Annotated in this window: 422 protein-coding genes, 9 tRNA genes, 6 rRNA genes, 1 other RNA gene, 6 pseudogenes and 1 riboswitch (2 of these 445 only partly in view); of the genes and pseudogenes, 178 read left to right on the top strand and 266 right to left on the bottom strand. The window is 59.0% G+C overall.

Translation table 11 applies throughout. The annotated features are described in order from the left end of the window. The 4 genes from AC4LE2_RS04610 to gpgF all read left to right on the top strand — a co-directional run. Positions 1-578, top strand: the 3' portion of a protein-coding gene (locus AC4LE2_RS04610; protein ID WP_491824400.1) for an inorganic phosphate transporter. The gene continues 895 nt to the left of window position 1, outside the view; 578 of the gene's 1,473 nt are visible here — the last part of the coding sequence; the start codon falls outside the window, past its left edge; the stop codon is at positions 576-578. A 132-nt stretch (positions 579-710) separates the two neighbouring features. Next, positions 711-1,826 carry an N-acetylglucosaminyl phosphatidylglycerol synthase gene (gpgS, locus tag AC4LE2_RS04605; RefSeq protein WP_491824399.1) on the top strand — a complete coding sequence of 372 codons (1,116 nt, stop codon included), beginning with the start codon at positions 711-713 and terminating at the stop codon, positions 1,824-1,826. Beyond that, positions 1,819-2,595 (top strand): N-acetylglucosaminyl phosphatidylglycerol deacetylase, encoded by a 777-nt coding sequence (gene gpgD / locus AC4LE2_RS04600; protein WP_491824397.1) that lies wholly within the window; start codon positions 1,819-1,821, stop codon positions 2,593-2,595. The genes gpgS and gpgD overlap by 8 nt, the downstream gene beginning before the upstream one ends. Next, positions 2,592-3,587, top strand: coding sequence for a glucosaminyl phosphatidylglycerol flippase (gpgF, locus tag AC4LE2_RS04595; protein WP_491824396.1), 996 nt, complete (start codon positions 2,592-2,594; stop codon positions 3,585-3,587). Before gpgD ends, gpgF begins: the two co-directional genes overlap by 4 nt. Here gpgF and AC4LE2_RS04590 read toward each other — a convergent pair. Both AC4LE2_RS04590 and purU read right to left on the bottom strand, forming a co-directional pair. Beyond that, positions 3,574-3,750, bottom strand: a complete 177-nt coding sequence (locus tag AC4LE2_RS04590) for a hypothetical protein (protein WP_491824395.1) — start codon at positions 3,748-3,750, stop codon at positions 3,574-3,576. The genes gpgF and AC4LE2_RS04590 overlap by 14 nt on opposite strands. A gap of 16 nt (positions 3,751-3,766) precedes the next feature. Next, the gene (purU, locus tag AC4LE2_RS04585) at positions 3,767-4,618 is read right to left on the bottom strand and encodes a formyltetrahydrofolate deformylase (protein ID WP_491824394.1); all 852 of its coding nucleotides are present in this window, start codon (positions 4,616-4,618) and stop codon (positions 3,767-3,769) included. Between the two features lie 269 nt (positions 4,619-4,887). Here purU and mvaT point away from each other — a divergent pair, with 269 nt between their 5' ends. Further along, the gene (mvaT, locus tag AC4LE2_RS04580) at positions 4,888-5,268 is read left to right on the top strand and encodes a histone-like nucleoid-structuring protein MvaT (protein ID WP_491824393.1); all 381 of its coding nucleotides are present in this window, start codon (positions 4,888-4,890) and stop codon (positions 5,266-5,268) included. A gap of 42 nt (positions 5,269-5,310) precedes the next feature. Here mvaT and sbcB read toward each other — a convergent pair whose 3' ends face one another. After that, complete coding sequence (gene sbcB / locus AC4LE2_RS04575; protein ID WP_491824391.1) at positions 5,311-6,741, bottom strand: exodeoxyribonuclease I; 1,431 nt, start codon at positions 6,739-6,741, stop codon at positions 5,311-5,313. A 294-nt stretch (positions 6,742-7,035) separates the two neighbouring features. On the opposite strand from sbcB, the gene AC4LE2_RS04570 reads away from it, so the two are divergent. The 4 genes from AC4LE2_RS04570 to AC4LE2_RS04555 all read left to right on the top strand — a co-directional run bounded on the left by AC4LE2_RS04570 (position 7,036) and on the right by AC4LE2_RS04555 (position 10,937). Further along, positions 7,036-7,551, top strand: coding sequence for a DUF4129 domain-containing protein (locus AC4LE2_RS04570; RefSeq protein ID WP_491824389.1), 516 nt, complete (start codon positions 7,036-7,038; stop codon positions 7,549-7,551). After that, positions 7,548-8,627: a DUF4350 domain-containing protein gene (locus tag AC4LE2_RS04565; RefSeq protein ID WP_491824387.1), complete on the top strand. Its 1,080-nt coding sequence runs from the start codon at positions 7,548-7,550 to the stop codon at positions 8,625-8,627. The genes AC4LE2_RS04570 and AC4LE2_RS04565 overlap by 4 nt, the downstream gene beginning before the upstream one ends. A gap of 110 nt (positions 8,628-8,737) precedes the next feature. Further along, a complete protein-coding gene (locus tag AC4LE2_RS04560; RefSeq protein WP_491824385.1) occupies positions 8,738-9,673 on the top strand; it encodes an AAA family ATPase in 936 nt (311 codons plus the stop codon). 10 nt (positions 9,674-9,683) lie between these two features. Then, complete coding sequence (locus AC4LE2_RS04555) at positions 9,684-10,937, top strand: DUF58 domain-containing protein (protein WP_491824384.1); 1,254 nt, start codon at positions 9,684-9,686, stop codon at positions 10,935-10,937. On the opposite strand, the gene AC4LE2_RS04550 is transcribed toward AC4LE2_RS04555, so the two are convergent. After that, positions 10,914-11,273 (bottom strand): PilZ domain-containing protein, encoded by a 360-nt coding sequence (locus tag AC4LE2_RS04550; RefSeq protein ID WP_491824382.1) that lies wholly within the window; start codon positions 11,271-11,273, stop codon positions 10,914-10,916. The genes AC4LE2_RS04555 and AC4LE2_RS04550 overlap by 24 nt on opposite strands. A 174-nt stretch (positions 11,274-11,447) precedes the next feature. Next, a complete protein-coding gene (locus tag AC4LE2_RS04545) occupies positions 11,448-11,822 on the bottom strand; it encodes a tetratricopeptide repeat protein (RefSeq protein WP_491824380.1) in 375 nt (124 codons plus the stop codon). Between the two features lie 153 nt (positions 11,823-11,975). On the opposite strand from AC4LE2_RS04545, the gene pyk reads away from it, so the two are divergent. The 7 genes from pyk (at position 11,976) to AC4LE2_RS04510 (ending at position 19,013) form a co-directional block, all read left to right on the top strand. After that, positions 11,976-13,427: a pyruvate kinase gene (gene pyk, locus AC4LE2_RS04540; RefSeq protein ID WP_491824379.1), complete on the top strand. Its 1,452-nt coding sequence runs from the start codon at positions 11,976-11,978 to the stop codon at positions 13,425-13,427. 99 nt (positions 13,428-13,526) lie between these two features. Further along, entirely contained in the window at positions 13,527-14,366 is an 840-nt protein-coding gene (locus AC4LE2_RS04535; protein ID WP_491824377.1) for an STAS domain-containing protein, read from the top strand. A 10-nt stretch (positions 14,367-14,376) separates the two neighbouring features. Further along, positions 14,377-14,799: an STAS domain-containing protein gene (locus AC4LE2_RS04530; protein ID WP_491824375.1), complete on the top strand. Its 423-nt coding sequence runs from the start codon at positions 14,377-14,379 to the stop codon at positions 14,797-14,799. Beyond that, positions 14,759-15,157, top strand: a complete 399-nt coding sequence (locus AC4LE2_RS04525; protein ID WP_491824373.1) for an ATP-binding protein — start codon at positions 14,759-14,761, stop codon at positions 15,155-15,157. The genes AC4LE2_RS04530 and AC4LE2_RS04525 overlap by 41 nt, the downstream gene beginning before the upstream one ends. Then, positions 15,148-16,140, top strand: a complete 993-nt coding sequence (locus AC4LE2_RS04520; RefSeq protein ID WP_491824371.1) for a SpoIIE family protein phosphatase — start codon at positions 15,148-15,150, stop codon at positions 16,138-16,140. Before AC4LE2_RS04525 ends, AC4LE2_RS04520 begins: the two co-directional genes overlap by 10 nt. Beyond that, the gene (locus AC4LE2_RS04515; protein ID WP_491824369.1) at positions 16,133-17,899 is read left to right on the top strand and encodes an ATP-binding protein; all 1,767 of its coding nucleotides are present in this window, start codon (positions 16,133-16,135) and stop codon (positions 17,897-17,899) included. The genes AC4LE2_RS04520 and AC4LE2_RS04515 overlap by 8 nt, the downstream gene beginning before the upstream one ends. Beyond that, positions 17,889-19,013 carry a hybrid sensor histidine kinase/response regulator gene (locus AC4LE2_RS04510; RefSeq protein WP_491824367.1) on the top strand — a complete coding sequence of 375 codons (1,125 nt, stop codon included), beginning with the start codon at positions 17,889-17,891 and terminating at the stop codon, positions 19,011-19,013. The genes AC4LE2_RS04515 and AC4LE2_RS04510 overlap by 11 nt, the downstream gene beginning before the upstream one ends. Before the next feature lie 54 nt (positions 19,014-19,067). Here AC4LE2_RS04510 and hemB read toward each other — a convergent pair whose 3' ends face one another. From hemB to AC4LE2_RS04465, 9 genes are all read right to left on the bottom strand, one after another. Then, a complete protein-coding gene (gene hemB / locus AC4LE2_RS04505) occupies positions 19,068-20,042 on the bottom strand; it encodes a porphobilinogen synthase (RefSeq protein WP_491824365.1) in 975 nt (324 codons plus the stop codon). Between the two features lie 17 nt (positions 20,043-20,059). Continuing rightward, a complete protein-coding gene (cfa, locus tag AC4LE2_RS04500) occupies positions 20,060-21,223 on the bottom strand; it encodes a cyclopropane fatty acyl phospholipid synthase (RefSeq protein ID WP_491824364.1) in 1,164 nt (387 codons plus the stop codon). A 242-nt stretch (positions 21,224-21,465) separates the two neighbouring features. Next, positions 21,466-22,686, bottom strand: a complete 1,221-nt coding sequence (gene alaC / locus AC4LE2_RS04495; protein WP_491824362.1) for an alanine transaminase — start codon at positions 22,684-22,686, stop codon at positions 21,466-21,468. A 161-nt stretch (positions 22,687-22,847) separates the two neighbouring features. Next, positions 22,848-23,738 (bottom strand): heme o synthase, encoded by an 891-nt coding sequence (gene cyoE / locus AC4LE2_RS04490; RefSeq protein ID WP_491824360.1) that lies wholly within the window; start codon positions 23,736-23,738, stop codon positions 22,848-22,850. Between the two features lie 10 nt (positions 23,739-23,748). Further along, positions 23,749-24,078, bottom strand: a complete 330-nt coding sequence (gene cyoD / locus AC4LE2_RS04485; RefSeq protein WP_491824359.1) for a cytochrome o ubiquinol oxidase subunit IV — start codon at positions 24,076-24,078, stop codon at positions 23,749-23,751. Continuing rightward, positions 24,078-24,701, bottom strand: a complete 624-nt coding sequence (locus tag AC4LE2_RS04480) for a cytochrome o ubiquinol oxidase subunit III (protein WP_491824357.1) — start codon at positions 24,699-24,701, stop codon at positions 24,078-24,080. Before AC4LE2_RS04480 ends, cyoD begins: the two co-directional genes overlap by 1 nt. Before the next feature lie 2 nt (positions 24,702-24,703). Continuing rightward, positions 24,704-26,728 (bottom strand): cytochrome o ubiquinol oxidase subunit I, encoded by a 2,025-nt coding sequence (cyoB, locus tag AC4LE2_RS04475; protein ID WP_491824356.1) that lies wholly within the window; start codon positions 26,726-26,728, stop codon positions 24,704-24,706. 3 nt (positions 26,729-26,731) lie between these two features. Then, entirely contained in the window at positions 26,732-27,667 is a 936-nt protein-coding gene (gene cyoA / locus AC4LE2_RS04470) for a ubiquinol oxidase subunit II (protein ID WP_491824354.1), read from the bottom strand. 536 nt (positions 27,668-28,203) lie between these two features. Then, positions 28,204-28,710: a disulfide bond formation protein B gene (locus tag AC4LE2_RS04465; RefSeq protein WP_491824353.1), complete on the bottom strand. Its 507-nt coding sequence runs from the start codon at positions 28,708-28,710 to the stop codon at positions 28,204-28,206. A 270-nt stretch (positions 28,711-28,980) separates the two neighbouring features. On the opposite strand from AC4LE2_RS04465, the gene AC4LE2_RS04460 reads away from it, so the two are divergent. Then, the gene (locus tag AC4LE2_RS04460) at positions 28,981-29,889 is read left to right on the top strand and encodes a chemotaxis protein CheV (RefSeq protein WP_491824352.1); all 909 of its coding nucleotides are present in this window, start codon (positions 28,981-28,983) and stop codon (positions 29,887-29,889) included. Positions 29,890-30,233: 344 nt separating this feature from the next. Here the strand turns inward: AC4LE2_RS04460 and AC4LE2_RS04455 are convergent, their stop codons facing one another. After that, positions 30,234-30,689: a ferritin-like domain-containing protein gene (locus AC4LE2_RS04455; protein WP_491824351.1), complete on the bottom strand. Its 456-nt coding sequence runs from the start codon at positions 30,687-30,689 to the stop codon at positions 30,234-30,236. Positions 30,690-30,877: 188 nt separating this feature from the next. On the opposite strand from AC4LE2_RS04455, the gene AC4LE2_RS04450 reads away from it, so the two are divergent. Then, the gene (locus tag AC4LE2_RS04450) at positions 30,878-31,111 is read left to right on the top strand and encodes a DUF3820 family protein (protein WP_491828046.1); all 234 of its coding nucleotides are present in this window, start codon (positions 30,878-30,880) and stop codon (positions 31,109-31,111) included. A 50-nt stretch (positions 31,112-31,161) separates the two neighbouring features. Here AC4LE2_RS04450 and AC4LE2_RS04445 read toward each other — a convergent pair whose 3' ends face one another. Next, the gene (locus AC4LE2_RS04445; protein WP_491824350.1) at positions 31,162-31,821 is read right to left on the bottom strand and encodes a bifunctional 4-hydroxy-2-oxoglutarate aldolase/2-dehydro-3-deoxy-phosphogluconate aldolase; all 660 of its coding nucleotides are present in this window, start codon (positions 31,819-31,821) and stop codon (positions 31,162-31,164) included. Positions 31,822-31,898: 77 nt separating this feature from the next. Continuing rightward, a complete protein-coding gene (gene zwf, locus AC4LE2_RS04440; protein WP_491824349.1) occupies positions 31,899-33,365 on the bottom strand; it encodes a glucose-6-phosphate dehydrogenase in 1,467 nt (488 codons plus the stop codon). Positions 33,366-33,619: 254 nt separating this feature from the next. Between zwf and AC4LE2_RS04435 the strand changes: the two genes are divergently transcribed. Further along, the gene (locus AC4LE2_RS04435) at positions 33,620-34,474 is read left to right on the top strand and encodes a MurR/RpiR family transcriptional regulator (protein WP_491828045.1); all 855 of its coding nucleotides are present in this window, start codon (positions 33,620-33,622) and stop codon (positions 34,472-34,474) included. Between the two features lie 55 nt (positions 34,475-34,529). Here the strand turns inward: AC4LE2_RS04435 and AC4LE2_RS04430 are convergent, their stop codons facing one another. The 10 genes from AC4LE2_RS04430 to edd form a co-directional block, all read right to left on the bottom strand. Further along, positions 34,530-35,819, bottom strand: coding sequence for a carbohydrate porin (locus AC4LE2_RS04430; RefSeq protein WP_491828044.1), 1,290 nt, complete (start codon positions 35,817-35,819; stop codon positions 34,530-34,532). A gap of 134 nt (positions 35,820-35,953) precedes the next feature. After that, entirely contained in the window at positions 35,954-37,114 is a 1,161-nt protein-coding gene (locus AC4LE2_RS04425) for an ABC transporter ATP-binding protein (protein WP_491824348.1), read from the bottom strand. A gap of 3 nt (positions 37,115-37,117) precedes the next feature. After that, positions 37,118-37,861: a carbohydrate ABC transporter permease gene (locus AC4LE2_RS04420; protein ID WP_491828043.1), complete on the bottom strand. Its 744-nt coding sequence runs from the start codon at positions 37,859-37,861 to the stop codon at positions 37,118-37,120. A gap of 94 nt (positions 37,862-37,955) precedes the next feature. Continuing rightward, positions 37,956-38,864, bottom strand: a complete 909-nt coding sequence (locus AC4LE2_RS04415) for a carbohydrate ABC transporter permease (protein WP_491824347.1) — start codon at positions 38,862-38,864, stop codon at positions 37,956-37,958. A gap of 75 nt (positions 38,865-38,939) precedes the next feature. Continuing rightward, entirely contained in the window at positions 38,940-40,226 is a 1,287-nt protein-coding gene (locus AC4LE2_RS04410; protein WP_491824346.1) for an ABC transporter substrate-binding protein, read from the bottom strand. A 114-nt stretch (positions 40,227-40,340) separates the two neighbouring features. Further along, complete coding sequence (locus tag AC4LE2_RS04405; RefSeq protein ID WP_491824344.1) at positions 40,341-41,588, bottom strand: D-mannose isomerase; 1,248 nt, start codon at positions 41,586-41,588, stop codon at positions 40,341-40,343. 102 nt (positions 41,589-41,690) lie between these two features. Further along, positions 41,691-43,091 carry an ATP-binding protein gene (locus AC4LE2_RS04400; RefSeq protein ID WP_491828042.1) on the bottom strand — a complete coding sequence of 467 codons (1,401 nt, stop codon included), beginning with the start codon at positions 43,089-43,091 and terminating at the stop codon, positions 41,691-41,693. A gap of 34 nt (positions 43,092-43,125) precedes the next feature. Beyond that, entirely contained in the window at positions 43,126-43,845 is a 720-nt protein-coding gene (locus AC4LE2_RS04395; RefSeq protein WP_491824342.1) for a response regulator, read from the bottom strand. Positions 43,846-43,898: 53 nt separating this feature from the next. Next, positions 43,899-44,855 (bottom strand): glucokinase, encoded by a 957-nt coding sequence (locus AC4LE2_RS04390; protein ID WP_491824340.1) that lies wholly within the window; start codon positions 44,853-44,855, stop codon positions 43,899-43,901. Beyond that, entirely contained in the window at positions 44,852-46,678 is a 1,827-nt protein-coding gene (edd, locus tag AC4LE2_RS04385; protein ID WP_491824338.1) for a phosphogluconate dehydratase, read from the bottom strand. The genes AC4LE2_RS04390 and edd overlap by 4 nt, the downstream gene beginning before the upstream one ends. 338 nt (positions 46,679-47,016) lie before the next feature. On the opposite strand from edd, the gene gap reads away from it, so the two are divergent. From gap to AC4LE2_RS04325, 12 genes and pseudogenes are all read left to right on the top strand, one after another. After that, positions 47,017-48,018 (top strand): type I glyceraldehyde-3-phosphate dehydrogenase, encoded by a 1,002-nt coding sequence (gap, locus tag AC4LE2_RS04380; RefSeq protein WP_491824336.1) that lies wholly within the window; start codon positions 47,017-47,019, stop codon positions 48,016-48,018. Positions 48,019-48,182: 164 nt separating this feature from the next. Further along, positions 48,183-48,689, top strand: coding sequence for an RNA polymerase sigma factor (locus tag AC4LE2_RS04375; RefSeq protein WP_491828041.1), 507 nt, complete (start codon positions 48,183-48,185; stop codon positions 48,687-48,689). Positions 48,690-48,887: 198 nt separating this feature from the next. Beyond that, a pseudogene (locus tag AC4LE2_RS04370) lies at positions 48,888-51,134 on the top strand (TonB-dependent hemoglobin/transferrin/lactoferrin family receptor). A 47-nt stretch (positions 51,135-51,181) separates the two neighbouring features. After that, positions 51,182-51,772, top strand: a complete 591-nt coding sequence (locus tag AC4LE2_RS04365) for a biliverdin-producing heme oxygenase (protein ID WP_491828040.1) — start codon at positions 51,182-51,184, stop codon at positions 51,770-51,772. 61 nt (positions 51,773-51,833) lie between these two features. Continuing rightward, complete coding sequence (locus AC4LE2_RS04360; protein WP_491824334.1) at positions 51,834-52,241, top strand: YbaN family protein; 408 nt, start codon at positions 51,834-51,836, stop codon at positions 52,239-52,241. A gap of 136 nt (positions 52,242-52,377) precedes the next feature. Then, the gene (locus AC4LE2_RS04355; protein ID WP_491824332.1) at positions 52,378-52,737 is read left to right on the top strand and encodes a DUF5064 family protein; all 360 of its coding nucleotides are present in this window, start codon (positions 52,378-52,380) and stop codon (positions 52,735-52,737) included. Between the two features lie 81 nt (positions 52,738-52,818). After that, positions 52,819-54,336, top strand: coding sequence for a transcriptional regulator GcsR (gene gcsR / locus AC4LE2_RS04350; RefSeq protein ID WP_491824330.1), 1,518 nt, complete (start codon positions 52,819-52,821; stop codon positions 54,334-54,336). 242 nt (positions 54,337-54,578) lie between these two features. Further along, complete coding sequence (gene gcvH, locus AC4LE2_RS04345; protein WP_491824328.1) at positions 54,579-54,956, top strand: glycine cleavage system protein GcvH; 378 nt, start codon at positions 54,579-54,581, stop codon at positions 54,954-54,956. Positions 54,957-54,966: 10 nt separating this feature from the next. Next, complete coding sequence (gcvP, locus tag AC4LE2_RS04340; RefSeq protein WP_491824326.1) at positions 54,967-57,825, top strand: aminomethyl-transferring glycine dehydrogenase; 2,859 nt, start codon at positions 54,967-54,969, stop codon at positions 57,823-57,825. Between the two features lie 61 nt (positions 57,826-57,886). Continuing rightward, a complete protein-coding gene (locus tag AC4LE2_RS04335) occupies positions 57,887-59,263 on the top strand; it encodes an L-serine ammonia-lyase (protein WP_491824324.1) in 1,377 nt (458 codons plus the stop codon). Positions 59,264-59,294: 31 nt separating this feature from the next. Next, entirely contained in the window at positions 59,295-60,416 is a 1,122-nt protein-coding gene (gene gcvT, locus AC4LE2_RS04330; RefSeq protein WP_491824322.1) for a glycine cleavage system aminomethyltransferase GcvT, read from the top strand. 371 nt (positions 60,417-60,787) lie between these two features. Continuing rightward, positions 60,788-61,000 (top strand): cold-shock protein, encoded by a 213-nt coding sequence (locus tag AC4LE2_RS04325; protein ID WP_003227496.1) that lies wholly within the window; start codon positions 60,788-60,790, stop codon positions 60,998-61,000. 90 nt (positions 61,001-61,090) lie between these two features. Here the strand turns inward: AC4LE2_RS04325 and lptG are convergent, their stop codons facing one another. Continuing rightward, positions 61,091-62,152, bottom strand: coding sequence for an LPS export ABC transporter permease LptG (gene lptG, locus AC4LE2_RS04320; RefSeq protein ID WP_491824319.1), 1,062 nt, complete (start codon positions 62,150-62,152; stop codon positions 61,091-61,093). Next, a complete protein-coding gene (gene lptF / locus AC4LE2_RS04315; protein ID WP_491828039.1) occupies positions 62,149-63,267 on the bottom strand; it encodes an LPS export ABC transporter permease LptF in 1,119 nt (372 codons plus the stop codon). The genes lptG and lptF overlap by 4 nt, the downstream gene beginning before the upstream one ends. Positions 63,268-63,494: 227 nt before the next feature. Between lptF and AC4LE2_RS04310 the strand changes: the two genes are divergently transcribed. The 6 genes from AC4LE2_RS04310 (at position 63,495) to rlmF (ending at position 70,168) form a co-directional block, all read left to right on the top strand. After that, positions 63,495-64,979 (top strand): leucyl aminopeptidase, encoded by a 1,485-nt coding sequence (locus AC4LE2_RS04310; protein ID WP_491824317.1) that lies wholly within the window; start codon positions 63,495-63,497, stop codon positions 64,977-64,979. Positions 64,980-65,026: 47 nt separating this feature from the next. Continuing rightward, the gene (locus AC4LE2_RS04305; protein WP_491824315.1) at positions 65,027-65,455 is read left to right on the top strand and encodes a DNA polymerase III subunit chi; all 429 of its coding nucleotides are present in this window, start codon (positions 65,027-65,029) and stop codon (positions 65,453-65,455) included. A gap of 10 nt (positions 65,456-65,465) precedes the next feature. Further along, positions 65,466-65,864 (top strand): DNA polymerase III subunit chi, encoded by a 399-nt coding sequence (locus tag AC4LE2_RS04300; RefSeq protein ID WP_491824313.1) that lies wholly within the window; start codon positions 65,466-65,468, stop codon positions 65,862-65,864. A gap of 69 nt (positions 65,865-65,933) precedes the next feature. Then, positions 65,934-66,221, top strand: a complete 288-nt coding sequence (locus AC4LE2_RS04295; RefSeq protein ID WP_491824312.1) for a hypothetical protein — start codon at positions 65,934-65,936, stop codon at positions 66,219-66,221. Positions 66,222-66,343: 122 nt separating this feature from the next. Then, positions 66,344-69,190 carry a valine--tRNA ligase gene (locus AC4LE2_RS04290; RefSeq protein ID WP_491824310.1) on the top strand — a complete coding sequence of 949 codons (2,847 nt, stop codon included), beginning with the start codon at positions 66,344-66,346 and terminating at the stop codon, positions 69,188-69,190. Between the two features lie 54 nt (positions 69,191-69,244). Continuing rightward, positions 69,245-70,168, top strand: coding sequence for a 23S rRNA (adenine(1618)-N(6))-methyltransferase RlmF (gene rlmF / locus AC4LE2_RS04285; protein ID WP_491824308.1), 924 nt, complete (start codon positions 69,245-69,247; stop codon positions 70,166-70,168). 45 nt (positions 70,169-70,213) lie between these two features. Here the strand turns inward: rlmF and AC4LE2_RS04280 are convergent, their stop codons facing one another. Continuing rightward, positions 70,214-70,495, bottom strand: a complete 282-nt coding sequence (locus tag AC4LE2_RS04280; protein WP_491824306.1) for an HU family DNA-binding protein — start codon at positions 70,493-70,495, stop codon at positions 70,214-70,216. A 432-nt stretch (positions 70,496-70,927) separates the two neighbouring features. Here AC4LE2_RS04280 and yejK point away from each other — a divergent pair, with 432 nt between their 5' ends. After that, positions 70,928-71,935, top strand: coding sequence for a nucleoid-associated protein YejK (gene yejK, locus AC4LE2_RS04275; RefSeq protein ID WP_491824304.1), 1,008 nt, complete (start codon positions 70,928-70,930; stop codon positions 71,933-71,935). Between the two features lie 62 nt (positions 71,936-71,997). Here yejK and AC4LE2_RS04270 read toward each other — a convergent pair whose 3' ends face one another. The 7 genes from AC4LE2_RS04270 to AC4LE2_RS04240 all read right to left on the bottom strand — a co-directional run bounded on the left by AC4LE2_RS04270 (position 71,998) and on the right by AC4LE2_RS04240 (position 78,960). After that, positions 71,998-72,930 (bottom strand): glutathione S-transferase family protein, encoded by a 933-nt coding sequence (locus AC4LE2_RS04270; protein ID WP_491824302.1) that lies wholly within the window; start codon positions 72,928-72,930, stop codon positions 71,998-72,000. A 58-nt stretch (positions 72,931-72,988) separates the two neighbouring features. Beyond that, positions 72,989-73,297, bottom strand: a complete 309-nt coding sequence (locus tag AC4LE2_RS04265) for a GIY-YIG nuclease family protein (RefSeq protein WP_491824301.1) — start codon at positions 73,295-73,297, stop codon at positions 72,989-72,991. Further along, positions 73,290-74,513: a CynX/NimT family MFS transporter gene (locus tag AC4LE2_RS04260; RefSeq protein WP_491824299.1), complete on the bottom strand. Its 1,224-nt coding sequence runs from the start codon at positions 74,511-74,513 to the stop codon at positions 73,290-73,292. The genes AC4LE2_RS04265 and AC4LE2_RS04260 overlap by 8 nt, the downstream gene beginning before the upstream one ends. Positions 74,514-74,695: 182 nt before the next feature. Continuing rightward, positions 74,696-75,460 (bottom strand): amino acid ABC transporter ATP-binding protein, encoded by a 765-nt coding sequence (locus AC4LE2_RS04255; protein WP_491824297.1) that lies wholly within the window; start codon positions 75,458-75,460, stop codon positions 74,696-74,698. 15 nt (positions 75,461-75,475) lie between these two features. Then, positions 75,476-76,573 carry an amino acid ABC transporter permease gene (locus AC4LE2_RS04250; RefSeq protein ID WP_491824295.1) on the bottom strand — a complete coding sequence of 366 codons (1,098 nt, stop codon included), beginning with the start codon at positions 76,571-76,573 and terminating at the stop codon, positions 75,476-75,478. Between the two features lie 10 nt (positions 76,574-76,583). Further along, positions 76,584-77,774 (bottom strand): amino acid ABC transporter permease, encoded by a 1,191-nt coding sequence (locus tag AC4LE2_RS04245; protein ID WP_491824293.1) that lies wholly within the window; start codon positions 77,772-77,774, stop codon positions 76,584-76,586. A 160-nt stretch (positions 77,775-77,934) separates the two neighbouring features. Next, positions 77,935-78,960 carry an amino acid ABC transporter substrate-binding protein gene (locus AC4LE2_RS04240; protein WP_491824291.1) on the bottom strand — a complete coding sequence of 342 codons (1,026 nt, stop codon included), beginning with the start codon at positions 78,958-78,960 and terminating at the stop codon, positions 77,935-77,937. A gap of 390 nt (positions 78,961-79,350) precedes the next feature. Between AC4LE2_RS04240 and AC4LE2_RS04235 the strand changes: the two genes are divergently transcribed. Both AC4LE2_RS04235 and rhlB read left to right on the top strand, forming a co-directional pair. Then, complete coding sequence (locus AC4LE2_RS04235; RefSeq protein ID WP_491824290.1) at positions 79,351-80,007, top strand: alpha/beta hydrolase; 657 nt, start codon at positions 79,351-79,353, stop codon at positions 80,005-80,007. A gap of 81 nt (positions 80,008-80,088) precedes the next feature. Beyond that, complete coding sequence (gene rhlB, locus AC4LE2_RS04230) at positions 80,089-81,507, top strand: ATP-dependent RNA helicase RhlB (RefSeq protein WP_491824288.1); 1,419 nt, start codon at positions 80,089-80,091, stop codon at positions 81,505-81,507. Between the two features lie 84 nt (positions 81,508-81,591). Here the strand turns inward: rhlB and moaE are convergent, their stop codons facing one another. The 16 genes from moaE to yaaA all read right to left on the bottom strand — a co-directional run bounded on the left by moaE (position 81,592) and on the right by yaaA (position 101,025). Continuing rightward, complete coding sequence (gene moaE, locus AC4LE2_RS04225) at positions 81,592-82,038, bottom strand: molybdopterin synthase catalytic subunit MoaE (RefSeq protein WP_491824286.1); 447 nt, start codon at positions 82,036-82,038, stop codon at positions 81,592-81,594. A 1-nt stretch (position 82,039) separates the two neighbouring features. Next, complete coding sequence (gene moaD / locus AC4LE2_RS04220; protein WP_491824284.1) at positions 82,040-82,282, bottom strand: molybdopterin converting factor subunit 1; 243 nt, start codon at positions 82,280-82,282, stop codon at positions 82,040-82,042. After that, positions 82,279-82,752: a cyclic pyranopterin monophosphate synthase MoaC gene (moaC, locus tag AC4LE2_RS04215; RefSeq protein WP_491824282.1), complete on the bottom strand. Its 474-nt coding sequence runs from the start codon at positions 82,750-82,752 to the stop codon at positions 82,279-82,281. The genes moaD and moaC overlap by 4 nt, the downstream gene beginning before the upstream one ends. Before the next feature lie 162 nt (positions 82,753-82,914). Then, positions 82,915-84,366, bottom strand: coding sequence for a mannose-1-phosphate guanylyltransferase/mannose-6-phosphate isomerase (locus AC4LE2_RS04210; protein ID WP_491824280.1), 1,452 nt, complete (start codon positions 84,364-84,366; stop codon positions 82,915-82,917). A gap of 108 nt (positions 84,367-84,474) precedes the next feature. Then, positions 84,475-85,143 (bottom strand): alginate O-acetyltransferase AlgF, encoded by a 669-nt coding sequence (locus tag AC4LE2_RS04205; protein ID WP_491824278.1) that lies wholly within the window; start codon positions 85,141-85,143, stop codon positions 84,475-84,477. A gap of 48 nt (positions 85,144-85,191) precedes the next feature. Beyond that, positions 85,192-86,340: an alginate O-acetyltransferase gene (locus tag AC4LE2_RS04200; protein WP_491824277.1), complete on the bottom strand. Its 1,149-nt coding sequence runs from the start codon at positions 86,338-86,340 to the stop codon at positions 85,192-85,194. Positions 86,341-86,351: 11 nt separating this feature from the next. After that, positions 86,352-87,920, bottom strand: coding sequence for an MBOAT family O-acyltransferase (locus AC4LE2_RS04195; RefSeq protein WP_491824275.1), 1,569 nt, complete (start codon positions 87,918-87,920; stop codon positions 86,352-86,354). Positions 87,921-88,096: 176 nt separating this feature from the next. Further along, positions 88,097-89,251 carry a mannuronate-specific alginate lyase gene (locus AC4LE2_RS04190; RefSeq protein ID WP_491828038.1) on the bottom strand — a complete coding sequence of 385 codons (1,155 nt, stop codon included), beginning with the start codon at positions 89,249-89,251 and terminating at the stop codon, positions 88,097-88,099. A gap of 13 nt (positions 89,252-89,264) precedes the next feature. After that, a complete protein-coding gene (locus AC4LE2_RS04185) occupies positions 89,265-90,707 on the bottom strand; it encodes an alginate O-acetyltransferase (protein WP_491824273.1) in 1,443 nt (480 codons plus the stop codon). Positions 90,708-90,718: 11 nt separating this feature from the next. Next, positions 90,719-92,335 carry a mannuronan 5-epimerase AlgG gene (gene algG, locus AC4LE2_RS04180; RefSeq protein WP_491824271.1) on the bottom strand — a complete coding sequence of 539 codons (1,617 nt, stop codon included), beginning with the start codon at positions 92,333-92,335 and terminating at the stop codon, positions 90,719-90,721. A gap of 27 nt (positions 92,336-92,362) precedes the next feature. Then, positions 92,363-93,856, bottom strand: a complete 1,494-nt coding sequence (locus AC4LE2_RS04175; protein WP_491824269.1) for an alginate export family protein — start codon at positions 93,854-93,856, stop codon at positions 92,363-92,365. After that, positions 93,853-95,292, bottom strand: a complete 1,440-nt coding sequence (locus tag AC4LE2_RS04170) for an alginate biosynthesis protein AlgK (protein WP_491824267.1) — start codon at positions 95,290-95,292, stop codon at positions 93,853-93,855. Before AC4LE2_RS04170 ends, AC4LE2_RS04175 begins: the two co-directional genes overlap by 4 nt. Before the next feature lie 21 nt (positions 95,293-95,313). After that, positions 95,314-96,477 carry a PilZ domain-containing protein gene (locus AC4LE2_RS04165; protein ID WP_491824265.1) on the bottom strand — a complete coding sequence of 388 codons (1,164 nt, stop codon included), beginning with the start codon at positions 96,475-96,477 and terminating at the stop codon, positions 95,314-95,316. Between the two features lie 34 nt (positions 96,478-96,511). Next, a complete protein-coding gene (locus tag AC4LE2_RS04160; RefSeq protein ID WP_491824263.1) occupies positions 96,512-97,993 on the bottom strand; it encodes a glycosyltransferase family 2 protein in 1,482 nt (493 codons plus the stop codon). Positions 97,994-98,096: 103 nt separating this feature from the next. Further along, on the bottom strand, positions 98,097-99,416 hold the full coding sequence (locus AC4LE2_RS04155) for a nucleotide sugar dehydrogenase (RefSeq protein WP_491824261.1): 1,320 nt from the start codon (positions 99,414-99,416) through the stop codon (positions 98,097-98,099). An 832-nt stretch (positions 99,417-100,248) separates the two neighbouring features. Next, positions 100,249-101,025, bottom strand: a complete 777-nt coding sequence (gene yaaA, locus AC4LE2_RS04150; RefSeq protein ID WP_491824259.1) for a peroxide stress protein YaaA — start codon at positions 101,023-101,025, stop codon at positions 100,249-100,251. A 139-nt stretch (positions 101,026-101,164) separates the two neighbouring features. Between yaaA and AC4LE2_RS04145 the strand changes: the two genes are divergently transcribed. Together AC4LE2_RS04145 and AC4LE2_RS04140 are read left to right on the top strand one after the other, a co-directional pair. Next, complete coding sequence (locus tag AC4LE2_RS04145) at positions 101,165-102,295, top strand: polysaccharide deacetylase family protein (RefSeq protein WP_491824257.1); 1,131 nt, start codon at positions 101,165-101,167, stop codon at positions 102,293-102,295. 301 nt (positions 102,296-102,596) lie between these two features. Then, positions 102,597-103,991 carry a PhoH family protein gene (locus AC4LE2_RS04140; RefSeq protein ID WP_491824255.1) on the top strand — a complete coding sequence of 465 codons (1,395 nt, stop codon included), beginning with the start codon at positions 102,597-102,599 and terminating at the stop codon, positions 103,989-103,991. A 56-nt stretch (positions 103,992-104,047) separates the two neighbouring features. On the opposite strand, the gene AC4LE2_RS04135 is transcribed toward AC4LE2_RS04140, so the two are convergent. From AC4LE2_RS04135 to AC4LE2_RS04120, 4 genes are read right to left on the bottom strand one after another with little or no spacing between them, the layout of a single operon-like run. Next, entirely contained in the window at positions 104,048-104,896 is an 849-nt protein-coding gene (locus AC4LE2_RS04135) for an efflux RND transporter periplasmic adaptor subunit (RefSeq protein WP_491824253.1), read from the bottom strand. 9 nt (positions 104,897-104,905) lie between these two features. Beyond that, entirely contained in the window at positions 104,906-105,106 is a 201-nt protein-coding gene (locus tag AC4LE2_RS04130; protein ID WP_491824252.1) for a DUF1656 domain-containing protein, read from the bottom strand. Continuing rightward, positions 105,096-107,261, bottom strand: coding sequence for an FUSC family protein (locus AC4LE2_RS04125; RefSeq protein WP_491824250.1), 2,166 nt, complete (start codon positions 107,259-107,261; stop codon positions 105,096-105,098). Before AC4LE2_RS04125 ends, AC4LE2_RS04130 begins: the two co-directional genes overlap by 11 nt. After that, complete coding sequence (locus AC4LE2_RS04120) at positions 107,258-108,790, bottom strand: efflux transporter outer membrane subunit (RefSeq protein WP_491824248.1); 1,533 nt, start codon at positions 108,788-108,790, stop codon at positions 107,258-107,260. The genes AC4LE2_RS04125 and AC4LE2_RS04120 overlap by 4 nt, the downstream gene beginning before the upstream one ends. Positions 108,791-109,054: 264 nt before the next feature. Between AC4LE2_RS04120 and AC4LE2_RS04115 the strand changes: the two genes are divergently transcribed. Next, entirely contained in the window at positions 109,055-110,008 is a 954-nt protein-coding gene (locus AC4LE2_RS04115) for a LysR family transcriptional regulator (protein ID WP_491824246.1), read from the top strand. Positions 110,009-110,107: 99 nt separating this feature from the next. After that, the gene (locus tag AC4LE2_RS04110; protein ID WP_491824244.1) at positions 110,108-111,082 is read left to right on the top strand and encodes a 2-hydroxyacid dehydrogenase; all 975 of its coding nucleotides are present in this window, start codon (positions 110,108-110,110) and stop codon (positions 111,080-111,082) included. A 33-nt stretch (positions 111,083-111,115) separates the two neighbouring features. Here the strand turns inward: AC4LE2_RS04110 and AC4LE2_RS04105 are convergent, their stop codons facing one another. Genes AC4LE2_RS04105 through AC4LE2_RS04095 form a run of 3 tightly spaced genes read right to left on the bottom strand, consistent with a single transcriptional unit; the run spans position 111,116 to position 113,300 of the window. After that, positions 111,116-111,448 carry a DUF3325 domain-containing protein gene (locus AC4LE2_RS04105; RefSeq protein ID WP_491824242.1) on the bottom strand — a complete coding sequence of 111 codons (333 nt, stop codon included), beginning with the start codon at positions 111,446-111,448 and terminating at the stop codon, positions 111,116-111,118. Next, entirely contained in the window at positions 111,445-113,001 is a 1,557-nt protein-coding gene (locus AC4LE2_RS04100) for a PepSY-associated TM helix domain-containing protein (protein ID WP_491824240.1), read from the bottom strand. The genes AC4LE2_RS04105 and AC4LE2_RS04100 overlap by 4 nt, the downstream gene beginning before the upstream one ends. Then, a complete protein-coding gene (locus AC4LE2_RS04095; protein ID WP_491824238.1) occupies positions 112,998-113,300 on the bottom strand; it encodes a DUF3649 domain-containing protein in 303 nt (100 codons plus the stop codon). Before AC4LE2_RS04095 ends, AC4LE2_RS04100 begins: the two co-directional genes overlap by 4 nt. Before the next feature lie 382 nt (positions 113,301-113,682). Here AC4LE2_RS04095 and AC4LE2_RS04090 point away from each other — a divergent pair, with 382 nt between their 5' ends. Then, complete coding sequence (locus tag AC4LE2_RS04090) at positions 113,683-114,006, top strand: DUF3509 domain-containing protein (protein ID WP_491824236.1); 324 nt, start codon at positions 113,683-113,685, stop codon at positions 114,004-114,006. Positions 114,007-114,009: 3 nt separating this feature from the next. Here the strand turns inward: AC4LE2_RS04090 and AC4LE2_RS04085 are convergent, their stop codons facing one another. Next, positions 114,010-114,507, bottom strand: a complete 498-nt coding sequence (locus tag AC4LE2_RS04085; protein WP_491824234.1) for a phosphate-starvation-inducible protein PsiE — start codon at positions 114,505-114,507, stop codon at positions 114,010-114,012. Between the two features lie 262 nt (positions 114,508-114,769). Here AC4LE2_RS04085 and AC4LE2_RS04080 point away from each other — a divergent pair, with 262 nt between their 5' ends. Further along, complete coding sequence (locus AC4LE2_RS04080) at positions 114,770-115,036, top strand: YebG family protein (protein WP_491824232.1); 267 nt, start codon at positions 114,770-114,772, stop codon at positions 115,034-115,036. A 325-nt stretch (positions 115,037-115,361) separates the two neighbouring features. Then, positions 115,362-115,637, top strand: a pseudogene (locus AC4LE2_RS04075) (SRPBCC family protein); the annotation flags it as partial. A gap of 236 nt (positions 115,638-115,873) precedes the next feature. Here the strand turns inward: AC4LE2_RS04075 and AC4LE2_RS04070 are convergent. The 10 genes from AC4LE2_RS04070 to AC4LE2_RS04025 form a co-directional block, all read right to left on the bottom strand. Next, the gene (locus AC4LE2_RS04070; protein ID WP_491824230.1) at positions 115,874-116,884 is read right to left on the bottom strand and encodes a GlxA family transcriptional regulator; all 1,011 of its coding nucleotides are present in this window, start codon (positions 116,882-116,884) and stop codon (positions 115,874-115,876) included. 11 nt (positions 116,885-116,895) lie between these two features. Beyond that, complete coding sequence (locus tag AC4LE2_RS04065) at positions 116,896-117,894, bottom strand: 4-hydroxyproline epimerase (protein ID WP_491824228.1); 999 nt, start codon at positions 117,892-117,894, stop codon at positions 116,896-116,898. Between the two features lie 7 nt (positions 117,895-117,901). Then, on the bottom strand, positions 117,902-118,756 hold the full coding sequence (locus AC4LE2_RS04060; RefSeq protein ID WP_491824227.1) for an ABC transporter permease: 855 nt from the start codon (positions 118,754-118,756) through the stop codon (positions 117,902-117,904). Next, positions 118,753-119,601, bottom strand: a complete 849-nt coding sequence (locus AC4LE2_RS04055; protein WP_491824225.1) for an ABC transporter permease — start codon at positions 119,599-119,601, stop codon at positions 118,753-118,755. Before AC4LE2_RS04055 ends, AC4LE2_RS04060 begins: the two co-directional genes overlap by 4 nt. A 2-nt stretch (positions 119,602-119,603) precedes the next feature. Continuing rightward, complete coding sequence (locus AC4LE2_RS04050) at positions 119,604-120,716, bottom strand: quaternary amine ABC transporter ATP-binding protein (RefSeq protein ID WP_491824223.1); 1,113 nt, start codon at positions 120,714-120,716, stop codon at positions 119,604-119,606. A 72-nt stretch (positions 120,717-120,788) separates the two neighbouring features. Then, positions 120,789-121,640: a glycine betaine ABC transporter substrate-binding protein gene (locus AC4LE2_RS04045; RefSeq protein WP_491824222.1), complete on the bottom strand. Its 852-nt coding sequence runs from the start codon at positions 121,638-121,640 to the stop codon at positions 120,789-120,791. Between the two features lie 74 nt (positions 121,641-121,714). Further along, positions 121,715-123,055 carry an NAD(P)/FAD-dependent oxidoreductase gene (locus tag AC4LE2_RS04040; RefSeq protein ID WP_491824221.1) on the bottom strand — a complete coding sequence of 447 codons (1,341 nt, stop codon included), beginning with the start codon at positions 123,053-123,055 and terminating at the stop codon, positions 121,715-121,717. Continuing rightward, positions 123,052-124,569 carry an aldehyde dehydrogenase gene (locus tag AC4LE2_RS04035; protein ID WP_491824220.1) on the bottom strand — a complete coding sequence of 506 codons (1,518 nt, stop codon included), beginning with the start codon at positions 124,567-124,569 and terminating at the stop codon, positions 123,052-123,054. The genes AC4LE2_RS04040 and AC4LE2_RS04035 overlap by 4 nt, the downstream gene beginning before the upstream one ends. After that, positions 124,562-125,473 (bottom strand): dihydrodipicolinate synthase family protein, encoded by a 912-nt coding sequence (locus AC4LE2_RS04030; protein ID WP_491824219.1) that lies wholly within the window; start codon positions 125,471-125,473, stop codon positions 124,562-124,564. The genes AC4LE2_RS04035 and AC4LE2_RS04030 overlap by 8 nt, the downstream gene beginning before the upstream one ends. Positions 125,474-125,513: 40 nt before the next feature. Then, complete coding sequence (locus AC4LE2_RS04025) at positions 125,514-126,185, bottom strand: GntR family transcriptional regulator (protein WP_491824218.1); 672 nt, start codon at positions 126,183-126,185, stop codon at positions 125,514-125,516. 469 nt (positions 126,186-126,654) lie between these two features. On the opposite strand from AC4LE2_RS04025, the gene AC4LE2_RS04020 reads away from it, so the two are divergent. The 6 genes and pseudogenes from AC4LE2_RS04020 to AC4LE2_RS03995 all read left to right on the top strand — a co-directional run bounded on the left by AC4LE2_RS04020 (position 126,655) and on the right by AC4LE2_RS03995 (position 133,646). Beyond that, positions 126,655-127,974, top strand: a complete 1,320-nt coding sequence (locus AC4LE2_RS04020; RefSeq protein ID WP_491824217.1) for an NAD(P)/FAD-dependent oxidoreductase — start codon at positions 126,655-126,657, stop codon at positions 127,972-127,974. A gap of 100 nt (positions 127,975-128,074) precedes the next feature. Then, positions 128,075-129,442 (top strand): annotated as a pseudogene (locus tag AC4LE2_RS04015) (MFS transporter); the annotation flags it as partial. A gap of 73 nt (positions 129,443-129,515) precedes the next feature. After that, the gene (locus tag AC4LE2_RS04010; RefSeq protein WP_491824216.1) at positions 129,516-130,427 is read left to right on the top strand and encodes a dihydrodipicolinate synthase family protein; all 912 of its coding nucleotides are present in this window, start codon (positions 129,516-129,518) and stop codon (positions 130,425-130,427) included. After that, entirely contained in the window at positions 130,420-131,907 is a 1,488-nt protein-coding gene (locus tag AC4LE2_RS04005; RefSeq protein ID WP_491824215.1) for an aldehyde dehydrogenase, read from the top strand. The genes AC4LE2_RS04010 and AC4LE2_RS04005 overlap by 8 nt, the downstream gene beginning before the upstream one ends. Positions 131,908-132,009: 102 nt before the next feature. Further along, a complete protein-coding gene (locus AC4LE2_RS04000) occupies positions 132,010-132,354 on the top strand; it encodes a cupin domain-containing protein (protein ID WP_491824214.1) in 345 nt (114 codons plus the stop codon). Between the two features lie 371 nt (positions 132,355-132,725). After that, on the top strand, positions 132,726-133,646 hold the full coding sequence (locus tag AC4LE2_RS03995) for a DMT family transporter (protein WP_491824213.1): 921 nt from the start codon (positions 132,726-132,728) through the stop codon (positions 133,644-133,646). A gap of 11 nt (positions 133,647-133,657) precedes the next feature. On the opposite strand, the gene AC4LE2_RS03990 is transcribed toward AC4LE2_RS03995, so the two are convergent. Further along, positions 133,658-134,677 (bottom strand): Glu/Leu/Phe/Val dehydrogenase family protein, encoded by a 1,020-nt coding sequence (locus AC4LE2_RS03990; protein ID WP_491824212.1) that lies wholly within the window; start codon positions 134,675-134,677, stop codon positions 133,658-133,660. A 162-nt stretch (positions 134,678-134,839) separates the two neighbouring features. On the opposite strand from AC4LE2_RS03990, the gene AC4LE2_RS03985 reads away from it, so the two are divergent. Beyond that, positions 134,840-135,646 carry a transglutaminase family protein gene (locus AC4LE2_RS03985; RefSeq protein WP_491824211.1) on the top strand — a complete coding sequence of 269 codons (807 nt, stop codon included), beginning with the start codon at positions 134,840-134,842 and terminating at the stop codon, positions 135,644-135,646. Here AC4LE2_RS03985 and fahA read toward each other — a convergent pair. Then, positions 135,643-136,932, bottom strand: a complete 1,290-nt coding sequence (gene fahA, locus AC4LE2_RS03980; RefSeq protein WP_491824210.1) for a fumarylacetoacetase — start codon at positions 136,930-136,932, stop codon at positions 135,643-135,645. The two genes, AC4LE2_RS03985 and fahA, sit on opposite strands and share 4 nt — an antisense overlap. Then, positions 136,932-138,212 (bottom strand): homogentisate 1,2-dioxygenase, encoded by a 1,281-nt coding sequence (hmgA, locus tag AC4LE2_RS03975; protein ID WP_491824209.1) that lies wholly within the window; start codon positions 138,210-138,212, stop codon positions 136,932-136,934. The genes fahA and hmgA overlap by 1 nt, the downstream gene beginning before the upstream one ends. A gap of 121 nt (positions 138,213-138,333) precedes the next feature. Here hmgA and AC4LE2_RS03970 point away from each other — a divergent pair, with 121 nt between their 5' ends. Continuing rightward, a complete protein-coding gene (locus tag AC4LE2_RS03970) occupies positions 138,334-139,128 on the top strand; it encodes an IclR family transcriptional regulator (RefSeq protein WP_491824208.1) in 795 nt (264 codons plus the stop codon). 206 nt (positions 139,129-139,334) lie between these two features. Here AC4LE2_RS03970 and AC4LE2_RS03965 read toward each other — a convergent pair whose 3' ends face one another. Next, on the bottom strand, positions 139,335-139,802 hold the full coding sequence (locus AC4LE2_RS03965) for a flavodoxin (protein ID WP_491824207.1): 468 nt from the start codon (positions 139,800-139,802) through the stop codon (positions 139,335-139,337). Between the two features lie 153 nt (positions 139,803-139,955). On the opposite strand from AC4LE2_RS03965, the gene AC4LE2_RS03960 reads away from it, so the two are divergent. Both AC4LE2_RS03960 and AC4LE2_RS03955 read left to right on the top strand, forming a co-directional pair. Next, entirely contained in the window at positions 139,956-140,411 is a 456-nt protein-coding gene (locus AC4LE2_RS03960) for a PAS domain-containing protein (protein ID WP_491824206.1), read from the top strand. A gap of 62 nt (positions 140,412-140,473) precedes the next feature. After that, positions 140,474-141,082, top strand: coding sequence for a hypothetical protein (locus AC4LE2_RS03955; protein ID WP_491824205.1), 609 nt, complete (start codon positions 140,474-140,476; stop codon positions 141,080-141,082). A gap of 11 nt (positions 141,083-141,093) precedes the next feature. Here the strand turns inward: AC4LE2_RS03955 and AC4LE2_RS03950 are convergent, their stop codons facing one another. Then, positions 141,094-142,044: a MerR family transcriptional regulator gene (locus AC4LE2_RS03950; protein ID WP_491824204.1), complete on the bottom strand. Its 951-nt coding sequence runs from the start codon at positions 142,042-142,044 to the stop codon at positions 141,094-141,096. Between the two features lie 246 nt (positions 142,045-142,290). On the opposite strand from AC4LE2_RS03950, the gene AC4LE2_RS03945 reads away from it, so the two are divergent. The 3 genes from AC4LE2_RS03945 to AC4LE2_RS03935 all read left to right on the top strand — a co-directional run bounded on the left by AC4LE2_RS03945 (position 142,291) and on the right by AC4LE2_RS03935 (position 143,611). Beyond that, positions 142,291-142,872 (top strand): antibiotic biosynthesis monooxygenase, encoded by a 582-nt coding sequence (locus AC4LE2_RS03945; RefSeq protein ID WP_491824203.1) that lies wholly within the window; start codon positions 142,291-142,293, stop codon positions 142,870-142,872. Between the two features lie 99 nt (positions 142,873-142,971). After that, a complete protein-coding gene (locus AC4LE2_RS03940) occupies positions 142,972-143,268 on the top strand; it encodes a DUF1244 domain-containing protein (RefSeq protein ID WP_491824202.1) in 297 nt (98 codons plus the stop codon). After that, positions 143,261-143,611: a HopJ type III effector protein gene (locus AC4LE2_RS03935; protein ID WP_491824201.1), complete on the top strand. Its 351-nt coding sequence runs from the start codon at positions 143,261-143,263 to the stop codon at positions 143,609-143,611. The genes AC4LE2_RS03940 and AC4LE2_RS03935 overlap by 8 nt, the downstream gene beginning before the upstream one ends. Before the next feature lie 22 nt (positions 143,612-143,633). On the opposite strand, the gene trxB is transcribed toward AC4LE2_RS03935, so the two are convergent. Further along, on the bottom strand, positions 143,634-144,599 hold the full coding sequence (trxB, locus tag AC4LE2_RS03930; protein WP_491824200.1) for a thioredoxin-disulfide reductase: 966 nt from the start codon (positions 144,597-144,599) through the stop codon (positions 143,634-143,636). A gap of 290 nt (positions 144,600-144,889) precedes the next feature. Between trxB and cysZ the strand changes: the two genes are divergently transcribed. Next, positions 144,890-145,645: a sulfate transporter CysZ gene (gene cysZ / locus AC4LE2_RS03925; protein ID WP_491824199.1), complete on the top strand. Its 756-nt coding sequence runs from the start codon at positions 144,890-144,892 to the stop codon at positions 145,643-145,645. Positions 145,646-145,706: 61 nt separating this feature from the next. On the opposite strand, the gene AC4LE2_RS03920 is transcribed toward cysZ, so the two are convergent. Further along, positions 145,707-146,192 carry an FKBP-type peptidyl-prolyl cis-trans isomerase gene (locus AC4LE2_RS03920; protein WP_491824198.1) on the bottom strand — a complete coding sequence of 162 codons (486 nt, stop codon included), beginning with the start codon at positions 146,190-146,192 and terminating at the stop codon, positions 145,707-145,709. On the opposite strand from AC4LE2_RS03920, the pseudogene AC4LE2_RS03915 reads away from it, so the two are divergent. Together AC4LE2_RS03915 and pta are read left to right on the top strand one after the other, a co-directional pair. Further along, a pseudogene (locus AC4LE2_RS03915) lies at positions 146,191-146,486 on the top strand (DUF3565 domain-containing protein). The gene AC4LE2_RS03920 and the pseudogene AC4LE2_RS03915 sit on opposite strands and share 2 nt — an antisense overlap. 54 nt (positions 146,487-146,540) lie before the next feature. Beyond that, complete coding sequence (gene pta, locus AC4LE2_RS03910) at positions 146,541-148,637, top strand: phosphate acetyltransferase (RefSeq protein WP_491824197.1); 2,097 nt, start codon at positions 146,541-146,543, stop codon at positions 148,635-148,637. Positions 148,638-148,667: 30 nt separating this feature from the next. Here pta and AC4LE2_RS03905 read toward each other — a convergent pair whose 3' ends face one another. After that, complete coding sequence (locus AC4LE2_RS03905; RefSeq protein WP_491824196.1) at positions 148,668-149,381, bottom strand: YiaD family glycine zipper/OmpA-like lipoprotein; 714 nt, start codon at positions 149,379-149,381, stop codon at positions 148,668-148,670. Between the two features lie 283 nt (positions 149,382-149,664). On the opposite strand from AC4LE2_RS03905, the gene AC4LE2_RS03900 reads away from it, so the two are divergent. Next, the gene (locus AC4LE2_RS03900) at positions 149,665-150,321 is read left to right on the top strand and encodes a polysaccharide lyase family 7 protein (protein ID WP_491824195.1); all 657 of its coding nucleotides are present in this window, start codon (positions 149,665-149,667) and stop codon (positions 150,319-150,321) included. A gap of 14 nt (positions 150,322-150,335) precedes the next feature. Here AC4LE2_RS03900 and AC4LE2_RS03895 read toward each other — a convergent pair whose 3' ends face one another. The 8 genes from AC4LE2_RS03895 to AC4LE2_RS03860 all read right to left on the bottom strand — a co-directional run bounded on the left by AC4LE2_RS03895 (position 150,336) and on the right by AC4LE2_RS03860 (position 159,227). Next, entirely contained in the window at positions 150,336-151,205 is an 870-nt protein-coding gene (locus AC4LE2_RS03895) for a polysaccharide lyase family 7 protein (protein WP_491824194.1), read from the bottom strand. A gap of 126 nt (positions 151,206-151,331) precedes the next feature. Further along, complete coding sequence (gene pstB / locus AC4LE2_RS03890; RefSeq protein WP_491824193.1) at positions 151,332-152,105, bottom strand: phosphate ABC transporter ATP-binding protein PstB; 774 nt, start codon at positions 152,103-152,105, stop codon at positions 151,332-151,334. After that, positions 152,105-152,923, bottom strand: a complete 819-nt coding sequence (pstA, locus tag AC4LE2_RS03885) for a phosphate ABC transporter permease PstA (RefSeq protein ID WP_491828037.1) — start codon at positions 152,921-152,923, stop codon at positions 152,105-152,107. The genes pstB and pstA overlap by 1 nt, the downstream gene beginning before the upstream one ends. 53 nt (positions 152,924-152,976) lie before the next feature. Then, positions 152,977-153,972 (bottom strand): phosphate ABC transporter permease subunit PstC, encoded by a 996-nt coding sequence (gene pstC / locus AC4LE2_RS03880; protein WP_491824192.1) that lies wholly within the window; start codon positions 153,970-153,972, stop codon positions 152,977-152,979. A 70-nt stretch (positions 153,973-154,042) separates the two neighbouring features. Next, entirely contained in the window at positions 154,043-155,056 is a 1,014-nt protein-coding gene (pstS, locus tag AC4LE2_RS03875) for a phosphate ABC transporter substrate-binding protein PstS (RefSeq protein WP_491824191.1), read from the bottom strand. A 164-nt stretch (positions 155,057-155,220) separates the two neighbouring features. Continuing rightward, positions 155,221-156,576 (bottom strand): DUF1329 domain-containing protein, encoded by a 1,356-nt coding sequence (locus tag AC4LE2_RS03870; protein ID WP_491828036.1) that lies wholly within the window; start codon positions 156,574-156,576, stop codon positions 155,221-155,223. Positions 156,577-156,597: 21 nt separating this feature from the next. After that, on the bottom strand, positions 156,598-158,523 hold the full coding sequence (locus AC4LE2_RS03865; protein ID WP_491824190.1) for a DUF1302 domain-containing protein: 1,926 nt from the start codon (positions 158,521-158,523) through the stop codon (positions 156,598-156,600). Positions 158,524-158,597: 74 nt separating this feature from the next. Then, complete coding sequence (locus AC4LE2_RS03860; protein ID WP_491824189.1) at positions 158,598-159,227, bottom strand: LysE family transporter; 630 nt, start codon at positions 159,225-159,227, stop codon at positions 158,598-158,600. Positions 159,228-159,399: 172 nt separating this feature from the next. Between AC4LE2_RS03860 and AC4LE2_RS03855 the strand changes: the two genes are divergently transcribed. From AC4LE2_RS03855 to AC4LE2_RS03845, 3 genes are all read left to right on the top strand, one after another. Then, positions 159,400-160,398: a methyltransferase gene (locus AC4LE2_RS03855; protein WP_491828035.1), complete on the top strand. Its 999-nt coding sequence runs from the start codon at positions 159,400-159,402 to the stop codon at positions 160,396-160,398. 39 nt (positions 160,399-160,437) lie between these two features. After that, positions 160,438-160,631, top strand: a riboswitch (yybP-ykoY riboswitch). Between the two features lie 10 nt (positions 160,632-160,641). Beyond that, positions 160,642-161,229, top strand: coding sequence for a TMEM165/GDT1 family protein (locus AC4LE2_RS03850; protein WP_491824188.1), 588 nt, complete (start codon positions 160,642-160,644; stop codon positions 161,227-161,229). Between the two features lie 146 nt (positions 161,230-161,375). Further along, positions 161,376-162,101, top strand: a complete 726-nt coding sequence (locus AC4LE2_RS03845; RefSeq protein ID WP_491824187.1) for a tellurite resistance TerB family protein — start codon at positions 161,376-161,378, stop codon at positions 162,099-162,101. Positions 162,102-162,120: 19 nt separating this feature from the next. On the opposite strand, the gene AC4LE2_RS03840 is transcribed toward AC4LE2_RS03845, so the two are convergent. From AC4LE2_RS03840 to AC4LE2_RS03825, 4 genes are all read right to left on the bottom strand, one after another. Beyond that, positions 162,121-162,942 carry a M48 family metallopeptidase gene (locus tag AC4LE2_RS03840; RefSeq protein WP_491824186.1) on the bottom strand — a complete coding sequence of 274 codons (822 nt, stop codon included), beginning with the start codon at positions 162,940-162,942 and terminating at the stop codon, positions 162,121-162,123. A gap of 108 nt (positions 162,943-163,050) precedes the next feature. After that, positions 163,051-163,671: an SOS response-associated peptidase gene (locus AC4LE2_RS03835; RefSeq protein ID WP_491824185.1), complete on the bottom strand. Its 621-nt coding sequence runs from the start codon at positions 163,669-163,671 to the stop codon at positions 163,051-163,053. Between the two features lie 15 nt (positions 163,672-163,686). Continuing rightward, positions 163,687-163,947: a putative signal transducing protein gene (locus AC4LE2_RS03830; RefSeq protein ID WP_491824184.1), complete on the bottom strand. Its 261-nt coding sequence runs from the start codon at positions 163,945-163,947 to the stop codon at positions 163,687-163,689. After that, positions 163,947-164,129: a CPXCG motif-containing cysteine-rich protein gene (locus tag AC4LE2_RS03825; protein ID WP_491824183.1), complete on the bottom strand. Its 183-nt coding sequence runs from the start codon at positions 164,127-164,129 to the stop codon at positions 163,947-163,949. The genes AC4LE2_RS03830 and AC4LE2_RS03825 overlap by 1 nt, the downstream gene beginning before the upstream one ends. Before the next feature lie 74 nt (positions 164,130-164,203). On the opposite strand from AC4LE2_RS03825, the gene AC4LE2_RS03820 reads away from it, so the two are divergent. Together AC4LE2_RS03820 and AC4LE2_RS03815 are read left to right on the top strand one after the other, a co-directional pair. Then, positions 164,204-165,373, top strand: coding sequence for a 1-acyl-sn-glycerol-3-phosphate acyltransferase (locus AC4LE2_RS03820; protein ID WP_491824182.1), 1,170 nt, complete (start codon positions 164,204-164,206; stop codon positions 165,371-165,373). A gap of 81 nt (positions 165,374-165,454) precedes the next feature. Next, complete coding sequence (locus tag AC4LE2_RS03815; RefSeq protein WP_491824181.1) at positions 165,455-165,661, top strand: hypothetical protein; 207 nt, start codon at positions 165,455-165,457, stop codon at positions 165,659-165,661. 41 nt (positions 165,662-165,702) lie between these two features. Here the strand turns inward: AC4LE2_RS03815 and AC4LE2_RS03810 are convergent, their stop codons facing one another. Beyond that, positions 165,703-166,290 (bottom strand): YajG family lipoprotein, encoded by a 588-nt coding sequence (locus tag AC4LE2_RS03810; protein ID WP_491824180.1) that lies wholly within the window; start codon positions 166,288-166,290, stop codon positions 165,703-165,705. A 756-nt stretch (positions 166,291-167,046) separates the two neighbouring features. On the opposite strand from AC4LE2_RS03810, the gene mqo reads away from it, so the two are divergent. Next, positions 167,047-168,558, top strand: coding sequence for a malate dehydrogenase (quinone) (gene mqo / locus AC4LE2_RS03805; protein WP_491824179.1), 1,512 nt, complete (start codon positions 167,047-167,049; stop codon positions 168,556-168,558). Positions 168,559-168,615: 57 nt separating this feature from the next. Here the strand turns inward: mqo and AC4LE2_RS03800 are convergent, their stop codons facing one another. The 3 genes from AC4LE2_RS03800 to AC4LE2_RS03790 all read right to left on the bottom strand — a co-directional run bounded on the left by AC4LE2_RS03800 (position 168,616) and on the right by AC4LE2_RS03790 (position 170,076). After that, the gene (locus AC4LE2_RS03800) at positions 168,616-168,906 is read right to left on the bottom strand and encodes a PA4642 family protein (RefSeq protein ID WP_491824178.1); all 291 of its coding nucleotides are present in this window, start codon (positions 168,904-168,906) and stop codon (positions 168,616-168,618) included. 62 nt (positions 168,907-168,968) lie between these two features. Next, a complete protein-coding gene (locus tag AC4LE2_RS03795; protein ID WP_491824177.1) occupies positions 168,969-169,442 on the bottom strand; it encodes a hypothetical protein in 474 nt (157 codons plus the stop codon). 76 nt (positions 169,443-169,518) lie between these two features. Continuing rightward, the gene (locus tag AC4LE2_RS03790; protein ID WP_491824176.1) at positions 169,519-170,076 is read right to left on the bottom strand and encodes a hypoxanthine-guanine phosphoribosyltransferase; all 558 of its coding nucleotides are present in this window, start codon (positions 170,074-170,076) and stop codon (positions 169,519-169,521) included. 153 nt (positions 170,077-170,229) lie between these two features. Here AC4LE2_RS03790 and upp point away from each other — a divergent pair, with 153 nt between their 5' ends. Both upp and AC4LE2_RS03780 read left to right on the top strand, forming a co-directional pair. Then, a complete protein-coding gene (upp, locus tag AC4LE2_RS03785; protein WP_491824175.1) occupies positions 170,230-170,868 on the top strand; it encodes a uracil phosphoribosyltransferase in 639 nt (212 codons plus the stop codon). Positions 170,869-170,870: 2 nt separating this feature from the next. After that, positions 170,871-172,118: a uracil-xanthine permease family protein gene (locus AC4LE2_RS03780; RefSeq protein WP_491824174.1), complete on the top strand. Its 1,248-nt coding sequence runs from the start codon at positions 170,871-170,873 to the stop codon at positions 172,116-172,118. A gap of 83 nt (positions 172,119-172,201) precedes the next feature. On the opposite strand, the gene hemH is transcribed toward AC4LE2_RS03780, so the two are convergent. Next, on the bottom strand, positions 172,202-173,224 hold the full coding sequence (hemH, locus tag AC4LE2_RS03775) for a ferrochelatase (protein WP_491824173.1): 1,023 nt from the start codon (positions 173,222-173,224) through the stop codon (positions 172,202-172,204). A gap of 13 nt (positions 173,225-173,237) precedes the next feature. Then, positions 173,238-174,140, bottom strand: coding sequence for a TIGR01777 family oxidoreductase (locus tag AC4LE2_RS03770; protein ID WP_491824172.1), 903 nt, complete (start codon positions 174,138-174,140; stop codon positions 173,238-173,240). A gap of 199 nt (positions 174,141-174,339) precedes the next feature. Between AC4LE2_RS03770 and AC4LE2_RS03765 the strand changes: the two genes are divergently transcribed. From AC4LE2_RS03765 to phrB, 4 genes are all read left to right on the top strand, one after another. Further along, positions 174,340-175,326 (top strand): NAD(P)/FAD-dependent oxidoreductase, encoded by a 987-nt coding sequence (locus tag AC4LE2_RS03765; RefSeq protein WP_491824171.1) that lies wholly within the window; start codon positions 174,340-174,342, stop codon positions 175,324-175,326. A gap of 111 nt (positions 175,327-175,437) precedes the next feature. Next, positions 175,438-176,424 carry a YbgA family protein gene (locus AC4LE2_RS03760; protein WP_491824170.1) on the top strand — a complete coding sequence of 329 codons (987 nt, stop codon included), beginning with the start codon at positions 175,438-175,440 and terminating at the stop codon, positions 176,422-176,424. 3 nt (positions 176,425-176,427) lie between these two features. Then, positions 176,428-177,375 carry a MerR family transcriptional regulator gene (locus AC4LE2_RS03755; protein ID WP_491824169.1) on the top strand — a complete coding sequence of 316 codons (948 nt, stop codon included), beginning with the start codon at positions 176,428-176,430 and terminating at the stop codon, positions 177,373-177,375. A 7-nt stretch (positions 177,376-177,382) separates the two neighbouring features. Continuing rightward, the gene (phrB, locus tag AC4LE2_RS03750) at positions 177,383-178,828 is read left to right on the top strand and encodes a deoxyribodipyrimidine photo-lyase (RefSeq protein ID WP_491824168.1); all 1,446 of its coding nucleotides are present in this window, start codon (positions 177,383-177,385) and stop codon (positions 178,826-178,828) included. Here the strand turns inward: phrB and AC4LE2_RS03745 are convergent. The 6 genes from AC4LE2_RS03745 to hemA all read right to left on the bottom strand — a co-directional run bounded on the left by AC4LE2_RS03745 (position 178,825) and on the right by hemA (position 184,183). Then, a complete protein-coding gene (locus AC4LE2_RS03745; RefSeq protein WP_491824167.1) occupies positions 178,825-179,343 on the bottom strand; it encodes an acyloxyacyl hydrolase in 519 nt (172 codons plus the stop codon). The two genes, phrB and AC4LE2_RS03745, sit on opposite strands and share 4 nt — an antisense overlap. 110 nt (positions 179,344-179,453) lie before the next feature. Further along, positions 179,454-180,254 (bottom strand): glutamate racemase, encoded by an 801-nt coding sequence (gene murI, locus AC4LE2_RS03740; RefSeq protein WP_491824166.1) that lies wholly within the window; start codon positions 180,252-180,254, stop codon positions 179,454-179,456. Next, entirely contained in the window at positions 180,247-181,002 is a 756-nt protein-coding gene (locus AC4LE2_RS03735; RefSeq protein WP_491824165.1) for a molybdopterin-synthase adenylyltransferase MoeB, read from the bottom strand. The genes murI and AC4LE2_RS03735 overlap by 8 nt, the downstream gene beginning before the upstream one ends. Beyond that, entirely contained in the window at positions 180,996-181,826 is an 831-nt protein-coding gene (gene prmC / locus AC4LE2_RS03730; protein WP_491824164.1) for a peptide chain release factor N(5)-glutamine methyltransferase, read from the bottom strand. The genes AC4LE2_RS03735 and prmC overlap by 7 nt, the downstream gene beginning before the upstream one ends. Then, positions 181,827-182,909, bottom strand: coding sequence for a peptide chain release factor 1 (gene prfA / locus AC4LE2_RS03725; RefSeq protein ID WP_491824163.1), 1,083 nt, complete (start codon positions 182,907-182,909; stop codon positions 181,827-181,829). After that, the gene (hemA, locus tag AC4LE2_RS03720; RefSeq protein ID WP_491824162.1) at positions 182,906-184,183 is read right to left on the bottom strand and encodes a glutamyl-tRNA reductase; all 1,278 of its coding nucleotides are present in this window, start codon (positions 184,181-184,183) and stop codon (positions 182,906-182,908) included. Before hemA ends, prfA begins: the two co-directional genes overlap by 4 nt. A gap of 177 nt (positions 184,184-184,360) precedes the next feature. Between hemA and AC4LE2_RS03715 the strand changes: the two genes are divergently transcribed. The 9 genes from AC4LE2_RS03715 to AC4LE2_RS03675 all read left to right on the top strand — a co-directional run bounded on the left by AC4LE2_RS03715 (position 184,361) and on the right by AC4LE2_RS03675 (position 193,254). Beyond that, a complete protein-coding gene (locus tag AC4LE2_RS03715; RefSeq protein ID WP_491824161.1) occupies positions 184,361-186,085 on the top strand; it encodes a tetratricopeptide repeat protein in 1,725 nt (574 codons plus the stop codon). 3 nt (positions 186,086-186,088) lie between these two features. Further along, positions 186,089-186,706 (top strand): lipoprotein insertase outer membrane protein LolB, encoded by a 618-nt coding sequence (gene lolB, locus AC4LE2_RS03710; protein ID WP_491824160.1) that lies wholly within the window; start codon positions 186,089-186,091, stop codon positions 186,704-186,706. A 1-nt stretch (position 186,707) separates the two neighbouring features. Continuing rightward, positions 186,708-187,559: a 4-(cytidine 5'-diphospho)-2-C-methyl-D-erythritol kinase gene (ispE, locus tag AC4LE2_RS03705; protein ID WP_491824159.1), complete on the top strand. Its 852-nt coding sequence runs from the start codon at positions 186,708-186,710 to the stop codon at positions 187,557-187,559. A gap of 35 nt (positions 187,560-187,594) precedes the next feature. Beyond that, positions 187,595-187,669 (top strand) — tRNA-Gln (locus AC4LE2_RS03700). A 45-nt stretch (positions 187,670-187,714) separates the two neighbouring features. Continuing rightward, on the top strand, positions 187,715-188,656 hold the full coding sequence (locus AC4LE2_RS03695) for a ribose-phosphate pyrophosphokinase (RefSeq protein WP_491824158.1): 942 nt from the start codon (positions 187,715-187,717) through the stop codon (positions 188,654-188,656). 133 nt (positions 188,657-188,789) lie between these two features. Further along, positions 188,790-189,401, top strand: a complete 612-nt coding sequence (locus AC4LE2_RS03690) for a 50S ribosomal protein L25/general stress protein Ctc (protein ID WP_491824157.1) — start codon at positions 188,790-188,792, stop codon at positions 189,399-189,401. Between the two features lie 61 nt (positions 189,402-189,462). After that, positions 189,463-190,047 (top strand): aminoacyl-tRNA hydrolase, encoded by a 585-nt coding sequence (gene pth, locus AC4LE2_RS03685; RefSeq protein WP_491824156.1) that lies wholly within the window; start codon positions 189,463-189,465, stop codon positions 190,045-190,047. A gap of 21 nt (positions 190,048-190,068) precedes the next feature. Beyond that, complete coding sequence (gene ychF / locus AC4LE2_RS03680) at positions 190,069-191,169, top strand: redox-regulated ATPase YchF (protein ID WP_491824155.1); 1,101 nt, start codon at positions 190,069-190,071, stop codon at positions 191,167-191,169. 471 nt (positions 191,170-191,640) lie between these two features. Continuing rightward, entirely contained in the window at positions 191,641-193,254 is a 1,614-nt protein-coding gene (locus tag AC4LE2_RS03675) for a methyl-accepting chemotaxis protein (protein WP_491824154.1), read from the top strand. A 44-nt stretch (positions 193,255-193,298) separates the two neighbouring features. On the opposite strand, the gene AC4LE2_RS03670 is transcribed toward AC4LE2_RS03675, so the two are convergent. The 5 genes from AC4LE2_RS03670 to AC4LE2_RS03650 form a co-directional block, all read right to left on the bottom strand. Then, positions 193,299-194,246, bottom strand: a complete 948-nt coding sequence (locus tag AC4LE2_RS03670; RefSeq protein WP_491824153.1) for a DNA/RNA non-specific endonuclease — start codon at positions 194,244-194,246, stop codon at positions 193,299-193,301. 88 nt (positions 194,247-194,334) lie between these two features. Next, positions 194,335-195,417 (bottom strand): DUF1615 domain-containing protein, encoded by a 1,083-nt coding sequence (locus AC4LE2_RS03665; protein ID WP_491824152.1) that lies wholly within the window; start codon positions 195,415-195,417, stop codon positions 194,335-194,337. An 82-nt stretch (positions 195,418-195,499) separates the two neighbouring features. Continuing rightward, positions 195,500-196,864 carry a short-chain fatty acid transporter gene (locus AC4LE2_RS03660; protein WP_491824151.1) on the bottom strand — a complete coding sequence of 455 codons (1,365 nt, stop codon included), beginning with the start codon at positions 196,862-196,864 and terminating at the stop codon, positions 195,500-195,502. Positions 196,865-196,983: 119 nt separating this feature from the next. Beyond that, positions 196,984-198,198 (bottom strand): CaiB/BaiF CoA transferase family protein, encoded by a 1,215-nt coding sequence (locus AC4LE2_RS03655; protein ID WP_491824150.1) that lies wholly within the window; start codon positions 198,196-198,198, stop codon positions 196,984-196,986. Between the two features lie 137 nt (positions 198,199-198,335). Beyond that, entirely contained in the window at positions 198,336-199,214 is an 879-nt protein-coding gene (locus AC4LE2_RS03650; protein ID WP_491824149.1) for a LysR family transcriptional regulator, read from the bottom strand. 125 nt (positions 199,215-199,339) lie between these two features. Here AC4LE2_RS03650 and AC4LE2_RS03645 point away from each other — a divergent pair, with 125 nt between their 5' ends. From AC4LE2_RS03645 to AC4LE2_RS03630, 4 genes are all read left to right on the top strand, one after another. Continuing rightward, positions 199,340-200,197, top strand: coding sequence for an HpcH/HpaI aldolase/citrate lyase family protein (locus AC4LE2_RS03645; RefSeq protein WP_491824148.1), 858 nt, complete (start codon positions 199,340-199,342; stop codon positions 200,195-200,197). Positions 200,198-200,261: 64 nt separating this feature from the next. After that, complete coding sequence (locus AC4LE2_RS03640) at positions 200,262-201,599, top strand: 2-hydroxycarboxylate transporter family protein (RefSeq protein WP_491824147.1); 1,338 nt, start codon at positions 200,262-200,264, stop codon at positions 201,597-201,599. A 12-nt stretch (positions 201,600-201,611) separates the two neighbouring features. Next, positions 201,612-202,472: an amidohydrolase family protein gene (locus AC4LE2_RS03635; protein ID WP_491824146.1), complete on the top strand. Its 861-nt coding sequence runs from the start codon at positions 201,612-201,614 to the stop codon at positions 202,470-202,472. Between the two features lie 48 nt (positions 202,473-202,520). Further along, positions 202,521-203,996, top strand: coding sequence for an MmgE/PrpD family protein (locus AC4LE2_RS03630; RefSeq protein WP_491824145.1), 1,476 nt, complete (start codon positions 202,521-202,523; stop codon positions 203,994-203,996). Positions 203,997-204,038: 42 nt separating this feature from the next. Here AC4LE2_RS03630 and AC4LE2_RS03625 read toward each other — a convergent pair whose 3' ends face one another. The 4 genes from AC4LE2_RS03625 to ydiJ all read right to left on the bottom strand — a co-directional run bounded on the left by AC4LE2_RS03625 (position 204,039) and on the right by ydiJ (position 209,941). Continuing rightward, positions 204,039-205,145 carry a Gfo/Idh/MocA family protein gene (locus tag AC4LE2_RS03625; protein ID WP_491824144.1) on the bottom strand — a complete coding sequence of 369 codons (1,107 nt, stop codon included), beginning with the start codon at positions 205,143-205,145 and terminating at the stop codon, positions 204,039-204,041. 89 nt (positions 205,146-205,234) lie between these two features. Continuing rightward, positions 205,235-206,254, bottom strand: a complete 1,020-nt coding sequence (uvsE, locus tag AC4LE2_RS03620) for a UV DNA damage repair endonuclease UvsE (RefSeq protein WP_491824143.1) — start codon at positions 206,252-206,254, stop codon at positions 205,235-205,237. Continuing rightward, positions 206,251-206,841 (bottom strand): cupin domain-containing protein, encoded by a 591-nt coding sequence (locus AC4LE2_RS03615; RefSeq protein WP_491824142.1) that lies wholly within the window; start codon positions 206,839-206,841, stop codon positions 206,251-206,253. Before AC4LE2_RS03615 ends, uvsE begins: the two co-directional genes overlap by 4 nt. A 58-nt stretch (positions 206,842-206,899) precedes the next feature. Continuing rightward, a complete protein-coding gene (ydiJ, locus tag AC4LE2_RS03610) occupies positions 206,900-209,941 on the bottom strand; it encodes a D-2-hydroxyglutarate dehydrogenase YdiJ (RefSeq protein ID WP_491828034.1) in 3,042 nt (1,013 codons plus the stop codon). Between the two features lie 154 nt (positions 209,942-210,095). Here ydiJ and AC4LE2_RS03605 point away from each other — a divergent pair, with 154 nt between their 5' ends. After that, on the top strand, positions 210,096-210,968 hold the full coding sequence (locus tag AC4LE2_RS03605) for a LysR substrate-binding domain-containing protein (RefSeq protein WP_491824141.1): 873 nt from the start codon (positions 210,096-210,098) through the stop codon (positions 210,966-210,968). A gap of 1,302 nt (positions 210,969-212,270) precedes the next feature. Here AC4LE2_RS03605 and AC4LE2_RS03600 read toward each other — a convergent pair. From AC4LE2_RS03600 to AC4LE2_RS03560, 9 genes are all read right to left on the bottom strand, one after another. Next, a complete protein-coding gene (locus tag AC4LE2_RS03600; protein ID WP_491824140.1) occupies positions 212,271-214,328 on the bottom strand; it encodes a methyl-accepting chemotaxis protein in 2,058 nt (685 codons plus the stop codon). A 110-nt stretch (positions 214,329-214,438) separates the two neighbouring features. Continuing rightward, a complete protein-coding gene (locus AC4LE2_RS03595; protein ID WP_491824139.1) occupies positions 214,439-215,533 on the bottom strand; it encodes a protein-glutamate methylesterase/protein-glutamine glutaminase in 1,095 nt (364 codons plus the stop codon). After that, positions 215,530-216,330 (bottom strand): CheR family methyltransferase, encoded by an 801-nt coding sequence (locus AC4LE2_RS03590; protein ID WP_491824138.1) that lies wholly within the window; start codon positions 216,328-216,330, stop codon positions 215,530-215,532. Before AC4LE2_RS03590 ends, AC4LE2_RS03595 begins: the two co-directional genes overlap by 4 nt. A gap of 3 nt (positions 216,331-216,333) precedes the next feature. Continuing rightward, positions 216,334-216,849 carry a chemotaxis protein CheW gene (locus AC4LE2_RS03585; RefSeq protein WP_491824137.1) on the bottom strand — a complete coding sequence of 172 codons (516 nt, stop codon included), beginning with the start codon at positions 216,847-216,849 and terminating at the stop codon, positions 216,334-216,336. A gap of 8 nt (positions 216,850-216,857) precedes the next feature. Continuing rightward, the gene (locus AC4LE2_RS03580) at positions 216,858-218,489 is read right to left on the bottom strand and encodes a methyl-accepting chemotaxis protein (RefSeq protein WP_491824136.1); all 1,632 of its coding nucleotides are present in this window, start codon (positions 218,487-218,489) and stop codon (positions 216,858-216,860) included. A 27-nt stretch (positions 218,490-218,516) separates the two neighbouring features. Next, entirely contained in the window at positions 218,517-220,637 is a 2,121-nt protein-coding gene (locus AC4LE2_RS03575) for a chemotaxis protein CheA (RefSeq protein WP_491824135.1), read from the bottom strand. Between the two features lie 21 nt (positions 220,638-220,658). Then, complete coding sequence (locus AC4LE2_RS03570; RefSeq protein WP_491824134.1) at positions 220,659-220,964, bottom strand: STAS domain-containing protein; 306 nt, start codon at positions 220,962-220,964, stop codon at positions 220,659-220,661. Then, a complete protein-coding gene (locus tag AC4LE2_RS03565) occupies positions 220,961-221,329 on the bottom strand; it encodes a response regulator (RefSeq protein WP_491824133.1) in 369 nt (122 codons plus the stop codon). Before AC4LE2_RS03565 ends, AC4LE2_RS03570 begins: the two co-directional genes overlap by 4 nt. 9 nt (positions 221,330-221,338) lie before the next feature. After that, positions 221,339-222,001: a methyl-accepting chemotaxis protein gene (locus AC4LE2_RS03560; protein WP_491828033.1), complete on the bottom strand. Its 663-nt coding sequence runs from the start codon at positions 221,999-222,001 to the stop codon at positions 221,339-221,341. Between the two features lie 969 nt (positions 222,002-222,970). Between AC4LE2_RS03560 and AC4LE2_RS03555 the strand changes: the two genes are divergently transcribed. Next, positions 222,971-223,047, top strand: a tRNA-Met gene (locus tag AC4LE2_RS03555). An 87-nt stretch (positions 223,048-223,134) separates the two neighbouring features. On the opposite strand, the gene AC4LE2_RS03550 is transcribed toward AC4LE2_RS03555, so the two are convergent. The 3 genes from AC4LE2_RS03550 to can form a co-directional block, all read right to left on the bottom strand. Continuing rightward, positions 223,135-223,827: a TerC family protein gene (locus tag AC4LE2_RS03550; RefSeq protein ID WP_491824132.1), complete on the bottom strand. Its 693-nt coding sequence runs from the start codon at positions 223,825-223,827 to the stop codon at positions 223,135-223,137. Positions 223,828-223,948: 121 nt separating this feature from the next. Further along, positions 223,949-224,470, bottom strand: a complete 522-nt coding sequence (gene sodC / locus AC4LE2_RS03545; RefSeq protein ID WP_491824131.1) for a superoxide dismutase [Cu-Zn] SodC — start codon at positions 224,468-224,470, stop codon at positions 223,949-223,951. A 78-nt stretch (positions 224,471-224,548) separates the two neighbouring features. Further along, positions 224,549-225,187, bottom strand: a complete 639-nt coding sequence (gene can / locus AC4LE2_RS03540; RefSeq protein WP_491824130.1) for a carbonate dehydratase — start codon at positions 225,185-225,187, stop codon at positions 224,549-224,551. A 136-nt stretch (positions 225,188-225,323) separates the two neighbouring features. Here can and AC4LE2_RS03535 point away from each other — a divergent pair, with 136 nt between their 5' ends. After that, entirely contained in the window at positions 225,324-225,749 is a 426-nt protein-coding gene (locus AC4LE2_RS03535) for a serine kinase/phosphatase (protein WP_491824129.1), read from the top strand. Here the strand turns inward: AC4LE2_RS03535 and rimI are convergent. Continuing rightward, positions 225,746-226,195 carry a ribosomal protein S18-alanine N-acetyltransferase gene (rimI, locus tag AC4LE2_RS03530; protein ID WP_491824128.1) on the bottom strand — a complete coding sequence of 150 codons (450 nt, stop codon included), beginning with the start codon at positions 226,193-226,195 and terminating at the stop codon, positions 225,746-225,748. The two genes, AC4LE2_RS03535 and rimI, sit on opposite strands and share 4 nt — an antisense overlap. Next, positions 226,192-226,992: an energy transducer TonB gene (locus AC4LE2_RS03525; RefSeq protein WP_491824127.1), complete on the bottom strand. Its 801-nt coding sequence runs from the start codon at positions 226,990-226,992 to the stop codon at positions 226,192-226,194. Before AC4LE2_RS03525 ends, rimI begins: the two co-directional genes overlap by 4 nt. Before the next feature lie 162 nt (positions 226,993-227,154). Between AC4LE2_RS03525 and mksB the strand changes: the two genes are divergently transcribed. The 3 genes from mksB to AC4LE2_RS03510 are packed head-to-tail and all read left to right on the top strand — an operon-like array spanning position 227,155 to position 231,927. Beyond that, positions 227,155-228,444: an Mks condensin complex protein MksB gene (gene mksB / locus AC4LE2_RS03520; RefSeq protein ID WP_491824126.1), complete on the top strand. Its 1,290-nt coding sequence runs from the start codon at positions 227,155-227,157 to the stop codon at positions 228,442-228,444. Then, on the top strand, positions 228,434-229,123 hold the full coding sequence (mksE, locus tag AC4LE2_RS03515) for an Mks condensin complex protein MksE (RefSeq protein WP_491824125.1): 690 nt from the start codon (positions 228,434-228,436) through the stop codon (positions 229,121-229,123). The genes mksB and mksE overlap by 11 nt, the downstream gene beginning before the upstream one ends. After that, entirely contained in the window at positions 229,120-231,927 is a 2,808-nt protein-coding gene (locus tag AC4LE2_RS03510; RefSeq protein ID WP_491824124.1) for an Mks condensin complex protein MksF, read from the top strand. Before mksE ends, AC4LE2_RS03510 begins: the two co-directional genes overlap by 4 nt. A gap of 118 nt (positions 231,928-232,045) precedes the next feature. On the opposite strand, the gene rrf (AC4LE2_RS03505) is transcribed toward AC4LE2_RS03510, so the two are convergent. The 11 genes from rrf (AC4LE2_RS03505) to AC4LE2_RS03455 all read right to left on the bottom strand — a co-directional run bounded on the left by rrf (AC4LE2_RS03505) (position 232,046) and on the right by AC4LE2_RS03455 (position 243,736). Beyond that, a 5S ribosomal RNA gene (gene rrf / locus AC4LE2_RS03505) occupies positions 232,046-232,161 on the bottom strand. A gap of 115 nt (positions 232,162-232,276) precedes the next feature. Beyond that, positions 232,277-235,164: ribosomal RNA gene (locus tag AC4LE2_RS03500) — 23S ribosomal RNA — on the bottom strand. Positions 235,165-235,387: 223 nt separating this feature from the next. Beyond that, positions 235,388-235,463: transfer RNA gene (locus AC4LE2_RS03495), tRNA-Ala, on the bottom strand. Positions 235,464-235,580: 117 nt separating this feature from the next. Beyond that, positions 235,581-235,657, bottom strand: a tRNA-Ile gene (locus AC4LE2_RS03490). Between the two features lie 84 nt (positions 235,658-235,741). After that, positions 235,742-237,280 (bottom strand): 16S ribosomal RNA (locus AC4LE2_RS03485). The 16S, 23S and 5S rRNA genes sit together here with 2 tRNA genes alongside, the layout of an rRNA operon. 487 nt (positions 237,281-237,767) lie before the next feature. Continuing rightward, positions 237,768-238,388 (bottom strand): protein-methionine-sulfoxide reductase heme-binding subunit MsrQ, encoded by a 621-nt coding sequence (gene msrQ / locus AC4LE2_RS03480; protein ID WP_491824123.1) that lies wholly within the window; start codon positions 238,386-238,388, stop codon positions 237,768-237,770. Beyond that, positions 238,388-239,401, bottom strand: coding sequence for a protein-methionine-sulfoxide reductase catalytic subunit MsrP (msrP, locus tag AC4LE2_RS03475; RefSeq protein ID WP_491824122.1), 1,014 nt, complete (start codon positions 239,399-239,401; stop codon positions 238,388-238,390). Before msrP ends, msrQ begins: the two co-directional genes overlap by 1 nt. 59 nt (positions 239,402-239,460) lie before the next feature. Then, entirely contained in the window at positions 239,461-240,309 is an 849-nt protein-coding gene (gene pssA, locus AC4LE2_RS03470) for a CDP-diacylglycerol--serine O-phosphatidyltransferase (protein ID WP_491824121.1), read from the bottom strand. Positions 240,310-240,453: 144 nt separating this feature from the next. Then, complete coding sequence (ilvC, locus tag AC4LE2_RS03465) at positions 240,454-241,470, bottom strand: ketol-acid reductoisomerase (protein WP_491824120.1); 1,017 nt, start codon at positions 241,468-241,470, stop codon at positions 240,454-240,456. Positions 241,471-241,517: 47 nt separating this feature from the next. Next, positions 241,518-242,009: an acetolactate synthase small subunit gene (gene ilvN / locus AC4LE2_RS03460; protein ID WP_491824119.1), complete on the bottom strand. Its 492-nt coding sequence runs from the start codon at positions 242,007-242,009 to the stop codon at positions 241,518-241,520. 2 nt (positions 242,010-242,011) lie between these two features. After that, the gene (locus AC4LE2_RS03455; RefSeq protein WP_491824118.1) at positions 242,012-243,736 is read right to left on the bottom strand and encodes an acetolactate synthase 3 large subunit; all 1,725 of its coding nucleotides are present in this window, start codon (positions 243,734-243,736) and stop codon (positions 242,012-242,014) included. A 351-nt stretch (positions 243,737-244,087) separates the two neighbouring features. Between AC4LE2_RS03455 and AC4LE2_RS03450 the strand changes: the two genes are divergently transcribed. Next, complete coding sequence (locus AC4LE2_RS03450) at positions 244,088-244,528, top strand: DUF4124 domain-containing protein (RefSeq protein ID WP_491824117.1); 441 nt, start codon at positions 244,088-244,090, stop codon at positions 244,526-244,528. Positions 244,529-244,552: 24 nt separating this feature from the next. Here AC4LE2_RS03450 and AC4LE2_RS03445 read toward each other — a convergent pair whose 3' ends face one another. From AC4LE2_RS03445 to mrcB, 3 genes are read right to left on the bottom strand one after another with little or no spacing between them, the layout of a single operon-like run. Next, positions 244,553-244,888: a YqcC family protein gene (locus AC4LE2_RS03445; RefSeq protein WP_491824116.1), complete on the bottom strand. Its 336-nt coding sequence runs from the start codon at positions 244,886-244,888 to the stop codon at positions 244,553-244,555. A 5-nt stretch (positions 244,889-244,893) separates the two neighbouring features. Further along, the gene (locus AC4LE2_RS03440; protein WP_491824115.1) at positions 244,894-245,631 is read right to left on the bottom strand and encodes a tetratricopeptide repeat protein; all 738 of its coding nucleotides are present in this window, start codon (positions 245,629-245,631) and stop codon (positions 244,894-244,896) included. A gap of 14 nt (positions 245,632-245,645) precedes the next feature. Then, positions 245,646-247,967 (bottom strand): penicillin-binding protein 1B, encoded by a 2,322-nt coding sequence (gene mrcB, locus AC4LE2_RS03435; protein ID WP_491824114.1) that lies wholly within the window; start codon positions 247,965-247,967, stop codon positions 245,646-245,648. Between the two features lie 117 nt (positions 247,968-248,084). Here mrcB and AC4LE2_RS03430 point away from each other — a divergent pair, with 117 nt between their 5' ends. The 4 genes from AC4LE2_RS03430 (at position 248,085) to AC4LE2_RS03415 (ending at position 251,213) form a co-directional block, all read left to right on the top strand. Next, positions 248,085-249,635: a bifunctional aminoglycoside phosphotransferase/ATP-binding protein gene (locus tag AC4LE2_RS03430; RefSeq protein WP_491824113.1), complete on the top strand. Its 1,551-nt coding sequence runs from the start codon at positions 248,085-248,087 to the stop codon at positions 249,633-249,635. Positions 249,636-249,721: 86 nt separating this feature from the next. Then, positions 249,722-250,066 carry a pentapeptide repeat-containing protein gene (locus AC4LE2_RS03425; RefSeq protein WP_491824112.1) on the top strand — a complete coding sequence of 115 codons (345 nt, stop codon included), beginning with the start codon at positions 249,722-249,724 and terminating at the stop codon, positions 250,064-250,066. A 58-nt stretch (positions 250,067-250,124) separates the two neighbouring features. Then, positions 250,125-250,400 carry a TfoX/Sxy family protein gene (locus AC4LE2_RS03420; protein ID WP_491824111.1) on the top strand — a complete coding sequence of 92 codons (276 nt, stop codon included), beginning with the start codon at positions 250,125-250,127 and terminating at the stop codon, positions 250,398-250,400. Between the two features lie 30 nt (positions 250,401-250,430). Beyond that, positions 250,431-251,213 carry a Crp/Fnr family transcriptional regulator gene (locus tag AC4LE2_RS03415; protein WP_491824110.1) on the top strand — a complete coding sequence of 261 codons (783 nt, stop codon included), beginning with the start codon at positions 250,431-250,433 and terminating at the stop codon, positions 251,211-251,213. Positions 251,214-251,412: 199 nt separating this feature from the next. On the opposite strand, the gene sfsA is transcribed toward AC4LE2_RS03415, so the two are convergent. Together sfsA and AC4LE2_RS03405 are read right to left on the bottom strand one after the other, a co-directional pair. Further along, positions 251,413-252,123 (bottom strand): DNA/RNA nuclease SfsA, encoded by a 711-nt coding sequence (gene sfsA / locus AC4LE2_RS03410; RefSeq protein ID WP_491824109.1) that lies wholly within the window; start codon positions 252,121-252,123, stop codon positions 251,413-251,415. Further along, positions 252,123-253,295 carry a pyridoxal phosphate-dependent aminotransferase gene (locus AC4LE2_RS03405; protein WP_491824108.1) on the bottom strand — a complete coding sequence of 391 codons (1,173 nt, stop codon included), beginning with the start codon at positions 253,293-253,295 and terminating at the stop codon, positions 252,123-252,125. Before AC4LE2_RS03405 ends, sfsA begins: the two co-directional genes overlap by 1 nt. Positions 253,296-253,551: 256 nt before the next feature. Here AC4LE2_RS03405 and dksA point away from each other — a divergent pair, with 256 nt between their 5' ends. From dksA to AC4LE2_RS03345, 12 genes are all read left to right on the top strand, one after another. After that, positions 253,552-253,998, top strand: a complete 447-nt coding sequence (gene dksA, locus AC4LE2_RS03400; protein WP_491824107.1) for an RNA polymerase-binding protein DksA — start codon at positions 253,552-253,554, stop codon at positions 253,996-253,998. A gap of 71 nt (positions 253,999-254,069) precedes the next feature. After that, positions 254,070-254,954 carry a tRNA glutamyl-Q(34) synthetase GluQRS gene (gluQRS, locus tag AC4LE2_RS03395; protein ID WP_491824106.1) on the top strand — a complete coding sequence of 295 codons (885 nt, stop codon included), beginning with the start codon at positions 254,070-254,072 and terminating at the stop codon, positions 254,952-254,954. Positions 254,955-255,044: 90 nt separating this feature from the next. Continuing rightward, positions 255,045-255,221 (top strand): hypothetical protein, encoded by a 177-nt coding sequence (locus AC4LE2_RS03390; RefSeq protein ID WP_097085740.1) that lies wholly within the window; start codon positions 255,045-255,047, stop codon positions 255,219-255,221. Continuing rightward, positions 255,211-258,159, top strand: coding sequence for a sensor histidine kinase (locus AC4LE2_RS03385; protein ID WP_491824105.1), 2,949 nt, complete (start codon positions 255,211-255,213; stop codon positions 258,157-258,159). Before AC4LE2_RS03390 ends, AC4LE2_RS03385 begins: the two co-directional genes overlap by 11 nt. 23 nt (positions 258,160-258,182) lie before the next feature. Beyond that, a complete protein-coding gene (locus AC4LE2_RS03380) occupies positions 258,183-259,598 on the top strand; it encodes a sigma-54-dependent transcriptional regulator (RefSeq protein ID WP_491824104.1) in 1,416 nt (471 codons plus the stop codon). Positions 259,599-260,225: 627 nt separating this feature from the next. Then, positions 260,226-261,611 carry a polynucleotide adenylyltransferase PcnB gene (locus tag AC4LE2_RS03375; protein ID WP_491824103.1) on the top strand — a complete coding sequence of 462 codons (1,386 nt, stop codon included), beginning with the start codon at positions 260,226-260,228 and terminating at the stop codon, positions 261,609-261,611. Beyond that, entirely contained in the window at positions 261,608-262,117 is a 510-nt protein-coding gene (gene folK / locus AC4LE2_RS03370) for a 2-amino-4-hydroxy-6-hydroxymethyldihydropteridine diphosphokinase (RefSeq protein ID WP_491824102.1), read from the top strand. Before AC4LE2_RS03375 ends, folK (AC4LE2_RS03370) begins: the two co-directional genes overlap by 4 nt. Before the next feature lie 198 nt (positions 262,118-262,315). Continuing rightward, positions 262,316-263,116, top strand: a complete 801-nt coding sequence (gene panB, locus AC4LE2_RS03365; RefSeq protein ID WP_491824101.1) for a 3-methyl-2-oxobutanoate hydroxymethyltransferase — start codon at positions 262,316-262,318, stop codon at positions 263,114-263,116. Continuing rightward, a complete protein-coding gene (panC, locus tag AC4LE2_RS03360; RefSeq protein ID WP_491824100.1) occupies positions 263,113-263,973 on the top strand; it encodes a pantoate--beta-alanine ligase in 861 nt (286 codons plus the stop codon). Before panB ends, panC begins: the two co-directional genes overlap by 4 nt. Before the next feature lie 79 nt (positions 263,974-264,052). Next, the gene (pgi, locus tag AC4LE2_RS03355; RefSeq protein ID WP_491824099.1) at positions 264,053-265,717 is read left to right on the top strand and encodes a glucose-6-phosphate isomerase; all 1,665 of its coding nucleotides are present in this window, start codon (positions 264,053-264,055) and stop codon (positions 265,715-265,717) included. 163 nt (positions 265,718-265,880) lie between these two features. After that, positions 265,881-267,062, top strand: a complete 1,182-nt coding sequence (locus tag AC4LE2_RS03350) for an acetyl-CoA C-acetyltransferase (RefSeq protein ID WP_491824098.1) — start codon at positions 265,881-265,883, stop codon at positions 267,060-267,062. A gap of 74 nt (positions 267,063-267,136) precedes the next feature. Then, the gene (locus tag AC4LE2_RS03345; protein WP_491824097.1) at positions 267,137-270,031 is read left to right on the top strand and encodes a DUF748 domain-containing protein; all 2,895 of its coding nucleotides are present in this window, start codon (positions 267,137-267,139) and stop codon (positions 270,029-270,031) included. Positions 270,032-270,140: 109 nt separating this feature from the next. Here the strand turns inward: AC4LE2_RS03345 and AC4LE2_RS03340 are convergent, their stop codons facing one another. The 16 genes from AC4LE2_RS03340 to rlmE form a co-directional block, all read right to left on the bottom strand. Further along, complete coding sequence (locus tag AC4LE2_RS03340) at positions 270,141-270,497, bottom strand: BON domain-containing protein (RefSeq protein WP_491824096.1); 357 nt, start codon at positions 270,495-270,497, stop codon at positions 270,141-270,143. Positions 270,498-270,755: 258 nt separating this feature from the next. Further along, positions 270,756-272,864 carry a polyribonucleotide nucleotidyltransferase gene (pnp, locus tag AC4LE2_RS03335; protein WP_491824095.1) on the bottom strand — a complete coding sequence of 703 codons (2,109 nt, stop codon included), beginning with the start codon at positions 272,862-272,864 and terminating at the stop codon, positions 270,756-270,758. Positions 272,865-273,177: 313 nt separating this feature from the next. Continuing rightward, positions 273,178-273,447, bottom strand: coding sequence for a 30S ribosomal protein S15 (rpsO, locus tag AC4LE2_RS03330; RefSeq protein WP_491824094.1), 270 nt, complete (start codon positions 273,445-273,447; stop codon positions 273,178-273,180). 110 nt (positions 273,448-273,557) lie between these two features. After that, positions 273,558-274,475, bottom strand: a complete 918-nt coding sequence (gene truB / locus AC4LE2_RS03325; protein ID WP_491824093.1) for a tRNA pseudouridine(55) synthase TruB — start codon at positions 274,473-274,475, stop codon at positions 273,558-273,560. A 3-nt stretch (positions 274,476-274,478) separates the two neighbouring features. Further along, entirely contained in the window at positions 274,479-274,886 is a 408-nt protein-coding gene (gene rbfA, locus AC4LE2_RS03320; RefSeq protein WP_491824092.1) for a 30S ribosome-binding factor RbfA, read from the bottom strand. 134 nt (positions 274,887-275,020) lie between these two features. After that, on the bottom strand, positions 275,021-277,552 hold the full coding sequence (gene infB / locus AC4LE2_RS03315) for a translation initiation factor IF-2 (protein WP_491824091.1): 2,532 nt from the start codon (positions 277,550-277,552) through the stop codon (positions 275,021-275,023). Between the two features lie 26 nt (positions 277,553-277,578). After that, on the bottom strand, positions 277,579-279,060 hold the full coding sequence (nusA, locus tag AC4LE2_RS03310; protein WP_491824090.1) for a transcription termination factor NusA: 1,482 nt from the start codon (positions 279,058-279,060) through the stop codon (positions 277,579-277,581). Positions 279,061-279,119: 59 nt separating this feature from the next. Further along, the gene (rimP, locus tag AC4LE2_RS03305) at positions 279,120-279,578 is read right to left on the bottom strand and encodes a ribosome maturation factor RimP (protein ID WP_491824089.1); all 459 of its coding nucleotides are present in this window, start codon (positions 279,576-279,578) and stop codon (positions 279,120-279,122) included. A 129-nt stretch (positions 279,579-279,707) separates the two neighbouring features. Beyond that, a tRNA-Met gene (locus AC4LE2_RS03300) sits at positions 279,708-279,784 on the bottom strand. A gap of 96 nt (positions 279,785-279,880) precedes the next feature. Further along, a tRNA-Leu gene (locus AC4LE2_RS03295) sits at positions 279,881-279,966 on the bottom strand. 16 nt (positions 279,967-279,982) lie between these two features. Beyond that, complete coding sequence (secG, locus tag AC4LE2_RS03290) at positions 279,983-280,366, bottom strand: preprotein translocase subunit SecG (RefSeq protein WP_491824088.1); 384 nt, start codon at positions 280,364-280,366, stop codon at positions 279,983-279,985. 4 nt (positions 280,367-280,370) lie between these two features. Beyond that, entirely contained in the window at positions 280,371-281,126 is a 756-nt protein-coding gene (gene tpiA, locus AC4LE2_RS03285; protein ID WP_491824087.1) for a triose-phosphate isomerase, read from the bottom strand. A 76-nt stretch (positions 281,127-281,202) separates the two neighbouring features. Then, positions 281,203-282,540 (bottom strand): phosphoglucosamine mutase, encoded by a 1,338-nt coding sequence (gene glmM / locus AC4LE2_RS03280; RefSeq protein ID WP_491824086.1) that lies wholly within the window; start codon positions 282,538-282,540, stop codon positions 281,203-281,205. Positions 282,541-282,557: 17 nt separating this feature from the next. Then, on the bottom strand, positions 282,558-283,409 hold the full coding sequence (folP, locus tag AC4LE2_RS03275; protein ID WP_491824085.1) for a dihydropteroate synthase: 852 nt from the start codon (positions 283,407-283,409) through the stop codon (positions 282,558-282,560). Positions 283,410-283,417: 8 nt separating this feature from the next. Further along, entirely contained in the window at positions 283,418-285,325 is a 1,908-nt protein-coding gene (ftsH, locus tag AC4LE2_RS03270) for an ATP-dependent zinc metalloprotease FtsH (protein ID WP_491824084.1), read from the bottom strand. A 220-nt stretch (positions 285,326-285,545) separates the two neighbouring features. After that, on the bottom strand, positions 285,546-286,166 hold the full coding sequence (gene rlmE / locus AC4LE2_RS03265; protein ID WP_491824083.1) for a 23S rRNA (uridine(2552)-2'-O)-methyltransferase RlmE: 621 nt from the start codon (positions 286,164-286,166) through the stop codon (positions 285,546-285,548). 104 nt (positions 286,167-286,270) lie between these two features. On the opposite strand from rlmE, the gene AC4LE2_RS03260 reads away from it, so the two are divergent. Further along, entirely contained in the window at positions 286,271-286,579 is a 309-nt protein-coding gene (locus AC4LE2_RS03260; RefSeq protein ID WP_491824082.1) for a YhbY family RNA-binding protein, read from the top strand. 72 nt (positions 286,580-286,651) lie between these two features. Here AC4LE2_RS03260 and greA read toward each other — a convergent pair whose 3' ends face one another. From greA to grpE, 8 genes are all read right to left on the bottom strand, one after another. Beyond that, positions 286,652-287,128, bottom strand: coding sequence for a transcription elongation factor GreA (greA, locus tag AC4LE2_RS03255; RefSeq protein WP_491824081.1), 477 nt, complete (start codon positions 287,126-287,128; stop codon positions 286,652-286,654). Further along, the gene (gene carB / locus AC4LE2_RS03250) at positions 287,125-290,346 is read right to left on the bottom strand and encodes a carbamoyl-phosphate synthase large subunit (protein WP_491824080.1); all 3,222 of its coding nucleotides are present in this window, start codon (positions 290,344-290,346) and stop codon (positions 287,125-287,127) included. The genes greA and carB overlap by 4 nt, the downstream gene beginning before the upstream one ends. Before the next feature lie 118 nt (positions 290,347-290,464). Further along, positions 290,465-291,601: a glutamine-hydrolyzing carbamoyl-phosphate synthase small subunit gene (carA, locus tag AC4LE2_RS03245; RefSeq protein ID WP_491824079.1), complete on the bottom strand. Its 1,137-nt coding sequence runs from the start codon at positions 291,599-291,601 to the stop codon at positions 290,465-290,467. A 263-nt stretch (positions 291,602-291,864) separates the two neighbouring features. Beyond that, positions 291,865-292,638, bottom strand: a complete 774-nt coding sequence (locus AC4LE2_RS03240; protein ID WP_491824078.1) for an RHS repeat-associated core domain-containing protein — start codon at positions 292,636-292,638, stop codon at positions 291,865-291,867. A gap of 201 nt (positions 292,639-292,839) precedes the next feature. Next, positions 292,840-293,643 carry a 4-hydroxy-tetrahydrodipicolinate reductase gene (gene dapB / locus AC4LE2_RS03235; RefSeq protein ID WP_491824077.1) on the bottom strand — a complete coding sequence of 268 codons (804 nt, stop codon included), beginning with the start codon at positions 293,641-293,643 and terminating at the stop codon, positions 292,840-292,842. A 25-nt stretch (positions 293,644-293,668) separates the two neighbouring features. Beyond that, entirely contained in the window at positions 293,669-294,790 is a 1,122-nt protein-coding gene (gene dnaJ / locus AC4LE2_RS03230) for a molecular chaperone DnaJ (RefSeq protein ID WP_491824076.1), read from the bottom strand. A gap of 316 nt (positions 294,791-295,106) precedes the next feature. Beyond that, complete coding sequence (dnaK, locus tag AC4LE2_RS03225; RefSeq protein WP_491824075.1) at positions 295,107-297,023, bottom strand: molecular chaperone DnaK; 1,917 nt, start codon at positions 297,021-297,023, stop codon at positions 295,107-295,109. Positions 297,024-297,128: 105 nt separating this feature from the next. Beyond that, on the bottom strand, positions 297,129-297,695 hold the full coding sequence (gene grpE / locus AC4LE2_RS03220) for a nucleotide exchange factor GrpE (RefSeq protein WP_491824074.1): 567 nt from the start codon (positions 297,693-297,695) through the stop codon (positions 297,129-297,131). A gap of 213 nt (positions 297,696-297,908) precedes the next feature. Here grpE and recN point away from each other — a divergent pair, with 213 nt between their 5' ends. Further along, a complete protein-coding gene (recN, locus tag AC4LE2_RS03215; RefSeq protein ID WP_491824073.1) occupies positions 297,909-299,582 on the top strand; it encodes a DNA repair protein RecN in 1,674 nt (557 codons plus the stop codon). Positions 299,583-299,643: 61 nt separating this feature from the next. On the opposite strand, the gene fur is transcribed toward recN, so the two are convergent. Further along, a complete protein-coding gene (gene fur, locus AC4LE2_RS03210; protein WP_491824072.1) occupies positions 299,644-300,057 on the bottom strand; it encodes a ferric iron uptake transcriptional regulator in 414 nt (137 codons plus the stop codon). A 97-nt stretch (positions 300,058-300,154) separates the two neighbouring features. On the opposite strand from fur, the gene AC4LE2_RS03205 reads away from it, so the two are divergent. Next, positions 300,155-300,679, top strand: a complete 525-nt coding sequence (locus AC4LE2_RS03205) for an outer membrane protein assembly factor BamE (protein WP_491824071.1) — start codon at positions 300,155-300,157, stop codon at positions 300,677-300,679. 66 nt (positions 300,680-300,745) lie between these two features. Here the strand turns inward: AC4LE2_RS03205 and AC4LE2_RS03200 are convergent, their stop codons facing one another. Together AC4LE2_RS03200 and AC4LE2_RS03195 are read right to left on the bottom strand one after the other, a co-directional pair. Continuing rightward, complete coding sequence (locus AC4LE2_RS03200; protein WP_491824070.1) at positions 300,746-301,180, bottom strand: type II toxin-antitoxin system RatA family toxin; 435 nt, start codon at positions 301,178-301,180, stop codon at positions 300,746-300,748. 7 nt (positions 301,181-301,187) lie between these two features. Next, positions 301,188-302,591, bottom strand: a complete 1,404-nt coding sequence (locus AC4LE2_RS03195) for a sodium-dependent transporter (RefSeq protein ID WP_491824069.1) — start codon at positions 302,589-302,591, stop codon at positions 301,188-301,190. Between the two features lie 133 nt (positions 302,592-302,724). On the opposite strand from AC4LE2_RS03195, the gene smpB reads away from it, so the two are divergent. The 4 genes from smpB to AC4LE2_RS03175 all read left to right on the top strand — a co-directional run bounded on the left by smpB (position 302,725) and on the right by AC4LE2_RS03175 (position 305,581). After that, positions 302,725-303,210: an SsrA-binding protein SmpB gene (gene smpB, locus AC4LE2_RS03190; RefSeq protein ID WP_491824068.1), complete on the top strand. Its 486-nt coding sequence runs from the start codon at positions 302,725-302,727 to the stop codon at positions 303,208-303,210. Between the two features lie 187 nt (positions 303,211-303,397). Then, on the top strand, positions 303,398-303,688 hold the full coding sequence (locus tag AC4LE2_RS03185; RefSeq protein ID WP_491824067.1) for a PA2433 domain-containing protein: 291 nt from the start codon (positions 303,398-303,400) through the stop codon (positions 303,686-303,688). A gap of 82 nt (positions 303,689-303,770) precedes the next feature. Continuing rightward, positions 303,771-304,170: a transfer-messenger RNA gene (ssrA, locus tag AC4LE2_RS03180) on the top strand. Between the two features lie 388 nt (positions 304,171-304,558). Next, positions 304,559-305,581 (top strand): hypothetical protein, encoded by a 1,023-nt coding sequence (locus AC4LE2_RS03175; protein WP_491824066.1) that lies wholly within the window; start codon positions 304,559-304,561, stop codon positions 305,579-305,581. A 691-nt stretch (positions 305,582-306,272) separates the two neighbouring features. On the opposite strand, the gene AC4LE2_RS03170 is transcribed toward AC4LE2_RS03175, so the two are convergent. The 27 genes from AC4LE2_RS03170 to AC4LE2_RS03040 form a co-directional block, all read right to left on the bottom strand. Further along, positions 306,273-307,517: an SGNH/GDSL hydrolase family protein gene (locus AC4LE2_RS03170; protein WP_491824065.1), complete on the bottom strand. Its 1,245-nt coding sequence runs from the start codon at positions 307,515-307,517 to the stop codon at positions 306,273-306,275. Beyond that, positions 307,514-307,732: a hypothetical protein gene (locus AC4LE2_RS03165; protein ID WP_491824064.1), complete on the bottom strand. Its 219-nt coding sequence runs from the start codon at positions 307,730-307,732 to the stop codon at positions 307,514-307,516. Before AC4LE2_RS03165 ends, AC4LE2_RS03170 begins: the two co-directional genes overlap by 4 nt. Positions 307,733-307,744: 12 nt before the next feature. Then, positions 307,745-308,335: a hypothetical protein gene (locus AC4LE2_RS03160; RefSeq protein ID WP_491824063.1), complete on the bottom strand. Its 591-nt coding sequence runs from the start codon at positions 308,333-308,335 to the stop codon at positions 307,745-307,747. Beyond that, a complete protein-coding gene (locus AC4LE2_RS03155) occupies positions 308,332-308,799 on the bottom strand; it encodes a hypothetical protein (RefSeq protein ID WP_491824062.1) in 468 nt (155 codons plus the stop codon). Before AC4LE2_RS03155 ends, AC4LE2_RS03160 begins: the two co-directional genes overlap by 4 nt. Before the next feature lie 71 nt (positions 308,800-308,870). Then, positions 308,871-309,968 carry a tail fiber domain-containing protein gene (locus tag AC4LE2_RS03150; protein WP_491824061.1) on the bottom strand — a complete coding sequence of 366 codons (1,098 nt, stop codon included), beginning with the start codon at positions 309,966-309,968 and terminating at the stop codon, positions 308,871-308,873. Positions 309,969-309,986: 18 nt separating this feature from the next. After that, on the bottom strand, positions 309,987-310,667 hold the full coding sequence (locus AC4LE2_RS03145) for a hypothetical protein (RefSeq protein WP_491824060.1): 681 nt from the start codon (positions 310,665-310,667) through the stop codon (positions 309,987-309,989). Beyond that, complete coding sequence (locus AC4LE2_RS03140) at positions 310,667-310,978, bottom strand: hypothetical protein (protein ID WP_491828032.1); 312 nt, start codon at positions 310,976-310,978, stop codon at positions 310,667-310,669. Before AC4LE2_RS03140 ends, AC4LE2_RS03145 begins: the two co-directional genes overlap by 1 nt. An 8-nt stretch (positions 310,979-310,986) precedes the next feature. Next, complete coding sequence (locus AC4LE2_RS03135) at positions 310,987-313,914, bottom strand: phage tail tip fiber protein (RefSeq protein ID WP_491824059.1); 2,928 nt, start codon at positions 313,912-313,914, stop codon at positions 310,987-310,989. Next, positions 313,914-314,312 (bottom strand): DUF6950 family protein, encoded by a 399-nt coding sequence (locus AC4LE2_RS03130; RefSeq protein ID WP_491824058.1) that lies wholly within the window; start codon positions 314,310-314,312, stop codon positions 313,914-313,916. Before AC4LE2_RS03130 ends, AC4LE2_RS03135 begins: the two co-directional genes overlap by 1 nt. A 7-nt stretch (positions 314,313-314,319) precedes the next feature. Beyond that, complete coding sequence (locus tag AC4LE2_RS03125) at positions 314,320-314,919, bottom strand: hypothetical protein (RefSeq protein WP_491824057.1); 600 nt, start codon at positions 314,917-314,919, stop codon at positions 314,320-314,322. Then, on the bottom strand, positions 314,919-315,503 hold the full coding sequence (locus AC4LE2_RS03120) for a hypothetical protein (RefSeq protein WP_491824056.1): 585 nt from the start codon (positions 315,501-315,503) through the stop codon (positions 314,919-314,921). Before AC4LE2_RS03120 ends, AC4LE2_RS03125 begins: the two co-directional genes overlap by 1 nt. Before the next feature lie 18 nt (positions 315,504-315,521). Then, complete coding sequence (locus AC4LE2_RS03115) at positions 315,522-318,722, bottom strand: phage tail tape measure protein (RefSeq protein WP_491824055.1); 3,201 nt, start codon at positions 318,720-318,722, stop codon at positions 315,522-315,524. Between the two features lie 31 nt (positions 318,723-318,753). Beyond that, positions 318,754-318,951 carry a hypothetical protein gene (locus AC4LE2_RS03110; RefSeq protein ID WP_491824054.1) on the bottom strand — a complete coding sequence of 66 codons (198 nt, stop codon included), beginning with the start codon at positions 318,949-318,951 and terminating at the stop codon, positions 318,754-318,756. A 41-nt stretch (positions 318,952-318,992) separates the two neighbouring features. Continuing rightward, entirely contained in the window at positions 318,993-319,322 is a 330-nt protein-coding gene (locus AC4LE2_RS03105) for a hypothetical protein (RefSeq protein WP_491824053.1), read from the bottom strand. Positions 319,323-319,362: 40 nt separating this feature from the next. Then, positions 319,363-319,857 carry a hypothetical protein gene (locus AC4LE2_RS03100; RefSeq protein ID WP_491824052.1) on the bottom strand — a complete coding sequence of 165 codons (495 nt, stop codon included), beginning with the start codon at positions 319,855-319,857 and terminating at the stop codon, positions 319,363-319,365. A 53-nt stretch (positions 319,858-319,910) separates the two neighbouring features. Beyond that, positions 319,911-320,297 (bottom strand): DUF3168 domain-containing protein, encoded by a 387-nt coding sequence (locus AC4LE2_RS03095; RefSeq protein WP_491824051.1) that lies wholly within the window; start codon positions 320,295-320,297, stop codon positions 319,911-319,913. Further along, positions 320,290-320,790, bottom strand: coding sequence for an HK97-gp10 family putative phage morphogenesis protein (locus AC4LE2_RS03090; protein WP_491824050.1), 501 nt, complete (start codon positions 320,788-320,790; stop codon positions 320,290-320,292). Before AC4LE2_RS03090 ends, AC4LE2_RS03095 begins: the two co-directional genes overlap by 8 nt. 3 nt (positions 320,791-320,793) lie before the next feature. Continuing rightward, on the bottom strand, positions 320,794-320,970 hold the full coding sequence (locus tag AC4LE2_RS03085; RefSeq protein WP_491824049.1) for a hypothetical protein: 177 nt from the start codon (positions 320,968-320,970) through the stop codon (positions 320,794-320,796). Positions 320,971-320,979: 9 nt separating this feature from the next. Then, on the bottom strand, positions 320,980-321,300 hold the full coding sequence (locus AC4LE2_RS03080; RefSeq protein ID WP_491824048.1) for a phage head closure protein: 321 nt from the start codon (positions 321,298-321,300) through the stop codon (positions 320,980-320,982). Next, positions 321,300-321,599 carry a head-tail connector protein gene (locus tag AC4LE2_RS03075; protein ID WP_491824047.1) on the bottom strand — a complete coding sequence of 100 codons (300 nt, stop codon included), beginning with the start codon at positions 321,597-321,599 and terminating at the stop codon, positions 321,300-321,302. The genes AC4LE2_RS03080 and AC4LE2_RS03075 overlap by 1 nt, the downstream gene beginning before the upstream one ends. After that, positions 321,599-321,889 (bottom strand): hypothetical protein, encoded by a 291-nt coding sequence (locus tag AC4LE2_RS03070; protein WP_491824046.1) that lies wholly within the window; start codon positions 321,887-321,889, stop codon positions 321,599-321,601. Before AC4LE2_RS03070 ends, AC4LE2_RS03075 begins: the two co-directional genes overlap by 1 nt. A gap of 54 nt (positions 321,890-321,943) precedes the next feature. Beyond that, entirely contained in the window at positions 321,944-323,161 is a 1,218-nt protein-coding gene (locus tag AC4LE2_RS03065; protein ID WP_491824045.1) for a phage major capsid protein, read from the bottom strand. Further along, complete coding sequence (locus AC4LE2_RS03060) at positions 323,158-323,802, bottom strand: HK97 family phage prohead protease (protein ID WP_491824044.1); 645 nt, start codon at positions 323,800-323,802, stop codon at positions 323,158-323,160. Before AC4LE2_RS03060 ends, AC4LE2_RS03065 begins: the two co-directional genes overlap by 4 nt. Then, on the bottom strand, positions 323,786-325,003 hold the full coding sequence (locus AC4LE2_RS03055; RefSeq protein WP_491824043.1) for a phage portal protein: 1,218 nt from the start codon (positions 325,001-325,003) through the stop codon (positions 323,786-323,788). The genes AC4LE2_RS03060 and AC4LE2_RS03055 overlap by 17 nt, the downstream gene beginning before the upstream one ends. Positions 325,004-325,005: 2 nt before the next feature. Continuing rightward, positions 325,006-326,691, bottom strand: coding sequence for a terminase large subunit (locus tag AC4LE2_RS03050; protein ID WP_491824042.1), 1,686 nt, complete (start codon positions 326,689-326,691; stop codon positions 325,006-325,008). Continuing rightward, a complete protein-coding gene (locus AC4LE2_RS03045; RefSeq protein ID WP_491824041.1) occupies positions 326,691-327,206 on the bottom strand; it encodes a terminase small subunit in 516 nt (171 codons plus the stop codon). The genes AC4LE2_RS03050 and AC4LE2_RS03045 overlap by 1 nt, the downstream gene beginning before the upstream one ends. Before the next feature lie 803 nt (positions 327,207-328,009). Next, the gene (locus tag AC4LE2_RS03040) at positions 328,010-328,348 is read right to left on the bottom strand and encodes an HNH endonuclease (protein WP_491824040.1); all 339 of its coding nucleotides are present in this window, start codon (positions 328,346-328,348) and stop codon (positions 328,010-328,012) included. A gap of 100 nt (positions 328,349-328,448) precedes the next feature. Between AC4LE2_RS03040 and AC4LE2_RS03035 the strand changes: the two genes are divergently transcribed. Together AC4LE2_RS03035 and AC4LE2_RS03030 are read left to right on the top strand one after the other, a co-directional pair. Beyond that, positions 328,449-328,673 (top strand): DUF6434 domain-containing protein, encoded by a 225-nt coding sequence (locus AC4LE2_RS03035; RefSeq protein ID WP_491824039.1) that lies wholly within the window; start codon positions 328,449-328,451, stop codon positions 328,671-328,673. A gap of 126 nt (positions 328,674-328,799) precedes the next feature. Further along, positions 328,800-329,231, top strand: a complete 432-nt coding sequence (locus AC4LE2_RS03030; RefSeq protein ID WP_491824038.1) for a hypothetical protein — start codon at positions 328,800-328,802, stop codon at positions 329,229-329,231. A 31-nt stretch (positions 329,232-329,262) separates the two neighbouring features. On the opposite strand, the gene AC4LE2_RS03025 is transcribed toward AC4LE2_RS03030, so the two are convergent. From AC4LE2_RS03025 to AC4LE2_RS02955, 15 genes are all read right to left on the bottom strand, one after another. Continuing rightward, positions 329,263-329,601, bottom strand: coding sequence for a hypothetical protein (locus tag AC4LE2_RS03025; protein ID WP_491824037.1), 339 nt, complete (start codon positions 329,599-329,601; stop codon positions 329,263-329,265). Further along, positions 329,601-329,972, bottom strand: a complete 372-nt coding sequence (locus AC4LE2_RS03020) for a chemotaxis protein (protein WP_491824036.1) — start codon at positions 329,970-329,972, stop codon at positions 329,601-329,603. Before AC4LE2_RS03020 ends, AC4LE2_RS03025 begins: the two co-directional genes overlap by 1 nt. Before the next feature lie 593 nt (positions 329,973-330,565). Next, on the bottom strand, positions 330,566-331,018 hold the full coding sequence (locus tag AC4LE2_RS03015; RefSeq protein ID WP_491824035.1) for a hypothetical protein: 453 nt from the start codon (positions 331,016-331,018) through the stop codon (positions 330,566-330,568). A gap of 118 nt (positions 331,019-331,136) precedes the next feature. Continuing rightward, positions 331,137-331,496, bottom strand: a complete 360-nt coding sequence (locus tag AC4LE2_RS03010; RefSeq protein ID WP_491824034.1) for a hypothetical protein — start codon at positions 331,494-331,496, stop codon at positions 331,137-331,139. Positions 331,497-331,690: 194 nt separating this feature from the next. Next, a complete protein-coding gene (locus AC4LE2_RS03005; protein WP_491824033.1) occupies positions 331,691-331,999 on the bottom strand; it encodes a hypothetical protein in 309 nt (102 codons plus the stop codon). Positions 332,000-332,267: 268 nt separating this feature from the next. After that, positions 332,268-332,657, bottom strand: a complete 390-nt coding sequence (locus AC4LE2_RS03000) for an antiterminator Q family protein (RefSeq protein WP_491824032.1) — start codon at positions 332,655-332,657, stop codon at positions 332,268-332,270. Beyond that, on the bottom strand, positions 332,654-332,941 hold the full coding sequence (locus tag AC4LE2_RS02995) for a hypothetical protein (RefSeq protein ID WP_491824031.1): 288 nt from the start codon (positions 332,939-332,941) through the stop codon (positions 332,654-332,656). Before AC4LE2_RS02995 ends, AC4LE2_RS03000 begins: the two co-directional genes overlap by 4 nt. Continuing rightward, positions 332,938-334,311, bottom strand: coding sequence for a replicative DNA helicase (locus AC4LE2_RS02990; RefSeq protein WP_491824030.1), 1,374 nt, complete (start codon positions 334,309-334,311; stop codon positions 332,938-332,940). The genes AC4LE2_RS02995 and AC4LE2_RS02990 overlap by 4 nt, the downstream gene beginning before the upstream one ends. Beyond that, on the bottom strand, positions 334,308-335,096 hold the full coding sequence (locus tag AC4LE2_RS02985) for an ATP-binding protein (protein WP_491824029.1): 789 nt from the start codon (positions 335,094-335,096) through the stop codon (positions 334,308-334,310). The genes AC4LE2_RS02990 and AC4LE2_RS02985 overlap by 4 nt, the downstream gene beginning before the upstream one ends. Then, on the bottom strand, positions 335,093-335,869 hold the full coding sequence (locus tag AC4LE2_RS02980; RefSeq protein WP_491824028.1) for a helix-turn-helix domain-containing protein: 777 nt from the start codon (positions 335,867-335,869) through the stop codon (positions 335,093-335,095). The genes AC4LE2_RS02985 and AC4LE2_RS02980 overlap by 4 nt, the downstream gene beginning before the upstream one ends. After that, positions 335,866-336,435, bottom strand: coding sequence for a hypothetical protein (locus tag AC4LE2_RS02975; protein WP_491824027.1), 570 nt, complete (start codon positions 336,433-336,435; stop codon positions 335,866-335,868). The genes AC4LE2_RS02980 and AC4LE2_RS02975 overlap by 4 nt, the downstream gene beginning before the upstream one ends. Further along, positions 336,432-337,196: a BRO-N domain-containing protein gene (locus tag AC4LE2_RS02970; RefSeq protein ID WP_491824026.1), complete on the bottom strand. Its 765-nt coding sequence runs from the start codon at positions 337,194-337,196 to the stop codon at positions 336,432-336,434. Before AC4LE2_RS02970 ends, AC4LE2_RS02975 begins: the two co-directional genes overlap by 4 nt. Further along, complete coding sequence (locus AC4LE2_RS02965; protein WP_491824025.1) at positions 337,193-337,543, bottom strand: hypothetical protein; 351 nt, start codon at positions 337,541-337,543, stop codon at positions 337,193-337,195. The genes AC4LE2_RS02970 and AC4LE2_RS02965 overlap by 4 nt, the downstream gene beginning before the upstream one ends. Continuing rightward, a complete protein-coding gene (locus AC4LE2_RS02960) occupies positions 337,540-337,971 on the bottom strand; it encodes a hypothetical protein (RefSeq protein WP_491824024.1) in 432 nt (143 codons plus the stop codon). The genes AC4LE2_RS02965 and AC4LE2_RS02960 overlap by 4 nt, the downstream gene beginning before the upstream one ends. A gap of 129 nt (positions 337,972-338,100) precedes the next feature. Next, positions 338,101-338,385, bottom strand: a complete 285-nt coding sequence (locus tag AC4LE2_RS02955) for a Cro/CI family transcriptional regulator (RefSeq protein WP_491824023.1) — start codon at positions 338,383-338,385, stop codon at positions 338,101-338,103. A 108-nt stretch (positions 338,386-338,493) separates the two neighbouring features. Between AC4LE2_RS02955 and AC4LE2_RS02950 the strand changes: the two genes are divergently transcribed. The 6 genes from AC4LE2_RS02950 (at position 338,494) to AC4LE2_RS02925 (ending at position 342,084) form a co-directional block, all read left to right on the top strand. Continuing rightward, the gene (locus AC4LE2_RS02950) at positions 338,494-339,258 is read left to right on the top strand and encodes a S24 family peptidase (protein ID WP_491824022.1); all 765 of its coding nucleotides are present in this window, start codon (positions 338,494-338,496) and stop codon (positions 339,256-339,258) included. Between the two features lie 81 nt (positions 339,259-339,339). Continuing rightward, positions 339,340-339,642 (top strand): LuxR C-terminal-related transcriptional regulator, encoded by a 303-nt coding sequence (locus tag AC4LE2_RS02945; protein ID WP_491824021.1) that lies wholly within the window; start codon positions 339,340-339,342, stop codon positions 339,640-339,642. Between the two features lie 112 nt (positions 339,643-339,754). After that, the gene (locus AC4LE2_RS02940) at positions 339,755-340,108 is read left to right on the top strand and encodes a carbon storage regulator (RefSeq protein ID WP_491824020.1); all 354 of its coding nucleotides are present in this window, start codon (positions 339,755-339,757) and stop codon (positions 340,106-340,108) included. After that, positions 340,105-340,275, top strand: a complete 171-nt coding sequence (locus tag AC4LE2_RS02935; protein ID WP_491824019.1) for a hypothetical protein — start codon at positions 340,105-340,107, stop codon at positions 340,273-340,275. Before AC4LE2_RS02940 ends, AC4LE2_RS02935 begins: the two co-directional genes overlap by 4 nt. 170 nt (positions 340,276-340,445) lie before the next feature. Next, positions 340,446-341,642 carry an Arm DNA-binding domain-containing protein gene (locus AC4LE2_RS02930; RefSeq protein ID WP_491824018.1) on the top strand — a complete coding sequence of 399 codons (1,197 nt, stop codon included), beginning with the start codon at positions 340,446-340,448 and terminating at the stop codon, positions 341,640-341,642. Continuing rightward, the gene (locus AC4LE2_RS02925; RefSeq protein WP_491824017.1) at positions 341,596-342,084 is read left to right on the top strand and encodes an HNH endonuclease; all 489 of its coding nucleotides are present in this window, start codon (positions 341,596-341,598) and stop codon (positions 342,082-342,084) included. Before AC4LE2_RS02930 ends, AC4LE2_RS02925 begins: the two co-directional genes overlap by 47 nt. 92 nt (positions 342,085-342,176) lie before the next feature. Here the strand turns inward: AC4LE2_RS02925 and AC4LE2_RS02920 are convergent, their stop codons facing one another. Beyond that, the gene (locus tag AC4LE2_RS02920; RefSeq protein WP_491824016.1) at positions 342,177-342,713 is read right to left on the bottom strand and encodes a hypothetical protein; all 537 of its coding nucleotides are present in this window, start codon (positions 342,711-342,713) and stop codon (positions 342,177-342,179) included. Between the two features lie 331 nt (positions 342,714-343,044). Continuing rightward, on the bottom strand, positions 343,045-343,704 hold the full coding sequence (locus AC4LE2_RS02915; protein ID WP_491824015.1) for a hypothetical protein: 660 nt from the start codon (positions 343,702-343,704) through the stop codon (positions 343,045-343,047). A gap of 540 nt (positions 343,705-344,244) precedes the next feature. On the opposite strand from AC4LE2_RS02915, the gene AC4LE2_RS02910 reads away from it, so the two are divergent. Then, positions 344,245-344,454: a DUF6124 family protein gene (locus AC4LE2_RS02910; RefSeq protein ID WP_491824014.1), complete on the top strand. Its 210-nt coding sequence runs from the start codon at positions 344,245-344,247 to the stop codon at positions 344,452-344,454. 109 nt (positions 344,455-344,563) lie between these two features. Here AC4LE2_RS02910 and AC4LE2_RS02905 read toward each other — a convergent pair whose 3' ends face one another. Continuing rightward, positions 344,564-345,823 (bottom strand): IS256 family transposase, encoded by a 1,260-nt coding sequence (locus AC4LE2_RS02905; RefSeq protein WP_491823948.1) that lies wholly within the window; start codon positions 345,821-345,823, stop codon positions 344,564-344,566. 154 nt (positions 345,824-345,977) lie between these two features. Here AC4LE2_RS02905 and AC4LE2_RS02900 point away from each other — a divergent pair, with 154 nt between their 5' ends. Next, positions 345,978-346,214, top strand: a complete 237-nt coding sequence (locus AC4LE2_RS02900) for a hypothetical protein (protein ID WP_491824013.1) — start codon at positions 345,978-345,980, stop codon at positions 346,212-346,214. Positions 346,215-346,230: 16 nt separating this feature from the next. On the opposite strand, the gene AC4LE2_RS02895 is transcribed toward AC4LE2_RS02900, so the two are convergent. The 5 genes from AC4LE2_RS02895 to AC4LE2_RS02875 all read right to left on the bottom strand — a co-directional run bounded on the left by AC4LE2_RS02895 (position 346,231) and on the right by AC4LE2_RS02875 (position 350,995). Further along, complete coding sequence (locus AC4LE2_RS02895) at positions 346,231-348,111, bottom strand: PAS domain-containing sensor histidine kinase (protein WP_491824012.1); 1,881 nt, start codon at positions 348,109-348,111, stop codon at positions 346,231-346,233. Positions 348,112-348,302: 191 nt separating this feature from the next. Beyond that, positions 348,303-348,500, bottom strand: coding sequence for a hypothetical protein (locus AC4LE2_RS02890; RefSeq protein ID WP_491824011.1), 198 nt, complete (start codon positions 348,498-348,500; stop codon positions 348,303-348,305). Between the two features lie 12 nt (positions 348,501-348,512). After that, positions 348,513-348,956, bottom strand: coding sequence for a DUF3597 domain-containing protein (locus AC4LE2_RS02885; protein WP_491824010.1), 444 nt, complete (start codon positions 348,954-348,956; stop codon positions 348,513-348,515). A gap of 91 nt (positions 348,957-349,047) precedes the next feature. After that, a complete protein-coding gene (locus AC4LE2_RS02880; protein ID WP_491824009.1) occupies positions 349,048-350,001 on the bottom strand; it encodes a sensor domain-containing diguanylate cyclase in 954 nt (317 codons plus the stop codon). Between the two features lies 1 nt (position 350,002). After that, positions 350,003-350,995: a response regulator gene (locus tag AC4LE2_RS02875; RefSeq protein WP_491824008.1), complete on the bottom strand. Its 993-nt coding sequence runs from the start codon at positions 350,993-350,995 to the stop codon at positions 350,003-350,005. Positions 350,996-351,282: 287 nt separating this feature from the next. Here AC4LE2_RS02875 and AC4LE2_RS02870 point away from each other — a divergent pair, with 287 nt between their 5' ends. Further along, complete coding sequence (locus AC4LE2_RS02870; RefSeq protein ID WP_491824007.1) at positions 351,283-352,866, top strand: aldehyde dehydrogenase (NADP(+)); 1,584 nt, start codon at positions 351,283-351,285, stop codon at positions 352,864-352,866. A 73-nt stretch (positions 352,867-352,939) separates the two neighbouring features. Here AC4LE2_RS02870 and ggt read toward each other — a convergent pair whose 3' ends face one another. The 3 genes from ggt to mdaB all read right to left on the bottom strand — a co-directional run bounded on the left by ggt (position 352,940) and on the right by mdaB (position 356,180). Further along, positions 352,940-354,607 carry a gamma-glutamyltransferase gene (gene ggt, locus AC4LE2_RS02865; RefSeq protein ID WP_491824006.1) on the bottom strand — a complete coding sequence of 556 codons (1,668 nt, stop codon included), beginning with the start codon at positions 354,605-354,607 and terminating at the stop codon, positions 352,940-352,942. 71 nt (positions 354,608-354,678) lie between these two features. Then, entirely contained in the window at positions 354,679-355,575 is an 897-nt protein-coding gene (locus tag AC4LE2_RS02860; protein WP_491824005.1) for a LysR substrate-binding domain-containing protein, read from the bottom strand. A gap of 20 nt (positions 355,576-355,595) precedes the next feature. Continuing rightward, on the bottom strand, positions 355,596-356,180 hold the full coding sequence (gene mdaB / locus AC4LE2_RS02855; RefSeq protein ID WP_491824004.1) for an NADPH:quinone oxidoreductase MdaB: 585 nt from the start codon (positions 356,178-356,180) through the stop codon (positions 355,596-355,598). Positions 356,181-356,335: 155 nt separating this feature from the next. On the opposite strand from mdaB, the gene AC4LE2_RS02850 reads away from it, so the two are divergent. Next, the gene (locus tag AC4LE2_RS02850) at positions 356,336-356,653 is read left to right on the top strand and encodes a putative quinol monooxygenase (protein WP_491824003.1); all 318 of its coding nucleotides are present in this window, start codon (positions 356,336-356,338) and stop codon (positions 356,651-356,653) included. Positions 356,654-356,658: 5 nt separating this feature from the next. On the opposite strand, the gene mmsB is transcribed toward AC4LE2_RS02850, so the two are convergent. Continuing rightward, the gene (gene mmsB, locus AC4LE2_RS02845; RefSeq protein ID WP_491824002.1) at positions 356,659-357,558 is read right to left on the bottom strand and encodes a 3-hydroxyisobutyrate dehydrogenase; all 900 of its coding nucleotides are present in this window, start codon (positions 357,556-357,558) and stop codon (positions 356,659-356,661) included. A 9-nt stretch (positions 357,559-357,567) separates the two neighbouring features. Then, positions 357,568-359,094: a CoA-acylating methylmalonate-semialdehyde dehydrogenase gene (locus tag AC4LE2_RS02840; RefSeq protein WP_491824001.1), complete on the bottom strand. Its 1,527-nt coding sequence runs from the start codon at positions 359,092-359,094 to the stop codon at positions 357,568-357,570. 124 nt (positions 359,095-359,218) lie between these two features. On the opposite strand from AC4LE2_RS02840, the gene AC4LE2_RS02835 reads away from it, so the two are divergent. Continuing rightward, positions 359,219-360,178: a LysR family transcriptional regulator gene (locus AC4LE2_RS02835; protein ID WP_491824000.1), complete on the top strand. Its 960-nt coding sequence runs from the start codon at positions 359,219-359,221 to the stop codon at positions 360,176-360,178. Here AC4LE2_RS02835 and AC4LE2_RS02830 read toward each other — a convergent pair. From AC4LE2_RS02830 to tyrS, 13 genes and pseudogenes are all read right to left on the bottom strand, one after another. Next, a pseudogene (locus AC4LE2_RS02830) lies at positions 360,158-360,810 on the bottom strand (IS5 family transposase); the annotation flags it as partial. The gene AC4LE2_RS02835 and the pseudogene AC4LE2_RS02830 overlap by 21 nt on opposite strands. A 32-nt stretch (positions 360,811-360,842) precedes the next feature. Further along, entirely contained in the window at positions 360,843-361,133 is a 291-nt protein-coding gene (locus tag AC4LE2_RS02825; protein WP_491823999.1) for a hypothetical protein, read from the bottom strand. 3 nt (positions 361,134-361,136) lie between these two features. Continuing rightward, entirely contained in the window at positions 361,137-362,048 is a 912-nt protein-coding gene (locus AC4LE2_RS02820) for a lipid II-degrading bacteriocin (protein WP_491823998.1), read from the bottom strand. 586 nt (positions 362,049-362,634) lie between these two features. After that, a pseudogene (locus tag AC4LE2_RS02815) lies at positions 362,635-363,140 on the bottom strand (GNAT family N-acetyltransferase). Positions 363,141-363,210: 70 nt separating this feature from the next. Next, complete coding sequence (gene recD / locus AC4LE2_RS02810; protein WP_491823997.1) at positions 363,211-365,268, bottom strand: exodeoxyribonuclease V subunit alpha; 2,058 nt, start codon at positions 365,266-365,268, stop codon at positions 363,211-363,213. Beyond that, complete coding sequence (gene recB, locus AC4LE2_RS02805) at positions 365,265-368,960, bottom strand: exodeoxyribonuclease V subunit beta (protein WP_491823996.1); 3,696 nt, start codon at positions 368,958-368,960, stop codon at positions 365,265-365,267. Before recB ends, recD begins: the two co-directional genes overlap by 4 nt. Beyond that, complete coding sequence (gene recC / locus AC4LE2_RS02800) at positions 368,957-372,418, bottom strand: exodeoxyribonuclease V subunit gamma (protein ID WP_491823995.1); 3,462 nt, start codon at positions 372,416-372,418, stop codon at positions 368,957-368,959. The genes recB and recC overlap by 4 nt, the downstream gene beginning before the upstream one ends. 157 nt (positions 372,419-372,575) lie before the next feature. Further along, a 5S ribosomal RNA gene (gene rrf / locus AC4LE2_RS02795) occupies positions 372,576-372,691 on the bottom strand. 115 nt (positions 372,692-372,806) lie between these two features. Next, positions 372,807-375,694, bottom strand: a 23S ribosomal RNA gene (locus tag AC4LE2_RS02790). 223 nt (positions 375,695-375,917) lie between these two features. Continuing rightward, positions 375,918-375,993: transfer RNA gene (locus AC4LE2_RS02785), tRNA-Ala, on the bottom strand. Between the two features lie 117 nt (positions 375,994-376,110). Next, a tRNA-Ile gene (locus AC4LE2_RS02780) sits at positions 376,111-376,187 on the bottom strand. Between the two features lie 165 nt (positions 376,188-376,352). Then, positions 376,353-377,891 (bottom strand): 16S ribosomal RNA (locus AC4LE2_RS02775). Positions 377,892-378,397: 506 nt separating this feature from the next. Beyond that, positions 378,398-379,597, bottom strand: a complete 1,200-nt coding sequence (gene tyrS, locus AC4LE2_RS02770; RefSeq protein WP_491823994.1) for a tyrosine--tRNA ligase — start codon at positions 379,595-379,597, stop codon at positions 378,398-378,400. A 218-nt stretch (positions 379,598-379,815) separates the two neighbouring features. Between tyrS and AC4LE2_RS02765 the strand changes: the two genes are divergently transcribed. Then, complete coding sequence (locus tag AC4LE2_RS02765) at positions 379,816-381,228, top strand: peptidoglycan DD-metalloendopeptidase family protein (RefSeq protein WP_491823993.1); 1,413 nt, start codon at positions 379,816-379,818, stop codon at positions 381,226-381,228. After that, positions 381,228-382,319, top strand: a complete 1,092-nt coding sequence (locus AC4LE2_RS02760; RefSeq protein ID WP_491823992.1) for an anhydro-N-acetylmuramic acid kinase — start codon at positions 381,228-381,230, stop codon at positions 382,317-382,319. The genes AC4LE2_RS02765 and AC4LE2_RS02760 overlap by 1 nt, the downstream gene beginning before the upstream one ends. A 49-nt stretch (positions 382,320-382,368) precedes the next feature. Here AC4LE2_RS02760 and erpA read toward each other — a convergent pair whose 3' ends face one another. Both erpA and argC read right to left on the bottom strand, forming a co-directional pair. Beyond that, entirely contained in the window at positions 382,369-382,719 is a 351-nt protein-coding gene (erpA, locus tag AC4LE2_RS02755) for an iron-sulfur cluster insertion protein ErpA (RefSeq protein ID WP_491823991.1), read from the bottom strand. A gap of 105 nt (positions 382,720-382,824) precedes the next feature. Further along, positions 382,825-383,859, bottom strand: coding sequence for an N-acetyl-gamma-glutamyl-phosphate reductase (gene argC, locus AC4LE2_RS02750; RefSeq protein ID WP_491828031.1), 1,035 nt, complete (start codon positions 383,857-383,859; stop codon positions 382,825-382,827). A 132-nt stretch (positions 383,860-383,991) separates the two neighbouring features. On the opposite strand from argC, the gene hemJ reads away from it, so the two are divergent. From hemJ to coq7, 5 genes are all read left to right on the top strand, one after another. Then, on the top strand, positions 383,992-384,417 hold the full coding sequence (gene hemJ, locus AC4LE2_RS02745; protein WP_491823990.1) for a protoporphyrinogen oxidase HemJ: 426 nt from the start codon (positions 383,992-383,994) through the stop codon (positions 384,415-384,417). A gap of 87 nt (positions 384,418-384,504) precedes the next feature. Beyond that, positions 384,505-384,981, top strand: a complete 477-nt coding sequence (locus AC4LE2_RS02740) for a DUF805 domain-containing protein (protein WP_491823989.1) — start codon at positions 384,505-384,507, stop codon at positions 384,979-384,981. A gap of 60 nt (positions 384,982-385,041) precedes the next feature. Continuing rightward, positions 385,042-385,815: an SDR family NAD(P)-dependent oxidoreductase gene (locus AC4LE2_RS02735; RefSeq protein WP_491823988.1), complete on the top strand. Its 774-nt coding sequence runs from the start codon at positions 385,042-385,044 to the stop codon at positions 385,813-385,815. Positions 385,816-385,883: 68 nt separating this feature from the next. Then, the gene (locus AC4LE2_RS02730) at positions 385,884-386,222 is read left to right on the top strand and encodes a histidine triad nucleotide-binding protein (RefSeq protein WP_491823987.1); all 339 of its coding nucleotides are present in this window, start codon (positions 385,884-385,886) and stop codon (positions 386,220-386,222) included. Between the two features lie 42 nt (positions 386,223-386,264). Beyond that, the gene (coq7, locus tag AC4LE2_RS02725; protein ID WP_491823986.1) at positions 386,265-386,912 is read left to right on the top strand and encodes a 2-polyprenyl-3-methyl-6-methoxy-1,4-benzoquinone monooxygenase; all 648 of its coding nucleotides are present in this window, start codon (positions 386,265-386,267) and stop codon (positions 386,910-386,912) included. Positions 386,913-386,959: 47 nt separating this feature from the next. Here coq7 and speD read toward each other — a convergent pair whose 3' ends face one another. Together speD and AC4LE2_RS02715 are read right to left on the bottom strand one after the other, a co-directional pair. Then, positions 386,960-387,751: an adenosylmethionine decarboxylase gene (speD, locus tag AC4LE2_RS02720; protein WP_491823985.1), complete on the bottom strand. Its 792-nt coding sequence runs from the start codon at positions 387,749-387,751 to the stop codon at positions 386,960-386,962. A gap of 208 nt (positions 387,752-387,959) precedes the next feature. After that, complete coding sequence (locus tag AC4LE2_RS02715; RefSeq protein ID WP_491828030.1) at positions 387,960-388,403, bottom strand: OsmC family protein; 444 nt, start codon at positions 388,401-388,403, stop codon at positions 387,960-387,962. A gap of 190 nt (positions 388,404-388,593) precedes the next feature. On the opposite strand from AC4LE2_RS02715, the gene crp reads away from it, so the two are divergent. Then, positions 388,594-389,232 carry a cAMP-activated global transcriptional regulator CRP gene (crp, locus tag AC4LE2_RS02710; RefSeq protein ID WP_491823984.1) on the top strand — a complete coding sequence of 213 codons (639 nt, stop codon included), beginning with the start codon at positions 388,594-388,596 and terminating at the stop codon, positions 389,230-389,232. On the opposite strand, the gene AC4LE2_RS02705 is transcribed toward crp, so the two are convergent. The 7 genes from AC4LE2_RS02705 to rpe all read right to left on the bottom strand — a co-directional run bounded on the left by AC4LE2_RS02705 (position 389,217) and on the right by rpe (position 395,538). After that, positions 389,217-389,933 carry a lipoate--protein ligase family protein gene (locus AC4LE2_RS02705; protein ID WP_491823983.1) on the bottom strand — a complete coding sequence of 239 codons (717 nt, stop codon included), beginning with the start codon at positions 389,931-389,933 and terminating at the stop codon, positions 389,217-389,219. The genes crp and AC4LE2_RS02705 overlap by 16 nt on opposite strands. A gap of 41 nt (positions 389,934-389,974) precedes the next feature. Next, positions 389,975-390,781, bottom strand: coding sequence for an indole-3-glycerol phosphate synthase TrpC (gene trpC / locus AC4LE2_RS02700; protein ID WP_491823982.1), 807 nt, complete (start codon positions 390,779-390,781; stop codon positions 389,975-389,977). Continuing rightward, complete coding sequence (trpD, locus tag AC4LE2_RS02695; RefSeq protein WP_491823981.1) at positions 390,778-391,827, bottom strand: anthranilate phosphoribosyltransferase; 1,050 nt, start codon at positions 391,825-391,827, stop codon at positions 390,778-390,780. Before trpD ends, trpC begins: the two co-directional genes overlap by 4 nt. Positions 391,828-391,836: 9 nt before the next feature. Beyond that, a complete protein-coding gene (locus AC4LE2_RS02690) occupies positions 391,837-392,436 on the bottom strand; it encodes an aminodeoxychorismate/anthranilate synthase component II (RefSeq protein ID WP_491823980.1) in 600 nt (199 codons plus the stop codon). A gap of 63 nt (positions 392,437-392,499) precedes the next feature. Then, positions 392,500-393,981 (bottom strand): anthranilate synthase component I, encoded by a 1,482-nt coding sequence (gene trpE / locus AC4LE2_RS02685; protein WP_491823979.1) that lies wholly within the window; start codon positions 393,979-393,981, stop codon positions 392,500-392,502. Between the two features lie 67 nt (positions 393,982-394,048). Then, positions 394,049-394,867, bottom strand: a complete 819-nt coding sequence (locus AC4LE2_RS02680; protein WP_491823978.1) for a phosphoglycolate phosphatase — start codon at positions 394,865-394,867, stop codon at positions 394,049-394,051. Then, a complete protein-coding gene (gene rpe, locus AC4LE2_RS02675; RefSeq protein WP_491823977.1) occupies positions 394,864-395,538 on the bottom strand; it encodes a ribulose-phosphate 3-epimerase in 675 nt (224 codons plus the stop codon). Before rpe ends, AC4LE2_RS02680 begins: the two co-directional genes overlap by 4 nt. A 138-nt stretch (positions 395,539-395,676) precedes the next feature. On the opposite strand from rpe, the gene AC4LE2_RS02670 reads away from it, so the two are divergent. Beyond that, complete coding sequence (locus AC4LE2_RS02670; protein ID WP_491823976.1) at positions 395,677-396,639, top strand: alpha/beta hydrolase family protein; 963 nt, start codon at positions 395,677-395,679, stop codon at positions 396,637-396,639. Between the two features lie 16 nt (positions 396,640-396,655). Here AC4LE2_RS02670 and AC4LE2_RS02665 read toward each other — a convergent pair whose 3' ends face one another. Genes AC4LE2_RS02665 through AC4LE2_RS02655 form a run of 3 tightly spaced genes read right to left on the bottom strand, consistent with a single transcriptional unit; the run spans position 396,656 to position 399,134 of the window. Then, positions 396,656-397,420, bottom strand: coding sequence for a TerB family tellurite resistance protein (locus AC4LE2_RS02665; protein ID WP_491823975.1), 765 nt, complete (start codon positions 397,418-397,420; stop codon positions 396,656-396,658). Then, positions 397,420-398,103, bottom strand: coding sequence for an N-acetylmuramate alpha-1-phosphate uridylyltransferase MurU (gene murU, locus AC4LE2_RS02660; RefSeq protein ID WP_491823974.1), 684 nt, complete (start codon positions 398,101-398,103; stop codon positions 397,420-397,422). Before murU ends, AC4LE2_RS02665 begins: the two co-directional genes overlap by 1 nt. Then, positions 398,100-399,134: an aminoglycoside phosphotransferase family protein gene (locus AC4LE2_RS02655; RefSeq protein ID WP_491823973.1), complete on the bottom strand. Its 1,035-nt coding sequence runs from the start codon at positions 399,132-399,134 to the stop codon at positions 398,100-398,102. The genes murU and AC4LE2_RS02655 overlap by 4 nt, the downstream gene beginning before the upstream one ends. Before the next feature lie 128 nt (positions 399,135-399,262). Between AC4LE2_RS02655 and AC4LE2_RS02650 the strand changes: the two genes are divergently transcribed. The 11 genes from AC4LE2_RS02650 to AC4LE2_RS02600 all read left to right on the top strand — a co-directional run bounded on the left by AC4LE2_RS02650 (position 399,263) and on the right by AC4LE2_RS02600 (position 413,041). Further along, positions 399,263-402,022 (top strand): LPS-assembly protein LptD, encoded by a 2,760-nt coding sequence (locus tag AC4LE2_RS02650; RefSeq protein WP_491823972.1) that lies wholly within the window; start codon positions 399,263-399,265, stop codon positions 402,020-402,022. Next, a complete protein-coding gene (locus AC4LE2_RS02645) occupies positions 402,003-403,295 on the top strand; it encodes a peptidylprolyl isomerase (RefSeq protein ID WP_491823971.1) in 1,293 nt (430 codons plus the stop codon). Before AC4LE2_RS02650 ends, AC4LE2_RS02645 begins: the two co-directional genes overlap by 20 nt. Next, positions 403,292-404,278, top strand: coding sequence for a 4-hydroxythreonine-4-phosphate dehydrogenase PdxA (pdxA, locus tag AC4LE2_RS02640; RefSeq protein WP_491823970.1), 987 nt, complete (start codon positions 403,292-403,294; stop codon positions 404,276-404,278). The genes AC4LE2_RS02645 and pdxA overlap by 4 nt, the downstream gene beginning before the upstream one ends. Beyond that, a complete protein-coding gene (rsmA, locus tag AC4LE2_RS02635) occupies positions 404,278-405,084 on the top strand; it encodes a 16S rRNA (adenine(1518)-N(6)/adenine(1519)-N(6))-dimethyltransferase RsmA (protein WP_491823969.1) in 807 nt (268 codons plus the stop codon). The genes pdxA and rsmA overlap by 1 nt, the downstream gene beginning before the upstream one ends. Positions 405,085-405,159: 75 nt before the next feature. After that, on the top strand, positions 405,160-405,540 hold the full coding sequence (gene apaG, locus AC4LE2_RS02630) for a Co2+/Mg2+ efflux protein ApaG (RefSeq protein WP_491823968.1): 381 nt from the start codon (positions 405,160-405,162) through the stop codon (positions 405,538-405,540). After that, positions 405,540-406,361 carry a symmetrical bis(5'-nucleosyl)-tetraphosphatase gene (locus AC4LE2_RS02625; RefSeq protein ID WP_491823967.1) on the top strand — a complete coding sequence of 274 codons (822 nt, stop codon included), beginning with the start codon at positions 405,540-405,542 and terminating at the stop codon, positions 406,359-406,361. Before apaG ends, AC4LE2_RS02625 begins: the two co-directional genes overlap by 1 nt. Positions 406,362-406,377: 16 nt before the next feature. Beyond that, positions 406,378-406,707, top strand: a complete 330-nt coding sequence (glpE, locus tag AC4LE2_RS02620; RefSeq protein ID WP_491823966.1) for a thiosulfate sulfurtransferase GlpE — start codon at positions 406,378-406,380, stop codon at positions 406,705-406,707. Between the two features lie 281 nt (positions 406,708-406,988). Beyond that, positions 406,989-408,911, top strand: a complete 1,923-nt coding sequence (locus AC4LE2_RS02615) for a PrkA family serine protein kinase (RefSeq protein ID WP_491823965.1) — start codon at positions 406,989-406,991, stop codon at positions 408,909-408,911. Positions 408,912-409,025: 114 nt separating this feature from the next. After that, complete coding sequence (locus tag AC4LE2_RS02610; protein ID WP_491823964.1) at positions 409,026-410,297, top strand: YeaH/YhbH family protein; 1,272 nt, start codon at positions 409,026-409,028, stop codon at positions 410,295-410,297. Continuing rightward, complete coding sequence (locus AC4LE2_RS02605; RefSeq protein WP_491823963.1) at positions 410,294-411,856, top strand: SpoVR family protein; 1,563 nt, start codon at positions 410,294-410,296, stop codon at positions 411,854-411,856. The genes AC4LE2_RS02610 and AC4LE2_RS02605 overlap by 4 nt, the downstream gene beginning before the upstream one ends. Before the next feature lie 63 nt (positions 411,857-411,919). Then, complete coding sequence (locus tag AC4LE2_RS02600) at positions 411,920-413,041, top strand: tRNA nucleotidyltransferase/poly(A) polymerase-related protein (protein ID WP_491823962.1); 1,122 nt, start codon at positions 411,920-411,922, stop codon at positions 413,039-413,041. Here the strand turns inward: AC4LE2_RS02600 and folK (AC4LE2_RS02595) are convergent. Together folK (AC4LE2_RS02595) and folB are read right to left on the bottom strand one after the other, a co-directional pair. Further along, a complete protein-coding gene (gene folK, locus AC4LE2_RS02595; RefSeq protein WP_491823961.1) occupies positions 413,010-413,501 on the bottom strand; it encodes a 2-amino-4-hydroxy-6-hydroxymethyldihydropteridine diphosphokinase in 492 nt (163 codons plus the stop codon). The two genes, AC4LE2_RS02600 and folK (AC4LE2_RS02595), sit on opposite strands and share 32 nt — an antisense overlap. Then, positions 413,492-413,845, bottom strand: a complete 354-nt coding sequence (gene folB / locus AC4LE2_RS02590) for a dihydroneopterin aldolase (protein WP_491823960.1) — start codon at positions 413,843-413,845, stop codon at positions 413,492-413,494. The genes folK (AC4LE2_RS02595) and folB overlap by 10 nt, the downstream gene beginning before the upstream one ends. A 72-nt stretch (positions 413,846-413,917) precedes the next feature. Between folB and plsY the strand changes: the two genes are divergently transcribed. Further along, entirely contained in the window at positions 413,918-414,487 is a 570-nt protein-coding gene (gene plsY, locus AC4LE2_RS02585) for a glycerol-3-phosphate 1-O-acyltransferase PlsY (RefSeq protein ID WP_491823959.1), read from the top strand. A gap of 7 nt (positions 414,488-414,494) precedes the next feature. On the opposite strand, the gene tsaD is transcribed toward plsY, so the two are convergent. Continuing rightward, positions 414,495-415,520, bottom strand: a complete 1,026-nt coding sequence (gene tsaD, locus AC4LE2_RS02580) for a tRNA (adenosine(37)-N6)-threonylcarbamoyltransferase complex transferase subunit TsaD (RefSeq protein ID WP_491823958.1) — start codon at positions 415,518-415,520, stop codon at positions 414,495-414,497. A 199-nt stretch (positions 415,521-415,719) separates the two neighbouring features. On the opposite strand from tsaD, the gene rpsU reads away from it, so the two are divergent. The 6 genes from rpsU to AC4LE2_RS02550 all read left to right on the top strand — a co-directional run bounded on the left by rpsU (position 415,720) and on the right by AC4LE2_RS02550 (position 421,128). After that, entirely contained in the window at positions 415,720-415,935 is a 216-nt protein-coding gene (gene rpsU / locus AC4LE2_RS02575) for a 30S ribosomal protein S21 (protein ID WP_002551877.1), read from the top strand. Between the two features lie 164 nt (positions 415,936-416,099). After that, positions 416,100-418,058 (top strand): DNA primase, encoded by a 1,959-nt coding sequence (dnaG, locus tag AC4LE2_RS02570; RefSeq protein ID WP_491823957.1) that lies wholly within the window; start codon positions 416,100-416,102, stop codon positions 418,056-418,058. 67 nt (positions 418,059-418,125) lie between these two features. Next, a complete protein-coding gene (gene rpoD, locus AC4LE2_RS02565; RefSeq protein WP_491823956.1) occupies positions 418,126-419,973 on the top strand; it encodes an RNA polymerase sigma factor RpoD in 1,848 nt (615 codons plus the stop codon). Between the two features lie 157 nt (positions 419,974-420,130). Next, positions 420,131-420,207: transfer RNA gene (locus AC4LE2_RS02560), tRNA-Ile, on the top strand. Positions 420,208-420,472: 265 nt separating this feature from the next. Next, positions 420,473-420,817 (top strand): toxin, encoded by a 345-nt coding sequence (locus tag AC4LE2_RS02555; RefSeq protein WP_491823955.1) that lies wholly within the window; start codon positions 420,473-420,475, stop codon positions 420,815-420,817. Continuing rightward, positions 420,814-421,128, top strand: a complete 315-nt coding sequence (locus AC4LE2_RS02550) for a helix-turn-helix domain-containing protein (protein WP_491823954.1) — start codon at positions 420,814-420,816, stop codon at positions 421,126-421,128. Before AC4LE2_RS02555 ends, AC4LE2_RS02550 begins: the two co-directional genes overlap by 4 nt. Positions 421,129-421,245: 117 nt before the next feature. Here the strand turns inward: AC4LE2_RS02550 and AC4LE2_RS02545 are convergent. After that, a protein-coding gene (locus AC4LE2_RS02545; protein ID WP_491823953.1) for an IS3 family transposase occupies positions 421,246-422,402 on the bottom strand; the annotation gives its coding sequence in 2 pieces (ribosomal slippage) (positions 421,246-422,135 and positions 422,135-422,402; 1,158 coding nt in all). A gap of 164 nt (positions 422,403-422,566) precedes the next feature. On the opposite strand from AC4LE2_RS02545, the gene AC4LE2_RS02540 reads away from it, so the two are divergent. The 4 genes from AC4LE2_RS02540 to AC4LE2_RS02525 all read left to right on the top strand — a co-directional run bounded on the left by AC4LE2_RS02540 (position 422,567) and on the right by AC4LE2_RS02525 (position 428,874). Then, positions 422,567-423,786 (top strand): IS3 family transposase gene (locus AC4LE2_RS02540; RefSeq protein WP_491823952.1). Its coding sequence is split into 2 segments (ribosomal slippage): positions 422,567-422,912 and positions 422,912-423,786, totalling 1,221 coding nucleotides; the frame shifts between segments, so codons are not numbered across the junction. 390 nt (positions 423,787-424,176) lie between these two features. Next, positions 424,177-426,570 (top strand): sigma-70 family RNA polymerase sigma factor, encoded by a 2,394-nt coding sequence (locus AC4LE2_RS02535; protein ID WP_491823951.1) that lies wholly within the window; start codon positions 424,177-424,179, stop codon positions 426,568-426,570. Positions 426,571-426,646: 76 nt separating this feature from the next. Next, positions 426,647-428,101, top strand: a complete 1,455-nt coding sequence (locus tag AC4LE2_RS02530; RefSeq protein WP_491823950.1) for an ATP-binding protein — start codon at positions 426,647-426,649, stop codon at positions 428,099-428,101. After that, positions 428,098-428,874 (top strand): hypothetical protein, encoded by a 777-nt coding sequence (locus AC4LE2_RS02525; protein ID WP_491823949.1) that lies wholly within the window; start codon positions 428,098-428,100, stop codon positions 428,872-428,874. Before AC4LE2_RS02530 ends, AC4LE2_RS02525 begins: the two co-directional genes overlap by 4 nt. On the opposite strand, the gene AC4LE2_RS02520 is transcribed toward AC4LE2_RS02525, so the two are convergent. Beyond that, complete coding sequence (locus AC4LE2_RS02520; RefSeq protein WP_491823948.1) at positions 428,858-430,117, bottom strand: IS256 family transposase; 1,260 nt, start codon at positions 430,115-430,117, stop codon at positions 428,858-428,860. The genes AC4LE2_RS02525 and AC4LE2_RS02520 overlap by 17 nt on opposite strands. 2 nt (positions 430,118-430,119) lie before the next feature. On the opposite strand from AC4LE2_RS02520, the gene AC4LE2_RS02515 reads away from it, so the two are divergent. From AC4LE2_RS02515 to AC4LE2_RS02500, 4 genes are read left to right on the top strand one after another with little or no spacing between them, the layout of a single operon-like run. Next, entirely contained in the window at positions 430,120-432,384 is a 2,265-nt protein-coding gene (locus tag AC4LE2_RS02515) for a Z1 domain-containing protein (protein ID WP_491823947.1), read from the top strand. Then, positions 432,368-433,381 (top strand): PD-(D/E)XK motif protein, encoded by a 1,014-nt coding sequence (locus AC4LE2_RS02510; RefSeq protein ID WP_491823946.1) that lies wholly within the window; start codon positions 432,368-432,370, stop codon positions 433,379-433,381. Before AC4LE2_RS02515 ends, AC4LE2_RS02510 begins: the two co-directional genes overlap by 17 nt. After that, positions 433,378-435,162: an AIPR family protein gene (locus tag AC4LE2_RS02505; protein ID WP_491823945.1), complete on the top strand. Its 1,785-nt coding sequence runs from the start codon at positions 433,378-433,380 to the stop codon at positions 435,160-435,162. Before AC4LE2_RS02510 ends, AC4LE2_RS02505 begins: the two co-directional genes overlap by 4 nt. Next, positions 435,159-435,620: a very short patch repair endonuclease gene (locus AC4LE2_RS02500; RefSeq protein WP_491823944.1), complete on the top strand. Its 462-nt coding sequence runs from the start codon at positions 435,159-435,161 to the stop codon at positions 435,618-435,620. The genes AC4LE2_RS02505 and AC4LE2_RS02500 overlap by 4 nt, the downstream gene beginning before the upstream one ends. Here the strand turns inward: AC4LE2_RS02500 and AC4LE2_RS02495 are convergent. Then, complete coding sequence (locus AC4LE2_RS02495; protein WP_491823943.1) at positions 435,568-437,154, bottom strand: DNA cytosine methyltransferase; 1,587 nt, start codon at positions 437,152-437,154, stop codon at positions 435,568-435,570. The two genes, AC4LE2_RS02500 and AC4LE2_RS02495, sit on opposite strands and share 53 nt — an antisense overlap. A 389-nt stretch (positions 437,155-437,543) precedes the next feature. Here AC4LE2_RS02495 and AC4LE2_RS02490 point away from each other — a divergent pair, with 389 nt between their 5' ends. Continuing rightward, positions 437,544-438,392: a flagellin domain-containing protein gene (locus AC4LE2_RS02490; RefSeq protein WP_491823942.1), complete on the top strand. Its 849-nt coding sequence runs from the start codon at positions 437,544-437,546 to the stop codon at positions 438,390-438,392. Positions 438,393-438,674: 282 nt separating this feature from the next. Further along, a complete protein-coding gene (locus tag AC4LE2_RS02485; protein WP_491823941.1) occupies positions 438,675-439,490 on the top strand; it encodes a formate/nitrite transporter family protein in 816 nt (271 codons plus the stop codon). Between the two features lie 54 nt (positions 439,491-439,544). Here AC4LE2_RS02485 and AC4LE2_RS02480 read toward each other — a convergent pair whose 3' ends face one another. Both AC4LE2_RS02480 and AC4LE2_RS02475 read right to left on the bottom strand, forming a co-directional pair. Further along, positions 439,545-439,877, bottom strand: a complete 333-nt coding sequence (locus AC4LE2_RS02480; RefSeq protein ID WP_491823940.1) for a hypothetical protein — start codon at positions 439,875-439,877, stop codon at positions 439,545-439,547. Positions 439,878-440,004: 127 nt separating this feature from the next. Further along, positions 440,005-440,937: a LysR family transcriptional regulator gene (locus AC4LE2_RS02475; RefSeq protein ID WP_491823939.1), complete on the bottom strand. Its 933-nt coding sequence runs from the start codon at positions 440,935-440,937 to the stop codon at positions 440,005-440,007. A gap of 131 nt (positions 440,938-441,068) precedes the next feature. Here AC4LE2_RS02475 and AC4LE2_RS02470 point away from each other — a divergent pair, with 131 nt between their 5' ends. The 4 genes from AC4LE2_RS02470 (at position 441,069) to AC4LE2_RS02455 (ending at position 444,169) form a co-directional block, all read left to right on the top strand. After that, the gene (locus AC4LE2_RS02470; RefSeq protein WP_491823938.1) at positions 441,069-441,497 is read left to right on the top strand and encodes a DMT family transporter; all 429 of its coding nucleotides are present in this window, start codon (positions 441,069-441,071) and stop codon (positions 441,495-441,497) included. Positions 441,498-441,509: 12 nt separating this feature from the next. Then, the gene (locus tag AC4LE2_RS02465) at positions 441,510-442,004 is read left to right on the top strand and encodes a DMT family transporter (RefSeq protein ID WP_491823937.1); all 495 of its coding nucleotides are present in this window, start codon (positions 441,510-441,512) and stop codon (positions 442,002-442,004) included. An 85-nt stretch (positions 442,005-442,089) separates the two neighbouring features. Beyond that, the gene (locus tag AC4LE2_RS02460; protein WP_491823936.1) at positions 442,090-443,112 is read left to right on the top strand and encodes an EthD domain-containing protein; all 1,023 of its coding nucleotides are present in this window, start codon (positions 442,090-442,092) and stop codon (positions 443,110-443,112) included. Between the two features lie 181 nt (positions 443,113-443,293). Beyond that, on the top strand, positions 443,294-444,169 hold the full coding sequence (locus AC4LE2_RS02455) for a J domain-containing protein (protein ID WP_491823935.1): 876 nt from the start codon (positions 443,294-443,296) through the stop codon (positions 444,167-444,169). 65 nt (positions 444,170-444,234) lie between these two features. Here AC4LE2_RS02455 and AC4LE2_RS02450 read toward each other — a convergent pair whose 3' ends face one another. From AC4LE2_RS02450 to AC4LE2_RS02420, 7 genes are all read right to left on the bottom strand, one after another. Continuing rightward, on the bottom strand, positions 444,235-444,582 hold the full coding sequence (locus AC4LE2_RS02450; RefSeq protein WP_491823934.1) for a hypothetical protein: 348 nt from the start codon (positions 444,580-444,582) through the stop codon (positions 444,235-444,237). 346 nt (positions 444,583-444,928) lie between these two features. Further along, the gene (locus tag AC4LE2_RS02445; RefSeq protein WP_491823933.1) at positions 444,929-446,071 is read right to left on the bottom strand and encodes a Fic family protein; all 1,143 of its coding nucleotides are present in this window, start codon (positions 446,069-446,071) and stop codon (positions 444,929-444,931) included. A 127-nt stretch (positions 446,072-446,198) separates the two neighbouring features. Continuing rightward, complete coding sequence (locus AC4LE2_RS02440) at positions 446,199-447,596, bottom strand: hypothetical protein (protein WP_491823932.1); 1,398 nt, start codon at positions 447,594-447,596, stop codon at positions 446,199-446,201. Positions 447,597-447,692: 96 nt separating this feature from the next. Then, positions 447,693-449,933: a type III effector HopM1 gene (locus AC4LE2_RS02435; protein ID WP_491823931.1), complete on the bottom strand. Its 2,241-nt coding sequence runs from the start codon at positions 449,931-449,933 to the stop codon at positions 447,693-447,695. Continuing rightward, a complete protein-coding gene (locus AC4LE2_RS02430) occupies positions 449,930-450,376 on the bottom strand; it encodes a CesT family type III secretion system chaperone (RefSeq protein WP_491823930.1) in 447 nt (148 codons plus the stop codon). Before AC4LE2_RS02430 ends, AC4LE2_RS02435 begins: the two co-directional genes overlap by 4 nt. Positions 450,377-450,502: 126 nt before the next feature. Further along, positions 450,503-452,464, bottom strand: a complete 1,962-nt coding sequence (locus AC4LE2_RS02425) for a putative bifunctional diguanylate cyclase/phosphodiesterase (protein ID WP_491823929.1) — start codon at positions 452,462-452,464, stop codon at positions 450,503-450,505. A 209-nt stretch (positions 452,465-452,673) separates the two neighbouring features. Further along, positions 452,674-453,768, bottom strand: a complete 1,095-nt coding sequence (locus tag AC4LE2_RS02420; RefSeq protein ID WP_491823928.1) for an alpha/beta hydrolase — start codon at positions 453,766-453,768, stop codon at positions 452,674-452,676. A 218-nt stretch (positions 453,769-453,986) separates the two neighbouring features. Between AC4LE2_RS02420 and AC4LE2_RS02415 the strand changes: the two genes are divergently transcribed. From AC4LE2_RS02415 to AC4LE2_RS02395, 5 genes are all read left to right on the top strand, one after another. Beyond that, positions 453,987-454,448: an Lrp/AsnC family transcriptional regulator gene (locus AC4LE2_RS02415; protein ID WP_491823927.1), complete on the top strand. Its 462-nt coding sequence runs from the start codon at positions 453,987-453,989 to the stop codon at positions 454,446-454,448. A 166-nt stretch (positions 454,449-454,614) separates the two neighbouring features. Next, positions 454,615-456,297, top strand: coding sequence for a flavin monoamine oxidase family protein (locus AC4LE2_RS02410; protein WP_491823926.1), 1,683 nt, complete (start codon positions 454,615-454,617; stop codon positions 456,295-456,297). Positions 456,298-456,300: 3 nt separating this feature from the next. After that, positions 456,301-457,092: a carbon-nitrogen hydrolase family protein gene (locus AC4LE2_RS02405; RefSeq protein WP_491823925.1), complete on the top strand. Its 792-nt coding sequence runs from the start codon at positions 456,301-456,303 to the stop codon at positions 457,090-457,092. A 624-nt stretch (positions 457,093-457,716) separates the two neighbouring features. Beyond that, positions 457,717-458,484, top strand: coding sequence for a hypothetical protein (locus tag AC4LE2_RS02400; protein WP_491823924.1), 768 nt, complete (start codon positions 457,717-457,719; stop codon positions 458,482-458,484). Between the two features lie 46 nt (positions 458,485-458,530). After that, positions 458,531-459,193, top strand: the 5' portion of a protein-coding gene (locus AC4LE2_RS02395; protein ID WP_491823923.1) for a DegT/DnrJ/EryC1/StrS family aminotransferase. 453 nt of this gene lie beyond the right edge of the window; the window shows 663 of its 1,116 coding nt (coding positions 1-663); the start codon lies at positions 458,531-458,533; its stop codon lies off the right edge, out of view.

The following is a 459,193-nucleotide window of genomic DNA, read 5'->3' as shown; positions in this document are numbered from 1 at the left end:
CCTTGCAGACTGAACCTACCCTGGCAGCCCTGCAGGAAAACCTGCGCGGTGTATCGGACTACCACAGCGTCTCGCCTGATAAACGCATCGAGACCCGGCGCTTCCTGCTGTGCCTGGACGATACCGCGCGCAAGGTAGGCAAGCTTCCAGGCCTGGATGCACGGAAAAAAGCCGACCTGGACAAACTGCGCAAAGACCTTACCAGCACGACTGAATACGCACCGTTCTGGGTCATCTTCGCAGTGGCCCTGGCCTTGGGCGTAGGTACCATGGTGGGCTGGCGTCGGGTTGTGCTCACCATCGGTGAGAAGATCGGCAAACAGGGCATGACCTACGCTCAAGGTATGTCGGCTCAAATCACCGCTGCATTGGCGATTGGCTTGGCCAACGTCTTCAGCCTGCCCGTCTCCACCACCCACGTACTCTCCTCCGGCGTGGCTGGCACCATGGTCGCCAACCGCAGCGGGCTTCAAGGCAGTACCGTCAAGAACATCATGCTGGCCTGGGTGCTGACGCTCCCGGTGGCCATGGGCCTAGCGGCCGGTCTGTTCTGGCTGGCGTCCCTCATGGTCGCCTGACGCTACACTGCTTTACATCAGGGCACGCACAGGCGTGCCCTTTTCTTTACCTGATAACCGAAGCCGCAAGATCGAACATATAAAGTTCATAAGGGTCCATGGTAGGGACCACGGCCCGGAAGGAAGCTGATCGTGCACATTGCTGACATCACCATGTTCTACGCCCCAGCCAGCGGTGGGGTCAGGACGTACCTTGATGCCAAACATCGTCGCCTGACCGGCAGGGCCGGTATTCGCCACAGCCTGTTGATTCCCGGCCCCCACCTCAGCGAAGACAATGGCGTTTATAAAGTCCCCGCGCCTGCGCTCCCCTTTGGGAACGGTTACCGCTTTCCGGTGAGGCTCGCCCCTTGGTGCAAGGTGCTCAAAGGCCTGCAACCCGATGTCATCGAGGTAGGTGACCCTTACCTGACCGCCTGGGCGGCCCTGGATGCGCGTCGCCAACTGGATGTACCTGTCATAGGGTTTTATCACTCCGACTTGCCCTTGCTGGTCAGCAATCGCATGGGCAACTGGTTTACGCCTAATGTAGAAGCTTATGTCAGCAAGCTGTATGGAAACTTCGATCGCGTGCTTGCCCCGAGTCGAGTGATGGCCGATAAACTTCGCCGCCTGGGTATACGAGACGTGCACGTGCAGCGCTTAGGCGTGGATGTCGATGTTTTCAACCCTACGCGGCGTGACCCGTTGTTACGCAAGCAACTGGGTATAAACGAAGACGCGCACTTGTTGATTTTCGCCGGGCGTGGCTCTAAAGAAAAAAACATCCCAGTGCTGCTCGATTGCATGCGGCACCTGGGCTCGGATTATCACTTGGTGCTGGTGGGCTCTAACATGCCTGCGAACGTGCCGCCCAACGTCACCGTAATCAACAACTTCTGCCCTATCCCCGAAGTGGCGCGGCTGATGGCCAGCGCCGACGCACTGTTGCACGCAGGCAATCAGGAAACCTTTGGGCTGGTGATACTGGAAGCCATGGCCAGCGGCATCCCCGTAGTGGCGGTGGACGCCGGTGCGTTCAAAGAACTGATCACCGACGAAGGCGGCCTGCGCTGCCCTGCAGGCGACCCCGGCGCCATGGCCGAGTGCGTGCGCCAGCTGTTCGGCGCCGACCCAGCGGCCTGGGGCCAACGTGCCCGCGCCTATGTAGAGCGAGAGTATGCATGGGGTGCGGTAGTCAATGGCCTGCTAGGTCACTATCGCGCGGTACAAAACAGTTATGGCGTTCCGGTGGCTGCCCATGGTTGATGCACAGCAAGCCCGGCCCAGCGTTCTCTTGGTGCTGCACGACGTAGCGCCAGAAACCTGGAAGGATTACCAGCCGTTCGTCGAGGCCGTCGATGCGCTCGGCAATGTGCCTATGACGCTGCTGGTAGTGCCAGACTTCCATCATCGTAACCCACTGGGCGCGCACCCTGGCTTCAGGCAGCTTCTGGACCAGCGCTTGGCGCGCGGTGATGAGTTGGCGCTGCATGGCTTTTACCACGCCGATGACGCACCAGCGCCTCGTACGCCCAAGCAGTGGTTCATGCGCAGGGTGTACACCTGGGAAGGCGAATTCTATACCTTGGCCGAGCAACAGGCCCTTGAACGTATCAGCCGAGGCGCCGAACTGTTCCAAGGGTTCGACTGGCCCCTGGAAGGCTTTGTGGCGCCGGCCTGGCTGATGAGCGAAGGCACGCGTCAGGCGCTGCAACGTTTGCCCTTCTCGTACACCAGCGACCCTCAGCACTTCTATCGGCTGCCATCGTTCGAGAAGATCAAGGCCCCTGGCCTGGTGTGGAGTGCCGGAAGCGCCTGGCGCCGCGGCTTGTCTCAAGCCATTAGCGAATGGCAACTCAGGCGGTGGCAAGAGGCGCCAACGGTCAGGCTGGGCTTGCACCCCGTTGACATGCGTCATTCCCACTCACGGGAATACTGGCTGTCCACCCTGCGGCGTTTACTTGAGCAAGGACGCGTGGCGCAAACCAAGCAGCAATGGTTGGCCGCCTACCCACGCCTGGCCCAGGCGGCATGAAACGCCTCGCCTGGTTGGCGGTGGCCATTGCCATCGCCATTGCATTGCCGTGGGCACTGGGCGGCGGCGAATTGTTGGGCAGGCTGCGTGGTTTTCCACTGCCTTTGCTTATCCTGATGTTTGCAATGATCGGCCTGTGCTGGACACTCAACGCTCTGCGCTTGAGGCTATTGCTGCAAGCCCAAGGCAAAACACTGAGCCTGTCACGTACGGTGGGTATGGTCATGGCAACGGAGTTCGCCATCTGTGCTACGCCAGGCGGCAGTGGGGGGCCGTTGGCATTGGTAGCGCTGCTTAACCGTCAAGGTATAAGCGCCGCCCGCAGCAGCGCGGTCTTTGCAACCGATCAACTCAGTGACCTGCTGTTTTTCGGCCTCGCCGTAGGCGGCGTATTGCTTTACGCGCTGTTTCACAACCTTAATAGCCGGCTGGAATGGCTATTGGGCAGCAGTGCTTTGCTGATGTCACTGGCACTGTGCACGTGCTGGGCGGTAGGCCGTCATCAACGGCGTTTCGTAGCGCTGTCGGGTTACCTGCTTGCCCGCTGCCGTATGTCACGCCTCCATCGTTGGCGCTGGGCCCGACGCTGGCTGCACTTCGTGCATGCCTTCAAGGATACGCTGGGCATGCCAAAGCCGTTGCTTGTATTGGCCTTTGCGCTAACGTGCGCGCATTGGGGCCTGCGCTTCAGTATTCTTTGGCTGGCACTGAGAGGGCTGGGCGCAGAGTTGGACTGGGCGTGGAGTTTTCTGGTGCAAATGTTATCGCTGAGCGCGGGGCAATTCAGCTTACTGCCCGGTGGAGCGGGTGCTGCGGAGCTGACCAGTGCGGCGCTGCTCGCGCCGATGGTTGGCAAATCCACTGCGGCCGCAGGCATCCTGATATGGCGGGTCGTGACCTATTACTTCTACCTGTTGGCCGGGGCACCCGTGTTCGTGCTGATGGTCGGCAAGCCTTTGCTACGCCGGTTAATGGCATTCAAGCAGGCTTAGGCGCGCCTGGCTGAGATGGATACACCGCTTCCCATAGCTCACGAGCGCCTGGAAACTCCGTACCGGCCTGCTCATCCAGGGCATCAGGGTCGTAACGCAAGGTGCAGCCCTCCCCCACCGTAGCCGGTGGGAAAGCGGTGGCGCGGTCTAGCGGATGCGTCATGCCGTGCCCCTCAGGGTTAATCGAAGACGACGGTCTTGTTGCCATGGACTAGTACACGGTCTTCCAGGTGGTAGCGCAGGCCACGGGCCAGGACCATTTTCTCTACATCGCGGCCTAGCCGAACCAAATCCTCAGTGCTATCGCTATGGCTGATACGCACCACGTCCTGCTCGATGATCGGCCCGGCATCCAACTCTTCGGTCACATAGTGGCATGTGGCGCCGATGAGCTTGACGCCCCTGGCGGCCGCTTGATGATAAGGCTTGGCCCCTACGAAAGACGGCAAGAAGCTGTGATGGATGTTGATCACTCGCTGAGCATAAGTGCTGCACAACTGAGGCGGCAGGATCTGCATGTAGCGGGCCAATACCACCACATCAGCGGCGTGCTCGCTGACCAGTCGAGACACTTCGGCAAACGCCGGTTGTTTATTCTGTGCGTCGACAGGAACGTGGTAGTACGGAATGCCATGCCATTCCACCATGCTGCGCAAGTCCTCGTGGTTGGAGATAACGCAGGCGATGTCACAGTCCAGCTCCTGGCTATGCCACCGGTGCAGCAAATCGGCCAGGCAATGGGATTCGCGGCTTGCCATCAGCGCTACACGTTTCTTGCAGGCGGAATCGTTGATATGCCAAACCATCGAAAAAGCGGCGGCGATGGGTGCAAAGGCGGCGCGCAATTCCTCCAGGCCAAACGGCAGGCTGTCGGCGCGGATCTCATGGCGCATGAAGAACCAACCGCTCTGTTCATCCGAGTGATGACTTGCTTCAGTGATCCAGCCATTGTGCGAGGCAAGGAAATGGCTGACCTTGGCGACAATGCCAACCCCATCAGGGCAGGCTATCACCAACCGGAAAGTGCGCATCGGTAAAGCTCCAGTACATCGAAAAAGAGCGCCATTCTAACCAGTGCAGCACAAATCTGCAGTAGCCATAATGCCGCTGAGCGCGCTACCTGGTACGGCAATCTCGCACGATCCCTGGCCCCACGGCCCCGATTCACATAAATATAAAGACATACAATGCGGCGTTGAGTATTTATAAGATAAATGAGCCTAATGCAGCTTAATCTTTACTCTATTAACCCAGATGTTTATTATTGGCCCAGATCATCAACCCCTTCATAGGTAGTGTCATGTCACTCATCAACGAATACCGCACCACAGAAGAAACCATCAAGGAACTGCAAGCTCGCCTGCAAAGCCTGTCTCAAGACAAAAACCTGCAAACCGAGCTGGAATTCGAAGGTAAATTGCGTGACCTGATGGGCGAATATCAAAAGTCGCTGCGCGACATCATCGCACTTTTGGATCCGGAAGCACGCAACACTAAACCTACTCGTGGTGCCCCAGTTAAAACTACTGGCACAAAGCGCGCCCGTAAGGTTAAACAGTACAAGAACCCCCACAACGGTGAAATCGTCGAAACCAAAGGCGGCAACCACAAAACCTTGAAAGAGTGGAAAGCCAAGTGGGGCGGCGACGAAGTGGAAAGCTGGGCAACCCTGCTGGGCTAAATACCCCGCTTTGCGACGAACGCCAGCCTTGCTGGCGTTTTTTTATATCTGGAATTTAAGCCGGAGCGCGTTTACATGCTGCTGCCACTGCCCCAACAGTGAACGCTGGGCCTCAGTGGCGCCCTTGAGCGCGTGCGCCAGGGCTGTCTCGAAGCTTGCCAGTGTATGAGGCGCACCATAGGCTGGATCGGTCAGACGCCCCTTACAAAAGGCTTGCCATTGAGCACGCTCGATTGGGTCCAGAGTCGCCGGATAGTTGCGGGCTCGATAACGAAACAACAACTCAGGCAGCCGTGGGTCATCAAACATCCAGGTATGACTCGCCAGGGCTTGAGGGGCGGTTTCCCTAACTTGCTGACACAGCCGCCGGTCCCGGTCGCCGATAAAACCTGCATACAGCTGCTGCTCAGGGTCATCACTGACCGCAAACTCGTCGCTGCTGTAAATGTGCTCAAGTTTTTGTGCCCAGACATTCTGGGCATCGTGCAGCCCTTTAATTCGACGCTCAAAAACAGAAAAATCCAATTGCAAACGTTCGCGATCTTCTTTGGTGAGTGCCGACAAAGGTGCGATAGCGGGGCAGCGGTTCACATGGATCAACTTTAACGGAACGGGTAACTGCCCTTCTTCCAATTGATCGCGCCGAGTGTATAGCCGCCTCGCCAGTACTTCCTGATCCTCCTCCCACAAGAGTCGTGGGTCGTGATCTAGGTCACACACCACCAGTGCATTACGATTGCGGGGATGCCAACGCAAGGGCAAAACGATACCCAGGTAATTTCGCGCTGCCCCAAACCGCCCGGAGATATGCACCATGGGCCGCATTAATTGAATACGCTCGATGACTTTATGCTTGCTGCGCATCTCGAACATCCAGTTGTACAGGCGGGGCTGCCGCTCGCGTATCAACCGGGCCAGCGCAATGGTGGCGCGCACGTCAGACAACGCATCATGCGCCTGGCCGTGTTCCAAGCCATTGGCCTGAGTCAGCAGCTCTAGCTTCAGCGACACCTGGCCGTTTACTCTCGGCCATTCAATACCCTGCGGGCGCAGGGCATAAGCAGCCCTTACCAGGTCGATCAGGTCCCAACGGCTGTTCCCGCCCTGCCATTCTCTGGCATAAGGGTCGTGGAAGTTGCGGTACAGGCTGTATCGAGTGACCTCGTCGTCGAAGCGTAGGTTGTTATAGCCCGCCCCGCAGGTTCCCGGTTGCCCTAGCTCAGCCTGTACCCGATTCATGAACGCCACTTCGCTCAGCCCACGTTCGCGCAACCGAAGGGGATCAATGCCGGTAACCAGGCAGGCCGCCGGATGCGGCAGGATGTCGTCAGCCAGTTGGCAATACAGATTGACCGGCGTGTCGATTTCATTGAGGGCGAGGTCCGTGCGGATACCGGCTACCTGTACCGGTCGGTCGCGGCTAGGGACGATGCCGGTGGTTTCAAAGTCATACCAGAACACGCTATGGGTCACGAAAGGTCCTTACTGAACGCCATTGCACAGTTTAAGGCGCGCCTGCCACTTACGCGAGACGCAGGTTCGCATGTTCGCAGGTTCGCAGGTTCGCAGGTTCGCAGGTGAGTTGCTTGAATGGCCGCGCATGGCTAGCATCACCCCTCCTCCTCCTCACGTGAATGGGCTATGTTGTTTCAAACGATGCCTGCCTGTTTACACCCTCCTCGCGGTGGCGTTGTGCGCCCTGCCAGCCTACTGTTAGCCGCTCTGGCAGTCGAATGCACGCCCGCCTCGGCGCATGCAGAGCAAACCATGCTAACCGCCGAAGCAGCGCGCGTAGCAATCGGCCAGGTAGTCGCCACCCCCACGGCGCCTGATGCCTGGCTACTAGGCGCAGAGGCGCTCGCAATCACAGCCTTAATAGCCGCCGCCTGGGCAATAGCTGCACAGCTCGCCAAGCGACGCCGTACCAGGCAATCGCCGGTCACCTACCGGGCACTGCCTCGCAACTCGGCCAAGCACCCTGCACTTGAAGAAGCGCAGGCACTGTGGCCACACGCACCCGTCGCAGCCTTGGGCAGGCTGTACCAAGGCCTGCTTGAGCGCCTCGCCAGCGATTACAGCGTGGTTGTTGCGCCTAGCGATACCGAGCCCGACGTCCTCCAACGGGTAGCGGCATTACGCCTTGGCGGCTTGGAACAGGTTGCGCGTTCGCTGCTGGGGCATTGGCAACAGGCTCGATATGCGGGCGCCACTCCGAGTGAGGAACAATGGGCTGAACTGTGCCGGGGATGGCAGGGCGTGTTCCCGAATGAGGTGGCCCCATGAAGCGCCGGGTAGCACGCTGGGCCCTGTGCGTCGCACTCTTCATACCCGGCGCGCTCTGGATAGCCTTTACCGAGGTGGGCACGGCTGAGTACCCCTATGCAACGGCTGAGCGCTTTTTGAGGCATCAAGGCCTGGACGTCACGCGCACCCAAGACCTGCGAGCCCTTAGTCGCCACCCTGCGCCCAGCTTAAGCCTGATGCTGCTGGGCGAGCGCCAACGCATGAGCCCTGAACAGGCGCAGGCGTTGCTCGCCTGGGTCTACGCGGGCGGGCGATTATTAGTCACCGTTCAGGGCTTTTGGACGCCTGGCAGTAGCCAGGACCCCTTGCTCGATCCGCTAGGCATCCACGCACTCAATGCTTACGTCAGCGCCGGCGCTGCGCCTATCGCTGCCCGCAGTACCCTGACCGAGCTGTACCTGGAGGTTCAGGATGCGCCTTTGCTGTTGGGCTTTGGCCCTGGTCGGCACCTGGAGGATTCCGATGACCTGGCGCAGTCTTGGGCCAACAGCCCGCAAGGCACCCACATGGTACAAGTGAACATGGGCAATGGCACCTTGACGGTGGTGAGCGACACCAACCTATGGCGCAATGGAGCCATAGGCCAGTTCGATAACGCCTGGTTGTTGTGGTACCTCAACCAGGGCCGGCAGGTGGTCATGCAGTACCGAGCCCCCGATCACGCCCCTCTGCCTGCTTCAGACCATCGTTTACCCATAGGGCTGTACGGCGCGATTGTGCTGCTATTGATGACCTGGCTCATGGCAACACGATGGCCAGCTGTCAACCCTGCCAGAAGGCCAGAGCTGCGGCGGGGTGGCAGCCATTTGCGTGCATCGCACCGCGCCAGCCTACTTAAAGGGCTGCGCGAGGACATCCAGCGCGCCGCGAACCGTCGCCATCCCGGCTTCAGCCAGCGGCCGGTCGCTGAACAATGGAACCTGCTGGCCAGGCATGCCGGTATCCCTACGGTCACGGTGGCGAAGGCACTGCTGCCGCCTGCAGAGCCTCGAATCAATGCCAGCGCCTTCAGGCGGCAGGTGGCGCAGCTGCAGGCGATCAGGAATGCCTTGTGAGCGCCTGTGTTCCCGTGTTCCCGTGTTCCCGTGTTCCCGTGTTCACGACAAAATCAGGTATCTTTGCCTGATCATACTTCCAACGTAGCCGCCATAGAGCATCGTCACGCATGAACGGCCCTGTACTCCCTGCAACCACCGACGACGCCCTGTCCCACTGGGCCACCGAGCTTAATACCGTATTGATCGGCCAAGGGGCGGTGACCGAGGCGCTGTTGATCGCTTTAATCAGTGGCGGGCATGTGTTGCTTGAGGGCCCACCGGGCGTGGGTAAAGGATTGATCACCCGCGCCCTGGCGGCGTCATTCGGTGCAACCTTCACGCCTCTACCCTGCCCGGTCACTGCTGTGGGTAACCGGCTTGGTCATACCGGTGCGCGCTTGCCGACGGGCGAGGTGGTATGGGTCAGCGGCCTGGAGCATGTCTCACCGGGCGGGCAAGCGGCACTGCAGTTCGCGCTGCAGGCGACCGACGAGCACGCGCTAGCGCAGGCTGGCGCCGCACGTGCGCCGTGCCTCTTTATCGCCAGCCGCAACCTGCTCGACCCCATGGGCGCAGTTACGCTTGGGCAGGCACTGCTTGATAGGTTCATGCTTGCAGTCACCGTGCCCTTTCCAGGCCAGGACGATGAAGCCCGCCTGGTCCGGGAGGTAGGCCTTTCTAGCGCCAGAGACATGTTGGACGTGGTGTCCCCCCATACGTTGTTTACGGCGGCGCAGGTGACAGCATTGCAGGCAAAACGCAGTAAGGTCACTGTGGATGAGCAACTCGTGAACTACGCCGTCCGCCTGGTTCGCGCCACTCGCTTTACCCCGCACCTGGGTCAGGGTGCCGGGCCGCGCGCGGCCATCGCCCTGGTGCGCTATGCCCAGGCCAGGGCATTGTTGCAGGGCCGCGCCTACGCCAGCCCTCAAGACATCAAACAGGGCGCCCCCGCGGTGTTGCGTCATCGGGTGAAGGCTGCGGCTGCGCAACGGCTTCAAGGCGTTACCCTGGAAGACACCTTGGCAGAGGTCATCAACCAGGTGACCGCGCCTCGCCCATGAGTCATCGCGGATGATGCGCCCTCGTTTACGCGTGGTCGGGCTGTTTACCCTTGTATTGCTGTTGTCGCTGATCGATGCAGCTTGGTCCGGCCTGGATGGGTCCGGCCTGGATGGGTCCGGCCTAGCGGTGGGCCTCTGCGAGGCTGCGCTAGTGCTCGGCGTGCTGGCCAGCGCCCTTGACCTTTACCTGGCGTGGCGCCTACCCCTTCCCAACGTGCGCCGAAAGGTACCCGAACGGCTCTCGATTGGTCGTGTATACGAGGTAGAGGTCACTGTAGAAAACCCACGGGGCTATCGAATCAGGCTGCGCTACGACGAAGGCGGTGACCGTTCCAGCGCACCCACGGTAGCAGTGGACGCTTTGCCACGAACCCTTGACCTGCCTGCGCATCAGGCCGCGTGCTTTACCTATCGCATGCGCCCCTTGCAACGTGGCGTGTGGGCGCTTGCAGGCTGCAAGCTTCAGGTGAGCGGGCCGCTAGGGCTATGGGAAGTCACCCGCCAGGTGCCCTTGCCTGGGCGAGCGTCTGTAGGCCCAGACCTGGACGCGATCGACCGCATGGCGCGTGAGGCCGCCAGCCTTCGTCGAGCGCACCTGGGGGCCAGGGCGTGCACGATGGAGAACCTGCCCAAGGCTAGCTCGCTGCTGCTGTGGCTGGATACCGGCCCGGCCATGCTAGCCGGGGGTACGGGCAACCGCGCATTCGACCATGCCGCCGATGCGGCCCTGGCCGTGGGTTTCATGGCGGTCGCTGAACAGACCCCGGTGGGCCTGCACTTGAATGCCGGTAGCGGCCCCAGACATTTGATTGCCAGCGCCAATGAACAGCAGCTTGCTGAACTGCACCGTTTGCTAGAGGCCTGCCCTCCAAGCCAACAACCTATGGACACTGCCGCAGAAGTAGCCTGGCTCCTGGCGAACCCTCAGGGGCCGATGTTGATTGTGCTGATCACCCGGCTACCCGCGGACAGCGCAGCGATTGCCGCCTCGCTCAGCGTCTTGGCCCAGATACATCGCTTGATCGTTGTAGACGTTATCGACACAGCCCTGACCCACCTTCCGACCCTCGCCGTGCGCACCGCCGCCCAGGCCCGGGCGTACTGCCGGGCCGTCCACTCGCTTGAGCTGCATGAACAGGCGGCAGTACCGTTGGCGCAACAAGGGATCGAGGTGATAAAGGCGCCAGGTAATGCCGTGGCACAGCGCCTACTGGCGCGTCTTGCCACAGACCATGAGGGCCTACGCCGAGGCGCTGAACGGTAGGAAACTGAAGTAACGGCGTAGCGCGCCTACCAGCTGTTCATACTCCACAGGGACATCCAGCAGCATGAAGCCGGAATCGAAGAACCCTGGCGTTGTGTCTTCCTGGCACCACAAGCAGCTGCCTGTCAGGTCAATAAGCTGAAGCTCACCGTCATGCCCAGGCACCTTGAGCTGTAATTCGAAATCAGGGCCCACCAGCAATGGCACATTGCTAATCAACATTAACCCGGCTTCGGACACGTTGCCCAAGTAACCGATGGGCCGGTCGGTAAATCGGTTGTACACCTTGAGGTAGTACGGCAATTGATGCCGCTCTATGCGACGCTCGATATACATGGCCTGCTCACTGTTTTGTAACGATGAAAATGATGACTGCCGTACGGTTGCGGTATTTATAAGCGGTACGCGGTACCCGGTACGCGGTACGCGGTACCCGACACCAAAATGCTTAGTTGCCTAAGCTTAACGCAAGGCTGGCGCTCTGCCGACCGCTGCTGTACCGCTGGTCACTCAGTTAGGTACCGGTTGAGTCATGGCACTGCCTCTGAGTGGGTACTGGCCCAACTTGGCCAGCGTTTGCAAACGGGCCTGGGCACGGAATGCATATTCAGTGCCAGGGTACTGGTACATGATGAATTGATAGGTCTGAGCCGCATCGGGGAACAGGTTCTGACGCTCCAGGCACTGGCCCCGCAACATCGCGCTTTCGGGCCTGATATAAGGCCGGGCCCGGCTCTTGCGGTCTACCTGTGACAATTCCAACATGACCTTCTTGCAGTCACCGTCGTCATACGCACGGTAGGCACTGTTAAGGTGCTGGTCCATGGACCAGCGGGTACAACCGGCCACCGAGGCCAGCATTGTCAATATGATGAGGGTTCGCATGGAGATCTCCTGTACGCCTTAAGTGTATCGGCCTGCCCACGAAAATCTTCAGCCCTGCGTGAACATGTCTTCGCTCAGGTAGTGCAAACCGTCGATGACTACACCACGATTGAGGAGTAGCCTTCCTTGGCGTGTCAATTAAGGAGCCAGTGCATGACCGTACGCCGTACTAAAATCGTCGCCACCCTTGGCCCAGCCAGTAATTCACCTGAAGTACTGGAACAACTGATCCTCTCTGGGCTCGATGTAGCTCGCCTTAACTTCTCCCACGGCACGCCTGACGAACACAAGGCACGTGCGCGCCTGATACGCGAGATTGCCGCACGTCATGGCCGTCACGTAGCGCTGCTAGGTGACTTGCAAGGCCCGAAGATCCGTATCGCCAAATTTACCAACAAGCGTATCGAGCTCAAGGTAGGCGACCTCTTCACGTTCTCTACCAGCCACCCACTGACCGACGGTAACCAGCAGGTCGTAGGCATTGACTACCCCGACTTGGTCAAGGATTGCGGTGTGGGCGACGAGCTGTTGCTGGACGACGGCCGTGTGGTAATGCGCGTGGAGCGTGCTGATGCCGACGCCCTGCATTGCGTGGTATTGATCGGCGGCCCCTTGTCGGACCACAAGGGCATCAACCGTCGTGGGGGCGGGCTTACTGCACCTGCGTTGACCGAAAAAGACAAAGCCGACATCAAGCTGGCCGCTGAAATGGAGCTGGACTACCTGGCCGTGTCGTTCCCTCGGGACGCCAAGGACATGGAGTACGCACGGGAGCTGCGCGATGCCGCAGGCGGTACTGCCTGGCTGGTGGCCAAGATCGAGCGTGCCGAAGCGGTGGCTGACGACGAAAGCCTCGACGGCCTGATCCGTGCCAGCGACGCAGTGATGGTGGCACGTGGGGACCTTGGCGTGGAAATCGGCGATGCGGAACTCGTCGCTATCCAGAAGAAGATCATCCAGCATGCCCGGCGCAACAATAAGGCGGTGATCGTGGCGACCCAGATGATGGAGTCCATGATCCAGAACCCCATGCCGACCCGCGCTGAAGTGTCAGACGTGGCGAACGCCGTGCTCGACTACACCGATGCGGTAATGCTCTCGGCGGAAAGCGCCGCAGGTGCCTACCCCATCGAGGCGGTGCAGGCCATGGCGCGCATTTGCCTGGGGGCTGAAAAGCACCCTACCAGCAAAAAATCGAGCCACCGGCTGTACACCCAGTTCACCCGTTGCGACGAGAGCATTGCGCTGGCGGCCATGTACACCGCTAACCACTTCCCGGGCGTCAAGGCGATCATTGCCCTGACCGAGAGTGGTTACACACCGCTGATCATGTCCCGTATCCGCTCTTCCGTGCCGATCTACGCCTTCTCGTCGCACCGGGAAACCCAGGCGCGCGCGGCTCTGATTCGAGGCGTGTACACCGTGCCCTTCGACCCTTCCGACTATGAAGTAGGCAAGGTGAGCCAGGCAGCGGTAGATGAGTTGATCAAGCGCGGCCTGGTTGAAACCGGTGACTGGGTCATCCTCACCAAGGGTGACAGCTACCACACCATCGGCGGAACCAACGGGATGAAAATCCTCCACGTGGGCGACCAACTGGTATAACGCCCAAGGGCGGGGGGTTTGCATGCCCTCGCCCTTCAGTTTGTGAAGCCTTCTTGCTACTGTGGTGTGTTTTAAGACTACTCCTATAGGAAGGCTTCCATGACCGCCGTTGCGCTTGCCGACATTTTTAAACAGCACGAAAGCGCCATTCTTCACCAATGGGTCGACGTCCAGCGCACAGCGGGCGTAAGGCTGGATCTGACCAATGACGCTGCCATGGTCGAGAATTCCCAGGACTTGTTGAAGGCGTTTCTTCGAGCACTGGCAGAGAGCGGCGATGACGTGGCTCACTCCGGCTGGAACCCCGTCAAGTCTTTTCTTGAACGCTTGAGTCAGGCCCAGAGCCGCCAAGGCTTTACTCCTAGCGAAACCGCTACCTTCATCCTGTCGCTCAAAGGGCCCTTGTTTAACCTGCTGCAACAGCAGGGTGCCTTTGCCAGCCAGCAATTGCTAAGGGTCAGTCAGTTGGTGGACAAACTAGGCCTGTACAGCATGGAACGCTTCGTCTCCAGCCGTGAGCAGGTGATCCGGGAGCAACAGGAGAGCATGTTGGAGTTGTCCACGCCGGTGGTCCAATTATGGAAAGGCGTGTTGGCAGTCCCTTTGATTGGCTCACTCGACAGCAACCGCACCCAGGTGGTGATGGAAGCACTGTTGCAGAAGATCGTCGAGACCGAATCGGACATCGCGATCATCGACATCACCGGGGTACCCACGGTAGACACCATGGTCGCACAGCACCTGCTCAAGACCATTACTGCCGCCAAGTTGATGGGGGCTCGCTGCATCATCAGCGGTATTCGCCCGCAAATTGCAGCCACTATCGTTCACCTGGGCGTGGAGCTTGGGGACGTGGTGACCAAGGCCTCGCTGGCAGATGCCTTCCAACTCGCACTCAAAGAGCTGAACGTTCGTCTCGTTAGCGCCAATCCACGCTGAGGTACGCTTGATGGTGGACAGAATTCCGATTCTCAAGATGGGTCGCTACCTGTTGCTAAGCATTCAGGTGGACATGCATGACCAATTGGCCATGGACCTTCAGGAAGACCTTACCGAGCAGATTGTGCGGCATAGTGCCAAAGGGGTGTTGATCGACATTTCCTCACTTGAAATCGTCGATTCCTTCATTGGCCGCATGATGTCCCATATTGCCAATGTGTCTCGAATACTCGATGCCAAGGTCATTGTGGTTGGCATGCAACCGGCTGTGGCCATAACCCTGGTTGAACTCGGGTTGTCGTTGTCAGGGATCGCCACCGCGCTGAATGTCGAGAAAGGCATGCGCTGGCTGGAACAAAACGTGAACGATGATTTGGTCGCAGAGGTCGAGAGTGACGAACATAGAGACACTCCCGCTGAAACAGGAAACTGACATCGTCATCATCCGCCAACGGGTGCGCAAGGCTGCGGAAGAAGCACGTCTTGGGTTGGTGTCTCAGACCAAGATCGTCACCGCCGCGAGTGAAATTGCCCGTAATGCGCTGATTTACGGTGGTGGTGGCGAATGCCAATTGGAGCGCACCCTGCGCGAAGGGCGGGCGGCCGTTCGCCTGGTAGTGGCCGACCAGGGTCAAGGCATCGCTGACCTGGACCAGGCCATGGTCGATGGCTATACCTCCGGCAGCGGCCTGGGCCTAGGGTTGAGCGGCGCGCGGCGCTTGGTCGACCACTTCAGTATTCAGAGCACACCCGGCTCAGGGACGACGGTGGAATTGTGGAAATGGAAGTAGACAGCCAGGCCTGCAGCCTGGTGCTGCCTGTGAACGACCTTGCGCATGTCGATGCGGCGCGGCGTGCCGTCGTGCGCCAGGCCAGCCGATTGACGAGTAATGAACAGCAGTTGGGCAAGCTCACTATCGTGGTGCAGGAGTTAGGCCGCAACCTGGTGCTACATGCCGGTGAAGGCTACTTGATCTATCGCCAGAGCGAGCGACATCTGAGCCTGCTGGCGGTGGATGACGGCCCTGGCATGGCCAACCTCAGCCAATGCCTGGCAGATCATTATTCTTCCATTGGCACCATGGGTGTAGGGCTGGGCTCGGTGCGGCGCATGGCCGATACGTTCGATGTGTATTCACAACCTGACCACGGCACCGTGGTGTTCGCCCAGTTCAACCTGCCCGCCCCTGAACCTCAACCGGAGCCTGACTTGCACTACGGCGCGGTATGCGTGCCTTATCCGGGCGAAGTGGTATCGGGCGATGCCTGGGCGGTCAAAGGGCATCGCGTACTGATCTGCGATGGCCTTGGTCATGGTCATGCTGCCGGCGAAGCCAGCCGACGTGCACGTGAAGTGTTTCTGGAACACGACACGCAGGTGCCGCTGGAACAAGTGATGGAGCGGCTTCACCGCGCATTGCTTGCCACCCGCGGAGGGGCAGTGGGCATTGCCGAAGTCAGTCCCCACACCCGCCAGGTGATGTATTGCGGCATGGGCAACATTGCAGGGCTGTTGCTGGGTGAAAAGAATAGGAGCATGGTGTCCAGCAATGGCACCGTAGGTTACAAAATGGGCCGAACCCAGACCTTTTCTTACCCTTGGGAGCCCGGAACCGTGCTTGTCATGACCAGCGATGGAATCAAGACGCGTCTTGAGACTGATCAGTATGCGGGGCTGCGGATACGCCACCCGGAAATCATCGCTGCGTTGCTGCATCGGGATTTTCGCCGCACCAACGATGACGTGACTGTGGTGGTAGCACGAATTGACTGACCTCCAGCGCCTCACCAGCCTGCGCATTCAGGCTGAAACCGACGTTGTCGCGTGCCGCCAGTGCGCCAAGCACATTGCCGGCTGGCTAAAGCTGCCTTCGCTGGACCAGATTCGGCTGGCCACGGCGGTGTCCGAGCTTGCCCGTAACGTTTACCAGTACGCAGGCAGCGGTGTGTTTCATTTCTATCTGGCGCGCACGGCCGAGGGTAAGGTCAGTGCCATTATGTTCGACGCAATCGACCAGGGCCCTGGCATCCCCCATCTGGACCACATACTCGACGGCAGCTATGTCTCTCCTACTGGCATGGGTGTAGGCCTAGGGGGCGCGCAGCGGCTTTTGGACCATTGGGCTATCGACACTGGCGCACAGGGAACACGCATTCAGGCCGGCAAGCGGGTGTACCCCGAACGCCCCTTCCCGGAGGCCGGTCAATTGGCCGCCTTGCAGCGTGCTTTATCCAGTGCAGGGCTGGCCGACCCGTTCATAGCGCTGCAAGAGCAAGGCTCGGAGCTACTGCTAACCACCTCTGAACTCACCAATAAGCAGCGTGAGCTGGAAGCCACCAACCTTGAATTGGAAACCACCAACAAGGGCGTGGTGGCGCTGTACTCGGAACTGGAAAAGACCGCTCAGGAACTCGCCTTCGCCAGTGAATCCAAGAGCCGCTTCTTTTCCAACATGACTCACGAGTTCCGCACCCCTATCAATATCATCGAAAACATTTCGAAGCTGCTGCTCAATGGGTCCGATGGGGAACTCAACCCTGAACAGCTCAAGCAGATGGGCTTTATCAGCTCCGCTGCGGCAGAGTTGGCCGAAATGGTCAATGAGCTACTGGACCTGGCCGAAGCCGAGTCCGGCCGCATGGAGGTCGTGGCGTCAGCATTTTCGCTGGACACCTTCGTCGAGCAACTCCGGCAATTCATGGCCGCGCTGGCATTGCGTTACCCGCGCCTGACGTGGGATGTCATTGCACTCGAACACCCGGTGATGCTGGAAACCGACCGTAACCGCCTGTTCCAGATCATGCGCAACCTCATCAGCAATGCCTTCAAGTACACCCCGGAAGGCTCAGTGACGGTGCGAGTGTTCCAGCCCAACGATAAGAACATCGAGCTTGTGGTAGAAGACACCGGGGTTGGTATTTCACAAGACAACTTAGGCCGCATTTTCGAAGAGTTCGCCAGGGTACGTATGCCAGGGTTGACTCAGGTACAAGGCAACGGCCTGGGGTTGCCCCTGGCCCAGCGCCTGGCGGTACTGCTGCGCGGAGACATCCGTGTGACCAGCGTGCCTGAACAGGGCAGCCGGTTCACGGTAGACATCGCCCGGCAGTTACACAAGGGCGAGGAAGAAGACTTGCATAGCCTCACCCTTGACGGCCTAACGGTACTTATCATCGACGACAACGAAGGTGACCGTTACCTACTGCGCCACTTACTGGAGCCCTACACGCCTGTGATCATCGAAGCCTCCACGGCTGCCGATAGCATCGATAAACTGCACGCCGTGCGTCCCGATGTCATTTTCCTCGACCTGGAACTGCCGGATATCTATGGAGGGGATTTGCTCGAAAGCATGGATTGGGCCATGCATGCCCGCGTACTGATCAATACCGCCAAGCCACTCGTAGAGGCAGAACACCTGGCCTTGGCTGGCCAGTCTGCGGGCGTCTTGCTCAAAGGCCAGCCTGGCTATTCAGAGTCGGTGCTGCGGCACTTGCTGAGACTTAGCGCGGGGTTTCGTCATGCGCACTAGACGGATTCTGATCATCGACGACATGCACGCCAATCGGTATGTGCTGCGTAAGATCCTGGCTAGTGAACCCCGCTACGAGGTGCTTGAGGCAGGCAACGGGGCCGATGGCCTGGCGCTTCTGGACACCAGCGTGGACCTGGTCATCCTGGACATCAACCTGCCCGACATGAGCGGGTTCGAACTGATCAGGGAAGCTGAGCGCAAGCTGGGCAGCGACCACGTACCTGCCATCATCAATATTTCTGCCACCTTCATCAGTGGTGCAGATAAGGCCATGGGGCTGAACAAGGGCGCCCGTGCGTATCTGACCCACCCGATCGACGCCGAAGAAATGCTGGCGACGATTGCCAGCCTGGTGAAATCAGACAACCGTCTGGAGCGTGTAGAGCGCCACCGTCAAGTGGCCGTTGCCCGAAGTGAGAGCCTGCAAGCCGAGAAAATCATGCTTGAGCGTTTCATGCGCTCGTTCAGTCACGACCTGCGCTCGCCCCTTGCCGCAGCGACCATGGTCACCGGCTTGATGAAGAAAAACCCTGCACGGCGCACCGAAGAGTTGCTTCAGATACTTGAAGATAACCTTAAGCGCATCGACCGGATGATCGGCAATGTATTGGACATCTCTCACGTTGCCATGGGGGGCGGTATAAAACTTGCGCCCGAATCCATGCCCGTAGGCCCGCTATTCGAAAACGCATTGGAAAACCTGCGCCTGCATGTACCTCAGGCGATCGAGGCTCAACTCGCCATTACCGACCTGGTGGTTCACTGGGACCGCAACGCGTTTCTACGCATCCTTGATAATTTGGTAATCAATGCCAGTAAACATGGCGATGCCGATCACCCTATCAAGGTGAACCAGTGGCAGGAGAGCGGTCAGGTTCATTTCAGCGTGGCCAATAAAGGCAGCTTCCCTGAAGAGGTGCTTACCAACTTGGCTACCCCTTACTTCATCTCCACGCGAAGCGAGACCAAGGGGTGGGGGCTAGGGCTGCCTATCGTCAAGGCCCTGTGCGAAAGCTGTGGCGCTCACGTGGCGTTCGATAACCGCGAAGGCCACGCCTATGTGCATGTGCACATGCACATAACACTTCAAGCCACCACCAGCCGAGATTGACCCGCATAACCTTCTACCAGCGCTATCGTAGCGCTGGTAGCCTGCCCTTCTTAGTCAAAGACCATCGCGGGCGATATCCATGGCGAAGTAGGTCAGGATCATGTCTGCGCCAGCGCGTTTGATGGCGCCCAGGCTTTCACGCATCACACGGGCCTCGTCGATGGCTCCTGCGGCGCCACCGAACTTGATCATCGCGTATTCGCCACTTACTTGATAAGCCGCCAATGGCAGCCGGGAAGCCTCGCGAATATCCCGAATGATGTCCAGGTAGGCACCGGCTGGTTTGACCATCAGGGCGTCTGCGCCTTCCTGCTCATCCAGCAGTGATTCGCGCACCGCCTCGCGGCGGTTCATAGGGTTCATCTGGTACGCCTTGCGGTCCCCCTTGAGCGCAGTGCCACCGGCCTCCCGGAACGGCCCGTATAGCGAGGAGGCAAACTTGGTGGAGTAGGCCATGATCGAGGTGTCGGTGAAGCCTGCAGCATCTAACGCACTGCGGATGGCTTGTACCTGACCGTCCATGGCAGCGGAAGGCGCGATGAAGTCTGCTCCGGCACGGGCCGCCACGACCGCCTGCTTGCCCAGGTTGATCAGCGTAGCGTCGTTATCGACATTGTGGCCGTGAACGACCCCGCAGTGTCCATGGGAGGTGTACTCACAAAAGCAGGTGTCAGACATTACGATCATTTCCGGCACGGTGTCCTTGCAGATTCGAGCCATGCGCGCGACGAGGCCCTCTTCGTTCCAGGTATCACTGCCCGTGTCATCCAGATGGTGCGAGACACCGAAGGTCATCACTGAGCGAATGCCGGCCCGTGCGTAACGCTCGATTTCGCTCGCCAGGCGCGACTCGGGGATACGGTTGACCCCTGGCATACTGGTGATGGGCACGAAGTCATCGATGCCTTCCTCCACAAAAATCGGTAGCACCAAATCCTTGAGTTGAAACTCCGTCTCCTGGAATACCGAACGCAGGGCGTCCGAGCGTCGTAAACGACGCGGGCGGCTAACGGGGAACACATTGCTCATGTCTTTACCTTTTAAGATCAACTAATACGCTGGTAACCACCAAGTACGCCCTTTTTGGACAATACCCACTGCCAGAGCTGAATGTCACGTGCCCTGAACGCACCCGCGCAGGACAGCAAATAGTACCGCCACATACGGAAGAATCGCTCCCCCATGCGCTCGGCGAATTGCGGCCAGGCCGCTTCAAAGTTTCGGCACCAGGCGACGAGGGTTTTGTCGTAGTCGGCGCCAAAGTTATGCATGTCTTCAGCAATGAACAAACCGTCGATCGCATCTCCCACCTGCCCGATGGAGGGCAAATCTCCATTGGGGAAAATGTATTTATCGACCCAGCGATCGGTGGTGCTGTTGCGGCGATTCTTGCCAATGGTATGTAGCAGAAACAACCCATCGTCCTTCAAGCACCGGTGAGCAGCTTCCATGTACACCCGGTGGTTCTTGCGACCTACGTGCTCAAACATGCCTACGCTGACAATATGGTCGAACTGCTCGTCCACCTCGCGGTAATCCTGCAGCCGGAACTCCAACGGGAGGTGCGGGTAACGGGCTTTTGCCCACTCGCACTGCTCGCGGGAAATCGTCACGCCTACACACTGCACGCCGTAATGCTCAGTGGCATAGGACATGAAGCTGCCCCACCCGCATCCGATGTCCAACACCCGCTGACCAGGTTTCAAATCCAACTTGCGGCATATCAGGTCGAGTTTAGCGTTCTGCGCCTCTTCCAGCGTTGTGGCTTCTTTCCAGTACCCGCAGGTATAGGTCATGCGAGGGTCAAGCATGGCCTCGTAAAAATCATTGCCCAAGTCGTAGTGCTGTTCCCCCACCTGCCAGGCACGGTCTTTATTCTGTAGGTTCAATAGCTTGGCCTTGACGGCATGCAGTAATAACCCCGCGGGACTGACCATGTCCGCCACACCTGCTCGCAGGAGCCGCGCAAAAAATTCGTCCAGGTGCTCTGCTTCCCAGTCCCCGTCCATATAGGCTTCGCCAAGGCCAAGGTTGCCTTCAGCCAACGCCCGTTCCGGTACACCGGGTTTATTCAGCGTCAAGTCCCAAGGCTGTACGCCATGCATGCCAATACCTGCTCGGGTTAACAATTGCTGGGCAAACTGTAAAGAGCTGGACGCATGATCATGAGACACAGAGGAAGCGGGTGAACCTGAAAGCTTGGTTTGCATAGCTATCACCTGTCCGAACGTTTTATCTAATGGATAGATTCCTGATGGGAAGTACATGGCAGTGTAGTGACTATCATTTGATAGCAAGACAATAGGGTGGTTCGGCTGCAAGGCGGCTCGGCGTGCAGAACAGGACAGGGGGTTATTTACTAAGCAAGGTGGAGGGTAAGCCGCTGCTTGTTTTGCAAACAGCGGCTTTAGCAGAAAAGTGCCTTACCCAGCAGGCAATAATGGCCCGCGTCTTATACCTTGGGCGGCTTGGGAAGCAGGCCGTCATTACGGAACATTTGGCGTATGCCACGTACCGCCTGGCGGATTCGGTCTTGGTTTTCAATCAAGGCAAACCGTACGTGGTCGTCACCGTAATCTCCAAAGCCTATACCTGGCGAGACGCACACCTTTGCTTCGGCCAGCAGTTTTTTGGCGAACTCCAGTGAGCCCATGGCGGCATACGGCTCAGGTATCTTGGCCCATACATACATCGATGCCTTAGGGTTTTCTACCATCCAACCGGTTTCGTGCAAGCCTTTGACCAAGGTGTTGCGGCGCTGACGATACTGGTCGGCGATGTCCTTCACGCAGGTCTGATCGCCTTCCAAGGCTGCGATAGCGGCCACTTGAAGCGGGGTGAAGGTCCCATAGTCGTGATAGCTCTTGATGCGCGCCAGCGCCGCTACCAGTTCCGGGTTGCCGACCATGAAGCCTATGCGCCAGCCGGCCATGTTGTAGCTCTTAGACAGCGTGAAAAACTCGACGGCAATGTCCTTTGCACCAGACACCTGCATGATGGAAGGGGCTTTCCAGCCGTCATACACAATGTCGGCGTACGCCAGGTCGTGTACAACCAACACGTCATACCGCTTGGCCAGCTCTACCACACGCTCGAAAAAGTCCAGCTCCACACACTGCGCCGTGGGGTTGGACGGGAACCCCAGAATCATCATCTTTGGCTTGGGAATGGACTCGCGAATGGCCCGTTCCAGCTCATTGAAGAAGTCCACACCCGGTACCAGCGGTACAGAGCGTACCTGGGCCCCGGCAATGACCGCACCGTAAATGTGGATGGGATAACTGGGATTGGGTACCAATACCGTGTCGCCCTGATCAAGCGTGGCCAGCATCAGGTGAGCCAGGCCTTCCTTGGAGCCAATGGTCACAATGGCTTCATGCTCTGGGTCGATGTCGACGCTGTAACGGTCCGCGTACCACCGGGAAATAGCCCGGCGCAAACGAGGAATACCCCTGGAGGTGGAATAACCATGGGTATCGTCGCGCTGAGCAACACTGATCAGTTTCTCGACGATATGAGGCGGGGTTGCGCCATCAGGGTTGCCCATGCTCAGATCGATGATGTCCTCACCGCGGCGACGCGCAGCCATCTTCAAGTCGGCAGTAATGTTGAATACATAGGGGGGAAGGCGGTCAATGCGCGCAAACCGGCGCGGCGAACGGAGTTCGGCCATGGTGTCCTCAGCGTACGTAAGCGCCCGGAACCGTCCGAGCGACGTGAGCCAGATCGCTGGCTCGCAGCGACAATAAGGGCAGTAACCTTGCAAAGTCCAGAAAATATTCAGGCAAAAAAAACCGGGCCTGTGTGAGGGCCCGGTTTTCGTTACCACCTTGTTTAAGGCAAGGCAGACGTTAGCAATACACCTGCTGATACTTTGAAGTCCACCGACATCATCACGCTCAACGCAGTGATCGTGAAGATCGAGAACACAAAGAGCTTGCGTGCCCATACGCGGTCGTCAGTAGCCTTGTAGCCCGTCCACGCCATGTACAACCAATACATGCCCATGGCTGCTGCAACCGCCATGTAGCTCAGCCCTGCATAACCGCACAGTGTGAGCATCAGGGTAGCTACGACAAAAGCCAGGATGTAGTAGAGGATATGGCGTTTGGCCACGAGAATCCCCCGCTCCACCGGCAGTACCGGAATGGAAGCAGCGCGATAGTCATTGAAGCGGAAAATCGCGATGGCATAGGAATGTGGCATTTGCCACAGGCTGAACATGACCAGCAGGGTCAACGCGGCGATGTCGAACTGACTTGTCACCGCCACGTACCCAATCACGGGCGGCATGGCCCCCGATAGGCTGCCTACCAACGTGCCATGAACCGACCGGCGCTTCAACCAAAGGCTATAAAGCCCTACGTAAATGGCGAAGCCGATAAAGCCACACAGCGCCGCCAGCGGGTTGGCCTGGGTATACAGCAAGCCCAGCCCAAGCACGCCCAGTACCGTGGCGTAGATCAAGGCGACCTTGATCGAAACCAAGCCTTGAACGATGGCCCGGTTCCGGGTGCGCTCCATCTTCACGTCAATGTCGCGGTCGATGCAATTGTTGAATGCACACCCGGACGCCACTACCAGTGAGGTACCGATCACCGTGGCAAGGAACACGCCGAGATCGACATGCCCTTGCGCGGCAAGAAAGAAGCCGCCTGCCACAGAAAGCACGTTACCGAAAATGATCCCCGGTTTGGTGATTTGGATAAAGTGCTTAACGGACATGCAAGCTACCTCACTTAGCTAGCATGAAGTGATGAACGCTGAACATGATCCACAACGACAGGCCCACCAGGAACGCGATGATCACTGCCGAGAAAATAAAGGCGATCACGTTCCAACGCTGCTCTGACGACCGATCCAGGTGCAGGAAGTAAATCAGGTGGACGATCACCTGAATCACTGCGAATGCCAGGACGATGGCCAGGATGGTGTCCTTGCCCATAGAGGGGAACATCACCAGGCCGAACGGAATCACTGTCAGGATGACCGACAGGATGAAGCCGGTCATGTATGACTTGGTACTGCCGTGGCTTGCACCACCAGCGGAATGGTTATCAGCCATTACAAGGTCCCCATCAGGTAGACAACGGTGAACACACAGATCCAGACGACGTCCAGGAAGTGCCAGAACAGGCTCAGGCAGCTCATCCGGGTCTGGTTGGTGGTGGTCAGGCCGCTCTTGCTGATCTGAGCCATCATCACTGCCATCCACAGCAGGCCACTGGACACGTGTAGCCCGTGGGTACCTACCAAGGTGAAGAACGCTGACAGGAACCCGCTGCGCTGAGGCCCGTAGCCTTCTTCAATCAGCTTGTGGAACTCATTGAGTTCCATGCCGATGAAGCCGAGGCCAAACAGGAAGGTAATGAACAACCACATCATTACCTTGCTCTTGTCACCCTTGTGCATCGCAAGCATGGCGAAGCCGAAGGTAATGGAGCTGAACAGCAGCAGGAAGGTTTCGACCAGGACGTAATCCAGCTCGAAAATCTCGTGCCCCGAAGGCCCCCCTGCGAAGTTGCCGGACAACACCCCGTACGCGGCGAAAATCGACGCGAACAGGATGCAGTCTGTCATCAGGTAGATCCAGAAGCCGAAGACAGTCATGCCCCCGGCATCGTGGTGATCGTCGTGCCCATGCTCATGGCTATGGGCGACTTCACCGTGCAAAACGGTATTAGTCATGGTTAAACCTTCTCCAACGTGGAGTTCACACGAGTACCGCTGTTAATACCTGCATTGGCATTGGCCAGGGCGCGCTGACGCTCGCCTTCGATACGGGCAACTTCGGCTGCGGGAACGTAGTAGTCGATATCGTCGTCGTAGCTGCGAATGATCAAGGTAACGATCATGCCCACGAACCCTACTGCGGCCGCCCACCAGATGTGCCAGATCATGGCAAAGCCAAAGATCAGGCTGAACGCTGCGATGACGAAGCCCATGCCGGTGTTGCGAGGCATATGGATCTGCTTGTAGTCAGCGGCATTTGCAGTCGCTTCACCGCGCTCTTTCATGCCCCAGTATGCGTCCAAGTCAGACACCACTGGCAGTTCGGCAAAGTTGTAGAACGGTGGTGGCGACGAGGTGGACCACTCCAGTGTACGGCCATCCCATGGGTCGCCGGTTACGTCCACATTCTTGTGACGGTCACGGATCGACACATAGAGTTGCAGCAACTGGAAGCCAATACCGGCGGCTACGAACAGTACACCTACCATGGCTACGTAGAACCAAGGCGTCCATTCCGGGTTATCGGTATGGTTCAGGCGACGGGTCATGCCCATGAAGCCCAGGATGTAGAGCGGCATGAAGGCGAAGTAGAAGCCGACCAGCCAGCACCAGAACGAGTATTTACCCAAACGCTCGTTCAACTTGAAGCCGAAGGCTTTCGGGAACCAGAAGGTGAACCCTGCCAGGTAGCCGAAGACTGCACCGCCAATGATCACGTTGTGGAAGTGAGCGATCAGGAACAGGCTGTTGTGCAACACGAAGTCTGCACCCGGTACGGCCAGCAGCACGCCGGTCATACCACCGATACTGAAGGTCACGATAAAGCCCACGGTCCATAGCATCGGCGTCTTGAACTCGATCCGGCCACGGTACATGGTGAACAGCCAGGTGAAGATCTTCACACCCGTCGGCACGGCGATAATCATCGTCATGATGCCGAAGAAGGCGTTGACGTTGGCACCGGCGCCCATGGTGAAGAAGTGGTGCAGCCATACGATGAACGACAGTACGGTAATCGCGATCGTGGCCCATACCAGTGATACGTAGCCGAACAACCGCTTCTTGGAGAAGGTAGAGGTGACTTCCGAGAACACGCCGAATGCCGGCAGGATCAGGATGTATACCTCAGGGTGGCCCCACGCCCAGAACAGGTTGACGTACATCATCGGGTTGCCACCAAGCTCGTTGGTGAAGAAATGCATACCCAGATAACGGTCAAGCGACAGCAGCAGCAGTGTTGCGGTAAGGATCGGGAACGATGCAGCGATCAGGATTGCAGTGCAGAGGCAGTTCCAGGTGAACACCGGCATTTTCATCAGGGTCATGCCAGGGGCACGCATCTTCAGAATGGTAACGATGAAGTTCACACCGGTAAGCAATGTCCCCAGGCCGGAGATCTGCAAGGCCCAGATATAGTAGTCGACCCCCACGCCCGGACTGTATTGCAGCCCTGACAGCGGTGGATAAGCTACCCAACCGGTTTTTGCGAATTCGCCAACACCCAGAGAGATGTTTACCAACAACGCGCCTACCACGAAGAACCAGAAACTCACCGAGTTCAGGAACGGGAAGGCAACGTCACGGGCGCCAATCTGCAGCGGCACGACGATGTTCATCAGGCCGATCATGAATGGCATGGCCATGAAGATGATCATGATCGTACCGTGAGCGGTAAAGATCTGGTCATAGTGTTCAGGCGGAAGGTAGCCGGTGGAGCCTCCAACAGCCATGGCCTGCTGCGTACGCATCATGATGGCGTCGGCGAAGCCACGGATCAGCATGATGATGGCAACCGCGATGTACATCACGCCGATTTTTTTGTGGTCGACAGAGGTGAACCACTCTTTCCAGAGATAGCCCCACTTCTTGTAGTAGGTGATCGCCGCGAACACACCAGCCCCAAGCACGGCAACGACGGCAAGTGTCACCATCACTATCGGCTCGTGGAAGGGTACCGCTTCCAGAGTTAATTTACCGAACATCTTTTACTCCTCTGCCCCAGCAGCTGAATTCTCACTTACTTCCTTACCTTCCTTGCCAAGCACACCCTTCTCATGCATTCCAGGTTTGCCGCTGTTCATGCCTTCATACTTATCGATGATGGTGTGGAACAGATTAGGCGTAGCCGAGGAATACAGTGCGACAGGGTTCTTCTCACTTGGCTTGACCAGTGCTGCATATTCGGCCGAATCAAGCTTTTTCGGTGAATTGCGGACTTCGTTAACCCAGCTGTTGAAGCCTTCCTGACTCGTGGCTTGCGCCTGGAAGGTCATGCCGGTAAAGCCTGCGCCGCTGTAGTTGGAAGAGATACCCTGGTAGTCGCCATCTTGGTTGGCGATCAAATGAAGCTTGGTCTGCATACCCGCCATGGCGTAGATCTGGCCGCCCAGCGCTGGAATGAAGAAGGAGTTCATCACGGCGTCCGAAGTGATCTCGAATGCTATCGGCGTATGCGAGGGGAAGACGATCTTGTTGACCGTTGCGATCCCTTGGTCCGGGTAGATGAACAGCCATTTCCAGTCGAGGGCCACAACCTGAATGCGCACGGGCTTAACGTCGGAGTCCAGCGGGCGGTAAGGGTCCAGGTGGTGGGTAGAGACGTACGTCACATAGCCCAGAACGGCGATGATGATGAGTGGAACACCCCACACCACGGCTTCGATCTTGGTGGAGTGAGCCCATTCAGGCGCGTAGGTGGCGTTGCGATTCGACGCGCGATATCTCCAGGCGAACCACAAGGCCATGACGATCACTGGAATAACGACAGTGAGCATCAAGCCAAAGGCCAGGAGAATCAGGTTTCTCTCATCGATGCCTACCTGCCCCTTTGGATTGAGCAGGGTCCAGTCGCACCCACTGAGAAAAAGCATGCCGAAAAAGGGCAATATGCCTAACAGTCTGGGGTAACGCTTTTTACTCATCTCACGACCTCTAAAGCTTGCTTCAATGCAATGTGTGTTGTGATCGCCAACACTTTGTGCCGCCAAGCGTTAGCATTTTTTCCAAGTTCGACCACGGCTACCTGACGACCAGACACTGGTGTAGGCAACCTGTGTTCGCGGAGCGCTTAAATTGCTTTGACTTGTCGATTATAGGCAAGTCGCCCGATCATGCTGCATTCCGTTGAAGCGGATACCGTGTGGATAGACAACCGGACACTGCAAGCGCCTCGCGCTGATTGGAAAAAAAGGCTTATGCCTTGATTTCCAAGGGCCTGGAGAGGTGGGCAAACGGAAATTGCCGCGATTGTAGTGAGCTAGCCCCACGATGAATATGACTTATATAGCAACAGTACATTGCAAATTATGCAACAATCCAGACCTATTACAACCCCTTGCGACATGATGTCGCACCGCAGCCGAAACGGCTGAAAGCTGTGCAATGTATGGCTTTCAGGCGTTTGCACAACTTAAGGCAGAAGTGGCTAGGCCGCTTTCAGGGCAATGCCCGGCACGATTCATGACTGGCGCCGGTTACGCCAGATACCCAAAGGCACAAGAACCAGCGTAAGCGCGAAGGCGACTAGCGCCCACTGCGCCAGTGACAGGCCGAGGATGGGCGGATAGGCGGTAGTGCAAAAGCCCTGAACCTCAAAGACGGATGGAAGAATCTTTGCAAAGGGCAATCCATCCACAATGGGCTGTAGGGTATCCACGCCGCAATTAGACAAAGGATGCGCCAATACCCAGGCATGCTTACCCGCCGCCGCCAGTCCGCCCATGGCGCTGACCACCACCAATACTTCACAAACGGTAAGGCCGCGCCGCCCAGCCATCGCGGCCCCTGCGAACGCAAATACCGCGATGGACAGGAACGCGTAGCGCTGAAGAATACACAACGGGCACGGTGCTTCGCCGAGCACTACTTGCAAATACAAGGCACCGCCCAGCAGTGCGATGCAAATAAAACCAAGCAGCACGAGAAAGCGCCGTTCGCGGGTTAGTGGGTGTTGAGTTTGGGTCATGGAGAGTCCTGGCCGGTTCGCTGCGCGGCATAAGGGTAGCACCGTTCATCAGCCGCTATGTAAGGCTGTAGAGATTAAAGAGAGGTTAACCGAAATGGATAAAGCTCGCTTTGGCTGATCGCCCATTGCTTGAGCTGGAGCGCCTACAAAGATGCTGCCTGCGAGAGACAGGCCTGGCTGGAAGCGTAAAGGGTTCAAGGCCTGCCCTCCCCTGCCGATAACAGTGTGTACGTCTCGGCGGTTGCGCCGTCATTGCTTTAGAAGGTAGCCATGTCCGACCCACGCGCTGAATCACTTTCGCTTCTATTATTTACCTTGCGCAGCGGCAAGTTGATGGCAATCAATCTTCTCAAGGTAAGCGAGATCATTCCCTGCCCAACCTTGACTCGATTGCCAGATTCGCATCCACACGTGCGGGGCGTCACCACCTTGCGGGGCGCCTCGCTTTCAGTGATAGACCTGAGCCGCGCCATAGGCGAACGCCCTCTGGACGACCCCTCCAGCGGATGCCTCATCGTTACGGATGTCAGCCGCTCACGGCAGGGGCTGCACGTGCAGGCGGTAAGCAAAATCATCCACTGCCTTTCTACAGATATCCGCCCGCCACCTCATGGTTCCGGAGCACGTTCGTTTATTACCGGCGTCACTCAGGTGGAAGGGACGCTGGTGCAAGTACTGGATATCGAAAAAGTCATCCATGGCATTACCCCGGCCAGGCCTCAGACCAGCAACGACGACCTTACGCCAGAACAGCTGCGCCTGTTGAGCGGTGCCAAGATCCTGGTCGTGGACGACAGCCAGGTTGCATTGCAGCAGTCGGTGCTGGCATTACGCAGCCTGGGCCTTGAGTGCCGGACGGCACGTAGTGCCAAGGAGGCGATGGCCTGTCTGCTCGAACTTCAGGGTACGCCAGGGGAAATCAATATCGTGGTATCGGACATTGAGATGCCAGAGATGGACGGTTATGCGCTAACCCGCACCTTGCGGGACGCGGGGGACTTCAACCACTTGTATGTTTTGCTTCATACGTCCCTGGACAGCGCGATGAATGGCAGCCGGGCAGCCGATGCCGGTGCGGATGCAGTGCTGACGAAGTTCTCGTCACCTGAGCTGACCGAGTGTTTGATACGTGCAGCGGATATCGTGGCCAAGGGCAAGCGCGCGCATCCGCGCAGTTGAGCCTCAAAGCCGTACGAACAATGTGCACAATTGCGCTAGCCAGCCCTCGGCGCCCTGAGCACCTTGCGGGGACAACACCTGGGCCGCACCAGCAAAACCAAGGACAAGCAGCCCGGCGGTGAAAGGGTAGGCAGTGGGCATACAGACGCTCTTACTGAGTATTTGCGTCTTAGTGTGTCTTTGCCTATCGTGCCTTTCTATAAGCCGTATCTGGAGATTCTGTAGGAAACGGCACCTGAGGCGGACGGATTAATCTGCTGCCAGGTTATTAACCTATTCACCTACCTGCTCTAAACGCCCACTCAAAACGCCAGCCTGTAGCTGGCGCGAGTGGGATGCTTGTCTTAGCTGGCGCGGGCGATATTACGCAGCGCCTTGATCTGGTCATGAGTACGCTGCACACCATGGAACTGGCGCTCAACGATCGCATACACGTGAGCCGGCAGTGGTTCGGCCAAAGCCTCTTTATAGGCCTTGATGGCCACGTCTTCGCCGCGCTCAGCTTCGTTAAGCACTGCTTCTTCGCTCTTGCCGGTAACCAACGACTTGAGATCTACCCAACGACGGTGCAGGTCGCCGCTCAGGCTGGTGGAATCTTCAGGACTGCCGCCCAGGTTAGTGACTTCAGTCTGCAGCTCGCCTGCAGCAGTACCGCACTCTTGCGCATGCTTGAGAAATAGCGCTTTAAGCTCCGGATTCTTGACGTCCTCTGCACAGGCTTTGAACCCTTCCTGGCCGTCTTTGCACGTTTCGATCAGGTGGTTCAGCACCTTTACAACATCTTCACCGGACTTCGTCATGTTCACTTCTCCATTAGGTAGACTATGGAAAACGTTTTGCAGATGACGTGCCAACCCTTAAACATTTTAAAAGCCATTAAATATCAATGGTTTAAGATGAATTAAATTTAAGCGAACCGTTCCGAATGCAACGCAGTGCCTTCGGCACGTTGCAAAATGCACGTATTCACCTTGAAAGGACACCACAGATGGATTTCCAGAAGATGGAATCGCTGCTAACAATGCGTATGCCCTACGGAAAATACAAAGGCCGTTTGCTGGCTGACTTGCCAGGCCCTTATTTGGGATGGTTCGCACGGCAAGGATTCCCCCATGGGGAGCTTGGGGCACTGTTAGCCCTGATGTATGAAATTGATCACAACGGGCTAAGTGACCTACTACAGCCTTTGAGGCTGAAACACGCGGCGCCCGCCCTGCAGTAAAAGGTGCGCTAACGCGCACCTTTTCAAGTGTGACCGTCACCTCAGCTGGCTTAGAACAGGGCTACGGCCTCACGGCTGCTCTGCTCGACCTGCGCCCATTGACCCGCGCTAACCCACGCTTTGTCGAGCATCCAAGTGCCACCCACACACATGACATTGGGGAGGTCCATGTAAGTCTTGGCGTTCCCTACGTTCACACCACCTGTAGGGCAGAAACGCACATCGCCGAAGGGCCCGGCGAAGGCCTTGATCGCCGCTACGCCGCCACAGATTTCGGCTGGAAACAGCTTGAAGCGCCGATAACCCAAGGCATACCCCATCATGATTTCCGACGCTGTAGCAATGCCTGGCAGCAAAGGAACAGGGCTATCTACCCCGGCCTCGAGCATGGCTTGCGTGGCGCCCGGCGTCACCACAAACTGCGCACCCGCCTGTTCGACGGCGGACAGCATGTCCCGGTCCAAGACAGTGCCTGCGCCCACGATCAACTCTGGGCGATGCTCACGCAGCATCTTGATCGCCTTGAGCCCGTACTGGGACCGCAGGGTGATTTCCAGGCAGGTCAGCCCGCCAGCTGCCAGTGCATCTGCCATGGGTAGAATTTCGCGTTCGGCATTAATGACGATCACCGGCAAGATTCGCGCCTTCAGCGCTATCTCATCGATGCGTTTAACCTTGTCCGCCATGCGGGCGTGTTGTTCAGGCGTCATAACGGCTGATCCTTGGCTCATAGGCACCGGTGCGGGCCCGGTGGGTTATTGAAAGTAAATGACGCAACTACAGGGCGTTAAATGTCGCCGTACCACGATCTGCCGTCTCGGGTAATCAACGCAATGGAACTCATGGGCCCCCAGGAGCCGGCAGCATAAGGCTTGGGCGCATCGCCTGACTTCTTCCAGCCGGCGATCAACTGGTCACACCAACGCCAGGCGTATTCAATTTCATCCTTGCGTACGAACAGATTCTGGTTGCCCTGCATGACTTCCAGCAACAACCGCTCATAGGCATCGGGAATCCGGGTACTGCGATAGGTATCGGAGAAATTCAGCTGCAAAGGACCGCTGCGCAAGTGCATGCCCTTGTCGAGCCCCTGCTCTTTGGTCATCACCCGCAACGAAATACTTTCATCAGGCTGCAACCGGATAATCAGCTTGTTGCTGATTTGCAGTCGCTGCTCGGGGGCAAAGATATAGTGCGGCGGTTCTTTGAAGTGAATCACGATTTGCGAGAGCTTCTCTGGCATACGCTTGCCGGTACGCAAGTAGAACGGTACACCCGCCCAACGCCAGTTACGGATGTCTGCGCGCAGGGCCACAAAGCTTTCTGTATCGCTCTGGGTATTAGAGTTCTCTTCTTCAAGGTACCCCGGCACGGCACGGCCTTCGCTATAGCCCGCGATGTACTGGCCTCGCACGACATGCGTGCTCAAGCCTTCGCCGGTGATAGGCGACAGCGCTTTAAGCACTTTCACTTTTTCGTCGCGGATGGCATCAGCAGACAGGTCCGCTGGCGGGTCCATGGCGATCAGGCATAACAACTGCAAAAGGTGGTTCTGAACCATGTCACGCAGTTGGCCGGCCTTGTCGAAGTAGCCCCAACGCCCTTCAATACCTACTTTTTCGGCAACCGTGATTTCTACATGGGAAATGTAGTTCTGGTTCCATTGCGTCTCGAACAAGCTGTTGGCGAATCGCAGAGCAATGAGGTTTTGTACCGTTTCCTTACCCAGGTAATGGTCGATACGGTACACGCGGTTCTCAGGGAAATAATGCGCAACGGCATCGTTTACCCGGCGCGAAGACTCAAGGTCATGGCCAATGGGCTTCTCGAGTACTACCCGGGTGCACTCGGCCAGCCCCACTTTGGCTAGGTTCTCACAAATGGCACCGTATACCGCGGCGGGCGTGGCGAAGTAGGCAATCACTTGGGCGGCCGGGCCAATGTGCTCGGCCAATACGGCGTAGTCTTCTGCCAGCAGAAAATCCACATGCAGGTAATGAAGGCGCTCCTTGAAACGCGCCAGGTGGTCGGCATCCAGTTCGGCCGCTGGCACGAATTCATGCAGGTGCTCGTCAATTTCCGCCAAGTGCGCTGGTGGGCCTCCCGGCTCCCGGGCCAAGGCGAACAGGCGGGTGGCCGGGTGCAATAGCCCTGCGCGCTCCAATTGATACAGCGCAGGAAACAGCTTGCGCAGCGCCAGGTCACCCAGGGCGCCGAAAAGAGCGAAAGTGCAAGGTTCGGAAATTGACAGCATGATATGGGTTCTTTTATCAAGTTGGACGAGTATTACGGGTTTATGGCCCTACGATCAAGTCGCAATGTAGTAATAAAACAACAAATACGACCTTTACTGCCACGCCGCTGGTGATCCCGTTGGCCCATCAGTACGATAGACCACCCTCACGGCAGCTGTGCCGGAATCGACCCGCGGCACCCACGGTGAGGCACCCTCGGTGTGGCACCCACGGTGCGAGCCCCCTTCACGTAGCAGGAGAATACATGGATCGCGTGCGCAACCTTCTGGAACAAATCCAGGGTCGCCTTGAAGAGCTTAACAAGGCAGAGCGGAAGGTGGCCGAGGTGATTCTTAGCAACCCTCAACAAGCCACGCGGTTTAGTATCGCTGCCTTGGCCCAGGCCGCCAAGGTCAGTGAACCCACAGTGAATCGCTTTTGCCGCTCCTTCGCTGTAAGTGGGTACCCGGAGCTCAAGCTTCAATTGGCGCAGAGCCTGGCCAGCGGCGCAGCCTACGTCTGTCGCGCAGTGGCGCCGGACGATGACCCTGCCGCGTATACCCAAAAGATCTTTTCTAGCGCCATTGCCTCGCTGGACAGCGTTTGTAAACAGCTGGACCCGCAGTTGGTCAGCCGCGCCGTAGATATGATGATCCAGGCACGTCAGATCCACTTCTTTGGCTTAGGGGCTTCAGCCCCTGTGGCCCTGGACGCCCAACACAAGTTTTTCCGCTTCAACCTGGCGGTCTCGGCCCATGCGGATGTGCTGATGCAGCGGATGCTGGCTTCAGTGGCGCACACCGGGGAGCTGTTCGTGATTATTTCCTACACGGGGCGAACACGGGAATTGGTCGATGTGGCGAGGATTGCGCGCGAGAACGGCGCGTCTGTGCTGGGGTTGACGGCAGCCGGCTCTCCTCTCGCGCTGGCAAGCAGCTTGAGCCTCAACATACCGCTGCCGGAAGACACCGACATCTATATGCCCATGACCTCGCGGATCATTCAGCTCACTGTGCTGGACGTATTGGCAACCGGCATGACACTGCGCCGCGGCTCGGATTTCCAGCCGCATTTACGCAAGATCAAAGAGAGCCTCAACGCCAGCCGCTACCCCTTGGAAGAGGGCTGAGGCCGGCGCGGCCACCACAGGACGTGATGGCGCGGCAGAGTAAGGCTGTCTACCTTTAGAACTTCGACTGCACTTTCAGGCCAGCCACCAACGCGTTATCAACATCGTCCACGCCGCCTGGGCGCTTGATGTACTGCAGGTTGGGGCGCACGGTGAGCCAGTTGGTCACGTGGAAGCCGTAGTAGATTTCAGCGTCGTATTCGCTGCTGCGAATCGGCGTAAAGCGCGGGTTGTCGTAGTCCTCGACGCCGTTCAAGGCATTCGCCAGGCGAGCGTTATCGGAAACGTCGTCGTTCACATGAATGCGCGCGATACCCACGCCAATGTCGTCTTTCGGGCGACCATCGAACAGGCCCTTATAGACGAAACCAACCTGCTGGTATTGGTCCACTACGGTAGTGGCCTTGTCGTGCACGGTGGCGTTGGCAAAGATGCTCAAACCACGGCTCGCATCACCGTTGTGGCTGGTCAGTTGCTGCTGCGCCACGATCCACCAACCGTGCTTGCTGCCGTGGCTGCGGTAGTCCCCGCCGCTGGCTGCTTGCAACTGGCCGTCTTCGCCTTCGGACACATCGTTAGCCTTGCCAGTGCTGTAGTAGTAACCCAGGCGGTATTCGCCTGGCAGGCCGTTGACCGACGGCGACCACACCACTTCCACAGGCAGGATTGCGCCTTTGGTACCGCTACCGCTGAGCTTCCAGGCGTTGCCGGTTTCCAAGTAGGACGGGTTTTGTTCATACGCGCCGATCTGGGCATAGAACTCAGGGGTGATGTTGTACTTCACGCGCAGGGCCCACTGGGAGACAGGCCAGTTGTACCAAACATCACCAATCCAGTTACCCACCTGCGAGCCACAGAACGCCAGGTTCTGGAAATCGCAAGGGAAGCTGTTGAAGTCTTCGCCTTCACCGAAGCGGCCGAATTTGACGTCCAGCTTGTCGTCCATGAAGGTTTGCTTAACCCACATTTGAGTCAGGCGCCAGGTTTGACCACGGCCCCAGACTTCCTGGGAGGAGCTGAGCGTGCCAGCGCGTGGGTCGCCGACGCGGTCGTTGCTGATGTTACGTCCACTACGCTCGGTAATGGCCAGCTTGAACTCTGCGCCGTGCCAGCCGAAGAGTTTCTCCAGGTCAAGCTGCACGCCCAAGGCGAACTGGTCGGAGTAGCGGGCTGTACGGTCGTCGTTGTAGCCGCCGTTGAGGTTGGTTGCAGCTTCGCCGACATACTCAAGGGTGAAGTCATAACCTTTGTCGTACAACTCATGACGCAAGCCACCCCAGTCACCGGTGCCGTACTGAGAGGCATCATAAGGTTTGGCAGCGTAGGCGGTGGTTGCCAGCCCCATTGCGCCCAGCACCGACAGGTGCTTGACCAGCTTAAACGTGCTCACTTTAGAGGTTCTGTGCTTGTTCATTCCCTGGCTTCCCTCGTTTTCTTGTTATTAAACTTATAGTTGCACGGGCGTTACTGCCCGATTGTTCAGCGGCCACTTAACTGGGCCACGTTATTACTGCTCGATGGTGTTACCTGTGCGGCAGCCAGGCCCAGACGAGCACCGGTCGCGGCGTCGAACAACAACACTTTGTTCGGGTCAAAGCGTATATCCAGTGTGTCGCCTACATTGGGCGCCTCATCTGGGGCAACGCGGCAGCACACTTTAGTGTCGTTAAGCGTGACGAACACGAGTGTATCCGGTCCGGTGGGCTCGGTAACCTGCACCTGTGCCGGTAACCCTGGAAAAACACTGCCCGCCTGATTGACGACAATAAGCTGTTCCGGGCGCACGCCCAGAATCACGTCGCGGTCTTCGAGGCCTGGGGTTTGTACACCCAATGGCACTTCGCACTGCCCCTGCTCACTCTTGAGTACAGCCACTAACTCCGCACCACGGCGCTGCAGGCGCAGCGGGATGAAGTTCATCGGGGGCGAACCGATAAAGCTGGCAACGAATAGGTTCGCCGGATCGTTGTAAATGTCACGCGGCGTACCGAACTGCTGGATGATACCGTCCTTCATCACCGCGACTTTGTCGCCCAGCGTCATCGCTTCGATCTGGTCATGAGTCACATAGACGGTCGTGGTACGCAGCCGCTGGTGCATCAGCTTGATTTCGGTGCGCATCTCTACCCGCAGCTTCGCGTCCAGGTTCGACAGAGGTTCGTCAAAGAGGTAAATCTTTGGCCTGCGGGCCAGGGCACGCCCCATCGCCACACGCTGCTGCTGGCCGCCTGACAATTGGCCAGGCTTGCGGGTCAGCAGGTGTTCGATTTGCAGCAACTTGGCCACGCGCGCGACTTCTACGTCGATCTCAGAGGCCGGCATCTTACGGATCTTCAGGCCAAACGCAATGTTCTCGCGCACGGTCATGGTGGGATATAGCGCATAGGACTGAAACACCATGGCGATGTCGCGGTCCTTCGGGCTCATGCCGCTGATGTCGGTACCGTCCACGAGTATCGCGCCGCCCGTGATGTTTTCCAGGCCTGCGATGCAGTTCATCAGGGTAGATTTGCCGCAACCGGAAGGACCTACCAGAATCAGGAACTCGCCTGAATCGATGGACAGCTGGATGTCTTTGAGCGTGTCCGGCAGGCCACTGCCGTAGCTCTTGATTACATTACGCAGTTCAAGCGTTGCCATGTCTTACCCCTTGACCGCGCCGGCTGTGAGCCCGCGCAGGAAATACTTGCCCGCCAGTACATACACCAGCAATGTTGGTAACCCGGCGATCATTGCCGCGGCCATGTCCACGTTGTATTCCTTCACGCCGGTGCTGGTGTTGACCAGGTTGTTCAGCGCGACCGTAATCGGTTGGGCATCGCCACTGGCGAACACCACGCCGAACAGGAAGTCGTTCCAGATCTGGGTGAATTGCCAGATCAGGCACACCATGATGGTGGGGATGGACATGGGCAGCAGGATGCGCCCGAAAATCGTGAAGAAGCCTGCGCCGTCCAGGCGTGCCGCCTGCACCAGTGCGTTGGGCACACTGACGTAGAAGTTACGGAAGAACAGCGTGGTGAAGGCCAGGCCGTAGACCACATGCACCAACACCAAGCCAGCGGTCGTGTTGGCCAGGCCGATCTTGCCGAGGGTGAAGGAGGCAGGTAGCAGCACGGTCTGGAACGGCAAGAAGCAGCCGAACAGCAACAGGCCGAAGAACAGTTGTGAGCCACGGAACCGCCACATCGACAACACATAGCCGTTGAGCGCGCCCACGAAGGTGGAGATCAATACCGCAGGCACGGTGATTTTCACAGAGTTCCAGAAGAACCCGCCCACGGCACCCCAGGCCTTGCCCCACCCGGCCAGGGTAAAGCTGGCCGGCAGGCTGAGCAGATTGCCAGCGAACACGTCTTCCGGGGACTTGAAGCTGGTCAGCAGCATGACCACCAACGGCACCAGGTACACCGCGGCGGCGGCGATCAACACCGCATAAATGGCAATGCGGTCCCAGGTCAGTCCTTGCTTGAGGCGAGTGTCAGTCATGGCGCTTGCCCCGCAGTTCCGAGTACAGATAAGGCACAAGAATCGCCAGGATGGCGCCCAGCATCAGCATGGCGCTGGCCGAGCCGATTGCCATTTGCCCACGGCTGAAGGTGAACGAATACATGAAAACTGCAGGAAGGTCCGACGCGTAGCCTGGGCCACCAGCGGTCATTGCCATCACCAGGTCGAAGCTCTTGATCGCGATGTGCGCCAGGATCATGAAGGCGCTGAAGAACACCGGGCGCAGGCTGGGCAATACGATTTTCAGGTAAATGGTTGGAAGGCTGGCGCCGTCCACCTGAGCCGCGCGCACGATAGAGGTGTCTACCCCGCGCAGGCCTGCCAGGAATAACGCCATGACGAAACCGGAGGCCTGCCATACGGCCGCGATCACAATGCAGTAGATGACCCGATCCTGGTCTACCAGCCAGTCCAGGCGAAAGCCTTCCCAGCCCCAGTCGCGCAGCATTTTGTCCAAACCCAGGCCGGGGTTGAGCAACCACTTCCAGGCCGTGCCGGTGACGATCATCGACAGGGCCATGGGGTACAGGTATACCGTGCGCAAAAAACCTTCGCGGCGAATACGCTGGTCCAGCAATACTGCCAGGAACACTCCAATGAACAGACTGATGGCGATGAACATACCGCCGAAGATCATCAGGTTCTTGCTCGCGACCCACCAGCGGTCGTTGTCCATCAGCCGCGCATATTGCTGCAGGCCAACGAACTTATAGTTGGGCAAGAACGTGGAATTGGTGAACGAGAGTACAAACGTCCAGATGATGTAACCATAGAAGCCCACCAGCACGATCAGCATACTCGGCGCCAGCACCAGCTTGGGCAGCCAGCGCTGTAGGGCATCCAGGGGCGAGGCTTTGCTCAAGACCGCTACAGAGCTCATAAACAAGGGTCCGCTAAAAGCATTCGAGTTGAAACCAGTGCCCCTGGTTGCCAGGGGCGCGGCGGGGTTGACGTATTACTTGGCTGACTTGATGGCGCTAGCCAGTTGCTTGGCGGTAGCGGCAGGGTCGGCACCTGGGTTGTTGATGTAGTTGGTCACTACGTCAAAGATCGCACCCTGGACGGCCAGCGAGGTGGCCATGTTGTGCGCCATGCTTGGCTGCAGGCCGCCGCTCTTGTCGTCTGCCAGGAAGTCCTTGGCCGCCTGCTGAGCGCAGGCGTCGAAGCCGAGTTTTTCCATGTCGTTCTGCATGTCGGTACGGACCGGAATCGACCCTTTGTTGATGCTGAAGACCTTCTGGAAATCAGTACCCAGGGCAACCTTGGCAAGGTCCTGCTGAGCAGCCTGGGCACCCTTATCCTTGATTTTGAACACGGCTAAGGAGTCGATGTTGTAGGTAAAGGCTTTTTCGGTGCCAGGGAATGCCACGCACTGGTAATCCTTGCCTGCTACTTTCTTGGCAGCGGTCCATTCACTCTTGGCCCAGTCGCCCATGGCCTGCATACCGGCCTTGCCATTGATGACATCAGCGGCGGCAATGTTCCAGTCACGACCGGCACGGTTAGCGTCCATGTAGGTGGCAACTTTCTTCAGCTCGGTGAACGACTTGACCATTTCTGGGCCGGTCAGCGCGCTTTCGTCGAGGTCTACCAGGGCTTTTTTGAAGCCTTCGGGCCCCATGACCGACAGCACTACGTCTTCGAACACCGTGCTGTCCTGCCACGGCTGACCACCGTGGGCCAGGGCGATGAAGCCTGCGGCCTTGAGCTTGTCACCCGCGGCGTAGAACTCTTCCAGGGTGGTAGGCGCCTTGGCGATCCCGGCCTTTTTGAACACCTCAGGGTTGATCCACAGCCAGTTCACCCGGTGAATGTTCACTGGCACGGCCACATAATCACCCTCGTACTTGACGGTGTCCGAGACTTTCTTGGAGAGCAGCGAATCCCACTTCTCTTCCTTGGCTACGTTTTTGAGGGCATCGGTGTCGAGCAGGCCGGTGCTGGCCCATTCCTGAATATCCGGGCCTTTGATCTGGGCAACGCCGGGTGGGTTGCCGGCAACGGCACGGCTTTTGAGTACGGTCATGGCAGTGGAACCGCCGCCGCCTGCTACAGCGCCGTCTTTCCAGGTGAAACCGTCTTTCTCGACCTGCGCCCGGAGTACGTCAACAGCCGCTTTTTCACCACCGGATGTCCACCAATGAACCACTTCGACCGTACCCTTGCTATCAGCAGCATGGGCAACGAAGGGTGCAAGCGTGGCGAGGGAAATGACAGCAGCTAGGCGATTGATCGCGTTCATTGAAATACCTTCTTGTTGTTATGCATTGCAAGTCTTGTGCTTGCGCTGCGGGGAGTGTAGGCAAGGTCATTAGCGCCCCAGGTAACGAATGGATGCGCGAATGTCACTGCTTAGTTACATACATCGGTGTTGAGCCAGGCTGGTCGCCAGGCTGGGGGCCAGCGGTAACCGGGGAAGCAGCACCGACTGCAAGGCATGATAGAGATCAGGCTTGCCTCCCCAGACCTGGGCGCACGGTGCATTAGTGCAGTCCAGCTCATGGTGCCAACTGCCCTGCTGTTCATCAATCAGGTGCTCGGCCGTAAATGCCCAGAACAGCCGATACCAGTGCTCATAGCCCTCCTCACCCGTGCGCCGCAGCAGTGCTGCCGCCGCGGCAATGGCCTCGGCATGGACCCAGTGCATGCGCTGGCGAACCACAGGGCGATCTTGCCAATCGAGGGTATAGACGATCCCTTCCTGGCCATCCGCCTTCCAGGCGCTGCGGCAGGCGACTCTGAACAGGCCGCAGGCGTCTTCCAGCAGCCAGGCGGGCGGGGTGATGTCAGCCTGCGTTAACGCCGCCTCCAGGTGCAGCAGCAAACGGGCCCACTCAAACGCATGGCCTGGTGTACTGCCGTAAGGGCGGAAGGGGTCGGCCGGAGTAGCCTGGTTATAGTCCAGCAGGGGCTGCCACTGCGCCGTGAAATGCTCCAATACCCGATGCCCCTGGGGGGCCGCATGGCCATGAATGATCCGCTCACAGATGCGCAAGGCACGGTGCAGCCAGACCGGGTTAGCGGTCACGTCGGCGACGGCCAGGAACGCCTCTACACTGTGCATGTTGCTATTGGCACCACGGTAAGCCTCTTCGTTGCCCCAAGCCTGGTCGAAGTGCTCGCGCATTGCACCTTCCTGTTCACACCAGAAGCGCTGCTCGATGACCTCAAGGGCCTCGGCGAGCAGCGCTTGAGCACGCGGCCGGCCGGCCACCGCAGCGGAACTGGCAGCCAGCGCCACGAACGCATGCAGGTAGGCCGCCTTGCCGGTATCACCGTCCACGGCGTTGGCCGTGGCGTACCAGCCGCCATGGCTATGATCTTTGAGGCAGCCCGACAGCGCGCTTACGCCGTGATCGACCAGCCGCGCAAAGCCGGGCAGCCCCTGTAGATCTGCCAGCGCAAAGCTATGCACCATGCGCGTGGTGATCAACAATTGAGCAGGCGCAGCGGTGAGTTGCCCGCGCTCATCCAGGTAGCCGAAACCCTCCGGCAAACGTGCAGCCTTGGCGAAGGCCAACAAACGCTGGCCCTCGTTCGCTAGCCAATGGTGGTGGCCGGCTGCATTGAGCCAGCTGCTGAAGTGCAGGGTTAACCTCTCCATACATTCCTCATTGTTCTTGTTCAGTACACAAGTCTACTCACGCCGGGCCGCCCTACGGGTCACGAAGCGTGCGTGAATGTCACCGCCCGGTGACCTGTCAACTCATGCCCTTGGTAGCGCCAACGTGACGCGTAACCCGCCTTGCGGAAGGTTTTCCAGGCTGAGTTCGCCGCCATGGCTGTGAGCGATGTTGCGCGCGATGCCCAAGCCCAACCCATACCCTTGCTGGTTGGTGGACAACCGAAAATCCGGCTCAAATACTTTCTCTAGCCGCTGCGGCGGGATACCAGGACCTTCGTCATCCACATGCAGTACGAAACAGCGCGCGTCATCGACGACCGACACGTGGGCGCGCTGACCATACTTGAGGGCATTGTCGATCAGGTTACCCATGCACCGCTTAAGGGCTAGCGGTTTACCTGCGTAGGGCCGCCGGGCCTCGCCAGTCAGGGTCACGCGCCCTGAGCCGTCCAGGGCGGTGTAAGGCTCAACCAGGCAGTCGAGCACCTGATTGAGGTCCACGGGTTCGATATTTTCGTGGATATCGGTGTCTTTGACGCATTGCAGCGCGCCTTTGACCAGTAACTCGAGCTCGTCGAGGTCACGGCTGAATTTGGCCTGCAGCGCCTCGTCTTCCAACAGCTCGACCCGTAGCCGCAACCGCGTGATGGGCGTACGAAGGTCGTGCGAGATGGCGCTGAACAGCTGGCTGCGCTCGGTCAGGTAACGGCTGATACGTGCACGCATGGCATTGAAGGCTCGGCTCACTTCCACCACCTCGCTACCGCCGCCTTCTACCAGCGGTTCGTCTACTTCAGCCCCCAGCGATAGCTCACGCGCAGCCCGTGCCAGGCGCTTGAGCGGGCGGCTTTGCCAATGCACCAGCAGGCCGATGAACAGCAGCAAGAACGCGCTGGTCAGCGCAATAAACCACACCTGCTGGGTAGGCAGCCCCTCCTCTTGCAGCAGGGTATAGGGCTCGGGCAGCAACGAGGCGATGTACAGCCACTCGCCCTCCCCCAGGCGAATCTGGGTCACCATCACCGGCGGGTTCACGGGTTCCAGCGTCAACGCATAGTGGGCCCACGAGCGGGGTAACTCGTCCAGGCTCAGGCCACTGTTGAAAATACGCAGGTCTTGTGGATGCACGAACTGCACCGACAACTCGACGTTGGCGGGCAACTGCTGGTGGAGTACATCAGTCACCGCCTCGATGACGGCGCTGCGGCGCAGGGTTGGCCCCAGCACGCGCATTTCCAGTGGCTTATCGTTGAGAGAAACCACGAACCGCGTGCCGCCCATGCTGCGCAACTGGTCCAGTACCAACGGGCGATAAGCCAGCGGCAGTGAGCGAAAGTAACTGGCGCTGGCCGACATGGAATGGGCCAGGCTGCGGGCACTGGTCACCAGCCCTTCCAGTTGCGTTTCCCGTAGCTGGGACAACCAGATCACACTCGACAGCGCCTGGCCCAGCAGCACAGCCAGCAACGTGAGCAGCAACATGCGCCTGAGCAGCGAGCGAGGCAGTGGCAAACGCCTAAGCAGTGACAACGTTGGCTGCCAGCAGGTAACCGCTACCGCGCACCGTACGAATCAAGCGGGGCGGTTTTTCGGTGTCGCGCAGCCGCTGCCGCAGCCGGCTTACGGCCATGTCTACGATACGGTCCAGCGGCATGGGTTCACGCCCCCGGGTCGCATTGCCGATCGTGTCGCGGTCGAGGATTTGCTGAGGGTGGTCGAGGAACAGCTTGAGCAGGGCGAAATCGGCACCGGAAAGGATCACTTCCTCGCCGTCCACATGAAACAGGCGGTGACTGACCACATCGAGCCGCCACTCATCGAAGGCCAGCAGTTCCCCCGCTCGCTCACTCCCAAACTGCGCCCGACGTAGCAGGGCCTTGATGCGTGCTTGCAGCTCGCGCGGGTTGAAGGGCTTGCCCAGGTAATCGTCGGCGCCCAGCTCCAGCCCCACGATCCGGTCGGCCTCATCGGAGCTGGCCGTCAGCATGATGATCGGCACCTGAGCCTGACGCGGGTGCTGCCGCGCCCAACGGCACAGGCTGAAGCCGTCTTCGTCAGGCAGCATGATGTCGAGAATCACTAAATCGAAGCTGGCGCCATTGAAGGCCTCGCGAAAACTGTGCCCATCGCTGACCGCATTGACCTGAAAGCCGGCCCGGCCCAGGTAGGCGGTCAGCAGTTCGCGAATGTCCTGGTCGTCGTCGACCAGGAGGATGGTTTTACCGGCAGTGCTCAAGGGTGTAATTCCTGTGGGCCCGGGTCGTCGCCCGTTCGCCGCCGATTAGACGCCTAGACCGGCCCCTCCCGCAAGGCCACACCTGCCCCGATAAGCCCCGAGAACTCGGCAGTCACGACCCAAACCGGCACATTTGAGAAATAACCGCTCATGCAGCCTTTGTCTGCGAAGCTTTCATTGAAGCCACTGGCCAGGAACAACTCGATGAACCGGGGGATCACTCCGCCCACGATATACACGCCCCCCAGCGCTCCTACGGTCAGTACATTGTTGCCCGCGACGCGGCCCAGAAAGCGGCAAAACTGGTCGATGGCTTGACGTGCCACCGCATCCCCTGCGAGCGCCAGCTCAGTGACCTGAGCAGGCTTGGTTGCAGTCACGGGGCGCCCGTCCAGTGCGCAAATCGCTTGATACAGGCGCAACAGCCCGCCGCCACTAAGAATGGTTTCAGCGCTTACATGACCAATTTCATTCTGAATATGCTGGCGAAGGCGTGCTTCACGCTCGCTGCCCACAGGCAGGTCCACATGCCCGCCCTCACCCGGTAGTGCCATGAAGTGCCCGCTGCCCAGGTTTAGCAAAGTGCCTACCCCAAGGCCGGTGCCGGGGCCGATCACCACGGCAGGCCGGGCTAGGTCGGCCTGGCCTTCGCGCACGGCCTGGTATTCTCCGGGCTGCAGCCGGGTCATGCCCAGCGCCATGGCCGTAAAGTCATTGATAAGCAACAGCCGATCTACCTTCAAGGTTGCGCAGAAGGCCTTTTGGCTGATGCGCCAATGGCTGTTGGTGAAACGGAACTCGTCACCATTCACCGGGCCCGCTACCGCCAGGCAGACCGATGTCACTGCGCCCACCTCCAACCCCTGCCCTTGCAGGTAGTGTGCGATGGCTTGCTCCGGGCTGGTGTAGTCAGCGGTGGAAAAAACCTGTACCTCACGCATCTCGTCGTTTTCCCATAGGGCAAAACGTGCGTTGGTGCCGCCGATATCACCTACCAGTGCCAATGTCATTTAAGGGCTCCCAAAGCCGAAGTGAAGGCGCTAGCGCCCTGTTCGGCCGAGCTGAACGCCATTCGCATGAAACTGAACAATTCGCGACCACAGCCTTGGCTGCTGTCGACGCTCGGTAAGACCGCGTCACGCGCTGCCAATTCGGCGGCGTCTACCATGATCTGCAATGTGCCTGTGGTGCCGTCCACGCGGATGACGTCGCCGTCGCGCACTCGCGCCAAGGGCCCGCCATCAATTCCTTCGGGGCAGACATGAATCGCGGCCGGGATCTTGCCCGAAGCACCCGACATTCGTCCATCGGTAACCAACGCGACCTTAAAGCCTCGGTCTTGGAGCACGCCCAGGAAAGGGGTCATCTTGTGCAGTTCGGGCATGCCGTTGGCGCGCGGCCCCTGGAAACGAACCACGGCCACAAGGTCATACTCCAGCTCACCGGCCTTGAATGCATCCGCCAACTGCTGTTGGTCCTCGAACACCCGGGCCGGTGCTTCTACCACACGAAACTCCGGAGCCACTGCAGACACCTTCATCACCCCACGGCCCAGGTTGCCTTCCATGACGCGCAACCCGCCCTCAGTGGAAAACGGCCGGCTTGCCGGGCGCAAAATAGTCTCTTCAAGGCTGGCCTGCGGGCCATCGCGCCATACCAGCTTGCCGTTATCCAGGAACGGCTCACGGGTGTAGGCCGTCAGGCCTTTGCCCAGCACTGTGTTGACGTCTTCATGCAGCAGCCCCGCGCCCAACAGCTCCCGAATCAGGAAGGCCATACCGCCGGCCGCCTGGAAGTGGTTGATGTCCGCCTTGCCGTTGGGGTAGACGTGCGACAGGGTAGGCACCACTTCGGAAAGATCGGCCATGTCTTGCCAGGTCAACTGGATGCCCGCCGCCATGGCGATGGCCGGCAGGTGCAGGGTGTGGTTGGTAGAGCCGCCCGTGGCGTGAAGTGCCACGCAAGCGTTGACCAACGCGCGCTCATCGACGATCTCGCCCAGCGGCATGAAATTGCCACTCGCCTTGGTGATACGCACCGCCTGTTGCGCGGCCTCGACCGTCAAGGCTTCGCGCAGGGCCGTATTGGGGTTGATAAAGGAGGCGCCCGGCAAGTGCAGCCCCATCACTTCCATCACCAACTGGTTGGTGTTGGCAGTGCCATAGAAGGTGCAAGTGCCAGGGCCGTGGTAGGACTTCATCTCAGATTCGAGCAGCTCCTCCCGGCTGGCCTTGCCTTCCGCGTAGCGCTGGCGCACGTCTGCTTTTTCTTTGTTGGAAATGCCTGAAGGCATGGGGCCGCCTGGCACGAAAATAGTGGGCAGGTGGCCAAAGCGCAATGCACCGATCATCAGCCCAGGTACGATTTTGTCGCAGATGCCTAAGCATAATGTGGCGTCGAACATGTTGTGGGACAACGCCACGGCCGTGGCCATGGCAATGGTTTCGCGGCTGGCAATGGACAATTCCATGCCCGGCTCGCCTTGGGTTACACCGTCGCACATCGCAGGCACACCGCCCGCGAACTGCCCTACTGACCCCATTTCGCGCAAGGCAGCCTTGATCACGGCGGGGTACTGCTCGTAAGGCTGGTGCGCAGACAGCATGTCGTTGTAGGCCGAGACGATGGCTACGTTGGCGGCATTGAGCAAGCGCAGCTGGTGCTTGTCCTCCGCGCCACAACCTGCCACCCCATGGGCGAAATTCGCGCACTGGAGCTTGCCACGCTGGGGCCCCTCGGTGGCGGCCCCACGGATCATGGCCAGATAACGCTCACGCGTGGGGCGGCTGCGTTCGATCAGCCGTTGGGTAACCTCGAGGACGCGGGGATGCATGTATGACTCCAGGCTTAGGTGGGGACCGTTCGAAGGCTGCATGGCGGTCGACCTGGCAAATCTTTCAACTTAACTGCCAGAGGTCGATCAAAAGACAGAGCCGTACCGGTCACGCGTTGTAGATAAAACAAAATTCTGCCATTAAAAAGGCTTGTATTCTATTTTCATGCGAATAATCTTGTAATTCCAACAACAAAACAGAGTTTGACGACACGGCTTACTGGCTAGCAGGCCTTTCAAAAACCTAGGCTAGGCTGTTTCTGACAACACCGCTGCCCTGCGACAGGTTTTTCGATCACCTGCCAGGGATGCTCACAATCTGACAGTAGGTACTGCCAATGACTATTCGCATCGCGATCAACGGGTTTGGCCGCATCGGCCGCAACGTACTGCGTGCACTCTATACCCAAGGCTACCGCCAAGACCTACAGGTAGTTGCCATCAACGACTTGGGGGACAGCGAGATCAACGCCCACCTCCTCAAGTACGACACTGTTCACGGTGCTTTCGACGCGACGGTGGAACATGACGAAAACGGCCTGAGCGTCAACGGTGACAAAATCTCCGTATCGGCCATCCGCAACCCGGCCGAGTTGCCGTGGAAGGCCCAAGGCGTAGACGTGGTCTTCGAGTGCACCGGGCTGTTCACCAGCCGCGAAAAAGCCGCAGCCCACCTTACGGCCGGTGCTAGCAAAGTGATTATTTCCGCCCCTGCCAAAGGCGCAGACGCCACCGTAGTGTACGGGGTTAACCATGACACCCTGACCGCGGCGCATCAGGTGATCTCCAATGCCTCCTGTACCACCAACTGCCTGGCACCAGTGGCGCAAATCCTGGATCGCGAGTTGGGCATCGAGCAGGGCTTGATGACGACCATTCATGCCTACACCAATGACCAGAACCTCATCGACGTGTATCACAGCGACCCCTTCCGTGCACGCTCGGCGACTCACTCGATGATCCCGAGCAAAACCGGCGCAGCAGAAGCCGTGGGCCTGGTGCTTCCGCAACTGGCCGGCAAGCTGACCGGCATGGCCGTACGGGTACCGGTCATCAACGTCTCCCTGGTAGACCTCACCCTGAACGTAGGCCGGAATACCACTGCCGAGGAAATCAACCACCTGTTCAAGGCGGAGGCCCAAGAGTCCAAGGTGCTGGGTTACAACACGCTGCCGCTGGTGTCATGCGACTTCAACCACAACCCGCTGTCGTCGATCTTCGACGCCAACCACACCAAGGTGAACGGCCGCATGGTCAAGGTCATGGCTTGGTATGACAACGAGTGGGGCTTCTCTAACCGCATGCTCGACAACTGCCTGGCGCTGATGAACGCCAAATGACCTGAAGCGGCCATGGCTGCACACCCCCGGCTGCCTCGCCCTGAGGTAGCCGACACCTCTATCAACATGCTGAAATAAAAACAGAGTCAACCTCAAGCGTCGCGGCTTGACCAGGATGAAGAATGAGAAGGATTATCATCTTCTGCCTTAGTCAGGTCACCGTTGTGCGCCAGTCTCAATTCAACACGGTCTTTATTGACCAACGCCTAAGCCTTCTACGCACCCTCCAAGGCATCGTCCGTAATCACGGGGTGGCCGAAGAGCTGCTGCATGAAACCTGGCTGCGGGTATCCAGCGCCCTGGCCTCGCGCCCGGTGGAATACCTCGAACCCTTCATTTTCCAGACCGCACGCAACCTGGCCCTTGACTATCTTCGGGCACAGCGGCGGCACGCCCGCGCCTTGGACGAAGACATACCGGTCGAGCAGTTGCACAACTTGCCTGAAGCACGCAGCGGCGCCGAAGAGATTGCCCACGCTGACCGGGCCCTGCGACGTGTAAGCGAGAAAGTAGCGTGCCTTACCCCGCGCCAACGGGACATTTTCATGCGTGGCCGGGTTAACGCACAGCCCAGCGTGGCCATCGCCCAAGCGCTTGGTGTGTCTACCAGCACCGTGCAAAAGCAGCTCAAGCTCATCATGCAGTTGTGTACAGAGGCGTTGGATGAATGACCCGGTCGTGCCCGCTGGCACGCTGGGCAACAGACCATTGCTACCAGCGTTGCTATAAAAATTTACGCGATTGGTGTACTCGTTCGTCTCGTCTTCCTGCCAATGAAACTTATTCGCATCAAGACGGAGATTTCAATGCACTACTCAGTATTTCCTGGCGCCCTGTTCGCCGCCGCTATCACCGTGGCGGTGCCAGCAATGGCCGAGCCCAGCGCGGATCCTAGCGACGGCGGTAGCGCTGAGGCTCCAGCACGCGCCATGGCGGTAGAGCTGACCCCGGTCACTGTCAGCGCAACCCGTCGCCCTCAAGCCGTTACGGAAGTGCCTGGCAGTGTCAGTGTAGTTGGCCGCCAGGGGCTGGATCGAGGCAACGTCAACACGATCCAGGACCTGGTACGCTACGAACCCGGCATCAGCGTGGGCGGTACCGGGCAGCGATCAGGCATCACCGGCTTCAATATTCGCGGTATCGATGGGGACCGCGTGCTCACCCAGATCGACGGCGTGGCCATTCCAGACAGTTATTTCTTCGGCCCCTACGCCCAGACCCAACGCAATTACGTCGACCCCGAGATCCTCAAAAGCGTGGAGATCCTGCGCGGCCCGAACTCCTCGCTGTATGGCAGCAGCGCTATCGGAGGCGCTGTAAGCTACTTCACCCTCGACCCCGAAGACATCATCAAGCCAGGCGAACAGGCCGGCGCTCGCTTGAAAGCCGGCTATAGCTCCAGGGACAACAGCTGGCTGAAATCCGGGACCTTCGCCGGGCGTCATGGCAAATTCGATGCGTTGCTGCACCTAAGCCAACACGACGGCCACCAAACCAAAGCCTTTGGCGAGAACCACGGCACCGGCCTCGCCCGTACCGCCGCCAACCCTGAAAACGTGCGCCGCACCAACGTATTGGCCAAGGCAGGCTGGGACTACAGCGAAGAGGGCCGCCTGGCGCTCACCTACGAGCGCTACAAAGGCATTACCGAAGGCGATATCAAAAGCGTTTACGGCGGCCCCTTCGCCAATGGCAGGCCGCTGGGGTTTTATCGTTGGCGCAACACGGACGACACCCTGATACGCGAACGCTTCGGCATCGCCCAAACCACTACGTTCGATAGCGTGTGGGCGGACCAAGTTGCGTGGAGCCTGAATTATCAACAGGCAAACACCGATCAAGCCACCGCCGAGCTGTATGCGCCATACACCCGCGAGGTGCTGCGATACCGGAATACGCGCTACCAGGATCGCCAGTGGGCTTTCGAGAGCCAGCTTTAAAAAGCCTTCACCCTCGGTACCCTCGACCACGACCTCACCTATGGCTTGAGCCTGAAGCGGCAGAAGGTTACCGGGCTACGCTCCGGCCACGGCATCTGTGTGGCAGCGGGCGCGAAATGCAGCCCGGGGGCACCTAGCAGCTCGGACTACCTGGCCCCGGAAAGCGATTTCCCAGACCCGACCGTAGACACGTTCAGCCTGTTCGCCCAAGACGAGATCCGCCTGGGCGACTGGTCAATCCTGCCTGGGGCGCGTTACGACTATACCCGCCTACAACCGCACCTGACCGATGCATTTCTGCGAACGCTGGACAACCCTGCCCAGTACAGCGACCAACACAAAGCCTGGGCGCGGCTGTCTCCCAAGTTGGGCATCACCTATGCCCTGACCGAACATACGCGTTGGTATGGCCAGTACGGCGAAGGTTTCCGCACGCCCACCGCCAAGGCCTTGTACGGGCGTTTCGAAGGCGCCGACCGCTCATATACCGTCGAACCCAACCCCAATCTGGAGCCGGAAAAAAGCCAAAGCTTCGAAACAGGCCTGCGAGGTTATTTCGACATCGGCCATTTCGAGCTGGCGGTGTTCTATAACACGTATCGAGATTTCATCGACGAAAAAGCCCTGAAACCGGGCTATAGCGACCTTACCTTCCAAAGCAACAACATCAAGCACGCCACGATTCGCGGCGCCGAAGCCAAAGGGCGCTTGAACCTGGCCTCCTTCGGCGCGCCCGGTGGCCTGTATACCCAAGGCTCGCTCGCCTATGCCTATGGGCGCAACGACGATAACGGCAAGCCCCTCAACAGCATCAACCCTCTCACCGCCATAGTGGGCCTGGGCTATGAGCAACCTCGTTACGGCACACTCCTGACCTGGACAGTAGCCAAGCGCAAGACTCGGGTAGATCAAAGCACATTCAATACCCCCGATGGCGGCGGCCTGTTCGCTACGCCTGGTTTCGGTGTGCTGGACCTCTCCGGTTATTACAACCTGACCGGCGACCTGACCGTCAGCGCCGGGCTGTACAACCTCACCGATAAAAAATACTGGCTATGGGACGACGTGCGCGGCTACGACAGCGTTGGCGAAGCCTCGGTCACCGCCCCCGCCAACCTGGGCCGCCTGACTCAGCCAGGGCGCAACCTCTCTCTCAACCTGGTGTGGAACATCTGATTCCTTGGTCACTTCCTGGAGCCTCTTCGATGACTAGCACAACTGCCATCACCGCTGAACCTGCCGTAAACCCGCTTCGCTCTCAGCGCCTGAACAGCGCTACCCATGGGCCGCATGCGGCACTGGACCGCCTGGTCAAGGCCTACGCTCCTTTCGACGACCTAGCAGGGTTCGGCCGCTTCGTCTGCGCCCAGTACAGTTTTCAGGCTGAGCTGCTACCGCTGTACAACGACCCCCGCCTGATGGCCTTTTTCCGCGATTTACCGGCGCGTTGCCGAGCCAGGCAGGCCCTGGCCGACTTGACGGACCTAGGCCTTGAGGTCCCTGGCCCACTGCCTGGGGCGCCCTTCGCCTTGGACATTGGTGAGGCGATAGGCTGGCTTTTTGTTTCGGAAGGGTCGAAACTCGGCGCCGCATTCCTTATAAAACGAGCCCAAGCGCTAGGGCTTGGCCCTGACCATGGTGCGCGACACTTGGCCGAGCCTGATGGGGGCCGTGCGGCAGGCTGGAAGGCGTTTACACAGGTCCTGGACAACCTGGTGCTAACCGATCAGGAAGATGCATTGGCCGAGGCAGGTGCCTTGGCGGCCTTTGAACGCTTCACGCTATTGCTTCAAGCGGCCTTCGCGCATGCCTAGGCTTGGACTCACCACTGGGCCCCGTCATGGGCGGGGCCGGACAGACAAGCCTTCGGTATCAATGGCCCACCAGCTTCCCTCTCAGCGTTCCCGTCTGGCCCGTATCCTCTACGGTCTGCTCGCCTATGTATGCCTTGGCATCGGCATCGTCGCGATTTTCATTCCTGGCTTGCCCACCACCGAGTTCATCCTGATCGCCGCCTGGGCGGCTACCCGCAGCTCCCCTCGCCTCGCGGCCTGGCTCGAAGGCCATAAAGTGTTTGGGCCCATCATCAGTAACTGGCGCAACGGCAAAGTCATCACCCGCAAATCCAAGCTCGCAGCCACCTTGAGCATGCTGGTCTGTGCCGCCCTGATGTGGCTGATGCTGCGGCATTATTGGCCGATCTATGCCGCGATCGGCGGCATGGTGCTGGTCAACCTGTGGATCTGGTCTCGTCCAGAAGCTCTAAAAGTTTCCGAGCCTTAGTAACCCTTTCTCGGGAGAAGCTGAATCAGAAGCAACTGACGGTGCCATGCACGCCGTAAACGGTTTTTCGTGCGGGCAGCTATGCTGGGTAGCAATGCCCCGTTGCCCTCGGGGCACCCTATCAAGGAGCTCCGTCATGTTCGAACCTGGCCACCTGCATCTGGAACACACGCCCGTGCAAACGCCAGAGGTTGCTTACCGCCTGGACATCACCTACGCGCCCCAACAGGCCAGTGAAGGCACGGTCATGCACTTTCAGGTCACAGGCGACATTGCTGGCGCGCCCCTGGACCAACACTTCGACCTCCCCAGCGACCTGGCGTACAACTTCGCCAGCGACCTTGAGCACTTGGCCCGGCAACATGGCCTGCCCACCACGCAGGCACTGGCGCTACGCGCTCATCATGAATACGACGCAATGTTCAGCGACATCCAGCGCACGCTAGGACGACACAGCGGCGACGCCATTGCGACAGCGCATTTGCCGCACCTATGACAGGCCAACCGGCAACGGTTCCTTCCCAGCCAGCGGCGAGGCATAATTCCTGCCTTCAGCCGTCCAGGCCTGCCTCTGTTCATGCGTATACACGTCAGCTTTCAAGACCGCGTCGGCATCACCCAAGAGGTGCTAGCCCTGTTGGGCGCCCGCCACCTGAACCTTGATGCAGTCGAAATGGTGCCGCCCAACGTCTACATCGACGCCCCGACGCTAAGCCCAGCGGTGCTCGACGAACTACGCGGTGCGCTGTTCAGCGTAAACGGCGTACAAGCCGTGACGGTGGTGGACATCCTGCCGGGGCAGCGCCGGCATTTGCAGCTGGACGCCTTGCTGGCAGCCATGGGCGATCCGGTGTTGGCAGTAGACTCCTCAGGCAAGGTGTTGCTCGCCAACCCGGCCATGCTGTCGTTGTATGGCAGTGAGCCAGCGGGCCTGCCGGTGGATCAACTGTTCGACGACCCGGCCCTGTTGGCAGCGCTACAGGACAATGGCTTTCGCATGCCCTTGCGAGAAGTGTCCATCGAAGGTGAAACCCTGCTGCTTGAAGCAACGCCCATTGCCAATGCGGGCGCCTTGCTAACGCTGTATCCGCCCAATCGGATCGGTGAGCGCCTGGCAGCACTGCACCATGACCACGCCGAGGGCTTCGAGGCGCTACTAGGAGAATCAGCAGCCATCCGTCAGCTAAAGGCACGGGCGCAGCGCATCGCGACCCTCGACGCGCCGCTGCTGATCCAAGGCGAAACAGGCACCGGCAAGGAATTGGTCGCCCGCGCCTGTCATGGGGCCAGCGCCCGGCACAGCGCGCCCTTTCTCGCATTGAACTGCGCCGCCTTGCCCGAAAACCTGGCTGAAAGCGAATTGTTTGGCTACGCCCCTGGGGCGTTTACCGGCGCGCAGCGGGGAGGCAAGCCTGGCCTGATGGAGTTGGCGCATCAAGGCACGGTGTTTCTGGACGAGATCGGCGAGATGTCCCTGTACCTGCAAGCCAAGCTGCTGCGGTTTCTCAATGATGGCAGTTTCAGGCGGGTCGGGGGTGAGCGGGAGGTCAAGGTGAACGTACGCATCCTCAGCGCTACCCACCGGGACTTGGGCAAGATGGTCAATGAGGGCACGTTTCGTGAGGACCTCTACTACCGCCTCAACGTACTCAACCTGAATGTGCCGCCGTTGCGTGACCGTGGTCAGGACATTCTCCTGCTAGCCCGCTGGTTCATGCGCCAGGCGTGCGCCCAGATCGGCCGGCCGGTGTGTCGCTTGGCCCCCGGCACTTACCCTGCCCTGCTGGGTAACCGTTGGCCCGGCAATGTGCGGCAGTTACAGAACGTTATCTTCCGCGCGGCGGCGATTTCCGAGAGCACCCTGGTAGACATCGGTGACCTGGACATCGCCGGCACGTCAGTCGCCCAACAACGCGACCGCGAGATCCTCAGCCTGGAGCAGGCCATGGAAGACTACGAACGCACCTTGCTTGAAAAACTCTATGTGGACTACCCGTCCACCCGCCAACTCGCGACCCGTCTTCACACCTCCCATACCGCCATCGCCAATCGATTGCGCAAATACGGTATCCCAGGCGCCCACCGCCCTGACTGAGCGGAACGTTCCCGTTACGCCGTATCGACTTCTTTACAGCTGTGTACCCAGTGTTTATGGCTTTTCAAAAAATGCCTGTACGCATTTCGCTACAGTCGTCCGCGTTACTGTTCGCGCAGTGACTCAAATCCCCTGTAATTGCGGGCATTGGCGGTGTTGGCAATTAAATTGCAATGCAGTCAGTCACTTGCCTGCCTCGCGGGCGCACCTGTCTTTGTGCCAATAGGCGTTTAGGAGTGTTGATGAGCGGTTTGCGTTTTACCCAGGACCACGAATGGCTGCGCGCGGAAGCAGATGGTACTTACACCGTTGGCATCACGGCCTTCGCTCAAGAAGCCCTGGGTGATGTGGTGTTCGTGCAGTTGCCAGAGCTTGGCGGGTATGCCGAACATGACGAAGTGGCCGTGGTTGAATCCGTGAAAGCCGCCAGCAACGTGTACATGCCATTGGCAGGAGAGGTGATCGACGTCAATCCATCGCTGGACGACGCACCTGAGAAGGTCAACGAGGCGCCACTGGGCGATGGGTGGTTTTTCCGCTTCAAACCGACCGACGCCACGCAACTAGACCGCCTGTTGGACCAGACCGCCTACGCTGAATTGATCGCTCGCCAGGGTTGAGGACATACACATGCCGTTTGACGTTGAACTGACTACCGACAACGAATTCATTGGCCGCCACATCGGCCCACGCGCGGCCGACGAACAGGCCCTGCTTGGCACCCTCGGCTTCGACAGCCTGGATGCACTCACCGCTGCGGTTATCCCGGAAAGCATCAAGGGCACCAGTGTGCTCGGTGACAGCGCCGGCCAGAGCGAGGCCGATGCCTTGGCCGCACTCAAAGCCATTGCCGGGCAAAACCAGCTGCTTAAGAGCCTGATCGGTCAGGGTTATTACAATACCCACACGCCAGCCCCTATCCTGCGCAACCTGCTGGAAAATCCGGCCTGGTACACCGCATATACGCCCTACCAGCCAGAAATTTCCCAAGGCCGTCTCGAAGCCCTGCTTAATTTCCAGACCCTGGTCAGCGACCTGACCGGCTTGCCCATCGCCAACGCCTCGTTGCTGGACGAAGCCACCGCCGCCGCCGAGGCCATGACCTTCTGCAAACGCTTGTCCAAGAACCGTGCAGCGCATGCGTTCTTTGCCTCGGTGCATTGCCACCCGCAAACCCTGGACGTGTTGCGCACCCGTGCCGAGCCACTGGGCATCGAGGTGGTGGTGGCTGATGAACACACCCTTGAAGACACCAGCCGCTTCTTTGGCGCGCTGCTACAGTACCCTGCCAGCAACGGCGATCTGCTCGATTACGCTGCCGTGGTGGAGCGTTTTCACGCCAGCCAGGCCCTGGTGGCGGTCGCCGCTGACCTGCTGGCCCTCACCCTGCTAACGCCGCCTGGTGAGTTTGGCGCAGACGTCGCCATTGGCAGCGCGCAACGCTTTGGGGTCCCGCTGGGCTTCGGCGGCCCGCACGCGGCGTACTTCTCCACACTCGATACCTACAAGCGGGACATGCCTGGCCGTCTGGTGGGGGTCTCCATCGACCGCCATGGCAAGCCTGCCTACCGCTTGGCGATGCAAACCCGCGAGCAGCACATCCGCCGGGAAAAGGCCACCAGCAACATTTGCACGGCCCAGGTACTGTTGGCCAATATCGCCAGTATGTTTGCCGTATACCACGGCCCACAAGGGCTGCAACGCATCGCCAAACGTACCCATGCCCTTACGGCCATCCTTGCCGCTGGCCTGCGCGAGCTAGGCGTTGAGGTGGAGCAAACCTGCTTCTTCGACACCTTGACCCTGCGTACCGGTAGCAACACCGAACGCCTGCACACCGCAGCGCGCGCTGCCGGGTTCAACCTGCGCCAGGTCGATGAGCAACGCGTAGGGCTGTCCCTGGATGAAACCAGCCGCCAGGCTGACGTCGAAGCCCTCTGGGGCTTGTTCGGCAACGGCCAGCAACCTGACTTCGCTCAGTTGGCCACCCAAACCGACAGCGCGTTGCCCAAGGGCCAACTGCGCCAGAGCGCAATCCTCAGCCACCCGGTGTTCAACCGCTACCACTCTGAAACCGAGTTGATGCGCTACCTGCGTCGCCTGGCAGACAAAGACCTGGCATTGGACCGCACCATGATCCCGCTAGGCTCGTGCACCATGAAGCTCAACGCCGCCAGCGAAATGATCCCGGTGACCTGGGCAGAGTTCGGCAACCTGCACCCGTTTGCACCCACCGAGCAAAGCCAGGGTTACCAGACGCTCACCCAAGAGCTGGAAGCCATGCTGTGTGCCGCTACCGGCTATGACGCCGTGTCGCTGCAGCCAAACGCCGGTTCCCAAGGTGAGTACGCAGGCCTGTTGGCGATCCGTGCCTATCACCAGAGCCGTGGCGACAGCCAGCGTGACCTTTGCCTGATCCCCTCCTCCGCCCACGGCACCAACCCCGCCACGGCGCACATGGCCGGTATGCGGGTGATCGTCACTGCCTGCGACGCCCGCGGCAACGTGGACATCGACGACCTGCGCGCCAAGGCCCAGCAACACCGGGACCACCTGGCAGCCTTGATGATTACCTACCCGTCCACCCATGGCGTGTTCGAGGAAGGCATTGGTGAAATCTGCCAGATCATTCATGACAACGGCGGCCAGGTGTACATCGACGGCGCCAACATGAACGCCATGGTGGGCCTATGCGCACCGGGCAAGTTTGGCGGTGATGTGTCCCACCTGAACCTGCACAAAACCTTCTGCATCCCCCACGGTGGTGGCGGCCCAGGCGTAGGCCCCATTGGCGTGAAGGCGCACCTGGCGCCCTTCATGCCCGGCCATGCCCAGCTTGAACGCAAGGGTGGCGCCGTGTGTGCGGCACCCTTCGGCAGCGCAAGCATTCTGCCGATCACCTGGATGTACATCCGCATGATGGGTGGCGAAGGGCTCAAGCGTGCCTCACAAATGGCCATCCTCAATGCCAACTACATCGCTCGGCGGCTCGAGGAACATTACCCCGTGCTCTACACCGGTAGTAACGGCCTGGTCGCTCACGAGTGCATCCTGGACCTGCGCCCTATCAAGGACAGCAGCGGGATCAGCGTGGACGACGTAGCCAAGCGGCTGATCGACTTTGGCTTCCATGCCCCGACCATGTCCTTCCCGGTGGCAGGCACCTTGATGATCGAGCCCACCGAGAGCGAAGCCAAGGAAGAGCTGGACCGCTTCTGCGACGCGATGATCTGCATCCGTGAAGAAATTCGCGCGGTCGAGAGCGGCGCCTTGCACGCTGAGGACAACCCGCTTAAAAACGCGCCACACACGGCCGAAGAGCTGATGGGCGACTGGTCTCACAGCTACTCCCGCGAGCAGGCCGCCTACCCGCTCGCGAGCCTGCGCCCAAGCAAGTACTGGCCGCCGGTGGGCCGGGTAGACAACGTGTACGGCGACCGTAACCTGGTGTGCGCCTGCCCGCCCATCGAGTCGTACCAGGAAGCGTGATTCCACGGGGCGGCAGGCGCCGCCCCTTTCTGGTCTTCACCGGTTTGTCTTTGGAGGGCTCATGTCCCTGAGTGTGTTCGACCTGTTCAAGGTCGGTATTGGCCCGTCCAGCTCTCATACCGTGGGCCCGATGCGTGCGGCCGTGCGCTTCGTGGAAGGATTGCGCCGCGACGGCCTGCTCGCCAGCGTGACCCACGTCAAAGTGGAGCTGTACGGCTCGCTGGGTGCCACAGGCAAGGGCCATGGCAGCGATAAGGCGGTGTTGATGGGGCTCGAAGGCGAACAGCCGGACACCATTGACACGACCACTATCGATGCCCGGCTCGCGGCCATTCGTGCTAGTGGCCGGTTGCGGTTACTGGGCGAACACGCTATTGAGTTCGTCGAAAAACAGCATTTGGCGATGATTCGCAAGCCCTTGGCCTATCACCCCAACGGCATGATTTTCCGCGCATTCGACAGCGCCGGCCTTCAGTTGCGCAGCCGCGAATACTATTCCGTCGGGGGTGGTTTTGTAGTGGATGAAAGCGCTGCAGGGGCAGACCGCATCGTCGCTGACGTCACACCGCTGGCCTTCCCGTTCACCACTGCCAAGCAATTGCTGGCCCATTGTGCAGAGCAGCAGCTGTCCATCAGCGACGTGATGCTCGCTAACGAAGCGGCCTGGCGACCCGAGGCCGAGACCCGCGCCGGGCTACTGCATATCTGGCAAGTGATGCAGCAGTGCGTGGCCGCAGGCTGCGAGAATGAAGGCATCCTTCCAGGCGGCTTGAAAGTAAAGCGCCGCGCCGCCGGGCTGTACCGTCAATTACGCAGCAATCCCGAAGCAGCCCTGCGCGATAGCCTGTCAGTGCTGGACTGGGTGAACCTCTATGCACTGGCGGTAAACGAAGAAAACGCCAACGGCGGCCGCGTTGTCACTGCACCTACCAATGGCGCAGCTGGAATTGTGCCAGCCGTGCTGCATTACTACCGGCGATTTGTCCCCGGCGCCAGCGAGGATGGGGTGATCCGTTTCCTGCTAACCGCCGCCGCCATCGGCATCCTCTATAAAGAGAACGCGTCAATCTCCGGCGCGGAAGTGGGCTGCCAGGGTGAGGTAGGCGTGGCCTGCTCAATGGCCGCAGGCGCCCTGTGCGAGGTGCTGGGCGGCAATGTGCATCAGGTTGAAAACGCTGCCGAAATTGGCATGGAACACAACCTTGGCCTCACCTGCGACCCCATTGGCGGCCTGGTGCAGGTGCCGTGCATCGAGCGCAACGCCATGGGATCGGTCAAGGCCATTAATGCGGTGCGCATGGCACTGCGCGGTGACGGGCAACACTTTGTATCGCTCGACAAAGTGATACGCACCATGCGCCAGACCGGTGCCGACATGAAAAGCAAATACAAAGAAACCGCTCGCGGCGGCCTGGCGGTAAACATTATCGAATGCTGACAGCCACGGCTGCGGCGCAAGGAGTCAAGCAATGCCCGATGTCTTGTTAACAACACCGCTGCATGCCCTTCATCTGGAACAGGGTGCACGCATGGTGCCCTTCGCGGGCTACGACATGCCCGTGCAATACCCCTTGGGCGTGCTCAAGGAGCACCTCCATACCCGCGAGCAGGCGGGCTTGTTCGATGTGTCCCACATGGGCCAGATTCGCCTGCGCGGCCCCCAGGTGGCGGCTGCCCTGGAAGCCTTGGTGCCGGTAGACATCATTGACCTGCCCATCGGCACTCAGCGCTATGCCGTGTTCACCAATGAGCAGGGCGGTATCCTCGATGACCTGATGGTTGCAAAACTGGCCGACGACGAACTGTTTCTTGTCGTCAACGCTGCTTGCAAAGACGCTGACCTGGCCCATTTGCGAGCACACCTGGGCACTGGCGTCGAGATAGAGCCTTTGTTCGAAGCGCGGGCTTTACTCGCGCTGCAAGGCCCTAAGGCCGTCGACGTATTGGCCCGCCTGCAGCCAGAGGTTGCGGCCATGACGTTCATGCAGTTCGCTGCCGTGGAACTGGACGGCGCGGCCTGCTACGTGAGCCGGTCGGGCTATACCGGCGAAGACGGTTTTGAAATCTCTGTGCCGGCCGAGCAGGCCGAGCGCCTCGCCAAACGCTTGCTGGAAGCGCCTGAAGTGGCACTCATTGGCTTGGGTGCGCGCGATTCCTTGCGGCTGGAAGCCGGGCTATGCCTCTACGGCCATGACATGGACGCCAGCCTTACGCCTATCGAAGCCAGCCTGGGCTGGGCAATTTCCAAGGCGCGCCGAGCTGATGGCCTACGCGCGGGTGGTTTTCCAGGCGCCGAACGTCTTTATGCACAGCAACGAGAGGGTGTAACACGCAAGCGCGTGGGCCTATTGCCACAAGGCCGGATGCCTGTTCGTGAGGGCGCTGAGGTGGTCGATGCCAACGGCAGGGTAGTTGGCCAAGTCTGCAGCGGTGGTTTTGGCCCAACGTTAAACGCACCTGTTGCCATGGCCTTGATAGAAACGCACCTCAGTGGGTTGGATACAGAGTTGCATGCACTAGTCCGGGGCAAACCTGTCGCCGTGAAAGTTGCCCGTACGCCCTTTGTACCGCAGCGTTATTACAGAGGCTGAGGTTGTACAAGTGGTCGCCTGTCCAAGCGCTGTAACCAAAGGGTCATGGCGCTATGTTTGCATATTCGTTTCAGCTGTTTGCGATCCGGAATAACGAAGCCGTTGTTGTGTAGCAAAGTTGGAATAAGGGCATCGAAAAAGCAGGAAAAACGCGTGATTGCGGGCTCTTTCAGGGCTTGTTTTTCCAGCTGAAGTTAGCGTAGAGTCAGCCCCACTGTGTTTGCATGGGTCGCTATGGTTCGTGACCTGGGCAGTAGCGCGAGGCTTTGCTACAACCCGTTCGACGGCTCTTACTTTCCTGCAACCAGCAACAGCGTTCATTCAATGTCGAAGAACAGCTGACACTAATTTTGAGTTCCAAGGAATAAGATATGAGCACCCGTCAGAGCGGCACCGTCAAGTGGTTTAACGATGAAAAAGGCTTTGGTTTCATCACTCCTGAAAGTGGCCCGGACCTGTTCGTACACTTCCGTGCCATCCAAGGCAATGGCTTCAAAAGCCTGAAAGAAGGCCAGAAAGTTACCTTCGTTGCCGTGCAGGGCCAAAAAGGCATGCAGGCTGACGAAGTTCAAGCCGAAGCCTGACCCCTTCATAGAAAAGCCCCGGCTGGAAACAGCCGGGGCTTTTTTACGCCTGCGTGGCGCCACTGCCCATAGACCGCGACGCCCCTCGCACTACCCTGCCCTGCGCAGCAACCAGGCACCTGCGACCGCACACACGGTAGCGGGCAAGGCGACTGCCAGCAGCGGCGGGAACCCGAACACCAGGCTTGAAGGCCCTAGCAGGTCTTGAGCAATGCGGAACACGAAACCTACCAGCACGCCCGTAAACACACGCTGGCCGAGGGTAACGGAACGCAAGGGCCCGAAGATGAAGGAAATCGCCATGAGTACCAAGGCAGCCGTAACCAAGGGCTGCAACACTTTGGTCCAGAAGGCGAGCCAGTACTTGCCGCTATTCAGGCCCTGGGCACTGAGGTAATGGATGTAACTCCACAGGCCGGTGACGGACAGCGACTCAGGGGCCATGACCACGGTGCTTAGCAATTGAGGCGTGAGGGCCACATTCCACTGCTCGGTCTCTGCGGGCACCACTTCAGTGTGGTCACCCTTGAACAGCGTGGTTGTCACTTCACTCAACACCCAGTGGCCATTTTCATACACCGCCTTGCGAGCAAAGCTCGATTGCAGCAAATGCCGTTGATCATCGAACTCATAGCGGGTAACGCCATACAACAACCCCTGCGGCTGCACGGTGTTGATATGGATGTATTCGTTGCCCTGCCGGTGCCATAAGCCATGCTTGCCGCTTTGCGCATCGCCGCCGCCTTGCGCCAGTGAGCGCGCAGCCTGGGCCTGGTCTTCGGCACGAGGCGCCACGTACTCGCCAATCAGCACACCTGCGAGCATCAATACCAGCATGGGTTTCATGACGGCCCAAACGATACGCGGCACCGACACCCCAGCCGCGCGCATGATGGTCAATTCACTGCTGCTGGCCAGGCTGCCCAGCCCGATCAGGCACCCGATGAGTGCCGACATGGGCAAAAGCTCGTACAGGCGGCGGGGTGCGGTAAGGAGCACGTACCAGCCCGCGTCGCCCAGGGCGTAGGTGTCGCTGAGGTCACCCAACTCGTCGATCAGCGCAAACAGCGAAGCCAACCCCAGGATGATGCCCAGCACCGCCAGGATGGCCACGAACACGCTGCGGCCAATGTAGCCATCGAGTTTTCTCATTGGCCTACCCCCACCGGGCTACGCTGGCGTGAACGCGACAACCGCCATGGCCCCCACCCCATCAGGCCCACGCCAATGGCCAGGAACAGCAGGTGTACCCACCACAAGCCAAAGCCAATGGGCACGCGGCCTTTTTCAATGGCGCCGCGCAAGGAAATCAGGATGGTGAGGTAGGCCATGTACAACAGAATCGCGGGCAACAGTTTAAGGAAGCGGCCCTGGCGTGGGTTGACCCGTGCCAGGGGAACCGCCATGAGCGCGACCACGAACACCAGCAAGGGCAGTGACAAGCGCCATTGCAGCTCGGCGCGGTCGCGCAACTCGGAGGACCCCAGTAGCGTGCGGGTAGGAATGGCTTCGCGCTCGCTGATTTCTTCGCTCACTTCAGGGCGCGGCAGCATGACGCCATAGGTGTCATAGCGAATGGCGCGGTAATCAGGCTGCCCTGGGTTGCCGTCATAGCGGTAGCCGTTTTCCAAAATCAGGTAACGGTTACCGTTGGGGTCGACTTCCTGGCGGCCCTTATCGGCCACCAGCACGGAAATGCCCCGGTCTTTCTTGCCGTCGCCAGACTCACGCTTTTCGGAGATGAATACCCCCCCGAGGTTAGCCCGGTCTTCTGACAGCTCCTCGGTATAGGTCACGCGAGACCCGTCTCGCAACATTTGGAAGCGGCCGGGCACGAGCGTGTCGAACTCCGTGAGTGCGTCCTGCTGGTTGAGGATCTGTGCCACACGCGCCACGCCCTGCGGGGCCAGGCCCAGGCTGAGCCAGGCCACCAGCACCGCCACCACAGCAGCTGGGGCCATGGTGATCGCCAGCAAACGCTGCTGGCTCATGCCCGTGGCGGACAGCACGGTCATTTCGCTTTCAAGGTAAAGCCGCCCATAAGCCAACAAAATGCCCAGGAACAGCCCCAGCGGCAATATCAGCTGCAAAAAGCCGGGCAGGCGATAGCCCATGATCTGAAACAGCACCCCCGGATCAAGGGCGCCGCTGGCGGCTTGCGCAAGGTACTTGATGAAGCGCCCGCTCATGATGATAACCAGCAACACAGCGCTTACGGCACTGAGGGTCACCAAGACTTCGCGGGATAAATAGCGGAAAACGATCAAACGAGACACTCCGGGGTTACCAGGCTCAGCGGCCATGTGCCTGCGTGGCGTACGCAGGCCCAACGGAAAAAGTGCGCGCATTATCCTGTGAATAGGGGTTGCTGTCACTTGGCTACGCGTCTCGGGGTTGTCAGCGGCAGAGGCTCAGGCTCACACTGAGCGCTTATGCCTGCGCAAACCGGTGCGATACGCCCCGCGGACGTCGAACAACTGATTGAGGACGCTAAATGGAACTGCTTGTAAAAAGCCTGAACGCCGAAACGCTAAAAACCGCCACCCTGGTAGTACCAATCAGCGAAGGCCGTGCACTGGGTGCTGTTGCCCGCAAGCTGGACGAGCAATGCAGCGGTGCGATCAGCGCAGTGCTCAAGCGCGGCGACCTGGAAGGCAAGGCTGGCCAAACCCTGTTGCTGCACAGCCTGCCTGGCGTAAAAGCCGAGCGCGTCCTGCTGCTAGGCGTCGGCAAGGGCGCCCTTAACGACCGGCAATGGCGCAAGGCAATTGCCGCAGCGGCCGGGATCCTGAAAAACCTGGGTGGCGCCGACGCAGCACTGGCTCTGGATGAAGTGACGGTCGCCGAGCGTGGTGCCTACGCCAAGGCCCGCCTGTTGGCCGAGACCCTACTCGATGCCTTCTATGTGTTCGAGCGCTATAAAAGCAAGAAAGCTGACCCTCGTGCCCTCACGAAAATCACACTGGTCACCGCCAAAGTTGACGTCGAGGACGTAGAGCGCGCCCTTCAGCACGCACGCGCCATCGGCCTGGGCATGACCCTTACGCGCGACCTGGGCAACATGCCACCCAACATCTGCCACCCGACATTCTTGGGCGAGCTGGCTAAAGGCATGGCCAAGGATCATAAAAACCTCAAGGTCGAGGTGCATGACGAGAAAAAACTCCAGCAGTTGGGCATGGGGTCTTTCCTTGCAGTCAGCCAAGGCAGCGCCCAGCCGCCACGGCTAATCGTCGCGCAGTACCAGGGGGGCGGCAAAAGCGAACAACCTTACGTGCTGGTGGGCAAAGGCATCACCTTCGATACCGGCGGCATCAGCATCAAGCCCAGCGCCAACATGGATGAAATGAAGTTCGACATGTGCGGCGCCGCGAGCGTATTCGGTACCCTGCGTGCGGTACTGGAGCTGCAACTGCCCATCAACCTAGTGTGCATCATGGCCTGCGCCGAGAACATGCCCAGCGGCACGGCCACTCGCCCAGGCGATATCGTGGAAACCATGAGCGGGCAAACGGTGGAAATCCTCAATACGGACGCCGAGGGGCGCTTGGTGTTGTGCGATGCGCTCACCTTCGCCGAGCGCTTCAAGCCCAAGGCAGTGGTGGACATCGCTACCCTTACCGGCGCCTGCGTGGTAGCCCTGGGTGGCCATACCTCTGGCCTGCTGGGTAATAACGACGGCCTGATCCAGGACCTGCTCTCGGCTGGCCGTAACGCCGATGACCGCGCCTGGCAGCTGCCGCTGTTCGAAGAATATCAGGAACAGTTGGACAGCCCCTTCGCCGACATCGCCAACATCGGCGGCCCCAAGGCCGGCACGATCACCGCAGCCTGCTTCCTGTCGCGCTTCGCCAAGAGCTACGACTGGGCGCACCTGGACATCGCCGGCACAGCGTGGGTCAGCGGTAAAGACAAAGGCGCCACTGGCCGCCCTGTCCCGCTGCTCACCCAGTACCTGCTCGACCGCGCCACCGTTTGAGTAGACGCCCCTGGCCGGCGCCCTCGCCGGCCAGGGGCCTTGCCGCCATGACTCAAGTCGACTTCTACATTCTGCCCAGCCCGCTGCCGTCGGCGCGGCTGGATTTCGCCTGCAAACTGGCCGAAAAGGCCTGGCGCCTTGGCCATCAGGTTCACATTCACTGTATGGACGCAGAGCAACGCGCAGCCCTGGATGCCCGCCTATGGGCCTTTAAAGGCGAAAGCTTCGTGCCCCATAGCGAGGCCGAACAGTTGGGCGAAGCGCCTGTGACCCTTGGCCTGCATGAACCCGTTGGCGAACAGGATGACCTGCTCATCAACCTCACGCTGGCCGTGCCAAGCTTCGTAGGGCGCTTTGCCCGCGTGGCAGAAATCGTCATTGCCGACCCGCCCGTGCGCAACCAAGCCCGGGAGAATTTCCGCTTCTATCGCGAACAGGGCTATCCTCTACAGGACCACCGCCTGACGCGTATCTGAGTTCCTCCCCATGGATAAACCCACGCCATTGCCTAACTCCCACAAGCTGCTCGACGACCTGGAGTCCATCCGCCGCTTGCTAGGGGATGAGTCGCTCGAACCACCGGTGCTCACTGAAACTGTGGAAAACCAGGCGCCGGAAGCCATACCCTTGCTGTCCGAGCCCGTCGAGCCGCCCACCCTGACCCAGGCTGAGGCTACACCTCTGGTACCGGTTGCGCCGGTACAGGCCTCACCCGCGCAGAACCGCCAGGACACCCTGCTGCACCTGGACGCCGAGCTACGCGAAGCGGCCAAACGCATCATGCAGGACGTGATCGACGACTTCGCGCCCCACATCGAAACCGAGATCAAGCGGCGGCTGGAGGCACGGATGCAACGCCTGCTGGACCTCCCAGGTGGCGCTTGAGCCTGCAGCATCACCACGCGCCACTACCTTTCATACAACGCCTAGACACCCCAACGTGCTGAGGATGTGATGAAGCCTACCTGCCTTGCCCTGCTACTCAGTGTGCTAAGCCTGCCAACGCTGGCACAGGCTCCGTTTACCCCACACCCACTCGCTGCCGAGCCCTATGCCGTGGTGGCAGTGGACAAGCAGCTCGAAACGCAGCGCCGCCGCTCCGCTGAGTACGCCCGCCAGGCCAACCGGGCAGCGGAATACCGGCAACAGCAGTGGCGCGCTGCCCAGCGCCGCGAACACCTGCGCCTGGACGGGCTGCGCAAGCGCCAGCAGGCCGAGCAGGCAGAAGACCAACGCCGCTAACGTTCCAGCCAACCGGCTGCTGGGCACGGGCCCGGCAGGCCGACGCCGCCTACACCCTGGCCGCCCTTCCCGTTATACTGTCCGGCTTATTCGAATACTTGCCTTACAGGGCCCTGCCGCGCATGGACAAGACCTACCAGCCGCACGCCATTGAAACTACTTGGTACCAGACCTGGGAAGCCCAGAATTACTTTGCGCCCCAGGGGTCTGGTAACCCCTACACCATCATGATCCCGCCGCCAAACGTCACCGGCAGCCTGCACATGGGCCATGGTTTCAACAATGCGATCATGGACGCCCTGATCCGCTTCCGCCGCATGCAGGACCGCAACACCTTGTGGCAGCCTGGCACCGACCATGCCGGCATCGCGACCCAAATGCTGGTCGAGCGCCAGCTCGAAGCCAAGGGGCAAAGCCGTCACGACCTGGGCCGGGAGAAATTCCTGGAAAAAATCTGGGAATGGAAAGACCAGTCCGGCGGCAACATCAGCCGGCAGATCCGTCGCCTGGGCTCTTCGGTAGACTGGACCCGCGAGCGCTTCACCATGGACGATGGCCTGTCCGAGGCTGTGAAAGAAGCCTTCGTGCGCTTACATGAAGATGGTCTGATCTACCGTGGCAAGCGCCTGGTGAACTGGGATACCAAGCTGCACACGGCCATCTCCGACCTCGAAGTGGAAAACCACGACGAGAAAGGCTTCCTGTGGAACCTCAAGTACCCGCTGGCCGACGGCGCGAAAACCGCCGAGGGCCATGACTACCTGATCGTTGCGACTACCCGCCCGGAAACCATGCTGGGCGACGCCGCGGTGGCCGTTAACCCCAAGGACGAACGCTATCAGGCCCTGATTGGCCAGTTCGTAGAGCTGCCGCTGGTGGGCCGACGCATCCCGATCATCGGTGACGATTACTGCGACCCGGAATTTGGCACCGGGTGCGTCAAGATCACCCCGGCTCACGATTTCAACGACTATGAAGTGGGCAAGCGGCACGCGCTGCCCCTGCTGAACATTTTCGACAAGAATGCCAACGTGCTGGCCAGCGCCCAGGTATTCAACCTCGACGGCAGCCTCAATACCCAACTCGATGCCAGCCTGCCTGCGAGCTACGCCGGGCTGGATCGCTTCGAGGCACGCAAGCGGATCGTTGCAGATTTCGACGCAGCCGGTCTGCTGGTAAGTGTGGACGACCACGCACTCAAGGTGCCCAAGGGCGACCGCTCCGGTACGGTGATAGAGCCGTGGCTCACTGACCAATGGTATGTCTCTACCAAGGCCTTGGCCGAGCCTGCGATTGCTGCGGTGGAAAACGGCGACATCCAGTTCGTGCCCAAACAGTACGAGAACATGTATTTCTCCTGGATGCGCGACATCCAGGATTGGTGCATCAGCCGTCAGCTCTGGTGGGGCCACAGGATTCCCGCCTGGTATGACGACAGCGGCAAGGTATACGTGGGCCGCAGCGAAACCGAAGTGCGCAGCAAGCATGGGCTGGGCGCCGAGGTGAAGCTGGAGCAGGACAACGACGTACTGGACACCTGGTTCAGCTCTGGCCTATGGACGTTCTCGACCCTGGGCTGGCCTGAGCAAACCGAGTTCCTCAAGACCTTCCACCCTACCGACGTGCTGGTCACAGGCTTCGACATCATTTTCTTCTGGGTTGCCCGGATGATCATGCTCACCCTGCACTTGGTGAAAAACCCCGACGGTACGTCTCAAGTCCCCTTCAAGACGGTGTACGTGCATGGGCTGGTACGCGACGGCCAGGGCCAAAAAATGTCCAAGTCCAAGGGCAACGTGCTCGACCCACTGGACATCGTGGACGGCATTACCCTGGACGCCTTGCTGGAAAAACGCACCACCGGCCTGATGCAGCCCAAGCTTGCGGATAAAATCGCCAAGCAGACCCGCGCTGAATTTCCGGACGGTATCGACAGCTACGGTACCGATGCCTTGCGCTTCACGTTCTGCTCCTTGGCGTCCACAGGGCGTGACATCAAGTTCGACATGGGCCGGGTAGAGGGCTACCGCAACTTCTGCAACAAGATCTGGAACGCGGCGCGCTATGTCCTGGATAAAGGCGAAGACTGCGGCCAGAACGGCGAACCGGTCGAGCTGTCCCTGGCAGACCGGTGGATCATTTCCCAGCTTCAGCGCACCGAGGCAGAAGTCACCCGCCAGTTGGACCAGTTCCGCTTCGACCTGGCGGCGCAGGCCCTCTATGAGTTCATCTGGAACCAGTACTGCGACTGGTACCTGGAGCTGTCCAAGCCTGTGCTATGGGACGAAAACGCGCCCGTGGAGCGCCAGCGTGGCACTCGCCGCACGTTGGTGCGGGTACTGGAAGTGGCGCTGCGTCTGGCCCATCCCTTCATGCCGTTCATCACCGAAGAAATCTGGCAGCGCCTGGCGCCGTTGGCCGGCGTCGAAGGCAAGACCATCATGCTGCAACCCTGGCCGGTGGCCGTGGACGCACGGATCGATGAGCACGCCGAGCGGGACATCGAGTGGGTGAAAGCGCTGATGCTTGGCGTACGCAGCATTCGCGGTGAAATGAACATAGGCCCGGGCAAGCCGCTGCAACTGTTCCTTAACCATGCCAGCGGCGAAGATCGCCGCCGCCTGGCCGAGAACGAGCACCTGTTGCGCAAGCTGGCCAAGATCGAGTCGTTCACGCTGCTGGGGCCCGAGGACCAGGCGCCCATGAGCGCGACCGCGCTGGTAGGTGAGCTCGAAGTGCTAGTCCCTATGGCCGGGCTGATCGACAAAGACGCCGAGCTGGCTCGCCTGGATAAAGAAATCCAGCGCCTGCAAGGCGAAGTTCAGCGGGTGGGCGGCAAATTGTCCAACGCAGCCTTCGTTGACAAGGCGCCACCTGCCGTCATCGACAAAGAGCGCGCACGAATGGCCGAAGCCGAGCAGGCCCTGGCCAAGCTGGCCGAGCAACATACGCGGATCAGCGCGCTGTAACGCCTCCCTCGCGGCGGGTCATCCCTGACCCGCCGTTTTCTTCAGGGCACCCTCATGAAAGCCACGCTCCACCCGCGCAACCGTCACCAGGGGCGCTACGACTTCCCCATGCTCATACAAGGCACGCCAGAATTGGCAGGCTTCGTCATCACCAACCCTTACGGCAAGCCCAGCATTGACTTCGCTGACCCTGCGGCCGTGCGGGTCTTCAACCGCGCCCTGCTCAAAGCGCTCTATGGCGTGAAGTTCTGGGACATCCCAGCAGGCTACCTTTGCCCACCCGTCCCTGGGCGCGCGGATTACATACACGGGGTGGCCGACCTGCTCGCCAGTGATGCCCAAGGTACGTTGCCCAGGGGCCCAGGTATAAAAGCCTTGGACATCGGCACGGGTGCCAACTGCATTTACCCCTTGCTAGGCCACTTGGACTACCGCTGGCGTTTCGTAGCGTCCGATATCGACCCGGTGGCGCTGGCATCGGCCAAGGTCATCCTCTCCGCCAATGGGTTGGCAAACGCCGTGGAGCTTCGTCATCAACCGCAGCCGCGCTGTATTCTCGACGGCGTGATCCAGCAAACGGACCGCTTCGATGTCACCCTCTGCAATCCACCTTTCCATGCATCGGCTGACGCTGCGGTCGCTGGCAGTCAACGCAAATGGCGAGCACTGGGCAAAGCAGACCCTTCACGCAAGCTGCCTGTACTCAATTTTGGCGGGCAGAACAACGAGTTGTGGTGTGAGGGCGGGGAATTGCGCTTCGTTAGCCAGCTGATCGCAGAGAGCGGCGCCTACGCCCAGCAGGTGAAGTGGTTCACCACGCTGGTCTCGAAAGCGTCTAACCTGCCTGCCCTACTGACCGGGCTTCGTCGCGCAGGCGCCCTGGACACCCGCGAGGTTGCCATGGGGCAGGGGCAGAAGCAGAGCCGCTTCCTGGCCTGGACGTTCCAAGCGCCTGAGCAGCGCGAACGGCGCCCATAAAAAAACCGTGCCCAAAAAGGGCACGGCCTTTAAACAAGCAATAACTTACTTGTTGACTGCGTCGGTCAGCACCTTGGCTGGAACGAACTTCACCACTTTTTTGGCAGCGATTTCGATTGCTGCGCCAGTGGATGGGTTACGGCCAGTGCGCGCTGGGCGCTCGGAGACCTTCAGCTTGCCAATGCCCGGCAGAGTGATTTCGCCGCCGTTTTCCAACTGATCGGCAACGATCTGACCGAGCTGCTCGAGTGCGTTTTTGGCGGTAGCCTTAGGCGCGTCCACAGCTTCAGCGATGTCAGCGATCAGTTGGTCTTTGGTAAGTGCCATTGTGGTGTTCCTTCCCTTTCAAATTCGTTTGGGTTGCCAGAGCAACGTCAGCCGTCGGACCGGCCCCAGCGGGGCCCGGCGTCTGGGTACAGCCACGCCAATCGGCAAATGTAGATGCCCAAATCCTTGTTTGGTTCGAGCTAACCGCTGCCGGTAAAGCGGGCCAACGCCAGGGCCATCGGACAGGCCGTTGGCACACTAGCGCAAGAGCCGGCAAAACTAGCACAGAGCCAGATAAATATCCGCCACAAAGGCAGTAAATATTAAGGTTTATTGATTTTTTGATTAAAAAACAGGCAAATACCTGCTCAAGCGAGGCACCTTGCCGCAGCCCTTGCCCCGCTGCAATAGCGCCAACGGGCTCGCCCTATCACGCCCTCCTCAAGTACTTACGGTACACTTGGCGTTTTTCCGCTATCGCCCGAGGCGCTTATGCCGATCCGTCACTGTATCGTTCACCTGATCGACAAAAAGCCCGATGGCACTCCGGCCGTACTGCACGCCCGTGATCACGAACTTGAGCATTCCCAAGCGCTCGATGACATGCTGGCCGACCTCAATGAAAGCTATAACGCCAAGCAAGGCAAGGCGTGGGGGCTGTTCCACGAGGAGTCCGGGGCCTACCCTTTCAGTGGTTGGCTCAAAGCGTACCTTGAGGAGGAGCGCGACTTTACAGCCTTCACTCGCGAGGCGGTCGAGCACCTGCAGAAGCTGATGGAGGAGTCCAACCTCTCGGTGGGCGGGCATGTGCTGTTCGCCCATTACAACCAGGGCATGACCGATTATCTGGCCATTGCCCTGCTTCACCACAGCGAAGGCGTAGCTGTTACCAAAGATCTGGATGTCACCCCTTCCCGGCACCTGGACCTGGGGCAGCTTCACTTGGCGGCCCGTATCAATGTGTCGGAATGGCAGAACAATCGTCAGTCCAAGCAATACATCTCTTTCATCAAAGGCAAAAATGGCAAAAAAGTGTCGGATTACTTCCGTGACTTTATCGGCTGCCAGGAGGGCGTGGACGGCCCTGGCGAGACCCGTACGCTGCTCAAGGCCTTCAGTGACTACGTAGAAAGCGAAGACCTCCCCGAAGACGCTACCCGCGAGAAAACCAAAGCGCTGGTCGATTACGCCACCTCTCAAACCCGGATGGGCGAGCCTGTAGAACTGGAAGAGCTTTCTGGCTTGATCGATGAAGACCGCCCGCGTGCGTTCTATGAACACATCCGCAATAAAGATTACGGCCTGTCACCGGAAATCCCAGCGGACAAGCGCACCCTTAATCAATTTCGCCGGTTCACAGGCCGAGCCGAAGGCCTGTCCATCAGTTTCGAGGCACACCTGCTCGGCTCGAAAATCGAATACGACGAGGCGGCCGGCACGCTGATCATCAAAGGGTTGCCTACGCAGCTCACCGACCAGCTCAAGCGTAGGAAAGATTGAGCAAGGTCGGGCCCGACCAGCGTGGCCCGACCAGCGTGGCCCGACCGCCACACAGGGTTGCGTTAAGCGCCTTTGATGCCGAAGCCCATGCGTGGGAAATGCACATGTACCACGCCCGCGCGCTCATCTTCGCGGCGGATAACGATTTCTTCCTGGTCACAGAACATCAGCTCGCCTGTCACCGCTTCCACACCGTAGTCGGTCGCTGCAACGCTAACAGCGTCACTGGCCTTGAAGCCGCTAGGGTCTACGAAGTCGATTTCGGGGAACGCTGCAGGCTGAGCGGCCTTGGACGCTGCCAGGGCGTCGGCGCCGGTCATGTCCGATGAGGTGCCATGACCGAACGCCATCACCCGCTCAAGCCAGGCCACTACGCTGGGGTAGCCCTCTACCAGGCCTGAGGTGACCGGGGTGGCCCTCAGGAACCACAAGGTGTGAGCCAGGGCAAAGTCGGCATAACTGGGCTCGCCAAACAGAAACGCACCCGCCGATTGCAGTTGCTGCTCTACACGGCCAATGATCGCTGGCCATTGATGACGGGCGATCTCGATCGGCAACCGGCTGGCCGTGCCCCCACTGAACAGTTTGGCACGGTCTGCCAGGAAGCCCTCGCGCTGTTCAGGGGTCAGCCGCGCGAAACGCGCAGCGGCGGATTCTGGCTGGAACACAAAACTCACGGCGTGCGGGAACACCACAGAGCCGGCCCATGCGCCGAAGGTCGCAACCACCGCTTGTTTGTCGGCCGGAAACAGGGCCGGCGTGGGCTGTACCTTATCCAGCTGCCGAGCAATCAGCGCGGTGTCGCAGTACACGTCTGCGCCAATTTGCAGCACGGGGGTTTTGCGATAACCACCGGTCAACGCCGTCAGGTCAGGCTTGGGCATTACCGCGGGAATGAGCACCGAATGCCAGGCCAGGCCTTTGAACCCCAGCATCAGGCGGACTTTTTCGGCATACGGAGACGTTGGATAGTGGTGCAGGATCAAAGCGGTCATTGCGGCATCCCAGGCAGGTTCAAGAAGCGACAGCTTAGCCTGACCCAGGGCTTCAAGCCTACCTGCCTGGCAGGGCACCTTCCAGGCTCGCGTGCTCAGGGCCCTGCCATTGCACCGCCATTGCCTCCTTCACCCGCTTGGGCAAGCGTTTGATGCTGCGCTCCAGGCGCAACGCATCACCTTTTTCACCACAGCGCTGGACATACACCAACGCTACGGCCGGGCTGGAACGGAAGAACCGTGCGCCCTTGCCGCGCTGGTGAGCGGCGAAACGCCGCTGGGGGTCGTTGCTGATGCCACAATACAACGCACCGTTCTGGGCCCGCACAAGGTACACGGACCAAGGCGCAGGGCTGGCGTCATCCATCGGTGCGCTCGCTGCGTGCGTTTACCAGGCGGGCACGGCCTGCCCCCATACCGGCCAAGGCCGCTGCCACTCCAATGCCGCCGAACACCCACCCCATCACAGCCCAGCCTCCGCTGGCGTCATGTACCACCCCTACCGCCAGAGGGCCCATGGATGCCAAGGTGTACCCTACCCCTTGCGCCATGCCTGAAAGGCTTGCAGCAATCTGAGCATTGGCCGAACGCAGCACGATGAGCGTAAGCGCGACGGCAAACAGCCCGCCCTGCCCCAGCCCTAGCACAAACGCCCAGCCCCATAGCCCACCGAGCGGCGCATAGAGGCAGCCGAACAGCCCCGCCAAGGTAAGCGCCAGCACACAGAGGATCGCCACCCGCTGATCGCGTTGCCGCGTGGCCAACCAGGGCGCGCTGAGCGAGCTGACCAGTTGCATGATGATCGAGCCCGATGTCACCAGCCCGGCTTGAGCGGGGGATAAGCCGCGATCGATCAAAATGGAGGGAAGCCAGCCGAACACGATATAGGCCAGCGAGGACTGCAACCCCATGAACAGCGTAACTTGCCACGCCAAAGGGTCACGCAGCAGGCCCTGCACTTTATACCTGGGCTTGCCCAAGTGATTGGGGTGGCGAGCTTGAGGCCACCAAGCGATAGCCGCGATCACCGCAGGGATCAACCAAACGCCAAGCCCGAGCCGCCAACTGCCGTCGAACGCCTGGCTCAGGGGAACGCTACCGCCTGATGCTAACGCAGCACCCAGGCACAGGGCCATGGTATAGACCCCTGTCAGGGTGCCGGCATGGGCCGGGAAATCCCGCTTGACGATACCTGGCAGTAGCACTCCGATGATGCCAATGCTTGCCCCCGCTACAACGCTACCGGCAAACAACCCTACAGTGCCTAACTGAGTACGCAGCAGGATCCCGCTCGCCAGTACCAGCAGTACCCCGCCAATGGTGCGTTCAGCACCAAAGCGGCGTGCCAGTAGCGGCGCCAGTGGGGCAAATAACCCAAGGCACAGTACGGGCAACGTGGTCAGCACGCCTGCTGTGGCGGTACTCATGCCCAGGTCTGCGGACACTTGCCGAAGCAAAGGCGACAAGCTCGACAAGGCAGGCCGCAGATTCAAGGCCACTAGCACCAGCGCCCCTATCAACAGCGCAGGTGCCCAGGCACCACGTGCGGAAGCGATGTTCGGCGAGGAGGTATCGGCAGGCATAGAAGGGCTCGGCAGGCAGTGAAGGGTTGCGCAAATGCGCAAACCCGGCACTTTACGCCTGCGAGGTGAAAAGGATCAATGGTCAGGCTTCGTGGCTAGTCCTGTTCGCCAGCTGTCGCTAGCTCCTACCTCGTGCATGTGAAGGACCCAGCGCCTGCTGGCGAGTGCCGTTGCCAGAGCTTTTAGTGAATGATCTGGCTAAGGAACAACCGCGTACGGTCGCTTTGTGGGCGGTCGAAGAAGTCGTCAGGCGCGGCTTGCTCGACGATTTCGCCTTTGTCCATGAAGATCACGCGGTTGGCCACGGTACGGGCAAAGCCCATTTCATGGGTCACGCACAGCATGGTCATGCCGTCTTCGGCCAGCCCGATCATGGTGTCGAGTACTTCTTTGACCATCTCAGGGTCTAGTGCGGAGGTGGGCTCATCGAACAGCATGATCTTGGGTTTCATGCACAAGGCCCGGGCAATGGCTACTCGCTGCTGCTGCCCGCCCGAAAGCTGGCCGGGGAACTTGTTCGCCTGCTCTGGAATGCGCACACGCTCCAAGTAATGCATGGCAATTTCTTCAGCCTGGCGCTTGGGCATCTTGCGCACCCACATGGGCGCCAACGTGCAGTTTTGAAGGATCGTCAGGTGAGGGAACAAGTTGAAGTGCTGGAACACCATGCCCACTTCACGGCGAATGGCCTCGATCTGCTTGAGGTCATTGGTCAGCTCAACGCCGTCCACCACAATGCTGCCCTGTTGATGCTCTTCCAGCCGATTGATGCAACGGATGGTAGTGGACTTGCCCGAGCCGGACGGGCCGCACAACACGATACGCTCCCCCTGCTGAACGTTGAGGTTGATGTCTTTCAGTACGTGGAACTGGCCGTACCACTTGTTTACGCCGGTCATGCGGATGATGCCTTCGGCGCTGGCGACGTGCTTGATAGGGTTGTTCATGTTCTCTCCTGACGCTTAACGCTTATGACCGGTATCCAGCTTGCGCTCCAGGTGTATGGAGTAGCGGGACATGCCGAAACAGAAAATCCAGAACACCAGGGCCGCGAACACATAGCCCTCGGTAGCCATGCCGAGCCACTTAGGGTCGGCAGCCGCTTGCTTGACGCTGTTGAGCAGGTCGAACAGCCCAATGATGATGACCAGGCTGGTGTCCTTGAACAGTGCGATGAAGGTGTTCACCAGACCTGGAATCACCAGCTTCAACGCTTGAGGCAAGACCACTAGCCCCATGCTCCGCCAGTACCCCAGCCCCATCGCCGACGCAGCTTCGTACTGCCCCTTCGGAATGGCTTGCATGCCGCCGCGCACCACTTCCGCCACATAGGCGGACTGGAACAGGATGACCCCGATCAGGGCCCGTAGCAGCTTGTCGAAGTTCATGCCTTCAGGCAGGAATAGCGGCAACATAACCGAACTCATGAACAGCACGGTAATGAGCGGTACGCCCCGCCAGAACTCGATAAAGGTCACGCACACCACTTTGATGGCGGGCATTTTCGAACGACGCCCCAGCGCCAGCACGATACCTAGCGGCAACGCCCCGGCAATACCGACGGTGGCGATCACCAGGGTGAGCATCAGGCCACCCCACCGGGTGGTAGGTACGTTGGTCAGGCCCAACACGCCGCCGTGCAGCAGGCACCAGGCGATGATGGGGTACAGGATCAGGAAGCCGATACCGTACTTGACCTTGTTCGGCACCTTGCTGATGAACAACGGCGCAGCGCCGATGACCGCCAGGCACACGGTGAGGTCTACGCGCCAGCGCAGCTCAACAGGGTAATAGCCATACATGAACTGGCCGATACGCTGCTCGATGAAGACCCAGCAGGCACCGGCCTTGGTGCAGTCTTCCCGCACCGTACCCACCCAGTTGGCATCGAAAATGGCCCAGTTCAGGGCCGGCGGGACGATCACCCATATAAGGTAGAGCGCAAGTAGGGTAAGGAGCGTGTTGAACCACCCTGAGAACAGGTTGGCGCGCATCCAGGCGACCGCGCCCACGGCCTTGGCCGGTGGCGGCTGGTCGGGTTTGAAAACATAAGCAGTCATGGGCTGGCCCCTAGCGTTCGATCAGCGCGATGCGCTTGTTATAAGCGTTCATGAGCAACGAGATACTGATACTGATGGCCAGGTAGACGCTCATGGTGATGGCGATCACCTCGATGGCCTGGCCCGTCTGGTTCAGTACGGTACCGGCGAACAACGAAACCATCTCCGGGTAGCCGATACCGGCGGCCAGCGATGAGTTCTTGGCAAGGTTCAGGTACTGGCTGGTCAAGGGCGGAATGATCACCCGCAGCGCTTGCGGGATGATGACCTTGCGTAGCGTAGGGCCGTTACGCAAGCCCAGCGACCGCGCGGCTTCGGTCTGGCCGTGGCTGACCGAGTTGATGCCTGACCGCACGATTTCAGCGATAAAGGCGGCTGTGTACACCGTGAGGGCAAGGGTAAGGGCGAGTAACTCGGGGATCATCACCCAGCCGCCAACGAAGTTGAAGCCCCGCAAGGCGGGCACTTCCCAGTGGAACGGCGAACCGAACAGCAACACGCTCAAGCCGGGGATGACCACCAGGATCGCAAGCCCCGCCCACCCTTTATGGAAAGGTTGGCCAGTGGCTTCGAATCGACGGTTGGCCCAGCGCACCATGGCATAGACGGCGATCAACGCCACGACCACGCTTGCAACGAACGCCCAGAACCCTTCTGCCAGGTTGGCACCGGGCATGTTCAAGCCACGGTTGCTGATGAAGAAGTGGTCACCAATATTGATGCTCCCTCTTGGCCCCGGCAGGGTAAGAAACACTGCGAAGTACCAGAAGAGGATTTGCAGCAACGGCGGGATGTTACGGAAGATCTCTATATAGACGGTGGCCAGCTTGTTGACCATCCAGTTGTTGGACAGTCGCGCCACGCCAATCAGGAAACCCAACAAGGTGGCCAGCACGATCCCGATGAAAGTCACCAGCAGGGTGTTGAGTAGCCCGATCAGGAAAACGCGGGCATAGGAGTCTGATTCCACGTACGGGATCAGGTGCTGGGCGATACCGAACCCTGCGCTGCGGTCGAGGAAGTCGAAACCTGAGGTGATACCGCGGTGCTGCAGGTTGGTCTGGGTGTTGTCGAACAGGTACCAACCCAAGGAGACCACCGCTACTACGGTGATGACTTGGAATACCCACGCACGCACTCGTGGATCAGTCAGGGAAAACCGGCCGGTTTTCGCGCTGGGTGCGCCGATGTGTTTTTGCATGAAATGCCCCGAGAGAAAACGGACGATACAGCGGGTTTAAGCGCCAAGGGCTGACTGGAAACGCCAAGGCAGGCGCCGGCGCGAATCGATCGCGAACTGCGCCTGCCTTGGTATCCATTGCGCCACTATTGCGCTGGCGAGTTAGGCCAGCGCTCCAGGGTTAGCGCACAGGTGGTGCGTACATGATGCCGCCGTGGGTCCACAGAGCGTTCATCCCACGGTCGATTTCCAGCGAACCCTTGCCCAGGTTCTTCTCGAAGATTTCCCCGTAGTTACCGACTTGCTTGACGATTTGCACAACCCAGTCCTTGTTCAAGCCCAGGTCCTTGCCGTATTCACCGTCAGCACCCAGCAAGCGAGCAACGTCTGGGTTCTTGGTGCTTTTGGCTTGCTCTTCAACGTTCTTGGACGTTACGCCAGCTTCTTCAGCGTTGAGCATGGCGAACAGGCTCCACTTCACCACGTTCAGCCATTCGTCGTCGCCCTTGCGGACCACTGGGCCCAGCGGCTCTTTGGAAATGGTTTCAGGCAATACGACGTAGTCAGCCTTGGACGCCAGCTTGGAGCGCTGTGCGTACAACTGCGATTTGTCGGAGGTGAGCACGTCGCAACGGCCGCTTTCCAGCGACTTGGCCGATTCATCGGAGGTGTCGAAGGTGATAGGGGTGTACTTCAGGCCGTTGGACCGGAAGTAGTCGGACACGTTGAGCTCGGTGGTGGTACCCGCCTGAATGCAGATGGTGGCGCCGTCGAGCTCTTTAGCGCTTTTCACGCCCAGCTTGTTGTTCACCAGGAAGCCTACGCCATCATAGTAGGTGACACCGGCGAAGATCATGCCCATGCCTGCGTCGCGGGAGCTGGTCCAGGTGGTGTTGCGCGACAGCACGTCGATTTCGCCGGACTGCAGCGCGGTGAAGCGCTCTTTGGCGTTCAACTGGCTGAACTTGACCTTGCTGGCGTCGCCAAATACAGCAGCGGCGACGGCGCGGCAGACGTCTGCGTCGATGCCAATGATCTTGCCGGTGGAGTCTGGGACAGAGAAGCCAGGAAGGCCGTCACTCACGCCGCACTGGACGAAACCCTTTTTCTTTACGCCATCCAGGGTAGCCCCTGCCTGAGCGAAACCTGCGGCACCGAACAGCGCCGCAGTAGTCAGTACTGCCAGGGTGGATTTCAACATCTTCATTCAAACCTCCAATGGGCTCTTGTTGTGTCCAAGCGTGTGTTACCCCGCACCTTTGTGAGGCGACCTCAATCCGGGTTGGCTTCGTTTTGGGTCGAACGGGGTAACCTGCAAGTGAATGCAGCCTATGCGCCACCGCCTGCGATACAGGTCACCCGCGACGTCTAGGGTCGCTAGGGCGGCCTTCCCCCTTCGCAGGTGTTACCGATAGTGAGGTGCGGCTCCATTCGCCAATAGTTTTAGCAAACGGCGTACCATACTGCCACCCTTAAGTGATTCACACGTCGTCAAGGCCCAAACGTTCAGCCAGGCGACGTTTTGTTCACGAATATACAAGTGCCGCCCTGATCAGGCGCACCGATTCGATCCCATTAGCACCAAGATGGAGCAAACATGACCGAAACACTGATTCTTGAGCCTACCCAACCAGCCGATGCCTGTGTCATCTGGTTGCACGGCCTGGGGGCCGACCGTTTCGATTTCCAACCTGTGGCGCAACTGCTCCAGGCCGTATTGCCGAGCACGCGTTTCGTGCTGCCTCAGGCACCGACACGCGCGGTGACCATCAATGGGGGTTATCACATGGCGAGCTGGTACGACATTCATGCCATGACGCCTGCGCGCGCCATCGATCGCGGGCAACTGGACGCCTCGGCTGAACAGGTACTCGCGCTGGTCGATGCTGAAAATGCCAACGGCATCGCGGACAACCGGGTAGTACTGGCAGGCTTCTCCCAAGGAGGCGCGGTGGTACTGCATGCGGCCTATGTCCATGCGTCTCGCCCCTTGGCAGGCGTTATCGCGTTGTCTACCTACGCGCCCAGCTTTGGTGAGCAGCTTGCAGTGACGACCGTTCAGCAGGCCGTGCCAGTATTGAACCTGCATGGCACCCAGGATGGCATCGTGCTTCCCGACATGGGGCGCGCCGCCCACGACAGGCTCAAGGAAGCAGGCGTGGCGGCCCAATGGCGGGACTATCCCATGGAACACGCTGTGAACGAGACAGAGATACGGGACATCGCCACCTGGCTGAAGGGCCGCCTCGGCTGAGCGCGGCCGAGCGCGGCACTACGCCGCGCTCGATTCTTGCATTACACTGCCAGCGAACAATTACTTACAGCCAACGACGAGATGACCGTGCTCAAAGCACTCAAGAAAATGTTCGGCAAAAGCGAGGCTGAGCCGCTCGCCGCCGCACCGGCTTACACCCCTGATACGCAAATTCACCGCCCTGCTCCGGCGTCCACGAGCGCCGCCGCGTCCATTGCTCTGGATACCGCAACGCACGAACGGCCTCGCCGCCCCGTGAAGCCCGTACCCCGGCCGGTGCCGGTCAAATGGTCGCTCGATGATTTTCAGGTGCCCCCCGAAGAAGGGAAAACCCGTTTTCACGATTTCGTATTACGCCCCGAAGTGATGCACGCCATTCACGACCTGGGTTTCCCTTACTGCACGCCGATTCAGGCGCAGGTATTGGGCTATACCCTCAAAGGCCGCGATGCCATTGGCCGCGCTCAGACCGGCACCGGCAAAACCGCTGCCTTTCTGGTTTCTACCATTAGCCAGCTACTGCAAACGCCACCTCCGGCCGAGCGCTATATGGGCGAACCCAGGGCCTTGATCATCGCCCCCACACGCGAACTGGTGGTTCAGATCGCCAAGGACGCTGCTGGGCTGACCAAGTACACGGGCCTGAATGTGATGACCTTCGTCGGCGGCATGGATTTCGATAAACAACGCAAGCAGCTCGAAGCCCGCCATTGCGACATCCTGGTTGCCACACCCGGGCGCCTGCTGGATTTCAATCAGCGCGGTGAAGTGCACCTGGACATGGTCGAGGTCATGGTGCTGGACGAAGCCGACCGCATGCTGGATATGGGCTTCATCCCCCAGGTGCGGCAGATCATTCGCCAGACGCCGCCTAAAACTGAACGCCAAACCATGCTGTTCTCCGCGACCTTTACCGAGGACGTGATGAACCTGGCGCGGCAGTGGACCGTCGAGCCGGCCATTGTTGAGATCGAGCCAGAACAGGTCGCCAGCGATACCGTAGAGCAGCATGTGTATGCGGTGGCGGGAAGCGATAAATACAAGCTGCTGTACAACCTGGTCAACAGCGAAGGTTGGAGCCGCGTCATGGTCTTTGCCAACCGCAAGGATGAAGTACGACGGATCGAAGAGCGCCTGGTACGCGACGGTGTGAATGCTGCGCAGCTGTCCGGGGATGTTCCCCAACACAAGCGCATCAAAACCCTGGAAGCGTTCCGCGAAGGCAAGGTTCAGGTGCTGGTGGCAACCGATGTCGCAGGCCGTGGGATTCACATCGACGGCATCAGCCATGTCATCAACTTCACCCTCCCGGAAGACCCGGAAGACTACGTTCACCGCATCGGCCGTACCGGGCGGGCTGGAAGCAGTGGCGTGTCCATAAGCTTTGCAGGCGAAGACGACTCGTACCAGCTGCCAGGCATCGAAACCTTGCTGGGCCGTAAGATCAGCTGCGAGATGCCGCCGGAGACGTTGCTTGCCGCGGTGCCGCGCAAAGCTTGACCTCCTGACTGCACTCACCAACTGCCGTTGGCTCCTACCGTCGATTACCACGTAGGAGCTAGCGAAAAGGGCTAAACCCAGGCCTCACCAACGCCCCGCCGCGTCTTGATCGCTTGCCCGGCCTTCGACCCAGCGGGGGCCGTCGGTTGTAGCTTCTTTTTTCCAGAACGGCGCACGGGTCTTGAGGTAATCCATGATGAACTCGCACGCGCTGAAGGCGGCTTGCCGGTGGGCGCTCGCGCAGGCCACGAATACGATAGGCTCGCCAGGGGGCAGCTCGCCAATCCGGTGAATCACCCTCACCCCCACCAGCGGCCAACGCCCCTTTGCCTCCAGCACAATGGCTGCCAAGGCTTTTTCCGTCATGCCAGGATAATGCTCCAGGAACAGCCCGGCCACGTCGTGGCCGTCGTTGAAGTCCCGTACATACCCCACAAAACTCACTACGGCACCGATACCCAACTGCTGCTGGTGCATGGCGTTGAGCTCAAGCCCTGGATCGAAGGGCGAGGCCTGCACGCTGATAACCATCTCAGCCTCCTGTCACAGTAGGAAAGAACGCCACTTCATCCCCATCGAGCAATGGCTCATCGAGGCTACAGAGCGCTTCATTGCGTGCGCACATCAGGTTACCCGCAGCCAGCGCAGCGTGGTTACCGTCAGTGGTGAGGTGATCTCGCAGCGCGCGTACCGTAGTGAACTCACCCTCTACCTGCTCGCGCTCGCGACCGAGCGTTTCGCGCAACCGTGCGAAGTACAGCACTGTAAACTTCATGCGGGCACCGCCTTGAAATCGCCACTCTTGCCACCGCGCTTTTCAAGCAACCGCACCGCTTCGATAACCATGCCTTTGTCCACGGCCTTGCACATGTCGTAGAGCGTGAGTGCAGCTACGCTAGCGGCCGTCAAGGCTTCCATTTCTACGCCTGTCTGCCCTGCCAGCTTGCATCGAGCCCGGATGACCACTGTATCGGTGCCCTCCCCTGCCAGCTCTACTTTTACGCTGGTAAGCATCAGGGGGTGGCACAGCGGAATCAGGTCGCTGGTTTTCTTCGCCGCCTGAATACCGGCAATCCTCGCTACGGCGAACACATCACCTTTAGGGTGGGCGCCTTCGGCGATCATCTGCAACGTAGCAGGTAACATGCGTACCCGCGCTTCGGCCACGGCTTCGCGTTCGGTGACCGCCTTAGTGGTCACGTCCACCATGTTGGCCCGGCCTTGAGAATCTAGATGAGTGAGCATGGCTCGCTCCTGCAAAAAACGATGGTCAGTGTAACGCAAAAGGCCCCGTGGCAAGCCGGCAAGGGCTTGGCACAGGGCCTCTTTGAAATCATCCCGTAGCAGCAGGGCTTGCCCGCGACACTGACAACAGTCGCGCCAAGGCCAGCTATCAAGGATAAGCCATCACTGGGTGATGGATTTCACCGACACGCCTGGGGTGGCGACATTGGAGCGACCGTAGATGTCTTCGAAACGCTCGATGTCATCTTCACCCAAGTAGCTGCCCGATTGCACTTCGATCAGCTCGAGTGCGATCTTGCCCGGGTTGCGCAGACGGTGAACCGACGCAATCGGGATATAGGTGGACTGGTTCTCGGTCAGCAGGAACACGTTCTCGTCGCAGGTGACTTCGGCAGTACCGGATACAACGATCCAGTGCTCTGCACGGTGATGGTGCATCTGCAGCGACAGGCAAGCACCTGGCTTGACGGTGATGTGCTTGACCTGGAAGCGGCCGCCCTGATCCACAGAATCGTACGAACCCCATGGGCGGTACACTTCACAGTGGTTCTGAGTTTCGCTACGGCCCATGTCGTTCAGGGTCGCAACCATGTTCTTCACGCCTTGGACCTTGTCCTTGTGGGCGATCATCATGGCGTCGCGGGTTTCAACCACAACGATGTTGTCCAGGCCGATTACCGAGACCAGCTTGCCATTGCCGTGAATCATGCAATTGCGGCTGTCCTGGATAACCACGTCGCCTTTGGTGACGTTGCCGTTCTCGTCCTTGGCCTGAACCTCCCACAGGGAGTTCCAGCAGCCAACGTCGCTCCAGCCGGCGGTCAGCGGCACTACGCAAGCGCGCTGGGTCTTTTCCATCACAGCGTAGTCGATGGAGTTATCTGGGCAGCAGGCGAAGCTGGCTTCGTCGATGTCAACGTTGCCGCCTTCGTGTTGGCTGCGCTCAAGGGTCAGCAGGCAGTTGTCGTAGATGTCCGGATCGTGCTTTTTAAGCTCTTCCAGGAAGCGGCTGGCACGGAACAGGAACATGCCGCTGTTCCAGAAGTAACCGCCTGCGTCTACGAATTCCTGGGCGCGCTTGTCATCAGGCTTCTCGACGAAGTGAGACACACGGCTCACGCCTTCAGGCAGCAAGGCATCGTTGGTGGACTTGATGTAGCCATAGCCGGTTTCCGGGCGAGTAGCCGGCACACCGAACAGGACCATTTCGCCACGCTCTGCGGCAACGGTGGCCAAGGCCAAGGCGCGCTGCAGGGCTTTCTGGTCTTCGATCACGTGGTCAGCCGGCAGTACCAGCATCAGGTCATCGTGGCCGTCGTTTACCAGTTTCATGGCGGTCAAGGCCACGGCGGGTGCGGTGTTGCGGCCGAAGGGTTCCATCAGGATGCCCTGGGTTTCGAGCTTCAGCGCGCTAAGTTGTTCGTTGACAATGAAGCGATGGTCCTTGTTGCAGACCACGATCGGCTTATCCATGCCTTCGAACACCAGACGCTCCAGGGTTTGTTGGAAAAGCGTGTGCTTTCCCGTCAGCGCCAGGAATTGCTTCGGGAACTGCTTGCGCGACAACGGCCAGAGACGGGAGCCGCTACCACCTGACAAGATCACCGGAATCATAGTGTTTCTCCAAGAATTACGTAATGAGATGACTGTGTTATTTCTACCGCTTCGTCTACTTGTTGTTCCATGCCGGCCGCCCTGAGAGCGGCCGCGCAACCACCGCTATCAGCGGTTGGAAACTGGACGCTTGACCCATACTGGGGTCAAGCTGCTGCCTTGGCCGGTCACGTACAGCACGGTAGCTTCACCGCGCTCAAGGGTAACGGCTGGAGCATCTGCAACCTTGGTGGCACCGTCGAACAGCGCGAACGACACCTTGACCGGATTGATTTCACGGTCGCCGCTGGCGTTAGGCGCAACGGCTGGAATTACTTCTTTACCATCGGCAGTTTTCAGCGAGAGCGGTTTGTCGCTCAGGTTCTGTACACGTACCAGGGACTTCTGCTTGTTGTTGAAGGCTTTCTCTTCAACCAGCTTGGACGTACCGGATGCCATCTTCACGATGGTGTAGTAGTGATCGCCAGCGAGGTTCACCGGCAAGCTTTCGCTACCCAATTTTGCGGTGTATTGGCCGCCTGGCATGAACTCGAAATCATTGCTGCCTTTCGGGCTGATTTCTGCAGGCTTGCCATTGCCTACGGTCGACGTAAGCTCGGCATTGCTTGCGTTAAACACACGAACGAACGCAGAACCTTTAGGGGCAGTAGGGCCGTACAGAGCACCATCACCGGCCGCGAATGCCTGGGTGGACAGCAAGCCGAAACCTACAGCCACTGCGCATGCCTTGGCGATGCGGGAAGTGCGAAGGGCAGTCTTGAAAGTCTTAGCGGTCATGTGCGTTCCTCTCGGCTATATAAAAACATAAGCCGTTATCAATTAATTTCAGTTGTTCTGACCAACGGCCAGGCTCTGATTACTTTCTTGAGACTTCTTCAGTTCAGCGATCCATGCAGGATCAAAGCCGCTGAGATCATTCTTCATCGGCAAGTAGCGCTCAGGGAATTCCCAAACTATTACTTGCGGCGGGTTATTCTTGAAGCCGTCGCTCTGCAAGTAGTTGAGCATGGGCAGAATAGGGCCGTGCCCTTCTTCGGCGTAGTTAACCACATCACTGTGTAGCGACTCCTTCAGGGCCCCCAGGAAGTTCCAGTGCGGGTTGGCACTGTAGCTGGTGCCTACCAGCCCAACCGGGATATCGCTGTCGCCAAACAGGCTGTCTTCATTCTCCACTGCGCCTTCGACAGCGTGAGTTGTCTTTTGTTGCAAACTATCTGGCTCAGGAAGCAAATTTGTGAAGAGCGGGTCCAGAGGCAGGAATGTAGTCAAGTCACCCTTATAAGGTTTGGGTTGTGCCGCTTCGGTTACATATGTGACGGGCTGCACATTAATCAAAGAGTGTGCCGAGAAAACGGCGCCAAGGTTGCGCGCGACAACTTCTGCACCCAGTGGTGTCCAGTGCGTATCGGTCCGCAAGAACACTTGGCCTTGAGCCTTCGCCTGCTGCATTGCAGCCATAAAGTCAGGGGCCAGGATACCCGCTTGCTTGGCCTGGGCATGGAATTGCTCATACAGGTCTTTATGCAAGGTAGCAGGCTGCTTGTCTGCGAAATGCTCAGGGTAGAGACGTGCCTTGGCCGGAATGATTGCCATCACCAGCTTGACGTTGCTCTGTTGCAGTCGGTCGCGTACACCGCGAATCAAGTCGAAGTTTTCTTTTTCGACCTGATCAACGTTAGCGACGGGCTTGAACTCCTCGTCAGTGAACAGCCACTGGTCCTTGCCCAGCACCACACCTGGGCGCCCCTCGTGGAAGACGGTGTAATCCACCGCCGCCCAGAGGTTAGTGCCCAGGCGCTTGATGGGAAACTCTTCGTCGTAATGAGTTTCCACGGCTTTGGTAAGCCTGCCGTTGAAGAAGGTCATCTGCGCCGTTCGTTCGAAGCTACCGAACGACACCAGTGACCAGAGCCCCATCAGCACCAGAATGCCGAAGAACAGGGCGATATAGAGGATACGTAATGAACGTGTCATGGTCGGCTCGCTCAGAACTGGAAGTAAAGGAAAGGCGAGAAGCTCTGCGCCGACAGCTTCAGGATCGAAGCCACGAACAACAGCAGAATCGCCGCACGCATGAAGTAACGTGGCCAGTCAGCTACCCAGTAGGCAGGCTGTACCTGGTGGCCTGCCGCATGAGCCTGAACGATGGCCGGCTCGTCCCCGGGGACCGCCTTGATCTGCCCAGGTTGCGCGGTGGCTGGGCCGTTGGCTTCGATCGCTCGCTGACGCTGCGCTTCGGCTTTTTGAGCGCGGGCGTTGATAGGTGCCTGATAGAAATCACGCAGCCCGAATATCGCCATCGTGACGTAGGCCACTGCCAGGGTCGCGATCTGCAGGCCCGTCAGGTTGGCACGGTTGAGTTCAGACAAGCTCCACTCGCCGAAGCTGAACATCGCGTGGTACATGCGCATGGCCACATGAACGTTTTCAGCGCGGAAGATCACCCAGCCCAACACCACCAGCAAGAAGGTAAAGATCCACTTGATAGGGTTGAAGCGCCGAGGTGCGGCATCGATGCCCAGCGCACGCTCGATGGCCAGCCACAGGCCATGCCACATGCCCCAGATGATGTAGGTGAAGTTCGCCCCGTGCCACAAGCCGCCCAGCAGCATGGTCAGGAACAGGTTGCGATAAGTGGCGAAGGTGCCGCCCCGGTTGCCGCCCAGGGTGATGTACAGGTAGTCGCGCAGCCAGGTCGACAGGCTGATGTGCCAGCGACGCCAGAACTCAGTGATGGACTGGCTAATGTACGGCTGCTTGAAGTTCTCCATGAAACGGAAGCCCATCATCAGGCCAAGGCCGATGGCCATGTCGCTGTAGCCGGAGAAGTCGAAGTACAACTGAGCGGTATAGGCCAGTGCCCCAAGCCAAGCATCGCCGGTGGTGGGGTCCGACAAGGCAAAGGAGTGGTCGGCGACCACCGCAATGGTGTCGGCGATGAACACCTTCTTGATAAACCCTTGCATGAATCGGGTCGCACCCTCGGAGAATTTATCCAAGGTATGTGTGCGATGGTTGAACTGGTCGACCAGGTCCTTGAAACGCAATACCGGGCCTGCGATCAAGTGCGGGAAGATCGCAACGAACGCTGCGAAGTCGATCAGGTTACGGGTAGCGGGCGTATCGCCACGGTACACGTCGATGATGTAGCTGATCGACTCGAAGGTGTAGAACGAGATACCAATCGGCAAAATGATATGGGTGAGGATGAACGGCTCAAGGCCGAACGAGGTGATGATCTGGTTCAGGCTATCGACGCCGAAGTTGGCGTATTTGAAGTAGCCCAGCACCACCAGATCCACCGCTACCCCGAGCAACAGCCAGCGCTGCGCAGCCTTGGTGCGAACACCGTTCGCGCCTATGCGTAGCCCAATGAAGTAGTTCCACAACGTAACCGCAGCGAACAGCGCGAGGAAGTCGACGCGCCACCAGGCGTAAAATATGTAGCTCGCTACCAACAGCAGCAAGTTGCGATAGCGAGTTCCGCTCAGGTAGTACAGGCCAAAAAAGATCGGCATGAACAGGAACAGGAACACGTTGGATGAAAAAACCATCCCGATCTCTCCTTGTTTTTGCACAATGGGGGCCTCTATAGCCCCCCCATACCCCCCAGCCGCGGCCAGGGGGGAAGTACGAAAGGGCCATACGCCTTAACTGACCCCCTCGCTCGTTAACTACCGAAGCAGCGGCTGACAACGCAGCCGCTGCCGCAGCAGCACATGTTTCAGACTTACTCGTCGTCTTTGTCGCCCTTGTCGCCTTTACTGCCCTTCTCGTGTTGCGGGTCGAAGGTACGGGTCAGATCGCCACCAAGACGGAAGGTCTTGAACGGCTCCATGTCATGCTTGCGCGACAAGGTGTCCGGGCTGCAGTCATAGAGGGTGCAGTAGGGTTCGAGCCAGGCATACTTGCTGTCGATCTTCAGATCGGTCATGTCCTGTTCTTCGCCATTCTTCTGCTCGAACTCTTCAGGTTCCTTGCTGCCTTCCAGTACGCGATCACCCAAGCGCTTGAGCGCGCCGTTGTTTTCCGGGCGAAGGTCCACACCGTTGGCCTGGGCGAAGCTAGCAATCATTGCCAGCGGCGGCAGGGCATAGTTGTGGTACGCCAAGGCGCGCTTCTTGCGCTTGAGCTCGTTGGGCAGGAAGCCCTGGTCATCGACCTGGTTGGCCGCGACCTTGAATTCCTTGATTGCCCAGTCGAACAGGTCACGCCGGTCGGTCACGATGGAAGTGGCCATCACCGACCAGGCAGCCCAGTACGAATGGTTGTTGATCTTCTCCAGCGGCAAGTTGCTCCAGTCGCTGACCACTTGATCGGCCATGCGCGCAAACCAGGCTTCGATCTTCTGGGTCTGAGCTTCATGACCTTGCAGCGGGTGCGATTGGGAGAACTTCAAGCGCAGGTAGGACGAGGACATGCTGCCCAGGGCCCACTTGCGCATCGATTTACCGGTGTGGTTGAAGTCCTTGGACATCAGTGCATTGGCGTCTGCCCAAGTCGCCAGCCAGTTCAGCGCGCAATCCAGCTCAGCGGGCTTGCCGTCGCGCATGAACTGCATAACCTGCTTGCTGATGCCGCGCTCCATGGTGGTGATGTCTTTGGTAGAGTCGCGGAATGCTTTCTCTGACACCTCATTGAGCGTGGCACGTGCCTTGTCCGAGCCCTCGTACTTGCTGCGGAATTGCAGCGAGCCGGTGTACGGCGTTGGCGCAGCTGGGCAATCGTAACTCCCGCCTTTCCCTGGCTTCTCGATGCCGTCGTAGTATCCGTGTGGTGGAACCAGGCCCGCAGCGTGAGCTGCGGAGCCAAACATGGCGATGCCCAGCAACGCCGGTGCCAGCAGGCGGCGGACGGCGCGGGGATTCAAGCGAGAAGTCAACATATGCATTCAGCCCTCAGAGCCCGGCTTGCGCGTTACGCGTAGCAACACCGGGGAACACGTTGCGTTTGCAGATCTTTGCTTCAACTTTTTGCGGCGCAGCCTTGGGGTCTTCCGGGCCATGCACTTCTACCGCCAGCAAATTACGCTTTGGCCAGTCGGTGTCATCACGTAGCTCGAAGGCAAAACGCCCATCGGTGTCGGCGGTGGTAGGCTTTTCGATCTTTATGTCTTCGTGACGGCCATCCATGTACCACAGGGTCGCCTTGAAATCCTTGACCGAAGGGTCAGCGAACTTGATATCAACTTGATGGTTCCAGTTTTCCAGTTCCTTGATGCCATTGCGCCCGTTGACCAGCAATTCGGTCGCCTGGTTAGGCTTGACGACGCCACTGCCGGATAACTCCACGGCCTTGCCTTCGCAACCATTGCCCATCAGCGCCATCATCTGGCGATAGGTGGTTTCCTGGTCCAGCGGGTAGAGTGGCGAGAATTCCCACACCAGAATCTTCGGTGGTTTCTTCTGGAATTCTTCGCTGCCCAGGTACTGCAGCATCGAACCTTCGAAACCGCCGCCCGGGAAGGCCACGTTCAGCACGTCTGCCCCAGTGTACTGCTGGAGGAAGCCGGAGAAGTTGTAGTTCTTGCCGCTGTGGCTGGTACCCACCAGAGTGACTTCCGGCGTAGCGGTGTCGCCAAACAGGTCGCCATCGGCCGCTTCGCCCTTTGGCTCGGTACTGAAGGTGTCCATGTACTGGATCGCATAGCTGGTGCCACACAACTGGCCGGCCATGTTCTGCAGGGTACCGGTCTTGCCCATGCGCCCCGAGACTTTGGTCTCGAATTCTTTCTTGGCGATGGCGGCATAACCCGGCACACGCTTGATGGTGTCGGCTACGATCTTGGCGGTACGGTCGGCACCGTACGGGGTCCAGTGCTGGTCACCACGGAAGTAGAAATCATGGGCCTGCTGCTCGTTGGTGAGCGGCGACAAGTCAGGCACGTGATAACCCATGGCCTGGAAACGGCCGAGCATGTCTTTGTAGTTTTTCAGCGCAGTGGTGTAGTCGAAACGCTCACGGTCTGCCGGCAGCATGTGGGCACGGTCAACCAGGCCACGGGTGGGCTGATAGACGATGACCACTTCCACGCCACGTGCCTTGAAGGCATCGTGCAACTCCTTCATCCGGCGGTAGCCTTCAGGAGAGGTCTTGAACTCGGTACGCAGGTCTTCCACGGTCCGGAACAGCCAGTCACCCTCCCCTTCGATCAGGGTGGTGAAGTTACGCTGGTAACGGGTCACGTAATTCTTTGCATCGGCGGCGGCCGGGCACAACTGGCAGCAGGGCTGCGCGGTGAAGCTAGGCGGCTGCGCGTCAGCGGCCTGCGCGCTACCCGACGCATACAGGGCAGCGGCAAGGCCTGACAGGCTCAGCAGCTTGATGAAATGTGAATGCATGGAAATGGTCCTTAATCCTGCGCCATGTCGGTCTGTTTCTCGACCGGGTCGATCAACACTGCTTTTTTCTGGCGAATCAGCAGGTCCAGAATTTCTGTCTGGTGAGCACCCAGGATCCCGGTCAGGCTGATGCCACCTTGCTTGGTGGGCGCCAGCATGGCCACGCGATACAGCTCGATGCTCAACGGCGAGTCGATTGCCAAGGGGTTGGTACCGTTACCGGACAGCTCACCGCCCACCACGATCATCGATACTTCGGCGTCGAAGGGGTCCAGCTTGACGTCGCGGTCGGTATCGCTCAGGTCCTTGATGTGCCCGTAGACACCCGTCAAACCGTTACCCAACGCCATGTTTTCGTATAGGCGAATGTTGGTGCTGTTACGTACCCGGATGCCGTGACGCTTGTTGGCGACCAGCTTGTTACCCCATAGCAGGTTGTCCCCGCTTTCATACAGGGTGATACCGTCGGTGTGGTTCTGGTAGATCTCGTTGTAAGCCACCAGGTTGCCCACGCTGTTACGGTCAAGCACCACGCCAGACAAGTGGTTGTCATAACTACGGTTGTTGATGATGAAGCTGTCATTCACTTCACGCGAGACGATGATGCCGTGCTTCTTCTTGGTCCCGTACACCGTGTTGTCCGCGATGATCAGGCCGTGCGAACGGTCGTGCGGGTCGATGCCGTAGATGATGTTGTCATGGTAGGTGTTGCTCTTGACCACAAAGCTTTCGGTTTCATAGCAGTAATAGCCGTACCACATGTCCGAGAAGGTGGAGCCAATGATCCAGCCGGTAGGCTCGCTACGGCCCATCTGCGTCTTCATGCTCGGGGTGTACTGGGAAATACTCACGCCGTAAGACTTGGACTCGTTATAACCGAAGCTTTTCATCTCGGTATTCACAAGGTAAGTCTCGGTGCCACCCCAGCTCACCAGGAACGGGCGGAATTCGTTTTTCTCTTTGAACCAGGCCTGGTCATTCTTCGCTTCGTTCCAGCCCGTCACCTTGGTATCGAAGGTAAACAGCTTGCCGTCGTTGACGATGAACGAACCGCCATCCTGAGACAGGCGCAATTCTTTCACGCGGCCGTCGATTTCAAGGATGCCCTTGTGAGCGACCACGATCGGCAACCGGGCCAGCCATACCCCAGGCGAAGTCTCGCGCAGGTATTGCTTGGGCACGGTTTTGCTCAGATCGGCGAAATTCACGTAACCCTCGTCGACGAAAATCGCCTCCGGGATACCACGCTGCTTACCGACCCACGCCATCATCTTGTTGTCACCGCCAATGAAGGCTTTGAGTGGCAACTCTTGCATCATGCGCCGAATGCTCACCTTGCCCTGCTTGCTGCGGTCCACCTTGGCATGCGCGGCCGCAGCGGTGTAGCCGCTGAGGTCGGGCAGCTTGGGGGGCGCCAGGTTCAATGGCTCGATGGGGGCACTGGCTACGCTGTAGGTTTGCGCAGGCTGCAATTCCTTGGTGGTACTGGGCTTGACCACAGCCTGTGTTGCAGGCGTGGTTGCCGCCAGGGCAGTGCCGCCGGCGACCAGCAGGGCCCCGGCCAGTAATGCGACTGGCCAGGCGCGCTTGCGCACCTGCGGCCGCTCCTTGCTATATGAATGCTTCATCTCATTGCACTCCCTTGGCGGAACCCATCAGAAACGCCAGATGACGTCGACGATGGCCCGGTGCATATAGGTGTCCACGCCACCGGCATAGGCGTCGCCGGGCTTGAACACGCCGGCGCGCAGGCGAACCAGCGCGGACGGCTCATCGAACGATTGGCTAACGCTTGCGGGCAGCAGCCCCTGCTTGAAGTACTTGGTCACGACCAGGTCCATTTCCTGACCCAAGTCTTTCTCGCCGTCATTGAGCGGCAAGGTCGACAAGGACAGATCACCAGTGGTGGCGTCGGCGGATTCGTAAGCGGCATTGATATTGCTGCCACCGATCCGCGAGTCACCGTCTACCCGCCAGAAGCGGTGGTAGATCAGGCTGGCGTCGTAGTCTTCCTGGATTTCCCAAGAGGCGAACAGCGAGGCGGTTTGCACGTTGGCCAGCTCAGCCTGGAAGGCTTCGCCGAAACGGCTGATACGCGAACGGGTACCGGTCCAGTTCGAGCGGTTGCTCTGCAGGCCGTTCTGTTCGTAGTCCTTGCTCGCCCGCGAATAGGCCGCGCCTACTTGCCACTGAGGGTCCAGACGCAGGCGTACGCCCAGGTCAGTCGCCCAGCCACTGACATGGTCGCTTTCGGTTTCGCCTGCGGTGACGATACCGTTGTTGTCGGTACGGCTGAAGGTGTCGCGGTTACCGGTCAGCCAGGTCAGGCTACCCCAGTAGTTGAGCTGGTTGGTATTGCGATGGTTGTACGCATCGCTGGTCGCTTCCAGGCCCAACCAGGTCATTTCACCATTGCTGGTCTTGTCCAGGTCGTCGATTTCTTCACCGGCGTTGGCCAGGTCGCCATCGTCATGCACGTGGTGCACGCGCAGGCCCGCCCACTGACTTGGCGCCCACTGATACGCGACGTCGCCCCACACGTGAGTACGGTCTTTATCGTTAGGCGACAAGCGAGAAAAGTCGGTGCGGTAATCGCTGAAGCGCTGGCCCACGCCTACGTCTGCCTTGAGCAGTGTAGTGTCCAGGTTCCAGGTCAGGGACTCGATGTAGTTGTCGTGCCACTGGCCATCGTCCTGACGCAGGCGCTGGCGACCGAACTTGAGCAGCTCACCCGGATAAGGCGTCAGCAGGCGGCTGTAGCCTACCCAGAACTCACGCATTGCCAGGTAGCTGTCGTCTGCTTCGCGGTCTTTGCTGTAGTAACGGCTGTTGCTGGAACCGCTGACGTTATCGTCCGGTTGCAACAGGGGGTCAGTCTGGATGGTGTCGGACGCTGTCACCGCCTGAGCCATGACATAGGCGCTCCAGCTGCCCCATTCGCCATAAGCCCAAGGGCGAATGTCGAGACCTATACCATTGACGTCGCCACCGGAGCGGGTGCCCAGGTCGCGGTCATCTTCGGACTGGCCGGTAACTTTCACTTCCAGGCCGAAGTTATCCGTGGCGGTCAAGGCCGCCAAGGTAGGGCAGGACCACAAGGTAGCAAAGCCCAGGCCCACACCGGCCAACATCCATTTGTTCAAAATCATAGCGATTGATCCTCACCGACTGCTGTTTCCGGCAACGCGTGCTGCGCCACTGCGGAGTTACTTTGACCCGGCAGAGTACCGCGCGCCGCGGATTCTTGCTGGAGCAGTTGCTGGGCCTGGGCCCGCAGTTGCGGTGGTAGTTGTGCTTCGATGGTGGTGGCCAGGTCCAGGATTTCCTGGCGCGGCTGAGGCTGAGCCATGGTCTGAGCCTTGGCCAACTCAATGAACACATAGGCGTTCACAGGGTTGGGCAGGGTGCCGCGGCCACCCGAGTACAGCTGGGCCAACGCGAAGTCGGCGCTGTTCTGGCCACGACGGGCGGCCATCAGCAGGTTATCTACGGCCTTTTGCGGCTCGACCTTGCCCAAGTAACCACGACGGTAGATCTGGCCGAGGTAATAGTAGGCACTGACCTGGTCTGGAATGGCGCCCTTCAGGTGCTGCTCAGCCTTGGCGGCATCAGGCAGTACGACCTTGCCTTCGTAGTAGATCTTGCCCAGCAGCAGCTCGGCGCGGGTTGGATCGGCGTCGTGCCCTTTGCTGATGTAATCGAGCAACTGGTCGGTATCGCCCAGGTCTGGGTAGTCATACTGCAACTGCGCCAGGCTGATGTACGCCCCAGGGTAGGTAGCAGTCGCGCTTTCAAGCAGGTCGTGAGCGGTCTTCGGATCCGGCGTCCCCAATTCAGGGTTGGCAATGATCCGTGCTACCGCGTCTACGCGCGCGGGCTGTACGCGGCCAGCGGCGAAGTTGTCTTGCAGGCGCTTGACCAGCGCTACTTGGTCGTCAGCGCGGTTTTGCTTCTGGTAGACGGTCGCCAGCTCTATGTAGCACAGCTCGGAGGTATCGAGCGCGGCCTTACAGATACGCTCTACTTCGGCCAGGTTCTGATCGTAGGTATTCTGCACGCGGTACAGAATGATCTGCGCAAGGCCCGCTTCCGGGTAACCGGCCGCTTTCCATTCGTTGATCTTCTGCTGCGCGTTCACAGAGGGGAAGCTCTGCGGGAACTGGATGTACAGCAGGGCCAGGGACATCAAGGTGCCCCCCTCGCCACTGTTGAAGGAGTCCTTCAACAGGCGCTCAGCTTCCTGGCGCTCGGCCTCGGTGCTGTTAGGCTTGGCGGCCAGCAGCTTGCCCAGGCGCGCGGCGGCGCGCGGCGAGCTGGCGGCGGCGGCGCGATACGTCGCTTCGGCCTTGGCCAACTGCGCGGGGTCGCCGCTTTGTACCCAGATGTCGGCCAAGCCAACCTGGGCATCGGCATAGCCCAAGTCTGCCAATTGCTGATAGTTCTGCTGCGCTAGCGCAACGTTGCCATTTTTCATGGCTTCGTTGGCCAGGCGCTGGTCTGGCAGGCCAGCGCAGCCCGCCAGGCCCAGGGCCACGGCAAGGCCCAATACCAAGGGCCGGTGCAAGTGTCGTAGAGTGTCAGCCACGCTCATTCTCCTGGCGCTCACTTAGAAGCCGTGGGCCATGGCTTTGTCGATCAGCCAGTCCAGGGAAGGACCATGGGTGCTAGACACATCGACAGGGCGACCCGCGAACTTGATGTCCAAAGGCTGATCCGGCTTGATGGTCACGCGCATGTCGGTGGACAGGTCGTCGCTCTTGAGGTTGGTCGCGCCTACTACCATGCCCGAACGCATTTGGTCGTCACCGGCTACGCGGAAATCAACCTTGGTGCCTGGACGAACGTCGTCGATCTGGCGGTAGGTGTAACGTGCTTCTACGTTGGCGCTGGTATTGCGTGGCACCAGGTTGAAGATCACGTCGCCCTTGCTAGCGTATTGGCCGTTGGCAACCAGTTGCTGTGCAACGATGCAGTCGCAGGGCGAGGTCAGGGTGCCGGTCATTTGCTTGCCGAACAGTTCAGTGACCTTCTGTGGGGTCAGGTCCTGTTCTTCAAGGTGGCCCTTGAGCACGTCGAGCATGCTGGTGCTGAAGCTAGCCAGGGGCGAACCCTTGGGGGCCAGGCCGTTCGCGCCAACCAGGCTGGACACGGTACCGTCACGTGGCATGGTGATGTTCATGCCCGGTGCGCTGACCAGGCCGGATTCGGCATGAGTCACGAAGTACAGGTTGTAGACCGACTTGAAGATATAGCCGAATGCAACCAGACCGATCAGGAAGATACCCAGGCTGAAGGCGACTGCACGCACACGACCGAAGAAGCTCATGTCGTTGCCCGCGGCCTTACGCTTGCGAGCCTTGGTGAAGTTGTCACGCTGAAGCGTGCCCAGGACGTCGCCCATGGTGACCAACTCGCCAGACAGGTGAGAGGTGATCAGGTGACGCAAGGTAGAGATGTCTGCCTGCTCCAGGTTCTGGAACTGGGCGCCAACGCGGCCGTTCCCTTCCACGGAGCGCGCCTGGAATTCCACATCCATGCCCAGGCCCAGGTTGTCGATGACGAACATCAACCGGCCACGGTACAGCTCGCCTTCTACCAACGGCTTCTGAGGCATGAACGAGAAGCCGCCAGCGGACAGTTCTTCTACACGGGCTTCTTGGGTTTCACGGTTCGGGCCGATGAAACGGATTTTCGCTGGCAAGCGAACCCGTGCGTGCTGGCGCTGGGCTTCGGACTCATGGACCACATTGGGGTTGACGGCTGTATTCATGGCAATTGTTCCTACTTAATCCATTGAGGGCTGGTCAGACGATCGCAAACAGGAAAGCGACGAAGATACTGCCTGCCGAGAACGTCATGGTCCGAGAAGACCAGGTGTTGAACCACTGTTGAAAACTGGCCAGATCGCGCTTGGTGGACGTCGGCTGGCGAGTCCAGGACTGCCGGTCGAGACGGAAGAAGACGTAGATCTTCATCAGTGCGCCAACGATCTGGTTGTAATAAAGGATGGCCGGATACGCTGGCCCCACCGGGTGCCCGCTGAACCTCAGCAGGATGGTGAGAATCAGGCGAGTGATGCCGATCCACAGCAAATATGCGAACAGGAAGGTAACGCTATATTTGAGCGTTGCGATCAAGGCCGCGGTCAAACCCAGCAGTGACGTCCACATAGACACACGCTGGTCAAACAGCACGACAGATGTAAACAGGCCCAACCGGCCGATACCCAGGCCCAAGGCACGAGAGTTCTGACGCAGGTTGTTGCCGTACCAGCGGTACATCAGTTTGCGGCTGGCCTTCACAAAACTCTTCTCTGGCGGGTGCTCAACCGTGTTGATGGCGGCATCCGGTACATAGAAGGTGTCGTAGCCCAGGCGCATCAGGCTGAACCAGCTCGATTTGTCATCGCCGGTAAGGAAGCGGAACGTACCCAGACGCCAGTGCTTGAGCGAATCGCTTTCCACGTCGGCGATGAACATCGGGTCGGTCACTACCGAGGCGCGGAACACCGACATACGCCCGGTCATGGTCAACACTCGCTTGGACAAGGCCATGGAACACATGTTGATGTGACGCTGGGCGAAGCGCAGTTTGTGCCACTCGCTCATGATGTAACCGCCGCGCACTTCGCAGAATTCGTTGGTGGTCAAGCCACCCACGTTCGGCCACAAGGCGAACCAAGGCACGGTTTTAAGCACTACGCCTTCGTTAAGTACGGTATCGCCATCGACCACCGCGACCACTGCGTGCTCGTCGGGCATGTGCCGAGAGATCGCGCGGAAGCCATAGGCCAGGCCGTCACGCTTACCGGTACCGGCGATACGCACGAAGTCCAGCTTCACTCGCTCAGGCGGGTTCATCTTGGCCCAGAGCGACTTCATCAGCATTTCGTCGCTCATTTCCACGAGTGAGGCAACGATGGTAGTGGGATAGCCACAATCGATCGCTTCGCGAATCACCGACTGGTAGACGGCAGCCGTGGTGCTGGCGTCGATACGGAAGCTTGTGACCATCAGGAACACATGTGACGGGGCTGCGTCCGGGCCCAGCTTACGCACTTTGCGTCGCAGGAGCGGATAGACCACGTACAGGAACAGCATGCCGCGCACGAAGTGCGTAGCACCCATCGAATAGCGCCAGATACCCACGGCGCCAATCAGAAATATGAAATCCTTGGAGTCAGAATTGAACAGCGATGGGGGGAGCGCAAGCGCCAGGCCCATCAACAGACCCAAGTAAAACAGCCATCCAGCAGCCTGAAGCAGGCTGTGCTTTAGCCTCGACATATCCGCATCCGTCTCTTCATCGACCGCCCGAATCGGCGCTCGAAAGTATTAAGGCAGGCGTAAAGAACCGCGGGGGCCGCAAGGCCCGCCGCAGTCACGGCTGTTACCAGCAGATACCTTCGTAGTTCGTGTTCGAATCGGTGGCTTCTTTCTTCAAGAAACCAACCAGGTCGAAGACTTGCTTGCCAGCTGGCGGGTTCTGCAGCAGCTCGCCAAAGGCCTTGTCACCATTACCCAGGATCAGTACGTCAGCGTCGTTTACCACGGCGTCGAAGTCCGACTTCAGCAGGGACGAAACGTGAGGGATCTTGGATTCGATGTATTCCTTGTTGGCACCCAGGATACGGGCGTGCTCAACGTTCTTGTCGAAGATGCTCAGCTCGAAACCTTTGCCGATCAGACGCTCAGCCAGCTCAACCAGCGGGCTTTCACGCAAGTCGTCTGTACCGGATTTGAAGCTCAAGCCCAGCAGTGCAATCTTGCGCTTGCCGTAGCCATTGATGACTTCGAACGCGTTCTGCACTTGCTGCTCGTTGCTGACCATCAGCGAGTTGAGCAGTGGAGTTTTCACGTCCATGGCGCTGGCACGGTAGGTCAGAGCGCGAACGTCCTTGGGCAGGCAAGAGCCACCGAAGGCGAAACCTGGGCGCATGTAGTAGGCCGACAGGTTCAACACCTTGTCCTTGCAAACCACTTCCATCACTTCACGGCCGTCTACGCCGGCTGCCTTGGCGATGTTGCCGATTTCGTTGGCAAAGGTCACCTTGGCGGCGTGCCATACGTTACAGGTGTACTTGATCATCTCGGCCACTTCGACCGGCTTGCGGATGATCTCGGCGTCCAGCTCGCTGTACAGCTCTTCGAGTACGTCACCAGACGCTTTATCGAACTCGCCGATAACGGTCATAGGCGGGTGATCGTAGTCTTTGATAGCCGTACTTTCGCGCAGGAATTCAGGGTTTACCGCTACGCCGAAGTCAACACCGGCTTTTTTGCCAGAGTATTTTTCGAGGGTAGGGATTACCACGTTTTTCACGGTGCCTGGCAGCACAGTGCTGCGAACGACCACGGTGTGGCGCTCGGTTTTTTCTTTCAGCACTTCACCGATGCTTTTGCACACTGCTTCGATGTAGTTCAGTTCCAGGTCGCCATTCTTCTTGCTTGGCGTAGGTACGCACAGCATCGAGACGTTGGTTTCACGGACGGCTTTAGCGAAGTCGGTAGTACCGCTCAGCTTGCCTTTGCTCACTGCGCTGGCCAGCAGTTCTTCGAGGCCAGGCTCGACGATGGGGGACTTGCCGTTGTTGATCAGATCGATCTTGACTTGGGATACGTCAACCCCAACAACATCGTGACCACGAGCTGTCAAGCAACCCGCACATACCGCGCCAACATAGCCCAAACCAAAGATGCTGATACGCATCGCATTCACCTCATGTGTTTATCACGCCAGCTCACTCAGGAGCTAGACTGGGGGTTAATTATCCAGCAGTATTCGGGCACTCGGATGCGTGACAGCTAATGTGTCGTTCCGACTGTCGCACAACCTAATGCAGGCATAATCAGTCAAAGTGCTCTGGAATGCGCACTCAACTAGAGCATATTGCGCCCTAAATAAATCAGGCTCGCCCTGGAATGTAGCCAGCCTTTATTACAAAACGGCTCACTTACTTTCGCTACTTGCTTTCGCGGCGTTTGTTATGCCTTGCGAATCAAGCATCAAGCCGTATGCATGAGCTTGCCTGGCAAACTCGAAACTGGCCTTGCGTCGAGGATATTCATCGTACGTCTCTCCTGAGATTAACCTTCGGGCTGGCTGTACAAACCCTTCGATTCAAACGCCTGTTTACCGCTTTCAGACGCCTCCTTTTGCTGCCGTGTACGTCATCTCTCACAAGATCCTGAATCAGTACGCGTCGTATGAGCTACAGATACCCTGGGAAGTTCCTGAAGGAGGGTACCACTCGTACCATTTCTGTTCAGACTTTTCCTACGAACGGTAGTAGCACATAGCTACTTTTCAGCATAAAAAATCTTATTAATCAATAAGATAATTACCGTAACCCACAGAAAGCCAGCATTTAAATAAATTTTGGCTTTTTAGAGGGCCCGGTAACAGGTCGGAGGGGTAGTTGAAGGGAAGACCGTATAAATGACCATTTGTTGGCGCCATTAGTTCGTCAAACTGCACCTTGCACGAGGTTTTAACCGCTGTTTTTGCACCCGCTGTTACCCTTAGTTACCTGTGATAAATGTCACACTTCAGTTTTTCTCAGAAAAACCAGGTTCGCCTCCGTGGAACGGTCCGCTGCGTACCGATAGCCCGCCTCCTCGAACCCCTTCAGGCCCTCCGGCTGGTCGATGCGCTGGGTGATCACATAGCGCGCCATCAAACCCCTGGCTTTCTTGGCATGAAAGCTGATGATTTTATATTCACCGCTTTTGAAATCGCGGAACTCGCAGTCAATCACTGAAGCCTTTAACAGGCGTTTTTTCACGGCGCCGAAGTATTCCTTGGAGGCCAGATTGACCAGCACCTGATCGCCCTGCTCTTCCAGCGCTATATTTAACCATTCGCTGATTCGCTCGCCCCAAAAGGCATAGAGGTCCTTGCCACGGTTGGTCACTAACCCAGTGCCCATTTCCAAACGATAGGGCTGCATTAAGTCCAGAGGCCTTAACAGGCCGTACAGCCCTGAGAGCATGCGTAGGTGCTGCTGCGCATAGTCGAAGTCTGCTTCAGAAAACCTTTCGGCCTGTAGCCCTGTGTACACATCACCTTTGAAGGCGAGGATGGCCGGGCGGGCATTGTGGGGGGTAAACCTGGTAGCCCAGCTTCCGAAACGTGCGGCATTAAGCCCTGCCAGTTTGTCCGAAATCCCCATAAGTTCGCTCAGCTGCGCTGGAGACAGCTCACGTAGCACCTCGACCAGCGCCTTGGAGTGCTCGATAAAGGCGGGCTGGGTGAAACGCTCGGTGGCCAACGGGGTGTCGTAATCCAAAGTCTTGGCCGGCGAGATCACTAACAACATAAAGTGGCTCCTATAAAAAACGTGGAGCTTGCGGCCTTCTGTTTAGGCCTTCAACACCCTTGGCCCTATCCGACCGATAAATGCGACAGGTGCGGACCCGCTGCTATCATGCGCCGATGACTGCCATGGAGAACGTGCGTTGCGATTATCCCCTTTGATGCTCACTGCGGCGCTGGTGTTTGGGCTACCTATTGCTCAGGCGGCCAAGGCGGAGGTGGCGACCCTGGACCGCAGCCTGTGGCCGGAAGACATAAATACCCCTGCCCTGTTCGATGTGGCCTCGCGCGCGCAGATTCTAAGTTTTGCACGGGAGTTGGTGGCCAGCGAAACCTTGGACGAACCTACCCTCGCCGCCCGCCTGGGGTTACGGCAAATCAACATGGCCGCTATCAACGCCTTGCGGGAGGGCTGGTGGCAACGCCTTTGGGCCGGTTTTGACCATGCTCAGCAGAGCTGTGCCCAGGATGCGTCGTTTTGCTATGCGGTGGACGACTTGGACGACCTCAAGGCCCAGGCCGGCCAGTTCAGCATTGACGACGATTCTTTTTATGCAGGCTGGGCCGAGCCGGGCCGAGTGTTCAGCCGTGCTTACTTGGACGAGCAATTGCATAAGGCGGCCTTGTTGCCCGATATAAGCAGTGAAGTGGCAACCTTTGCCAAGGTTGAGCACAACGGTGATTCGCTCACTGACCGGATGTTCCTGCTCACCTTCGACGCGGGGCCCAGCCCTGCCCAGGGCAACACCGACTGGTTGGCAGCGTACCTGCGCGAGCAACACGTGAATGCCACGTTCTTCGTGTTGGGCAATAGCGTGGAGCAGCGCTTGCAGAACCAGACCGCCGAGCACCTTGACAACCTATACCGTGACCAGTGCGTCGGCGTGCAGGGTTGGCAGTACCGCTCGCATAGTCAGTGGCTGGAATGGCAGCACTCGGTGTTGCAAAGCGTGGCGCTGGTGCAAAGCCAGCTACCCGATACCTATGTACCTCAGTTTCGCCCACCCTATGGGCAGCGCAGGCAGGACAGCGGTGCGTTCTTCGAAGCGCAGCAGTTAGACGTTGTGCTATGGGACATCGACGCCCAAGACAACAATGCTCAAATCAGTGCCGAGGACAGTACCGACCGTGTGCTGACCCTGATGCTGCTGTGGCGCCACGGGATCATCCAGCTGCATGACAGCCAGCCCAAGGCGCGCACCTTGGTACCTGCATTACTGGCAGCTACATCACAGAGCGGGATTGCCTGGGAGGACTGTCGCGACTTCCCCTGAACCTTGCCAGGCAGTGCCGCGCAGCCAATGGGTGACTTCCGACTCTAGCGGTAGGCAACCACGCCGCCAAGGGCTATTCGTCACACCGGAAAATAAAGTCTAAACGCCACTCAAAGTGCTTTGTTTAAACACAGGTTTTGCGGTACTAAGAAGCAGACCGCCGACCCCTGCCGACACAGGTGGCGTCCACCTTGGCCTCCGCTTGATGTCGCCAGCGCTCTTCTTGGAGCAACGGCGGCCGTTCGAGGCGCAGCACCGCTCAGGTATTGCGTCCACTGGCTCCCACGAAAGGTGACCGAGTATGGATGAACAAGGACGCACACGCTCCTCCCCCCAGCCTATCCTCTATGTGCTGGACACCAACGTCCTGATCCACGACCCCAATGCCTTGCTCAATTTTCAGGAACACCACGTCGCTATTCCCATGACCGTGCTCGAAGAGCTGGACAAGCTCAAGGCAGGGAAGCAGTCGGTCGCCGCCGAGTGCCGACAGGCCATTCGCCTGATCGATAACGTGCTTGGCGACGCCACCCCTCAGGCCGTAGAACAAGGCGTGCCGATTCAACGCGGTAAAGGCGACCCCAAAGGCTACCTGTCTATCCTCATGACCAAACGCGGGGCGCTGGAGAGCCCCCTCCCCGACCACCTTAACGACAATGTCATCATCAACCAGTTGATCGACCTGCATACCCGTCGGCCCGAGCTGAATGTCGTGCTGGTCACCAAAGACATCAACATGCGCCTCAAGGCTCGCGGCTGTGGGATCGCCGCGGAGGACTACAGCACCGACCAATTGGTTGACGACGTTTCCCTGCTGTCGCGTGGCTATCACTCTGTCACCGGGTCGTTCTGGGACCGCGTGCTCAAAGTGGACACCCGTCAAGACCATGGGCGTACCTGGCACCGGGTGCAATTGAGCGAAATGCTCCCGGCCGCCCACGTGAATGAGTTCATCATCGATGAACAAGGCTTTGTCGGCTGGATCAAAGCCGTCCGGCACGACGAGCTGATGATCCTGGACATGCATCAGGAGCCTCTGATGCATCAAGAGGCGTGGGGGCTCAAGCCGCGGGACATCCACCAGGCACTGGCGCTGTTCGCCCTGCTCGACCCTGACATCCACCTGGTGAACCTCTCTGGCGCTGCAGGCTCGGGCAAGACCATCCTGGCGCTGGCGGCTGCGATCGAGCAAACCATGGTGAGCAAGCGCTACCGGCGCATCATCGCCACCCGAAGCGTACAAGGCCTGGACCAGGAAATCGGCTTCCTGCCGGGCACCGAGGCGGAAAAAATGGAGCCCTGGCTTGGCGCGATCACGGACAACCTCGAAGCCCTGCACATGGACGATGAAAACACCCACGGCAGCGTGGACTACATCCTCAGCAAGGTGCCGTTGCAGTTCAAGTCACTGAACTACATCCGTGGGCGCAGCTTCCAGCAAAGCCTGATCCTGATCGATGAGTGCCAGAACCTGACCCCTCATCAAATGAAGACGATTATCACGCGGGCGGGCACAGGCTCGAAGGTGGTGTGCCTGGGCAACCTGGCGCAGATCGATACACCCTACCTGTCAGCTACCAGCTCAGGCCTGACGTACCTTACCGAACGCTTCAAGGACTTCTCCCACGGCGTTCATATCACCCTGCAAGGCGTGCCCCGCTCAATCCTGGCGGAGTACGCCGAGTCCCATCTGTAACGGCCACCGGCCGGGCGAGGCTCGCTGACGGCGAGCCCTGCCCGCGCCCTCTGCTATTAATGAATCACCACCGTACAGGTGGTGCCTGCCGCCAGGGCAAAGCCTGCCGGTACCTGGTCGAGTGAAATACGTACAGGTACGCGCTGCGCCAACCGTACCCAATTGAAGGTTGGGTTCACGTCCGCCAACAGCTCATGGCTCTGCGGGTTGTCACGGTCATAGATCCCTCGGGCAATGCTCTCCACATGCCCCTGGAGCGTTTCACCGCTCATCATCTGCAGCTCGGCAGCATCGCCTATGTGTACAAAAGGCAACTTGGTTTCCTCGAAAAACCCATACACCCAGAACGAATGCTCATCCACCACTGCCATCTTGGCCTCGCCTGCCTTGGCGTAATCACCCGGATGAACGTTCAAGTTGGTCACATAGCCATCGACCTGGGCCACTATCCGCGTACGCGCTACGTTCAATTCGGCTGCCGCCAGACGGGCCTGGGCCTGTTGATACGCCGCGCGGGCAATGGCCGCCACGCTGCCGGCGTCCTCCTGGTTCTCCTTGGAGATCACAAGGGCGTCCAGGTCGGCCCGCCGCCGGGCATTGAGCGTGCGCATCTCCCACGTTGCCTTGCGCGCAGCGACCTCGGCCCGCGCTTGAGCGGCGGCGATTTCATAATGTGCAGGGTCTATTTGAATCAGCAGGTCACCTTTGCGCACCCGCTGGTTGTCATTGACCGGTACGGCCACCACGTAACCGGGCACGTCGGCCGCGACATTGATGATATCGGCGCGCACGCGGCCATCGCGGGTCCAGGGGCTGTCCATGTAATGCACCCACAGCCGATGCCCTAGCCACACGGCCAGGCAAAACACGATCAGGGTCCCTGCGATGCTGAACAGCTTTTTCATGACAATTTCTCAGCGGTAAACCGTCAGCGCCAGCGCGCTGAACAGGCAAAAAAACAGGCTCAAGCGCAGCAGCGCCGGGTGCCAAAACCTGCGATAGAGGTCGAACCGGGCGCACAGCCGGTCCAAGCCCCAGGCCAGCCCTATCGCCACGAGCAACAGCAGCGTCAGCACCGGCATGTACACACCCAGTAGGGCCACTTCACGAGGCATGCGACGCTCCAATGGGTGATATTGACAAGGGCAAGGGCGAATGAGGGTCGAGCAGGCTGCTTCGAATGAAATGCAGGTAACTCTGCACACGGCGCAGTACCGAGGTGTCGAAATGGCGGGCAAAGGGTTCGTCAGCCTGTTGAACACGGGCGAGTGCCGTTTCTACGGCCGTGAGGGCACGTACTCGGTTGGCGACGTCTGGCTGCAGGAATAAACGAACCAGCGCACGCCCCATGACGCGAATGGCCTGCCGCCAGGGCTGGCCCTGGGCATAGGCAGGGTGAACGAACAACGCGTCCTGCTCCTGGCGGATCTCGATGACCGCGTGCCCCACTTCAAGCACTAGCAGCATCCAGCGCAGCAGTTCGCGCTGTACCTTGGGTTGCGACGCGGCCAGGCCATAGCCGTGATGGACGATATCCCGAGCCCGGCTTTCGAAACTGCCCAGCCGCCGGGCAGGGCCAGTGACCGCGAATACCATGAGTTGGCGCAACTGGGCTTCAAGCCGTCGCCACATCCAGGTCGCATTAGGCGGCAGGATAACCGCGCCGGCCGCCGCACAGACCACCATGCCCAGGACCATGGCGATGTAATCGTTGATAAACCCATAGGGGTTGTACTGCGTGAGGTTGTCGGGCACTGACCCAATGGAAAAGAAAATCAGCAAGCCCAGGCCGTACCCCGCCCAAGCGGGGCGAGACACCAGGAACGCGCCAAAGGCAAACACCGGCGCCAATACCACGCACAGCAGCACGAAACCGTCGATTTGCGGGTAGACGAAAAAGTACTCCACGACGCCTGCGCAGGCGCCGAGCAAGGTACCGCAGGCCATCTGAAAGGCCATTCGGCGCGGGTTGGGCGTGGCCGCTGACAAACCAACCGTGGCAGCTGCCACCAGCGTCATAGTCGCTCCGCTGGGCCAAGCGGTGGCTAGCCAGAAGCTGCCCAAACCCAACAACACCAACGCCCCACGCACTCCGGCGGCCAGCGAAGCCAACCAATGGGTATGCGCTGCGTAGCGATGGCCCGGTGGGCTATGCGCCGGTAGCGGCGATACAAGGGCTGCGTGGGTAAGCGCGTAATCGTGCAGCGCCTGGACGAAGCGGAACAACAGCTCAAAGGCCGTATGCAAATCCATCAGGTCATTGTCATCAGGGCGCGTATCCAGAAACGCTGCCCTTACAGGACGCACCTGATCGGCAAACGCCGTCTGGTAAGCATCCAACTCAGCCGCCAGCCGGCCAGCGGCTTCCAGGGTCAGGGCGTGGCCGGCAAAAGGCGCCAGGCAGGCACTGAAGGCCTTTAAGGCAGGGGCCAATAGGGACGGTATGGGCGACGCCTGGCCCAGACGCTGCAGTAGGCGATGCAGCGCATTGAAGCGCGTGGTGAGCGTCATGAATTCACTGTTTAGGCGGCTGAGCCGGCCGCTACGCCGCCGCATGTGTGGGTCTTCGAAAGCCGTAACACTACGCAGCCCTTCGAGCCCTACCGCCTCTGCCAAAAAGCGCGCATTGGCCTGTTCGAAGGCCGCATCGCTAACCGCACCGCCAAGGTTATCCAGCACGAAGGCCGTGAAGGTACCAAATCGCTGGTACAGGGCGTTGCGCATGGCTGCGCTGGCCGATTGTGGCAACACCGCCGCGCTGACCCCGGTGGCTACCAACAGCCCCAGCCCTATCTCCAGTACCCGCCACAGGGCCGCAAACATTGCCTGGTCGGGGTGCGCCAGCACGGGTAAACCCACCATCGCAGCGGTATACCCCGCTAGCACACAGCCGTAACCGCGGAAATTGCGCTGGCGCATGGCACCGGCCGAACACAGCCCTACCCACAGGGCCAGGCTGGCCAGGAACAGTTCGGTGTTCTGGGGGAACAGCGCTATCAGCGCAACGGTGACTATAGAACCCACCAAGGTGCCGAGCAGGCGGTACAGGCTTTTGGCAAACACCTGACCGCTTTGCGGCTGCATCACGATGAAAACGGTTGCCAGTGCCGTGTGTGGCTGTGGTAACTCAAACCGCATGGCCAGCCACAGGGTGAGGAACGCGGCCAGCAGCACCTTGACGATAAAGACCCATGTCACGCCATCGCTACGGGCCCAGGCCAGGGCCTCTTGGCGCAGGCCAAGGCACGGCGCGGCGGTTATTACCCTCATGGCTGCACCGAAGCGTGCGGGCGATCCCACATGCCTGGCAGGCGAGGCGGTGCAGGTGCGACCAGCTGCGCCTGCTCAGGGCTGTCACCGCCGGCGTTCAGCCCGCCCCCCAGTGCGGTAATGAGGTCTGCTTGCGCCGATAGCCGCGCCGCCCATACCTCTTGCGCTACGGTGCGCTGCCTGAGCAGTGCGGTCTGCGCCTGCAGTACTTCCAGGTACCCGGTCAGCCCGCACTGCCAACCGACCTTGGCCAAAGACCAGGCCCGTTGCGCACTGGCAACCGATTGCTCGGCGAAGGCCGCCTGATGTTCCAGCGACTGCCTGCGAATCAGTTGGTCGGACACCTCCTTGAGCGCATTGGCGATTACCTCGCGGTACTGGGCCACAGCCAGGTCGTAGCCTGCGGCCGCCTCACCCAGCGCGCTACGTAATTGCCCGCCATCAAACAGGGGCAGGCTCAACGCAGGCCCCGCACGGTAGCCCAGCGTCGATCCGGTCAAAAAGCTCAGCATTCCCCCGCTGGTTGCCATGTAGCCCAGGCTGGCGGTCAGGTCCACGTTAGGGTAGAAACCGGCGTGCGCCACCTCCAGGCCCCGCGCCTGTGCAGCCACTTGCCAGCGGCTGGCGACGACATCAGGGCGTTGCCCCAGTAACTGCGTTGGTAGCGGGGCGGGCAGGCCAACTTGGGCCTGTAGCTGCAACGCAGGGCGCCGTATGCCAGCGCCAGCGCCAGGCCCTTTACCCGCCAGTGCCGCTAATTGATTACGTGCCTGGGCGATCCGTTCCTCCAGCGCGTCCACCTGGCGCTGGGTCTCGGGCAGCAAGGTCTGGGCCTGGCTTACCTCTACCTGGGTCCCGAGACCCGCGGCGAAACGGCGGTTAGCCAAGTCAAGCACCTGCCGTTGTTGCTCAAGGGTGGCCTCAAGGACGGCCTGTTGGGCGTAGCTCAACGCCATGCCGATGTATACCCGCACGACGTCTCGGGTCAGGGCCAGCCGAGCCTGACGCGCTTGGGCAGCCGCCTGATGGGCGACATCCAGTGAGCGTTCGCTGGCACTTCGCTCACGGTGCCAGAGGTCCAGATCGTAGCTCAGGCCCAGGCCTGCGGAGTTGTCCCAGGTGGTGCGGTCAGCGAGGTCGCCAGGCCCGTAGAACCCGTCGGCTGGCCAGTTGCGCCGATGCAGGCTGGCATTGGCCGTCAACTGAGGTTGCTCGCGAGCCGTGGCAAGCCCTGCAGCTGCACGCGCCTCCCTCAGGCGGGCCTGGGCCATTGCCAGGCTAGGGCTACCCGCCAGCGCCTGCGCAACCCACTGGTTCAGTTGCACGTCACCGTATCCCTGCCACCACTGGTTGTCGGGCCACTGAGCCTCCTGCGCGGCGGCGTCAATCGCCGCGTCCGTGGCCCATTCATTCGCCTGAGGCATGTGCTGCTCGGGCGTAATGCCCCCGGTGCTGATGCAGCCGCTCAAGGCCAATAGACACGCACAGGCACTAAGCGCCCTGAACACTGTAGAAAAGCGAGACGGCACCGCGGTAAGTTCCGAAATAGACAAACGAGGAGGAAGGTTGGGGCTGGCATTCTAGAGGGGCTACGGCGAGGCGATAAGCGAGGCCGGGCGTGATTCTTTATTACCCCGTTAGAAACAATAAGGCCTTGACGCACGTCGATCGGCACACTGTTTCAGGCGACATAGCCTAGGATTGCAGGTGAAATCTTCAGCGCCCATGCGCGCGATGGGTTACCACTATGTAACTTCATGCGACAATCAGGCCGTTCATTTAGAGAGCGCCCCATGGACACCCTGCAAAACATGCGCGCGTTTACGTGCGTAGCCGAAGCCGGCAGTTTCACCGCAGCGGCGGTGCAACTGGATACCACCACTGCGAATATTTCCCGCGCCATTTCTAACCTTGAGGCGCATCTGCAAACCCGCCTGCTCAACCGCACCACCCGGCGCATCGCCTTGACCGAAGCCGGCAAGCGTTACCTGGTGCGCTGCGAGCAAATTCTCGCCTTCGTGGAAGAGGCGGAAGCCGAGGCCAGTGATGCCCACGCCCGGCCGGCGGGGCAACTCAAGGTGCATACCATGACCGGGATCGGCCAACACTTCGTTATTGACGCCATCGCTGGTTACCGCAAGGCCCACCCCGACGTAACCTTCGACCTTACCCTGGCCAACCGGGTACCGGACCTGCTGGACGAAGGCTACGACGTGTCAATCGTGCTGGCCAGCGAGCTACCCGACTCAGGGTTTGTGTCACAACGCCTGGGGATCACCTACAGCATTGTCTGCGCTTCCCCTGAATACGTACGTGCCCATGGCGTGGCGCGCACGCCCAGCGAACTGCGCAGCCATGCCTGCCTGCGCCTGGTGAGCCCTGTGGTGCAACTGGAGCGCTGGCTGTTTGACGGCCCCGATGGCCAGGAAATGCTCAACATCACCAATGCGCCGTTTCAGGTGAATTCGGCAGACGCCATGAAAACCGCTATCTCCAGTGGCATGGGCGTTGGGGTGCTGCCCATCTACGCCGCCATCGACGGCTTGCGTAACGGCACCTTGGTGCGAATGCTGCCCGATTACCGGTTACAGGAACTGAACCTGTATGCGATCTACCCGTCCCGCCAGTACCTGGATGCGAAGATCAAAACCTGGGTGGAGTACCTGCGCGGTACCCTGCCGGACCTGCTTGCCGCTCAAGACACCGCCCTGCGCAGCCACGAGCAGGCGTTTTCGGGCCAACCATAGGCACCCGGCGAGCAGTGTGCTCACCGATCAGGGTGTGATGCTTGTCACCTGTGGCTCACAACTTGTAGCGTGTGCGAACCCCTTGCCTGGAACCCTCCAATGAAAAAGACCGTACTAGCCTTCAGCCGCATCACTCAACAGATGGTCGAGCGCCTGGCGCAGGACTTTGAAGTCATCGTCCCCGACCCTAAGCACGGCGACATCAACGCGCAGTTCAGCGAGGCGCTGCCACGGGCGCACGGCCTGATTGGCGCGGGGCGCCCGCTGGGCGAGACGCAACTCAAAGAGGCTGCCCAACTGGAAGTGGTGTCCTCGGTGTCGGTGGGCTATGACAACTACGACGTGGGCTATTTGACCCAGCGGGGTATTGCCCTGACCAATACCCCGGATGTGCTTACTGAAAGTACTGCCGACCTGGGATTCTCCCTGATCATGGCCAGTGCTCGCCGCACCGCCGAGCTGGACGCCTGGACCAAGGCCGGGCAATGGAAGGCCAGCATAGGGCCCGAGTTGTTTGGCAGTGACGTACACGGCAAGACCTTAGGTATCGTAGGCCTGGGCAACATCGGCGCAGCCATCGCGCGGCGCGGCCGCCTGGGCTTTAACATGCCTATCCTTTATAGCGGCAACAGCCGCAAGCCAGCCTTGGAAGCCGAGTTGGGCGCAACCTTCCTTAGCCTCGACGAATTGCTGGCCAAGGCCGATTTCGTCTGCCTGGTCGTACCGCTGAGTGACAAGACACGCCACCTCATTGGCGAGCGGGAACTGGGGCTGATGAAAAAATCAGCGTTCTTGATCAACTTGTCCCGAGGCCCGGTGGTCGATGAACCGGCCCTGATCGAAGCCCTGCAAAACGGCACTATCCGAGGGGCAGGGCTGGACGTGTATGAGCGCGAGCCCTTGACAGAATCCCCCCTGTTCTCCCTTAAAAACGCCGTCACCCTGCCCCATATCGGCTCGGCCACAGGGGAAACCCGCCAGGCCATGGCGGAGCGAGCCATGGCGAACCTGACCGCAGCACTCAAGGGTGAACGGCCTACCGACCTGGTGAACCCGGAAGTGTTCAAGGGCTGATATCTACTCCCTTCAAGGGCAGCGCGCGCTGGGCTAGAGCAGCCGATACACCCAGAGCGCCAATGCCCCCGGCACGGCCAGGGTTGCCAGGCGTAACGCCAAGGTAGGCCAATAAGGCAGCAGCCACACCAGTAGACTGGCACTTGCCATGGCAGTGCCAATGGCGCGCAGGATGCCTATCGCCCAGCCCGCAGTGGCCATGGACCATGCAGCGGTCATGAGCAACAGCGCCACGCCTGCCAGACGAAGGGCCCACCGCCGTGGCTTGCTAAGCTTTACCCCTAGCAAGGCTTGGTGGTGGCGGTCCATGGCCAGGCACAGTGCCGTAAACGCTGGGTAGCACAGCAAGGCACCCATCAGCATCATGGCGTTACCCTGGCTGCACGGGCGGGCAACCTGAGCGCGGTGCCTTTAATCGCCAGCTTGCGGGCCAGCCAGCCCAGGATGAGCGCGCACGCCAGCAAGCTAAGGTCTACGCTGGCAATCACCCAGTCGCCGGCCGCTAGCGCCGTGGGCAGCCCTCGGTGTGTAGTCAGCATGCCCAGAAGGGGCAGTGACAGGTACAGCACTGCGGTCAGGGAAAGCTGTTCTACCCAACCCTGCCGGTGGGGGCGCAGTGCGGCGTGCAACACACTTGCCAGCCAGGTGATGAAAAAGGCTTTCACCTCCCAACCGCTGCGTTCGGTCAGGTGCAGGGGTAATACACGATTGGCGCACAGGTAGGCCCCTACGGCTGCAACGAGCCCGACCATGCTGGCAAGGTTCAAGGTGGCCACCAGGCGCAGGCCAAACGGCCGGCGCGGGGCATTGGCATGCTTGAGCTGACGCTTGCTCAGCCACATCACCAGCCCCGTACCGATCATAGCGGTGCCTGACAACCCGAATATAAAGTAGAGCCAGCGCTCCACCGGGCCTGCAAACTGGCCCATGTGCAGCCCATAAAAGCTGCCGCTTACCAGCAAGGCACCAGCGCTTGGCGTTTCGCTACTCAACAGCTCGCCGCTGACGCCATCGAAGGCCAGCATGTTGCTGGGCAGGTAAGCAATGCGGTCACCGCCGTGCCGGTAAAACACTACACGTGCGTCGGTGTCGCCTGGGTTTTGCACCTCGACACGGCTAAAGCGCGCACCCGGCCATAGGGCTTGGGCCTGGTCATACAGCTGTGCAACGCGCGCCTGTTGCGGTGCAGCAGTGTGCTGGGGTGGCGCGGGAAAGGCGTTGGGGAACACGTCTTGATAGTAGCCATTCACGCCCCCTTTATAGACGGTGGCGAAGGTAGCAGGCAGTAGCATAGCCATGAAAATGACCAGCCCGCTGTAGGTAATGACCAGATGATAGGGCAACACCAATACGCCTACGACGTTATGGCCATCCAGCCAGGAACGCTGGCCCTTGCCAGGGCGAAAGGTGAAGAACTCCTTGAAGAACTTTTTATGGGTAATGATTCCGCTGATAAGCGTAATCAGCATCACCAGGGCACCGAGGCTGGCCACCCAGCGGCCCCAGGGGTAGCCCAACTGCAACTCGTAATGGAAGCGGTAGAAGAAATCCCCGCCTCGGCTATCGCGGGTGTCTACCAACCGGCCTGTAAGCGGGTCCAGCGGTTTACTGACAAAGCCTCTACGCGCCCCTTCCATGCCTCGCCACATCACCTCAAGGATGGGCTGGCGCTGGTCTGGCAGCTTGATGTACCAGGCCGGCGCATGGGGGGCCTCCCGACTTAGGTAAGTCTGCGCGTGATCCAGCGAGGCCCGTGCATCCAGTGCACGCACCGGCACCTCGGGATGGGCCCAGCGGGACAGCTCTTCTTTGAAGTAGCTCAGCGTACCGGTAAGGAAAATAGCGAACAGCAACCAGCCAAAGGTGAGGCCCAGCCAGGTGTGCAGCCAGGCCATGGCTTGACGAAAACCCTCTCTCATACCTGAGCTACCTGGTAGAGGGCCGCATCCGCGATTGCCAACAGCAGTGTACTGACCCCTAAACCCAGCCAGGCGCGCCACGCGCTTCTACAGGCAAATACCCACAACACCGCGACCGTATACACCACAAACCCCAGCATCATGCCAGTGACGGCGGCCTGTGCTGGAGCAGCGGGTATGAGCCCTGCAATTAAGGCGCTGCAGGCGCTGGCCAGTGCATACCCTCCGACGCTGGCAGCCAGGCACCGCGATAGGACGTTCAACCGGTAACGCAGGGGCACGGCGGCGGGCTTTTTCATGGCGGTCGGTGCGCAGAGTAAAGAACGTGATTCTAATGATAAACATTCTCATACGCAAAGGCTGATAGAGGGAACGTACGCACTGCGGTGGTGCGACGCGCCACAGGGTCGCAGGGCGTTGGCCGAGCAACAAGGGCTTGGTGGCACACCTCACTGCCCCGTTTGCACGGGCAGACTGCTCTGGACCGGGCATTTGACGGCCTTCGCCGCGCACGAAACCTTTGTGCGCATACGCCAGCGGCACGCACCTTGCTACAGCCAGGAAGGGCCACGTGGCCCTCTAGCAAGGGAAATCCAGGCGCTAAACCGGCGGTCTGGATCGCAAGAACTAACATTGGCCACCTCAGTCAATACGTGCAGTTTCGACCAAGGCAGGTAACGTATGGATAACCCTTTTCAAACCATCAGCAAGGCTTTTCAGCCGACGTACCGGGTAAACCTGAGCATTCAGGGCTTGGACGGTACGATTATGCTCACCCTGTCCAATGACCAGGGAATGGTTGCCAAGCGCATGATCAGCTTGGCCCAGCGCAACGATCCTGTACGCTTGCAGCGTCTGATCGACAGCATCAAGTTCGGCATTGCCATCGAACACGGCGACAGCGCCATGGAAATGCTGGCTGCAATGACCGAAAGCCACAAAACGCCTCGCGTCGCTAACGCTGCTACGGGATGGCAGGCAGACGTACGCGCGGCGGGTCGTTGATACTCAGGTCTCGCCTTTTTCCAGCTCTACCTCGTCGGCCTTTCCGGCCTGCCGACGTCGCGGCCCTTCGACCTTGATCGAAGGGAACCGCGACGACGCATAACGCACCACCAGGATCGCAAACGCCAACAGCAGGATCGCACCTGAAAGGTACACCACGCCAAGGCCCGCAGGCGCATGGTGTGAAACGTCCGAGATCAGCAGGCGCGTGAGGGCGGTGATTGCCACATAAATCAAGAAGCGCACTGGCATGTGGTTGGTTTTGAAGTAGATCCCTACCATGGCACCCAGCTCCAGGTAGATGAACAGCAGCAGGATATCGTCCACGCTGATGGCGCCTTTTTCCAGCATCTGAAGGAACGCTATCACCGCCGCCCAGGCAGTGACCGCGCCGATGGCGAACAGCGCCAGGTAATGGAACCCGTCCACCAGCAGGTTACCCAGCGACTCGGCTAAATCATGCACCCGCCCGCGTACCCTGTCGGCCCAATTGGTCTTCACTGTCTTCATCCTTCTCGACGTAGGCACGCGTGCCCTGAGCACCTGTTACACCAGAAGCCCGACGTAGATTCAAGCACGTCCCCTTGCCTGCGCGCTAATGACACTGTATAAATAACCAGCTATCCATCAGGTGGGCTGGCCGGCGGTAGCTGCGCATATGAGGGCGGCCAGGCGCGTAAACCCCCTGAGGGATTGACACTTCATTTCTCACAGCATTGCCGCCTGTTGCGGCGGTGCGTCGTAAATCAAAGAGAGGCCAGCCATGGCAGTAGAAGTCCTGTACCGGAGCACACGTGACTTGGAGGTAGTATTTTTGGATCGTAAATTAGCTGACGCGCACGACCAAATGCTTGAGCTCGCTGAGGTTTTGACTGCAGTGCTGATCAAAAACGTACCCGACCTCAGTGAAAAACAGGCGGAAGACGCAAGTATATTCATGGCGAAGAATAGGGCAGTGTTTGCAGCGGCTTTCAAAAATGGTGTCAATACGCTGGACCAACTCCTTAAGCAGGGTGACAGCAATCAGTGACGCTGTATCAAATAGCTGGCCCAGATCTCTTTGCGCTGATCTGATACCCGTATTCTGGCGTTGCGTCTGAGCTAAAAAAGGCGCGCGGAATGAGCCTTTCACTACAGTGCGAACATCGCTAAACCAGCAGTAGGGATCAGGCATGGTCCTCGGTTTGTTACCTAGTTTTCGAGGAAATCTTAAATAAATGTAAATTGACCCTTACCACTCTCTGACCTAGATTAAGCTCAGCAAAAAGGCTCACTGATGTAGTGCGAATTATTGTTAGCTGCCTTATGTCCTGCCAGGCAGGACACGGAAGCCGGAGGGGCGATGACAACCAGTAATGAGTTTCCGTGTATTGCCGGTTAGCCCGACCGAGACGTTGGTTACCACTAAATGGCTGGTTCACAAGGATGCGGTAGAAGGCAGCGACTACAACCTGGATACCTTGGAAAAAGTGTGGCTAGCAACCAATAATCAAGATCGCGAACTGGTGGAAATTACCCAAGCGGGTTTGATGTCACCCAGTTACGAACCCGGCCCCTATTCCACTATTGCCGAAAGTAACGTGTGCCAGTTCGATGACTGGTACTGCGAACAGGTGCTGGCACGCACCTGATCTCAGGATGCCAGGCTAGTTATCCAGTCCTTTAAATAGGCAACGGCTGGAAGGTGCGCAATCTCTTCGCGTATGGCCAGGTAGTGATAGGTCTAAGGCTGGATGATATCGAAGCCTGGAATGCACACCAGCGCACCTTACAAGATCATATCCGACCTTGATTATCGTGCCGGCAATTAGGACGAGAACTTACGCATTGCCCGACTATATTGCCTAGACAGCATCAGCTTTTTCCTTCACCCCAAGCGCTTCTCTTTAGAAGGTGAATGGCCAAAGTACGCGGTGTAAGATTTGCTAAAATGGCTAGGAGACACGAACCCGCATGCAACTGCCACTTGCACCACGGAGAGGTTGGAATGCTGTAGCAGACGCCGCCCTTCGGTTACTCGAAGTTCCAGATAATAACGTAAAGGGGTAGTGTTGAGCTGCTGCTGGAATAGGCGTTCTATTTGCCGACGTGAGCGGTTGACGTAATTGCATATTTGCGTAAGGTCTAGCGGTTCTTCCAAATTGGCCTCCATCAGCTTCACGACTTCCCGCAAGGGTGCGGCAAGCCCAAGTTGTAACTTGGGGTTCACGCGTTTGTAGCGAGAGGCTTCGAAAGCCAATATGTCGATAATACCCTCCACTAGCGCTGCACCATGGCTTTGGCCAATCCACTCCAGCACCATGCTGAATGCCCCCTGGGGACTGGCAGCAGTGTAGCGATTCCGGTCCACCACGTAACTTTCGCTGGTTACCTGACTGTGCTGGGCAATTTCTGCTAACGCCGGCCTGTGCTCCGGGTGTATGGCGCAGCGATAACCATCTAGCAACCCTGCCTGCCCCAGAAACCAGGCCCCATTCCACAACCCCCCAAGCGCAACGCCTTTCTGAGCAGCGCGCTTGATCACGGCGCATAACTCTGGCTGCCCGCACAGTGGTGTACGCAAACCACCGCACACCACCAGGAGTTGCACGTTTTCAAGCGGGTAATCATTCAGCGCGGTATCAGGACGAATCACTAGCCCAAGGTCGCTCACAACGTCCTGGCCATCGAGCGTGAAAGTGCAAGTAGTGAATAATTTGGCCTCCAGGAGGTTGGCCGTGACAAGAGTATCCAACGCTTGAGTGAAGGCGGGCAGCGAAAAATGCTCAAGCAGGACAAAACCAACCCGTGATTGCGGGCTGGCGTTAGCCTTCGCGTTTTGTAAATAGCGGAGATTCTTGCCTTGCATCCCTCCACTGAACAGACGTCTGTCGATCATTGAACATTCGATTAGGTGATCTGAAAACCATGGGCGAGGGGGTCCTCATCGTCCACAATGAGCGTGTTATAGCCGGTGACCCGCGCCCAACCGGTCACGCTGGGCAAAATGCCCGTATGCGCGCCGATTTGCGTTTCGGTTTCCACACGTCCCACGAATCGCGTGCCTATCAGACTCTGATGACAAAAATCCTGGCCTACCGGCAAGCGCCCGCGACCATGCAATTGGGCCATGCGGGCGCTTGTGCCAGTGCCGCCAGGTGAGCGATCGATGGCCTGTTCGCCGTAAAACACGGCGCAGCGGCCATCGACTCCATCGATATCAGGTTGATCGCACCAGATGACGTGATGCACACCTCGGATGCGATCATCCAGCGGGTGGACCGGTTCGATTACCTCCGCGACTGCACGGCGCAACTGCTGGCTTAGCTGGATCAACGTAGCTGCACGGGCACTTTGCAACCCTGCCCAGTTCGCCTGGGGCTCTACCACCGCATAGAAATTGCCACCGTATGCCACGTCGACCGTGAGTGTGCCTAACCCTGCCAAGTGCACTTCAATGTCCGTGGCATGAAGGTAACTCGCCACATTTAGCATTTGCACGCTGCTCACCCTGCCATTTTCCATGGTGTAGCGCACATCCACTCGCCCTGCTGGCGTTTCAAGCGCTACTTGGCCCGGCACCCGAGGCCGCACCAGGCCTTCCTGCAAGGCTGTAGTAACCAGGCCGATAGTGCCCGCGCCACACATGGGGAGACAGCCACTCACCTCGATGAATAGCACCGCAACGTCGCAGTCTTCGCGGTAGGGCGGATAGAGTATGGCGCCAGACATCACGTCGTGGCCGCGCGGCTCGAACATCAAGGCCTGACGTATCCAGTCATAGCGCTCAACGAACAGGGCACGGCGTTCGGCGATTGGTGCATGAGGTAAATTGGGCGCACCGCCAACGACCAGGCGCACGGGGTTGCCACAGGTGTGGGCGTCGATACAGAAAAACGTGTTTTTCATAGAGCGTTCACCTTGTGCGACGGTTGCGTTTGCTACGGTCCAGCGCTCCACGGGACAGGCGGTCTAACAGTAGCGCTACCGCCACGATGCCCAATCCGGCGCGCAGGCCCAGGCCCATTTCCATTCGGGTCAAGCCTCGGGTGACCTCAGCGCCAAGGCCGCCAGCGCCGACCAGTCCAGCCAGCACCACCATTGCCAGCGAGAGTAAAATGCACTGATTGAGGCCTACCAGCAGCGTTGGCGTAGCCAGGGGTATTTCAATCTTGAGCAGGATTGCCCTGGGAGATGCGCCCATAGCGTTACCGAGTTCAAGCATTTCTTTGGGCAACTGGTTGAACGCCAAAGTGGTCAGCCGCAGCATCGGTGGAATGCCGTAGATCACTGTAGCGATGATCGCTGGCACCCGACCAAGGCTGAAGATCATCACCGCCGGGATCAGGTATACCCATGGCGGCACGGTTTGCATTACGTTCAACACAGGGTCGATGGCAGCGGCAAACCGTTTGACGCGAGAAGCCAGGATGCCTAGCGGGAACGCAATGGCCACAGAAATCAGTACAGAAACCGATACCAGCGCGATGGTCTGCATGGAAGCCGTCCACAACCCTGCGATCAGGCAAAAGCCCAACATCGTCGCGGCAAGCAACGCTACCCCCAAACGAATGGTGAACGCCGCCACCACAAAAACGATGCCAATCACCGCCAGCGGTGGCAACGCGAGCAAAGCCGACTCGACAGTGCCCAGCACTGCGGAGATGATCGTACTGACAACACTGAAAAAGCCGTGGAAATTAGTGTTCAACCAATCCACCACGGGGGCGATATAGCGTCCAGGGGAAAACTGCAGATCGGTAAGGCTCATGAGCGGCTCTCCCGTGGCTTGGGTGTCGCGCTCTGGGCCAGACGGTCCAGCACCATGGTCAGGATCACGATCGCGATCGCTGCATTGATGGAAGTAGCGATGTCCAGGGTACGGATGGCGTTATAGATAGCCTGGCCCAACCCACCTGAGCCGACGATGCCGGCAATCACCACCATGCCGAAGGCCATCATCAGGCTCTGGTTGACACCGGTCATGATGCTAGGCAGGGCAAACGGCAAGCGGATTTTGGCGAACATCTGCCAACGGGTCACGCCGCTGGCCTCCCCCAGTTCCACAAAGGCATTCGGCGTCATTCGAATGCCCAATGAGGTAAGCCGAAACGCCGGTGGGAACGCCACGATGAAGGTAGCGATCAAGGCCGTGCCCGGCCCATAGCCAAGCAATGCGATCGCAGGCAACAAGTAAATGTAGGGTGGCATGGTCTGGATAAGGTCAAGTGCCGGCTCTACCACACGATCCAAGGTGGGCATCAGCCCGGCCAGGATGCCCAGCGGTACTGCGATCACTAAAGCCATTACCGTCGCAGCGACTACCAGTGCCAGCGTGCTCATGGTGTCCGCCCACAGCCCCATCACGGCGCAGAACAGCAAGGCAACCAGCGCTCCTGCCGCAAACCGCAGCCCACCCAGGCGCCAGCCGAGCAAGGCGATCAACGCCGCTATCACGTAATAGGGTGGAAACGTAAGCAGCCAATACAGCCCTTCATAGGCGCCCACTAGCACAGCATTGATCGCGTCGAAGATTGATGAGCCGTGATCGGAGAGCCATTCCAGCGCGCTGTCCACCGTTGCGTCGAAGCTGTCAGGAAATTGTTCGATGCCCATGGTCATGCCCTCTTCAGGCGTTCGCCGGGATTGGCCAAGGCTTCGTTGGGGATGCCCTGCACGCCCCGTAACAGGTCGCGTACTGTAATCACACCCACAACACCGCCACCTTGAACCACTGCCACGGCGTCGCGGTCACCCTTGATCGCCACACCAATGACCTCGTCCAGATCGGCTTCCAGTGGCACCTGCGCCAGGCAGCTGAGATCTGCGGTAGGGTGCGCCGCGATGTATACCTGCAAGGGCGCCATGATCGAATGGGCTTTTACCAAGTGCAGACGCGAGATGCCCGCTACGAATTCGGCCACGTAATCATCTGCCGGATTGAGCACGATCTCCTCGGCCGTACCCACCTGGATGATCACCCCGTCTTTCATGATAGCGATGCGGTCCCCGATGCGAATGGCTTCTTCCAGATCGTGGGTAATGAACACCGCCGACTTGCCCAGCTCCTTGGTGAGTTGGCGAAACTCGTCCTGCAATTGTCGACGAATCAACGGGTCAAGGGCGCTAAAGGGTTCATCCATGAGAATTACTTCAGGGTCTGCGGTGATCGCGCGGGCCAAGCCCACGCGCTGTTGCATCCCACCAGATAGTTCATTAGGGTAACGCGAGATCCAGTCAGTGAGGCCTACCTTGGCCAGCGCTTGCTCGGCAACCTTCAGCCGTTGAGCCTTGGGCACCCCCTGCACCTCCAAGCCGAATGCGGTGTTTTCCAGTACGGTACGGTGGGGCAACAAGGCCACGCTCTGGAATACCATGCCGATGTGTTTCGCGCGGATGTCGCGCAACTCGGCTGCACTCAGGGAGGACAACTCACGCCCTTTTACCAGCACCTTGCCGGCACTGGGCGTGATCAATCTGTTCAATAGCCGTATAAGGGTTGACTTGCCGCTGCCGGATAGTCCCATGATGCAGAAAATCTCACCACGCCGCACATCAAGGTTAACGTCAGACACGCCCACGACACAGCCGAAGTCTTGAAGTATTTGTTTCTTCGAGAACCCTTTTTCGGTGACTGCTTTCATCGCGTCGGCAGCGTTCTCCCCAAACACTTTCCACACCGACTGGCAACTTACCAGTACTTCATTTGCGTCTATCGTCTGCGTACTCATATCGTTCCCTTACAACCAGTTTGTTCTGGCTTTAGTGCATTCATGTGCGGCAGTGGAGCAAGCGGCAGCTGCTTAGTCTTTCTTGATATTTTCCCAGCGCTTGAGCAGCTCAGCGTGGCTATCCGTCCATACCTTCACCGCTTCATCCATTGTCTTGCCGTCTTTCACATCACCGTTGATCGCTTTGATATCGGCAATAGGCACGTAGACGCTGGCAATCACTTCACGTGCGCGAGCGTTCTCTGCAGAGAAGCCCTTGTGGCCAATCCAGTAATAACCCTGTGGAGGCGGGAAGATGCCTTTTGGGTCGGCAAGGTATTTCACGTCAAACTTCTGAGTCATCCAGGACGGATCCCAAAGAGTGACGGCGATCCAGTCTTTACGGTCCACAGCGGATTTAAGCGCCGCGGTCATGGCCGCGCTGCTGCCTTCGAGCAGGTTGAGCTTGAGATCGTAGGCCTTGACTGCATTGGTCGCATCGCTCATCAGCCCCGAACCGGGCTCAATACCAACGATTTTCCCGCCGAACTTATCGGCATTAGCATTGAGTTCCTCAATGGAGTTGATCGGCACGTACTTCGGTACGGCAATGCCTTGATAGAGGCCATGAGAAACGGGTGAGATTTTCTCAAGGCGATTCTTGTTTTTGTTCCAATAATCCTGAGCTACATAATCAATTTGCGAAGCGAGGATCTGCACATCACCTTTACCTAGCGCGGCATAAGCAATGCCCCATTCGGAAAATTGGGTAACTTTTACCGTGTACCCTTGATCCTCCAGTACTTTCTTGGTGATGCCCGTGATGGGCGTAAGGTCTTCCCAGGACAGCGTGCCCATAGTGATGGTTTTTTCTTCGGCATGTACCGGCAATACGGCCAATGCCGCCAACGCCAAGGCGCAGAACGCTTTTTTCAATGTCTTCATGGTAGTTCCCCGATTAGGATGATTATTGGAACGGCAGAACAAGCGTTTGAAACGTTTTATTGTTTTTCGATTTATCAGCCCTCTTTACCAGCCCTCATTTCTTGCCAGCGAATCAGTGAGTTCACGCCTAACCAGGCGAACGGCTCAGGCGGCATACGGCTAGGGCCGGGCGTCTTTTGATACTTGCGCAACGCGTCGGTGGTAAAGCCTGAGGCCAGTTCTGCGACCATCATGCCGGCCAAGGTGCTTTTCACTGTGCCTAATCCATTTTCACAACACGCCGAGTACAGCCCCTCCTCCACCTCTCCGAACGCGGGCGTGCTGTTACGGCTGAGGCATAAGCGCCCGGCCCAACTGAACTCAAACGGCACTCCATGTAACTCGGGAAAGCGTGCGTCGAGGGATCGGCGTTGGTCCTCGGCAACCACCGCTACCCGCCGAGGGCTCACCTGGATCGTGGGATCGTAGGTGAAGCGCGTACGTATAACGATCCGCGACATTCCCGCCTCTGTGTACTTACGCACTGTGGCGCCCATCGGGTCGGCCGGCAGTAGCGCCCAGCGCGGCTGGCCCGTTGCAGGGCGCATGAACTGCCGGTCTGTGAAGGGGGCAGTCATGGACGCGTAGGTGAACACATGCATTAGCCGGTCCTTGAAGTGACCGAAGTCCTCGATGTGGCCGTTCACCGCCAGAATAACCTTGGGCGCGCGCACCGAGCCGCCGTGGCTTTTCGCGTGCCACACCTGCCCCACCCTACTCAAGTCGATCACCGGGCTGTGTTCGTAGATCGTCACATCCTTCGCCACCCCTTCCGCCAGCGCGCGAATGTAACGAGCGGGCTGAATAAGCACTGCGCCTGGGGTATACAAGCCATCGGTGTAATAAGAGGTGCCGGTGATTTCACGCATGTGCGAAGCGTCGTAGCGCTCGAACCGCTCGCCAATCCGCTGCAACGATGCCGCGTAGTTCGTATTCAGGCGAGCGCCGCGTTCAGTGGCGGCCGCGTTGATCTTGCCCGACGGATCGAACACCTCGGTAGGCATGCCATATGCCAATGCTGCGGCGCTGGCGTAGGCAATGGCAGACCGATTCTGGACAATCTCAAGGGCAGTCGCTTCGTGACCGCCCACCGAGTATTCGCCCGAGGACAAGCTATGCGGCACATCAATCATGAAACCCGAATTACGCCCCGCCGGCCCCTTGGCCACTTCCCGGGCCTCCATTATCACGATGCGGCTGCCGGGACATAGCTCGAACAGACGCCGGGCGGCGGTAAGACCGGCAAACCCGGCGCCGATGATCAACCAATCCGCATTCACGTCCTCGTTTAACACCCGCACGGGCGTGGAGCGGGCACAGGTCGCCTCCCAACCAGAGGTACCCGTGTCCACAGGCAGGCGCTTGACGATGGTCATCTCACGCTCTCGTCTATTGAACGGTCGGACACGTCGATCCACACGGTCTTGAGTTCGGTGTACTGGTCATGCGCAAAAATTGATTTGTCGCGGCCACCGAAGCCGGACTGTTTATACCCACCGAACGGCGTGCTGGCGTCTCCCTCACCGAAGCAGTTCACAGTGACGATGCCCGCTCGAATCTCGCGCGACAGGGTGATCGCGGTGCGCAGGTTGCCGGTGTACACGGAAGCCGCCAGGCCATACACCGTGTCGTTGGCCAGGGCGATCGCTTCGCGCACAGAGGTGAAGGTGGTAACGGACAGTACCGGCCCGAAGATCTCTTCTTGAAACAACGCGCTGTCGCGGCCCACGCCATCAATCACCGTGGGTTGCACGAAGATGCCGCCTTCCGTATCACCGCCATGCACGACCTGAAGCCCTTCCTGGCGGGCTTTTTCCAGGTAGCCGTTCACCTTATCGAAGTGGTCGCCGCTGATCAGCGAGCCTACGCGGTTCACCGGGTCTAGTGGGTCGCCCATTTTCCATTCGCGGATATAAGCAGCCATGCGTTCAAGCAATTTATCCTTCACGTCGGCGTGCACGATTAGTCGAGAAGTGGCCGAGCAGTTCTCTCCCATGTTCCAAAAGGCGCCGTTCACTATCTGCTCGGCAACCAGGTCCAGATCCTCGGCGTCGTTCATTACCACGGCAGGATTCTTGCCGCCGCATTCGAGTACGATGCGTTTAAGGTTGGAGTCAGCGGCATAACGCAAAAAGCGGCGGCCGGTCGCGGTAGAACCGGTAAACGAGACCATGTCCACATCGGGGTGTAAACCGATGGACTCCCCTACCGCTTGGCCGGTGCCTGTGACCACGTTGAGCACACCGGCCGGTACACCAGCTTCCAGGGCCAGTTCGGCTACTCGCAAGGTGGTCAGGGACGTTTGCTCGGCAGGTTTTACGATGACCGAACAGCCGGCAGCCAGCGCCGGGCCGATTTTCCAGGCCAGCATCAGCAGTGGAAAGTTCCAGGGCAGCACCAGGCCTACGACGCCAATGGCCTCACGCACCACCATGGTCAGCGCATTGCTGCCTACAGGCGCGGTGTTGTCATAGAGCTTGTCGATCAGTTCAGCGTGCCAACGCAGCGTATTGATGGTATCCGGCACGTCCACGTTCTGGCACTCACTCACCGGCTTGCCACTGTCCAGGCTTTCCAGCACGGCCAATTCGTGACGGTGTTCTTCCAGCAATCGCGCCAGTTTGAGCAACACGGCCTTGCGCTCACCGGGATGGCGCAGTCGCCAGCGGCCATCTTCGAATGCCGCGCGCGCCTTGACCACCGCGTAATCCACGTCTTCGGCCGCACAGGCCGCGAGGGTGGTCAAGGGTTTGCCGGTCGCCGGGTTGAAGGTGTCTAGCGTAGCGCCAGAGGCGGCGGGGCGGAATGTGCCGTTAATGAAGGCACCGCTGGGGAAGCTAATGCCTTTAGCGATGGCGGCGTATTCGGCGGCAGTCAGCAGGTCACTCATGATTCCTCTCCGAGACGATGTGGGCAACGGTGCGCTTTACGGTGGTGATGACGGCGTTCAGAGCGCGCTGCTCGTCTTCGTTCAGGCCGCGCAGCGGGGCCCTGACCGGGCCGGCCTTGAGGCCTGCCAACTCGCAGCCGTACTTGATCGATTGAACGAACTTGCCTCCGTCAAGGACATTCATCAGCGGCATCATCGCAGCCATGATCTTGCGGCCCTTGTCGAAGTCTTTTTCCACCACACAGGCTTCGTACATTGCTATGTGTTCGCTTGGGAGAAAGTTGGAGCCGGCACACACCCAACTGCGCGCGCCCCAAGCGAAGAACTCCAGTGCCTGATCATCCCAGCCGCAGGACAGCGCAATATGCGGGTACTCGCGGGCCATCAAATGCACGCGGCTCATATCGCCTGAGCTTTCTTTAATCGCTACCACGTTTCGCGACTTGCCTACCCGGGAGAGGTACGCCTCACCCATGGATACGCACATCCGGCCTGGGTAGTTGTAGAGCATGATGGGAAGGTTGGCCGCGCGATCTACGGTAAGCGCGTGAATAGCGTTTTCGTTGTCGGTAGGCAGCGCATACGGAGGCGTGGTTACCAAAATGGCATCCGCCTTGATATCTCGGGCCGCCTGGGCATACGTCACCGCATCCTCGGTGCGGATAGCTCCGGTGCCGATGATCAATGGCATGCGGGTACCGATCACCTCCTTCGCATAGGCCGCCAGGCTCAGACGCTCTTCTGCCGTATGGGCATAGTATTCGCCCGTGGAGCCTCCAATGATGATTCCATGCACCTTCGCCTCGATGAGCGATTCCAGCACGTCAGCAAACGCATACTTGTCAATACTGCCGTCGGCATTCAATGGCGTGATGGCCGGCGTATATATCCCTTCGAATTTCAAGATGCGCTCTCCTTGTAACGAAAAGTGCGGGACCCGACTTCTACGAATCTGCTTTCAGCCCTTGCGGTGCAATGAACATCTGCATGTTCGCTCTCGACAGTTCCCAATGTTCGAATACCAAGTCCACAACTCGGCTTTCATCGTGACGCCCAATAGCTTCGATAAAATCGTCGTGGTGTTCTACAGACAGGTCCAAGCGTTGTTGCATGTCCTCGTCTCGAGGTCGGAAAAAGGTATGGCCGATGCGTGCGTGATCGATCAGCAATCGGCTAAGGCTTGCTTCCAGGTAAGGGTTGCCAGCCATCTCTCCCATGATTTCGTGGAATCGGTTGTTTTCGACCACCATGGCCAAAGGATCATGGGCCAGGGTGGCCTGGCGGAAGCGATGTTGGCTGTCCTTGAGCTCAACCAACTGCACGGCTTTATAGTTCTGCACTGCCAGCCGCCCAATAGCCGCATAAATCATCGGCGCTGCCAGAAAGAAGTTGCGCAAAGTGGAGTGGTTCATGGGGATAACCCTCGCACCGCGGTTCTCGCGGATGTCCAGATAACCCTCGCCTTCCAGCCGACGGAATACTTCCCTTACCGGTGTTCTCGACAGCCCATAGCTCTCGCTTAAGGTGGCTTCATCCAGCACGTGATCCGGGCCCAACTCCATTGTGAGGATCCGGCGCTTGAGGTCTTCGTACAGCCCAGCCTTGCCGTTTTTCACAGGACGTCTCCGGTATACGGATCACTGCTGCCAATGACCTGATTGAACTCAGATTCACACGTGTGACACGTAGGGTCAACCTTATGTATTTGAGTTGTACACATTATAAATACACGCTGCATTTGAAAAATTTCCTTTTGCAACAATGGATTAATTGAACCGACCGCTTATGAGAAGCGTCGGTTTTAGATATGAAACTGTCGGCAACGAGTAAGCGCTACGGCTAGAATCCAGATTCCCATCTCCGTATCGATGGCGGTTATTCGGCTCCTCACACTATCAACCTGTATCTGGCAGGTTCATCTGCGACTAGCAATCGCCTGTTAGCGACGTTTTGCCCGGTTTGGCCGCTTTGGCGACAGTCGTGCTCTGGACACGATTTAGAATCGGCCTCTATATTCTGTGTACAGATTGTATACATACGTCACTAGGCCCTTTTAAACGGGTCAATAACAATCAGGCGTCTTTCATGGTCCAGATCACTTCGCTGCCCGCGGACGACACTACCTGCGGCTGGTATCACCTCAGTAAGGCACGTATCCCACGCCCTGCACATGCTGGCCATAGCTCAGTACCCTGGGTAGTGATCGGCGCCGGCTTCACCGGCCTGGCGGCAGCACGACAACTTGCACTCGGCTATCCCAATGAAGAGATTGTCCTCCTCGACGCGCAGGAAGTAGGTTTCGGCACCTCTGGCCGCAATGCTGGCTTCGCGATAGATCTGCCTCACGATATCGGTGCTGATGATTACATCGGTGATGTAGACACTGCCCGCACGGTGCTCAAACTCAACCTCGCAGGGCAGCGTTATCTTAAAGCGCTAGTGGACACTTATGGCATCGATGCACAGATGACCTTCTGCGGGAAGTTCCAGGCGGCCGTCGAAGGCCGCGGGCTTATGGTGCTGGAGGCTTACCGGCGAGGGCTGGACAAGCTCGGTGAGGCCTATGAAGTCTTTGACGCCCACGCACTGCGCGAGCAGATCGGCACCAGTTTCTACCGTCAGGCACTGTTCACCCCAGGCACGGCGCTGATCCAGCCTTCGGCGTTGGTGAAGGGTTTGGCTGACGCTTTGCCCTCCAATGTAACCTTGTACGAACATACACCGATCAGCGAGATCGAGTACGGGCCTAAAATCACCCTCAAGCACGATCACGGTACCATCGTCACTGATCGGCTGGTGCTGGCCAATAACACGTTTGGAATGAGCTTCGGATTTTTGAAAGGCCGAATGCTACCTATCTTTACTTATGCCAGCCTCACCCGCCCCCTCACTGCGGATGAACAGGCACGCTTGGGCGGCCGGCCGTACTGGGGCCTAATTCCCGCCGACCCATTCGGCACCACTGTGCGGCGCACCCCCGACCAGCGCCTGCTGATCCGCAACAGCTTTAGCTACAACCCAGACGGCCGTAGCAACGGCCGCTACAACACCCTTTTCATGGAACGTCACAAGGCGTCGTTCAAAAGGCGCTTTCCGATGCTGCCTGGCGTCGACTTCGAGTACACCTGGGGCGGCGCATTGGGGATGTCGCGCAATCACTCGAGTTATTTCGGGCAGCTTGCCCCGAACGTGTATGGCGCCCTGTGCTGCAACGGGCTGGGTGTTACCCGTGGTACCGCAACAGGCATGTTGTTAGGCGACTGGCTAACTGGTCAACGAAACGAGTTGATCGATTTTCTTCTCAATGCCCCCAGCCCAACGGCCAATCCTCCACAGCCTTTCCTTTCCATGGGCGTCAACGCGAACCTGCGCTGGGGCCAATACCGGGCAGGTATGGAGAGCTGAGCCAGCCTTTCCATAATAAAAACTATTGCGGTTCATCTGAGCAAATCGGGCTGCTTTTTTCCCTGCTGTAACTGATCGGCGCAGCACCGGCACCCTAACAGGGCCGAAAGCTATGTACGACTCAACCAGGAGAACGCGAGTGACACATAATAATTATTCGATCGAAGACGTGCCCCTCAATGGGTTTCATCAGCTTCTCACCATTCGCTCAGGCGGCGGTTCTTTCGTAGATGGCTACGTACTAAGCATCGTCGGTGTAGCGATGGTACACATGTCCGCCGCATTGCAATTGACCGCTTTTTGGCAGGGGCTGATTGCAGCATCTGCGCTGCTCGGGATCTTCTTTGGAGGTTTTTTAGGCGGCTGGCTTACCGACCGCTTCGGTCGCAAGCGAATTTTCTTCGTAGGCCCTGTCCTCTTCATTCTTTGCTCTCTGGCGCAATACAACGCTGCTTCAGGAGAAGCCATTTTCGCTTTTCGCTTCCTATTGGGTGTAGCCATTGGTATCGAATACCCAGTAGCGACTGCCTTGCTGGTGGAGTTCTTACCGAGGAAGTTCCGTGGCCCTCGCCTGGCGACTTTGACCATTTTGTGGTTCGCCGGCGCTGCGTTTGCCTACCTTACCGGTGAGCTGCTACTGCGCGTAGGGGGTGCCGACGCCTGGCGCCTGGTATTGGCTAGCGCCGCTGTCATTGGCGCGGTGCTCTTGGCCCTGCGTATCGGTACGCCGGAATCCCCGCGCTGGCTGCTTAGCAAGGGCCGCCGGGAAGAAGCCGACGCGGTGATCCGTACCATCTACGGCCCTACGTTCAGCTGCGTCAACCTGCCTGAGGAACCCAGGGCTCGCAAGAGGTCGGTATGGGACCTGCTGCATTCCGGGTACGGCAAGCGAATGCTGTTCGTGACCATGTTCTGGATGTGCTCAGTGATCCCCGTGTTCGCGGTTTATGCTTTCGCCCCAAGGGTATTGATGGCGCTAAACCTGGAAGGCGACTGGGCTTCGGTGGGTTCGGTGGTGATCACTTTGCTGTTCGTGGTCGGTTGTGTGATAGCCAGCCGCCTGATCAACAGCTTGGGCCGGCGCAATATGTTGATTCACAGCTTCCTGTGGTCGGGCCTGGCGTTATTTGCCCTAGGCGCTTTCCACGCCGGCCCCAGTGTGTTGATTCTCACGTTATTCGGCGCTTACGCACTTTTTATCGGCGGCGCTCAGGTATTGCAACTGGTATATCCGAACGAAATTTTCCCCACCGAAATCCGTGCGCTCGCGGTGGGTGTTGGTACGTCCCTGTCCCGAGTAGGCGCTGCGGTGGGCACCTGGCTGGTGCCGGCAGCGCTGGAACATCTGGGCATTGAGCAGACCATGTATGCAGCAGCGGCTGTCACTTTGGTCGGCCTGGGGTTCGCATGGGCGCTGGCACCGGAAACCCGGGCGCTTAACCTGCAACAAGCCGCTTCCCTCAACTGAGTTCCACCGGCTGCCGGGCGCCACGCACGCCCGCGCGGCCACCCTTTTTCTTCGTTTTAACTGGAGACATACCTTGAACTTCGACGGCATTTTTACTCCCGCCATCACGCCGCTAACAGCCCAGGGCAGCATCGACTCTGCAGCCTTTGCCGACGTGCTCGAATACCTGATCGAGGCCAAGGTACATGGCATCATCATTGGCGGCTCCACCGGCGAATATTATGCCCATACCGCCGAAGAGCGCTTTGAACTGGCCACCCTGGCCAAGGAAGTGATCAATGGCCGTGCACCTCTGGTAATCGGCACCGGCGCCACCCGCACTGAAGATTCCGTGGCTTACGCACAAGCGGCCAAAACCATTGGCGCCGACGCGATCCTGGTAGGCTCGCCACCTTATGCATTGCCGACCCAGCAAGAAATTGCCAACCACGTCCTGGCAGTAGACCGCGCTGCGGGCCTGCCGATCATGCTCTACAACTACCCGGCGCGAATGGGCGTGGACATGGGCGAGTCTTTCTTTACCGCTGTAGCAGGTAGCAAGAACATCGTGGCGATCAAGGAAAGCTCGGGCGATATTACCCGCGTACATCATTTTGCCGAGCGCTACCCTCACATCGCTCTCTCGTGCGGCTGGGATGACCAAGCCTTGGAATTCTTCGCCTGGGGCGCACGCAGCTGGGTGTGTGCCGGCTCCAATTTCATTCCTGCCGAGCATATCGCTCTGTACGAGGCATGCGTGCTGCAACACGACTTCCGTAAAGGTCGCCAGATCATGGCCGCGATGATGCCGCTGATGACCTTCCTCGAAGGCGGCAAGTTTGTGCAATCAATCAAGCACGGCTGCAGCCTCAATGGCCTGAGCACAGGGGGTGTACGCGCCCCGCTGCAAGGGCTCGATAAGGCCGAAGCTCAGCAGTTGGCAACTATCGTGACCACGCTCAAGCAAACTGTCGCCAGCATCGTAAAGGGGAACGCCCGTGGCTGATGTACTCACTCGTGCCGAATACGCCGCCATCGCGGCGCAGCTGAAGTTTCCCGTCAAGGCCTACATTGGCGGGCAGTTTTTATCGGCCTGCTCGGGAAACACCTTTGACACTTTCAACCCTGCCACCGGCGAGCTGCTGGCAAAGATCAGTGCCTGCGATAGCGAAGATGTAGACCTTGCCGTGGCCAGTGCGCGCGCAGCGTTCGAGGACGGCCGCTGGCATTCGCTCGCGCCGGCCGAGCGCAAGCATATTCTGCTGCGCTTTGCTCAATTGCTGGAAGACAATGCCCATGAGCTGGCGGTAATGGAGAGCCTGGACAGCGGCAAGCCCGTTGGCGAATGCCAAGCAACGGACGTACCTGAAACCATTCACACCCTGCGCTGGCACGCCGAACTGATCGACAAGATCTACGACAGCACAGCGCCAGTGGGTGCTGGCGCCATGACTCTGGTCGTGCGCGAGCCTGTGGGCGTGGTAGGCCTGGTACTGCCTTGGAACTTCCCGCTGCTGATGCTGGCCTGGAAGATCGGGCCATCGCTGGCGGCTGGGTGTTCCATCGTGGTCAAACCAGCGAAAGAAACCACCCTTACGGCGCTACGTGTCGCCGAGTTGGCACATCAGGCCGGAATTCCGGCCGGCGTGTTCAACGTGGTTCCCGGCAGCGGCCGCGACGTCGGGGAGCCACTGGGCCGTCATCAGGACGTGGCGATGGTGAGTTTTACCGGCTCTACCGAGACCGGTCGGCTATTCCTGCAATACGCAGCTGAATCCAATCTCAAACACGTGGTATTGGAATGCGGTGGCAAGAATCCGGCCGTGGTGATGAACGACGTCGAAGACCTGGAGCAGGTCGCACGCCATGTGGTCAATGGTGCGTTCTGGAATATGGGAGAGAACTGCTCCGCCTCCTCGCGGTTGATCGTGCAGGCCGATATCAAAGACCAGTTGCTGGAGCTGATAGGCGCACAATTACGTAACTGGAGCCTGGGCGACCCACTGGATCCTGCCAATCGCCTTGGGTCGATGGTCAGCAAGACACACTTCGAAAAGGTTCGCAGTTATATCCAACAGGCCGCAGGGGATCAGTTAAGCATTGTGTTCGGTGGCAACACCTCTGGCACTTTTGTCGAGCCCACTGTGGTAGATAACGTGAAGGCACACCATCAGTTGTTCCGCGAAGAAGTTTTTGGCCCGGTGCTCAGCGTAACCACCTTCACTGCCCTGGACGAAGCCATCGCGTTGGCCAATGACACCGTCTATGGCCTGGCGGCCTCAGCCTATACCGGGAACCTGCGCAACGCCCTACGCCTGTCGCGGGAGATCCGCGCCGGGATCGTCACCGTGAACTGCTTCGGTGAAGGCGATGCTTCCACGCCGTTCGGTGGCTATAAACAGTCCGGTTTTGGCGGACGGGACAAATCCATCTGGGCTCATGACCAATACACTGAGATGAAGACTATCTGGATCGATGCGTCCTGAGGCTTAACGTTCACGAGTGGGCAGACGCTTTGAAGTCGCTCTCAGGCAAGCCAAAGGGCTTGCCTGGCGCTAGGCTCGTGGCCTACACACAAGGAGTAATCAATGTCTGACTTCATTACCGTGCTGCGCGAAACCTGCCCCGTCCCCGTGCTCGATGCGACCAAATGGAAGCGTATTGCGGGCGATCCCCACACCATTAACTTGAATGCTTATACCTCGGCAGATGGGAGCAAGATCATGGGCACCTGGATCTGCACGCCAGGGACCTTCGAGGTAAATTATGACAAATGGGAATTTTGCCACTTTCTCGACGGGTACTGCATTATCACCCCAGAGGGTGAGCAGCCAATCCATCTCAAGGCAGGCGATGTCTTCGTAGTCGAGCCAGGCATGAAAGGTACGTGGGAAGTGGTCGAGACCGTACGAAAGTATTTTGTATTCAGCTGACGCCTGACGTTGTCCCAAACACGTTCACAACGGCCGCTTCGAGGTAGTTGCCACGACGCTTTGGGACAACACTTGGTCGGTCCTGGCCGAGATGCCGGCCCGGCCTTTCGCTAAATTACTCAAGCGCTGAATAAAGTATCCAAGACGCATCCGTTAGCCAATTCGCTGCATCCCCACGCTAAGCCAAAGGCGCGAGGGTATCAATATAACCGCGGTACGGCGTATAAGCAGCGCAGCTTCGTGAGAGGCGTGATAACAAGGGCTGCGGCGACGTAGGCACTGCTTTGGCAGGCCAGACAACCTCCCTCTACCATACGAACCGGCCAACCGGTCATAGGGATGGGTCGCACGCAAAAACTTGGAAAACTGCCATGGTCATCTCTAATGTTTCAGGGGCGCGCGCACCTGCCCGTCGCCACCGCACTGCTCTGTTCAATGCTCATCTTGCCGCCGTACTGTTCGGTATGACGGGAGTTCTGGGCGCTCTCATTTCTGCAGACGCTACGGTCATCACTGCCGGGCGGGCAGTCTTCGCGCTCTGCACCCTGCTGGTCATCGCCGCCTTCCAGGAAAGGTCTCTGGTTCAAGAATTGACGCTACGCAGAGCCTGCACCATGGCAATGTGCGGCACCATGCTGCTTGCCCACTGGGTCACCTTCTTCGTGGCCATCGAGGTAGGCGGGGTGGCAGTGGCTACCTTGGGTTTCGCTAGCTTTCCGGCCTTCATTGCCTTACTGGACCTCGTGGTCTTCCGTGAGCGCCTGGGCATGGCGGATGTTATTCAACTAGGTTTGGTTAGCCTCGGGCTGATACTGGTAGTTCCCGCCTTTGATATAGCTGACCGTGGCACGTTGGGATTGCTATGGGGACTAGGTTCGGGCTTCTCCTTCGCCCTGCTCTCTGTGGCGAACCGCCGATTTACCCAAGGCATGCCGGCTATGCAAATAGCCTTTTGGCAAAACATCGTGGTCGCCGTACTTATGCTTCCATTTACGGTAGGAACGTTCCGCGGTATTAACCTTGAACCCAGTGATTGGATACATCTTGGTTTGCTCGGTATCGTCTGTACTGGGCTTTCTCAGTACCTCTTTGTTAAAAGCCTCGAACAGCTACCGGCACGCAACGTCGGAATGATCATCGCGCTGGAGCCGGTGTATGCCATTGCCTGTGCCTGGTGGTTATTCCACGACGCCCCCACACTTCGCATGCTACTCGGTGCCGCACTCGTCATTTTAGCGAGCGTGATGACGGCGTACATGCCGTTTTCCAAAGGAAGGAACGCAGCTCACTAGATAATGCAGTCTCAGCCGTACACCAGCTTTTCTGCCATGGCATGAGCCACCATGGCTGGAGAGCGATGAGTAGCCTGGGCCTGGGCGAAAATGTCTGTCAGGCGCGTACCGATCTGGCTGAGGTGAGTGCTGATCACACCCGCGCTCGCCCCTTGGTAGTTGAGCGCCACTTGAATCAGGCCACCGGCGTTGATGACGTAGTCAGGAGCATACAAGATGCCCCGGGCTTCCAAATGCTCTGCTGCCTCAAGCCCGGTAAGGGGCGCATTGGCTGACCCTGCCACGGCCGCGCATCGCAATTGCGCTACGCTTTTGGGGCTCAGCACGCCGCCATAGGCGCAGGGTGCATAGATATCGCAGGGTGTACCCGGCAAGGCATCGCCTGCGACCGGGCGAGCATTGAGCTGCTCGACGGCCAATTGCACTTTGCCGGGGTCGGTGTCGCACACCAGCAACTCTGCACCTGCCCCGTGCAAGTGTTCAGCCAACGCATAGCCCACATGACCAAGGCCTTGGATAGCCACGCGCAACCCTTCCAGGTTTTCACTGCCCAAACGCGCCATGGCCGTGCTGCGGATACCCGCGAACACCCCCAAGGCGGTGTAGGCCGACGGGTCACCCGCTTGCGTAGTGCTAGTGACATAGGCGGTGGCCTGGGCGATACAGTCCATGTCCGCAGGGCCGGTGCCGCTGTCCACAGAGGTGATATAGCGGCCCTGCAAGGTTTCCACGAAGCGGCCAAAGGCTTCGAACAGCAGTGCCCTGTCGTCGACATGGGGCCCGCGTAAGATCACGGCATCCCCACCATTGAACGGCAAACCAGCCAGCGCTGCTTTGTAACTCATCGTTTCAGCCAATTCGATCGCATCCGTGAGTGCGCTTTCATCATCGGGGTACGCGAGAAACCGACAGCCACCCAGTGCGGGCGCTGCCTTGCCTCCATGGATCGCAATGATTGCCCGCAAGCCCGTCTTCGGGTCGACGGTCATATGTACCGTTTCTACGCGGGTGCGTTGCATCAGGGCGAGCATAAGAGGCGTCCGGGCAAGGGGTGTGGTCCCTCAGTATAGGCAGCGCCTGCTCCCTTGCCTGCCCATCGCCAGCACTGGACTAAACCGCACCACGGGGCTAAAACAGCTGAAGGGCAGTGCCTGTACCACTGACCCGGCTGTAGCGTAAGCGGAGCGTTACCCATGAACCCACGGCAAGCTTGCCTCGACTGCCTGAAGCGAACCCCTAGCGCGCTGTTCGAGGCAGCGCTATGGGCAGCAGCGGAACACGACCCCGCCCTCGACCCCCTTCAGGTTATGCGTGAGCTGAATGCCTTGCAGGTCAGTATCAGTGCGCAGCTGCCCATGGTGCCTCTCAGGGAGTTGGCACAGCCACTCCTGCGTGCGTTGAGCACGGCCGGCTTTGCACAAGAGGAATACCGACCACTGCGGCCAGATGCCGCGTTGTTGCACAAGGTATTGGTGCGAAAGCGCGGCCAGCCCTTGTCGCTTGGCCTGCTGGCCCTGGAACTGGCGGCCAGGCTGGACATCCCGCTGGTCGGTATCAATTTTCCTGGGCACTTCCTACTTCAGGTGCCTGGCGCTGACCATGTACTTGACCCTTGTGGCGGCCGTCGGCTCTACCCTCAGGATTGCCGCGAGCTACTGGCCCGCCAGTATGGCAGCGGGGTAGCATTGCGCGCAGAGCATCTGGTCCAAGCCACCCCTACCCAAATGCTGCAACGCTTGTCGCGCAATCTTCGCCAGTTACATGCCAGCCACGACCAGTACCTGTCGGCGCTCAAAGACGCCGAGCGGGTAGTCGAACTAGGCCTTGGTGTTGCGGCCGATTACCTGGCGCGTGCGGCCCTGTACCGGCAACTGGACTGCCCTCAGGCAGAACGCTTCGATTTGGAACATGCACTGCTACTGACCGAGGACCCGGTACAGCGCTTGCGTCTGACTGATCGGCTACAACACTTGCCAGGCGCGGCCAGACAACTGCATTAGGCGGCGCTGACACGACCCCGACAGTCACCGAAACCCAGGCTGCCCCAACCCGGCTTGAGGCAACGTGCACGCAAAATGACGTCATCGCCCTCCTCCAGGAAACACCTCGTTTCTCCATTGGGCAGCTGCAATGGCCGTGTGCCCCCTGCGGTCATCTCCAGCAAGCTGCCCCATTGAGCGGGCTCAGGCCCTGACAAGGTGCCGGACCCAAAGAGGTCACCTGCCTGCAATTGACAGCCATTGCTGGTGTGGTGGGCCACCATCTGAGCTACCGTCCAATACATGTATCGGGTGTTGCTCTGGGTAATGCGCACGGGTGCCCTACCCTGGTCCCGCAACTGTGAGGTGTGTAGATAGACTTCCAGTGCGATGTCCAAGGCGCCTTCTTGCTGGTCCTTTTCGTCCCACAGATAAGGCAGGGGTGCTGGGTCACCCTCTGGCCGAGGGGATTGCGCGCAGCGAAACGGGGCCAGCGCTTCAGGTGTGATGACCCAGGGCGACACTGTGGTTAAAAAGCTTTTGGATAAAAATGGCCCGAGCGGTTGGTATTCCCACGCCTGAAGGTCTCGCGCTGACCAGTCGTTGAGCAGGCAAAACCCAGCGACATGCTCCCCGGCACGGCCTACCGGAAGCGGCTCGCCCAGTGCATTGCCCTGCCCGATCCAGAGGCCCAGCTCCAGCTCGAAATCCAACCGTGCGCAGGGCCCATAAACCGGTGCGTGCGCACCAGCTGGCAGACGCTGCCCAGCCGGACGATGCACGGGGGTGCCCGACGCGTGCACGGTTGACGCCCGCCCATGGTAGGCAATAGGCACATGTTTATAGTTGGGCAACAGGGGTGCGTCCGGGCGAAACAGTGCGCCTACGTTACGCGCGTGTTCAATACCCACGTAGAAATCGGTGTAGTCCCCGATGCGCGCCGGCATATGAAGCGTGCAGCTGTCAGCCGGCAACAGGCACGGGCGCACGAGGGCCTGCTCGGTGGCGCCCTCGCCGAGCAAAGCCAGCAATCGTTGACGCAGCGCTTGGCGAGGGCGCGGGCCTAACGCGAACAGCCCGTTCAGGTTGCCGTCGGCGCACGCGAGAGCCGCCTCATCGGCCAGGCCACCGAGCAACCCGGTGGCGCGCAGCGCCTGCACATCCAGAATGTGATTGCCTAGCGCAACACCGACCCTTTGCGCCTGGTTTACTTGGCTGAAGACCCCAAAGGGCAAGTTGTGCAAGGGGAAGTCTTCATGGCCGTTGGCCTCAGCCCACCAGCTGGCAGGTGCAGCGCCGGTACTCATCAGGCACCGCCAGGCGTGAAGTGGTCGGGTAGGCTGGCCCAGCAGGTGTCGTAGTCGCCTTGGAGCTGTTCGCACTCCAGGGCAAAGCGGCTGGGCCTGAGTACCTGACTGGTCTCGAACATAAAGGCCAGTGTGCCGTTGAGCTTCACTGGTACGAGCTCTTCTGCCATGGCTCGGGCACAGGTGTCCGCATCAGGGCCATGGGCGCTCATGCAGCTGTGCAGTGACGCACCGCCAGGAAGAAAACCGCTGGCCTTGGCGTCATAGGCACCCTCGACCAGCCCCATGAATTCGTTCATGGCATTGCGGTGGAACCAGGGCGGGCGGAAGGTGCGCTCCGCCACCAGCCAGCGGGGAGGAAAGATGACAAAGTCCATGTTGGGCTGGCCCGCGCCGGGCGAGGTCAACACCGTAAAAATAGACGGGTCGGGGTGGTCATAGCTTACCGTGCCCAGGGTGTTGAACTGCGCCAGGTCATAGCTGTAGGGCACGTTATTACCGTGCCAGGCCACCACGTCCAAGGGTGAATGCGCCAGCGGGCACGCCCAGAGTTCGCCTAGGAACTTCTGCACCAGCACGGTAGGCCCGCTGCGTTCGAACCAAGCCTGGGGGGTGATGAAGTCGCGTGGGTTAGCCAAACCGTTGCTGCCAATCGGGCCCAGCTCCGGCAAGCGCAGGGGCGCACCATGGTTTTCTGCCACGTATCCGCGTGATGCGCCGCGGGGTAGCTCTACGCGGAATTTAAGCCCGCGAGGGATCACTGCAATCATTCCCGGGCATACGCTTAGTACGCCCAGTTCGGTAACCAGCCGCAGCTCTCCTGCTTGAGGCACGAACAACCACTCGCCGTCTGCGCTGAAGAACACGCGTTCCATGGAGCGGTTGGCACACCATTGATACAGGCTTACCCCGCTGGCAGCGTCGGGTGCAGCGGTGGCCGCCATGGGCCGCAGCCCGTCGAGAAAATCCGTAGGCTCGACAGGAAACGGGAGCGGGTCCCACCGCAACCTGTTGGGGTTTACGGGCCCCATGGCCAGGCCAGGTAATTGCTGTGGAAGCCGCTCAAAACCTGGGTGCAGCGCCGAAGGCCGAATGCGGTACAGCCAGCTTCGTCTAGCTTCTGCGCGCGGTACCGTGAACGCCGTGCCTGAGAACTGTTCGGCATACAGCCCCATTGGCGCACGTTGGGGGGTGTTCTGTCCGACAGGTAGTGCGCCGGGTAGCGCCTCGCTACTGAAATGGTTGCCGAACCCGCATAGCGGAGAGTGGGCATCAGCCATAAAACCTCCGGACAACGTTAGCTATTATTTTTTTCGTAACTGGATTACGAATAACGTAATTTGCCGGCACTAAGCGGTCAAGTTATAAAGGCTGCCCCTCCGTTCTTGCCCTTTCGCACCCATGGCCACCTCTCCACGCAGCACCGACAGCAAGCAAAAGGTACGTTCGGCCGAAATCGGTACGGACATTCTCAAAGCGTTGGCAAGCCTGTCGCCGTCTACGTCCCTGTCACGGTTGGCGGAGCATGTACAGATGCCCCCTAGCAAAGCCCACCGCTACTTGCAGGCGCTGATTGCGGGCGGCTTTGCCGAGCAGAACCCCACTACTAGCCATTATTCATTGGGGCGCGAGGCCCTTCGGATAGGGCTGGCGGCGCTGGCTTCGCTGGACGTTCACAAACAGGCGGCCTCGCCGCTTTCCAAACTGCGCGACCAACTGAATGAAACCTGCTTCCTAGCGGTGTGGGGCAATCAAGGGCCCACGGTGGTCAGCATCGAACCGGCGGTCAGGGAAGTTACCGTCGTTACCCAAATGGGTTCAGTGCTGCCGCTGTTGAGTTCATCAACCGGCCGGGTGTTCTGTGCCTTTCTGCCGGAGCGGGAGTCCAGCGCGCTGCGCGACGCCGAGCTGCCTGGGCTAGACGAAGCATCACGCATCGCCCTGCCGTCGGTGTTGGAGGGTATTCGTGATGCAGGCTTGCACGCCGTACATGGGTTGCTGCTGCCAGGCGTAGACGCATTGTCCGCACCGGTGTTCGACGCAACGGGGCAAATTGTTGCGGTAATGACAGTGGTCGGGTCCAGTTCAGCCTTTCAAGCCCAGGCCAATCCAACGGCCGCAGCCTTGGTAAAACAAGCAGCGGGCGCGGTGAGTTGGCGTATGGGCTACGACACGCCTGCACCAGATTGTTGCTAGTGGCGCAACAGTGATTGTCGCACCGCCCCGTTTATCAACAGGCGTGACATGGGTATGCTGCCAACCATCGAATAGCGTTCAACTTAATGCTGGCTTAAGCGGTAACCGCCAGCATTCAGCGGTCGTGTTCAACGTTACCCCCGACGTTGTTTGGTAGCTCCTGACCAACGTCTTTGTTAGGCCGCTGTGTACGCAGCGGCCTTTTTTTATGCCCGCTGGCGTTCCCGCATTGCACGCTCGAAAGCATCCAACCAAGGCTCGGCATCCGTTTCAGGGGTCACCGTTTCGCTGGAATCCAGGCGCAGCATTGGCACGATTTGCTCAATCCCAAGCTCATCGAACAACTCCGCCAGTTGCTCTCCTCCTGCGCAGTAGGTGTCTCCATAGTTAGAGTCGCCCAAACCAATCACGCCGCCTGGCAGGCCGCGCAGCGAAGCCGGCAGGGTGTCGCGCAGTGTGGCATACAGGGCCGCGAGATTATCCGGTAGCTCGCCCATGCCGGTGGTTGAGGTGATGCCCAAGAGGGCGTCAGGGGAGTGGCCAAGCAGCACATCAACCTCGCCCCGCGGCGTGAAATAGCAGGTGTGGCCTGCCGCCTCCAAGCGCTTGACGGCGTGGCGGGCAACGTCTTCGGCGGCGCCATAGACTGAACCGGAAAACAGGGCAACTCTCATGCCAAACCTCGTTAATGGACTGCAGGCAGTTTAACAGTTGGCGCGCGGTAGCGGCGTGCGGTAGCGGCGTGCGCCGAAGCAACTTCGTAGCAGCGTGCCCGGCCGGCCAGGGTAGGTTAAAATGCCGACTCGCCCATGGTTGCCGGAGGGCACATGATCAACGCCAAGCTGCTGCAACTCATCGTAGAAGCCTCCAATGACGGCATTATCATTGCCGAGCAAGAAGGCCTTGATAACATCCTGATCTACGTGAATCCGGCTTTCGAGTCGATGACAGGCTACCCCCAGGAAGAGATTCTGTACCGCGATTGCCGTTTTCTTCAAAATGGCGAAGGCGACGAAACCGTCCGCGAAAAGGTACGTAGCGCCATTGCCGAAGGAAAGCCCTGTCGCCAGGTAATGTTGAATTATCGCAAGGATGGCACCACCTTCTGGAATGAGCTGTCCATTGCGCCAATGTTCAACGAAGCAGACGGCCGCCATTACTTCATCGGAATCCAGAAAGATGTCACCGAGGACATGGCTAGACGGGAACGGATCGTGCAACTGGAACACGAACTGGCGCGGGCGCGTCAGGAAATTGTCCGGCTCACTGACTCTTCCAAGTAATGCCTAACAGTACTCCGAGGTGCCTAATGCCTTTTCACTGCTTGACCATCGGCTAAGCCGCCATGCGCCCTGACTCCTTGCTGACCCAGGATGAGCTGGATTTCATCCAGAATATGCATCAAAACCTTCAAGCCGAGGGTGGCGAGGTCAATGCCGGGTTGATGGTCAATGGCAACAGCCAGTTGCAGGAATTGCTCACTCGCTTGGTCGCCCATGACCATGTCACGATCCAGGCGCAGTATGAAAACCAGCAGCTAAGCTTTCCACTGCGGCTGGTGGAAGACGAATTTCATGAGCAGCACATCAAACTCGGCGCCCCGACCATCTACGAAGACGGCCCCATGGTTCGTCCCTGGCGCCTTGCCCTGGCCGATGCATTGCCCCTGGAAGACCGCCATGGTCGGGCCTGCGCCCTTTGGGTGGTGGAGATCTCGATCAATGGGGTAGTGGTGCAGGTACGGGAAGGCGGCGAAGCGCCAGAAGTGTTCTCGCTATGGTTCGCGCCAGCAGGCTACGCCCCCATTGCACTACGCGGCAGCCTTGAGCGGCAGATCGCCCCGGGCTTGCTCGCCTACCGGTTGATTACCCACTCCGCGGACGAGACAGAGCGCCTGCGGCAGTACATCCTGGAGCAACACCGCCTGGCCCACCCCCAACTGCACGCTGACTGAACCCTCGTCCTCTACGTGTCGAGATGGCCCGCAACGTACTGCGTCAAGCGTCGCTGCATCAAGCGCGCGTCGCCTCCCAGGCAGGCAATGGGCGAGTTAATCAGTTGGTCTTGAATCATGTCGCTCATTTCTCCCGCTACCAGCAACGGGCAGTCCAGGTGCAGGGCGAGCTTCATGAACCGCCTGGCCGCATCGGCGGCAGGCGAATGGTTGGAGAACAGCACCACGGCGTGGGGTTGAACCCGCTCGCACACCAGGCTTAACTCATCCAACGGCTGCGTCATGCCCAACGGCTGCACCCATACCCGGTCACTGCCCAGCAGCGAGGCCGCCACCAGCAACTCCAGCTCATGGCACTGGCCAGGCACTGAACACAGCAGTACGTGGGTGTCTATGGCTTCACGCTGCACAAGTTGAAGCCGCCGCAATACCTGGCCCCGTAAGAAGTGGTCAAGAAATGCCCATTCGCTGGTAATGCCAAAACCATCCTGCCGTAGGCGGGCGTGCTCCCACAACGGCATGAAGATTTCTTCGAAGGCAAGCGCCAGAGGGTAAGTCGCGAACACCTGACCATACAGCCGTGTCAGCGTCAGTTCGTCGAACCCCTGCACGGCCTTAGCCAGGCGATCCTGCCAATGGGCATATTCGCTGGCCCCAGCGGCCGGTTCGCTGAGCACCGTGATATTGGCAGCCTGGTTGCGGGCCAGTAGCTTGCCTACCTTACTGACTGCAACCCCTCGCTCCAGCCAGCCCAAAATGGCACGCACCTCAGCGATGTCTGCCGGTGAGTACAGCCGATGGCCACTGTCGGTCCGGGTAGGCTGAATCAACCCGTAGCGTCGCTCCCAGGCGCGCAGCGTCACGGGGTTGACACCGGTGAGGCGTGCCACTTCACGAATGGGGAACAATTCTTCGTGGTCGCGTGTACGGATGGCCGCACTGTGATCTTCGTTAGCACTCATTGTGAGGAAAGCCGAACGTTACGAACTGTAGTGGGATTGTAACTGCTTGTTGAGACCTGCGTATCCGGGGAACGTCCAATCCAAATGACGACCGCGACAGCTGCCCGTGTGCCTTACATCGAACAAGGCACACACGTCGGCATGAATAAGGAATAATCCCGGCTTAACGAGTGCCGCGCCCCATCACCCCGGGGCCTGGCCGTAGTGCCTTTACCCTAGGTGCTGCCCGCAGCCTGGAGATACACAATGTCCCCACCCGTCACTATGCTTGTGGCTCGCCGCGCCGCGCACGGGCGCTATACCGAACTCATCGCCTGGCTTCAGGAAGGCGAACACCTGGCCAACGACTTTCCGGGCTACCTGGGCTCCGGCATCCTGGCGCCGCCCACGGGGGATGACGAGTTTCAAATGATCTTCCGCTTCGCCAGTGCCGCCACTCTGCATGCCTGGGAATATTCAGCCTCGCGCCAGGCGTGGTTACGCCGCGGTGACGGGTTGTTCGCCCAGCCCTCCGAGCACCGGATACACGGCATGGATGGCTGGTTCGCAGCACCTTCGATGGCCGCACAAGCCCCTCGCCCGCCTCGCTGGAAACAAGCGGTGGCGATATGGTTAGCCTTTTTCCCAGTGTCGCTGGCGTTTAATTTCCTTGCAGGCCCCTGGCTGGCTGACCTGACCCTCGCGCCGAGGATCCTGGTCAGTACGTTGGCCCTGACGCCTCTGATGGTGTTCATCTTCATACCGCTGTCTACCCGGCTGCTTGCCCCCTGGCTCAACGCGGCGCCAAAACCCCCTGGCGCGCTTAAAGCAAGCTTGCCCACTGAATAACACCACGCCGGTAAACGACGCCAGGTGGCTCAAGGGCACCGTTGCCCACAGCGCCCCTGGCTTCTATCATGCGCACCTCACGTAGGCAGGAACCTCCTTATGAACGATCAACAGCGCCTGGAATTGGAAGCCGCGGCCTTTCGCCGCTTGGTGGAGCACTTGGGCAAGCGCACGGATGTACAGAACATCGACCTGATGAACCTTTCTGGCTTCTGCCGCAACTGCTTGTCGAAGTGGTACAAGGCGGCAGCGGATGAACGAGGCGTCGACCTCAGTCTGGATAACGCCCGAGAAGCGGTCTACGGCATGCCTTATGACGAGTGGAAGCGGCGTTATCAAACCGAAGCCAGCCCCGCCCAGGCAGCGGCGTTTGCCCAGGAAAAGCCCAATGACTGATCTAAGCGCATTCAAGGCGAGCCTGGGCAGCGGCACCCATACGTTTGCCGACACCCTGGCGTTCGTAGCGCAGCATTACGACTACTGCCCGCAGGCATTTCGTAATGGCGAGGTGAATAATGCCGCCGGCCAGAACGAAGGCTCGTGCAAAACACTGGGCGTGGCTGTGTTGGAAGGGCTAAGCGACCTGGAGGCATTACAGGCGTTCGGCGAACATTACCGCGCCGTCGTGGCCACCTCTGAGGGCAGTGACCACGGCAACATCCGCGCGTTGATGGCTAGCGGCTTGGGAGGTGTTTCATTCGACGCGCCACCATTGACACGCAAAGAGGCGAAGGCCTGACAGGCCCCGCCCGCTGGCCACCTTATTCGAAGGTGGCGTTCTGCAGACCGTCCAGGTAGCGCTCGACGTCAAGCGCAGCCATGCAGCCGGCGCCGGCCGAGGTAATAGCCTGGCGGTAGACGTGGTCGGCTACGTCGCCTGCGGCGAATACCCCCTCCACGTTAGTCGCGGTGGCATTGCCTTCACGGCCGCCGTTCACGACCAGGTAGCCATCCTTGAGCGCCAGCTGGCCCTCGAACAGCGACGTATTCGGCGTATGGCCGATCGCGATGAACACGCCATCTACCTTCAGCTCGGAAGTAGCGCCGTCGTTGTGCTTGAGCCGTGCGCCCGTTACGCCCATGTTGTCGCCCAGCACTTCATCCAGTACCGCATTGAGCTTGAGCTCGATTTTGCCTTCAGCGACACGAGCGTGCAGCTTGTCGATGAGGATTTTTTCGGCACGGAAGCTTTCGCGGCGGTGGATCAAGGTGACCTTGCTGGCAATGTTGGCCAGGTACAGGGCCTCCTCAACGGCCGTGTTGCCGCCACCCACTACCGCCACCTCACGGTTACGGTAGAAGAAACCATCGCAGGTTGCGCAGGCAGACACGCCCTTGCCCATGAAGGCCTCTTCAGACGGCAGGCCCAAGTAACGGGCGCTGGCGCCCGTGGCAACGATCAGGGCGTCACAGGTGTAGGTGCCGTTGTCGCCGGTGAGGGTGAGGGGCTTGCCTGCAAGGTCTACTGCATTGATGTGGTCGAACACGATTTCGGTTTCAAAGCGCTCCGCGTGTTCCTGCATACGCTGCATCAGCGCAGGGCCTGTCAGCCCATGAGGGTCGCCCGGCCAGTTATCTACTTCGGTGGTGGTCGTCAGTTGGCCACCCGCCTGCATGCCCGTGATAAGCAGCGGCTTGAGGTTGGCGCGGGCAGCATAGACCGCCGCACTGTAACCAGCGGGGCCGGAACCCAGAATAATCACTCGGGAATGACGCGTTGCAGACATGACACACTCCTGTCGACCGGCGCGGGGCCGCGTCGTAGTACCGGTATAGCCGGCTAAGGTAAAAGTACTTACTGCGCAAAGCTTAACGAGGACTGCGCTTATAAGGAAATACCCTTTGGCAATTCCTGCTATAGGGGGCGCCTATGCCCATCGGCAAACGTTGCCCGGCAAACGTTGCCCGGCATGCACAGCCCATGAGTATGTTGATGTTGCGACCCTGCCAACGCGGCTTTTACCTGCAGCCTAAAGCCGGTACCGTGCGTTTTTTATTGCTTAGGAGTTCATGTTTAATGCTACCGCCCGTCCTCTCTGGCCCGCACTACCTGCGCCAGGGCTTGAAGCTGGTGCTAAGCCCAGGCCTTCGGCTGTTTGTACTGCTGCCGTTTTCGATCAACCTGGTGCTGTTTATAGCCCTGGTTTACTTTGCCGGGCATCAATTCAGCTTATGGGTCACTCAACTGATGCCCAACCTTCCAGGCTGGCTAGGGTTTTTGAATTACATCCTGTGGCCGTTGTTTGTGGTGCTGGTAGCCCTGATGGTGTTTTTTACCTTCACCATGGTGGCCAACATCATCGCTGCCCCTTTTAACGGGTTCTTATCGGAAAAAGTGGAAGTGGTTGTAAGGGGTACCGACGATTTCCCGCCCTTCAGCTGGGCCGAATTGCTAGCGATCATGCCGCGTACCTTTAGCCGCGAGCTGCGCAAGCTGGGTTACTACCTGCCACGCGCCGCCGCCTTGCTGGTGCTGTCGTTCATCCCCGGCGTGAATGTGATCGCAGCGCCGCTATGGCTCGTGTTCGGGGTATGGATGATGGCCATTCAGTACATCGATTACCCGGCGGACAACCACAAAATGAGCTGGCATGACATGCTTGCCTGGCTGCGGAGCAAGCGTTGGGCCAGTTTGAGCTTCGGTGGGGTAGTGTACCTGGTACTGCTGATACCGCTAGTGAACATCTTGATGATGCCAGCGGCCGTAGCGGGCGCTACGTTGTTTTGGGTAAGGGAACGCGGCACGCTACCCACCACGCCTGATAAGGCCTGACCAGGCAGGCCTTTCAACCAGGGTTGGCCAGATTATTGGCCAACCCTGGCATTAACAGGCATCAGTGCTGATGACCGCCTTCACCGTGTACGTGGCCGTGAGCGACTTCTTCTTCACTGGCATCACGCACGTCGACGACCTTGACCTTGAAGTTCAAACGCTGGCCGGCCAACGGGTGGTTACCGTCGACAGTTACGTCTTCGCCGTCGAGGTCACGGATGGTCACGATCTGCATCTGGCCGTCTGGCGCGGAGGCATGGAACTGCATACCCACTTCCAGTTCGTCTACGCCTTCGAACATGCTGCGGTTCAGCGTACTGACCAGCTCGGCGGAGTACTCACCGTACGCCTCTTCCGGCTCGATGGTGACATCCACTTCGTCCTGAGGCTGCTTGCCTTCCAGGGCTTTTTCCAGACCGGGAATGATGTTGCCGGCGCCGTGCAGGTAAACCAGCGGGGCACCGCCGGCCGAGCTGTCGATCACCTCTCCAGCATCATTGGTGAGGGTATAGTCGATGGACACAGCCTTTTTGGCGGCAATGAGCATGGGGCAAGACCTTTGCACAAGAGATTGGAAGAACCCAGTGTAAACAAGCACGATGACGATTGCGAATCCCGAGGCCCGCGCGCCGACGACTGTGTGATTACAACATTTGACCAAGACAGCGCTGGCAGCTGGTTCGTGCGCCTGAGTTGTGGCCATACCCAGCACCTGCGCCATGACCCGCCATGGCAGTCACGACCCTGGGTGATGCAAGCGCTTGAGCGGGAGCGACGTATCGGCCAATCCTTTGCATGCGGCTGGTGTGCTCGCGCTGACAATAGCGGTACCCTTGGTTGATCCTGGCGGGCGGTAAAGGCAGACCGCCGCCTGTTTTGCTGACCGAGACTTATCATGCAAACGTTTTTCATTGCGCCCACAGACTTCGGCGTAGGCCTGACCTCCATCAGCCTGGGGCTGATTCGCACGCTAGAGCGCGCCGGCCTAAAGGTTGGCTTTTTCAAACCCGTCGCCCAGCCGCACCCTGGGGACACCGGGCCAGAACGCTCGACCGAACTGGTCGCGCGTACTCACGGCCTCAAGCCCCCTCCCCCACTTGCCCTCGGTCATGTAGAGCGCATGTTGGGAGACGGGCAGCTTGACGAACTGCTCGAAGAAATCATTACGCTCTACCAGATGGCAGGTGTAGGAAAGGACGTGCTGGTGGTCGAGGGCATGGTGCCCACTCGACAGGCAAGCTATGCCGCCCGGGTGAATCAGCACCTGGCCCGAAGCATGGACGCGGATGTGATCCTGGTTTCCGCGCCGGAGAGCGAAGCATTGGCTGAGCTGTCAGGGCGTGTAGATCTGCAAGCACGGTTATATGGAGGGGCCGGCGACCCTAAGCTGATCGGTGTGATCCTCAACAAGGTGCGCACCGATGAAAGTATCGACCGCTTTGCTACGCGGCTGCGCGAGCATTCGCCGCTGCTGCGGGGCGGGGATTTCCGACTGCTCGGCTGCATCCCCTACCAGCCTGACCTGAACGCGCCACGTACACGGGACATCGCCGAGCTGCTGGGTGCCCAGGTGCTGAACGCGGGCGATTACGAACTGCGGCGCATGTCGCGCATTATCATCTGCGCCCGCACCGTGCTGAACACCTTGCAGTTACTCAAGCCAGGAGTACTGGTGGTCACCCCCGGAGACCGCGACGATATTCTGCTGGCGGCAGCCCTGGCGTCCCTCAATGGGGTGCCTCTTGCGGGGGTGCTGCTCACCAGCGATACACGGCCTGACCCACGGGTAATGGAGCTGTGCCAGGGCGCGCTGCAAGCAGGCTTGCCCGTGCTGTCCGTGAGCAGCGGCTCTTATGACACCGCCAACCGGCTGAATCAGCTCAATAACGAAATCCCCGTGGATGACCGTGAACGGGCCGAAACCATTACCGACTTTGTGGCGAGCCACCTGGACGCCGACTGGCTGCACCAACGCTGCGGTACGCCACGCGAGCTTCGGCTGTCGCCTGCGGTATTCCGTTATCAGCTGATACAGCGTGCCCAGCAGGCCAACAAACGCATTGTATTGCCCGAAGGCAGCGAACCTCTCACCGTTCAAGCGGCTGCCATCTGTCAGGCCCGAGGCATCGCGCGCTGTGTGTTGCTGGCGCGGCCTGCTGATGTCGAGGCCGTGGCTCGAGCCCAGGGCATAGCTCTACCCGAGGGTTTGGAAATCATCGACCCCGACGGCATCCGGGCCCGCTACGTAGAGCCCATGGTAGAGCTGCGTAACAGCAAGAACCTCAACGCGCCCATGGCAGAGCAACAGCTGGAAGACCCGGTGGTGATCGGGACCATGATGTTGGCCCTTGATGAAGTGGACGGGCTTGTTTCCGGCCTGGTTCACTCCACAGCCAATACCATTCGCCCTGCCTTGCAGCTGATCAAGACCGCCCCAGGCTGGAGCCTGGTGTCATCGGTCTTCTTTATGCTGTTCCCGGACCAGGTGGTCATGTACGCCGATTGCGTGATGAACCCTCACCCCGATGCCGCCGAACTGGCACAGATTGCCTTGCAAAGCGCGGACTCCGCTCAGGCGCTGGGTATCGTGCCCAGGGTTGCCATGCTTAGCTCCGCCAGCCAGCAGTCGGCCCCAGGGGAGGAAGTGGAAAAGGTACGCGAAGCCACCTTGCTTGCACGTGAAGCGCAGCGTGACTTGTTGATTGACGGCCCTCTGCAGTACGACACTGCAGCCAATGGTGCAATCGCCCGCCAAATGGCCCCGGACAGCGACGTGGCGGGGCGGGCCACGGTGTTCGTGTTCCCGGACCTGAACACGGGCAACACTACCCATAAAGCGGTGCAACGCAGTGCAGATTGCGTAAGCCTTGGGCCCATGCTGCAAGGGCTGCGAAAACCGGTCAATGATTTGCCACGTGGTGCGCAGGTTGACGATATCGTTTACACCATCGCCTTGACTGCCATCCAGGCCAGCCGGCATCAGGAACCCTGACGCCGGTCAAGCCTAGGGCAGGCCTGCCGGTTACTGGGCAGGCTGCGGGTACTGCTGGCCAGGGATAGGCTTGAGGTTAACCTCCACCCGGCGATTCTGAGCACGGCCATTGGCGTCGGCATTGCTCGCGACAGGCTGGTCAGGCCCGGCACCACGGACCGTCAGGCGCGAGGCCTCTACCCCCTGGGACGTAAGGTAAGTACTGACCGCCTGCGCCCGCTGCAGCGACAGGTCCATGTTGTGCTGGCGCGCGCCAGTGCTGTCGGTATAGCCCACGATCTCGATGATGTTCTCGTTGAACTGCTTGAATGAACCCGCCAGGTTATTCAAGGGTGCATAGAAGCTGGGTGCGATCGCAGAAGAGTCGGTGCCAAACGTGATATTGCCGGGCATGATCAGCTTGATCTGGTCGCCCTGGCGCTGCACTTCCACCCCGGTATTAGCCATGCTTTCGCGCAGGGCCTTTTCCTGGCGGTCGGCATAATAGCCATAGCCTGCAGAAGCCGCACCGGCCACGGCGGCGCCGATCAGTGCACCTTTGCCACGATTATTGTGGTCAATCGCGGCACCCGCCACAGCGCCCGCAAGAGCACCAATGCCGCCGTACTTGGCGGTTTTATTCATGCCTTGCTCACCCTGCCCCTGGTTGGCCTGACCTTGTTCGGTATAAGGGTTTTGGCTGGCACACCCGGAGAGTACGGCAAGGGCGGTCGCGGCGAGAATCAGGCGGTTGGGGGTTAGCATGGCAAGCTCCTGGTGGGTAATACGAGACAGTACGGAAAGACCTCTGCAAGGTGGGATTTGAGCCTGCCCATAGGAGGAAATTCCAATGACGATTGTTTCACCCTGTGTGGTGAGGCTCAAGACCCACGCCAGCGCCCGCCTGCCGTACCGCTTGTCAGATTGACATCAAGGGTGCCCCGATGCCGCCGTTAACCCTCGTGTAGCGCCACGGATGGCAAAATAATACTACACCTGACCGGCTGCTCCCTCAGGACAAGGCACAGCCCACCCGAGCGCTACAGACATGATCGACCTCGCCCCCTGGAACCTCACACTGCCAGTGGCTGCCCCGGCCTTAACCGTTGCCACTGCGGCCCTGCCCAAGCTGCAAACACCGTACTTCAGCAATACCGGCGACAAACTGGTGTTCTGGGCACCGGTGACAGGCGCGCACTCAGGCACCAGCGACTACCCACGTTCAGAATTGCGGGAAACCTCGGACGACGGCAAGGCACGCAACTGGACCTACGACAGTGGCCTCAATACCCTCAAAGGCACGGTGTCCGTGAACCAAGTGCCTTCGACAGGGCGGGTAGTCGTGGCGCAGATTCATGCCAAGAATGCCGTGACGCCGTTGCTCAAGGTGGTCTACCGCTACGCCAACGGCATCGGCAACGTTGACCTGGAGTACCGGGTAAACCCCGCCGACCAGAAAAGCCCTGTGGCCTATACGGTGCCCAATGTGCCGCTGGACAAGCCGTTCGCCTACGCCATCCAGATGAACAAGCAAGGCAAGCTCACGGTACTGATCAACAACGCCGGCCCGCAGATCCAGCTTGCCCCCTCCTGGTACAGCTATGCGTTCTACTTCAAGGCCGGCGTCTATACCCTGGACAACGTGGGTTACGCCACCGAAGGCGGCAAAGTGACCTATACCCGGCTAGAACTGAGCCACCGGTAAGGGGCGGGCCGCCTTTAACTTGCGGCCTTGAGTGCTTTGATCCGTTGGTAGAGTTCGCCGGAAACAGCGTCGGGCAATTCGGCCTCATCAATAAGGTCGGTAATGCGATTCAACTCGATCAATTTGGGCTGCCGCGGCAGCAGGGCGGCAGCCTCAATCAAAGCCGCGAAGGCCGCACCTTCAGGGGGCGGTGTTTCGTTCAAGGGCAGGTGGGTTTCACCGACGTGTAGCACCTTGAGCAGGGTCCCATCCGAGTCAGGCTCGGAAGGGTCGCCCTGGTCCACCTGGTTGTACGCCCCCCAATGAAACACGTGGGGCCGCGCCTCTCGGCCTTCGCTCAACTGGCCGTGAACCTCTTGCACACGGCCACCCTGCTGCACGCTGACGCACACTTCGCCTTCACGGGATAAACTCACCCGCACGGTAAACGGCTGTGCGAGCTCGATGCCTTCATACACCACCTGCTTGGTCGGCGATTCAGTGCTCGCCCCAGTCCGCAAGCCGAGTTTGAAGGTGGCCTCCCGGCCATTCGTGGTTTCGATGAAGCCTTTGAGCGTTGGGTCGTTGCCGTCGTGACAATGAGCCTGGATCAGCACGAAACTGCCTTCCCAGTTCACTTTGTTCACCTGGGTGGTTAGCTCTGCGATGTGCTGTGCCCCGTCGGCCAGCCAGAAGGGCTTGCCCTTTAGCTCACAGCGGGTTCGCTTGACACTTTCTGTGGTAGCTCCGCTAGTGGGCGCCCACAACACTGCGCAGTCGTCCTCATAACGCGCGAACTCGCTGACCTCAGCGATGCGGTGCCCAGGCACGGTCAGCGCTGTACAGCCGTCAGCCTTGGGTTTGGCGGTAGTGATGTCATAGGGAGAAAGGTCGACGCTGGCCATCAGTGTTCGCTCCGCATAGGTGGGAAGGGTAAAGCCGTGCTTTACCTTACCCACCCTCAACGCAGCGACAAGCTAGCAAACTACCTGCTAACACTAGGCCATGACTGGCCCTGACCTGTACTTAACTCAACCGAAGCGCCCAGTAATGTAGTCTTCGGTCTGAGTCTTGTTGGGCTTGGTAAAGATGGTGTCGGTGTCGCCATGCTCGATCAGCTCACCGAGGAACATGAAAGCGGTGTAGTCCGAGCACCGGGCGGCCTGTTGCATGTTGTGGGTCACGATGATGACCGTGAACTGTTCCTTGAGCTCGGTAATAAGCTGCTCGATGCGCCCGGTGGAGATGGGGTCCAGGGCAGATGTCGGCTCGTCCAGCAACAATACTTGTGGCCGTAACGCGATGGTGCGGGCGATGCACAACCGCTGCTGCTGGCCGCCAGAGAGGCTTTGCGCGCTTTGCTTGAGCTTGTCCTTCACTTCGTCCCACAAGGCCGAACCGCGCAGGGCCTGCTCTACCCGCTCTTCCATCTCGCGACGGTTCAGCCGCTCATGGTGCTTCACTGCATAGGCAACGTTGTCGAAGATCGACATCGGGAACGGCACCGGCTTTTGGAACACCATGCCCACGTGGCTGCGCAAGCGGTTCATGGAATAGCCCGGCGCAAGGATGTTTTCCCCATTGAGCAGCACTTCTCCCTTCGCCTCTTGCTTGGGGTACATGGCATAGATGCGGTTGAACACCCGCAGCAACGTAGACTTGCCACAGCCCGACGGGCCAATGATGGCGGTCACGTGTTTTTCGGGGATGTCCATGTTGATGGACTTGAGCGAGCGCTGCTTGTCGTAGAAAAACTCCAGGTCGCGCACCTGGATCTTGGTTCGTGTGGGGGCGAGGGTATTCATCAATTGGACCTACCGCGCAAAAGAATAAGACGAGAAAGCAGGCTGAGCGTCAGCACGAACAGTGTGAGCACCAGGGCGCCCGCCCAGGCCAAGGCATGCCAGTCGTCGAAGGGGCTCATGGCGTACTGGAAAATCACCACAGGTACGCTGGCCATGGGTTTCAAGATGTCACTGCTCCAGAACTGGTTACCGAATGCGGTAAACAGTAGCGGCGCGGTTTCGCCCGTGATGCGGGCAAGGGCCAGTAGAACGCCGGTAACTACGCCCGCGCGGGCCGCGCGCAGAACGATCTGCAGGGTGAGCTTCCACTGCGGCACACCTAACGCCAGTGCCGCTTCACGCATGGTGGAAGGTTGCAGTTGAAGCATTTCGTCCGTAGTGCGCACCACTACCGGGATCACCAGCAGGGCCAGCGTCAACGCACCCGCCAGGGCAGAGAAGCCTACCTGGTGATTGGTCAGGGCACTGACCGGCAATACGAAGGCGGTATAGATGAACAAACCCAGCACGATGGAGGGTGCGGACAACAGAATGTCGTTGATGAAGCGCACCGCTGTGCCCAGCTTGCTGTGACGGGCGAATTCAGCCAGCCAGACACCGGCCATCAAGCCAATGGGCGTACCGATCACCAGGGCAATCAACGACATCAAGGCGCTGCCGAAGAACGCGTTGGCCAGGCCGCCAGGGCTGCCTGGCGGTGGCGTCATCTCCGTGAAGAGTGCAGTGCCCAGCGCCTCGAAGCCATTGATCAGGGTGGTGAACAAGATCCACACCAACCACAACAGGCCAAACAAGGTAGCGCCGCAGCTCAGGACCATGGCCAGCTTGTTCTTGAAGTTGCGCAGCCGGTAGAGGTTTTCGTTGGGTGAACTCACAAACCCTCCTTGCGCGACAGGCGCATCAGCATCAGGCGGGCGCAGGCCAGCACGATGAAGGTAACGACGAACAACAGGAAGCCCAGGCCAATCAGCGACGAGCGATGCAGGTCGGTATAGGCCTCACTGAATTCGTTGGCGATGACCGAGGCGATAGAGCTGCTAGGCATCAGCAACGAGGCGGACAGTTGATGGGCGTTGCCGAGTACAAAGGTTACGGCCATGGTCTCGCCCAGTGCCCGACCCAGGCCAAGGAACACGCCGCCCACCACGGCGGTGCGGGTATAAGGCAGCACGATGTCCCACACCACTTCCCAGGTGGTGCCACCCAAGGCGTAGGCAGATTCCTTCAGGGCCACAGGCACGGTGCGGAACACCTCGTTCATTACCGACGTAATGAAGGGAATGATCATGATGGCCAGTACGATACCGGCCGTTAGCGTACCGATACCCAGCGGCGGCCCTTGGAACAGCGCGCCGATGCCGGGAATCGCGCCCAAATTGTCATTGATCCAGGGGGACAGGTGTTGCGCCATGAAGGGCGCGAACACAAACAGCCCCCACATGCCGTAGATAATCGAAGGGATCCCTGCCAGCAGCTCGATGGCGGAGGCGATCGGCATGCGCAACCAAGGCGGCGCAACTTCGGTCAGGAAGATCGCGATGCCGAAGCTCACCGGTACGGCGATCAGCAGCGCGAGGAAAGAGGTCACCAGCGTCCCGTACACCGGCACTACCGCACCAAACTGGCCAGTTACGGCATTCCAGTCAGTGGTGGTGAGGAAATCCAGCCCGAAGGTACGAAAGGCTTCGCTCCCACCCCAGAGGGTAGAGCCTGCAATACTGGCTAACAGCAGTAACACCAGCATGGCCGCGCCGCAGACGGTACGGCGGAACCAGATGTCGTGACGTTGATCCTTTGCCGCGCGCGCTTCGCTTGCGCTATGGCGGTCGGCGGTCATGGACGTTAGCACGTGAGAGTTGTCGGTCATCGGTCAGGGCCACTCATGGCAAATCCCCCAGCGGGCGCGGGGCCGGCTGAGGGATGGCTTCAGGTTGCGGTTACTTGGCGAACTCTGACTGCCAGTAGCCTTCGATGCGTTTTACCAAGCCTTCCGGCAGCGCTACATAATCCAAGGCTTCAGCCTGAGCCTGGCCTTTTTCCATGCTCCACTTGAAGAAGTCCAAAGCGGCCTTGCTCTGCTCGGCGTTTTTCGGCTGCTTGTACATGATCACCCACGTGGTTGCGGCGATAGGCCAGGCGTCGTCGCCCGGGGCGTTGACCATCAGCAGGTTGAAGTCCTGAGCGTTGGCCCAGTCCGCGGTATCTGCGGCCGCCTGGAAGCTTTTCATATCCGGGGCTACGAACTTGCCAGCGGCGTTCTTCATCTTGGTATGGGCCATCTTGTTGGTCTTGGCATACGCGTATTCCACATAGCCAATCGAACCCTTGATCTGCTTCACGTAAGCAGCAACACCTTCGTTACCCTTGCCGCCCACACCTACTGGCCACTGCACGGTGCTGCCTGCGCCGGCTTTCCAGTCGGAGCTGGCCTTTTGCAAGTAGTTGGTGAAGTTGAACGAGGTGCCGGAACCATCGGAGCGATGCACGACAGTGATTTTGTCGCCTGGCAGCTTGACGCCGCTGTTAAGCGCGACGATGGCCGGGTCGTTCCAGGTGGTGATGGTGCCCTGGAAGATTTTGGCCAGGGTATCGCCATCCAGCTTGAGCTGGCCGGGCTCTACGCCTTCAACGTTAACGACCGGCACGATCCCGCCGATCACTACAGGGAACTGACCCAGGCCACCGGCCTTGAGGTCTTCAGCACTCAGCGGCGCATCGGAGGCGCCGAAGTCTACGGTTGCTGCCTTTATTTGAGCGATGCCACCACCCGACCCGATCGATTGGTAGTTGATACGGTTGCCGCTGCCCTTGGAATATTCCTTGCTCCAGTCGGAGAGTACGGGGAAAACAAAGCTTGAGCCCGCGCCGGTAACGTCGGTCGCATGGGCAGCGCCAGAAAGGCACAGCGAAGCCAGCAAAATCGATAGGCGATTTTTGGTCAGCAAATTCACGGCAACACCTCAGTTGGGTCCGGTGGAGTCATTCCACGGAAGTTGGCCGTGCTGATTTAATGCTTTGAATGTGACCTTTTGATGACAGTCTGTTTAAAACATGGCATTAGGACATTGCCGGGTTGCACCTACTGGCAACCCGCTGTAATGGCCTGCTCGGAGTGTTAGCGGATGCCTTCCTGGCGCAGCGCATTGGGCGAATAATCGGAGGGGTTGGCCGTGTATTCGAAGTTATACGCATGCCTTTCCTGGTTTTTCATCCCAAGCGCCAAGTAGCGCCCATTACTGAGGTCGTACAGGGTTTCCAGGGTAGTCCAGGGCACTTGGTAGTTGTAGTAGTCCTGAGCATGGGCCTCGGCCACGCGCCAGAGTTTGCCTTGGTTGTCGTAGTGGTCTACTTCAGCAGCTTGCCAAGTGTCCTCATCGAAATAAAAGTCGCGCTTGGCGTACAGGTGCGAAGCGTCGGGCTTGAGTGTGGCGACCACGTGCCATACCCGGCGCAGCTCGTAGCGGGTCAGGTCTTGGTTGATGTGCCCTGGCTTGAGGATATCGGCGTAAGTCAATGAAGGCGCGTCCAGTGCATAGCTATTGACCGGGATATACATCTCCCGCTTACCCATCAGTGCCCAGTCGTAACGGTCGGGGGCGCCGTTGAACATGTCTTGGTTGTCGGCAGTGCGCATGCCGTCGGCCGCCGTGCCGGGGCTGTCGTAGGTGACCTGCGGGGCTTTGCGCACGCGGCGTTGACCGGCGTTGTACACCCACGCGTTGCGGGGCTCCTTCACTTGGTCAAGGGTTTCGTGGATCAGCAGTACCGTGCCGGCCAGCCGCGCAGGCGCGGTGATTTCCTGCTTGAAGTAGGACAGCACATTGCCAGGGTTGGCCGGGTCGAACCCCTTCATACGCTCACGAAACACGAAGGAATCCTTGAACGACACCAAGGTGTAAGCGCCATTGGGCTGAGGCGTGGCCTGATTGATCGTACGGCTGATGGCACCACCCCGATACCGGGTGATGTGGTTCCACACCACCTCCAGCCCGTTGTGCGGAATGGGAAACGGTATGGCCGCACTGAAGTGTTCCACACTGTTACCGTCGGCAACCAGCCGGGCCTGGCTAGCGTTCTTCCTGATTGCAGCAAACACCGCCTCAGGCACCGTCGAGCCACGGTGCCCTGGGTACACCGGCAGGCGGTAGGTGTCCGGGTAGCGCTTGATCATCGCCACCTGCCCAGGCGACAGCCTGTTGGCGTATCGATCAACGTTGGCGGCATCGATGACCCATAACGGTTGCTCGTGCCCATAGGGGTTGGCGAGAAACCCTTTGCCGTCTACCGCGCCTGCGGTCTTGGGCAGCGGTGCCCAGGCAGGGATCGTGCCCTCGGCGTTGCCCGCAGGTTCGGCCCCCATGGGGGTCAGCGTAGTGCCCAGCCTGGCGGCTTCGCCCTCAGGTACTGCCGCCCACCCGGTGCTCGCCATTATTGTCAGGCCATAGGCGCAGGCCCACAGCACAGGCTTCATTGCACTCATGCGGTTATCCCTTTAGAAGTTGATGCCGACGCTCATGGCCACGAAGTCACGGTCATCCACCGTGCTGTACTTGCCGTCGAAGAAGTTGGTGTAGTACAGGCTTGCCGTATAGGTGTGCAAATAGTCGGCATCCAGGCCCAGGCTAACCGCCTTGCGCCCTTCTTCGAAGTTGCCTCCGGGGCCAGGCGAATAGCCGTCTACATCGTGCGACCAGGCCAGGCTGGGCTTGAGATTGATCCCGGCAATCGCGTTGTTGAAGTCCCAGATCGCCCGCATCCGATAGCCCCAGGCGTCGGTGGTGGTGAATCCATCATTCTCGCAATACCGGCTCAGGCCCTGTTGCGGCCCTCCCGCCAGCGTGCCGGCGTTCAGCGCCTGGCACTGCCCATTGGGCAAAGGGCCGGGGCCGTAGTTGGGGTCGCGCCCATAGCGCAGCGACGAGGTGCTATCTAAACCGCCCACGTGGGTCCAGCCCACCTCTCCCACCAGGGTCAGGCGGTCTGCGCCCATCACTTGGTCGAAGAAATGGGTGAAGGTGGTTTGTAACTGGGTGATCTCTTTGCGGCGGTAGCCAGACTGCTCTGCCCCAGGCGTACCCTGCAGCTGCGAGACGTTTGGGCTCAGGGGCGACAGCGCCGAATACAGGATGTCCGTGGTGTTGATCTGCACAGGCGCATTGGGGCGGTAGCTCAGCTCGCCGCTCCAAGCGGTTCCGGTGGGTAGCGTGGTAGAAAAGCTCAAGCCATATAAATGGATGTCTTCGGGGTACTCCACGAAGTAGCGGCCGCTGCCGCTCACGGCTACAGGCAACAAGGTGGCGGCCAGGGCCCGTGCCGTGGCGGTGGGCACCCCTGCACCGGCCAGCGACCCCACCAGGTTGGCGGCGCTGTAGGCACTGGCGCCACCGGCCTGGCCACTGAACACCGGCAGGCGGCTGTGGTAATTCAGGTAATAGGCGCCGAATTCGGTCGCCAACGGCTCGACGTTGTAATGCATTGCCACGCCGAACTGGCCACTGTCACGTGCATCACGGTCGCGGCCTCGCGTTACCACCAGCCCCTCTTCGCTGAAGGCCGCGCCCTGCCCGCCCAAGCTGTTCAGCACAGAGGCACGCACGGCAGGTGAAAGGCCCGTCGTCGCCAGGGAGGTGTCGAGGGCCGAACGGCTGCGCAATACCGCAAGGTTATTGCTGCACCCATCGGCGATGACATCTGACTGGGAAAAGAAGGTGCCGCAGTTATCCGCGACGGTCTGGTCCCACTCCAACTGGTAGAAGCCTTCGGCGGAGAGGTTGTCTGTCAGGTTTTGTGACAGGTAGAACATATTGACGGGGATCAGGCCCTCTTTGATCTCTGCACCAGGCCTGCGAAACGCAGACACATCAATCGGGTTGATGCTGTTGATGGCGTTACCGATGAACGTGCTTTCTCCCCAGCTCACCACCTGTTTGCCGAGGCGCACGGTGCCGGGAAGGTCGCCAATGGCATAGTTGTGGTAGATGAAGGCATCCAGCAGCTGCGCGCCGGATGACTTCGCGCCTTCTTTGCGCCCATGTTCGCTAACAGCTTTGAACGGCCGGCCTTCGTCTTTGAGTTCGAAGTCGTACCAATAGCTGCCGCGCAGAAACACCCCCGTGTTTCCATACTTGAGTTCCAAGTCATGCACGCCTTTGAAGATCTTGGAGAAGGTCTCGCCTTTCTTGAAATTCAGGCGACCATCGTCAGCCGTCTGCGACAGGCCATGCCCGCCGTTGTTTACGCCGATCAGGCGCGCATTGGGGTGGGCGGTGGACCAACTGGAGCCGATAGACAAGGAAGAGTCAAATTGCCCTTCCACTTCCCCCACGTTAAAGCTCACGGCGAAGGCGGGTGAGGCAATGGTAGAAGCAAGGCTCACGGCCAGCGGCAGCCTGCCTCGCTGCCACAAGGAACGGATCATCGGTAGTACTCCGGGGCATGCGTGTTAACGAGGCGGCCAGGGGCTGCCAGCGTGGCTAGGGGCTGAGCGGCAACTCAATGCAGCTCGCTGGTGGCTATCTTCACGCCCAATGCGATCAAGGCGGCCCCCATGATACGGTCGAACCAATGGCCGATGCGCGCAAAGCCATCACGTACCCGCTGATGGCTAAACACGCGGGCAACCAGGCAAAACCAGGCAGCGGTAGCCACCGCCAGGTACACCCCATACCCCGCCTGGACGCCCAGCGGCGTATGCGGGTTGATGACCACGGTAAACAACGAGAGGAAGAACAAGGTCGCCTTGGGGTTGAGCCCGTTGGTCATGAACCCGGCAGCATACGCAGCCTTGGGCGTGCGGGCCGGGCCAGTGCCTTGGGCCGCGCACGCATTCGCTTCAGCAGGGCCCGCACGTAATGCTTTGAAGCCGATATACACCAGGTAGGCGGCGGCCATCCATTTAAGGACATTGAACAGCACGATCGATTGCGAAACGATCAGGCCAATCCCTAACAGCGAATAGCCCACATGCAAGAAAATGGCTGAGCCTACGCCCAGGGCGGTCCAAGTGCCGGCCTGGCGGCCATGGGTCACGCTCTCGCGTACCACTACGGCGAAGTCCGGGCCAGGGCTGGCCACGGCCAGCAGGTGAATGGCGGCCACCGCCAAGAACTCACTCCAATACATGCCTCTCTCCTAAGGTGCTTTCACGCGCCAGCAGTTTAGCTTATCTGCTCGTGTACCCTGCCGACAGATACAGTTAGCCGCGAAGCGGCCGATCACTGCCCTTCCCCTGGCGCCGCCAGTGCCAGTTGACCTCGCCCCTCTGGTAGACTTGGCGTTTTGCCAGGAGCTTGCCATGGACCCGCGCAGTGAAGTGCTGCTTCGCCAGGCCCATCTGTTTGAGGGTCAGGTATTGATCGCCGGGCTGTCCGCCGACGGCCTGCTGGATCAGCTTCCTGCTGCGCTGGGGTGGAGCTGGAACGCCACTGACCATGCAGGGTTGGTTCAGCGTCATGCTGAGCGCGTGAGCTTCGGCGTCACTGCGCCTGACACCGACCTTACCGCTGCGGTGCTATTTTTACCCAAGGCGCGAGAGCTGACAGCCTATCTGCTCCAAGCCTTGGCAAGCCGCCTGGAAGGGCGCAGCCTGTTTCTGGTAGGCGAAAAACGCGGTGGCATCGAGGGGGCTGCTCGCCAACTGTCGGCCTTTGGCAAGGCGCGCAAGCTGGACAGCGCCCGCCATTGCCAGCTATGGGAAGTCACGGTCGTGCAGCCGCCGACCGCACCCGACCTGAACAGCCTCGCCCAACGGTTCACCCTGGATCTACCAGAGGCCGCCCCGCTTGACGTGGTGACCTTACCGGGCGTGTTCAGCCATGGCCGCCTGGACCGTGGCACGCGCTTGCTGCTGGGCCACCTCAACGGCCTGGCAGGCGACCACCTGCTCGACTTCGGTTGCGGTGCAGGCCTACTGGGCGCAGCGCTCAAGCGACGTTATCCAGAGGCACGGGTCACCCTGCTGGATGTGGATGCGTTCGCCATCGCCAGTGCTCGCCTTACACTGGCCGCCAACGGCCTGGAGGCCGAGTTACTGTGCGCCGACGGTATCGAAGCGGCGCCACAAGGCCTGAGCGCAATCGTCACCAACCCTCCATTTCACACCGGCGTACATACCGATTACCGTGCTAGCGAGGCGCTTCTGCAACGGGCCTCGGCACACCTGGTGCCGGGCGGCCAGCTTCGTTTGGTTGCTAACAGCTTCCTGCGTTACCAACCCTTGATAGAGGCGCACCTGCGCCACTGCACGGTGCTGGCGCAGGCAGATGGCTTCAAGGTGTACCGCGCGCTGCGATAACGGTAAGTCTTGCACTCCTGACACAGGCTAGGCAGAATCCGCACCGTCCTAGGGGAGTAGTCTCCGTGAGCCTGGCTCACAGGCATGCGTCAACATACTTGGCCAGAAGGCCATGGCGCTGCGACCCCCGTGCCCATCAGCGGCACCGGCCGGTTTGACCAGACCTATGACACGTTCACCTTACCCGGGGCGGGGAGGTAGTACGTGTCATAGTCGTGTTGACCCGCCCCTGTAGGAAGCCTGATGCTTGAATCCCTGCTTGTCCCAACCGGGGTCGTTGCCCTAGCCGAAATCGGTGACAAGACCCAACTGTTGGCGCTTATTCTTGCCGCGCGTTTCCGCAAGCCCTGGCCCATCATTGCAGGCATCGTTGCCGCGACCCTCGCCAACCATGCGGCCGCCGGGGCACTGGGCGCCTTCGTCAGTAACGTCCTCTCCGACACCGTGCTGCACTGGATTCTGGCAGCCAGCTTCACCGCCACGGCCCTCTGGACCCTGGTGCCTGACAAGATCGACGACGACGAGAGCCGTACCGGTAAGTCTTATGGGCCTTTCGTGACCACATTGATCGCCTTCTTCCTGGCAGAAATCGGCGACAAAACCCAAGTGGCGACGGTCATGCTCGCGGCCCAGTACCCTCACCTGCTGTGGGTCATCATCGGCACGACCCTGGGCATGCTAGCAGCCAACGTACCGGTGGTATTGGCGGGCAACTTTGCCGCAGACAAACTGCCACTCACCATGATTCGCCGGTTAGCGGCGTTGTCATTCTTTGTACTGGCGGCGTTCGCGGTCTATAAGGCGATGAAGGTCAGTGGTTGGGTGGGCTGAGGGGCAACAGCCCCTTCCACCATTACGGCTAGGCGTGGTCATAGCGCCGCCTGGATGCAACAACCCGCTCCGGTCGAGGGTCAAGACGTTAAGTCGATAGCGACGAAGGTTGGCCATTTCTTATCACTTGCCCTTGGATACTGCACATGAATACCAGTGACTTACTCGAAAAACTGTTACGCCGCAGCCAGGCCTCAGGCACTAGCAGCCCTAAAGGCGCCGGAGGCCTTGGTGGTTTGCTAGGGGGTTTGCTGGGCGGCGGTGCCCCTGGCACCACCAGCACCGGGGGCGTTAGTGGCGGCCTCGGCGGGCTGGGCGGCCTGTTGGGCGGCCTGCTCGGTGGTGGCGTGGCGGGTTCGCAACGTCGCTCTGGCGGAAAATATGCTGCACTGGCGTCGCTGGGCATGATGGCGTTTCAAGCGTATCAGGCTTGGCAGCGTCAACAGCCGTCAGCCTCGCAACAGGCGTTCAGCACTATCGATACCCTTGAAGGGCCTGCTGCCGAATTACACGGCCGCGCTATCCTGCTTGCACTGATTGCCGCCTCCAAGGCCGATGGCAACATTGACGCCGACGAGCAACAAAAGATTTCAGAACAGATCGAAAAACAGGGGGACGACCCCGAACTGCAACGCTGGCTGGCAGCTGAAATCGCCAAGCCCCTGAGCGTAGTGGACGTTGCCCGCTATGCTACCGACCCTGGCATAGCCTCCGAAATGTACTTGGCCAGCGTGTTGGTGGTGGATGATCAGCAGGCTGCCGAACGTACCTACCTGGATGAACTGGCAACCGCGTTGGGGCTGGCACCGCAGTTGAAAGCGCACTTGGAACAACAGGCCAAGGGGCTAGCGGCATCCGATAGTAGCCTATAGCCCCCTGTTCTGACCTGCGTTAGCCCTTCTTGGCGGCCTGATACAGTGGCTGCACTTTTGGAATGGCGGCCTGCAGCTCGGCGATGCGATGCGTGCTTGAGGGGTGAGTGCTGGTGAACTCCGGTGGCGCCTTGCCCGCTTCGGCCGCTGCCATTTTATTCCATAGGCTAATTGCAGCATTGGGATCAAAGCCGGCACGGGCGGCCAACTCCAGGCCCAGCAGGTCGGCTTCGTTCTCGTTGGCGCGACTGTTAGGCAGTGTCAGGCTGTACTCCACCACGGTGTCGGCCAAGGCGAGGCTATCCTGGCCAAGGCCCAGTAAGGCACCGGCGCCGGTCCGCGCCATTTGAATCCCATAGGCCTTGGACATGGCCTCGCGCCCGTGCTCACGCAAGGCATGGGCAATTTCGTGCCCCATCACTGCGGCAAGCTCGTCATCGGTCAGCTTCAGCGAGTCGATCAGCCCGGTGTACACGATGATCTTGCCGCCTGGCCCACAGTTGGCATTCAGCTCATCGCTCTTGATCACATTCACTTCCCAGCTCCACTGGGCCGAATCCGGGCGCAGCTTGGGTGCCTGGGCGATAAGACGGTCTGCGATGGCCTGAACACGCTTGGCTTCAGCACTGGTTTTGTCCAATACACCCTTGCCTGAGGCCTCGGTGAGGGTCTGCTGATAAGACTGTGCGTACATCTGATTCACTTCAGCGGTGGATAACATGCTGAACATGTACTGCTTGCGCTCCACACCTACGCTATCGCCGCTGGTGGTATTAACGGCCTGGCAGGCTGCGAGCAGCAGGGTGCTGCTCAAGGCCAGTGTGGCAAACGAGTTACGCATTGGAGGTTCTCTGTGGTTTCCAGGTAACTCATGCTAGCAGCAATGGCTATGGCAAACACATGCGGCCAGACAACCTGCCGGGCTACTGCAACGGCCTGGATGGGGACATTACGCGGGGGTCAGGCACTCGGGGGCGTTAAGCTTTGGATCGTTCACCAGGTTAGCCAGGGGCCGCTCCAGCAATGCGGTGGCAGGCTGCGCCAGCAGGGAGTGCAGCCGCGGCAGTGGGGTGGCGAGGTCCAGCCAGGCAGCTTGAGCCTCTGCGTCCAGTATCAGCGGCCGACGCTGACTCGCCGCGGCCTGGGTCACAATCGCCACGCTCAGCCATACCTGCTCCTGTACCGGGAATACTTCCCAAATAGCTGCAAAGTGCAGGAATGACCCTTGCGCCGGGGTGAGCCAGTAGGGGCGCTTGCGGACCCCTCCCCGCCACTCATAGAAGCCATTGGCGGGGATCAGGCAACGACGCGCCATGAACGGCTCGCGAAACATTGGTTGCTCCGCCAGGGTTTCAGCGCGGGCATGGTAGGGCGTGCGCGATAAATCCGTGAGCCAGGGTGGCGTGAGCCCCCACCGGGCCATGGCCAATTCACGCCCGCCCTCAGCCTGTCGCTCGATGAGCACCTGCTGGCCAGGGCAGATGTTCCACTGCGACCGCTGCTGTGCGGGGAACCCTGGCAAGGCAGCGAAGGCCGGGGCCCACCTGAACAACGCATAGCGACCACACATGTACCGGGCTCCCGTTCAACACAACAAGCTACCGGGGTAGCTGTCAGGCTCGTCGGCCGGCAGCACGAAGGCCGCATTGTACGCACCGATCAGATCCTGTGCGCGGTTGGCCTGCTCGTCAGCGACCATCAGCCCCAGCAAGCCCAGCGCAGGCAGCTCGCCAACACCCCCCAGCAAATGCCTGCCGCTGAGATGAGCATGGATACCCTCACTACTGAGCATGCTCACCAGCAACTCGGCTTCAAGCAGGCTTTCTGGCTCATACACGCGGCGCATCAGTCGTTCTCACTACGCACATCGAGCGTCCATTGATCACCATCGGTTTGCAGGCTGAACACCAGGGGCCGGCAGCAGACGGGGCAGTCCTCTACATAGTCTTGATCCCCTGCGGACAGGTCGAGTACGGCTTCGACCGGCTCGCCGCAACAGGGGCATTGATAACGCTCGGTTTCCAGCATCAGGTTACCCCTGCAAGTTATGCGTATAATGCCGCGTTTGTTTATAACCCTAGCCGTTTCCAACAAGAGCACATATGGGCGAATTCGATACTATCCGGCCCTACGACGATTCCGAGGTGAAGGCCGTTCTCAGCCGCTTGCTGGGCGACCCGGAATTTCTCAAGATCCTCACGCGCTTTCGTTTCCCGCGCTTTGCCGGCCCACTGGGGTGGGCACTACGGCCCCTGATCGCTCATAAGCTGCGTCAGGAGTTCGCAGGCATCGAGAGCGTGGCGGCCTTGCAGGACAAAGTCGAGGTGTACGTAGATCACACCATCGAGCGCGCCACTGACGGCATCACCTATACCGGTGTGGGCCAGCTGCGCCGCGACACAGCCCACCTGTTCCTGGCCAATCACCGGGATATCGTCATGGACCCGGCCTTCGTCAACTATGCCGTGTATCACGCCGGGCTTGTCACGCCCCGTATTGCCATCGGCGACAACCTGCTGCAAAAGCCCTTCGTCAGCGACCTGATGCGCCTGAACAAAAGTTTTATCGTCTACCGGTCCATCAGTGGGCGGCGAGAAAAGCTCGCCGCTTATCAGCTGCTTTCGGCCTACATCAACCATTCCATTCGTACCGACGGCCAGTCGATCTGGATCGCACAAGCCGAGGGGCGTGCAAAGGACGGAGATGACCGTACCGATTCGGCGATTCTCAAGATGTTCCACATGAGCCGAAAGGACGAGCCCTTCGCAGACGTCATCCGCTCGCTTAACCTTACTCCGGTTTCGATCAGCTACGAGTACGATCCGTGTGACCTTGCCAAAGCGCGGGAGTTGTACATCCGTGCAACGACGGGGGGCTACGTGAAAGCCCCAGGCGAAGACGACATCAGCATCGCGCAAGGCATCACGGGGTATAAGGGCCGGGTGCATATCAACTTCTCACCCCCCATAACCGACGGCTTCGACGACGCCCGGCAGTTGGCGGCGGAGGTCGACCGTCGGGTACTCGGCGGCTATCGGCTGTTCCCGGTCCACTACCTGGCCTACGCACAATGGGAAGGCGCGGACGCCAACTTGCCCGTGCCGCCCGCTGCAAGCCTGTTCGGCGAAGAGGAGCTGAACAAGGCGCAAGGCGAATGGCTACGGCGCCTGGAAGCCTGCCCTCCCGAGCATCGGCCATGGCTTGTAGCGCAGTATGCCTGCCCGGTGCGTAATCAATACCGCATCCAATCCGGCTTGCCACTGGACGCTTGAATCGCGGCTGTCATACACAGGTCATAAAGGCACGTCAGGCTGTGCGCCCACCTCAAGACGCACAGTTCGACGGAGCCCGGCATGTTGCACGCCTCTAACCAGGATCGCCTTTACCTGATTGCCCCCAGCGATGAACAGCAAGCGCTCATCGATGGGTTTGCCGTTAACGTACAAGACCAGAGCTGGCTGGTGTATTGCGCCCTTGGCGGGCACCAGCACCTGGATTGGCCAGACCTGGACGCCACCACGGGCATCAGCCTGCTGGATTGGCACATCGAAGCGGCCTAGCCGTGCCGGCACGCCCGATGGGCTCCGGCACGCACTACGGCTCACTGCTGTGAAAGCTTCTGCCCGATGGTAGGGTCTTTGAACAAGCGAGTGAGTGCATCGCTCAAGACGTCGCTCACCAGCTTGGTGTTGGTGTCCTGGTTCGGCGCCATGCCAAAGCGCTGATTCAGCGATGCGCTATATCGGCCGCTGTAACGCCCGGCAGCATTCTGCACGTCTGCACGGAAGGTGGCACCGATGGTTGCCTCGGTGACGTACATCTTGTCTTTGGGCGACTGGTATTTGAGATCGGTCAAGGTCACGGTCAACTGCGGCGCATTGAAGGCGCTCGCATTTGGGGTAAAGCCCAGCAAACGAACCGCCGCCTCAGCCTGTGCCTGTAGCTTGGGCAAGACGTCTGCACCGTTGACCGAGATCTGGCTCGTCTCAGGGTACAAGCCACCGCGTGTTCCCAGCGCAGGCGATGCGCGGCCATCCACCACACGAATCACAACGGCCTGCCCCTGCCCTACGGGCGCCAGCTGCTCGGTAATCTTGGGTTGTGGGTTGAGTTGCTGGGGGCTGTTGGCGCAACCGGCCAAAACCAAGGCGGAACCCGCGATCAAACCGAACAACAGGCGTGGCAACATGGGCAAGCTCTCCAAGAAAAATAACGAGGCGGCAGTATAGCGGAATGGCCCACAACGGGCGTAGCCGCCGTATCCTAGGCTCAACACGATCCGGTCTGGTGACCCAGTCAGGTGACCCGGTCTGGTGCAGCAACCACAGATGCTGTTCGGACATCGCGCAAGAATTACCGGTTCCTGAAGCATTTTGCGTGGTTAGGCCGCTATAATCTGGCCCCGATTATAAGGATGTCTCCTGATCGGGCTTCGCCGCCTTGCCGACCCAACCGTCGAATCGTGCCGCGCCCACAGAGAGGCCTTCCCTACAGGTCAGCGGTGCGTCGTGCCTGAACGCCCGCCTGGCCTAGAGGCTCGCCATTCAGCTGTGCGGCGAACCTCCTTTGAGGTCTTTGAGGTTTACGACTCCAAAAGAGCGTGAGAAACACCGGTTTTCACTACTTCACAAGAGTGTGGCGAGCACAACATGAATAACAATGCGTCAACAGTAGCCCGAACATACCCGCTTCTATCATCGCGCCCAGGTACCTGCCACCGGTGATCCCTTCTCGCCGCTCGCCTCCGACCATTGGTCTATTGCCCATCACGCGCACTCATGCGTTCATGGGGCATGCCCTGGGTCGATGGCCTTGGGCGGCGCGAACGCAGAAAAATCGGCCATGGTGGCCCAGTTGCCCCTTTTTCCTCGCCACGCAGCGAGCGCGCGGAGCTACTGGGATCCCTGGCTGTCTATTTTATGCAGAAGATTTGGAGATGCGTTAAATGGCGCAGAACGAAGCAGTCGACATGGTTCTGGTAGGGGCTGGCATCATGAGTGCCACCCTGGCGGTGCTGCTCAAGGAACTCGACCCCACACTACGCCTGGAAGTGGTCGAGGCCATGGACTCCGGCGCAGCCGAGAGTTCCAACCCCTGGAACAATGCCGGGACCGGGCACGCTGGCCTGTGCGAGTTGAATTACACCCCTCAGGCTGCCGATGGCTCGATCGACATCAAGAAAGCCGTTCAGATCAACACTCAGTTCGAGGTGTCCAAGCAGTTTTGGGCGTACCTGGCCAATAAAGGCGCGCTCAGCTCACCCAAGGGTTTCATCAGCCCGGTGCCACACCTGAGTTACGTGGCAGAAAGCGGCATTCCTTTCCTGAAAAAGCGCTTCGAAAGCCTCAAGCCCCATCACGCCTTTGCGCAGATGGAGTACACCGAGGACCACGCTACGCTGGTGGAGTGGATGCCGCTGATGATGGATGGCAGGCCCGCTACCGAGCGCCTGGCCGCTACCCGCGTAGCCGAAGGTACAGACGTGAACTTCGGTGCACTGACCAACCAGTTGCTGGGCCATCTCGCCGGTGACGCCACTGCGCAGGTCAAGTACACCTCTAAAGTGACAGGCCTGCGCCGCCGTGCCGGTGGCTGGACCGTAGACATCAAAGACCTGCGCAGCGGTAACACGCGCCAGGTAGAGGCAAAATTCGTGTTCCTCGGCGCGGGTGGTGCGGCCCTGCCGTTGCTGCAAATGTCAGGCATTGACGAAAGCAAAGGTTTTGGCGGCTTCCCGGTCAGCGGCCAGTGGCTGCGCTGTGACAACCCGACCATCGTTAACAGGCACCAAGCCAAGGTGTACAGCCAAGCAGCTGTAGGCTCCCCCCCCATGTCGGTGCCTCACCTCGATACCCGTGTGGTCGACGGTAAAAAGTCGCTGCTGTTTGGCCCTTACGCGGGTTTCACGACCAAATTCCTCAAGCACGGCTCGCTGATGGACCTGCCGCTGTCGGTCCGTGCCGGCAACATTGGCCCGATGCTGGCGGTCGCCCGGGACAACATGGACCTCACCCGCTACCTGATGAGCGAAGTGATGCAGTCCATGGAGCAGCGCCTGGAAGCGCTACGCCGCTTTTACCCTGAGGCCAAGGCTGAAGACTGGCGTCTTGAAGTGGCAGGCCAACGGGTGCAGATCATCAAGAAGGACTCGAAAAAAGGCGGTGTGCTGCAGTTTGGCACTGAGTTGGTGTCAGCGCGTGATGGCTCGTTGGCGGCCTTGCTGGGCGCCAGCCCTGGCGCATCGGTGACGGTGTCGATCATGCTCGACTTGATTGAACGCTGCTTCCCTGAGCAATACCGGTCCGAGGCCTGGACGGCGAAGCTAAAGGACATGTTCCCTGCCCGTGAAACGGCCTTGGCCACCGATGCGGCCCTGTACCGGGACGTGTTCAATCGCAACAACGCTCAATTGGGGCTAGTGACGTCTGAACGCGTGACTGACGAGCGCTACGCTTAACCGGGTGACCACAGCCGCCTCGCCCTGGGTTAGGCGGCTGCAGTCACGTAAAGCGCGTTAGGCCTGCCCTGCCCGCTCAATGATCTCGATGTAATCTTGCGCATTGCGTTGATCCTTGATCTGCGCAATGAAGTCCTCGCCTTCTGCATTCGTTGCGTGCAGGTCCAAGCCTTCAGCCACGAACAACCCTACGAACCGTTCGAAGTCGTCCACGCGCAGCCCACGGTAGGCCTTTATCAGCTTATGCAGTGGGGCCGGGGTATCGTCGGCGGGCTCTACAGCCAGGAACAGCTTTATCTGCTCATCGCTGATCTCGTCACCGATCACCTGCTGCTTGTCTTTACGCATCTGCCTGCTCACCTTGTGGATAACCCGAGGGGCCGGAGTTTACTCCGGCTGCTCCCTGCGGCTCAACGCGCCTTAATACTCAGAGTATGCAGGTCTGCCCAGACATGGCCATTGGGGTAGGCCAAAAATTGCACGTACACCGTGTCATTGCGCAGCATATCCAGCAGAACGCGGTACTGGTTCAAGGGGTAGGTGAGCAGGAGGGTGCCGCTGGCTTCATCGAAGGTGGGCCGCTTGAGGCTCTTGCTTTCAGCATCGAAGGACACCACCACCTGAGAGAGCCGTGCCCCCTTGTTCAGGGGTTTCCCCTTCAATTGCAAGGTGACCGGGGCGGTCACGGGGATGGGCTGCTGGTTGCTCAAGCGCTGGTTACCCGCCACCAGGGAAAACTCGGTCACTTGTAACAATTGCTGCTGCTCTGGCGCTTCCTGGCGCAGGCCCTGCTCGTCAGGCGGCAGGTACTGGCTATGCATGGGCGCTGCTACCAGCGGTGTGCAACAGACGAGAAGCATCAGGGTGGGCAGCATCAGGCGCATGGCGGGCTCCAGAACGGGCCGCCACTGTATCACCCCGCAACGCCGGAAGGGCGTAGTCACGCCGTAGCAGTGCGCCTTATAAACCCTTTACCGCATAGATACCGGCTGCATTGCGCCAGTAACCTTTGTAGTCCATGCCGTAACCGAAAATGAAACGGTCGATGCAGGGCAAGCCGACAAAATCTGCTTTGAGGTCTGGGCTGGCCTTACGGTCATGTTGCTTGTCGATCAGCACAGCGGTATGGACGGCCCTGGCACCGGCATGATGGCAAAAATCGATGATAGCGCTCAGGGTATGCCCTTCATCGAGGATGTCATCGATGATAAGCACGTCGCGGTCGATGAAGGAAATTTCAGGCTTGGCTTTCCAGAACAGGTCGCCGCCGCGCGTTTCATTGCGGTAACGCGTGGCGTGAAGGTAGCTGGCCTCTAAAGGGAAATTCAAATGGGTGAGCAGTTTGCCAGCGAAAATGAGGCCGCCGTTCATCACGCAGAACACCACAGGATTGCGGTCAGCCAGCTGCGTGCATACCTGCTCGCCCACCTGGGCGATGGCGGCTTCTACCTCAGCTTCGGTGTACAGGCAATCGGCCTCGCGCATGACTTGACGGATGTGCTCGAGATCTGCGGACATGACGCTCTCCAAGGGGGTGCGGGTAAAAGGCGGCAAAGGTACGCATCCGGGCGCGACGAATCAAGCGTTTCTGAACTAACGTCCGTTACAGCGCGTAACGGATGCATTAATCTATCGCGCACTTTTTTGAACGCCCTTCGGAACCATAATCCTATGCCCATTCGCGAAATCCGCCACCCGTTGATCCGCCACAAGATTGGCTTGATGCGCAGGGCCGATATCAGCACCAAGAACTTTCGCGAACTTGCCCAGGAAGTCGCTGCGCTGCTGACGTACGAGGCGACCAAGGACTTGCCGCTGGAAAGCTATGAAATCGAAGGCTGGTGCGGCCAGGTTGAAGTCGAAAAAATCGCTGGCAAGAAAATCACCGTGGTGCCCATCTTGCGCGCAGGCATTGGCATGCTCGAGGGTGTACTCAGCCTGATCCCTGGCGCGAAAGTGAGCGCGGTGGGTGTTGCGCGCAATGAAGAAACCCTGCAAGCGCATACGTACCTGGAAAAACTCGTGACCGGTATCGAGTCGCGCCTGGCCATGATCATTGACCCCATGTTGGCGACCGGCAGCTCCATGGTCGCGACCATCGACCTTCTCAAAAAAGCTGGGTGCCGGGATATCCGGGCCATGGTGCTGGTCGCGGCACCTGAAGGCATCGCGGCAGTGGAGCGAGCACACCCCGAGGTGCAGATTTATACGGCCTCCATCGATCAGCGGCTCAACGAGCATGGCTACATCATCCCTGGGCTGGGGGATGCCGGTGACAAGATCTTCGGCACCAAGCAGAAGGACGCCTGACCATGTCGGAGCCCTTCAACGAGCCTCTCTGGCGCCAGGTACTGTCTGGCGCGCAGATGCTGTTCGTGGCCTTCGGTGCCTTGGTGCTGATGCCGCTAATTACCGGGCTCGACCCCAACGTGGCCCTGTTTACGGCAGGCTTGGGCACGCTGTTGTTCCAGGTAGTGACGCGCCGCCAGGTGCCGGTGTTCCTGGCCTCAAGCTTCGCCTTTATCACTCCGATCATCCTGGCCAAGGGGCAGTTCGGCCTTGCGGCGACCATGGGGGGCGTGATGGCCGCAGGCTTTGTGTACACCTTCCTTGGCCTGGCGGTGAAGGTCAAAGGCACAGGGTTCATTGATCGCTTGCTGCCACCCGTGGTCATCGGCCCGGTGATCATCGCTATCGGCCTGGCCATGGCCCCCATCGCGGCGAACATGGCCATGGGCAAGTCAGGCGACGGCACGCAGTTGATTCCCTATACCACGGCAATGCTGATCTCGATGCCTGCCCTGCTGACCACTTTGATCGTTGCTGTGTTCGGCAAAGGCATTTTCCGTCTGGTGCCGATCATTGCCGGGGTGCTCGTAGGCTTTGCGCTGTCCTTTTATTTCGGGGTAGTAGACACCGCGCACATTGCAGCAGCGCCCTGGTTGAGCTTGCCGCACTTCACGGCACCGGAGTTCAACCTGCAGGCGATCCTGTTTATCGTACCGGTGGCCCTGGCACCCGCTATCGAACACATCGGTGGAGTTATTGCCGTGGGCAGCGTCACAGGGCGCGATTACCTTCGCACGCCAGGCCTGCACCGCACACTGCTGGGCGACGGCATCGCCACCACGGCTGCGGGGCTGTTTGGCGGGCCACCTAATACCACCTATGCCGAGGTGACCGGGGCGGTCATGCTGACCAAGAACTACAACCCCAAGATCATGACCTGGGCTGCGGTCTTTGCAATCACCCTCGCCTTTATCGGTAAGTTCGGCGCCCTGCTCCAGAGCATCCCGGTGCCGGTGATGGGTGGGATTTTGTGCCTACTGTTCGGCTCGATCGCCGCAGTGGGGATGAATACCCTGATTCGCCATCGGGTGGACCTGAGCGAGGCGCGGAACCTGGTGATCGTATCGGTGACCCTGGTGTTCGGTATCGGTGGGGTACTGGTTGCAACCGGCCCGGGCCCGGATGATTTCGGCTTGAAGGGCATTGCGTTGTGCGCGCTGGTAGCGGTTGCCCTCAACCTGTTGCTGCCGCGCCAGCGGGAGGCTGCTTGAGCGGCCAATGAAAGGTTATTAGGGTACGACCGCCTGCTGGCCGTACCGGTGTGCGACACCCGGTGTGCGACACCCGGCGTGCGTCAAGCCGGCAATGTTTCACAGAGCTGGTTCAACGCGTCAGCCCATTGTGGGCTGTCGTTGAGGCAAGGCACCAACACCAACTCTTCGCCACCCGCTTCGCGGAATTGCTCTGACCCACGAATGCCGATTTCTTCAAGGGTTTCGATACAGTCGGCAACGAAGGCCGGGCACATGACCAGCAGTCGCTTCACGCCCTTGGCAGCCAACGCTTCCAAGGTAGGCTCGGTATAGGGTTCGATCCACTTGTCCCTGCCCAGGCGTGACTGGAAGGACACTGACCACTTGCTCTCGGGTATACCCGCACGTGATGCGAACGCTCTTGCCACGTAGAAGCACTGCGCGCGGTAACAGACTGCCAGCTCAGCGGTGCTGGCGTTGCGGCAGCAGTCGCCGTTCTTGAGGCAATGCTGGCTGTCCTTGGGTAACAGCTTCTTGATGTGCCGCTCCGGCAGCCCATGGAAACTCATCAGCAGGTGATCGTAGTCATGTTCCAGCCAGGGCTGGGCACTGGCGACCAACGCATCCAAGTACCCTGGCTGGTCGTAGAAAGGCGGTAATACCCGCAGTTTGAGGTTGAGCCCTTGCTCCTTTACCACCTTGGAGGCTTGCTCAATCACTGTAGTGACTGTGCTGTCGGCGAATTGAGGGTAAAGCGGGGCCAGGGTGACGGTATCGACGCCCCGGCTTGCCAATGCCTTCAAACCGGCCTCAATGGAGGGCTCGCCATACCGCATGGCGATTTCCACCGGGCCATGCGCCCACCGTTCGGCCATTTGTGCCTGCAGGCGGCGGGTCAGCTCCACCAACGGAGAACCCTCCTCCCACCAGATGGAGGCATAGGCATGAGCCGACTGCTCAGGCCGTTTGATCAAGATCAGCGAGACCAGCAGCCGACGCAAGGGCCATGGCAGGTCGATCACGTAAGGGTCCATCAGGAACTGGTTGAGGTAACGCCGCACCGCTTCGACCTCGGTCGAAGCTGGGGAGCCCAGGTTGATTAGCAGCAGTGCGTGAGTGGTCATGCATCATCCTAAATCAGGGGCGGCGCACCAGGTCATCCAGCGCGCCTTGCAGATCTGAAAAAGCAAAGGTAAAACCGGCCGCCTCAAGCCGAGCGGGCTGCGCTCGCTGGCCGCCGAGCAACAGCCCTGACATCTCGCCCAAGGCCGTGCGCAGTACGAAGGCAGGCAACGGCAACACCGCGGGCTTGTGCAGGGCCTTGCCCAGTTGGCGGGCGAAGTCTTGATTGCGCACAGGCTGCGGCGCGCAGGCATTATAAGGACCGTTAGCGGTGTGGCAGTTCAACAAAAAATCAATCAAGGCTATTTGATCCTTGATATGAACCCACGGCATCCACTGACGGCCGCTGCCAATGGGCCCGCCCAGGCCCAGCTTGAAAGGCCTGAGCAACTGCGTGAGCATGCCGCCTTCAGCGCTGAGTACAAGGCCGGTACGCACCAGTACCACGCGCATCCCCAGTGCTTCGGCGCGAAGCGCGGTTTCTTCCCAAGCCATGCACAGCCGGCTGGCGAAATCTTCACTCACCGGCAGCGACTGCTCGCTCAGTTGATGCTCCCCACCATTGCCATACCAGCCCACGGCAGAGCCGGAAATCAATACGCCTGGGCGTTGCGGCTGACGCTCCATCCAGGCCAGCAGGTGCTCAGTAAGGCCGACGCGGCTGGCCCATAGCAGTTTGCGTCGGTGGCGCGTCCAAGGCCGCTGGGCGATAGGCGCCCCTGCCAGGTTGATCACTGCGTCTACCGTTTCGTCGCCCAGCGCGTCTAGGCTGGCAATACCATGCGCGCCCTCGCCGCAACGCTGAGGGACGCGCGCAGGCTCTCGGCTCCATACGGAAACTCTATGCCCTTGGCTGAGCCAGTAGCGACTTAACTGACTGCCGATCAGGCCTGTACCACCGGTCAGTAACACATGCATGGCTGTGGTGCTCCGAATAGCTGGACAACGGCTGCTGCTCTATTTTTTTGAGAGCAAGGCACTAATGATCCCGACCGATCTCAGAATAGCCATAGGACGACCCCAGAAAAGACCAGGATGTGTACTTATACTCGTTGCGTCGATTGTACAGGCTTCGTAAGCCTTTGCTCGCTAATCGCAAACGTGTAAAGAGGGCAACATGACTCTACCTATTGCAATAATCGGAGCCGGCATGGCCGGGCTTTCCGCCGCTGGCGCGTTGACCGCAGGCGGCCAGACCGTACACCTGTTCGAGAAGAGCAAAGGCCCCGGTGGCCGTATGGCCAGCAAGCGCAGCGAAGCCGGGCCACTGGACATGGGCGCGCAATATTTCACAGCGAGGGACCGCCGCTTTGTAGCGCAACTGCAGCAGTGGCAAGCCTTGGGCTGTGTCGCGCAATGGTCACCTGTGCTGTACAACGCCCGCGGCGGTCAATTAAGCCCATCCCCAGACGAGCAAGCGCGCTGGGTGGGTGCGCCGCGCATGAGCGCACTTACCCGCACCCTGGCAGAAGGCTTGCCGGCGCTGTTCAACTGCCGCGTTACGGAGGTGTTTCGTGGCAAGGATCACTGGCACCTGCTCGATGCCGAGGGTGCCAGCCATGGGCCCTTCAGCCATGTGATCTGTGCCGTACCCGCCCCTCAGGCAACGCCGCTGCTCGCCGCCGCGCCTAAGCTGGCAAGCGTGGCAGCCGGGGTAAAAATGGAGCCCACCTGGTCCGTTGCACTGGGCTTCACCACACCATTGCACACACCCTTGCAGGGTTGCTTTGTACAAGACAGCCCACTGGATTGGGTAGCCCGTGACCGCAGCAAGCCAGGACGAGAGAGCCCAATGGATACCTGGGTGCTGCACGCAACCAGTGACTGGAGCCGCGAACATTTGGATGTTAGCCGCGAGGGCGTGATTGAGGCCCTGTATGGGGCTTTTGCGGAATTGATCGGGTGCGCCGTGCCAGCAGCAGACTTCACTGCAGCGCACCGCTGGTTGTATGCCAAGCCTGGCAGTCACCATGAGTGGGGCGCTCTGGCTGACGCTGATCTGGGCCTGTACGCCTGTGGTGACTGGTGCCTGTCAGGCCGGGTTGAAGGTGCATGGTTAAGTGGCCAGGACAGCGCTCGGCGCTTACTGGAGCACTTGGAGTAACACAGGGTCTGGCGCCATACCGTCAGGGTATTTATTACAACTGATCGGTGGAACCTATAGCGCGCGTGCTTTACAAATAGATTAACGTGTACAACATTTTTCGAGGCCGCTATGCGGGACTGCACATCCACGGACCTTCCGTCGCTACCTGAAGGGTATCGTCCGAAGCTCGCCATCAGTGCGTGCCTAATAGGCGAAGAAGTTCGCTACAACGGTGGTCACAAAAATTCCACTTTTTGCACCCGCGTACTGGGGGAATATGTCGATTTCGTACCGGTGTGCCCAGAAATGGCCATAGGGTTAGGGGTACCACGCGAACCTATCCGATTGGTGGGGGACCCCTCCTTACCCCGCGCCGTAGGCAGCATGACCTCGTCCCTGGATGTGACTGCCCCGCTTCTCGATTACGGGAAGCACATGGCCGCCTCGTTGACGGACATTTCGGGCTACATCTTTATGCACAAGTCCCCCTCGTGCGGCCTTGAACGCGTCAAAGTGTACGCAGCGAACGGCATCCCCTCACAGGACGGCGGCCGGGGCCTGTATGCGCAGGCGTTTTGCGCCGCCAGGCCAGACCTGCCTGTCGAGGAAGATGGCCGCCTGTGCGACCCGGTGCTACGAGAAAACTTTCTGGTAAGGGTTTACGCCTACGCGCAGTGGCAACAGCTCGTAGCCAGTGGGTTAACCAAGGCCAAGGTCACGGCGTACCACGCGCGCTATAAGTACCAGTTGATGGCAAACAACCCTGAGCAGTACAAAGCCCTTGGCCGCCTGCTTGGCACCTTGGACGATTCCATTGAGACCGTTGCGTCAACCTACTTCACCGCACTGATGGTGGCCTTGCGTCGCTGCGCAACTCGCGGTACGCACAGCAACGTACTTGAGCACATCGCGGGTTACCTGAGCGACGCGCTGGATCATGCAGGGCGCCAAGAGGTGCATCAGTTGATTACTCAGTACCGGACTGGCATCGTGCCGCTTGTGGTACCGCTCACGCTGCTCAAGCACTTGTTCCGGTTGCACCCGCACCCATACATCGCTGGTCAGGTTTACCTGCAGCCGCACCCTGAAAAGTTGAGCCTCCGCAATGCGATATGACTTATGACAGCCCATACAGACCCTGATCTGCTGGATGAGAACAACCAGACGCTGCCCAAGAATGCTGTCGCCATGGGCTGGCTGCCTATAAGGGAAATTGCACGGCGCACCGGGGTGAACCCGGTGACGCTCAGAGCCTGGGAACGACGCTATGGCCTGATAGTGCCCCATCGTACGCCCAAGGGGCATCGGCTGTACTCGCCCGACCATCTGGAGCGCGTACAAAAGGTCATCACCTGGCTGAACCGCGGCGTTGCGGTCAGCCAAGTCAAGGCGCTGCTGGACGCACCCGAACCGCGGCCACAGATGCTGGCCCAGAATGACTGGTTGCCACTGCGGGAAAACCTGGTGCAGGCCATCGCTGAACTGGGTGAACGCCGTCTGGACGATCACTTGAACCAGGCCATGGCGCTGTACCCACCTAGCACCTTGTGCGAGCACCTGCTCTTACCGCTGCTCGACGACCTGCAGGTGCGCTGGCAGCAACAGCAGTTTGGCGCCCAGCTCGAACAAGCGTTCTTCCATGGCTGGCTGCGCAGCAAGCTGGGCGCCCGCTTGTACCACAACAACCGCCAGCTCAACGGCGCGCCGCTATTACTGGTCAAGCACAGCGACATTGCCTTCGACCCAGAGCTCTGGCTCACCGCCTGGTTAGCCAGCAGTGCCGATTGCCCCGTTGAAGTGTTGGACTGGCCGGTGCCTGCTAGCGAACTACTGCTCGCCGTAGAGCGCCTATCGGCTAAAGGCCTGGTGCTGTACGCCAGCCGCCCGGTGCCGTTGGACAGCTTGAGCCGACACCTGCAGCAGTGCCCATGCCCCATCATCCTGGCCGGCCCGGCAGTACTGATCAACGGGCAAGACCTGCGCGAACGCGCGGGGTTGACCAAGCTGCTGTTGGCCAGCGATCCATTGGCGGCTCAAATAACGTTGCGGTCGCATCACCTTATCTAGGACGTTCATGCCTGTACTTCATCAACTGGTCTGGCTACGTACAGACCTGCGCGCCGATGACAACACGGCCCTGCTGGAAGCCTGCGGCCGAGGGCCCACCTTTGCGGCTTTTCTGATCACGCCCGAGCAGTGGAGAGCGCACGATGATGCCCCGTGCAAAGTAGACTTCTGGCTACGCTCACTCGCATCGTTGAGCACACGCCTGGCCAAGCTGAACATCCCGCTCTTGGTGCGAACGGTATCCAACTGGGATGGCGTACCCGCTGCCTTGCTGACGCTGTGCAAGACACTGAACATCGACACGGTGCATTGCAACGAGGAATACGGGTTTAACGAGCGGCAGCGAGACGCAGCTACTCGGAATTTGCTGAGTGGTGAAGGCATAGGCTTTGTCAGCCACCTTGACCAGCCCCTGTTCGCCCCGGGTACCGTGCTTACCCGCACGGGTGGCTATTACCAGGTATTTGGCCAGTTCCGCCGTGCATGCCTTGAGCAGCTGCGCGCTGGCCCGCCTTCACCCGGCGGCAAACCAGCGCCTCAGACACCGCTGAATACACCCAGTGACACCATTCCTACACAGGTAGAGGGTTTCGAATTGCCCTCAACCGCCCTCCGCGAACAGTGGCCTGCGGGTGAGGACGAGGCACTGCGACGGCTCGACGCCTTTACCGACGACACCATTCACGATTACCAAACCGGGCGAGATTTACCGGCACGCCCCGGCACCAGCGAGCTGTCCGCTTACCTCAATGCGGGTGTGGTGTCTGTGAGGCAATGCTTGCATGCCGCGCTGACCAGCAACCAGGGTGAGCTCGACAGCGGCAGCGTGGGCGCCACCACCTGGATTGGCGAACTGTTATGGCGAGAGTTCTACACGCATATTCTGGCGGGCTACCCTCGGGTATCGCGTCACCGTGCCTTTCGCCAGCACACTGAGGCACTCCCCTGGCGTAACGCCGAAGATGATTTCGAAGCCTGGAAAGCGGGCCGGACAGGCATTCCTATCATCGATGCCGCCATGCGGCAAATGAAGGCCATAGGGTGGATGCACAATCGGCTACGAATGATCACCGCCATGTTCTTGAGCAAGAACCTGTTAATCGATTGGCGGCGCGGCGAGCAGTACTTCATGCAGCATTTGATCGATGGTGAATTGGCTGCCAACAACGGTGGCTGGCAGTGGAGTGCGTCTACCGGCACGGATTCGGTGCCCTACTTTCGGATATTCAACCCGGTAAGCCAGTCAGCGCGCTTTGACCCTCAGGGTGTGTTCATCAAGCAATGGGTGCCAGAGCTGAGCCACTTGAGCCCTAAGGACATCCATAACCCGCCGAGAGGCAAGCACCTCTATGGCGAGCTGGAATACCCCGTACCTATCGTCGACCTCAGCGAAAGCCGCACGCGTGCGTTGTCAGCATTCAAGAACCTGCCGAGGCCAGCGCAACGCGCTTAGATAGGCATGTGGTAGTTGAGCGAATACGCCTCAATGCCGTCGTTGGGCTCTTTGATGCCAGCGTTGGAATAGTGAATGGCGCGAACGCTGACTTCATGGCCCCCACCGAAGCGCACACCCAAGCCCAAGCGGTCTTCAAAGTTGAAGGCCGACCCCAACTTGTTACCTTCGATCTGAGTCTGAGAGAAGACCGACACGCCGATACCCGCTTCAACGAAGGGTTTTACCGAGCCGTTGCCGAATTCGTAGACGAAGACGGGAGCAAAGGAGAGGCTGTTGTTGCCGGAATGCTCGTCACCTTCCCAGTAGGTGTAGGCTCCATCCCAGTAACCTGTCAGGTGACCAACGCTACTCTGCCACCACGTCTTATCCCAATCGGACTGCAAGCCGAAGCGATAGACCATGGTGGACTCGCCCGTCTGGCCTACGGAAAACGATACGCCAGCCGCTTGAGCGGACACGCTGTGCCCAAGAACCATGGCTGCGATGGCGGCCAGACCCAACATTCTCTTCATGAGGACATCCCTTCTTCTGGTTTTTTTCAGGCATTTTTTCGAAAACTGGTACTTGGAAATCCGGAACCTTTCGTTAGTTCAGGCATGAACGCCGTTTTTTCACGACTTTTTCACGTTTCAAGCGCCAGCACGGCGTCTGAATATATCCCAAAGCCCTGTAGGACGTTTCGAAAATGCTGCGGATCTCCGCTGGTCCAGTATTGCACCGAGGCTAGGTACCCAGCGCTCAGCAGGCCCTGTTCGGCCAACCGCCGTTGCAGGTGACGGGCGACAGCTGCCCCGGTGTCCACTAGCGTTACGCCCGGCGGCAGCAGTGTGGCCAGTAATGGTTTCAGGAAGGGGTAGTGGGTGCACCCCAGGATGATGGTGTCGCAACCCGCAGCCAGTAGCGGTTGCAGGTATTCGATCACCACACTGCGCAGCCTAGGGCTGTGCAGATCCCCTTGTTCGATCAGCTCTACCAGCCCTGGGCAGGGCTGGGTCACCACGGTGACGTCGCTGGCGAAACGGTCCAGGAGCGCTGCGAAACGCGCACTTTGCAAGGTGCCGGTCGTCGCCAGCACGCCCACACTTCCGTTACGCGTCGCCAGCGCAGCGGGTTTGACCGCAGGCTCCATGCCGATGATGGGCCAATCAGGGTAGTGCAACCGCAGGTCGGCAGCGGCGGCGGCTGTGGCCGTGTTGCAGGCAATGACCAAAGCCTTGGCGTGCTGGCGGTGAAAGAAGTCAGCGATGACTGCGCAGCGCTCCCGGATAAAAGCAGGGGTTTTTTCGCCATAAGGCATATGCCCACAGTCGGCCACGTACAGCAGAGCCTCCGCTGGCAGGCAGGTGCGTATTTCTGCCAGTACCGACAGGCCCCCTATGCCCGAATCGAACACCCCAACGGGGGCATCGGACTGTTTATGCATGACGTGTTTTACACACTGCGCATTGCGGATCACGTTTAAGGCGCAGCTCGCGGAACCGCGTGGTCAAGGCATCGATCAGCAACAGGCGCCCTACCAAGGGCTCACCGAACTGCGCCAACAGCTTGAGGGCCTCAAGGGCTTGCAGGCTACCTACCAGCCCGACCAGCGGGCCGACGACGCCGGCCTCGCTGCAGGTCAACTCGTCGTCGCCCCCATGGCCATACAAGCAGTGATAGCAGGGGCTGCTCGCTATGCGAGGGTCAAAGACCGATACCTGACCCTCAAGGCGAATGGCAGCGCCGCTAACCAAGGGCTTACCTTGAGCAAAACAGGCGGCGTTCACTGCTTCACGGGTTGCAAAGTTGTCGGAGCAATCCAGCACCACATCCACAGCCTGCACAGCACTTACCAACGCGTGGCCGTCCAGGGCGTGAGGGTGGCTAACCAGTTCGACCAGTGGGTTAAGGGCTCGAAGCCTGGCCTCGGCAGAGGCCACCTTGGGTTGACCGACGCTGGCCGTGGTGTGCACGACTTGGCGCTGCAAGTTGGTGACGTCTACTTGATCGAAGTCTGCCAAGTGCAGCTCGCCCACCCCGGCGGCTGCCAGATAGAGCGCCACCGGAGAGCCCAGCCCACCCAACCCCACGATCAGCGCGCGGCTGTCTTTGAGCTTCAATTGGCCAGCGATGTCCACTTGGGCCAGCAAAATCTGCCGGCTATAGCGCAACAGCTCGGTATCCGTTAGCACGCGTGGCGCCCCATTGTGACTCGCTCATGACCACCAAGGTCGCTGTGGCTTTCGATGTGTTCAAAGCCTTGCCTGACCAGCAATTCCCGCACGCTGGCGGCCTGGTCGTAGCCGTGCTCCAGCAACAGCCAGCCCCCCGTGAGCAAATGGGCAGGTGCCTGGGTGATGATCTGCCGGATGTCATCCAGCCCATCAGGCCCGGACACCAGCGCGCTGGACGGTTCATAGCGCACATCGCCTGCGCTCAGGTGCGGATCGTGCGCCCGAATGTACGGCGGGTTGCTGACAATCAGGTCGAACGCCTCCCCGGCCACGGTGGTGAACCAATGGCTAGCCTTCACCTGAACGTTATCAAGCCCCAGCCGCAGGCGGTTTCGCTCCGCCAGTGCCACGGCCTCCGGCACGCGATCGACCGCCATCACACGCCAGCCAGGACGTTCCTGGCCCAAAGCCAGGGCAATGGCGCCGGTGCCTGTGCCCAGGTCTAGCACGCTGGCCTGCGTGGGGGGAAGCCGTTGCAGCGCCAGCTCGACCAGTAGCTCGGTATCGGGCCGTGGAATCAGGGTATGCGGGGCCACTTCGAGGTCCAACGACCAAAACCCCTGATGCCCAAGGATGTACGCTACCGGTTCGCCCTGGCGCCGGCGCGCAAGGTACGTGGCAAAGACACGCGCAGGCTCAGTGCCCACGATTCGCTCCGGCCAGGTGCGCAGGTAACTGCGCGGCTTGCCCAACGCAGCGGCTAGCAGCAACTCGGCATCGAGCCGTGCGCTAGGCGATTCTGGAAGCTGGGTATCGCGTAACAGGCTGGCAATGATGGTCATTCAATCACCCAGCGCTGCCAACTGGTCCGCCTGGTATTCGGCGAGCAGGGGTTCGATGACCGCGTCGACGCCGCCGGCAAGTACCTCGTCCAGGGAGTAAAGGGTTAGGTTGACGCGGTGATCCGTGACCCGCCCCTGAGGGAAGTTATAGGTACGGATGCGTTCGGAACGATCACCGGAGCCTACCAGCAGCTTGCGCTCGCTGGCGATGGCGTTTTGCGCGGCACTGGTTTGCATGTCGTTGAGCTTGGCCGACAACCAGGACATGGCGCGCGCACGGTTCTTATGCTGCGAGCGCTCTTCCTGGCATTCCACCACGATGCCGGTGGGCAGGTGAGTAATGCGAATGGCGGAGTCGGTCTTGTTCACATGTTGGCCGCCTGCGCCGGAAGAGCGGTAGGTGTCTACCCGCAGGTCTGCCGGGTTGATCTCCACCGCGACCTGCTCGTCCGGCTCGGGCAGCACCGCCACGGTACAGGCCGACGTATGGATTCGCCCCTGGGATTCGGTTTCCGGAACCCGCTGTACGCGGTGAGCGCCGGACTCGAACTTGAGCTTGGCGTAGACGCTGTCACCCTCGACCCGGGCGATGACCTCTTTATAACCACCGTGCTCGCCTTCGCTTTCGGACAGCACCTCTACCCGCCACCCACGCCGCTCAGCGTAGCGCGAGTACATGCGGAACAGGTCGCCGGAGAAGATGGCGGCTTCATCGCCGCCGGTGCCGGCGCGGATTTCAAGAAAGACGTTGCGGCCGTCGTTAGGGTCTTTAGGCAGGAGCATGCGCTGGAGGCTTTGCTCCAGCTCGGCCAGGCGCTGCTTGGCATCGCGCACTTCCTCCACCGCCATCTCGCGCAAGTCCGGGTCGCTGTCCTTGAGCAGGGCCTGCGCCCCCTCCAGGTCATCCTGCACCTTGCGCCACTGGCGGAAACCACCGACCACGGGCTCAAGCTCAGCGTACTCGCGGGAAGACGCGCGAAAGCGGCTTTGATCGGCGATGACTTCTGCATCGCCAAGCAGCGCGGTCACTTCCTCATAGCGCTCCTGAAGGATTTCGAGTTTGTTCAGCAGTGACGCTTTCATTGCAAGGGTCTGTCCGTAGCGCCCTCGTCGAGGGCAAACAATTCTTGGGCCATGGCCAGCGCATCGAGGCGGCCTTCGGCGGAGAGCTTCTTGAGCTGCACGCTGGGTGCGTGAAGCAACTTGTTAGTGAGGCCGCGCGCCAGTTGAGCGAGCACGTCCTCGGCATTGCCGCCATTGGCGAGCAGGCGCTGGGCCTTTTGCAACTCCTCGTCGCGCAGCCGCTCGCCTTGCTGGCGGTAGGCGCGCAGCACATCCACGGCGGCCAGCTCGCGCAAGCGGGCCATGAAGTCATTCACGCCACTGGAGACCATTTCTTCAGCGGCCTGGGCGGCCCCCTGTCGGCTCTTGAGGTTTTCGGCCACCACATCGTGGAGGTCATCCACGGTATATAAATACACATCGTCCAACTCGCCCACTTCGGGCTCGATGTCCCGTGGCACGGCGATATCGACCATGAAAATGGGCTTGTGGCGCCGCTGCTTGAGCGCGCTTTCCACCGCCCCCTTGCCCAGAATCGGCAACTGACTGGCAGTAGAGCTGATCACGATGTCGCTGTTGACCAACTCTTGGGGAATGTCGGACAGCAACACCGCGTGGGCGCCGAACTCTTCGGCCAACACCTTGGCACGCTCCAATGTACGATTGGCCACGACAATCCGCTGTACCCCCTGCTCGTGCAAATGTCGAGCGACCAGCGTGATGGTTTCACCTGCGCCAATAAGCAGCGCCTGACTACGCTGGAGGTCCGAGAAGATCTGCCGGGCAAGGCTGACGGCAGCAAAGGCTACCGATACCGGGTTTTCACCGATCGCGGTGTCGGTACGCACCTGCTTGGCAGCATTGAAGGTTGCCTGAAACAGCCGGCCCAACATGGGCCCGACGGTACCGGCCTCGCGAGCTACCGCGTAGGCGGACTTCATCTGGCCAAGAATCTGCGGCTCGCCCAGTACCATGGAGTCCAGCCCGGCGGCAACACGCATCATGTGCCGAACCGCGTCGGCGTCTTCGTGCACATACGCGCAGGCACGCAGGTCCTGGGCGCTGAGGTGGTGGTAGTCGGCCAGCCACTGCAGCACCGCTTCGGCGCGTGCGCTCGACTGCTCGATATAGAGCTCGCTGCGGTTACAGGTGGAGAGGATCGCTGCTTCTCGCGTGCCGGTGTACTGACACAACTGCTGCAACGCCTCGACCAACTGCTCCGGGGTGAACGCCACGCGCTCGCGAACGTCTACCGAAGCGGTTTTGTGGTTGATGCCAAGGGCGAGGAAGGCCATGCACGGTCGCTGAAGGAGGTGTTGAGCCGCCAATTGTCCTACTTCATCAGGTTCAGAACAACCACCGCACTCTATTGTCCCAATAGACGAACGAGATAACCCCACCTCGGTGGGTTTGCCCTTGCGCTTGTGTCATCATGCGCCCCACCGAAGGTTAGCCGCTCGATTGCTCCTTATATGAAAAAATCCCCCGCGTTGCTTCTCGCTCTCGCCCTGCTCGGCGGGTGCCAACACCTGGCCACGCCTCAGGCACCTGCGGCCACTGCCGCTCAAGCACCGACCCCGCCACCGGCTCCGCCTGTGGTCTACGGCTCGTTCAGCGAGGAAACGCTCTACAGCCTGCTGGCCGCAGAGCTGGCTGGCCAGCGCAATCGGTTCGACATTGCACTGGACAACTACGTCACCCAGGCCACTAAAACCCAAGATCCAGGTGTGGCCGAGCGCGCCTTCCGCATTGCCGAGTACATGGGCGCAGACCAGTCGGCTCTGCAAACCTCACTGGTGTGGGCACGTACAGCCCCCACCGACCTGGATGCCCAACGGGCCGCGGCCATCCAGTTGGCCAGGGGCGGCCGTTACGACGAATCCATGGTGTACATGGAGAAAGTGCTTCAGGGCAAGGGCGATACACACTTCGACTTCCTCGCACTTTCTGCAGCCGAAACCGACCAGGCCACCCGTGACGGGCTGCTGCATGGGTTTGAGCGACTACTGGCAAAGTACCCCGGCAACAGCCAGTTGATTTTTGGCAAGGCGCTCTTGCTTCAGCAAGATGGCAAGGCTCAAGAGGCCCTGGCCCTGCTTGAACGCAACCCGCCGCAAGACGGCGAGGTCGCGCCGCTGCTGTTGCGGGCGCGGCTGCTGCAAGGCCTTGACCGTGGCGACGAGGCCGTTCCGCTGCTCGATAAGGCCGTGCGCAAGGCGCCCGACGATAAGCGGCTGCGCCTGGCGCTCGCACGCACCCTGGTAGAGCAGAACCGCATCGAAGACGCCAAGGTACAGTTCCAGGTACTGCTGCAGCAAAACCCCGATGATGATGAGCTGCGCTACTCCCTGGCGTTGGTGTGCCTGGAAGCCAAAGCGTGGGACGAAGCCGAAGGGTATTTGAATGACCTGATCGAGCGTGGTGCGCACGTAGACTCCGCTCACCTGAACCTGGGCCGCGTAGCCGAAGAACGTAACGACCCCCAACGGGCGCTCGACCAGTATGCGCTGGTTGGCACCGGTACCGACTACCTGCCCGCGCAGTTGCGCCAGGCGGATATCCTGGTCGCCAATGGCCGCGCTGATGAAGCCGCACGGCGGCTGGCCGCGGGCCGCGCTGAAAACCCCGACTACGCCGCCCAGCTGTACCTGGTTGAAGTCGAAACGTTGTCCAACAATGACAAGGTAGATCAGGCCTGGGCGGTACTTGAGCACTCGCTTACGCAGTTCCCCACCGATTCGAACCTGCTCTACACTCGCGCCATGCTGGCCGAGAAACGCGGCGACCTGGCGCAACTCGAACGCGATCTGCGCAGCATCCTGCAACGCGAGCCTGACAACGCTATGGCGCTCAATGCGCTGGGCTACACCTTGTCGGACCGCACCAATCGCTATGTGGAAGCCAAGGCGCTGATCGAGAAAGCCCACGCCCTGAACCCTGAAGACCCCGCCGTATTGGATAGCCTGGGCTGGGTCAATTACCGGCTGGGCAACCTTGATGAGGCTGAGCGGCTGTTACGGCAGGCGCTGGCGCAATTCCCTGACCACGAAGTGGCAGCCCACCTGGGCGAAATACTGTGGGCAGAAGGCAAGCAACGGGAAGCACGCCAGGTATGGCGTGAGGCCCTTAAAGCCCAGCCAGACAGCCCCCTCCTGCGCAGCACAGTGCTGCGCCTCACCGGTTCCGAGAAGCCCTGATCCATGTTTCTGCGCCATTGCCTGACGTTCGCCTTAGTTACCCTCCTCGCCGGTTGTGCCGGCCTTGGCCCTAAAGAGGCCGTAGAAGGTCAGGGTAACGCCCAGACCTGGCGGGATCATAAAGCCCAGATCGCCCTGGTGGATGGCTGGGAAATCAACGGAAAGGTGGGCATCCGCGCGCCCAGCGACTCGGGCAGCGGCACGCTGTACTGGTTGCAGCGCAACGATTATTACGACATCCGCCTGTCGGGCCCGTTGGGCCGTGGCGCCGCGCGCCTGACCGGCCGCCCAGGTGATGTGAGCCTGGAAGTCGCCAATCAGGGCCGTTACCAGGCCACCAGCCCAGAAGATTTATTGGAACAACAGCTGGGCTGGCGCCTGCCGGTGGGCAATTTGGTGTATTGGGTACGTGGGTTGCCTGCGCCCGAAGGCAAGAGCACGGTGGTGCTGGATGCAGATAGCCGGCTCGCTCACCTTGAGCAGGCAGGCTGGAACATCGAATACACGCGTTATAGCCAGCAAGGCGCCTATTGGCTACCAGAGCGCCTGAAGCTTCACGGCCAGGACCTGGACGTGACACTGGTCATTAAAGACTGGCAGCCGCGCCAGCTGGGGCGCTGAGATGGATCGGCCTCGGCTGACCCTGCCTGCCCCTGCCAAGCTGAACCTGATGCTGCACATTCTGGGTCGCCGCCCGGATGGTTATCACGAACTGCAGACACTGTTCCAATTTCTCGACCATGGCGATGAGTTGGATTTCGCCGTGCGTGACGACGGAGTGATTTCACTCCACAGCAACTTGGAAGGTGTGCCCCCCGATAGCAACTTGATCGTAAAGGCTGCCAGGCGCTTGCAGGCTGAAGCGGGCACTTCGCATGGAGCTGATATCTGGCTGCGCAAAGTGCTGCCCATGGGCGGCGGCATCGGCGGCGGCAGCTCGGATGCCGCCACTACCCTGCTTGCGCTAAACCACCTGTGGGGCCTGAACTGGGAGGCCGATCGCCTGGCCGCGCTGGGCCTGACCCTGGGTGCCGATGTACCGGTATTCGTGCGCGGCCAGGCTGCTTTTGCAGAAGGCGTGGGTGAAAAACTGACCCCTGTCAGCCCCCCTGAGCCTTGGTATGTGGTGCTCGTTCCGCAAGTGTCTGTAAGTACAGCAGAAATTTTTTCAGATCCGTTGTTGACACGAGACTCTCCCGCCATTAAAGTGCGCTCCGTTCTCAGGGGAAACAGTCGAAATGACTGCCAACCGGTGGTTGAGAGGCGTTATCCAGAGGTACGTAACGCTTTGAGTTTGCTAAGTAAATTTACTTCAGCTAAACTCACCGGCACTGGAAGTTGTGTGTTTGGGGCCTTCCCAAACAAAGCTGAAGCTGATAAAGTTTTGGCCCTTCTGACAGAGACCCTTACAGGGTTTGTAGCAAAGGGAAGCAATGTTTCAATGTTGCATCGCAAGCTAGATACTCTGTTCTAAAGAAACGAGTGCTCGGCACTCGGTTGATCCGCCACAGGGGCGTCGCCAAGCGGTAAGGCAGCAGGTTTTGATCCTGCCATGCGTTGGTTCGAATCCAGCCGCCCCTGCCATTTTCTATACTCATCCAGGTATACCCCAGCCGGCAGGTACTGCGCGTGTCCAAGATGATGGTCTTTACGGGGAATGCTAACCCCGATCTGGCTCGGCGTGTTGTACGTCAGCTTCATATTCCACTGGGTGATGTCTCTGTCGGAAAATTCTCCGACGGTGAAATCAGTACTGAAATCAATGAAAACGTTCGCGGTAAAGACGTCTTCATTATTCAGCCGACGTGTGCTCCAACCAACGATAACCTGATGGAACTGGTCGTGATGGCAGATGCCTTCCGCCGTTCGTCTGCGTCGCGTATCACTGCGGTGATCCCCTACTTCGGCTATGCCCGGCAGGACCGTCGTCCTCGCTCGGCCCGAGTAGCGATCAGTGCCAAGGTGGTCGCGGACATGCTGACTGTAGTCGGCATCGACCGTGTGCTCACCGTAGACCTTCACGCCGACCAGATTCAGGGTTTCTTCGATATTCCCGTCGACAACATCTACGGCTCGCCCGTACTGGTTGACGATATTGAAGACCAACGCTTCGAAAATCTGATGATCGTGTCTCCGGACATCGGCGGCGTGGTGCGTGCGCGTGCCGTTGCAAAGTCGTTGGGCGTCGACCTCGGCATCATCGACAAGCGTCGCGAGAAAGCCAACCATTCCGAAGTGATGCACATCATTGGTGACGTGGAAGGCCGTACGTGCATTCTGGTCGATGACATGGTCGATACCGCAGGCACCCTGTGCCACGCGGCCAAGGCCTTGAAAGACCACGGTGCGGCAAAAGTCTATGCCTACAGCACCCATCCGGTACTGTCTGGCCGTGCCATCGAAAACATTGAAAATTCCGTGCTGGATGAGCTGGTGGTGACCAACACCATTCCATTGTCCGCTGCGGCACAATCTTGCTCGCGTATCCGTCAACTGGATATCGCACCCGTCGTTGCCGAAGCGATGCGTCGCATCAGCAATGAAGAATCGATTAGCGCGATGTTCCGCTGAGGCTTAGCCTTCGCGACCACCTCGCTAGCGAACCTGCCCCGCCCCGACCTCTGTCCGGGCGGGGCTTTTTGCCCTTACCACTCTGCGCTGGTCGCAAACGCTGAGTGGGCCAGGGCTAATTTGGAGAAACGAAATGACTGATTTTACCCTGAATGCTGAAGTGCGTTCCGACCTGGGGAAAGGTGCGAGCCGCCGCCTGCGTCGTGAAGCCCTGTCCCGTGTGCCTGCCGTCGTCTACGGTGGCGAGCAAGCGCCTGAGTCCATCACCCTGATGGCCAAAGAAGTCGCCAAGCTGCTGGAAAACGAAGCGGCCTACGCTCACGTGATCGAGCTGAGCGTTGGTGGCACCAAGCAGAGCGTCATCATCAAAGCCCTGCAGCGTCATCCGGCCAAAGGCCATGTACTGCATGCTGACTTCGTTCGCGTCGTCGCTGGCCAGAAGCTGACCGCCACCGTTCCGGTTCACTTCATGAACCAGGAAGCTGCCGGGAAGAAAGGCGGCGAGATCTCGCATGTCGTTTCCGAACTGGAAATCACCTGCCTGCCTAAAGACTTGCCTGAGTTCATCGAAGTCGACATGGCCGACGCCGAAGTGGGCACCATCGTTCACCTGTCGGAAATCAAAGCACCGGCAGGTGTTGAGTTCGTCGCCCTGGCCCACGGCAATGACCTGGCTATTGCCAACGTCCATGCTCCGCGCATCCAGGACGAAGACGAAGCTGCTGAAGAAGGCACTGCTGAGTAATCAGCGGCCTTGTTAGGGCAGCATGGCTGCCCTTCCCAAGCGTTTAGAAAGAGCCCCTGACGTGACCGCCATCCAGTTGATCGTCGGCCTGGGAAATCCAGGCTCCGAATACGAACAGACCCGGCATAACGCAGGGGCTTTTTTCGTTGAGCGTATTGCACGTGACCAGAACATCACGCTGGTCGCGGAGCGCAAATTCTTTGGCCTTGTGGCGCGTTTCAGCCATAAGGGGCAGGACGTTCGTCTGTTGATCCCCACCACCTACATGAACCGGAGCGGGCAGGCAGTGGCCGCCCTTGCCGGTTTCTATCGCATTCCGCTGGACGCGATACTGGTGGCCCATGACGAACTCGATCTTCCGCCAGGCGTCGCCAAGCTCAAGCAGGGCGGCGGCCACGGTGGGCACAATGGCTTGCGTGACATTATCGCGCAGCTAGGCAACCAGAACGGCTTTCATCGCTTGCGGCTAGGCATTGGCCACCCAGGCGATGCCAGCAAGGTGTCGGGCTTCGTGTTGGGGCGAGCACCTCGCGCCGAGCAGGATAAACTCGACACCAGTATCGACTTCGCCCTCGGCGTGCTGCCAGATATTCTCGCCGGGGAATGGCCCCGGGCGATGAGAGAACTGCACAGCCAAAAGGCCTGACTCCACGAAGAGGGTTGTACCATGGGTTTCAATTGCGGCATCGTCGGCCTGCCTAACGTCGGCAAGTCCACCCTGTTCAACGCGCTGACCAAATCCGGCATCGCTGCGGAAAACTTTCCGTTCTGCACCATCGAACCGAACAGCGGCATCGTGCCCATGCCCGACACCCGCCTGGATGCCTTGTCGGCCATCGTCAAGCCAAAGCGCGTCGTTCCTACCACGATGGAGTTCGTGGACATCGCAGGTTTGGTCGCAGGGGCTTCCAAGGGCGAAGGTCTGGGTAACAAATTCCTGGCAAACATTCGCGAAACCGATGCCATCGCCCACGTGGTGCGTTGCTTCGAAGACGAGAACGTTATCCACGTCTCCAATAGCGTTAACCCCAAGCGCGACATCGAAATCATCGACCTGGAGCTGATTTTCGCGGACCTGGACAGCTGTGAGAAGCAGCTGCAAAAGGTCACGCGTAACGCCAAGGGCGGCGATAAAGAAGCGTTGGCGCAGAAGGCTGTGCTTGAGCAACTGGTGCCTCACTTCACCGAAGGCAAGCCAGCACGCAGCCTCATGAAAACCATGAGCACCGAAGAGAAGCAGCTGGTACGCGGTTTCCACCTGCTGACCAGCAAACCGGTGATGTACATCGCCAACGTGGCCGAAGACGGTTTCGAAAACAACCCGCACCTGGACGTGGTCAAGGCCATTGCCGAAGAAGAAGGCGCGCTGGTGGTGCCGGTGTGCAACAAGATCGAAGCGGAAATCGCTGAGCTAGACGATGGCGAAGAAAAGGACATGTTCCTGGAGTCGTTGGGGCTGGAAGAGCCGGGCCTGAACCGCGTAATCCGGGCGGGCTACTCGCTACTCAACCTGCAAACCTATTTCACCGCTGGCGTGGAAGAAGTGCGGGCCTGGACGGTACGCATCGGCGCCACGGCCCCGCAATCAGCGGCCGTGATCCACACCGACTTTGAGAAAGGTTTCATCCGTGCCGAAGTGATCGCCTACGACGACTTCATCCAGTACAACGGCGAAGCCGGTGCCAAGGAAGCGGGCAAGTGGCGATTGGAAGGCAAGGAATACATCGTCAAGGATGGCGACGTGATGCACTTCCGCTTTAACGTCTAACCCACATCTACCGTTAAAAGGCTCAGCGCCGTAACACGCCTGCATAAGCCGCCCCGCAAAACCGCGCCCTGTCGCGGTTTTGTTGGCTGTGCTTGCCTTGTGGGTGACCTGCTCCCCGTATCGCTACCCCTACGTTTATGCAAAGGCACACGCGCCGCTGCATGCGTTCTGTCAGCGTCACACCCTGCAGCTGTTTTACACCGCACTGGTGGTCTTGTTCGTGATCTTTTTTACCTCTTTATCCCCCAGGCCAAGCAAGCCTGTCAGAGACCTCACATTTCCAGCACATAACCTCGAACGGCCTCGGCCCTGATGCATTCTCTTAACAAGCACTATAGAGGCGGCCTACCAGAATATGGCTCAAGCTAAACCTTACAGCGCCGATAGTGTGGAATTACCATCACTCGCCGCTCGTAGGTGCATCTTCCCGAATGCAGGCTCACGACATAGGCCGCACTAGGAACCGTAGTTATGAAGCTCGCCCACCGTCTGCTGCTGATCGTCGTCTGTGCGCTACTAGGACTGCTGGTGATTTCAGCGTTCGCGCTGACCACCTTGCGTGCAACGATGCTGGAAGATAAACGAGCCGAAATACATTCGGTACTGAACCTGGCGGCTCATCAGGTTGATTATTTCCAGACACAAGAAAAGAGCGGCCAACTGACGCGTGAGCAGGCTCAGGCCAAAGCCATCGAGGCCCTGAGCAGCTTGCGGGACGGCAGTAACGCCTACGTCTGGGCACGTACTGTAAACGCATTGAGCCTGGTACACCCCAACCCTAACTTCATTGGCAAGGTAGACGTGGGTGCGACACTGCCGAACGGCAAGACCACTTGGCAGAACTACCTGGATCATCTGCAAGGCACTCACTTCGCGTATTTCGACGACCTGGCCAAGCGCCCAGGCTCGGATGCGGTGGTCCCTAAAATCAATGGCCTAACCAAAATCGACGGGTGGGACTGGTATGTGGGTTATGGCATCTACGTAGACGACATCAATGCAGCTTACTGGCGCCTGGCGATAAACTTTGGCGCCATCGGCCTGTTAGTGTTGGTCGCCGTTGCGTTCCTGGCCTACCGCATGTCACGCAGCATTTATCAAAGCCTGGGCGGAGAGCCGCAGTATGCCACCGAGGTGGCTCGTGCCATCGCCGATGGTGACCTTAGCCGGGTGGTGGAAGGCCGCTTCAAGCCCGACAGCCTGTTGGCAGCCGTGGCACGCATGCAGACCAGCTTGCGCGAAATGATTCTGGGCATCCAGCGTGGCGCCGATCACTTGGGCACTGCCGCAGCAGGCTTGACCGGTCAAATGCACGACATCGACAGCGCTTCTCAACAGACGTCGGAAGCGACCACCCTGACCGCTGCGGCCATCGAAGAAATGTCGGTGACCATCGACCATATTTCGAACAACGCTCAAGAAACTGAACGCAACTCGCAGCGTTCGGTGCAATTGGCCGCGCGCGGCGAGCGCCTGGTCGATGAAATGACGGGCGCGATCCAGAAAGTCTCCACTCAGATTACCGATGCCTCTGGGCTTATTACCGGCTTGGTCAAGCGCACGGAGGAGATCGATGGGATCACCAGTACCATTAAAAACATCGCCAGCCAGACAAACCTTCTCGCCTTAAACGCAGCCATCGAGGCGGCCAGGGCCGGAGAGCAAGGCAGGGGCTTTGCAGTCGTAGCCGATGAAGTGCGTAACCTTGCGCAGCGCACTGCCCTGGCCACAGAGGAAATCATGACCATGATCAGCGCGATTCAGGCTGACACTGGGCGAGTGGTTAAAGGCATGACGGAGGTGACGCCGCAGGTGGCAAGCGGCGTGGCATTGGCCAATGAAGCCGCTGCGGCCTTGCGTGAGATCAATGCCGAGGCCTCAGCTACGCTGGTACAGGTGCAGGAGGTGGCGGGCTCGACCTCCGAGCAGAGCTTGGCCAGTACCAGCGTGGCGCAGAACGTGGAGCGTATCGCCAATATGGTGGAGCACTCAGCGGTGTCTACCAAGGCCGCCAATCGCAATGTTCAGTCATTGGAGAGTTTGGCACGTGAACTGCGCGGGTCAGTGGCACAGTTTCGTTTGTAGCGTCTCGCTGGGGCGCAGATCGATCGCACGCAGCCGCTCCCTGCTCACACACGAATATCCTCTGGCCCATTGATCAGCGCCTCGATACGCGTCCCCGTGGTGCGTTCTTCGTTACTGAACCCGTCGTACTGGGCCAGGTCGCCAAAGCGCAGGTCGGTCAGTTGCTCGATCTGCAGCACGCTGCGCTGGTAGGTACGCAGGTGGCCAAAGGTGAGGTTGAGTTGGCCCAGCTCACGGCTCTGGTCGATCATGTATGCGCTGGCTGAGGGCTTGCCGTCCTCGCCTAGATACGCCACAACTTTCCAAAAGGCCTTGGGAATGCGCACACCTCGATAAAGAGGGTCATCCGCCCCGAATACCGGCCCCGTGAACACCGTTGCGCGCGCCTTCCAGCGCTGGGTGTTGTCCAGAATGTAGTCTTCCAGTTCAAGCCAGGTCTTCTGGTTAAATGCGCTCATTTGCGGCGAGCAGTTAGTGAAATGGAACGTGTCCGCGTTAGCAGTGCTGGCGTCCTTGCCCCAGTTAGGGTCTTGTCGGCGCACCAGATGGCCACGGTCTAGGCCATTGGCGGCGTAGAGCGTTTCACCCACTTGAGCATCAGTAGGTAAACGGCCGTCATAGGCCCACACATCCTTGCTACGTGGCACTGCCACGGCATGCGCGCCATTGATGTTCACGCCGACACACCGCGCCAGCCGTCGCGAGCGCGACATCGTGATGGAAAAGTGCAGGTAATCCAGACGGTCGCCTCCCCCCTTCATCACAGACACATCGTCCGCACTCGCTTCGCCGACAGTGGGCCAGGGCACCACGAAATCGCCTAGAAAGGTGTCCGAGTAGCCTAGACGGCTCTTGAATGCCTTGGCGGGCGTCACGCTGAGCGTGGCCGGTGGGCTAAGCAGCGTGTGGGGCGCAAGGGCAGATACTATAGGGCGTAAGTCGGCAAGCCTAGGGCGGTGCTCAAGGTTAATGCGGGGGCTGCGTGCTGGCATTGAACGGCTTCCAGGTAAGAAGAGGTGCCGTTAGTGCAGCATAGGGTTGTGACAGTCGTATGCAGGCACAATGCACTACGTTACCTGGTTACTGGCGTGCTACGCACCGTGCACGGCGCTCGTCCACGCGCTGAGCGAACCAGGCGGTGGTCAAGTGGCGGGTGATCTTGGGGCTTTCCAGGGTAATGCCGGGCAGTACGGCGCGCGGCAGCGTCCGGCCAGCCACTTGGTCCGCCAGGCTGAACACGCGCTGATACACGCCAGTGGTTTCAAAATCAGGCTGCGAACCTTTCTCCAGCGCGCGGTGGATGTCGTCGTCGCTCATGTTCAAGCGCTTACCCAGGGAGCGTACTGCCAGCTCAGTCTGGCCGGGGGTGGAGGAGCCGTAGTTGACCAAATCCCCGTCTAGCTTCAGGCGTGCACGTACCAACCGGTTGAGCGCTGCCTGAAAGGCCGCGTTGCGGCTGGCGTAGTGACCGGCGTTGTAATCTGCAAAACGGTAAAGCAATGCAGGATAGGGGGCCGGATAACCCAGCAGGTGCGCCGTACCGTAATACACGCCACCTCGACGGCTGAACACTTCCTGGCGAACCGACCCGTCGCGTGAATAGGGGTAGCCTCGGGCGTTCTGCTCTGCAAAGGCAATGGCCACCTGCATCGGCCCGCCCGTATGCACAGGGTTGAAGCTACCGAACAGTTGCTGCCCCAGCGGCACCGTGCCGATAAGGTCATCGAACACTTCGCTGAGTTCTCGCTCGGAACGCACTCTGGCGATACGCTGCGCGTAAGTATCACCGGTGGGTGACTTGAGGTTGAGTGCGGCATCTACCAGAAAGCCCGGCACATGCACCTTGCTCGCTCGACGGTCGATTTCCTGGCGGGCGATGCGGCCCAGCCCAGGCACTTGCGGGTCGGGGTTGAAATTGGATTCCTGCTCGATAACCGCAATGACCGCGCACAGGTTTTGTGCGGTAGGCGCCAGCGCCTGCGCCTCGAACGCCACCTGGATATCCGTTGCCCACCCTTGAGGGTCACGGGCTGAGGCAGGCAACAGGCGCTGCACACTGCTGCGCACTTGCTCAGGTGTAGGGCCCGTAGGCTGCTGCTGATGACTACAGGCCGCCAGCACCAGCAACACAACGCCCAGTGCAATCTGCTTCAACGCTCTCAAACCTACCCCCTTATGTTGAGGCGTAGGATACAGAGGACGCGTTTTTTTACCAGCCAGCAGAGGCCTGTGCCATTCCCCCTCGCTATAACAGAAACAACAGCGCAGCCCCGTAGACGATGGCGCCTACCAGGAAGGTCGCGAAGGTAAAACCTAGCACCCGTTGCACCCCTACCCCTGCCATCGCAACCACGGGTGCAGCCCAGAAGGGTTGCAGCATGTTCGACACCTGCTCACCCATGGCCACGGCCATGGTGGTGGCAGGCAAGGAGGCATGCAGGGTAACAGCCGCGGGAATTACGAACGGCCCTTGCACGGCCCAATGGCCGCCCCCACTGGGTATCAGGAAGGTCACTACCAGCGAGCAGACGTAGCTCCAAAAAGGCAGCGTGTGGGCATTGGAAATCGCGACGAAGGCGTGGGCGATCACACCCGGCAGGCCCGTGGCCTCCATGATGCCCATCAGGCCGCCGTAGAGCGGGTACTGAAGCATCATCGAACCACTTTGCTTCGCCGCGTTTTTCACAGCATTGGCGTAGGCCAACGGGTAACGGTGCAACAAAATCCCTAAGGTAAACATCACGAAGATCACGGCATTCACGCCGCTGAACGGCAAGTGCCCCAAGTAGGCGGACACGATGACAGCCACGCCTCCTAGCCCCATCAGTACGCTGCCTAGCCATGAGTATTCCAACCGCTGCGCGAAGGTCCAGGGGCCTTCGGGAGGCTGTTCACGCACAGGGTCAGGGTGCTTCGTGATGTCCAAGGCAATCACGTCATCCCCGCGCGGCCTTAACGCCGCCAATACAAAGGGCATGACCACCAGCATCACCACGGTCGGCACCAGGTTGAACGGCGCGAAGACCATTTCACCCACGCCCAACACCTGCCCGGTGACCTTCTCCACGACGTTCATCGGATTACCCGCTGTGGACTGCGCCAGCACGATGGAGCCAGACATACCCCCGGCCCACACCACCCAACCCGAGAACCCCGCCGCCACGATCCAGGCAAAATCAACACGCATGCGCTTAGCGATTTCCCGTGCCAGCAACGCACTCATGACCAGGCCAAAGCCCCAATTGAAAAATGAGGTCACTGCAACGCTGACAAAAATAAGCGCCCCCGCCTGGGCCGGCGTGCGGGCCAGGCTGATAAGCCGCGTGAACACCCGCTGCACGATGGGTGCATGAGCCAATGCGTGCCCCAGCACCAATACCAGGGTAATTTGCAGGGCGAAGGTGAAGATGTTGAAAAACCCTTTGTACCACCCTGACAACACCGTGGCTAAAGAGGCCTGCGGGCCCCAGACCATGGCCGCCAGGGCGATCAGGAACGTCAGGAACACGGCCAGCACGAAGGGGTCGGGTATGGTCCGCTCAAACACACGGATGGTGTTATCGGTCAGCCGCGTGCGCAGGCTACGCGGAGTGGGTTTGGCGACGGTCATTGGGAGGCCCTCCGCATCGCGCTTGGCGAGCCTGGGGTGTACGCCTGGTCGTTGGGCATGACGTGAATCCTATTGTGATTGTTATGGACGACGTTAAAAGGGGGCTGACAATGCGGTCGTTACAGCAAGGCGCCACACGCACGCAGGCCGCTGATTTGCTCGTCAGTAAAACCGTGAGCCTGCATGACTTGGTCTGAATGCTGCCCAAAGACTGGTGCCGCGAAGGGCGCGGGGCCTGCTGAGCGACCGAAGCGTATGGGCCCGGTGAAACCACGGTAGCGGCCTACTACAGGATGTTCATAGTCGGCAATCAGGCCTTCAGCCTGGCTTTGGGGATAGTCGAACATATCCTCGACCCGCCGTGCCGCAGCGCAGGGCACCGCATCGCCAAACAGCCCTTCCCAATCCAGTGCTGAGCGCCGCTGCAAGGCTTCATGTAGCTGCGGCACGATCACCGCCTGGTGTTCGGCCCGCTTGCGCACGGTGTCGTAGCGTTCATCGATCAAGTGGTCCAGGCCTGTCTTTTCGCACAGCGCCTGCCAGAAATGCGGCGTGTTCGCGGACAGGTACAGGTAGCCCTGGCGAGTAGGATGGATGCCCGTAATGCCTCCTGAACGCATGTCGCGGTCCAGGTCCGCTGGCTCGCCTTCAGCCCAGATCAAGCGCGCCGACTGCATGGTCAAGGCGCTGCGCAACAGCGACACGCCTACGTACTGCCCCACTCCGGTCTTTTCTCGCTGATACAGGGCCGACGACACGCCACCCGCTACCAGGGCGGCAGCGTAGTAATCGACGACAGAGCCGTAGAGCACTTCAGGCGGGCCACCCGGCTTGCCTTGGGCAACGCACATTCCAGTCATGGTCTGCAGCACCTGGTCGTAGCCTGCCTTGTCTTTGAGCGGCCCGCTGTCGCCGTAACCGGTCACCGCGCAGTAGATCAAACGGGGGTTGATGGCAATAAGTTGGTCGTAGTCGATCCCTAGCCTGGCCGGGACGCTGGGCCGAAAGTTGTGCACCAGGACGTCGGCCTCACGTACCAGGCGGTACAAGGCTTCAAGGCCTTCAGGGCGCTTGAGGTCCAGCACGATGCCGAGCTTGCTGCGGTTAACGCCCAAGAAAGCGCGGCTTTCACTGGGCAAGGTTGAGGGGTATTTGCGCAGGTTATCGCCTGCCGGGGATTCGACCTTGATCACCTCAGCGCCTTGGTCAGCCAGCAAAGAACACCCATATGGCCCGGCGATGTAAGCGCTAAGGTCCAACACCTTTACACCACTCAAAGGCCCGGCAGGCACTTGGGGCTCACCGTTAGATGCGGCTATTGAACGCTCACCCATAACACTTCCCCACTGCTGCATTTATTCGTTGATGGCCTGCTCTGTCGAATTGAGGGTGCAGGCGTCGAATGAGCTTGAGCGGTGGGACAAGATATTAAAAATAGTTTTTGGTGAATTCAAAGTTTCAAAATTATGAGCTATATCGATGGGGTCGGGCCGTCATACAGCACTTCGCAGAACGCCTCGATGAGTTTGATCTTTGCCGAATTGCGCTTCCACAGCAGGCCGATGGGCCGGGAAATACCAGGGCCTGGCAGCGCCAGTTGAGCTAACGCACCGAGGTTGGCGTGCAACGGCTGCCACCTTGGTACCAACGAAACGCCCAGCCCGCCGGCCACCATCGCGGCAATGGCTTCCAGCGCATCGATCTCAAAGCGCTCCTGCGGGGCAATGCCTGTTTCTAGCAGGTAACGGTCTGCAAGCAAACCGCCCCAAGAGCGCCGGTGGTAACGAATGAACGGCTCGCTGGCCAACACCTCATGCGCATCACGCCCGCTGAAGCCCGCGGGTGCCAGCACGATAAAGGGCTCCTCTCGAAGGGGCCGCCAGGTGAACTCCTTAGGGAGTTCAAAGGCAGGGCGCACCATCAAGCCGACGTCGATCTCCCCCGCCACCACTTTGCGGTACAGCGATGTGGACACAGCTGGCTCAAGGTGGGTATGCAGGTGTTTGTAACGCAGGATCAGCGTTGAAAGCACCCGGGGCACCAGGTAGGCAAGCGCCGTGGAGATGCAGCCGATGCGCAAATCGCCGGCGATCACATCCAGCGCGGCGATGGCACTCAGCTCTCGTGTTCGAAGTAACAACTCCCTGGCCGGCTCGACCAGTGCAAGCCCCGCCGCCGTGGCTTGCATGTTGCGGCCCGCGCGGGTCAAGAGGGTAGCGCCGATTTCATGCTCCAGCGCCTTGATCCGCTGCGCCACTGCTGTGGGGGTGAGGTTCAGAGCGCGTGCTGCCGCGGCCGTGGAACCCAAGCGTGCAACTTGCAAAAAGCTTTCGAGGTAGCGCGTGTCCATACAGAACTTTTTTTGGACTCTAATTTAATTAATAGTCACTTTAGTTATCTTTCGCTGCTTTGCAAACTAGGCCTCCCCGCGATTACGTCAACCGTGGGCGATAAGAAAAAGAACGGAGGCCCTAAATGCGCAGCAAACTCTTCGTGCCTGCCTCGCGCCCAGAACTGTTTGCCAAGGCGTTGGCCTCCGAGGCAGACGCCGTGAGCTTCGACCTGGAAGACGCGGTGGCGCCATCCGCCAAGGCCCAGGCCAGGGAGCAGCTGGCTGCGGCTTTGTTCAGCCTTGAGCCCACGGACAAAATCATCGTTGTCAGGGTCAATGAGGTTGCTTCAGCACACCACGAGCCTGATCTGGCAGCCTTGGTGGGCCCGAAGGTTCAGGTGATCAACCTACCCAAGGTGGAGTCGGCCGAGCAGGTCCAGGCACTGGCTCACCGGCTGCGCGAACTTGAAGCCCAACAGGGCCTCACCGTGCCCATTGGCATTTTGGCCACCATCGAGTCACCTAAAGGCCTGCGCAACGCTGCGGCCATTGGCGCGGCAAGCCCTCGTGTCGTCGGTTTGCAATTAGGCCTTGCCGACCTTCTGGAGCCGCTGGGCATTGACCGCCTGAATGCCTGGACGCTGCATCACATTCGCCTGGCGCTGCGCCTTGCCGCAGGTGAAGCAGGGGTGGCGGCTTATGACACCGCCTTCGCTCGCGTCAAGGACCCGGAGGGCTTTACCACCGAGGCCATGGCGGCAAAGCAGCTGGGTTACGCCGGCAAATCCTGTATTCACCCCTCGCAAATCTCACTGGCCAACCAAGCCTTCGCGCCGGACCCCTCCCAGATCGCCCATGCGTTACGCGTGACCGCAGCGGCAGCCGAGGCCGAAGCGGCGGGGATTGGGGCCTACCTGGTGGATGGGCAGATGATCGACGGGCCATTTGTACGCAGCGCACAGGCCGTCATCGCGTCAGCGCGCCGCGCAGGGCTGATTTAACCGCAGTGACCCAACACGGCTTACACCCGAGGCCGTGAACGACAACAACAATAAAGAGGTGGCTATGCGCAATGCCCCATCACTTGCCACGCCCCATCCAGGCTCGGCGGGCCGCCCTGCTGCAGCCTGGTTGCAGGTGCGTGTCGGGTTCATTCCTCTGATCATTTATGTGCCACTCGCATTGCTGATCGGCGGCTTGATCCTGACCCAACAGTTGAAGGCGGACCTGCCCATCATGATTGCCGTGATAGGCATGGGCGGGGCGACCTGCGCCGAAATCGGCAAGCGCATTCCCGTGCTAGGCAAAATGGGCGGGGCGGCGATTGTGTCTGCGTTTCTACCCTCCTACCTGGTCAGCCTCGGCTGGGTTCACGCCGACCTGATCAAGCCGATCACCGACTTCACCAAGGCCAGTAATTTCATTTACCTGTTCGTGTCCGCCGTGGTGGTGGGCAGTATCTTCACCATGGACCGCACCCTGATTATCAAGGGCTTTGCGAAGATTTTCCTCCCGTTGGTGGTGGGGTCGGTACTTGCTCTGGCAGCCGGGGTGGCAGTAGGGGTGGCCTGTGGCATGCCGCTACGCCAGGTACTGTTTTTTGTGATTATTCCAGTGATGGGTGGCGGCCTTGGTGAAGGGGCTATCCCCCTCTCGGTAGGCTATGGCGAAATCATGGGGGTGGATTCAGGACGCATCCTGGCGCAACTGCTGCCGATCATCCTGTTGGGTAACCTGTGCGCCATCATGCTATGCGGTGCGCTAGACATGGTGGGCCGGCGTTACCCTCGCCTGACCGGCAATGGCCGCTTACAGCTCAACGAACAATTGACTGAGGAACAGCCAATCGAGGCGGCCCCTTCGGGAGACGTGGTAAACGATGTGATCGCCGCAGGCATGTGCGCCATCACGCTGTACCTGGCAGGCGTGATGATGCACGCGCTGTTCGGCCTGCCTGGCCCTGTGTGCATGTTGTTTTTGGCCGTGCTGCTCAAGCTGCTCAAGCTGATCCCCGCCCGGCTCGAACAGGGCGCACGCACCCTGTTCAGGTTCTTTACCACCTGCGTAACCTACCCGCTGCTGTTTGCCAACTCCATTGCCGTGACTCACTGGAGTGAGCTGACTTCGGCATTTCACCTCGGCAACCTGCTGACCATCCTGACGACCATCAGCGTCCTGGTACTGACGGGCTGCGTCATGGCACGCAAGCTGGGCATGTACCCGGTAGAGGTCGGCATCGTCAATGCCTGCCATAGCGGGCTGGGCGGGACGGGCGACATTGCGATCCTGACGGCCGCCAACCGTATGCAGCTGTTGCCTTTTGCGCAGATTTCCACGCGTATCGGCGGTGCGATCACCGTCATGCTGGCGTTGCTGCTGTTCTCGCAACTGCCACCGGCGTAAAGGAGGCCCACCATGGCCCTGTTTCCCGTACCTCATTCCACCTGCGTAGACCGCCCTCACCCGGTATTGCCCGCCAACGCCTGCGACACTCACTTGCATATCCTGGACGCAGGCTTTACCCCTGCCGAGGCCAGCACGCCTACGCCTGCGAACATGACCTGGGACGATTACGGCCTGCTGCAACGGCACTTGGGGTGCTGCAGGGCCGTGATCGTGCAGGCCAAACATTATGGTGTCGACAACGCTTGCCTGCTCAATGCGCTGGCCCGCAGCAATGGCCAGGCACGCGGTGTCGCGGTCGTGGACGCCGCCGTCAGCGATGCCGAGCTTGAACGTCTGCATCAGGGCGGTGTACGGGGTCTACGGTTTAGCCTATGGAACCCCGATAACGCCGTAGTGGGGTGGGAGGCGCTTGCGCCTCTGGCGGGGCGAATCGCTGAGCTGGGCTGGCATGTGCAACTGCATGCGGCCGCAGATCAACTGGTCGCCCACGCGCGGCTGATCGAGGCACTGCCCACGCCACTGGTGATCGACCACATGGGTCGCCTTCCACCCGATCAGGGCCTGGCCCACCCTGCTTCGCGCCTGATGCGCCGCTGGCTGGAGCGCGGCTCGACCTGGATCAAGCTATCCGGTGCTTACCTGAACAGCACGGCAGGCGGGCCAGGCTACGCGCCCGCCTCTCAGACAGCCCGCACCCTGGTGCAATGGGCCCCCACTCGAATGCTGTGGGGCAGCGACTGGCCGCATGTGACAGAGCAGCACAAGCCGGACGATACGCACCTGGCCAACCTTCTCGCCGACTGGGCAGGCGAGCACCGGCACGCCGTTCTGGTGACCAATCCTGCTCAGTTGTATGGCTTTACCGATTAGCCCATTGAAGGCCCCCATTTCTGGGAGCGATACCCTGTCGGAGTGTGTATGCCCTATCGGATCGAAAGACGCCGCCTGCTGGGCGCAATGGCGTGCCTGGCGGTAATGCCCTCGCGCGTATTCGCTGTGGAAAGTACTACGCCGCAGGCCCCAGCCGCTACCAAACCGCTGGCCCGGCAACTGGCCGAATACGCCTCTGGGCTGACCTATGACGACCTACCGGCGGCCATCGTAGAACGGGTCAAGGCGCACGTTATCGACGCCCTGGGGTGCGCCGTTGCCGCACTTAACCAACCCCAAGTAAAACAAGTGCGCACCCTCACCCTGGCCACTGCAGGCGGCGCCTCCACAGTCATTGGCACCGCGCGCAAAACCAGTATGGAGTTGGCGTCTTTCGCCAACGGCGCGGCCGTGCGCTACTTCGACCTCAACGACACCTACGCAGGCAAAGAGGTGGGGCACCCCAGCGACAACATCACGCCCTGCCTGGCCGTGGCTGAGGCGCAGCAGCGTTCGGGGCAGGCGCTTATTCTTGCCATCGCGCTCGCGTATGAAATCGACTGCCGGTTGCTCGACGCCGTGCAGATCAGCACCAAGGGCTGGGACCACCCTAACTACAGCTTGCCCGCCGCCGCGTTGGCAGCAGGCAGCCTGATGGCGCTTTCCACCGAACAACTGGTTCAGGCCATCAACTTGTCGTTGGCGGGGCATCTGGCGATGAACCAGACTCGCCTACAAGTGCTCTCTAACTGGAAGGGCTTGGCGGATGCCGAGGCCGGTCGCAACGCCGTATTCGCAGCACAGCTTGCGCAGGCAGGCCTCACAGGCCCGGCACCTGCCTTCGAAGGGAATGCGGGGTTCTTCAAACAGGTGTCCGGCCCGTTTGCGCTAGATACCGCGCAATTCGGCGGCCGTGGAGGCACGTTTAAAATCGCAGAGTGCCAGGTCAAGCCCTACCCTGCCCAAGCGCTATTACAAACTGCAATCGCCGCCGCTGCCAAGGTGGGGCAAGCCGTTCCTGACACAGATCAGGTTAAATCCATCCTGGTGTCGACCTCCCATGTAGGCCGCCAGTATTCAGCAGAATCCCCAGAGAAGTTTGCCCCCAAGACTCGAGAAACTGCCGACCACAGCCTGCCCTATATCGTGGCCCGTGCCTTGATCGATCGCGAAATCAAAGACGCCAGTTACTCGGATGACGCACTGAAGGACCCACGCTTAGTGGCGCTGCTTGGAAAGCTCACGGTAGAAGAGGACGACGCATTAACGGCACTGACGCCACAGAAGTTGCCCAACCGGGTGACCGTGACGTTGAAGGATGGGCACGTGATTACCGAGCAGGTCAATGATTTGCCAGGCTTTGGTGGCGCACCGCTGACACGCGAGGGCACGGAGGAGAAATTCCTGCGCACGGTCAAAGGCGTCTGGTCAGCCGAACAATCGCGAGCATTCTTTGACGTTGCCTGGCGTTTGGATGAGCAAAAAGACCTCACTCGCTTCTTCGAACATTTAGTAACCGCCTGAGGCCCTGAGCCCGCTACCGCGCTGGCAGCGGGCATTCAAACGTTACTCAGTGGCTGACTCGGTGTTGATGTACTCAGGCTTCTTAGCCAAGGGGAAATGACGCACTTGATCGCGCGCAGGCAAGCGCTTGGGTGGCAGCGGGTCGAGTGTCTGCGGCTGGCCCGTTTGCAGGGCCCTTTCGACCGCGGCCACCACCCTCACATCCCTCCAGCCCTCGTCGCCGTCCGGCTCTGGTGCTTGGTTGTTGAGGATGCAGTCGGAGAAGTACGCGGTTTCCCCTGAGAAGTGATCTACCACGGGGTGTTCATGGGTCTGGGTATCGTCGCCAAGGGTAGCGCGATAACTAATCCCTACGCCTTCGCCAAAGCCAAAACAGGGGGATGCTTCGATTTCCCCTTGGGTGCACACGAGCTGGAACCGTTCAGTACCGGCCAGGCTGTAGCTGACGGTGAAACTGGCCAGCCGCTCGTTGGGGAAGCGCAGGGCAACCGTGACCGTGTCCCAGCTGTTCAACTGGCAGCCCGGTGTCTTGACGCCCACCGCGCTCACTTCCATAGGCTCGTCGGCAAACAGCTGACGCACCATGTTCAAGGGGTAAGGCCCCATGTCAAAGACCGGCCCTGCCCCAAAGCCGTTGTGCATGCGGTGGTTGCCAGGTTTCACGGCCTGAGTGAAGGTGGCGGTGAACAGCCTGGGCTCACCAAATTCTTTGGCCTGTACGCGCTCGATCATTTCCAGCGTACCGGGCTCGCAGTGAAGCCGATACGCGACCATCAACTTCGCGCCAGAGCGCTTTTGTGCCTCAAGCATGGCTTGACAGTCGGCTTCGTTGGTGGCCATGGGTTTTTCCAACAGCACGTGGATGCCCGCCTCTAGCGCAGGGACTACAAACTCCAAATGCCGGAAATTCGGGGTGGCCACGTACACCGCATCAACCTCACCAGAGGCCAACATCGCTGCGTACTCCTCATAGCGGTAGCTTTTAATCTGATACAGCGCGGCCAGGCGATCAGCCTTGATGGGATCGCCGGTCACCAAGGCCGTGATCGTGGAATTACCTGTCTGGGCCACGCCCGGCATGAAGGCGCCTTGTGAAATCCAGCCACCACCTACCACGGCATAACGAATACGGCCTTGTGCATCGGGCATGTTGGTCTCCTCTGACATAAACATTCATCGGTTGCCCTTTAGCTGAGCCCTTGCGCGGAGGGGAAGTTCACTGGGAAAGCCCCCAACACCTACGTCAGGTACCGCTCATAAAATTCCATCGTGGCCAGGTTTTTGTCCTTGGCTTCGAACATGATGTCGAACCGGTCGATGAATTGCAGTGCGTAGGTGTTGGTCCAGTGGTTCCACATGCGGGCGCTGTGCAGGTACAGGTCGCGCTTATTGACCTTCTGTAGCAGCGCGGTCATGTCCAGTTTCATCTCAGGGGTGAAACCCAGTGTTTGCAAATGCTCGGGCGGCTGGGAGTAGTGCATCACCGGGCGGACGCCTCGCCAGCTCGCCACGATCTGCTCCACCCGGGGGTCGTCTGGTGCGATGTACTCGGATTCGTTGATCCAGCAGTGATGAATGTCCAGCACCACCGGTGCCAGGTCGGCCAGCGCGAGGCAGTCGTTCACGCCGTAGGTTTTCTCGTCGTTTTCGAAGGTGAGGGTATTGCGTGCCACCTCCGACAAGTGCGGCCAGACCGCCCGTACCCCTTCCACGCCCCGGCGGCCGGCCACGTGGATATTGCACTTGAAATCCTGGAAACGCTGGCCATAGCCCATCATGCGGATCATGTCGGCGTGGTATTCGAACTCGGCCACGCTGTTGCTGACCACCTCAGGCCTGTCAGAGCCCAGCACACAGTATTGCCCTGGGTGAAACGACAAGCGGATGCCGTTGGCGCGCGCGAAATCGCCGATAGCCGCAAAACGCGTGGACAGGTGCGCTTGCAACTCGGCGGTTTGATAAAAGTTCGCGACCTGGGGGTGGCTGTACAGCGGCAACAGGTCGCTGCTGAGCCTCAACATGCGCAGCGCTGGCGGTAACTGGGCGACGTAGCCCAGCAGCCGCAACTGCGCGTCCAGGTTATGCTCGATCAGCATCAAGAGTTTTTCACGCGCCGCGTCCACCGTAGCGCTGTTGATCCAGCGCAAGGTGGTGGTCCGCGGGTTGAAGGCCCGCTCTACTGCCTCCAGCTCCTTGAGCGCCAGGCTGCGGTGAGGGTGGCGGTACATGCAGGCAAAGCCTAAACGCGCCTGGGTCATGGCGAGACCTGCCACAACGCATGGAAGGGGCCTTGGGCACCGAACACCGGGTCGGACGCCGGGCAGTCGGCCTGCTGGATGGCCCGTGACTGCTCAGGGCTAGGTGCCTCACGGCAGATATCGAATGACGCGCCAGCGGGGTACGCGCCTACCACTAAAAAGTCCGGGCTGGTACTGATACGGCAATGACCGGTACCTGCGGGCAGCAGCAACAAGTCACCCGCCTTTACACTCAGCTCATGGCCCTTGGGCCCGCCCAGCATCAGCCGCGCCTCCCCTGCCGCGATGCCAAGTACCTCGTGCGCCGTGGAATGGTAGTGGTGGTAGTCGAACACCCCGTCACGCCACTGCGCGGGCCAGTGGTTCACTTCGAGCAGTTGTTCGAACGCGGTGGCGAGGTCGCTGATTTGCGACAGGACCTGGCGGTATAAGATCACCGGCAGCTCCGGATTATTAGGCACCCAGCCGTTGCGCTCCAAGCGAACGGCCTCAACGGTGGCCAGCGTGCCATCAGCCAGCATCGGCAGGCTGCCGACGGCGAGACGTACGTCCAGTGGGTGAATAAAAGCCTGGGTGGGGTGGGCCATGTCGCTCTCCTGACACAAGTGATGAGCTTGGGACAGCAGAACGGCCTGGCCTATCAATTCACCCGTTGACGCGTTGCAGCGCCAGTAATACCTCCAGGGGGTGACGCAGCTCCCGCTCGCCCAGGCGTTTGGTCTGACTGCGGCAGGAATAGCCCGTGGCCAGGGCCTCGCCCTTTTCTTGCAGCGGCGCTGCAACCTGTGCGGCCCACGACTGCTGAAATATGGCACGCGAGCTGTCCTGATTGCGCGCCTCGTGCCCGTACGTACCCGACATGCCGCAGCAACCGGTGGCCTGGGTGGTCAAGCTCAGCCCTACCCGCTTGAACAGCGCTTCCCACTGGCCGGTGCTGGCAGGTGCGTTGGTTTTTTCGGTGCAGTGCGCAAGCAGGCGGTAGCGCTCAGGGACCTGGGCTTGCAGGGTGTCAGGCAGCGCATCAAGTAGCCATTCCTGCGGCAGCTCCACAGTGGGCAACTGGGCGATACCCGGCACCTTGGCGTATTCCTGGCGGTACACCAGGGTCATGGCCGGGTCCAGGCCCACCATCCGTACCCCGAAGGCGCTCAGTGCCTGCAGTTGGCTGGCGTTGCGCACCGCTGCCTTGTTGAAGGCCCGCAGGAACCCTTGGACGTGCAACGGCTTGCCGTTGGCGAAGAAGGGCGCCAGGTAGACCTGGAAGCCCAGGCGCGACATCAGCTCGATGAGGTTGGCGAGCAGCGGGGTTTCGAAGTACCGGGTGAACGCATCCTGCACCAGAATCACGCTGCGCGCCTGTTGCGCTGCGTTCAACCCCACCAGGCGGTCAGCTGTAGCAGGCTGCACTTTCCAGCGGCGCAGGCTGGCATGAAGGTTGAAATCACTGAGCAAGGGGCTGTCGACCATACCCAGCTGGCGGTGCAGCAAACGCTTGACCACCGGTGCGTTCATCACGGCGTTGTACACCTTTGGGGCGCCTGCCAGGTACGGCAAGCTGAACTCCAGCGAGCCGATCAGGTAATCCCTGGCCGGGCGCAGATAACGCGTGTGGTACAGCTCAAGGAAGCGAGAGCGAAACTCTGGCACGTTCACTTTGACCGGGCACTGGCCTGCGCAGGACTTGCACGCCAGGCAGCCGGCCATGGCGTCATACACCTCATGGGAAAAATCACCCTGCCCGCCCTGTTGCGCGCGGCTGTTGCGCCACCGCTGTGGCAAGGTCTGCCAGAAGCCTGCAGTGCGGCCCTTGACGGCAAGTACATCGACCCCCGCCTCGCCTTGCAGGCGCAACCACTCGCGCATCAGTGACGCCCGGCCTTTAGGCGACTGCGAGCGCTCGCGGGTCGACTTCCAAGAGGGGCACATGGCGTCGTTAGGGTCGTAGTTGTAGCAGGCACCATTGCCATTGCAGTGCATGGCCGTGCCGTAACTTTGCCAGACCCGCTCATCGATACGGCGGTCGAGGTCGCCGCGCAGGGGCACCTCATCGATGCGCAACAGGCTGTCGGCGCTGCCTGAAGGGGTGCAGATTTTACCGGGGTTGAGTTGGTTGTGAGGGTCGAACGCGGCCTTGAGGGCCTGCAGCGAGGGGTACAGGTCACCAAAAAACGCGGGCACGTATTCCGAGCGCACGCCTTTGCCATGTTCACCCCAGAGCAGGCCGCCGTATTTCTGCGTCAGGGCGGCAACTGCGTCGGAAATTGGCCGCACCAGCGCAGCCTGGGCCGGGTCTTTCATGTCCAAGGCGGGGCGCACATGCAATACGCCGGCATCCACGTGCCCGAACATCCCGTAGGCCAGCCCATGGCTGTCGAGCAGGGCCCGGAACTCGGCGATGTAGTCGGCCAGTTGCTCCGGCGGCACAGCGGTGTCTTCCACGAAGGGCTGCGGGCGAATTTCACCCTCCACATTGCCCAGCAACCCCACTGAGCGCTTACGCATGGCGTACACCCGGGTAACAGCGTCGTTGCCAGCGGCCAAGGTGTGACCCAGGCGCTCTACGCTTGAATCTGCCTGCAGGTGGTTAACGAACGCGGTGACTCGCTGTTCGACATCGGCCAGGTCGTCACCGGAGAACTCCACCAGGTTGATGCCCAAGGTGGCGCGGTTCGGGTCCGAGGGAAAATAGTCGGCCACGCCATGCCAGACGATATCCTTCATGGCCAGCAGCAGCACTTTGGAGTCTACCGTTTCGATGGACAACGGCTTGTGCTGGATCAAGGCCCGGGCATCACGCAGGGCATCCATGAAACTGGCGTAGCGAATGTTGACCAGCACCGAATGCTTGGGAATGGGCAATACGTTGAGGGTCGCCTCCACCACAAAGCCCAGCGAACCTTCCGCGCCGCACAGCACGCTGTTGAGGTTGAAGCGGCCGTCCGCTTCACGCAAGTGGGCGAGGTCGTAGCCGGTGAGGCAGCGGTTGAGCTTAGGGAAGCGTGCCTCGATCAACGCCGCTTGGGTTTCGTTGATGTGGCGCGCCACACGGTACACCTCACCTAGGCGGCCTTGGCGGGCGCACTGGCGGTCCAGCTCCGTGTCGTCGATGGCATGAGTGTGCAGCGCGTCCCCGCCCAGCAGTACGGAATGCAGCTCCAGTACATGGTCGCGGGTTTTGCCATAGGTGCAGCTGCCTTGGCCGCTGGCATCGGTGTTGATCATGCCGCCCAGCGTGGCGCGGTTGGAGGTGGACAGCTCGGGCGCAAAGAACAGCCCATGGGGTTTGAGCGCTGCATTGAGCTGGTCTTTTACCACCCCCGCCTGCACGCGCACGCGGCGCCGTGTGACGTCGATCTCCAGGATGTGGTTCATGTGCCGGGAGAGGTCTACCACGATGCCTTCGGTAAGGGACTGCCCGTTGGTACCGGTGCCGCCCCCGCGCGGGGTGAGCGTCACGCCACGGTAGGCCGGCTCGCCCATCAGGCGGGCGACCAGGGTGACGTCAGCGGTATCTCGCGGGAACACGGCGGCTTGAGGAAGGCGCTGGTAGATGGAGTTATCGGTGGCGAGCACGGTACGGCTGGCGTAGTCCGCGCTGATTTCACCCTTGAAGCCGCCGGTACGCAGCGCTGCAAGAAAATCACGGTAGTCGGCCTTGGCGGTGGCCGGTTGCAAGGCTGCAATCATCATCAGGCAATGGCCTCTGTCAGCGTGAAACACACGGGCGCGCTTGCCATCAGGCAGTGGCTGCGGCAGCCTCTCTCATTCAAGGTTGTCATGCTCTCGCGATTAGTGGGGCAGGACAAACGGATAATTGGCCTGCTATCGATGACTTTTCTGAATGAATCACCGACGCCTTACCCCCTCGATGTCGCTGCTACTGGCTTTCGAGGCGGCTGCCCGGCACGAAAACTACACGCGTGCGGCCGAAGAGTTGTCGTTGACCCAAAGCGCGGTGAGCCGGCAGGTACAGGCCCTGGAGCAAAGCCTGGGGCTTACGCTGTTTCGCCGTGAAGGCCGTCAGGTCCATTTGACGGATATCGGCCGGCTGTATCACCGGGAGGTGGCCGAAGCACTGGGGCAGATCCGCAGTGCCACCTTGCAAGCGCTCGCCTTTCAGTCAGGTACCGGTACGTTGCGCCTGGCCACCCTGCCCACGTTCGGGTCCAAGTGGCTGCTGCCTCGGCTGCACCTGTTTTACCGCACGCACCCAGGCATGCTGGTACACCTTCACTCACGTATCGAGCCTATCGACTTCGCTACCAGTGAAATTGATGCGGCCATTGCAGTGGGCACTGGCGAGTTGCGCGGCCTGACCTGCCATCGGTTGCAAACAGAAGAACTGGTGATCATTCACGCCCCTGAGCGTGCGTCAATGACCACGTCGAGGGTAGCGGAGCAAGTGCTGCTTAACGTGGCCAACAACCCACAGGCCTGGCCTGAATGGTTCAGCCACCACGGCCTTGCCCACCGAAGCATGCGCCTGGGGCCAAGTTTCGAGTTGACCTCGCATCTGGTCCAGGCCGTGCGTGCCGACATAGGCGTAGGGCTGGTGCCTCGCGTACTGGTGGAGGAAGAACTGGCCAGCGGGGCATTGGCGTCCAGTGGCCCGGCATTCGCCAGCAAGCGCAGCTATTACCTGATGTACCCGCCACGTAACGAGGGGTTGCCCTCGCTGCGCGCGTTCAAGGGCTGGTTGCTGGGGCAGATTTAACGCATCACGCTGTTGTAGCAGCCCAGCTTGCTGGCGACCGGCATGACTCGGTGTTAAGGCCGGTCGCCAGCAAGCCGGGCTGCTACAAGGGGCGGATAAGCGGCGTTGGTGTGCAGCGCGCATTCAAGGGCGGGTTGCTGGGGCAGATTTAACGCATCACGCTGTTGTAGCAGCCCAGCTTGCTGGCGACTGGCAAGACTCGGTGTTAAGGCCGGTCGCCGGCAAGCCGGGCTGCTACAAAGGGCGGATAAGCGGCGTTGGTGTGCAGCGCGCATTCAAGGGCGGGTTGCTGGGGCAGATTTAACGCATCACGCTGTTGTAGCAGCCCAGCTTGCTGGCGACCGGCATGACTCGGTGTTAGGCCGGTCGCCGGCAAGCCGGGCTGCTACAAGGGGCGGATAAGCGGCGTTGGTGTGCAGCGCACATTCAAGGGCGGGTTGCTGGGCAGATTTAAAGCATCACGCTGTTGTAGCAGCCCAGCTTGCTGGCGACTGGCATGACTGGGTGTTACGGCCGGTCGCCGGCAAGCCGGGCTGCTACAAAGGGCAGGTAAGCGGCGTTGGCGCGCAGCGCGCATTCAAGGGCGGGTTGCTGGGGCAGATTTAACGCATCACGCTGTTGTAGCAGCCCAGCTTGCTGGCGACCGGCATGACTCGGTGTTAAGGCCGGTCGCCGGCAAGCCGGGCTGCTACAAGGGGCGGATAAGCGGCGTTGGTGTGCAGCGCACATTCAAGGGCGGGTTGCTGGGCAGATTTAAAGCATCACGCTGTTGTAGCAGCCCAGCTTGCTGGCGACTGGCATGACTGGGTGTTACGGCCGGTCGCCGGCAAGCCGGGCTGCTACAAAGGGCAGGTAAGCGGCGTTGGTGTGCAGCGCACATTCAAGGGCGGGTTGCTGGGCAGATTTAACGCATCACGCTGTTGTAGCAGCCCAGCTTGCTGGCGACTGGTATGACTCGGTGTTAGGCCGGTCGCCGGCAAGCCGGGCTGCTACAAGGGGCGGATAAGCGGCGTTGGTGTGCAGCGCGCATTCAAGGGCGGGTTGCTGGGCAGATTTAAAGCATTACGCCGCTGTAGCAGCCCAGCTTGCTCGCGACTGGCATGACTTGGTGTTACGGCCGGTCGCCGGCAAGCCGGCCGCTACGAGGGGCGGATAAGCGGCGTTGGTGTGCAGCGCACATTCAAGGGCGGGTTGCTGATTTAACGCATCACGCTGTTGTAGCAGCCCAGCTTGCTGGCGACCGGCATGACTCGGTGTTAAGGCCGGTCGCCGGCAAGCCGGGCTGCTACAGCGGCGGGTGCATTACCCTGTGACGAAATGAGCGGTATTGGCGCGCAGTGCCCGGCTGCCCTCGCCTAGCCGGTCTGCTGCGTTGTGAACCTCTCGCGCCCCATCCAGCAAGCGCAGCGCCGCTTGGTCCACCTGCTGAATGTTGCTGCTCACTTGGTCTGCCGTAGCTGCTTGCTCGTCCACGGCGGTAGCGATTTGCGCCAGGGTATCGTTCACTGCCTGCGCTGCACGGGCGATTTCCACCAGGTTTGTGCCAAGGCCGGTCACGGCTGCGGCGTCCCCTTCGGCCTGCGCACAGGCCGCTTGCATCAGGTCCACGGCATGCTGCACGGTCGCCCGCAGGCTTTCTACCGTGGTCACGATCTGGGAGGTCGAGGCTTGCGTGCGTTGGGACAGGCTGCGTACCTCATCGGCCACTACCGCGAAGCCGCGCCCCTGCTCGCCTGCACGGGCCGCTTCGATCGCGGCGTTAAGGGCAAGCAGGTTAGTTTGCCCGGCGATGCCACCGATCACATCGACCACTGACTGGATCTGCTGGCCCTGCTCGCTGACCCGGCCCAGCGCCTGTGCAGTAGCGCCCAAGCGTTCGTTGAGCTGCTGAATATTGCGCGTGGTCTGCTCACTCTGGCGTGTGCTGTCCACCGCGATTTGCTGGGTGTGCCGCGCGCTACTGGCCGCCTCTTCACAGCTGCGGGCCACGCCCTGGGACGTCGCCGCCAGTTCGGTGGCGGCCGTAGCAATCTGGCTGACCTGCAACTGCTGTTGCTCGACGTCCCTCAAGGTGTCACTGGCCTGTGCGGCCAGCGTAGACACCGAGCCGCCCAGTGCGTCGGTTTCTCGCCCCACGCCCCCCAGGCTGGTACGCAATTGCAGTACCGCGCTGTTCAATGCCTGAGAGATGGCAGCCAATTCATCCCTGCCCTCTACCGGCACCTGCACGCGGAGGTCACCATCACGCAAGGACTCTGCCAACGTGGTAATGCGTGCCGCGCTGCGGCGGATCGCTACTTGCACACAAATGAACAGGTACAGCGAGGCTAGCAGCAAGACGGCAAACCCAACCGCGATCGGAATAAACTCGCCAAGTGTTTTAGCGTGGTAATACGCAAGCTGTCGATCCAGTGCCGTCAAGGAAGCCACCCGCAGTGCCGCTACCTGCTGGCCTAGCGTGTCGATCGCGGTGTCGAACTCTGCAGCGGTCAAATTCACCGTACCCCCGAACAGCCGCTCGTCCAGCAGCTTGAGCACGCTGTCCAGCGTCATCGTGGTCTGCCCGTACTGGGTTTTCCAATCCGCCATGTTGCCTGGCAGGCGCTGGTTCAGAGCCGTACCGCTTTTCAACACCTGCTCTCGGGCATCGTTGATCCGGCTGCGCAGGTCACGCAGTTGTAACCGGCTCTGCATGGTGAACTGCCCTGAGGCCACGGACGCCTCACCCACGGCAGCCAACCTGCCTACGCGCTCGTTGAGGTCAGGGGCGCACTGGGTGGCCATCTCCATCAACAGGTAGCTTTCCATCCAAGGGTCCAGAATCAGGCCGCTGTCCATGGTCAGCTGCTCGCGCAGCAGCTGCAGCACATTGATCAAGCCGGTGAAGCGGTCGAACCCATCAGGCCACCAACCCAACCCACGCAGGGACTTCAAATCGACGCCCACTGCCCCTTCTTGTAGCGCTTTGTAACGATTCAGCGCATCAGGGCTGGCACCGGTATCACTCAACACCTGCCCTAACTGTTCCAGGGCGTGGGTGAGTTGAGGGCCAGTAGCCTCTAAGGCGCTGATGGCAGCCTTCGCGGCTGGCGTAGGCTCACGCAGGATATCCACAGCCTTCCAACGCGCGGCTTGCAGCCGCTGTTGGTTCAAGGCCTGGTCTACCGCTTCCAGCGCTTCCAGCTGTTTAACGCCATTACGCTCGCCATTAATCACGGTCAGGCGTGCATGGTAACTGTTGCCTAGCAGGATCAGGCTGGCGATAAGTGGGAGCACGAACAGCAGGAATAGCAGCCGGAACTTACCGGCGAACGTGAATCGGCCTAGCAGGCGGATTCCGGGTGAGAGCAAACTGTACATGTCCGATAGCGCTCCTGGACAACGGCTAAGCCCGGCTGGGCGGCACACTGGTTAAACGTTGCAAAAATCACACCTTATGGCCGCCCGAACAGCGATATCATATCGCCATATTAGGATCGGACGCGTGCACTCTCCATGATTGCTCTTGCAATCGAGTCCAGGCTCAGCACCTGGCGGGCTGCGCCCAGCTTGATCGCCTCACGCGGCATGCCAAACACCACGCAACTGGCTTCGTCCTGAGCATAGGTGTCGGCGCCTGCCTCCAGCATTTCTTTCAGGCCTCGTGCACCGTCATCGCCCATGCCGGTCATGATGATGCCGGTGGCGTTGGCGCCGGCACACCGGGCGACCGAGCGAAACAGCACGTCCACCGACGGCCTATGGCGATTCACATGGGGCCCGTCCATGATCTGTACGTGGTAAAACGCGCCGCTGCGCTTGAGCACCATGTGCCGCCCTCCCGGCGCGATCAACACCTCGCCAGGCAGCACCCGGTCGTTGTTCGAGGCCTCACGCACTTTGACAGCGCACAGGCTGTCCAGGCGTTGGGCGAAAGACGCGGTGAATTTCTCCGGCATGTGCTGCACCACCACAATACCCGGTGCCGTGCGCGGCAAGGCCAGCAACACCTGCTCCAGCGCTTGGGTACCGCCGGTTGACGTGCCGATCGCGACCACTCGTTCAGTGGTGCGAGCCATGGCCTGCGCAGGGCCACATGGAGGCAGGACGGCATCGGCGCTGAGCCGCTGGGGTACCACGCCGGCGGTAGGCCGCGGACGCAAGGCGCGCACGTTGGCCTTGGCCGCCGAGCGCACTGCCCTGACCAGTTCGCCTGACGACTGCAACAGAAAATCCCGAAGCCCTACCTTGGGTTTGCTGATGATGTCTGCTGCACCCGCCGCCATGGCTTGCAGTGCTGTCTCGGTGCCGCTTTCGGTCAACGTGGAACAAATCACCACGGGCGTCGGACGCTCAGCCATCACCTTGCGCAAAAAGGTCAGGCCATCCATGCGAGGCATCTCGATGTCCAGCACAATGACGTCGGGCCAACGCCGGGCCATTTTATCCAGTGCAAACAAGGGGTCGCTGGCCGCGCCTATGACTTCCATGTCCGGCTCATCCTCCAGGATGGCCTGCATGACCTGACGCACAACCGCTGAGTCATCCACGATCAGCACCCCGATGGTGGCGCGGTTAACGTTCATGGCTTGCGGTACATTGAGGGCGAAATCAATTCAAGGGTGTCGTTTACGCCATTGAGGCTTTCGGAATGGCTGATGATGAAGTGCCCGCCACGGCGCAGGTGCGGCACCAGCCGATCAATGACCCTGCGTTTGGTAGGCATATCGAAGTAAATCAATACGTTGCGTAGGAAAATCACGTCGAACTCACCCATCTTAGGCAGTGCCGCGTTGAGGTTGACCTGCACGAACTTCACCCGCTCGCGCAGGCTGCGTTCTACCAGAAAGGTACCGGCCTGGTTACCTATGCCCTTGAGGCAATAGCGCTCAAGCAATTCCCGGGGCAAGTTACGCCCACGCTCCATGGGGTAATGCCCGCGTGCAGCTTTTTCCAGCATGCGGGTGCTGATGTCCGACGCCACCACTTCCCAGGCGCCGGTGTCGAGCGCGTGATCCAGTGTCATGGCCAGGGTGTAAGGCTCCTCACCGGAAGAACAGGCCGCGCTCCAGATCCGGAATGGCCGGCCCGGCCGCGCTCCGGTAGGCAACTGCTCGCGAAGGAAGTCGAAATGCTTGGGCTCACGGTAAAAATAGGTTTCGTTGGTGGTGAGCAGGTCTAGCGCGACCTGCGCCTCGCTGACCCCCTGCGCGCTGGTAATCAGCCGAAAATACGCGCCGTAGTCGGGCAGGTCGTGGTCCCGCACCCGATTAGCCAGGCGCGACGCAACCAACGCCTGCTTGGCATCGCCCAGGTAGATACCCGCACGGCTGTAGAGCCAGGTCTGAAACTGCTTGAATTCGCCTTGGCTCAATGTTTCCACGGGTTACCCCTGGCCGTCGGTGGCATGTGCAATCGCCGTCATGTCGTCCACGCTCAGCACTTGATCGACATTCAACGCAATCACGAAGCGATCGTCGATCCGGGCCATGCCAGCGATGAAGTCCACACGAATGCGCGAGCCGAAGCTGGGCGGTGGCTCGATGGCGGAGGCGGGAATCTCTACCACGGCGGACACCGCATCCACCAGCAGCCCGAAGACCAGCGCCGGGCCTTCCTCGGCAGCGACTTCCAGGATCACGATGCAACTGCGCCGCCCTGCCACGGCGGGGGGTTGGCCGAAGCGTGCGGCCAGGTCTACCACGGGCACCACCGCGCCGCGCAGGTTGATTACCCCGCGCACGTACACGGGCATCATGGGCACCACGGTCATCTGGGTGAGCTCTATGATTTCCTTGATGCCTTGAATGGCCAGGGCATAAAACTCACCGTTGAGGCTGAAGGTCAGGTATTGGGCATCGGTCCCGGCCGTTGCCATCGAAGTAGGCGGCTGTGCGGTCATGGCTCACCTCAGAAGCGGGTAAATTCGGCTTCGGATACATCCTGGGCCGGGCCATTGCGGCGACGCGGCGCCTTGGCGGGCTGCTGCGGTGCGCTGGGGCGTTGACGAGACGACGGCGGCGAGAAGGCTGCATCGTTGGAGACGATGAAGAAGCTCATCACTTCCTGCAACTGTTCGGCCTGCGCACTCATTTCCTCAGCAGTGGCCGCCAGCTCTTCGCTGCTGGAGGCGTTCTGCTGAGTGACCTGGTTCAACTGCACCATTGCCAGGTTGATCTGGGCCACGCCTGCCGATTGCTCCTCAGACGCTGCGCTGATTTCCTGTACCAAATCCGATGTCTTGTTGATGGACGGGACCATTTCAGAAAGCAGGCCACCAGCACGTTCAGCCAGCTCTACGCTGCTACCGGACAGCTCGCCGATTTCTTGCGCGGCCACTTGGCTGCGTTCGGCCAGCTTGCGTACCTCGGCGGCCACCACGGCAAAGCCTTTGCCGTGCTCACCCGCGCGGGCTGCTTCGATGGCCGCGTTGAGCGCGAGCAGGTTGGTCTGGTAGGCAATGTCATCGATGATACCAATGCGCTGGGCGATCTTCTTCATGGCCGACACCGTGGCCTCTACCGACTTGCCGCCCTCGGATGCCTCGCGTGCAGCCTTGCTCGCCATGCCGTCGGTGACCTTGGCGTTATCGGTGTTCTGGTTGATGCTCGCGGTCATCTGTTCGATGGAGGCGCTGGTTTCCTCGACGCTGGCCGCCTGCTCGCTGGTGGCCTGGCTCATGGACTGAGCCGTGGCGCTGAGCTCTTCGGAGGCACTGGCCAGGCTGTCGGCAGCATGCCGCACCTCGCCGATGATGCGGCCCAACTGGCCCGACATGTTTTTCATGGCCAGCAGCAGCTTGCCGGTTTCGTCATGACTGCGTACTTCAACCTCGCCGGTAAGGTCACCTTTGGCCAGGCGAGTGGCAATGTCGACCGCCACGCCCAGTGGGCGGGAGATGCTGCGCGATACGAACCATGCCAGGAACAAGCCAAGGGCGATGGTGCACAACAGCACGGCGATGATGGCGCGGCGGGCGGTGTCGAAGGTGTGTTCGGCCTGGATGCCCCCTTGCGCAGCGCCGGTATCGTTGAGCTCGACCAGCTTGCTTAGGGTGTTGGCAGTACCGTCGAACACGGGCTTGGAGTCCACCGCCAGCATGGTCCTGGCCAACTCTTTATCGCCATGACGAGACAGTTGCAGCACTTTTTGGCTAAGCGCCAGATAATTACCGTATTGGGTAACGAACCGCTGGTACAGCTCAGTTTCATCAGGCCCAGACAACAGTCCCTTGTACTTTTCAATGCCATCGTCCACCGCAGCTTTGGATTGAGCCAGGCTTTGCTCCATCTCCTGCATATCAGCATCGCTATCAAACAGAATGTGCCGCGCCTCGCGAGTACGGTACTGGCTAAGGTTGTAGCGCATCGCAGCCGCCACTCGCATGGAAGGTATCCAGTTATCCGTCATCTCGCGGCTGGCGTTGTTCACGGCGCCCAACTGCAGCACTGAGAACACGCCGAGTACCGCGCACAGCGATAGCACCAGCACAAAGGAAGCCAGCAGCTTCACGGAGATTTTCATGTTGTAAAACCACTTCATGTTGACACCTCGGGACGATCCCTGGCCTTAAACGGCTTGACGAATGATCTTGGATTGATCTGCCGGGCCTGCACCTTGGCCTCCCTGCTCGATCAGGTTCTTCAGCAATGCGGGTATATCGAGGATCAGGGCTACGGCACCACTGCCCAGCACCGTTGAGCCACTGATCCCGCGCACCTGGGCAAACAGGGGGCCCAGCGGCTTGATCACGGTTTGGTATTCGCCCATCAACTGGTCGACCACGACGCCAGCCTTGAGCCCCTGGGCCTTCACCACAACGATGTTCTCGCGCCTGGCAGGCTCTCCGCTCAAGCCCAGGTAGTCCCGGAGGAAGACGAGGGGCAACACTTCTCCGCGCAGCGCTACATGGCCCTGCTCACGAAATTGCGCGCGATTGGCTGGGGGCAGCTCGATGCATTCCTGCACCACGTCCAGCGGCACGACGTAGGCACTGCCTGCACTGTCGATCAATAACCCGTCGATCATGGCCAGGGTAAGGGGCAATCGAATCCGCACCCGTGTGCCTTGGCCTGGCTCGCTGCTCAGGTCGATGGTGCCGCGAAGGCTGGTAATGTTGCGCTTGACCACGTCCATGCCCACGCCCCGCCCGGAGAGGTTGGTCACGGCTTCGGCCGTGGAGAATCCAGGCTCGAAAATCAGCGCGTACAGTTCGCGTTCGGTAGGTTCGGTGGCGCCGATCAGGCCACGCTCGCGGGCCTTCTGCAGAATGCGGTCGCGGTTGAGCCCGGCGCCGTCGTCAGCCAGCTCAAGCACGATGCTGCCTGCGTCATGAAATGCATTGAGGCGTAAGTGCCCACGGGCGGCCTTGCCGGCGGCCAGGCGCACGTCGGGCTTTTCAATACCGTGGTCCATGGCATTGCGTAGCAAATGCATCAGGGGGTCGCCGATCTTTTCGATCAGGGCCTTGTCCAGCTCCGTGTCGCCGCCACTGACGATCAGTTCGATTTCCTTGCCCAGCTCCTGGCTTACATCGCGGACCACCCGCTGGAAACGGTTGAAGGTTTCACCAATGGGCACCATGCGCATGGCCAGCGCACCGTCCAGCAGGGCTTCGAGCAGCGCGCTGACTTCGCTGTTGGCTTCGATCAGTTGCTCGTCGCCGACCTGCCGCGCCAGCAGCTGCGCACCCGCTCCGGCGGTGAGTAGCTCGCCCGCCAGGTTGATCAGTTCTTCAAGCTTGTCTGCGCGCACGCGGATATACCCCCCGGCGCGCGACTCCCGGGCCGCCGGGCTGGCTGTTGGCCCAGCCGGCACAGCAACCGCAGTAGTTACTGGTGCTGGCGCTGCAGATAACGCCTGCGCTATCGGAAAGGTGCCACAGCGCAGCAACGCCGCTTGCGTCCAGGCGGCCTCATCGCCCAATTCGCTTAGCCATTGCTCATACTGCTCAGCGGGCGTATGAGGCGCAAAGATGCGCAGGCGGCATTCGTCACGAATGAACTCAAAGGTTTCGGCAATGGTTTGCTCGTCGCGGTCGGAGCGCAGTGCGATCTCAAAGCCCAGATAGCAGCTTTCAGGGTCTAGCGTGAGCAGGCTTTCGGGCTGCTGATACACCTCGGTACCGGTGCGTTCACCGAGGGTATCGAGGTAGCGCAGGAAGGACAGCGGGTCCATGCCATTACGGAAGGTGTCAGTGCCGAAGCGCACCGAAATGTGCCAGGCCGCGAGGGTGCCGGTAGCTTCATGGGCTGCCTGGGGAGCCGCCTGAGGGGCTGCGCCAGCGCCTGGCGCCGCGCCAAACTGGCTGAGGCGTTCACGTAGGCTGTGCTCGCGGGCCAGTACCTCGGCCGAAGGCACCTGATTGTTTACCGCCACGATTTCAAGCAGCTCGCCCAGGTGATCTTTACAGGCCAGCAACAGTGCCACCATGTCGCGGGAGACCACCAGCTTGCCGGCCCTGAGCCGGTCGAGCAGGTCCTCGACAACATGAGCGAAGGCCACGACCGGGTCTAGGCCAAAAAGCCCTGCAGAGCCTTTGATGGTATGCGCGGCCCTGAAAATCGCCGCCAACTCACTGTCAGCGTCCGGCTGAGCCTCCAACAGCAGGAGCGCTTGCTCCATGTCGTTGAGCAGCTCCCGTGCTTCGGCGATAAAGGTCTGTAGGGCAGCGTCGAGGTTCAGCGGCACGGCGATATCCTGCTAAGCGGTTCAGGCCACGACGTGGTCATCGAAAGCGGCGTTGAGGCCGCACAAGGTCAAGGCTTCGTTCACAGCAGGGCTGCGCCCCGTCACCGTCAGGTGATGGCCCGTGGTTGTCAGGTGCTGGCGCAGCATTAGCAGCAGCTGTAACCCTGCGCCATCGAGTTCGCTCACGTCGGCGAGGTCTAACTGCCACGCGCAGGGTTGCTCCAGCCAAGGCCGTAGCTCGCCGTGCAGCTCCAGGGCGGTGTAGATCGTCAGGTCCGATTGCACCGCCACCTGCAGTGATCCGTCTACGCTGCGAACGTCGATCATGGCAGGATCAGTTTGGCGACAGCGGCCATCATCTGTGCAGGCTGGAACGGCTTGACCACCCACGCGCGTGCACCGGCTGCCTGGCCTTCCTGCTTGCGGCTTTCCTGAGACTCGGTAGTTAGCATGATGACGGGCGTAAACTTGTACGCCGGCAGCTTTTTAAACTCCTTCACAAACGTGATGCCATCCATGTTGGGCATGTTCACATCACTGATGACCAAGTTGATTTTCTGCCCTTTCAGCTTGCCCAGCGCATCTTTGCCATCCGACGCCTCGATGACATCGTAGCCTGCGCTTTTCAACGCGATGCCTACGACTTGCCGAATACTTGCCGAGTCGTCTACTACCAGTACTGTCTTAGCCATTGGGCCCTCCTAAAAAAACGTAATCGAATCATCCTGGGGCGCGCTGGCGGCAGTGCCGCGGTGGTTGTTGCGCTGCTCCTGCATGGCATAGGAGCGTTCCATCTGAGCGAGCCACGCTTTCACATCAATGTGCAGCGGCACACCCGCAGCCTTGCTGTCTTGAATTTGTCGGTTCAGGTCATTCAGACGGTCGGTGACCTGGGCCAGAATCTGGCTCACACGGTCTTGGAACTGCAACGCGACCAGCACCTCGCTGACCTCCGCACCGATACCTACGCTCTCGTTGCGCAACAGGTCGGCAGAGCCGCGCAGCTCTTCGGTAATGGCGGCAAAACGGGCAAGTACGCCTTCGATAGTGCCTTGGGCCTGGGTGACGATGTCGCTGTTGCGCTCACTGTTTTCCCCTGCCACATCAACCAGGCGGGTAATGGCACCGTTGATGATGTCGACCTTGGCGGACATCTTCTGGCCTGTTTCGCTAGACTGGCTCGACAACGAACGCACCGCGTCTGCGACCACCGCAAAGCCACGCCCCGCTTCGCCTGCACGCGCAGCCTCGATGGCGGCGTTAAGGGCCAACAGGTTGGTTTGCGCAGCAATAGCCGCAACCTCTGCGGCCATGGCGCGCAATTCGCCGGTGTAGCTGGTGAGGTTGCGTACTTCGCCTAGCATTTCATCCCGGCTTTGCTGGGAGGTGCGTAGCGTGTCGACCACTTGGTGCAGGTCTGCGTCGTTCTGCCCCAAGCCTTCGCCGGTACGGCCACCCTCCCCGAAACTGCCAGCGGCCTGCTGTGAAGCCCGTACGGTTTCGTGCAAACGTGAGGCAATGTCTACGAAACGCTGGGTAAGCGCCGTGACGGCGTCTTCGGTTTGTGTACGTGAGGTGTCCAATTGACGAACCCAGACCGGCAAGGCTTCGGCACATAACTGTTCAACGCTGGAGCGTTCCAACGCGTCACCCGCCGGGCTCGATTGGCTGTGCTGGGCGTGCAGGGCTGCAAGTGCCCGCTGGGCAGATGCCCGTGCACCACGGGCAATCAACAGAGCAGCGCCCATCGTGGGAATCGCAACCGCCGCCACGGTGACCCACAAGGCGGCAGGCTGCGCGAAGACCACCAAGGCGCCTACAGACACCACTGTGGCGAGTGCGCCCAGGACAAACGCTGGCCCTGTATACCCCGGCGCCTGCGGCACGTCGTTCCTGTCCATCGAAAGCCCCTTGGATTCATACCGGCGGCAATGCCATAAGTACTGTGTTTATCTTTACTAGCCCATAAAACTTTACAAAGCCAATTGACCGTTCGTCACCAAAGTTACATTACTTATACATACCCTCTACGCTCGGGCGCGGCGCTAAGACAAAGCGGTCAAGTGGGGTTCTTGTATAAAATCTCTATGGATCCAATGTTTTGAATGGCACTGGGTGTCTAGGCCTTGGTGGTAAAAGCGCCCTACACAAAATAAGTTTTGTACAAGATTTTTGGCACCCTACTAGCCCCGGCTTACGCTGCCGTTGGGGCGATCTGCTCTCAAGCGCACGTGGGGTAGCCATACAGATCAAGCGTTTAGGGCGCTTTTTTTCAAAAAAACGTTCCTTGCGCTTGACACATAGCTCGCTGACACGAATAATGCGCGCCACTTGGCTACATAGCTCAGTTGGTTAGAGCATAGCATTCATAATGCTGGGGTCCGGGGTTCAAGTCCCTGTGTAGCCACCAAGCACGGTTTAATCTGCAATGCAGTGACAACCACAAGAAAACCCGCTTAGTGCGGGTTTTTTTGTGCCTGTTGATTAATAAGCCGTGTTAATCGAAATCCGCCTTTGGCCGGGCGTGGTAATAGGCCATGGCTGCACCTACGCCCATCACGATAATTGCGCCAAGGGCACTGGCCAGGTAGTCAAGCAGAGAACCAGCCGAGGGTACCCACCGGGCTATGGTCGGGTCTGACAGGGCAAGGCTAACTGCAACCCAGCCTATCAACCCGCCGCCCAGGGTAACCACCGCCGGAAAGCGCTCCATCAACGCCAGGATGACGCGGCTTCCTATCAGGATAAGCGGGATGCTTAGCAACACCCCCGCCGCCACCAGGTACAGGTTGCCATTGCCCGCTGCCGCAACGGCCAATACGTTGTCCAGGGACATCACCGCGTCGGCCACAACGATAGTTTTGATCGCAGCCCATAGGTGAGCGCTACTTTTTACGTCGGGGTCGTCATCTGTAGCCGCAATCAGGCGTATGCCAATCCACAGCAGTAGCAGGCCAGCTACGAGCTTGAGCCAGGGCAGTTGTAGCAAATGCATGGCGAAGAACAGCAAGGCTACCCTCAGAACGATGGCACCCACCATGCCGCCCCAGATGGCTTTGCGCCGCTGATGAGGCGGGAGCTGGCGACAGGCCATGGCAATCACGATGGCGTTGTCGCCTCCCAATAGCAGATCCAGCAGTACGATTTGTAGCAAGGATGCCCACAGTGTAGGGTCAGCCAACCACGTCATTCTTAACTCCTATCGCCTTGTGCCCGCAGAGCGCCGCGCCTGATCAACTGTGACAGGCACGCTGTACATTCGCTCCACGGCGCTACGCTTTAGGGGCTGGCTGCGTGATTACCTTGCACCTTTACAGGACGCCGCATGCCATACGGGCACCGCCACCGCCCAAGGCTTGAGGCATGTCCGCATGGTTGTCGCCGCCCGCATGCACCATCAATGCATGGCCTTCGACCTCGCTGAGTTTTTTCAACCGAGGGGCCAGCACTGGGTAAGTGGCCGTACCGTCGGCATTGACGTACAGCGCAGGCAGGTCCCCCAAGTGCCCTTCACCGTAGGGGCCCAGGTGCTTGCCGGTCTTGGCAGGGTCCAGGTGCCCGCCTGCGGCCTCGGCGGGGGACATCTTGCCGTCCTTCATGGCAGGGGCGCAACTGCCGTTCTGGTGTACATGGAACCCATGCACGCCTGCGGGCAGGCCTCTGAGGGCGGGCGTGAACACTAACCCGTAGGCTGTTTCTTCTACCTTGACCTCGCCCACTGACTGCAACGGCCCCTCAGGGCCGGCCATATTCAGGGTGACGGTTTTACTGGCCGCCTGTGCGCCTACGGTACCTGCCATCAGCAGGGCCGCCATCCACGCAGATGCTTTCATATTGCCTCCAGGGTTATTGCATTCAGTTTCATGTTAGTGGGCTTTGAGGCCAGAGGTTCGCGGGGTATTAGTAGCCAATTATGTCAATGGTCGCAGACGGTACTGGGGTGGCAGGTGCTCCAGCCCGCTGATGGTGGTATCCAGGCTCTTCCAGCGGCCGTCTTTGATGCCATAGATGCACCCGTGAATCGACAGGCTTTGGCCGCGGTGCCAGGCGTTCTGAACAATGCTGGTATGGCCCACGTTCGCTACTTGTTGAATCACGTTCAGCTCGCACAGGCGGTCGACCCGTGCCTCTTCGGTAGCAAGCTCGGCCAAGGCATGGCGATGGTCGTAGTACAGGTCACGGATAGACCTTAGCCAGCCGTCAATGAGCCCCAGTTGGCGGTCCTGCATGGCCGCACGCACACCTCCGCATCCGTAGTGCCCTGTAATCAATATGTGTTTTACCTTGAGTACATCCACTGCGTACTGGATGACCGACAGGCAATTGAGGTCCGTTTGAAGGACCACGTTGGCGACGTTGCGGTGAACGAACAGGTCGCCTGGCAGCATGCCAACGATTTCATTGGCCGGCACGCGCGCATCCGAACAGCCGATCCAGAGAAACTCAGGTGTCTGTTGTCTGGCCAGCTTGGCAAAGAAGTCCGGGTCCCGTTGGGTAATGGCGTCCGCCCACCGGGCGTTGTTGTCGATCAGTTGTTGTAAGTCGTTCATGGTCAGGCCTCCAGTACGATGCGCCAGTATGACTCTGCGCTGCTTTGACAAGTCACGTCACCGCCAGCGGGCAGTTGATTGAATCTTGCCAAGCGGGGCGAGTCCACCCCTTAAGCGCACTCATTGGAGAATCACCATGGAACCCAAAACCCGCGGCTTGCATGAGCCGCAACCTAACGAAATCGACACGACCGAAGACCGTATCGGCTCCGTCCACCCTCTGGATTTCAATGACCCTAACGACAATGGCCCCGCCGGTTTCACCGGGGACGGGTTGGGGGATGACTTTGATGCTTCACCCGAACGCGTGATGGAAGCCGGGCTGACCGGCGCCTCGACCGACGATCATCATCAGACCATGGATGACATGAGCCCTGAAACGCTGATCCGTGAGGACGGCGCCGAGTCGCCCGAAGAAAGTGAGCTGAGCAGCGCCCCGAACGACTTGCAACTCAACACGGTGGATGAAGATGAGATCGGTGGCGGGGATGGCCTGGACGAGGCGGAGCTGGCGCACCTCGACCCGCTCGATGGCAAGAAGTGGGACGGCGAAGCGGATTAAACCAGCGTACAGGCCATGACCAGGGCGTCTTCACGCCCACCCGCGGCGGGGTAGTAATCCCGCCGCCTACCCACCTCGTTAAAGCCATAACGGTCATAAAGCCGGTATGCAGACTGATTGCTCGCCCTGACTTCCAGAAAGCATTCCTGCCCATTCAGGGCCATGGCCCTGTTCATCAAATGCTCAAGCAGTTGTAGGCCTAACCCACGGCCTTGGTTCTCTGGCTTTACCGTGAGGTTAAGCAGGTGAGCTTCATCGATGATGACGTTGATAACCCCGTGGCCCACCAGTTGTTGCCCTTCGTACATCAGCCAGATTTCGTAGCTTTTAAGCCCATCCAGAAAAATGCCACGCGTCCAGGGGTGCGTGTAGGCGGCGTACTCGACTTTGAGTACGGCGTCGAGGTCTGCTTCGGTCATCAAGCGAAAGGTGACAGCGTTATTCATTCAGCAGGTATCCAGTGCGTCATCACGCGACGCATCGCGTGCCAGACGTCCGCCTTCTTATGCGGCTCATCCATAAGGGTTTCCAGCCCAGGCAACGCCCAACCGTTGCAGAGGCCGTCAATGGGTGCGTAGCGGTAAAGGCTGCTGTCGTCCAGGCCCCCGGCAAAACGAAGAGCGGGCAGGCCCACCAGCCACAGGCAATCGCAGGGGGCGGTTTCCAGCTGCGCGGACACGAACCCTTGCACGAAGTCCTTCGCGGCTTCTGGCCCCTGGTCAAGCGTGCCCTTGACCAGCAGTGGCCAACGCACTGGGTCCCCGATCAGCTGCGGGCTGTCCGGTAGGCCTGCGGCCCGTAGCATGTCCTTGAGCAACAAGTAGCCAGGGTCACGCGACTGAAAGGCATCCCCCGTGGGCAGCTCCGCCAGCACCAGGCAACGCCCTGCGCGTAATAGCTGCAGGGCGAAGCGAGGCACAGGCGTGGTAGTAGCCTTTGGTGCCTTGGGGGCTGCTGCCTCAACCCGCGCAAGGGGTGACTTGGTAGCGGACGGCCGCGGCAGCTCCGGCTTTAGCTTGGGCCGCTCCGGCTGAGGCTTGGGCCGCACCATAGGCGCGACTGCCTGGGGGGCTGGAGCCGCCGAGAGGGGTGGTACCTCAGGCGCCTGGACCTCGACACACTCCAACAGGCTTGCCGACAGGCTTGGGCGTGAGGGTGCCGCAAACGGCAACTCGGTGCGTGGCAACCATTGCACCACTTGCATGGCATCCAGGTAAGCGCGGCGGCGAGGTTCAGTTAGCACAAGCAAGCCATCGGTAGGAAATGTAGGGCAGCGATTCTACCTGTGTTGCCGCTATTTCACGACCACCCTTCCCCACCCTTTTCGCGTGATCGGGGGAGCCGCTACTGAAGCAGGGATGCGCTACAATCCGGGCTTTTTTCCAGCAACCGATCAGCAGACTCCATGATAGAACCCAAGCGCGTGCTGCGTGCCCTCGCCGAACATTGGACGTTGCTAGAGCCTCTGTGTGAACGCTTCGACCAAGGCACTTTAGGCTTGGCAGAGCTGCGCCTGCAGTTAGCTGCGCAGCAACGGGGCAGCACTGCCCAAGAGATCACAGCCTTGCTCGATCTGTGGATCCGGCTGGATATCCTGGTACCGGTAGCGCGTAGCCCGAACCGTTTTGAACTCAATGCACAGATTCATGACTTTCTGGCCTACCTCCGCCGCGAACACCGCCTGGGGCTGTGCCTGGAAATAGAAGCCTACCTGCGCCACCTTGAGCGCCTTGCGATTCATATTCAGGAGGCGTTCGACAACCGCGACGCTGATGACTTGGCGCGCCACTTGCGGCTGCTCGACATGCGCGTGCGGGACGTCCTTAAAAAGCTCGCCAACGATGAGCAAGCCTTGGTGGCAGTGGCCGAGCGGGCCAAGACGCGTGATCGTCATATACCGCTACGCCAACGCTATGCCGAAGTGCTAGCCACGTGGGACGAATACGTAGAGCCAATGATTGAGCTGGTGAGCGCGGACGGCGCCTTCGAGCGGGGGGTGTGCAACGTCGAGACCGTGCTGATACGGTTGCTGGGTGACCAGCAGCGGCTGGGCCATCTGGTCGACGATGACATGCTGATACGGACACACGCCCGTATCCTGGAAATGCAGAGCAATGCCCAACTGGCGCTGCGTCATGCTCGTGAACTGCTACTGCCGCTGCGCGAGGAGGCCCGCCGCCATAGCGCTGTCACACGTGGCGCTGCCTTGGCGCTGGCCGCTATACGACGTAAGGGCCTGGACGCTGTACCTCAGGCGGCCTTGCCTTTGTTCAGCCGGCCGCAAAGTAATTTCCTGGGCAATGCCAGTCAGGTAGAAGCCTATGTATACGCCCTGGCGCGGTTCGAATCCAAACCGGCCCCCTTTCCTCGGTCCGAGAAAGCACCCGGCACTGACGTACCAGGCCAGTCACCGCGCACGGTGCGCGAGATGGTTGCGCACTGTGAGCAGGCGTTACCGCTGCCAGACCTGATGACTTGGCTGCTGGAGCAAGCCCCTGAAGGCCATACCGATGAAGTGCTGTATTGGTTTTCCCGGCTTTCGCGTGACAAGCGCTTCGTTCGTCGTCGCTTGGAGCGGCGAGATTACCGTACCCATGAACATGCCTTGAGCCTACATTCCTTTGCCTTGTATTCGGCCGCCTCACCTCTACTGGCGGCCGATCAGCCTACCGTGAGCCCCACCCATGACGCTTGATCTGAGCGAACTAACCCACTTGGCGCCTATTTTCCGGGAGTTGTTCAAAGGCTTTCACGTAAGCCGCCGCGACCCCGAGCTGTACGCACAGTTGTCAAACCTTCAGGACGCTTACCGGGCGCTGTTCAAGGCACTGGGGTTCGAGCTGGTCTGCGACCCGCGTGGGTTTTACTACTTTGTTCCCGAGCAGGCCGCTGTTCAGGTCAACAAGACGGCACAGCGGCTTTCTTTGTTCACCTTTATCCTAGTAGAGCATCTGGCTGACCTGGGGCGCGACCCTGTCACCGTATTGGACGGTGGCAGCCTGGGGCGCGACGAGTTGCCTCCTCTACTAGAGAAATACCGGGACCTCTTCAGCCAGGCTGACGTACAAACCGCCGAAGAGTTGGAAGAAAAAATACTCCGTCGTATGGCGCACCTGGGCTTTGCCCACGAAGACCAAGGCGTTTACCGATTCCTTGCGCCCATGCATCGCTTCCTGGACGTCTGCCTGGCCGTACAGCAGGACCGCGATTTAGCCGCCAGCCTGCACACTGACTTGCCGCTACCGGCCCCGGCACTGGTTGAAGAAGACGCTGACAATCTGGCGAACAATGGGGCTGAAACAGAAGCGCTCGACGACGAGGCCAGGGCGCTGGCACGTGCCATTGCCCTGGAACAGGAGGAGAACACCCCATGAGTCAGGAACGCTACGGTATCCGTCGCTTTGCCCTGCTGAACACGGCAGGTTACAGCCTGGGGCTGTTCCCGCTCGAACACCCGCTGTCGGTGTACGGTGCCAACAACCTGGGTAAAAGCGCCTCGATCAACGCGCTGCAATTTCCTATTCTGGCCCGCATGTCCGACATGAGCTTCGGCAAATACAGCCTGGAGCAATCGCGGCGTTTTTACTTTGCCAGCGATACCAGTTACATCCTCTGCGAAGTGCAGCTTGCGCATGGCCCTCACGTTATAGGAGTTGTGGGGCGAGGGCCCGGGGGCGGTTTTGGGCATCAGTTCTTCGCCTATGCCGGGGCATTGGACTTGGCTCATTACCAGCAGGATGACACCTGCTTACGCCAAAAGGCATTGTTCGCCAACCTGGAACGCCACGGTTTGAAGGCGTACGAGCTCAAGCCTGATGAACTACGCAGGCTGCTCGTAGGCGGCCACACGTCCATTCCACTGGACCTGACACTTATCCCGTTGCGCTCAACCAGCGAGCAAAGCCTCAAAACCTTCAGGGCGTTGTTTATTAACCTGCTGCACATGCGTGAGATTACAGCCGCCAAGCTCAAGCAGCTTTTTCTCGATGCGTTCGAGCATAGCTTGCGCTCGGGTAGCGTCGATTACATTGCCGCGTGCGAAGAGGCGTTCCGTGACGTTCGGCGTATAGAACAAGACTACAACGCGTTAATGGCCGCTGGGCCACTGATCGACACCCTGAGCAATGGCGTACGCCAGCGTGACCACCTGCGCGGCAAGCTGCACCGCCTTTCGCCTGTGCTGGACCATTTGCTAGGCACCTGGTCAGCCTATGCAGGCGGCCGGCGGGAAGCGTTGTTGATTCAAGCGGAGCATTACCGCGATCAGCAGGATGTGCTACAGCAGGAGCAACGCGGCACAACCCAGGAGCTGATGCGGCTTGAGCGTGAGATCAGCGGCCTTCAGCGGTGGCAGGAGGCACTCAGCGCCCTACGCCATCGCTTTGCGCTCGTTCAGGATGCGCAGGTACTAGAGCGACAGCTAATGGCTGCCAAAGAGGCTCATGAGGAATTGGCAGGCGCACTGGCCCATGCGCGTCAATTCAGCAGCGATGACTTGGATGCTCGCGTTCGTGAACTGGAACACAGACTAAAAGCTATTCAGCAGCAGCTTGATCATGCGGACAACAACAGTTATGCCCGCTTGCGTGAGGAATTCTGTCAGCAGGACGTTGAACGCTTGATGCGCCTGTTCAATGGTGAAGTGTTCAGCCTGCCGCTAGGAGAGCACGGCATCAGCCTGGATGAGGGCGGTGGTTGGGTAAGGCCGTTGGAATCGTTGCTGCGCCACTTCCAAGGGGAGCGCTTCCACCTGGCCGGCTTGGGTATCGACCTGTCAGGCATCACCCCTCCTGCCTTGCATGCCTTGGCAGACCGCACCGGGTTGCGTGACCAAAAAGACCGGCTGGACAAAGAACTACGTCAGTTGAAGACGCAGCAGGTGGTCACCTCAGACCGCACGGCCAGTAAGCGCCAGGCGGATGAGCTGTATCAAAAGGTCATGGACGCACAGAACGCACTGGAAGATTTTCAACGCTGCCAAGCCCTTGCCGTTGACGAGCCCGGCAAGCTCGAAGCCTTGGCGCAGATGGAAGCGGCCCAGGATGAGCTCAAGCGCTCAAGTGACACCTTCGCTGAGCGGGTTCAGCAGTTGTCTGCCAAATTGCAGTTGGTCAGCCGCCAATTGGGCGACCTGGAAACCCAACAACGCGCGCTGGACGATGCGGTGCGTCGTCGTCACCTGTTACCAGCCGATATGCCCTTCGGCACTCCCTTCATGGAGCCCGTGAACGATGCCATGGACAACTTGCTGCCTTTACTCAATGACTACCAAGACAGCTGGCAGGCGCTGGTACGGGTTGAGGGGCAGATAGAGGCCCTGTATGCCCAAGTCAGGCTCAAGGGGGTTGCCAAGTTCGATAACGAGGACGATGCCGAACGCCGTTTGCAGTTACTCATCAACGCCTATGCCCATACTCATGATGAAGCCTTGACCTTGGGCAAGGCGCGGCGCGCAGCTGTCACCGATATCGCACGCACCTTGCGTAATATCCGTACGGATTACGACAGCCTTGAACAACAACTGGGGTTGTTCAATCGAGAGATCAACAAGCGGCAAGTATCAAACCTGGAAAGCTTCCGTATCGTGCTGGCGCCCAACCGGGAGGCACTCAAGCACATTGACCAGATCATCCACAGCGCTGGCCAGTATGAAGAAGGCGAAACCCTTTCAGTCTTTGATCTGCAACAGAGCGCTGAGCAGGATACCCAGAATGAAGAGGCCAAGGAGTACTTGGCGCGCTTGGTAGGCGCCAATCACAATCAGTTGGGTTTAAAGGACCTTTTCGAGCTTACGTTTGAGATCACCAAGGTCAATAGCCAACCGGTGGTACATACGGACATTGATGGCGCTGCTTCTAACGGTACAACCATGACCATTAAGGCGTTGACCAACATGTACCTGCTGCTTCACCTGATGGACCGGGAACGCGCCGGGCAAATTCGGCTGCCCTATTACCTGGATGAAGCCGCAGATATCGATGAGCGTAACCAGGCAGCACTGCTTGAAACCAGTCAGCAGTTAGGCTTTACGCCTATCCTGGCGTCTGTCAAACCGCAGGTCTCAGCTCATGTGGCTATCGACCTTGAAGGGGGAAGTGGGCCGAACGGCATCTACATTGATGAGGCTGACTGGACGTTTATCAACCGCCACGAGCCTGCGCCTCAACCCTTGAAGTAGCGGGCGCACTGTAGCGGCCTGGCCATGAGGGTCAGGCCGACTCAGCCAGAGGCTGGGCTTTTTAGCCCAGACAGACAAAACCCCTGACCGCAGTGCGATCAGGGGTTTTGGGTGTGAATCTTGACGATGACCTACTCTCACATGGGGAAACCCCACACTACCATCGGCGATGCATCGTTTCACTGCTGAGTTCGGGAAGGGATCAGGTGGTTCCAATGCTCTATGGTCGTCAAGAAATTCGGTAGCCGCGGCGCGTACACGTCGTGGCGAATCTGGGTATGTGAGTGTGCAAGCGTCTGGTGTGTCTTCACCCCTGCGCGCTGCCGTTGGCAGATTGCTTGGGTGTTATATGGTCAAGCCTCACGGGCAATTAGTATGGGTTAGCTCAACGCCTCACAGCGCTTACACACCCCACCTATCAACGTCGTAGTCTTCGACGGCCCTTCAGGGAGCTCAAGGCTCCAGTGAGATCTCATCTTGAGGCAAGTTTCCCGCTTAGATGCTTTCAGCGGTTATCTCTTCCGAACATAGCTACCCGGCAATGCCACTGGCGTGACAACCGGAACACCAGAGGTTCGTCCACTCCGGTCCTCTCGTACTAGGAGCAGCCCCTCTCAAATCTCAAACGTCCACGGCAGATAGGGACCGAACTGTCTCACGACGTTCTAAACCCAGCTCGCGTACCACTTTAAATGGCGAACAGCCATACCCTTGGGACCGGCTTCAGCCCCAGGATGTGATGAGCCGACATCGAGGTGCCAAACACCGCCGTCGATATGAACTCTTGGGCGGTATCAGCCTGTTATCCCCGGAGTACCTTTTATCCGTTGAGCGATGGCCCTTCCATACAGAACCACCGGATCACTAAGACCTACTTTCGTACCTGCTCGACGTGTCTGTCTCGCAGTCAAGCGCGCTTTTGCCTTTATACTCTACGACCGATTTCCGACCGGTCTGAGCGCACCTTCGTACTCCTCCGTTACTCTTTGGGAGGAGACCGCCCCAGTCAAACTACCCACCATACACTGTCCTCGATCCGGATAACGGACCTGAGTTAGAACCTCAAGGTTGCCAGGGTGGTATTTCAAGGTTGGCTCCACGCAGACTGGCGTCCACGCTTCAAAGCCTCCCACCTATCCTACACAAGCAAGCTCAAAGTCCAGTGCAAAGCTATAGTAAAGGTTCACGGGGTCTTTCCGTCTAGCCGCGGATACACTGCATCTTCACAGCGATTTCAATTTCACTGAGTCTCGGGTGGAGACAGCGCCGCCATCGTTACGCCATTCGTGCAGGTCGGAACTTACCCGACAAGGAATTTCGCTACCTTAGGACCGTTATAGTTACGGCCGCCGTTTACCGGGGCTTCGATCAAGAGCTTCGCTTGCGCTAACCCCATCAATTAACCTTCCGGCACCGGGCAGGCGTCACACCCTATACGTCCACTTTCGTGTTTGCAGAGTGCTGTGTTTTTAATAAACAGTCGCAGCGGCCTGGTATCTTCGACCGGCATAGGCTTACGGGGTAAACCCTTCACCTTCGCCGGCGCACCTTCTCCCGAAGTTACGGTGCCATTTTGCCTAGTTCCTTCACCCGAGTTCTCTCAAGCGCCTTGGTATTCTCTACCCAACCACCTGTGTCGGTTTGGGGTACGGTTCCTGGTTACCTGAAGCTTAGAAGCTTTTCCTGGAAGCATGGCATCGACCACTTCGTGTCCTGAGACACTCGTCATCAGCTCTCGGCCTTAAGATCCCGGATTTACCTAAGATCTCAGCCTACCACCTTAAACTTGGACAACCAACGCCAAGCTGGCCTAGCCTTCTCCGTCCCTCCATCGCAATAACCAGAAGTACAGGAATATTAACCTGTTTTCCATCGACTACGCTTTTCAGCCTCGCCTTAGGGACCGACTAACCCTGCGTCGATTAACGTTGCGCAGGAAACCTTGGTTTTTCGGCGTGCGAGTTTTTCACTCGCATTGTCGTTACTCATGTCAGCATTCGCACTTCTGATACCTCCAGCCAGCTTCTCAACTGACCTTCACAGGCTTACAGAACGCTCCTCTACCGCGTCACTTGCGTGACACCCGTAGCTTCGGTACCTGGTTTGAGCCCCGTTACATCTTCCGCGCAGGCCGACTCGACTAGTGAGCTATTACGCTTTCTTTAAAGGGTGGCTGCTTCTAAGCCAACCTCCTAGCTGTCTAAGCCTTCCCACATCGTTTCCCACTTAACCAGGATTTTGGGACCTTAGCTGACGGTCTGGGTTGTTTCCCTTTTCACGACGGACGTTAGCACCCGCCGTGTGTCTCCCATGCTCGGCACTTGTAGGTATTCGGAGTTTGCATCGGTTTGGTAAGTCGGGATGACCCCCTAGCCGAAACAGTGCTCTACCCCCTACAGTGATACATGAGGCGCTACCTAAATAGCTTTCGAGGAGAACCAGCTATCTCCGAGCTTGATTAGCCTTTCACTCCGATCCACAGGTCATCCGCTAACTTTTCAACGGTAGTCGGTTCGGTCCTCCAGTTAGTGTTACCCAACCTTCAACCTGCCCATGGATAGATCGCCCGGTTTCGGGTCTATTCCCAGCGACTAGACGCCCTATTAAGACTCGCTTTCGCTACGCCTCCCCTATTCGGTTAAGCTTGCCACTGAAAATAAGTCGCTGACCCATTATACAAAAGGTACGCAGTCACAGAACAAGTCTGCTCCCACTGCTTGTACGCATACGGTTTCAGGTTCTATTTCACTCCCCTCTCCGGGGTTCTTTTCGCCTTTCCCTCACGGTACTGGTTCACTATCGGTCAGTCAGTAGTATTTAGCCTTGGAGGATGGTCCCCCCATATTCAGACAAAGTTTCTCGTGCTCCGTCCTACTCGATTTCATTGACAAGAGATTTTCGCGTACAGGGCTATCACCCACTATGGCCGCACTTTCCAGAGCGTTCCGCTAATCTCAAATCAACTTAAGGGCTGGTCCCCGTTCGCTCGCCACTACTAAGGGAATCTCGGTTGATTTCTTTTCCTCAGGGTACTTAGATGTTTCAGTTCCCCTGGTTCGCCTCTTGCACCTATGTATTGAGTACAAGATACCCAGCTTGTGCTGGGTGGGTTCCCCCATTCAGAGATCTCCGGATCAAAGTCTGTTTGCCGACTCCCCGAAGCTTATCGCAGGCTACCACGTCTTTCATCGCCTCTGACTGCCAAGGCATCCACCGTATGCGCTTATTCACTTGACCATATAACCCCAAGCAATCTGGGGAGTACAGGTGTGAAGAACAACATTCGCTTTACCTTAGCCTGATCACACCAGCAGTGAAACTGGTCTGAACAGTCTATCTTTCTATCACATACCCAAATTTTTAAAGAACGATTCTGGAAAAGACCAGAAATCAACATTCAGGCCCCGGCACCTGAGGTGCGTGAGGGAATGCTCATTTCTAAGCTTTCAAACAGTGAAGGTGGTGGAGCCAAGCGGGATCGAACCGCTGACCTCCTGCGTGCAAGGCAGGCGCTCTCCCAGCTGAGCTATGGCCCCGCAATAATGCCAACCAAAAAAACTGGTGGGTCTGGGCAGATTCGAACTGCAGAAAAGCCACCTCACCGCTCTTTATCCAGGAGCATGGGGCGCGCTCTGCATCTGACCAGCCAAAACTGGTGGGTCTGGGCAGATTCGAACTGCCGACCTCACCCTTATCAGGGGTGCGCTCTAACCAACTGAGCTACAGACCCAATATCAGGGCATGCATCACTTAATCGTCTTTACAGTGAATCAAGCAATTCGTGTGGGTGCTTATGGGCGGCTGTGTCGTCGATTAAGGAGGTGATCCAGCCGCAGGTTCCCCTACGGCTACCTTGTTACGACTTCACCCCAGTCATGAATCACACCGTGGTAACCGTCCTCCCGAAGGTTAGACTAGCTACTTCTGGTGCAACCCACTCCCATGGTGTGACGGGCGGTGTGTACAAGGCCCGGGAACGTATTCACCGCGACGTTCTGATTCGCGATTACTAGCGATTCCGACTTCACGCAGTCGAGTTGCAGACTGCGATCCGGACTACGATCGGTTTTGTGAGATTAGCTCCGTCTCGCGACTTGGCGACCCTCTGTACCGACCATTGTAGCACGTGTGTAGCCCAGGCCGTAAGGGCCATGATGACTTGACGTCATCCCCACCTTCCTCCGGTTTGTCACCGGCAGTCTCCTTAGAGTGCCCACCTTAACGTGCTGGTAACTAAGGACAAGGGTTGCGCTCGTTACGGGACTTAACCCAACATCTCACGACACGAGCTGACGACAGCCATGCAGCACCTGTCTCAATGTTCCCGAAGGCACCACCTCATCTCTGAAGCGTTCATTGGATGTCAAGGCCTGGTAAGGTTCTTCGCGTTGCTTCGAATTAAACCACATGCTCCACCGCTTGTGCGGGCCCCCGTCAATTCATTTGAGTTTTAACCTTGCGGCCGTACTCCCCAGGCGGTCAACTTAATGCGTTAGCTGCGCCACTAAGCGCTCAAGGCGCCCAACGGCTAGTTGACATCGTTTACGGCGTGGACTACCAGGGTATCTAATCCTGTTTGCTCCCCACGCTTTCGCACCTCAGTGTCAGTATCAGTCCAGGTGGTCGCCTTCGCCACTGATGTTCCTTCCTATATCTACGCATTTCACCGCTACACAGGAAATTCCACCACCCTCTACCATACTCTAGCTTGCCAGTTTTGGATGCAGTTCCCAGGTTGAGCCCGGGGATTTCACATTCAACTTGACAAACCACCTACGCGCGCTTTACGCCCAGTAATTCCGATTAACGCTTGCACCCTCTGTATTACCGCGGCTGCTGGCACAGAGTTAGCCGGTGCTTATTCTGTCGGTAACGTCAAAACCGTTACGTATTAGGTAACGACCCTTCCTCCCAACTTAAAGTGCTTTACAATCCGAAGACCTTCTTCACACACGCGGCATGGCTGGATCAGGCTTTCGCCCATTGTCCAATATTCCCCACTGCTGCCTCCCGTAGGAGTCTGGACCGTGTCTCAGTTCCAGTGTGACTGATCATCCTCTCAGACCAGTTACGGATCGTCGCCTTGGTGGGCCTTTACCCCACCAACTAGCTAATCCGACCTAGGCTCATCTGATAGCGTGAGGTCCGAAGATCCCCCACTTTCTCCCGTAGGACGTATGCGGTATTAGCAACCGTTTCCGGTTGTTATCCCCCACTATCAGGCAGATTCCTAGGCATTACTCACCCGTCCGCCGCTCGCCACCAGGAGCAAGCTCCCGTGCTGCCGCTCGACTTGCATGTGTTAGGCCTGCCGCCAGCGTTCAATCTGAGCCATGATCAAACTCTTCAGTTCAATACTGCATGGGTTTTGAGAAAACCCTAAACTTGGCTCAGCAATCGCAAGACTTCCCGAAGGAAGCCACTCATTCGAATTTCTTCGTCTGAGTACTTGTGATGCTGATAATCATTGTGACAATCAGTCCAACTCACAAGCACCCACACGAATTGCTTGATTCATTTGTTAAAGAGCGGTGGTTGAGCTGTTCGCTTCAACCGAGGCGCGCATTGTACGCTAACCTTGCATCCTGTCAAGCGTTTATTTCTGAAGTTTCAGAATTTCTCGTTCAACTTCAACCACTTGACCGCTTCAGGACCTCTCGAAGCGGGAGGCGAATTCTACAGCACTACAACCTGCTGTCAACCACCTTTTTCACCGCGTTCGATCCGGAGACCGAAGCCACTTCCCGTCTTACCAAACCGCTAACTCATTGATATCCAAGAAGTTTGCCGTTCCGTTGTCGCTGGAAGTGGGGCGCATTATAAGGGGTTTCAGGAGGGCGTCAAGCACCTGTTTTCAAATTCGTCTTTTTATTTGGCCGACGTTTGATAAATCGGGCCACTGCAGGAATACGCAACGCCATGAGCGCCGCCCCTACTGACGCATAGACTGACCACTCTGCCCAGTTGGCCCTCACGATCCAGAGGAAATGCAGCAGCGCTAACCCAAGCGCGCCATATACAGCTTTATGCAGCGTTCGCCACCGAGAGCCCAGTTTACGCTGACTGGCCCGGTTGGACGTTACCGCCAGGGCCAACAGCGTGATCCATGCCAGCGCACCAACGATGATATAGGGCCGATTGCGTAGCTCTACACCCAGCTGACCGAAGTCCAGGCCGAGCACAAAAAACAGGTAGGCTGCCAAGTGGAGCACCGCGTAGGCAAAACACCACAGGCCCAGTTGACGCCTGACGACAATCCACCCACTCCAACCTGTGACTCTCTGCAAAGGGGTCATGGCCAGAATAATCAGGAGCAGGATAAGCGCGCCAAGGCCGAGCCGCTCCAGCAGTACCTTTCCGGGATCTGGCCCTAATGCGAAAACCCACGCTTGGTACAGCCAAAGCAATGGCCATACCGCAATCACTATAAACACCCCCAATCGAAAAAGCGGATAACGCATCAGTAGTTCACCTTCAGGTCCAACCCCGCATACAGAGAGGCAACTTCATCAGCGTAGCCATTGAACATCATGGTTTCCCTTACATTAGGCGCGAATAAACCACTGGGTAAACGGCGCTCCCTGGCCTGCGTCCAGCGTGGGTGATCAACCTGAGGATTGACGTTGGCATAGAAGCCGTATTCATCAGGCGCAATGGCTTGCCATGTGGTACTGGGCTGCTCCTTTACCAGGCTGATGCGCACAATCGACTTGATACCTTTGAAGCCGTATTTCCAAGGAACAATCAACCGAAGAGGCGCGCCATTCTGGTTAGGCAGTTCTTGCCCATACATACCCACTGCCAGGATCGTCAACGGATGCATGGCTTCGTCCAGCCGAAGCCCTTCTTCATAGGGCCACTTTATATAAGAGAAGCTGGAGCGCTGACCCGGCATGGTCGCAGGGTCTTGCAGGGTTTCGAACCGCACATACTTGGCTTGAGCGGTAGGTTCTACCTGCTTCAAGATACTGGCCAACGGGAAGCCGAGCCATGGGATGACCATCGACCATGCTTCAACACAGCGCAGACGGTAGATCCGCTCTTCGAGCTGATAGGGTTTGACGAAATCTTCCAGGGCGAACTTGCCTGGTTTTGCAACCTCTCCGTCGACGACAAGGGACCAAGGCTCGGTCACCAAGCTTCCAGCATTCTTGGCCGGATCGCTTTTGTCAGTGCCAAATTCGTAGAAGTTGTTATAGGTAGACGCATCCTTGAACGGCGTGATGCTCTCCCCTTTTGCAGTCACCGCCTGCCAGGCTGCATGCTCCAGCTTGCTCTTGAACCATGCCGGAGGGCTGCCTGCGGTAACGCCTTCATAGCTGGAGGCATCAGCGGCGCTCGCCCATGAGGGAAGCGCGGCGCCAGCGGCCAGCATAGCGCTGCTGGCCATCATCTTTCGACGTGAAAGGTAAATCGCCTCAGGGGTAACCTCGGACTCGTGGCACGCCGAGGCTGGAGGAACCTTGATAATCATGTTGCACGCTCCGTTCTGACAGTTTTAGAACCGTAGGACGGAGTGTGCGCTGATTTATTTCACTTGTGCCGACGAACACGCAACAAATGTTGTACGGGCCCAGAGGCGGCATATACCAGGAAGATCAGCAGGAGGATCTTCGGAGGGTCAATGAATACGACGGCAAAGACCAGGACCACAGCCAAGATAGCAACAAAGGGCACACGGCCTTTGAGGTCCAGCTCTTTAAAGCTGTTGTACTTGATATTGCTGACCATCAGCATGCCAGCGCCTGCAACCAGAATGGCCACCAGGAACGACAATTTGGCTCCGGGTATTTCAAGGTCGCTCAATGCCCAGACTACGCCCGCTACCACACCTGCAGCCGCAGGGCTTGCCAACCCAATGAAATAACGTTTGTCAGCCTTACCTACCTGGGTGTTAAAGCGCGCCAAGCGTAACGCAGCGCCAGCCACATAAATAAAGGCCACCATCCAGCCCACCTTACCCATGGCCCCTAATGCCCAGACAAAAGCTAGCAACGCGGGCGCCAGGCCAAAGGCAATCATGTCGGACAGCGAATCGTATTCAGCACCGAACGCGCTTTGGGTATTGGTCATCCTGGCCACCCGGCCGTCGAGACCATCCAGCACCATGGCCACGAAAATGGCGATGGCAGCGAAGGAAAAGTATTTAACAGCTTCTACCGAATTCCCTGCGCTAAGCGCGCTCTGGGCAGTGATCGAGTTGATGATCGAGTAGAAGCCAGCAAACAAGTTGGCGGTGGTAAAGAGATTGGGCAGGAGGTAAATACCGCGGTGACGGACTTTACGCCCCTCGGCATCCTGGCCCTCTTCAACGTGCTCGTCGATGGGCAGCAGGCTATCGGCATCGTAGGCCGGGTTCGGCTCTTCAGGGCGTTCGCTCATATACAGAGTACCTTGCAACATGTGAAAAATATCGACCTGCGTAGGAGACGAGGGTTCGCCTACAAACGTTGCAGCTTTATACCAGAAGGCGGCGCTGAAACGAAAAAACGCGGCCTAGGCCGCGTTTCCCGGTCATCGCATGAATCAGTTCTTAGCTTTGTCGACGATTTTGTTCGCCGAGATCCACGGCATCATGGAACGCAGCTGTTCGCCGATCACTTCGATACCGTGTGCCGCGTTGTTACGGCGACGGGCGGTCATCGACGGGTAGTTAGCTGCGCCTTCAGCAATGAACATCTTGGCGTATTCGCCGTCCTGGATGCGCTTGAGCGCATTGCGCATGGCCTGACGGGACTCAGCGTTGATCACTTCAGGACCGGTGACGTATTCACCGTACTCCGCGTTGTTGGAGATCGAGTAGTTCATGTTGGCGATACCGCCTTCGTACATGAGGTCAACGATCAGTTTGAGCTCGTGCAAGCACTCAAAGTACGCCATTTCTGGCGCGTAGCCTGCCTCGACCAGGGTTTCGAAACCTGCCTTGACCAACTCGACCGCGCCACCACATAGCACCGCCTGTTCGCCGAACAGGTCGGTTTCGGTCTCGTCTTTGAACGTGGTTTCGATGATGCCGGTACGGCCACCACCCACGCCCGCAGCATAGGACAGCGCAACGTTCTTGGCATTGCCAGACGCGTCCTGGTAGATCGCGATCAGGTCAGGAATACCCCCGCCTTTGACGAACTCGGAGCGTACGGTATGGCCTGGCGCCTTGGGCGCGATCATGATGACGTCCAGGTCGCTACGTGGAACGACCTGATTGTAGTGAATTGCAAAGCCATGGGAGAAGGCCAGGGTAGCGCCCTGCTTGAGATTAGGCTCGACCTCGTCCTTGTACAGGCGCGACTGGAATTCGTCTGGCGTCAGGATCATCACAAGGTCGGCAGACGCAACGGCACTGGCTACGTCAGTTACCTTGAGCCCGTGGGCTTCAGCTTTGGCTACGGTAGCCGAGCCTTTACGTAGGCCCACCACGACGTCCACACCGGAATCTTTCAGGTTGCACGCTTGTGCGTGGCCCTGGGAGCCATAACCGATGACGGCGACTTTCTTGCCCTGGATGATGGACAGATCACAGTCTTTGTCGTAATAAACTTTCATGAAATTCCCCTGGTTATGCTGGCCCGCAAGCCATTTACAAAATTGGATTAGATGCTGAGTACTTTATCGCCGCGTGCAATGCCCGTAACGCCGCTGCGTACGGTCTCGAGAATCGAGGCAGTGCCCACTGCATGAATAAAGCTGTCGAGCTTGTCGCTGGTACCGGTCAGTTGCACGGTATAAACGCTACTAGTGACGTCCACGATCTGGCCGCGGAAGATGTCCGTGGTACGTTTGACCTCGGCGCGCTGAGCGCCGGTTGCCTTGACCTTCACTAACATCAATTCCCGCTCGATGTGCGCGCTTTCTGACAAATCGACCAGTTTCACCACTTCAATCAGCTTGTTGAGGTTCTTGGTGATCTGCTCGATTACCTCGTCATGACCGAAGGTGGTCAGGGTGAGACGAGACAGCGTAGGGTCTTCCGTCGCTGCCACCGTCAGGCTTTCAATGTTGTAATTGCGTTGAGAGAACAGGCCAACTACCCGCGACAGGGCGCCAGGCTCGTTTTCCAGCAACAGGGAGATAATGTGCCGCATGGTCAGGTCCGCTCCGTCTTGCTCAGCCACATGTCACGCATCGCGCCGTCTTTGATTTGCATCGGGTAGACGTGCTCACTGGTATCAACCTGGATATCCAGGAACACCAGGCGATCCTTCATGGCAAACGCCTCGGCCATTTTGGGCTTGAGGTCTTTGAGATCAGTGATCCGCATACCAACGTGGCCATAGGCTTCAGCCAACTTGACGAAGTCGGGCAGTGACTCCATGTAGGAGTGCGAATGACGGCTGCTGTAGATCATGTCCTGCCACTGGCGAACCATTCCCAGAACGCCGTTGTTCAGGTTGACGATTTTCACCGGCAAGCCGTACTGCATACAGGTGGACAGTTCCTGAATGTTCATCTGGATACTGCCTTCGCCGGTAACGCACGCCACGTCGTCTTCAGGGAAGTTGAGCTTCACACCCATGGCTGAAGGGAAACCAAAGCCCATGGTGCCGAGACCGCCTGAGTTGATCCAGCGGTTAGGCTTGTCAAACGGGTAGTGCTGGGCGGCAAACATCTGATGCTGCCCTACGTCCGAAGTGATGAAGGCATCACCGTGGGTCACTTCGAACAGGGTACGGATAACCGTCTGAGGCTTGATGAGCGGGCCATCGGGCTGCTCGTAAGGGAACAGGCCGTGCTCACCGCGCCACTCCTCGACCTGCTTCCACCAGGCGGCGACTGCAGCCTGGTCGGGCGCCTGGCCCAACTCTTTATAGGCCGCGACCATGTCGGTTAGCACGCTCTCCACCGGGCCAACGATGGGCACGTCGGCCTTGATCGTCTTGGAAATGGAAGCCGGGTCGATGTCCACGTGGATAATTTTGGCATTCGGGCAAAACTTCGCCGCGCCGTTGATCACGCGGTCGTCGAAGCGAGCCCCAACGGCAAAGATCACGTCTGCGTTGTGCATGGCCATGTTGGCCGTGTAGCTACCGTGCATGCCCAGCATGCCGAGGAACTGACGGTCAGTGCCTGGATACGCCCCCAAGCCCATCAGGGTATTGGTGACGGGCGCATTCAATAGGTGCGCAAGCTCCGTCAGGGGCGCAGAAGCACCGCCCAGGATAACCCCACCGCCGGCATACACCACCGGACGGCGCGCTGCCACCAACATCTCGACGGCTTTACGGATCTGCCCCGAGTGCCCCCGAACCGCCGGCGAATACGAACGCAGCTTAGCCTTCTTGGGGTACACGTATTCAAACTTTTCAGCAGGGTTGGTCATGTCCTTGGGGATGTCGACCACCACGGGGCCCGGCCTGCCAGATTCAGCCAGGTAAAATGCTTTTTTCAAGATGTCCGGAATTTCCGACGCGTGCTTGATCATGAAGCTGTGCTTCACGATGGGCCGGGAAATACCAATCATGTCGGTTTCCTGGAACGCATCGGTACCGACCATGGTGCTAGGCACCTGCCCGGACAACACCACCATGGGAATAGAGTCCATGTAGGCGGTAGCGATACCGGTGATGGCATTGGTAGCGCCAGGGCCGGACGTTACCAGCACGACGCCGGCTTTACCGGTCGCGCGGGCGTAACCGTCGGCCATGTGCGTGGCCGCCTGTTCATGGCGGACCAGAATGTGCGCGACCGCGGGTTCCTTGAACAAGGCATCGTAGACATGAAGGAGAGCACCGCCAGGGTACCCATAGATGTGCTTGACACCCTCGTCTCGCAAAAAGCGGACGATCATCTCAGCGCCGGATAAGAGCTCCACGTTGTTCACCTCTAAAACGCCAGAGTACCGCCTGGGTGGCGGATCTATTAGGTTTACTGCCAAGCAGAGCATGAGCGACGGTGGTCGCCGACTACGTCAGCACTGACTGAGCAAGTATTGGGACTTCCCCAAGTGTTGCGGGGGGTTCCCACCCAGCGCGAGGTAACGCGTTGCGGGTGTAACAGGTCGGCGCGGGTATGCGCCTCATGATCTGCTGGGCGGGCCTGCTTCTGGCAGTCCCTCACAGCGGACTTTGGATTGTTGTAAATAGCCCCCTTCAAGTCAAGCGCTCTGTTGGCTTTCTGCTTCTGTGGTAATTTGCTCGCAGCCTTTTGAATGAATGGAGCAGACATGCGCCTCACCTGCCTGGCAGCCACGTTGCTGCTGTTGATGACAGGGCCGTCATACGCGGCCCAGGTCTATAAATGGGTAGACAGCAGTGGCGTGACCCACTTCGACGCCAAGCCACCCATCGGCCAAGCCGCTACACCTATCGATACCCATGCTCCGCCGCCGGCAAGCCCACCCAAGACCAACCAGGACGGGGACGAGGACAACGTCGACAACGACCCAGAGCAAAAAGCCGCTAATGCTCAGGTGCGGGAGCAGGTGGCCGAACAGGAAGAGAAAACCAAGGAGTTCTGCCAACAGGCACGTACCAACCTTGCGCAGCTTAATAACAACCCGCGGGTACGTCAGGAAGTGGACGGCGAGTTAAGGCGTCTGACCGAGGAAGAGCGAAAAACCCAGATTGCCGATACGCGAAAGGCCATCGCCGATCAATGCCGCTAAGCCAGCCAGCGGCATTGGATGGATTCAGGTGGGCCTTGCCTCAGTGATAAGCAGGTCGAATTGGCGCAAGGAGGTCATCAGCGCGTGGCCCTGGCCTGGTCGGCTGGCGTAAACCATCTCCGCCATGGCCAGGATGCCGGAGGTTGCAGGCAGGGGCAGACCGTTTTCAATGATGAGTTTCATGCGGGGCAGGAAAATCCACTGCAACCACTGCTCGAACGACAAGGTATCGACGCTGAAGGGCTCCTGGCTCGCCAAGGCTGCAGGGCTGGGCGATTGTTCCTCCCACTCGCCGCTTTGCCGCAGGGCCTGCTCAATGAGCAGCAGTTGATCAGCGATAGCAGGCAACCGGCTGTCCATGTCGATCAGCCCCGCGCATTCTTGCGGGCCAGGGCGGCGCCAGCGGCATCACCCTGTTTCTCGCGCGCCTGGGCAATGATTTCCCACAGGCGCGCCTGTAAGTCTGGCCGGCCATTGGCGTAGCTCATGGCCCTGCGCGCGAACTGTTCCGCCTGAGCGGCGTCGCCTTGGGCAAGCCTTACCTGAGCGAGACGAAAGAGCACCTGAGGCTCGCGCGGGGCGATGCGCTGTGCCCGCTCAAGACTGGAAGAGGCGCCGTTCAGGTCGCCCCCGCCTTGCTGTTGCTGGGCGGTAGTCAGCAAGGCCAATACCGGGCCATCGAGCTGCTCGTCCGCTGACAGGCCACCACTGGCGCGATTGCTGGAAGGGATGCCACTGGGAGCGGCAGGGGCCGGTGCATAACTGCCTACCGAGGGCGGTGCAACGCTGGGGCTTGGCGCCACGGCTGCAGGCCCGCTGGTAACCGGGCCAGGCACGATGGGGCCGGTGCTGATAGGCGCACTGGTACTGATAGGTGCATTGGACGTAGGCACCATGACCATCACGCCACTGTCTTGTGGCGCAGCCTGTACAGGAGCGACAGGCACTGGCGCGCGATACGTCGAGGTGCGCTTCGCTGAGACACGCTCGTTATTCGACACCGCCGAGCCCTGATCCACGACAGGAATCGAACCGCGCGGCACGCTGGCACAACCGTTCAGCATCAGGGCTGCGATTACTACAGGAAACCACCACTTGTTCACGTTTGCTCCTCGAATCAATTGAGCCACCCTTTAATCCAGTCCATGACTGGTGCTGGCGCATCCTGGCCGGCATTACAGGCCACGCCGGAGGCGGGCTCGCTACCGCGGATATACGGCATCTGTACAGCGTTTGGGCACCCCTCGGCCGACCCCTGGCCGGTCTGGGCATCCACCCAGGCCAGCACAATGTTATCCGGCACAGCCATGTTCAAGGGTAGCGGGTCGGCCTTGCGCATGAAGTTGGTCCATACCTGCAGGGCACCCGTAGCGCCGGTATAGGGTGTCTTGCCGTTATCGTCACGGCCCATCCATACCACGGCGAGCAGGTCCTGACTAAAGCCTGCGAACCAACTGTCTCGCGAATCGTTGGTAGTCCCCGTTTTACCCGCAAGGTTCAGCGACGAAGGCAATACGCTGTAAGCCGAACGCGCCGTACCCTCGCGTACCACACGCTGCATCGCAGTCTGGATCAGGTAGATGCTCCCAGGGTCGAACCGCTGCTGGATCTGGAACGGATAGCGCTTGAGGGGCTCACCTTCGGCAGTTAGCACGCTACGGATGCCCCTCATGGGTGTGTTGTACCCCCCATTGGCAATGGTCTGATAGACCGTTGCCACCTGCATCGGGCTCATGGCCCCTGCCCCCAGCAGCATGGAGGGGTAAGCTGGCCAGTCAACGTCTACGCCAAGCTTGCCAAGGGTCTTGAAGACATTAGGGATGCCAACGTCCAACCCAAGGCGAGCACTTGAGAGGTTGTAGGAATGCGCCAAGCCCTGATACAGGAAGATGGTGCCGTTGGAGCCGCGCTCATAGTTTTGTGGCGACCACACCTGGCCATCCGCCCCCTTGATCGAGAAGGGCTCGTCCTTTATCCAACTGGTGAGGGTGTACTGGTTGGGCTTTTCAAGTGCGGTGAGGTAGATCGCAGGCTTGACCAGCGAGCCGATGGGCCGCACTGCATCCAGCGCGCGATTGAACCCTGCGAACCCTGGCTGACGACTGCCCACTAGCGCTTGTACTTCGCCGCTTTCTGGGTTGGTAACCACCATGGCGGTTTCCATGGCAGCGCCCCCTTTGCGGGCAGAGAAGCGCTTGAAGCTTTCACTCACGGCCGCTTCGGCCTTCATCTGCAAGATAGGGTCGAAGCTGGTAAAGATACGTAGCCCTTCGCCCGTGAGGTCTTCATCGCGGTAGTCTTCTTTGAGCTGACGCTTGACCAGGTCCAGGAACCCTGGGAAAGAGCTGTCGGCCAGGCTGCCGCGCTGGGTAACGCCCAAGGGCATTTTCTTGGCCGCAGCCACCGCTTCGGCCGACGCGACGCCTTGCTCCTGTAGCAGGTCCAGGACCAGGTTACGGCGCTCAAGCGCCCGCTCCGGGTTGCGCCGCGGGTTGTAAGACGATGGCCCCTTAACCATCCCTACCAGCAAGGCCACCTGATGCAGGCGTAACTCGGACAGCGGCTGGCTGAAGAAGAACTGGCTGGCGAGCCCGAAGCCATGGACAGCACGTTGCCCGTCCTGGCCAATGAACACCTCGTTAAGGTACGCCTCAAGGATTTCCTGCTTGCTGTAGTGAATCTCCAACAGCACGGCCATCATCGCCTCGGTCAGCTTTCGGCTCAGGCTGCGCTCATTGGTGAGATAGAAGTTTTTGACCAACTGCTGCGTAAGGGTACTGCCACCCTGGCGCGCGTGCCCGGACGTGGTATTTATGTAAACCGCGCGCGCAATGGCCTTGGGCGAGACGCCGAAGTGATGGTAGAAATCCCGGTCCTCGACCGTAACCAGGGTTTCGACCAGGTACGGCGGAACCTGGTCGAGCTTGATAAGAATGCGGTCTTCAAGATTTTTCGGGTAAATACCGCCGATCAACAAGGGCTCAAGGCGAACCACAGGCAGCTTGGCGTTTCCGGCGCTGCTCAGCTCGGCCACATAGCTCCCGGAGAAGCGCACCCGTACCGGCCTGGCCTGCTCCAGCCCTTCATAGAACTGAAAGCCACGGGTATTGAGGGACACCGTGCTACCTGAAACCGCCACCTGCCCCGGCCCGTCCACGGCGTTTACACGCCGATAGCCAAGGGCATCCAGCTCGGTGAGGAAATCCTTGAGTTCAAGCTTTTGCCCTACGAACAGCTCAAGCGGCCGTGCGTAGACCTTGGCAGGGATCGTCCAGCGTTTGCCAGAGAATTTATCCTGCACCACGGCATCGAGGTAAATGGCCACGCCCGCGAGGGCTACGAGCCCTACCAAGGCGAGTTTCATGGCCCAACCGAGCCAGGTACGGGCACGCCGTGAGGAGGGGCGAGAGGGTTTGCGAGGGGATCGGCTACGTGTCATGGCGGCGGATTATACGCAGTTTGCGCAACGGCAAACAGAAACCTCATGACGGTTTGCAGCACTGGCTCAAGCCGCCATAATGAACGGCAAAGCCCCTAGACCGCATAAGGATTTCTCGTGAGCCAAGCCCTCATTGCCGCGCTGCAGAACCCGGCGCTTTACCCGCATCCGGTAGAGGCGTTCGACGTGATCGAAACGCATATTTCCTGGGTAGTGCTCACAGGTACATACGCTTACAAAATCAAGAAGCCTGTCAATTTCGGCTTTCTTGATTTCACCACCCTCTCTGCACGCCAGCACTTTTGTCAGGAAGAACTGCGCCTGAACCAGCGTCTTGCGCAGCGCCTGTACCTGGAAGTAGTGCCGATTACAGGAAGCGACAGCGCGCCTGTGCTGGGCGGTGCCGGCGAGGTCGTCGACTATGCGGTGAAGATGCGCCAGTTTCCACAACGCCAACTGCTCAACACCCTTCAGGCACAGGGCGAACTGAGCAGTGGGCACATCGATGACATGGCCCGGCAGATGGCAACCTTTCATGAGGCTACGCCCAAGGTGCCTTTCGAACGCAGCGAGGGGTCACCCGATAGCGTGATGGCCCCAGTGCTGCAAAACTTCGAACAGGTTCGCCCCTTCCTGTCAGACAGCGCCGACAGGCTGCAGCTCGAGGCCTTGGAGGCGTGGGCAAAGGCTGAATACAGCCGCTTGCTACCCTTGCTTACCCAGCGCAAGGCAGGCGGCTTCATACGCGAATGCCATGGCGACCTTCATTTGGGTAATGCCGCATTGATCGACGGCCACGTGGTGATTTTCGACTGCATCGAATTCAATGACCCTTTCCGCATGACCGACGTGTACGCAGACATCGCCTTCCTGGCCATGGACTTGGAAGACCGGGGGCTCAAGTGCCTGGCATGGCGGTTTATCTCCTACTACCTGGAGCTGACCGGCGATTACGCCGGCTTGCCGCTGCTCAACTTCTACAAGGCCTACCGTGCCATGGTCAGGGCCAAGGTTGCCTTGTTCAGCATGCCAGCCAATGCCGATGGCTTGCAGCGTGCTACCGCCATGCGCCAGTACCGCACCTATGCCACCTTGGCCGAACGCTACAGCGCTATTCCTTCACGTTTCCTGGCAGTCACCAGCGGCGTGTCGGCAGTGGGCAAGAGCCATGTGGCGCTGCGCCTGGTCGAAGGGCTCGGGGCTATCCGCGTGCGCTCCGATGTAGAGCGTAAACGCCTGTTCTCTTCCGCAGTTGCCGATACCGAGGCGTTGTATGCTGCTCAGTCGAGTGAGGCTACTTATGCCCGGCTGCATGAGCTGGCCACCTCTATTCTGGCGGCCGGCATACCGGTGGTGATTGACGCTACCTACCTCAAGCAACCACAGCGGGCCGCAGCCCAAGCCATCGCCCAGGCCCAGGCCGTTCCCTTCGTGATTCTCGATTGCTGCGCGCCTCAGCCGGTGATCGAAAATTGGCTGAGCCAACGTCAGGCACAGGCCAACCCAGACCCATCAGACGCTACGCTGGAGGTCATCTTCGCTCAGGAACGTGACCGCGACCCCCTTTCTGGCGAAGAACGACTGGCGGCCCGCACGGTAGCCACCCATGATGCACATAGCGTAGACGCGGTGCTTGAGACCATGCGTCAGCGACTGCCGGGCCTATGACCTGAGCCGGGCGTGAACCAGCTCACACCTTCGCCTCCAGGGTGGTGTCATTATGATGGCGCCACCTACTCACCAGAGACACTGCCATGACCCAGCCTCGCTTGATCGATTCCCCGCTTTTCAAGCTTGTCAAAGACGAGAACATTCAGGCGTTCAACGAGGAAAAGCGCCTTGCAGGAACGGTGGACTTCACCAGCGGTGATTTTCGAGGCCTTGACCTGCGCATGCTTGATGCAGAAGGCGTGAATTTCAGCAATGGCTATTTTCGCTCGGCCGACTTGCGTGGCATTGACTTCCGCGAAGCCTGCCTGGAAGGCGCCTCGTTGGCCCATGCGCAGATTTCCGGTGCCTACTTCCCAGCCGAACTAAGCGCAGATGAAATCCTCATGTCAGTGAACTTCGGCACCAGGCTGCGCTATCGCACGAAGTAAGCAAGGCCCGCTAAACTGCCCTCAAGGCCGCAGTGTGGCCGCTCAACCAGGAGCGTGGATGAACGACGAGCTGCAGGACCTGCCAAACCTTGGCAAAACCTCTGCCCAGTGGCTGCACGCCGTAGGCATACACAGTGCAGCGGACCTTCGTCGCCTGGGTGCGGTGGACGCATACCGCGCGGTCAAGGCGCGTGGGTTTCGAGCCTCTAAAGTGCTTTTATACGCCATCGAAGGCGCGCTGCTGGGTATCCATTGGAACGACCTGCCTTCCGAGCGTAAAGAAGCGCTCAACAAAGCGTTCGAAGCTCGAATGCCTTCACACCAAAAAACCTAACCTCCACCGCGTACCGCGTGAGAACGAACCATGTATGTCATCGGGGAGCAATCGGCGCTTGCCGAGCAATGGGTCACACGGCTACAGCGCACCGGTGCGCAACTGCTGGAGGGCGCGCAGCCGGCCGCCGAGGTGCTTGAAGTGGCCGCTGGCGCACCACTCGATAGCCATCTGGCCCACACGTTCCTGTACCTGGTGGAAGCCGGTTCGGTAGAGCTAAGCCTGAACGGGCGCAACCTGTTCTTTCTCAGTGCCGGTGACGTGCTGAACCTGGCGCCCCTGCCCAAAGAGGTGCTGTGCCAGTATCGAGCCGCTGCGGCCCTTCGCCTGCACGTCTACGAACGCTCGCATGCCCTGGCCCATATCGCTGCGGCAGGGCGGGTAGGCTTATTGACCGAGTACTTGAGTGGCCAGGCGTGGTTACTGGCAGAGGCCGTCACTCGCTGGAGGCCTGCCGACCTTCAAGGGGCAAATGACATCAGGCAGTTTGCAGCAGGTGAAGTGCTTATTCGGCAAGGGGACACACCCGATCATGTGTTCATCATCGTAGAAGGGTATGCCGAGGCATTTGTGGATGGTGTGAAGGTAGGCGATGTCACAAAGGAAGAAATTTTCGGGGCCATGGCGGTATTTACCCAAGAACAACGCACCGCCACCGTAGTTGCCAGCACCGCATGCAGGGTGGCGTCCATTCCGTGTGAGCAGTTCATGGCATTGCTCGCGACCAACCCCGGTATTGCCCATAGCTTGATTGAGAGCATGACCAGGAAAATCAACCACTTGAACCAGCAACTCACTCGACCAGGAAATTAAAAGCAATAATTCTCATCTGGCACTTGACTCTCAAATGAGAATCGTTATGATTATCGCAACTGGTCGCGAGATCAGCCGATAAGCAGCCCGGTGGTTCGGACTCAGCTTATCTCCTCATCAGGCTAATCACGGTTATTGACCCGGCACATGCCGGGTCTTTTTTTGCTTAGCCATAAGCAGCGGCTAACGTTTGGGGCATTTATCTGAAATGCACGGGCAGCCGTCGGTCTATAACAACGGCCTCGGGCGTGAGCTGCACACCATAGGCCAGCACCTCTACGCCCTCAGCCACAGCCGCCGCCAATGCCTGCGCGTAAGCATCGTCGATTTCATGTGCAGGCCTTACCGCGTCTACTCCTGTGAGGTTGACGCAAAATAGCTGCACGGCCCGAACGCCCTGGCGCGCCAGCGTAGCTAATTCACGCAGGTGCCGCGCCCCGCGCTGGGTGACCGAATCTGGGAATGCCGCTACCCTGGTGTCGCCGAACCCCAGGGTAACGCTCTTTACCTCGACATAGGCTTCACCGTTGGGGTAATGGAGGTGAAAGTCCACCCGGCTGTTTTCTTCCCCATACCGCACTTCCCGGCGCAGTGCGGTAAAACCGGCAAGCTCAGGAATGCGCCCTGACAGTAATGCTTCTTCCACCAGCTGATTGGCGCGCCCCGTATTGATACAGGCCAGCCGGCCTTGAGGGGTTTCGGCGATTTCCCACGTGCCCGGCAATTTACGCGCAGGATTGTTGGACCAGCTGAACCACACCTGCCCACCCGGCTTCATGCAATTGAGCATCGAGCCGGTGTTGGGGCAATGCAGCGTGATGCAACTGCCGTCAGCACGCTGCACATCGGCCAGGAACCGCTTATACCGACGCAACAAGACACCGGATTCCAATGGAGGGTCAAAGCGCATCAGCCCTTCCACCGCTGCAAGCCCCGGGCGATTCGCTCTACGGCCTGCTCCAGCCGGGGGAGCGCCTGTGTATACGCAAACCGCACATGCTGACGGGCCAAATGTCGGCCAAAATCCAGCCCTGGCGTAAAGGCTACGTACTCCTGCTCAAGGAAGAACTGAGAGAACTCAAACGCGTCACCGCCAAACCGACTGATGTCGGCATACAGGTAGAACGCGCCTTCAGGCTCCACGGCAATGTCAAAGCCCAGGCTGCGCAGGGCAGGAAGCAGAAAATCGCGACGCTGATGAAACGCTTCACGACGCTGCTCGAAAATGTCCAGCGTCGCGGGCTCGAAACAGGCAAGCGCGGCATGCTGCGCCATGCTCGGCGCACTGATGTAGAGGTTCTGAGCGAGCTTCTCAAGCGAAGGCACCGCTTCAGTCGGAGCCACCAGCCAGCCAAGGCGCCAGCCGGTCATGCCAAAATATTTCGAGAAACTGTTGAGCACATAAGCGTTGTCGTCGACCTCAAGCACGCTTCGGGCTTCCATGCCATAAGTGAGGCCGTGGTAGATTTCATCCACCACCAAGTGCCCTCCCCGCTCGCTGATCGCTTGGCTTAATCCACCCAGCGCCTCCAGCCCAAGCACAGCGCCGGTTGGGTTGGCGGGCGAAGCCACCAACGCCCCGACCGAGTTCTCGTTCCAACACGCCGCCACCCGCTCGGGGGTAAGCTGGTAGTGCTCGGCCGGGCCTACCGGCACCAGTTGCGCCTCGCCCTCGATCAAGCGAAGAAAGTGCCGGTTACAGGGGTAGCCAGGGTCGGCGAGCAACCAGTGCTGGCCTGGATCTACCAACAGCGCACTGGTCAATAGCAATGCACCAGATCCGCCGGGCGTGATCAGAATGCGCGCAGGGTCGATGTCCAGCCCATAGCGAGTGCCATAAAACCCGGCAATGGCCTGGCGCAGCGCAGGTAGCCCGCGGGCAGCGGTGTACCCCGTATGGCCGGCGGCAAGCGCCGCCTGGCCCGCTGCCACGATGGGCGCGGCAGTTACAAAGTCCGGCTCGCCTATTTCCAGATGGATAACGTCATGGCCTTGCGCCTGCAGCTCGTTGGCACGAGCCAACAGGGCCATGACATGAAAGGGTTCGATCGCGCGGCTTCGCGCACTGTAGAGCGTGGCCATGGAGCTGCCTCGGGTGGCGTGGCAAAGCCCGATTCTACGGTAATCCTTTGCCTGAATGCGCGGCGTCATGCGGCCGTGGAATGATCCGCCGTCGCGGTTGTCCAACCGCCTTGCACAGCCAAATCAGGCAAGACAACCGGGAGTAGCGCACCCCGATTTGATCTGGTAAGTTCGCCCGCTTGCAGTCGCGGGGCCGGCGGTCGCCGGAGATGGATCATCCCGCGCAGTGGATTAGAAGAGCGAGAGGCGGTCACTCATGCCCACCAAAGAAAACCAGCAACAAAGCACAGGCCTGGCGAATGGTTTCAAGCCCTATGAAGGTAAAAAGGGCGAGGAATACATGAGCGAAGGAATGCGCGCTCACTTCACTAAAATCCTGAATCAGTGGAAGCAAGAGCTGATGCAGGAAGTTGACCGTACCGTCGATCATATGAAAGACGAGGCAGCCAACTTCCCGGACCCCGCCGACCGGGCTAGCCAGGAAGAGGAGTTCAGCCTCGAACTGCGTGCACGTGACCGTGAGCGCAAACTGATCAAGAAAATCGACAAAACCCTGCAGTTGATCGAAGACGAAGAGTACGGCTGGTGCGATTCGTGTGGCGTGGAAATCGGGATTCGCCGGCTGGAAGCCCGTCCCACCGCTGACATGTGCGTAGACTGCAAAACCCTCGCTGAAATCAAAGAGAAGCAAGTCGGTAAATAAGCTGTGCTGGGGCGCGCTCACGCGCCCTGGCCTGGCTGGCGCGACCCTTCCACCCCTGGCACGCCCTCATCATGACGCCCTCGCGCATCGGTCGATTCGCCCCAACCCCCAGTGGTCTTCTTCACTTCGGCTCTTTAGTGGCCGCAGTGGCGTCCTTTGCCGATGCGCGTGCCAACGGCGGCCAATGGCTGCTACGCATGGAAGACATCGACCCGCCCCGTGAAATGCCCGGTGCCAAGGCAGCGATTCTCAGCACCCTGGCCGACTACGGCTTTGAGTGGGACGGGCCCGTGCTGTACCAAAGTGAGCGCCACACGGTGTACCAGACCGTGATAGATCGCTGGCTGCAGCACGGGCTGGCCTACGCCTGCACCTGCTCGCGCAAGGCGTTGGAGCCTTTCAAGGGTATCTATCCAGGGTTTTGCCGTGACGCAGGCCATGACCCTGAAGGGGCGGCCATTCGGTTACGTGTGCCTGAGTTGCGCTATAGCGTCCAAGACCGTCTTCAAGGCTGTTTCGCACAGCATTTGGGTAACGAGGTAGGAGACTTCGTGATCCGGCGCCGGGATGGCCTTTATGCCTACCAACTGGCCGTAGTGTTGGATGACGGCGCTCAGGGCGTCACCGATATCGTGCGTGGCGCCGACTTGCTGGACTCTACGCCCCGGCAACTTTACTTACAGGAATTGCTAGGCCTGCCCTCTCCTACTTACCTGCATGTGCCGCTAGTGGTGCAGCCCGATGGGCACAAGCTGGGCAAAACCTACCGCTCTGCCCCCTTGAATACACAGGACGCGGGCGCGCAGTTATTGCGAGCGTTGCGGGCGTTGGGGCAGGCGCCGGTACCCGCCCTGGAGGGTGCCGCCCCGTGCGATATCTTGGTCTGGGCTGTGGCGCACTGGAACCTCAACGCCTTGCCACGCGCCCGCACCCTCGCCGAGGCGGCACTGCGCTGAAGCGGTAGGCAGCCAGGCAGGCATCCGCTACCATCCCGGCAGCCCTGAAGCGGCACACCTATCCGCCGCCCTTTGTGTGACGAGGCCAGCATGTATATCTATCGCTTGGTGTTGCTGCTGGTCGTCGGCATCTACCTGTTTTCCCCTGCCATCATGGACTGGTGGATCGAACCTACGGGTGCGTGGTACCGCCCTTACTTGCTGTGGCTGATCCTCATCGTGGTCGCCTTTATCCTGCAAAGCCAGAGAGACGCCGATGAGCTTTAGCCTTACCCAGATACTCCTGGTCAGCGTCGTCTACTTATCGGTACTGTTTGGCGTGGCGTGGGTGAGCGAGCGCGGCCTGATACCTCGATCGATCATCCGCCACCCGCTGACCTACACCCTCTCGCTTGGCGTATACGCCAGCGCCTGGGCGTTTTATGGCACGGTGGGCTTGGCCTACGAATATGGCTACGGGTTCCTCGCCTGTTACCTGGGGGTGTCCGGGGCATTCTTGCTGGCGCCCGTGCTGCTGTACCCCATCTTGAAAATCACGCGTACCTACCAGTTATCCTCGCTGGCAGACCTGATCGCGTTCCGTTTTCGGAGCACATGGGCCGGCGCCCTCACGACGCTATTCATGTTGATCGGCGTACTTCCCTTGCTGGCGCTGCAGATACAAGCGGTGGCGGATTCCATCAGCATCCTCACGCAGGAGCCCATGAAAGACCAGGTGGCCCTTGGTTTTTGCGTCCTGATCACGCTGTTCACGATTTTCTTTGGCTCCAGGCACATCGCCACGCGCGAAAAACACCAAGGCTTGGTGTTCGCCATTGCATTCGAATCCGTCATCAAGCTCATCGCGCTGGGCGGGCTGGGCCTGTATGCCTTGTACGGGGTATTTGGCGGGCCACACCAGTTGGAGCTGTGGCTCATGCAAAATCAGATGGCCCTGGCGGCCCTGCACACGCCGCTCCAGGAAGGCCCATGGCGTACCTTGTTACTGGTATTTTTTGCCTCTGCCATCGTGATGCCGCACATGTACCACATGGCTTTTACCGAGAACCTCAACCCGCGCGCCCTGGTCAGCGCCAGCTGGGGGTTACCGTTGTTCCTGCTCCTGATGAGCCTGGCGGTACCGCTGATCCTGTGGGCAGGGCTGCGCCTGGGTGCGCCTACGTCACCTGAATACTTCACGCTAGGCGTAGGCATTGCCTCCAACAGCAAGGCCCTTGCGCTTCTGGCCTATATAGGAGGCTTGTCAGCCTCGACCGGGCTCATCATCGTCACCACGCTGGCGTTGTCGGGCATGGCGCTGAACCACCTGGTACTTCCCCTTTACCAGCCGCCAGCGGGTGGCAGTATCTACCGGTGGCTGAAGTGGACCCGTCGCGGCCTGATCGTCGCGATCCTGATGGCCGGGTATGCGTTTTACCTGATGCTGGGTAACCGCCAGGACCTGGCGCACCTAGGGATCGTCGCCTTTGTGGCAACCCTGCAATTTCTGCCCGGGGTGTTATCAGTGCTGTACTGGCCCACGGCCAATCGACGAGGTTTCATCGCGGGGTTGCTGGCCGGTGTCGCGGTGTGGTCGGTCACCATGCTAATGCCTTTGGTAGGTGACGTAGCAGGTTTCTATATTCCCGTGCTGGACGTCATCTACGTATTGGATGACACCAGTTGGCACATGGCGGCCATCGCTTCCCTGGCGGCAAACGTTTTGTTATTCACCTTGGTGTCGCTGTTCACCGATGCAGGGCCTGAAGAGGCCAGCGCTGCAGAAGCGTGTGCCGTAGATAACGTGCGCAGGCCGCAACGCCGTGAGCTGCACGCGACATCGCCTCAAGAATTTGCCACTCAACTGGCCAAGCCCCTGGGTGCCCGTGCCGCGCAAAAAGAAGTGGAGCAAGCCCTGCGTGACCTGTACCTGCCGTTCGACGAACGCCGGCCTTATGCGCTGCGCCGCTTACGCGACCGTATCGAAGCCAACCTGTCAGGCCTGATGGGGCCGAGCGTCGCGCAAGACATCGTCGAGACGTTCTTGCCGTACAAGTCCGGCGGTGAAACCTATGTCACCGAAGATATTCACTTCATTGAAAGCCGCCTCGAAGACTACCACTCTCGGCTGACTGGCCTGGCGGCGGAGTTGGATGCACTGCGTCGCTACCACCGGCAAACCTTGCAAGAGCTACCCATGGGGGTGTGCTCGCTGGCCACGGACCGGGAAATTCTGATGTGGAATAAAGCCATGGAGGAGCTGACCGGGATCTCTGCCCAGCGTGTGGTCGGCTCGCGACTGGGGACCATTGCCGAGCCCTGGCAGGGCTTGCTGCAAGGCTTTATCCATGGGGCGGATGAACACCTGCATAAACAACGGTTGGCCCTGGACGGCCAGACCCGCTGGTTAAACCTGCACAAAGCCGCTATCGACGAGCCGTTGGCGCCTGGCAACAGTGGCCTGGTACTGCTGGTCGAAGACCTTACCGAAACCCAGATGCTCGAAGACAAACTGGTGCACTCCGAGCGCCTGGCCAGCATTGGCCGCCTGGCCGCAGGCGTGGCCCATGAAATAGGCAACCCCATTACCGGCATTGCCTGCCTGGCTCAGAATCTGCGAGAAGAGCGCGAAGACGACAATGAGATCACTGAGCTGTCTAGCCAGATCCTGGAGCAAACCAAGCGAGTCTCCCGGATCGTCCAGTCGTTGATGAGCTTCGCCCATGCCGGTACGCACCAGCACAGCGAGGAACCCGTCAGCCTGGCTGAAGTGGCCCAGGACGCGATTGGCTTGCTGGCGCTGAACCGCCGCAACTTCGAGGTGCAGTTCTTCAACCTGTGTGACCCAGACCATTGGGTGGACGGCGACCCGCAGCGCCTGGCGCAGGTGCTCATCAACCTGCTGTCCAACGCCCGGGACGCGTCTCCCGCAGGCAGCGCGGTACGGGTACGCAGCGAAGCGAATGAGCACACCGTGGCCCTGATCGTAGAGGATGAAGGCAGCGGTATTCCCAAGAACATTATGGACCGCCTGTTCGAACCTTTTTTCACCACAAAGGATCCCGGCGAAGGCACCGGCCTCGGCCTTGCGCTGGTCTATTCCATTGTGGAGGAGCATTATGGACAGATCACCATCGACAGCCCGGCTGACGTACAGAGGCAACTGGGCACCCGTATACGCGTGACCCTGCCCCGCCATGTCGAAGCGACGTCCGCTGCCAATTGAGACCGTCGAGAGAACCGAACCCCATGCCGCACATTCTCATCGTCGAAGACGAAACTATTATTCGCTCTGCCCTGCGTCGCTTGCTTGAACGCAACCACTATCAAGTCAGCGAAGCGGGTTCGGTACAGGAAGCGCAAGAGCGTTTCACCGTCGCATCGTTTGATTTGATCGTCAGTGACCTGCGCCTGCCGGGTGCCCCAGGCACGGAGCTGATCAAGCTTGGTCAGGGAAAGCCTGTACTGATCATGACCAGCTACGCCAGCCTGCGCTCGGCCGTGGACTCAATGAAGATGGGCGCGGTCGACTACATCGCCAAGCCGTTCGACCACGACGAAATGCTGCAGGCGATTTCTCGCATCTTGCGGGATCGCCAGCCCATCGTGCCGTTTGCTGAACGGGATAAACCAGGGGCCAAGGTTGCGGACAAGCCCGTCGGCCCTGCCCAGGGTGAAATCGGGATCATCGGCTCTTGCCCGCCCATGCAAGACCTGTACAGCAAAATCCGCAAGGTTGCGCCCACCGACTCCAATGTCTTGATTCAGGGAGAGTCAGGTACAGGCAAGGAATTGGTCGCCCGCGCGTTGCACAACCTGTCTCGGCGTGCCAAGGCCACGATGATTTCCGTCAACTGCGCCGCCATTCCTGAAACCCTGATCGAGTCCGAGCTGTTCGGCCATGAGAAAGGTGCGTTCACCGGTGCCAGCGCGGGGCGTGCTGGCCTGGTAGAAGCAGCTGACGGCGGCACGTTGTTTTTGGATGAAATCGGTGAGCTGCCCCTGGAAGCCCAAGCCAGGCTGCTTCGTGTGTTGCAGGAAGGTGAAATTCGCCGGGTAGGCTCCGTGCAATCACAAAAGGTGGACGTGCGGCTGATTGCGGCCACCCACCGAGACCTCAAGAGCTTGGCCAAGGTAGGCCAGTTCAGGGAGGACTTGTACTACCGGCTGCACGTGATTGCGCTCAAGTTGCCTCCTCTACGTGAGCGCGGTGGCGATGTGCTTGAAATCGCCAATGTGTTCCTGGCACGCCAGTCTGCCCGCCTTGGGCGCGAAGGCATGCGTTTTGGCCCCGACGCCGAGAGCGCCATCCGTCAGTACGGCTGGCCAGGTAACGTGCGGGAGCTTGAAAATGCTGTGGAGCGCGCCGTCATCCTGAGTGAAAGCCCACTGTTGTCTGCCGACCTGTTGGGTATCGATATAGAGCTGAGTGAAATAGAACAGGACAGCGAGTTCCTGGCGTCAACCGCACCCTCCGCTGGCCACGAGCCTACCGAGGACCTGTCCCTCGAAGATTACTTCCAGCATTTCGTACTTGAACATCAGGACCACATGACCGAAACAGAGCTGGCGCGCAAGCTAGGTGTCAGCCGCAAATGCCTGTGGGAACGCCGCCAACGGCTGGGCATCCCCCGCCGCAAATCCAGTGTGGTCAGCGAAGGGTAAGCAGGTGTTACCGTGGTGCGGCAAGGTGTAACAGGCACCGGGGCATACGGTAACAATTCCTCCATGTAGCGCTGCCAACAAAGCACTACACGTCACGCTAAGTCATTGAAAATTAATGATTTTAAAAAGTTGGCACAGCACCTGCTATAGCTACGGTACAAGAACAAAAACAAGCGCTAAGACAGATAATAAAAACAACACGAATCGGCTCACGCATAATAAAAACAAGACGGCATGAGGCGCAGCTAACTGATTCTTTTGGAGAGGTATTGTTTCGGGTTTCCGCAATCAGGCTTAGAAGAATAAAACTGCGATACAGCAGCACATGAACTGATTGGGCCTTCGGGTCGTACAGTACGGCGTTCAAAGCAATCCGTTTGCTCTTGCTCCCCATTAGGGAGATGCTCCAGCACTGCCTGGAGTTGGGCACTCAACAAAAACAAAAAGCCCGCACCAACAATAAAAACGAGCAAGCAACGACTTACAGGGGAGCTTAGGCTCCCCTTGTCGTTTCCAACAAAGCCCATTCGCGGCCTCCTACACCATCTCGTCACTAAATGCTAGAATCCCCGCCCATCGTGCGGTCACTCCTGGTATGGCCGATCATTCCTTCATACAGTGCATCCCATGCTGAAGAAGCTGTTCCAGTCTTTTCGTCCACCGGGCCGTCAGGCCTCTCATCAACACACCACGCCCGAAGTGCTTAACAGTGGCGAGCATTCGTTGCAGCGCCATCAATTCAGCCGTCATGCAGTGGGCATCGTCGAGCGCCTGCAGCAAGCCGGTTATCAGGCGTACCTGGTTGGCGGTTGTGTCCGCGACCTGCTGCTCAACCTGACGCCGAAAGACTTCGACGTCGCCACGAGCGCAACACCCGAGCAAATCCGTGCAGAGTTTCGCAATGCCCGGATCATCGGGCGGCGCTTCAAGCTTGTGCATATTCACTTCGGGCGCGAAATCATCGAAGTGGCGACATTCCGAGCCAACCACCCTGAAGGCGACGAAGCACCCAGCAACCACTCCTCACGTAACGAAAGTGGGCTGATCCTTCGCGACAACGTCTACGGCACGCTGGAAGAAGATGCGCAGCGGCGCGACTTCACCATCAATGCGCTGTACTACGACCCGGTCAGCGAACATATCCTCGATTACGCCAATGGCGTGCGGGATGTACGCAACCGGCTCATCAGGCTGATCGGTGATCCGCAACAGCGTTATCAGGAAGACCCGGTGCGTATGCTGCGAGCAGTACGCTTCGCCGCCAAACTCGACTTCGGGATAGAGCGCCACAGCGTGCAGCCTATTCGCGAGTTGGCAGTGCTGCTCAAAGACATACCGGGCGCCCGCCTGTTCGAGGAAGTGCTCAAGCTGTTCCTGTCGGGCCACGCCACTGACACCTTCGAGATGCTCGTTGACCTGAACCTGTTCGAGCAGATGTTCCCGGCCAGCGCCGAGGCCCTTGAGCATAACCCGACCTACACCTATACGCTGATCCGCAATGCGCTGGTCAACACCGACCTGCGGGTACAAGAAGGCAAACCCGTTACCCCGGCCTTCCTCTTCGCAGCACTGTTATGGCCTGCCCTGCCCGTTCGTGCATTGGCACTGCAGGCCCGTGGCATGCCGCCTATTCCTGCCATGCAGGAGGCGGCCCATAACGTGATCGCTGAACAATGCAGGTCTATAGCGATCCCCAAACGCTTTACCTTGCCCATCAAGGAAATTTGGGACATGCAGGAGCGGCTGCCTCGGCGCACTGGCAAACGCGCTGACGTGATGCTGGACAACTCCCGCTTCCGTGCCGGTTATGACTTCCTCTTGCTGCGCGAAAGCGCGGGGGAGCACACCGAAGGCTTGGGCCAATGGTGGACCGAGTACCAGGAGGCGTCCGACAGCGAGCGCCGAGCGATGATTCGCGACTTGGGTAGCCGGGAAGACACCGCCACCGGCGCCACCGTACGCAAGAAGCGCCGTAGCAACACGCGCCGCAAGAGCGACAGCGCTGACGAATGAGCCAGGCACAACGTGCATTCATAGGGCTTGGCAGCAACCTCGCCGAGCCAACCCACCAGTTGCGCCAAGCAGTGGCTAGCCTTCGCGCGCTACCCGGCTGTAACTGGGTAGGGGTGTCCGGGCTCTACATGAGCGATTCGCTGCTCCCAGGGCAGCCACGTTACAGCAATGCTGTGGCTGCCGTGGACACCCACCTGCCACCTTTGTCGTTGCTCGACGCACTGCAGGGAATCGAAAACGACCAGGGCCGAGTGCGGGCGCAGCGCTGGGGGTCGCGGACGTTAGACCTGGATATCATTCTGTTGGGTAATCAGGTGCTGAATGAGCCGCGCCTGACCGTGCCGCACTACCACCTCCAGGCCCGGCCGTTCGTGCTTTACCCTCTGGCCGAGCTGGTTGACGAGGGTTTCGTATTGCCTGATGGCCGCACCTTGCAAGCGTTGCTGGCAGCGTGCCCATTCCTTGGGCTAGAGCGAGTGGGCAACAGCGCATTGCTGGACGGCTAGCCCTGTTAGCTGCCCGTTATAGGCGCCCTGCATTGACTTCCCGTTAGCGGCTCACGACTATAGGCCGCCCGCTCAAACCGTTGGGTACACACCGGTGGCGGGTGGCGGCTGCCCACGCCTGCTGGTATTGCAGCGCAGCGCCTCCATTGAGACATAGCTGTTGCCTGCGTTTGATGGCGGCAACCGAGGAACACTTTCATGCCAGAGATCACCCTGACCACCCTGCAGGCCCTTAAGGCCAAGGGTGAAAAAATAACAATGCTGACCTGTTATGACGCGACCTTCGCACGGGCAGCCAGCAATGCCGGGATTGAGGTATTGCTCATCGGGGATTCGCTGGGCATGGTCCTGCAAGGCCATAACAGTACGCTACCTGTCACAACCGCTGACATGGCCTACCACACTGCTAGCGTGGCGAGAGGTAACGCTGGCGCCCTGATCCTTGCCGACCTCCCGTTCATGGCGTGCGCGACGCTTGACCACGCCTTTGCCAATTGTGCAACGCTGATGCAAGCGGGCGCACACATGGTGAAAGTAGAAGGCGCCGCGTGGCTATGCGAGACGATCAGCCGGCTGGCCGAGCGAGGCGTACCGGTGTGCGCTCACATGGGCCTGACCCCGCAAACCGTTAACGTACTGGGTGGCTATAAAGTGCAGGGCCGCGAACAGGGTCAGGCGTTGCAGATGCAGGCCGACGCGATAGCATTGCAGGAGGCCGGCGCCGCCATGCTGCTGCTCGAATGCGTGCCTAGCGAATTGGCCGCGCGCATTACTGAAGCGGTAAGGGTGCCGGTGATCGGTATCGGCGCAGGCCCCGAAACGGACGGCCAGGTGCTGGTGATGCACGACATGCTGGGGCTGTCACTGACCGGCCGAGTGCCTAAGTTCGTGAAGAACTTCATGGCGGGCCAGCCTGATATTCAAGGCGCGCTGGCTGCCTATGTCCACGCTGTCAAAACTGGCAGCTTTCCCGCCAGCGAACATGGATTCAACGCATGAACACTGTAAATACGGTACTCGAACTACGGGCAGCAGTAGCTCATGCCCGTGCCGCAGGCCAGCGTATAGGTTTCGTACCGACCATGGGCAACCTGCACAGTGGCCATATGGCCCTAGTCGCCAGGGCCAGGCAACATGCCGACTTCGTGGTCACGAGCATTTTCGTCAATCCGTTGCAATTCGGGGCCAATGAAGACCTGGACAGCTACCCCCGCACGTTGGCGACCGACCAGAACAACCTGCAGCAGGCCGGGTGCAACCTGGTTTTCGCGCCTACGGTAAGTGAGATGTACCCCGACGGCCCCGACATTCAGACCCGCGTCAGCGTGCCAGCGCTGTCTGATGCGCTATGCGGTGCCAGCCGGCCAGGCCACTTCGAGGGCGTAGCAACCGTTGTCAGCAAGCTGTTCAACATGGTCCAGCCCGACGTGGCGGTCTTCGGCCAAAAGGACTATCAGCAGTTGGCAGTGATTCGCGCCATGGTGCGCGACCTGAATATGCCTATACAAGTGATTGGCGAGCCTACCGTTCGGGCCGAAGATGGCCTGGCGCTGTCCTCGCGCAATGGTTACCTGACCCCAGAGCAACGCGCACTGGCCCCGGTCATTCACCGTAGCTTGCAAGCCATTGCCACCGGGCTGCGCAAGGGTGTGCATGATCAGCAGGCCTTGATTGATAAACAACGCAAGCAGATCGCAGACCATGGGTTTAGGCTGGACTACCTGGAACTGCGCCATGCTGGCACGCTCCGCGCAGCCACGCCTGAGGACCGCCATCTGGTGATAGTGGCCGCTGCTTACCTGGGCAGCACCCGGCTGATCGACAACCTTGAAGTTGATCTCGATGCGCCGGCGTGATCTGACACAAAAATACTAAGCAACCTGGCCGGGCCCCAAGGGTCCAAGAAGCTGACCAAGCACAAGGAATCTTGCAGAGATGGCGTACTACCGCACTCCTCACGACGTGACCACCCTTCCCGCCTGGCAGGCGCTCAAAGACCACCGCGTGGCCATGCAGCACTTCAGCATGCGCGAAGCGTTCAATGCCGACAATAACCGCTTCGGCAATTTTTCCCTCAGCGCGTGTGGGTTGTTTCTCGACTACTCCAAAAACCTGATTACCCAGGACACCCGCGACCTGCTGGTGCAACTGGCGGACGAGGTCAAGCTGTCCGAAGCGATCAAAGCCATGTTTGCCGGGGAAATCCTCAACGCCTCGGAAGGCCGCCCGGCCCTGCACACTGCGCTGCGTCGCCCGATCGGCGACAAGCTGAAGGTAGGGGGCACCAACATCATGCCCGAGGTGCACAAGGTCCTGGGGCAGATCACCGAACTGGTTACCCGCATCCACGACGGCTTGTGGCGCGGCTACACCGAAAAGCCCATTACCGATGTCGTGAATATCGGCATTGGTGGCTCCTTCCTGGGGCCGGAGCTGGTATCCGAGGCATTGCTGCCGTACAGCCAGAAAGGCGTGCGCTGTCATTACCTGGCGAACATCGATGGCAGCGAGTTCCACGAACTCTCGGCCAAGCTGCGAGCTGAAACCACGCTGTTCATTGTGTCGTCCAAATCGTTTGGCACCCTGGAAACACTCAAGAACGCGCAGGCTGCACGCGCCTGGTACCTGGCCCAAGGTGGGTCGGAAGCAGAGCTGCACCGGCACTTCATCGCAGTGTCGAGCAACAACGCTGCCGCCGTGGCCTTCGGTATTCGCGAAGAAAACATCTTCCCCATGTGGGACTGGGTCGGCGGGCGCTATTCTTTGTGGTCGGCCATTGGCCTGCCCATTGCGCTGTCCATCGGGACCGCCAACTTCAAAGAGCTGCTGTCTGGCGCTCATACCATGGACGAGCATTTCCAGACCGCGCCGTTCGCCCAGAACATGCCTGTACTGCTGGCATTGCTCGGGGTGTGGTATGGCAACTTCTGGGGCTCGCAAAGCCACGCGATCCTGCCCTATGACCACTACCTGCGTAACATCACCAAGCACTTGCAGCAGTTGGACATGGAATCCAATGGCAAGAGCGTACGCCAAGATGGTACGCCAGCCACAACCGAAACCGGCCCGGTCATCTGGGGCGGCGTAGGCGCCAATGGCCAGCATGCGTATCACCAGTTGCTGCACCAGGGCACCCAGTTGATCCCTGCGGACTTCATCGTCCCCGTGGTCAGCTTTAACCCCGTGGCCGACCATCACCAGTGGCTGTTCGCCAACTGCCTGTCTCAGAGCCAGGCACTGATGCTGGGTAAAACGCGGGCAGAAGCGGAAGCTGAACTGCGCGCCAAAGGCGTGGCTGAAGCTGAAGTAGAACGTCTTGCGCCCCATAAGGTGATTCCGGGCAACCGCCCCAGCAATACCTTGGTCGTGGAACGCATCAGCCCTCGTCGCCTTGGGGCGCTCGTGGCCATGTATGAGCACAAGGTGTTCGTACAAAGCGTGATCTGGGGCATCAATGCGTTCGACCAGTGGGGCGTCGAGCTGGGTAAGGAGTTGGGCAAGAACGTTTACCAGCGGCTGATCGGCGATGTCGAAGAGCCTGCCGAGGACGCATCCACCCAAGGCCTTATCGACTTCTTCCGCAGCCGTCATCGCGGCTGACGCTTTACGTCAGTCAAAGGCCCTCTGCAAGGGCGGTAGCTTAGCTGTCCGCCCTTGTCGCCTTCCTGATGCCGCCCCTCCTCCAACTATGCCACCATGGCGCACCTTGCTTTCCAAGGTCACGCGTGCGTGGCCGTGCCAACAATAAAGAGGAATGAGCACCATGAAAGAGGTTGTCATCGTTGCTGCAACGCGCACACCCGTGGGCAGCTTCCAAGGCGCGCTTGCCAGCGTTCCCGCAGTGGAACTGGGCGCGACCGTCATCCGTGAGCTACTCAACCAAACCGGGATTGATGCGGCGCAGGTAGATGAGGTGATTCTAGGCCAGGTGCTCACTGCTGGTGCAGGCCAAAACCCGGCACGCCAAGCCTCGATCAACGCCGGGCTACCGGCTGCGGTGCCGGCCATGACCCTTAATAAGGTCTGCGGCTCGGGCCTCAAAGCGCTGCACTTGGCAACCCAGGCCATTCGCTGTGGTGACGCAGAGGTGATCATCGCGGGCGGGCAAGAAAGCATGAGCCTTGCCAACTATGTGTTACCAGGGGCGCGCACAGGGCTGCGCATGGGCCATTCCACACTGGTAGACACGCTTATCAGTGATGGCCTGTGGGATGCCTTCAACGACTACCATATGGGTGTTACCGCCGAAAACCTGGTCGAGCGTTACGGCATTAGCCGGGAAGCACAGGACACCTTCGCCGCCGCCTCCCAACACAAAGCGGCCGCAGCTATCGAATCCAAACGCTTCAGCACCGAAATCACCCCGGTCAGCGTGCCCCAGCGCAAAGGCGATCCGCTGTTGATCCTCGATGACGAAGCGCCACGGGCCGGCACTACCGTAGAGGCACTGGCCAAGCTGAAACCCGCGTTCAAGAAGGACGGTACCGTCACTGCCGGCAACGCCTCCTCACTCAACGACGGTGCCGCTGCCGTGATGCTCATGAGCAGTGACAAGGCTGCCGCATTGGGGCTCCCTGTGCTCGCCCGTGTAGCCGGTTACGCCAATGCCGGGGTAGATCCAGCATTCATGGGCATTGGCCCGGTCAGCGCCACGCGGCGTTGCCTGGATAAAGCCGGCTGGCAGCTTGATGAGGTGGACCTGTTCGAAGCGAATGAAGCCTTCGCTGCCCAAGCCTTGGCCGTCTCTCATGACCTAGGCTGGGACTTGAACAAGGTAAACGTGAACGGCGGCGCCATCGCGCTGGGCCACCCCATCGGCGCCTCGGGGTGCCGGATCTTGGTAACCTTGCTGCACGAAATGATCCGCCGGGACGTCAAAAAGGGCCTGGCTACCTTGTGCATTGGTGGCGGCCAGGGCGTAGCCTTGGCGATCGAGCGGCCGTGAGTGCCGGGTGCCTTACTGAACCCAGCTGGCACCGCACACTCCAATCCACCTTTAACTGAGTAAGCGAAGCCGACATGCCGAACCTATCCCCCAAACGGCTGCTACGTCTCGCAGCCGGGATACTGATCGCAGTCGCGCTTTACGCCGCGCTGGGGTTCTGGGTCGCCCCAGCCGTAGGCCTGCGTCTTGCCAACGACAAGTTGGCCGCCTTGGCCACCGTTCCAGCCCACTTGGAAGCCATCGCCTTTAACCCCTTTACTCTAGAACTTCGGTTACACGGGCTTAGGCTGGGTAAAGAAGGTGACGAACAACTGGCATTCGAGCAGCTGTATGCGAACTTACAATTCGATAGCCTGTGGCGGCGACAGGTACACTTGGCCAGACTGGAGGTGCTTGGCCCTAAGGTCCAGGCACTGATCACCTCTAAAGGCCAATTGAACCTCAGCAGCCTGTTCAAGCCCTCCACTGCACCCGCGCAACCACAGAGCGCTGACGAAACGCCGTTCCCGGTCACCATTGATGCACTCAATTTCAGCGAGGGCCACGTTCACTTTCGTGATGCGCGCGCCTCTGACCCGGTTGAATTTACTTACGACGCCCTGGATTTCCAACTCCGTCACCTCACGACCTTGCCCAAGGGCGATGCGCAAATGGAGCTCAAGGCACACGGTGCCTTGGTAGGCGACCTAACCTGGACCGGGCGCTTTTCGTTATTCCCGTTCACGTCCGAAGGGCACCTGACTGTAAAAGACGCGCCCCTGAGCACTTGGTGGCCCTATGTACAGGCTGCCGCACCGATCGCCTTGGAAAAAGGCAAGGTAAGCGCACAGCTTGCCTACCGTATCGACTTAAGCCGCGACGCACAGGTGCAGGTCACCAAAGCAGAGGTGTCAGTGTCGCCGCTCGCGATTGCCGCATTGGACGGTAAGCCACTGCTGCGGCTTTCCACGCTAACAGTCAAGGATGCCGCCTTCGACCTGGCCAAGCGACAGGTTGCAGTGGGCACAATCGCCGTGCAGGAGATGGAAACCTGGGCGGCGCTTGATGCCAATGGCGAGCTTGACTGGCAACGCCTGTTCGCCTCCTCGGAAACCACCCCGAAGGCCCCTTCTCAGCCTGAGAGTCAGCCATGGCGGGTGACGCTAGGGGAAGCGCGCCTAAAAAGCGCGCACGTACACTTGGCCGATAATAGCCAGGCAGAGCCTGTAACGTTGGACCTGGCACCCCTGAACCTACGGCTGGCCGGCTATGACACCCTGAACGCCAAGCCCTTCTCCCTGGCGCTAGACACCGGCGTTGGCCGGCAGGGCACGTTAACCGCCATGGGTGAGGTGAGCCTGAGCCCCGTCAGTGCACAGATGGCTATTACCACGCGTGATATCGATTTGCGCATGGCCCAGCCCTATATCACGCCCTTCATACGCTTGGAGTTGCGAAGCGGCCTACTGGACAGCGATCTTGCCTTGAAGCTAAGCAGCACCTCACCCCTGGCCTTCGACGTGGCCGGAACCGCGAACGTTAACCAACTTCACACCCTGGACACGTTGAAGTCTCGCGACTTCGTGCGCTGGGCGCGCCTGAGCCTGGACGGCATCAACTACCGCCACGGTGAGGGGCTGGAGATTGCCCACGTGATGATCGCCCAACCCTATGCGCGCTTTATGATCAACGAGGACCGCAGCACCAACATCGATGACCTCCTGGTACCGCAACCTGTCACGCCTACGCCTCACCCGGAGGCGACGAACGAAAAGTCAATGCCCCTGGCCGTGCGCGTGGGCGACGTTACCTTTAGCGACGGATCAGCGAACTTCGCAGACTTCAGCCTGACGCCCAACTTTGCCACGGTAATCCAGCAGCTTAACGGCAAGATCGGCACCCTGGACACTAGCAAACCCTTGGCCGCCCGGGTTGACGTGAAGGGCCGTGTCGACAAGTACGCCCCAGTCACGATCGAAGGCAGCCTAGTGCCTTTCGACCCCTTGAGCAGCCTGGATATCGCCACGCACTTCAGGCGGGTCGAACTCACCACACTCACACCTTACTCCGGCAAGTTCGCAGGCTATCGCATCCGCAAGGGCCGGCTGGACCTGGACCTGCATTACAGGATCAGCAAAGGCCAGCTGAAGGCCGACAATAACCTGGCAGTCGAGCAGTTGGAGCTAGGCGAAAAAGTCGACAGCCCCGATGCATTGGATTTGCCGGTCAAGCTGGCGGTGTCTCTGCTCAAAGATAGCCATGGGCGCATCTCGCTGGCGCTACCGGTATCGGGTGACCTCAACAACCCTCAGTTCAGCGTAATGCCTGTGGTGTGGCAGACATTCCGTAACCTGTTGGTTCGCGCGGCACAGGCGCCCTTCCGGCTTCTGGGCAACCTCGTGCATGCAGGGAATGACCAAGACCTAAGCACGGTGGTCTTCGCGGCCGGCAGCAACGAACTCGATGCAAAGGCGCAGGCGGAATTGCTCAAGGTAGCAGCGGCCTTGAAGCAAAAGCCTGAGTTACGTTTGGAGGTTGAAGGCGCCAGTGCGTCGGCCACTGATGGCCCGCTGATCGCAACCCAGCGGCTGGAGCGCGAATACCAGGCCATGTGGTACAAAATGCTCCAGCGGCGTGGTGATAAGGTACCGGCGCAAGCGGCACAAGTGACGGTGCCTCAGGAAGAAAAGCCCGCCCTGCTCGAAGGTATCTACCGCACCCGCCTCAAACAGCAGCCGCCTGTGCAGTGGCAAGGGCTAGAGCCCGCAGCGCGTACCGCCAGGCTACAAGCCGCCGTGATCGACTCTTGGAAAGATAGCAATAGCTTGCTCCGGCAACTGGGCCAGGCGCGGGCGTCCAGTATCAAGGACTTTATGGTTGACCAAGGCAAGCTCCCGGATGACCGTGTCTACCTGATCGATACCCGTCTGGCAGAGCCCCGGCCTGATGGCAAGGTAGTGAGTGTGCTGCAGGTTGATGTAGCGCCTTGAGGCTGGGCGATCTGGCAGGCTCAGGTGTAATCAGCGCTGTGCAATAGCGTTGTTTTCCAAGTAAGAAAAAGCCCCGCATTGAGCGGGGCTTCTATATAGCCGCTAAACCTTAGTTGGTTTTCAAGCCATCAGCCGAAACGGCCTTCACGCCTTTGATCTTCTTGGTGATCATGACGGCGGTGTCTTTCTGGGTTTTGCTTACTGCCATGGTGGAGGACAGGGAAACAACACCCTTGTTGGTTTCTACCTTGATGTCGCTGCCTGGGATGCCTTTCTCGGTTACCAGGTCAGCTTTGACTTTGGTGGTGATCCAGGTGTCAGAGGTCGCTTCTTTGGCTTCGGTGACTTCACCGGCTGCCAGCATCATAGGTGCTTGTGCAGCTTGAGTGGACTGAGCGTAGGCGCCAGTGGTCAGGCCCATTGCCAGAACGGAAGCAGCGGCGGCAGCGATAGCGAATTTTTTCATGGGAGTCACTCCTGGTTTTTGGATAGTCCGCAGCCCATTGGCCGCTGAGTGATAGAAGTGTTGCACCTCCCATGCCAACGTCTCGCTTTCAATAAAATCTATATTAATCAATAGTTTGAAAAAATTAGTGGGTTTCGGCCATCGTGCAACCTGCAACGTGCGATGAAAATTTGCGTGCAAGTTGCAGGTACAGAGGCCCTTAAACGACAAACCCCCGCGCGAAGGCAGGGGTTTGTGAGCGACCGGACCTAAAGGAAATTAGACCCCGGAGGCTTCAGCAGCAGGTACATCCTTGATGGAAAGCTTGATACGGCCGCGGTTGTCCACGTCCATGACCAATACCTTAACCTCCTGACCTTCCTTCAATACATCCGTCACTTTCTCCACGCGCGAGTCGCTGAGCATGGAGATATGTACCAGGCCGTCTTTGCCCGGCAGGATGTTAACGAAGGCGCCGAAGTCTACGATACGCTCAACACGACCAACGTAGATCTTGCCAATCTCGGCCTCGGCAGTGATGCCCAGTACGCGCTGGCGTGCAGCCTCAGCCGCTTCCTTGGTCTCGCCAAAGATCTTGATGGACCCGTCGTCTTCGATGTCGATGGAAGCTTTGGTTTCTTCACAGATACCGCGGATGGTGGCGCCACCCTTGCCGATCACGTCACGAATCTTATCAGTGTCGATTTTCATCGACAGCATGGTCGGCGCGTTAGCTGACAATTCGGAGCGGGATTGACCAATGATCTGGTTCATCTGACCGAGGATGTTCAGGCGCGCTTCCAGGGCTTGGCCCAGTGCGATCTCCATGATCTCTTCGGTGATGCCGTTGATCTTGATGTCCATCTGCAGCGCGGTCACGCCTTTGGCAGTACCGGCAACCTTGAAGTCCATGTCGCCCAAGTGATCTTCGTCACCCAGGATATCGGTCAGGATGGCGAACTTTTCGCCTTCCTTGACCAGGCCCATGGCGATACCGGCAACCGGAGCCTTCATGGGAACGCCAGCGTCCATCAATGCCAGGGAGGCACCGCACACCGACGCCATGGAACTGGAGCCGTTGGACTCGGTGATTTCCGATACCACGCGGATGGTGTACGGGAATTCCGAGTCGCTTGGCAGCATGGCTTGAACCGAACGACGGGCCAGGCGGCCGTGACCAATTTCACGACGGCCTGCACCACCCATGCGGCCACACTCGCCTACCGAGAACGGAGGGAAGTTGTAGTGCAGCATGAAGGGGTCTTTCTTCTCGCCTTCGAGGGTGTCCAAAAGCTGCGCGTCACGGGCAGTGCCGAGGGTAGCCACGACCAGCGCCTGAGTTTCACCACGAGTGAACAACGCAGAACCGTGGGTCTTGGGCAGTACACCCACTTCGATATTGAGCGGGCGAACGGTACGGGTGTCGCGGCCATCGATACGTGGCTTGCCGTTGACGATGTTCTCGCGAACGGTACGGTATTCCAACTCACCGAAGATTTCTTTCACTTGGCCAGCGCTTGGAGCGCCTTCGGCTTCAGTGGCGAAACGGGCAATGGCCTGATCACGCAGCGCACCCAGACGGGTATACCGGTCTGCCTTGATGGTGATGGTGTAGGCGTCGGAGATACCGCTGCCGAACTCACCGCGCACGGCATTGAGCAGCTCGGTGTTAACAGCTTGCGCTTTCCATTCCCACGTAGGCTTGGCCGCTTCGGCAGCCAACTCTTTAACGGCCTGGATAACAACCTGGAACTCATCGTGCGCAAACAGCACGGCACCCAGCATCTGGTCTTCGGTCAGCTCTTTGGCCTCGGACTCTACCATCAGCACCGCGTCGGAGGTGCCGGCTACGACCATGTCCAGGCTCGACGCCTTCAACTGCTCGTAGGTAGGGTTCAGCAGGTAGCCAGTACTTTCGTGGAAGGCAACGCGGGCTGCGCCAATCGGGCCTTCGAACGGAATGCCGGAGATCGCCAGGGCCGCAGAGGTACCAATCATGGCAGCAACGTCTGGATCGGTTTTCTTGCTGGTGGATACCACGGTGCAGACGACCTGGACTTCGTTCATGAAGCCTTCAGGGAACAGCGGGCGGATCGGCCGGTCGATCAGGCGCGAGGTAAGGGTTTCTTTCTCGGAAGGGCGGCCTTCACGCTTGAAGAAACCACCTGGGATCTTGCCCGCAGCGTAGGTTTTTTCCTGATAGTGGACCGAAAGCGGGAAAAAGCCTTTGCTGGGGTCGGCATGCTTGGCGCCCACAACAGTGACCAATACCGTCACGTCATTGTCGACGGTGACCAATACAGCACCGCTGGCTTGACGGGCGATACGGCCAGTCTCGAGGGTTACGGTCGATTGACCGAATTGGAACGTCTTGATTACCGGGTTCACGGCTTCCTACCTTCTATTTTCACTTGGGGAAATCTTTAACAAGCCTGTATGAGATGAATCGGGGCTCGCAGCCTGGGGCACACAGCCCGGGGCACATAGCGCGCCAAACCATTTCATACAGGCCCATGAATAAGTGGGCATCTACGGGGTTCGTCCCGTTCCATGTCCGGATAAAACTTGAGGCTGGAAGCCCGCTCCCCGAGCACAGGGCTCAGACAGCGGACCGCCAACCTCATTGAGTGGCATGCCACGTACAGCGACCGCGCAATAACACGAAAGCTGACGGGGCATGCCCACCACTGCCAGGCCGCTATCAGCGACGCAGGCCCAAGCGACCGATCAGGGTGCTGTAACGCGAAACGTCCTTGCCCTTCAGGTAGTCCAGCAGCTTACGACGCTGGTTAACCATACGGATCAGGCCACGACGCGAGTGGTGGTCTTTGCCGTTGGCCTTGAAGTGGTCTTGCAGCTTGTTGATGTTGTGGGTCAACAGGGCAACCTGGACTTCCGGAGAACCGGTGTCGCCAGCTGCTTGCTGATATTCACCAACGATACGAGCTTTATCTTCAACGCTGAGTGCCATGAGGCTTTCTCCCTTTCAGGGAACCGCAATGCGGTTCCAATAGGCCAGGGACAGTGCCCTGCGTTATATAAGAGGAATGACCGCGCCTACTGACAGCCACCCTCGTTCGGTCATTCAGACCGAATTAGTCGACGCGGCGCAATGCGCCCGTCTTCGCCCACTTCACCGATACCGATGAAGCGACCGGTGTGATCCTGTACGCGCACCATACCGAAAGCCGGGGCTTCCGGGGCACGCACCGGCTGCCCATGCAACCAGTAAAATGCGCTGTGTTCTGAGAACTGCAGCAATGGCCAATCCTGAAGGCCGCTATCAGCCGGTAACAGGAACTGGTCCAGTGCCTCGTTGCCACCCTCGGCGTGCGCCTGCTCCAGCGCTTCCAACGTGACTGTCTGGGCAAGGCCAAACGGCCCTGCCTGGGTGCGCCGCAGTTGAGCTACATAAGCGCCACAGCCTAGCTGCTCGCCAATGTCTTCCACCAAGGTACGAATGTACGTGCCCTTGGTGCACTGAACCGCCAGTGTCGCGCGGGTTTGGTCCACCGAGAGCAACTCCAGGCTGCCAATAGTAACAGAACGCGCCTCGCGCTCCACTACTTCCCCTGCCCTGGCTAACTTGTACAACGGCTGGCCATCGCGCTTGAGGGCCGAGTACATCGGCGGCACCTGCTGGATAGGGCCCCTGAAGGCAGGCAGTACCGCTTCGATATCGGCGTGACCGACCGCCACTTCCCGCTCACGCAGTACATCACCCTCGGCATCGGCTGTAGTCGTAGTGACCCCCAGTTGCATGACGGTCTCATACGCCTTGTCGGAATCAAGCAGGTATTGGGAAAATTTAGTGGCCTCACCAAAACACAGGGGCAACACGCCTGTAGCCAACGGGTCGAGGCTACCGGTATGCCCGGCTTTTTCAGCATTGAGCAGCCAACGCACCTTTTGCAGGGCGGCGTTGGACGTGAAACCTTGGGGCTTATCCAGCAGGATGATCCCACTGACATTACGGCGAATACGCTTGACCTGTGCCACCAATCAACCCTCTTCCGTGCCGTTGGGCTGAGGGGCTGCGGGTTCATGCTGGCTGTCCTCGGCGACCGCGCGCTCAATCAGCGCCGACAAATGAGCGCCTCGCGCCACGCTTTCGTCGTAATGGAAATGCAACTGCGGAACACTGCGCAATTTCATCTCACGGCCAAGCTGGGTACGCAGGAAGCTCCCTGCAGCATTGAGCACCTTGACGCTCTGCTTGACCTGCTCGCCGCCATCGTCGCCCATCACCGTAATGTAAACCTTGGCGTGGCCCACGTCCCGGGTCACCTCCACGGCGGTAATGGTGACAAGGCCCACGCGTGGATCCTTAACCTCGCGGCGAATCAGCTGCGCGAGTTCGCGCTGTATCTGGTCACCAATGCGTTGGGTACGGCTATATTCTTTTGCCATGACAAGACTACCTGTATCGGCTACCCGCGCTGCGAGTAGCTTGAAAGCGGCAAACGCCCGGCCTGACAGGATGCCAGACCGGGCGTTGCGTAGGAGAGCGCGTGACTGGCACGCGGCTCGTGACTGAGTACAGCTTAAAGCGTACGCGCCACCTGGACTTTCTCGAAGACTTCGATCTTGTCCCCGACCTTGACGTCGTTATAGCTCTTGACGCCAATACCACACTCCATCCCTGCACGCACTTCGGACATGTCGTCCTTGAAGCGGCGAAGCGATTCGAGTTCGCCTTCGAAGATCACCACGTCTTCACGCAGTACGCGAATCGGACGGTTACGGTGTACAACACCTTCCAGGACCATGCAGCCTGCGACCGCGCCAAACTTCGGCGAACGGAACACGTCACGCACTTCAGCGATACCCAGGATGTTCTCGCGAACATCGCTGCCAAGCATACCGGTGAGGGCTTTCTTAACGTCTTCGATGATGTCGTAGATGACGTTGTAGTAACGCATATCCAGGCCATCTTGCTCGACGATCCGGCGAGCCCCGGCATCCGCACGAACGTTGAAGCCGAACAGCACCGCACTGGACGCCAGCGCCAGGTTGGCATCGCTTTCAGTGATGCCGCCTACGCCACCAGCCACGACGCGTACCTGCACTTCGTCGTTACCCAGGCCGCCCAAGGCACCCTGAAGGGCTTCGAGAGAACCGCGTACGTCGGCCTTGAGGACGATGTTGAGGGTTTTCTTCTCTTCCTGGCCCATGTTCTCGAAGATGTTCTCGAGTTTGCCGGCGTGAGCACGGGCAAGCTTGACTTCGCGGAACTTGCCTTGACGGAACAGGGCAACTTCACGTGCCTTCTTCTCGTCACCGACCACGCTCATTTCGTCGCCAGCGTCAGGCGTGCCGTCCAGGCCAAGGATTTCAACCGGAATGGATGGGCCTGCCTCTTTGACCGGCTTGCCATTCTCATCGAGCATGGCGCGGATGCGACCGAAGTTCGAGCCAACCAGCACCATGTCGCCTTGACGCAGCGTACCGTCCTGTACGAGCACGGTAGCGACCGGGCCACGGCCCTTGTCGAGGCGCGATTCAACCACTACGCCACGGCCAGGTGCTGCAGGGCTTGCCTGTAGCTCAAGGACTTCGGCCTGGAGCAGAACGGCTTCGAGCAGTTCGTCCACGCCTGTACCCATCTTCGCCGAGACCGGTACGAACGGGGTATCACCGCCCCACTCTTCCGACGTAACGCCGTGAACCGACAGCTCACTACGAATACGGTCCAGGTCTGCACCGGGCTTGTCGATCTTGTTCACTGCGACAACCAAGGGCACGCCTGCTGCCTTGGCATGCTGGACAGCTTCGATGGTCTGCGGCATAACGCCGTCATCTGCGGCCACGACCAGGATGACGATGTCGGTCGCCTTGGCACCACGGGCACGCATTGCGGTAAACGCGGCGTGACCCGGAGTATCCAGGAAAGTGACCATGCCACGATCGGTTTCCACGTGGTAAGCGCCGATGTGCTGGGTAATACCACCCGCTTCACCTGCCGCTACCTTGGCGCGACGGATGTAGTCGAGCAAGGACGTCTTACCGTGGTCAACGTGGCCCATGACGGTAACCACTGGCGCACGGGAAACCGTCTCGCCTTCATAGCGCAGGGACTCGGCCAGGGATTCTTCCAGAGCGTTGTCGCTGACCAGCTTGACCTTGTGACCAAGCTCTTCGGCGACCAGCTGTGCGGTCTCCTGGTCCAGTACCTGGTTGATGGTAACCGGTGTACCCAGCTTGAACATGAACTTGACGACTTCAGCGCCCTTTACGGACATCTGCTGTGCCAGGTCGGACACGGTGATGGTTTCACCGATGATCACATCACGGACTACCGGGCCAGTTGGGCTCTGGAAACCGTGCATGTTGCGCTTCTTGAGCTTGGACTTGCCACGACCACCGCGACGGAAGCCATCGCTCTCTTCGTCGGTGGTACGCGGTGCCGCACGCGGAGTAGGCGCCTTTTCTTTAACGGTTGCGCGATGAGGCTGACCTTTACGCTCGTTACGACGGTCGTCGTCGGTGCTAGCTTTGGGCTTGTCCGGGCGACGAGCGTCGTCGCGCTTGCGCACTTCCGCCGTTTGCGTCGGCGTCGGCGCACGGTCGTTCGCTGCGGCAGGCTCGGTGGCACGCGTTGCCGGAGCCGCTACAGGCTCGGCAGCAGTCGCGGCCGCAGGCTGAGCAGCGTCGGCGGCTGGCGCGGCCTTGCGGGCCTCTTCCTCAGCGCGCTGACGAGCCTGCTCTTCGGTTTTCGCCCGAGCAGCGTCATTGGCGGCGCGGCGCTCATCGAGCTCGCGACGACGTTCAGCCTCGATCTCTTCAGGGCTTTGCTTGACGAAGATCTTCTTTTTACGAACTTCGACGCTGATGGTTTTGCTGCCAGCTACGCGAAGCGTGCTAGTAGTCTTGCGCTGCAGGGTAATCTTGCGGGGTTCTTCCACTTTTGCCTTGTGACTGCTTTTCAGGTGCGCCAACAGCGCTTGTTTTTCGGTATCGGTCACAACCTGGCCAGCGTCGGTATGCGGCAATCCCGCCTCTCGCATCTGTTGCAACAGGCGCTCCACCGGTGCGGCGACCTCCTGGGCCAGTTCTTTCACCGTGACTTGCGTCATGCACTTCTCTCCTCAGGCCGCGCCAGTTACTCGAACCAATGGGCTCGGGCGGCCATGATCAACTTGCCGGCTCGCTCTTGGTCGATGCCGTCGATGTCGAGCAAATCGTCAATAGACTGCTCGGCCAGGTCTTCGCGGTTAATGACACCGCGTACCGCCAGTTCCTTCGCAAGGTCAGCATCCATACCCTCGAGGGACAGCAGGTCTTCCGCCGGTTGGGCGTCGGCCAGCTTTTCCTCGGACGCGATGGCTGCGGTCAACAGGCGATCCTTGGCCCGAGCACGAAGCTCATTGACGATCTCCTCATCGAACTCGTCGATGTTGAGCATTTCTTCCAAAGGCACGTAGGCGATTTCTTCCAGGCTGGTGAAACCTTCGTCTACCAACACCTGGGCAAGGTCTTCGTCAATTTCAAGCTGCTCGACGAAATTGCGCAGGATGTCGCCAGTTTCGGCCTGTTGTTTCGCTTGGATATCCGACTCGGTCATTACGTTGAGCGACCAGCCCGTCAATTGACTGGCAAGGCGAACGTTCTGACCACCGCGACCGATGGCCTGAGCCAGGTTGTCGGCAGCGACGGCGATATCCATGGCATGCGCGTCCTCATCCACAATGATGGCCGCGACTTCCGCCGGAGACATTGCATTGATGACGAACTGTGCTGGGTTATCGTCCCAGAGCACAATGTCGACACGCTCGCCGCCCAACTCACCGGACACTGCCTGTACGCGAGAGCCACGCATGCCAATACAGGCACCTTGCGGGTCAATGCGTTTGTCCTTGGAGCGAACGGCAATTTTTGCACGAGACCCCGGATCGCGCGAAGCACCCATGACTTCGATCAGCCCTTCGGCGATCTCGGGCACTTCGATACGGAACAGCTCTATGAGCATTTCCGGTGCAGTACGAGAAAGAATGAGCTGAGGCCCACGGTTTTCGCTGCGGATTTCCTTGAGCAGTGCGCGTAAACGAACACCTACCCGGAAAGTCTCGCGAGAAATGATATCTTCACGCGCCAGCAGTGCTTCGGCGTTATTACCCAAGTCGACGATAACGTTGTCCCGGGTGACCTTTTTTACGGTGCCGGAAATGATCTCGCCTACGCGCTCACGGTAAGCATCGACTACTTGGGCCCGCTCAGCCTCGCGCACTTTCTGCACGATAACTTGTTTAGCAGTTTGCGCCGCGATACGGCCAAACTCGATCGAATCGATCTTGTCTTCGAACACATCGCCAGCGACGGCATCTGGCTTACGCGCCTGAGCTTGGTCCACGGCCAGCTGATGGGCGGGATCCTCGAAATTCTCGTCCTCGACAACGGTCCAGCGCCGGAAAGTTTCGTAGTTACCGGTGTGACGGTTAATCTCCACCCGCAAATCCACTTCGTCTTCGAACCGCTTTTTGGTCGCGGTCGCGAGGGCGATTTCCAGCGCTTCAAATATCACACCCGCCGGTACGCCCTTTTCATTGGATACCGATTCAACAACCAGCAGTACTTCTTTACTCATCGTACGCCTCGCCTTTCGCAAGCCTTTTGGATCCGCCATTGAGCGGAACCCGAAACGTCTCAGTCAAAACTGGGAATAATGTTTGCTTTATCGATGGAATCGATCGGCAACAAGAATTCATGGTCATCGACCTGGACCACCACATCCTGTTCTTCCACACCACGAAGCAGGCCCTGAAAATTGCGACGCCCTTCAAAAGGAATACGCAATTTGATTTTGACCTGCTCCCCGGCGTGTTTAGCGAACTGCTCTAGCGTAAACAGCGGGCGATCCATACCTGGAGAAGAGACTTCCAAGGTGTACTCCACGGCAATAGGGTCTTCGACATCAAGCACACTACTCACCTGGCGGCTGACGATTTCGCAATCCTCAACCAGCACCCCTTCTTCCTTGTCGATAAAAATACGCAGCAGCGAATGACGCCCCTGGGATATGTATTCGATACCCCAACATGTGTAACCAAGCGCCTCGACCACTGGGGCCAGTAAGGCCTGCAACTGTTCTAGCTTGCTCGACAACTGAACCCCCTCGTGCATGCTGTGCAAATAAAAAATGGGCGAAACGCCCACCCTGGAAGCGCCGCCTTAATGCGACGCGTGTGCTGATCAGCTAACAAAAAGCCCCTGAACAGGGGCTCCGCTGAAAACTGGTTGCGGGGGCTGGATTTGAACCAACGACCTTCGGGTTATGAGCCCGACGAGCTACCGGACTGCTCCACCCCGCGACAAAGCTGGCCTGAAAGTATACAACTTCGGCCTCAAACGGTCAATCTACAGCGCTGGAACAAGAAAGCCCGCTAAGTGCGGGCCTCCTTGTTTATTGGTACCGAGAAGGGGACTCGAACCCCTACACCCTATGGGCACAACCACCTCAAGGTTGCGTGTCTACCAATTCCACCACCTCGGCAAAACCTTAAAATCTTTTACTTCTGCTCTTGAGCCGGAGGAACATCATTAGTGTTCACACCGCTTTTTTGCTCTTGGAGCACCGGCACATCATCTGTAACCGGTTTCTGCTGAGGTACTTCAAGTACCGCTGGATTAGGCAAACCTGCCTGTACCAACTGATGAGCCTTTTCCTTAGCAAAATAACCTAAGCCCAGGCTGGTAATGAAGAAACATGCAGCGAGTATACCAGTAAACTTGCTAAGAAAGGTAGAGGAACCTTGACTTCCGAACACAGTATTTGATGCGCCTGCGCCGAAAGATGCTCCTGCTTCTGCACCCTTCCCCTGCTGCAACAGTACGAGGGCAACTACGCCCAACGCACCCAACAGGTGAAACACTACTACGACATTTTCCAGCATCTTGTCAGTTTCCCGCGGCGCGACAGATCGCACCGAACTCATCTGCGTTCAGGGCGGCACCACCAATCAGCCCCCCGTCGATATCCGGCATGCGGAACAACTCAGCCGCGTTGGCAGACTTCACGCTGCCGCCGTACAAAAGCTGCACACCTTGTGCAACTTCGGCATTTCTGGCAGCCAGTTGCGCGCGAATAGCTTTATGCACTTCTTGCGCTTGCTCTGGCGTGGCCGTCAAACCTGTGCCAATCGCCCAGACTGGCTCGTACGCGATGACGGCTCGGGAGAATACCTCTATCCCTAGCGCATCAATGATGCTGTCCAACTGACCACCTACTACCGCAAGCGTACGCTCAGCTTCACGTTCTTCGAGCGTTTCGCCTACACAGAGCACTGGAATCAGACCAGACGCTTGCGCAGCCTTGAATTTATCGACCAGCACGCTTTCGCCTTCGCCGAGAATCTGCCTACGCTCCGAGTGCCCTATGAGCACGTGGGAGCAGCCGGCGTCCTTCAGCTGACTAGCTGCAACTTCTCCGGTCAAGGCACCCGGCCCGGACTGAGTCGCTACGTCTTGCGCACCTACTGCGATACCTGTGCCATTCAGCGCGTGCACCGCTTCGCTGAGGTGGAGGAAGGCCGGGAAAATCGCGACATCTACTGTCGCTGAAAACTCCTGACTTTTCAACCCCTTGAGCAGCTCCGCCACACTGGCGCAGGTACCGTTCATTTTCCAGTTACCAGCTACCATCAGGCGACGCATGCTTCACCTCGTCGGTCAAAGTGGGCGCAGATATTACCCAGAACAACCGCGAGAGGCAAGCGTTTGGATGCAGGCATCATGCACAAACTTCTTTAACGAGCGCTGCAAGCTCTTCGGCATAGCGTCGAACCTGTACTTCCTCGTCGCCTTCGACCATTACGCGTACCAATGGCTCAGTGCCGGATTTACGCAGCAAAACACGCCCCCGCCCGCCCATGGCCTGGGTCACACGCTCACAGGCTTCACCCACGGCAGGGTGATCGACAGGGTTCTCACCGCCGCCGAAGCGCACGTTGATCAGCACCTGAGGGCACTTACGCAACCCGTGGCGAGCTTGCGCAAGGGTTTCACCACGGCGTCTTAGCGCCAGCAACACTTGCAAGGCCGCGATGATCGCATCGCCCGTGGTGGTGTGCTGCGAGCAGACGATATGACCGGAATTTTCTCCGCCGAGCGGCCAGTTGCGCTCGGCCATCTCGGCAATGACATATCGGTCACCGACGTTCGCCCGTGTAAACGGAATGCCTTGGTCTTTCAACGCGAGCTCTAGACCCAGGTTGCTCATTAGCGTACCGACTACACCGCCTTCCAGGCGGCCGCGCTCTTTGAGGTCCCTGGCAATGATGAACAGCAGCTCATCCCCGTCGACGATCGCACCGGTGTTATCGACCATCAATACCCGATCACCGTCACCGTCAAAGGCAATGCCCAGGTCGGCGTGGCCCAACAGCACGGCTGCCTGAAGCGACTCCATGTGGGTAGAGCCGCAGCTTTCATTGATATTGAGGCCATCTGGCTGGGCAGAGATAGCCGTCACCTGTGCACCCAGTTCGCGGAACACATTGGGGGCCACTTTGTACGTGGCGCCATGTGCGCAATCGACCACTAGCTTGAGGCCGGCAAAGTCGGTGCTGCTGGGTACGCTGCTTTTACAGAATTCGATGTAACGGCCTGCTGCATCGTTGATGCGAGAGACCTTGCCCAGGTTGCCAGACTCCGCAACGGTCATGGGCTGGTCCATCAGCTCCTCGATCATCAGCTCGATAGCATCAGGCAGCTTGGTCCCCTGCCCTGAAAAGAACTTGATGCCGTTGTCATGGTGAGGGTTATGCGATGCGCTGATTACGATGCCGGCTTCAGCATGGAAGGTGCGGGTGAGGTAGGCAATCGCAGGCGTAGGCATTGGGCCTAGCAACATTACATCGGCGCCTGCGGCCGATAATCCCGCCTCCAGGGCTGACTCGAACATATAGCCTGAAATACGCGTGTCCTTACCGACAAGTACCCTGCATGCGCCCATCTTCCGGAAGGCCATGCCTGCCGCCCAGCCCAGCTTGAGCATGAAGTCTGGGGTAATTGGGTATTGGCCTACCCGGCCCCGAATGCCATCGGTGCCAAAATATTTTTTGTTCATAGGTGCTCCGTCAATTCTTATTGCGCCGCGTTCACTGCCGCGATCATGCGTACCACGTCCACCGTTTCTGCAACGTCATGTACGCGCAAGATGCGTGCGCCCTTGAGCATGGCCAGGGCCGCCAACGCCAGGCTGCCCGCTAACCGCTCACCCACCGGTTTGTCGAGGGTTTGGCCGACGATGCTTTTGCGAGACACCCCTACCAAGAGCGGCTGCCCTAGCACGTGAAGCGCCTCTAGCTGTTTGAACAAGCTCAAGTTATGGGCGTGGGTTTTGGCAAAGCCGAAGCCAGGATCGAGGATGATTCGCGACGCATCGATGCCTGCATTCTGACAGGCCTGCACGCGGGCCGCGAGAAAATCGGTTACCTCACCCATCAGGTCGAGGTAACTGGGGGCCTGTTGCATGGTTTGCGGGTCGCCCAGCATGTGCATCAGACAGATAGCGGCGTCAGTGGCTGCAGCTGCCTCCAGCGCCCCTGGACGCCTTAGAGCACGCACGTCATTCACCATGCCCATGCCTAGCATGGCGCATTGCCGGATGACCTCGGGAGAGGACGTATCCACCGAAACGATCACGTCCAGCCCAGCTGCCACGGCTTCTACGACTGGACAGACCCGATCAAGCTCTTCTTGGAGGGAAACAGGTGAGGCGCCTGGCCGGGTGGATTCGCCACCGATGTCTATGAGGGTAGCGCCTGCCTGAACCATGGCACGCGCGTGATCAAGGGCGACACATTGAGCTTTGAAGCGCCCGCCATCCGAGAACGAATCGGGCGTCACGTTGAGGATACCCATGACATGGGTATGCGATAAATCAAGAACCCGGTTGCCGCAAGGCAACCGGGTTGGGTGTAGCAGGTTACTCATGTGAAACCTTAGAGTTGAGCTGCGGGGCCGCCGATAGGCGCTTCAGGACGTTCGTTGCCCTTTGCTGCCGTACCGCCTGAGGTACCAGACCCACCCGTCCAATCACGCGGCTCACGCACGGGGCGGCCAGCCATGATGTCTTCGATCTGATCAGCGTCAATCGTCTCAAATTTCATCAGCGCATCGGCCATTGTGTCGAGCTTGTCCCGATTATCCGTCAGGATCTGCCTTGCAGTGTCGTAGCAGTGATCGATGATGCTGCGCACTTCCGAATCGATGACTTTAGCGGTTTCACCGGAAATATTGCCGCTCTGACCGCCGCCACGGCCAAGGTAGGCTTCACCTTCATCTTCCGCGTACATAAGCGGGCCTAGTTTCTCGGATAAGCCCCACTTGGTCACCATGTTCCGAGCGATCTGGCTGGCACGCATGATGTCGTTGGAGGCACCGGTAGTAACACCATCGAAGCCAAGGGTCATTTCCTCGGCGATACGCCCGCCGTACAACGAACAAATTTGGCTAATCAACGCACGCTTGGACAAGCTGTAACGGTCTTCTTCCGGTAGGAACATGGTCACGCCCAATGCTCGGCCGCGAGGAATGATCGAGACTTTGTAAACCGGGTCATGTTCCGGAACGATTCGGCCAACAATGGCATGACCTGCTTCGTGGTACGCCGTGTTGCGTTTCTCTTTATCCGACATGACCATGGTTTTGCGCTCTGCGCCCATCATGATCTTGTCTTTGGCCAGCTCGAACTCTTTCATCTCTACCGTGCGCTTCCCACCACGGGCCGCGAACAGTGAAGCTTCGTTCACCAGGTTTGCCAGATCTGCGCCTGAGAAACCTGGCGTACCGCGAGCAATGACCGCAGCGTTAACGTCTTCGCTTACAGGCACTTTGCGCATGTGGACTTTGAGGATCTGCTCACGGCCACGGATGTCGGGAAGCCCTACCACGACCTGGCGGTCGAAGCGACCTGGCCGTAGCAACGCGGCGTCCAGCACGTCAGGGCGGTTAGTGGCAGCAATAACGATGATGCCATCGTTCATTTCAAAGCCGTCCATCTCAACCAGCAATTGGTTCAAAGTTTGCTCGCGCTCATCATGACCACCGCCCATACCCCCACCACGGTGGCGGCCAACGGCGTCGATTTCATCGATGAAGATGATGCACGGGGCGTGTTTCTTCGCCTGCTCGAACATGTCGCGAACTCGGCTGGCACCGACCCCTACGAACATCTCTACGAAGTCCGAACCGGAAATCGTGAAGAACGGCACTTTGGCTTCGCCCGCGATAGCCTTGGCTAACAGGGTTTTACCAGTGCCAGGCGGGCCTACCATCAACACGCCGCGTGGAATACGACCGCCCAAGCGCTGGAATTTGCCAGGGTCGCGCAGGAACTCAACCAGTTCACCGACTTCTTCCTTGGCTTCGTCGCAACCGGCCACGTCTGCCAAGGTTGTTTTGACCTGATCTTCGGAGAGGAGTCTGGCTTTACTCTTGCCAAAGCTCATGGGGCCACCCTTACCACCGGCACCCCCTTGCATTTGTCGCATGAAGAACATGAAGACAGCAATGATCACCAGAATCGGGAAGCTGGCCACCAGCAATTGAGTCCAGATGCTTTGCTGCTCAGGTTGCTTGCCTTCGACCACGACGCGGTTGTCGACCAGGTCGCCGATCAGGCCATTGTCTTGGATGGCAGGCCGGATGGTTTTGAAGTTGTCGCCATCGTTGCGCTTGCCGGTAATCACGTAGCCATCGACCTGCACACGCTCGATCTTGCCGTCTTTCACCTGTTGGATGAAATCGGAATAGTTGAGGGTTTGCGGCTCGTTGGGGCTCGAGAAGTTATTCATCACCGTTACCAGCACGGCAGCGATGATGAGCCACAGGATGAGATTCTTTGCCATATCGTTCAATTCGCTACCCTCTGAAGCCGGTCTCGGGGACCTAGCGCCAGGCTTCGTATGATGTCCATCGGCCTAACTTACTACACAACCCTAGGCATGCGCAGACGCCGCTTGTAACGCTTTGTGAAACTTTTGACTGCGTAATAGTCGCTTATGCTCCGCAGCAACCACCATTCGAAAAAAACTATCGGTCGCCTAGAGCCTGTAATGGGTATAGCCGTTAGCCTTTGAAGCCCCTGCCCAGCAGGTACTGCTCGCGAGAACGGTCTCTGGACGACAGCGGTTTACGCATTTGCACCTTGTCGAACTTCTGCCGAACGGTCTTGAGGTAGGTGTCGAACCCCTCGCCCTGGAAGATCTTGATAAGGAAATCGCCGCCAGGCTTGAGCACTCGGTCGGCCAGGTCCAGTGCCAGCTCGCACAGGAACATGGCGCGGGGCATGTCTACCGCACTTACCCCACTCATATTGGGGGCCATATCGGAAATAACAAGGTCTACCTCGCTACCGCCCACTGCTTGGAGGATCTGTGCCAGCACTGACTCTTGGGTAAAGTCACCCTGAATGAAGGTCACGTCTGGAATGCTGTCCATCTCAAGGATATCCGAGGCGATCAAGCGCCCTTGGCCACCGATCAACCGGCTAGTGACCTGAGACCAACCACCTGGCGCGGCACCGAGGTCAATCACAGACATGCCGGGCCGGATCAGCCGGTCTTTTTCCTGGATCTCTAACAATTTATAGCTGGCGCGAGAGCGGTAACCGTCTTTTTGCGCCATCTTTACATACGGATCGTTAAAATGTTCTTTCAGCCAGTTATGGCTAGTCTTGGAACGGGCCACTGGGCACCTCTAAGTAAGACGGCGTTGTATGTCGCTGGGCTTAATACCGGGCGCTCGGGTAAAATGGCCGCCGTTTCATACGGTTTCAATCAAAGGGTCAGATTATGCCGCTCAATTCAGAGCAGAAGAAGCAATACAAATCCATCGGTCACCACCTCAAGCCAGTATTGATCGTAGCCGACAACGGCATTACCGAAGGTGTGGCGGCCGAGCTGGAGCGCGCGCTGGCCGATCATGAGCTGATCAAGGTCAAGGTGAATATCCTGGACCGTGATGAACGCCTGAAGATGATTGCCGCACTGTGCCAGGCCGGGCGTGCCGAGCAGGTGCAAGTGATTGGCAAGATGGCCCTGGTGTACCGGCGTAACGCGCAGCCTAATAAGCAGCTGTCGAACATCCACCGGTTCCAGTAAGACTTCACTGAGCTTTTCGCGAGCTTCGCTCGCTCCTACAGGAGCAAGCGACAGCCCGCAGCGGTACATCCGTCACACGTGTTTCACCTCGACGATCTCGTACTCGATCGTGCCGCCAGGGGTTTTGACCACTACGGTATCGCCCTCCTCCTTGGCAATCAGTGCACGCGCGATAGGCGAACCTACCGAGATTTTGCCAGCCTTGATGTCCGCTTCGTCTTCACCAACGATCTGATAGGTGACGCGCTCGTCCGTTTCAGTGTTGGCGATCTCTACGGTCGTACCGAAAATCACTTTGCCGGTCGGTTCGATCGTGGTCACGTCGATGACCACGGCATTCTGCATGCGGCCCTCGATGTCACGAATCCGCGCTTCGACCATACCCTGCTGTTCACGGGCAGCGTGGTATTCGGCGTTCTCCTTGAGGTCACCCAGTTCCCGTGCAGTGCCGATGTCCTGGCTCAGCTTGGGGCGCACAACCTTGGTCAGGTGGGCGAGCTCTTCTTCCAGGGCGCGTGCCCCCTGGACGGTCATGGGGTATTTGATCATGCGTTAAGCCCTGCGTGTAGATCCTGCAAGCGACGTACGGTTTTCTCGGGGCCGAATTTCAGCGCCTCGCAAATGGCCTCGCCTGCGGCAATGGTGGTGGTGCAGTAAATCTTGTGCTGCAGTGCGTTACGGCGAATGGAGTAAGAATCCGCAATCGACTGCCTGCCTTCAGTGGTATTGATGATCAGCGTTACCTGATCATTTTTGATCATGTCCACGATGTGAGGGCGGCCCTCAGTAACCTTGTTCACGCGACGCACCTTAAGGCCCGCGCTCTCGATTACCTTGGCCGTGCCAGCGGTCGCGACCACCTCGAAGCCTAGCTCGATCAACTGCCGTGCCACACCAGCCACGAAAGGCTTGTCGTCGTCGCGAACGCTGATAAAGGCTGTGCCGCCAGTAGGCAGTACCTCACTCGCACCCATTTGAGCCTTGGCGAACGCCTCACCAAAGGTGTCGCCCACGCCCATCACCTCACCGGTGGATTTCATCTCAGGCCCAAGGATGGGGTCAACCCCTGGGAACTTGGCGAAGGGGAATACCGCTTCTTTCACGCTGTAGAAATTGGGAATGATTTCCTTGGTGAAGCCAAGCTCTTGCAAGGTTTTGCCGGCCATTACCCGCGCCGCAATCATGGCCAGGGAAATGCCAATGCACTTGGACACGAAGGGAACGGTCCGGGAGGCACGCGGGTTGACTTCGATCACGTAGATGTTGTCGCCCTGTAGCGCCAACTGCACGTTCATCAAGCCCACCACGCCCAGTTCCAGGGCCATCTTCTTGACCTGCTCACGCACCTCGTTCTGAACGTGCGCAGGCAGCGAATACGGGGGCAGCGAGCACGCGGAGTCACCCGAGTGAACGCCGGCCTGCTCGATATGCTGCATGATCGCGCCAATCACCACGTCTTTGCCGTCGCAGACTGCATCGACGTCCATCTCGATGGCGCAATTTAGGAAGTGATCAAGCAAGACGGGGCTGTCGTTAGACACCTGCACCGCATCGCGCAGGTAGCGCTTGAGCTCGTCCAGCTCGTAGACGATTTCCATGGCGCGGCCGCCCAATACGTAGGACGGGCGTACTACCAGCGGGTAACCAATCACGCCCGCTGCCCGAATGGCTTCTTCTTCGCTGCGCACGGTGGCATTAGGCGGCTGCAGCAGGTTCAGGCGCTGCACCATTTGCTGGAAACGCTCGCGGTCTTCGGCGCGGTCAATGGCATCCGGGCTGGTACCGATGATAGGCACGCCGGCCTCTTCCAAGGCGCGCGCCAACTTCAGCGGGGTTTGCCCACCGTACTGCACGATGACGCCCTTGGGCTTCTCGACCCGTACCACTTCCAGCACGTCTTCAAGGGTGAGGGGCTCGAAGTACAGGCGGTCGGAGGTGTCGTAGTCCGTAGACACGGTCTCAGGGTTGCAGTTGACCATGATGGTTTCATAGCCATCTTCGCGCAGCGCCAAGGCCGCATGGACGCAGCAGTAGTCAAACTCGATACCTTGACCGATGCGGTTTGGCCCGCCGCCCAGGATCATGATCTTGTCCCGATTCGACGGGTTGGCCTCGCACTCTTCCTCGTAAGTGGAGTACAGGTAGGCGGTGTCGGTGGCGAACTCCGCCGCGCAGGTATCAACCCGCTTGTAGACCGGGAAGATTTCCAGCTTGTGGCGGTGACGGCGCAGGTTCTTATCCGTGACACCCAGCAATTTGGCCAGACGCTGGTCGGAGAAGCCTTTGCGCTTGAGGCGGAACATCAAGGCTTTGTCGACATCCGCGAGGCCCAGGGTTTTAACCCGCTCTTCTTCCTTGATGAGGTCTTCGATCTGCACCAGGAACCAGTGATCGATGCTGGTCAGGGCGAAAATTTCGTCGCAGGTCATGCCCGCGCGGAACGCGTCGGCCACGTACCAGATGCGCTCGGCGCCCGGCACGGTCAGCTCGCGCTTGAGGATGCTATGGAACTCGGGATTGCTCGGTTCAACCTTAGGGTCCAGGCCGCAGACACCCACTTCCAGGCCACGCAGCGCTTTTTGCAGGGACTCTTGGAACGTGCGCCCGATAGCCATCACTTCACCCACGGATTTCATCTGGGTGGTGAGACGTGCATCTGCCTTGGGGAATTTCTCGAAGGCGAAGCGCGGGAGTTTGGTGACCACGTAATCGATGGAGGGCTCGAACGACGCAGGCGTTTTGCCGCCGGTGATGTCGTTCTGTAGCTCATCCAGGGTGTAGCCAACCGCAAGCTTGGCAGCAACCTTGGCAATCGGGAAGCCGGTGGCCTTGGAGGCCAACGCAGACGAGCGAGACACCCGTGGGTTCATCTCGATCACGACCATACGGCCGGTGTCTGGGCAGATACCGAACTGTACGTTGGAGCCGCCGGTTTCTACGCCGATTTCACGCAGCACCGCCAGCGAGGCGTTGCGCATGATCTGGTACTCCTTGTCGGTCAGCGTTTGCGCCGGCGCTACAGTGATGGAGTCGCCGGTGTGAACGCCCATCGGGTCGAAGTTCTCGATGGAGCAGACAATGATGCAGTTGTCCTTTTTATCGCGGACAACCTCCATTTCGTACTCTTTCCAGCCGATCAGGGATTCATCGATCAACAGCTCTTTCGTAGGCGAGAGGTCCAGCCCACGTGCGCAGATCTCTTCGAATTCCTCACGGTTGTAAGCAATCCCGCCGCCGGTGCCGCCCATGGTGAATGAGGGGCGAATGATGCACGGGAAGCCTAGGGTTTCGAGTACCGCGTTGGCTTCTTCCATGCTGTGGGCAATGCCAGAGCGCGGGCAGGCCAGGCCAATGGCTTTCATGGCCTTGTCGAAGCGCGAACGGTCTTCAGCCTTGTCGATGGTGTCTGCGTTAGCGCCGATCATTTCTACGCCGAACTTCTCCAGCACGCCTTCGCGCTCCAGATCCAGTGCGCAGTTGAGGGCCGTTTGGCCGCCCATGGTCGGCAAGAGTGCGTCAGGGTGCTCGGCTTCGATGATCTTGGCAACGGTTTGCCATTTGATCGGCTCGATGTAGGTAGCATCCGCCATGGCCGGGTCGGTCATGATGGTGGCGGGGTTGGAGTTCACCAGAATGACCCGGTAGCCCTCCTCGCGCAGCGCCTTGCACGCCTGGGCGCCGGAGTAGTCGAACTCGCACGCCTGGCCGATCACGATTGGGCCTGCGCCCAGGATAAGGATGCTTTTAATGTCTGTACGTTTTGGCATGGTGGTCACTCACATCCGCAGGTCGGTGGGCAGGCTCGCCAAGGGGCGAACCGCCTCGAACATTCAGAGGGCGCCAGGCCGCGAGTCGCTGGCCTGGCAAGCCCGGTGCTGGTATCGATCAGCGGCGCTTGGCCATTGAGTCGATGAAGCGATCGAACAAGGGCGCAACGTCCGTCGGGCCTGGGCTGGCCTCAGGGTGACCCTGGAAACTGAAAGCGTCTTTGTTGACGAGTTCGATCCCCTGCAGCGTGCCGTCGAACAGCGACTTATGGATCGGCCGCACGGTGCTCGGCAAGGTGCTCTCTTCCACCGCGAACCCGTGGTTCTGGCTGGTGATCATGACCACGCCTGTGTCCAGGTCCTGGACAGGGTGGTTGGCGCCATGATGGCCGGTTTCCATCTTCACCGTACGTGCGCCAGCGGCCAGGGCCAGCAATTGGTGACCAAGGCAAATGCCGAAGACAGGCGTATCGGTTTCGAGGACTTCCTGAATAGCCTTGATGGCGTAGTCGCAGGGCTCGGGGTCGCCGGGGCCGTTGGACAGGAACACACCGTCAGGCTTGAGGGCGAGCACTTCACTGGCGGGCGTTTGCGCCGGCACTACCGTCAGGCGGCAGCCGCGCGCCACCAGCATGCGCAGGATGTTCAGCTTCACGCCGTAGTCGTAGGCGACCACGTGGTAAGGCAGATCTTCGTCCTTCATCACCGCATGGGTGTCGGTGGCCAGGGCCCATACACCCTCGCGCCACTGATAGGACTCCTTGGTGCTCACTTCCTTGGCCAGGTCCATGCCCTTCAAGCCCGGGAACGCCCGGGCGGCGGCGATGGCGGCTTCTTCAGAGATATCTTCGCCCGCCAAAATGCAGCCGTTCTGTGCGCCTTTTTCACGCAGCAGACGAGTGAGGCGGCGAGTGTCGATCCCAGCGATGGCCACGACATTATTGGCCTTGAGGTAGTCGGACAGCGACTGCGTGTTACGCCAGTTACTGGCGACCAGCGGCAGGTCTCGAATGACCAGGCCAGCTGACCAGACGCGGTCTGCCTCGGCGTCCAGGGCAGTGGTGCCTGTGTTGCCGATGTGGGGGTAGGTCAGGGTAACGATCTGCTGGGCGTACGAGGGGTCGGTGAGTATTTCCTGATAGCCTGTCATGGCGGTGTTGAAAACCACCTCTCCAACGGTCTGGCCGTCGGCTCCGATCGCCTCACCGCGAAAGATGCTGCCGTCGGCAAGGGCGAGTATGGCTGGCTTAGTCAAGAAGACCTCCGATAAATCAAACCTGAAAGGAACCTGGGGGCGAACGCAGGCTGTAAAAAAGCGGAGAGACGTATGGACACGTCACCCCGCTCATTCACTGAATTATCTGCGCGCTTTTAGTGGACACACTAAAGCTGTAGCTTACAGAAAAGCGACATTTTGGTCCACTCCCCGCGCGCTTTAAATTTGGTATCCGGCTGCTTAGCGTTAAGGAATCATACAACCAGAAGCTTGGAGATAACGATACAACTCAAACCATGCCTTTAACTGCGTCGCGCTCCGGCAGGACGCCAAGGGTCAATCCGGCCCCGGGCCCTCACGACATTCGGATCAGCAAGCTCTTGATAATACAGATAGCTCAGTACAGTACGCCGTGCGTCGCGGCTGTTTTCTACATCTAGCGAACCGCCCCTCAATTTTGGCCAATCACCCGGCCCGACAGGCTTGATAACTCTACTATCCCAAAGCCTCGCATGGTGGCTCTCGATAGCCCGCTCGAACAGCGAAGTGTCACGCAGAGGCGCATAGCCTGGGATTTGTTCGAAGTTTTTAGTGCCCGCTTTGACACGCTCTCCGTTACGGACCATGACCCCGAAAACACCTTGCGTTTCCGTCAACTGCGCGCCAAGCGCCTTATACATTTGCGTAGCGTCCGCAATTTCAGAGGTAGCGAATTGCAGCACCGCTTCCTTATCGCTTGTGGCGTAGCGTAACGTCAGTGCGCTATGAGGCGTCTCCGAAAAAAGCCTACCTAGCAGCTTGCTCCAACTAGCCCCTTTAACGTCCCGCCTATTTACTGGCTCAGCCCCACAATAAACATAGGCATTTATTCCACCCCGTCCGAAGGGGCTAGCCAGATCAGCAGACATGAAACGCATAAGCGCAGGCAAGTAGCCACGGTAGCCATTACCTAGAAGATACAAGCCACCTTCGCGTCTTTGTCCAGTGAAGGCAGTCTCGGCCAGCTGGCCTTGCAGATAACCAAATGGCATGTAGGTGCGCGGGGTTTGAACGCGCCATAACACAGACTCGGCCATATCGACCGCTAGCAGTGCACCAGGGGGGCTGCATGTGGGCATTGAGGAGTACTCCAAATGAGGTGTACTCCATTAAAACCTTATAGCCGCCTGATCAAAAACTAGCAGAACTGCCAGGTCGCTTTGCTTGGGTAGGCCTTGCTCTTTTCGCCAGAACAAGGCAATGCACCTTGATTCTCAACACGCACATCTACTTACAAATCAGCGCAAATCAAGGACATCCTGCATGTCGTATAGCCCAGGCGCGCGGCCTTCCAGCCACAGCGCAGCGCGTACAGCACCTTTGGCGAAGGTCATGCGGCTCGAAGCCTTGTGAGTGATCTCCACACGCTCGCCTTCCGCGGCAAACAGCACCGTGTGATCACCTACCACGTCACCGGCGCGTACCGTAGCGAAGCCAATGCTCTTGCGGTCACGGGCACCGGTCTGGCCTTCCCGGCCGTACACCGCTACCTGTTCGAGGTCGCGCCCGAGCGCACTGGCAACCACTTCACCCATGCGCAGCGCGGTCCCGGAAGGGGCGTCCACCTTGTGCCGGTGGTGCGCTTCCATGATTTCGATGTCCACGTCATCACCCAGCACCCTGGCCGCCGTATCCAGCAGCTTCAAGCACAGGTTCACGCCTACGCTGAAGTTTGCGGCGAACACGATAGGGATGTCTTTCGCAGCGTCTGCCAGGCGGTCTTTTTCCTCGGGGCTGAAGCCTGTGGTACCGATGATCATGGCCTTGCCTGCTTTACGGCAGAAGGCCAGGTTTTTCAGCGTGACCGAGGGGTGGGTGAAATCGATGAGCACATCGAATTCCTCTGCCACCCGCGCCAGGTCGCCTGAGAGCGGCACACCGATCCGGCCCAGTGCGGCCAACTCCCCCGCATCCGCGCCTACCAAGGTACTGTCGGGCCGATCGATGGCCGCGGTAAGGCCCGCGCCTTGGGCTTGCTGTACCGCTTCGACCAAGGTCTTGCCCATGCGCCCGGCGGCACCCATTACAGCTATACGTCGCATTCCTGAATCCTTTTAATCGCCAGCGTCACAGATCGCCGAAGAAGCGCTTCATCCCTTCGAACCAACCGCTGGCCTTGGGCGAGTGCGTGGTATTACCTTCGAGCAGCGCACGAAACTCTTCCAGCAGCTCGCGCTGACGACGATCCAGGTTCACGGGGGTCTCTACTGCCACACGGCACAGCAAGTCACCCGGCGCACCCCCGCGAACAGGGGCTACGCCTTTGCCACGCAGGCGGAACTGCTTGCCAGTCTGGGTACCTTCCGGGATCTTCAACTTGACCCGCCCATCCAGCGTGGGCACTTCCAGCTCGCCGCCCAGCGCCGCATCGGTGAAACTGATTGGCACTTCGCAATAAAGGTTTTTACCGTCTCGCTGGAAGATCGAGTGCTCGCGCACATTGATGACTACGTACAGGTCACCGGTAGGGCCGCCTTGAGCGCCCGCCTCGCCCTCACCCGACAGGCGAATACGGTCACCGGTGTCTACCCCTGGCGGCACCTTGACGGACAAGGTTTTGAATTCTTCAACGCGGCCTTCGCCGTGGCAGGCCTCGCACGGGTCGGAAATGATCTTGCCCTGGCCATGGCAGCGCGGGCAGGTTTGCTGCACTGAGAAGAAGCCCTGCTGCATCCGTACCTGACCAATACCAGCACAGGTGGGGCAGGTTACGGGGGACGAGCCCTTCTTGGCGCCATTACCGTCGCACACCTTGCAGTTGACCAAGGTAGGCACACGAATGCTGACCGTGGTACCGCGAACAGCTTCTTCGAGGTCCAGCTCCAGGGTGTAACGCAGGTCGCTGCCACGCTGGGCACCGCCACGGCCGCCCCGGGCACCGCCGAAGAAATCGCTGAACACGTCACCGAAGATATCGGAGAAGTTGGCGCCGCCGAAGCCAGCACCGCCGCCACCCATTTGCGGGTCTACGCCAGCGTGCCCGTATTGGTCATACGCGGCCCGCTTGCTGGCGTCAGACAGCACTTCGTAGGCCTCGTTGGCTTCCTTGAAGTTTTCTTCCGCAGCCTTGTCGCCAGGGTTGCGGTCCGGGTGATGCTTCATCGCCAGGCGGCGATAGGCCTTCTTCAGGTCGGCTTCGCTTGCGCCTCGCTCTACCCCAAGTACCTCGTAATAGTCACGCTTAGCCATATGCCTCTTTCACATCCTGAATAAGTTTCGCCAATGCCCGCCGCCCAGGCTGAGCCATACAGGGCGGGCGTGCAGGCTTGGGCGAGCAGTGCCCGGTAGCCCGGCAGGCTACTGGCACCAGCCTTCCAGCTAAGGGCGCGCGCCCGCCACCAAGGCCATGCGCGCCGTACGATTAGCCAGCCGGAATACCCCGCACGCAGGGTGTTACAAATTCCTGTACTCCAGACACGCCAACGCGGGAGCCAAGGCCCCCGCGCGGTGACATGCTACCAGTCACCGCCCATAAGAAGGGGAACCGGCCGATCACAAGCAGTACTTACTTGTTGTCTTTCACTTCTTCAAACTCAGCATCGACGACATCGTCATGCTTTTTAGGCTCTTCAGCAGCAGGCTGGGCCGCCGCTTCAGGCTGGTCTGCGTCGGCGTACATCTTCTGAGCCACAGGCGCGGTGACCTTGGACAGCTCTTCGATGCGTGCTTCGATGGCTGCTTTGTCGTCGCCTTTGACTGCGGTTTCCAGTGCCGAGACCGCCGCTTCAACGGCAGTTTTCTCGTCAGCGCTCACTTTGTCACCCGCCTCGCTGATCATCTTGCGAGTGGAGTGAACCAGTGCGTCGCCCTGGTTGCGTGCAGCGGCCAGCTCTTCGAACTTGCGGTCTTCCTCGGCATTGGCCTCGGCGTCACGCACCATTTGCTGGATTTCTTCCTCGGACAAGCCGGAGTTGGCCTTGATCACGATGGACTGCTGCTTGCCAGTCGCCTTGTCCTTGGCACCTACGTGCAGGATGCCGTTGGCGTCGATGTCGAAGGTGACTTCGATCTGTGGCACACCACGTGGAGATGGCGGAATCTCGGCCAGGTCGAACTTGCCCAAGGACTTGTTCTGGCCAGCCTGCTTACGCTCACCTTGCAGCACGTGAATGGTCACAGCGCTCTGGTTGTCGTCAGCGGTCGAGAACACCTGGGATTTCTTGGTAGGAATCGTGGTGTTCTTCTCGATCAGCGCAGTCATCACGCCGCCCATGGTTTCGATACCCAGGGTGAGCGGGCTAACGTCCAGCAGCAGTACGTCTTTAACGTCACCGGCCAACACGGCGCCCTGAATGGCAGCACCCATGGCAACGGCTTCGTCAGGGTTGACGTCTTTACGTGCTTCTTTGCCGAAGAAATCGCTGACCAGCTTCTGAACCAATGGCATACGGGTTTGACCGCCTACCAGGATCACGTCGTTGATGGTCGCGGCATCGATACCGGCGTCTTTCAGTGCGATACGGCAAGGCTCGATGGTGCGCTGAACCAGGTCTTCTACCAACGATTCCAGCTTGGCGCGGGAGATCTTCACGTTCAGGTGCTTCGGCCCGGTGGCATCTGCAGTGATATACGGCAGGTTCACGTCGGTTGACTGCGAAGAAGACAGCTCGATTTTTGCTTTTTCGGCGGCTTCTTTCAGACGCTGCATGGCCAGGGGGTCGCCCTTGAGGTTCATGCCGCTTTCTTTCTTGAACTCGTCTACCAGGTAGTCGATCAAGCGAATGTCGAAGTCTTCACCACCCAGGAAGGTATCGCCATTGGTGGCCAATACTTCGAACTGGTGCTCGCCGTCTACTTCTGCGATTTCAATTACGGAGACGTCGAAGGTACCGCCGCCCAGGTCGTACACGATAACCGTGTGGTCGCCCTTGGCCTTGTCCATGCCGTACGCCAATGCCGCCGCGGTAGGCTCGTTGATGATGCGCTTGACGTCCAGGCCTGCAATACGCCCGGCGTCTTTAGTGGCCTGGCGCTGGCTGTCGTTGAAGTAGGCAGGCACGGTGATAACTGCTTCAGTCACTGCCTCGCCGAGGTAATCTTCGGCGGTTTTCTTCATCTTCTTCAGCACTTCAGCAGAGATCTGCGGCGGTGCCATTTTCTGGCCATTCACTTCTACCCACGCATCGCCGTTGTCAGCCTTGGCGATTTTGTAAGGGACCATCTTGATGTCTTTCTGAACAACGTCTTCCTCGAACTTGCGGCCGATCAGACGCTTTACGGCGTACAGGGTGTTGTGCGGGTTAGTGACCGCTTGGCGCTTGGCCGACTGACCTACCAGGATCTCGCCGTCGTTGGCGTACGCGATGATGGAAGGCGTAGTACGCGCGCCTTCTGCGTTTTCAATGACCTTGGCCTTACCGTTTTCCAGCACAGAGACGCAGGAGTTGGTTGTCCCCAGGTCAATACCGATGATTTTGCCCATGTATGAAACTCTCCGGAAACTTTGAATTTGGTTGCCGCGCCAGTGGTGGCTGTACGCGGTAGCACTCGAACGCTTGGTAACTAAATGGGGGTTGCTTTAAAGATTTCAAGCCTTTTCATTGATGGAAGGCGAAGGCGCGGCGGCCGCCTTGCTCACAACCACCATGGCCGGGCGCAGCAGGCGGCCATTGAGCTGGTAACCCTTCTGGAACACCTTCAGTACGGTGTTGGGCTCGACATCAGCGCTCTCTTGCATGGCCATCGCTTGATGGTGCTCAGCGTTGAAGGGCTCACCGTGCGGGTCTACCGTTTCGGCGCCATAACGCTGCAAGGTGTCGGAGAACATTTTCAGCGTGAGCTGCATGCCTTCACGCATGGGGCGCAGGGCTTCATCTTCGGTGCTGGACATTTCCAGGCCACGCTCAAGGCTGTCGATGATCGGCAGCAAGTCGCTGGCGAATTTTTCCAGCGCGAATTTGTGGGCCTTCTCTACATCCTGTTCAGCGCGACGGCGAATGTTCTGCACGTCGGCGGCCACGCGCAAAGACTGATCCTTGGCTGCGGCCAGTTGCTCTTCGAGCGCCTGAACCTGTGCAGCGAGGTCGTCGCCGGTGGCTTCTGGGGCCGGGGTTGCGTCCGGGTTCTGTTCGTCCAGAGTTTTGTCTTCAGCCATGAAATTCTCCTCTTGATACGTCGGCGAGCAGTCACTCGCTCATGCTTGCCGGGTATATGGGGCCGCCCGCGCCCGCTTCAAGGCATGAACCCCTGCAAATTTTAGGGAGACTGAGCGCAGCGGCCACCTCACTTGCCGACACTTGGCATTGTCAGGCGCCCCGCAAGCACTGTATAAATAACCAGACTTTTTCCACTTATGGGGATTGCGGCCATGCTGGTGCATCTGTCCGTTCACAACTACGCCATCGTCGAACACCTGGATCTCGAGCTGGAACACGGCATGAGCGTGATCACCGGTGAAACCGGGGCGGGCAAGTCCATCATGCTCGACGCGCTGGGCCTGGCGCTCGGTGATCGTGCAGACAGCGGCGTGGTGCGCCCCGGTGCAGACAAGGCCGACATCCTCGCAACCTTTGACGTAGCGGACATCCCCGACGCACGCGCCTGGCTGGGCGAGCGTGACCTCGATAAAGACCACCACTGCATCCTGCGCCGGGTGATCACCAGCGAGGGCCGCTCCCGCGCCTACATCAATGGCGCCCCCAGCCCGCTGGGGGATTTGAAAGCGCTGGGCGAGCTGCTGATCGACATCCATGGCCAGCATGAGCATCAATCCCTGCTCAAGCCCGACACTCACCGCCGCCTGCTGGATGAATTCGCGGGCGCGGCAGACCTGTCTCGCCAGGTTAACCTCGCAGCCCAGCGCTGGCGCCAAACCCGCCAGGAGATCAACCGCCTTTCCAGCACCAGCGACGAGCAGCGCGCGCGCCATCAACTCCTGAGCTATCAGCTTGAAGAGCTGGAAAACCTCGGGCTGGGTGAAAACGAGCTGGAAGAGCTGGAAGACGCACAAAAGAACCTGGCCAACGCCGAAGGCCTGTTTGCCACCAGCCGCCAAGTGGTAGAGCAGTGCTCGGAGAGCGACTCGGGGAACATTCTCGACGCCCTGGCCGCCTGCCTCAGCCGCCTCGGCGCGGTGCCCAACCCGCCCCGCGCCCTTCAGGAAGCAGCGAACATGCTCTCCAGCGCGCAGATCCAGGTAGAAGAAGCAGTAGGTGAACTCAATCGCTTCGTGGACAACTTCGAAGCAGATCCGGCTCGCCTGCAGTTGGTTGAGGAGCGGCTGGACACCATCTATACCTTGGCGCGCAAACACCGCGTGCAACCCAACGAAGTCGCTGCTTTGCAACAAAAGCTGTTCGATGAAGTAGAAGGCCTGGCGGCGTGCGATGAATCCATCGAGCGCCTTGAAGGCGAGCTGGCCTCTTTCGCACGGCACTACCAGCAGAAGGCGGGTGAGCTTAGCGCCCTGCGGGCAGAAGCGGCCAAGCGCCTCGAAGGCGCGGTGGAACAGGAAATCCACCGCCTGGGCATGCCGGGCGGCCGTTTCCGTATCGAGCTCAAGCCACATACTGGCAACGACTTGCAACCCAATGGCCTGGAAAACATAGAGCTGATGGTAAGCGCCAACCCCGGCCAGCCGATCAAGTCGCTGGCCAAAGTGGCGTCAGGCGGTGAGCTGTCCCGGATCAGCCTGGCGATTCAGGTCATTACCGCTCAAACGTCCCGCACCCCTACCCTGGTGTTCGACGAAGTGGATGTGGGCATTGGCGGCCCTACCGCCGAAATTGTTGGGCAGCTGTTGCGCAGGCTGGGCGACAACGGCCAGGTGCTCACGGTAACCCACTTGCCTCAAGTGGCCGCGCAGGGTCACCACCACCTGTTCGTCCACAAGCTACGCGGCAACGACGAAACTCGCACAGCCGTACGTAGCCTTGCCAAGGCAGAGCGTATTGAAGAAGTAGCGCGAATGCTGGGCGGTGTAGACCTCACCAAAGAATCCCTGGCTCACGCCCGCAAGATGGTGGTCAGCGCCAAGGGCTGATACTGCCGCCCTGGCTCATCTCGCGCATAGAAAACCCGCCTTGCAGCGGGATCAAGGGATATCAGAGCGGGGTTTTAGGCTTGCGGACGTACAACACCAGGTTGTGGTCCACCAAGTCAAAACCGTGCTCTGCCACGATTTCTTTCTGGCGCTTTTCGATCTCACTGTCGAAGAACTCGATCACCTCGCCTGAGTCCACGTCCACCATGTGGTCGTGGTGCCCACCGTCGGCCAGTTCAAATACCGCATGGCCGCCATCGAAGTTATGGCGAACCACCAAGCCTGCCGCCTCAAACTGCGTCAGCACCCGGTAAACAGTGGCTAAACCTACGTCTTCACCCGCTTCCATAAGGGCCTTGTACACGTCCTCAGCGCTCATATGGCGCTGCTCGGCCGAGTCAAGCATTTGCAGGATCTTGACCCGTGGAAGGGTCACCTTTAAGCCTGCTTTTCGTAATTCGTTGTTTTCAACCATGGTCAGCTTTCTCGCCGATGCTGCTTCGCAGCTTGATTCAATGCGGGTATGATCGGGGCTTTGTTGACCCAGCCAAGATAGTGGAAGTCGCCCACCGATGCAAAACACCAAGCACTTGCTTACCAGCCTCACCTTCGTGGGCCTGCTCGCACTCGCCGGTTGTTCATTCCCCGGGGTTTATAAGATCGACATCCAGCAGGGCAATGTCGTCACGCAGGACATGATAGACCAGTTGAGGCCTGGAATGACCCGCCGGCAAGTGCGGTTTATCATGGGCAACCCGATGCTGGTGGACACATTCCACCCAAATCGCTGGGATTACCTCTACAGCATGCAGCAGGGTGGTGCCCCTCGGCAGCAGGAGCGCGTAAGCGTGCTGTTCAATGAACAGGACCTACTGGCAAGCCTGTCAGGCGACTTCATGCCGGGCGTAAGCCGTGACGATGCCATCCTCGGCAAAGACAACAGTACGCCAGATGCCACCCCCGCTCAGCAGCCACAGCAACAGCCCGAGGCACCGGCACAACCCGGTTCGCTGCTCGAAGACATTCAGCGTGACGTAGACCAGGCCAAGCCCGTACCCGTGCCTAGCCCTGCGCCGATCCAAAGCTCGCCTCAGTAAAAGGCGCTGCTCACAAAAAACCCAGGCCTCGTTGAGCGCCTGGGTTTTTTTATGCCCTGTTGCTATTCAGCCATACAGCTGCTTGGCGCGCTGACAGAAGGCATCTACCAGCGTATTGGCAGCCTGGTTGAACAGCGGGCCAAGGGTGGCACGCACAATAGGCCCGTCGTAATCGAACTCAAGGTCCAGGCTGATCTTGCAGGCTTTCTCACCCAACGGCTTGAACACCCACACGCCATTGAGTTTCTTGAAGGGCCCCTCCTCCAGGTTCATTTCGATCTTCTCCCCTGGGGTCAGCGCGTTGCGGGTAATCAGGGTTTGGCTCAAACCCGCCTTGGCCACCTCCAGGCTAGCGCGCATGGACTGCTCGTCTGCCGAGAGCACCCGCGTAGACGAACACCACGGCAAAAACTCAGGGTAGCGGGCAACATCATTGACCAAGTCGTACAAGGCCTTGGCCGGGTACGGAAGCAGGGCGGAACGTTGAATATGGGTTGTCATGAACGCGTCACTTCCAAAGCTGAGCGGCAAATACGACCAGAATGCCGCACGGCGCTACATAGCGCATCAAAAAGAAGGTGAGTTTGAACAGCACTGGCCTGCGAATCGCCAGCTCGTCACGTACGGCTTCTCGCCCCATTACCCACCCGGCGAAGACCACAAAACACAAGCCGCCCAGGGGAAGCATGATCCTGGAGGTGAGGAAATCGATCACGCCAAAGAAGTCTAACCCGGCCTGTGCACCCCATTGATAGAGGTGAAAGCCCGCGTCATCGTTCACGAAAAATTTAGCCTGCTTCCACAGGTTGAACGAGAACACAGTACCTAAACCGAACACCCAGCACGCCAGTGCCAGCAACGAAGCCACCACTGGACGAGACATGCGCTTGCGCTCTATCAGGTACGCCACCATGGGCTCCAGCAGCGAAATGGCAGAGCTCCAGGCCGCCACGCCCACCAGGATAAAGAACACCACGCCCATGACCTGACCGAAGGCTACGCTGCCAAAGGCATACGGCAGGGTGACGAACATCAGGCCAGGCCCCTCGCTGGGGTTAAGGCCCGCCGCGAACACAATCGGGAACAGCGCCATGCCGGCCAGCAGCGAAACGAAGGTGTCGAGCAACGCCACCGACACGATAGTGCCTGTGATCGACGCGCTTTTAGGCATGTAGGCCCCGTAGATCAGGATGGAGCCCACGCCCACGCTAAGGGAGAAGAACGCATGCCCCATGGCGGGCAGCAACCCTTCCAGCACCTTGCTGGCGTCGAAGTCGAACATGAAATGCACGCCTTCCATGAAGTGGCCAGTGGTGAGGCTGTACCCCAACAGCACCAGTAGCAGCACGAACAGCAGCGGCATCATGATCCGCAAGCTGCGCTCTAGCCCACCGACCACACCCTTGGCGATAACCACCGCCGAAGTGAGCATGAACACGCTGTGCCAGAAGATCAGCCGCAGCGGGTCGCTGATGACGTTACCAAAATAGGCACCCACCTGATCGGGGGTTACGCCGTTGAAGTCCCCTTTGCCCATGTTCAGGATGTAATCGAACGACCAGCCCCCCACCACGCTGTAAAAGGAAAGAATCAACAAGGCCGTGAGCATGCCGGCAAAGGCCGCCCAGGACCAGGTGGTCGGCTGACCTGCCGCTTTAGCCAAGGCGGCCAAGGCATTGGCGGGGCTCTGCCGGGCACGACGGCCAATGAGGGTTTCGGCCAGCATGACCGGCACGCCGATCAGCGCGATACAGGCCAGAAACACCAGTACGAAGGCGCCCCCGCCGTACATGCCAACCATGTAGGGAAACTTCCAGATACTGCCCAGCCCGACCGCAGACCCGGTAGCAGCGAGGATAAACACCCAGCGGCTTGCCCAGCTTCCATGGACGGACACCTGTTCACTCGACATCCGTTTACCAACCACCCGAAAAAAAGAGCGGGCATTGTCCGGGATTCACCGCAGCGGCTCAATCCGCCTCACACTGGTGAAACAATTCGCAACCGTAGCCGCCGAGCAAACTTGCCCCTATAATGCGCGCCCTATGGCTAAGCAAAAGAAGCATCCCACTGGGACAATCGCGCTAAACAAGAAAGCGCGTCACGACTATTTCATCGAGCAACGCCTTGAGGCGGGGCTGGTGCTTGCCGGCTGGGAAGTCAAAAGCCTGCGTGCAGGCAAGGCCCAGTTGGTCGACAGTTACGTGCTGTTGAAAAACGACGAGGCCTGGCTGTTCGGCGCGCACATCACGCCGCTTACCACCGCCAGCACGCATGTGATTGCCGACCCCATCCGCACCCGCAAGCTGCTCTTGAACAAAAAAGAGCTAGAGCGCCTGCACGCCTCTGTCCAGCAAAAGGGCTACACCGCCGTGTGTACCGCCCTGTACTGGAGCAAGCACCTCATCAAGTGCGAAATCGCGCTGGGTAAGGGCAAGAAGGAATACGACAAGCGCGACACCGAGCGCGAGCGCGACTCCAACCGCGAGATGCAGCGCGCAGTGCGCAACAAAGGCAAGGGCGACGAATAAGGCCCTGCCCTCGTAAGGCGACGCAGCAGGTCGCCTTTAGATAAAACGCTGTCGCGTTTATTCGTGTACAAAAAAATTCGAAACTGCCAGCAGTGATTGCAGTCAATGCAGTAAGCCCAGCTGCGCGGGCGAATCTGGCGCCTTGGCATCGGCCAATGAGCGTGACTAGCTTTCAAGGAGAATTGCCATGACCCGTTTCGCCCTTCCCGCTCTCGCCTTTTGTGTAAGCGCCCTGCTGGCCGCCCCGACCTTCGCTGCAAGCGATGACCTGTGCGCCGCCAACCTGCAGAAAATCAAAGACACCATGACCACTGCTGCCTCCACCAACCCCTCCCTGGCAAAAGGGATGGACGGTGAAATCGATCAGGCCAAGGCCGCCCAAGCCGCTGGCAAGAAAGAAGAGTGCATCGCCCTCACCGGTAAAATCATCACCAAGCTGGACAACTTCACCAAGAAAGGCGGCGCAGCCGGTAACTGATGCGACGTGGCGCAGGCAGTCGACTTTTGCCGCCTGAGCCCGTATACTGCGCAGCACACCTGCCGCCACTGGTAGCAGGTTCGGGGCCGATCAGGATTCGACGCCGGTAACGAAACTTTAGGTGCATGCCGAGTTGGTAACAGAACTCGTAAATCCACTGTTGCAACTTTTATAGTTGCCAATGACGAAAACTACGGCCAGGAATTCGCACTCGCCGCTTAATTGCGACGACTAGAACCTGAGCTTCTGGTTACTTCGGTACCAGCAGTCGCTAGGGGATGCCTGTAAACCCAAACCGACTGTCAGATAGAACAGGATCGCTGCCTAGTATGTCGTGGGCGACGCAGCTAAAACTTACACGACTCGCCCAACGCACCCTGCCCCTCGGGCGGCCGCGGGTTAACTCAGTAGAACGGGCTAAGCATGTAGTACCGACAGCGGAGTACTGGCGGACGGGGGTTCAAATCCCCCCGGCTCCACCAAACAAGCGTTACAAATCAGGCACTTAGCGATTTTCGCGGGTGCCTTTTTTGTGCCTGAATGGGCTGTTTTGGCTCAGGAATGGCAGGATTATGACAGCATCGAAGCCACAGCTTGCTTCTTGGCGTGTGTGCTCAGCTCTATACCATGGAAGTCGAAACGTGTGATGGAGGACACGTTGTGACTGAGGGTGCAGAATCACACCACTTTGCCGATAAACCATCATGTACCCCGACCTGACTTCAACGATTATTCATGCTAGCGGAAGCCTGCCTGTTGCAAGCTCGTTTGCAAGCTGGATGACAACATCGACAATTGGTCAGATGTCTATTGATAGCAAAATGGCAGTTCCGCATAATCCCTGCCCTTTCTGGGCTAGGGAGAGCTGAGTTGACCATTAACATAGCAATCGCAACATATGATGCCATCGTGCTGGGCTGTGACAGCTTGTCTAGCCAAGTCGAGCAAGCAATCCTTCCATTTCGACATGGGGTCGGTTTTGCGCGCGACGCTGATGGCAACGAGCTTATTGATGCTATGGGAAACAGAGTGGTATCGGTTGGAAATCTTCAGCCTTATGTCACAAACGTTTTCGGCGGAGCCCAGAAAATGTTCTGCCTTTATGAGGATGACGATACCTCTGTAGCCGCTGTGACTGCCGGAATGGCAACCCTTGGCGGCTTGACGATTGCAGGCATCGCCCATAGATTTCGCAAAAAGAATGCTGCTGTACAGACTAGATTCGGGTCCGTGCGGGATGTCGCAGACGCTTTTTTGAAACATGTTCGAAATGAATGGGAACTAGAAGTAGGGTTTACTACCACAGAGCAGGACTTGAGACCGTATTTTCCAGATGTGCAATTCATTGTCGGTGGATATGGCACAGATGATGCTTCTGGAATGGTATTCAAGCTTTCCGTCAGTTCCATGACGATTGAAGAGCAATTCGCTTGGCGATCGAAATCTGGAACCTGCTTTGCAGGCCAATCAGATTTTGTTGAACGACTCCTAGTAGGAGTGGACCATCAAGTGATTCGAGATGTGGAAGCTGCCATTTTGAAACTTGTCCAGGCACAAAATGAGGCAACGATTCAGGCACTGCTCGACAAGCTTCAGTCACAAGGGGTCGCAATTCCTGAAGGTTTTTCGTTTGACATACCTGAACTCAAGCTGGCGCTACCGTGGTTTGCAAACGTCGCCAGCATCGATTTTGGGAATTTGCCTACTCAATACGCGGTCGATTTGGCTGAGCTGTTGGTTAATCTTCAATCGGGCGTGCAACGGTTTGCAACAGGCGTAGCCACCGTGGGTGGACGGACTCACATCGGTGTGCTCAAGCGAGGCGAAAAATTCGCCATGCTCAATGAGCCAAAATTGGTACACAACCATACAGGTTACTCACATGACTTATAGCTATCGAGACTCCTCTGGGCAGATTGCTTCGACCCCTTACTCGGATCACGATCAGGTTCAGCGCAGTTTTGTGTATTCCGACCGGAGCGGCGCTATCCCCTCTGCGCAAGATTGCAAGCCGGTCCAACCTGCATCTCAGATGAAGGGGATGTCGGGCACCTACCGAAATGGGCTTTTCGAGCTCAATTGATAAAAAAACATTTTCACGAAAGCCCGCTTTAGCGGGCTTTTTGCTTGGGATTAACTGGAAGAAAGCTTGCATGCTGAGACTCTGGCTTGCATTGCTTATCGTCACTTCCTTTGCGATGCGACAGAACTTTTCTGCGGTGACTCACTCGCGCTCGTGAACGCTAGGCAATAGCTAAAGCCGATCCACAGGCCAGGAGCATCGAAGTCGATCAACCTTTACCGCTTTGATGGGCGAAAAATGATTTTTACCTTCGCATGGAGATCTGCCTTAGGCTACGAGTGTCGAGCAGCGATACCGAGCTTGTGATGAATCTAAGATTGGTGGACTGGAAAGAACTTTGGTATCTGGATGGCGAAATGGTGATATGTCGTCACTGCGAAGCTACACAGGGCTTTTGGGAAGCACGACGTCCTTTCGTGCATGAGAACGGATGCATTACCAACAAAGCGGCTACGCAAATGCCTTGGCGGGATCTAGCGGCGTTATTACGAACAGAGGTGCTCAGACCTTCCGATGGCCAAACTGGCTAACCTTGACCGTTGATGCCTGAGCAATACCAGTAGCCAGATAGAGACCCATACGACAGGTCACTGTCGTTTCGGTTAGGTCAGCAGTGTGCCGCTGTGTTTCCAGAGCGCCTCTCCAGCTCGCAGGCAGCGTGAAGGGCTCCTGGTACTTGTCCATCGAGCGGTAATAAATAGTTGTCGCCGTGCCGTTTACCGGCCTGTTGATGATCATCTCCGCCTCCCAGCTCAGGATGCCTCGGCTGCTTCCTATGATCTCCGGCGCCGATACCATTTCCAGGACATCGGCCACGGCCAAGTTGGTGATGGACACATTGGCGATGGGCTGAACGTAGATGTACCCACCGGCGGCGGCCATGGTGCCAGCCAGCTCGATGCACTGGGCCTCACCATAGGCGGCCTGCTCCTTGTACCACTTGGTGGTGATGCCAGCCAGGCCAGAGCCCGTGGCTTTGTAGCCGTCGGCTAGAACCGATCCAGCGACTGCGTTTACCGAGGCGTTGAGTGTGCCAGCGGTACCCAGCATCAGCGGGTTGGCGTTTAGGCAGCCGAACGGGCGGATCGCTGAGTACAGGTCAGCAGCATCGGTGGGCAGCGGTACGCCGAAGAATTCGAAGTTGGCAAGGATCCCGGGCACTACCCGCGACTGGATGAAATCAGCGCCCAGCAGGTTCGGGTGCAGCCCCTCCACCGTCATTTCTTCGGTGAAGCCATCCCAGATGTTGACCACAGGCACGAACTGGCTGACGTAGCTCAGCACCCAGTCCTTGTAGGCGATGGCCTCATCCAGAGCTGTGCCGGTGAGCGCTTTGGTACCAAAGCGCGGCGTGCCGGTGCCGACCATCAAATACTTGCCCGGGGTGTTTTCGAACGCGCTGATGGCCTTCATGACGTTGGCCTTGGAGTCCGCCAGGCTCATGCCAGGGGTAGTGCTGTCGTTCGTGCGGGACAGCCATAGCCAGAGGTCTGCGGTCAGCGAGTTCAGGGCCGAGGGCATGCGAGACATGAATTGGCCAGTATGGTCGCCCACCTTCCCCTGGTTGTCCCGCCAGTCGGGGAACAAACCCGTCTTTGCCGCAACGGCCCCCGCATAGCCATAAGCCTCCGTGCCCCAGGCCGTGGCCGCTATGGTGTGGCAGTTGGCGCTAAAGCTATCCCCCAGTAAGCCCAGGCCTCGGCGGATACGGAGCCGGGCCGGGCGCTGATTGGCAAGCAGGCTCATGCATACACCTCAAAGGCAGCACCGCCAGCAGGCACGAAACGTACCGTGGCCGGAGGGATATCAAGAGGAAACGCGCCGTCAGTCCAGAGGGTATCGGCGGTGACCCAGCTGGTGCCCATCTTGATCTGTATGGCCACACTGCCGCCGTTGGCCTGCACGCCTAGCGTGACCCGCATGGCGCGGTTGTAGGTCTCTTCTTTCGTTGTGGTCTGCATCACTTCCCCTTTCTACCTGTCCGTTCTAGTGACGGTGCCGGGCGCCACCGCAAACTCGGTGATTGCCGCGTTCTGCTTTTGCGATTCCTTGGTCATGCCGAACCAGAAGCCCATCACCTGCTTGAGCTCACCGAACCACAGGCCGATGACGGTGCCCACGGTGAGGCTGGCCGTGGGGTCGGTAAGGATCTCCTTGTTCCACCCCATGAACACGGCTGCAATGATCAGCAGCGTACCCAGCAGCACCAAACCGGTGACGATCGGGCGAATCAGATCACGGGGCTGCGCGGCCGCCAGCTTGCGGGCGCTATCACGGTCGGCTGCCTCGGCGGCGTACTGCGAGGCCTCAGCCTGAAGGCGGTTGTTTTCGGCGGTGACCGCCAGCTGCTGCAGCTGCACCTTGGCATTGGTCTGCAGCTCCTGAACCTTCACCATGGCCTCGGGGTTGGTGGCCAGGATGGCGCCAACCGCCTCGGGATCGTTGGGGGCGTTGAGTGCGCTCGACACCAGCGCGCCGACGGCAGCACCGGCTGGCCCGCCGAGCAGTGTTCCCAAGGTGGGGGCGGCGGCGCCGATGATTCGGCCTACGTCTGCCCAGTTCATACGAGTGCTCCCACTGCCTGGGTATGGCAGTCGGGCCACTTTTCTGGATGTGGCCTACCTGGGCGCCAGGTACGTGCATACAGGCGCCAGGCCGCGTCGGGCTCGCTAACGGCCGGCATTGGCAAGGGGTCGCTCCACAGCAATAGGCGGGCGAACACTGCTGCCAGGATGTCGTCAGTCTCCAGCGCGGCCCATACCTTGTCCCGCTCGAAGGGCACGCCGCGCAGTGAGCAGATAGCGGCTGCGTATGAAGTGGTGTTGGGGTGGGTCATGACGCCCTTCACCCCTCCCCCCTCTTCAAACTGCCAGAGCCCACGGGCAGGGCCATCGTCATACTGACGCCGGACGAGGAAACCGGATTCCTGAAGGCCGATAGCAATCAGCATGGTCATGGCACGGCAGCCGCTCATTTTTTGGGGCAAGAGGGCCAGGCCCTGCTTGATTGTTTCGACAGGGATTTCCATCGTGCTGCTTTTCTCCAGACATAAAAAAACCCGCACAGGGCGGGCTAGCTGATATAGAGGTGGAACTGCTCTTACTTCTGTAGGGCTGCGACCTCTTCCCGGAGATTATCCACCTCCGATTTAAGTGCCTTGATCGCAGAAACAAGATAAGGAATTACTGCCATGTAATTGACTTTCCATATCTGGTCAATCTCGTTGTGCGCGCTATCATCCCCTGGAGTCACCGCAATAGGGATGCTCTCGAAAAGTTCCTGAGCAATCATTCCTGCTTCGTGTGATTCGTACTCAGACGAATTAAGCATAATCTTCCGATCATAGATCACCGGCCGGACCTGCATAATCCTTTCAAGCCCATCCGTGATTTCAACATCGTTGATTTTAAGCCTACGGTCTGAGCCTTGCGTTACCGTGCCAGGAACTTCAAGATTCCCACCATACCGATAAAACATCTCGGGACCAGTGGCGGTATTATCGCTATTGACTGTACGCCAACTGAAACCTCCAATGCCGCCGCCCTTGTTACAGATAAAGTTTCCTTCCCCTTGCCCATTGCTCCCGTTCCACCCAGCATAAAGCCCTTGTGGGCTTACCGAGTTTAATTGCTGAGAGGCCAGCATTGAAGTAATAAACCTAGCGCGTATGCTGTTATTAAGAAGGCCTAGGTTAATGACAGCATCCGCCGCAGACTTAGCCCCTGTCCCGCCTTGGCTTAATGATATCGCCGTGGTAAGTGCACTCAGGGCAGTAATGTCACCGTTCACCCCGCTTTTCGCATAGTCGGCCAGCGTTGCCAGTGCCATCCGGTCGGGCGCAGTGAAGTAAGGGAACTTCCCAGTAACGCCGGTCAACGCCGCCAATGCGTTGACCGGCACAGATGCCGCTAGCGCACCGAACTTGTTGACCAGCGCCCGAAGCGCGTCCGCCGAGTCCTTCACGTAGCCCTGCATGGGCGCCAGCGCATACGTGCCAGCGGCCACGGTTGGGCCCACATAAGCAGGCAGGATCGACAGCACCGTATCGCTGGCAATGTTCGCCACTTCGTACCAGCGCCCGTCTGGGCCCAGGAAGGCATCACCTACCCTGGCGTTGGCAGCAAAGCCGGTGTTCGTGCCGGTGATGGTGTTTGAATTTTGGGTGCACGAAACCGTGCCGGATCGAAGCCAGGGCATCCGAAGTGTCCTTTGAAGTTAGGCGTTCATTTTGGCGAACAGAGCAGGCAAGAAGAAAGCAGTGGGATTGGAGGCGGCCACGGTAATTGCGTAAAGTTTTCTGTTCGGAAAGTCCCACCAGCAATAGAGGTACCTATTGATAGCACTGCCGGCCGCCATGGGCATTCCGAAGTTGTTTATAAGCATGTGCTCGTTTTCTGGAAAATCGAACGGAACCGAGTAGTAAACCCTTACCAAGCCTTGGTCATCATAATCGTAGGTAACATGAGTCCAGCTTTGGAAAGCCCTGGTAAAGTTCGCGACTGATGTACCGGAATCGAAAAGTAGCTTGCTCGCCCCATCCCACAGCCTAAGGCCAAACTGAGCCACAGCCTGCGCCACAAACGCTGCTACGAAATACCTGCCATTCGGCGGAGCCGTCTTAACGTTGTACCCCCGCACGTAGAATCCCGTCCAGTTACCGGCTGAGCCTATCAAACGCATTTGGCAAAGGCCGGCCACCGCATTTACGGTGTCAGGCCTAACAAACACCAGAGGTGGTTCCTGGCTTGTAACCGGCCTGCTGAAATACGTCGTTGAGCCGAGCCCTGACTCCTCCGTGGGCGCATATCTTCCTGAAGAGATAACCACAAGTCGGGCGTATTCAGAGTCGATAACTACCGAGCCGCTGTTATTTGTGAACTGAAGACCGAAGGACATCAGCTCCACCGCATTACAATAAGACGCATGGTTCCATATGCCTTACTGCTAGCAGCGTAGGTGCGCGTGTGGTTGTAGACCCGGGCGACTCCTTCGAGCATTTCCGTTTCAAACTGGATCTGGTCCCGACCATAGGCCCCTTCTGGTATGACAATGGCCGTTCCATTCCCAGGCCCTACCCCAGGCACCGCAAAATCCTGGCTGCCTTTGGGTGCCGTATTGGGAAAGGTGACCAGCAGCGAAAGCACCACCCGTACCGTAAATGAGTTTTCGTCAACTTGGAGGGCGCCGTCGGCACCATAGATCCTCATCCCGTAGCTCATGCTGTTAAGTCCCCCAGTTGCACACGCAGCACGTTGTTGGCGTCGAACACCTTGACGGCGCGGTTTGTAATCGTGAGGCGCCCCTGGCCAGCAACATAGCCGTTGAACTCGAAAGTGTTGTCCTTCACGCCGAAACGCCAGCCCGTTGCACCTGGCACATAGTTCGTCGACTGGATGTAGTCCCCAATCTTCGCGCTGGTGATAGTGCCGTCACCGATGAAGGCTTGGCTGATGAACACCTGGCCGTTCTGGATCACGAAGGGGGTGAAGACCGCCCCGCCTGCTGTCGTGCCCACGACGGCGAAGCGATCCGCCGACACAAGGAACTGGCTCTGTAGCCCGGCTGCCGTGTTTTCGATACCCAGTCCAATACCGGCCGCCACGTACTGCCCGTTAGCGTTGAGCTGCATCTTCACCGACCACATGGTCGAGAGCTTGCCGTCAGCGCTGGCCTGGGCGGTGGCCACCTGCTGGATGGCTGCCGTGTTATTGCCGGCCTGGGCCTGCAACGTCTCGGTGGCCTGTACCAGCGCCTCATCCTGGCTGGCTCGGACAACCACCTCTTTTGCGTAGGCCGCCTGGGTATCCCACATCTTCAGTGCGTCGTTGAGGTCGCCTTCCCCGCTGTCAGCGCGATACGCGGCACGTAGGGCTTGGAGGCTGCCGGCCTGGGCGGCCACGTCCGTGATATCGGCCGTGTTCTTCTGCACCTGCTGGGCCAAGCCATTGGCGGCCTGGATAGACTGCCCCACGTCCAGCCAGTAGGCCGTGTTCGGGGGTGGCGTGTCCTTGGGTACCGCCTTCGTCGCCTGGTAGATCCGGCCATCTTGCACCACCATATCGCCCTGAGCATAAGCCTGATCCGCCTTGTAGGCTGATAGGCCGTCCAGCGCCGCGATCTGGTCCTCGATGTCGGTGATCTTCTCGTTCAGTTCCTTGCTGAGCTCGGTCTGACCAATCTTGCCTGCCATGGCCGCCAGGAAGGCCGACACGTCATTGGACGTGGACGTCGGCACCTTCAAGAAGCTACTGACCCCGTAGGCATTCCTTGAGCGGATGAAGTAATAATAATTGGTGTAGAACGCCAAGCCTGTATGGGTAAGCGTTAAGCCTTGGCCCACGTACTCCGCCTGGGCGGCCGTTGCCTTGGGATCAAGCGTGAAGAAGTACTCGTAGGTACCCCCATTCAGCCCGTGGAGCGGATTGCCAGGAATCAAGATAATGGTGTCGATCGATGACTGGACCGCGCACGTCTCCGGCACCGGCGGGCCATCGATGTTCACCGTGATGGTTGCTTCACCAGAGCGGGCCATGGGGCCCACCGCGGCAACACTCATCGTGTAGTTGCCTGCTGGCAGTCCGTTGATGCTGCACTGCGCGCTACTGGCGGGAATGGAATGCGCTTGAACCGCCGCCCCTTCCTGGCGAACCACGACAGCGTATTCGGATACGATGCCACCAGGTGGTACCCAGGAAAGCACGCCTTGTATTACCTCCGCGTTTTGATCGGTGCTCCATTTCAAACCGGTCGGAGATCCCAGCCCACCAGCAGGCAGGCTTATGAAGCCCAGCGGGTCATAGGGCTGCCCTACCGCGTCACCAAATATTGCCTGCTCATACTGCGCCAGCGATACCGTGCACCCTTCCTTTGCCCCCATCGACCAGTTCGTGACAATGAATTCGCCCAGGATATTTAGCGAGGGCAAATTGACCCGCACCACCCTGCCCGGCCGGCAGTTGTATCCCGCGAAGTTCATGGGGATGCTGATCGCACCGCCAGCTCGACGCCGGCGCAATTCGATGTTGGCTAGGCGTTGGGCCTGATAGGGGTCAGTCACGTAGCTATAGCTGAGCGTTTCAGCGGCTTCGCCGCCGTCTTCCGTCACCCACTGCCCAACGACCACCTCCGGATAATCGGTTTCAGCCCAGGCCTGGCTAGGATCAATGAAGGTCCCCCGAACGGTATTGATAGCTGAATCATTGGTGGTTTCGGTACCGCCAGTGATGGTTCCGATCACCATGTCTTCGGTAATTTCGAAGTCATACGGGCCGTAATAGGCACCAGCCTGCAACATCCAGCGACCGCCAACTCGAATGAGCTTGCCAGCACATGAAGCCTCAAGCTTCTGGATTACCTGGGTGCGTTGCTCATCGGCGCCTATGACGCAGGATGTGGTGTAACGCTGACTCGCCGAGCCGTCCGCATTGGTAATCGTCTCGTCACAGACGTTGGCCGCGCTTGCGAACGTGGAGAATACGATCTCATCGTCTGGAATCCCACAGCGGTTGCGCAGATACCAGAGAATATGAAGCGCGGTGTTCTGCGTGTAACCGGTCGTGCCCGACCGGGGGTCATAGACGTCGTCTCGGCCGCGCACGACGAAGCGCACATCGGGGATGCCTGAAGGAAACTTCTCAGCGTTGTATTGCAGCGACAGGCGCACGAATGACAGGCCGCGCCCTATCTGCTCGTTTTTCCAGTTCGGGCAGTTGGCCTTGAGGAACGCATTGACTGTCGTCGGATCGACAACGAGCTCATAAGTGGCGTAGGTGCCGAAGGCGCTGATGGATTCCTCACCAAGAAAAATATCCTCCAGCTTGCTCACTGGGCCTTCGCTCAGAACATAGACCAGGTGAACCCATTCGCCATTTGCTGCTCCCCCGCTTTGCTCCTGCGCCCATACCAGAACGCCGCCTGTGCTCACGCGGCCAAGGATGAAACGAATAGGCGCCTTGGATGAACGTACGGTCTGAGCTGATGGCTCGTTTGCCTTGAACGATGAGGTGTTGGTCAACGCTTCCTGCTGGGAGGCTGCATAGAACGCCAGCCCCGCACCAATGACCGCGCCGATAGGCCCGCCCTGGGCGAACCCGATGGCGGCGCCCACAGCAATCTGGGCAATTTTCTTTACACCACTGCTCACTACTCAACCCTCCACACGGCCAGAGGTGTGCAGTCCACACGACCTACACCCTCATCCGTGGCGCACCAGAAATCACCGGCCCAGAACACCGCAACCGCGCGGCCCGTGGGCGCGTCGTAAAGCGCGATGTCACCTCGCTGAATGAAGGCAGGTGGCACCCTGGAAAAGCACGCATCCCAAGCAGCCTCGAGGCTTCCATGCTTTTTCTTCAAAGCACGCTTCGCCCCTACTTCGGTCTTGTAGGTGCCCCGGTAAAGCTTGGCCGGATCAGTGCCACACACCGCGATCGCGCAATCGGCAGCAAACAGGCAACAATCAAACTCGCCCCATGAAAAAGGCCGCTCTAAGGCGGCCTGGATGACGTGGTACAGACGGGTAGTCCAATCTCGATTTCGCATGGGGTCACTATTCGTAGGTGAAGGCAGGCGCATCCTTTGTCGAGCCCCAGTAAAGAGGCCATTCCGACATCTGAGCCACGGCATAGAAGAAGCGATCGCCGTCGTGGCGCGCCCGGTGGTTCTCATCTGTCCATCGCTCGGTACCAGTCCGATTCCACTCGGCCATGCGGTCGATGACGGGCACCGTGATGCTGTTGCCGTCTGCGCTATTCCCGCCAAAGGAAAACTGCGCCGCATCCATGCGCCCTGAAAACAAGATGTCAGAGGCGTAGTTTCCAGCTTCGTCAAACACCACAAAGAGCACTTTGCCTAGCCGCCCTCGACATCCTCGAATGTTGGTTTCCTTGAGGATGTAGGCATCCAGGCCCGTCAGCTTCAGGTCGATAGACATGGGCGACCCGGAGTTGTCGCTCTCCTGGGTCTGTCCAATTTCACCGAACGTGCCCACACCGTCATAGGTGATCCCGTCGATGACGAGCTGGCCAGTACCTGTATGCGCGAACACCATGCCATCGGCGAAGTCGAGCTGGCAGGCATGAACCACCATGAAACGCCCAGTGGCCAGGATGTCGACAACAGGCTGACTGAAGGGGAAGGCTGCGGGCATCAGAAGGCCTCTCGGAATTGAACAGTGCAGTTGGACACTACCGGCTGAATCGCCACCTGGTGGGAGTCGTCGATCCGTCGCATCTCTGAGTAGGGGTTGCGGTACTCCACTGCTGTGCCGGGGGTGAGCGTGCGGCGAATTCGCTTGTTCAGGTTTACGGTGACCTGGCCCTGGACATTGGCGGTGGCGTTCTGCACAACCTCGAACATCTCGCCAGCAACGGTCAGGTAATCGCCTATCGAGAACGCCCTGACTCCCGCCTTCACACCGCCAATGACCATTGCAGTGGCCTGCGCGATACCGGAAACAACCACTGCCGCTCCGATATCATCGATGCGGGTACGGGTGAGCGCAGGGATATTCACGGTTCCGAACATGCCGTGGAGGCGCCCGAGCAGGGCCGTCAGTTGGCGCTCATCCTCATCAAACAGCACGCCGAAGGTCAGCGTGCATACCCAGAAGGCACCGGGGTATCCAACGATCTGTTGGGCATTGGACAGCGTCGACGTAAACGCCCGGTTGTTGTAGGTCATGCCCCACGACGTCTCGGTCGGCTCCAGCGATTCAGGCCACTCAAGCGCCATGTCTACTCCTAACGCCGGTCACCGGCGGTTGATCATTTGTCGGGCCGCTCCATTTCGCTTGAAATCGCTCAGCACCATCTGGTAACCCGCCTGCGCGCCATCCTGAGCAGCCTGCTTTAGCTCCGCTCTGGAAACCGCATCGGCATTGCCGCTGAAGTGGAAGTGCTGCGTGACGCCTGAGGGCGTGCTGGCCCCGCTCGAGCCTGGATCGCCACCACTATCGCCGACCATCCGCACTCCCAGTGAACCGTCCGCAGCACGTGTTAAAGGCATGATTGCCTCCGGCCCCGCCTCGGCGAAGATCCCAGCACCTTTGGCAAATGCAAAGGTTTGAGGCGAGCTGTACACACCATTGGAAAAGGTCGAAAGGCTCGGTGAGTCATACACCCCGCCCTTGGCATTCATGACTGGCGCCAATGGCGTGCTGGAGCCAGTCATTACTCCCTGGCCCAACGCGGACGCGCCACCGGTCATAAACCCGAAGGCTGAGCCCAACAGGCCCACTGCGGCCTGCCTTATCTGGATGCGGATCAGGTCTTCAATGATCGAATCAGCCATGTCCTTGATCGACGCCTTGCCGGTCTTCACATACTTCAGGACGGCGTCCTCCATGTCGCTGAAGGCATCCGTGAACATAGAACGGGTTTGACCAGCAACGTCAGCGGCCTGGTCGGCATAGTTCTGCCAAGCGCTGGTAGCACCATTGGCCCAATCGCTTTGCGCCTGATCGACCTTTTGCCAGCCTTCTGTGATGACCTGGACCTGCTTGGCGCCGTATTCCTCGGTGAGCGCGATTTGCTGCTCCAGCGCCTGGCGTTGTTTCTCGGTCGTAGCAGTGGCCAGTTCAGTGCGCAAAGACAGTAACTTGTCGTTGGTCTGCCGCTCCAATTCCAGCCGCGCCTGAGTACGTTCAGCCTCCTTGTCGCCCATTCCCACTGCCGAGGCCATGGCGCTATAGGAATCTCGAGCGTTGTTAAGCTGCTTCTCCAGATCCGCCTGATACTGCATGGCCTGCGACAGGCCTTTGGCTGAAGCAACAGTGGTGTCGTATTGATCCTTCAGCCAGCCCAGACCCTTGCTGTATTCCTCCAGGGTAATCTTGCTGTCGTGAAATAGGAGGTCGAGCTCTTCGGTTTTGGTCTTGAGTTCGTCCGCCGCAGCGCCTGCTGGGTCGAATGCTTTCTTCAGGGCATCGAAGGAAGCCTGCGCCGTCTTGACACGCTGTGCCAGCGCAGTGTCGGCAGCTTTCCGGGCTTTCTCGGCTGCTGACTCTTCCTTAGTCGCGGCCTTATCAGATTCCTTCAGAGCATCAATGGCTTTGGCCCGCTCGCGGATCTTGGTAGCCAACGCACTTTCGGGAGCAATCTTCTCCTTGAGGATGAGCGTTTCGGCCTGCTCGAGGGCCGTTTTGTCCTTTAGCGTTTGCAGCTGCTTATCAAGTTGCTGCAGGTAGGTGTTGCCGGCATTAATAGCAGCGGTGTTATCAGGGGCTTTAGGCTTCTCACCACCGCCTGCCATTTCCTTGGCCAAGGCCGCTTGCGTTTTGGTTAACTTGGCGGCGGCCTGCTCAGCCGTGCTGTACGCGCCTGCGCTCTCGCGGATAGATCGCAGGTTGTCTTCCGGTATATTGAAGCGCTTGGCCAGATCATCCACCACCGTGGACAACTGCTGTCCTGAGGCGCGAGCAGCATCGAATTCGGCGCCAACCCGTGTCCCTACAGTCGATCCAAAATTCTGCCGAATCGTCTTCTGAAAGTCCTTATAAGCCTCATCCGCCGCAGACACAGCGCCTTCTTGGTCACGAGCAATCTTGACCAGCTCTGCACCTTGCTGGTCCTGGGTGAGTTTTCGAAACTCCTCACGGATTTCCTTCAAAGGGCGCTTTAACGCGTCCAGGCTGCTGGCCACGGCAACGGTGTTGTCGCGCATGGTAAGAAACGCGATACCTGCGCCTACTGCCAATGCTGCGATACCCGCCGGGCCACCTAGCAGCGACAGCAAACCACTGGATGCGCCCTTAAGCGAAGCCTGAGCTACCGCGACCTGAGCAGTAGCAGCGCGCTCCGCCATCCGAGCTTCTGCCAACTGGATTGACATCTGCGTCTGTACAGCAGTACCGCGGGCAGCGATGGCTTCCTTTTCCACACGGATAACCGCTGATTGGGCGGCGATCTGGTTGGCCGTAGCCACCTGCGCAGCACTGGCGGCCTGGGCTATGTTGGCTGAACGGGACTCAACGCTTGCCGCAGTACTCGCCGCCAGGCTGGAGATGTACCCAACGAATGCTGCAGCGACCTTGCCGCCAAGGATCGCTACCAGGATGTTCAGGTTGTCGGCAAGGAAGCCGATGCCTGCACCTAGCCCGTCCATGATGCCGTTCTTCGACATTGAGTTTAGACGCTGGGTGACACTCTCAATACCCGGCAGCATGCCTGAAACGAGCTGGCGGGTTGCTCCAGCGAAGGAAGCCTCAAGCGACTTGATAGACTGGTTAACCCCAACCAGCCTGGCCACCTGAATGCTCGACAGGATGTTGCCAGCAGCCTCTGCCTGATCCCCCAGATCCTTGAACCCTTTGCCGTTATTCCGCAACAGCGGGATCAGAGCCGTGGCCTCATCTGCCATGGCTTCCATGTAGGTAGTCATTTGCTGCTGGTTCAAGCCCGCCTTTTCCAGCGAGTTGTAGTACAGCTGCAAAGCCTGGGGCCCCGACAGGTTGGCAAAACTCTGTGCAGTGACGCCGACCTTTGGCGCGATCTCCTTGAAGAAGTCGGCCATTTCCCCGCCGCCGCGAGCGATGAACTCGCCCGCCCGGTCGGTCGTGTCCTTGAAGATGTCGGCGAGCTTGTCCTGCTCGACGCCTACCGTCCTGGCGCCGACAGCCATTCGTTGAAACTCTGTCGTCGAGGTGTTCGACAGCGTCGAGAGGTTGCGTATCTCCTGAGCGTATTCAGCCGTTTTGGTGGTGATCGCCACCAGACCCGCAACGGCGGCCGTGGCGGCCAGGCCCATGCCGGTAAATGCCGAGCTGATAGAGCGCTGCAGGAGGCCGGCATTGGCACCGGTTCGGTCGAATGCCTTGTCCACTTCGCCCAGGCTGTTGTCGATCTGACCCGATGCTTTCGCTACCGCGCTTTCACCGCGGGCAATCTCTTGGCGCAACTGCGCGGTGGTCGCCTCGATGCGAACCAGCATCCCCTGGATATCAGAGTCAGCCATAGGCTTCTCCAGCTAGAAGTAAACGAAACAGCTACCCACGCCGCGCCGTCAGCGCCAGGCGCAGTTTCTCGGCCACCGTCGAAGACTTGGGTTTTTCGGGTGTGGACTTGCTGCCAAAGGGATGGGTCATGCGCGCCCATTCGATCCGGGCGTCCATGGCAATGAATAATTCGGGGAGAGGCGTGCGCCAGGCCACTTCCGGCGCCCAGCCAAGCCAGCCAGTGGCCACCGCAAATAAGCGGTCTACATAGCTACCGTCTTCGACGGCACTTACGCCTTCCCCGCTTCGACGTTTCCCGCGCTTTCACCACGGGGGTTGTATAGCGCGCCGAGGTAACCGGTGAGCTGGGTAGCAAGCCCTGCAACGCCGACCTGCCATACCTTTTCAGGAAGTTCGCTCGCCTGCTTGGCATCCAGGCCGGCGCCGGCGGCAATGATCAGTGCCACGCCATCCACGCTGAGCACGCGAAGTGATTCTGCCGCACCGCGCAGGCCGCCGAAGTGCGCTTCGATCTTGCGGACAGCACCCAGGGTGATGGTCAGATCGAACACTTCGTCTCCCACCTGCACCGAAGTTGCGCCATGTAGGGTCTTGCTCATGGATCAGTACCTTGCAAAGGGGGGCACAAGGCCCCATGGGTCAAGCCGCTGGACCAGCGTTGATCTCGATGATGTCGGAGTTGATCCCGATAGTGATGTTGCGGCGCACCACGTTGTCAGCCGCCCCGGGCGCTACGGTGTTGTTCATGACCTTGCCGCGCATGTAGAAGGTGGTCGGCAGTACCGCTGGAGTGGCGCCAGGATCACCGTCGTTGAGAGTAATCTTGATGTTGTAGTCGCCCTTGGTGCGGTCCTTGTGGGCGACCTTGACGGCTTTCTGGCCTACGTCGCCGTTGTCTAGACCCACGGTCAAGGTGAGGTCGCCGGCATCGGCGGTACCCTTGTACTTACGCACACGGCCATCCCTGAGCGACGTGAAAGTCACGCTGCTGAACGTGTCCCCAAACTCGCCCAAGTCTTCGATCTCGCCGACCTCGACGAAGGTGTCTTTCTTGTAATCGGCTTCAGTATCCGCGCCGGTCTTGCTGCCCAGCGAAAAGCGGCAGCCGGCGGCGGTGTTCAAGTTGTCGGCCATGGGGTTTCCTCCAAAAGGCGCATTGGATAAAGCCGCAGGGCGGCCAGGTTGTTTCAGTGGGTGGTGATAACGCGGACGGTGATCGAACCCATGTAGGTGATTCCGTCGGCGTCACGCTGTGCGTCGGCCCGCTCCACCCGGACGGACACTGCCCGGCCTTCTTCAAGCGGCAAGCGGCGCTCATCCAGGGCCGCTGTGATTTCAGCATTCAAGCGCTTCACCTCCGCCTGGCCATGGGCATCAGACCAGACTGTCAGGTAGATGAGACGCTGCTGTCGCTTGCGGCCCGCGATCGGGCTGATGTTGGTTGAGATTTCACGATCGATAGAGACGTAAGGCATGACGGTGTCCATGGGGGCCCCGTCGTAAATGGGGCAAGACACTTCGGCCTGCAGGCGCTCCACTATCGCTATCTGCAAGGCTACGGAGGGGTCAGCCATCAGTTACCCCCTGGCTGGCTTTCTTCAGCGTTCTGGATACCGCAGCCCGAATATCCATCAGCACCACCTCACGGTTAACATCGATGGCCGGGCGTAGCCAGGGATGAGCAGGGAGTGCCGGAATGTTGGGGTACTTGCCAAAAAAGTGCGCACCGTCAGCCTTGTTCGTGGTTGAGCGATTTTTGCCGCCGGCCCGCTTGGAGCCGCTGTAGCCCTTGGTGCCGTACTCGAGGAAACGCAGGTAGTAGAAGCGGCGGTAATTCTTCTTACCCCGTATGCCGATTTCAGCATCAAGACCGCTTTTGGACACAAACGCCGTAAGGGCCGCAGCGGCAGCGCCGGTATCCCGCGGAACAGTGGCCTGCATGGTGGCCAGCACCTTATTGGCGGCTTCCTGCATGGCCGGGCGTAGCTCGTTGTCCATGTTCTGGTGGATGTTGCGTAGGGTACGCCGCAGCTTGAAATCGCCTGAAAGCCGAGAGCGACGGGCCATGCCCTACTCCTTGGCTTTGGCCGGCTTCTCCGCCTTGGCCAGGTTAGGGCTTTCCTGCATGTCTTCGACCAGCCCACGGTCGATCAGAGCCTGGGCTGTGGTGGCGTCCACCACGAATTCATCACCAGCGGCGCGATCGCCTACAGCGCCGGACAGATCGGCAAGTGCTCGAACTTTCATAAGGGGTCCTCAAGGGGCGGGGTCGTTGGAACACAGCAGGCGGAGCATGGACCGCTCGTTGTCGAGCAGGGCCGCTTCAACTAGGTAGGTGGCGCCTTGGTAAATCAGGCGGCACCCGGCTACCACATCTGCACGGGGCCGGATGCGTATCTCGGCTGTCACCACGGCCTGCAGGCCTTCGGCAACACTTTCAACGCGGCCGGTGGGCAGCGTGATCTCCGCCCATAACTTGCCGGCATCCACCCAGGTTTCATCGAAGCCCCCGGTGCGGTTTTTCACCCGCTGGGGCTTGAGTAATGTTGGGCGGTGACGTAACGGACCAGCTCTCATTAGAAGCGCTTCCTGTACCAGAGCAGACGATCCACCGCCAACGGCACCTCTGCTGTGATAGTGCCGATAACTACCGCTTCGCGGTTCGCATACCAATGCCCAACCAGTAGCAACACTGCCTGTTTAACATCGCGGGTCAGGCCCATCTCAGCTGGAACGACCGGATCGGTTTCAACCAGCAGCCGGTCGCAGTGTTGCTCTACATGTGCCAGCGCTGCTTCGACGTAGCCTTGGATAAGCTGGTCTTCCTCATCACCGTCCACACGCAGGTGCAGTTTCACCAAGGCCAAGTCGATCATTACTTGGCCTCTTTAGCGGCCTTTTCAGCAGCTGCTTTCTCTGCTGCTGCTTTTTCGGCAGCTTCTTTCGCGGCCTTTTCAGCGGCTTCCTTTTTCTCGGCCGCACCCGCTTGCTTGTTTTCCTTCGGTGCGGCGCCGTCGCTTACTTCGACAGCCAGGCCCTTGCCGATTAGAACGTGAGCGTATTCATCGTCTGCGTTCTCGAGTACGACGCCGGCGCGTATGCGGTCAGTATCTGCGCCCAGCTTGGCTGCATTGCCTTCAAACCCCCACAGGGTGCGAATCTTCATGACATACCTCAGAAAAAAAAAGGGGCCGTCAGGCCCCGTATTGGAAGTGGTCGATCACTTGGCCGTGAAGCGGCCCTTTACGAAGGCGTAAGGACGGCGAACAGCCAGGCCAAGACGTTCTTCCACCAGAACCACGCGTTGGTTCTTTACGAAGTCGTCGTTGATCCAGCCCACCTTCACGGTGTAAGCCATGCGGTCATACAGACGGGCGCCCTGTGCGAACGAACCGACAAGGAATTCGCCACCGGTAGCAGCGGTGCCGCCAGCGGCAGGGGTCCCTTCGTCCATGCTGTCGGAGACCACAACCGGACGGCCCCAAAGGATGGGAGTTACCAGACCTTGCAGGTTAGCGAACAGGTAGCGGTTGTCGGCATCCTTTAACAGCTCGATGTTCATCCAATCGAGGTCAGTCATGACCACCGCGTCAGCTGGGCGCTGGGACTGCTTACGAACCTGATAGATCGACCGGCGCACGGTATCGATGGCGGTATCACCGGTTTGGCTCAGTTGGGCGTTGAACGCGCTAGCCTGGGTCATGATGCCGTTCAGGTTGTTACCAGTACCGTCGCCCTTCAGGATCTGCCCTTCTTCCTTGAGCTTCAGGTCATAGCGAAGCAGCTCTTGGATGTAGCTGTACAACTGGGGGATATCGTCCAAGGCTTCGTCGGTAACCGGCATCCATACCGCGATCTTGCGGACGTTGTCGGTCTTCTGCTCGAAGGTCACGTCGCTGGATGGTTTGCGCTCACCCTCAGCCACCATGCCCGCGCCGCGGGTATGTAGCTTTTCAAGGAAATAGCTGTAGCTCTGGCCGGTCACCGGCGTGGTGGGGATCAGGTCTCGGATAACCAGATCCTGCCGTGGACGGTCCTGGATGATCGGGTCAAACTGAGTCGGCACCAGGCCGGCGCTGGTCAGCTTCGTTTCAGACATGGATGCCATGTCTGATTTGGTGACTTCGATCTCAGCACGTTCCTGGCTCTTCTGCTGAAGCGCTTTGTAGGCGTCGTTGCCCTTCACCAAGTCAATGAAGCTTTTCCTTTCACCGCCCTGGGTACGCAGCTGAATGCCTTTTTCCTCGAGCTTCTGCACCTGCTCGATGACGCGTTCCAATTCGCCTTTCTGGTTTTCGATCTTGGACTTCATTTCCAGCGTCACGGTGTTGCCTTTCTGCAACTCCTCGGTGACGTGGTCGTATTTTTGCTGAAGGCCCTGGAAGCCATCTTTCAGTTGCTTGTCCAGGGAATCGCGCAGCTCTTTCACTTCGCTCATTGCGAGGCTCCAAAATGGTGGGTGAACAGTGTTGAAAGTTCTTTCAGCTCATCCACGATCACCGTGGCCGCTGTACCACCATCACGGTGAACAGCGGAATAGCCGAGCGAAGCGACCGCCGCCGCTTCCTTTTGTGAAAGGCCCATGCGATCGCGCAGGGCCTTCTCGAAAAGTCTGATGTCCGATTTGACGTCGGTGATTTGCGCTTCCGGGTTCATGCCGAAAGGCACAAGCGAGGCTTCCCAGAGTTCGGCCTGCTTGATGATGCGGATGCTGCGGCCCTCGCGCTCTTCGTAGGCCGCCAGCAGCGTGTTGAAGCCGATGGACATGCTGTCGAGCGTGCCTTCCTTCATCAACTCGTACGCGTCGCGTGCATAGCTAACGCCCAGGTTCACCTTGCCCTTGAGGTAAAGGCCGTGTGCGTCCTGGGTAAAGTCTGCCGAACCCACCAGCCGCGTCAGGTCATGGAACAGGGCCAGCTTCAGCCGCCCCGCCCGGGTCGTCTTCACCTTTGTGAACGCGCCCGGCAGGATCACGTCGTCGCCCAGGTCGACGTTGTTAAACACCGCGGCATAGCCTTCGAAGTTACCGGCGTCGTCGACGGCCTTGACCTCGAATGGCACTTCAATTTTTGTCAGCATTGGGCTGCATCTCCCACCGGGTAACCCGGTTGTATTCATCGCCGGCGAGAGGCGTCTGGTTTTCCTTTTCGCGGACTTCGTTTGTGCTCATCCAGCCTGAGCCGCCTGAGCCGCCCAGGGCCGCCTGGTAGTACGAGGCTCGCGCCGCGCTGTCAGCGCGTAGAAGGCCCTCGACGACGAACTCGACAAACCGATCGGTATCGGCGTAGAGCTTGTCGTTGAACTCGTCTTCGATGGCGTCCAGGTACGGCTTGAGCCCAAACGTCACAAAGCCGCTGGTCTGCTGCTCCAGGTTCGAACCCATGATGGAGGTCTTGCTGGCCCGGTTGGCCAGGTACAGCGGAACGCCCCAGATGCCGGCCAGTGCCTCTTCCTGGAACTGCTGCGACTCAATGAACTGGCTGTCTTTCTGGGTAAGGCCGGCAGGGACTATCTTTGGTCCACCCTGAAGGATGGCAATCTTGCCCAGGTCTTCGGTATCGGCCTTGCGCACGTCAGGGAATTTCTCCATGACCTGCGCCTGCTGTTCCTTGGTGAGGAAACCGTCGTAAATGACGTAGCCTCCGGTGAAGCCACCTTTGCGCATGAACCGCGCCGACCAGTCGTGTGCGGCCTTGGCAAGGCCAATGGTTTCAGCTTGGTGCTCGACTGGCGACATACCGTTGATACCGTCAGTGCTGAACAGCTTGAAGTGCAGCATGTTCAGCGGAGACACCGGCGCGCGCTTGCCGTCCAGCGTGACGTAATAGATCAGCTGTCCCTCAAGGGTATCGACCACAACTTGGTCGGGTGACACCAGGGTGAAGCCTATGGGCTCGCCGGAATCGGAGCGTTCGATGATGGCGTAGGCGTTACCACGCAGCGCCATGTTCACGACCACGGCCTTAAGGAAGTTGAGCCGCGTCATGAAAGGGTTAGGCTTGCGCATAATTCGGCTGGCGCGGTCCTTATAGGCCACCAGCTCGCGCTTGCCGTCCTTGTCGTCGTACAGCTTGAGCGGTAGTCCGGCAACAGACTCGCTGAGTATCTTCACGCAGGCCCAGACAATGCTGATGTTCATCGCTTTGGTTGGCGTGATCTTTACGCCTGCCTTGGTGGCCTTGCCGCCTACGGTCATGTCGACTTCGACGTAGTCGCCGGTTTTCGGGTCCTCATAGCCGAACATCCGCCAGGACAGCGGGTTGTACCAATGAGATGCCATAGTCAGCCTACAAGTCCGAAGAAACCGTTGTTCAGGTAGTCATCCATCCCGCCTTTGCTTTCGGGGTTGAGCGACATAAGAGATACCGCGTTGAAGGTGGCCATTAGCGGGTCGATCTTGGCCGAGCCTGAGGCTTGTTTTGTGATCAAGATTGAGTTGCCGCGGGGCTCGACCCGGGCGTTACCGCAGCACCAGGCCATCATGGGTTGGCCGCCATGGATCAGGCCGCCTTCGGCTAGCTTGCGTTCGGTGGTCTTGATCGCGCCGCCCAGCTTCCAGCCCTGCGAGATGCCGATGATCTTGTCCTGGGGTACACCGGCTGCTACCAACGCATCCAGCACGCCGCCTATACCGGCCGGGTCGACACCGACTTGGTCAAGTAATCCGGCCTTCTCGACCCTGGCGGCAAGGTCCGCGACCTCTTCCAGGTCATCGCCGATAACCTCCACCATGGTGAGGTGGCTTTCCTTGGCGAAGTCGTGCAGCCGAGGTGCCTCGCCCTTACGCCGCTCGAGCACCGAAGGATGGGCCCAAGCATGGGTCCACAGCAGCCATTGACGCGTGGCCTTGTCCCGGCCAATCGCCGCGAAGCCCAGCAAGTCATCCAGGCCACCGCCGTCGATACCGATATCGATCACCTCACAGCGCTCGATCAGTTGATCCAGCGTCAAGCCAGGTAGCTTGGCCTGGACTTCCCAGAATTCAGCACCGGCCCAGCGATCCGAGCGAAGGGCCAGACCGATCTCGACATTAAGGTGCTTCGCCAGAAAGCCGCGGAATGACTCTTCGCCATCGATCTGCGACTGGGTAAAGCCGCGCTCAATGAACGGCTCGTCAACCGAAAGTCCAAGGTTCGGGTTGGTGATGTAGGCATTTGCCACATCGCGGTGCCCGCCGGTGTCCAGCAGGTGCTTCGGAAATTCATACAGCACCGGCAGGAACGATTTGTCGACGATGCCGCCGTCACGCACCTGGCGGGCGTACAGCAGCTTCTGCCGGAACACGCCAGCGGGTGGCGCGTCGGACTGGGTCGTAGCCCAGATGATGAAACCCTCGGGACGGGAGGCCAGGCCACCAGTTGCTTCACGCAGCATTGCCTCAGCGTTGGCACGCTTACCGAATACCCAGAGTTCGTCAATGAACACGCCGATGGCTTTTTTGCCCGATACGGTCTCGCTGTCAGCTGCCACCACTTTTAGTGTGGCGCCGGTTTCATGATGGGTAACGGTGCGCAGGTGGTCCTGCACTTTGAATAGCGCAGACAACTCTTCGTCCGCCTTCACCATGTCCCTGATGGGGATATAGGAGTTGTCCGCAATTTCCTTGGTCGGGGCCAGGATGATGAACTCACCCGAGGTCCGCCAGTTCAGCACCAGGGCCGTCAGCATGATGCCGGCGGCGATGGTGGACTTACCGTTCTTCTTGCTGATCAGTAGCATGAACTCGCTGATCATCCGCCGCCCGGTGTCCGGGTTGTAAGCGCCGAAGATGGCAGCCACAAACTCGTTCACCCAAGGCCGCACCGTCTCACACATCAACGGGCTGCCGGTGGCGTCTACCATACGCAGCGCACCAAATACCTCGAGGGCTTCCGCAGCCTGGTCAGGGAACAGAGGCTTGAAGGGGATCAGGGATTCGCGGGCGACGATTCGCTTTTCCCAGTCGGGACACGCAGTCGACCACTCCATTATTTCACCGACTGCAAGGGGCCCTTACGGGTACCGAACCGGCCTGCCGACACCTGCGCCGCCTTGTCCTTGGCCTGCTCCTTCTTGCCGCTCTCCCCTTTGCGAGGATGAACGAACGGCATCAGGGCCTTGGCCGCATCCACCCGAAGTTTTGCTTCCTGCTCCATGTCGTTCATGACGGCAAGGAGGAAGTCCTTGGGGTCGCGATGGGATAGTGCCTGGCGCAGGTTGAATGGCTCCGCATCATCCTCAGTTCCGGGTTCTGGCTGAGCCTGCGCAGGTGTCGATTCGACCTCCGGGGCTTTAACACCTTTAACAGTTTTAACAGCTGCTTTAACAGGATGCAGCGCGTTGAGCTTGTGCAGCTCAGAGATCACATCCTTGTCCTTGGCGAGCCGTGATCCTGCGGCAGAGGCAGTCTTTTCGGGACATCCAGCTGCAATGGCTGCGTCTTTATTGGACGCACCTTCCCTCACCGCCTTCACGAAAGCGCGTTTTTTGGGTGTTAAAGCCATTAACAAAAAATCCAGGAAGGAAAAAAATCTGTGCGTGCGGTCGAGGGCGGTCTAGTAAGGCAAAAAACCCATTTTTTTGACCCCCCCCTTCCTCCGGCCAAATTTCGCACCAAAAACGTGCAAATTTGGCTGAAATTGTTCAAAACGCATGGCTGGCCCGCTGCTCAGGCCGACTTCAGGCTGCAGCCGCACGCCGAGGGCGGCTTGGTGGACCTGACTTGCCTTTCCTCGGAGAGAACACGTCGTCTAGCTTCCATCCAGCGCTTAGCCGGTACTCCAAAGCATTGCGGGACAGGTTCAAGTGGCGGGCCCACTCAATGAAGCACATCGTCTTGCCATGCGCTGTGTATCGGCGCTCTGACTTCAATCTATGAGTTACGGTCATCTTGCCGAATCCGCGCTTCTGGTTGCATATGGCACAGCTTGCGACAAGGTTCTTTGGGGTGTTGTCGCTCTTCATATCATTGAGGTGGTCAACATGCATGTCATCCCAGCCTACAACCGTGGAGCACCAATGACAGTTGAATGGGCCATTCCCATGGTGGGCGTGGTACACCATCCGGTGTTCATACACTCGGCTGCTCGAATCCCGACGCAAGGGATGGTCAGGACAGTAAGCCAACTTGTAACCATGTGAATGGTCAATCAGCCCTGGCTTTACTACGACGGCACGGTCGGTAGACCCATGCCGCCGCTGCCTCATGTAGTGCTTCTCGCAAAGCCCGGCGCCTTTTCTGTTGGCCATAGCAATGCATCCAGCAACACGGCACTGAGCCGGCTGGGGATAACGAGCTTGCATAGGGTTACCTGTGTTGATCCGCGCTTTCTTCGCGCTGCTTGACCGAAGAGTGGCAATGGGCGCAGAGAGAAACCCAAAGGCTTCTGTCCCAGAAGATGTTCATATCACCGCGGTGAGGCACCGAGTGGTCCACCACGGTTGCTGCGACTATGAGGCCTGCCCGGCCGCAGTAAACGCACAGCGGCTGAGCGGCCAGGTGAACCAGGCGCGTCTTCTGCCATGCGTAGTTGTAGCCTCGCTGGCTGGCGGTGGTCTTGCCAGCCCGCCAGGTAGCAGCTGGAGCGGTGCCTACCCGATCGCCCTGGGTACTGACACGGTTGGCCAGTGTCTTGAGTCTTGCCATGGCTAGCTCCATCGTGCGCGCACGAAATGGCAGGTGGGAAGTGCGGAAAGACCACTGCTATGCTGGGTCTGCAACACAACCGATAGATCAAGGAAAGAATATGACTTTCGACTGGCACAGCGGCCCAATAGCCAGGGACACGCCACTGGACAAGAATTACCGGAACACACAAAAGGTCCGGCAATTCCTAATCGGTCAGTGCGGTCCTGCCTTCAAGTTTGATCGACCTTTCATGGCCTGGATCAAAAGCTCCTCCCCTCCGACAATGGGGGCCGTAGCGGATGAGTGGAGACGGTTGCATCGGAAAGCAGAAAGAACGCTATAGCACTGCCTGTTTCATCACACTCTCCTAGTGGCTTGGCTTAAGCCTAAGTACAGATTCAGTTCAGCATTTAGCTGCCGATATGTGGATTGGCATTACGCTTTTGTTGAGCTATCAAGGAGCTGTGTGGTGACGAAGAAGTTTGCATGCGTGGTAACACTGGTAGTAACGACTATCTTGAGCGGCTGCGTTGCGGCTCCCACTTGGACAAACCGCGGGCATCAAGTCGTTGAGGCTAAGAAGTCTGGGCTCATAAGCTGCGCGGGAGATGCACAAATTGTCGATGGCAAACGTATCCAGGCCGGGATGTGTGGCGCACCCGTATCGGGATGGATGGGTGACGGCGAACCGAAAATCGAGTTTGGCCCGTGGAACATGCGCCTGATAATAGCCCTTGCGAGTGAAACCACTAAAGGTGTCGAAAAAGATTACGACGGCAAAAAATACTTTTTGCAATGCAGTCCGACTTTCAACGCAGACAAAAGCGTTGAGGTCGGTAGAGATTGCAAGGCAACGGTAGATGGTCAACCGCTGATGAGCGTTGAATTTGTTTTCAGGTAACTAGAGACTTCGGTCGCGCGGCCTAGGTCATTTATTGGCTAACCCGGTCCACCGCCTCTACGGCCTTGTCGGCTGCCTTATTTGCGGTGTCTGCTGCCTTGTTGGCGCTGTTGGCGGCAGCCTCGACCTTTTCAGCGGCCTTGGTGGTCTTGTCCGCAAGGGTGCTGAGGCGCAGGTCACGCTGCTTCAGCGCTTCGTCGTAAGCAGAGCGCACCGAGTCTACCGACTTGACGTAGGCGGCGGCCAGGGACCACTGGGCAGCCTGGAAACCGAAGATTCCTCCGCCACCCACCAACAGAGCAGCGATCAGCCATACCTCTGCGCGCCGCCACCATAGGCGGGCGATAAATTCCATTGCGACTCTATGCATCAGGCGGCGCCCCCAAGTTGCGACCGCAACCGAGAAATCTCGGCGCTTTGAGTGGTCACCTGTTCAGTAAGTTGAGCTACCTGGCTGGTGAGGGATTCGATCTTGCCTTCCATCCGGCCAACTGCGGCGGCGAGTTCGTTTCGTTCTCTTGCAAACTGATCGGCTCGGGCATCGGATGCCAAACGAGCAGTGCGCTCTGAGTCGAGCAGTTCGTTCAGGCGGCGGACAGTGCCAATGTCGGCATTGTCCATGGCCCGGTCAGCGGCATCCTTCGAGAGGAAGCGCCGCAACCATAGAAAGCCACCAAGGATGATGCCCACAGTCCCTGTAGCCCAGGTGGCAGTGCCTGCGCCGAGGTCGGTTGGGTCCATAGGAAATCTCTGTATTTTTAATAATTGCGAAGTCCGAACGGATCATCGGCTTCGAGGTGCGATCTCATTGAGAGCTACCGACATAGGAAGGACAGCCAATGCCCCAGAGCACGACACCGCTAGCACTCAATTTCACTTCCGCAGACACGCTGGACCAATGTGCAAAACTCCAGTTTGAAGCTCTTGCTGCTTTGAATCATCTGAGAGCCGCGCTCGAAAACACTGCCGGAGACGAAATTGCTAGGTTGCAATACGACGCAAAAATGAAATGGGAAGACGCGGCCGCATATTGCTCACGAGCTTGGCTTGGAACTTAAAAAAATGCGGTGTAGGACGAAAAACGCCCTGCTATGCCAAGCAGGATGGACGCATTAAAAAAGGCGCTCGCGGCGCTCGGTAAACGGTTGGTGATTCACGCCGAAGCAGTGTGAATCCTAAAGGGTGCGGCCGGGCAAGTGATCGCAAACCTGTGCCGCACTACACCCGTAGAGCAAAGGCTAGGGTCGCACCTCAATGCACTGGGCGAACCCTTGTTGTGCCTGCTGCATGCTTGACTGACTGAACGCGAGATCTAAACAGCTCAAGACTCTAGGTCAACGACCGCTCAGTTTCTCTTGGCACTTGGCGTAGAGATACTCGTAGACCGGAGTCAGGCCCTTGTTCGTGTTGATTATGAGAGAGCCTACCAAGTCTTTTATGACTAGCTTCGCACTGTCCCCTCTCTCGATTGACAGGGAGAACATAATGAAGCTGTCTGGATCAATGGACCTGGTTTCAGCAAGGTCTAGAACCAAGGAAAAACTCATCTGCCGTCCGCTTCGAGGGAGATGCTCGAGGTCAGTAGACATAGTTAAATCATCAGCGAGTACCCCGACACTCACATTCGGCATAACCTGTGCCTGAGCATTGGTTCGCTCATCGCTAGCAAGATAGCCAGCGAATCCGCTCTCGATTGAACGAACGGTCTCCCGCAAGTCATTCCAGTAATGGTTTTCACGCGCGCGCAGCTCAGCAAACTGACTTTGCAGCACATCTATGCGAAACATTGGCACCTCGGTTTAGCTCCATGTCTCAGGATCAAAACACAACCGCTTTCGCGGTACAACGCTCTAGATCCTCGAAGAGGGCACAAACAAAAACCCCGACACGAAGGTCGGGGCTTAGTCATCTGGCAACCTGCCGAGAATGATATACGTACAGGTAAATAAGCCCGACGGGGGCAATCACGTACGCGAAGCCCCAGCAAAGCATCATGGTGAAAGCCTTCGCCGTCAACATGAACAAAGCATTGCCAAAAAATACGTTCTCACCTACCACGAATCCAATAACCCGCTCATACACGAACCGCGAATATGGGTACAGAAGGGTGAGGCCCACTGCTATTGCGATCACGCCATACTGGGTATTTTGAGACTTTAAGGCGATCGAAACGAAGAGCGCCAAAATCAAGCTCCCAAAAAACAGTTGTCGGAAGTAGTAAGCCCGCGAGAGCCCGCCAAAAGTTTTGCTGAGGAAATCGTGCATGCGTAGTCCTTTAGCTTGCTGAATAAAAAGCCGCTAAAGGGTAGCGCAGGATGGATCCGGAATCCATAAAAGCAAAACCCCGACTCAATGCCGGGGTTGTTATGTTCAGAGCGATTATCTTCTCACGCACTGAACCGCAGACTGCAAATTAACGCGGCCACCCGATCCCTGTCAAGCGGCTTCGCTGATTCGCTTCATTCATGAGAGACTTGAGATGACGTATAGGCTTTCGGCGAGTCGGCCGGTGCTTGAACAGCACTAGACTGGGCGGTGCTCGCGTAGGAAGCGTCAGTGCTGTCAAAAGCCATTTTAATGGCAGTACCCATAATGAAGAACATTAGCACACCAAAAAGTAGCCACGGGATGACGACTATTCGCGATAAGGTGGAATGCCCTTTCCTAAGCACGAACCATCCAAACACAACGGGGAAAAAGAAGATTCCCAAGCCGAGTACCAAACCCACTCGCCGCTTTTGCGTCGCAGCTGTTGTTACTTCTTTCATGTCGCACTCCATAGCGATCTAGATCAAGCGGATATTTTTCTCAGATTCTAAATTGTCAGCTGGTGAATGGAAGCCGGTTGCAATTCAAAAAACCCCTATCACACATTCCGCAAATCCAGAGACTTGCCATCGTTATCGCCGACCCGGGAGAAAACTTTAAGCATAAAAAACCCCGACTGCTTAGGTCAGGGTTCTTGGGTGTCGTGATGCGCTACATGCTGGACACGTTGCTATGAAAACAGGTGTTTATCCGCGTGGAAAGCTTTTTTTACGCAGCTTCGCGAATACTCTCCAAAGCGGCATCGATCCAGGCCACGCCCGCCTTTATCAGCTCCCGCGTCTTCGCTTCACTGAGTCCGGCCATCCTGCCTATCCGCAGAGCAGGGTGTTTTGCGCCAAAGTAGAGCCAGATGAAGTCACCCATTTGGCTGTCACGCTTAGTAAGCCGAGCCACCGCACCGTCGAGCACAAGCGCCAGGTCATCGCTCAAGGAGTATTCCTTGAATCCGCCCTCACAGGGGGTGTTATCCCGAATCAACGCATACAGGGGTGATATGTACCGCGGCACCCCCATCCCATCCATGCGCCACCACCCCCACTGCTCAAGCAACCACTCTGTATCGCCCAAGGCCTTGCCGACGTAGGTTCTTTTCTTCATGCAGCCCTCCGGGGCGTTGGCGCAGAGTTCAGACCGAATAACTCGCGCAGGAGACGGTCGGCGTGCTTGTTCTTGGCGTTGCCTTCGGCGATCCAGCCTTTGGCATAGGCTTCGAAGCCGACCGCCCCAGGCGTCCCGTGCCAATCAGCGACAATATCCATCAGGGCAGCGGAAGCTATCCGACCGTTGGTTTCCTCCAGCAACATCCGGTTGCCGACCTTGAGAAATTTCCGCTCTACGCCGGTCAGACTCTTGCGCGGAAGCGCTGCTGTGATGCTGCTCATGCTCTACCCCTCCCCGAATACCTATCTGAAAACTGCCCGCGCCCCATTTCGGCCTCTTCGTCACTTGGCATAGCCCCTTTGAAGTCCACGAACCGGCCATACTGCCCTTCCTGTTGAAGCAGGCAATCGCCGACCTTGGCGTGGCGACATTTGGTCATCAGGACCTGGGTCACCCCGTTTTGCCCTTCTTCAGTGTCAAGGTCGCGGTGAACCATCAAAATGCAGCTGGCGTCGGCCTCGATTTCGCCCGAGTCGCGTAGATCGCTGGACTGAGGCTTTTTGCCTACCCGCTTTGTCGAGTCGCGGTTGAGCTGCGCCAGTTCGATTACTGGAATGTCCAGCTCCTTGGCCAGCCTGAGCAGGGCCTTGCTGATCTGGCCAACCTCTTCTGAACGGCTCCGCCCACGCGAGTCGGCTTTGATCAGCCCGAGGTAGTCCACCATCACCCCGGCCAGGCCATGCTCGCGCTGACACTTGCGGGCGATGGACCGAATCCGCGAGGGAGTGAGCCCTGGGTCATCGTTGATGAACATTGGCGCATCACTCACCCTGGCGGCCACGCCGCTCATCCGTGCCCAGTCGTCATCGGCCAGCTTGCTCGGATCATCCAGCCGTCGTAGGTGCACACCGCCCAGTGATGCGATGGTCCGCAGGCCGAGTTCCTCGCCAGGCATCTCCAGGCTGAACACCAACCATGGTTTGCGCGCTTGAACAGCGTTGTGCTGCGCGATTTGAAGGCCTAGCGTCGTTTTCCCGCTACCGGGCAGGCCGGCGATGACCGTGACCTTCTTCGGGCGCAGACCCTGCATCAGTTGGTCCAGATGCCCCAGGCCCGTGGTCTGCCAGGTCGGGGCTCTGCCCGCGCGCTTGTCGTCGATGGTGTTCACTGCAGCCAGCACGTAGTGGCGCAGCGGCTCGTAATCCGGGGCGTCGCCTTCCAAGTCGCGCAGGTCGGCCGTAGCCTGCTGGGCCAAGGCGATGATTTCTGCCACCGGCCGGTCTTCGCTTGCGCTGTCGCGGATGATCTCCGCTGCCTCAACCACTTTCCGTAGCGCCGAGCGCTCCAGCAGCACTCGTACGAAGCCATTGATATTGGCCGCGCTGGGGGTGTTCTTAGCGATTTCACCGGCGTAGGCCAGCAGGCTATCCCCGTTTGGTAGTTGCGGGTGCTCGATACCCACGGTGACGACATCGACGGGCATATCGGCGGCGTGCGTGGTCCTGATGGCTTCGTACAGCGCTGCGTTGCCCAAGTCATGGAAGTCCCGGGTTTGCACCTTGGCCAGCACCTGGTCCACTAGGTCGGGGAACTGCATGACAATGCCCAGCACCGCGTATTCAGCCTCCAAGCTGTACAGCTCACGGCTCATACAGCACCTCGCTGGGACTCGCCCCGGAACAGCGCCACCAGGCCCCCACGCTCGCGCAGGCGATCGACGGCCCGATCACCCATGCACTGGCGAAGGTCGGCCACCCCAAGGTTGCTCACGATGATGGTAGGCAGTACGCGCTCATACCGGCCATTGATCACCTCGAACAGTACCTGCCGCTCGAAGTCCGTCCCGTGCTGAACCCCTACTTCATCGATTATCAGTAGATGCGGCTTCATCAGGTCGACATACACTTGAGATTCTGCCTTGCCGTGGCCGCCGAATGTCTCTTTCACACTGCGGATAATCCCGCCAGCCGTTGCGTAGAGGCCAGCCACCCCCTGGGCCCCGAAGTTGCGGATCACGTCTTGGAGGATTCCGCAGGCTAGGTGAGTTTTGCCGGTGCCGACCTGCCCAAGAAGCATTACCGCACGGCCTACCTCAAAGTTCTCGGCAAATGCCTGGGCGTAGCCTGTGGCGAGGCTCCATACCTTGGCATTAGCCTGATCATCGCCCGCGCGCCAGGTATCCAATGACTCGCGCTGGAATCGCAATGGGATACCAGCGTCGAGCAGGCGTTCGTTCAGCGCGCGCTGGGCGTGATCCAAGGCGCCGCCGGCCCGGATCGAGATGTCGGCAGAGTGCCGGCGGTCGAAGTGGCACCGCGGGCAGCCGTACCATACTGGCTGGCCACCGAATTGCTCCACAAGAGCGTCACCGTACTGGCCGTGCTGACTGCAATCACCCGCCCGGGCTTCGATTGTGTAGCGTGGTCGAATAGTCATTGGGCGGTCCCCGCAATCCGGTAGTTACCATTGGCGTCGAGCACAAGGCCGGCTTCGTGGTCGATATCGTTTAAATCGGTATGTCGCGACGGCTTTACTGAGAGCGCCCCAGGCTTCAGCTCGTCGTGCCACTTTTCCCCATTGAGCCAGGTAGCGGCATTGGGCACGTATTGCCCGTCATCTTTGGTCCAATCGCGGGAAACGCAGTGAGAAGCCAGGGCGGTCATCATGGTTTGGCGAAGCTCGGCAGTTGGCTTCAGTCTCTCCCAGGCTTTCACGGCGTCTTTGCGGCTTTTCTTTTTTGGGTACAGTTTCCAAAACTGATCAAACCCTTCATGTGCGCCTGTGGTGCACAAAGATTTAGGTTCATTGACTGGTTCAGAAGAGTGACTGGTTCTGGGTGCAGCTCCTGCACTACCCCCTAGTGAATCTCCTGCACTACCTGGTGCGGCTGCTTCACTAGGGTGATGAATCTCTTGCACTAGGGGTAGTGCAGGAGATTCACCCCTCAAATACAGGTGGTAGACATTCGACGAATTACCCTTTGGGCCGCCCTTGCGGAACTCTTTACGCAGCAAGCCAGACCTCTCTAGCGCCTCAATGTGGGCCATGACCGAGCGCTTACTGATCTCGCACTGGTCGGCGACATACTGGTACGACGGCCAGCATTCACCCAGATCGTTGGCATTGTCAGCGAGCTTGATCAAGACCAGCTTACGGAGGGGATTGCCGACTTTGGTTTTCATGGCCTTGACCATTAACTCCATACTCATTGCAGCGTCTCCCCTGGCTGACGCTGGACGTGCGCAACCAGCCCCATGCTCAACACAAGCTTCTTGAGCACAGTGGTCGCATCTATTACGGCAACGCGCGCTTCGCTCATCTGCAGGGCATGGGGGGAATGGCTCATGATCCCTTCTCTTACCCTGTCCGCGTAGTTGAAGGCCGCGCTGGCGAGCTCAAGCGGCGTGAGCGCTTCAAATGCCTCTGGTGGCTGCGGTGAATAGGGAACGGTGGCTACAGGGATCTGCAAAGCGGGAGGCGCCCCACCTTCAAGGAGATGCTTCCGCATGAGTTGCCAGTGCCGTGCCGACGCTTCAGTAGCAGAGCCGCCTGTCTTGCGCCTGAACAGCACCTGCAGCGCCCAAAATGCCTCAATCAATTCAAGATAGGTCTCATCCTGGAATTCGATTTTGCCACCTTCTTCAATGAAATCAGCAGCGTTGCTGACTGACTCGAAGCAGTGCAGCAGGAGGGCTGCATCCGGGAAGCCCTCGAAATAGGCCTCGTTGATTGTTTCAATGGCTGGCTTCGTGGGGAAATCGATGACTTTGCTCACAGGGCTTTCCTCCGGCACAGCTTGAACCGGCCTTGCTGGATATCGGGGTGGGTAGCGAACTGCTCGGTTTCCTGGATGCACTCGGCTACGAAACGGTCAAAAAGGCGCGTTACGTCAGCGATGGCATAAACCGGGTAAGGTTTACCGCCCTCATCGGCGTGCTTGTTTTTCACGAATCCATAAGGCCTTGGGCAATACGGCAGCTCGCGCATCACCTCATTGATGACCCAGGGCGGTATGCCGTGGCGCAGCCCAATGCGTGCACGAATACCGGTGATGGGTTCGAAACCAGCAGGCGTACTTTCGAAGAAACGTGTGTGCTCGACCTGAGCCACGCGGGTCTCTACGCTGGCTATGGCTTGCTCGCTGACCCGCTGACGACGCTCCATGTCTACCATCAGTTGCGCTTGCGCAAGGGCCTGCTCTGCTGGTGTAAGCGGGCGCTGGTAGCCACTGGTCTTGCGGATGGTTGGCAACACCTCTCCGACCACCCATTCCTCGAATGCTTCAGCCGCCGGCAACTGTGATCGCATCACTAGCCGATAAAGATCGCGCTCTGGAATCACCTTTACATGCCGAACCTGACCCGTCATTTCAACGGGACAGGTCTTAGCAGCCTTGCAGTGAACGCGGACAGCCTGATCGGTATCTGCATAGGCGAGCAACTCGGCCACATCCTTCGCGATAAACCAAAGCTCATCTTGTTGATCGCTGATCACGCGGATGCTGGTTCCACGGAAATTGAACGGGATCATGGTCATTGCGCGCCCTCCGTATCGCGATAGTCATCGTCGATACCTGGGCGCTTTCCAACGACCCCATACGAGGCGCCGAGGTGGCGGTGTCGCCAGCAATAATTGCCGCTAAATGTCTGAATCTGCTCGAGGTGCCTAGCAATATCGCAAGCCAGCTGGTTGTCATACCCTCCCATCGCCGGGATGACCTGGCACAACAGTATCTTCGACAGCTTGTCGTGCTCCTGCCGGGCAAAGTTCATTGAGCACATTTCGCGAGCATCTAATTGCGCGTCGCGCAAAACTTCTCCCTCAAGCGAGGGTTGAACGCCCCCTTGCCCTACCTGACCAACGATGATCAATGAACCGTTCATACGTCACCCCCGTGCGCGCCACAAAACCGCACCTGTACCTTTTGTGGCGCGGGTTCAAGATCCAGGCCAACGAAGGTACCCACTGACTCATCGATGAGCTGGCTAGCATCGAAGGTGTTCAAGTGTCCGTCGATTCTCAGCAGCTTATAATTCGTGGCCAGGCAGTCAGCATTCCAATCGTCATAGTCACAATGACGTCCGACCGCCTGCCTCTCGATCCAATCAGGAAGCTGCTGATGAATCCGTGCCTCTTGTAAAAAGGTCCACCATCTGCAGGCGTGTGCACGCTCAGCTTGCAGCAAGGCGACGACAACTAAACGTTGCGCTGGGGTAAACTCGATTTGAGCCCACGCTGGAAGCCCTACGTCGGCGTTAACCTCAGCAAGGTCTTGCACCCCGTGAGGGGTAATGCTATTTTTTGGGTGCATCAGTTCGTCCTCCACAGACGAAGATTTGAAAAAGCCCACGCCAATGGGCTATTAGGAGCCCGGCCGCCAAGCCGGGTTTTTGCTGCCTGCGATTTAGCTAGCCAGTCAGCAAATATGGAATGGAGCTATTCACGAACGGATCTCCAGGCTGTATGCATGAACAGGTCTATTGGGCGCTTTCTCCTTAGTACCGGAGGAACTAATCTGTTCGCAAGTTTGGCCAAGTGGATAACGGCGTTGGCTTGGAAAAGGCTTCTCCTCGATAGCGGAAATCGAACCGTCAACGGACTCGTCAATGAAAATCGTCCGTCCTTCACGAATCGCTTTACTGAGCGCCCCTTGGGTCATACCCAGCTGCGCAGCCGTCCACGCATGACGCTTGGCGGCGTATTTCGATAGTGGTGTACGTTCCACGGTCCTCTACTCCGTAGCTCTGAGCTGTACAAATAGTGCTTGCGGGATTTATCAATGTCAATGCTAGCGGCATTTGAATTTGAATCCCGCTAGCCATATGGTCGCGCCATGAAAAAGAAACCATTGCCTCACGACCGCGTCGATGAATGCTCAGCGCTGAAGGAAATCTTCATGGCGAAGCGCAAGACGCTCGGGCTTACTCAAGAAAAAGCGGCAGCGGCACTTGGCATGAATCAAGGCTCGTTCAGCCACTACCTGAATGCCAGAAACGCCCTGAATGTGGAATTTGCGGTTAAAGCCGCCCGCTTGCTGCAGGTGAAAGTTTCGGATTTCAGCCCGAGGCTGGCAGAAGTAATTGATGGTATGGGCGAGGTTGCCGCTACCCTGAATGAGCAAGCGCTTAAGCACCTCGACGATTTCGCCCAGGTCGTCGAATCGAATGTTGTTCCCGTCGACAGACCTTGGCGATTACCCCGGAGGTATCCACTGATTAGTTGGATTGCGGCAGGCGCCAGGGCCGAGTCGCCTACAAACCTGGTTCCAGAGAATGCGGAACAGTATTACCTTTCGACCGAAAACGCTGGAGATTCTGGGTTTTGGCTTGAGGTAAGAGGATCTTCGATGACGTCAGTTTCGAACCCAAGCTTTCCTGAGGGCGCTCGGATTCTTGTGCAACCAGAAGGGTTTGATCTGATCAGTGGAAAGTATTATATCGCGCAGCACCGCGATGGAGAGACGACCTTCAAGCGTTATGTCTGTGACGCAGGGTCGGAGTATCTCGTGCCCTTGAATCCTTCGTTCAAGACGGTAGACATGGACCATGACTGGAAAATCATCGGCCGTGTGGTTGATGCAAAAATCCCAGGCCTTTAAAAATAATCCCGCAGGGATTGACAATTAAAAGTCCCGCCAGCACTATTAGCCCATCTTCTAGGGTTAATGGAGCTGTCCATCATGAACTATGTCATTTGCGGTCTCTGGCACGGCCTGCTCGGTAAGGGCCTGGCTGAGCGGGAGATGCGCTGTCTTCTAGCCGTGGCTGCAGGCTACACCGACAAAGAGATTGCTCGCCAAGACGGTCTTTCACCGCGCTCGATCAAAGGCCGTATCGAATCGGCCATGTTCAAACTCGGCGTATTCAAACGTTCGGCGCTAGTCGCAGAAGCGATCCGCCTCGGTCTTATTGGGTTTGCCATCAGCCCTACACCAGATCCACACGACAAGACCCAAACCAATCAGGACATTTTTATCGCCTGACGCTTAGGGCGTCAGTGCAGTGGGCATCATGCGGTACCCAGTGTCGTGACCCCTACCCTATTTTGCGAAAGCCACGGATCGCGGTAGGCCACCGGCTTGCCTGGAGAAAGCCATGCTCATACTCAGCCGCAATATACAAGAAACCATCGTCATCGATGGCCGCATTCGCGTGACCATCATCGGGTCCAGCGGCAAGCAGGTTCGCCTGGGCGTGGATGCACCGCAGGGGGTGCTGGTTGACCGTGAGGAAATCCACCAGCGACGTATTGCTGAGCCCGCTGCCAATCGTGCTCATGTGCGCGCAGTCGAACCAGATCCGCGTGACATCTACGCCAAGGTTAACCCCTGCGGTTGCAGCTTAGAAGAGCTCAGGAAGGACCGTACTGGCTTCGTCGATGATCGCACCCATGCTGACTATCTGATTTTCCTGGCAGGCTACCGTGCAGCCCAGGGCGGTGCAGCATGACTCTCACCCAACGCCTTCTCGCGCTGTGGGAAGCGTTACAGCATCGCGAGACCACCTTTGCCCAGGTCCTAGACTTGTCCGCCGCTTGTGGCATTGATGGGCGGCGCGTACTAGCTGACCACTTCCAGTACCAGCGGGCCCTGGCGCTGGTGTCGTTCGAAGCGTAGGCAGGAGGGGTACCGATGCGCTACATGACCGTCAGGAAATTCGCCACGGAGTCTGGCTACACAGAGGACGCGATCCGCTCGAAGATCCGTGATGGCATCTGGCGGCTCGGTGAGATATGGAACAGGGCGCCGGATGGCCGGACCCTTATCGACGTGGAAGGGTATGAAAGATGGGTAGAGATGGGCGGGGAGTTCGGGCTGTCTCCGATACGAGTATCGAAATCACGTTCATGTATCGGGGCGTCCGGTGCCGGGAGCGTATCGCGCTCAAGCCCACCCCCACTAATCTGAAGAAGGCCGAGCAGCACAAGGCGGCGATTGAGCACGCGATTTCCATTGGCGCCTTCGACTATGCGGTGACCTTCCCGCGCTCAGCCAGGGCAGCTAAGTTTGCGCCGGAGGCCTCCAGGGAAACTATCAACGGGTTTCTCACCAGGTGGCTAGACGGCAAGCGCAAGCACGTAGCCAGCAGTACGTTCGAAGGCTATCGGAAGGTAGTGCAGCAGCGGCTGATCCCTGCCCTGGGCGACCACATGACCGTCGACCTCAAGCGGAAGACCATCAGAGACTGGCTAGACACGCTGCAGGTGAGCAACAAGACCCTGAGCAACGTCCAGAGCTGCCTGCGCTCAGCGCTGAACGATGCGGTCGATGAAGAGCTGATCGAGACCAACCCGCTGGCCGGCTGGACGTACTCAAGGAAAGAGACGCCACCGCGGGTGGATGATGTCGATCCTTTCAGTCCCGAGGAACAACAGGCAGTCCTGGGCGCCCTCTCAGGCCAGGCTCGTAACATGATGCAGTTCGCGCTATGGACCGGCCTGCGCACTAGCGAACTGGTAGCGCTCGACTGGGGTGATATCGACTGGTTGCGTGAAGAGGTACTGGTAACCCGCGCAATGACCCAGGCGGCCCGGGGGCAGGCCGAGACAACTAAGACTGCAGCCGGGCGGCGCAGCGTGAAACTGCTACGGCCGGCCTTGGAAGCGTTGAAAGCGCAGAAGGCACACACGTTCTTAGCAGATGCGGAGGTTTTCCAGAATCCTCGCACACTTGAGCGCTGGGCTGGAGACGGACCGATTCGTAAAACGATGTGGGTGCCCGCAATGAAGAAGGCCGGCGTCCGATATCGTCGGCCGTACCAAACACGCCATACGTATGCGTCGATGATGCTATCAGCTGGTGAGCATCCCATGTGGGTCGCAAAGCAGATGGGGCATGCCAGTTGGTTGATGATTGCCCAAGTCTACGGTCGTTGGATGCCATCTGCGGATATCACTGCCGGTAACAAGGCAGAAGAACTTTGGAGTGCGAAACCAGATGATAGAAATAATGCTAAGGGGCAATTTGATCCTGCTGCTGGATGACCAAGATGCTTGGGTGGCAGAGAACTACAGCTTGGTAGCGGACCAACGTGGCGGGACTTGGTATGCCCGAGCGCAAGAAAAAGGCGCCGGTGCAGCACGGAAGCCGAAGCACTACCTGCATCGCCTACTTATGGGGTTCCCTGAAGGAATGGACATCGACCACCAGGACGGCAATGGTCTTAACAATCAAAGAACCAATCTGCGAGTCGCGACCCGCGCCCAGAACAGTCTGAACCGTGATCGTTCCTCTACCAACAGTTCTGGGTTCAAAGGAGTTTTCTGGAACGCTCAAAGAGCCAAGTGGTACGCGCGACTTACCGTCAGTGGCGTGGCCAGGAAGCGCGGGTATTTTTCTACTCCCGGTGACGCGGCCCAAGCCTATGATCAACTGGTGAGAGCCCATGCATCAGAGTTCGGTCGTCTCAACAGACATGGACGATGATCGCGCGGGTTTATGGTCGCTGGATGCCTGCTACTGACGACAAAGCAGGCGCGAAGGCCACAGCAGCTTTTGGAAGCATAATGCCAAAGCAGCTACTTGAGAATAAAACCGTCTAAATTAGACATAAGTGCAAAACCTTTTTTATCGGGAGGAGACTCAATACGAACCAAATAAGAGCCGCCTATTTTGTCAAGCAGCAATCTCTTATCAGAAGCATCTTTTTCAGCTGAAAAAATTAATTCTGGATTTTTTTCTTCAAATATTTTACTTACCCTAACAGCTGCGAAATATTGTGGCATGCTTAGGGAGTTAAGAGCTAAAAAACCTATAACAATTACGCTCCAAGGACGTGATAGACCTCCATTAGAATATAGCCAGGAGCGTGCAAGAATTGCAAAACAAATAGAAATCACAATGACGGTAGTTATGCACAAAGTATTATTCACATAGCTTACAGGCAACCACTTCACACCATCGAAGAGCTCACTTCCCGGTTTATCCCCCGTATTAAAAGTTATAGGCGCCAACCCTAGCGCGATCATTACTTTCTTAATCCACTCAAATAGGCTTTCAGCATAAAAAGAAAGATATATAAATATAAAAGCCGCAACGCAAACAGAAAACATCATGGTTAAACTATGTGAGAGTATGTCCGATGGCTGCACGAGCGGACTTATCCAACTGGCTCCCGCTCGACGGAGGAACGACATTATTTGCACAAATCCCAAAAGGTAAGCGTACGGCAGGAAGATCGTTACTATAACTGCAAGATCACTGAAAACGATACGCCGTTGGGCTAAGGGTTTGGCCCTATTTACCATTTGCATCATGAAGCCTCGTAATCCAGTTCAAGTTTTGTAGATCCCGACCCTGGCTAACGAGTTAGAATAACTCTAATGAAACCGTTAGAGCCGAACTCTTAAGATCATATTAATTAATCTGTTTAAAAATCTTTTAAAACTAAACCCCATAGACAACCCGATTCATCCTAAACACAAGACCCTGGATAAAGTCATGGCAGCCTCTCGCATATCGTGGCGAAATTGGCCGAGAGGAATTATTTTGCTCAATATCGCCTTCGTGAGCTATTTGATTCCGACGCCTCGCGTAACCTGAAAGTATTCTTTTTAGATCATCTGATGAGGTCTTAGGGCCCTGCCATATATTAGAAATCTCTAAAAATATGTCATTTATCCCAATAAGCTGAAAACCTAATAATATCTTTTCTGGAGCCTGATAAGATATATATGACAGATTTTCTCGCAGCTTCTCAGTCAGTCTTTGAACGGGATTCGGATTATTTATATAATCCAAGACCGAAACAAAACCCCTTCCATCTTTGACTTGGACTAGAGTTGAGAAAATCTTAGCCATTTCATCTGGAGGATTGCCAGACTTGAGTAACAACGGCGCGCGATCGATGATCACCGCGTGGATATAGGCATCCAGGGCTGAAATGGACATGACTACAGATGATCGAGGCATCCAAAGCAGATCCTCATTTTCAGCGTCCAATCTACCCCTTGTGCCGAGCCCGCGGGATTTCCTAAGCTCCGTGTACATCTTGTAAAGGTGCAATGCACCTTCGATGCTCGACTCGAACCGTCCTTTGGCGCTCATCCTATCCCTCCATGAAATACGTACCGTACAATTTAAGGCAGCAAGATTCAAAATGACAGCTTTATGGCAGCCTTCTGCCCGCAAGCCAAGCCATATGCGATCTAGACGGGGGTTCAAATCCCCCCGGCTCCACCAAATCCAGAAAGAAGGCACCTTAGGGTGCCTTTTTTTGTGGCTGCGTTTTGCTGGTCACCAACCAACCCGTAGCAGCCGGGCTTGCCCGCGACCGCCCGCGCCTATACCTCGGGCCCTACTCCACACCCACCTTGCCCACTCCCCTTCACCCCGCTACCCTTGCACCCGTCGTTGCCAAATCAACGACCTGGGCGTAGGAACCCGGAACAAAACTAGGCGCGCACGTGCCAACCGTTTCGCCTGCAAGCGTTCATTCGCTTTTGCAGCACGTTATGGCAGCTGTGCGCGGGCACGCTCACGCGTGGCCGGTTGCCTAGAGTTCCGGTATTCCTACCCCGCGTATAGCTGCCACCCCAAAGCCCGTAGGAAGGCCCGTGGCAGCTCCATAACTCTGGGAGCAACACCATGACTCACGACATTCCAAATTTGAGCCTCGAACAGCTGCTTTGCGAGGCTGACGACCTCCTCCGCTGCGCGAGGGCGACTGCTTATGAGAGCGCTGATAACCAGAGAGGGGATCTGCGCGACCACGCGTTTGCTGCGGTGCACTTGATTGAAATGGCGCGGGGAAAACTGGAGGTTGCGTTGCGGGTTCAGGGGGTTGGGGAGGGGTAGTTTCAGGGGTTAGATCGGGTGTATTGAAATCACATTCATGTATCACAAGGGGCCTGTCAGATTTTTTGTGTGCGGGCCGGTAACGGCCTGCCGTTAGGCAAGCCATGCTTTACCAGGTCGGCCTGATAAATCGATCTCCGTACAGAACCGCGAACTGATTCATCGCGTTTTTCCAATCATGGGCTGCGTTGCCCCATTTGGCCGTGATATTGCGTAACCCCAGCCAGATCAGCTTGGTCGCGGCCTCGTCGGTCGGGAAGTGACCTCGGGTTTTAATGATCTTACGCAACTGCGCATTGATGCTCTCGATGGCGTTGGTCGTATAGATCACTTTGCGGATGGCAGGCGGGAACACAAAGAAGGGAATCACTCGATCCCACGCGCGTCGCCAAGCCGCCACGACTGTGGGGTACTGCTTGCCCCAGGGCCCATGTTCAAAGGCATCCAGCGCCTGCTCGGCCGCTTCGGCGGTGACCGCCCGATAGATCGGCTTAAGTGCCTTGGCCAATTCGCGGCGCTTATCCCAGGCCGCGTAATCAAGGCTGTTGCGGATTAAATGAACAATGCAGGTCTGCAAGGTCGTCTTTGGAAACACGGCGCTGAGGGCTTCTGGCATGCCCTTGAGGCCATCCGTCACCGCGATCAACACGTCTTCGACGCCGCGTGTCTTGAGGTCGTTGAAGACCTTCATCCAAAACTTGGCGCCTTCCGTGGTTTCGATCCAGATGCCAAGGATATCGCGGGTTCCGTTGGGCAATACACCCAGCGCCAGGTAGATCGCCTTGTTACGGACCAGCCCCTCTTCACGGATTTTGACCCGCAGGGCATCGAAGAAAATAACGGGATACATCGGCTCCAGGGGCCGCTGTTGCCACGCGCCGATCTCTGCCATGACCTCGTCAGTTACAGAGCTGATGAAGTCCGGCGACACGTCCGTGCCGTACTGCTCGCAAAGAAACGCACGGATCTCTCTGACGGTCATGCCACGGGCATACATGGCGATGATCTTGTCGTCAAAACCGGTGTAACGTCGCTCGTGCTTGGGAATCAGGATGGGGGAGAAACTGCCATCTCGATCACGCGGAATCTCCAGCCGAATCGGGCCATCGCCGGTTAGAACCGTCTTGCCGCTTTTACCATTGCGCTGGTTGGTTTCATCCTCCGGCCGCTGCGCGCCCGATGGATAGCCCAGATGGTGACCGAGTTCGGCACTCAGGGCGCGCTCGATCAAGGCTTTCTTAAACGCCGCAGAGGCCATCTCGATGGCATCAGCGGTCATCAACCCTTCACCGAAAGACTCAAGCAGCTCTTTCGGGATTTTGGGCAGATCTCTCAGTGGTTGGCGCGCAGGTTTCTTTTTGGTCGGCATACATGCTCCTTTTGCTCATGTTATGCCCGAACACAAAATTTCTGACAGTCCCCCGGCCCAAGCCCACAACCTACACAAAACAACCCAACGCGCATTCCCCCACCCAATCCATAGTACCCTTACCCCCACGCTCCCCTTCTAAAGGCCCCACCCCATGCAAGACGAACGCCTAGACGCCCTGAGAATCCCCAAGGCCCAGCGCACGCCCATCGAGCGGCTGCTCCGCGCCCTGGACGACGCCACTACCCCGGAGAAAGTCGCCGAGGAAGCCGAGATCCAGATCGAGTTCGTGAAAGGTTTGGAAAGCGACAAGAAATTCCCGAAAACCAGCATCGAAGGCCTGTACATCTTCTTCGACGATGCCGTACAGGAGCGCCTGGCCCAGCTATAAGCCAACTGCGCCCGCCCTACTCCACCCCAACCGCCACCTTGGGTAAGTACAAGCACATGCAGGTGCCGCCTTCATCGCTGGCAGCAATGGCCACGTGGCCGTTGGCCTCGCTCACATAGCCGTAGATCATGGCCAGGCCCAGGCCGGTGCCTTTGCCGGTGGGCTTGGTAGTGAAGAAGGGTTCGAAGGCGCGGGCCTGTACGTGGTCGGGCATGCCGGTGCCGGCATCACTCACGCACAGAGCGATATAGGTGCCGGCGTCGCTGCCTTGCATGGCGGGCGCGAGGGCGGTGGTGATGTGGATGTTGCCGCCCGTGGGCATGGCGTCCCGTGCGTTGATAACCAGGTTGAGCAACGCGTTTTCCAACTGGTTACTGTCGCCGTATACGTCGGGGAGTGGTTCGGCCAGGTGGGTGGTGAGGCTATAGCCTTCGCCCACGGTGCGTTGGATGAGGTCTTCCAGCGAGTGCACTAAGCCGTTGAGGTTCACGGCCTGCAACTGCAATGGCTGCCTGCGTGCAAAGCCCATCAGGCGCTGGGTCAGGGTGGCGGCGCGCTGGGCCGAGTTAAGTGCGCCGTCCAGGTAGCGATCAAAGTTGTGGGTGCGCCCTGCCTCCAGGCCACGTTTCATCAGGCCCAGGGTGCCCATGATGGCGGTGAGCAGGTTATTGAAGTCGTGGGCGATGCCGCCTGTGAGCTGGCCGATGGCGTCCATTTTCTGGGTTTGGCGCAGGCGTTCTTCGGTGTTGCGCTGGTCGGTCACGTCGCGCCCGATGGCGTACACCTCTTGGGCATACGCCACGGCCGTCCAGGCAATCAGGCGGTAATCGCCACCGCGGCCCACAACGCGCACGTCAAAGTCCACCGTAGGCTCGCCCTGGGCGAGGCGGTTCAGCTCTTGCGCGACGCGGGCTTGGTCATCGGGGTGCACGCGCTGCTGGATGGCCATGCCGTTACGTTTGTAGTCGCCCCAGTCGAGGGCTTTTTCAGTGGCGGCGTTCAGATTAATGAGCGTGCCATCGGCGCTCAGCACCACCATGAAGTCCTGCGTCAGCCGCCAGACGCGGTCGCGCTGCAGTGTTTTCTCGGCGAGGGCGTGTTGCAGGTCTTGGCGGTGCTTGGCCAGCGATAACTCGGCACGCTTGCGCTCGGTAATGTCGTAACACAGGCCCAGGTAGCGGGTGGCTTGGCGGCTTTCTACTGCAATGGGCTCGCCCTGACGCGCGATCCACCGCTCCTCGTGGGTATCGAGGTGCAGAATTCGATACTCCTGGTAGTGCAGCGGGTGGGCGCCGAAGACTTCAGCAGTGATGTCCAGCAGGGGCCGGTCTTCAGGGTGCACACGGGCGAGCAGGTCGCGGATGGGGTAAATCTCGCGCGCGTCCAGGCCCCAGATCAGGCAGAACTGTGTCGATACGCTCACCAGCCCTTCTTCAGGGAAGATCTCGAAGGTGCCAATGCCGCCGATGTCCTGAGTCAGGCGCAGCTGCTCGGCCATCAGCCGCTCTTGGGTGCGGTCCCGAAGAATTTTCGAGTACCCCACCAGCTTGCCGTCGTGCCGCAAGGGCAACAGTTGCCCTAAGGCCCAGAAGTAATCGCCGTCGGCCTTAATATGCCACCGCTCGTTGATGGCGCAGCCTTCCCTGGCGGCCAGGTGCATTTCGGTTGCGCTGCGGCCGATGGCTCGGTCTTCTGGGGTGAAGAACAGGTCGATGTGTTGGCCAATCGCGTAATCGGCCGTCCAGCCGAGCACTTTTTCGGCGCCGGGGTTCCAGGCCACGATCACGCCTTGCAGGTCGGACACGATAATTGCGTAGTCGCCGGTGCTGTTAAACACCAATTCGTGAAGGTGGGGTGAGGACAATACCGCGGAGGAGTTACATGGCGCCTGGTGCATGGTGACGACCTGGGGGTAACTGGAGACGAGAGGCGTCGGCTATCTCCCCCCGGGGCGCCCGGGCAGTTCACATGTAAGCGCTTGAAGCCTCAAAGAGGCAAGCAGGTACAGGAAAGGTACGGAGGGTACTACTAAAACGCAGTAGCGGCGTACAGGCAGAGCCTGTCGCCGCCTTGCTGCTTCACGACAACTTAGTGCCGGCCATTGCGCTCAGCGCGATCTTTCTCGCTGAGCTCTACAACACGCTTGGCCGCTTCTATATCGTCGTAACGGTATTCATCGCGCCCATGCTCGTCAGTGATCTGGAACACAGGGGCGTCGGCTTCATCGCCTCGGCGCGCTTCACAGGGAATATCCCTGCCTTCCAACCGCTTGATCGTGACAGCCATGGGGCGTACTCCTTACAGCAGTTCGGAAGGTACGGTGCCGCCTTTGGCCTGCACTTTTTGCAGTACCTCTTTGTGCAGCCATGTGTTCATTGCAGCAGAGTCATTCATTTTATCCGTAGGGTAGCCCAACTCAGTGGCCAGCTCTTTACGGTGTTCCAGGCTGCTGTCGATACCCAGCAATTTAAGCAAGTCCACTATCGAAGCGCGCCAGTTCAGCTTCTCAGCACTGGAGTTAGCCATGCCGTCTAGCTTGGCGCCAATGTCAACACTGCCCATGCCAGTAGCAGGGGTGGTGGCGCTAGGTGCCAGGCCACCTTGGGTGACAGGTGGCGCGCTGCCTACAGGGGCAGAGGTAGTAGAGCCAACAGGCGCTGCGGTGGGCGTGGTGGTGGTGCTTGGCTGGGCGTCGTCGCCGCCAAGGCCCAACTTGTGCAGAATGTCTTTGAACAGGCTCATGTGTATTCCTCGTTATGCCACTAGGTATTAGGTGGACTAGGGCCTTACACGGAAAGTTTAATCGGTTTTATAAGCGGATCGACGAACGTACCTATCCAAACACCGTTACCCGGTTCCGGCCGCTGCGCTTGGAAGCGTACAGCGCCCGGTCGGCGCGCTCGATCAACTCTTGGTAATCGGCCACTGGCTGGCGCAGGTCTGCCACACCCAGGCTGATGGTGAAGCGGATTGCTTGCCCATCATGCTGTACGATCACCGCTTCGATAGCCGCGCGCAGGCGCTCGGCAAGTACCTCCCCTCCTGCCTTGTCGGTGTCGGGCAGCAGCAAGGCGAATTCTTCCCCGCCGTAGCGGCCACAAATGTCCGAATCCCTCACATGCTCCCTGACCACGTCGGCCACGCGCTGGATCACGCGGTCCCCGCCGGGGTGGCCGTAGGTATCGTTCACCTGCTTGAAGTGATCGATGTCGAACATGATGAGCGAGCAGTCATGGCCGTAGCGGCTGTGGCGGGCGTATTCATGCTTGAGGGCCTCTTCCCAGTGCCCTCGGTTGTACAGGCCGGTGAGGCGGTCGGTGCTGGACAGCTTTTGTAACTGCACATTCACGGCCTGAAGCTGACGCCGGTTCTTGGCCACTTCGGTCACGTCATAAATCACCAGGCACACGTGCTCCACCTTGTTGTTGATGGAGCGCAACGGGAACAGGGTGGTGTTCTGGTACATGAACGGCTCGGAGCCGGTGATGGGTTGGTAGGTTTCGAACTCAAGCAGAAACGGCCGCTGCTCCCAGATGGTGAACGAGGGCGAGCCCAGGGTGACCACGCTGGCGACCTTGCGCGAGAACCACACTTGATCCACTTCGGGGAACAACGTAAAGAACGGCTGCCCCTGCGCATCCCGGGCCGGCACGCCTGAGTGGTTTTCGATAAAGGTGTTCCATACCTGCACCGTGAAGTCGAGGTCGAACACCACCACGCCTACGTCGATGCTTTGAGTAATAGCCAGCAGCCAATGAAGCTCGGTCAGGTCAACGGAATTAGTCATGTCAGTCCATCATGTACGCGAGCTTGGCCTTGAGCTTAGCCAGGGAGGTTTCTGTAAACAGCAGCAACAGGTTGAAATGGATATCGTGCCCTTCCACGCTGTAGCTGATTTCCACGGCCAGGGTTTGCTTCCAGCGATGACGGTTGAGCTGAATCAAGTCGCTGATGTGCGCATGCTCACCCAGGACTTGTGGGTGACTCAAGGAAAAGGTCACATCGATCTGCTCGCCAATGCCGCTGAGGCAGGCGCCAATCAGCAATGCAGAGAGGTCAATCAGCATTTCGGACTGGTTGCTGTCCCTTTGCTCCTGACGCATCAGGCGCGCCATGTCCAGCATGTTGCTGTCGTGGAACATCAGCAGGGCTTCGCCTGCAATGCCTTCGCCGATATAGCCCTGGCAAATGGCGGTTAACTGGTTGCCTTGCTGAGCATCGGCCAGGGCCATGTGCAGCTCGCCCACTTCCAGCACGTTGACGTTAGGCAACGGCAGCTCGACGAACACGTTCAGTACCTTGGCCAATAACGCAGCGGCGCGGCCCATGGCGACGTTGATGGTTTCGCGAAAGGCATCATTGAAGCCGATGGTCATTTGCGCTGCGGCGTTGGGGCCGGTCGTACCCGGCTGCCCCATCAACCCGCAGCGGGCGAGCGCCTGGCGCAGCTCATCGGCGTTGGCTGGCTTCTTCAGGAAGGTGGTAGCACCCAGGGCCATGACCCGGCGAACGGCTTCGTCTTGCACGTCACCAGAGACTACGATCACGCGCGCCGGTAGCCGCTCCTCACGAATGGCCGCCAGCACCTGATAGCCGTCCATTTCCGGCATGGTGAGGTCGAGCAGTACGACGGCACCTTGGCCACGGCGGATGGCATCCAGGCCGAGGCGGCCGTTTTCGGCCTGGGTAATGGTGACGTCGAGGCCTTCGGGCAGTGCGCGGAGCAACTGCTTGCGGGCCATGTTCGAATCGTCGCAAATGAGCAAAGGTACAGCAGCCATTGAGAGGGGTGTCCCTGTTGTAATGCGTATTAAGCGGACCAGCGGCACTGTAAACAGAGTGGGCGGCACAGCGCTAGCGCTTTAAGGTATCTGTATCAAATCCAGCACAAAGTACGGTAAAACAGCCCAGGTGCTGCCCTGTGAGGGCTGCCGTGATGGCTGCGCTTGGCCATACGAGGGTCAGGTTGTATGATGTCCGTCAACACGGCCATCGAAGCGTTGCCCGTCTGGATGCCGCTATCCTCGTGGCACCCCTCGTTTACCGTTAATCGAACAAGGAGACAACAATGCCTGACGTTCTCGGACACAACTTTATCAACGGTGCCCGTAGCGCCCTTGGCCAGCCTAGCCTCAAGAGCATAGACGCCAGCAGCGGCGAAGCCCTGCCCTATGCCTTCTACCAAGCCACCGAGGCTGAAGTTGACGCTGCCGCCACCGCCGCTGAAGCGGCTTATATCGAATTCCGTCAGTTGAGCCCCGCACGCCGTGCTGAGTTCCTCGATGCTGTTGCTGATGAGCTGGACGCCTTGGGCGACGACTTCGTGGCCATTGTGTGCCGCGAAACTGCATTGCCTGCTGCCCGTATCCAGGGTGAGCGCGGCCGCACCAGTGGCCAGATGCGCCTGTTCGCCAAGGTACTGCGCCGTGGCGATTACCTGGGGGCGCGCATTGACCTGCCCTTGCCCGACCGCAAGCCCCTGCCGCGCCTGGACCTGCGCCAGTACCGCATCGGCGTAGGCCCGGTCGCTGTGTTCGGTGCCAGCAACTTCCCATTGGCCTTCTCCACCGCCGGCGGCGACACAGCCTCTGCGTTTGCCGCTGGCTGCCCAGTCGTAGTCAAGGCACACAGTGGCCACATGGCTACTGCTGACCTGGTCGGCACCGCTATCACCAAGGCGGCCGAGCGTACCGGCATGCCCAAGGGCGTGTTCAACATGATTTTCGGTAGCCGTGTCGGCGAAGCCTTGGTCAAGCACCCGGCCATTCAGGCCGTGGGCTTCACCGGCTCCCTGGGTGGCGGTACCGCGCTGTGCAAGATCGCTGCCGAGCGCCCACAACCCATTCCGGTGTTCGCCGAGATGTCCAGCATCAACCCCGTGATCGTGCTACCTGAGGCGTTAAAAGCCCGTGGGGCTACGGTGGCCAAGGAGCTGGCAGGTTCGGTGTGCATGGGCGCTGGCCAGTTCTGTACCAACCCCGGCTTGGTAATCGGCGTCAAGTCTCCAGCCTTCAGCGAGTTCCTGGACGCGCTGAAAACCGAGATCGGTGGGCAGGCGGCGCAGACCATGCTCAACGCTGGTGGCCTGCACAGCTACGGCAAGGGCGTAGAGCACTTGCACAACCACCCAAGCATCACCCACCTGGCCGGTAACACCCAAGAGGGCCAGCAGGCACAGGCGCAACTGTTCAAGGCAGATGTGTCGTTGTTGCTGACCGGTGATGCACTGCTGCAGGAAGAAGTGTTCGGGCCCACCACCGTGGTGGTGGAAGTGGAAGACGATGCGCAACTCAAGCAAGCCTTGCTTGGCCTGCGCGGGCAACTGACCGCTACCCTGATCGGTGAAGCGGCAGACCTCAACGCCTACCAGTGGCTCACTCCGATCCTGGAGCACAAGGTGGGCCGTATCCTGGTGAACGGCTACCCTACCGGCGTGGAAGTGTGCGACGCCATGGTGCACGGCGGCCCATTCCCGGCCACCTCCGATGCCCGTGGCACCTCCGTAGGTACTCTGGCCATCGACCGCTACCTGCGCCCGATCTGCTTCCAGAACTACCCAGACGCGTTGCTGCCCGAAGCGCTGCAAAACGCTAACCCGCTGGGCCTGCAACGGTTGGTCAACGGCGAGTGGAGCACCCAACCCGTCGCGTGAACAGCCTAAGCACTGGCAAGCCTGCGGCGGGGCCACATTGGCCCTGCTCGCAGGCTCGCTGCCTACTGAGAAGTTAATGGACGATCCGCCCTTCCCCACGCCCTCGTGGATCGGATGCCGTCTCCAATTGACCGTTCTGCACCCGAATCAACTGTACGTTGCCCATCAACCAACCCTGGTCTTTGAGGGTATACCCCATGCTTTTGAGGTCATCCGCTGCCTCGCCTTGCAAAGGTGCCAGGGCGTCGTAGTAGATCGTGTCCTTGGGCAGCAACTGGTGGTGTACCCGCTGCACGGTCACGGCTTCGACCGGCGTGAGGTGGTAGTCGTACAGGTTGTTCATCACCTGGAACACCGTGGTGAAGATCCGCGAACCACCCGGTGTGCCGACCACCAGCGTTACCTTGCCATCGCGGGTCACGATGGTCGGGCTCATGGAGGACAACATGCGCTTGCCAGGGGCAATCGCGTTGGCATCACTGCCCACCACACCGAAGCCGTTGGCCACGCCAGGCTTGGCGCTGAAGTCGTCCATTTCATCGTTTAGCAAAAAGCCTGCGCCCTTCACCACAACGCCACTACCGTAGTCGAAGTTGAGCGTGTAAGTGTTGCTGACGGCGTTGCCGTCCTTGTCGAGAATGGAGAAGTGAGTGGTCTGGTGCGTTTCAAGCCCTGGGCGCACCTGCTCGGTCGCAGAAATCTGGGTCGGGTTGATTTCAGCGGCGCGGCGGTCCAGGTAGGCCGGCGCGGTGAGCATGCCCACGGGTACCTTGTTGAAGTCGGGGTCGCCCAAGTAATCGGCACGGTCAGCGAACACCCGCTTTTCAATTTCGGCCAGCAGGTGGATATAGCGTGCGGAATTGAGAGGCACGCCCTTGAAGTCACTGCTGCGGCGCTCCTTGATGCCCAGCAGTTGGGCCAATGCGATGCCACCGGAGCTTGGCAGCGGCGCGGTGTACACCGCATTCCCACGCCAGTCGATTTTTAGCGGTTCGCGCCACTGCGCTTTGTAGCCTTTAAGGTCGGCGGCGGTCATCAAGCCGTTGTCCCGTTTCATCTGTGCCACCAGCAGCTGAGCGGTTTTGCCCTGGTAGAACTCACTCACGCCGTGGTCGGCAATGCGCTCCAGGGTGAGCGCCAGCTCTGGCTGGGTAAAGCGCTCACCGGCTTTCAGCGAGCCGAAGTAATCAGAGAAATTGGTGCTGCCCTTGAACAGCGCGATGGCATCTTCACGGTACTGGTACTGCTGTTGCGCCGCGATGAATCCGCGCTTGGCATAACCAATGGCAGGGGTTAGCAGCTCTGCCCACGGCAGCTTGCCGAAGCGCTTGTGCGCCTCCCACAGCCCCATCACCGTACCCGGTATACCTGCCGCCCTGGCCCCTACCAGGCTCGCATCCGGCAGCACTTCGCCCTTGTCGTTCAGGTACATGTCACGGGTGGCCGCCCGTGGCGCGGTCTCGCGGTAATCGAGGAAGTAGGGCTTGCCGTTGACGAACAGGGTCATGAAACCGCCGCCCCCCAGGTTGCCGGCTTCAGGGTAGGTCACCGCCAGGGTGAAGGCAGTGGCGACCGCAGCATCGACTGCGTTGCCGCCACGTTTGAGAATGGCCTCGGCCACTTCTGCGCCATAGCGATCCGGTGCGGCCACCGCGCCCGCAGGCAAGGCACTGGCCCAGCTCCCGCTTGAGGCAACCAGTACCGCCGTAGCAACCAGGGTTTTGCAAAGTACGAGACGCATCGAGTGTCCTTGTTGTGAAGTATCCGCACTCAATTAAGGCCTATAAACCGACCTTCGGCAAAGGTGCCACGCTAGCGAGCGTAGGCTTTGAGCGTGTCCTGGATGAAGTCGAGGAAGCACTGGATGCGCAGCGCCAGTTGCGTGTTGCGGTAGTACACCGCATGGATGGGCTGGCCCTGGCCGCTGATGGCGTGGGACAGCAGCACACGCAGGCGGCCCTCCCGAATGTCGTGGTGGGTCATGAAGTGGGACAAGCACACGATGCCCTCGCCGGCCAGGGCCAACTCGCGCAGGGTGTCGCCACTGGAGGCCGCCAGCACCGGCGTGATGGGCCAGCGGTCACCGCCTTCGTGGCGCAAGGGCCACTGGTTGAGATTATCGTTGCGCGTAAAGCCCAACAGGTGGTGGGTGAGCAGGTCCTCCACGCGCCGGGGCGTACCGTGGCGCTGGAGGTACGCGGGGCTTGCCAGCACGTTAATGGGGCTGAACCCCAACGGCCGGGCGTGCAAGGTGGAGTCGGCCAGGGGCCCGATACGGATCGCCACGTCAGTGCCTTCTTCGAGCAGGTCGATCACCAGGTCGTTGGTGTTGAGCTCCAGCATGATGTCGGGGTAGCGCGCTCGAAACTCTGCCACGTGGGGCACGATGGCATGGAGCATGAACGGCGAGGCGGCGTTGATCCGCAAGCGCCCGGACGGGGCCTGCTGGCGCAAGGCGAGGTGTTCTTCCAGCGCGTCCATGTCTTGAAGAATGGCCTTGGCCCGCTCGAAGAAGTACCGGCCTTCTTCGGTCAGGCTCATGCGCCGCGTAGTGCGGTTGATCAAGGTGGTGCCCAGCTTGGCTTCAAGCCGCGCCAGCGCCCGGCTTACTGCCGAGGGTGACTGCCCTGCCTGCTCGGCGGCCGCAGACAGCGAGCCCGCTTCGATCACAGTCACAAAGAGATGGAGTTCGTCGGAGCGGGCTTTCACATCAGGCGCCTGGCAAAAAATTACGCCTGTTTTAACACAGCGGCCAAGTGCTGTTGATAGCGCGCCACATCGGCCTCGATGTTGGGCTGCTTCATGACGTCTACCGCCAGGAACGTCGGCAGCGCGGTCATGCCAAGGAACTGATGGGCCTTGTGGAAGGGGAAATACACGGCGTCTACACCTTTGCCCTCGAAGAAGTCCTGAGGGTCATCGAAGGCTTGCTGGGGCGCGTTCCAGGTTGCCGAGAGCATGTAGCGCTTGCCCTGAAGCAACCCACCACTGCCATACCGCTGGGAGGCGTCCGAGCGGGTACGGCCGTCGTTGGCATACAAGCTGCCATGGCCTTCGGTGAACACTTCGTCGATGTACTTTTTTACTGTCCAGGGCGCGCCCATCCACCAGCCCGGCATCTGGTAGATCACTACGTCTGCCCACTGCCATTTGCCTACCTCGGCGGCGATGTCGTAACCGCCGTCGATAAAGGTGGCTTGAACGTGATGGCCGGCGCGGTCCAGCCAGGCCAGCGCGGCGTCGTGCAAGGTTTCGTTGTAACGGCCTGCGGAGTGTGCGAATTGTTTGCCGCCATTGAGTAGCAGGATGTTCATCGGCCTAGCCTCATCGAATACTGGAATGGGGCGCAGCCTACCCAGTGGCGCTGTAAAGAAAAACCCTTCGAGGCGCAATTCGGTTGTTCCCTGAACGCAAAAATCAAACGGCGATTGTTGCGGTAGCATTAGGCTCTTTTCGAGGAGGCGCGTGCATGAGTGAGCCCTACGGTTTTATCCTTCAAGCCAAGACCCACCCCGCGCAAGCGGAGGCCTTCAAGTCACTGTTTCTAGGCTATGTGGAGGCCAGCCGTAGCGAGGTGGGATGCGTGGAGTACCACATGCTGCAGGATGAAGACGACCCCAGCCTGTTCGTATTCTTTGAGGTCTGGGAGAGCAAGGCCGCGCTGGAGGTGCATTCGGGGCTGCCGCACATGCAGGCTTTTTTCGAAGCCCGCATGACGTACCTGGAGCGCGATTTTCAGATCCAGCGCGTGCGCATGCTCAGCCCTGCGTCGATGAAGCGCCTCTAAGCGCGCTATAGGCCTGGTTTGGCAGCGGGCTGGTAGCCTTTGATGATGGCCGAGAAATCCAGCCCACCGTCGCCGCGCACGTCCATGGCCTGGTACAGCTGCTGGGCCAAGGCACCCATCATCACGGGTTGATTGGCCTGCTTGGCAGCCTCCGTAGCGAGGCCCAGGTCCTTAAGCATGAGGCGGGCACCGAAGCCACCGCTGTACCCCCGGCTGGCGGGCGCGGTGGCAATGATGCCGGGCCAGGGGTTGTAGGTATCGGCACTCCAGCACCGCCCGGTGGAGCTGCTGATCACCCCCGCCAGCACGTGAGGGTCGATACCCAAGGCATTGCCCAACGCCATGGCTTCGGCCACGCCGATCATGGAAATGCCCAACAGCAGGTTGTTGCAGATCTTCGCCACCTGACCTGTACCCACGCTGCCGCAGTGCACGATGTTTTTACCCATCTGCGCCAGTACCGGCTGCAACACCGTGAACAAGGCCTCGCTCGCACCCACCATGAAGGTGAGGGTGCCTGCCTGGGCGCCACCGGTGCCACCCGACACCGGCGCATCAGCAAACGCTACGCCCTGGGCTTCAGCGACGGCGTGCAGATCCCGCGAGGTCTGGGGATCGATGGTGCTGCAATCCACGACCGGCGTACCCGCCCGGATACCCGCCAACACGCCCTCCGGCCCATGGAACACCGCCCGCACATGGGCCGCAGCGGGCAGCATGGTAATCACCAACTCCGCCTGCTCCGCAGCCTGGCGCGGCGACGCTGCCGCCTCCGCGCCCAGCGCACTCAGCTGCGCCACGATGGCGCGATCAAGGTCTACCAGCAGCAGGCTGTGCCCTGCCTGAATCAAATTGCGGGCCATGGGTGCGCCCATGTTGCCCAGCCCTATGAATGCAATGTTCATCGCCGCCTCCTAGCGCAGGTGAATGGTAGTGTTCACACCGGTATTAACGCTGGCGTCGTCGAACCAACGGGCGGTCACCGTTTTGGTCTGGGTATAGAACTGCACCACTTGTTTGCCATAGGGGCCGAGGTCGCCCAACTTGGAACCGCGTGAGCCGGTAAAGCTGAAGGCTGGGACTGGTACTGGAATGGGAATGTTAATGCCCACCTGCCCCACATCGATTTCACTCTGGAACGTGCGCGCGGCCGCCCCGCTTTGGGTGAACAGGCCCGTGCCGTTGCCGAAGGGATTGCGGTTTACCAGTGCGATCGCCTCGTCCAGCGTGGCCACCTCCAGCACCACCAGCACAGGGCCGAAAATCTCCTCGGTGTAGATGCGCATGTCGGTGGTCACACCGGTGAACAGCGTGGGGCCCACGAAGTTGCCCTGCTCGAACCCCGGTACGCTCACCCCCCGCCCGTCCACTTCGAGCCGGGCGCCTTCTTCCACGCCGCTCTGGATCAGCGCCTCTACCCGGGCTTTGGCCTTTCGCGAAATCAACGGGCCGACGTCTGTGCCCGCCTCGCTGCCTGCATTGACCTTCAAGCGCTGCGCCAAAGCTTTAAGCGCGGGTATCCACTCACGGCTGCTGCCTACCATCACCGCCACCGAGGTGGCCATGCAGCGTTGGCCCGCAGCGCCGAACGCCGCGCCTACTAAAGCATTCAAGGTTTGCTCGCGGTTGGCATCGGGCAGCACCACTGCGTGGTTCTTCGCGCCCATCATGGCCTGTACCCGCTTGCCGTGTTGGCCGGCCAGGTTGTACACATGCGTACCTACCGCGGTAGAGCCCACGAACGACACGGCCTTGATCGTAGGATGGGAGCAGAGTGCGTCTACCACCTCTTTACCGCCATGGACCACGTTCAGCACACCGGGCGGCACACCGGCCTCTAGCGCAAGCCTCACCAATTCCAGCGTAGAGAGCGGGTCTTGCTCGGAGGGCTTGAGCACGAAGGTGTTGCCGCACACGATCGCCATGGGGAACATCCACAGCGGAATCATCGCCGGGAAGTTGAACGGTGTGATACCGGCACACACGCCGATAGGCTGGCGCAAGGTATAGGTGTCGACGCCCCCGGCCACGTTTTCGGCGAACTCGCCCATTTGCAGGCTACCCACCGAGCAGGCGTGCTCCACTACCTCAAGCCCACGGAAGATATCCCCTTCGGCATCGGCCAGGGTTTTGCCTTGCTCAGCACTAAGCACGGCGGCAATGCGTGAGCTGTGCTCCCGAATCAACGCCTGCAGCTTGAGCATGATGCGTATACGCGCGCCGATAGGCGTGGCACGCCAGTGTACGAAGGCCGCTTCAGCCGCTGCGATGGCGGCATTGACCTCTTCAGGGGTGGCGAAGGGCACCTTGGCCAGCACCTGTTGGGTGGCCGGGTTTATCACCTCTTGCCACTGGGTAGTGGTGGAGGCTACCCACTCGCCATTGATGAGCAGCTGTGCAGACGTGACCTGGGTATCGCCCGAGGGAAGTGACGCTTTCATCTGTTGCCTCCGCGTGATTGTTGTTATTCGCAGGCCGGCGTGGCTGAAAGCCTGGCGTGTAAAACCCGCTTGAAGTATAGGTAGGCAAATTTCCAATAAAAACGCAGATATAAGCCGGATCATCATGCAAAAACACATCACTTCTCTGGCCAGCCTGAACTGGGATGACTTGAAGTTTTTCCTGGAGGTGGCGCGCCTACGCAAGGCAAGCAGCGCCGCCAAACGCCTGGGCGTCGACTACACCACGGTCTCGCGGCGCATCAATGCGTTGGAGGCTTCGCTGGGTACGCTGCTGTTTGAAAAGTCCCGCACCAATGGCTTTAGCCTGACCACCGAGGGCCAGCGTTTACTGGGCTACGCCGAGGCCATTGAAAGCACGTTGCACATGGCGTGCGAGCAGGTCACAGGCTCCGGGCTGGCGCCGTCTGGCCATGTGCGCATGGGCTGCACCGAGGGGTTTGGCAGTTTTTTTATCACACCGCTGCTTAGCCATTTCGTGGAGCAATACCCCGCGATTTCGGTGGACATCCTGCCCCTGCCCCACTTCATCAGCTTGTCCAAACGTGAAGCCGATATCGTTATCGCGCTGGAACGCCCCGAGCACGGGCCTTATGTCTGTTGCAAGCTCACCGATTACAACCTGCGGCTGTACGCCACCGCCGAGTACCTGGCGCGTCACCCGCCTATCACCGACGCGGCGCAACTGCCCGCACACCCTTTTGTCAGTTACGTGGACGACCTGGCCTTCAGCGCTGAGCTGCTGTACCTCAACCACCTGCTGCCCGCCGCCAGCGCCCGGCTGCGCAGCACCAGCGTCGTGGCGCAGATGGTGGCAGCCCAGCAAGGCTATGGCTTGGCCATTCTGCCCTGCTTCCTGGCCGCCACCGCGCCTAACCTGGTGCCCGTACTTCAAGACCAGATCACCGTCACCCGGCAGTTCTGGATGTACTGCCGGGAGGACTTGCGCAAGCTGAAGCGGATTACCTTGTTGTGGGATTACATCAGGGCGCAGACCGAGGCACAGCGGGGGGTGTTGATGGGTGGGCCGGCTCGGAATATTGACTTAGGCTCTGTACGAAATTGACTGTCGCAAACACCGCAGCGAGCAGGCGAGTGAAACCATTGCAGGCCAGCTTCTGGCCAGCTTGTCGTAGCGAGTCCCGATTCGGCGATTCTCTTTAAGCCAACCAAACATCCGCTCGATGATGTTTCGCTGCGTATATTTAGATTTGACAAATAAACGAGGCAGCCCCGGCCGGGGCTTGCGCTTCATGACCCTGAGCGGGATTACCGGCTGCATGCGGTAACGGTTACAGTACTTACGCAGCGCTTACAAGGGAGGCCGCGCAGCGTAGAGACATAGGCCCCGTCGAGGAGTGGTTGCGTGTAGCTGATGTCGCTGGCGTTCCCACCTGAAAGCAGGAAGCGCAACGGTATGAAGTTAGCGTCGCACAGCATGTGAATCTTGGTTGTCAGTCCACCCCCGGCTACGGCCGAGCGCATGGTCTTCGGGTTCTTCAAGCCCCCTTTTTCCCCGGCGCCGCTGGCAGCTCGGGTGGCGCGTATCGCTGTGGAGTCGATCATCCAAGTCTGCACGTCGATAAGTCCTTGTTCATTGAGCCGAACATGCAGGCGCTTGAGCACCCGACGTCGCACCTGATCGAACGTACCTTGATTACTCCCCTCACGAAACCGTTGATAGACCGTTGACCATGGCCAGACACCTCCGACATCCAAGCAACTCATAGTTATCGGCCAGTGATTTCAAGACGTCCATCGCAACTTAAAATAGCCTGTAACTTTTCGCCACCTAAATCAAAAGGGACTATCCACCATTTATTTCTATCATTATATCGAGATCCATTTAAGATTTTATATTTTTCCATATCGGAAGCATTATGGCTCATAAAATAAAGATCCAAAGACTTTTTAAAGTATGCTTGATCCGCCGTAGGGCAGCCTATGTCCTTACTACCATCACTACAACCGCCAATCAAAATTATAAAAACAAACCCCGCCGCCATCTTTATTAAAAGCATTAATTATCGATTCCCTTTCAATATTATTTTTTTATCACCTATGAAATTTATATAATAGTCAGCATGCCCAAAACCGTCACCTAACCCCCGAAGAAAAGTAGTTAAAGCTTCCTGCATTATTGTACGATTACCGATATCAGCGTCATACTTATCTCGATTTAAACCATAAGCGCCTGTGAAGGTGTAGGAGCCGTCACTAGCAATATCAAGCCTACCACTTACAGCCCCTGACACACGACCAATAGTACCTGCGGCAGGTAGATTTATCGGCGACTTATCAAAGGTATTATATTCAAAGCGGGCACTCTGGATATTATAATTTCCTGGCCCGTTTGCTGAATTTGAAAGTATGCGCTCAACAGGATCAAAGTCAGCCCCTACCATCTGGAGATTAAGGGATTCTACATGCATATTACGATCCTTCCCACCTCCAAATAGCCAATAGGCAATCGCCGCTACTGGCATTACTGGCGTTCCATAGAAATCTAATTTTTTCGAGGGGATGGGCAATACTGAATTAAATGATGCAGGCGTCATAACGCCGTAGATTGCCTCAGTAGTCTTCCCATTTCCGTCCCCAATATAAGCATCAGTCGCTCCATCCAAAACTATATTACCCTGCATATACCGATTCACCATGCAATGCATGATCAACTGTTTTTTGATATTTTCCATCGATTGACCACTTAGACCTTTAAAAACTGCATCAAGGGTCGCTAAGCTGTCATTACTTTCGCACGCCCTCCAAACCTCGCCACCATTGTATGTAATATTTCTTGCTGCATTCTGGATGCGAAATATTTCTTGCAAATAGGGAGGCAAGGAATTAGCTCCCTGCTCCCAACCGTCATCTATAACAGCCGGAATCGCAGACGCATTAACATAAGTAACTCCAAGATTTACCACTTGAGCCATTTTAACCCTCACTAATTAGTCATAAGATAAAAACTACTGATTTATGTAAAAATTATCTGATTGCATTTTGGAAAAAGCTACTCGCGCGACGAGCGAAACCAAGTTAAGCCCTGTACCTCATACCATATGAGGTCTAAAATTAAATTCTTAGCCGCCCCACTTTAAAAACCATGCCGGAAGAATCTAACTCCATTAATCAAAAAGTATTTACTGAAAGCGTGAGCAAAATATTATAAGTCTGCCGAACAACCTTGCATTAAAGCAACATTAAATATGTGCCGAACTAATAGTTTACACAGCCAGCTCAGCTAGGCGACCCGATCGCTGAGTCTGCCTCAGGCTACCTATAAACACGAGATGACGATAATGGAAAAGCAGGACCGCTTCTGCGGGCACTATAAGAACTCCTACCGTAGAGGTTTGCATAATAAAACCGTTCAGAAGAGGTTGGAACAATTTAACCACAAAGCCCCCAGCAGCGCTGTCAGCTCGCTTCTGAAGGTTCTGTAGGAAAAGTGGATTTGAGTCTTAAAGGCTTTTATGCCAGCGATTAGCGCAGTCCGCTAGCGGCTAAAACGCCTCAGCCCTACCCCCGAATTCTCGCCATGGTCAACGCATCCACGTATACCCCATCGCGCACGGCGTAATCGCGTAGCTGGCCTTCTACTTCGAAGCCACATTTGCGGTACAGGGCTTTTGCGGCTTCGTTGTCCGCGAAGACGGTCAGCTCCACGCGGCGCAGGTTCATCCAGTCGTCCGCTACGGCCAATGCTGCCTCCAGCAGCGGGTGCCGATGCCTTTGCCCTGCCATTCGAGCGCGACGCCCATACCCAGGGTGCCTACGTGGCTTTGACGGATGCGGGAATATTGCTCAAGGCTGATGTTGCCGACTACCTCGCCTTGGTAGAGCGCGATCAGTGGTATGCGCCGGTCGGTGCTTGCTTCCAGGCGCTTGCGCCACACATTGATTGATTGGTAAGGCATTTGGAGCACCTGCCGGCATACGGCCGGGTCGCTATAGAGGCGAGTGATACCCGCCAGGTGCACTTCGGTGAGGGGCTGTATCGCGATTTCAAGGGGCGTGGAGGTCACTGTATTTCATCCTTTGAATAGTCAGTGGCCGCCCAGCATAGCCGGGCGCCTATCCAGTGACTATGCCGGCCTACGCCTCCGCGTTAAGCATCAACCCGCTCAGCCTGCGAACCTTGCGCCGCACCGCCTCTTCGAACACGCCCGCGCGTGGCTCGATGAGCGTGAACCAGCGTCGTGCGCGGGTGATGCCGGTGTAGATCAGCTCTTTGGTGAGCACGGGGTTTAGCACATCAGGCAGTACCAGCGCGGTGTGCTCGAACTCCGAGCCTTGGGATTTGTGTACGGTCATGGCGTACACGGTTTCCACGTCGGTAAGTCGGCTGGGCAGTACGAAGCGCACACCGCCCTGGCCGTCGTTGCGGGGGAAGGCGACGCGCAGGGTGAGTGGAGAGGAGGCGCCCTCTGCTTCGGGCAGGCGCAGCGCGATGCCAATGTCGCCGTTCATCAGGCCCAGGCCGTAGTCATTGCGGGTCATCAGCACGGGGCGGCCTTCGTACCAGTGGTAATCGCTCTCAATCAGGCCGTTGGCATAGAGGGCGCGGGTAGCCCGCTGGTTAACGGCTTCCACGCCCCAGGGCCCTTTGCGCACGGCGCAGAGCAGGCGGAAGCTGTCGAACGCGTGGAGCACAGCGGTCGCCCAGGCCAGCCACGCGGGGTCGCTGAGGGGCGCAGTGGCGGCAGGCCGGTGGTCGCGCAGCAAGGTCAGGTAATGCCGGTAGCCAAGGGCACCCGTGCTGTTGCGGGCCGCGCCGTTGAGCAATAGCCGCTCCAGGGCGTGGTCGTCTTCACCTTGCAACCGGCAGGTAGCGATGTCGGTAAAAGTGCGACCGGTCAATAACCGCCGGGCGTCGTCTGGCCGCTGCTGGTTGACGCAACGCGCCAGCTCGCCGATGCCACTGCCTTCGCCGAAACGCCGGGAGTGACGCAGCATGACCAGTTGCTGCGCCAGTGCATGCTCGCCGGGTTGGCCTTCGCTCAAGCCCGCGCCCGCCAACGGCTGCCCCGTTACGGTTTCGAGCCAGGCCTGGGTGTGCGGGGTGTAATAGCCTTGCTCGGCATCACGGCACAGGTCACCGAGTACCGCGCCGGCTTCCACGGACGCCAACTGGTCTTTGTCGCCCAGCAATATCAGCCGAGTACTGGGCGGCAGCGCGTCGAGCAGGTTGGCCATCATCTCCAGGTCGATCATGGAGGCCTCATCGATCACCAGCACGTCCAGGGGCAGCGGGTTGCCGCGGTGATGCCGGAAATGCCGGGTGCCCGGCCGGCTGCCTAGCAACCGGTGGACCGTAGTGACTTCGGTAGGGATACGCGCCTTGACCTCAGCCGAGACGTTGAGGCCCTGCACCTGCAAGCCAATGGACTCGGTCAAGCGCGCTGCGGCTTTGCCGGTAGGCGCGGCCAAACGAATGCGCAGGGGCCGGTTGGCCTCGACCCGTGGCCCTTGCAGCAGCGCCAGCAGGCGCACCACGGTGGTGGTTTTACCCGTGCCGGGGCCGCCGGTGATGATGCTGAAGGCTGCGCGCGTCGCCAGCGCACAGGCGAGCTTTTGCCAGTCGATGCTGTTGTCGGTGCTGTCAGGAAAGAGCGCCGCCAGCCGTTGAGGCAAGCCTTCGGGTACGTGGGAGGGTTCTTCCAGCCGGCCACGCAGTGCGGCATCTACGGCACGCTCATAGTTCCAGTAACGCCGTAGGTACAGGCGGTTGCCACTCAGCACCATAGGCCGGCTGCGGTCGCCCTGCGGGCCGGCAGCAATCAAGGGTGAGGCGTGCAGGCTGCGCTGCCAGGTGGGCAGGTCCAGGGTGGCCAGCACCACCGAAGGCAGTATGTCGTTGTGCTCGCTGGCCTCACCTTCTGGCGGCAGCGACAACGCGAAGTCGGGCTCCAGCAGGGCCTGGGCGAGGTCCAGGCACACGTGCCCATGGCCCAGCTGGTGGCTGGCCAGGGCCGTGGCCAGCAGCACCAAGGGGTCGGCAGACGGCACCCGCTCGGCAAAAAACCGCACCAGGGCTTCGTCCAAGGGCCTTAGCCAGCCGCGCGCCGCCCAGCGCCGCACTAACTGGAACAAGCCTTCGCTGGAGGCCAGCGGGTGGGTATCGAACTGGGTAGGGGTAGCCGGGTCGCTCATGGGGTGGCTCCGTTGAACAGGTCGGCTTGAGCGCCGGGCAGGGGTTGCTCCAACTTACCTTGGAACAACAGGTCAAGCTGCTCGATAAGTGCACGGGGTGGGCGGCTGAAGTAAACGCCTCGGGTCCGGGCACTCAGGCCGCGCAGGAATACAAACAACGCGCCGCCCATGTGCTGGTCGTAATCGTAATCGGGCAAGCGTGCCTGCAACTGACGGTGCAGGGCCAGCAGGTAGAGCACGTACTGAAGGTCGTAACGGTGCTCCAGGATGGCAGCTTCCATGGCGGCCAGGGAATAGCTGGCATCGTCGGCGCCTAACCAGTTGGACTTGTAATCGGCCACGTAGTACCGCCCCTCATGCTCGAAGCAGAGGTCGATAAAGCCCTTGAACAGGCCGTTGAGCCGATGCCCTTCAGCCGCAGCGCGGGCGACACCCTGATGGGTATGGTGGCGGACCAGGGTGCCCAGGCGGTGCACGTCCACCTCTCGGCTAGAGAACCAGAACTCCATCTCGAAGCGATAGGTCACCAGTGCCATCAACTGCACCGCAGGGGCTTCACCCAAGGGCAACGGAACGTGCAGCAAGTCGGTCAGCCAGTGCTCCAGGGTAGGAATCCAGCTCGTCCAGCCTCGGGTCGCACAACGTCGGGCCAGGGTATCGCGCAACAGTTCAGGCTGCGCGGCCAGCACACTGAAGCCTTCGCGGGCGGCCCATTCCAATAGGCCATGGAGGAAGGTGCCGGGGTGTGGCCCTCGGGGGAACTGATGAATAGGCCCAGCGGAAGCGGTAGTGGTCGTTGCGCTGCCCAGGGGCTCATCGTCGACCAGGTTCTGTGCTTGCAGGCTGTCCGGGGCTTGGCCGCCGTCCACGCTGTCGGCGATGCGCAGGGCACTGTAGGAGGCGATCCACCAATGCTCCGTGGCACGCCTGACCGGCTCACGGGCCAGTTGCGGCTGGTGCTCGCTACGTGGCGCGGTATAGACCACTTGGGTAACGGCCGGTACACCGGTCACCGCTAGCGCATCGGCGTTGCCGGGCACCGCGGTGAGCCACGCCTCTAGTTGGGTAGACTCTGCCAAGGGTTCGCCACCCCCGAGTAAATAACCCAGGGCGGAACGGTGCAGGGCGGATTTGTTTTCACGACCGCGCTTCAGGTCGGCCACCCCAAGCCAGCATGCATACTGGGCCCGGGTAAGCGCGACATAGAGCAGGCGCAGGTCTTCCCCCAGGCGCTCGTCATCAGCGGCAGTGATAGCCTGCTCGTCCGGGGTCATCGACACCTTCACCTCACCGCCACGTTCGTGCCAGGTCACGGGCAACCGGCTGCCATCCACCGGGCGGGCGCTGCAGATAAAGGGCAGGAAGACCAGCGGGTACTCCAAGCCTTTGGATTTGTGGATGGTCACGACCTTGACCAATTGTTCGTCGCTTTCGAGGCGTACTACCTGCTCTTCACCGCCAGCCAGGGTGCTGCTCAGGCGCTCCGCCAGGTGACGCACCAGCGCTTGCTCACCGTCCAGTTCGGTGGAGGCCTGCTGAAGAAGCTCGGTCAGGTGCAGCAGGTTGGTCAGGACGCGCTCGCCGTCCGGGCGGCCGGTAAGCCTTAGGGGCAGGTCGAAATCATGCAGCAGGCGCCTGAGCATGCTCAGCACACCCTGGCTGCGCCACAGGGCGCGATAGCCACGAAACTGCATGACCTTCGCTTCCCACACCAACTCATCGCGGTTGAGAGCTTCCAGTTCGCTCAATGGCCGTGCCAAGGTCACGCTGGCCAGCGCCGCTCGAAGCAGGCGGTCTGCGTCGGGCTCTGCACAGGCGCGCAGCCAGGCAAGGACGTCCAGCGCTTCCTGGCTGTGAAAAACGGACTCTTTGTCTGACAAGTACACACTGCGTACGCCGCGAACCCGCAGTTGAGCGCGGATCGCCTGGGCTTCGCCACCGTCGCGCACCAGAATGGCGATATCGGCTGGGACCAATGCACGCAGGGTGCCATCGGCGGACACGAAGCCACACGCGCCGGCCTTGCCCTGCTCCAGCAGGTGTACGATTTCACTGGCACAGGCCGGTGCCAGCTGTTCGCGGTAGGCGCTGTTGGCCACGGGCTTGTCGCTGTCCAGCGCCCAGAACGTCATGCCAGGCAGGTTCGCACCCTTTAGCTGCAAGCGGTCTTTGCGACCTTGAGCCGCCACGGGCAGGAAGGGTACCGGGTTGTCATCGCCCTCGCGAAACAGGAACGCCCCTCGGCCCTGAGCGCGGGTCTCGGCGTGTTCGAACAGGCAGTTCACCGCGGTCACCATTGCGTCGCTTGAACGGTAGTTCGTGCCCAGGCTGTGCAGCCGACCGGCACTGGCCCGGCGTGCTCGTAGGTAGGTATGAATATCGGCGCCACGGAAGGCATAGATGGCTTGCTTGGGATCGCCGATCAGGAAAATACCCACGTCCGGACGATACTCGCCAATCCGGTAGATTCGCTCGAAAATGCTGTATTGGACGGGGTCGGTGTCTTGGAACTCGTCGATCAATGCCACCGGGAACTGCTCGCGGATCACCTGCGCCAACGCTTCACCCGACGCCCCCCGTAATGCGGCATTGAGGCGTAGGAGCATGTCGTCAAAGCCCATCTCAGCCCGACGTCGCTTTTCGCTTTCAAAGCGTGCTGCAATCCAGCCTACGGCGTGGCCCAGTGCGTCAGCCCCTGGGTCTGGTAGGCCATGCAGCCGGTCGCGCAACAGGGCCATGGCTTCAAACGCTTGGTGCGACGGTGGCTCGGCCTTCCAGGCGTCAGCCATGCCCTCGGGGGTAAGCCGCTCAAACCCTTTGCCGATGTCCAGCAATACCTGATCAGGGTCGGCGTGCCACTCGGACAACGCCTGAAGCCAGGGCTCGAAGTACCTAGGTTGCAGTTTCCGGGCGTCTACGGCTTTGCTGGCTACGCCCTGCAGCAGCAACTCGCGTAACTCGCCGACCCATTCCCCCCAGGGTGCTTTCAACTGGGCCAGCGCTTCCAGCCGCTGCCGTAGCCCCGCTTCAATATGCTGGCCAGGGTGTGCGCCCTCCTCTACCGGGCCGGCTTCGCCCAGCAAACCGCGAACGCGCGCAAACAGGTGCGCTGGCGAGCGCCAGTTGTCCCGCACCCACGCCAAGGTGTCACCCGCCAGGTCGTAACAAAACTGTCGCCAGTAGTCGCGCACGACTTCACCGAGCAATTCGCTATGGTCGGTTTCCAAGGTTTGAGTGAACAGGCTGCCACTGTCGAAGGCATGCTCACGCAACATGCGTTGGCACCAGCCATGGATCGTGGAGACTGCCGCCTCGTCCATCCACTGGGCAGCGGCGTCCAGTTTGCTGGCACAGGCCGGCCACTGTTCTGGGGGGTACTGCTCGCGGAGTTGATCGACCAGTGCATCAGGGGCCGGGATGTCTTCACGGAAGAACTGCGCGGCTTGGGCCAAGCGGGTTCTGATGCGGTCACGCAGCTCTTTGGTGGCCGCATCGGTAAAGGTCACGACCAAAATTTGAGGGGGCAACAATTCGCGGTCAAAGCCGGTGCCGTCTGGCCCGTGACCCAATACCAGGCGCAGGTAGAGCGCAGAAATCGTGAAGGTTTTACCGGTGCCGGCACTGGCTTCGATCAGCTGGCTGCCTTGCAGGGGAAAGGTCAACGCCAAGGGGCGCGCCGTGGTGGTGCTCATTGCGCCTGCTCCTGTGCCTGAAGGTCTACCCACGGTGCGACGAATAGGGGTTGGTAGAGGGTTGCAACCCAGCCTTCGAAGGTTTCATCCTCGGTCAGTGCGGCAAAATCAGGGTACTGCCGAGCCAGCGCCAAGTCCCGCGCACGCTCGCCTGTAGCGGCATTGAAGTCACCGCCCTCGTAGGCGACCTGTGCGGCTTTCAGGCTGCTGTCGTGGTCCTTGCCTGCCAGGAACGCAAAGGCTGTGCGCGGCGCCACCGGTAACGGGCGCGCCATGCCCAGGCTCCACGCCTGGAGCAGGTCGGCCAGGCTCTGCTCAGCCGACGTTTGCGGCAAGGGCGCAAGTAACAAAGTGGTGTCTGTGGCAACTATAGCGGTGTGCAAGCCCAAACCAGCCGCGCTGGCGAGCAGGTGCTGAACCCAACTGTCGATCAGCCGCGGCCATTTGCGGCCGCCGCGTGTGCTGATGGCATTGGCTACCAGGGTAACGCTGAGCAGCGTCCCATCCTCCGCTTGATGCACGTTGCCCAACCACCCTTCGACCTCTACGCCATGGGCCTCGTAGTGGAGCGGCAGGGTGCCGTGCAGCCGATGAGGCCAACGCAGCACAAGCGCCTGATAACGCTCGATCAGGTCTGGCAAGGGTGCGATCAGTTCGGCCTGCATCAAGCGCCCAAAGCCGGCCATGGGTAAACGCCCGGCGGCTTGTAAGCGGGTGGCCTGCGCTTGCAACACCGTGTCCAGTGCGGAGGCCTCACCCTGGATGGCCGCCTCCAGCAAGTACTTGCTCAAGCCATAGTGCTGTAACCCATCGAGGGTGAACGGCTCGGCCTCTTCCAATGCGCCTTGCACGTGCTCAAAGTACACTTTTAGCCGTTGGGTGTAGAAATGCTTCACCGGGTTACGTAGAAAGTTACCCAGTACCTCCAGGGCGATAGGCGCCTCTGGCTCGTAGGCAGGAAGCTGTTGCTCCGCCATCGCCGGTGGGGCCGGCTCATGCACGCGCTGCCATTCACGGGCATAGCTGAACAGGCCTGCGTCATCGGCCTGGAAGTACCGAATGCTGAAGGGCTGTAGCGGATGTTCGATACTCAATGCGGCTAACAGCCCATCGCCGTAGGCGTCCTTGCCTTGGAGACGCCAGCCGCTGGCGAGGTGGTCACGGAGCTGGCCAACCAGCACAGACGGCGGCCGCTCGGTATTGTCCCTGATGCTGCGGCCTACCCAGCTGATGTACAGCTGCTTGCGTGCAGACAGTACGGCTTCGAGCAGCAGGTAGCGATCGTCTTCACGGCGCGAACGGTCGCCCGGGCGGTAGTCCTGTGCCATTAGGTCGAAGTCCAGGGGCGATTGGGCACGGGGGTAATCGCCGTCGCTCATGCCGAGCAGGCAGACCACTTCGAAGGGAATAGCCCGCATCGGCATAAGGGTACAGAAGTTGACTGAACCGGCCAGGAACCGTTGGTTCAGGCTGCCTTGGTCCAGCCCTGCCAGCCAAGCCTCACGCACCACCGTCAGGGGAAGCTCATCGGTTAGGCCGACCCGTTCGCAGGCCTGCAGCCACTGATCCCGCAGCTCATCCAGCTGAATCAGTACATACTGCGCATGCTCGTCTTCGGGCAGGAAGAAGTCCGTTAGCAGTTGCTGCAAGCGCACGCCCCACTCTGCAGGAGGCGCAGGCGTGGCCAGCGCCTGGTACCAGGTGTCGAGTTGGTCGATGAGTGCGTACAAGGGGCCAACCAGCGAGGCATCCAAGCCACCTACTTCGTCATAGGGCTCAATACCATCGAAGCCCTCGCCCCCTCCCACTGCGTACCCCAGCAGCATACGCCGTAATCCAAAGCGCCAGCTGTTCTGCTCCATGCCCTCTGGCAAGCCCAGCGCCGTACGTTGCCGTGCATCGAGGCCCCAGCGGATGCCCGCGCCTTCTATCCAGCCATGCAGAATGGCCAGGGATTGCTCCGCAATGCCAAAGCGAGCACGCAGGGCAGGCACGTCCAACAGGTCCAGGATCTCTCCGACGGCGAAGCGGCTGTCCGGCAACTGCAGCAAATGTTCCAACGCAATCAGTAGCGGGTCGCGGCCACGCTGGCCCTGGTCATTGAGGGTGAAGGGAATATGGCGTTTGTCATCACGTTGTACTTGCCCGAAGACCGCCCGTATATAGGGCGCATAGGTATTGATGTCGGGCACCATGACGATGATGTCCCGAGGCTTCAGCGACGGGGCTTCGGAAAACCGTTGCAGGAGCTGGTCATGAAGGATCTCCACTTCCCGCTGTGGGCTGTGGGCAATGTGAAAGCGAACGGACTCATCTGACTGCGGATTGACCGCCGGCCACAGCTCTTGGGTTTCATGCAGGGGCCTGAGCTCCAGAATATCGTTCTGTAGCTGATTGAGCAGGGTTGCGGTCTCGCCGTCGCTATAGAGGTCGATCTTGCCCTCGCTGAACGCGCCTCGGTAGCTGTCCGGCTGATCGAACTCATCCAGCAGGCTGATATAATCGCGACCTTGTTTACCCCAGGCGGCTAACAGCGGATGAGCGTGCTGGTGGAGGCTGTGGGCATCGATCTCTAAAGGCATTCCTGTCTTGCGTTGCTGGCGTCGATACTCCCGACGCAGGAGGTCTTTGTCGGCCACGATATCTGCCCAGTGGTGGCGGCAGGGGTTGTGCACGCACAGTAGCACCTGGGTGAAACGAGCTAACTCGGCTAATGCATGCAGTACCTGGGCAGGGAGTGACGAGATACCAAATACGATCACGCGCTTTGGGAGGCCGGGCGGTGGAGCCTTGGCCTCCCCCATCACGCTCATGTACCTGTTATGCACACCCGCGCGGCTTTGAGCCATGCCTTCGGTGCCAACATCTTCCAACAAGGCTTGCCACAGTGCTGCCTGCCACAGGTTGGCTTCGGGTAGCGCTATGGTTTGGCCTTTGGCGTTACGTAGCTGAAACCGGCCATGGGCCCAGTCTTCCAGCCAGTCTGCTCGATACACTTGATATTGGTCGTACAGGTCTGCCAGGCGCTGGGCTAATTGGTACCGCTTGCGCATGTCGGTGTCATCGCCCAGGAACCGGGCCAGCCCTTCGAACATTGGCATTCGCATTACGGCAGGCAATAAATGCATCAGCCGCCAGGTAAGCGGCGTTTTGTCCAATAGCGAGGTTTCGGGGATGCGGGCCTTGCCCAGTACAGCCCTGTACAACTGCCACATGAAACTGCCAGGTAGCTGCACATCGATAGCGGCCGCTATGCCACAGCCGCCCGCGTCGCGATCCTCGGCCAATGCCATTTTCAGCCACTGGGCGATGCCGTTGCTCTGTACCAGCGCTACTTCATTTTCCAGAGGTGCCAGCGGATAGAGGCGCATCCATTCCACTACTAAGCTGCGCAGGTCATCGGGGCGGTTTCCATGGATAACCATGAAGCCAGGGGTAATGGCCTCTGTTACTGACATTCGAACGTCCTGGTCGCGGGCTGACGGGTAAGCGCTCACTCTACCAGCCTGGCCGATCCATGTGGCGCAGAGGTAAAGTCTCGGGAAGGGGCTAGGCTTTTTAGCCCAGACAGACAAAACCCCTGACCGCAATGCGATCAGGGGTTTTGGGTGTGAATCTTGACGATGACCTACTCTCACATGGGGAAACCCCACACTACCATCGGCGATGCATCGTTTCACTGCTGAGTTCGGGAAGGGATCAGGTGGTTCCAATGCTCTATGGTCGTCAAGAAATTCGGTAGCCGCGGCGCGTACACGTCGTGGCGAATCTGGGTATGTAAGTGTGCAAGCGTCTGGTGCGTCTTCACCCCTGCGCGCTGCCATTGGCAGATTGCTTGGGTGTTATATGGTCAAGCCTCACGGGCAATTAGTATGGGTTAGCTCAACGCCTCACAGCGCTTACACACCCCACCTATCAACGTCGTAGTCTTCGACGGCCCTTCAGGGAGCTCAAGGCTCCAGTGAGATCTCATCTTGAGGCAAGTTTCCCGCTTAGATGCTTTCAGCGGTTATCTCTTCCGAACATAGCTACCCGGCAATGCCACTGGCGTGACAACCGGAACACCAGAGGTTCGTCCACTCCGGTCCTCTCGTACTAGGAGCAGCCCCTCTCAAATCTCAAACGTCCACGGCAGATAGGGACCGAACTGTCTCACGACGTTCTAAACCCAGCTCGCGTACCACTTTAAATGGCGAACAGCCATACCCTTGGGACCGGCTTCAGCCCCAGGATGTGATGAGCCGACATCGAGGTGCCAAACACCGCCGTCGATATGAACTCTTGGGCGGTATCAGCCTGTTATCCCCGGAGTACCTTTTATCCGTTGAGCGATGGCCCTTCCATACAGAACCACCGGATCACTAAGACCTACTTTCGTACCTGCTCGACGTGTCTGTCTCGCAGTCAAGCGCGCTTTTGCCTTTATACTCTACGACCGATTTCCGACCGGTCTGAGCGCACCTTCGTACTCCTCCGTTACTCTTTGGGAGGAGACCGCCCCAGTCAAACTACCCACCATACACTGTCCTCGATCCGGATAACGGACCTGAGTTAGAACCTCAAGGTTGCCAGGGTGGTATTTCAAGGTTGGCTCCACGCAGACTGGCGTCCACGCTTCAAAGCCTCCCACCTATCCTACACAAGCAAGCTCAAAGTCCAGTGCAAAGCTATAGTAAAGGTTCACGGGGTCTTTCCGTCTAGCCGCGGATACACTGCATCTTCACAGCGATTTCAATTTCACTGAGTCTCGGGTGGAGACAGCGCCGCCATCGTTACGCCATTCGTGCAGGTCGGAACTTACCCGACAAGGAATTTCGCTACCTTAGGACCGTTATAGTTACGGCCGCCGTTTACCGGGGCTTCGATCAAGAGCTTCGCTTGCGCTAACCCCATCAATTAACCTTCCGGCACCGGGCAGGCGTCACACCCTATACGTCCACTTTCGTGTTTGCAGAGTGCTGTGTTTTTAATAAACAGTCGCAGCGGCCTGGTATCTTCGACCGGCATAGGCTTACGGGGTAAACCCTTCACCTTCGCCGGCGCACCTTCTCCCGAAGTTACGGTGCCATTTTGCCTAGTTCCTTCACCCGAGTTCTCTCAAGCGCCTTGGTATTCTCTACCCAACCACCTGTGTCGGTTTGGGGTACGGTTCCTGGTTACCTGAAGCTTAGAAGCTTTTCCTGGAAGCATGGCATCGACCACTTCGTGTCCTGAGACACTCGTCATCAGCTCTCGGCCTTAAGATCCCGGATTTACCTAAGATCTCAGCCTACCACCTTAAACTTGGACAACCAACGCCAAGCTGGCCTAGCCTTCTCCGTCCCTCCATCGCAATAACCAGAAGTACAGGAATATTAACCTGTTTTCCATCGACTACGCTTTTCAGCCTCGCCTTAGGGACCGACTAACCCTGCGTCGATTAACGTTGCGCAGGAAACCTTGGTTTTTCGGCGTGCGAGTTTTTCACTCGCATTGTCGTTACTCATGTCAGCATTCGCACTTCTGATACCTCCAGCCAGCTTCTCAACTGACCTTCACAGGCTTACAGAACGCTCCTCTACCGCGTCACTTGCGTGACACCCGTAGCTTCGGTACCTGGTTTGAGCCCCGTTACATCTTCCGCGCAGGCCGACTCGACTAGTGAGCTATTACGCTTTCTTTAAAGGGTGGCTGCTTCTAAGCCAACCTCCTAGCTGTCTAAGCCTTCCCACATCGTTTCCCACTTAACCAGGATTTTGGGACCTTAGCTGACGGTCTGGGTTGTTTCCCTTTTCACGACGGACGTTAGCACCCGCCGTGTGTCTCCCATGCTCGGCACTTGTAGGTATTCGGAGTTTGCATCGGTTTGGTAAGTCGGGATGACCCCCTAGCCGAAACAGTGCTCTACCCCCTACAGTGATACATGAGGCGCTACCTAAATAGCTTTCGAGGAGAACCAGCTATCTCCGAGCTTGATTAGCCTTTCACTCCGATCCACAGGTCATCCGCTAACTTTTCAACGGTAGTCGGTTCGGTCCTCCAGTTAGTGTTACCCAACCTTCAACCTGCCCATGGATAGATCGCCCGGTTTCGGGTCTATTCCCAGCGACTAGACGCCCTATTAAGACTCGCTTTCGCTACGCCTCCCCTATTCGGTTAAGCTTGCCACTGAAAATAAGTCGCTGACCCATTATACAAAAGGTACGCAGTCACAGAACAAGTCTGCTCCCACTGCTTGTACGCATACGGTTTCAGGTTCTATTTCACTCCCCTCTCCGGGGTTCTTTTCGCCTTTCCCTCACGGTACTGGTTCACTATCGGTCAGTCAGTAGTATTTAGCCTTGGAGGATGGTCCCCCCATATTCAGACAAAGTTTCTCGTGCTCCGTCCTACTCGATTTCATTGACAAGAGATTTTCGCGTACAGGGCTATCACCCACTATGGCCGCACTTTCCAGAGCGTTCCGCTAATCTCAAATCAACTTAAGGGCTGGTCCCCGTTCGCTCGCCACTACTAAGGGAATCTCGGTTGATTTCTTTTCCTCAGGGTACTTAGATGTTTCAGTTCCCCTGGTTCGCCTCTTGCACCTATGTATTGAGTACAAGATACCCAGCTTGTGCTGGGTGGGTTCCCCCATTCAGAGATCTCCGGATCAAAGTCTGTTTGCCGACTCCCCGAAGCTTATCGCAGGCTACCACGTCTTTCATCGCCTCTGACTGCCAAGGCATCCACCGTATGCGCTTATTCACTTGACCATATAACCCCAAGCAATCTGGGGAGTACAGGTGTGAAGAACAACATTCGCTTTACCTTAGCCTGATCACACCAGCAGTGAAACTGGTCTGAACAGTCTATCTTTCTATCACATACCCAAATTTTTAAAGAACGATTCTGGAAAAGACCAGAAATCAACATTCAGGCCCCGGCACCTGAGGTGCGTGGGGGAATGCTCATTTCTAAGCTTTCAAACAGTGAAGGTGGTGGAGCCAAGCGGGATCGAACCGCTGACCTCCTGCGTGCAAGGCAGGCGCTCTCCCAGCTGAGCTATGGCCCCGCAATAATGCCAACCAAAAAAACTGGTGGGTCTGGGCAGATTCGAACTGCAGAAAAGCCACCTCACCGCTCTTTATCCAGGAGCATGGGGCGCGCTCTGCATCTGACCAGCCAAAACTGGTGGGTCTGGGCAGATTCGAACTGCCGACCTCACCCTTATCAGGGGTGCGCTCTAACCAACTGAGCTACAGACCCAGATACTGGGTTGCCGCATGCCGACCTCCCCCTGCTCTTTATCCAAAAGCGTGGGGTGCGCTCCAACCAACTGAGCTACAGGCCAACGTGAGGCATGTCACCTAATCGTCTTTACAGTGAATCAAGCAATTCGTGTGGGTGCTTATGGGCGGCTGTGTCGTCGATTAAGGAGGTGATCCAGCCGCAGGTTCCCCTACGGCTACCTTGTTACGACTTCACCCCAGTCATGAATCACACCGTGGTAACCGTCCTCCCGAGGGTTAGACTAGCTACTTCTGGTGCAACCCACTCCCATGGTGTGACGGGCGGTGTGTACAAGGCCCGGGAACGTATTCACCGCGACGTTCTGATTCGCGATTACTAGCGATTCCGACTTCACGCAGTCGAGTTGCAGACTGCGATCCGGACTACGATCGGTTTTGTGAGATTAGCTCCGTCTCGCGACTTGGCGACCCTCTGTACCGACCATTGTAGCACGTGTGTAGCCCAGGCCGTAAGGGCCATGATGACTTGACGTCATCCCCACCTTCCTCCGGTTTGTCACCGGCAGTCTCCTTAGAGTGCCCACCTTAACGTGCTGGTAACTAAGGACAAGGGTTGCGCTCGTTACGGGACTTAACCCAACATCTCACGACACGAGCTGACGACAGCCATGCAGCACCTGTCTCAATGTTCCCGAAGGCACCACCTCATCTCTGAAGCGTTCATTGGATGTCAAGGCCTGGTAAGGTTCTTCGCGTTGCTTCGAATTAAACCACATGCTCCACCGCTTGTGCGGGCCCCCGTCAATTCATTTGAGTTTTAACCTTGCGGCCGTACTCCCCAGGCGGTCAACTTAATGCGTTAGCTGCGCCACTAAGCGCTCAAGGCGCCCAACGGCTAGTTGACATCGTTTACGGCGTGGACTACCAGGGTATCTAATCCTGTTTGCTCCCCACGCTTTCGCACCTCAGTGTCAGTATCAGTCCAGGTGGTCGCCTTCGCCACTGATGTTCCTTCCTATATCTACGCATTTCACCGCTACACAGGAAATTCCACCACCCTCTACCATACTCTAGCTTGCCAGTTTTGGATGCAGTTCCCAGGTTGAGCCCGGGGATTTCACATTCAACTTGACAAACCACCTACGCGCGCTTTACGCCCAGTAATTCCGATTAACGCTTGCACCCTCTGTATTACCGCGGCTGCTGGCACAGAGTTAGCCGGTGCTTATTCTGTCGGTAACGTCAAAACCGTTACGTATTAGGTAACGACCCTTCCTCCCAACTTAAAGTGCTTTACAATCCGAAGACCTTCTTCACACACGCGGCATGGCTGGATCAGGCTTTCGCCCATTGTCCAATATTCCCCACTGCTGCCTCCCGTAGGAGTCTGGACCGTGTCTCAGTTCCAGTGTGACTGATCATCCTCTCAGACCAGTTACGGATCGTCGCCTTGGTGGGCCTTTACCCCACCAACTAGCTAATCCGACCTAGGCTCATCTGATAGCGTGAGGTCCGAAGATCCCCCACTTTCTCCCGTAGGACGTATGCGGTATTAGCAACCGTTTCCGGTTGTTATCCCCCACTATCAGGCAGATTCCTAGGCATTACTCACCCGTCCGCCGCTCGCCACCAGGAGCAAGCTCCCGTGCTGCCGCTCGACTTGCATGTGTTAGGCCTGCCGCCAGCGTTCAATCTGAGCCATGATCAAACTCTTCAGTTCAATACTGCATGGGTTTTGAGAAAACCCTAAACTTGGCTCAGCAATCGCAAGACTTCCCGAAGGAAGCCACTCATTCGAATTTCTTCGTCTGAGTACTTGTGATGCTGATAATCATTGTGACAATCAGTCCAACTCACAAGCACCCACACGAATTGCTTGATTCATTTGTTAAAGAGCGGTGGTTGAGCTGTTCGCTTCAACCGAGGCGCGCATTCTACGCTAACCTTGCATCCTGTCAAGCGTTTATTTCTGAAGTTTCAGAATTTCTCGTTCAACTTCAACCACTTGACCGCTTCAGGACCTCTCGAAGCGGGAGGCGAATTCTACAGCACTACAACCTGCTGTCAACCACCTTTTTCACCGCGTTCGATCCGGAGACCGAAGCCACTTCCCGCCTTACCAAACCGCTAACTCATTGATATCCAAGAAGTTTGCCGTTCCGTTGTCGCTGGAAGTGGGGCGCATTATAAGGGGTTTAGGAAGGGCGTCAATAGCTAATCACAAACTTATTCCGCTGCGAGCGTAATGCGGGCAAATGACTTCTTGCCGGCCTGGCACACATGGGTAGCGCCCACTTCGAACATAAAGGCCCGATCAGCTACGTCACCATCTATACGTACGCTGCCGGCGCCCAACAAGTCCCGTGCCGCTGCCGAGTTCTTGACCAGACCTGCCTGGTTCAGCACAGCGGCAATAGGCATGGCTTCACTGGCTACCAAGGTGATTTCAGGCAGGTCTTCAGGCAGCTCCCCTTCTTTCATTCGGTTGCCTGCACCACGGTGCGCGTTTGCAGCCGCTTCTTCGCCATGGAAGCGCGCGATGATTTCCTCAGCGAGCTTTATCTTGATATCACGCGGGTTGGCACCGGCGGCCACCTCGGCCTTGAACGCATCGATCTCGTCCATTGAACGGAAGCTCAGCAATTCGAAGTAACGCCACATCAGCGGATCGGGGATTGACAGCAGCTTGCTGTACATCACGCCAGGCGCTTCCTGGATGCCTATATAGTTGCCCAAGGACTTGGACATCTTTTTCACGCCATCCAAACCTTCGAGCAGCGGCATGGTGACGATGTTTTGAGGCTCCTGGCCATAGCTGCGCTGCAGCTCACGCCCCATCAGCAAGTTGAACTTCTGGTCGGTTCCGCCCAGCTCTACGTCTGCCTTGAGCGCGACGGAGTCATACCCTTGAACCAAAGGGTACAGGAACTCATGGATAGCGATAGGCTGGCTGCTGCTGTAGCGCTTTTGGAAGTCATCGCGCTCAAGCATCCGGGCAACAGTGTATTGCGAGGTAAGGCGAATGAAGTCCGCTGGCCCCATCTGGTCCATCCAGGTGGAATTGAACGCAACCTCGGTACGGGCCGGATCGAGGATTTTGAATACCTGCGTCTTGTAGGTCTCGGCATTCTCCAGTACCTGCTCCCGCGTAAGCGGAGGGCGGGTGGCGCTTTTGCCGCTCGGGTCGCCGATCATCCCGGTGAAGTCACCTATAAGGAAGATAACCTGATGCCCAAGCTCTTGAAACTGACGCAGCTTGTTGATCAGCACGGTATGACCCAGGTGCAGGTCTGGGGCGGTGGGATCGAAACCTGCCTTGATGCGCAAGGGCTGGCCGCGCTTGAGCTTCTCGATCAGCTCCGCTTCAACCAATACCTCTTCCGCCCCACGCTTTATCAGCGCCAGCTGCTCGTCAACAGAGTGCATATAAGACCTATTAAAGCTGAGATTCAAAAGTCCCCAACATACAAGATCGCCGCCCCAAACCCAAGCAGCGCAGTGATGTGACTCAGACACTGCCCTAAAGCGTCTGGGAAAGCTTGCCTTGGGAATGAATTGGTTATATTTTAGGCAGTTATTTCATATTCATCATGTCATTCATCTTTTCCAATTCATTTTCATTCCTCTTATAAAAGCCAAAATCTATGACCGACGCCTCACCTAAAGCGCCGCCCTTTTACCCCAAAACCCACCTTCTGGCCGCGAGCGGAATCGCCGCCCTGCTTAGCTTGGCTCTGCTGGTGTTCCCTACCAGTGACGTAGAAGCCAAGAAAACATCCTTGGCATTGGACCTCGAGCCACCTACCCAGACACTTCAGGAACAGGCCCAGGCAGTGTCTGAAACATCAACCACGCCTGCTGAAACACCGTTCGCCCAGATCGACACCGATACCGCTACTACCGAAACAGCGCAAACTCCCGACCCGGCAGTACCCGAGCGCGCCGTCGTAGCACAAGTACACCGGCAGGTCGTGGTAGGTCGCGGCGATACCTTGTCGTCTCTGTTCGAGAAAGTAGGGTTGTCCGCTGCCGAAGTGCAAGCAGCCCTGGACAGCGACAAGCAAGCCAAGCAGTTTGCTCACCTTCGCAAAGGTCAGGTGCTCGAGTTCGAACTCACGCCCGACGGCAACCTGCAAACCCTGCACACTAAGCTGTCCCGCCTGGAGTCCATCCGCCTGGATCGCGACGGCAACGGCAGCTTTGTCTTCCAGCGCGCCAGTAAAACCCCAGTGGTCCGCACGGCTTACGTGCATGGCACCATCAGCAGTTCGCTGTCAGCGTCTGCTCAGCGCGCCGGGCTGTCCCATGGTCAGGTCATGGACCTGGCCAACATCTTTGGATACGACGTGGACTTCGCACAGGACATTCACCCTGGTGATCAATTCGATGTGGTGTACGAGCAGAAAGTCCTCGATGGCAAAGTGGTAGGCACCGGCAATATCCTGTCTGCGCGCTTCATCAATCGGGGCAAAACCTATACGGCCGTGCGCTACACCAGCAAACAAGGCACCACCAACTACTACACCGCCGACGGCAACAGCATGCGCAAAGCCTTCATTCGCTCCCCTGTGGACTTTGCGCGCATCAGCTCTCGCTTCTCTGGCAGCCGTCAACACCCCATCCTGAACAAGATCCGGGCTCACCAAGGCGTGGACTATGCCGCAGCGCGGGGTACGCCAATCAAGGCCACCGGTGATGGCAAAGTCATTCTCGCCGGCCGCAAAGGTGGCTACGGCAACACTGTCGTTATTCAGCACGGCAACACTTACCGCACCCTGTACGGCCATATGCAAGGGTTCGCCAAAGGCATTCGCGACGGTAGCTCAGTGAAGCAAGGCCAGGTTATTGGCTATATCGGCACCACGGGGCTGTCCACGGGCCCGCACGTACATTACGAGTTCCAGGTCAACGGCGTGCATGTAGACCCCCTGGGGCAAAAGCTCCCCATGGCCGACCCCATCGCACGTAACGAGCGCCAGCGCTTCGTTCAGGTGTCACAACCGTTGATGGCGCGTATGGACCAGGAGCGCGCCACGCTGGTTGCGAGCAAGCGTTGATGGGGCTGTATATCGGTGTAATGTCGGGCACCAGCCTGGACGGGCTCGATATCGCATTGGTGTCTCAAGACGCCTCCACGCGGCTGGTGGCGTCCCATTACGTTCCACTGCCGGAGTCGCTTCGGGCAGATCTATTAGCGCTGTGTTCCCCGGGGCTGGATGAAGTCGCTCGGGTTGCGTTGGCGGAAAACGCCTGGGCCACCCTGGCGGCACAAGGGATCACTCAGTTATTGAGTGATGCTGGCGTGCCTAAAGATGCCGTGCAGGCCATCGGCAGCCACGGCCAGACCATTCGGCACGAACCCGCTCGGGGCTTTACCGTACAAATCGGCAACCCTGCATTGCTGGCTGAGCTATGTGGCATTACCGTGGTTGCGGATTTCCGTCGCCGCGACGTCGCCGCCGGCGGCCAGGGCGCTCCCCTGGTACCGGCCTTTCATGACGCGCTGTTTGCCAGCCAGGGCCAGGCTATTGCCGTTCTGAACCTGGGTGGCTTTTCGAACCTGAGCCTGCTTCGCCCAGGCCAGCCCGTGACGGGGTTCGATTGCGGCCCTGGCAACGTCCTACTAGACGCCTGGATCAACGCGTGCCGCGGCCAGGCGTATGACAAGGAGGGCGCCTGGGCCGCCACGGGTACTGCCCATGCGCCTTTACTGCATAGCCTGCTCAGCGACGCATTCTTTACCACCACCGGCCCTAAAAGTACGGGGCGGGAAGTGTTCAACCTCCCGTGGCTACGAGGGCATCTGGCCGTACACCCAGGGGTTGCCGCCGAGGACGTTCAAGCCACGCTGGTTGAGTTGACGGCACGCACGGTCGTTGACGCCCTTCACAGGGAAATGCCCGAGCCCAGTGGGGTATTCGTATGCGGCGGCGGGGCTCATAATCAGACGCTCATGAACCGCTTGCAGGCCTTGGTAAGCGCTGCCCCAGTTCGCAGTACCGCAGCGCTGGACGTCTCGCCGGACTGGATGGAGGCGATGGCCTTCGCGTGGCTGGCACACTGCTGCCTAGCGAAGATACCCTCGAATCGCCCCGAGGTAACCGGCGCCAAGGGCTTGAGGGTACTGGGCGCGATCTACCCGGCATGAACGAAAACGCCGCGACAATGCGCGGCGTTGATCGAGCTTGCTATAGGGTTTAGATCGAAAACGATTGGCCGCAACCGCACGTAGTGCTGGCGTTGGGGTTATTGATAACGAAGCGCGAGCCTTCAAGCCCTTCCTGGTAATCCACTTCGGCACCGGCAAGGTACTGGAAGCTCATCGGATCGACCACCAGGCTTACGCCCTCTCGCTCGACGATCGTGTCATCGTCGGCGATTTCTTCATCGAACGTGAAGCCGTACTGGAAGCCTGAACACCCGCCGCCTGTAACGAATACGCGAAGCTTCAAGCGATCATTGCCCTCTTCATCAACCAGGGTCTTCACCTTGTGGGCGGCACCCTGAGTGAATTGCAAAACCGTGGGGGTGAAGGTTTCAACACTCATTTGACTCTCCCGGCGCAAGCCGAACGCTAATGCTAAATGCGGCCATTATCCGCTTATCCGAGCAAAACGGTCAACAATTGCTCAGCGTCGCGGCTAAGGGTTGGCCTATGGCATGAGCCCGGCATGGGACAAGCCAAGCCGCTCGTCCAGGCCGAAGAGAATGTTCAGGTTCTGCACCGCTTGGCCAGACGCACCCTTGACCAGGTTATCGATCACCGACAACACCACGACTAAGTCGCCGCCTTGCGGGCGATGTACGGCGATACGGCACACATTTGCGCCGCGCACGGAGCGGGTTTCAGGGTGGCTGCCTGTAGGCATGACATCCACGAACGGCTCATCGGCATAGCGACGTTCGAACACCGCTTGCAGGTCGACCGAGCGGTCTGCCACGTTGGCGTAGAGGGTGGCGTGAATACCCCGGATCATCGGCGTGAGGTGCGGCACGAAGGTCAGGCCAACGTCACCGCCCGCTGCATGGCGCAAGCCTTGGCTGATCTCAGGAAGGTGCCTATGCCCTTTGACTGCATAGGCCCTCATGCTTTCGCCGGCCTCGCAGAACAACGAACCTACACTCGCGCCACGGCCAGCGCCGCTCACGCCAGACTTGCAGTCAGCGATCAAACGAGACGTGTCGGCAAGGCCTGATTCCAGCAGAGGGAGAAACCCCAACTGCGCGGCAGTGGGATAACACCCCGGCACGGCGATCAAACGTGCGCCACGGATCCGCTCGCGATTGACTTCCGGCAGGCCGTACACCGCCTCGCCTAGCAACTCAGGCGCGCCATGGGGCTGCCCGTACCAGCGTGACCACTCTTCGGCATCCTGCAAACGAAAGTCTGCCGACAGGTCGATGACGCGCGTACCTGCCGCCAGCAACTCGCCCGCCAGGCTGTGTGCTACCCCATGGGGAGTAGCGAAAAACACCACGTCGCAAGCACCCAGGGCAGTGGTATCCGGCGCGTTGAACCTGAGGTTGTCGTAGTGGCCTCGCAAGTTAGGGTACATATCAGCCACCGAAACACCGGTTTCGGAACGGGACGTGATGATCGCTACCTCAGCTTGCGGGTGCTGTGCCAACAAGCGTAGTAGCTCGACACCTGTATACCCCGTGCCCCCAACGATACCCACCTTGACCATCTGTATGCCCACCCTTGCGTGAAACTGGAAGCTCCCGATCATAGGGGCCCAGGCTCGCGGCCACAACTGCGGGATGACTCGGCGTCAGCTGCGCTCTACTATCGCCCTGTCCTTAACCGTGGGAAGCCTCTAATGCTCTATCTCTGGATCAAAGCGTTGCATATCGTCAGCCTGGTGTGCTGGTTCGCAGCGCTGTTCTACCTTCCACGCTTGTTTGTTTATCATGCCATGACTGAGGACCAGCCGGGCCGGGACCGGTTCGTGGTCATGGAACGCAAGCTCTACCGGGGCATCATGACGCCCTCCATGGTGCTTACCTTAGTCTTCGGCGCTTGGCTGATTTACCTCAACCCCAGCTGGATGAGCATGGGCTGGCTTCATGCCAAGTTGGCCCTGGTCGTGCTGCTGATCGCCTACCATCACGTGTGCGGGGCACACCGCAAGCGCTTCGAGCGTAACGAAGGCCGGCACAGCCATACGTTTTATCGCTGGTTCAATGAAGTGCCCGTAGTGCTGCTGCTGGTAATCGTTGCACTGGTTGTCGTGAAACCCTTCTGAAAAATGCCGTAAAACAACGTCTAAGCGGTGGCCGCGGCAACTGACTATAGTGCGCGGCCATTTCAAGAAGAGCTAAGAAATCCTTCCATGACCTCAGACATTTCACTCCCAACGCCCGCACCTCTTATTTATGCCCCTCAAGGCGTATTTAGCTTTACTGGCCGCATCGGCCGAGTTCGCTACCTGCTGTACAGCGGTGTCTTGGCCGCTCTCTACCTGCTACTGATGCAGATGTTTTACGCTGGCATAAGCACAGATGCCGCGATTCTTCTGATGATGCCTGGGGCCGCTCTGGGCAGTATGTTCGGCATTCGGCGAACAATGGACATCGGTTGGCCGTGGTGGAGCTACGCCGCTTTCATGCTTCCTCTGATAGGCGGCTTCCTGAGTCTTGTTTTAATGGCCGCGCCGGGCACCAAGGGCGTTAACAGAAATGGCCCAATGCCCAGGCCCCTTGCCAGTTACGAAATATGGGGAGCAGTACTGTGCGTACCGTTGGTTGGTGTCATGGCTTACAGCTTCTTCACTAGCCCGGCGGCCCCATACTTCCTTAGAATGCTGTGATCCCACTCGGCAGGACGCTAAACTGTGCGGCCTATCCGCTCAAGGTTTGAATGCACGTTTATGCCTGCCTATGCACTGGTAACGGGCGCGTCCAGCGGCTTGGGCCTGGCCTTGGCCGAAGCGCTGGCACGCCGGGGCCGCAACTTGCTGCTAGTGGCCCGCTACCGGGATGACTTGGAGCCCATTGCCATAGAGTTCACCCAGCGATTTGGCGTGGAGGTGCTGTTCCGTGGCTGCGACCTCAGCGAACCCCTGCGACTGACCGGATTTTTGCTGGAGCTGGAAGACAGCCAGCAGCGTATCGATTTGCTGGTCAACTGCGCCGCGCTTCACAGCCATGGGCATTTTCTGGCCCAAGACTGGCTTGGAGAGCAAGACCTCATCGAGCTGAACGTGCTGGCGCTGGCGCGCCTATGCCACGCGGTCGGCAACATGATGGCGGTACAAGGAGGTGGGCAGATACTCAATGTCGCCTCCCTTGCGGCCTTCCAGCCTGTTCCCTGGATGAGCAGCTACGCGGCCAGCAGCGCTTATGTGCTTCACCTGTCAGAGGGTTTACGTGAAGAGCTCCGGCAAAGCGGGGTGCGGGTGTCCGTTCTGTGCCCAGGGCCGCTGCGCACCCCTACCCCGCTACCTCGCGCATTATCCAACGGTCGTTTGGCGCTTCGGCCCGAGGAAGTCGCCCGCCATGCCGTACTTGGTCTGGAGCGAAACCAAGGGCTGATCATTGCGGGCTGGCGAACGCGCTGGTTATCCAGGGTCGGCCGGCTGGCGCCCAGGTGGCTGGCACGAAAAACCCTGGCGGCGGTCAACCGAGCCTATACACGCCCTTGAATTTCAACCGGCGCCCCGGCGCGAGGTTGAGTACACTGTTTCAAAGTACGTACAACAGGGAGAACGCTGTGGATACCCTTTTCGACAAGATCATCCGAAAAGAAATACCCGCGAAAATCATTTACGAAGACGACCAGGTCATCGCCTTTCATGACATTGCCCCTCAGGCACCCGTGCATTTTCTGGTCGTGCCGAAAAAGCCGATCAAGACCTTGACCGACCTTGCCGAAGAGGACGTGCCGCTGGCAGGGCGTATCCTGTTCACGGCCCAGCGCCTGGCCAAGGAGCTGGGCTGCGAAAAGGGGTTTCGCGTGGTCATGAACTGCAATGAGCAAGGGGGCCAGACGGTCTACCACATTCACCTGCACGTGCTCGGCCAGCGTCAGATGCAATGGCCGCCAGGCTGATACACCCTGGCTTTACGTCTTTCCACTACTCAGGAGGTTTATGTGGCCAACGATCGTCACTATTCAGCAGTCGACAAGTTGCTCCTGCAGGCGGACAACATCGCTCGCACGCTATTGCCCTTCAGCGGCCAGCCGGCCCGGCCCTCCCCAGCCCTGCTCAAGCCGGATACGGCCTTGAGTGAAAGCGAAGCCAAGCATGTGGCTGGCTTGATGCGCATCAACCATACCGGCGAGGTGTGCGCGCAGGCGCTGTACCAAGGTCAGGCCCTGACCGCGAAAATGCCACAAATCCGTGAAGCCATGGAGCACTCGGCAGATGAGGAGGTCGACCACCTGGCCTGGTGCGAGCAGCGAATTCGTCAATTGGGCAGCCGCCCCAGCCTGCTTAACCCTATGTTTTACGGCATGAGCTTTGGAATGGGCGCGGTGGCAGGCCTTATCAGCGACAAAGTCAGCCTTGGGTTTGTGGCCGCTACCGAACAGCAGGTGTGCAAACATCTGGATGAGCACCTTCAAAAGCTGCCGGCGCAGGACCAGAAGTCACGTGCCATCCTTGAACAGATGCGCGAGGACGAGGCGCACCACGCCGACGCAGCGCTAGACGCCGGAGGGCTGCGCTTCCCCGTGCCCATCAAGCTGGGAATGAGCCTGATGGCCAAGGTAATGACGAAGAGCACCTACCGCGTGTAACGCGACAGTGCCCGCAACAGGCGCAAGGCCGTTGCGGGCCCACCCGTTCACCCTACGTTGCGACCGTAGAAGATTTCCAGCATTTCGTGCTTAACCCGCTCGGTTACCTGAGCCCGCTGCTCAGTAGAGAAGTTACTGGTGGCATCGCCGAACAGGTAATTATCCAACTCGAACTGCTTGAGCAGCATCTTGGTGTGGAAGAGGTTCTCCTGGTACACGTTCACGTCCACCATCTGGTAGGCATCACGTGTGTCTTCGGAGAGGTAATTCTGGATGGAGTTGATTTCGTGATCGATGAAATGCTTGCGCCCTTCGATATCACGAGTAAAGCCGCGCACTCGATAATCGACGGTCACGATGTCCGAATCGAACTGGTGAATCAGGTAATTCAACGCCTTGAGCGGTGAAATGACCCCACACGTTGACACATCGATGTCCACGCGGAAGGTAGCAATACCATTGTCCGGGTGAATCTCCGGGTAGGTGTGCACCGTGATATGGCTTTTGTCCAGGTGGGCCAGGATCGTGTCGGGCAATGGGCCCGGCGACTCCTCGATCTGGCTGTCGGTAGGCGTGACCGGCTGCTCGGAAATAAGGATGGTCACGCTTGCGCCCTGTGGCTCGTAGTCCTGACGGGCGATGTTCAGGATATTGGCCCCAATAATATCCACTACATCCGTCAGGATCTGCGTCAGGCGTGCGGCGTCGTACTCTTGGTTGATGTACTCCACATAGGCCTGCTGATCTTGCGGCGTCTGCGCATAGCAGATGTCGTAGATATTGAAGCTCAAGGTCTTGGTCAGGTTATTGAACCCGTGGAGCTTGAGTTTGCTTTTCACCGTTTTAAAACTCTCTTTATATGCGGCCTGGCCGCGTGATCAAGCATGCCCGTCAGGCGCCGGGTGGCGCTTGCGTAGGACGATTTACACCTCTTCGCGTTGGCGATTTTGGTTGTCTGTCCGGGAGTAGCCCGGCTTCAAGGGTGGCCTTGAAAAAGTGGCGCATTATGCAGACCCGCGCCACGGTATGCCAGAGTATGCAGGGCTTTTATGATGCCTGGATGTCGGTGTCGCCCAACTCTACGATTTCATAGGAATGGGTGATCGCCACGCCACCCTTGCCCAGCATGATAGAGGCCGAGCAGTATTTTTCAGCAGACAACTCTACGGCCCGCTTGACCTGAGCCTCCTTCAAGCCACGCCCCTTAACTACGAAGCGCAGGTGAATGGCCGTGAATACCTTGGGGTCGGTGTCCGGGCGCTCTGCTTCCAGGAAGGCTTCACAGCTTTCCACAGGCTGTCGGGCCTTTTTAAGAATGGTAACCACGTCGAAGCTGCTGCAACCGCCAAGGCCCATCAGCACCATCTCCATGGGCCGCACCCCTAGATTGCGCCCGCCGCTTTCGGGTGCGCCGTCCATTACCACGGCATGGCCGCTGCCGGACTCACCAATGAACATGACCCCGCCGGCCCACTGAATACGCGCCTTCATCATTGACCTCCGTTAAAAGGCGGGCAGCTTAGCACAGCCGCTGGTAGGCCAAAATTTGCGCAAAAGTGAGACGCCGCTCAAGTTTTGGGCAAATATCGCGATACCTATTACGTGCTGTTAAGCTGGCGCCAATCTGATGGCTCCCACTCACACTGCACCTACTTTGTCGTCTAGCCTCGGAACCTTGCCCATGGTCGCGTTAGCCACCAAGCTCAACCCCCTCGACAAACTGTTGGCCCATTGTCAGCGGCGCCGCTATGCGGCCAAGAGCAACATCATTTGCGCTGGCGACAAAGCAAACGTGCTGTCTTACATCCTCAAAGGCTCGGTCACCATTTTGATCGAGGACAGTGACGGCCGTGAAATGGTCATCGCCTACCTCAATCAAGGTGATTTCTTTGGTGAGCTAGGCCTGTTCGATCCGCCAGAGATGGAGGGCGAGCGCAATGCCTGGGTACGCGCCAAGACCGAGTGCGAAGTGGCCGAGATTAGCTATTCGCGCTTCAGAGAACTGGTTCGCCTTGAACCGGATATCTTGTATAGCCTCAGCAGCCAGATGGCCAACCGCATACGGCGTACTACCCGCAAGGTCGGTGACCTGGCGTTTTATGATGTCACCGGCAGGGTACGCCGCTGCCTCACTGATTTGTGCAAAGAACCAGATGCCATGACTCACCCTGACGGCATGCAGATCAAGGTCACTCGCCAGGAGATCGGCCGTATCGTGGGCTGCTCTCGCGAAATGGTAGGGCGTGTGCTCAAAGACCTCGAAGAGCGCCAGCTGATTCAGGTGAAGGGCAAAACGATGGTGATCTACGGTACGCGTTGATGCAGCACGCGTACCTGGCTCAGCTCGGCGTGCAGTGAAACCTGCAACGCCCCTATCCCGTCGGCCTGGGCGAAACGTTCTTCGAACGCGATATGGCTGCTTGCCAGGCATCGCTGCGGCAAACCACAGCCTGCATTGAATGCATTGACGGCGTCGATCATTGCGCCGCGCTGGTCGTGCATCAACATGGCCCCATGGACAAGCACGACAGGGCCGCCATGATGGCGAGACTGCCGCCAACGCTGGGCAGTGCCCACCCACTTGCGCCCATCAAGATTGATGTTGTAGCGGCCGTCACAAAACGCGCCTGGCACTTCACCCAGGCTGGCCTGGCCACCCAAGCCTTCCAGCAACTGGCAAAGCGGGTTGCATAACCGTAGATAGGCGCGCTCCAACCGATTGAGGTCACCCTCCACTTTAGGGGCGGCATACACCAGGGCCACATTGACGGTAGCGGCCGACTGCGGAACGGGCTCGCCGCCAGTTTCCCTCAGCAGTACCGGCCAGCCCAAGGCCGCCGAGGCATCGGCGCCTTCGGTAAAGCCTGGCAGGCGCGCCATGCGCCGCGGCATGACCAACGCCTGATCGGTAGGTTGCCACAGCAATAACCCATCGGCCCGTACACCCCCACAAACGTCGGCCAGCAAGGCTAGCTCCGCATGCAGGCCCTGCTCGGTGCTTAACCGTTGCACACCTTCCATGCCAACGCCTCCCCTCAATGTGCTTCGCCCTGACAGCCCCCTTAGCGCGCGGGATAAAACAACCGTGCCAACTCCTCGCCAGGATGCTCAGCGCGCATGAAGGCCTCTCCTACCAGGAACCCATAGACTTCGTTGATTTCCATCAGCTCTACGTCGGCACGATTGAGGATGCCGCTCTCAGTAATCACCATCCGGTCGAGGGGAATACGGGGCAGCAACTCCAGGGTGGTTTCCAGGCTGACCTCAAAGGTGTGCAGGTTACGGTTGTTCACGCCGATCAAGGGCGTATCCAAGTGCTTGAGCGCTCGTTCCAGCTCGTCACCGTCGTGCACCTCCACCAACACATCCAACCCAGCCTCTTTAGCCACATTCGACAGCTCAACCATGCGCCCGTCGTCCAGCGCGGCCACGATCAGCAGCACACAATCGGCGCCCAGTGCACGGGCCTCGAAGATCTGGTAAGGGTCGATCATGAAATCCTTGCGAATAACCGGCAAGGCGCAGGCTTGGCGTGCCTGCTGCAAATACAGGTCGGCCCCCAGAAAGAAGTCGACGTCTGTTAATACGGAGAGGCAGGTCGCACCGCCGGCCTCATAACTCTGGGCAATCTCTCCTGGATAGAACGCTTCCCGGATGATGCCCTTGCTGGGCGATGCTTTTTTGATCTCGGCAATCACCGCTGCCTGCTTGTCGTGTTGCCGCGCCAGCATGGCCTTTGCAAAGCCTCGGGCAGGCGAAGCGGCGCGAGCACTCGCTTGCACCTCGCTCAAGCTAATGCGCGCCTTGCGCTCGGCCACCTCCTCAGCCTTCCGGTCGAGGATTTTTTCCAACACCGTGGGTACGCTCATGCTTCATTCTCCTGCTTGAATACAGCGGTGAACGCGCCCAACTCTTCGAGTTTTTCCCGAGCCAGGCCGGTATGCAACGCATCACTGGCCAGCTCAACACCCTGTTTGAGCGTGGCCGCATGATCGGCGGCGTACAAAGCCGCGCCAGCATTGAGGATGATCATTTCTGCCGCCTTGCGGCCATTGTCGGTCTGGCGCTTGCCCAGCGCATCACGAATCAGCTGCAACGAGGCTTGAGGGCTTTCAACGGTCAACCCATGCAGGCTTTGACTGGCCAGGCCCATGTCTTCAGGCTCTACGGTGTATTCGATGACTTCGCCATTCTTCAGCTCTGCCACCTGGGTAGGCGCGGCGAGGCTGAATTCATCGAGGCCATCACGCGAATGCACCACCAGCACATGCTTGCTACCCAGTCGCAGCAGTACCTGGGCCAACGGACGGCACAAGGCCGGATTGAACACACCCACTACCTGGTGAACCACCCCGGCCGGGTTGGTCAACGGGCCGAGCATGTTGAACAGCGTGCGCAGGGACAAATCCCGACGAGGGCCCGCCGCGTACTTCATGGCGCCGTGGTGGGCCTGCGCGAACATAAACCCGATGCCGATGCTGTCGATACAGCGCGCGGCCTGGACAGGGGTAAGGTTCAGGTATACGCCTGCCGCCTCTAGCAGGTCGGCACTGCCACTTTTACCCGACACCGCGCGATTGCCATGTTTAGCCACTGTGCAGCCGGCGGCGGCTACCACCAGCGCAGACGCCGTGGACACGTTGAAGATATTGGCGCCATCGCCGCCCGTGCCCACGATGTCCACCACGCGGTCCAGGGAGGCGAGTTCTACCCGCCCGGCCAGTTCGCGCATGGTAGAGACCGCGCCCACGATTTCATCGATGGTCTCGCTCTTCATGCGCATCCCCATCAGGAACGCGCCAATCTGTGCCTCGGTGCACTGGCCGGTCATGATCTGGCGCATCACATCGCGCATTTCTTCAGTGGTCAGGTCCAGCTGGTTGACCACCCGCCCGAGGGCTGTCTTGATGTCCATTGCCTGTGCTTACCCCTGACGCGTGCCGCCGGTTTGTTTTAAGAAGTTGGCCAGTAACTCATGGCCTTGCTCGGTGAGGATGGACTCTGGGTGAAACTGTACCCCCTCCACGTTCAGGGTCTTGTGGCGCAGGCCCATGATCTCGTCGGTGGTGCCGTCTTCGTGCCGCGTCCAGGCCGTCACTTCCAGGCACTCTGGCAGGGTGTCAGGCTTGACCACCAGCGAGTGATAGCGGGTAACGGTAAGTGGGTGCGCCAAACCTTCGAATACGCCTTGGCCCTGATGATGTACAGGGCTGGTCTTGCCATGCATGGCCTGCCGCGCCCGCACCACCTCACCGCCGTAGGCCTGCCCCAAGGCCTGGTGGCCCAGGCAAATCCCCAGAATCGGCAACTTGCCCGCAAAGTGCAGGATTGCGTCCAGAGAAACGCCGGCTTCACTCGGCGTGCAAGGGCCGGGCGACACCACGATACGTTCGGGGGCCATGGCTTCTATATCGGCCACGGTGAGCTCGTCGTTGCGGACGACTTTCACGTCGGCGCCTAGCTCGCCCAGGTACTGCACAACGTTGTAGGTGAAGGAATCGTAATTATCGATCATCAATAGCATGGTACGAACCTCTTGAATCCGGGATAGGCAGCGCCGTGGCTGGCCGTGATAAGGGGGCAGGGCTCAGTGGCCCTGGCCCTGCTCGGCCAAAGCCACCGCGCGGAACATGGCCCTGCGCTTGTTCAAGGTCTCTTCCCATTCCAGCGCTGGCACCGAGTCGGACACGATTCCTGCACCCGCTTGCACATGCAACTGGCCGTCCTTGATCACTGCCGTGCGAATGGCAATGGCCGTGTCCATGTTGCCGTTCCAGGCAAAATAACCCACCGCCCCCCCATACACGCCGCGCTTCACGGGTTCGAGTTCGTCGATGATTTCCATTGCACGGATCTTGGGCGCGCCCGACAGCGTACCCGCCGGCAGGATGGCACGCAGTGCGTCCATTGCCGTCAGACCCTGCTTCAGTTGCCCTGTGACGTTGGACACGATGTGCATCACATTGGAATACCGCTCGATTACCATTTTTTCGGTGAGCTTCACCGTGCCAATCTCTGACACCCGGCCCGTATCGTTACGGCCCAGGTCAATCAGCATCAGGTGCTCGGCCAGCTCTTTCTGGTCACTGAGCAAATCCTCTTCAAGGGCCAGGTCGGCTTCTTCAGTGGCGCCTCGTGGGCGGGTGCCAGCAATGGGCCGTACCGTGATCTGATTGTCCTCAACCCGCACTAACACCTCGGGCGAGCTACCCACCACATGGAAGTCGCCAAAGTTGAAGAAGTACATATACGGGGTTGGGTTGAAGCAACGCAGCCCTCGATAGAGGTCGATAGGCGCCGCCTTGAAGTCGATGGACATGCGCTGTGACGGCACCACCTGCATGCAGTCACCAGCCAGGATGTAGTCCTTGATGGTGGCCACCGTCTGCTCGAAATCACCCTGACTGAAGCTGGAGCGGAAGGCAGGCTCTGGCCCGGCAGGCTGAGTGAAATCCAGCCCAAGCCGTGGGGTGATCGGCTGGCGCAGCTGCTCCATCAGTGCAGCCAGTTGAGCATGGCCCTGCTCATAGGCCTCGGGTTCGCTGGGGTCGACTAGCACGATGGCGTGGACCTTTCCGGCCAGGTTATCGAACACCACCACGGCGTCGGACACCATCAGCAGGATATCTGGCGCGCCAATAGGGTCGGGGTTGGGGCACGCACCCAGGCGCGGCTCCACATAGCGTACGCAGTCGTAGCTGAAATACCCCACCAAGCCACCGTTGAAGCGCGGCAGGCCTGGCAGTGTAGGCACGGTGTAGCGGGCCTTGAAGGCTTCAACGAAGGCCAGCGGGTCTTCGACCTCACGGCACTCCACCTCCTCCCCGTCACGGGTAACGCGTACCACATGCCCGTGGACGCGCAGCACCGTTCTGCAGGGCAGGCCTATGATAGAGTAACGCCCCCATTTTTCCCCACCCTGCACGGACTCAAGCAGGTAGGAATTGGGCTGGTCGGCCAGCTTCAGGTAGATCGACAGGGGGGTATCGAAGTCGGCCAGGGTTTCGTGCGCAAGCGGGATGCGGTTAAAGCCGGATTCGGCCAAACGCAGGAATTCATCGCGGTTCATAGCTGCCTCGTGGCGGAGCAGAAGGGTGGAAAACGAGCAAACGCGCCGGCGGACCGGCCAGAAGAAGTCAGGCGCGCCAGCGCCAGCGGGCCAGGGCCTTGATGACTTTCATCCAGAGTTTGCAGGTGACCGCCACGATGGATTCTCGACCTGAAGAGGTAGGGGTAAGGCCCAACGGTATATCAGCGGATCGCTCGAAGCAACCAGGCAGGAGCGCTCGCAGATCATCCACTACCAGTGAAGGGGCCTCGTCGGCGATAGGGTGCCCATGGTTATAGCCATAGCTCAGCCCCACGCACGCAACGTTGGCAGCCTTGGCAGCCAGCACGTCGTTGCGTGAATCGCCCACGAACAACGCGTCACCCGGCACCACACCGGCCATTTGCATCACGTGCAGCAACGCGGCGGGGTCGGGTTTTTGCTGGGGCAGCGTATCGCCACCGATGATCCAGCGGAAATAGCGCCCCAGCTTCAGTTCATCCAGCAGCGGCCCTACGAACTGCTCGGCCTTATTGGTGATCAGGGCCATTTCAACACCGTTGGCAGCAAGCCACTTCAAGGTGTCGCGTACACCGGGGTACACGACGGTGTTGCCATGAGCTTGTGCATACGCGGTCATGAACAGGGCCAGGGCCTGCTCCGCCAGCGCCTCATCCACGGTGGCATGCTCCAGATCACCGGCCAAGGCCCGGCGCATGAGCACGCGCGAGCCGTTGCCGATCCAGAGGCGAACCGCTGCAATCCCGGCAGGCGGCCGCCCCAGTTGCACCAGCGCGCGGTCGACGGCCGTGGCGATGTCTGGCACGGAGTCCACCAAGGTGCCGTCGAGGTCGAACATCACCAGCGCTGGCAGACGCCCTGGGAACAACTGCTCGAGGCCGTTCATGGGCGCGCCAGGGCGAGTTCGGCGCGCATGCTGTCGATCACTGCACGGTAGTCAGGCGCAGTGAAGATGGCCGACCCCGCCACAAAGGTGTCCGCGCCCGCTGCGGCGATCTCCCGGATGTTATGAACGTTCACGCCGCCGTCAATTTCCAGCCGGATGTCGTAGCCGCTGGCATCGATCAGGGCGCGAGCTTCCTGTAATTTGTGCAGCGTGCCGGGGATGAATTTCTGGCCGCCGAACCCAGGGTTCACGCTCATCAGCAGGATCATGTCCAGCTTGTCCATCACGTATTCGAGCAGGTTCAACGGCGTGGCGGGGTTGAACACCAGGCCGGCCTTGCAGCCACCGTCGCGGATCAGTTGCAACGATCGATCGATGTGCTGAGTGGCTTCGGGATGGAAGGTGATGTACGTAGCCCCCGCCTCGATGAAGTCCCCAATGATGCGGTCCACCGGGCTGACCATGAGGTGGACGTCGATAGGGGCGGTCACGCCATGCTTGCGCAGCGCGGCGCAAACCATGGGGCCGATGGTCAGGTTCGGCACATAGTGGTTATCCATGACATCGAAGTGGACCACGTCCGCGCCAGCGGCGAGTACGTTGTCGACTTCCTCGCCCAGGCGAGCGAAGTCAGCGGAGAGTATGGACGGCGCAATAGCGAAGGGTTGCATGCTGGACCTGTAGGCTGAGCTGAACACGGTGGCGCGCATTGTAGCCGATGCCAGGTCGTGCGCGCAGGGGCACATGGGCACTAGCGGCGGCCGCTGAATAGCCCTAGGCTATTACCCGCCAACGATAGGGAATCCACGATGCGCGCTTTTCACCACGCCATGCTGTTAACGCTGGCCGCTACCCTGCCACTGCCCTTTATCGCCCATGCCGACGAGCCACCCGCGCAGCCTGCGGCCGCGCCCATGGAGCGGCCGCCCTTGCTCGACCGCAGTGAGCAAGAGGCACAGGCCCTGGCGCGCCAGTTACCCGCGGATGAGCAGCAAATGCTTCAGGCGAGCGGCGATACGTTCCTTGCGCTATGGCGGCCCGCCAACGACCCTGAGCCGGTGGGCTTGGTCATCATCCTGCCTGGCGCGGGCGAAACGGCCAACTGGCCCGATGCAGTGGCGCCCCTGCGCAACAAACTGCCGGATGCCCGCTGGAGCACCCTGAGCCTGACGCTGCCAGACCTGCTGAGCGAAGCCATGCAACCACGGGGTATCGAGCCCCCCGCGCCAGCCGCCGCCGGTAGCTCCGATACCCCGGCCGATGCCAATGCCCCCATCGAACAGGCGGCGGCTGACGGCGCGGACCCCACCGCTCCGGTGCAAGCCAGCACCCCGGATGACCAACTCAAAGATGACGCCGCCCGGATATTCGCCCGCATCGACGCAGGTATTGCGTTCGCGCAACAAGCCAAGGCACGGAGCATCGTGCTGCTCGGTCACGGTACCGGTGGGTACTGGGCCGCCCGCTACCTGAGTGAGCGCCAACCTTCACGGGCCCAGCGGCTGGTGATGGTTGCAGGCAAAACCCCTGCTGCGGCCCCTACCGGGCTCGACCAGTTAGCACCGCAATTGCGCGTGCCGGTGGCTGACCTGTATTACGCCACTACCCCGAACCTGCGCACGGCCGCCTCGCAACGCCTGCAGGCCAGCAAGCGCCAAGCCGCTAGCCAATACAGCCAGACCGAACTGGCGTTGCTGCCAGGGGACCGTGACAGCGAGCGCGAACAACTTTACCGCCGTGTGCGGGGCTGGCTCAGCCCTCAGCCTGAATAGCCGGGCCGCCCGCCGCCTAGAACCCTCGACGGCGGCGGATCGCCTCAAAGGCACCGTGCAGTTCGCGGGTACGTTCGGTGGCTGCCCGCACCTGCGCTGGCGATGCCCCCTGACCTTGAAGCTTGTCAGGGTGGTTGCGACTCAACAGCCGGCGGTAGGCACGCTTGATCTCATCAGGGTCGCTGGCGGCAGTCACACCTAGTAGCTGCAATGCCTCGGCGTAGGCCCCTTCGGGGTTAGAGAGCTTTTTACGGGCGGGCGCATAGTCAGCTCCAAGCCCTCTGACACGCGGGGCTGTCCACCCTAACCAGCCACCCCACTCCAGCAGCAATTGTTGCTCGTTCGGGCTTATATGCCCGTCCGCCCACGCCATTCGCCAACAGGCGCGAAGAAGCCCCTCAGCCGTGGTGGAGTGGCCTTGCAGCCGACGCAAATACCGCCCGAGAGGATCGCCCCCTGCCTTACCGCGCCCGAACGCTGCCATCGCCCGCCGCCGTGCTGGCTCGTCCAGCCGTAGCAGCGCCATCTCCTTACGGGCCTGGGCAATATGGTTGTCCAGCACACGGCCATCGGCTTTGGCCAGCCGCCCCAGCAACACGAACAACAGTTCGTCATCGGCCAGGCGACCACGCCCACGCAGCCGCCCCCACAGGTCTGACAACCCCTGTACCTCTAGCCGCCGGTCTGCCGCCTGGCCAATCAGCGCGCCGAGAATAGCCCCTGGAATATGCGCCAGCGCAAACCCCGCTGCCGCGCCCACCAGTGTGACAGGCCACAGCATCAACGCGCCCCTGCCGAGCGAGCCGCCAGCAGTTCATCTACCTCAGCCAGCCGCGCCGGGGTGCCTACATCCACCCACGGCCCACTGAAGTATTCGCCCGTCACCTTGCCCTCGCCCATGGCACGGCGCAGCAGCGGGGCCAGCTTGAACGCCCCTGCCGCGCAGCCGTCGAAGAGAGCCGGTGCCAACACTGCGATCCCGCTGTAGGTCAGTGCCTTGCCGGCGGCCGGAAGGTCACTCAACCGCCCCGCGTCCAGCGCAAAATCCCCGGCAGGGTGATGCGCAGGGTTGTCTACCATCACCAGGTGCGCCAAGGCACCGTCAGGCAAGGCAAGGCCCGAATAGTCATACCCTGCCCAGACGTCGCCATTGACAACGACAAAAGGCGCCGGCCCCAGCAGCGGCAGCGCCTTATAGATACCCCCGCCGGTTTCGAGTGGTTCCCCTTCCGGTGAATACGTAATGCATGCGCCAAATGGCTCGCCATCACCCAAGTACGCTTCGATCTGCTCACCCAGCCACGCGTGGTTGATGACCACCTCGGTATGGCCGGCTGTCACCAGTGCGCGCAGTTGGTGCTCGATCAGGGGCGTACCGGCAGCCGGCAGCAGCGGCTTAGGGGTGTGAAGCGTCAGGGGCCGCATGCGCTCGCCTTTGCCCGCGGCGAGGATCATCGCTTTCATGGATGGCCCCCCGCAGGCTTTTGTGGCTGGGGCAGGCTCGCCAGTAAGGCAACCAGATCACTCAGCTCACGCCGCCGCTTGGCCACTGCACCTATATAAGTAAAGAACCGCGGCACGTCTTCCAGGTACCTGGGCTTGCCATCACGGTGACAGATACGGGCGAAGATCCCGATCACCTTTAAGTGGCGCTGCACGCCCATCAGGTCGCTGGCCCGCAAAAAATCTGTAAGGGTGTCCTGTACCGGCACGCCCTGTTCACGGGCGGCACGCCAGTAATTGCTGAGCCAATCGCCTACCCGTGCATCGGGCCAGCTGAGAAACGCATCCTTGAACAGGCAGGTAACGTCATAGGTCACTGGGCCATAGACCGCGTCCTGGAAGTCCAGCACCCCTGGATTAGGCTCGCTCACCATGAGGTTGCGCGGCATGTAATCACGGTGTACCAACACCTTGGGCTGCGCCAGGGCGCTATCGATCAGCAGCCGACTGGCAGCATTCCATTGGGCCTGCTGGGTGGTGTTGAAACTCACACCCAGGTGCTGTTTTACGTACCACTCCGGGAACAGCTCCAACTCTCGACGCAGCAAGGCCTCGTCATAACTGGGCAGGGGCGCGTCCATGGACAGTTGCTGGAACTTGAGCAACGCAGTGATGGCGTCGGTAAACAACCGCTCGGCGTTACCCTCTTTCAGCACGTCCAGGTAGGTGTGACGGCCCATGTCGCTCAGTAACAAAAAGCCGCGCTCCAGGTCCTGAGCCAGAATCTCCGGTACATGAATGCCTGCGCTGGCCAGCAGCGCGGCGATATCTACGAAGGGTTTGCAGTTCTCCTGCGGCGGTGGTGCGTCCATCACGATAAAACTGCGCTCAGGCGTGGCCCAGCGGAAATAGCGCCGGAAACTCGCATCGCTACTGGCGGGGGTCAATTCACCTTCGGGCACCTCGCCCCAGCCCCGGGCGCTATACAGCCCCTGGAGATGGGCGTGGAGCCAGGGGCGCAGGTGTTCTAGGCGTACATCGTGGTCGGGCATTTACAGAGTCTCCGACGGCGCTAGCCGTCAAGCGGGTCATGCTTTATTATCCAGCATCTTTTTCAGACCATCGAGAGGCGTGCACACCCGCACGGGCAGATGGCACGCAGGAAGCCCGGACTAATAAGATGGCATTGAAATCCCCCGCGTTTCGTAGAAAGTTTCCGCTGCTGGTCACTGGCAGTTTGCTGGCGATGCAACCTTTTGCCTCGCAATTCGTAAGCGCCGCGCCGCAGTATGACTGCCAAGTGTCCGCTTCCGGTTCATGGGATTGCAAAACCCGTGATGCCGCCACCGCACTTCCGCCCCGCCCTCAGCACGATGCAGCCTCCGTGAGTACCGCGGCGGGCGACACCGGCGAGGGTGGCGCACCTGCTACCACGCTGGTCACGGAGAGCAAAGGCCGTGGGCTGCAGTCCCGCAGCGCAGACTACAGCCACCTCGACTGGGTCCCGCGTGACAAGCTCACGCCAGCGCAATTGGCCGAAACCGGCCCTTATTGCTCGGGTGCTTACGTAGAGCCGCTGCGCCCGGGCATGAGCGACAAAACGTCCAAGTCCGACGCGCCGACGTACATCAACGCCCGCGCCTCTCGCTACGAAGAGCAGTCACAAACCGCCACCTTGGCCGGCGACGTCATCATGCGCCAGGGCAGCATGCAGGTGGAAGCCAACGAAGCCGCACTGCATCAGGCAGAGAACCGTGGCGAGCTCAACGGCAGCGTGAAAATCCGCGACAACGGCGCGCTGATCGTCGGTGACCATGCCGAGGTGCAGTTGGACACCGGCGCAGCCCAAATCGATAACGCCGAGTATGTGTTGCACAAGCAACGTGCCCGCGGTTCGGCCTTGTACGCCAAGCGTGCCGAAAACGCGATCATCCGCTTGAAAGACGGCACCTACACCACCTGCGAGCCCAACAGCAACGCCTGGTCGGTCAAGGGCAACAACATTACCCTGAACCCGACCACCGGGTTCGGTACGGCTACCAACGCCACCTTGCGCGTAAAGGACATTCCTATCCTTTATACGCCGTACTTCTATTTCCCTATCGATGACCGTCGCCAATCCGGCTTCCTGGCGCCTGGCATCTCGAGCAGCAGTGACAGTGGCCTAACCCTGGTCACGCCTTATTACTTCAACCTGGCGCCCAACTACGACGCCACCTTGTACCCCCGCTACATGGCCAAGCGCGGCCTGTTGATGGAAGGCGAGTTCCGCTACCTCACGCCTAGCAGCGAAGGTCAGTTCGGCGCAGCCTACCTGAACGATGAGAACGACGACCGCAAACGTCAGTCGGACTACAAAGACCGCCGGTGGATGATCAACTGGCAGCACAAGGGTGGCCTGGATTCGCGCCTCACGAGCGAGGTGGACTACACCCGCATCAGCGACCCCTACTACTTCCAGGACCTCCAAACCGGCCAGATCGGCGTAGAGGACAAAGACTACGTCAACCAGCAGGGCGCCCTCACCTACCGCGGCCCAAGCTACACCGCCAAGTTGAACGTGCAGTCCTACCAACTGGCTACCGTCTCAAATATTACCCCGTACGATCGCCTGCCCCAGCTCATCCTGGATGGCAGACTGCCGTACAACCCTGGTGGGCTGGAGTTCAGCTACCACACTGAAGCGGTTCGCTTTGACCGTGACCTGCGTAGCGGCGGCTACCTTGATCGTGACGGTTTGCTCACTGAGCGCAGGCTGGACGAAAACGTTCGCGGCCTGAACCGCGCCAACGGCGACCGCTTTGATGCCGAGCCTGCCGTAAGCCTGCCGATCGACTGGGCCTGGGGTTATGTCAAGCCGACTTTGAAGTACAAGTACACCCAATATGACCTGGACCTGGACGGCACAGGTAAGAGCCAGCTAGCACAAGGCCAGACCTTCGACAGTTCCCAGTCCATCAGCGTACCTATCGCAAGCGTCGACAGCGGCCTGTACTTCGACCGCGATACTTCGATGTTCGGCACTCGCTATCGTCAAACCCTGGAGCCTCGCCTGTTCTACCTGTACGTACCGTACAAGGACCAGAGCGACATCCCGGTATTCGACACGGCCGAGAGCACGTTCAGCTATGCGTCGCTGTTCCGGGACAACCGCTTCAGTGGCTCGGACCGTATCGGCGACGAGAACAAGCTGTCCCTGGGCGTGACCAGCCGCTGGATCGAAGACAACGGCTTCGAGCGTCAGCGCTTCAGCATTGGCCAAGCCTTGTACTTCCGCGACCGCAAAGTGCAGTTGCCGGATATCGCCTTCGCAGACCGTGACGACGCCCAATCGGATGTTTCCCCGTACGCACTGGAGTATGAATACCGCTTCAACCGCGACTGGCGCTTCACGTCGGACTTCAACTGGGACCCGGACAGCCGCAGCACCCGTTCGGGCAGTGCGATGTTCCACTACCAGCCTGAAGACAACCCCAACAAAGTGGTCAACGCAGGCTTCCGCTACCGCGACGACACCATCCACTACGACACCGGCACCGGCCGTTGGCAGTTTGGGGGTGACTACGGGCAACCTGGCCAAGACAACTACGTGAAGGACTACTACAAGATCCAGCAGCATGACTTCTCGGTCATCTGGCCGGTGGTGCCACAGTGGAACCTCATCAGCCGCTGGCAGTACGACTACAACCGCAACCGCACGCTGGAAGCCTTCGGTGGCTTCGAGTATGACAATTGCTGCTGGAAACTGCGCCTGATCAACCGCTACTGGGTTGATTACGACGAGTACAGCCAGAACGCCCCCGAAAACGAAAAGGGTGACCACGGCATCTTCCTCCAGATTGTGCTCAAGGGCTTGGGTGGCGTAGTAGGCACTAAAGTCGAAAGTTTCCTCGACCAAGGCATTCAGGGTTATCGTGAACGTGAAGACCAAGCTATGTGATCGACTGCGCCCCTTGCTGTTGGGCGCACTGTTTCTGGGTACCCTGGCGCATGCGCAGGTCCAGCAACTGGACAAGGTAGTGGCCATCGTCGACAACGACGTGATCATGCAAAGCCAGCTCGAGCAACGCATGCAGGAAGTGCGGCAGACCATCGCCAAACGGGGCGGTGGCGAGCCTCCGATGGAGGAGCTGCAAAAGCAGGTACTCGATCGGCTCATCCTGGAAAACCTGCAGCTGCAGATTGGGGACCGTTCCGGCATCCGCATTACCGATGAAGAGCTCAATGGTGCGATGGGTACTATTGCCCAACGCAACAACATGAGCCTGGATCAGTTCCGTGCAGCCCTGGCACATGATGGCTTGTCGTATGATGCGGCGCGCGATCAGGTGCGCCGGGAGATGGTCATCAGCCGTGTTCGCCAGCGTCGAGTAGCCGAGCGTATTCAGGTCAGCGAGCAGGAAGTGAAAAACTTCCTGGCGTCGGACATGGGCAAGGCTCAGCTTTCTCAGGAATACCACCTGGCCAATATCCTGATCCCCACCCCTGAAGGGGCAAACTCCCAGCAGATCCAGGCCGCCGCTCAGCAAGCCGGTGCCTTGTACCAGCAACTGCGAGGAGGCGCGGATTTCGCTCAGTTGGCCACTACCCGCTCCGCCAGTGACAACGCTTTGGAAGGCGGTGACATGGGCTGGCGTAAAGCCGCGCAGTTGCCACCCCCTTTTGACCAGATGCTGGCAGGCATGAAGGCCGGTGAAGTAACCCAGCCTGTTCGCACGCCCGGTGGCTTCATCATCATCAAGCTGTTGGAAGCCCGTGGTGGTCAGGCCGAGATGCGCGAAGAGGTTCATGTTCGCCACATTCTGCTCAAGCCCAGCGAGGTGCGTAGCCCTGCCGAGACCAAGCGCCTGATTGACACCCTGTACACCCGTATCAAGGATGGCGAAGATTTCGCGGCGCTTGCCAAGAGCTTCTCGGAAGATCCAGGTTCTGCCCTCAACGGTGGCGACCTGAACTGGATGGACCCGCAGGCGCTGGTGCCTGAGTTCCGTGAAGTGATGGCGCAAACTCAGGTCGACAGCGTCTCGCAGCCCTTCCAGACCCAGTTTGGCTGGCACATCCTGGAAGTGCTTGGCCGTCGCGCCACCGACGCTACCCAGCAAGCGCGTGAACAGCAGGCCCTCAATGTGTTGCGTAACCGCAAGTACGACGAGGAACTGCAAACCTGGCTCCGTCAGATCCGTGACGAGGCCTACGTCGAAATCAAGCAGTGAGTACACTGCGTTTCGCGCTCACGCCGGGCGAACCGGCAGGCATAGGTCCCGACCTGTGCCTGCTGCTTGCCTCCCAGGCTCAGCCCTACCCCCTCATTGCCATTACCAGCCATACACTGCTGGCCGAGCGTGCCTCACAGCTCGGCGTGGCGGTAAGCCTGCTGCCGGTGACCTTCGACACCCTGCCTGATTGCGCGGCCCCTGACGGTAGCCTGTACGTCCTCGACGTGCCGTTGAGTGCGCCCGTGACTGCAGGTGAGCTAAACCCGGCCAATGCCCGCTTTGTGCTCGACACCCTTACCCTCGCGGGCCAAGGCTGCCAGCGCGGCGAGTTCGCGGGCATGATCACCGCACCGGTTCACAAGGGCGTGATCAACGAGGGCGGTACGCCCTTCTCGGGGCATACGGAATTTCTGGCCGAGCTGACGGGCACCGACCAAGTAGTCATGATGCTGGCCACCCGTGGCTTGCGGGTAGCCTTGGTGACCACGCACCTGCCGCTACGAGAGGTGGCCGATGCGATCACCGACGAGCGGCTGACGCGTATCACCCGCATTCTGCACACGGCCCTACGTGAGAAGTTCGGCATCGCCGCGCCTCGCATACTGGTGTGCGGGCTCAACCCCCACGCGGGCGAAGGCGGGCACTTGGGCCATGAGGAAATCGACGTGATCGAACCGGTGCTCAACCGTCTTCGGGCGGAGGGCCTTGACCTGATCGGGCCATTGCCCGCCGACACCCTGTTCACCCCTAAACACCTGGAGCACTGCGACGCAGTGCTTGCCATGTACCACGACCAGGGCCTGCCGGTGCTGAAGTACAAAGGCTTTGGCGCGGCGGTCAACGTCACCCTTGGCCTGCCGATCATCCGCACCTCGGTCGACCATGGTACTGCCCTGGACCTTGCCGGTAGCGGAAAGGTCGATACTGGCAGCCTGCAGGTCGCACTGGAAACTGCCTATCAAATGGCCGAGGCACGTTGATGAATGAGCATTACCAACACCGGGCGCGCAAGCGTTTCGGTCAAAACTTCCTCCACGACGCTGGCGTGATCGACCGCATCCTCCGTGCCATCCATGCACGCGAAGGAGAGCGCGTGCTGGAGATCGGCCCAGGCCAGGGCGCGCTGACCGAGGGGCTGCTCGACAGCGGCGCCCAGCTGGATGTGATCGAGCTCGACAAGGACCTGGTGCCGCTGCTCAATCACCAGTTCGCCGGGCGGGGTAATTTCAGCCTGCACCAGGGCGATGCCTTGAAGTTCGACTTTGCCCGGCTCGACGCCGCACCGCGCAGCCTTCGGGTCGTGGGCAATCTGCCCTATAACATTTCTACTCCGTTGATCTTTCACCTGCTCAACAACGCCCCGGTCATCCAGGACATGCACTTCATGCTGCAAAAGGAAGTGGTCGAGCGTCTGGCTGCCGGCCCCGGCGGTGGTGACTGGGGGCGCTTGTCGATCATGGTGCAGTACCACTGCAAGGTCGAGCACCTGTTCAACGTAGGCCCAGGCGCCTTCAACCCGCCCCCCAAAGTAGATTCGGCTATCGTACGGCTAGTGCCGCACGTCACCCTGCCACACCCGGCCAAGGACCATAAGCTGCTGGAGCGCGTGGTACGCGAAGCCTTCAACCAACGGCGCAAAACCCTACGCAATACCCTCAAGGCCCTGTTGCCCGTTACGGCTATCGAAGCGGCCGGTGTGGATGGCAGCCTGCGCCCGGAGCAACTGGACCTCGCCGCGTTCGTACGCCTGGCCGACCAATTGGCCGACGCTCCGGCCGCTTTCTGACAAGCGCCTGGCTCAGTGGCTGATCCATGGCCTAGAATCAAGCCATTACCTTGTCTTTCGTTTTAAGGCCGCAGCATGTCTGATCCGCGCTATCACATCGATGTTTCCGTAGACACCCGCTTCCTTGCGGAACAATCCAGCCCCGACCAGGGGCGATACGCGTTCGCCTACACCGTCACGGTGCGCAACCAGGGCGACGTGCCTGCCAGGCTCATGTCGCGCCACTGGGTCATCACCAATGGCGACGGCAAGGTGGAGGAAGTACGTGGCGCTGGGGTAGTGGGCCAGCAACCCTGGATAAACGCAGGCAAAAGTCACACGTACAGCAGTGGCACCGTGATGACGACCAAAGTAGGCACCATGCAGGGCAGTTACCAGATGGTGGCCGAAGACGGCAACACGTTCGATGCCGTGATTGCCCCCTTTAGGCTAGCCGTGCCTGGGGCACTCCACTGATGGCAGTGTATGCGGTAGGTGACCTGCAGGGCTGCCTCGACCCCCTGAAGCGCTTGCTCGATGAGGTAGCGTTCGACCCCGCCCAGGACCAGCTCTGGTCCGTGGGCGACCTGGTGAACCGGGGGCCTCAGTCGCTTGAAACCCTGCGCTTTTTGTACTCGATCCGTGATGCCTTGGTGTGCACCCTGGGTAACCACGACCTGCACCTGATCGCTGCCTGGTACAACGTCGAGCGCCTGAAGAAAGCCGACACCCTTGCGGAGATTCTTGAGGCCCCCGACGGCGAGGCGTTAGTGCAGTGGCTGCGCGGCCAGAAGCTGCTGCATTACGATGAGCCCCGTAACGTAGCCCTGGTGCATGCGGGCATACCGCCCATGTGGCCCCTGAGTAAAGCGTTGCGCCTGGCTGCCGAGGTAGAGCACGCCCTGCGTGACGACAACCTGATAGAGCCCTTTCTGGATGGCATGTACGGAAACGAGCCGGTCAAGTGGAACAAGGATCTGCACGGGGTCACGCGCCTGCGTGTAATTACCAACTACTTCACCCGCATGCGCTTCTGCACGCCCGAAGGCAAGCTGGACCTCAAAGGCAAGGAAGGGGCCGATAGCGCCCAGCCAGGCTACGCGCCCTGGTTCAGCCATAAGACGCGCCGTAGCAAACACATTCGTATTATTTTCGGGCACTGGGCCGCACTTGAAGGCCGTTGCAACGAGCCTGGCGTGTTTGCGCTAGACACCGGGTGTGTCTGGGGCAACAGCATGACCTTGATGAACGTAGACACCCTGCACAAGCACGGCTGCAAGTGCCCGCCCAACCCCTAAGCCGAGGAGCCCATTGATGTCTGAGTTCAAGCGCATCCCCCCTGAGCACGCCCAGCAACTTCGAGAAAAAGGCGCGGTGGTGGTAGACATCCGCGACCCCGATACTTTCGCCAGGGGGCATGTCAGTGATTCGCGTCACCTGGACAACCACTCCCTGCATGACTTCATCACGCAGGCCGACCTCGACGCGCCCCTCGTCGTGGTGTGCTACCACGGCAACTCCAGTCAGTCCGCAGCGGCCTACCTCGCCAGCCAAGGGTTTTCCGACGTCTATAGCCTGGATGGCGGCTTTGAGCTCTGGCGGCAAACCTACCCAGGGGAAATCGCTCAGCGCATGGCTGACTGATTTTTTTTGCAGCCGTGAATACCCCGTGTTTCGGGCGCCTTGGCCCGTTCTGGGCCTGAACCCTAGCCAGCCGGTGCAGGGTCGCCCTTGAATTTCTGTATTACCAACTATCCTTAACCCTAGGCCATCTAAATCAGGGGAGAGCCGGCACACCGGCGCGCGGGTCCTCGGTGGGGTAGTTTTGGTGTTCTGGGGGGTAAGGGCAACCGGTTGGCTCCGGCTGCCTCCAAGCATCGGCTGAGTGATCCGACGTCGGCTCCGGTATCGAGCGAGGTGACGTCATGAGTATTTTTAGCCACTTCCAACAACGTTTCGAAAGCACGCGCCAGGAAGAACTCTCGCTGCAAGAGTACCTGGAACTCTGCAAACGAGACCGCAGCGCCTACGCGTCTGCGGCCGAACGCTTGCTCATGGCCATCGGCGAGCCCGAACTGGTCGACACCGCCGCGGACTCTCGGCTGTCCCGCATCTTTTCCAACAAAACCATTCGCCGTTATCCAGCCTTCAGAGACTTCCATGGCATGGAGGAGTGCATCGATCAGATCGTCTCCTACTTCCGCCACGCGGCCCAAGGGCTGGAAGAGAAGAAACAGATTCTGTACCTGCTGGGCCCGGTGGGGGGCGGCAAGTCGTCGCTGGCCGAAAAGCTCAAGCAGTTGATGGAAAAACAGCCCTTCTACGCGATCAAGGGTTCGCCAGTGTTCGAATCGCCCCTCGGGCTGTTCAACGTGACTGAAGACGGTGCCATTCTTGAAGAGGACTTTGGCATCCAGCGCCGCTACCTCAACACCATCATGTCCCCGTGGGCCACCAAGCGCCTGGCCGAGTTCGGTGGGGACATCAGCCAGTTCAAAGTGGTCAAGCTGTACCCGTCGATCCTTAACCAGATCGCCGTGGCGAAAACAGAGCCGGGCGACGAGAACAACCAGGACATCTCTGCGCTGGTGGGCAAGGTGGACATCCGCAAACTGGAGGAGTTTCCGCAAAACGACGCAGACGCTTATAGCTACTCGGGTGCCCTGTGCCGCGCCAACCAGGGCATGATGGAATTCGTGGAAATGTTCAAGGCGCCGATCAAGGTGCTCCACCCGCTGCTTACCGCGACCCAGGAAGGCAACTACAACAGCACTGAAGGCCTAGGGGCTATCCCCTTCAATGGCGTGCTGCTGGCTCACTCTAACGAATCCGAATGGCACAGCTTCCGCAACAACAAGAACAACGAAGCCTTCATTGACCGGATTTACATCGTCAAGGTGCCGTACTGCCTGCGTGTGAGCGATGAGATCAAAATCTACGACAAGCTGCTGTTCAACAGCTCACTGTCGAAGGCTCATTGCGCGCCCGATACCTTGCGAATGTTGGCGCAGTTTACGGTGCTGTCGCGGCTCAAGGAGCCGGACAACTCCAATATCTACTCCAAGATGCGCGTGTATGACGGTGAAAACCTCAAGGACACCGACCCCAAGGCCAAGTCTATTCAGGAGTACCGGGACTCTGCTGGCGTAGATGAGGGGATGACAGGGTTATCTACCCGCTTCGCGTTCAAGATCCTGTCCAAGGTGTTCAACTTCGATGCCTACGAGATCGCCGCGAACCCGGTGCACCTGTTGTATGTGCTGGAACAGCAAATCGAGCAAGAGCAGTTCCCCGCCGAAATGCGCGAGCGTTACCTGCGCTTTCTCAAGGAGTACATGGCGCCCCGCTACATTGAGTTCATCGGCAAGGAAATCCAGACGGCGTACTTGGAGTCCTACAGCGAATACGGGCAGAACATCTTTGACCGTTATGTGCTGTACGCAGATTTCTGGATTCAGGACCAGGAGTACCGCGACCCTGAAACCGGCGAAATTCTGAATCGCGTAGCACTCAACGAGGAGCTGGAGAAGATCGAGAAACCGGCCGGCATCAGCAACCCTAAAGATTTCCGCAATGAGATCGTCAACTTTGTGTTGCGGGCCAGGGCGAATAACAACGGCAAGAACCCTACGTGGTTGAGCTACGAAAAACTGCGCGTAGTGATCGAGAAGAAAATGTTCTCCAACACCGAGGACCTACTACCGGTTATCAGCTTCAACGCCAAGGCCAGCAAGGAAGACCAGAAGAAACACACTGACTTCGTTACCCGTATGGTCGAACGCGGGTACACCGACAAACAGGTGCGGTTGCTTTCCGAGTGGTACCTGCGTGTTCGTAAGTCTCAATAAGCGACAACCACAAGCTCCAAGCCGCGACTTGCCTGGCACCGCCAGGCGGCCGTGTGTTTGCCGAATTTTCGCAGCCTGATGTCCACGGCCTGAGGCTGCCCCGGAGGGGCCTTTATGAGTTATGTGATCGACCGACGCTTGAATGGGAAGAACAAGAGCACGGTGAACCGCCAGCGCTTTTTGCGACGTTACCGTGATCACATTAAAAAGGCCGTTGAAGAGGCCGTAAGCCGCCGTTCCATCACTGACATGGAACACGGCGAGCAAATCAGCATACCGGGCCGAGACATCGACGAGCCGGTGCTGCACCACGGTCGCGGGGGCACCCAGACCACCGTTCATCCTGGCAACAAGGAGTTCACCTCTGGCCAGCACATCCCTCGCCCCCAGGGCGGTGGCAGTGGCAAGGGCGCCGGGAAAGCTGGCAATTCCGGTGAGGGCATGGACGAGTTCGTGTTCCAGATCACTCAGGAAGAATTTCTGGAATTTCTCTTCGAAGACCTGGAGTTGCCTAACCTGGTAAAGCGTCACCTTACAGGAGTAGAAACCTTCAAGACGGTGCGCGCGGGGATCGCCAACGAGGGCAACCCTTCCCGCATCAATATCGTTCGTACCCTGCGCTCTGCCCACGCACGCCGGATTGCCCTTTCCGGCAGCAGCCGTGCGCGCCTACGCGAAGTGCGCGCCGAGCTGGAACGCCTGAGGCGTGAGGAGCCCGATAACTTTGGGGATATCAAGGCGCTGGAAGATGACATTGAAAAGCTCAGTGCGCGTATTCACCGTGTGCCCTTTCTGGACACCTTCGACCTCAAATACAACCTCTTGGTCAAACACCCCAACCCCAGCTCGAAGGCGGTGATGTTCTGCCTGATGGACGTGTCCGGGTCCATGACGCAGGCCACCAAAGACGTTGCCAAGCGCTTCTTCATCCTGTTGTACCTGTTCCTCAAGCGCAACTACGACAAGATCGACGTGGTGTTCATCCGGCACCACACCAGTGCCAAGGAAGTGGACGAAGAGGAGTTCTTTTATTCCCGGGAAACGGGCGGGACCATTGTCTCCAGCGCGCTAAAGCTGATGCAGGAAATCATGGCGGCGCGCTACCCCACGCAAGAGTGGAATATCTACGCGGCCCAAGCCTCGGATGGGGACAACTGGAACGATGACTCCCCGGTATGCCGCGACATTCTTACCCGCCAGATCATGCCCCACGTGCAGTACTACACCTATGTAGAGATCACGCCACGCGAGCACCAAGCCCTGTGGTTTGAATATGAGCGCATCACCGATCAATTCCCGGACACCTTCGCCCAACAGCAACTGGTGACGGCCGGCGACATCTACCCGGTGTTCCGCGAACTCTTCCAGCGCAGGTTAGTGACATGACCCCAAGAGACCAGAAGCGCCAGCCCCTGTCGGTGGGTTCTGAGTGGACCTTCGAGCTTATTCGCACCTATGACCGGGAGATCAGCCGCATCGCCGAACGCTATGCACTGGACACCTACCCTAACCAGATCGAAGTGATTACCGCCGAGCAGATGATGGACGCCTATGCCTCGGTGGGCATGCCGCTGGGCTACCACCATTGGTCCTACGGCAAACACTTCTTGAGTACCGAGAAATCCTATACCCGTGGGCAAATGGGCCTGGCCTACGAAATCGTCATCAACTCGGACCCTTGCATCGCCTACCTCATGGAAGAAAACACCATGTGCATGCAGGCGTTGGTGATCGCCCACGCCTGCTATGGGCATAACAGCTTTTTCAAAGGCAACTACCTGTTCCGTACTTGGACGGACGCCAGCTCGATCATTGATTACCTGGTATTTGCCAAGCAGTACATCATGCAATGCGAAGAACGCCACGGCATCGACGCGGTGGAGGATTTACTCGATTCGTGCCATGCACTGATGAACTACGGAGTAGACCGCTACAAGCGCCCTTACCCTATTTCCGCTGAAGAAGAGCGCCGCCGCCAGAGCGAGCGTGAAGAGCATTTGCAGCGTCAGATCAACGACCTCTGGCGCACCATCCCTAAGGCCATGGGGAAGTCCACCGAGCAGGACCATGCACGCTTCCCCTCCGAACCTCAGGAAAACATCCTCTACTTCATCGAAAAGCATGCGCCCCTGCTGGAGCCCTGGCAGCGTGAAATCGTCCGCATCGTGCGTAAGATCGCCCAGTACTTTTACCCCCAACGGCAAACCCAAGTGATGAACGAGGGGTGGGCCACCTTCTGGCACTACACGCTGATGAATGACCTGTACGACGAAGGCCTGGTCACCGATGGCTTCATGATGGAGTTCCTGCAATCCCATACCAGCGTGGTATTCCAACCTGCCTATGACAGCCCTTACTACAGCGGAATCAACCCCTATGCCTTGGGGTTTGCCATGTACCGTGACCTGCGTCGGATTTGTGAGGCGCCTGATGAAGAAGATCGCCGGTGGTTCCCGGACATCGCTGGCAGTGACTGGCTTTCTACCCTCAAATTCGCCATGAGCAGCTTCAAGGACGAGAGCTTTATCTTGCAGTACCTGTCCCCCAAGGTGATTCGAGACCTCAAGCTGTTCAGCATCCTCGACGACGACCAGCGGGACGACCTGTTCGTGCCTGCCATTCATGATGACAGCGGTTACCGAACGATCCGCGAAACCCTCGCCGCCCAGTACAACCTAGGCAACCGTGAACCCAACGTACAGATCTGGAGCATCGACCGTCGCGGCGACCGCTCCCTGACGCTGCGCCACCAGCAGCACGACCGTAAGCCGTTAGGGGCGTCTACGGAGGAGGTGCTCAAGCACTTGCACCGGCTGTGGGGCTTCGACGTTCATTTGGAAACCGTGCAAGGCGATCAGGTGGTGAAAACCCACCACGTGCCGCCCCGCACCGACCACCACGAGGGCGAGTACGGCCGCGTAGACATGGCCGTGGTTCATCTCTAACCGGCTGCCCCCTCCCTTCCTGAACCGCCACGGGTATATCCTGTGGCGTCAAAGGAGACCCTCATGAAGATTTACAAGGTTGGCGGCGCGGTGCGCGACCGCCTGCTAGGCCTGCCAGTGGCCGACGTGGACTGGGTAGTGGTTGGTGCCACGGCCGAACAGATGCACGCCTTGGGCTATCGCCCGGTGGGGGCAGACTTCCCGGTCTTCCTTCACCCCACCACTGGGGCTGAATACGCCCTGGCCCGCACCGAACGCAAGAGCGGGCGTGGGTACGGCGGTTTTGTATTCCATGCAAGCCCGGACGTGACCCTCGAACAAGACCTGCAACGACGTGACTTGACTATCAACGCCATGGCTGAGGACGTGGACACCGGCGAGGTGACCGACCCCTACGGCGGTCAGGCCGACTTGCAACAACGGTGGCTGCGCCACGTCTCTGCTGCATTTGCCGAAGATCCTCTACGCGTGCTGCGCGTAGCGCGCTTCGCCGCGCGTTATGCGCCCTTAGGGTTTCGCATAGCGCCAGACACCTTGACGCTGATGCGCGAGCTGAGTGCGTCCGGTGAGCTGCAGGCGCTTACGCCTGAACGCAGCTGGAAGGAGATTTCCCGGGCCTTGATGGAAGCCGCCCCCCAGGTATTTTTCGAGACCCTCAAGGCCTGCAATGCACTCGAGGTGTTATTTCCAGAGATCGCCAACCTCGATGCCCTCCACCAGGCCGCTCTGGCCGATCAGCCACTGCCTGTGCGCTGGGCGTGCCTGCTGCTGCACGTGGGCGATCCCGAGGCCATCGCAGCGGTGGGTGAGCGCTTTAAAATCCCCAAAGACTGCCAAGAGCTGGCGCAGTTGGCCGGGCGCTATCAACGCTGCGCGCCGAAGGCCCGGAGCCTGTCTGCAGACGCGCTGCTGACCCTGCTGCACGCGTTCGATGTATACCGCCGGCCCCAGCGCTTCGAAGGGTTCCTCGGCACCTGTGAAATGGCCGCGAAGGCTCAAGGCAATGACGGGGTCAGCGAAAGCGACTACCTGCGCGACGCCGCACGCACCGCACAGGGCGTACAGGTCAAGCCATTGGTAGAGGCCGGCTTTACCGGCCAAGGGCTAGGCGAAGCGCTGCGTCAACGCCGGCTCGAAGCGCTACAGGCGTTCGTTAGCGAGCACGCTCGAATGGCACCTGAGTAAGCGCCTGATCAATAGTGGCGTCGGCCCACAGGGCAGCGAACGTGCGCTGCGCCCCGGGGTGCAGCTCGTTCGGGGCCAGCAATGCCAAGGGCCACAACACGAACGCGTTACGCAGGATTTCCTCGCGTGGCAAGACCAGGCCATCGAAGGTGCCCACCTGCTGGCCGTACAGCAACACGTCGATGTCCAGCGGCAGGCCCTGCCGATCAGGGGTGTAGCGGCCGTTGTTCGCCTCGATAAACTTCAGTTTGCGGTCCAGCTCCATCAACGGCAGGGCCGTAAGGCCGGTGACCACCATGTTCAGGAAAGGCCCGCTCTGGATGCCTACCGGCGTGCTTTCGAAAACCGGGGAGCAGCGCAGGTCGCCCAGCATACCTTCCAGCGCGTCGAGCCCGGCATTGAGGTGTGCATAGCGATCGGTATTGCTACCCAGGCCCAGGTACACTCGGGTCAACAGCATCCGCGCTCGATCTCCACGCCAACGCCCTGGGCTGCCGGTACGGCGCCGGGCTTGGTTACCCGCAGGCGCAGCCAGGGTATGCCGAACTCGGCCATCAGGCTGGCCGCCAAGCGCTCGGCGAAGGTTTCGACCAGCTCGAACTGCGCCGCTTGGGCAAAGGCCTCGGTGGCCTGGGCGACCTTGGCATAATCCAGCGCCAGGGTGAGGTCATCACTGGCGGCGGCGGGCCGGTTATCCCAGCCAACGGTTATGTCCAGGCGCAAGCACTGACGAATAGCGCGCTCCCAGTCATAGGCACCGATCACGGTGTCGACTTCCAGGCCCTCGATGAACACGGTGTCCACGTAGCTTCTCCCTTGACGACAAAGGCGCACTGCGCCGTTAGAATCCGAACGTCCACGCCCGGAATAGTTAGCATGTCTTGGTTACTGGCCGCCCTGGCCTACCTGCTCGGCTCACTGTCCTTCGCCATCCTGCTCAGCCGGCGCGCCGGGATGCCCGACCCTCGCGCCAGTGGCTCTGGCAACGCCGGTGCTACCAACATGCTGCGCGTGGCAGGGCGCAAGCTGGCCATACTGACCTTGTTGGGCGACCTGGCCAAAGGCCTGGTGCCCGTGCTGCTGGCCAAGGCCTTAGGGCTTAGCCTGCAGGCCCAGGCCTGGATCGGCCTGTGCTCGGTGATCGGGCATTTGTTTCCGCTGTACTTCAACTTTCGTGGCGGTAAAGGCGTTGCCACTGCAGCAGGCATGCTGCTGGGCCTCTACCCGCCCGCGTTACTGCTGGCAGTGGTGGTCTGGTCGCTGACCTTCCAGCTCACCCGCACCAGCTCCCTGGCGGCCTTGATCGCGATCCCCCTGACCCTGCCCGTGCTAGCCTGGCAAGCACCACAGGCGCTGGTACCCATGGCCGTGCTGACGCTACTGGTGATCTGGCGCCACCGCGGCAACCTCAAGGCCTTGTACGCCGGCCGCGAACGTCACTTTTAACGGCGCCCTACACAGCCTGCAACTGCTCCATGGGCCAGCGCGCATGCACCTGAATACCCAGCGCTTCTTGCTGGCCCGCCAGCAATCGCTGGCACCCGGCGTAGGCAATCATGGCACCGTTGTCCGTGCAGAAGCGCGGGCGGGCATAAAATACACTGCCGCCCAGTTCGCCTGTCACGGCTTCGAGGGTGGTACGCAGTGATTCATTGGCACTTACCCCACCTGCGATCACCAATTGGGTAAGCCCGGTTTGCTTGAGCGCACGCTTGCACTTGACAGCCAGAGTACCCACCACTGCCTGCTCGAAGGCCAGCGCGATATCGCAACGGGTTTGATCGCTGTCATCCCCGGCCGCCTTGCACTGCTGCCACGCCGTAAGGGTAGCGGTCTTCAGGCCACTAAAGCTGAAATCCAGCCCCGGTCGATCAGTCATCGGCCGCGGGAAGGTAAAACGCCCTGGGGTACCTTGCAGCGCCAGCCGAGCGATTTCCGGCCCACCTGGGTACGGCAGGCCCATGAGCTTGGCGGTCTTGTCGAAGGCTTCACCAGCAGCGTCGTCCAGGCTTTCGCCCAGCAGTTGATAGCGGCCAATGCCATCTACCCGTACCAGTTGAGTGTGGCCACCTGAAACCAGCAAGGCCACGAACGGAAACGCCGGCGGCTGGGCTTCGAGCATGGGGGCTAGCAAGTGCCCCTCCATGTGATGCACACCCAGGGCAGGAATGCCCCACGCGAACGCCATGGCCCGGGCACAGGACGCGCCTACCAGCAATGCGCCAACGAGCCCCGGCCCTGCCGTATAGGCGATGGCGTTGATATCACCTGCCACACGCCCCGCTTGGCCGAGCACCTCGCGAATCAAGGGCAGCATACGTTTGACATGGTCACGCGAGGCCAGCTCGGGCACTACACCGCCGTAGACACGGTGCAGGTCGATCTGGCTGAATAGCGCGTCGCCCAGCAAGCCCTGCTCGCTGTCGTAAAGCGCAACGCCCGTTTCATCGCAGGATGTTTCCAATCCCAGTACTAGCATGGGTCTATAGCCTTTGCCGAGGCGGTAACGAAGGCGCGCATAATAGTCGTGAGCCAGCGTGCCGACCAGCGGTTTTCGATCAGAGGCTTTGCATTCCGTTGCGCCAGAGGGTAACATCCGCAACCCTTGAAATCCGACGTATTCCACCGCGCTTTATGCAGGGGTACGTTGCCCCGGTAATGAAATAAGGTAGCCCTGGATGCCAGCCGTCAAAGTTAAAGAGAACGAACCCTTCGACGTAGCTCTGCGTCGTTTCAAGCGCTCCTGCGAAAAAGCCGGTGTACTGGCCGAAGTTCGTAGCCGCGAGTTTTATGAAAAGCCGACTTCCGAGCGCAAGCGCAAGGCTGCAGCTGCAGTTAAGCGTCATGCCAAGAAAGTCCAGCGCGAACAGCGCCGCGCCGTTCGCCTGTACTGATACAAGCGTTCGCTGCAAGCATTTGTCTGGCCCGGCCCTAAAAAGTCGGGCCATTGGCAATTGTGCTTCACAAAATATTGGCGAGTGGCTCTCCTGCCGTTCACCCTGCGCCGGCCGCGCGCCCTCCCTCGCGTCAATCGCGTTCGCACCGTTGAGGGCATGACATGGCCGGGCTTATTCCCCAAGGTTTCATCGACGACCTTATAAACCGCACCGACATCGTCGATGTGGTGAGTGCACGCGTACAGCTCAGAAAAGCCGGTAAAAACTTTACCGCCTGTTGCCCGTTCCACAAAGAAAAAACCCCGTCTTTCAGCGTCAGCCCAGACAAGCAGTTCTATTACTGCTTTGGCTGCGGCGCCGGCGGCAATGCACTGGGCTTTTTGATGGACCACGACAACCTGGACTTTCCTCAGGCGGTTGAGGACCTGGCAAAGGCGGCAGGCATGGAAGTGCCTCGCGAAGAGTCGCGACGCGGCAACAACACGCCGCGCCAGCCTACGGATTCGCCGCTTTATCCACTGCTTACTGCCGCTGCGGACTACTACCGTCAGGCCCTGCGCCAGCACCCGGCACGCAAAAGCGCGGTTGAATACCTCAAGGGCCGGGGGCTGACCGGTGAAATCGCCCGAGACTTCGGCCTAGGCTTCGCACCGCCAGGCTGGGATAACCTGCTGCGTCACCTGAGCAGCGATATCTTGCAACAACGGGCAATGATCGATGCCGGGCTGCTGGTAGAAAACGCCGAAAGCGGCAAGCGCTATGACCGCTTCCGGGACCGGGTGATGTTTCCGATCCGCGACAGCCGTGGCCGGGTGATCGCGTTCGGGGGCCGTGTACTGGGTGACGACAAGCCCAAGTACCTGAATTCCCCAGAAACCCCGGTGTTCCATAAGGGGCAAGAACTCTACGGCTTGTTCGAGGCGCGAAAATTCAATCGCAACCTTGACGAAGTGATCGTGGTCGAAGGCTACATGGACGTCATCGCCCTCGCGCAGCAAGGGTTGCGCAACGCGGTGGCTACCTTGGGCACGGCAACGAGTGAAGAGCACATCAAGCGGCTGTTCCGGATCGTGCCCAGCATTTTGTTTTGTTTTGACGGGGATCAGGCAGGCCGCAACGCAGCCTGGCGGGCATTGGAAGCCGCATTGGGCAACCTACAGGATGGCCGCAAGGCGCGCTTTCTGTTTCTACCCGAAGGTGAAGACCCGGATACGTTGATACGTGCAGAGGGCCTTGACGCCTTTCGCGCCCGTATCGCGCAGCATGCACAGCCATTGGCGGACTACTTCTTCGAACAGCTGACGGCGGAAGCCGACCCTCGCTCGCTCGAAGGCAAGGCCCACTTGGCGACGCTTGCTGCGCCCTTGATCGACAAAGTACCGGGGGCCAACCTTAAAGCCTTGATGCGCGCACGGCTCAGTGAAATCACTGGCCTGAGTAGCGAGGCCATGAACCAGTTGGCGCAGCAGGCGCCCGCGAATACATCGCAAGGCTCAGGGATGGGCGCCCACGGGGCTTTCGAGCCGCCTGATGACTATGCACCGGCCTACCTGGATGCCCCTGCCCCGTTACCGGAGCAGCAATGGCAACCGCCCCAGGTGGGAAGCAAAAAGCGCGACGGCAAAACCTGGGGCCGTGGCGGCCAGCGGCGCGAGTTCGAACCCAGGGCACCGCGTATTCCTACCACGGTGGAGACGCTCACCCTGGGGGCACTGCGTACGCTGCTGCACTACCCGCAGTTGGCGGCAAAAGTTGAAGATGCCAGTCACCTGGCCGATGAAGATCATGTACACGCGCAGTTGCTGGTGGCGCTGCTTGAGGCCTTGCAGAAGAACCCTCAGCAGCGCTCGCTGCAACTGATTGCACGGTGGCACGGCACGGACCAAGGGCGCCTTTTACGCGCTTTGGCCGAGAAAGAATGGTTGATCGACGCCGATAACCTTGAACAACAGTTTTTCGACACCATTTCTAGTCTGTCCGCGCGGCAACGTGAGCGCAGCCTGGAAAAATTGATTCAAAAGGCAAGGCTGGGCGACTTGGATGCAGAGGAAAAAAACCTGCTGCGCGAATTGCTTAGCCGCAACGCAAACGCACAAAACCCGACCTCAACTGGCGCGTGAGGTCCTAGCTCGGGTATAATCCTCGGCTTGTTTTTTGCCCGCCAAGACCTTCAGTGGATAGGGTGTTATGTCCGGAAAAGCGCAACAACAATCTCGTATCAAAGAGTTGATCACCCGTGGTCGTGAGCAGGGTTACCTGACTTACGCCGAGGTCAACGACCACCTGCCTGAGGATATTTCAGATCCGGAGCAGGTGGAAGACATCATCCGCATGATCAATGACATGGGGATCAACGTATTCGAGACTGCCCCGGATGCGGATGCCCTGTTGTTGGCCGAGGCCGACACCGACGAGGCTGCCGCCGAGGAAGCCGCCGCTGCGTTGGCCGCTGTTGAAACCGATATCGGTCGCACCACAGACCCAGTGCGCATGTACATGCGTGAAATGGGTACCGTGGAGCTGCTCACCCGCGAAGGCGAGATCGAAATCGCCAAGCGTATCGAAGAAGGTATTCGTGAAGTCATGGGCGCTATCGCTCACTTCCCGGGTACCGTCGACCATATCCTGAGCGAATACGATCGTGTAACCACCGAAGGTGGCCGCCTGTCGGACGTCCTCAGCGGTTACATCGACCCGGATGACGCCATTGCCAGCCCTTCGGACGCACCGGTTCCCGTGGACCCGAAAGCAGTCGCCGCCGCTAAAGACGACGAGGACGAAGAAGAAGACGCCAGCACCGACGAAGAAGACGAAGTTGAAAGCGGCCCCGACCCCGTTATTGCGCAACAGCGCTTTGGCGCGGTAGCGGACCAGCTGGAAGTCACTCGCAAGGCCCTGAAAAAGCACGGTCGCGCCAACAAGGAAAGCGTAGCGGCGATGCTGCTGCTGGCCGAGTTGTTCATGCCGATCAAGCTGGTGCCCAAGCAGTACGAAGTGCTGGTCGAGAAAGTCCGCGGCGCCCTGGATCGCGTTCGTACCCAAGAGCGCGCAATCATGCAGTTGTGCGTCCGGGACGCCCGCATGCCCCGCGCCGACTTCCTTCGCCTGTTCCCTGGCAACGAGGTTGACCAAGGCTGGAGCGAGTTCCTGGCCAAGGGCAAGGCTAAGTACGCCGAAGCACTCGGTCGCGTACAGGCCGACGTCCAGCGTTGCCAGCAGAAGCTGATCGACCTTGAAGCTGAGACCGGCTTGAACGTCGCGGAAATCAAGGACATCAACCGTCGCATGTCCATCGGCGAGGCCAAGGCCCGTCGCGCCAAGAAAGAAATGGTCGAGGCGAACCTGCGTCTGGTGATCTCCATCGCCAAGAAGTACACCAACCGTGGCCTGCAATTCCTGGACTTGATCCAGGAGGGCAACATCGGCTTGATGAAGGCGGTGGATAAATTCGAATACCGGCGTGGTTACAAGTTCTCTACCTACGCTACGTGGTGGATTCGCCAGGCCATTACCCGCTCCATCGCTGACCAGGCGCGCACCATCCGTATTCCGGTGCACATGATCGAGACGATCAACAAGCTCAACCGTATTTCCCGGCAGATGCTCCAGGAAATGGGTCGCGAGCCAACGCCTGAGGAGTTGGGCGAGCGCATGGAGATGCCTGAGGACAAAATCCGTAAGGTATTGAAGATCGCCAAAGAGCCGATCTCCATGGAAACGCCTATTGGCGACGATGAAGACTCCCACCTGGGCGACTTCATCGAGGATTCCACCATGCAGTCCCCGATCGACGTGGCAACGGTTGAAAGCCTCAAGGAAGCGACCCGCGAAGTCCTGTCCGGCCTTACCGCCCGCGAAGCCAAAGTGCTGCGTATGCGCTTCGGTATCGACATGAACACTGACCACACCCTTGAGGAAGTGGGCAAGCAGTTCGACGTGACCCGCGAGCGTATCCGCCAGATCGAAGCCAAGGCCCTGCGCAAGCTGCGCCACCCTACCCGAAGTGAACACCTGCGTTCGTTCCTGGATGAGTAAGCCACACGCGTAAGCTGCGTTACACGAAACCCCAGGCCTGGCCTGGGGTTTTCGTCTCCGCGTGTTTTAGGGTGTTTAGGTAAGCGGCAGCACCAATCCAAACGCTATTTCAGATAGCACCCAACCCCAACCCCCGTTATAATCGCCCTCCTCTAAAGGGCCTATAGCTCAGTTGGTTAGAGCAGAGGACTCATAATCCTTTGGTCCACGGTTCGAGTCCGTGTGGGCCCACCAACTTCAAAGCCGCGCATTGCGCGGCTTTTTTGTGTCCGGTTGGATTGCTGCGGATAGAGTCCTGTGGTGCGAAGGTACGGAATGGTGGAGCGCTGGTATGTTGGGTACACATGCGGAGCAAACCAAGCTAGGCAGCCAACCTCAAAATTTTCCAAACCGAAAGCAAGACTGAGTCGCCAAACTCGATAAGCTGCCCAACGAACCCTAGATCACCTTGACGATGCGTCAACCGCGCCACAAACTATACGCAGATAACGTACATAAAATGAAAGCAGTGTTTGTTGAGCTTCCCCCGTTTCAGCGGTACCGGCTGGACTATCTGAATGACGATGCCTTTCGTGCTTTCCAGACCGTCCTAATTGAGAATCCCGAAGCGGGCAATGTGATCCAAGGAACAGGTGGCTTACGTAAAATCCGCTTCGCCGATGAGAAGCGCCAGAAGGGCAAGCGTGGGGGCATTCGGATCATTTATTACTGGTGGCTGAGTGGCGCACAGTTCTGGTTATTTACCATCTATGGTAAGGACATCCAAGACGACCTGAGCGAGGCGCAGAAGAAGATTCTCAAGAAGCTGTTAGACACCGAAATTGAGGCGAGGAACGAACCATGAAACGTGACATTTTTGCTGAACTGGTCGAAGGCTTTGAAGCCTTGGCCGATGAGCATCAGGGGAAGCTCACATTGCGCTCCCACAAAGCACGACTCAACGAGCTGCCAGAAGTCAGTGCCGATGAGCTGGTCGGCATTCGCCAACAGCTCAACATGTCCCGCCCGGTCTTCGCGATGTATCTGCGCACCAATACCCGCACCCTAGAAAACTGGGAACAAGGCCGTGCCAAACCAAATGCCCAAGCTGCAACCCTGATCCGCCTCGTACAAAAATATCCAGAAACCGTAGAGCACTTGGCGGCGCTGGCATGATTGCCCGGAGATGAGTGGTAGCCAGTCGAACCAGATCAACTAGGCGAGAAAGCCGTAAGAGTAGTAGTTAGAGGTTAGATGAAAGAGTGATCTCACCCAGCATCAGTGGACAGGGGTTTAAGCACTCATCCGAGCCTCGAAGGCTAGCGGGCTGATATGCCCCAGCGAGCTATGTCGCCGCTGGCGGTTGTAGTCTATCTCGATATATTCGAACACGGCTTCACGTATCTGAGCACGACCGCTGAATCGCTCGCCATGGATGCATTCAATCTTCAAACTGTGGAAGAAGCTCTCCGCGCACGCGTTGTCGTAGCAGTTGCCCTTAGCGCTCATGCTGCATTTGAGTTGATGAGCGACGATCAATTGCTGGTAAGCCGCCGAGCAGTATTGGCTGCCACGATCGCTATGTACGATCACACCTTGAGGCTGTTTACGCCGCCACAATGCCATGCGCAAGGCATCGCAGACCAGCTCGGCAGTCATACGCTCACTTACGGCCCAACCAATCACCATTCGGGAATATAGGTCGATAACCATTGCCAGATAAAGCCAACCCTCATCGGTGTGCAGATAGGTGATATCACCTACCCATTTCTGGTTCGGTGCTGAGGCAGAGAAGTCCTGATTGAGGAGATTCGCGGCTACAGGCAACGTGTGGCGCGAGTAAGTGGTGGCCTTGTACTTCCTGGCGGCTTTGGCACGTAGCCCTTGCCTGCGCACCGAAGCGGCAACGGTCTTGCGATTACAGGGCCGCCCGGCGTCTTGCAGGTCGTACCACAACCGTGGCGCTCCGCTCCGGCCTTTACGAGCAACGAATGCATGGGCAACCTGTTTGTCCAATTCAACACTTCGTTGCAGACGCACTGATGCCCCACATGAGCGCCAGGTGTAGTAGCCACTACGGGCAACGCCCAGCACACGACACATGGCTTTGATCGAGAAATGCGGCGTTTGCGCCTGTATGAAGGCGTACTTCACTTGAGGTTCCTGGCAAAGTACGCGGCGGCCTTTTTTACGATGGCCAATTCCTCTGCCTGCTCAGCCAACTGCCGCTTGAGCCGTGCATTCTCTTCGGCCAGCGACTGCTCGCGCTCGGTATTGTCCTCGGCCTGATGCTTCTTGCTTTTCCAGCCATAAAGCTGTGACGCATGAAGGCTGAGCTGCTCGGCAGCCTTGCTCATGCCGATGCGATCGGCCAAGGCCAGGGCTTCATCTTTGTAGGTCTGCGAGTGCCGGATACGGGTCTGCCTCATCGTCTTTGCTTGGCTTGCCATGGTTCTCCTCGTTATAGTGTATCGCTTAACGGGGTGTCCACTTGGGCTGGGTAAGATCAATCAGTGGTCATAAGTCGATGCAGATGCTGAAGAGTGAACAAGCCCCATGAAAGATAGGACACCGTTTCCCCCTTACGATAAGGGATAGGCAAACGGTTATGTTTATGACTAACAGCAACGATAAGAGTGGGGAGCTTTTGGGCCAGGAGCGGCGACGCCGCTGGAGCCCAGAGCAAAAACTGGCCATGGTTCGCGAGAGTCTTGAGCCGGGGCAAAGCGTTTCGGTGGTGGCTCGGCGCAATGGCATCAATGCCAACCAGCTGTTCCTGTGGCGCAAGCTGTATCAGGACGGCAGCCTGTCGGCGGTCAGTGCTGGCGAAGCTGTGGTGCCTGCCTCCGAGTTGAGCGATGCGCTCAAGCAGATCGGTGAACTGCAGCGGATGCTGGGCAAGAAAACGATGGAAGCAGAAATCCTCAAAGAGGCCGTGGAGATCGCCCGGTCGCGAAAATGGATTGCGCACTCACCCTTGTTGCCGGGGGACGACCAGTGAAGCTGGTCAGCGAATGTCTCGGTGTAGCGCGCTCGCAATTAACGGTTCGAATCAAGCAATCGGTATCGCCCAAAGTACGGCGACGCAGGCCTGTGGACGATGTTGATCTGGTAGCTGAAATCCAGCAACAGGTCAGTGAACTCCCCAGCTATGGCTACTGTCGTGTCTGGGGATTGCTGCGTCGCGCCCGTGAAACGCAGCTGCTGCCAGCGATCAACGTGAAGCGGGTTTACCGGGTGATGCGTGACCACAATCTTCTGCTTGAACGCCGGATCAAACAGCCCGGCGTGCCACGTCGGCACGAAGGCCGTATCGCCGTGAAAACCAGCGACACACGTTGGTGCTCGGACGGCTTTGAGTTCCGCTGCGAGGACGGCGCCAAACTGAGCGTGACCTTCGCCCTCGATTGCTGTGATCGCGAAGCCATCGGCTGGGTTGCGAGCCCGACCGGTTACAGCGGCGATGATATCCGCGACTTGATGCTGGAAAGCGTGGAGAAGCGTTTCGGCGATCAGTTGCCCGCGACGCCGGTGCAATGGCTCAGCGATAACGGTTGCGCCTACACCGCCGAACAGACGCGCCTGTTTGCTCGGCAGATCGGTTTGCAGCCGGTGACCACGCCCGTGCGTAGCCCGCAGAGCAACGGCATGGCCGAGAGTTTCGTGAAGACGATCAAGCGTGATTACGTGGCGCACATGCCCAAGCCGGATCGGGAAACGGCGCTGCGTAACCTGGCGATTGCCTTCGAACACTACAACGAGCAGCATCCGCACAGCGCTTTGAAATATCGCTCGCCGAGGGAGTTCAGGCGCTCGGCGGCAGCATCAATTTAACGGGGAGTAGGTGTCCGGTTTGGTAGGGGCAAGTCCAGGTCCGAAGGTACGAAATCGATACAGCGCATAGCGCAAGATGTAACGATCAGATGTGAAATTCTTTACCTGCTTGTATCTAATGGATATTGTGACCACATTCGCATCTCCGCTAGCTACCACAGCTTCCAAGCTCAGAAATGAGCGCCGAGTCCCTACCTATAGGTACCCACAACCCGTCAATGGGCACCTTCACGCTGGTCAGGGTGGGCATGAGCACTCATACCGCAAAGGATTGAAAAATAGACATGAAGCCCTCTGCTCATCGAATTACGACCTGCTTAAGACTCTTCCGCCCGACCTTCTTCGCCGAATGCTCGGAGCTGGAGGAGGCTCGAATGTTTAGGATTTGAGATGGCTACTCTGAATCCTTTGCTTCGTATGGCTACAATCGCTGGAGTTGAGGTCGCCGTCAGGCTTCACATCTCCAGAGGTGACAATCTCGATGCCCGTGACGGGAGCGGCTGTACTCCTTTAATGCTCGCCGCAGCCCGCAAGAAAAAGGGGGTTCTTCGTTTACTGCTGGATGCAGGTGCTAGCCTGGAACTTATCGATGCTGAAGGCCGAAGCGCGCTCGCTCATGCGTTGAAAGGAGGCTGTCCAGAATGTATCGCAATATTGGAAAGTCTTCCTCGGCCGGAGGAGCTCAATCAAGGGGGTGATGGAGCTGGCCCTCTGGATTTAGGTCCAGGCTCAATGCTTCTCTCGGAAGCTATGCCTGCAGTAATACAAAGCTCCTATGAATTCGATACTACGGCTTTGGAACCAACAGTTGAGGAGCCTACAGGCTCCGGGATAGCAGGTGAGTTCAAGCATCTCGGTGTACTTGGAGCGATTGAAGTCTTGAGTCCTTTCCCCGACTACTTTTATGGTTCGAACGCCCCAGCACACATTCTGGAGCTCGACGATCAGCCTCTAGAGTCGGGGTTCGAAAATCTCTGGGAGGCTGAATCTGAGACAGACGCCCCGACTGGGAATGACTCTATTGCCCCCAGCGTCACCGAGCTGCAGGTGCTTATCGGTCTCCATAAGGCGATTGATACAGACGAAAGCTGGGACGACATCGAACTATTCCTTCCTGAACGATCCCTGCCCCTCGTGCGTGAACACGATGAGGGAATCCGAGGCATGCTATTTCAAGGCATACGGGAAGGATGGGTCCCAGAGGGAGCCCTTATAGAGCTATGTCTCCGGCCAGACGGATCTCGCAATGAGGAGTTTGAAAACCTACTTCACTTTGTTCTGAACGATCTCAGTGTTCGGATCTATGAAGAAGGCCTGGATAACTCCTCTTTCCTGGGCACCCCCACAAGCGACGAAGAGCATTTACTGGCCGAGGTATTGGGATATACGAAGGATCTGGCTTCTGGCAAAAACGACCCCCTACGACACTACGTCAAGTCGTTCAAGGCTAAGCTACTTCGAGCCGATGAGGAGATTGCTTTAGGCAAAGAGATGGAGGAGGCCGAAAGTCTCGCCCTCGATGCTCTTTCATCATGGCCGTATGGTCTTGCGCGCACTTTTGAGGCAGCGGAAAAAGTTGTAAGCGGGGAGGCAGATTACGAAACGTTCAGTTCTGGGAAGGATGCCTCGTCGGATGCCGAAGCCAAATTCGATAGTGCGTTGCTTGACGATGATGCTGATGAAGAAGAGGAGCTTGAACCGGACGCGGCAGCCTTTGTGGCAGCTGTTTCTGAAGCACGGTTGGCTGTTGGCGACCAAGCAAAAGTCCGAGTTGCTTTAGGCAACGCTGGCTTGCTCCGGGGGTTCTTGCTGGAGCTCTCGAAATGCTCCGACACTGATCCTATAAGCTCCTTATTTTCTACTGCTATTCGTCGCCAAGAGGCTGCTCGCGAGAAGATGATCCTCGCCAATCTTCGGCTGGCGTTTTCTATCGCTAGAAAATACCTGTGGTCAGACATTCCGCTCGATGACTTGGTGCAGGAAGGGAATATCGGCTTGATGAAGGCTGTAGAGCGTTTCGATTGGAGGAAAGGTTTCAGGTTCTCCACTTACGCTACTTGGTGGATTCGGCAACAAATTTCGCGCTCTATTGCCAATACAGCGCGTGCCATTCGAGTTCCGTTACATATGCAGGAGCTGGCCCGCAAGACCCTCAAGGAGCGGGCCGAACTGGAGGGGCGCACAGGGAAAGTAGAGACCGAGCGGGAGATATCTATTCGTTCCGGAATCCCGTTGGAGAAGCTCAAACTTCTGCTGAGCACAGTTACGGAGATCACCAGTCTCGACGATTTTCTCCCTAACTCCGACATACCATTGGTGCAGGTCGTTCCGGAAGTGGAAACGTCTGATCCGGCTTTGGCCGCAGAACATGCCTCCCTCCGAGCCATTCTTCTCGAATTGATCAACGGTCTCGATCAGCGTTCTGCTGACGTTGTCATGTTCCGTTTTGGCCTGGGGCAAGAAGATGCGATGACTTTGGAGGAGATAGGAAGCCGGTTTGAAGTTACCCGCGAGCGCATAAGGCAAATCGAGTCGAAAGCCCTGAAAAAGCTGTCTACCCCAGCCAAGAGGGACAATCTTCGCCCTTATATCGGCGATCACTTTGACATATCTCACGTAGGCGACTTGCTTCACCCAGAGATGACCTCCATTCTTTCCGCTTCTAAGCGAGCGAACATGAAAGAATTCGACAGTAGCTCGCCCGAAGATGCCGAGGTAGAGCCTGATGATTTGGCTGAGGCACCATCCCAAGAATTGTCGTCGGAGCGCGCCCTTTTGTCTTAGGGCTCATCATTTTGCCTAGAGTTGATTACCTCAAATGAACGAGAGAACTAGAAGTGCGCCGCCGAGAGCCGGCGCGATGCTTGAGGCGCTCCGGGGGCTTGGATACACAACTGCTACAGCGCTGGCAGATGTTATAGATAACGGTATATCTGCCGGGGCGTCCAATATCCATGTGCGGTTTGACTGGGCTAGTGAACGCAGCAAGATTTCGATTTTGGATGATGGTCGAGGAATGAGCGACTCTGAGCTTGAGTCTGCAATGACCCTCGGTGCAAGGAATCCGCTTGAAGAGCGTTCTGCTTCAGATCTTGGCCGCTTTGGTATGGGGTTGAAAACAGCGTCTTTTTCACAGTGCCGTCGCCTTACCGTCGTTTCCAAGACGTTAAATGAACAAGCCTCCTGCCTGCGGTGGGATTTGGACGCAATTGCTGCTGCACCAGATCTTGGCTGGATAATGTTTGAAGGGCCTGCTAATGGCTCCGAGGCATCGATTACTTCAATGAGTTCGGCAACCTCCGGAACGCTTGTTTTGTGGGAATGCCTAGATCGGATCGTCACACCAGGCTACAGTCTAGATCACTTCGCTGACCTTATAGATGATGTGGAAATGCGGCTGGCGATGGTTTTCCATCGGTTTCTTGAGGGACCGACCCCCTCCCTGCAACTGTTTATAAACGACCAGAAGGTGAACCCTTGGGACCCCTTTATGATTGGGCATCCTGCTAAGCCTTGGCATTCGCCTGTAGCCAAAATCTCGCTGAACTCAGGGGCAGTCGAGGCGCAATGTCATGTTCTCCCCCATAAGGATCGACTCTCTGAGGAGGAGTTTCGTGGAACAGGCGGTCCGGAAGGCTGGACTTCCCAGCAGGGTTTCTACGTATATCGGAACCGCCGTCTCCTTCTCGCTGGTGGTTGGCTGGGCCTTGGACAAGGACGGGCCTGGAATCGAGAGGAATCGCATCGGCTTGCACGGATAAGGCTGGATATCCCTAACACTGCGGATGCTGATTGGAAAATCGACGTTAAAAAATCGACTGCCAGGCCCCCGGTAACTGTTAGGGCTTGGCTCACTAAGCTGGCTGAGGATACGAGAGGGAGAGCCCGAAGGGTGTTCGCTTTCCGTGGCGCGTCGATGCCTGTCTCGGCCGGCCCTCCGCTTGAGCAAGCATGGCGGGTTGAGAGGCTCAAAGATGGCGTGCGCTATCGCATCGACAATGGCCACCCCGCGGTAGCGGCCGTCATCGAAGCCGTTGGTGCTCGCGCTGATCTTGTCCGAGCGATGCTTCGCCTCGTTGAGGAGACAGTGCCAGTCCAGCGCATCTGGTTGGATACTGCGGAAAACAAGGAAACGCCTAGAACCGATTTTGAGGGAGAGCCGAATGCCGCCGTCATTGAAGTCGCAAGCGTCTTTTTTAATGACTTGAGGGATCGCAAAGGGTTGAGCCTCGAAGAGGCGCGCAAGTCGATGCTCAGAACCGTTCCATTTCAAAAATACCCAGCGCTGGTCGCCAAATTGGGAGGGTCGGAATGACTTCAGCGGAAGAGGCAGCAGCGCAAATAGAGCTGTTGGAAAACGTTATAGCTACTGCACAGCGGTTGGTGAAGGCAGAGAAGGATAAGTCAAAAGTTACGCCTGCTTTCATCGCTGAAAAGGTCAAGCTTGCGACGGCAATGTTTGCGGAAGAATCCTTTCCTGATGTGGATGAAGGAAAAGCGGTTGTTACGTTGATTCAGCGCTTCAGTCATTGGGTTGGCAAAGCGACCACACTTAAGGACAACACCGGTCATTTTGACTGGCTCACTTCTGCCCGCAAACAAGATTGGCACTACTGGAGGCGCTACGGAGACTACTTGGAGTCGAAACTTTCGGATACGGTTGTCGAAGGGCTCGATGAGGCTACTGACGACATACTTGGTCTACTGGAAGACCCTTTGCGCGAAGATAGCTGGGATAGGAGAGGTCTTGTCGTCGGGCACGTCCAGTCGGGCAAAACCAGCAACTACTCAGGGCTTATATGTAAGGCGGCTGATGCGGGCTACAAAATTATCATCGTGCTCGCGGGTATGCATAACAATCTGCGTTCGCAAACACAGATGCGATTAGAAGAAAGTTTTCTTGGTTATGAAACGACCGTTGATCGTGATCCCGGAATGCCTATTGGGGTGGCAGAATTTGGAGAGGATTTAAAGACTAATTCAGCCACTACGCGAGCCGAAAATGGAGACTGGGCCTGTCAGATTTTTTGTGTGCGGGCCGGTAACGGCCTGCCGTTAGGCAAGCCATGCTTTACCAGGTCGGCCTGATAAATCGATCTCCGTACAGAACCGCGAACTGATTCATCGCGTTTTTCCAATCATGGGCTGCGTTGCCCCATTTGGCCGTGATATTGCGTAACCCCAGCCAGATCAGCTTGGTCGCGGCCTCGTCGGTCGGGAAGTGACCTCGGGTTTTAATGATCTTACGCAACTGCGCATTGATGCTCTCGATGGCGTTGGTCGTATAGATCACTTTGCGGATGGCAGGCGGGAACACAAAGAAGGGAATCACTCGATCCCACGCGCGTCGCCAAGCCGCCACGACTGTGGGGTACTGCTTGCCCCAGGGCCCATGTTCAAAGGCATCCAGCGCCTGCTCGGCCGCTTCGGCGGTGACCGCCCGATAGATCGGCTTAAGTGCCTTGGCCAATTCGCGGCGCTTATCCCAGGCCGCGTAATCAAGGCTGTTGCGGATTAAATGAACAATGCAGGTCTGCAAGGTCGTCTTTGGAAACACGGCGCTGAGGGCTTCTGGCATGCCCTTGAGGCCATCCGTCACCGCGATCAACACGTCTTCGACGCCGCGTGTCTTGAGGTCGTTGAAGACCTTCATCCAAAACTTGGCGCCTTCCGTGGTTTCGATCCAGATGCCAAGGATATCGCGGGTTCCGTTGGGCAATACACCCAGCGCCAGGTAGATCGCCTTGTTACGGACCAGCCCCTCTTCACGGATTTTGACCCGCAGGGCATCGAAGAAAATAACGGGATACATCGGCTCCAGGGGCCGCTGTTGCCACGCGCCGATCTCTGCCATGACCTCGTCAGTTACAGAGCTGATGAAGTCCGGCGACACGTCCGTGCCGTACTGCTCGCAAAGAAACGCACGGATCTCTCTGACGGTCATGCCACGGGCATACATGGCGATGATCTTGTCGTCAAAACCGGTGTAACGTCGCTCGTGCTTGGGAATCAGGATGGGGGAGAAACTGCCATCTCGATCACGCGGAATCTCCAGCCGAATCGGGCCATCGCCGGTTAGAACCGTCTTGCCGCTTTTACCATTGCGCTGGTTGGTTTCATCCTCCGGCCGCTGCGCGCCCGATGGATAGCCCAGATGGTGACCGAGTTCGGCACTCAGGGCGCGCTCGATCAAGGCTTTCTTAAACGCCGCAGAGGCCATCTCGATGGCATCAGCGGTCATCAACCCTTCACCGAAAGACTCAAGCAGCTCTTTCGGGATTTTGGGCAGATCTCTCAGTGGTTGGCGCGCAGGTTTCTTTTTGGTCGGCATACATGCTCCTTTTGCTCATGTTATGCCCGAACACAAAATTTCTGACAGTCCCTGGAGACTTCAATAAAGCTATTGCCAAGCACTTTCACGGAATTTCGCCTGAAGAGCGACCCTGGCTATTTGTGGTTAAGAAGCAAAAAACTGTTCTGACCGCTTTGCTTGATTGGATTCAGAAGCGTGTCGCCGATAGCAGCGATTCGAGCAATGGTCGCAAGTTGGTGACGAAGCTGCCTCTCTTGGTTATTGATGATGAGGCTGATAACGCCTCAGTGGATACAGGGGAGCAAATATTTGATGATGAAGGCTCCCCCGATGAAGAACATCAACCGAAGACCCTCAACGGTCTTATTCGCCAAGTACTTCACTCGTTTACGCGCAAAGCCTACGTCGGTTACACAGCTACACCTTTCGCCAACATTTTCATTCATCACAAAGGGACGACGGTTAAGGAAGGGCCAGACCTATTTCCAAGATCATTCATCATCAACCTTGCGGCTCCTTCCAACTATGTAGGGCCTGCCCGCATGTTTGGGAAGATGACCAAGGAGGGTCGCAAGGGCGCGCTACCGCTTTCTCGAGACATTCTTGATCACTATGATCCTGAAAGTGATTCGGGGTGGATGCCACCGAAACACAAAAAAACGCACGTCCCTACCTACCACGGACAGGAGCTCATCCCTCCGTCATTGAACGAAGCTGTATGTGCTTTTGTGCTGGCCTGTGCTGTTCGCGAGCTGCGTAACCAAAAAGATCAGCACAGCTCCATGTTGGTTCATGTGACTCGCTACGTAGACGTGCAGAATCACGTGCGGGAGCAGATCGAAGAAGCAGTGCGCCGTATGCGACAAAAAATCACCAGAGGCTTTGGTGCGGATGACTTGTTAAGTCAGCTTCGCTCGCTCTGGGATAGAGACTTCCTTCCGACTAGAGATCAAGTGTTGGAGTTGTCGTCTGTCGAAGAGCATCCGCCAACCATGCCGAGCTGGGATGACATAATAACGATTTTGCCTAATGTGCTTGCTGACATTCAAGTCAGGTCAATCAATGGAACCGCTAAGGACGCGCTCGACTATGCAACGCTTGGTGCTGCACTGAAAGTTATTGCGATAGGCGGCGATAAGCTTGCTCGAGGACTTACCTTAGAAGGGTTGTGCGTAAGCTACTTTGTTCGTACTACAAAAATGTACGACACGCTCATGCAAATGGGCCGTTGGTTCGGCTACCGCCCCGGTTATTTGGACCTGTGTCGTTTGTATACGTCATCTGATTTGGTTAGTTGGTTCTGTCACATCGCCGATGCGTCGGAAGAGCTTAGGGATGAGTTTGATTTTATGGCCGAAGCCAAGCTAACTCCAGAGCAGTACGGACTAAAAGTAATGTCGCATGAGGTGCTCACGGTCACCTCTCCGTTGAAGATGCGTAACTCGCAGACACTCTCATTGAGCTACAGCGGTACGCGACCGCAGACAATTCTTTTTCATCGCAACGCTCGAATCCAACAGCAGAATCTCGACGCCACTGACGCGCTTATTGAGTCCCTTTCAGGCCCAAGTATAGTGCCTAAATATGGCAGAAACGGTGAGTCCGACTCGTGGCCAAATGCTCGCCTTTGGAAAGACGTCGATGCGTCTAAGGTGCTCTCCTTTCTAGAGGCTTACACGACCCATCCAAATGCTACCAGTGCCAAGGCTGCTCTTTTGTCCGAGTTCATAACGAAAATGGTCGATATTGGACAGTTGAGTAGGTGGAGCGTTGCGCTATTGGGTGGGGGGAATGGGGTTGGCGACGAGCACACGTTCCCGGGCGGCGTACCGTCAAAAAACTTCTCCATTCGCAAGACTGAAGACCCTGATAATCCAGAGAAATTAGACCCTAGTAATTTTGCTATTGGAGTGCTCACCGATCCGAAGGACGAAGGAGTCGATATTGGTGATGATGTATGGCGCGAAGCTCTGGCTTTGACTCGTGCGGCTTGGAAGCCAGAGCCTGCTCGAGGCAGAGATACAATCCCGAATTTTCCCAGCGGTAAGGGCATTCGCGAAGCTCGCGGAAAGCTGGGCGGTGAGGCTGATCGAGGGGTCCTGATGCTCTATCCGCTTACTCCATACTTCTATAAGGACAAAAGTTCCAAAAGGCCTATTGTTCCTGGCTGGACGAAGCCAATTATGGCTTTTGCCATCGCATTTCCCGCAAGCAAGAACACGATAAGCGTGGAATATGAGGTCAATCTCCTTTATTGGATGCAGGAATATGGCCCGTCTGAGTGAAGAGTTTTTGTTGGCATGGTCATCGCTCTCAGGTAACGAGTCGTTACCTGGATGGAACGCCATTTCTCTGCCTCCTGCCGGCCCTGTGGAAGTACAAGCTGGTCGACGTTCTCCGACGAACTCGGAGGCCGTTCTGTTCTGCTTTCCGTATGCCGCGCTCGCTCTATCTGAGAAGCTTCCCGAGGGGAACGGATTCTCGCTCGAAAGGACAGACTCGATTGCAGGTATGGGCGCGAGGTTAGCGCTCAGCCGCAGATCGGAAGGCAGCCCGGAGTTGTTCGCCTCGATGGTGTGCGACATCGTCGGGGCACTGGATGAGGCAGTGGCTGGCGGTGACTCAGAGGCAAGGTTGTTACGTGTATTAATCGGACGGGTAATTGCTTGGCAACGATTTATGTTACGAGGACACCCCTATCTTGGAGCTGAAGCGGAGCTTGGATTAGCGGGAGAACTCACATTTTTGACCATGTTGCTGGATTTGAACATCACATCGGATCTGGTGCTGAGCGCTTGGGTGGGGCCTGATGATGCTCCGCAAGACTTTTTACTAGGATATGGGGCCGTTGAGGTCAAGGCTACGATGTCCTCCTCGGGGTTGCCTGTAAAGATAGGTTCGCTAGAGCAATTAGATGACACTGTTGCATCGCCATTATTTCTTGCCGCTCTGAGATTTGCGCCGAGACAGGAAGGACTCAGCGTGCCCGAGATAATCTCAGGAGTTGAGCACCGACTCAGCGGTGATTCTGGTGCAGTGAATATCTTTCGGGAAAAACTCTTGGCTGCCGGCTATACCGATGCCCACTCAAGCAAATACACCCGCAAATTTGAACTGAGAGAAATTCGAGTTCTTTCCGTGTCGGAGGGCTTTCCACGCCTTACTCCCGGGGCCGTCCCCAATGGAGTAATGCGAGCTCTTTACGAAATCAACCTGGACCATGCTAGAGACTTCCTCTCGGATCTCGACGCGGCTCTGGAGCTTCTAGGAGTTATCGCATGACGCTTGATGAATTTCTCGCTGAGACCAAGGGCGAGATCGCAGTGCAGATGAATGAGGGATCCCCTTTCGCTGAGCTTGTTTTCGCAGAAGTAGTTATGCAGCACCTTGTTGATGCTGGAATGACTTTCGAGCCAGTGATTTGCCACTTCCAAGGAAAGATTGGCAATGCCAATTTGCGTCTTAGCGGATACGCAATGTCTGAGGACGCAGACCAGCTCGACTTATTCGTGAGCCTTTATGAGGGGTTCGACGTACTAAGCTCTATCTCCGACCAAGATGCGAAGACCGCTGCAGCTCAGTGTGTACGTTTCCTGGAGTTGTGTGCTGCAGGAAGAATTGCGGATAAGCTGGATCCCTCCAGCGACGTCCACTCGTTGGCATTAACCATCAGAGAGATTTACGACGAGCTTGAGCAGGTTCGTGTTTACGTCCTTACGGATGGGATTGCCAAGTCGAAGAGTTTCAAATCCAGAGATGTTGGTGGTAAAGATGTAAAACTTGAAGTCATGGATATCGAGCGCCTGTTCCGTCACAAGTCGGAAGGAAAGCCGCGTGACGAGCTGGTGATTGACTTCAAAGAGGTTTCTGGATCGCCATTGCCCTGCGTTTTCGTACCGGGGGAAACTGGTGATTATGATTACGCGCTGACTGCTATCCCAGGCGAGGCACTTCGATTTGTGTATGAGAAGTTCGGGCCGCGCCTGCTGGAAGCAAACGTCCGCTCTTTTTTGAGCGTCAAGGCCAAAGGCGTAAATGCCGGGCTACAGAATACTCTTCGAAATGCGCCGGAGAGGTTCATGGCCTACAACAACGGGATAGTCTTAGTTGCCGATGAGATGCGGCTTGATCGTGCTAGCGACGGTTCGCCTGGAATTGTTTGGCTCCGTGGTATGCAAATTGTAAACGGTGGTCAGACTACCGCCTCTATTTTTTTTGCGAAGAAGAAGTACTCTGATACAGATCTGACCAAGGTTCGTGTTCCCGCAAAGATCATTGTTATGAAAGAGGCGGACCCCGCAAAAGAAGAGGCGCTCGTCTCCGATATCTCGCGTTATGCGAATAGTCAAAATTCGGTTCGCCAATCAGATCTTTCAGCTAACAAGCCTTTCCATGTTGATGTGGAGCGACTGTCCCTTTCAGTTTATTGCCCAAATGGGACTGGAAGGTGGTTCTATGAACGAGCCGCTGGCAGCTACAATACTCTTCTCGCACGGGAGGGCGTGACTCCGGCGAAGCTGCGAGTCTTGAAAGATTCCGTGCCCGCTGGAAGACGAATCACCAAAACCGAACTGGCAAAGTACTTCATGGCTTGGGACGGACAGCCAGATGTAGTAAGCCTCGGCTCGCAGAAATGCTTTGACCGATTCATGTCGAGCATGGCTGATTCAGAAGCCGGATGGGGGGCGCATGCTCCTGACGTCACTTATTTCAAATCGATTGTTGCCAAGACTCTTCTGTTCAAAACGGTCCATAAGGCCGCGCGACCTTTGGTTCCGGCATTTCTCGCAAACGTCGCAGCCTATACCGTTGCATTAATATCCAAGTCCTACGGCGAGTGGTTTGACCTCGATCGTATCTGGAGCCGACAAGCGGTATCACCTCAACTTGTAGAGCAAGCAAAGATTTGGGCTCGCGAGGTCTACGACCGTCTCCATGAAACTGCAAATGGAAAAATGATTTCCGAGTGGGCGAAGCGTCCGGAGTGTCTTGAGGCCATGTTCTCTCGACCTTTCTCCTCGCCAGTTATTGATATTCCAGAAGCGCGCCGGGGAGGCCAGTGACGGATATCGTCGATGCACCCTCCCGGAGTCGCATGATGTCCGGGATACGGGGAAAGAATACCAAGCCAGAAATTCTTGTGAGAAGGGCTCTCTTCAAGGTTGGTTTCCGCTTTCGATTACATCGCAGAGATTTGCCAGGTGCCCCCGATATCGTGCTGCCGAAATGGAAGGTCGCAATCTTTGTACATGGTTGCTTTTGGCACCTGCATTCCGGATGCGCAAACGCGAAAATTCCAGCTACTCGTACGGAGTTCTGGGCGGCGAAGCTTGGTGCCAACGTCGAGAGGGATCGGAAAGCTGTTATACGCCTGGCTGAGACAGGATGGAGAGTACTTGTAGTATGGGAGTGCTTGACAAGAGATAAAGATGGGCTGAAAGCTCTGCCCGACACTCTGTCTGAGTGGATCAGAGGCTCTGAGCGCTCTGGCGAACTTTCCCCGCCCGATATGAATCAATGACTGTCGCCACAATGGCCGCTATTTTACGGGCCAAGAGCGGGGGGACTGCATTTCCTATCTGATTGTACTGTTGTGTGGTGTTGCCTTCGAAAAAGTAATTGTCAGGGAAGGTCTGCAGCCTTGCAGCTTCACGTACCGTCAGACTGCGGCATTGGCTTGGGTCAGGGTGAATGTAGTAATGGCCATCTTTCGATATATGGGCAACTATCGTTGTTGATGGTCCATCAGCCATCTGAACTCTGAATCTGTCGCAGAAAGGAACAGACTCGGACGTGACGTTTTCGTGAGCAGGAAGAAACTGCTTGGGGAACTGCTGGATCTTTGGCGACGTTCCATGAAGCTTTGCGTAGCTAGCTGCGTAGATATATCTATGCAGGTCGGAACGCATGTGACTTCGGGCTTTGTGCTGGAGAACCCCTTTCAGCCGGCGGTCTAAGTACCACTCCCGCTGTTTAGGCGTCATTTTGGTGACTGCGCTCCAAGAAATAAATTTTCCGCCGCTCGAGGCAAGCCTGCTTGCGTCCGTCGCAGCTTTTTGCATTATGTCTAGCAGGCTCCCATTGCCTGCAACGTAATGTCGTAGGAGAAGTGTGTGCGCTTCCTGTAACGCAGCAAGCCACTCTTCTAAAGAGTCTTTGCCACGCGAAATCTCGCTCCTAAGGGGTGGAAGCCCAGATAGCGCTTGCTCAACAGTGAAGGGTGCTTGACTGCGCTCTAGAACAAGATTTTCCGGGCGCTCCAACAGTGCAGGACAAGTCAAGGCAACGTCCGCACGGATACCAAACAAAATTACTCTGTGACGGGCTTGAGGAAGCCCATAGCGCTCGGCCTGAATCACAAAGTCATGAGGTTTAAGTTTTTCCACATCTTCAGTTACCACAAAAGACCGGATGTGATAAGCCAGCCCCTCTGCGGGACCAGACAAGTCGCTGAGAATTTTTTGAAAGATATGCGAGCCGCTGTGCTTAGAGGAAAGCATGCCCTTTACGTTTTCCATAACGAAAATCGTAGGCTTGAACTCTTGGATGATTCGCAAGTATTCCTTGTATAGGAAGTGCTTCTCGTCGCTTTCGAAAGCCTCTTGGCTCTCTTTCGTGCGGCGCGCTCGGCCCGCAACGGAGTACGCCTGACAGGGAGGACCGCCAATTAAGACCCACTCCTGCGCGCCGTTCAAAGCGTCTCGGATCCACTGATCCACCTGCTCTGGCGCTACTTTTCCTAGCTCAGCCTGTTTCGCTTCTCGCGAGGCCTCTATCGCTTCAGTTGGAATGCTTGGATGAGCGAAAAGCTCAGCGCGATTTATTTCCCCGCGCACATACTGATAGTAAGCTTCAGGAACTTCGCCTTTTGGGAAGGCGCGAAATAGCGCTCGAAGGGACAGCGTAGCGTGTGCAATAGCATCTTTCTCTATCGACACTCGGAGTCGGAATTTTTGCCTTCCCTTCTCACTGCCGCCAATAGAAGAGAATCCTTCTCCGAGTCCGCCCGGCCCGGCGAACAGGTCAACGACCGGGATAGATTCCTTATAATTCATTGAGTTAGCCAATGCGCCTGAAGCGGGAGTGGGAGGCATTTTCTAGAGCTATGGAGCTACTGCCTCCAGACCCTTAGGAAGGGAAAGATGCCGCAGAATGGTACCGTTTCGCCAGATTGCGAGCAAGGATACAGGTAAGAGCAACCATAATCGTACCTGTCACGCCTCAGAAAAGGGTAATGCTGCGTTCACAATCCAACAAGGCCGAGGGCAAGAAGCACAAGAAAAACCAATAGTCAAATTGCAAAATTACATTGCACACATAAATTTAGCGCACCTCGTCGGAAAAACGGGATCCTGAAACAAAATGAAAGCATAATGCCACCATCCTAAAAACATCCCCCTTCTCCCACCCGATACCGCGTTCAAATTTCCCGAGGAAATACGTCATGTCGTTAGCTGTAAACACCAATATCGCTTCGCTCACCGTTCAAACCAATCTGAACAGGGCGTCTAGCGCTACTGCTAACTCAATGACCCGCTTGTCCTCGGGCCTCAAAATCAACAGCGCTAAAGACGACGCCGCCGGCTTGCAGATCGCTACGCGTCTGACCACCCAGATCAGGGGCTTGACCGTTGCGACCAAAAACGCCAACGACGCGACCTCTATTGCGCAAATCGCTCAGGGCGCCTTGCAAGAAACCACCAGCGTCTTACAGCGTATGCGTGAACTGGCTGTTCAGTCCCGCAATGACTCCAACACCAGGTCTGACCGTGCCGCCTTACAGTCTGAATACGGTCAGATGATGGATGAGCTGACCCGTATCTCCACCTCAACCACTTTCGGCACGGGTATGAAGTTGCTGGATGGTTCGGCGTCGGCCCTGATGTTTCAAGTCGGCGCTATGACCGGCTACGACCAGCATATCGATCTTAGTATCGACTTGGACGCCTCGATTTCCGGCTTGTGGGTTGCCGGTACGGCGATTACGGGCGGCAATGTAAGCGATGCTCACATCGCCGCCGATGTGGCTATTTCTTGCATTGACAGTGCGCTGTACCAAGTCAATACCACCCGTGCTTATCTGGGTGCGAAGCAAAACCGCCTGGCAAGCACTATTAGCAATATCGCTAACATCGTCCAAAACGCTACGGCCTCGCGTTCCACCATCCAGGACGCTGACTTCGCGTCCGAAACGGCCGAGCTGACCAAGCAGAAGACCCTTCAACAGGCCTCTACTGCGGTCCTGTCTCAAGCCAACCAAATCCCTGCCGCTGTACTAAAGCTACTCCAGTAATCGCTAGGTGATTCACCGCCTCCTCCTTCACGACGATCGCTTGCGAAAGCAATAACCGGTCAACGGTCGGCCTGGGCAAAACCACGCACGCCGGCTTGAAACCCTTGAGCCAGGCAGTGCGGGGGTTTTGCGGGGGTCATTGACCTTCTCAATCGGCCGATCAAAACAGCCGATTGGCCATTTTTCCAGCCCCTCCGTAACGTATTCGCTGGGTGCGACAGATGCGCGCACCATTGAGCATATCGTCCCCATGCTCAGCCCACGATCACGCACGAGCCCGCCATGTCTTTGAACACCCCGCAGCAAATCGCCGAAATTGCCGTCGAAAGCGGCGTCAAGAAGGCTCACTTGAGCCTGCCCTCGTTGATGATCCTAGGTTTTTTGGCAGGAGCATTTATCGCCCTCGGGTTTCTCCTCGACATTCATGTCAGCACCATGATTCCCAAGGAGCGGGCTTCGCTGGGCAACCTGCTTGGCGCCGTGGTGTTTCCTGTGGGGTTGATTCTGGTAGTGCTCGCCGGCGGCGAGTTGCTGACCGGCAACATGATGAGCCTGCCCATGGCACTGTTCGCTGGGCGTATCGGCGTCGGTCAGCTAGCCCGCAACTGGGCGCTGGTGACCCTGGCTAACCTTATCGGCGCAGTGTTCGTTGCCTATAGCTTCGGGCACCTGGTGGGTTTGACCGAAGGCGCTTTCATGGCCAAGACCGTGGCCATCGCCAATGCCAAGGTGGGGGCCAGCTTCGAACAGGCCTTTATCTACGGCATTGGTTGCAATTGGCTGGTGTGCCTGGCGGTGTGGCTCAGCTACGCAAGCAAGGACGTGGTCGGTAAAGTGGTGGGCATGTGGTTTCCGGTAATGGCCTTCGTCGCGATCGGCTTCCAGCACATCGTCGCCAACATGTTCGTCATACCCGCAGCGATTTTTGCCGGCGCCCTAAGCTGGGCGCAATTCGGCGGTAATTTCGTTCCGGTGTTTTTGGGTAACACGGTAGGCGGCGCGGTGTTCGTAGGCCTGGCGTATTACGTGGCCTATTTCAAGACAACCCGTCAGCCCGCCACGCTGCCCACAGCCAATAGTGCACAAACACTGGAATAACACAGCAACGCCAGGCGGGCGCTGCCTGACGCCGTTACGGTATGCCCGCCCCCTTCACGCATTCACCCTACCCATCACCTCTACCTGCGCCTTGAAGCCCGGCATCCCACTCCCCACCACGAGGGTTTCTCTCAACCGGCTAACTTCGCATTGAAGCTCGGCAATTGTGAGTTGCTGGCGCTTGAGGCGGTGTTGGTCGCTGTCGTGCAGGGCGGTTAACAGTGCCACCCTTCGCCGGGACGCGGTCAGCTCTTGGCTTACCATGTCCAGCTCGCGGTTAAGCAGGATCGTATGGTGCTTCCAGGTATCGAGCAGCGACGGCACACTGAGAGAAAACCGGTCGTCCTGGCTTGGTTCAGGCATGAGCGTGGGTAGCTGAGCGTCCATAAGAGCATCCTGTCGACAGTGTATGGATATACAGTATAACGGCAAACAGGTGCTTCTCTGCTAGCCGCTTATGGTCGGAGGGGACGAATGGCACCCGTGTATGGAGCCGTGCCCCACTGGATAAGCGCTACGCCCTCGCCTGCCAGTCCCAATAAGGCGGGCTGCCAATGGCGTTTAACAAGAACTCTGTAACGGCCCTGACTTTTCGAGAGCGCAGACGGTTTTCTGGGGATATCAGGTGAATCTGGCTGGGGTTGGCCTCGATGGAGCCGGCCCAATCTGGCAGCAATTCCACCAGCGCGCCCGAGCGGAAGTTCTCTTCTTTGAACAGCCAGGTAGGGAAGAAGACGATACCCAGGCCACCAAGCGCGGCCTCCACCAGGGCTTCGGCGTTGTTGCTGCGAAAGGGGCCCCGTACATCAATTACCTCAGAAACGGCCCCAGCCTGTTGCCGGAAGTACCAGCGCTGCTGCCCGCCGGTGCCCTTGTACACCAGGCAACTGTGCGCGGTTAACGCTTGCGGTGCGCGCGGTGTACCTCGGTTGGCCAGGTACTCGGCACTGGCGCAGAGCACATAGCGTTGATCGCAGACTTTACGGCCGATCAGGGCAGAATCTTCGAGGTGGCCCACACGCAGGGTGACGTCGGCGCCTTCCTGCACAGGGTCGATGAACAGGTCGGTCAGGGTCAGCTCTACCACCAGGTCGGGGTAGGCGCGGTGCAGGCCTTTCACCAAGGGTGCAATGTGCAGGCGCCCCAGTGCCACGGGGGCGTTGATCCGCACCAGGCCTCGAATGTCGTTGCCCTTCCCCGCCACGTCGTCGGTTGCAGAATCCAATAGCTCTATCACTTCGCGTATCTGTAGCAGGTACCGCTCACCGGCGTCCGTAAGCTTTACCGCTCGCGTGTTGCGGTAGAACAGCTGCTGACCTACCTCCTGCTCCAGGGCCGCGATAAAACGGGAAACCGATGACGCAGGCACCTGAAAATGCCGTGCCGTGGCGGCAAAGCTGCCGGTGGCCGCCACCATTGCAAAATATCGGTGAGCCTTGAGGTGCATGTGACGCTCCTGATGCAATGCCATCCCGCCGGCATTGCTTTTATCACAACTATGAATTGCCCTGAAGCTGGATTGTTCCATTTACAGCACGAAATTAAGCTGTGCCCTTCTTGTATGGAAGGCGATAACACATGACACAGCTCTGGATCATTCCTCTGGTTGTCCTGGCGGGCATGGGGCTTTCAGTCGAGGCCGGGCTGCTCGGGCCACTGGGGGCGGAAGTGGGCCATAGCTGGGCCACCCTCGGGATCTTTGCCATCGGTTCGCTGTTGCTGACCTTTGGCCTGATCTTCGGCCGCCCCCGCCTGGGCCTGATGTTCTCCAAGCCGCGCTGGTTGCTCACCGGCGGCATTCTCGGGCCGGTCTACGTGGCAGCCCTGACCATTGCCACCCCGCACATTGGTGTGGGCCTGACCATGGTCGGCATCCTCTTCGGCCAGGTAGGGGCCAGCCTGATCATCGATCACTGGGGCCTGTTGGGCAGCGCCAAACGCCATGTGGACCGTTACCGCATCGGCGCCTTGGTCGCCATTCTCGCCGCCCTCTGGCTCATTCATTAAGGATTAACCCCCATGGTTGTACTGATGCTTCTGGTTGTTGTGTTCAGCGGGGCCGTCCTGTGTGCGCAGTCCGCGATCAATGGCCGCCTGGGCACTGAGGTTGGCGTGCTGGAAAGCGCGTGGCTTACGTTCACTCTCGGCACCCTGGTTAGCTTCCTGCTGGCGTTCTACCTGGAACCCCCACATGCGCTAAACCTGTTCAGCGTACCGCGCTGGCAAGTGGCGGGCGCCTTCTTCGGCGTGATCTACATGCTGGTGATTGTCTTCGCAATGCCCCGGGTGGGTACTGCTGCGGCCACGGTGTCGGTTATCAGCGGGCAATTGCTAATGAGCCTGTTGATCGACAACTTTGGCTGGTTTGGCAATACCGTGATCCCGCTAGGCCCACAGCGCATGGTTGCCCTCGCGTTACTGGCCATCGCCTTGGTGCTGATTTACCTCAGCAACGTCACACGTGCCGCCGAAACGACCAAACAGACCCCGGCAGCGGCCCCGCTGAGCGAGTGATACGCGGGCGATGTTTCGCCCCCCGAGTGCCTCCACCGCACCTGCCGCCTACTGCGCGGGTGCCCTACACCGAGAGCCTACCTGTATGACTGATCACAACGCCCCTGAATTTATCGACCCACGCGACGCCGACATGCTTCAACGCGCGCCCCTTGGCGCAGTACACCCATCGACCAGCGCGCCCCTGATCGTGACGCCGACCTTCGTGTCCCGCACCGACAATACGCCCGAGCACCAGCGTGCCCACGACGCAGGCTCGGGCGTCGATAAGGACGGCCGAGAGGTGAAACACCCGGACCAGCACCCTGAGCGACTGGCGCTGGAGCCCAACCCTAACCTGGCCTTCGAGCATTGGGACGAATACTGGCGCAAGGTGCATGGGCCTAAGTTCGCCTATGAGGAGCCGAATACGTCTAACAACCTGGTCGTGCGTTATGACCAGGTACACCGGATCGCTTCGGGCCCATCCTCGGCCTTCCGCCCACCTTACCGCGCACAGACCCTGGAAGACGGCCGCCTTCAGCCACAGCCGGCTCGTCACGTACCGGCCTACCACCGCCCGGCGTGGGATGGTTTCGCCTACATCGCCTACCGCGACCAGGCTGATATCGAGAAAACCTTGAGCCAGGCGCAATACGCCGAGCGCATCATTGCAGATGAGCAGACCGCCTTCCGCATGGTGACCCGTGAACTGGCGCGCGAATACATCCTGATTCCAAGTGCCAGCCATCGTGAGCCCATCAGCCTGGTGAAGCTGCACTTCTGCAAGCCCGGCGTGCCCCGCGAGACCTTTCAGCAGCAATGGCTGCATGAATTGGCAGACCAGGTGATGGCCAAGGCCGCGACCCAAACCTACGTCCGGCGTTATGTACAGTTGCACCCCTTCGGTTCTACCCAGAAAGACCCGGAAGGCTCAAAAATAGACGGCATCACGGTGCTCTCGTTTGCTTCACTCAACGACGCGGAAGATTTCGTGGCCAGCCGCGACTGGGCAGACATCGAGGCAGCGGAAGCGGCCTTTACCGATGCCGAGCAGTCCACCTTCTGGACCGCAATCAACTATGTAGTCATCAACCGGCTTGGCCCTGAGCTGCGTACAGACCGCTAAACCTACATAGGCCCGGCACTCGATGCCGGGCTTGGGCGTTTGCAGTACACCACCGATTGCCAGGCCGGTATGAATCGAATGGGGCGCGCAGGCCACAGTCGATCTGCTTTCTTGACCTTCCCATGGAACCCAATCACCTAGCACGTCACTCAGGCGGTACTACCGTTCCGGGGCGTAGCACATGAGTATGGTCAGCGCGGGGTTTGCTGCAGCCAGAGCAGCCAAATTAGGCCTTAGCCAGATAGACCCCGCCAAGGTCAAGCAGGGCTTCCAGGTTGCCAGCGATATCGCCGGCAAGGCGGCCTTGCACGTCAAAGGCTCCTTGCTGGAGCAATATAAAGGGGACCCTGCTGGTACCACCTCCAAGGCCCTGGAAATGGTGTTAGAGGCGCTGAAAGGGCTTCAACCTGTAAAGGACTCTGCACCAAACGAAACAGGCGGCTCTTTCAAAATGGCCGGGGCTGCCCATGGTGCGAAAGATGTCGAGTACGAGCGTGACAAGGATGACCCTACGGTCATGAGCTTTTTGAGCATCAAGGATGCTGCAAAGAAAGAGATGGTCTCCTTAGGCCAGAAGCTTGCGGATGCAATGGCCGTCGTGCCACAACAGGCCAAGGATCTGATTGAGTCCAGTCACTTGCGCAGTGCGGCCCTGGCCAGTAGAACAAGCTTGAATAGCGCACTACAGGGCTTGGGCAGTCAACTAGCGGGCGCTTCGCGGCCTCGTCCTAAAGAAATGCCAGGCAACGCGTTTCCTAAGCAGTCCTGGGCCGGCACACCACCTCCGATTCCGCCAAGGAAGCCGCCTGAGAATACTCAGCCCTCGGCAGAGCAGGCGGGTGCTAAACCGACAGGAACCGCTAATACCGCAAGCACGCAGAAGAAGGAAGCAACACCTTATGATGTGTTGGGCGTTGAAAAAGACGCAACACAACGCGAAATTAAAGTTGCATACCATAAGAAGTCTTTAAAGGTACATCCAGATCACAATAAAAGCCCTGACGCAACAGCTCAGTTTCAAGCACTCTCGGCGGCTTACGAGGCCTTGAAAAGCTAAGGCCTATGGTAGCCCTTCACGCATATGGCTCATAGCCACCCAACTAACACGCACACTAAAGCTCATTAAGGCTTCAGCACTACCCAAGGCGCTAACGTGTTTGCGTCACGCATTGCACATTGCCTGACCGCCATCGCAATCTGCGAACGCGCAGCAATCAATTTAGTATGAGACACCTTCGTGCTTGCGGCTGATAACGTCTGCCCCCCTCTAACCGATCCTTTTTGCAGCGCATTATAAGACGCAGGTGAGAACCCCACCGTAGTAAGGTCAGGGCGGTTGAGGCTAACCGCAGCCAGGTCATGCCCATTATTACCTCGCTTGACATCGAGGGTCAGTTTTCCCAAGAAGTTATTGTTGGTATCCCATAGCCTGATCCCGTATTGCGCTTGATCAGCACCGGGCTTATTCAAGGGCAACTCCCGCGTCTTCAACGCCTCCAAAGCTGTTGATGCTAAGAAACGGTGGTCTGGATCAGTCGATTCTCGTGCGATTTGGGCGAGCACATCCAAGACGCCGCTGTTGACAGAGCCCGACGCTAGCTTGTCCGGAAGCGGTACGCCACCCGTTCGGGTAGGTGAGCCTTTTGGGCCAAGGGGCTCTACTGAAGGGAGGGGGTTAAGGCCGGGACGAAAAGTTTGGAGCGAAATCATGGGTACCTTTGCTCAAGCGCATCCAAGGGGTTAGTCACACTGAGTGGTCAATACGCCCGACCCGTTCCGTGTGCGTTGCAAAGCACTTGAGAAAACCCAAGAGCTGTTAGCTTGCTGAAGCGGCATCTGGCAGGTTCACCCGATACCGAGTGCTGCGCCCGCCGCCAGGCAGGCGCAGCAGGCAGCCGTTCTCTAACAAGTGGCTAAGATGGCGAGTCGCCGTTGCTTTTGACACCTGGGCCACGGCTTGATACTGGGCAGCACTGATTCCCCCTTCGAACCCTTTTTCACCGCCGTCGAGCAAGCGGTTCAGCACTTTGATCTGCTCGGGCGAGAGCCCGTCTGCGCGATGAGCCTGCCAGAATCGAGCTTTTGCCAGTACGCGGTCGATGCGTATTAGCGCTTGCTCAAGGCTTTTTAGAAGCGTGGCAATAAACCAATGAAGCCAGGCGGTAATGTCTAATGTGCCTTTTTGGCTGGCTTCAAGAATGCGGTAATAACCGGCACGGTCCTCAAGAATACAGGCCGATAGGGCGTAAAAACGAATGGTCTTTGGCTCATGCTGGGCCAAGGCCAGATCTGTAAGGGCCCGTGTCAGGCGGCCGTTACCGTCGTCGAAGGGGTGCAGGGTGACAAACCAGAAGTGGGCGATGCCTGCACGTAGCAGAGGATCGAGGCCGGTGTCATGACGGCTAGTCTCGAACCAAGTGATGAAGTCAGCCAGTTGCGCCTCAAGCTCGGCGCGCGGTGGCGCCTCGAAGTGTACAGTGGGGCGATCAAGACGGCCGGAAACCACCTGCATGGGATCTTCTCCGCGAAGCATGCCAATGCGTAACGGGCGAGCCAAACCGCCATCGCCGCTAGGAAATAGCCAGCGATGCCAGCGATACAGCCGTTGAAGGTCGAGGGCCGACTGGTGTTCGCTAGTAGCATTAAGCGTCAACTGCGCTAACCCTTCGGAACGTGGGCTAATGGCGCCGGCTTCGTTCACGCCCAAGCGGCGTGCCAGAGAGGAGCGCACTGATCCTACATTTAAAGACTCACCCTCAATGGCTGATGAGGTGATGATGTTTTGGAGCAGGGCATCCAGGCTGCTCTGCGCCTCGGTGTCTTCCCCCACTGCGCCCAACATGCCTAGCAAGCGCCCATGAGTGTGCGTACAAGACCGCAGAAGCGGCTCCAGTGGAGCGCTTTTCCACGTAAGGCCGGGCCAGTCAGGCTGTTGCCAGATCCATAACAGGTTGTTCATAGGCATACTCGTCGATGAGCCGATTAGCGGCCTTATTCGGCTCACTTAATGAGCCGATAATGCCGCTTATTCGGCTCACCGTCCAACCCGGAATGCCACTAAGCCTGTGCCAGGCATGTTTGCAGGGTCACCACTGAGCGTTACTTTTCCGAGACAGCCCACCTGCGCCGCCCCCTGTGGGCTCTCTCACAGGCTTGCCAGCTGCACGTGGCACTGCCGCGATTGACCACTGCTCAACCTGGGCCTGCCCTTCCGCCAATGCCGTGGCGATTTCGTCCACGGCCCAGCCGTCCAGGACGTTAGGGTTATCCAGCATCGTCAACGGCAGTTTTTCGCGGGCTAGCAAATGGTTCAGCAACAGGTTGCCGAAGAGGTGCGCGCTGTTATTGGGGAAGGGTTGCAGCTGGTTGAGCGACTGGCAGAGCTGAATGATCTGAAGCTGCCGCTCACAGGCCGTTGCCCTAGGCGTGGCGGTGCGCTGCGTTTCATAGGCACACATGAACGCTGTCATCTGCGACCTCATCACTGAAAACGGCACGCCGGCCTGCATCAACACGGCATAGTCGGTGAAAGCGTCGTCAGGTTGAGCGTAAGGTTGGTGCTTACGCAGATCGAGGAAGCGTTTATAGGCGTGCTCCGACTTCACAACCGCATAGGTAGGCAGCGTTGTACGTAGCGCCTTGGCGAACGCCCTGAGTTGCCTGGCGCCCGTGACGGTCATGTTCCAGCCCTCATGCAGGGCCAGATGGCAGGTGGACGTTTCGCGTTCGTAAGGGCGGCTCAGCTGGCTACAGGCTTGATGCAGCCCGCAGACGAAACCTGTGGCAACACGCACGCCCAAGTCATTCAGGGAAAACTGCCACCCATGCAGTACCCCATATAAATAGCCTGGCGTGCTGTCGAACATAAACGGCATCAAGGGGTTATCACGCGCCCCGGTGACGTAGGTTTCTACGAAACGAACCTTATGAGGGTCCAGGCACAAGCGCCAGCGTTGATAGGGCTGGATGCGCGCCAGCGGCGAAAAGGGGTCGTCACTGAACTGCTGCTGTAACCGATCGATATCAGCCATATGCAGCCTGATCTGCGTGGAGTCGAAGGGGATTGTCGACGCCTCAGCCTCAGGGCTGCCCTCAGCCAGGCCTTCCGCCAGAAGTGGGGCATGGCTGGCCAGCCGTTGTGACGTCAAGGCCGCTGTTCGCAGCACCAATGCCTCCACTGCCGGAGGAATCGGCCCCTCCAATGGCAAATGAACACCGGCCTCCTTGAGCGCGCCGTTTGCCGCCTGCAAGGTCGCGATCATGCAGGCCTCGGCGGTACTGATCCGCTGCTTCGCCCGGTTGTTCTGCTGCAACTGGGTAAAGGTAGCCCGCATGTCCTCGTCGAGCCGCTTGGCTGCCCGCTGCGTTAATTCCTCCACGCTATGAGGGCCAATCCTTTCAGCGGCGGCAGTGGCCTCTGAGGGCATCGCCTCCGCGGGCGAGACGGCCATGGGGCGGGGCGAGGAGGACGAGACGCTGACCATGAGGGCTCCAGAAGGCGGCCCCCGGGAAAACGCAAATACGCACAGGGCCTGCTACCTGTGTGGTGGAGGGTCAACAATGGGTTCCAGCCCGCCCGTTCACTGCCTGCTAGCCGGCGCGCTAGCGTTGCCTGCGTCCGGGCCTGCTTCCACGTCCGTTGGCGCTGCGCTTAAGCTAAGCCGGGAACCCAGGCTGCCCAAACTGACACGAGGCGCGGCATTATCCGTCGCCCGAGGCGCTACTGGGGTGGGTTGTGGATTGGCGAGGCGACGTGCCATTGCGTTTAGCCCGTTGGTTACGTTACGCACAACAGGCTCCGCAAGGGTTTCCGTAACAGTCGTCGCGACCTGAGGGGCCATCTGCTCGACGCCGCGTAAACGGTTGTAGGCGTTTTCTGCGGCGCGCCAGGCGGTATCAGGATGAGTGCCATGATCAATGGTTTCCCGCCCTGGGCGCACCATATTGGTAAGCGCACTCTGCACCCGACCACTGCCGTCTGCCTTGGCTTCCGCCCCAGATTGCTTGTTGGCCTCGAACGGCATCTGCAGCCCCAACGACTGCACGCCGGTAAGCAACACTGACCCCGCGGCGCCTGCGAGGGTGTTGACGTTCATCAAGGCAAGCGCCCGGTCCACAGCATGGAAGGCGAACATGCCTTCGGTCCCGCTCCACACCTTGCTGGCATAGCTTTGCCGGGCATCGCTCTGGCGCGGGTCGAGAGCAGGTCCGGCGTTCTTCCCCGCGCCCTTCAAGCGCTGCCCCAAGTGGGCTTGGGCAGCTGGTTTAGGCACGTAGGCCGGAAGGTCACGGCCATCGTGACGGTAGGTCTTGTTGAGCTGGCCCAGCGCCTGGCTGGAACTGGCCACGAATTTGCCGCCAAACGAGGTCAGCGCCCGGGCGCCTACGGTAGCGGTGTTCAACGAGGTGGTGACTGCAAGTAACTGGCGCATCATCTGAGCGCTGGGCAGGCTGAGGAAGGTCAGCCCATCGCCTCGTAATGTACCCGTCTTGTAATCCTGCTGGTCAATGCGAAGGCCTGACCGGGCCTGCGCTAAACGGGCTTGCTCGGTGGCCAGTTCAGCGTCGGTGCGCTCGTGATAACGGCCATTCACCATCGTGCCCCGCCCAGCGTCGGGAATCAGCGATTGCACGTCCACCTTGCTGGGCTCCCGCATACCCAGGCTGGACATCACTTCGCGCACGGCAGGTTTGGCAGTAACGTCCAGCGTCTCGTGGGCGCCGCCCACCGCAGCACCGTTGGCCAAGGCCTGAGTGGCGAAACTCAGTACGCTCACTTCAGGGTCAAGGTAAGCCCGTGCCAGCACAAACTGGAGGCTTGAAGCGATACCGTCCGGCACTCCTGCGCCAACAGCGCTGCGCAGTTGCGTGAACAGCCCGTGCCGGGCGTCATTGAGCGCCTTTACCCGGTCGTCCAGGCTCACCTGTTCCAGGGCAGTGGCCAATGGGCCTTCGCGATGAACCTCATCCACCTGGCCCTTGAAGTAGTCCGCCACCTTCTGCCAGTGCTCTACCGCCGTCTGGGTGTCGCGCATCGGCTGCGCTTGCGCCATCGTACGCGGCGGCGGCCGCGACCCGAACGCACGCTGGTCATCCCGCGCGGTTTGCAACCGTGCGAGAGCGGTCGCATAACTGCCCTCAAGCACCTGGTCCACGCTGCTGCTGCACCGCTCGGCCAGGCGACACAGGCTACGGCGCCCTGCCTCGATGTGGGTGCGTTCAGTGGGGGTCAACTTACCCTGCAACACTTGGTGAAAAAACGCCTCATGGCCTTCCAGGTGCTTGGCAATGTCAGCCAGCCCTTTCTCCAGCGTGGCTTTCAACTCATCGTGGGCGGGCAACGCACCCTCGGGCTTGGCGAACAGGGCGCTGATATCAGCCTCCAACTGTTTGAGGCTATCTGCATGAGGCACCCGTGCCGCAGACACGTCATCGTGATTGAGGTCCAGCAAGTACCCGGCTTCATGGAAATCCAACTGGGGGTGCTTGCTCAGCAATTCACCTTCCAAGGCCATGCGCTGCTTGGCCACAGACAGTTGCCCGTCAGCATCGTCTAGCGCAACCGTGGCGGCATGTCGGTCCAGCTCGCTGGCTTTGCGGCGCAGGTCTCGAAGGCCCGGTATTACCTGCTCGTAGTGCCCTATCGCGGTCGGGGCGTGTCGCCCAAGCGCAGCGGCCTGCTGGGGCAGCAAGGCAGGCGCGCTGCTAGGGGCAACAGTGCGGGTGGCAACCTGGTCGCCATGGGCGGGCGTGGCGGCGTGGGCTGCCAGCGCGGCGGCCTGCGTGGCCTGAGTGGCGGTACCTAACGGGCCGAGGGTCATCGCACCGGCCCTCGTCTGGCGCTGGCGTGCTGTGCAGGCCCAGCGTCAAGAAAGAAGTTTTCACGCCATGCCTTGGCCATGTCCGCCAGTTGCCCGAGCAACTCCAAAAACGCGGCAGCGTTTATCGTTTGCAATGACACGACGGCTGCAAGGGTGGCGCGCTGGGTTTTAGGGTTGAGCGTGCAGCTAGGGCTGGCAGTGCCCACGAACAGGTGGAAATTGATTTCCAGCAATCGCGCCAATACGGCATCGCGCTGACGATTGGGCACAGGGCCCAGGTCACAGTGGATGATGACTTCGTAGGCGGGGGCTTCGCGCTCCACCACACTGAAATCGACCCCGTCGATGTTCAGCGCGGTGCGCTCATACAGGGTATGGGGATTGGGGAGCAGCGTGAGGCGACAGACATCATCGACCAGCAAGCGGTAAGCGGCGGTAGGCATCGTAACGTCCGGGTTAACCGTTTCATGTGCCTACTACGTGACTCAAACGCTCATCGCGTTCCTGCCTGCCAGCAGAGTTCACAAAAACTTAACAAAGGGCCGTCGTAGACGGCTCGCCGGCCCCTGCTAACCCATACGCGCTTGAGCGACGCAGGTAATCATCGGTTGGGGTCTGCCCAGAAAGTAACCCTGGGCATGGTCATAGCCCAAGTCTCGCAGCAACGTCAGGTCATCAAGGGTTTCCACGCCCTCTGCAAGCACCTCCAGGCCAAAGGCACGGCCGAGTGCCAATAGCGCGCCCAGCACCTTGCGCCGTTGCGCCGGGTCGGGGATGCACAGGGCTTGGCGGTCTATCTTGAGTATGTGGAACGGCAACTGCAGCAGATAGGCAAGGTTGGCATGACCGGTGCCAAAGTCATCCAGCGCCAGGCGCACCCCTAACTGCCTAAGCTGCGCCACGCTAGCCTCCACCTGAGCATTGATGTGCAGCGCTGCGCCCTCGGTCAGCTCCAATACCAAACGCTCGCCAGAAAGGCCGGTACGCTTCAGTACGGCCGCCAACCGGGCGGGCAAGCCTGGGTCGGCCAGTTGTAAAGGCGATAGATTTACCGAGAGGCTCAGCGACTGTGGCCACTGGGCGGCCTTGTCACAGGCCCGCTCCAGTACCCACTCACCCAACTCGCCAATCAGGCCATTGCGCTCGGCCAGCTCGATAAACACATCAGGCGTGACCGGGCCCAGCCGTGGATGGTGCCAGCGCAGCAGGCACTCGTAGCCCGTCAAACCATGGGGCATAAGCTGATAGAGCGGCTGGAAATGCAATTCAAACTGCCTCTCGGCGATGGCAACCCGCAGATCGGCCGGGGTGGGCAGGGTTTCATTGGCGACCACATACAGGCCACCGGCATCCTCAAGGCGGTCACGGCCGCCACGCTTGGCTCGGTACAACGCCCGGTCGGCCCGCTCAAGCAGGTCGGCGCTGTCTGCTACATCAGCCATGGCGCTGTGCGCCAGCCCGATACACACCGTGAGCGTGGCGACGCCGTCTTGGCGGCCAAGGTGGGCAATGTTCAAGTCACGCACGTTTTGCAGCAGGCGCGCTGCGATCTGTAGGGCAGTGTCGGCATTGACGCCGGCCAGCAGCACCACGAACTCTTCCCCACCAAAGCGCGCGATAACGTCCTGCGGGCGCATGGCGGCCTTGAGGGTAGCGGCCACGGTCCGCAGGCAATCGTCGCCTAGCAGGTGCCCATAGTGGTCGTTATAGCGCTTGAAGTGGTCGATATCGATCAGCAGTACCGCGCCTTCGGCCTCGCGGCGCAGGTGTTGTGCCCACAGTTGCTCAAGGTGTGGCTGCATCTGCCGGCGGTTGGCAAGGCCGGTCAGGGGATCGGTCTCGGACAGGCGCTGCAAGTCATGGTTGGCATTGCGCAGCAGCACCCCGCGCAGCTCCTCCCTCAAGCGGTAGAGGTAACTGCGACGGCTTTCGATGCTTGCCCAGTAGTTACCCAACAGCGAAAAGAACGACGACGAGAAGGCTGCGGTGAACATCAGGCCACCCATGCTCCAGGAAACGTGGGCTTTATGGATGGCAAACGCTGTGACGGCGAGCGCGAACAGGTTGAAACGCAGCGCAACCGTGAACGGGCTTTTCATGCACGCGTTCACGTAAATGGTCATCAAAGGCCAGCAGAAGATGAACAGGGCCTGATCGACCGTGCCCACATGCAGCCCATTGATCACAACGTTGTAGACCACGATCAGGCCAACGTAAGACGGTATCAGCGCGATGCGCTCAAGCCAGGGCGCCGAGACTTTGCGCATCAGCATCAGGCACATCAAGGAGCATGGCAGCGAGATGCCAAGCATCTGTGCCGCTGCCCATAGGAAATCCTCAGGCTGTAGCAGTAACTTCCAGATCAGGTAACTGTTGTAGCTCACTGTCCCCAGCAATAGGCAAAGAAACAGATGGCGGCGGCGGCTCGCGCGGTTGTCCTGCTGATAGCGGCTTTCCAGCGCCTGGGCGAAGGATTCTATCTGCCTAGGCTTAGTGAGTTCGCGCTCGATTTGGAGGATAAGGCTGTGCATGACATGTCCCTGAACAATGCCAACAATCGCAGCGCAGCAGTAGTTATCGCGCCATTAATAGCAGTATGACACTAGACGTCAAAATACGTGCGCCAGATTTATGGCTATTCGCTGAACGGTCGGTCTTGGGGAATGAACGGCAAGCACCTTGGAACAGGGGTAACACGAGGGCCTGCATTGCACAGGCCTTGTGTCTACGGCAACGCGCGTTAGAACGCGCTCTTCAACCGCTGGCCGCCATACATCTGGGCCTCTTGAGCCTTTTCCACCACCGCTGCGGTGCCAAAGAACTCATGGGTTACGCCGTCGTACAGCTTGCGTTCCACAGGCACGCCTTGGCTGCGCAGGGCTTGCTCAAGCTGGGCGCCATCATCACGCAGGGGGTCGATCTCGGCATTGATGAGGGTAACCGGGGGCAGGCCGTGCAGGTCCGCATGTACCAGGTCAAGGCGGGGGTCCTTCAGGTCAGCAGGGCTTTTAGTGGTTTGCGCCACGAACCACAGCATCATGGGGCGGTTAAGCGGCTTGGCGTCAGCGTACTTCAGGTAAGACGCGGTGTCGGTGTTGGTTTGTGCAACCGGGTACACCGCCAGCACATGCTTGGGCTGGGTCAGGCCTTTATCCCGCGCGGCGATGGCCGTAGCCACTGCAAGGTTACCGCCAGCGCTCTCCCCTGCCAGCGCCATGCGTTTCGGGTCACCGCCCAGGCTGGCAGCATTGGCGCCCAGCCACTTCCAGGCCGCTACGGCGTCATCATGGGCTGCAGGGAATTTGGCTTCCGGCGCGCGGCGGTAGTCCACCGACACCACGATGGCGTTGGCTTGCTTGGCCAGGCCACGGGCGCCGCCGTCATACACGGTACGGTCCGCGATCACCCAGCCACCGCCGTGGAAGTACAGCACTACGGGGAACGGCCCAGTGCCGGCAGGCATATACACAGTGGCAGGCAGGGTGCCGGTTGCCCCGGTCACAGTGATGTCTTTACTGGTGACACCTGGCACCAGCGCGGTAGGGCTGCTGTCTTTCCCCTGATCGGCCAGTACCCGCTTGACCGCATCCGCCACCGTAGGCTGCTTGCGCGCCTCTTGCGGCGTGGTTTTCTCGATGGCCTTGGGGTCGAACGCCGCTTGGGCATTCAGCACTTTCTGCATGTCGCTGTCGGTACGGAACAGGCTCTTGGTAGAGCTGACCGCCAATTCACCCAAGGTGGGCTTTTCAGGGTCGCGGGCGCAGCCGGTCACAGTGGCGATGCCAGCGGCAACGGCCACTACCAGGGCACAACGGAGCAAACGAGATGAACGCATACTGACGTACCTCAACGATCAGGGATGACCTGAGTGGTGGAATGGGCAAAACGTAACCCGTATGCCTATTCGAAGACGATGGCGAAGCGGCGTTCAGGGCACATTGCCACTTCGCTGATAAGCGGTAGCACCACGCGCTCGCGGGTGTAACGCAATAAGGAGTGACTGAGCCGGCCCGCTTTACTAGGATAGCCCTATGCCTCTACCCGCGAGCCCAGATGAACGACCAACGTGCCTTTTCCCTCGACGGGGTTGACCGTCAACTGATTGCAGCCCTGCAAGTGAACGCTCGCGAGAGCGTGGCGACCCTGGCCCGAACCCTGGGCATCGCGCGCACTACGGTCACCTCCCGTCTTGCTCGGCTGGAGCGCAGCGGCATCATCGTCGGCTATGGGGTGCGTGTTGCCCAGCGTGCAGTCAGCGGTGGTTTGCAGGCCTACGTGGGCATCACCGTGCAACCCAAGGCCGGCCGGGAAGTGCTCAAGCGCTTGGGCGCCATGGCGCAGATACAACAGCTGTGCGCCGTCAGCGGGGAGTTCGACTATGTCGCCTGGCTGCGTACCGACTCGCCCGAGCAACTGGACCAACTGCTTGACCAGATCGGCACCTTGGAAGGAGTCGAAAAAACCACGACCTCGATCATTCTCAGCACCAAAGTGGACCGCGGGCGCGGCCAGTAATCACGCCGGTCGCCAGCAGCATGGTCACTCTGTCAGCAGGTTTCGTCACAATGACGGAAACCTGCGCATAAAGCCTGCACTCTGCACCTTAATAACGTGCGCCGCCCTCCCTAGAATGCTGGCCAACCTTTTCTATACTCCGTTAGCGCATTCCTGTGAGGTGTCCATGCCCAAGCTCAACCGCCATCCTGCCGGTTTCGACAAACCGATCACGGTGTTTGGCCCGGACTTCCCGTTCGCTTTTGACCAGTGGATCGAGCACCCAGAGGGCTTGGGCAGCATTCCAGAGGCGAACCACGGGAAAGAGGTCGCCATCATCGGGGCCGGTATCGCGGGGTTGGTGGCCGCCTATGAGTTGATGAAGCTAGGCCTGCGCCCGGTGGTGTATGAAGCCTCCCGCCTGGGTGGGCGGCTGCGCTCACAAACCTTCGAGGGGGGTGAGGGGATCGTGGCAGAGCTGGGCGGCATGCGCTTCCCGGTATCGTCTACGGCCTTCTACCACTACGTGGACATGCTTGGCCTGGAAACCCGACCTTTCCCCAACCCCCTGACGTCGGCGTCCGGCAGCACCGTGATCGACCTGGAAGGCCAAACGTATTACGCCGAGCACGTGAGTGACCTGCCCAAGATGTTCCATGAGGTCGCCGATGCCTGGGCCGATGCCTTGGAAGAGCGCGCGCAGTTTCAGGAGATTCAGCAAGCCATCCGCGACCGCGACGTCACCCGCCTGAAGGCGTTGTGGAACACCTTGGTGCCCCTTTGGGACGACCGCACCTTCTATGACTTCGTGGCCACGTCCAAGTCCTTTGCCGGGTTGACCTTCCAACACCGCGAGATCTTCGGCCAGGTAGGCTTTGGTACAGGCGGCTGGGATTCGGACTTCCCCAACTCGATGCTGGAAATCCTGCGGGTGGTGATGACCAACTGTGACGACCATCAGCACTTGGTGGTGGGTGGGGTGGAGAAGGTCCCGCTTGGCATCTGGCGGCACGCCCCGGAACGCTGCGCCCATTGGCCGGAAGGCACCAGCCTGAGTACCCTCCACAGCGGGGCGCCGCGCAACGGCGTGCAAAAAGTCGCCCGGGCCGACAATGGCCAGTTCGCCATAACCGACGTGTGGGGGCATGTGCGGCACTACCCTGCAGTGCTCGCGACCTGCCAAAGCTGGTTGCTGACCACCCAGATCGAATGCGAAGAGTCGCTGTTCTCCCAGAAAATGTGGATGGCACTGGACCGCACACGTTATATGCAGTCGTCCAAGACCTTCGTGATGGTGGACCGCCCGTTCTGGAAAGACAAAGACCCGGTCACCGGCCGCGACACCATGAGCATGACCCTGACCGACCGCCTGACTCGTGGCACGTACCTGTTCGATAACGGCGAGGGCAAGCCGGGGGTGATCTGCTTGAGCTATTCATGGATGAGCGATGCGCTGAAAATGCTGCCCCACCCGGTAGAAAAGCGCGTAAAGCTGGCCTTGGACGCCCTGAAGAAAATCTACCCAACCGTGGACATTGCCGGGCACATCATCGGCGACCCCATCACCGTGTCCTGGGAAGCGGACCCACACTTCCTCGGCGCCTTTAAAGGTGCCCTGCCGGGCCACTACCGTTACAACCAGCGGATGTATGCCCATTTCATTCAAAAGGACATGCCGGCCGAACAGCGCGGGATATTCATCGCCGGCGACGACGTGTCCTGGACGCCCGCCTGGGTAGAGGGCGCGGTGCAAACATCGCTTAACGCGGTATGGGGCATCATGAACCACTTTGGCGGCCGTACCCGCCCCGATAACCCTGGCCCGGGGGACGTGTTTGATACCCTGGGACCCATCGCCCTTGCGGACTGACCCATGCGTATCGCGCTCTACCAAGGCCCTGCGGGGCCTCTCCAGCCGGCCCATAACCTTGAGCGGCTCTCAACCTGGGCCATTGAGGCTGCACGCCGCGGCGCAGGCTTGATCGTCTTTCCAGAGATGTTCAGCAGCGGCTACAACATCGGCGCCGAGGCGGCAGCCAGCCACGCTCATGCCCCCGAGGGTGCCCTGCCCACCCAGGTTGCCGCCGTGGCCAAGGCCAATGGTATCGCCGTTGCCTATGGCTACCCTGAAGCCGGCCCAGACGGCAGGGTTTACAACGCCGCTCAAGTAGTCAGCGCCCGGGGTGAGCGCGTGCTGGATTACCGCAAGGCTCACCTGTTCGGCGGCCTGGACAGAGCGATGTTCAGCCCAGGTGATGGCGGCTTCGCCGTTGCCGAGCTGGACGGGTGGAAAATCGGGCTGCTGATCTGCTACGACGTAGAATTCCCGGAAGCGGTGCGCCAGTTGGCGCTGGCGGGCGCCGAGCTGATTGTGGTGCCTACCGCCAACATGGTGGGCTATGAGGTGGTTGCGCGGGTGACCGTGCGCGCCCGTGCCTACGAAAATGGCTGCTACCTGGCCTATGCCAATTACTGCGGTAGTGAAGGTGACTTGGAATATTGTGGTTTAAGTAGTGTGAGTGGCCCAGACGGCTCGGTGCAGGCGATAGCAGCGCACGAAGAGTGCCTGATCTTCACAGACTTAGATGCCGCTTACTTGAAGGACGTACGCCAAGCGACCCCTTATTTAGTAGACCGCCGCACTGACCTATACCGTCAACCCTGACGCCAGTCAAAATGTCGACTGAGGCGACGACTCCAAAACAATGATAGCCATTAAAATGGCGCCAATATTTTGGAGTATAAATAACCTTAATTCCTGTCTTTCCGTTAAAACCTCATTATTTATCATATGCTTACTCATTTTCACAGCTAAAATCCAGCCCTGGCCATCATGCGGAATCATAGTGATATCATAAAGATGGCGTCAAAAATATTAGTTGTTATTTTTCAATAACTTAAAAATATACAGCCCGCCACCTTCACCTGCTGTCGGTTAATTCAGCGGAATTGATTGACAGGGTGCAAAGAAAGCCGGATATATCACCCACCTGAGCAAACGCCTCAGAAAGTGGCAGATGGCCACGCAACAAAAAGTACCCATTTTTACTGGCTGAATTCCTCGATCCGCGAGCCTTTCGCGATCAAGAATCGCCCGGGACGCCAACGCTCGGCCTGAATTTTGACCGGCACGCGCCCTTTTCCGGGCCGCGACCTGTTAATCAGCAGCATTTAAAACATGGCCTCTCGTTCGGCTTAAACAGCCTGGCGGCCTTGGTAAAAGTAATGTTCGAAGTGTATCGCTTCGGTTTTAACAGCACGTATTTAATTATGCTTAGAGTGCTCTCTCATGTCGCCGTTACTTCAAAAAGACTCAACGTCCATTGCATTGATGGTCGACGACATGGATCGCCAAGGCTATGCGGTGATTGAGCAGGCATTCGCGCCTGAAGTGCTTGAAGGGCTGCGCCAGTACGTTCAAGACGAAGCGGCTGAGCACCCAGGGCAGTATTTTGCTTACCACGGCGTACAGGCCTTGGCGAATAGCCCACTTGCTGCGCTGGTCGCCTCGCCAACCCTGGCCGCTACCCTCGACCAGTTGCATCGCCACGCTACCGGCGCTTCGGCGGCCAGCCACGAGATCTTCCCTGTGCTGCGCTGTGTGCAAGGGAGCAGCGGCCTGCGTGAATCCAACGCGTTCCACTATGACGCAACCCTGCTCACGGTACTGGTGCCCATCGTGATTGCGCAGGAAGGCGAACAGCGCGGGGACCTTATGTTGTTTCCCAACCTGCGTCCGGTACGCCGCAGCGTGATCGTGAACGTGCTGGAAAAGGCACTGCTCCAGAACAGCCTCAGCCGCCGCCTGCTGTGCCGCGCCATAGACGCCGGGTGGCTCACGCCCCGCACACTGCCCCTGGTGCCCGGCAACCTGTACGTGTTCTGGGGCTACCGCACGTTGCACGCCAACCAGCCTTGCAGCCCCGAGGTCACCCGCGCCACCGCGTTGTTCCACTACGGCGACCCCCATGCGGGCAGCGCAACGACACGCCTGATCCTCACGCTCAACCAGCAGCGCGCGCGCCGCAGTGTTGCCCCTTCCAACAAGGTCGCCTGACCCAAGGACAGCTACCCGCGCAGGGCTTGCGCAAGGAAGATTCGCCATGATCAACGTCACCAAGTCCTACATGGGCAGCCTCGAAAAATTCAAGGCGTACGTCGACAGCATTTACGCATCGCGCTGGCTGACCAATCGAGGCCCGCTGTGCTGTGAACTGGAAGAGCGCCTGAAGGACTACCTTGGCGTGCGCAATATCGTGCTGGTGAACAACGGCAGCCTGGCGCTGCAAGTGGCCTACCGTGCCCTGGGGCTAACCGGAAGTGCCGTGACCACGCCGTTCAGCTTTGTGGCCACCGCCAGCACCCTGCAATGGGAGCGCATCCGCCCGGTGTTCGCAGACATCTGTGCCGATAGCTGGAACCTTGACCCACAACGCATCGAGGCCAGCGTGCAGGCCGACACCTCGGCCATCGTCGCCACGCATGTGTTCGGCAACCCCTGCGACCTGGACAGCCTTGAGCAGGCTGCCGATCGCCATGGCCTGAAGCTTGTCTACGATGCCGCCCACGCCTTTGGCGTGCGCCATGATGGCCAGTCGGTGCTCAACCGTGGCCACGTGAGCGCCCTGAGCTTCCATGCGACCAAGCTGTTCCACACCATCGAGGGCGGCGCCATCGTGACTAACGACGATGACCTGGCCGAACGCGTGCGGCTGATGATCAACTTTGGCATCGCCGACTACGAAACCATCGAGACGCTGGGCACC

The organism is Pseudomonas sp. 9.3L (assembly GCF_058536285.1).
This window is presented reverse-complemented; position numbering and strand designations above follow the sequence as displayed.

Bases quoted from the DNA above. Each gene is read 5' to 3' on its own strand.
- gcsR (WP_491824330.1), top strand. From the start codon at position 52,819: ATGCGTATACACGTCAGCTTTCAAGACCGCGTCGGCATCACCCAAGAG.
- AC4LE2_RS03015 (WP_491824035.1), bottom strand. From the start codon at position 331,018: ATGTTTCGCATAGATGTGCTGCAAAGTCAGTTTGCTGAGCTGCGCGCG.
- AC4LE2_RS03450 (WP_491824117.1), top strand. From the start codon at position 244,088: ATGCGCCTCACCTGCCTGGCAGCCACGTTGCTGCTGTTGATGACAGGG.
- AC4LE2_RS02850 (WP_491824003.1), top strand. From the start codon at position 356,336: ATGAGTGAGCCCTACGGTTTTATCCTTCAAGCCAAGACCCACCCCGCG.
- pstC (WP_491824192.1), bottom strand. From the start codon at position 153,972: ATGACCGACAACTCTCACGTGCTAACGTCCATGACCGCCGACCGCCAT.
- gpgF (WP_491824396.1), top strand. From the start codon at position 2,592: ATGAAACGCCTCGCCTGGTTGGCGGTGGCCATTGCCATCGCCATTGCA.
- rpoD (WP_491823956.1), top strand. From the start codon at position 418,126: ATGTCCGGAAAAGCGCAACAACAATCTCGTATCAAAGAGTTGATCACC.
- grpE (WP_491824074.1), bottom strand. From the start codon at position 297,695: ATGGCTGAAGACAAAACTCTGGACGAACAGAACCCGGACGCAACCCCG.
- AC4LE2_RS03045 (WP_491824041.1), bottom strand. From the start codon at position 327,206: ATGGCTTTAACACCCAAAAAACGCGCTTTCGTGAAGGCGGTGAGGGAA.
- rlmF (WP_491824308.1), top strand. From the start codon at position 69,245: ATGAAAGCCACGCTCCACCCGCGCAACCGTCACCAGGGGCGCTACGAC.
- AC4LE2_RS04425 (WP_491824348.1), bottom strand. From the start codon at position 37,114: ATGGCAACGCTTGAACTGCGTAATGTAATCAAGAGCTACGGCAGTGGC.
- AC4LE2_RS02970 (WP_491824026.1), bottom strand. From the start codon at position 337,196: ATGACCATGATCCCGTTCAATTTCCGTGGAACCAGCATCCGCGTGATC.
- AC4LE2_RS04100 (WP_491824240.1), bottom strand. From the start codon at position 113,001: ATGAGAGAGGGTTTTCGTCAAGCCATGGCCTGGCTGCACACCTGGCTG.
- AC4LE2_RS04060 (WP_491824227.1), bottom strand. From the start codon at position 118,756: ATGAGCCTTACCGATCTGCAGTTTTCCCCTGGACGCTATATCGCCCCC.
- AC4LE2_RS04510 (WP_491824367.1), top strand. From the start codon at position 17,889: ATGCGCACTAGACGGATTCTGATCATCGACGACATGCACGCCAATCGG.
- AC4LE2_RS04325 (WP_003227496.1), top strand. From the start codon at position 60,788: ATGAGCACCCGTCAGAGCGGCACCGTCAAGTGGTTTAACGATGAAAAA.
- mksE (WP_491824125.1), top strand. From the start codon at position 228,434: ATGACGCTTGATCTGAGCGAACTAACCCACTTGGCGCCTATTTTCCGG.
- AC4LE2_RS04245 (WP_491824293.1), bottom strand. From the start codon at position 77,774: ATGCAAAAACACATCGGCGCACCCAGCGCGAAAACCGGCCGGTTTTCC.
- AC4LE2_RS03760 (WP_491824170.1), top strand. From the start codon at position 175,438: ATGCGGGACTGCACATCCACGGACCTTCCGTCGCTACCTGAAGGGTAT.
- rsmA (WP_491823969.1), top strand. From the start codon at position 404,278: ATGAATGAGCATTACCAACACCGGGCGCGCAAGCGTTTCGGTCAAAAC.
- AC4LE2_RS02740 (WP_491823989.1), top strand. From the start codon at position 384,505: ATGACCTCAGACATTTCACTCCCAACGCCCGCACCTCTTATTTATGCC.
- AC4LE2_RS02960 (WP_491824024.1), bottom strand. From the start codon at position 337,971: ATGCACCCAAAAAATAGCATTACCCCTCACGGGGTGCAAGACCTTGCT.
- AC4LE2_RS04130 (WP_491824252.1), bottom strand. From the start codon at position 105,106: ATGCCTCGTGAAGTGGCCCTACTGGGTGTGTACATGCCGGTGCTGACG.
- recD (WP_491823997.1), bottom strand. From the start codon at position 365,268: ATGAGCGACCCGGCTACCCCTACCCAGTTCGATACCCACCCGCTGGCC.
- cyoD (WP_491824359.1), bottom strand. From the start codon at position 24,078: ATGGCTGATAACCATTCCGCTGGTGGTGCAAGCCACGGCAGTACCAAG.
- apaG (WP_491823968.1), top strand. From the start codon at position 405,160: ATGTCTGATCCGCGCTATCACATCGATGTTTCCGTAGACACCCGCTTC.
- AC4LE2_RS03340 (WP_491824096.1), bottom strand. From the start codon at position 270,497: ATGAAAAAATTCGCTATCGCTGCCGCCGCTGCTTCCGTTCTGGCAATG.
- uvsE (WP_491824143.1), bottom strand. From the start codon at position 206,254: ATGACCCAGGCGCGTTTAGGCTTTGCCTGCATGTACCGCCACCCTCAC.
- sfsA (WP_491824109.1), bottom strand. From the start codon at position 252,123: ATGCGCTTTGACCCTCCATTGGAATCCGGTGTCTTGTTGCGTCGGTAT.
- AC4LE2_RS03090 (WP_491824050.1), bottom strand. From the start codon at position 320,790: ATGGCCCGTCGCTCTCGGCTTTCAGGCGATTTCAAGCTGCGGCGTACC.
- AC4LE2_RS03035 (WP_491824039.1), top strand. From the start codon at position 328,449: ATGACTTTCGACTGGCACAGCGGCCCAATAGCCAGGGACACGCCACTG.
- pta (WP_491824197.1), top strand. From the start codon at position 146,541: ATGCAAACGTTTTTCATTGCGCCCACAGACTTCGGCGTAGGCCTGACC.
- AC4LE2_RS02895 (WP_491824012.1), bottom strand. From the start codon at position 348,111: ATGCACCAGGCGCCATGTAACTCCTCCGCGGTATTGTCCTCACCCCAC.
- cyoB (WP_491824356.1), bottom strand. From the start codon at position 26,728: ATGTTCGGTAAATTAACTCTGGAAGCGGTACCCTTCCACGAGCCGATA.
- AC4LE2_RS02465 (WP_491823937.1), top strand. From the start codon at position 441,510: ATGGTTGTACTGATGCTTCTGGTTGTTGTGTTCAGCGGGGCCGTCCTG.
- AC4LE2_RS03820 (WP_491824182.1), top strand. From the start codon at position 164,204: ATGGGCGAATTCGATACTATCCGGCCCTACGACGATTCCGAGGTGAAG.
- AC4LE2_RS04405 (WP_491824344.1), bottom strand. From the start codon at position 41,588: ATGGAGAGGTTAACCCTGCACTTCAGCAGCTGGCTCAATGCAGCCGGC.
- yejK (WP_491824304.1), top strand. From the start codon at position 70,928: ATGCCGATCCGTCACTGTATCGTTCACCTGATCGACAAAAAGCCCGAT.
- AC4LE2_RS02505 (WP_491823945.1), top strand. From the start codon at position 433,378: ATGACGCTTGATGAATTTCTCGCTGAGACCAAGGGCGAGATCGCAGTG.
- ychF (WP_491824155.1), top strand. From the start codon at position 190,069: ATGGGTTTCAATTGCGGCATCGTCGGCCTGCCTAACGTCGGCAAGTCC.
- AC4LE2_RS03065 (WP_491824045.1), bottom strand. From the start codon at position 323,161: ATGAGCGAAGTGAAAGAGCTGCGCGATTCCCTGGACAAGCAACTGAAA.
- AC4LE2_RS02920 (WP_491824016.1), bottom strand. From the start codon at position 342,713: ATGATGTTTTCTGTTTGCGTTGCGGCTTTTATATTTATATATCTTTCT.
- AC4LE2_RS03120 (WP_491824056.1), bottom strand. From the start codon at position 315,503: ATGGCGCTTGAGTGGCCTGAATCGCTGGAGCCGACCGAGACGTCGTGG.
- AC4LE2_RS03960 (WP_491824206.1), top strand. From the start codon at position 139,956: ATGATCAACGCCAAGCTGCTGCAACTCATCGTAGAAGCCTCCAATGAC.
- AC4LE2_RS03870 (WP_491828036.1), bottom strand. From the start codon at position 156,576: ATGAAGCCTGTGCTGTGGGCCTGCGCCTATGGCCTGACAATAATGGCG.
- gcvP (WP_491824326.1), top strand. From the start codon at position 54,967: ATGCCGTTTGACGTTGAACTGACTACCGACAACGAATTCATTGGCCGC.
- erpA (WP_491823991.1), bottom strand. From the start codon at position 382,719: ATGAGTGTTGAAACCTTCACCCCCACGGTTTTGCAATTCACTCAGGGT.
- AC4LE2_RS02985 (WP_491824029.1), bottom strand. From the start codon at position 335,096: ATGACTATTCGACCACGCTACACAATCGAAGCCCGGGCGGGTGATTGC.
- AC4LE2_RS02825 (WP_491823999.1), bottom strand. From the start codon at position 361,133: ATGCTTTTAATAAAGATGGCGGCGGGGTTTGTTTTTATAATTTTGATT.
- AC4LE2_RS03995 (WP_491824213.1), top strand. From the start codon at position 132,726: ATGGTCATCTCTAATGTTTCAGGGGCGCGCGCACCTGCCCGTCGCCAC.
- AC4LE2_RS03185 (WP_491824067.1), top strand. From the start codon at position 303,398: ATGACCCGTTTCGCCCTTCCCGCTCTCGCCTTTTGTGTAAGCGCCCTG.
- rpsO (WP_491824094.1), bottom strand. From the start codon at position 273,447: ATGGCACTCAGCGTTGAAGATAAAGCTCGTATCGTTGGTGAATATCAG.
- lptG (WP_491824319.1), bottom strand. From the start codon at position 62,152: ATGAGAAAACTCGATGGCTACATTGGCCGCAGCGTGTTCGTGGCCATC.
- AC4LE2_RS02950 (WP_491824022.1), top strand. From the start codon at position 338,494: ATGAAAAAGAAACCATTGCCTCACGACCGCGTCGATGAATGCTCAGCG.
- AC4LE2_RS03675 (WP_491824154.1), top strand. From the start codon at position 191,641: ATGAAGCTCGCCCACCGTCTGCTGCTGATCGTCGTCTGTGCGCTACTA.
- AC4LE2_RS02655 (WP_491823973.1), bottom strand. From the start codon at position 399,134: ATGCCCGACCACGATGTACGCCTAGAACACCTGCGCCCCTGGCTCCAC.
- AC4LE2_RS03010 (WP_491824034.1), bottom strand. From the start codon at position 331,496: ATGCACGATTTCCTCAGCAAAACTTTTGGCGGGCTCTCGCGGGCTTAC.
- infB (WP_491824091.1), bottom strand. From the start codon at position 277,552: ATGACGCAAGTCACGGTGAAAGAACTGGCCCAGGAGGTCGCCGCACCG.
- gluQRS (WP_491824106.1), top strand. From the start codon at position 254,070: ATGACGCCCTCGCGCATCGGTCGATTCGCCCCAACCCCCAGTGGTCTT.
- AC4LE2_RS04400 (WP_491828042.1), bottom strand. From the start codon at position 43,091: ATGTTGCTGCTCACGTTGCTGGCTGTGCTGCTGGGCCAGGCGCTGTCG.
- AC4LE2_RS04095 (WP_491824238.1), bottom strand. From the start codon at position 113,300: ATGAAAAAGCCCGCCGCCGTGCCCCTGCGTTACCGGTTGAACGTCCTA.
- AC4LE2_RS04480 (WP_491824357.1), bottom strand. From the start codon at position 24,701: ATGACTAATACCGTTTTGCACGGTGAAGTCGCCCATAGCCATGAGCAT.
- nusA (WP_491824090.1), bottom strand. From the start codon at position 279,060: ATGAGTAAAGAAGTACTGCTGGTTGTTGAATCGGTATCCAATGAAAAG.
- AC4LE2_RS04205 (WP_491824278.1), bottom strand. From the start codon at position 85,143: ATGACCGCTAAGACTTTCAAGACTGCCCTTCGCACTTCCCGCATCGCC.
- AC4LE2_RS02530 (WP_491823950.1), top strand. From the start codon at position 426,647: ATGCTTGAGGCGCTCCGGGGGCTTGGATACACAACTGCTACAGCGCTG.
- AC4LE2_RS04090 (WP_491824236.1), top strand. From the start codon at position 113,683: ATGGATAACCCTTTTCAAACCATCAGCAAGGCTTTTCAGCCGACGTAC.
- AC4LE2_RS03535 (WP_491824129.1), top strand. From the start codon at position 225,324: ATGGAACCCAAAACCCGCGGCTTGCATGAGCCGCAACCTAACGAAATC.
- AC4LE2_RS03790 (WP_491824176.1), bottom strand. From the start codon at position 170,076: ATGTCCGCAGATCTCGAGCACATCCGTCAAGTCATGCGCGAGGCCGAT.
- AC4LE2_RS04570 (WP_491824389.1), top strand. From the start codon at position 7,036: ATGCTAACCGCCGAAGCAGCGCGCGTAGCAATCGGCCAGGTAGTCGCC.
- ilvN (WP_491824119.1), bottom strand. From the start codon at position 242,009: ATGCGGCACATTATCTCCCTGTTGCTGGAAAACGAGCCTGGCGCCCTG.
- AC4LE2_RS03380 (WP_491824104.1), top strand. From the start codon at position 258,183: ATGCCGCACATTCTCATCGTCGAAGACGAAACTATTATTCGCTCTGCC.
- AC4LE2_RS02705 (WP_491823983.1), bottom strand. From the start codon at position 389,933: ATGGAAGGTGTGCAACGGTTAAGCACCGAGCAGGGCCTGCATGCGGAG.
- dnaG (WP_491823957.1), top strand. From the start codon at position 416,100: ATGGCCGGGCTTATTCCCCAAGGTTTCATCGACGACCTTATAAACCGC.
- AC4LE2_RS03690 (WP_491824157.1), top strand. From the start codon at position 188,790: ATGACTGATTTTACCCTGAATGCTGAAGTGCGTTCCGACCTGGGGAAA.
- AC4LE2_RS04185 (WP_491824273.1), bottom strand. From the start codon at position 90,707: ATGCATTCACATTTCATCAAGCTGCTGAGCCTGTCAGGCCTTGCCGCT.
- AC4LE2_RS04460 (WP_491824352.1), top strand. From the start codon at position 28,981: ATGTCCGACCCACGCGCTGAATCACTTTCGCTTCTATTATTTACCTTG.
- AC4LE2_RS04260 (WP_491824299.1), bottom strand. From the start codon at position 74,513: ATGCCTGCCGATACCTCCTCGCCGAACATCGCTTCCGCACGTGGTGCC.
- carB (WP_491824080.1), bottom strand. From the start codon at position 290,346: ATGCCAAAACGTACAGACATTAAAAGCATCCTTATCCTGGGCGCAGGC.
- folK (WP_491824102.1), top strand. From the start codon at position 261,608: ATGAGCCAGGCACAACGTGCATTCATAGGGCTTGGCAGCAACCTCGCC.
- mksB (WP_491824126.1), top strand. From the start codon at position 227,155: ATGATAGAACCCAAGCGCGTGCTGCGTGCCCTCGCCGAACATTGGACG.
- AC4LE2_RS04070 (WP_491824230.1), bottom strand. From the start codon at position 116,884: ATGATCGACAGACGTCTGTTCAGTGGAGGGATGCAAGGCAAGAATCTC.
- pssA (WP_491824121.1), bottom strand. From the start codon at position 240,309: ATGAGCGAACGCCCTGAAGAGCCGAACCCGGCCTACGATGCCGATAGC.
- AC4LE2_RS04160 (WP_491824263.1), bottom strand. From the start codon at position 97,993: ATGTCGAGGCTAAAGCACAGCCTGCTTCAGGCTGCTGGATGGCTGTTT.
- AC4LE2_RS02990 (WP_491824030.1), bottom strand. From the start codon at position 334,311: ATGAGCCGTGAGCTGTACAGCTTGGAGGCTGAATACGCGGTGCTGGGC.
- hmgA (WP_491824209.1), bottom strand. From the start codon at position 138,212: ATGGCTGATGCCCACTCTCCGCTATGCGGGTTCGGCAACCATTTCAGT.
- AC4LE2_RS03985 (WP_491824211.1), top strand. From the start codon at position 134,840: ATGAACCCACGGCAAGCTTGCCTCGACTGCCTGAAGCGAACCCCTAGC.
- can (WP_491824130.1), bottom strand. From the start codon at position 225,187: ATGAACGACTTACAACAACTGATCGACAACAACGCCCGGTGGGCGGAC.
- AC4LE2_RS03630 (WP_491824145.1), top strand. From the start codon at position 202,521: ATGCCCTATCGGATCGAAAGACGCCGCCTGCTGGGCGCAATGGCGTGC.
- pstA (WP_491828037.1), bottom strand. From the start codon at position 152,923: ATGGTCCTGAGCTGCGGCGCTACCTTGTTTGGCCTGTTGTGGTTGGTG.
- AC4LE2_RS03765 (WP_491824171.1), top strand. From the start codon at position 174,340: ATGACTCTACCTATTGCAATAATCGGAGCCGGCATGGCCGGGCTTTCC.
- cyoA (WP_491824354.1), bottom strand. From the start codon at position 27,667: ATGAGTAAAAAGCGTTACCCCAGACTGTTAGGCATATTGCCCTTTTTC.
- AC4LE2_RS03345 (WP_491824097.1), top strand. From the start codon at position 267,137: ATGCCGAACCTATCCCCCAAACGGCTGCTACGTCTCGCAGCCGGGATA.
- rbfA (WP_491824092.1), bottom strand. From the start codon at position 274,886: ATGGCAAAAGAATATAGCCGTACCCAACGCATTGGTGACCAGATACAG.
- AC4LE2_RS04235 (WP_491824290.1), top strand. From the start codon at position 79,351: ATGACCGAAACACTGATTCTTGAGCCTACCCAACCAGCCGATGCCTGT.
- AC4LE2_RS03125 (WP_491824057.1), bottom strand. From the start codon at position 314,919: ATGCCCGCAGCCTTCCCCTTCAGTCAGCCTGTTGTCGACATCCTGGCC.
- AC4LE2_RS03905 (WP_491824196.1), bottom strand. From the start codon at position 149,381: ATGCTAACCCCCAACCGCCTGATTCTCGCCGCGACCGCCCTTGCCGTA.
- lolB (WP_491824160.1), top strand. From the start codon at position 186,089: ATGTTTCTGCGCCATTGCCTGACGTTCGCCTTAGTTACCCTCCTCGCC.
- AC4LE2_RS03170 (WP_491824065.1), bottom strand. From the start codon at position 307,517: ATGAGCCTGCTTGCCAATCAGCGCCCGGCCCGGCTCCGTATCCGCCGA.
- dnaK (WP_491824075.1), bottom strand. From the start codon at position 297,023: ATGGGCAAAATCATCGGTATTGACCTGGGGACAACCAACTCCTGCGTC.
- AC4LE2_RS02650 (WP_491823972.1), top strand. From the start codon at position 399,263: ATGGCATTGAAATCCCCCGCGTTTCGTAGAAAGTTTCCGCTGCTGGTC.
- AC4LE2_RS03605 (WP_491824141.1), top strand. From the start codon at position 210,096: ATGAATCACCGACGCCTTACCCCCTCGATGTCGCTGCTACTGGCTTTC.
- AC4LE2_RS04125 (WP_491824250.1), bottom strand. From the start codon at position 107,261: ATGAGGGTAATAACCGCCGCGCCGTGCCTTGGCCTGCGCCAAGAGGCC.
- AC4LE2_RS03755 (WP_491824169.1), top strand. From the start codon at position 176,428: ATGACAGCCCATACAGACCCTGATCTGCTGGATGAGAACAACCAGACG.
- rimI (WP_491824128.1), bottom strand. From the start codon at position 226,195: ATGAATAACGCTGTCACCTTTCGCTTGATGACCGAAGCAGACCTCGAC.
- AC4LE2_RS02835 (WP_491824000.1), top strand. From the start codon at position 359,219: ATGCAAAAACACATCACTTCTCTGGCCAGCCTGAACTGGGATGACTTG.
- moaC (WP_491824282.1), bottom strand. From the start codon at position 82,752: ATGCTCACTCATCTAGATTCTCAAGGCCGGGCCAACATGGTGGACGTG.
- AC4LE2_RS02925 (WP_491824017.1), top strand. From the start codon at position 341,596: ATGATAGAAATAATGCTAAGGGGCAATTTGATCCTGCTGCTGGATGAC.
- AC4LE2_RS04065 (WP_491824228.1), bottom strand. From the start codon at position 117,894: ATGAAAAACACGTTTTTCTGTATCGACGCCCACACCTGTGGCAACCCC.
- AC4LE2_RS03375 (WP_491824103.1), top strand. From the start codon at position 260,226: ATGCTGAAGAAGCTGTTCCAGTCTTTTCGTCCACCGGGCCGTCAGGCC.
- AC4LE2_RS03070 (WP_491824046.1), bottom strand. From the start codon at position 321,889: ATGAAGATTCGCACCCTGTGGGGGTTTGAAGGCAATGCAGCCAAGCTG.
- AC4LE2_RS04255 (WP_491824297.1), bottom strand. From the start codon at position 75,460: ATGAACAACCCTATCAAGCACGTCGCCAGCGCCGAAGGCATCATCCGC.
- AC4LE2_RS02455 (WP_491823935.1), top strand. From the start codon at position 443,294: ATGAGTATGGTCAGCGCGGGGTTTGCTGCAGCCAGAGCAGCCAAATTA.
- AC4LE2_RS02680 (WP_491823978.1), bottom strand. From the start codon at position 394,867: ATGAACGGCCTCGAGCAGTTGTTCCCAGGGCGTCTGCCAGCGCTGGTG.
- AC4LE2_RS04240 (WP_491824291.1), bottom strand. From the start codon at position 78,960: ATGAAGATGTTGAAATCCACCCTGGCAGTACTGACTACTGCGGCGCTG.
- crp (WP_491823984.1), top strand. From the start codon at position 388,594: ATGGTCGCGTTAGCCACCAAGCTCAACCCCCTCGACAAACTGTTGGCC.
- AC4LE2_RS04135 (WP_491824253.1), bottom strand. From the start codon at position 104,896: ATGAAAAAGCTGTTCAGCATCGCAGGGACCCTGATCGTGTTTTGCCTG.
- AC4LE2_RS02615 (WP_491823965.1), top strand. From the start codon at position 406,989: ATGAGTATTTTTAGCCACTTCCAACAACGTTTCGAAAGCACGCGCCAG.
- AC4LE2_RS02935 (WP_491824019.1), top strand. From the start codon at position 340,105: ATGACTCTCACCCAACGCCTTCTCGCGCTGTGGGAAGCGTTACAGCAT.
- AC4LE2_RS03150 (WP_491824061.1), bottom strand. From the start codon at position 309,968: ATGCCCTGGCTTCGATCCGGCACGGTTTCGTGCACCCAAAATTCAAAC.
- AC4LE2_RS04535 (WP_491824377.1), top strand. From the start codon at position 13,527: ATGACCGCCGTTGCGCTTGCCGACATTTTTAAACAGCACGAAAGCGCC.
- AC4LE2_RS04175 (WP_491824269.1), bottom strand. From the start codon at position 93,856: ATGATTTTGAACAAATGGATGTTGGCCGGTGTGGGCCTGGGCTTTGCT.
- AC4LE2_RS03990 (WP_491824212.1), bottom strand. From the start codon at position 134,677: ATGCTCGCCCTGATGCAACGCACCCGCGTAGAAACGGTACATATGACC.
- AC4LE2_RS03055 (WP_491824043.1), bottom strand. From the start codon at position 325,003: ATGGCATCTCATTGGTACAACCCGCTGTCCTGGCGGATGTTCGGCTAT.
- AC4LE2_RS02690 (WP_491823980.1), bottom strand. From the start codon at position 392,436: ATGCTATTGATGATCGATAATTACGATTCCTTCACCTACAACGTTGTG.
- yaaA (WP_491824259.1), bottom strand. From the start codon at position 101,025: ATGTTGTTAGTGATCTCGCCGGCCAAGACTTTGGATTACGACACCCCG.
- AC4LE2_RS04055 (WP_491824225.1), bottom strand. From the start codon at position 119,601: ATGGGCATCGAACAATTTCCTGACAGCTTCGACGCAACGGTGGACAGC.
- AC4LE2_RS04140 (WP_491824255.1), top strand. From the start codon at position 102,597: ATGGATGAACAAGGACGCACACGCTCCTCCCCCCAGCCTATCCTCTAT.
- AC4LE2_RS04415 (WP_491824347.1), bottom strand. From the start codon at position 38,864: ATGAGCTCTGTAGCGGTCTTGAGCAAAGCCTCGCCCCTGGATGCCCTA.
- phrB (WP_491824168.1), top strand. From the start codon at position 177,383: ATGCCTGTACTTCATCAACTGGTCTGGCTACGTACAGACCTGCGCGCC.
- AC4LE2_RS04295 (WP_491824312.1), top strand. From the start codon at position 65,934: ATGAAGCCTACCTGCCTTGCCCTGCTACTCAGTGTGCTAAGCCTGCCA.
- tpiA (WP_491824087.1), bottom strand. From the start codon at position 281,126: ATGCGTCGCCTGATGGTAGCTGGTAACTGGAAAATGAACGGTACCTGC.
- AC4LE2_RS02555 (WP_491823955.1), top strand. From the start codon at position 420,473: ATGAAAGCAGTGTTTGTTGAGCTTCCCCCGTTTCAGCGGTACCGGCTG.
- trxB (WP_491824200.1), bottom strand. From the start codon at position 144,599: ATGTCTGCAACGCGTCATTCCCGAGTGATTATTCTGGGTTCCGGCCCC.
- AC4LE2_RS04080 (WP_491824232.1), top strand. From the start codon at position 114,770: ATGGCAGTAGAAGTCCTGTACCGGAGCACACGTGACTTGGAGGTAGTA.
- ilvC (WP_491824120.1), bottom strand. From the start codon at position 241,470: ATGAAAGTTTATTACGACAAAGACTGTGATCTGTCCATCATCCAGGGC.
- AC4LE2_RS02945 (WP_491824021.1), top strand. From the start codon at position 339,340: ATGAACTATGTCATTTGCGGTCTCTGGCACGGCCTGCTCGGTAAGGGC.
- AC4LE2_RS03940 (WP_491824202.1), top strand. From the start codon at position 142,972: ATGAACGATCAACAGCGCCTGGAATTGGAAGCCGCGGCCTTTCGCCGC.
- AC4LE2_RS03425 (WP_491824112.1), top strand. From the start codon at position 249,722: ATGACCCAGCCTCGCTTGATCGATTCCCCGCTTTTCAAGCTTGTCAAA.
- plsY (WP_491823959.1), top strand. From the start codon at position 413,918: ATGTCTTGGTTACTGGCCGCCCTGGCCTACCTGCTCGGCTCACTGTCC.
- rpe (WP_491823977.1), bottom strand. From the start codon at position 395,538: ATGCAACCCTTCGCTATTGCGCCGTCCATACTCTCCGCTGACTTCGCT.
- AC4LE2_RS04550 (WP_491824382.1), bottom strand. From the start codon at position 11,273: ATGTATATCGAGCGTCGCATAGAGCGGCATCAATTGCCGTACTACCTC.
- rpsU (WP_002551877.1), top strand. From the start codon at position 415,720: ATGCCAGCCGTCAAAGTTAAAGAGAACGAACCCTTCGACGTAGCTCTG.
- AC4LE2_RS04565 (WP_491824387.1), top strand. From the start codon at position 7,548: ATGAAGCGCCGGGTAGCACGCTGGGCCCTGTGCGTCGCACTCTTCATA.
- AC4LE2_RS03195 (WP_491824069.1), bottom strand. From the start codon at position 302,591: ATGTCGAGTGAACAGGTGTCCGTCCATGGAAGCTGGGCAAGCCGCTGG.
- recB (WP_491823996.1), bottom strand. From the start codon at position 368,960: ATGAGCACCACCACGGCGCGCCCCTTGGCGTTGACCTTTCCCCTGCAA.
- ydiJ (WP_491828034.1), bottom strand. From the start codon at position 209,941: ATGATTGCAGCCTTGCAACCGGCCACCGCCAAGGCCGACTACCGTGAT.
- AC4LE2_RS02495 (WP_491823943.1), bottom strand. From the start codon at position 437,154: ATGAATTATAAGGAATCTATCCCGGTCGTTGACCTGTTCGCCGGGCCG.
- AC4LE2_RS04165 (WP_491824265.1), bottom strand. From the start codon at position 96,477: ATGAATACAGCCGTCAACCCCAATGTGGTCCATGAGTCCGAAGCCCAG.
- AC4LE2_RS04040 (WP_491824221.1), bottom strand. From the start codon at position 123,055: ATGACCATCGTCAAGCGCCTGCCTGTGGACACGGGTACCTCTGGTTGG.
- ftsH (WP_491824084.1), bottom strand. From the start codon at position 285,325: ATGGCAAAGAATCTCATCCTGTGGCTCATCATCGCTGCCGTGCTGGTA.
- AC4LE2_RS03040 (WP_491824040.1), bottom strand. From the start codon at position 328,348: ATGGCAAGACTCAAGACACTGGCCAACCGTGTCAGTACCCAGGGCGAT.
- AC4LE2_RS04455 (WP_491824351.1), bottom strand. From the start codon at position 30,689: ATGACGAAGTCCGGTGAAGATGTTGTAAAGGTGCTGAACCACCTGATC.
- AC4LE2_RS04305 (WP_491824315.1), top strand. From the start codon at position 65,027: ATGACTCAAGTCGACTTCTACATTCTGCCCAGCCCGCTGCCGTCGGCG.
- msrP (WP_491824122.1), bottom strand. From the start codon at position 239,401: ATGATTATCAAGGTTCCTCCAGCCTCGGCGTGCCACGAGTCCGAGGTT.
- AC4LE2_RS03080 (WP_491824048.1), bottom strand. From the start codon at position 321,300: ATGAGAGCTGGTCCGTTACGTCACCGCCCAACATTACTCAAGCCCCAG.
- AC4LE2_RS02475 (WP_491823939.1), bottom strand. From the start codon at position 440,937: ATGCACCTCAAGGCTCACCGATATTTTGCAATGGTGGCGGCCACCGGC.
- AC4LE2_RS04200 (WP_491824277.1), bottom strand. From the start codon at position 86,340: ATGACACGTTCATTACGTATCCTCTATATCGCCCTGTTCTTCGGCATT.
- murU (WP_491823974.1), bottom strand. From the start codon at position 398,103: ATGAAAGCGATGATCCTCGCCGCGGGCAAAGGCGAGCGCATGCGGCCC.
- msrQ (WP_491824123.1), bottom strand. From the start codon at position 238,388: ATGCGTTATCCGCTTTTTCGATTGGGGGTGTTTATAGTGATTGCGGTA.
- tsaD (WP_491823958.1), bottom strand. From the start codon at position 415,520: ATGCTAGTACTGGGATTGGAAACATCCTGCGATGAAACGGGCGTTGCG.
- mqo (WP_491824179.1), top strand. From the start codon at position 167,047: ATGGCGCAGAACGAAGCAGTCGACATGGTTCTGGTAGGGGCTGGCATC.
- cyoE (WP_491824360.1), bottom strand. From the start codon at position 23,738: ATGTCCGTTAAGCACTTTATCCAAATCACCAAACCGGGGATCATTTTC.
- AC4LE2_RS04000 (WP_491824214.1), top strand. From the start codon at position 132,010: ATGTCTGACTTCATTACCGTGCTGCGCGAAACCTGCCCCGTCCCCGTG.
- mmsB (WP_491824002.1), bottom strand. From the start codon at position 357,558: ATGAACATTGCATTCATAGGGCTGGGCAACATGGGCGCACCCATGGCC.
- AC4LE2_RS02435 (WP_491823931.1), bottom strand. From the start codon at position 449,933: ATGACCCTCGGCCCGTTAGGTACCGCCACTCAGGCCACGCAGGCCGCC.
- dapB (WP_491824077.1), bottom strand. From the start codon at position 293,643: ATGCGACGTATAGCTGTAATGGGTGCCGCCGGGCGCATGGGCAAGACC.
- gap (WP_491824336.1), top strand. From the start codon at position 47,017: ATGACTATTCGCATCGCGATCAACGGGTTTGGCCGCATCGGCCGCAAC.
- AC4LE2_RS04520 (WP_491824371.1), top strand. From the start codon at position 15,148: ATGGAAGTAGACAGCCAGGCCTGCAGCCTGGTGCTGCCTGTGAACGAC.
- AC4LE2_RS03390 (WP_097085740.1), top strand. From the start codon at position 255,045: ATGTATATCTATCGCTTGGTGTTGCTGCTGGTCGTCGGCATCTACCTG.
- trpE (WP_491823979.1), bottom strand. From the start codon at position 393,981: ATGAACCGCGATGAATTCCTGCGTTTGGCCGAATCCGGCTTTAACCGC.
- AC4LE2_RS04555 (WP_491824384.1), top strand. From the start codon at position 9,684: ATGATGCGCCCTCGTTTACGCGTGGTCGGGCTGTTTACCCTTGTATTG.
- hemJ (WP_491823990.1), top strand. From the start codon at position 383,992: ATGCTCTATCTCTGGATCAAAGCGTTGCATATCGTCAGCCTGGTGTGC.
- AC4LE2_RS03860 (WP_491824189.1), bottom strand. From the start codon at position 159,227: ATGTATTGGAGTGAGTTCTTGGCGGTGGCCGCCATTCACCTGCTGGCC.
- AC4LE2_RS04270 (WP_491824302.1), bottom strand. From the start codon at position 72,930: ATGACCGCTTTGATCCTGCACCACTATCCAACGTCTCCGTATGCCGAA.
- AC4LE2_RS03350 (WP_491824098.1), top strand. From the start codon at position 265,881: ATGAAAGAGGTTGTCATCGTTGCTGCAACGCGCACACCCGTGGGCAGC.
- glmM (WP_491824086.1), bottom strand. From the start codon at position 282,540: ATGAACAAAAAATATTTTGGCACCGATGGCATTCGGGGCCGGGTAGGC.
- AC4LE2_RS03570 (WP_491824134.1), bottom strand. From the start codon at position 220,964: ATGATCGACGTTCGCAGCGTAGACGGATCACTGCAGGTGGCGGTGCAA.
- recC (WP_491823995.1), bottom strand. From the start codon at position 372,418: ATGTCAGTAACAGAGGCCATTACCCCTGGCTTCATGGTTATCCATGGA.
- AC4LE2_RS02900 (WP_491824013.1), top strand. From the start codon at position 345,978: ATGCAAGACGAACGCCTAGACGCCCTGAGAATCCCCAAGGCCCAGCGC.
- AC4LE2_RS03095 (WP_491824051.1), bottom strand. From the start codon at position 320,297: ATGGCTGACCCCTCCGTAGCCTTGCAGATAGCGATAGTGGAGCGCCTG.
- upp (WP_491824175.1), top strand. From the start codon at position 170,230: ATGCCCATTCGCGAAATCCGCCACCCGTTGATCCGCCACAAGATTGGC.
- hemA (WP_491824162.1), bottom strand. From the start codon at position 184,183: ATGGCCTTCCTCGCCCTTGGCATCAACCACAAAACCGCTTCGGTAGAC.
- AC4LE2_RS03625 (WP_491824144.1), bottom strand. From the start codon at position 205,145: ATGCCCGATGCACAAGGCCGTATTCGTTATGCCGTGGTAGGTGGTGGC.
- AC4LE2_RS04250 (WP_491824295.1), bottom strand. From the start codon at position 76,573: ATGACTGCTTATGTTTTCAAACCCGACCAGCCGCCACCGGCCAAGGCC.
- AC4LE2_RS03005 (WP_491824033.1), bottom strand. From the start codon at position 331,999: ATGAAAGAAGTAACAACAGCTGCGACGCAAAAGCGGCGAGTGGGTTTG.
- AC4LE2_RS03115 (WP_491824055.1), bottom strand. From the start codon at position 318,722: ATGGCTGACTCTGATATCCAGGGGATGCTGGTTCGCATCGAGGCGACC.
- AC4LE2_RS02915 (WP_491824015.1), bottom strand. From the start codon at position 343,704: ATGAGCGCCAAAGGACGGTTCGAGTCGAGCATCGAAGGTGCATTGCAC.
- AC4LE2_RS03950 (WP_491824204.1), bottom strand. From the start codon at position 142,044: ATGAGTGCTAACGAAGATCACAGTGCGGCCATCCGTACACGCGACCAC.
- AC4LE2_RS02550 (WP_491823954.1), top strand. From the start codon at position 420,814: ATGAAACGTGACATTTTTGCTGAACTGGTCGAAGGCTTTGAAGCCTTG.
- alaC (WP_491824362.1), bottom strand. From the start codon at position 22,686: ATGGCCGAACTCCGTTCGCCGCGCCGGTTTGCGCGCATTGACCGCCTT.
- AC4LE2_RS03615 (WP_491824142.1), bottom strand. From the start codon at position 206,841: ATGGCCCACCCCACCCAGGCTTTTATTCACCCACTGGACGTACGTCTC.
- AC4LE2_RS03800 (WP_491824178.1), bottom strand. From the start codon at position 168,906: ATGCGTAAAGACAAGCAGCAGGTGATCGGTGACGAGATCAGCGATGAG.
- moaE (WP_491824286.1), bottom strand. From the start codon at position 82,038: ATGGTTATCAGCGTGCAGGCCTCGCCCTTCGATCCAGGGCTTGAGCTC.
- AC4LE2_RS02910 (WP_491824014.1), top strand. From the start codon at position 344,245: ATGACTCACGACATTCCAAATTTGAGCCTCGAACAGCTGCTTTGCGAG.
- AC4LE2_RS02840 (WP_491824001.1), bottom strand. From the start codon at position 359,094: ATGAAAGCGTCACTTCCCTCGGGCGATACCCAGGTCACGTCTGCACAG.
- AC4LE2_RS02490 (WP_491823942.1), top strand. From the start codon at position 437,544: ATGTCGTTAGCTGTAAACACCAATATCGCTTCGCTCACCGTTCAAACC.
- tyrS (WP_491823994.1), bottom strand. From the start codon at position 379,597: ATGCACTCTGTTGACGAGCAGCTGGCGCTGATAAAGCGTGGGGCGGAA.
- AC4LE2_RS03155 (WP_491824062.1), bottom strand. From the start codon at position 308,799: ATGGAAATCCCTGTCGAAACAATCAAGCAGGGCCTGGCCCTCTTGCCC.
- AC4LE2_RS03200 (WP_491824070.1), bottom strand. From the start codon at position 301,180: ATGACAACCCATATTCAACGTTCCGCCCTGCTTCCGTACCCGGCCAAG.
- dnaJ (WP_491824076.1), bottom strand. From the start codon at position 294,790: ATGGCTAAGCGTGACTATTACGAGGTACTTGGGGTAGAGCGAGGCGCA.
- cysZ (WP_491824199.1), top strand. From the start codon at position 144,890: ATGCTACCGCCCGTCCTCTCTGGCCCGCACTACCTGCGCCAGGGCTTG.
- AC4LE2_RS03260 (WP_491824082.1), top strand. From the start codon at position 286,271: ATGCCGCTCAATTCAGAGCAGAAGAAGCAATACAAATCCATCGGTCAC.
- gcvH (WP_491824328.1), top strand. From the start codon at position 54,579: ATGAGCGGTTTGCGTTTTACCCAGGACCACGAATGGCTGCGCGCGGAA.
- panB (WP_491824101.1), top strand. From the start codon at position 262,316: ATGCCAGAGATCACCCTGACCACCCTGCAGGCCCTTAAGGCCAAGGGT.
- trpC (WP_491823982.1), bottom strand. From the start codon at position 390,781: ATGAGCGTACCCACGGTGTTGGAAAAAATCCTCGACCGGAAGGCTGAG.
- AC4LE2_RS04335 (WP_491824324.1), top strand. From the start codon at position 57,887: ATGTCCCTGAGTGTGTTCGACCTGTTCAAGGTCGGTATTGGCCCGTCC.
- AC4LE2_RS03865 (WP_491824190.1), bottom strand. From the start codon at position 158,523: ATGATCCGTTCCTTGTGGCAGCGAGGCAGGCTGCCGCTGGCCGTGAGC.
- AC4LE2_RS03640 (WP_491824147.1), top strand. From the start codon at position 200,262: ATGCGCAATGCCCCATCACTTGCCACGCCCCATCCAGGCTCGGCGGGC.
- AC4LE2_RS03415 (WP_491824110.1), top strand. From the start codon at position 250,431: ATGTATGTCATCGGGGAGCAATCGGCGCTTGCCGAGCAATGGGTCACA.
- AC4LE2_RS02425 (WP_491823929.1), bottom strand. From the start codon at position 452,464: ATGCACAGCCTTATCCTCCAAATCGAGCGCGAACTCACTAAGCCTAGG.
- AC4LE2_RS04390 (WP_491824340.1), bottom strand. From the start codon at position 44,855: ATGACATTGGCACTGGTAGGTGATATCGGCGGCACCAACGCACGTTTT.
- AC4LE2_RS02610 (WP_491823964.1), top strand. From the start codon at position 409,026: ATGAGTTATGTGATCGACCGACGCTTGAATGGGAAGAACAAGAGCACG.
- AC4LE2_RS04265 (WP_491824301.1), bottom strand. From the start codon at position 73,297: ATGGATGACGCCAGCCCTGCGCCTTGGTCCGTGTACCTTGTGCGGGCC.
- AC4LE2_RS02600 (WP_491823962.1), top strand. From the start codon at position 411,920: ATGAAGATTTACAAGGTTGGCGGCGCGGTGCGCGACCGCCTGCTAGGC.
- dksA (WP_491824107.1), top strand. From the start codon at position 253,552: ATGCCCACCAAAGAAAACCAGCAACAAAGCACAGGCCTGGCGAATGGT.
- greA (WP_491824081.1), bottom strand. From the start codon at position 287,128: ATGATCAAATACCCCATGACCGTCCAGGGGGCACGCGCCCTGGAAGAA.
- smpB (WP_491824068.1), top strand. From the start codon at position 302,725: ATGGCTAAGCAAAAGAAGCATCCCACTGGGACAATCGCGCTAAACAAG.
- hemH (WP_491824173.1), bottom strand. From the start codon at position 173,224: ATGACCACTCACGCACTGCTGCTAATCAACCTGGGCTCCCCAGCTTCG.
- AC4LE2_RS03510 (WP_491824124.1), top strand. From the start codon at position 229,120: ATGAGTCAGGAACGCTACGGTATCCGTCGCTTTGCCCTGCTGAACACG.
- AC4LE2_RS03600 (WP_491824140.1), bottom strand. From the start codon at position 214,328: ATGTACAGTTTGCTCTCACCCGGAATCCGCCTGCTAGGCCGATTCACG.
- AC4LE2_RS03420 (WP_491824111.1), top strand. From the start codon at position 250,125: ATGAACGACGAGCTGCAGGACCTGCCAAACCTTGGCAAAACCTCTGCC.
- AC4LE2_RS03105 (WP_491824053.1), bottom strand. From the start codon at position 319,322: ATGAGCAAGACCCTACATGGCGCAACTTCGGTGCAGGTGGGAGACGAA.
- AC4LE2_RS04115 (WP_491824246.1), top strand. From the start codon at position 109,055: ATGGACACCCTGCAAAACATGCGCGCGTTTACGTGCGTAGCCGAAGCC.
- AC4LE2_RS02515 (WP_491823947.1), top strand. From the start codon at position 430,120: ATGCTCCTTTTGCTCATGTTATGCCCGAACACAAAATTTCTGACAGTC.
- AC4LE2_RS03130 (WP_491824058.1), bottom strand. From the start codon at position 314,312: ATGCGAAATCGAGATTGGACTACCCGTCTGTACCACGTCATCCAGGCC.
- AC4LE2_RS02890 (WP_491824011.1), bottom strand. From the start codon at position 348,500: ATGGCTGTCACGATCAAGCGGTTGGAAGGCAGGGATATTCCCTGTGAA.
- AC4LE2_RS04110 (WP_491824244.1), top strand. From the start codon at position 110,108: ATGAAAAAGACCGTACTAGCCTTCAGCCGCATCACTCAACAGATGGTC.
- AC4LE2_RS04310 (WP_491824317.1), top strand. From the start codon at position 63,495: ATGGAACTGCTTGTAAAAAGCCTGAACGCCGAAACGCTAAAAACCGCC.
- AC4LE2_RS02535 (WP_491823951.1), top strand. From the start codon at position 424,177: ATGGCTACTCTGAATCCTTTGCTTCGTATGGCTACAATCGCTGGAGTT.
- AC4LE2_RS04045 (WP_491824222.1), bottom strand. From the start codon at position 121,640: ATGAAGACATTGAAAAAAGCGTTCTGCGCCTTGGCGTTGGCGGCATTG.
- AC4LE2_RS04300 (WP_491824313.1), top strand. From the start codon at position 65,466: ATGGATAAACCCACGCCATTGCCTAACTCCCACAAGCTGCTCGACGAC.
- AC4LE2_RS02820 (WP_491823998.1), bottom strand. From the start codon at position 362,048: ATGGCTCAAGTGGTAAATCTTGGAGTTACTTATGTTAATGCGTCTGCG.
- AC4LE2_RS04420 (WP_491828043.1), bottom strand. From the start codon at position 37,861: ATGCTGCTGACCAGCTTCAAGTCCCCGGAAGACGTGTTCGCTGGCAAT.
- AC4LE2_RS02470 (WP_491823938.1), top strand. From the start codon at position 441,069: ATGACACAGCTCTGGATCATTCCTCTGGTTGTCCTGGCGGGCATGGGG.
- moaD (WP_491824284.1), bottom strand. From the start codon at position 82,282: ATGAAGTTTACAGTGCTGTACTTCGCACGGTTGCGCGAAACGCTCGGT.
- AC4LE2_RS04590 (WP_491824395.1), bottom strand. From the start codon at position 3,750: ATGACGCATCCGCTAGACCGCGCCACCGCTTTCCCACCGGCTACGGTG.
- AC4LE2_RS03970 (WP_491824208.1), top strand. From the start codon at position 138,334: ATGGCCACCTCTCCACGCAGCACCGACAGCAAGCAAAAGGTACGTTCG.
- purU (WP_491824394.1), bottom strand. From the start codon at position 4,618: ATGCGCACTTTCCGGTTGGTGATAGCCTGCCCTGATGGGGTTGGCATT.
- prfA (WP_491824163.1), bottom strand. From the start codon at position 182,909: ATGAAAGCGTCACTGCTGAACAAACTCGAAATCCTTCAGGAGCGCTAT.
- AC4LE2_RS04195 (WP_491824275.1), bottom strand. From the start codon at position 87,920: ATGGTTTTTTCATCCAACGTGTTCCTGTTCCTGTTCATGCCGATCTTT.
- AC4LE2_RS03140 (WP_491828032.1), bottom strand. From the start codon at position 310,978: ATGAGGATCTATGGTGCCGACGGCGCCCTCCAAGTTGACGAAAACTCA.
- AC4LE2_RS04430 (WP_491828044.1), bottom strand. From the start codon at position 35,819: ATGGGGCTGGCAACCACCGCCTACGCTGCCAAACCTTATGATGCCTCT.
- AC4LE2_RS02480 (WP_491823940.1), bottom strand. From the start codon at position 439,877: ATGGACGCTCAGCTACCCACGCTCATGCCTGAACCAAGCCAGGACGAC.
- AC4LE2_RS02525 (WP_491823949.1), top strand. From the start codon at position 428,098: ATGACTTCAGCGGAAGAGGCAGCAGCGCAAATAGAGCTGTTGGAAAAC.
- secG (WP_491824088.1), bottom strand. From the start codon at position 280,366: ATGCTGGAAAATGTCGTAGTAGTGTTTCACCTGTTGGGTGCGTTGGGC.
- AC4LE2_RS02875 (WP_491824008.1), bottom strand. From the start codon at position 350,995: ATGGCTGCTGTACCTTTGCTCATTTGCGACGATTCGAACATGGCCCGC.
- AC4LE2_RS03745 (WP_491824167.1), bottom strand. From the start codon at position 179,343: ATGAAGAGAATGTTGGGTCTGGCCGCCATCGCAGCCATGGTTCTTGGG.
- AC4LE2_RS03000 (WP_491824032.1), bottom strand. From the start codon at position 332,657: ATGAAGAAAAGAACCTACGTCGGCAAGGCCTTGGGCGATACAGAGTGG.
- AC4LE2_RS03850 (WP_491824188.1), top strand. From the start codon at position 160,642: ATGCTTGAATCCCTGCTTGTCCCAACCGGGGTCGTTGCCCTAGCCGAA.
- AC4LE2_RS03920 (WP_491824198.1), bottom strand. From the start codon at position 146,192: ATGCTCATTGCCGCCAAAAAGGCTGTGTCCATCGACTATACCCTCACC.
- AC4LE2_RS02605 (WP_491823963.1), top strand. From the start codon at position 410,294: ATGACCCCAAGAGACCAGAAGCGCCAGCCCCTGTCGGTGGGTTCTGAG.
- AC4LE2_RS03835 (WP_491824185.1), bottom strand. From the start codon at position 163,671: ATGTGTGGTCGCTATGCGTTGTTCAGGTGGGCCCCGGCCTTCGCTGCC.
- AC4LE2_RS04410 (WP_491824346.1), bottom strand. From the start codon at position 40,226: ATGAACGCGATCAATCGCCTAGCTGCTGTCATTTCCCTCGCCACGCTT.
- AC4LE2_RS03935 (WP_491824201.1), top strand. From the start codon at position 143,261: ATGACTGATCTAAGCGCATTCAAGGCGAGCCTGGGCAGCGGCACCCAT.
- AC4LE2_RS03650 (WP_491824149.1), bottom strand. From the start codon at position 199,214: ATGGACACGCGCTACCTCGAAAGCTTTTTGCAAGTTGCACGCTTGGGT.
- recN (WP_491824073.1), top strand. From the start codon at position 297,909: ATGCTGGTGCATCTGTCCGTTCACAACTACGCCATCGTCGAACACCTG.
- AC4LE2_RS02665 (WP_491823975.1), bottom strand. From the start codon at position 397,420: ATGCTGTGGCCTGTCACACTGGTGGGCGCGGCAGCGGGGTTTGCGCTG.
- AC4LE2_RS03715 (WP_491824161.1), top strand. From the start codon at position 184,361: ATGAAAAAATCCCCCGCGTTGCTTCTCGCTCTCGCCCTGCTCGGCGGG.
- AC4LE2_RS02760 (WP_491823992.1), top strand. From the start codon at position 381,228: ATGGGGCTGTATATCGGTGTAATGTCGGGCACCAGCCTGGACGGGCTC.
- AC4LE2_RS03385 (WP_491824105.1), top strand. From the start codon at position 255,211: ATGAGCTTTAGCCTTACCCAGATACTCCTGGTCAGCGTCGTCTACTTA.
- argC (WP_491828031.1), bottom strand. From the start codon at position 383,859: ATGGTCAAGGTGGGTATCGTTGGGGGCACGGGGTATACAGGTGTCGAG.
- AC4LE2_RS02410 (WP_491823926.1), top strand. From the start codon at position 454,615: ATGCCCAAGCTCAACCGCCATCCTGCCGGTTTCGACAAACCGATCACG.
- AC4LE2_RS03050 (WP_491824042.1), bottom strand. From the start codon at position 326,691: ATGGAGTGGTCGACTGCGTGTCCCGACTGGGAAAAGCGAATCGTCGCC.
- AC4LE2_RS04035 (WP_491824220.1), bottom strand. From the start codon at position 124,569: ATGAGTGACCTGCTGACTGCCGCCGAATACGCCGCCATCGCTAAAGGC.
- AC4LE2_RS02485 (WP_491823941.1), top strand. From the start codon at position 438,675: ATGTCTTTGAACACCCCGCAGCAAATCGCCGAAATTGCCGTCGAAAGC.
- AC4LE2_RS03445 (WP_491824116.1), bottom strand. From the start codon at position 244,888: ATGGACAGCCGGTTGCCTGCTATCGCTGATCAACTGCTGCTCATTGAG.
- AC4LE2_RS03900 (WP_491824195.1), top strand. From the start codon at position 149,665: ATGATCGACCTCGCCCCCTGGAACCTCACACTGCCAGTGGCTGCCCCG.
- AC4LE2_RS02440 (WP_491823932.1), bottom strand. From the start codon at position 447,596: ATGGTCAGCGTCTCGTCCTCCTCGCCCCGCCCCATGGCCGTCTCGCCC.
- AC4LE2_RS04050 (WP_491824223.1), bottom strand. From the start codon at position 120,716: ATGAGTACGCAGACGATAGACGCAAATGAAGTACTGGTAAGTTGCCAG.
- AC4LE2_RS03645 (WP_491824148.1), top strand. From the start codon at position 199,340: ATGCGCAGCAAACTCTTCGTGCCTGCCTCGCGCCCAGAACTGTTTGCC.
- prmC (WP_491824164.1), bottom strand. From the start codon at position 181,826: ATGACCATCATTGCCAGCCTGTTACGCGATACCCAGCTTCCAGAATCG.
- AC4LE2_RS02445 (WP_491823933.1), bottom strand. From the start codon at position 446,071: ATGAACAACCTGTTATGGATCTGGCAACAGCCTGACTGGCCCGGCCTT.
- AC4LE2_RS02420 (WP_491823928.1), bottom strand. From the start codon at position 453,768: ATGCGTTCATCTCGTTTGCTCCGTTGTGCCCTGGTAGTGGCCGTTGCC.
- AC4LE2_RS04355 (WP_491824332.1), top strand. From the start codon at position 52,378: ATGTTCGAACCTGGCCACCTGCATCTGGAACACACGCCCGTGCAAACG.
- AC4LE2_RS03635 (WP_491824146.1), top strand. From the start codon at position 201,612: ATGGCCCTGTTTCCCGTACCTCATTCCACCTGCGTAGACCGCCCTCAC.
- AC4LE2_RS03100 (WP_491824052.1), bottom strand. From the start codon at position 319,857: ATGGCCGACAACTTGAACACCGCCGCCGGCTGCCGCTTTTCGCTGGGC.
- AC4LE2_RS04445 (WP_491824350.1), bottom strand. From the start codon at position 31,821: ATGACGCCTGAACAACACGCCCGCATGGCGGACAAGGTTAAACGCATC.
- AC4LE2_RS03815 (WP_491824181.1), top strand. From the start codon at position 165,455: ATGTTGCACGCCTCTAACCAGGATCGCCTTTACCTGATTGCCCCCAGC.
- pyk (WP_491824379.1), top strand. From the start codon at position 11,976: ATGACCGTACGCCGTACTAAAATCGTCGCCACCCTTGGCCCAGCCAGT.
- panC (WP_491824100.1), top strand. From the start codon at position 263,113: ATGAACACTGTAAATACGGTACTCGAACTACGGGCAGCAGTAGCTCAT.
- edd (WP_491824338.1), bottom strand. From the start codon at position 46,678: ATGCATCCCCGCGTCCTCGAGGTTACCCAACGGCTGATCGAACGCAGC.
- gcvT (WP_491824322.1), top strand. From the start codon at position 59,295: ATGCCCGATGTCTTGTTAACAACACCGCTGCATGCCCTTCATCTGGAA.
- AC4LE2_RS02980 (WP_491824028.1), bottom strand. From the start codon at position 335,869: ATGAGTATGGAGTTAATGGTCAAGGCCATGAAAACCAAAGTCGGCAAT.
- mdaB (WP_491824004.1), bottom strand. From the start codon at position 356,180: ATGAACATCCTGCTACTCAATGGCGGCAAACAATTCGCACACTCCGCA.
- AC4LE2_RS02965 (WP_491824025.1), bottom strand. From the start codon at position 337,543: ATGAACGGTTCATTGATCATCGTTGGTCAGGTAGGGCAAGGGGGCGTT.
- AC4LE2_RS02905 (WP_491823948.1), bottom strand. From the start codon at position 345,823: ATGCCGACCAAAAAGAAACCTGCGCGCCAACCACTGAGAGATCTGCCC.
- AC4LE2_RS03405 (WP_491824108.1), bottom strand. From the start codon at position 253,295: ATGGCCACGCTCTACAGTGCGCGAAGCCGCGCGATCGAACCCTTTCAT.
- AC4LE2_RS03770 (WP_491824172.1), bottom strand. From the start codon at position 174,140: ATGCATGTGTTACTGACCGGTGGTACAGGCCTGATCGGCAGTCAGTTA.
- AC4LE2_RS02930 (WP_491824018.1), top strand. From the start codon at position 340,446: ATGGGTAGAGATGGGCGGGGAGTTCGGGCTGTCTCCGATACGAGTATC.
- AC4LE2_RS03165 (WP_491824064.1), bottom strand. From the start codon at position 307,732: ATGCAGACCACAACGAAAGAAGAGACCTACAACCGCGCCATGCGGGTC.
- AC4LE2_RS03560 (WP_491828033.1), bottom strand. From the start codon at position 222,001: ATGCTAGGCGAAGTACGCAACCTCACCAGCTACACCGGCGAATTGCGC.
- pstB (WP_491824193.1), bottom strand. From the start codon at position 152,105: ATGAATACCCTCGCCCCCACACGAACCAAGATCCAGGTGCGCGACCTG.
- trpD (WP_491823981.1), bottom strand. From the start codon at position 391,827: ATGGACATCAAGACAGCCCTCGGGCGGGTGGTCAACCAGCTGGACCTG.
- AC4LE2_RS03595 (WP_491824139.1), bottom strand. From the start codon at position 215,533: ATGAACGTTAACCGCGCCACCATCGGGGTGCTGATCGTGGATGACTCA.
- AC4LE2_RS03085 (WP_491824049.1), bottom strand. From the start codon at position 320,970: ATGAAAGTTCGAGCACTTGCCGATCTGTCCGGCGCTGTAGGCGATCGC.
- AC4LE2_RS03945 (WP_491824203.1), top strand. From the start codon at position 142,291: ATGTCCCCACCCGTCACTATGCTTGTGGCTCGCCGCGCCGCGCACGGG.
- AC4LE2_RS04190 (WP_491828038.1), bottom strand. From the start codon at position 89,251: ATGTTGACTTCTCGCTTGAATCCCCGCGCCGTCCGCCGCCTGCTGGCA.
- AC4LE2_RS03145 (WP_491824060.1), bottom strand. From the start codon at position 310,667: ATGTCCTTCGGTCTTCAGTTCACAAATAACAGCGGCTCGGTAGTTATC.
- AC4LE2_RS04545 (WP_491824380.1), bottom strand. From the start codon at position 11,822: ATGCGAACCCTCATCATATTGACAATGCTGGCCTCGGTGGCCGGTTGT.
- AC4LE2_RS02430 (WP_491823930.1), bottom strand. From the start codon at position 450,376: ATGCCTACCGCCGCTTACCGCTTGCTGGTCGATGATGTCTGTCGCCTC.
- fahA (WP_491824210.1), bottom strand. From the start codon at position 136,932: ATGAGTACCGGCGCTGCACCTGCCAGCTGGTGGGCTGAGGCCAACGGC.
- AC4LE2_RS03810 (WP_491824180.1), bottom strand. From the start codon at position 166,290: ATGTTGCCACGCCTGTTGTTCGGTTTGATCGCGGGTTCCGCCTTGGTT.
- algG (WP_491824271.1), bottom strand. From the start codon at position 92,335: ATGAAGCATTCATATAGCAAGGAGCGGCCGCAGGTGCGCAAGCGCGCC.
- AC4LE2_RS04020 (WP_491824217.1), top strand. From the start codon at position 126,655: ATGGTCCAGATCACTTCGCTGCCCGCGGACGACACTACCTGCGGCTGG.
- AC4LE2_RS02995 (WP_491824031.1), bottom strand. From the start codon at position 332,941: ATGAGCAGCATCACAGCAGCGCTTCCGCGCAAGAGTCTGACCGGCGTA.
- mvaT (WP_491824393.1), top strand. From the start codon at position 4,888: ATGTCACTCATCAACGAATACCGCACCACAGAAGAAACCATCAAGGAA.
- AC4LE2_RS03585 (WP_491824137.1), bottom strand. From the start codon at position 216,849: ATGACCGCACAGCCGCCTACTTCGATGGCAACGGCCGGGACCGATGCC.
- AC4LE2_RS02735 (WP_491823988.1), top strand. From the start codon at position 385,042: ATGCCTGCCTATGCACTGGTAACGGGCGCGTCCAGCGGCTTGGGCCTG.
- AC4LE2_RS03895 (WP_491824194.1), bottom strand. From the start codon at position 151,205: ATGGCCAGCGTCGACCTTTCTCCCTATGACATCACTACCGCCAAACCC.
- AC4LE2_RS02940 (WP_491824020.1), top strand. From the start codon at position 339,755: ATGCTCATACTCAGCCGCAATATACAAGAAACCATCGTCATCGATGGC.
- AC4LE2_RS04290 (WP_491824310.1), top strand. From the start codon at position 66,344: ATGGACAAGACCTACCAGCCGCACGCCATTGAAACTACTTGGTACCAG.
- fur (WP_491824072.1), bottom strand. From the start codon at position 300,057: ATGGTTGAAAACAACGAATTACGAAAAGCAGGCTTAAAGGTGACCCTT.
- folK (WP_491823961.1), bottom strand. From the start codon at position 413,501: ATGCTGTTGACCCGAGTGTACCTGGGCCTGGGTAGCAATACCGATCGC.
- sodC (WP_491824131.1), bottom strand. From the start codon at position 224,470: ATGAAAGCATCTGCGTGGATGGCGGCCCTGCTGATGGCAGGTACCGTA.
- AC4LE2_RS04155 (WP_491824261.1), bottom strand. From the start codon at position 99,416: ATGCGTATCAGCATCTTTGGTTTGGGCTATGTTGGCGCGGTATGTGCG.
- AC4LE2_RS02765 (WP_491823993.1), top strand. From the start codon at position 379,816: ATGACCGACGCCTCACCTAAAGCGCCGCCCTTTTACCCCAAAACCCAC.
- AC4LE2_RS03020 (WP_491824036.1), bottom strand. From the start codon at position 329,972: ATGGACCCAACCGACCTCGGCGCAGGCACTGCCACCTGGGCTACAGGG.
- ispE (WP_491824159.1), top strand. From the start codon at position 186,708: ATGGATCGGCCTCGGCTGACCCTGCCTGCCCCTGCCAAGCTGAACCTG.
- pgi (WP_491824099.1), top strand. From the start codon at position 264,053: ATGGCGTACTACCGCACTCCTCACGACGTGACCACCCTTCCCGCCTGG.
- gpgD (WP_491824397.1), top strand. From the start codon at position 1,819: ATGGTTGATGCACAGCAAGCCCGGCCCAGCGTTCTCTTGGTGCTGCAC.
- AC4LE2_RS04560 (WP_491824385.1), top strand. From the start codon at position 8,738: ATGAACGGCCCTGTACTCCCTGCAACCACCGACGACGCCCTGTCCCAC.
- AC4LE2_RS03550 (WP_491824132.1), bottom strand. From the start codon at position 223,827: ATGACGTGGTTGGCTGACCCTACACTGTGGGCATCCTTGCTACAAATC.
- hemB (WP_491824365.1), bottom strand. From the start codon at position 20,042: ATGAGCAATGTGTTCCCCGTTAGCCGCCCGCGTCGTTTACGACGCTCG.
- AC4LE2_RS03160 (WP_491824063.1), bottom strand. From the start codon at position 308,335: ATGAACTGGGCAGACGTAGGCCGAATCATCGGCGCCGCCGCCCCCACC.
- AC4LE2_RS02870 (WP_491824007.1), top strand. From the start codon at position 351,283: ATGCCTGACGTTCTCGGACACAACTTTATCAACGGTGCCCGTAGCGCC.
- AC4LE2_RS03670 (WP_491824153.1), bottom strand. From the start codon at position 194,246: ATGCCAGCACGCAGCCCCCGCATTAACCTTGAGCACCGCCCTAGGCTT.
- AC4LE2_RS03830 (WP_491824184.1), bottom strand. From the start codon at position 163,947: ATGCGCCGCGTGTATGAGCCAGAAAGCCTGCTTGAAGCCGAGTTGCTG.
- AC4LE2_RS02415 (WP_491823927.1), top strand. From the start codon at position 453,987: ATGAACGACCAACGTGCCTTTTCCCTCGACGGGGTTGACCGTCAACTG.
- AC4LE2_RS03655 (WP_491824150.1), bottom strand. From the start codon at position 198,198: ATGGGTGAGCGTTCAATAGCCGCATCTAACGGTGAGCCCCAAGTGCCT.
- AC4LE2_RS02400 (WP_491823924.1), top strand. From the start codon at position 457,717: ATGTCGCCGTTACTTCAAAAAGACTCAACGTCCATTGCATTGATGGTC.
- AC4LE2_RS03840 (WP_491824186.1), bottom strand. From the start codon at position 162,942: ATGCGTAACTCGTTTGCCACACTGGCCTTGAGCAGCACCCTGCTGCTC.
- AC4LE2_RS03580 (WP_491824136.1), bottom strand. From the start codon at position 218,489: ATGAAGTGGTTTTACAACATGAAAATCTCCGTGAAGCTGCTGGCTTCC.
- AC4LE2_RS03075 (WP_491824047.1), bottom strand. From the start codon at position 321,599: ATGATCGACTTGGCCTTGGTGAAACTGCACCTGCGTGTGGACGGTGAT.
- AC4LE2_RS03025 (WP_491824037.1), bottom strand. From the start codon at position 329,601: ATGCATAGAGTCGCAATGGAATTTATCGCCCGCCTATGGTGGCGGCGC.
- cfa (WP_491824364.1), bottom strand. From the start codon at position 21,223: ATGCAAACCAAGCTTTCAGGTTCACCCGCTTCCTCTGTGTCTCATGAT.
- mrcB (WP_491824114.1), bottom strand. From the start codon at position 247,967: ATGACACGTAGCCGATCCCCTCGCAAACCCTCTCGCCCCTCCTCACGG.
- AC4LE2_RS03955 (WP_491824205.1), top strand. From the start codon at position 140,474: ATGCGCCCTGACTCCTTGCTGACCCAGGATGAGCTGGATTTCATCCAG.
- zwf (WP_491824349.1), bottom strand. From the start codon at position 33,365: ATGCTGTCAATTTCCGAACCTTGCACTTTCGCTCTTTTCGGCGCCCTG.
- AC4LE2_RS03965 (WP_491824207.1), bottom strand. From the start codon at position 139,802: ATGAGAGTTGCCCTGTTTTCCGGTTCAGTCTATGGCGCCGCCGAAGAC.
- AC4LE2_RS03795 (WP_491824177.1), bottom strand. From the start codon at position 169,442: ATGCGCCTGATGCTGCCCACCCTGATGCTTCTCGTCTGTTGCACACCG.
- AC4LE2_RS03780 (WP_491824174.1), top strand. From the start codon at position 170,871: ATGTCGGAGCCCTTCAACGAGCCTCTCTGGCGCCAGGTACTGTCTGGC.
- AC4LE2_RS02715 (WP_491828030.1), bottom strand. From the start codon at position 388,403: ATGAAGGCGCGTATTCAGTGGGCCGGCGGGGTCATGTTCATTGGTGAG.
- AC4LE2_RS02460 (WP_491823936.1), top strand. From the start codon at position 442,090: ATGACTGATCACAACGCCCCTGAATTTATCGACCCACGCGACGCCGAC.
- AC4LE2_RS02625 (WP_491823967.1), top strand. From the start codon at position 405,540: ATGGCAGTGTATGCGGTAGGTGACCTGCAGGGCTGCCTCGACCCCCTG.
- AC4LE2_RS03060 (WP_491824044.1), bottom strand. From the start codon at position 323,802: ATGCTGACAAAAATTGAAGTGCCATTCGAGGTCAAGGCCGTCGACGAC.
- AC4LE2_RS02880 (WP_491824009.1), bottom strand. From the start codon at position 350,001: ATGACTAATTCCGTTGACCTGACCGAGCTTCATTGGCTGCTGGCTATT.
- AC4LE2_RS04450 (WP_491828046.1), top strand. From the start codon at position 30,878: ATGGATTTCCAGAAGATGGAATCGCTGCTAACAATGCGTATGCCCTAC.
- AC4LE2_RS02520 (WP_491823948.1), bottom strand. From the start codon at position 430,117: ATGCCGACCAAAAAGAAACCTGCGCGCCAACCACTGAGAGATCTGCCC.
- AC4LE2_RS03205 (WP_491824071.1), top strand. From the start codon at position 300,155: ATGCAAAACACCAAGCACTTGCTTACCAGCCTCACCTTCGTGGGCCTG.
- rhlB (WP_491824288.1), top strand. From the start codon at position 80,089: ATGACCGTGCTCAAAGCACTCAAGAAAATGTTCGGCAAAAGCGAGGCT.
- AC4LE2_RS04465 (WP_491824353.1), bottom strand. From the start codon at position 28,710: ATGACCCAAACTCAACACCCACTAACCCGCGAACGGCGCTTTCTCGTG.
- AC4LE2_RS03855 (WP_491828035.1), top strand. From the start codon at position 159,400: ATGGACCCGCGCAGTGAAGTGCTGCTTCGCCAGGCCCATCTGTTTGAG.
- AC4LE2_RS04360 (WP_491824334.1), top strand. From the start codon at position 51,834: ATGGCCCACCAGCTTCCCTCTCAGCGTTCCCGTCTGGCCCGTATCCTC.
- AC4LE2_RS02405 (WP_491823925.1), top strand. From the start codon at position 456,301: ATGCGTATCGCGCTCTACCAAGGCCCTGCGGGGCCTCTCCAGCCGGCC.
- AC4LE2_RS03660 (WP_491824151.1), bottom strand. From the start codon at position 196,864: ATGACCGTCGCCAAACCCACTCCGCGTAGCCTGCGCACGCGGCTGACC.
- AC4LE2_RS03845 (WP_491824187.1), top strand. From the start codon at position 161,376: ATGAATACCAGTGACTTACTCGAAAAACTGTTACGCCGCAGCCAGGCC.
- folP (WP_491824085.1), bottom strand. From the start codon at position 283,409: ATGAGTAACCTGCTACACCCAACCCGGTTGCCTTGCGGCAACCGGGTT.
- AC4LE2_RS04105 (WP_491824242.1), bottom strand. From the start codon at position 111,448: ATGATGCTGATGGGTGCCTTGCTGTGCTACCCAGCGTTTACGGCACTG.
- AC4LE2_RS02670 (WP_491823976.1), top strand. From the start codon at position 395,677: ATGCGCGCTTTTCACCACGCCATGCTGTTAACGCTGGCCGCTACCCTG.
- murI (WP_491824166.1), bottom strand. From the start codon at position 180,254: ATGCATAAACAGTCCGATGCCCCCGTTGGGGTGTTCGATTCGGGCATA.
- ggt (WP_491824006.1), bottom strand. From the start codon at position 354,607: ATGCGTCTCGTACTTTGCAAAACCCTGGTTGCTACGGCGGTACTGGTT.
- AC4LE2_RS02885 (WP_491824010.1), bottom strand. From the start codon at position 348,956: ATGAGCCTGTTCAAAGACATTCTGCACAAGTTGGGCCTTGGCGGCGAC.
- AC4LE2_RS04210 (WP_491824280.1), bottom strand. From the start codon at position 84,366: ATGATTCCGGTGATCTTGTCAGGTGGTAGCGGCTCCCGTCTCTGGCCG.
- glpE (WP_491823966.1), top strand. From the start codon at position 406,378: ATGTCTGAGTTCAAGCGCATCCCCCCTGAGCACGCCCAGCAACTTCGA.
- AC4LE2_RS03565 (WP_491824133.1), bottom strand. From the start codon at position 221,329: ATGGCTAAGACAGTACTGGTAGTAGACGACTCGGCAAGTATTCGGCAA.
- AC4LE2_RS03240 (WP_491824078.1), bottom strand. From the start codon at position 292,638: ATGGCCGAGTCTGTGTTATGGCGCGTTCAAACCCCGCGCACCTACATG.
- AC4LE2_RS04530 (WP_491824375.1), top strand. From the start codon at position 14,377: ATGGTGGACAGAATTCCGATTCTCAAGATGGGTCGCTACCTGTTGCTA.
- AC4LE2_RS03825 (WP_491824183.1), bottom strand. From the start codon at position 164,129: ATGCTGGAAACCGAGCGTTATCAATGCCCCTGTTGCGGCGAGCCGGTC.
- AC4LE2_RS04280 (WP_491824306.1), bottom strand. From the start codon at position 70,495: ATGGCACTTACCAAAGACCAACTGATCGCTGACATCGCTGAAGCTGTG.
- AC4LE2_RS02510 (WP_491823946.1), top strand. From the start codon at position 432,368: ATGGCCCGTCTGAGTGAAGAGTTTTTGTTGGCATGGTCATCGCTCTCA.